The 459,330-nt window shown below is 70.1% G+C and carries 424 protein-coding genes, 8 pseudogenes and 1 riboswitch (2 of these 433 cut by a window edge); of the genes and pseudogenes, 225 read left to right on the top strand and 207 right to left on the bottom strand.

Annotated features, from left to right (window positions below; genetic code table 11):
- From EL493_RS19725 to fdxA, 4 genes are all read left to right on the top strand, one after another.
- A protein-coding gene (locus tag EL493_RS19725; protein WP_022566899.1) for a non-ribosomal peptide synthetase crosses the window boundary here: on the top strand, positions 1-8,754 show its 3' portion. The gene continues 7,446 nt to the left of window position 1, outside the view; the window shows 8,754 of its 16,200 coding nt (coding positions 7,447-16,200); its start codon lies beyond the left edge, outside the window; the stop codon is at positions 8,752-8,754.
- 136 nt (positions 8,755-8,890) lie between these two features.
- Positions 8,891-9,079, top strand: coding sequence for a YegP family protein (locus tag EL493_RS19720; RefSeq protein WP_019047041.1), 189 nt, complete (start codon positions 8,891-8,893; stop codon positions 9,077-9,079).
- A 153-nt stretch (positions 9,080-9,232) separates the two neighbouring features.
- On the top strand, positions 9,233-9,661 hold the full coding sequence (locus EL493_RS19715; RefSeq protein WP_030202145.1) for a WapI family immunity protein: 429 nt from the start codon (positions 9,233-9,235) through the stop codon (positions 9,659-9,661).
- Between the two features lie 122 nt (positions 9,662-9,783).
- Entirely contained in the window at positions 9,784-10,128 is a 345-nt protein-coding gene (gene fdxA, locus EL493_RS19710; protein WP_030202142.1) for a ferredoxin, read from the top strand.
- Here fdxA and EL493_RS19705 read toward each other — a convergent pair.
- Entirely contained in the window at positions 10,125-11,021 is an 897-nt protein-coding gene (locus EL493_RS19705; RefSeq protein ID WP_019047038.1) for a ribonuclease Z, read from the bottom strand. The genes fdxA and EL493_RS19705 overlap by 4 nt on opposite strands.
- A 151-nt stretch (positions 11,022-11,172) precedes the next feature.
- On the opposite strand from EL493_RS19705, the gene EL493_RS19700 reads away from it, so the two are divergent.
- Positions 11,173-13,365: a molybdopterin oxidoreductase family protein gene (locus EL493_RS19700; protein WP_019047037.1), complete on the top strand. Its 2,193-nt coding sequence runs from the start codon at positions 11,173-11,175 to the stop codon at positions 13,363-13,365.
- Positions 13,366-13,407: 42 nt separating this feature from the next.
- Here the strand turns inward: EL493_RS19700 and EL493_RS19695 are convergent, their stop codons facing one another.
- Positions 13,408-14,445 (bottom strand): fused (3R)-hydroxyacyl-ACP dehydratase subunits HadA/HadB, encoded by a 1,038-nt coding sequence (locus EL493_RS19695; protein WP_022566902.1) that lies wholly within the window; start codon positions 14,443-14,445, stop codon positions 13,408-13,410.
- Between the two features lie 132 nt (positions 14,446-14,577).
- Positions 14,578-15,051, bottom strand: coding sequence for a winged helix-turn-helix transcriptional regulator (locus tag EL493_RS19690; protein WP_019047035.1), 474 nt, complete (start codon positions 15,049-15,051; stop codon positions 14,578-14,580).
- A gap of 53 nt (positions 15,052-15,104) precedes the next feature.
- Between EL493_RS19690 and EL493_RS19685 the strand changes: the two genes are divergently transcribed.
- From EL493_RS19685 to EL493_RS19675, 3 genes are read left to right on the top strand one after another with little or no spacing between them, the layout of a single operon-like run.
- Positions 15,105-15,905 (top strand): thioesterase family protein, encoded by an 801-nt coding sequence (locus tag EL493_RS19685; protein WP_019047034.1) that lies wholly within the window; start codon positions 15,105-15,107, stop codon positions 15,903-15,905.
- 13 nt (positions 15,906-15,918) lie between these two features.
- A complete protein-coding gene (locus EL493_RS19680; RefSeq protein WP_022566904.1) occupies positions 15,919-17,316 on the top strand; it encodes an MFS transporter in 1,398 nt (465 codons plus the stop codon).
- A 40-nt stretch (positions 17,317-17,356) separates the two neighbouring features.
- Positions 17,357-17,872, top strand: a complete 516-nt coding sequence (locus EL493_RS19675) for a pyridoxamine 5'-phosphate oxidase family protein (protein ID WP_019047032.1) — start codon at positions 17,357-17,359, stop codon at positions 17,870-17,872.
- Between the two features lie 6 nt (positions 17,873-17,878).
- Here EL493_RS19675 and EL493_RS19670 read toward each other — a convergent pair whose 3' ends face one another.
- From EL493_RS19670 to EL493_RS19650, 5 genes are read right to left on the bottom strand one after another with little or no spacing between them, the layout of a single operon-like run.
- Positions 17,879-18,370 (bottom strand): hypothetical protein, encoded by a 492-nt coding sequence (locus tag EL493_RS19670; protein WP_019047031.1) that lies wholly within the window; start codon positions 18,368-18,370, stop codon positions 17,879-17,881.
- Positions 18,367-18,780, bottom strand: a complete 414-nt coding sequence (locus EL493_RS19665; RefSeq protein ID WP_019047030.1) for an NUDIX hydrolase — start codon at positions 18,778-18,780, stop codon at positions 18,367-18,369. Before EL493_RS19665 ends, EL493_RS19670 begins: the two co-directional genes overlap by 4 nt.
- Positions 18,781-18,814: 34 nt before the next feature.
- A complete protein-coding gene (locus tag EL493_RS19660) occupies positions 18,815-19,294 on the bottom strand; it encodes a carboxymuconolactone decarboxylase family protein (protein ID WP_019047029.1) in 480 nt (159 codons plus the stop codon).
- The gene (locus EL493_RS19655; RefSeq protein WP_019047028.1) at positions 19,291-20,370 is read right to left on the bottom strand and encodes an NAD(P)H-dependent amine dehydrogenase family protein; all 1,080 of its coding nucleotides are present in this window, start codon (positions 20,368-20,370) and stop codon (positions 19,291-19,293) included. Before EL493_RS19655 ends, EL493_RS19660 begins: the two co-directional genes overlap by 4 nt.
- 59 nt (positions 20,371-20,429) lie before the next feature.
- Positions 20,430-21,542 carry a winged helix DNA-binding domain-containing protein gene (locus EL493_RS19650; protein WP_019047027.1) on the bottom strand — a complete coding sequence of 371 codons (1,113 nt, stop codon included), beginning with the start codon at positions 21,540-21,542 and terminating at the stop codon, positions 20,430-20,432.
- Positions 21,543-21,661: 119 nt separating this feature from the next.
- Here EL493_RS19650 and dinB point away from each other — a divergent pair, with 119 nt between their 5' ends.
- Positions 21,662-22,897: a DNA polymerase IV gene (gene dinB, locus EL493_RS19645; protein ID WP_019047026.1), complete on the top strand. Its 1,236-nt coding sequence runs from the start codon at positions 21,662-21,664 to the stop codon at positions 22,895-22,897.
- 3 nt (positions 22,898-22,900) lie between these two features.
- Here the strand turns inward: dinB and EL493_RS19640 are convergent, their stop codons facing one another.
- Positions 22,901-23,497 carry a TetR/AcrR family transcriptional regulator gene (locus tag EL493_RS19640; RefSeq protein ID WP_019047025.1) on the bottom strand — a complete coding sequence of 199 codons (597 nt, stop codon included), beginning with the start codon at positions 23,495-23,497 and terminating at the stop codon, positions 22,901-22,903.
- Between the two features lie 114 nt (positions 23,498-23,611).
- Between EL493_RS19640 and EL493_RS19635 the strand changes: the two genes are divergently transcribed.
- Positions 23,612-24,643: a hypothetical protein gene (locus EL493_RS19635; RefSeq protein WP_019047024.1), complete on the top strand. Its 1,032-nt coding sequence runs from the start codon at positions 23,612-23,614 to the stop codon at positions 24,641-24,643.
- A gap of 10 nt (positions 24,644-24,653) precedes the next feature.
- Here EL493_RS19635 and EL493_RS19630 read toward each other — a convergent pair whose 3' ends face one another.
- The 5 genes from EL493_RS19630 to EL493_RS19610 are packed head-to-tail and all read right to left on the bottom strand — an operon-like array spanning position 24,654 to position 29,497.
- On the bottom strand, positions 24,654-25,532 hold the full coding sequence (locus EL493_RS19630) for a phosphoribulokinase (protein ID WP_019047023.1): 879 nt from the start codon (positions 25,530-25,532) through the stop codon (positions 24,654-24,656).
- Positions 25,533-25,541: 9 nt separating this feature from the next.
- Positions 25,542-26,630 (bottom strand): class 1 fructose-bisphosphatase, encoded by a 1,089-nt coding sequence (locus tag EL493_RS19625; RefSeq protein WP_019047022.1) that lies wholly within the window; start codon positions 26,628-26,630, stop codon positions 25,542-25,544.
- A complete protein-coding gene (locus EL493_RS19620) occupies positions 26,615-27,634 on the bottom strand; it encodes an AAA family ATPase (protein WP_019047021.1) in 1,020 nt (339 codons plus the stop codon). Before EL493_RS19620 ends, EL493_RS19625 begins: the two co-directional genes overlap by 16 nt.
- On the bottom strand, positions 27,624-28,046 hold the full coding sequence (locus EL493_RS19615; RefSeq protein ID WP_019047020.1) for a ribulose bisphosphate carboxylase small subunit: 423 nt from the start codon (positions 28,044-28,046) through the stop codon (positions 27,624-27,626). The genes EL493_RS19620 and EL493_RS19615 overlap by 11 nt, the downstream gene beginning before the upstream one ends.
- A gap of 8 nt (positions 28,047-28,054) precedes the next feature.
- Positions 28,055-29,497 (bottom strand): form I ribulose bisphosphate carboxylase large subunit, encoded by a 1,443-nt coding sequence (locus EL493_RS19610; RefSeq protein WP_019047019.1) that lies wholly within the window; start codon positions 29,495-29,497, stop codon positions 28,055-28,057.
- A gap of 187 nt (positions 29,498-29,684) precedes the next feature.
- On the opposite strand from EL493_RS19610, the gene EL493_RS19605 reads away from it, so the two are divergent.
- The gene (locus EL493_RS19605) at positions 29,685-30,566 is read left to right on the top strand and encodes a LysR family transcriptional regulator (protein WP_198040968.1); all 882 of its coding nucleotides are present in this window, start codon (positions 29,685-29,687) and stop codon (positions 30,564-30,566) included.
- On the opposite strand, the gene EL493_RS19600 is transcribed toward EL493_RS19605, so the two are convergent.
- Positions 30,563-31,444, bottom strand: coding sequence for a TIGR02452 family protein (locus EL493_RS19600; protein WP_022566905.1), 882 nt, complete (start codon positions 31,442-31,444; stop codon positions 30,563-30,565). The two genes, EL493_RS19605 and EL493_RS19600, sit on opposite strands and share 4 nt — an antisense overlap.
- A gap of 152 nt (positions 31,445-31,596) precedes the next feature.
- Here EL493_RS19600 and EL493_RS19595 point away from each other — a divergent pair, with 152 nt between their 5' ends.
- From EL493_RS19595 to EL493_RS19515, 17 genes are all read left to right on the top strand, one after another.
- A complete protein-coding gene (locus EL493_RS19595) occupies positions 31,597-32,682 on the top strand; it encodes a hypothetical protein (protein ID WP_019047016.1) in 1,086 nt (361 codons plus the stop codon).
- A 22-nt stretch (positions 32,683-32,704) separates the two neighbouring features.
- Positions 32,705-33,145: an Rv3143 family two-component system response regulator gene (locus tag EL493_RS19590; RefSeq protein WP_019047015.1), complete on the top strand. Its 441-nt coding sequence runs from the start codon at positions 32,705-32,707 to the stop codon at positions 33,143-33,145.
- Positions 33,146-33,512: 367 nt separating this feature from the next.
- The gene (locus tag EL493_RS19585; protein ID WP_019047014.1) at positions 33,513-33,893 is read left to right on the top strand and encodes an NADH-quinone oxidoreductase subunit A; all 381 of its coding nucleotides are present in this window, start codon (positions 33,513-33,515) and stop codon (positions 33,891-33,893) included.
- A 10-nt stretch (positions 33,894-33,903) separates the two neighbouring features.
- Entirely contained in the window at positions 33,904-34,458 is a 555-nt protein-coding gene (locus EL493_RS19580) for a NuoB/complex I 20 kDa subunit family protein (RefSeq protein WP_019047013.1), read from the top strand.
- Positions 34,455-35,213, top strand: coding sequence for an NADH-quinone oxidoreductase subunit C (locus EL493_RS19575; RefSeq protein WP_019047012.1), 759 nt, complete (start codon positions 34,455-34,457; stop codon positions 35,211-35,213). The genes EL493_RS19580 and EL493_RS19575 overlap by 4 nt, the downstream gene beginning before the upstream one ends.
- On the top strand, positions 35,213-36,526 hold the full coding sequence (nuoD, locus tag EL493_RS19570) for an NADH dehydrogenase (quinone) subunit D (RefSeq protein ID WP_019047011.1): 1,314 nt from the start codon (positions 35,213-35,215) through the stop codon (positions 36,524-36,526). Before EL493_RS19575 ends, nuoD begins: the two co-directional genes overlap by 1 nt.
- Positions 36,523-37,248, top strand: coding sequence for an NADH-quinone oxidoreductase subunit NuoE (nuoE, locus tag EL493_RS19565; protein ID WP_019047010.1), 726 nt, complete (start codon positions 36,523-36,525; stop codon positions 37,246-37,248). The genes nuoD and nuoE overlap by 4 nt, the downstream gene beginning before the upstream one ends.
- Position 37,249: 1 nt before the next feature.
- A complete protein-coding gene (gene nuoF / locus EL493_RS19560; protein WP_019047009.1) occupies positions 37,250-38,575 on the top strand; it encodes an NADH-quinone oxidoreductase subunit NuoF in 1,326 nt (441 codons plus the stop codon).
- Entirely contained in the window at positions 38,572-41,031 is a 2,460-nt protein-coding gene (locus EL493_RS19555) for an NADH-quinone oxidoreductase subunit G (RefSeq protein ID WP_019047008.1), read from the top strand. Before nuoF ends, EL493_RS19555 begins: the two co-directional genes overlap by 4 nt.
- The gene (gene nuoH, locus EL493_RS19550; RefSeq protein ID WP_019047007.1) at positions 41,024-42,808 is read left to right on the top strand and encodes an NADH-quinone oxidoreductase subunit NuoH; all 1,785 of its coding nucleotides are present in this window, start codon (positions 41,024-41,026) and stop codon (positions 42,806-42,808) included. Before EL493_RS19555 ends, nuoH begins: the two co-directional genes overlap by 8 nt.
- Positions 42,805-43,623 (top strand): NADH-quinone oxidoreductase subunit J, encoded by an 819-nt coding sequence (locus EL493_RS19545; RefSeq protein WP_019047006.1) that lies wholly within the window; start codon positions 42,805-42,807, stop codon positions 43,621-43,623. Before nuoH ends, EL493_RS19545 begins: the two co-directional genes overlap by 4 nt.
- Complete coding sequence (gene nuoK / locus EL493_RS19540) at positions 43,620-43,919, top strand: NADH-quinone oxidoreductase subunit NuoK (RefSeq protein ID WP_019047005.1); 300 nt, start codon at positions 43,620-43,622, stop codon at positions 43,917-43,919. Before EL493_RS19545 ends, nuoK begins: the two co-directional genes overlap by 4 nt.
- A 1-nt stretch (position 43,920) precedes the next feature.
- Positions 43,921-45,807 carry an NADH-quinone oxidoreductase subunit L gene (nuoL, locus tag EL493_RS19535; protein ID WP_019047004.1) on the top strand — a complete coding sequence of 629 codons (1,887 nt, stop codon included), beginning with the start codon at positions 43,921-43,923 and terminating at the stop codon, positions 45,805-45,807.
- The gene (locus EL493_RS19530; RefSeq protein WP_019047003.1) at positions 45,804-47,426 is read left to right on the top strand and encodes an NADH-quinone oxidoreductase subunit M; all 1,623 of its coding nucleotides are present in this window, start codon (positions 45,804-45,806) and stop codon (positions 47,424-47,426) included. Before nuoL ends, EL493_RS19530 begins: the two co-directional genes overlap by 4 nt.
- 77 nt (positions 47,427-47,503) lie before the next feature.
- Positions 47,504-49,045 carry an NADH-quinone oxidoreductase subunit NuoN gene (nuoN, locus tag EL493_RS19525; RefSeq protein WP_232017333.1) on the top strand — a complete coding sequence of 514 codons (1,542 nt, stop codon included), beginning with the start codon at positions 47,504-47,506 and terminating at the stop codon, positions 49,043-49,045.
- A 1-nt stretch (position 49,046) separates the two neighbouring features.
- Complete coding sequence (locus EL493_RS19520; protein ID WP_019047001.1) at positions 49,047-49,688, top strand: class I SAM-dependent methyltransferase; 642 nt, start codon at positions 49,047-49,049, stop codon at positions 49,686-49,688.
- Between the two features lie 87 nt (positions 49,689-49,775).
- On the top strand, positions 49,776-50,486 hold the full coding sequence (locus EL493_RS19515; RefSeq protein ID WP_019047000.1) for a VWA domain-containing protein: 711 nt from the start codon (positions 49,776-49,778) through the stop codon (positions 50,484-50,486).
- A gap of 4 nt (positions 50,487-50,490) precedes the next feature.
- Here the strand turns inward: EL493_RS19515 and EL493_RS19510 are convergent.
- The 3 genes and pseudogenes from EL493_RS19510 to EL493_RS19500 all read right to left on the bottom strand — a co-directional run bounded on the left by EL493_RS19510 (position 50,491) and on the right by EL493_RS19500 (position 53,788).
- A pseudogene (locus tag EL493_RS19510) lies at positions 50,491-51,983 on the bottom strand (serine hydrolase domain-containing protein).
- Positions 51,984-52,051: 68 nt separating this feature from the next.
- Entirely contained in the window at positions 52,052-53,230 is a 1,179-nt protein-coding gene (locus tag EL493_RS19505) for an alpha/beta hydrolase (protein ID WP_019046999.1), read from the bottom strand.
- Between the two features lie 96 nt (positions 53,231-53,326).
- Positions 53,327-53,788, bottom strand: coding sequence for a MarR family winged helix-turn-helix transcriptional regulator (locus EL493_RS19500; protein ID WP_019046998.1), 462 nt, complete (start codon positions 53,786-53,788; stop codon positions 53,327-53,329).
- Positions 53,789-53,902: 114 nt separating this feature from the next.
- Here EL493_RS19500 and EL493_RS19495 point away from each other — a divergent pair, with 114 nt between their 5' ends.
- Positions 53,903-54,991, top strand: a complete 1,089-nt coding sequence (locus tag EL493_RS19495; RefSeq protein WP_019046997.1) for an epoxide hydrolase family protein — start codon at positions 53,903-53,905, stop codon at positions 54,989-54,991.
- On the opposite strand, the gene EL493_RS19490 is transcribed toward EL493_RS19495, so the two are convergent.
- Positions 54,992-55,324, bottom strand: coding sequence for a hypothetical protein (locus EL493_RS19490; protein WP_019046996.1), 333 nt, complete (start codon positions 55,322-55,324; stop codon positions 54,992-54,994).
- Positions 55,325-55,351: 27 nt separating this feature from the next.
- Positions 55,352-55,951, bottom strand: a complete 600-nt coding sequence (locus EL493_RS19485) for a TetR/AcrR family transcriptional regulator (RefSeq protein ID WP_030202122.1) — start codon at positions 55,949-55,951, stop codon at positions 55,352-55,354.
- A 64-nt stretch (positions 55,952-56,015) separates the two neighbouring features.
- Here EL493_RS19485 and EL493_RS19480 point away from each other — a divergent pair, with 64 nt between their 5' ends.
- Positions 56,016-57,017: a hypothetical protein gene (locus tag EL493_RS19480; protein ID WP_019046994.1), complete on the top strand. Its 1,002-nt coding sequence runs from the start codon at positions 56,016-56,018 to the stop codon at positions 57,015-57,017.
- A gap of 37 nt (positions 57,018-57,054) precedes the next feature.
- Here EL493_RS19480 and EL493_RS19475 read toward each other — a convergent pair whose 3' ends face one another.
- Positions 57,055-58,191, bottom strand: coding sequence for an epoxide hydrolase family protein (locus EL493_RS19475; RefSeq protein ID WP_019046993.1), 1,137 nt, complete (start codon positions 58,189-58,191; stop codon positions 57,055-57,057).
- Positions 58,192-58,253: 62 nt separating this feature from the next.
- Here EL493_RS19475 and EL493_RS19470 point away from each other — a divergent pair, with 62 nt between their 5' ends.
- On the top strand, positions 58,254-59,243 hold the full coding sequence (locus EL493_RS19470; RefSeq protein WP_019046992.1) for a helix-turn-helix transcriptional regulator: 990 nt from the start codon (positions 58,254-58,256) through the stop codon (positions 59,241-59,243).
- A gap of 7 nt (positions 59,244-59,250) precedes the next feature.
- Here EL493_RS19470 and EL493_RS19465 read toward each other — a convergent pair whose 3' ends face one another.
- From EL493_RS19465 to EL493_RS19425, 9 genes are all read right to left on the bottom strand, one after another.
- Positions 59,251-60,078, bottom strand: coding sequence for an alpha/beta fold hydrolase (locus EL493_RS19465; protein WP_019046991.1), 828 nt, complete (start codon positions 60,076-60,078; stop codon positions 59,251-59,253).
- Positions 60,079-60,185: 107 nt separating this feature from the next.
- Positions 60,186-61,547: an MFS transporter gene (locus EL493_RS19460; RefSeq protein ID WP_019046990.1), complete on the bottom strand. Its 1,362-nt coding sequence runs from the start codon at positions 61,545-61,547 to the stop codon at positions 60,186-60,188.
- Positions 61,548-61,640: 93 nt separating this feature from the next.
- Entirely contained in the window at positions 61,641-63,269 is a 1,629-nt protein-coding gene (locus EL493_RS19455; protein WP_074965491.1) for a TlrC/CarA/OleB/SrmB family ABC-F type ribosomal protection protein, read from the bottom strand.
- Positions 63,270-63,314: 45 nt separating this feature from the next.
- On the bottom strand, positions 63,315-64,007 hold the full coding sequence (locus EL493_RS19450; protein WP_019046988.1) for an NAD(P)-dependent oxidoreductase: 693 nt from the start codon (positions 64,005-64,007) through the stop codon (positions 63,315-63,317).
- A 150-nt stretch (positions 64,008-64,157) separates the two neighbouring features.
- The gene (locus EL493_RS19445) at positions 64,158-65,576 is read right to left on the bottom strand and encodes a three-helix bundle dimerization domain-containing protein (RefSeq protein ID WP_022566911.1); all 1,419 of its coding nucleotides are present in this window, start codon (positions 65,574-65,576) and stop codon (positions 64,158-64,160) included.
- 220 nt (positions 65,577-65,796) lie between these two features.
- Complete coding sequence (locus EL493_RS19440) at positions 65,797-66,405, bottom strand: DUF308 domain-containing protein (RefSeq protein WP_019046986.1); 609 nt, start codon at positions 66,403-66,405, stop codon at positions 65,797-65,799.
- Positions 66,405-68,765, bottom strand: coding sequence for an ATP-binding cassette domain-containing protein (locus EL493_RS19435; RefSeq protein ID WP_081723220.1), 2,361 nt, complete (start codon positions 68,763-68,765; stop codon positions 66,405-66,407). Before EL493_RS19435 ends, EL493_RS19440 begins: the two co-directional genes overlap by 1 nt.
- 132 nt (positions 68,766-68,897) lie before the next feature.
- Positions 68,898-70,103, bottom strand: coding sequence for a GNAT family N-acetyltransferase (locus EL493_RS19430; protein ID WP_019046984.1), 1,206 nt, complete (start codon positions 70,101-70,103; stop codon positions 68,898-68,900).
- Positions 70,104-70,156: 53 nt separating this feature from the next.
- Complete coding sequence (locus EL493_RS19425; protein ID WP_022566913.1) at positions 70,157-71,608, bottom strand: S8 family peptidase; 1,452 nt, start codon at positions 71,606-71,608, stop codon at positions 70,157-70,159.
- 244 nt (positions 71,609-71,852) lie between these two features.
- On the opposite strand from EL493_RS19425, the pseudogene EL493_RS33760 reads away from it, so the two are divergent.
- Positions 71,853-72,542, top strand: a pseudogene (locus EL493_RS33760) (DUF1906 domain-containing protein); the annotation flags it as partial.
- Positions 72,534-73,598 carry an N-acetylmuramoyl-L-alanine amidase gene (locus tag EL493_RS33755; RefSeq protein WP_030202108.1) on the top strand — a complete coding sequence of 355 codons (1,065 nt, stop codon included), beginning with the start codon at positions 72,534-72,536 and terminating at the stop codon, positions 73,596-73,598. The pseudogene EL493_RS33760 and the gene EL493_RS33755, both read left to right, overlap by 9 nt.
- 10 nt (positions 73,599-73,608) lie before the next feature.
- Here the strand turns inward: EL493_RS33755 and EL493_RS19415 are convergent, their stop codons facing one another.
- Both EL493_RS19415 and EL493_RS19410 read right to left on the bottom strand, forming a co-directional pair.
- Positions 73,609-73,794 carry a hypothetical protein gene (locus EL493_RS19415; RefSeq protein WP_019046980.1) on the bottom strand — a complete coding sequence of 62 codons (186 nt, stop codon included), beginning with the start codon at positions 73,792-73,794 and terminating at the stop codon, positions 73,609-73,611.
- 40 nt (positions 73,795-73,834) lie between these two features.
- The gene (locus EL493_RS19410) at positions 73,835-74,776 is read right to left on the bottom strand and encodes a coiled-coil domain-containing protein (protein WP_019046979.1); all 942 of its coding nucleotides are present in this window, start codon (positions 74,774-74,776) and stop codon (positions 73,835-73,837) included.
- Between the two features lie 592 nt (positions 74,777-75,368).
- On the opposite strand from EL493_RS19410, the gene EL493_RS19405 reads away from it, so the two are divergent.
- The 3 genes from EL493_RS19405 to EL493_RS19395 all read left to right on the top strand — a co-directional run bounded on the left by EL493_RS19405 (position 75,369) and on the right by EL493_RS19395 (position 76,968).
- A complete protein-coding gene (locus EL493_RS19405; RefSeq protein WP_022566915.1) occupies positions 75,369-75,635 on the top strand; it encodes a hypothetical protein in 267 nt (88 codons plus the stop codon).
- Positions 75,636-75,737: 102 nt separating this feature from the next.
- Complete coding sequence (locus EL493_RS19400) at positions 75,738-76,301, top strand: dihydrofolate reductase family protein (RefSeq protein ID WP_019046977.1); 564 nt, start codon at positions 75,738-75,740, stop codon at positions 76,299-76,301.
- Positions 76,302-76,425: 124 nt separating this feature from the next.
- A complete protein-coding gene (locus EL493_RS19395) occupies positions 76,426-76,968 on the top strand; it encodes a TerD family protein (protein ID WP_019046976.1) in 543 nt (180 codons plus the stop codon).
- On the opposite strand, the gene EL493_RS19390 is transcribed toward EL493_RS19395, so the two are convergent.
- Positions 76,956-77,510: a dihydrofolate reductase family protein gene (locus tag EL493_RS19390; RefSeq protein ID WP_019046975.1), complete on the bottom strand. Its 555-nt coding sequence runs from the start codon at positions 77,508-77,510 to the stop codon at positions 76,956-76,958. The two genes, EL493_RS19395 and EL493_RS19390, sit on opposite strands and share 13 nt — an antisense overlap.
- Positions 77,511-77,620: 110 nt before the next feature.
- On the opposite strand from EL493_RS19390, the gene EL493_RS19385 reads away from it, so the two are divergent.
- Positions 77,621-78,277, top strand: a complete 657-nt coding sequence (locus EL493_RS19385) for a TetR/AcrR family transcriptional regulator (RefSeq protein WP_022566917.1) — start codon at positions 77,621-77,623, stop codon at positions 78,275-78,277.
- A 123-nt stretch (positions 78,278-78,400) separates the two neighbouring features.
- A complete protein-coding gene (locus EL493_RS19380; protein WP_019046973.1) occupies positions 78,401-79,243 on the top strand; it encodes a universal stress protein in 843 nt (280 codons plus the stop codon).
- A 3-nt stretch (positions 79,244-79,246) separates the two neighbouring features.
- Here EL493_RS19380 and EL493_RS19375 read toward each other — a convergent pair whose 3' ends face one another.
- The 4 genes from EL493_RS19375 to EL493_RS19360 form a co-directional block, all read right to left on the bottom strand.
- Positions 79,247-80,206 carry an acyl-ACP desaturase gene (locus EL493_RS19375; RefSeq protein ID WP_019046972.1) on the bottom strand — a complete coding sequence of 320 codons (960 nt, stop codon included), beginning with the start codon at positions 80,204-80,206 and terminating at the stop codon, positions 79,247-79,249.
- A complete protein-coding gene (locus EL493_RS19370; protein ID WP_378882894.1) occupies positions 80,203-80,643 on the bottom strand; it encodes a pyridoxamine 5'-phosphate oxidase family protein in 441 nt (146 codons plus the stop codon). Before EL493_RS19370 ends, EL493_RS19375 begins: the two co-directional genes overlap by 4 nt.
- Positions 80,643-81,386, bottom strand: coding sequence for a sigma 54 modulation/S30EA ribosomal C-terminal domain-containing protein (locus EL493_RS19365; RefSeq protein ID WP_030202101.1), 744 nt, complete (start codon positions 81,384-81,386; stop codon positions 80,643-80,645). The genes EL493_RS19370 and EL493_RS19365 overlap by 1 nt, the downstream gene beginning before the upstream one ends.
- A 183-nt stretch (positions 81,387-81,569) precedes the next feature.
- Positions 81,570-82,154 carry a QsdR family transcriptional regulator gene (locus EL493_RS19360; protein WP_198040964.1) on the bottom strand — a complete coding sequence of 195 codons (585 nt, stop codon included), beginning with the start codon at positions 82,152-82,154 and terminating at the stop codon, positions 81,570-81,572.
- A 64-nt stretch (positions 82,155-82,218) separates the two neighbouring features.
- Here EL493_RS19360 and EL493_RS19355 point away from each other — a divergent pair, with 64 nt between their 5' ends.
- Positions 82,219-83,382 (top strand): acyl-CoA dehydrogenase family protein, encoded by a 1,164-nt coding sequence (locus EL493_RS19355; protein WP_019046968.1) that lies wholly within the window; start codon positions 82,219-82,221, stop codon positions 83,380-83,382.
- Positions 83,383-83,391: 9 nt separating this feature from the next.
- Positions 83,392-84,519 (top strand): acyl-CoA dehydrogenase family protein, encoded by a 1,128-nt coding sequence (locus EL493_RS19350; protein WP_019046967.1) that lies wholly within the window; start codon positions 83,392-83,394, stop codon positions 84,517-84,519.
- A gap of 52 nt (positions 84,520-84,571) precedes the next feature.
- Here EL493_RS19350 and EL493_RS19345 read toward each other — a convergent pair whose 3' ends face one another.
- The gene (locus tag EL493_RS19345; RefSeq protein ID WP_019046966.1) at positions 84,572-85,711 is read right to left on the bottom strand and encodes an acyl-CoA dehydrogenase family protein; all 1,140 of its coding nucleotides are present in this window, start codon (positions 85,709-85,711) and stop codon (positions 84,572-84,574) included.
- Between the two features lie 90 nt (positions 85,712-85,801).
- Here EL493_RS19345 and EL493_RS19340 point away from each other — a divergent pair, with 90 nt between their 5' ends.
- The 4 genes from EL493_RS19340 (at position 85,802) to EL493_RS19325 (ending at position 89,830) form a co-directional block, all read left to right on the top strand.
- Complete coding sequence (locus EL493_RS19340; RefSeq protein ID WP_030202098.1) at positions 85,802-86,506, top strand: winged helix-turn-helix transcriptional regulator; 705 nt, start codon at positions 85,802-85,804, stop codon at positions 86,504-86,506.
- A 144-nt stretch (positions 86,507-86,650) separates the two neighbouring features.
- On the top strand, positions 86,651-86,842 hold the full coding sequence (locus EL493_RS19335) for a hypothetical protein (RefSeq protein WP_019046964.1): 192 nt from the start codon (positions 86,651-86,653) through the stop codon (positions 86,840-86,842).
- A gap of 72 nt (positions 86,843-86,914) precedes the next feature.
- The gene (locus EL493_RS19330; protein WP_019046963.1) at positions 86,915-88,123 is read left to right on the top strand and encodes a site-specific integrase; all 1,209 of its coding nucleotides are present in this window, start codon (positions 86,915-86,917) and stop codon (positions 88,121-88,123) included.
- 234 nt (positions 88,124-88,357) lie between these two features.
- Positions 88,358-89,830: an amidase gene (locus EL493_RS19325; RefSeq protein WP_019046962.1), complete on the top strand. Its 1,473-nt coding sequence runs from the start codon at positions 88,358-88,360 to the stop codon at positions 89,828-89,830.
- On the opposite strand, the gene EL493_RS19320 is transcribed toward EL493_RS19325, so the two are convergent.
- Both EL493_RS19320 and EL493_RS19315 read right to left on the bottom strand, forming a co-directional pair.
- Positions 89,815-90,366 carry a dihydrofolate reductase family protein gene (locus tag EL493_RS19320; RefSeq protein WP_019046961.1) on the bottom strand — a complete coding sequence of 184 codons (552 nt, stop codon included), beginning with the start codon at positions 90,364-90,366 and terminating at the stop codon, positions 89,815-89,817. The genes EL493_RS19325 and EL493_RS19320 overlap by 16 nt on opposite strands.
- Before the next feature lie 48 nt (positions 90,367-90,414).
- On the bottom strand, positions 90,415-90,897 hold the full coding sequence (locus tag EL493_RS19315) for a nitroreductase family deazaflavin-dependent oxidoreductase (protein WP_022566921.1): 483 nt from the start codon (positions 90,895-90,897) through the stop codon (positions 90,415-90,417).
- Between the two features lie 334 nt (positions 90,898-91,231).
- Between EL493_RS19315 and EL493_RS19310 the strand changes: the two genes are divergently transcribed.
- Both EL493_RS19310 and EL493_RS19305 read left to right on the top strand, forming a co-directional pair.
- Positions 91,232-92,554, top strand: a complete 1,323-nt coding sequence (locus EL493_RS19310) for a family 1 glycosylhydrolase (protein WP_022566922.1) — start codon at positions 91,232-91,234, stop codon at positions 92,552-92,554.
- 38 nt (positions 92,555-92,592) lie between these two features.
- Positions 92,593-93,321, top strand: coding sequence for a TetR/AcrR family transcriptional regulator (locus EL493_RS19305; protein WP_030202093.1), 729 nt, complete (start codon positions 92,593-92,595; stop codon positions 93,319-93,321).
- Between the two features lie 19 nt (positions 93,322-93,340).
- On the opposite strand, the gene EL493_RS19300 is transcribed toward EL493_RS19305, so the two are convergent.
- Entirely contained in the window at positions 93,341-94,339 is a 999-nt protein-coding gene (locus tag EL493_RS19300) for an AurF N-oxygenase family protein (RefSeq protein WP_019046957.1), read from the bottom strand.
- Between the two features lie 165 nt (positions 94,340-94,504).
- Here EL493_RS19300 and EL493_RS32430 point away from each other — a divergent pair, with 165 nt between their 5' ends.
- A complete protein-coding gene (locus EL493_RS32430; protein WP_019046956.1) occupies positions 94,505-94,672 on the top strand; it encodes a hypothetical protein in 168 nt (55 codons plus the stop codon).
- 19 nt (positions 94,673-94,691) lie between these two features.
- On the opposite strand, the gene EL493_RS19295 is transcribed toward EL493_RS32430, so the two are convergent.
- The 3 genes from EL493_RS19295 to EL493_RS19285 form a co-directional block, all read right to left on the bottom strand.
- On the bottom strand, positions 94,692-95,285 hold the full coding sequence (locus EL493_RS19295; RefSeq protein WP_019046955.1) for a hypothetical protein: 594 nt from the start codon (positions 95,283-95,285) through the stop codon (positions 94,692-94,694).
- Between the two features lie 137 nt (positions 95,286-95,422).
- Entirely contained in the window at positions 95,423-96,142 is a 720-nt protein-coding gene (locus tag EL493_RS19290) for a TetR/AcrR family transcriptional regulator (protein WP_022566925.1), read from the bottom strand.
- 7 nt (positions 96,143-96,149) lie between these two features.
- The gene (locus EL493_RS19285; protein WP_019046953.1) at positions 96,150-96,878 is read right to left on the bottom strand and encodes a MerR family transcriptional regulator; all 729 of its coding nucleotides are present in this window, start codon (positions 96,876-96,878) and stop codon (positions 96,150-96,152) included.
- A gap of 100 nt (positions 96,879-96,978) precedes the next feature.
- Between EL493_RS19285 and EL493_RS19280 the strand changes: the two genes are divergently transcribed.
- A complete protein-coding gene (locus EL493_RS19280; protein WP_019046952.1) occupies positions 96,979-98,706 on the top strand; it encodes a GMC oxidoreductase in 1,728 nt (575 codons plus the stop codon).
- An 81-nt stretch (positions 98,707-98,787) separates the two neighbouring features.
- Here the strand turns inward: EL493_RS19280 and EL493_RS19275 are convergent, their stop codons facing one another.
- Positions 98,788-100,884: an MMPL family transporter gene (locus tag EL493_RS19275; RefSeq protein ID WP_019046951.1), complete on the bottom strand. Its 2,097-nt coding sequence runs from the start codon at positions 100,882-100,884 to the stop codon at positions 98,788-98,790.
- Positions 100,885-100,974: 90 nt separating this feature from the next.
- On the opposite strand from EL493_RS19275, the gene EL493_RS19270 reads away from it, so the two are divergent.
- Positions 100,975-101,481: a MarR family winged helix-turn-helix transcriptional regulator gene (locus EL493_RS19270; protein WP_019046950.1), complete on the top strand. Its 507-nt coding sequence runs from the start codon at positions 100,975-100,977 to the stop codon at positions 101,479-101,481.
- 6 nt (positions 101,482-101,487) lie between these two features.
- Here EL493_RS19270 and EL493_RS19265 read toward each other — a convergent pair whose 3' ends face one another.
- On the bottom strand, positions 101,488-102,378 hold the full coding sequence (locus EL493_RS19265) for a DUF5995 family protein (protein ID WP_019046949.1): 891 nt from the start codon (positions 102,376-102,378) through the stop codon (positions 101,488-101,490).
- A 91-nt stretch (positions 102,379-102,469) separates the two neighbouring features.
- Here EL493_RS19265 and EL493_RS19260 point away from each other — a divergent pair, with 91 nt between their 5' ends.
- Complete coding sequence (locus tag EL493_RS19260) at positions 102,470-103,318, top strand: SDR family oxidoreductase (RefSeq protein ID WP_019046948.1); 849 nt, start codon at positions 102,470-102,472, stop codon at positions 103,316-103,318.
- Between the two features lie 6 nt (positions 103,319-103,324).
- Here EL493_RS19260 and EL493_RS19255 read toward each other — a convergent pair whose 3' ends face one another.
- Positions 103,325-104,269 (bottom strand): hypothetical protein, encoded by a 945-nt coding sequence (locus tag EL493_RS19255; protein WP_022566926.1) that lies wholly within the window; start codon positions 104,267-104,269, stop codon positions 103,325-103,327.
- Positions 104,270-104,364: 95 nt separating this feature from the next.
- Positions 104,365-105,270: an IclR family transcriptional regulator gene (locus EL493_RS19250; RefSeq protein WP_074965480.1), complete on the bottom strand. Its 906-nt coding sequence runs from the start codon at positions 105,268-105,270 to the stop codon at positions 104,365-104,367.
- Positions 105,271-105,347: 77 nt separating this feature from the next.
- Between EL493_RS19250 and cysD the strand changes: the two genes are divergently transcribed.
- From cysD to EL493_RS19225, 5 genes are read left to right on the top strand one after another with little or no spacing between them, the layout of a single operon-like run.
- On the top strand, positions 105,348-106,253 hold the full coding sequence (gene cysD, locus EL493_RS19245; protein WP_019046945.1) for a sulfate adenylyltransferase subunit CysD: 906 nt from the start codon (positions 105,348-105,350) through the stop codon (positions 106,251-106,253).
- On the top strand, positions 106,253-108,109 hold the full coding sequence (gene cysC / locus EL493_RS19240; RefSeq protein ID WP_019046944.1) for an adenylyl-sulfate kinase: 1,857 nt from the start codon (positions 106,253-106,255) through the stop codon (positions 108,107-108,109). The genes cysD and cysC overlap by 1 nt, the downstream gene beginning before the upstream one ends.
- Positions 108,106-109,323 carry a hypothetical protein gene (locus EL493_RS19235; RefSeq protein ID WP_019046943.1) on the top strand — a complete coding sequence of 406 codons (1,218 nt, stop codon included), beginning with the start codon at positions 108,106-108,108 and terminating at the stop codon, positions 109,321-109,323. Before cysC ends, EL493_RS19235 begins: the two co-directional genes overlap by 4 nt.
- On the top strand, positions 109,320-110,105 hold the full coding sequence (locus EL493_RS19230) for an SDR family oxidoreductase (RefSeq protein WP_019046942.1): 786 nt from the start codon (positions 109,320-109,322) through the stop codon (positions 110,103-110,105). Before EL493_RS19235 ends, EL493_RS19230 begins: the two co-directional genes overlap by 4 nt.
- Positions 110,106-110,122: 17 nt before the next feature.
- Positions 110,123-111,256: a sulfotransferase family protein gene (locus EL493_RS19225; RefSeq protein ID WP_019046941.1), complete on the top strand. Its 1,134-nt coding sequence runs from the start codon at positions 110,123-110,125 to the stop codon at positions 111,254-111,256.
- A 48-nt stretch (positions 111,257-111,304) separates the two neighbouring features.
- Here the strand turns inward: EL493_RS19225 and EL493_RS32425 are convergent, their stop codons facing one another.
- Positions 111,305-112,384 (bottom strand): hypothetical protein, encoded by a 1,080-nt coding sequence (locus tag EL493_RS32425; protein WP_155982487.1) that lies wholly within the window; start codon positions 112,382-112,384, stop codon positions 111,305-111,307.
- A 308-nt stretch (positions 112,385-112,692) separates the two neighbouring features.
- Between EL493_RS32425 and EL493_RS19210 the strand changes: the two genes are divergently transcribed.
- Complete coding sequence (locus EL493_RS19210) at positions 112,693-114,195, top strand: alpha/beta hydrolase (RefSeq protein ID WP_019046939.1); 1,503 nt, start codon at positions 112,693-112,695, stop codon at positions 114,193-114,195.
- 14 nt (positions 114,196-114,209) lie between these two features.
- On the opposite strand, the gene EL493_RS19205 is transcribed toward EL493_RS19210, so the two are convergent.
- The 4 genes from EL493_RS19205 to EL493_RS19190 all read right to left on the bottom strand — a co-directional run bounded on the left by EL493_RS19205 (position 114,210) and on the right by EL493_RS19190 (position 120,170).
- Positions 114,210-116,003, bottom strand: a complete 1,794-nt coding sequence (locus tag EL493_RS19205; RefSeq protein WP_019046938.1) for a DEDDh family exonuclease — start codon at positions 116,001-116,003, stop codon at positions 114,210-114,212.
- An 80-nt stretch (positions 116,004-116,083) separates the two neighbouring features.
- Positions 116,084-118,036 carry an acetoacetate--CoA ligase gene (locus tag EL493_RS19200; protein WP_022566929.1) on the bottom strand — a complete coding sequence of 651 codons (1,953 nt, stop codon included), beginning with the start codon at positions 118,034-118,036 and terminating at the stop codon, positions 116,084-116,086.
- Positions 118,033-118,779 carry a 3-hydroxybutyrate dehydrogenase gene (locus EL493_RS19195; protein WP_019046936.1) on the bottom strand — a complete coding sequence of 249 codons (747 nt, stop codon included), beginning with the start codon at positions 118,777-118,779 and terminating at the stop codon, positions 118,033-118,035. The genes EL493_RS19200 and EL493_RS19195 overlap by 4 nt, the downstream gene beginning before the upstream one ends.
- Positions 118,776-120,170, bottom strand: a complete 1,395-nt coding sequence (locus EL493_RS19190) for an MFS transporter (RefSeq protein WP_019046935.1) — start codon at positions 120,168-120,170, stop codon at positions 118,776-118,778. The genes EL493_RS19195 and EL493_RS19190 overlap by 4 nt, the downstream gene beginning before the upstream one ends.
- A 135-nt stretch (positions 120,171-120,305) precedes the next feature.
- Between EL493_RS19190 and EL493_RS19185 the strand changes: the two genes are divergently transcribed.
- Positions 120,306-121,250 (top strand): LysR family transcriptional regulator, encoded by a 945-nt coding sequence (locus EL493_RS19185; RefSeq protein ID WP_198040963.1) that lies wholly within the window; start codon positions 120,306-120,308, stop codon positions 121,248-121,250.
- Here the strand turns inward: EL493_RS19185 and EL493_RS19180 are convergent.
- A complete protein-coding gene (locus tag EL493_RS19180; protein ID WP_030202080.1) occupies positions 121,220-122,527 on the bottom strand; it encodes a TerD family protein in 1,308 nt (435 codons plus the stop codon). The genes EL493_RS19185 and EL493_RS19180 overlap by 31 nt on opposite strands.
- 186 nt (positions 122,528-122,713) lie before the next feature.
- On the opposite strand from EL493_RS19180, the gene EL493_RS19175 reads away from it, so the two are divergent.
- A complete protein-coding gene (locus tag EL493_RS19175; RefSeq protein WP_019046932.1) occupies positions 122,714-123,595 on the top strand; it encodes a glucosyl-3-phosphoglycerate synthase in 882 nt (293 codons plus the stop codon).
- Between the two features lie 56 nt (positions 123,596-123,651).
- Here EL493_RS19175 and EL493_RS19170 read toward each other — a convergent pair whose 3' ends face one another.
- From EL493_RS19170 to EL493_RS19140, 7 genes are all read right to left on the bottom strand, one after another.
- Positions 123,652-125,493: an ATP-binding cassette domain-containing protein gene (locus tag EL493_RS19170; protein WP_019046931.1), complete on the bottom strand. Its 1,842-nt coding sequence runs from the start codon at positions 125,491-125,493 to the stop codon at positions 123,652-123,654.
- Positions 125,494-125,504: 11 nt separating this feature from the next.
- Positions 125,505-126,674: a type III polyketide synthase gene (locus tag EL493_RS19165; protein WP_019046930.1), complete on the bottom strand. Its 1,170-nt coding sequence runs from the start codon at positions 126,672-126,674 to the stop codon at positions 125,505-125,507.
- A gap of 48 nt (positions 126,675-126,722) precedes the next feature.
- On the bottom strand, positions 126,723-128,189 hold the full coding sequence (locus EL493_RS19160; protein WP_019046929.1) for a fatty acid desaturase: 1,467 nt from the start codon (positions 128,187-128,189) through the stop codon (positions 126,723-126,725).
- Between the two features lie 243 nt (positions 128,190-128,432).
- Positions 128,433-129,236 carry an LppX_LprAFG lipoprotein gene (locus tag EL493_RS19155; protein ID WP_019046928.1) on the bottom strand — a complete coding sequence of 268 codons (804 nt, stop codon included), beginning with the start codon at positions 129,234-129,236 and terminating at the stop codon, positions 128,433-128,435.
- Positions 129,237-129,445: 209 nt separating this feature from the next.
- Positions 129,446-130,345, bottom strand: coding sequence for a helix-turn-helix transcriptional regulator (locus tag EL493_RS19150; protein WP_022566932.1), 900 nt, complete (start codon positions 130,343-130,345; stop codon positions 129,446-129,448).
- A 112-nt stretch (positions 130,346-130,457) separates the two neighbouring features.
- Entirely contained in the window at positions 130,458-131,285 is an 828-nt protein-coding gene (locus tag EL493_RS19145) for an SAM-dependent methyltransferase (RefSeq protein ID WP_019046926.1), read from the bottom strand.
- A gap of 89 nt (positions 131,286-131,374) precedes the next feature.
- Entirely contained in the window at positions 131,375-132,115 is a 741-nt protein-coding gene (locus EL493_RS19140; RefSeq protein WP_022566933.1) for an SDR family oxidoreductase, read from the bottom strand.
- A 137-nt stretch (positions 132,116-132,252) separates the two neighbouring features.
- On the opposite strand from EL493_RS19140, the gene EL493_RS19135 reads away from it, so the two are divergent.
- The gene (locus EL493_RS19135; RefSeq protein ID WP_019046924.1) at positions 132,253-133,671 is read left to right on the top strand and encodes an MFS transporter; all 1,419 of its coding nucleotides are present in this window, start codon (positions 132,253-132,255) and stop codon (positions 133,669-133,671) included.
- 48 nt (positions 133,672-133,719) lie between these two features.
- Here EL493_RS19135 and EL493_RS19130 read toward each other — a convergent pair whose 3' ends face one another.
- The gene (locus EL493_RS19130; RefSeq protein WP_019046923.1) at positions 133,720-134,214 is read right to left on the bottom strand and encodes a glutathione peroxidase; all 495 of its coding nucleotides are present in this window, start codon (positions 134,212-134,214) and stop codon (positions 133,720-133,722) included.
- Positions 134,215-134,375: 161 nt separating this feature from the next.
- Between EL493_RS19130 and EL493_RS19125 the strand changes: the two genes are divergently transcribed.
- Both EL493_RS19125 and EL493_RS19120 read left to right on the top strand, forming a co-directional pair.
- Positions 134,376-135,866, top strand: coding sequence for an FAD-dependent oxidoreductase (locus tag EL493_RS19125; RefSeq protein WP_019046922.1), 1,491 nt, complete (start codon positions 134,376-134,378; stop codon positions 135,864-135,866).
- Between the two features lie 168 nt (positions 135,867-136,034).
- Positions 136,035-137,609, top strand: coding sequence for a GMC family oxidoreductase (locus EL493_RS19120; RefSeq protein WP_019046921.1), 1,575 nt, complete (start codon positions 136,035-136,037; stop codon positions 137,607-137,609).
- Positions 137,610-137,651: 42 nt separating this feature from the next.
- On the opposite strand, the gene EL493_RS19115 is transcribed toward EL493_RS19120, so the two are convergent.
- Positions 137,652-137,996: a DoxX family protein gene (locus EL493_RS19115; RefSeq protein WP_019046920.1), complete on the bottom strand. Its 345-nt coding sequence runs from the start codon at positions 137,994-137,996 to the stop codon at positions 137,652-137,654.
- A gap of 80 nt (positions 137,997-138,076) precedes the next feature.
- Between EL493_RS19115 and EL493_RS19110 the strand changes: the two genes are divergently transcribed.
- Positions 138,077-138,955 carry a sigma-70 family RNA polymerase sigma factor gene (locus EL493_RS19110; protein ID WP_019046919.1) on the top strand — a complete coding sequence of 293 codons (879 nt, stop codon included), beginning with the start codon at positions 138,077-138,079 and terminating at the stop codon, positions 138,953-138,955.
- A gap of 96 nt (positions 138,956-139,051) precedes the next feature.
- On the opposite strand, the gene EL493_RS19105 is transcribed toward EL493_RS19110, so the two are convergent.
- Positions 139,052-139,528, bottom strand: a complete 477-nt coding sequence (locus EL493_RS19105; RefSeq protein ID WP_019046918.1) for an HAD-IIIC family phosphatase — start codon at positions 139,526-139,528, stop codon at positions 139,052-139,054.
- Between the two features lie 209 nt (positions 139,529-139,737).
- On the opposite strand from EL493_RS19105, the gene EL493_RS19100 reads away from it, so the two are divergent.
- Positions 139,738-140,961, top strand: coding sequence for a PucR family transcriptional regulator (locus EL493_RS19100; protein ID WP_019046917.1), 1,224 nt, complete (start codon positions 139,738-139,740; stop codon positions 140,959-140,961).
- Positions 140,962-141,014: 53 nt separating this feature from the next.
- Here the strand turns inward: EL493_RS19100 and EL493_RS19095 are convergent, their stop codons facing one another.
- Complete coding sequence (locus EL493_RS19095) at positions 141,015-142,202, bottom strand: esterase/lipase family protein (protein ID WP_022566936.1); 1,188 nt, start codon at positions 142,200-142,202, stop codon at positions 141,015-141,017.
- Between the two features lie 344 nt (positions 142,203-142,546).
- On the opposite strand from EL493_RS19095, the gene EL493_RS19090 reads away from it, so the two are divergent.
- Complete coding sequence (locus tag EL493_RS19090) at positions 142,547-144,097, top strand: acyl-CoA carboxylase subunit beta (protein ID WP_019046915.1); 1,551 nt, start codon at positions 142,547-142,549, stop codon at positions 144,095-144,097.
- Between the two features lie 12 nt (positions 144,098-144,109).
- Here the strand turns inward: EL493_RS19090 and EL493_RS19085 are convergent, their stop codons facing one another.
- Together EL493_RS19085 and EL493_RS19080 are read right to left on the bottom strand one after the other, a co-directional pair.
- Positions 144,110-145,483: a lipase family protein gene (locus tag EL493_RS19085; RefSeq protein ID WP_022566937.1), complete on the bottom strand. Its 1,374-nt coding sequence runs from the start codon at positions 145,481-145,483 to the stop codon at positions 144,110-144,112.
- A 236-nt stretch (positions 145,484-145,719) separates the two neighbouring features.
- Positions 145,720-146,949, bottom strand: coding sequence for a lipase family protein (locus EL493_RS19080; protein WP_019046913.1), 1,230 nt, complete (start codon positions 146,947-146,949; stop codon positions 145,720-145,722).
- A gap of 220 nt (positions 146,950-147,169) precedes the next feature.
- Here EL493_RS19080 and EL493_RS19075 point away from each other — a divergent pair, with 220 nt between their 5' ends.
- The 4 genes from EL493_RS19075 to EL493_RS19060 all read left to right on the top strand — a co-directional run bounded on the left by EL493_RS19075 (position 147,170) and on the right by EL493_RS19060 (position 149,287).
- Complete coding sequence (locus tag EL493_RS19075; RefSeq protein ID WP_019046912.1) at positions 147,170-147,424, top strand: hypothetical protein; 255 nt, start codon at positions 147,170-147,172, stop codon at positions 147,422-147,424.
- Between the two features lie 87 nt (positions 147,425-147,511).
- Positions 147,512-147,997: a DUF2599 domain-containing protein gene (locus tag EL493_RS19070; protein ID WP_019046911.1), complete on the top strand. Its 486-nt coding sequence runs from the start codon at positions 147,512-147,514 to the stop codon at positions 147,995-147,997.
- Positions 147,998-148,028: 31 nt separating this feature from the next.
- Positions 148,029-148,685, top strand: a complete 657-nt coding sequence (locus EL493_RS19065; protein WP_019046910.1) for an SDR family oxidoreductase — start codon at positions 148,029-148,031, stop codon at positions 148,683-148,685.
- A 347-nt stretch (positions 148,686-149,032) separates the two neighbouring features.
- Positions 149,033-149,287 (top strand): hypothetical protein, encoded by a 255-nt coding sequence (locus tag EL493_RS19060; RefSeq protein ID WP_019046909.1) that lies wholly within the window; start codon positions 149,033-149,035, stop codon positions 149,285-149,287.
- Between the two features lie 54 nt (positions 149,288-149,341).
- Here the strand turns inward: EL493_RS19060 and EL493_RS19055 are convergent, their stop codons facing one another.
- Positions 149,342-150,184, bottom strand: coding sequence for a helix-turn-helix domain-containing protein (locus tag EL493_RS19055; RefSeq protein ID WP_019046908.1), 843 nt, complete (start codon positions 150,182-150,184; stop codon positions 149,342-149,344).
- A gap of 18 nt (positions 150,185-150,202) precedes the next feature.
- Positions 150,203-150,427 carry a DUF397 domain-containing protein gene (locus EL493_RS19050; protein ID WP_019046907.1) on the bottom strand — a complete coding sequence of 75 codons (225 nt, stop codon included), beginning with the start codon at positions 150,425-150,427 and terminating at the stop codon, positions 150,203-150,205.
- Positions 150,428-150,790: 363 nt separating this feature from the next.
- Between EL493_RS19050 and EL493_RS19045 the strand changes: the two genes are divergently transcribed.
- From EL493_RS19045 to EL493_RS19020, 6 genes are all read left to right on the top strand, one after another.
- Entirely contained in the window at positions 150,791-151,024 is a 234-nt protein-coding gene (locus EL493_RS19045) for a hypothetical protein (RefSeq protein WP_022566940.1), read from the top strand.
- Between the two features lie 89 nt (positions 151,025-151,113).
- Positions 151,114-151,548, top strand: coding sequence for a CBS domain-containing protein (locus tag EL493_RS19040; RefSeq protein WP_019046905.1), 435 nt, complete (start codon positions 151,114-151,116; stop codon positions 151,546-151,548).
- A 73-nt stretch (positions 151,549-151,621) separates the two neighbouring features.
- Positions 151,622-152,899, top strand: a complete 1,278-nt coding sequence (locus EL493_RS19035) for an aminotransferase class V-fold PLP-dependent enzyme (RefSeq protein WP_019046904.1) — start codon at positions 151,622-151,624, stop codon at positions 152,897-152,899.
- 31 nt (positions 152,900-152,930) lie between these two features.
- The gene (locus EL493_RS19030; RefSeq protein ID WP_022566942.1) at positions 152,931-154,184 is read left to right on the top strand and encodes a heavy-metal-associated domain-containing protein; all 1,254 of its coding nucleotides are present in this window, start codon (positions 152,931-152,933) and stop codon (positions 154,182-154,184) included.
- Positions 154,181-155,590: a type III PLP-dependent enzyme domain-containing protein gene (locus EL493_RS19025; RefSeq protein ID WP_019046902.1), complete on the top strand. Its 1,410-nt coding sequence runs from the start codon at positions 154,181-154,183 to the stop codon at positions 155,588-155,590. Before EL493_RS19030 ends, EL493_RS19025 begins: the two co-directional genes overlap by 4 nt.
- A complete protein-coding gene (locus EL493_RS19020; RefSeq protein WP_019046901.1) occupies positions 155,590-156,906 on the top strand; it encodes a pyridoxal-phosphate dependent enzyme in 1,317 nt (438 codons plus the stop codon). Before EL493_RS19025 ends, EL493_RS19020 begins: the two co-directional genes overlap by 1 nt.
- Here the strand turns inward: EL493_RS19020 and EL493_RS19015 are convergent, their stop codons facing one another.
- On the bottom strand, positions 156,907-158,448 hold the full coding sequence (locus tag EL493_RS19015; protein WP_019046900.1) for a condensation domain-containing protein: 1,542 nt from the start codon (positions 158,446-158,448) through the stop codon (positions 156,907-156,909).
- Positions 158,449-158,667: 219 nt separating this feature from the next.
- Between EL493_RS19015 and EL493_RS19010 the strand changes: the two genes are divergently transcribed.
- The 4 genes from EL493_RS19010 (at position 158,668) to ligD (ending at position 163,290) form a co-directional block, all read left to right on the top strand.
- Positions 158,668-159,045: a cold-shock protein gene (locus tag EL493_RS19010; RefSeq protein ID WP_019046899.1), complete on the top strand. Its 378-nt coding sequence runs from the start codon at positions 158,668-158,670 to the stop codon at positions 159,043-159,045.
- Positions 159,046-159,137: 92 nt separating this feature from the next.
- Positions 159,138-161,087, top strand: coding sequence for an APC family permease (locus EL493_RS19005; protein ID WP_019046898.1), 1,950 nt, complete (start codon positions 159,138-159,140; stop codon positions 161,085-161,087).
- A 125-nt stretch (positions 161,088-161,212) separates the two neighbouring features.
- A complete protein-coding gene (locus EL493_RS19000) occupies positions 161,213-162,292 on the top strand; it encodes an ATP-dependent DNA ligase (RefSeq protein ID WP_022566944.1) in 1,080 nt (359 codons plus the stop codon).
- The gene (ligD, locus tag EL493_RS18995; protein ID WP_019046896.1) at positions 162,289-163,290 is read left to right on the top strand and encodes a non-homologous end-joining DNA ligase; all 1,002 of its coding nucleotides are present in this window, start codon (positions 162,289-162,291) and stop codon (positions 163,288-163,290) included. Before EL493_RS19000 ends, ligD begins: the two co-directional genes overlap by 4 nt.
- Before the next feature lies 1 nt (position 163,291).
- On the opposite strand, the gene EL493_RS18990 is transcribed toward ligD, so the two are convergent.
- Positions 163,292-163,879 (bottom strand): TetR/AcrR family transcriptional regulator, encoded by a 588-nt coding sequence (locus EL493_RS18990; RefSeq protein ID WP_022566945.1) that lies wholly within the window; start codon positions 163,877-163,879, stop codon positions 163,292-163,294.
- A gap of 132 nt (positions 163,880-164,011) precedes the next feature.
- On the opposite strand from EL493_RS18990, the gene EL493_RS18985 reads away from it, so the two are divergent.
- Both EL493_RS18985 and EL493_RS18980 read left to right on the top strand, forming a co-directional pair.
- A complete protein-coding gene (locus EL493_RS18985; RefSeq protein ID WP_019046894.1) occupies positions 164,012-165,655 on the top strand; it encodes an AMP-binding protein in 1,644 nt (547 codons plus the stop codon).
- A 40-nt stretch (positions 165,656-165,695) separates the two neighbouring features.
- Positions 165,696-166,247 carry a hypothetical protein gene (locus tag EL493_RS18980; RefSeq protein WP_019046893.1) on the top strand — a complete coding sequence of 184 codons (552 nt, stop codon included), beginning with the start codon at positions 165,696-165,698 and terminating at the stop codon, positions 166,245-166,247.
- A 48-nt stretch (positions 166,248-166,295) separates the two neighbouring features.
- Here the strand turns inward: EL493_RS18980 and EL493_RS18975 are convergent, their stop codons facing one another.
- The gene (locus EL493_RS18975) at positions 166,296-166,991 is read right to left on the bottom strand and encodes a hypothetical protein (RefSeq protein WP_022566946.1); all 696 of its coding nucleotides are present in this window, start codon (positions 166,989-166,991) and stop codon (positions 166,296-166,298) included.
- Positions 166,992-167,249: 258 nt separating this feature from the next.
- On the opposite strand from EL493_RS18975, the gene EL493_RS18970 reads away from it, so the two are divergent.
- On the top strand, positions 167,250-167,609 hold the full coding sequence (locus EL493_RS18970; protein ID WP_019046891.1) for a hypothetical protein: 360 nt from the start codon (positions 167,250-167,252) through the stop codon (positions 167,607-167,609).
- Here the strand turns inward: EL493_RS18970 and EL493_RS18965 are convergent.
- On the bottom strand, positions 167,606-168,304 hold the full coding sequence (locus EL493_RS18965; RefSeq protein WP_019046890.1) for a TetR/AcrR family transcriptional regulator: 699 nt from the start codon (positions 168,302-168,304) through the stop codon (positions 167,606-167,608). The two genes, EL493_RS18970 and EL493_RS18965, sit on opposite strands and share 4 nt — an antisense overlap.
- An 83-nt stretch (positions 168,305-168,387) precedes the next feature.
- Between EL493_RS18965 and EL493_RS18960 the strand changes: the two genes are divergently transcribed.
- Positions 168,388-169,818: an SDR family NAD(P)-dependent oxidoreductase gene (locus tag EL493_RS18960; RefSeq protein ID WP_022566947.1), complete on the top strand. Its 1,431-nt coding sequence runs from the start codon at positions 168,388-168,390 to the stop codon at positions 169,816-169,818.
- A 73-nt stretch (positions 169,819-169,891) separates the two neighbouring features.
- Complete coding sequence (locus tag EL493_RS18955) at positions 169,892-170,275, top strand: DUF2784 domain-containing protein (protein WP_019046888.1); 384 nt, start codon at positions 169,892-169,894, stop codon at positions 170,273-170,275.
- On the opposite strand, the gene EL493_RS18950 is transcribed toward EL493_RS18955, so the two are convergent.
- Positions 170,256-171,011, bottom strand: coding sequence for a thioesterase II family protein (locus EL493_RS18950; RefSeq protein WP_019046887.1), 756 nt, complete (start codon positions 171,009-171,011; stop codon positions 170,256-170,258). The genes EL493_RS18955 and EL493_RS18950 overlap by 20 nt on opposite strands.
- 41 nt (positions 171,012-171,052) lie before the next feature.
- Here EL493_RS18950 and EL493_RS18945 point away from each other — a divergent pair, with 41 nt between their 5' ends.
- Positions 171,053-172,519: a CoA transferase gene (locus tag EL493_RS18945; RefSeq protein WP_019046886.1), complete on the top strand. Its 1,467-nt coding sequence runs from the start codon at positions 171,053-171,055 to the stop codon at positions 172,517-172,519.
- A 416-nt stretch (positions 172,520-172,935) separates the two neighbouring features.
- Here EL493_RS18945 and EL493_RS18940 read toward each other — a convergent pair whose 3' ends face one another.
- Positions 172,936-173,502, bottom strand: a complete 567-nt coding sequence (locus EL493_RS18940; protein ID WP_019046885.1) for a TetR/AcrR family transcriptional regulator — start codon at positions 173,500-173,502, stop codon at positions 172,936-172,938.
- 106 nt (positions 173,503-173,608) lie between these two features.
- On the opposite strand from EL493_RS18940, the gene EL493_RS18935 reads away from it, so the two are divergent.
- Positions 173,609-174,826, top strand: a complete 1,218-nt coding sequence (locus EL493_RS18935; RefSeq protein WP_019046884.1) for an FAD-dependent monooxygenase — start codon at positions 173,609-173,611, stop codon at positions 174,824-174,826.
- 35 nt (positions 174,827-174,861) lie between these two features.
- Here EL493_RS18935 and EL493_RS18930 read toward each other — a convergent pair whose 3' ends face one another.
- Positions 174,862-176,409 carry an acyl-CoA carboxylase subunit beta gene (locus tag EL493_RS18930; RefSeq protein WP_030202062.1) on the bottom strand — a complete coding sequence of 516 codons (1,548 nt, stop codon included), beginning with the start codon at positions 176,407-176,409 and terminating at the stop codon, positions 174,862-174,864.
- A gap of 219 nt (positions 176,410-176,628) precedes the next feature.
- Here EL493_RS18930 and EL493_RS18925 point away from each other — a divergent pair, with 219 nt between their 5' ends.
- The gene (locus tag EL493_RS18925) at positions 176,629-177,672 is read left to right on the top strand and encodes a nucleoside hydrolase (protein WP_019046882.1); all 1,044 of its coding nucleotides are present in this window, start codon (positions 176,629-176,631) and stop codon (positions 177,670-177,672) included.
- Positions 177,669-178,550 (top strand): amidohydrolase family protein, encoded by an 882-nt coding sequence (locus tag EL493_RS18920; protein ID WP_019046881.1) that lies wholly within the window; start codon positions 177,669-177,671, stop codon positions 178,548-178,550. The genes EL493_RS18925 and EL493_RS18920 overlap by 4 nt, the downstream gene beginning before the upstream one ends.
- Here the strand turns inward: EL493_RS18920 and EL493_RS18915 are convergent, their stop codons facing one another.
- From EL493_RS18915 to EL493_RS18900, 4 genes are all read right to left on the bottom strand, one after another.
- Positions 178,551-179,588, bottom strand: a complete 1,038-nt coding sequence (locus EL493_RS18915; protein ID WP_022566950.1) for an alpha/beta hydrolase — start codon at positions 179,586-179,588, stop codon at positions 178,551-178,553.
- A gap of 123 nt (positions 179,589-179,711) precedes the next feature.
- Complete coding sequence (locus EL493_RS18910; protein ID WP_019046879.1) at positions 179,712-180,341, bottom strand: NAD(P)-dependent oxidoreductase; 630 nt, start codon at positions 180,339-180,341, stop codon at positions 179,712-179,714.
- A gap of 65 nt (positions 180,342-180,406) precedes the next feature.
- Complete coding sequence (locus EL493_RS18905; RefSeq protein ID WP_019046878.1) at positions 180,407-181,078, bottom strand: response regulator transcription factor; 672 nt, start codon at positions 181,076-181,078, stop codon at positions 180,407-180,409.
- Positions 181,075-182,223, bottom strand: coding sequence for a sensor histidine kinase (locus tag EL493_RS18900; RefSeq protein WP_019046877.1), 1,149 nt, complete (start codon positions 182,221-182,223; stop codon positions 181,075-181,077). Before EL493_RS18900 ends, EL493_RS18905 begins: the two co-directional genes overlap by 4 nt.
- A 158-nt stretch (positions 182,224-182,381) precedes the next feature.
- Between EL493_RS18900 and EL493_RS18895 the strand changes: the two genes are divergently transcribed.
- Positions 182,382-183,863, top strand: coding sequence for a multicopper oxidase family protein (locus EL493_RS18895; protein WP_019046876.1), 1,482 nt, complete (start codon positions 182,382-182,384; stop codon positions 183,861-183,863).
- Here the strand turns inward: EL493_RS18895 and EL493_RS18890 are convergent, their stop codons facing one another.
- From EL493_RS18890 to EL493_RS18870, 5 genes are read right to left on the bottom strand one after another with little or no spacing between them, the layout of a single operon-like run.
- Complete coding sequence (locus EL493_RS18890; protein WP_019046875.1) at positions 183,864-184,337, bottom strand: SRPBCC domain-containing protein; 474 nt, start codon at positions 184,335-184,337, stop codon at positions 183,864-183,866.
- The gene (locus tag EL493_RS18885; protein WP_019046874.1) at positions 184,334-184,699 is read right to left on the bottom strand and encodes an ArsR/SmtB family transcription factor; all 366 of its coding nucleotides are present in this window, start codon (positions 184,697-184,699) and stop codon (positions 184,334-184,336) included. Before EL493_RS18885 ends, EL493_RS18890 begins: the two co-directional genes overlap by 4 nt.
- Before the next feature lie 58 nt (positions 184,700-184,757).
- Entirely contained in the window at positions 184,758-185,852 is a 1,095-nt protein-coding gene (meaB, locus tag EL493_RS18880; protein ID WP_019046873.1) for a methylmalonyl Co-A mutase-associated GTPase MeaB, read from the bottom strand.
- A complete protein-coding gene (gene scpA / locus EL493_RS18875) occupies positions 185,849-188,113 on the bottom strand; it encodes a methylmalonyl-CoA mutase (RefSeq protein ID WP_019046872.1) in 2,265 nt (754 codons plus the stop codon). Before scpA ends, meaB begins: the two co-directional genes overlap by 4 nt.
- Positions 188,113-189,984 (bottom strand): methylmalonyl-CoA mutase family protein, encoded by a 1,872-nt coding sequence (locus EL493_RS18870; protein ID WP_022566951.1) that lies wholly within the window; start codon positions 189,982-189,984, stop codon positions 188,113-188,115. The genes scpA and EL493_RS18870 overlap by 1 nt, the downstream gene beginning before the upstream one ends.
- A 177-nt stretch (positions 189,985-190,161) precedes the next feature.
- Here EL493_RS18870 and EL493_RS18865 point away from each other — a divergent pair, with 177 nt between their 5' ends.
- From EL493_RS18865 to EL493_RS18795, 16 genes are all read left to right on the top strand, one after another.
- A complete protein-coding gene (locus EL493_RS18865; RefSeq protein ID WP_019046870.1) occupies positions 190,162-190,848 on the top strand; it encodes a TVP38/TMEM64 family protein in 687 nt (228 codons plus the stop codon).
- Between the two features lie 53 nt (positions 190,849-190,901).
- Positions 190,902-191,840 carry a glycoside hydrolase family 43 protein gene (locus EL493_RS18860; protein WP_019046869.1) on the top strand — a complete coding sequence of 313 codons (939 nt, stop codon included), beginning with the start codon at positions 190,902-190,904 and terminating at the stop codon, positions 191,838-191,840.
- Positions 191,841-192,143: 303 nt separating this feature from the next.
- Positions 192,144-193,568 carry a condensation domain-containing protein gene (locus EL493_RS18855; RefSeq protein WP_019046868.1) on the top strand — a complete coding sequence of 475 codons (1,425 nt, stop codon included), beginning with the start codon at positions 192,144-192,146 and terminating at the stop codon, positions 193,566-193,568.
- A gap of 2 nt (positions 193,569-193,570) precedes the next feature.
- Positions 193,571-194,827 carry a glycosyltransferase gene (locus tag EL493_RS18850; protein ID WP_019046867.1) on the top strand — a complete coding sequence of 419 codons (1,257 nt, stop codon included), beginning with the start codon at positions 193,571-193,573 and terminating at the stop codon, positions 194,825-194,827.
- Positions 194,824-195,786, top strand: a complete 963-nt coding sequence (locus EL493_RS18845; protein WP_019046866.1) for a daunorubicin resistance protein DrrA family ABC transporter ATP-binding protein — start codon at positions 194,824-194,826, stop codon at positions 195,784-195,786. Before EL493_RS18850 ends, EL493_RS18845 begins: the two co-directional genes overlap by 4 nt.
- Before the next feature lie 29 nt (positions 195,787-195,815).
- Complete coding sequence (locus EL493_RS18840; RefSeq protein WP_019046865.1) at positions 195,816-196,640, top strand: ABC transporter permease; 825 nt, start codon at positions 195,816-195,818, stop codon at positions 196,638-196,640.
- A 10-nt stretch (positions 196,641-196,650) separates the two neighbouring features.
- Positions 196,651-198,039 (top strand): hypothetical protein, encoded by a 1,389-nt coding sequence (locus EL493_RS18835; protein WP_019046864.1) that lies wholly within the window; start codon positions 196,651-196,653, stop codon positions 198,037-198,039.
- Between the two features lie 49 nt (positions 198,040-198,088).
- The gene (locus EL493_RS32420) at positions 198,089-198,244 is read left to right on the top strand and encodes a hypothetical protein (protein WP_167686201.1); all 156 of its coding nucleotides are present in this window, start codon (positions 198,089-198,091) and stop codon (positions 198,242-198,244) included.
- 93 nt (positions 198,245-198,337) lie between these two features.
- Positions 198,338-199,078: an IclR family transcriptional regulator gene (locus EL493_RS18830; protein WP_019046862.1), complete on the top strand. Its 741-nt coding sequence runs from the start codon at positions 198,338-198,340 to the stop codon at positions 199,076-199,078.
- Positions 199,079-199,391: 313 nt separating this feature from the next.
- Positions 199,392-200,474 carry an ABC transporter substrate-binding protein gene (locus EL493_RS18825; RefSeq protein ID WP_019046861.1) on the top strand — a complete coding sequence of 361 codons (1,083 nt, stop codon included), beginning with the start codon at positions 199,392-199,394 and terminating at the stop codon, positions 200,472-200,474.
- Complete coding sequence (locus EL493_RS18820; RefSeq protein WP_019046860.1) at positions 200,471-201,319, top strand: ABC transporter ATP-binding protein; 849 nt, start codon at positions 200,471-200,473, stop codon at positions 201,317-201,319. Before EL493_RS18825 ends, EL493_RS18820 begins: the two co-directional genes overlap by 4 nt.
- The gene (locus tag EL493_RS18815) at positions 201,312-202,208 is read left to right on the top strand and encodes an ABC transporter permease (RefSeq protein ID WP_019046859.1); all 897 of its coding nucleotides are present in this window, start codon (positions 201,312-201,314) and stop codon (positions 202,206-202,208) included. Before EL493_RS18820 ends, EL493_RS18815 begins: the two co-directional genes overlap by 8 nt.
- 15 nt (positions 202,209-202,223) lie before the next feature.
- On the top strand, positions 202,224-203,564 hold the full coding sequence (locus EL493_RS18810) for an LLM class flavin-dependent oxidoreductase (protein WP_019046858.1): 1,341 nt from the start codon (positions 202,224-202,226) through the stop codon (positions 203,562-203,564).
- 106 nt (positions 203,565-203,670) lie between these two features.
- Positions 203,671-204,606 (top strand): TauD/TfdA dioxygenase family protein, encoded by a 936-nt coding sequence (locus EL493_RS18805; RefSeq protein WP_019046857.1) that lies wholly within the window; start codon positions 203,671-203,673, stop codon positions 204,604-204,606.
- Between the two features lie 95 nt (positions 204,607-204,701).
- Positions 204,702-206,291 carry an FAD-dependent oxidoreductase gene (locus tag EL493_RS18800; protein WP_019046856.1) on the top strand — a complete coding sequence of 530 codons (1,590 nt, stop codon included), beginning with the start codon at positions 204,702-204,704 and terminating at the stop codon, positions 206,289-206,291.
- Complete coding sequence (locus EL493_RS18795) at positions 206,288-206,626, top strand: 4Fe-4S dicluster domain-containing protein (RefSeq protein WP_022566952.1); 339 nt, start codon at positions 206,288-206,290, stop codon at positions 206,624-206,626. Before EL493_RS18800 ends, EL493_RS18795 begins: the two co-directional genes overlap by 4 nt.
- On the opposite strand, the gene EL493_RS18790 is transcribed toward EL493_RS18795, so the two are convergent.
- Complete coding sequence (locus tag EL493_RS18790) at positions 206,616-207,323, bottom strand: 2'-5' RNA ligase family protein (RefSeq protein ID WP_126405773.1); 708 nt, start codon at positions 207,321-207,323, stop codon at positions 206,616-206,618. The genes EL493_RS18795 and EL493_RS18790 overlap by 11 nt on opposite strands.
- 274 nt (positions 207,324-207,597) lie before the next feature.
- Here EL493_RS18790 and EL493_RS18785 point away from each other — a divergent pair, with 274 nt between their 5' ends.
- A complete protein-coding gene (locus tag EL493_RS18785; protein ID WP_019046853.1) occupies positions 207,598-207,939 on the top strand; it encodes an LSm family protein in 342 nt (113 codons plus the stop codon).
- A 39-nt stretch (positions 207,940-207,978) separates the two neighbouring features.
- On the opposite strand, the gene EL493_RS18780 is transcribed toward EL493_RS18785, so the two are convergent.
- Entirely contained in the window at positions 207,979-208,350 is a 372-nt protein-coding gene (locus EL493_RS18780; RefSeq protein ID WP_019046852.1) for a YybH family protein, read from the bottom strand.
- A 420-nt stretch (positions 208,351-208,770) separates the two neighbouring features.
- On the opposite strand from EL493_RS18780, the gene EL493_RS18775 reads away from it, so the two are divergent.
- The 10 genes and pseudogenes from EL493_RS18775 to EL493_RS18730 all read left to right on the top strand — a co-directional run bounded on the left by EL493_RS18775 (position 208,771) and on the right by EL493_RS18730 (position 221,116).
- Entirely contained in the window at positions 208,771-209,307 is a 537-nt protein-coding gene (locus tag EL493_RS18775; RefSeq protein ID WP_019046850.1) for a hypothetical protein, read from the top strand.
- Positions 209,308-209,322: 15 nt separating this feature from the next.
- The gene (locus EL493_RS18770) at positions 209,323-210,927 is read left to right on the top strand and encodes an MFS transporter (RefSeq protein WP_019046849.1); all 1,605 of its coding nucleotides are present in this window, start codon (positions 209,323-209,325) and stop codon (positions 210,925-210,927) included.
- A 73-nt stretch (positions 210,928-211,000) separates the two neighbouring features.
- Positions 211,001-212,842, top strand: coding sequence for a glycoside hydrolase family 15 protein (locus EL493_RS18765; RefSeq protein WP_019046848.1), 1,842 nt, complete (start codon positions 211,001-211,003; stop codon positions 212,840-212,842).
- A 138-nt stretch (positions 212,843-212,980) separates the two neighbouring features.
- The gene (locus EL493_RS18760; RefSeq protein ID WP_022566955.1) at positions 212,981-213,406 is read left to right on the top strand and encodes a DUF7144 family membrane protein; all 426 of its coding nucleotides are present in this window, start codon (positions 212,981-212,983) and stop codon (positions 213,404-213,406) included.
- Between the two features lie 49 nt (positions 213,407-213,455).
- Positions 213,456-214,762, top strand: a pseudogene (locus EL493_RS18755) (diacylglycerol/lipid kinase family protein).
- A gap of 378 nt (positions 214,763-215,140) precedes the next feature.
- Entirely contained in the window at positions 215,141-216,565 is a 1,425-nt protein-coding gene (locus EL493_RS18750; protein ID WP_019046845.1) for a condensation domain-containing protein, read from the top strand.
- 4 nt (positions 216,566-216,569) lie between these two features.
- Complete coding sequence (locus tag EL493_RS18745; protein ID WP_019046844.1) at positions 216,570-217,940, top strand: glycosyltransferase; 1,371 nt, start codon at positions 216,570-216,572, stop codon at positions 217,938-217,940.
- Positions 217,937-218,881 (top strand): daunorubicin resistance protein DrrA family ABC transporter ATP-binding protein, encoded by a 945-nt coding sequence (locus EL493_RS18740; protein ID WP_019046843.1) that lies wholly within the window; start codon positions 217,937-217,939, stop codon positions 218,879-218,881. The genes EL493_RS18745 and EL493_RS18740 overlap by 4 nt, the downstream gene beginning before the upstream one ends.
- Positions 218,882-218,901: 20 nt before the next feature.
- Positions 218,902-219,726 (top strand): ABC transporter permease, encoded by an 825-nt coding sequence (locus EL493_RS18735; protein WP_019046842.1) that lies wholly within the window; start codon positions 218,902-218,904, stop codon positions 219,724-219,726.
- 10 nt (positions 219,727-219,736) lie between these two features.
- Positions 219,737-221,116 carry a hypothetical protein gene (locus tag EL493_RS18730; protein ID WP_019046841.1) on the top strand — a complete coding sequence of 460 codons (1,380 nt, stop codon included), beginning with the start codon at positions 219,737-219,739 and terminating at the stop codon, positions 221,114-221,116.
- A gap of 184 nt (positions 221,117-221,300) precedes the next feature.
- On the opposite strand, the gene EL493_RS18725 is transcribed toward EL493_RS18730, so the two are convergent.
- Both EL493_RS18725 and EL493_RS32415 read right to left on the bottom strand, forming a co-directional pair.
- Positions 221,301-222,674, bottom strand: coding sequence for a rhodanese-like domain-containing protein (locus tag EL493_RS18725; RefSeq protein WP_019046840.1), 1,374 nt, complete (start codon positions 222,672-222,674; stop codon positions 221,301-221,303).
- A gap of 132 nt (positions 222,675-222,806) precedes the next feature.
- Entirely contained in the window at positions 222,807-222,959 is a 153-nt protein-coding gene (locus EL493_RS32415) for a hypothetical protein (RefSeq protein WP_019046839.1), read from the bottom strand.
- Positions 222,960-223,045: 86 nt separating this feature from the next.
- On the opposite strand from EL493_RS32415, the pseudogene EL493_RS18720 reads away from it, so the two are divergent.
- A pseudogene (locus EL493_RS18720) lies at positions 223,046-223,823 on the top strand (sulfite exporter TauE/SafE family protein).
- Positions 223,824-223,880: 57 nt separating this feature from the next.
- On the opposite strand, the gene EL493_RS18715 reads toward EL493_RS18720, so the two are convergent.
- The 3 genes from EL493_RS18715 to EL493_RS18705 form a co-directional block, all read right to left on the bottom strand.
- Positions 223,881-225,212, bottom strand: coding sequence for a wax ester/triacylglycerol synthase family O-acyltransferase (locus EL493_RS18715; RefSeq protein WP_019046837.1), 1,332 nt, complete (start codon positions 225,210-225,212; stop codon positions 223,881-223,883).
- A 114-nt stretch (positions 225,213-225,326) separates the two neighbouring features.
- A complete protein-coding gene (locus EL493_RS18710; protein ID WP_019046836.1) occupies positions 225,327-226,934 on the bottom strand; it encodes an ABC transporter permease in 1,608 nt (535 codons plus the stop codon).
- Positions 226,931-227,851, bottom strand: a complete 921-nt coding sequence (locus tag EL493_RS18705) for an ABC transporter ATP-binding protein (RefSeq protein ID WP_036835810.1) — start codon at positions 227,849-227,851, stop codon at positions 226,931-226,933. Before EL493_RS18705 ends, EL493_RS18710 begins: the two co-directional genes overlap by 4 nt.
- 168 nt (positions 227,852-228,019) lie before the next feature.
- Here EL493_RS18705 and EL493_RS18700 point away from each other — a divergent pair, with 168 nt between their 5' ends.
- Both EL493_RS18700 and EL493_RS18695 read left to right on the top strand, forming a co-directional pair.
- On the top strand, positions 228,020-228,580 hold the full coding sequence (locus EL493_RS18700) for a flavodoxin domain-containing protein (protein ID WP_019046834.1): 561 nt from the start codon (positions 228,020-228,022) through the stop codon (positions 228,578-228,580).
- 10 nt (positions 228,581-228,590) lie between these two features.
- Positions 228,591-229,616, top strand: a complete 1,026-nt coding sequence (locus EL493_RS18695; protein ID WP_019046833.1) for a 1-phosphofructokinase family hexose kinase — start codon at positions 228,591-228,593, stop codon at positions 229,614-229,616.
- Positions 229,617-229,701: 85 nt separating this feature from the next.
- On the opposite strand, the gene EL493_RS18690 is transcribed toward EL493_RS18695, so the two are convergent.
- Together EL493_RS18690 and EL493_RS18685 are read right to left on the bottom strand one after the other, a co-directional pair.
- Entirely contained in the window at positions 229,702-230,679 is a 978-nt protein-coding gene (locus EL493_RS18690; RefSeq protein ID WP_022566957.1) for an Acg family FMN-binding oxidoreductase, read from the bottom strand.
- 26 nt (positions 230,680-230,705) lie between these two features.
- On the bottom strand, positions 230,706-231,371 hold the full coding sequence (locus EL493_RS18685; protein ID WP_019046831.1) for a DUF2267 domain-containing protein: 666 nt from the start codon (positions 231,369-231,371) through the stop codon (positions 230,706-230,708).
- Between the two features lie 216 nt (positions 231,372-231,587).
- Here EL493_RS18685 and EL493_RS18680 point away from each other — a divergent pair, with 216 nt between their 5' ends.
- From EL493_RS18680 to EL493_RS18640, 9 genes are all read left to right on the top strand, one after another.
- Positions 231,588-234,149 carry a cation-translocating P-type ATPase gene (locus EL493_RS18680; protein WP_019046830.1) on the top strand — a complete coding sequence of 854 codons (2,562 nt, stop codon included), beginning with the start codon at positions 231,588-231,590 and terminating at the stop codon, positions 234,147-234,149.
- Between the two features lie 348 nt (positions 234,150-234,497).
- Positions 234,498-236,786 carry a phosphoenolpyruvate synthase gene (gene ppsA, locus EL493_RS18675; protein WP_019046829.1) on the top strand — a complete coding sequence of 763 codons (2,289 nt, stop codon included), beginning with the start codon at positions 234,498-234,500 and terminating at the stop codon, positions 236,784-236,786.
- Positions 236,787-236,823: 37 nt separating this feature from the next.
- On the top strand, positions 236,824-237,567 hold the full coding sequence (locus tag EL493_RS18670) for an SDR family oxidoreductase (RefSeq protein ID WP_019046828.1): 744 nt from the start codon (positions 236,824-236,826) through the stop codon (positions 237,565-237,567).
- Positions 237,564-239,042, top strand: a complete 1,479-nt coding sequence (locus EL493_RS18665) for a bifunctional aminoglycoside phosphotransferase/ATP-binding protein (protein WP_019046827.1) — start codon at positions 237,564-237,566, stop codon at positions 239,040-239,042. Before EL493_RS18670 ends, EL493_RS18665 begins: the two co-directional genes overlap by 4 nt.
- A 45-nt stretch (positions 239,043-239,087) precedes the next feature.
- Complete coding sequence (locus tag EL493_RS18660; RefSeq protein WP_019046826.1) at positions 239,088-239,996, top strand: universal stress protein; 909 nt, start codon at positions 239,088-239,090, stop codon at positions 239,994-239,996.
- A gap of 205 nt (positions 239,997-240,201) precedes the next feature.
- On the top strand, positions 240,202-240,630 hold the full coding sequence (locus EL493_RS18655; protein ID WP_019046825.1) for a hypothetical protein: 429 nt from the start codon (positions 240,202-240,204) through the stop codon (positions 240,628-240,630).
- Complete coding sequence (locus tag EL493_RS18650) at positions 240,630-241,151, top strand: flavodoxin family protein (protein ID WP_022566958.1); 522 nt, start codon at positions 240,630-240,632, stop codon at positions 241,149-241,151. The genes EL493_RS18655 and EL493_RS18650 overlap by 1 nt, the downstream gene beginning before the upstream one ends.
- On the top strand, positions 241,148-242,122 hold the full coding sequence (locus EL493_RS18645; protein ID WP_019046823.1) for a universal stress protein: 975 nt from the start codon (positions 241,148-241,150) through the stop codon (positions 242,120-242,122). Before EL493_RS18650 ends, EL493_RS18645 begins: the two co-directional genes overlap by 4 nt.
- Positions 242,119-242,568, top strand: coding sequence for a CBS domain-containing protein (locus tag EL493_RS18640; RefSeq protein ID WP_019046822.1), 450 nt, complete (start codon positions 242,119-242,121; stop codon positions 242,566-242,568). Before EL493_RS18645 ends, EL493_RS18640 begins: the two co-directional genes overlap by 4 nt.
- A 146-nt stretch (positions 242,569-242,714) precedes the next feature.
- Here EL493_RS18640 and EL493_RS18635 read toward each other — a convergent pair whose 3' ends face one another.
- Positions 242,715-243,698, bottom strand: coding sequence for an Acg family FMN-binding oxidoreductase (locus EL493_RS18635; protein ID WP_019046821.1), 984 nt, complete (start codon positions 243,696-243,698; stop codon positions 242,715-242,717).
- A gap of 226 nt (positions 243,699-243,924) precedes the next feature.
- On the opposite strand from EL493_RS18635, the gene EL493_RS18630 reads away from it, so the two are divergent.
- A complete protein-coding gene (locus tag EL493_RS18630; protein ID WP_022566959.1) occupies positions 243,925-247,137 on the top strand; it encodes a beta-phosphoglucomutase family hydrolase in 3,213 nt (1,070 codons plus the stop codon).
- A 389-nt stretch (positions 247,138-247,526) separates the two neighbouring features.
- Entirely contained in the window at positions 247,527-249,566 is a 2,040-nt protein-coding gene (locus EL493_RS18625; protein WP_019046818.1) for an erythromycin esterase family protein, read from the top strand.
- Positions 249,567-249,605: 39 nt separating this feature from the next.
- On the opposite strand, the gene EL493_RS18620 is transcribed toward EL493_RS18625, so the two are convergent.
- Positions 249,606-250,607 carry a zinc-binding alcohol dehydrogenase family protein gene (locus tag EL493_RS18620; protein WP_022566960.1) on the bottom strand — a complete coding sequence of 334 codons (1,002 nt, stop codon included), beginning with the start codon at positions 250,605-250,607 and terminating at the stop codon, positions 249,606-249,608.
- A gap of 154 nt (positions 250,608-250,761) precedes the next feature.
- Positions 250,762-252,396: a SulP family inorganic anion transporter gene (locus tag EL493_RS18615; RefSeq protein WP_019046816.1), complete on the bottom strand. Its 1,635-nt coding sequence runs from the start codon at positions 252,394-252,396 to the stop codon at positions 250,762-250,764.
- Between the two features lie 388 nt (positions 252,397-252,784).
- Here EL493_RS18615 and EL493_RS18610 point away from each other — a divergent pair, with 388 nt between their 5' ends.
- Positions 252,785-253,129 (top strand): zinc ribbon domain-containing protein YjdM, encoded by a 345-nt coding sequence (locus tag EL493_RS18610; RefSeq protein WP_019046814.1) that lies wholly within the window; start codon positions 252,785-252,787, stop codon positions 253,127-253,129.
- Between the two features lie 33 nt (positions 253,130-253,162).
- Here EL493_RS18610 and EL493_RS18605 read toward each other — a convergent pair whose 3' ends face one another.
- From EL493_RS18605 to EL493_RS18585, 5 genes are all read right to left on the bottom strand, one after another.
- A complete protein-coding gene (locus EL493_RS18605) occupies positions 253,163-253,420 on the bottom strand; it encodes an SHOCT domain-containing protein (RefSeq protein WP_022566961.1) in 258 nt (85 codons plus the stop codon).
- A 126-nt stretch (positions 253,421-253,546) separates the two neighbouring features.
- Complete coding sequence (locus EL493_RS18600; protein WP_019046812.1) at positions 253,547-254,137, bottom strand: hypothetical protein; 591 nt, start codon at positions 254,135-254,137, stop codon at positions 253,547-253,549.
- Positions 254,138-254,150: 13 nt separating this feature from the next.
- On the bottom strand, positions 254,151-254,729 hold the full coding sequence (locus EL493_RS18595; RefSeq protein ID WP_019046811.1) for an Rv1733c family protein: 579 nt from the start codon (positions 254,727-254,729) through the stop codon (positions 254,151-254,153).
- A 4-nt stretch (positions 254,730-254,733) separates the two neighbouring features.
- Positions 254,734-255,636: a universal stress protein gene (locus EL493_RS18590; RefSeq protein ID WP_019046810.1), complete on the bottom strand. Its 903-nt coding sequence runs from the start codon at positions 255,634-255,636 to the stop codon at positions 254,734-254,736.
- Between the two features lie 24 nt (positions 255,637-255,660).
- Positions 255,661-256,608 carry a CHAD domain-containing protein gene (locus tag EL493_RS18585; protein WP_019046809.1) on the bottom strand — a complete coding sequence of 316 codons (948 nt, stop codon included), beginning with the start codon at positions 256,606-256,608 and terminating at the stop codon, positions 255,661-255,663.
- A gap of 208 nt (positions 256,609-256,816) precedes the next feature.
- Here EL493_RS18585 and EL493_RS18580 point away from each other — a divergent pair, with 208 nt between their 5' ends.
- Both EL493_RS18580 and EL493_RS18575 read left to right on the top strand, forming a co-directional pair.
- The gene (locus EL493_RS18580; RefSeq protein ID WP_019046808.1) at positions 256,817-257,689 is read left to right on the top strand and encodes a universal stress protein; all 873 of its coding nucleotides are present in this window, start codon (positions 256,817-256,819) and stop codon (positions 257,687-257,689) included.
- A gap of 225 nt (positions 257,690-257,914) precedes the next feature.
- Complete coding sequence (locus tag EL493_RS18575; RefSeq protein ID WP_030202031.1) at positions 257,915-258,901, top strand: Acg family FMN-binding oxidoreductase; 987 nt, start codon at positions 257,915-257,917, stop codon at positions 258,899-258,901.
- On the opposite strand, the pseudogene EL493_RS33205 reads toward EL493_RS18575, so the two are convergent.
- Positions 258,888-259,040, bottom strand: a pseudogene (locus tag EL493_RS33205) (universal stress protein); the annotation flags it as partial. The gene EL493_RS18575 and the pseudogene EL493_RS33205 overlap by 14 nt on opposite strands.
- Before the next feature lie 269 nt (positions 259,041-259,309).
- A pseudogene (locus tag EL493_RS33200) lies at positions 259,310-259,483 on the bottom strand (hypothetical protein); the annotation flags it as partial.
- Positions 259,484-259,601: 118 nt separating this feature from the next.
- On the opposite strand from EL493_RS33200, the gene EL493_RS18560 reads away from it, so the two are divergent.
- From EL493_RS18560 to EL493_RS18530, 8 genes and pseudogenes are all read left to right on the top strand, one after another.
- A complete protein-coding gene (locus tag EL493_RS18560) occupies positions 259,602-260,051 on the top strand; it encodes a hypothetical protein (RefSeq protein WP_019046805.1) in 450 nt (149 codons plus the stop codon).
- A 151-nt stretch (positions 260,052-260,202) separates the two neighbouring features.
- Positions 260,203-260,664: an SRPBCC family protein gene (locus EL493_RS18555; RefSeq protein WP_052023881.1), complete on the top strand. Its 462-nt coding sequence runs from the start codon at positions 260,203-260,205 to the stop codon at positions 260,662-260,664.
- A pseudogene (locus EL493_RS33900) lies at positions 260,661-260,969 on the top strand (universal stress protein); the annotation flags it as partial. The gene EL493_RS18555 and the pseudogene EL493_RS33900, both read left to right, overlap by 4 nt.
- A 25-nt stretch (positions 260,970-260,994) precedes the next feature.
- Entirely contained in the window at positions 260,995-261,336 is a 342-nt protein-coding gene (locus EL493_RS33895; protein WP_022566963.1) for a universal stress protein, read from the top strand.
- A 53-nt stretch (positions 261,337-261,389) separates the two neighbouring features.
- Positions 261,390-262,022, top strand: coding sequence for a response regulator (locus EL493_RS18540; protein WP_019046803.1), 633 nt, complete (start codon positions 261,390-261,392; stop codon positions 262,020-262,022).
- Between the two features lie 47 nt (positions 262,023-262,069).
- Positions 262,070-263,815, top strand: coding sequence for a sensor histidine kinase (locus EL493_RS18535; RefSeq protein ID WP_019046802.1), 1,746 nt, complete (start codon positions 262,070-262,072; stop codon positions 263,813-263,815).
- Between the two features lie 147 nt (positions 263,816-263,962).
- Positions 263,963-264,340 carry a three-helix bundle dimerization domain-containing protein gene (locus tag EL493_RS33890; protein ID WP_407938919.1) on the top strand — a complete coding sequence of 126 codons (378 nt, stop codon included), beginning with the start codon at positions 263,963-263,965 and terminating at the stop codon, positions 264,338-264,340.
- Between the two features lie 507 nt (positions 264,341-264,847).
- The gene (locus EL493_RS18530; protein WP_019046800.1) at positions 264,848-266,776 is read left to right on the top strand and encodes an NACHT domain-containing protein; all 1,929 of its coding nucleotides are present in this window, start codon (positions 264,848-264,850) and stop codon (positions 266,774-266,776) included.
- 155 nt (positions 266,777-266,931) lie between these two features.
- Here EL493_RS18530 and EL493_RS18525 read toward each other — a convergent pair whose 3' ends face one another.
- Positions 266,932-267,897 (bottom strand): alpha/beta hydrolase, encoded by a 966-nt coding sequence (locus EL493_RS18525; protein WP_019046799.1) that lies wholly within the window; start codon positions 267,895-267,897, stop codon positions 266,932-266,934.
- Positions 267,898-268,246: 349 nt separating this feature from the next.
- On the opposite strand from EL493_RS18525, the gene EL493_RS18520 reads away from it, so the two are divergent.
- Both EL493_RS18520 and EL493_RS18515 read left to right on the top strand, forming a co-directional pair.
- Positions 268,247-268,513 (top strand): hypothetical protein, encoded by a 267-nt coding sequence (locus tag EL493_RS18520; RefSeq protein WP_022566967.1) that lies wholly within the window; start codon positions 268,247-268,249, stop codon positions 268,511-268,513.
- Between the two features lie 161 nt (positions 268,514-268,674).
- Entirely contained in the window at positions 268,675-269,082 is a 408-nt protein-coding gene (locus EL493_RS18515) for a hypothetical protein (RefSeq protein WP_022566968.1), read from the top strand.
- Here the strand turns inward: EL493_RS18515 and EL493_RS18510 are convergent, their stop codons facing one another.
- The 4 genes from EL493_RS18510 to EL493_RS18495 all read right to left on the bottom strand — a co-directional run bounded on the left by EL493_RS18510 (position 269,083) and on the right by EL493_RS18495 (position 273,970).
- Positions 269,083-269,817 carry a ferritin-like domain-containing protein gene (locus EL493_RS18510; RefSeq protein ID WP_019046797.1) on the bottom strand — a complete coding sequence of 245 codons (735 nt, stop codon included), beginning with the start codon at positions 269,815-269,817 and terminating at the stop codon, positions 269,083-269,085. It abuts the gene before it with no gap.
- A gap of 144 nt (positions 269,818-269,961) precedes the next feature.
- Positions 269,962-270,207, bottom strand: a complete 246-nt coding sequence (locus EL493_RS18505) for a hypothetical protein (RefSeq protein ID WP_019046796.1) — start codon at positions 270,205-270,207, stop codon at positions 269,962-269,964.
- Positions 270,208-270,324: 117 nt separating this feature from the next.
- Positions 270,325-271,323, bottom strand: coding sequence for an NAD(P)H-dependent flavin oxidoreductase (locus tag EL493_RS18500; RefSeq protein WP_019046795.1), 999 nt, complete (start codon positions 271,321-271,323; stop codon positions 270,325-270,327).
- 469 nt (positions 271,324-271,792) lie between these two features.
- Positions 271,793-273,970 carry a malate synthase G gene (locus tag EL493_RS18495; RefSeq protein ID WP_022566969.1) on the bottom strand — a complete coding sequence of 726 codons (2,178 nt, stop codon included), beginning with the start codon at positions 273,968-273,970 and terminating at the stop codon, positions 271,793-271,795.
- A 245-nt stretch (positions 273,971-274,215) separates the two neighbouring features.
- On the opposite strand from EL493_RS18495, the gene EL493_RS18490 reads away from it, so the two are divergent.
- Together EL493_RS18490 and EL493_RS18485 are read left to right on the top strand one after the other, a co-directional pair.
- The gene (locus EL493_RS18490) at positions 274,216-274,875 is read left to right on the top strand and encodes a TetR/AcrR family transcriptional regulator (protein ID WP_019046793.1); all 660 of its coding nucleotides are present in this window, start codon (positions 274,216-274,218) and stop codon (positions 274,873-274,875) included.
- Between the two features lie 2 nt (positions 274,876-274,877).
- Positions 274,878-276,167, top strand: coding sequence for an acyl-CoA dehydrogenase family protein (locus tag EL493_RS18485; RefSeq protein ID WP_019046792.1), 1,290 nt, complete (start codon positions 274,878-274,880; stop codon positions 276,165-276,167).
- 10 nt (positions 276,168-276,177) lie between these two features.
- Here the strand turns inward: EL493_RS18485 and EL493_RS18480 are convergent, their stop codons facing one another.
- Together EL493_RS18480 and EL493_RS18475 are read right to left on the bottom strand one after the other, a co-directional pair.
- On the bottom strand, positions 276,178-277,020 hold the full coding sequence (locus EL493_RS18480) for a Vgb family protein (RefSeq protein ID WP_019046791.1): 843 nt from the start codon (positions 277,018-277,020) through the stop codon (positions 276,178-276,180).
- Positions 277,013-278,491, bottom strand: coding sequence for an ABC-F family ATP-binding cassette domain-containing protein (locus EL493_RS18475; RefSeq protein WP_036835683.1), 1,479 nt, complete (start codon positions 278,489-278,491; stop codon positions 277,013-277,015). Before EL493_RS18475 ends, EL493_RS18480 begins: the two co-directional genes overlap by 8 nt.
- Before the next feature lie 72 nt (positions 278,492-278,563).
- Here EL493_RS18475 and EL493_RS18470 point away from each other — a divergent pair, with 72 nt between their 5' ends.
- Positions 278,564-279,163: a TetR/AcrR family transcriptional regulator gene (locus EL493_RS18470; RefSeq protein WP_022566970.1), complete on the top strand. Its 600-nt coding sequence runs from the start codon at positions 278,564-278,566 to the stop codon at positions 279,161-279,163.
- 117 nt (positions 279,164-279,280) lie between these two features.
- Here EL493_RS18470 and EL493_RS18465 read toward each other — a convergent pair whose 3' ends face one another.
- Positions 279,281-279,976, bottom strand: coding sequence for a DUF4232 domain-containing protein (locus tag EL493_RS18465; protein ID WP_019046788.1), 696 nt, complete (start codon positions 279,974-279,976; stop codon positions 279,281-279,283).
- Between the two features lie 384 nt (positions 279,977-280,360).
- Between EL493_RS18465 and EL493_RS18460 the strand changes: the two genes are divergently transcribed.
- From EL493_RS18460 to EL493_RS18445, 4 genes are all read left to right on the top strand, one after another.
- A complete protein-coding gene (locus tag EL493_RS18460; RefSeq protein ID WP_022566972.1) occupies positions 280,361-280,903 on the top strand; it encodes an HNH endonuclease in 543 nt (180 codons plus the stop codon).
- Entirely contained in the window at positions 280,900-281,151 is a 252-nt protein-coding gene (locus tag EL493_RS18455; RefSeq protein ID WP_019046786.1) for a WhiB family transcriptional regulator, read from the top strand. Before EL493_RS18460 ends, EL493_RS18455 begins: the two co-directional genes overlap by 4 nt.
- A 187-nt stretch (positions 281,152-281,338) precedes the next feature.
- Positions 281,339-282,931 carry a VWA domain-containing protein gene (locus tag EL493_RS18450; RefSeq protein WP_019046785.1) on the top strand — a complete coding sequence of 531 codons (1,593 nt, stop codon included), beginning with the start codon at positions 281,339-281,341 and terminating at the stop codon, positions 282,929-282,931.
- Between the two features lie 125 nt (positions 282,932-283,056).
- Positions 283,057-284,124, top strand: a complete 1,068-nt coding sequence (locus tag EL493_RS18445; RefSeq protein ID WP_126405769.1) for a hypothetical protein — start codon at positions 283,057-283,059, stop codon at positions 284,122-284,124.
- A gap of 7 nt (positions 284,125-284,131) precedes the next feature.
- On the opposite strand, the gene gcvP is transcribed toward EL493_RS18445, so the two are convergent.
- From gcvP to EL493_RS18410, 7 genes are all read right to left on the bottom strand, one after another.
- Complete coding sequence (gcvP, locus tag EL493_RS18440; RefSeq protein WP_019046783.1) at positions 284,132-286,942, bottom strand: aminomethyl-transferring glycine dehydrogenase; 2,811 nt, start codon at positions 286,940-286,942, stop codon at positions 284,132-284,134.
- A gap of 158 nt (positions 286,943-287,100) precedes the next feature.
- Positions 287,101-287,200, bottom strand: a riboswitch (glycine riboswitch).
- A 76-nt stretch (positions 287,201-287,276) separates the two neighbouring features.
- Complete coding sequence (locus EL493_RS18435; RefSeq protein WP_022566974.1) at positions 287,277-287,834, bottom strand: MerR family transcriptional regulator; 558 nt, start codon at positions 287,832-287,834, stop codon at positions 287,277-287,279.
- A gap of 170 nt (positions 287,835-288,004) precedes the next feature.
- Positions 288,005-288,478, bottom strand: coding sequence for a bifunctional nuclease family protein (locus EL493_RS18430; protein WP_019046780.1), 474 nt, complete (start codon positions 288,476-288,478; stop codon positions 288,005-288,007).
- A 156-nt stretch (positions 288,479-288,634) separates the two neighbouring features.
- Positions 288,635-289,426 (bottom strand): transcriptional regulator FtsR, encoded by a 792-nt coding sequence (ftsR, locus tag EL493_RS18425; RefSeq protein WP_019046779.1) that lies wholly within the window; start codon positions 289,424-289,426, stop codon positions 288,635-288,637.
- A 70-nt stretch (positions 289,427-289,496) separates the two neighbouring features.
- Complete coding sequence (gene odhI / locus EL493_RS18420; protein ID WP_019046778.1) at positions 289,497-289,982, bottom strand: oxoglutarate dehydrogenase inhibitor Odhl; 486 nt, start codon at positions 289,980-289,982, stop codon at positions 289,497-289,499.
- Between the two features lie 179 nt (positions 289,983-290,161).
- Positions 290,162-290,560 carry a glycine cleavage system protein GcvH gene (gene gcvH / locus EL493_RS18415; protein ID WP_019046777.1) on the bottom strand — a complete coding sequence of 133 codons (399 nt, stop codon included), beginning with the start codon at positions 290,558-290,560 and terminating at the stop codon, positions 290,162-290,164.
- Between the two features lie 42 nt (positions 290,561-290,602).
- Positions 290,603-291,238, bottom strand: a complete 636-nt coding sequence (locus EL493_RS18410) for a CDP-alcohol phosphatidyltransferase family protein (RefSeq protein WP_019046776.1) — start codon at positions 291,236-291,238, stop codon at positions 290,603-290,605.
- Between the two features lie 122 nt (positions 291,239-291,360).
- On the opposite strand from EL493_RS18410, the gene EL493_RS18405 reads away from it, so the two are divergent.
- The 3 genes from EL493_RS18405 to EL493_RS18395 all read left to right on the top strand — a co-directional run bounded on the left by EL493_RS18405 (position 291,361) and on the right by EL493_RS18395 (position 294,383).
- Positions 291,361-292,749, top strand: coding sequence for a DUF2252 domain-containing protein (locus EL493_RS18405; protein ID WP_022566976.1), 1,389 nt, complete (start codon positions 291,361-291,363; stop codon positions 292,747-292,749).
- Between the two features lie 112 nt (positions 292,750-292,861).
- Positions 292,862-293,740, top strand: a complete 879-nt coding sequence (locus EL493_RS18400) for a nuclease-related domain-containing protein (protein ID WP_198040959.1) — start codon at positions 292,862-292,864, stop codon at positions 293,738-293,740.
- Positions 293,741-293,771: 31 nt separating this feature from the next.
- Positions 293,772-294,383 (top strand): phosphatase PAP2 family protein, encoded by a 612-nt coding sequence (locus EL493_RS18395; protein WP_022566977.1) that lies wholly within the window; start codon positions 293,772-293,774, stop codon positions 294,381-294,383.
- Here EL493_RS18395 and EL493_RS18390 read toward each other — a convergent pair.
- The gene (locus EL493_RS18390) at positions 294,380-296,311 is read right to left on the bottom strand and encodes an acyl-CoA dehydrogenase family protein (protein WP_019046772.1); all 1,932 of its coding nucleotides are present in this window, start codon (positions 296,309-296,311) and stop codon (positions 294,380-294,382) included. The two genes, EL493_RS18395 and EL493_RS18390, sit on opposite strands and share 4 nt — an antisense overlap.
- A gap of 100 nt (positions 296,312-296,411) precedes the next feature.
- On the opposite strand from EL493_RS18390, the gene EL493_RS18385 reads away from it, so the two are divergent.
- From EL493_RS18385 to EL493_RS18375, 3 genes are read left to right on the top strand one after another with little or no spacing between them, the layout of a single operon-like run.
- Complete coding sequence (locus EL493_RS18385; protein WP_019046771.1) at positions 296,412-297,056, top strand: TetR/AcrR family transcriptional regulator; 645 nt, start codon at positions 296,412-296,414, stop codon at positions 297,054-297,056.
- Positions 297,057-297,059: 3 nt separating this feature from the next.
- Entirely contained in the window at positions 297,060-297,995 is a 936-nt protein-coding gene (locus EL493_RS18380) for an ABC transporter ATP-binding protein (RefSeq protein ID WP_019046770.1), read from the top strand.
- Entirely contained in the window at positions 297,992-299,623 is a 1,632-nt protein-coding gene (locus EL493_RS18375; RefSeq protein ID WP_019046769.1) for an ABC transporter permease, read from the top strand. Before EL493_RS18380 ends, EL493_RS18375 begins: the two co-directional genes overlap by 4 nt.
- A gap of 42 nt (positions 299,624-299,665) precedes the next feature.
- Here EL493_RS18375 and EL493_RS18370 read toward each other — a convergent pair whose 3' ends face one another.
- Complete coding sequence (locus tag EL493_RS18370) at positions 299,666-301,153, bottom strand: sugar transferase (protein ID WP_019046768.1); 1,488 nt, start codon at positions 301,151-301,153, stop codon at positions 299,666-299,668.
- 473 nt (positions 301,154-301,626) lie between these two features.
- Here EL493_RS18370 and EL493_RS18365 point away from each other — a divergent pair, with 473 nt between their 5' ends.
- The 4 genes from EL493_RS18365 to EL493_RS18350 are packed head-to-tail and all read left to right on the top strand — an operon-like array spanning position 301,627 to position 305,325.
- Complete coding sequence (locus EL493_RS18365) at positions 301,627-302,868, top strand: class I SAM-dependent methyltransferase (protein WP_019046767.1); 1,242 nt, start codon at positions 301,627-301,629, stop codon at positions 302,866-302,868.
- Positions 302,865-303,641, top strand: a complete 777-nt coding sequence (locus EL493_RS18360; RefSeq protein ID WP_019046766.1) for a glycosyltransferase family protein — start codon at positions 302,865-302,867, stop codon at positions 303,639-303,641. Before EL493_RS18365 ends, EL493_RS18360 begins: the two co-directional genes overlap by 4 nt.
- On the top strand, positions 303,638-304,288 hold the full coding sequence (locus tag EL493_RS18355; protein WP_022566978.1) for a PIG-L deacetylase family protein: 651 nt from the start codon (positions 303,638-303,640) through the stop codon (positions 304,286-304,288). The genes EL493_RS18360 and EL493_RS18355 overlap by 4 nt, the downstream gene beginning before the upstream one ends.
- Positions 304,289-304,290: 2 nt before the next feature.
- Positions 304,291-305,325: an NAD-dependent epimerase/dehydratase family protein gene (locus EL493_RS18350; protein ID WP_022566979.1), complete on the top strand. Its 1,035-nt coding sequence runs from the start codon at positions 304,291-304,293 to the stop codon at positions 305,323-305,325.
- Here the strand turns inward: EL493_RS18350 and EL493_RS18345 are convergent.
- Entirely contained in the window at positions 305,303-305,866 is a 564-nt protein-coding gene (locus tag EL493_RS18345; RefSeq protein WP_022566980.1) for a dTDP-4-dehydrorhamnose 3,5-epimerase family protein, read from the bottom strand. The two genes, EL493_RS18350 and EL493_RS18345, sit on opposite strands and share 23 nt — an antisense overlap.
- Before the next feature lie 15 nt (positions 305,867-305,881).
- Between EL493_RS18345 and EL493_RS18340 the strand changes: the two genes are divergently transcribed.
- Entirely contained in the window at positions 305,882-306,994 is a 1,113-nt protein-coding gene (locus tag EL493_RS18340) for a class I SAM-dependent methyltransferase (protein ID WP_019046762.1), read from the top strand.
- Positions 306,995-307,102: 108 nt separating this feature from the next.
- Positions 307,103-307,774 (top strand): MspA family porin, encoded by a 672-nt coding sequence (locus EL493_RS18335; protein ID WP_019046761.1) that lies wholly within the window; start codon positions 307,103-307,105, stop codon positions 307,772-307,774.
- Here the strand turns inward: EL493_RS18335 and EL493_RS18330 are convergent.
- The 6 genes from EL493_RS18330 to EL493_RS18305 form a co-directional block, all read right to left on the bottom strand.
- Positions 307,750-308,865, bottom strand: a complete 1,116-nt coding sequence (locus EL493_RS18330) for a glycosyltransferase family 4 protein (protein WP_019046760.1) — start codon at positions 308,863-308,865, stop codon at positions 307,750-307,752. The two genes, EL493_RS18335 and EL493_RS18330, sit on opposite strands and share 25 nt — an antisense overlap.
- Positions 308,852-309,820 carry a glycoside hydrolase 5 family protein gene (locus EL493_RS18325; protein WP_019046759.1) on the bottom strand — a complete coding sequence of 323 codons (969 nt, stop codon included), beginning with the start codon at positions 309,818-309,820 and terminating at the stop codon, positions 308,852-308,854. Before EL493_RS18325 ends, EL493_RS18330 begins: the two co-directional genes overlap by 14 nt.
- Positions 309,821-309,827: 7 nt before the next feature.
- On the bottom strand, positions 309,828-311,405 hold the full coding sequence (locus EL493_RS18320; protein WP_019046758.1) for an oligosaccharide flippase family protein: 1,578 nt from the start codon (positions 311,403-311,405) through the stop codon (positions 309,828-309,830).
- The gene (locus tag EL493_RS18315) at positions 311,402-312,334 is read right to left on the bottom strand and encodes a glycosyltransferase family 4 protein (protein WP_030201996.1); all 933 of its coding nucleotides are present in this window, start codon (positions 312,332-312,334) and stop codon (positions 311,402-311,404) included. Before EL493_RS18315 ends, EL493_RS18320 begins: the two co-directional genes overlap by 4 nt.
- 134 nt (positions 312,335-312,468) lie before the next feature.
- Complete coding sequence (locus EL493_RS18310) at positions 312,469-313,833, bottom strand: O-antigen ligase family protein (protein ID WP_019046756.1); 1,365 nt, start codon at positions 313,831-313,833, stop codon at positions 312,469-312,471.
- 4 nt (positions 313,834-313,837) lie between these two features.
- Complete coding sequence (locus EL493_RS18305; protein ID WP_051719488.1) at positions 313,838-314,668, bottom strand: glycosyltransferase family 2 protein; 831 nt, start codon at positions 314,666-314,668, stop codon at positions 313,838-313,840.
- A 248-nt stretch (positions 314,669-314,916) separates the two neighbouring features.
- Between EL493_RS18305 and EL493_RS33600 the strand changes: the two genes are divergently transcribed.
- The 5 genes from EL493_RS33600 (at position 314,917) to EL493_RS18280 (ending at position 322,113) form a co-directional block, all read left to right on the top strand.
- Positions 314,917-316,065 (top strand): YveK family protein, encoded by a 1,149-nt coding sequence (locus tag EL493_RS33600; protein ID WP_022566985.1) that lies wholly within the window; start codon positions 314,917-314,919, stop codon positions 316,063-316,065.
- 44 nt (positions 316,066-316,109) lie between these two features.
- Positions 316,110-317,384 (top strand): GNAT family N-acetyltransferase, encoded by a 1,275-nt coding sequence (locus tag EL493_RS32410; protein WP_019046754.1) that lies wholly within the window; start codon positions 316,110-316,112, stop codon positions 317,382-317,384.
- Positions 317,384-318,712 (top strand): glutamate-1-semialdehyde 2,1-aminomutase, encoded by a 1,329-nt coding sequence (locus tag EL493_RS18290; protein WP_019046753.1) that lies wholly within the window; start codon positions 317,384-317,386, stop codon positions 318,710-318,712. The genes EL493_RS32410 and EL493_RS18290 overlap by 1 nt, the downstream gene beginning before the upstream one ends.
- Positions 318,709-319,812 carry a glycosyltransferase gene (locus EL493_RS18285; RefSeq protein ID WP_019046752.1) on the top strand — a complete coding sequence of 368 codons (1,104 nt, stop codon included), beginning with the start codon at positions 318,709-318,711 and terminating at the stop codon, positions 319,810-319,812. The genes EL493_RS18290 and EL493_RS18285 overlap by 4 nt, the downstream gene beginning before the upstream one ends.
- A gap of 276 nt (positions 319,813-320,088) precedes the next feature.
- Positions 320,089-322,113, top strand: a complete 2,025-nt coding sequence (locus EL493_RS18280; RefSeq protein WP_019046751.1) for an SDR family oxidoreductase — start codon at positions 320,089-320,091, stop codon at positions 322,111-322,113.
- Between the two features lie 156 nt (positions 322,114-322,269).
- On the opposite strand, the gene EL493_RS33190 is transcribed toward EL493_RS18280, so the two are convergent.
- The 6 genes and pseudogenes from EL493_RS33190 to EL493_RS18255 form a co-directional block, all read right to left on the bottom strand.
- Positions 322,270-322,620 carry a Rossmann-fold NAD(P)-binding domain-containing protein gene (locus EL493_RS33190; protein ID WP_019046750.1) on the bottom strand — a complete coding sequence of 117 codons (351 nt, stop codon included), beginning with the start codon at positions 322,618-322,620 and terminating at the stop codon, positions 322,270-322,272.
- Between the two features lie 113 nt (positions 322,621-322,733).
- A pseudogene (locus tag EL493_RS33885) lies at positions 322,734-323,153 on the bottom strand (NAD(P)H-binding protein); the annotation flags it as partial.
- Between the two features lie 57 nt (positions 323,154-323,210).
- Positions 323,211-324,389, bottom strand: coding sequence for an NAD(P)/FAD-dependent oxidoreductase (locus EL493_RS18270; RefSeq protein WP_019046748.1), 1,179 nt, complete (start codon positions 324,387-324,389; stop codon positions 323,211-323,213).
- Positions 324,386-324,568 (bottom strand): rubredoxin, encoded by a 183-nt coding sequence (locus tag EL493_RS18265; protein ID WP_019046747.1) that lies wholly within the window; start codon positions 324,566-324,568, stop codon positions 324,386-324,388. Before EL493_RS18265 ends, EL493_RS18270 begins: the two co-directional genes overlap by 4 nt.
- Positions 324,565-324,741 carry a rubredoxin gene (locus EL493_RS18260; RefSeq protein WP_019046746.1) on the bottom strand — a complete coding sequence of 59 codons (177 nt, stop codon included), beginning with the start codon at positions 324,739-324,741 and terminating at the stop codon, positions 324,565-324,567. The genes EL493_RS18265 and EL493_RS18260 overlap by 4 nt, the downstream gene beginning before the upstream one ends.
- Positions 324,741-325,967, bottom strand: coding sequence for an alkane 1-monooxygenase (locus EL493_RS18255; RefSeq protein ID WP_019046745.1), 1,227 nt, complete (start codon positions 325,965-325,967; stop codon positions 324,741-324,743). The genes EL493_RS18260 and EL493_RS18255 overlap by 1 nt, the downstream gene beginning before the upstream one ends.
- A gap of 143 nt (positions 325,968-326,110) precedes the next feature.
- Between EL493_RS18255 and EL493_RS18250 the strand changes: the two genes are divergently transcribed.
- Positions 326,111-326,713: a TetR/AcrR family transcriptional regulator gene (locus EL493_RS18250; protein ID WP_019046744.1), complete on the top strand. Its 603-nt coding sequence runs from the start codon at positions 326,111-326,113 to the stop codon at positions 326,711-326,713.
- A 22-nt stretch (positions 326,714-326,735) separates the two neighbouring features.
- Here the strand turns inward: EL493_RS18250 and EL493_RS18245 are convergent, their stop codons facing one another.
- Both EL493_RS18245 and EL493_RS18240 read right to left on the bottom strand, forming a co-directional pair.
- The gene (locus EL493_RS18245; RefSeq protein ID WP_019046743.1) at positions 326,736-327,308 is read right to left on the bottom strand and encodes a cutinase family protein; all 573 of its coding nucleotides are present in this window, start codon (positions 327,306-327,308) and stop codon (positions 326,736-326,738) included.
- A gap of 270 nt (positions 327,309-327,578) precedes the next feature.
- A complete protein-coding gene (locus EL493_RS18240) occupies positions 327,579-327,794 on the bottom strand; it encodes a hypothetical protein (RefSeq protein ID WP_019046742.1) in 216 nt (71 codons plus the stop codon).
- Between the two features lie 93 nt (positions 327,795-327,887).
- Here EL493_RS18240 and EL493_RS18235 point away from each other — a divergent pair, with 93 nt between their 5' ends.
- Positions 327,888-329,585, top strand: coding sequence for an FAD-binding dehydrogenase (locus EL493_RS18235; RefSeq protein ID WP_019046741.1), 1,698 nt, complete (start codon positions 327,888-327,890; stop codon positions 329,583-329,585).
- A 7-nt stretch (positions 329,586-329,592) separates the two neighbouring features.
- On the opposite strand, the gene EL493_RS18230 is transcribed toward EL493_RS18235, so the two are convergent.
- From EL493_RS18230 to EL493_RS18220, 3 genes are all read right to left on the bottom strand, one after another.
- A complete protein-coding gene (locus tag EL493_RS18230) occupies positions 329,593-330,426 on the bottom strand; it encodes an IclR family transcriptional regulator (protein WP_019046740.1) in 834 nt (277 codons plus the stop codon).
- 137 nt (positions 330,427-330,563) lie between these two features.
- The gene (locus EL493_RS18225) at positions 330,564-331,523 is read right to left on the bottom strand and encodes a LysR family transcriptional regulator (RefSeq protein ID WP_019046739.1); all 960 of its coding nucleotides are present in this window, start codon (positions 331,521-331,523) and stop codon (positions 330,564-330,566) included.
- Between the two features lie 66 nt (positions 331,524-331,589).
- Positions 331,590-332,195, bottom strand: coding sequence for a YdcF family protein (locus tag EL493_RS18220; RefSeq protein ID WP_019046738.1), 606 nt, complete (start codon positions 332,193-332,195; stop codon positions 331,590-331,592).
- Between the two features lie 109 nt (positions 332,196-332,304).
- Here EL493_RS18220 and EL493_RS18215 point away from each other — a divergent pair, with 109 nt between their 5' ends.
- Complete coding sequence (locus EL493_RS18215) at positions 332,305-333,312, top strand: YeiH family protein (RefSeq protein WP_036836760.1); 1,008 nt, start codon at positions 332,305-332,307, stop codon at positions 333,310-333,312.
- 36 nt (positions 333,313-333,348) lie between these two features.
- Here EL493_RS18215 and EL493_RS18210 read toward each other — a convergent pair whose 3' ends face one another.
- Entirely contained in the window at positions 333,349-335,010 is a 1,662-nt protein-coding gene (locus EL493_RS18210; RefSeq protein WP_019046736.1) for a 2-isopropylmalate synthase, read from the bottom strand.
- 237 nt (positions 335,011-335,247) lie between these two features.
- Between EL493_RS18210 and EL493_RS18205 the strand changes: the two genes are divergently transcribed.
- From EL493_RS18205 to EL493_RS18195, 3 genes are all read left to right on the top strand, one after another.
- Positions 335,248-335,919, top strand: coding sequence for a FadR/GntR family transcriptional regulator (locus tag EL493_RS18205; protein ID WP_019046735.1), 672 nt, complete (start codon positions 335,248-335,250; stop codon positions 335,917-335,919).
- Positions 335,916-336,701, top strand: a complete 786-nt coding sequence (locus tag EL493_RS18200; protein ID WP_019046734.1) for an ABC transporter ATP-binding protein — start codon at positions 335,916-335,918, stop codon at positions 336,699-336,701. The genes EL493_RS18205 and EL493_RS18200 overlap by 4 nt, the downstream gene beginning before the upstream one ends.
- A 61-nt stretch (positions 336,702-336,762) precedes the next feature.
- Positions 336,763-337,026: a hypothetical protein gene (locus EL493_RS18195; protein ID WP_019046733.1), complete on the top strand. Its 264-nt coding sequence runs from the start codon at positions 336,763-336,765 to the stop codon at positions 337,024-337,026.
- Positions 337,027-337,028: 2 nt separating this feature from the next.
- Here EL493_RS18195 and EL493_RS18190 read toward each other — a convergent pair whose 3' ends face one another.
- Entirely contained in the window at positions 337,029-337,508 is a 480-nt protein-coding gene (locus EL493_RS18190) for a hypothetical protein (protein WP_019046732.1), read from the bottom strand.
- Between the two features lie 100 nt (positions 337,509-337,608).
- Here EL493_RS18190 and EL493_RS18185 point away from each other — a divergent pair, with 100 nt between their 5' ends.
- Positions 337,609-338,133, top strand: coding sequence for a DinB family protein (locus EL493_RS18185; protein ID WP_030204107.1), 525 nt, complete (start codon positions 337,609-337,611; stop codon positions 338,131-338,133).
- A gap of 6 nt (positions 338,134-338,139) precedes the next feature.
- Here the strand turns inward: EL493_RS18185 and EL493_RS18180 are convergent, their stop codons facing one another.
- A complete protein-coding gene (locus tag EL493_RS18180; RefSeq protein ID WP_019046730.1) occupies positions 338,140-338,796 on the bottom strand; it encodes an HAD family hydrolase in 657 nt (218 codons plus the stop codon).
- A 191-nt stretch (positions 338,797-338,987) separates the two neighbouring features.
- On the opposite strand from EL493_RS18180, the gene EL493_RS18175 reads away from it, so the two are divergent.
- The 8 genes from EL493_RS18175 (at position 338,988) to EL493_RS18140 (ending at position 348,174) form a co-directional block, all read left to right on the top strand.
- The gene (locus tag EL493_RS18175) at positions 338,988-339,662 is read left to right on the top strand and encodes a hotdog domain-containing protein (RefSeq protein WP_019046729.1); all 675 of its coding nucleotides are present in this window, start codon (positions 338,988-338,990) and stop codon (positions 339,660-339,662) included.
- Positions 339,663-339,859: 197 nt separating this feature from the next.
- Positions 339,860-340,624: a GntR family transcriptional regulator gene (locus EL493_RS18170; protein ID WP_030204106.1), complete on the top strand. Its 765-nt coding sequence runs from the start codon at positions 339,860-339,862 to the stop codon at positions 340,622-340,624.
- Positions 340,625-340,852 (top strand): 4Fe-4S dicluster domain-containing protein, encoded by a 228-nt coding sequence (locus EL493_RS18165; RefSeq protein WP_019046727.1) that lies wholly within the window; start codon positions 340,625-340,627, stop codon positions 340,850-340,852.
- A 17-nt stretch (positions 340,853-340,869) separates the two neighbouring features.
- The gene (locus tag EL493_RS18160; RefSeq protein WP_019046726.1) at positions 340,870-342,300 is read left to right on the top strand and encodes an ABC transporter substrate-binding protein; all 1,431 of its coding nucleotides are present in this window, start codon (positions 340,870-340,872) and stop codon (positions 342,298-342,300) included.
- The gene (locus EL493_RS18155; RefSeq protein ID WP_019046725.1) at positions 342,297-343,178 is read left to right on the top strand and encodes an ABC transporter permease; all 882 of its coding nucleotides are present in this window, start codon (positions 342,297-342,299) and stop codon (positions 343,176-343,178) included. Before EL493_RS18160 ends, EL493_RS18155 begins: the two co-directional genes overlap by 4 nt.
- On the top strand, positions 343,175-343,918 hold the full coding sequence (locus tag EL493_RS18150; RefSeq protein WP_019046724.1) for an ABC transporter ATP-binding protein: 744 nt from the start codon (positions 343,175-343,177) through the stop codon (positions 343,916-343,918). The genes EL493_RS18155 and EL493_RS18150 overlap by 4 nt, the downstream gene beginning before the upstream one ends.
- A complete protein-coding gene (locus EL493_RS18145; protein WP_019046723.1) occupies positions 343,915-346,647 on the top strand; it encodes a fumarate reductase/succinate dehydrogenase flavoprotein subunit in 2,733 nt (910 codons plus the stop codon). The genes EL493_RS18150 and EL493_RS18145 overlap by 4 nt, the downstream gene beginning before the upstream one ends.
- Before the next feature lie 279 nt (positions 346,648-346,926).
- Complete coding sequence (locus tag EL493_RS18140; RefSeq protein WP_019046722.1) at positions 346,927-348,174, top strand: serine hydrolase; 1,248 nt, start codon at positions 346,927-346,929, stop codon at positions 348,172-348,174.
- Here the strand turns inward: EL493_RS18140 and EL493_RS18135 are convergent.
- Positions 348,167-348,802 carry a TetR/AcrR family transcriptional regulator gene (locus tag EL493_RS18135; protein WP_019046721.1) on the bottom strand — a complete coding sequence of 212 codons (636 nt, stop codon included), beginning with the start codon at positions 348,800-348,802 and terminating at the stop codon, positions 348,167-348,169. The two genes, EL493_RS18140 and EL493_RS18135, sit on opposite strands and share 8 nt — an antisense overlap.
- Before the next feature lie 71 nt (positions 348,803-348,873).
- Between EL493_RS18135 and EL493_RS18130 the strand changes: the two genes are divergently transcribed.
- Complete coding sequence (locus EL493_RS18130) at positions 348,874-349,419, top strand: ester cyclase (protein ID WP_022566990.1); 546 nt, start codon at positions 348,874-348,876, stop codon at positions 349,417-349,419.
- Here EL493_RS18130 and EL493_RS18125 read toward each other — a convergent pair whose 3' ends face one another.
- From EL493_RS18125 to EL493_RS18100, 6 genes are all read right to left on the bottom strand, one after another.
- Entirely contained in the window at positions 349,420-349,920 is a 501-nt protein-coding gene (locus tag EL493_RS18125) for a nucleoside deaminase (RefSeq protein ID WP_022566991.1), read from the bottom strand.
- A 7-nt stretch (positions 349,921-349,927) separates the two neighbouring features.
- Positions 349,928-350,398, bottom strand: a complete 471-nt coding sequence (gene cynS / locus EL493_RS18120; protein WP_030204105.1) for a cyanase — start codon at positions 350,396-350,398, stop codon at positions 349,928-349,930.
- Between the two features lie 24 nt (positions 350,399-350,422).
- On the bottom strand, positions 350,423-351,022 hold the full coding sequence (locus tag EL493_RS18115) for a carbonic anhydrase (protein WP_019046717.1): 600 nt from the start codon (positions 351,020-351,022) through the stop codon (positions 350,423-350,425).
- A gap of 111 nt (positions 351,023-351,133) precedes the next feature.
- Positions 351,134-352,018 (bottom strand): transcriptional regulator CynR, encoded by an 885-nt coding sequence (gene cynR / locus EL493_RS18110; protein ID WP_019046716.1) that lies wholly within the window; start codon positions 352,016-352,018, stop codon positions 351,134-351,136.
- A 59-nt stretch (positions 352,019-352,077) separates the two neighbouring features.
- Positions 352,078-352,662 carry an NAD-dependent epimerase/dehydratase family protein gene (locus EL493_RS18105; RefSeq protein ID WP_019046715.1) on the bottom strand — a complete coding sequence of 195 codons (585 nt, stop codon included), beginning with the start codon at positions 352,660-352,662 and terminating at the stop codon, positions 352,078-352,080.
- 40 nt (positions 352,663-352,702) lie between these two features.
- A complete protein-coding gene (locus EL493_RS18100) occupies positions 352,703-352,984 on the bottom strand; it encodes a hypothetical protein (protein ID WP_019046714.1) in 282 nt (93 codons plus the stop codon).
- Positions 352,985-353,280: 296 nt separating this feature from the next.
- On the opposite strand from EL493_RS18100, the gene EL493_RS32405 reads away from it, so the two are divergent.
- On the top strand, positions 353,281-353,427 hold the full coding sequence (locus EL493_RS32405; protein WP_155982488.1) for a hypothetical protein: 147 nt from the start codon (positions 353,281-353,283) through the stop codon (positions 353,425-353,427).
- A 63-nt stretch (positions 353,428-353,490) separates the two neighbouring features.
- On the opposite strand, the gene EL493_RS18095 is transcribed toward EL493_RS32405, so the two are convergent.
- From EL493_RS18095 to EL493_RS18060, 8 genes are read right to left on the bottom strand one after another with little or no spacing between them, the layout of a single operon-like run.
- Entirely contained in the window at positions 353,491-354,435 is a 945-nt protein-coding gene (locus EL493_RS18095) for an ABC transporter substrate-binding protein (RefSeq protein WP_019046713.1), read from the bottom strand.
- The gene (locus tag EL493_RS18090) at positions 354,432-355,151 is read right to left on the bottom strand and encodes a class II aldolase/adducin family protein (RefSeq protein WP_019046712.1); all 720 of its coding nucleotides are present in this window, start codon (positions 355,149-355,151) and stop codon (positions 354,432-354,434) included. Before EL493_RS18090 ends, EL493_RS18095 begins: the two co-directional genes overlap by 4 nt.
- Positions 355,152-355,167: 16 nt before the next feature.
- A complete protein-coding gene (locus EL493_RS18085; RefSeq protein WP_019046711.1) occupies positions 355,168-356,337 on the bottom strand; it encodes an LLM class flavin-dependent oxidoreductase in 1,170 nt (389 codons plus the stop codon).
- Complete coding sequence (locus EL493_RS18080) at positions 356,334-357,434, bottom strand: LLM class flavin-dependent oxidoreductase (RefSeq protein WP_019046710.1); 1,101 nt, start codon at positions 357,432-357,434, stop codon at positions 356,334-356,336. The genes EL493_RS18085 and EL493_RS18080 overlap by 4 nt, the downstream gene beginning before the upstream one ends.
- Positions 357,431-358,456 carry an ABC transporter substrate-binding protein gene (locus EL493_RS18075; RefSeq protein WP_019046709.1) on the bottom strand — a complete coding sequence of 342 codons (1,026 nt, stop codon included), beginning with the start codon at positions 358,454-358,456 and terminating at the stop codon, positions 357,431-357,433. The genes EL493_RS18080 and EL493_RS18075 overlap by 4 nt, the downstream gene beginning before the upstream one ends.
- The gene (locus EL493_RS18070; protein WP_022566992.1) at positions 358,453-359,214 is read right to left on the bottom strand and encodes an ABC transporter ATP-binding protein; all 762 of its coding nucleotides are present in this window, start codon (positions 359,212-359,214) and stop codon (positions 358,453-358,455) included. The genes EL493_RS18075 and EL493_RS18070 overlap by 4 nt, the downstream gene beginning before the upstream one ends.
- Positions 359,211-360,026, bottom strand: a complete 816-nt coding sequence (locus EL493_RS18065; RefSeq protein ID WP_019046707.1) for an ABC transporter permease — start codon at positions 360,024-360,026, stop codon at positions 359,211-359,213. The genes EL493_RS18070 and EL493_RS18065 overlap by 4 nt, the downstream gene beginning before the upstream one ends.
- A 1-nt stretch (position 360,027) precedes the next feature.
- Positions 360,028-361,065, bottom strand: a complete 1,038-nt coding sequence (locus EL493_RS18060) for an NrtA/SsuA/CpmA family ABC transporter substrate-binding protein (protein WP_019046706.1) — start codon at positions 361,063-361,065, stop codon at positions 360,028-360,030.
- Between the two features lie 213 nt (positions 361,066-361,278).
- On the opposite strand from EL493_RS18060, the gene EL493_RS18055 reads away from it, so the two are divergent.
- The 3 genes from EL493_RS18055 to EL493_RS18045 are packed head-to-tail and all read left to right on the top strand — an operon-like array spanning position 361,279 to position 364,287.
- A complete protein-coding gene (locus tag EL493_RS18055; RefSeq protein WP_019046705.1) occupies positions 361,279-362,028 on the top strand; it encodes an IclR family transcriptional regulator in 750 nt (249 codons plus the stop codon).
- Positions 362,029-362,036: 8 nt separating this feature from the next.
- Positions 362,037-363,470, top strand: coding sequence for an MDR family MFS transporter (locus tag EL493_RS18050; RefSeq protein WP_019046704.1), 1,434 nt, complete (start codon positions 362,037-362,039; stop codon positions 363,468-363,470).
- A gap of 40 nt (positions 363,471-363,510) precedes the next feature.
- Positions 363,511-364,287, top strand: coding sequence for a class I SAM-dependent methyltransferase (locus EL493_RS18045; RefSeq protein WP_019046703.1), 777 nt, complete (start codon positions 363,511-363,513; stop codon positions 364,285-364,287).
- 101 nt (positions 364,288-364,388) lie between these two features.
- On the opposite strand, the gene EL493_RS18040 is transcribed toward EL493_RS18045, so the two are convergent.
- Entirely contained in the window at positions 364,389-364,757 is a 369-nt protein-coding gene (locus tag EL493_RS18040; RefSeq protein WP_022566993.1) for a hypothetical protein, read from the bottom strand.
- 366 nt (positions 364,758-365,123) lie between these two features.
- Between EL493_RS18040 and EL493_RS18035 the strand changes: the two genes are divergently transcribed.
- Entirely contained in the window at positions 365,124-366,290 is a 1,167-nt protein-coding gene (locus EL493_RS18035) for a tetratricopeptide repeat protein (protein WP_022566995.1), read from the top strand.
- Positions 366,291-366,292: 2 nt separating this feature from the next.
- Here the strand turns inward: EL493_RS18035 and EL493_RS18030 are convergent, their stop codons facing one another.
- The gene (locus EL493_RS18030; RefSeq protein WP_022566996.1) at positions 366,293-367,333 is read right to left on the bottom strand and encodes a hypothetical protein; all 1,041 of its coding nucleotides are present in this window, start codon (positions 367,331-367,333) and stop codon (positions 366,293-366,295) included.
- A gap of 139 nt (positions 367,334-367,472) precedes the next feature.
- Here EL493_RS18030 and EL493_RS18025 point away from each other — a divergent pair, with 139 nt between their 5' ends.
- Positions 367,473-368,726, top strand: coding sequence for a PucR family transcriptional regulator (locus EL493_RS18025; RefSeq protein ID WP_019046699.1), 1,254 nt, complete (start codon positions 367,473-367,475; stop codon positions 368,724-368,726).
- Between the two features lie 11 nt (positions 368,727-368,737).
- Here EL493_RS18025 and EL493_RS18020 read toward each other — a convergent pair whose 3' ends face one another.
- Complete coding sequence (locus EL493_RS18020; RefSeq protein WP_019046698.1) at positions 368,738-369,529, bottom strand: adenylate/guanylate cyclase domain-containing protein; 792 nt, start codon at positions 369,527-369,529, stop codon at positions 368,738-368,740.
- A gap of 538 nt (positions 369,530-370,067) precedes the next feature.
- Between EL493_RS18020 and EL493_RS18015 the strand changes: the two genes are divergently transcribed.
- Positions 370,068-371,237, top strand: a complete 1,170-nt coding sequence (locus EL493_RS18015; RefSeq protein WP_074965475.1) for a PucR family transcriptional regulator — start codon at positions 370,068-370,070, stop codon at positions 371,235-371,237.
- A 45-nt stretch (positions 371,238-371,282) separates the two neighbouring features.
- Here EL493_RS18015 and EL493_RS18010 read toward each other — a convergent pair whose 3' ends face one another.
- From EL493_RS18010 to EL493_RS32400, 3 genes are all read right to left on the bottom strand, one after another.
- Positions 371,283-373,343, bottom strand: coding sequence for an AMP-binding protein (locus EL493_RS18010; protein WP_019046696.1), 2,061 nt, complete (start codon positions 373,341-373,343; stop codon positions 371,283-371,285).
- Between the two features lie 618 nt (positions 373,344-373,961).
- On the bottom strand, positions 373,962-374,153 hold the full coding sequence (locus EL493_RS18005; protein WP_019046695.1) for a hypothetical protein: 192 nt from the start codon (positions 374,151-374,153) through the stop codon (positions 373,962-373,964).
- A complete protein-coding gene (locus EL493_RS32400; protein WP_022566998.1) occupies positions 374,150-374,311 on the bottom strand; it encodes a hypothetical protein in 162 nt (53 codons plus the stop codon). Before EL493_RS32400 ends, EL493_RS18005 begins: the two co-directional genes overlap by 4 nt.
- Before the next feature lie 368 nt (positions 374,312-374,679).
- Between EL493_RS32400 and EL493_RS18000 the strand changes: the two genes are divergently transcribed.
- A complete protein-coding gene (locus EL493_RS18000) occupies positions 374,680-375,792 on the top strand; it encodes a helix-turn-helix domain-containing protein (protein ID WP_019046693.1) in 1,113 nt (370 codons plus the stop codon).
- 91 nt (positions 375,793-375,883) lie between these two features.
- Here the strand turns inward: EL493_RS18000 and EL493_RS17995 are convergent, their stop codons facing one another.
- From EL493_RS17995 to EL493_RS17950, 10 genes are read right to left on the bottom strand one after another with little or no spacing between them, the layout of a single operon-like run.
- On the bottom strand, positions 375,884-376,477 hold the full coding sequence (locus tag EL493_RS17995; protein ID WP_019046692.1) for an SRPBCC family protein: 594 nt from the start codon (positions 376,475-376,477) through the stop codon (positions 375,884-375,886).
- A 43-nt stretch (positions 376,478-376,520) separates the two neighbouring features.
- Entirely contained in the window at positions 376,521-377,108 is a 588-nt protein-coding gene (locus EL493_RS17990; RefSeq protein WP_019046691.1) for a hypothetical protein, read from the bottom strand.
- Between the two features lie 26 nt (positions 377,109-377,134).
- Complete coding sequence (locus EL493_RS17985) at positions 377,135-378,409, bottom strand: MCE family protein (protein ID WP_019046690.1); 1,275 nt, start codon at positions 378,407-378,409, stop codon at positions 377,135-377,137.
- Positions 378,406-379,488 (bottom strand): MCE family protein, encoded by a 1,083-nt coding sequence (locus EL493_RS17980; protein WP_022567000.1) that lies wholly within the window; start codon positions 379,486-379,488, stop codon positions 378,406-378,408. Before EL493_RS17980 ends, EL493_RS17985 begins: the two co-directional genes overlap by 4 nt.
- The gene (locus EL493_RS17975; protein WP_022567001.1) at positions 379,485-380,579 is read right to left on the bottom strand and encodes an MCE family protein; all 1,095 of its coding nucleotides are present in this window, start codon (positions 380,577-380,579) and stop codon (positions 379,485-379,487) included. Before EL493_RS17975 ends, EL493_RS17980 begins: the two co-directional genes overlap by 4 nt.
- Positions 380,579-381,670 carry an MCE family protein gene (locus EL493_RS17970; protein ID WP_019046687.1) on the bottom strand — a complete coding sequence of 364 codons (1,092 nt, stop codon included), beginning with the start codon at positions 381,668-381,670 and terminating at the stop codon, positions 380,579-380,581. Before EL493_RS17970 ends, EL493_RS17975 begins: the two co-directional genes overlap by 1 nt.
- A complete protein-coding gene (locus EL493_RS17965) occupies positions 381,670-382,695 on the bottom strand; it encodes an MCE family protein (RefSeq protein WP_019046686.1) in 1,026 nt (341 codons plus the stop codon). The genes EL493_RS17970 and EL493_RS17965 overlap by 1 nt, the downstream gene beginning before the upstream one ends.
- A gap of 1 nt (position 382,696) precedes the next feature.
- A complete protein-coding gene (locus EL493_RS17960) occupies positions 382,697-384,109 on the bottom strand; it encodes an MlaD family protein (RefSeq protein WP_019046685.1) in 1,413 nt (470 codons plus the stop codon).
- A 9-nt stretch (positions 384,110-384,118) separates the two neighbouring features.
- Entirely contained in the window at positions 384,119-384,982 is an 864-nt protein-coding gene (locus tag EL493_RS17955) for an ABC transporter permease (protein ID WP_019046684.1), read from the bottom strand.
- 1 nt (position 384,983) lies between these two features.
- A complete protein-coding gene (locus EL493_RS17950) occupies positions 384,984-385,877 on the bottom strand; it encodes an MlaE family ABC transporter permease (protein WP_019046683.1) in 894 nt (297 codons plus the stop codon).
- A 202-nt stretch (positions 385,878-386,079) separates the two neighbouring features.
- On the opposite strand from EL493_RS17950, the gene EL493_RS17945 reads away from it, so the two are divergent.
- Positions 386,080-386,847, top strand: coding sequence for a TetR/AcrR family transcriptional regulator (locus EL493_RS17945; protein ID WP_019046682.1), 768 nt, complete (start codon positions 386,080-386,082; stop codon positions 386,845-386,847).
- On the opposite strand, the gene EL493_RS17940 is transcribed toward EL493_RS17945, so the two are convergent.
- Positions 386,839-387,054: a hypothetical protein gene (locus EL493_RS17940; RefSeq protein ID WP_019046681.1), complete on the bottom strand. Its 216-nt coding sequence runs from the start codon at positions 387,052-387,054 to the stop codon at positions 386,839-386,841. The genes EL493_RS17945 and EL493_RS17940 overlap by 9 nt on opposite strands.
- 11 nt (positions 387,055-387,065) lie before the next feature.
- Positions 387,066-388,148 carry an oxygenase MpaB family protein gene (locus EL493_RS17935; RefSeq protein ID WP_019046680.1) on the bottom strand — a complete coding sequence of 361 codons (1,083 nt, stop codon included), beginning with the start codon at positions 388,146-388,148 and terminating at the stop codon, positions 387,066-387,068.
- 414 nt (positions 388,149-388,562) lie between these two features.
- Between EL493_RS17935 and EL493_RS17930 the strand changes: the two genes are divergently transcribed.
- On the top strand, positions 388,563-389,369 hold the full coding sequence (locus tag EL493_RS17930; protein ID WP_019046679.1) for an SDR family oxidoreductase: 807 nt from the start codon (positions 388,563-388,565) through the stop codon (positions 389,367-389,369).
- Positions 389,370-389,793: 424 nt separating this feature from the next.
- Entirely contained in the window at positions 389,794-391,092 is a 1,299-nt protein-coding gene (locus EL493_RS17925; protein ID WP_019046678.1) for an alpha/beta fold hydrolase, read from the top strand.
- Here the strand turns inward: EL493_RS17925 and EL493_RS17920 are convergent.
- The 4 genes from EL493_RS17920 to EL493_RS17905 all read right to left on the bottom strand — a co-directional run bounded on the left by EL493_RS17920 (position 391,089) and on the right by EL493_RS17905 (position 394,640).
- The gene (locus tag EL493_RS17920) at positions 391,089-391,739 is read right to left on the bottom strand and encodes a response regulator (RefSeq protein WP_019046677.1); all 651 of its coding nucleotides are present in this window, start codon (positions 391,737-391,739) and stop codon (positions 391,089-391,091) included. The genes EL493_RS17925 and EL493_RS17920 overlap by 4 nt on opposite strands.
- The gene (locus tag EL493_RS17915; RefSeq protein ID WP_022567005.1) at positions 391,736-392,908 is read right to left on the bottom strand and encodes a sensor histidine kinase; all 1,173 of its coding nucleotides are present in this window, start codon (positions 392,906-392,908) and stop codon (positions 391,736-391,738) included. The genes EL493_RS17920 and EL493_RS17915 overlap by 4 nt, the downstream gene beginning before the upstream one ends.
- A 378-nt stretch (positions 392,909-393,286) precedes the next feature.
- Positions 393,287-393,487 (bottom strand): hypothetical protein, encoded by a 201-nt coding sequence (locus tag EL493_RS17910; protein ID WP_019046675.1) that lies wholly within the window; start codon positions 393,485-393,487, stop codon positions 393,287-393,289.
- 205 nt (positions 393,488-393,692) lie between these two features.
- Positions 393,693-394,640 carry a LysR family transcriptional regulator gene (locus EL493_RS17905; RefSeq protein ID WP_022567006.1) on the bottom strand — a complete coding sequence of 316 codons (948 nt, stop codon included), beginning with the start codon at positions 394,638-394,640 and terminating at the stop codon, positions 393,693-393,695.
- A gap of 135 nt (positions 394,641-394,775) precedes the next feature.
- Here EL493_RS17905 and EL493_RS17900 point away from each other — a divergent pair, with 135 nt between their 5' ends.
- Positions 394,776-395,591 carry an inositol monophosphatase family protein gene (locus tag EL493_RS17900; RefSeq protein WP_019046673.1) on the top strand — a complete coding sequence of 272 codons (816 nt, stop codon included), beginning with the start codon at positions 394,776-394,778 and terminating at the stop codon, positions 395,589-395,591.
- A 31-nt stretch (positions 395,592-395,622) separates the two neighbouring features.
- Entirely contained in the window at positions 395,623-396,219 is a 597-nt protein-coding gene (locus EL493_RS17895) for an NADPH-dependent F420 reductase (protein ID WP_019046672.1), read from the top strand.
- 71 nt (positions 396,220-396,290) lie between these two features.
- Here the strand turns inward: EL493_RS17895 and EL493_RS17890 are convergent, their stop codons facing one another.
- Positions 396,291-396,929 (bottom strand): response regulator, encoded by a 639-nt coding sequence (locus tag EL493_RS17890; protein WP_019046671.1) that lies wholly within the window; start codon positions 396,927-396,929, stop codon positions 396,291-396,293.
- The gene (locus EL493_RS17885; protein ID WP_022567007.1) at positions 396,926-398,074 is read right to left on the bottom strand and encodes a sensor histidine kinase; all 1,149 of its coding nucleotides are present in this window, start codon (positions 398,072-398,074) and stop codon (positions 396,926-396,928) included. Before EL493_RS17885 ends, EL493_RS17890 begins: the two co-directional genes overlap by 4 nt.
- A gap of 108 nt (positions 398,075-398,182) precedes the next feature.
- Between EL493_RS17885 and EL493_RS17880 the strand changes: the two genes are divergently transcribed.
- Positions 398,183-398,731 carry a hypothetical protein gene (locus EL493_RS17880; RefSeq protein WP_019046669.1) on the top strand — a complete coding sequence of 183 codons (549 nt, stop codon included), beginning with the start codon at positions 398,183-398,185 and terminating at the stop codon, positions 398,729-398,731.
- A 51-nt stretch (positions 398,732-398,782) separates the two neighbouring features.
- Here EL493_RS17880 and EL493_RS17875 read toward each other — a convergent pair whose 3' ends face one another.
- Both EL493_RS17875 and EL493_RS17870 read right to left on the bottom strand, forming a co-directional pair.
- Positions 398,783-399,790 (bottom strand): hypothetical protein, encoded by a 1,008-nt coding sequence (locus tag EL493_RS17875; protein WP_126405767.1) that lies wholly within the window; start codon positions 399,788-399,790, stop codon positions 398,783-398,785.
- A gap of 135 nt (positions 399,791-399,925) precedes the next feature.
- Positions 399,926-401,341: an amino acid permease gene (locus EL493_RS17870; RefSeq protein ID WP_019046667.1), complete on the bottom strand. Its 1,416-nt coding sequence runs from the start codon at positions 401,339-401,341 to the stop codon at positions 399,926-399,928.
- A 143-nt stretch (positions 401,342-401,484) separates the two neighbouring features.
- Between EL493_RS17870 and EL493_RS17865 the strand changes: the two genes are divergently transcribed.
- Entirely contained in the window at positions 401,485-402,477 is a 993-nt protein-coding gene (locus EL493_RS17865) for an LLM class flavin-dependent oxidoreductase (RefSeq protein WP_019046666.1), read from the top strand.
- A gap of 9 nt (positions 402,478-402,486) precedes the next feature.
- On the opposite strand, the gene EL493_RS17860 is transcribed toward EL493_RS17865, so the two are convergent.
- Positions 402,487-403,314 carry an NADPH-dependent oxidoreductase gene (locus EL493_RS17860; protein ID WP_019046665.1) on the bottom strand — a complete coding sequence of 276 codons (828 nt, stop codon included), beginning with the start codon at positions 403,312-403,314 and terminating at the stop codon, positions 402,487-402,489.
- 132 nt (positions 403,315-403,446) lie between these two features.
- On the opposite strand from EL493_RS17860, the gene EL493_RS17855 reads away from it, so the two are divergent.
- Positions 403,447-404,052, top strand: coding sequence for a pyridoxamine 5'-phosphate oxidase family protein (locus EL493_RS17855; RefSeq protein WP_019046664.1), 606 nt, complete (start codon positions 403,447-403,449; stop codon positions 404,050-404,052).
- Between the two features lie 9 nt (positions 404,053-404,061).
- The gene (locus EL493_RS17850) at positions 404,062-404,808 is read left to right on the top strand and encodes a M50 family metallopeptidase (RefSeq protein WP_019046663.1); all 747 of its coding nucleotides are present in this window, start codon (positions 404,062-404,064) and stop codon (positions 404,806-404,808) included.
- Here EL493_RS17850 and EL493_RS17845 read toward each other — a convergent pair.
- Positions 404,799-405,281, bottom strand: coding sequence for a gluconokinase (locus tag EL493_RS17845; protein WP_019046662.1), 483 nt, complete (start codon positions 405,279-405,281; stop codon positions 404,799-404,801). The genes EL493_RS17850 and EL493_RS17845 overlap by 10 nt on opposite strands.
- Before the next feature lie 109 nt (positions 405,282-405,390).
- A complete protein-coding gene (locus EL493_RS17840) occupies positions 405,391-407,394 on the bottom strand; it encodes a CocE/NonD family hydrolase (RefSeq protein WP_019046661.1) in 2,004 nt (667 codons plus the stop codon).
- A gap of 287 nt (positions 407,395-407,681) precedes the next feature.
- On the opposite strand from EL493_RS17840, the gene EL493_RS17835 reads away from it, so the two are divergent.
- Positions 407,682-408,482: a VOC family protein gene (locus tag EL493_RS17835; protein WP_019046660.1), complete on the top strand. Its 801-nt coding sequence runs from the start codon at positions 407,682-407,684 to the stop codon at positions 408,480-408,482.
- 184 nt (positions 408,483-408,666) lie between these two features.
- Complete coding sequence (locus EL493_RS17830) at positions 408,667-409,029, top strand: cupin domain-containing protein (RefSeq protein WP_019046659.1); 363 nt, start codon at positions 408,667-408,669, stop codon at positions 409,027-409,029.
- Between the two features lie 2 nt (positions 409,030-409,031).
- On the opposite strand, the gene EL493_RS17825 is transcribed toward EL493_RS17830, so the two are convergent.
- Positions 409,032-411,074: an alkyl/aryl-sulfatase gene (locus tag EL493_RS17825; RefSeq protein WP_019046658.1), complete on the bottom strand. Its 2,043-nt coding sequence runs from the start codon at positions 411,072-411,074 to the stop codon at positions 409,032-409,034.
- 79 nt (positions 411,075-411,153) lie between these two features.
- Positions 411,154-412,773 (bottom strand): PucR family transcriptional regulator, encoded by a 1,620-nt coding sequence (locus EL493_RS17820; protein WP_019046657.1) that lies wholly within the window; start codon positions 412,771-412,773, stop codon positions 411,154-411,156.
- 131 nt (positions 412,774-412,904) lie between these two features.
- Here EL493_RS17820 and pruA point away from each other — a divergent pair, with 131 nt between their 5' ends.
- The 4 genes from pruA to EL493_RS17800 all read left to right on the top strand — a co-directional run bounded on the left by pruA (position 412,905) and on the right by EL493_RS17800 (position 417,710).
- The gene (gene pruA / locus EL493_RS17815; protein ID WP_019046656.1) at positions 412,905-414,557 is read left to right on the top strand and encodes an L-glutamate gamma-semialdehyde dehydrogenase; all 1,653 of its coding nucleotides are present in this window, start codon (positions 412,905-412,907) and stop codon (positions 414,555-414,557) included.
- The gene (locus EL493_RS17810; protein ID WP_019046655.1) at positions 414,557-415,519 is read left to right on the top strand and encodes a proline dehydrogenase family protein; all 963 of its coding nucleotides are present in this window, start codon (positions 414,557-414,559) and stop codon (positions 415,517-415,519) included. The genes pruA and EL493_RS17810 overlap by 1 nt, the downstream gene beginning before the upstream one ends.
- 150 nt (positions 415,520-415,669) lie before the next feature.
- A complete protein-coding gene (locus tag EL493_RS17805) occupies positions 415,670-417,097 on the top strand; it encodes an amino acid permease (protein ID WP_019046654.1) in 1,428 nt (475 codons plus the stop codon).
- A 34-nt stretch (positions 417,098-417,131) separates the two neighbouring features.
- Positions 417,132-417,710, top strand: a complete 579-nt coding sequence (locus tag EL493_RS17800) for a TetR/AcrR family transcriptional regulator (protein ID WP_019046653.1) — start codon at positions 417,132-417,134, stop codon at positions 417,708-417,710.
- Here the strand turns inward: EL493_RS17800 and EL493_RS17795 are convergent.
- Positions 417,693-419,759, bottom strand: a complete 2,067-nt coding sequence (locus EL493_RS17795) for an AMP-binding protein (RefSeq protein ID WP_019046652.1) — start codon at positions 419,757-419,759, stop codon at positions 417,693-417,695. The genes EL493_RS17800 and EL493_RS17795 overlap by 18 nt on opposite strands.
- 311 nt (positions 419,760-420,070) lie before the next feature.
- On the opposite strand from EL493_RS17795, the gene EL493_RS17790 reads away from it, so the two are divergent.
- Complete coding sequence (locus tag EL493_RS17790) at positions 420,071-422,644, top strand: ATP-dependent Clp protease ATP-binding subunit (protein WP_030204082.1); 2,574 nt, start codon at positions 420,071-420,073, stop codon at positions 422,642-422,644.
- Between the two features lie 56 nt (positions 422,645-422,700).
- Here the strand turns inward: EL493_RS17790 and EL493_RS17785 are convergent, their stop codons facing one another.
- From EL493_RS17785 to EL493_RS17770, 4 genes are all read right to left on the bottom strand, one after another.
- Entirely contained in the window at positions 422,701-423,093 is a 393-nt protein-coding gene (locus EL493_RS17785) for a hypothetical protein (RefSeq protein WP_019046650.1), read from the bottom strand.
- Positions 423,094-423,207: 114 nt separating this feature from the next.
- Entirely contained in the window at positions 423,208-424,110 is a 903-nt protein-coding gene (locus EL493_RS17780) for a carbohydrate-binding protein (RefSeq protein ID WP_232017242.1), read from the bottom strand.
- A 279-nt stretch (positions 424,111-424,389) separates the two neighbouring features.
- Positions 424,390-425,193 carry an N-acetylmuramoyl-L-alanine amidase gene (locus tag EL493_RS17775; protein ID WP_019046648.1) on the bottom strand — a complete coding sequence of 268 codons (804 nt, stop codon included), beginning with the start codon at positions 425,191-425,193 and terminating at the stop codon, positions 424,390-424,392.
- Positions 425,194-425,220: 27 nt separating this feature from the next.
- Complete coding sequence (locus EL493_RS17770; RefSeq protein WP_019046647.1) at positions 425,221-426,459, bottom strand: cytochrome P450; 1,239 nt, start codon at positions 426,457-426,459, stop codon at positions 425,221-425,223.
- A gap of 198 nt (positions 426,460-426,657) precedes the next feature.
- Here EL493_RS17770 and EL493_RS17765 point away from each other — a divergent pair, with 198 nt between their 5' ends.
- Entirely contained in the window at positions 426,658-427,206 is a 549-nt protein-coding gene (locus EL493_RS17765; protein ID WP_019046646.1) for a TetR/AcrR family transcriptional regulator, read from the top strand.
- Positions 427,207-427,212: 6 nt separating this feature from the next.
- On the opposite strand, the gene EL493_RS17760 is transcribed toward EL493_RS17765, so the two are convergent.
- The 5 genes from EL493_RS17760 to EL493_RS17740 are packed head-to-tail and all read right to left on the bottom strand — an operon-like array spanning position 427,213 to position 431,112.
- A complete protein-coding gene (locus EL493_RS17760; RefSeq protein ID WP_019046645.1) occupies positions 427,213-428,418 on the bottom strand; it encodes a cytochrome P450 family protein in 1,206 nt (401 codons plus the stop codon).
- Entirely contained in the window at positions 428,415-429,017 is a 603-nt protein-coding gene (locus EL493_RS17755) for a GTP-binding protein (protein ID WP_022567011.1), read from the bottom strand. Before EL493_RS17755 ends, EL493_RS17760 begins: the two co-directional genes overlap by 4 nt.
- On the bottom strand, positions 428,992-429,342 hold the full coding sequence (locus EL493_RS17750; protein ID WP_019046643.1) for a DUF742 domain-containing protein: 351 nt from the start codon (positions 429,340-429,342) through the stop codon (positions 428,992-428,994). Before EL493_RS17750 ends, EL493_RS17755 begins: the two co-directional genes overlap by 26 nt.
- Positions 429,342-429,752, bottom strand: a complete 411-nt coding sequence (locus EL493_RS17745) for a roadblock/LC7 domain-containing protein (RefSeq protein ID WP_019046642.1) — start codon at positions 429,750-429,752, stop codon at positions 429,342-429,344. The genes EL493_RS17750 and EL493_RS17745 overlap by 1 nt, the downstream gene beginning before the upstream one ends.
- The gene (locus EL493_RS17740; RefSeq protein ID WP_030204080.1) at positions 429,730-431,112 is read right to left on the bottom strand and encodes an ATP-binding protein; all 1,383 of its coding nucleotides are present in this window, start codon (positions 431,110-431,112) and stop codon (positions 429,730-429,732) included. Before EL493_RS17740 ends, EL493_RS17745 begins: the two co-directional genes overlap by 23 nt.
- A 283-nt stretch (positions 431,113-431,395) precedes the next feature.
- Here EL493_RS17740 and EL493_RS17735 point away from each other — a divergent pair, with 283 nt between their 5' ends.
- The 3 genes from EL493_RS17735 to EL493_RS17725 all read left to right on the top strand — a co-directional run bounded on the left by EL493_RS17735 (position 431,396) and on the right by EL493_RS17725 (position 434,548).
- Positions 431,396-431,827, top strand: coding sequence for a type II toxin-antitoxin system Rv0910 family toxin (locus EL493_RS17735; RefSeq protein ID WP_019046640.1), 432 nt, complete (start codon positions 431,396-431,398; stop codon positions 431,825-431,827).
- A gap of 122 nt (positions 431,828-431,949) precedes the next feature.
- Positions 431,950-432,882: a family 2A encapsulin nanocompartment shell protein gene (locus tag EL493_RS17730; RefSeq protein ID WP_019046639.1), complete on the top strand. Its 933-nt coding sequence runs from the start codon at positions 431,950-431,952 to the stop codon at positions 432,880-432,882.
- Complete coding sequence (locus tag EL493_RS17725) at positions 432,854-434,548, top strand: family 2A encapsulin nanocompartment cargo protein cysteine desulfurase (RefSeq protein ID WP_019046638.1); 1,695 nt, start codon at positions 432,854-432,856, stop codon at positions 434,546-434,548. The genes EL493_RS17730 and EL493_RS17725 overlap by 29 nt, the downstream gene beginning before the upstream one ends.
- A gap of 58 nt (positions 434,549-434,606) precedes the next feature.
- Here the strand turns inward: EL493_RS17725 and EL493_RS17720 are convergent, their stop codons facing one another.
- Together EL493_RS17720 and dapA are read right to left on the bottom strand one after the other, a co-directional pair.
- Positions 434,607-436,133, bottom strand: coding sequence for a DHA2 family efflux MFS transporter permease subunit (locus tag EL493_RS17720; RefSeq protein ID WP_019046637.1), 1,527 nt, complete (start codon positions 436,131-436,133; stop codon positions 434,607-434,609).
- A 64-nt stretch (positions 436,134-436,197) separates the two neighbouring features.
- Complete coding sequence (gene dapA, locus EL493_RS17715) at positions 436,198-437,091, bottom strand: 4-hydroxy-tetrahydrodipicolinate synthase (protein ID WP_019046636.1); 894 nt, start codon at positions 437,089-437,091, stop codon at positions 436,198-436,200.
- A 71-nt stretch (positions 437,092-437,162) separates the two neighbouring features.
- Between dapA and EL493_RS17710 the strand changes: the two genes are divergently transcribed.
- Positions 437,163-438,092 carry a LysR substrate-binding domain-containing protein gene (locus EL493_RS17710; RefSeq protein WP_019046635.1) on the top strand — a complete coding sequence of 310 codons (930 nt, stop codon included), beginning with the start codon at positions 437,163-437,165 and terminating at the stop codon, positions 438,090-438,092.
- A 4-nt stretch (positions 438,093-438,096) separates the two neighbouring features.
- Here the strand turns inward: EL493_RS17710 and EL493_RS17705 are convergent, their stop codons facing one another.
- Positions 438,097-438,843: a GntR family transcriptional regulator gene (locus tag EL493_RS17705; RefSeq protein WP_019046634.1), complete on the bottom strand. Its 747-nt coding sequence runs from the start codon at positions 438,841-438,843 to the stop codon at positions 438,097-438,099.
- Positions 438,844-438,979: 136 nt separating this feature from the next.
- On the opposite strand from EL493_RS17705, the gene EL493_RS17700 reads away from it, so the two are divergent.
- The 6 genes from EL493_RS17700 to EL493_RS17675 are packed head-to-tail and all read left to right on the top strand — an operon-like array spanning position 438,980 to position 445,084.
- Positions 438,980-439,972, top strand: a complete 993-nt coding sequence (locus tag EL493_RS17700) for a BMP family ABC transporter substrate-binding protein (protein ID WP_019046633.1) — start codon at positions 438,980-438,982, stop codon at positions 439,970-439,972.
- A 6-nt stretch (positions 439,973-439,978) separates the two neighbouring features.
- Positions 439,979-441,538 carry an ABC transporter ATP-binding protein gene (locus tag EL493_RS17695; protein ID WP_022567013.1) on the top strand — a complete coding sequence of 520 codons (1,560 nt, stop codon included), beginning with the start codon at positions 439,979-439,981 and terminating at the stop codon, positions 441,536-441,538.
- Positions 441,535-442,680 (top strand): ABC transporter permease, encoded by a 1,146-nt coding sequence (locus EL493_RS17690; RefSeq protein ID WP_022567014.1) that lies wholly within the window; start codon positions 441,535-441,537, stop codon positions 442,678-442,680. Before EL493_RS17695 ends, EL493_RS17690 begins: the two co-directional genes overlap by 4 nt.
- Positions 442,677-443,603 (top strand): ABC transporter permease, encoded by a 927-nt coding sequence (locus EL493_RS17685; protein WP_019046630.1) that lies wholly within the window; start codon positions 442,677-442,679, stop codon positions 443,601-443,603. The genes EL493_RS17690 and EL493_RS17685 overlap by 4 nt, the downstream gene beginning before the upstream one ends.
- 27 nt (positions 443,604-443,630) lie before the next feature.
- A complete protein-coding gene (locus EL493_RS17680) occupies positions 443,631-444,611 on the top strand; it encodes an ornithine cyclodeaminase family protein (RefSeq protein WP_019046629.1) in 981 nt (326 codons plus the stop codon).
- Entirely contained in the window at positions 444,608-445,084 is a 477-nt protein-coding gene (locus EL493_RS17675) for a nucleoside deaminase (protein ID WP_019046628.1), read from the top strand. Before EL493_RS17680 ends, EL493_RS17675 begins: the two co-directional genes overlap by 4 nt.
- Before the next feature lie 37 nt (positions 445,085-445,121).
- Here EL493_RS17675 and EL493_RS17670 read toward each other — a convergent pair whose 3' ends face one another.
- Positions 445,122-446,567, bottom strand: a complete 1,446-nt coding sequence (locus EL493_RS17670) for an MFS transporter (protein WP_019046627.1) — start codon at positions 446,565-446,567, stop codon at positions 445,122-445,124.
- A gap of 104 nt (positions 446,568-446,671) precedes the next feature.
- Here EL493_RS17670 and EL493_RS17665 point away from each other — a divergent pair, with 104 nt between their 5' ends.
- The gene (locus EL493_RS17665; protein ID WP_019046626.1) at positions 446,672-447,472 is read left to right on the top strand and encodes an LLM class flavin-dependent oxidoreductase; all 801 of its coding nucleotides are present in this window, start codon (positions 446,672-446,674) and stop codon (positions 447,470-447,472) included.
- Here the strand turns inward: EL493_RS17665 and EL493_RS17660 are convergent.
- Positions 447,469-448,731: an RNA polymerase sigma factor gene (locus EL493_RS17660; RefSeq protein WP_019046625.1), complete on the bottom strand. Its 1,263-nt coding sequence runs from the start codon at positions 448,729-448,731 to the stop codon at positions 447,469-447,471. The genes EL493_RS17665 and EL493_RS17660 overlap by 4 nt on opposite strands.
- Before the next feature lie 7 nt (positions 448,732-448,738).
- The gene (locus EL493_RS17655; protein ID WP_019046624.1) at positions 448,739-449,158 is read right to left on the bottom strand and encodes a YciI family protein; all 420 of its coding nucleotides are present in this window, start codon (positions 449,156-449,158) and stop codon (positions 448,739-448,741) included.
- 231 nt (positions 449,159-449,389) lie between these two features.
- On the opposite strand from EL493_RS17655, the gene EL493_RS17650 reads away from it, so the two are divergent.
- On the top strand, positions 449,390-450,169 hold the full coding sequence (locus EL493_RS17650) for a crotonase/enoyl-CoA hydratase family protein (protein ID WP_022567015.1): 780 nt from the start codon (positions 449,390-449,392) through the stop codon (positions 450,167-450,169).
- A 7-nt stretch (positions 450,170-450,176) separates the two neighbouring features.
- Positions 450,177-450,995, top strand: a complete 819-nt coding sequence (locus EL493_RS17645) for an SDR family oxidoreductase (protein ID WP_019046622.1) — start codon at positions 450,177-450,179, stop codon at positions 450,993-450,995.
- Here EL493_RS17645 and EL493_RS17640 read toward each other — a convergent pair.
- Entirely contained in the window at positions 450,979-451,599 is a 621-nt protein-coding gene (locus EL493_RS17640; RefSeq protein ID WP_019046621.1) for a TetR/AcrR family transcriptional regulator, read from the bottom strand. The two genes, EL493_RS17645 and EL493_RS17640, sit on opposite strands and share 17 nt — an antisense overlap.
- A gap of 134 nt (positions 451,600-451,733) precedes the next feature.
- Here EL493_RS17640 and EL493_RS17635 point away from each other — a divergent pair, with 134 nt between their 5' ends.
- The 3 genes from EL493_RS17635 to EL493_RS17625 all read left to right on the top strand — a co-directional run bounded on the left by EL493_RS17635 (position 451,734) and on the right by EL493_RS17625 (position 455,175).
- A complete protein-coding gene (locus EL493_RS17635) occupies positions 451,734-452,660 on the top strand; it encodes a metal-dependent hydrolase (protein ID WP_022567016.1) in 927 nt (308 codons plus the stop codon).
- Between the two features lie 11 nt (positions 452,661-452,671).
- Entirely contained in the window at positions 452,672-453,823 is a 1,152-nt protein-coding gene (locus tag EL493_RS17630; protein ID WP_019046619.1) for a hypothetical protein, read from the top strand.
- Positions 453,824-453,915: 92 nt separating this feature from the next.
- The gene (locus EL493_RS17625) at positions 453,916-455,175 is read left to right on the top strand and encodes a TetR/AcrR family transcriptional regulator (RefSeq protein WP_019046618.1); all 1,260 of its coding nucleotides are present in this window, start codon (positions 453,916-453,918) and stop codon (positions 455,173-455,175) included.
- A 43-nt stretch (positions 455,176-455,218) separates the two neighbouring features.
- Here EL493_RS17625 and EL493_RS17620 read toward each other — a convergent pair whose 3' ends face one another.
- Together EL493_RS17620 and EL493_RS17615 are read right to left on the bottom strand one after the other, a co-directional pair.
- Positions 455,219-456,364, bottom strand: coding sequence for an acyl-CoA dehydrogenase family protein (locus tag EL493_RS17620; protein WP_019046617.1), 1,146 nt, complete (start codon positions 456,362-456,364; stop codon positions 455,219-455,221).
- Between the two features lie 36 nt (positions 456,365-456,400).
- A complete protein-coding gene (locus tag EL493_RS17615; RefSeq protein WP_030204076.1) occupies positions 456,401-457,909 on the bottom strand; it encodes an aldehyde dehydrogenase family protein in 1,509 nt (502 codons plus the stop codon).
- Positions 457,910-458,130: 221 nt separating this feature from the next.
- Here EL493_RS17615 and EL493_RS17610 point away from each other — a divergent pair, with 221 nt between their 5' ends.
- On the top strand, positions 458,131-459,117 hold the full coding sequence (locus EL493_RS17610; protein WP_019046615.1) for an NAD(P)H-dependent flavin oxidoreductase: 987 nt from the start codon (positions 458,131-458,133) through the stop codon (positions 459,115-459,117).
- Positions 459,114-459,330 carry the 5' portion of an enoyl-CoA hydratase-related protein gene (locus EL493_RS17605; protein ID WP_019046614.1) on the top strand. 590 nt of this gene lie beyond the right edge of the window, so 217 of the gene's 807 nt are visible here — the first part of the coding sequence; the start codon lies at positions 459,114-459,116; its stop codon lies off the right edge, out of view. The genes EL493_RS17610 and EL493_RS17605 overlap by 4 nt, the downstream gene beginning before the upstream one ends.

Raw genomic sequence — 459,330 nt, 5'->3', positions numbered from 1 at the left:
TGGATCCGGCGCGACGACGCCCCGGATGTGCTCGCCGTCGCCGCGCACCACTATGTGATCGACGGTGTGTCGTGGCGAATCCTGTTGCCCGACTTCGTCGTCGCGTGGGCGCAGTACGCGGCGGCACAGCCGATCGCGCTGCCGCCGGTGGGCACCTCGTTCCGCCGCTGGGCCCACGCCCTGGCCGAGACGGACCGCACCGCCGAACTCGGCTACTGGCAGCGGCTGCTGGCCACCCCGGACCCGCTGCTGGGCCGTCGCGCCCTGGATCTTGCGCTCGACACCCAGTCCACGCTGCGCTCGCTCACGGTCGAGGTCGACCCGGCCGTCACCGAACCTCTCCTCTCCACGCTGCCCGCCCGCTACCGGGCGGGTGCCGATCACGCGCTGCTCGCCGCCCTCGCCCTCGCGGTGCGGAACTGGCGGGCCCGCCGGGGTGTGGCCGCGGCCGCGGTGCGGATTCGCCGCGAAGGGCACGGCCGCACCGAACAGGTCGTGCCCGGCGCCGATCTGACCCGCACCGTCGGCTGGTTCACCAGCGTCCACCCCGTGGTCCTCGACCTCACCGAGATGGCGGCCGGGAACCTCGACGACGACACCCTCGCCGCGGCGATCCGCGTCGTCAAGGAACACCTGGCGACCGTGCCCGACCACGGCATCGGCTACGGGCTGCTCCGCACCCACCCCGACACCAGGGAACTGCTGTCCGGTGACAGCGGCCAGATCGGCTTCAACTACCTCGGCCGCGCGACCACCGCCGGTGAGGCCACCGGCGCTGCCTGGCTGCCGACCTCGGCACTGGGCGATATCGAGGTCGATCACGATCCTGCGTTGCCCGCGCACACCGTCCTCGACGTCAACGCGATCGCCGTTACCACCGGGTCCGGGCTGGGATTGCGCGCCGATTTCCGGTACGCGACCGGCATTCTCGACCACGACGACGTGCGGGAGCTGGCCGACGAGTGGGTCCGCTGCCTGTCCGCGCTGGCCGTCCACGCCGAGCACCCGGACGCCGGTGGCCTCACCCCGTCGGATGTGGAGCTGGTCCGGGTGACCCAGGCCGACCTGGACACCTGGCGGCGCACCCACCCCGGTGCGGTCGATGTGCTGCCGCTGTCGCCGCTGCAGCATTCACTGCTGGCGCTGGGCGAACTGCTCGACGAATCCGTGCACGCCTACGTGATCCAGCTCGTGGCCGATCTGACCGGCGAGCTCGATATCGCGCGGCTGCGCCGGGCCGCGCAGACGGTGCTGGACCGGCACGCGAATCTGCGCTCGGCGTTCGTCACCGCCGCGGACGGGACGCCCGTGCAGGTGGTGGCCGAGACGGTCGAAGCACCGGTGCGTGTCGTCGAGGAGGTCGGCGAGGACCAGCTGCCGGAACTGCTGGCCGCCGATCAGCGGGCGGGGTTCGATCCCGCGCTCGCCCCGCTGCTGCGGTTCACGGTGTACGTGACCGGTTCCGGGCGCAGCCATCTGGTGCTGACCGGGCATCACATCCTGCTCGACGGCTGGTCGATGCCGTTGCTGATGAAGGAACTGCTCGTCCTCTACGCCACCGGCGGTGACGCTACGGCCCTACCTGCGGTGCGCCCGTACCGCGATTACCTCGCGTGGCTGACCCGACAGGACCTTGCTGCCGCCGAGGACGCCTGGTCGCGAGTGCTGACCGGGGTCACGCCGTCGATGCTCGCGCCGGAACTGACCTGGCCCGCCGCGACCGGCGACGGGTTCGGGCTGTGCGAGTTCGAGTTCGACACCGCGCGCACCGCGGAGCTGACCGCGTTCGCCGCCGCCACCGAGGTCACCGCGAACACGGTGTTCCAGACCGCCTGGGGCCTGGTCGTCGCGGGCAGTACCGGTCGCGACGACATCGTGTTCGGCGCGACCGTGTCGGGCCGTCCGCCGCAGCTCGACGGTGTCGGCGACATGATCGGGCTGTTCGTCGACGCCGTGCCGGTGCGCGTACGTCTCGCGCCCGGCGGCACCGTCGGTGACCTCGTCCGTGCGGTACAGGCCGAGCAGGCCGGTCTGCTCGACCACCATCACCTGGGTCTGGGAGCGATCCAGCGCGCGGCCGGGCTCGGTGAGCTTTTCGACACCATGCTGGCGTTCGAGTCCTTCCCCGTCGACGCCGAGGGCCTGCAGCAGGCCGGTGGCGCGCTGGGTGACTTGCGGATCGACGATCTACAAGGCGCCGACTTCACGCACTATCCGATCACCGTCCTGGTGTTTCTCGGTGCCCGCACCCGGGTGCAGATCAAATACCGTCGCGACCTGGTCTCCGACGCGACAGCGCAGGCGGTTACCGACCGGCTGCGCACCACACTGGGCGACCTGATCGCCGCCCCCGGCACCCCTGCTGCCGGGATCACCGACCGGTTCGCCAGAACCGTGACCGATCCGATGACCCGCTCGCGGTTCTGGCGCGAGACCCTGGCCGATCTTCCGGGGCGCCTCGCGCTGCCCGCCGACGACCTCGAACCCGGCCGCCGCGGCACCGCGCGCGTACCGCTGGGCTCGGCCGCCGACCTGCGCGCACTCGCCGCAACATCCGGGGTGTCGCCGACGACGCTGCTACGGACCGCGCTGGCCGTGCTGCTCGCGCGACTCACCGGCACCGGCGACATCGTCGTCGCGACCACCCTCCCCGATGATCGGGACATGGTGGTGCGCACCGGCATCGACCTCACCACCGGTTTCGCCGACCTGCTTGGGCCGGACCACCTGGCCGAGACCGCGGCGATCGAGCATGCCGGGATCACCCCGGCCGAGCTGGCGGTACTGCTCGGCGGCGACCAGGGCTGCCTCGGTCAGGTGTCACTGGATTTCCAGCGCCCACCGAACCGGCACAGCGACCTCGCCCTCGCGGTCACCGACGACGACCTCGAGGTGTCGACGGTCCTCGGCGACGATCACGCCGCCCAGGTCTTCGGCGAACGCCTGGCCGGGATCCTCACCGCGTTCGGCCGGCACCCCGGGATCGCGGCCGGTGACCTGCCGATCTGCGACACCGACGAAGCGGCCTTCCTGGCCCGGATCGGCGACGGCGGCGTCCCGGCGGCGGCGGGCACGCTGCCCGCGCTGCTGGTGCGCGGCACCGGCTTCGGCCAGCACCGCATCGCCGTGCGCGACGCGGGCCGCGGCTACACCTACGGCACCTTGGACGCGGAATCCTCCCGTCTGGCCCGCGTGCTGATCGCGCAGGGCGTGGGGCCGGAAACCGTTGTCGCCTCGGCTATTCCGCGCAGCTACCACTCGATCCTCGCGCTGTGGGCGATCGCCAAGGCGGGCGGGGTGTACCTGCCGGTGGATCCGAACTATCCCGCCGACCGGGTTCGGCATATGCTCGCCGACTCCGGCGCCACGGTGGGCCTCACCGTCGCGGATCGGGCGGCCGGGCTACCCGGTTCGGTGCGCTGGCTGGTGCTCGACGACCCGGCCGTGCGCGCCGATGTCGCCGCCCGCGCCTCGACCACCGTGCGCGACCGGGACCGGCGCGTGCCGCTGCGCCGCGAACACGCCGCCTACGTCATCTACACCTCCGGTTCCACCGGGGTGCCCAAGGGCGTCACCGTCACCCACGCCGGACTCGGTGCGCTGCTCACGCATTCGGCGGCGCTGATGTGGCTGCGGCACGACCATCGGATGCTGCACGTGTGCTCGCCCAGTTTCGACCAGTCGGTCGAGGAGATCGGGACCGCGTTCCACTGCGGCGCCACGCTCGTCGTCGCCCCGCCCGACACCGTCGGCGGCGCCGAGCTGGCCGAACTGCTGCGGACCGAACGGGTCACGCACACGATCATCACCCCCGCCCTGCTCGGCACGCTGGATCCGGCGGCTCTGCCGGAGCTGGAATGCGTGTCGGCGGGCGGTGAGGCCAGCTCCGCCGAACTGCTGGCCGCTTGGCAGCCGGGACGGCGTTTCCTCAACGGCTACGGGCCGACCGAGGCGACCATCGGCGCCAGCTACGCCACCCTGTGCGCCGGTGACCGCGTCACCATCGGCCCGCCCGTGCCCGGTGTGCGGGCGACGGTTCTCGACCCGCGTCTGCGGGCGGTGCCGGTGGGTGTCGTGGGTGAGCTGTATCTGGCCGGTGACGCGCTGGCCCGCGGCTACCGCGGGCGCGGCGCCGCCACCGCCGACCGGTTCGTCGCCTGCCCGGACAGCCCGGGTGCGCGCATGTACCGCACCGGCGATCTGGTCCGCTGGGTCCGTGGCAGTGCGGGCGCGTACGCGCTCGAGTACGTGGGGCGCAGCGATTTCCAGGTCAAGATCCGGGGCTTCCGGATCGAGCCCGGCGAGATCGACGCGGTGCTCACCCGGCACCCGCAGATCGGTTTCGCGGTCACCGTCGGCGCCGAGAACCCGGCCGGGGAGACGACGCTGGTGTCGTATGTGACCGGTCGCGACATCGACCCGGACGGGGTGGTTCGCTGGTCGGCCGCGGTGCTGCCCGCGCACCTGGTGCCCGCGGCGGTCGTGGTCCTGGACCGGATCCCGTTGACCGCCTCGGGCAAGCTCGACCGCAAGGCCCTGCCTGCACCGGTGTTCGCGGCCCGCGCCTACCGGGCGCCGTCCACCGAGACCGAACGCACCGTCGCCGCGGTCTTCGCCGAGGTGCTCGGGACCGAACGGGTCGGTGCCGACGACAACTTCTTCGACCTGGGCGGCAACTCGCTGCTGGCGACCCGGTTGACCGCGCGCCTGGGTGCCGCCGTCGACCTGCGGGTGCCGGTGCGGGTGCTGTTCGCGGCGCCCACCGTCGCCACGTGCGCGGCCGAGATCGCCCGGTTGTCGCGGGCGAGCCGCCGTCCGGCGCTGTCGGCGGGGCCGCGCCCGGACCGTATCCCGCTCTCGCCGGCCCAGCAGCGCATGTGGTTCCTCAACCGCTTCGACACCGCCACCGCGGCCTACACCATTCCCGTGGTGCTGCGGCTGCATGGCGCACTCGACATCGACGCGCTGCGTGCGGCGTTCGCCGACGTGATCGCCCGGCACGAGATCCTGCGCACGGTGTATCCGGTCCCCGACGGGACGCCGGTGCAGGTCGTGCTGCCCGTCGACCACCCCGATGTGCCACGTCTGGGGTTCCGCACCGCCGACGACGCGGAACCCGCTGTGCGGGAACTGGTTTCCGCGGCCTTCGACGTCACCGCCGAGGTGCCGCTGCGGGCCACCCTGCTCGAGACCGCGCCACGCGAGTTCGTGCTGGCGATGGCGATCCACCACATCGCCGGTGACGGCTTCTCCGGCGGCCCGCTCACCCGCGACCTGGTCACCGCCTACCGTGCCCGCACCACCGGCCGTGCGCCCGCGTGGACCCCGCTACCGGTGCAGTACGCCGACTACGCGCTGTGGCAGCAGACGCTGCTGGGCACCGACGCCGATCCCGGCTCGGTCGGTGCCGAGCAGATCGCCTACTGGCGGCAGGCGCTGGCAGGTCTGCCCGACCAGCTCGACCTGCCTCGCGATCGTCCACGCCCCGCCGTGCAGTCCTACGCGGGCGGTCGGGTGCCGTTCACCGTCGACGCCGCCACCCACGCCGCGCTCACCGAACTGGCCCGCGCGCACAGCGCGACACTGTTCATGGCCGTGCACACCGCGCTGGCGGTCCTGCTGTCGGGCCTGTCGGGCACCACCGACATCGCCGTCGGCACCCCGGTGGCCGGGCGCGGTGACGCCGTCCTCGACGACCTGATCGGCATGTTCGTCAACACCCTGGTCTTCCGCACCGAGGTCGACTCCGCCGCCGGCTTCGCCGAACTGCTCACCCGCCAGCGCGAGATCGACCTGCGGGCCTTCGCCAACGCCGACGTCCCGTTCGAACGACTCGTCGAGGAGCTCAACCCGGCCCGTTCCACCGCCCGGCATCCGCTGTTCCAGGTCGGCCTGTCCTTCCAAAACCTGGCCGAGGTGCGGATGGACCTGCCGGGCATCAGCGTCACCTCGGTGGAACTGGACCGCGACCTGTCGCAGTTCGACCTGCACCTGATCCTGGCCGACCGCTACACCGCCGACGGTGCCGCGGCCGGCATCACCGGATACTGCACCTACGCCACCGACCTGTTCGACGAGTCGACCGTGCGCGGATTCCTGGACCGTTTCACCCGCGTCCTCACCGCCGTGGTGCGCGCGCCCGGCGCCGCCCTGCACACCATCGACCTGCTCGCACCGGCCGAACGCACCCGCATCGTGCAACGCTGGAACCGCACGACCCGCCACCCCGGCCCCGCCGCCACCCTCGCCACGCTGCTGGACGCGACGGTCGCCGCGCACCCGGACGCGACCGCGCTCGTCGCCGGGGACCTGCGCTGGAGCTTCACCGAGCTGCGGGCCCGGGTGAACCGGCTCGCCCGCTGCCTGATCGCCGTCGGGGTCGGCCCCGAAACACGGGTGGCGCTGGCCATGCGCCGCTCACCGGACCTGGTGGTCGCCATGTACGCGGTGAGCGTCGCGGGCGGTGCGTATGTGCCGATCGACCCCGATCAGCCCGCGACCCGCACCGGCCACATCCTCGACACCGCGACACCGCTGCTGGTCCTCACCGACGCCGCCACCGGCTTCGACACGGCCACCACCCCGGTCGTCACCGTCGACGAGCTGGACCTCACCGGCTACGGCGCCGCGCCGCTCACCGATGCCGAGCGGGTCGCGCCGCTGTCGCCGGCGAACACGGCGTATGTGATCTTCACGTCGGGATCGACCGGCCGCCCCAAGGGGGTGGCGGTGTCGCATGCCGCCGTGGTCAACCAGTTGCGGTGGAAGACCGAACGTTTCGGGCTCACCGCCACCGATGTCGTGCTGCTCAAGACCGCCGCCACCTTCGACCTGTCGGTGTGGGAGTTCTGGTCGACGGCGGTGTGCGGCGCCCGCCTGGTGGTCGCCGCACCCGACGGCCACCGCGATCCGGCCTACCTGGCCGAACTCCTGCGTCGCGAAGAGGTCACCACCCTGCACGTGGTGCCGTCGATGCTGGACGCGCTGCTCACCGAGACCCTGCCGGGTTCGCTGCGCCGGGTGCTGGCCATCGGCGAGACACTGCCGGTCGCGCTGGCCCGCCGGTTCGCGGCCGCGGCACCGAACATGACCCTGTTCAACGTGTACGGGCCCACCGAGGCGGCCGTGTCCATCACCAGCCACCGGGTCGGCGCCACCGACACGGTGACGGTCCCGATCGGCAAGCCGGTCTGGAACAGTCAGGTGTACGTGCTCGATGCGTGGCTGCGGCCGGTACCGGTCGGTGTTCCCGGCGAGCTGTATCTGGCCGGGGCACAGCTGGCCTCCGGGTATCTCGGCAGGCCCGACCTCACCGCCGAACGATTTGTCGCCAATCCGTTCCAGCCCGGCACCCGTCTCTACCGCACCGGTGATGTCGCGGTGTGGAACGGCGACGGGGAACTGGAGTACCGCGGCCGTACCGACTTCCAGACCAAGATCCGCGGCTTCCGCATCGAACTCGAGGAGATCGACGCGGTCCTCGGCGCGCACGACGACGTCGGATTCGCGGTCACCGTGGGACGGGAGAACCAGGCCGGGGAAACAGTGCTGGTGTCGTATGTGGTCGCCGCCGGGGACCGCACGGTCACCGTGGACGCACTGCTGGACTGGGCGGCGCGCACGCTGCCCGCGCACATGGTGCCCGCCACCGTCGTGGTGCTCGACCGGATCCCGCTCACCCACGTCGGCAAGGTCGACCGGGCCGCGTTGCCCGCGCCGGAGCTGGCCGCACGCACCTACCGTGCACCCGCCACCGCGATCGAGCAGACCGTGTGCGACGTCTTCGCCGATGTCCTGCGCCTGGACCGGGCCGGCCTCGACGACCACTTCTTCGAGCTCGGCGGCACCTCGCTGTCCGCGACGCGCCTGGCCGCCCAGCTCGCCGAGGCGGTCGCCGCGCCGATCCCGGTGACGTGGATCTTCACCACCCCGACCCCGGCCGGGCTGCTCGCGACCCTGCGCGCGGGCGGCGCCGACAGCACCGGCACCGAGGCGGCCTTCGGCATGCTGCTGCCGTTGCGTCCGTCCGGAACCCGGGCACCGCTGTTCTGTGTGCATCCGATCAGCGGCGTCGCCTGGTCCTTCAGCGGTCTGGCCGCGCACCTGGACCCCGAACGGCCCCTCTACGGCCTGCAGTCACCCGCGCTGAGTTCCGGCGAACCGCTACCGGATTCGATCGAGGAATGGGCGCGGCTCTACATCAAGCAGATCCGTGAGGTCCAAGCGGAAGGCCCCTACCACCTGCTCGGCTGGTCCCTCGGGGGCGTCATCGCCCACGCCATGGCGGTCCAGCTCCAGGCGGACGGCGAGGAGGTCGCCGTGCTGGCGATGCTCGACAGCACCCTCACCGCCGCGGCACCGGCGGCCGTACCCGCCCGGGTCACCGCCGCCGACCTGCTCGGCGGATTCTCCGGCACCCAGCTGGGCGACGACACCCTCGACGCCCAGACCCTGGCAAAGGCGCTCACCGAACTGACCGGCGCCACGACCGCCCTGGACGCCACCCGGATCGATCGCATCCTCGACGCGGCCACCGCCTCCGCCACCCTCGACGCCGCCTACCGTCCCCGCCGTTTCACCGGCGATATCTCCTATTTCACGGCTGCCCAGGACGACCCGACCGGCACCACCAACGCCGACTCCTGGACCGACGCCCTCACCGGCACCGTGCGCAATCATGCAGTCGATGCAACCCACTGGCGCATGACCGACCCGACGGCCCTGGCTACCATCGCCGCCGCCCTGCAACTGTGACCCGAGCCGCCTGACCCGATTCGCCCTGGCCGCATTGCCCCTGGCCAGGGCGAATCGATAATCCGCGGTGCACGCCCACCCCGGGTTATCCTGCGCTACAGACGAGTTTTCCCCTTCGAAAGAAGCGAGGCCGGTCATGGCAGGAAAGTTCGAGATCTTCACCGACGCGTCCGGCAAATTCCGCTGGCGCCTCAAGGCGGGCAACGGCGAAATCATCGCCTCCTCCCAGGCCTACGAATCCAAGGACGCCGCCAAAAAGGGCATCTCCTCAGTCCAGACCAACGCCGCAGGCGCCCCCCTCGTAGACCTCACCACCGCCAAATAACCCCAGGTAACCGCCGACCTCGGCATTCCCGCCCGCCTCTTCGTCGACAGGAACGACACGGAGCTCGAACCCTGCCGCTGACCGGCCAGTTCGCCATGCCTGGATTCGGTTCGCGGCGACAGCCTCTGAATGGTCGTCTGCGATTCTTGGTTGGTGATTCTCGCTGATCGTCACCACCGGATCGAGTTGCGCCCGCTGCGCTACCAATTCGCCAGAACCTCGGGCAATCGTTATGACGACAACTGGCTGGTCGTCCATGGGGAAGTGCGCACCCCATCGGGGAGCTGGGCGTTCGCCGACGCGTGCATGCTGGTCGGCGAAGCGCAGGAAGTTTCGCCGTGGCTGCGGGGTGGGGTCGGTGTCACACCACAGGAGTTGCGATTCCTGGAGCCGGTGCTGTCGTTCGTCCGCGACGACGCCTGCAGGGTCGGAGTCGCGTTCTCGCAAGAGGCCGCACCGCCGTGGCGCGAGGGTACACAACGCCTCGACGAGTTCCTGGTGGAGCTCGACATCGAGTCCGTGGCACTTGAACTCGCCGCCCAGGAATGGGAGCGACAGATCACGGAGTTTCCCGTGCGGTGACCGGTGAGGCATAAGGGGCGTTGATGAGGTTCTAGGCGATGGACCACTACCAGGCGCACGTGAGCGACGCGAGGATTGGTGTGGATCCCGGGTGGGATCGTGGGAGCGGCGAGGAGATGACCGTGACATTCGTGATCGGGGCCGACTGTGTCGACGTGCTGGATCGGGCCTGCGTCGACGAATGCCCGATCGACTGCATCTTCGTCGGCAATCGGATGGCCTACATCCAACCCGACGAGTGCATCGACTGCGGGGCCTGCGAACCGGTGTGCCCGGTCGAGGCGATCCACTACGAGGACGACATCCCGGCCGGTCAGGAACAGTTCCTGGAGGAGAACGCCCGGTTCTTCGCCGAACCGCTGCCCGGGCGCGACGCGCCGTTGGGTCAGCCCGGGGGCGCCACCGCGGTCGGTGTCCTCGGCGTCGACACCGATTACGTGCGCGACTATCCGGCCGCGGCCCGCTAGTTCACCCCGGGCATACGGCGCGGCGGCAGCGGGATGCGGTCCAGGTCGTGGGCCAGCACAGCGTCGGGGAAGCCGGCCTGTTCCAGGAACAGTGGATCGTCGGATTCGCCGTAGCGTTCGGAGAAATGGGTCAGTACCAGGGTGCGCACCCCGCAGGCCCGCGCCACTTCACCGGCCTGCCGGGCCGTGAGGTGCCCGCGATCGGCGGCCTGTTCGGTCTCGGAGTCCAGGAATGTCGATTCGATGACGAGCATGTCCACCCCGTCGGCGAGGGCGAACACGTTGTCGCACAGCCCGGTATCCATCACGAAGGCCACCTTTTGGCCCGGTCGCGTCGTCGTGCACTCCGCGAGCAGCGGCCCGGCCAGTTCCCGGATGGCGGCCCCCGAGATGCCGTGCTCGCGGAGCTTCTCGGGCAGGAAGGTGCGCCCGTCCGGCTCGGCGATGCGGTACCCGAAGGTCGGGATGCTGTGCGCGAGCGGCAGCGCGGTCACCGTGAATCCCTCGGCGGGCAAGGTCTCTCCGGCCCCGCTCACCGGATGCTCCACCAGGTGCGGCTCGTCGTGATAGCTGCTCGCGTACTTCAGCCGCTCCCAATACCGGGCCCCCTCCGCGGGGAACACGGCGTGCACCGCGTGCGGTACCCCGTCGCGGCCCAGACGCTGGATCACTCCGGGCACCCCGAGGCAATGGTCTCCGTGCAAGTGCGTGACACACACCCAGTGCAGTTCGGTCGCCGACGCACCGGCCCGCGACATCTGCCGTTGAATCCCCTCCCCGGGATCGAACAGCACCCCGCGACCGTCCCAGCGCAGCAGATACCCGTTGTGATTGCGGCGCCGGGTCGGCACAGCTCCGGCCGTTCCGAGCACCACCAGTTCACGCGTCGACATCGCCCCATCCTTACCGGACGCCCCGGAGATGTCGACACTGCGCGTATTCCGCCCAGTGGGACCGTCCGGAATCTCCGACCGTAGACGGATCTGTCCGGCGGTTCGCCGGGTTAGCGTGGAACGAGCGATTCGGCGAAAGGTGGGGAAACCGGTGAGCAACAGAACGATTGCCCGGCAGTGCACGCTGTGCGAGGCGCACTGCGGAATTCTGGTGACGGTCGAGGACGAACAGGTCACCAGGATCGAAGGCAACCCCGACGACGTCCTGTCGCGGGGCTACATCTGCCCGAAGGCGACCGCCATGGGCGGCCTGCACCACGACCCCGACCGCCTGCGCACCCCGGTCCGCCGCGTCGGCGACACCTTCGAACCGATCGGCTGGGACGAGGCGTTCCGCGAGATCGGGCAGCGCTTGCGGGCGGTGCGGGCCGAACACGGGCCCAGCGCCGTCGGAATGTACATGGGCAACCCCGCCGCGCACAGTTCCTCGGTGCTCTACGGCGTGCTGCTGCGCATCGCGCTGCTCACCCGCAACTTCTTCTCCGCGTCCTCCATCGATCAGTTCCCGCAGGAGTTCGTGGCCTGGCGGATGTTCGGCGCCAATGTGCTCATGCCGGTCGCCGATATCGACAACACCGACCGGCTGGTGGTGCTCGGCGCCAACCCGGCGGTGTCCAACGGCTCGATCACCACCATGCCCGGAGCGAAACTGCGGATCCGCGACGTGCGCAAACGCGGCGGCACCGTCGTCGTGATCGATCCACGCCGCACCGAGACCGCGCGCCTGGCCGACGAACACGTCGCGGTGCGCCCCGGCGGTGATGTGTACCTGCTGCTGGGGATGCTGCACGTGCTGGTCACCGAAGGACTCTGCGACGAGCGGGCCGTGCGCTTCCAGTGCGCGGGCTGGACCGAACTGTCGGGCCTGGTCGCCACCACCGCACCGGAGCTGATGGCCCCGCTCGCCGGGGTCGACGCCGACACCATCCGCCGCCTGGCCCGCGACCACGCCGCCGCCTCGTCGGCCGTGTTGTACGCGCGCATCGGGGTGTGCCTGCAGACCACCGGGGTGCTCACGCACTGGCTGGTCAACGTCGTCAACGCCGTCACCGGCAACCTGGACCGGGTGGGCGGGCAGATGTTCGCGACCCCGCCCGTGGACGCCGCCCGCTTCGGGAAATACCTGCCCATGGGCTACGGCGCATGGACCGACCGATCCGGCACCCACAAATCCTTCCGCGGTGAACTGCCCGTCGCGGCCCTCGCCCAGGACATCCTCGCCGAGGGCCCCGACCGGATCCGGGCGATGATCACCTACGCCGGCAATCCGGTGCTGTCCACGCCGCAGGGCGGCAAGCTCGACGAAGCGCTGGCATCGCTGGACTTCTACGTCGCCGTCGACATGTATGTCACCGAGACCACCCGCCACGCCGACATCATCCTGCCGCCGGTCTCCCCGCTGGAACGCGAGGAACTCAACATCCTGTTCCCGGTGTTCAGCGTCCGCAACAACGCCCGTTTCGACGCCGCGGTGTTCGAGCCGGCCCCCGACGCGTTCGAGGACTGGCAGATCCTGGCCCGGCTGGTGGCCGAACTGGTCCCGCTGCCCGCGCGCCGCCTCACCGGCCGCGTGCTCACCGGCCTGCTCGACCAGCTCAGCCCCCTGCGGCTGACCGCGGCCGCGGTCGCCACCGGCCCGCACGGCGTGCTGCGCCGCGGCCGGAAAGGCTTGACCATCAGCAAGATCCGCGCGGCCGCCGGTGGTATCGACCTGGGCCCGCTGGTGCCGCGACTGGCAAAGCTGATCGGCACCAAGGACCGCAAGGTCCAGCTGACACCACCGGACTTCGTGACCGCGCTGCGCGAACTCCTCGCCACCGACGCGACCCCGGCCACCGGCTACGACCTGCAGCTGATCGGACGCCGCCACCTGCGCAGCAACAACTCGTGGCTGCACAACATCCCGTCGATGATGAAGGGCCGCGACCGCTGCACCGTCCTCATGCACCCCACCGACGCCGCCCATCGCGGCCTCACCGACGGCCACCAGGCCCGGGTGGAATCCGCGGTCGGCGCGATCCTGCTGCCGGTGGAGATCAGCGACGACATCCGCAGCGGCGTGGTGGCGATCCCGCACGGCTGGGGTCACGGCGAACCCGGTGTCGGCTGGACCGTGGCGGCCGCGCAACCGGGCGTCAATGTCAACCTGCTGCACGACCCCACCCGGACCGATCCCCTCAGCGGCACGGCGGCGGTCAACAACACCTGGGTGCGGGTGAGCCCTGTCGCCACCTCCACCTCGGCCGACACGGACGCGAAGATCGCCGACCCGGTCGGCATCTGATCGCCGTGGTGAGCCCGGCGATCCGGGCTCACCACGGTCTTCTCAGCGGAAACGCAGTGTGGCGGTGGCCAATCCGAAGATCTTGCGGCCACCGGACTTCGCGACGATGGCGATCACGGCCGACCGGGTCTCGGGGTCGACCGACTTCACCCGGCCGGCGAACTCGATCTCGCCGCCGGCCGCGCGATCGACGATCGTGGTGCTCGACAGCCGCACACCGTAGCGGGTGACCGCGCCCGGGTCGCCCGACCAGGTGGACACGAAACCGGCGCCCAGGCCCATGGTGAGCATGCCGTGGGCGATCACATCGGGCAGGCCCGCCATCTTGGCGATGCTCTCGTCCCAGTGGATCGGGTTGTTGTCGCCGGAGACGCCGGCGTAGTTCACCAGATCACCGCGCGAGAGCCGCGCCTCGCGGATCGGCAGTTCCGCGCCCACGGTCAGTTCGTCGAACGACAGCGTCGTGCTCGGCACCCGGGCGGCGCCCGCGGCCGAGAGCCGGATCTCGCCTTCCGGACGCAGCGGCGTCTCCCCGCCTTCCTGCGCGGCGTCGCCGTTGCCGAACACCTTGACCCCGTGCAGCATCACGTTCTCCACGGCACGGGTGATCTCGGGGTCGACGCCCTCACCGGTGATGCCGACGACGGTGGTGTGCATGATGTGCACCACCTCTCCGGATTCGTCGGCGAAGGTGTTGGTGACGGTGATCAGGTCTTTGCCCGCGATCCGGCGGATCGAGGACAGCTCCACGTCGACGACCAGCTTGTCACCGGCGACGATCGGCTTGTGCTGTTCGAAGACCTGCTCGGTCTGCACGAACATGTCGTAGCCGACGACAACCGATTCGAACAGCTCCCGGTTGGCGGCCATGGCGGGGATGGAGACGAACGTCAGCGGGGCGACCAGGCCGGTGTAGCCGAGCGCGGCAGCGGCCTCCTCGTCCCAGTGCGCCGGGTGGAAATCCTGCACGGCGCGGGCGTATTCGCGGATCTTCTCGCGACCGACCTCGTAGACGTCGTCCACCCGGTAGTAATGCCCTACCTTGGACGAAATATCAGGGGCATCGACCACGGAAGTCACTTTGGATCACCTTCGTTCGGGGAACGGACACCCGGCAGGCTAGCGGACTCCAGCCCGCACCGCGCACACCTTGGCACACTTCACAGCGGGGGCGTCGTGTGTCCACGCGCGATGTGCGGCCGGGCCGAACTCTCAGCGCGCGGGAAGCACCGACCGGGTGCCCGCGCCGGGACCGTCGATCGGGGTCAGGTCGCGGCCCAGGACCCGCTCGCCGCAGTGCGAACACACTGGCTCCACCGTGGCGACCTGACCGCAGCCGCGATGCACCGCCACCACCGGCGGTCCGTCGGGGGCGGCCCATTCGTCGCCCCACTGCCGCATCGCGGTCACCACCTGCCACAGGGAACGCCCCTTGGCGGTGAGCCGGTAGTCGTAGCGCACGGGGTTGTCCTGGTAGGGCTCCCTGGTCATGATGCCGTGCTCGACCAGGCCGTCCAGGCGCTGGGTGAGCACGTTGCGCGCGATGCCGAGGCGGTCGCGGAAGTCCTCGAAGCGGGTCACCCCGAACAGCGCGTCGCGCACGATCAGCAGCGTCCACCACTCGCCGACCACTTCCAGGCATTGGGCCAGGGAGCAGTTCATGTCCTCGAAGCTGGTGCGTCGCATGCACCCACCCTAGTCGGTTGCATGAAAGAACTCACCCATCTAGCGTGAGTTGCATGATGAAACTCACTGGCGGTCTCGATGCGCGATTCGCGCTCGCGGCCACCGACTCCGGCTGGCACGCCGTTGTCGACGACACCTGGCGCGGCTGGTCCGGCCCGCACGGCGGCACCCTCGGCGGGCTCATGATCGAGGTCGCCCGCCGCAGCTGCGCCCACGACCACCCGGTGCGGGCCGCCGACATCCGGTTCCTCGGTCGCCCCGCGACCGGGGCGTTCACGCTGCGCGCCACCGAGAAGCCGGTCGGGCGCACGACGACCGTCCTCGACGTCGTCGCCGAACAGGACGGCGCACCGGTCGCCGCGGCGACCGTCGTCCTCGGCGCGGCGGGCACCAGCGCGATCGCGGCCCACACCGCCCGTCCCGCACCCCCGGTCCCGGCGCCCGAGGACTGCCCGCTGTTCCAGCTACCCCCGGAAATCGTCCCCGTCGGCGCCCATTTCGCAATCCGGCCGGCCGCCGGTCCCCTGCCGCTCAGCGGCGCCGACGAAGCGATGATGTGCGCCTGGATCACCCTGGAACCCGCCCTGCCCGTCGACGCCCCGAGCTTGGCGATCCTCGCCGACGCATTGCCGCCCGGCCTGTTCCCGCTGCTCACCGCACCGGTCGCGGTGCCGACGGTCACGCTGTCACTGCACCTGCACGCCGCTGTGGCTGATCTCGGTGCCGGGCCCGTCCTCGTCCGGGCCGTCAATGTCAGCACCGATGCGGGCTGGTCGGTCGACGACATCGACCTCTGGGACCGCGACGGTGTCCTGCTCGCCAGTGCCCGCCAAACCCGCCGTGTCCTCGGCTGATCAGGAGCGTCTCGTGAAATCCGCTGTCGCCGCCCGCGCCGCCGACCCGCGAGCCGTGCTCGCCGTGGTGTCCACGGGCGTGCTGCTGTCGAGCCTGGACCTGTTCATCGTCAATGTCGCCCTGCCCGCGATGGCCACCGACCTCGGTGGCGGGCTCGCGGGGCTGTCGTGGGTGCTCAACCTGTACGCGATCGTCTTCGCGGCCCTGTTGGTACCCGCCGGGCGCCTCGGCGACCGGTACGGCAATCGGCCGGTCTTCCTGCTCGGGCTGGCGGTGTTCGTGCTGGGTTCGGCGCTGTGCGCGGTGGCCTGGAACGTGCCCGCGCTCATCGGTTTCCGTGCGATCCAGGCGGTCGGATGCGCGCTGTTGACACCCTCGTCGCTGGCGCTGGTGCTGGCCGCGACACCGGCCGAGCGGCGTGCGGGCGCGGTGCGGTTGTGGGTCGCGTTCGGCGGGCTCGGAGCCGCGCTGGGCCCGGTAGTCGGCGGGCTGCTCGTCGAGCTCGACTGGCGCTGGGTGTTCCTGGTGAACGTGCCGATCGGTGTGGCGGCCTTGCTGATCGGCCTGCGGGTCCTGCCGTCGCCGCCCGCCGATCGGGGCCCGCTGCCTGATCTGCTGGGTGCCACGGCACTGATCGGTGCGGTCGGTGCGTTCATTCTGGCCTTGGTGCAGGGTCCGGACTGGGGGTGGACCTCGGCCGGGGTGCTCGGCGCGTTCGCCGCGGCTGTCGCACTGGGCGCCGTGTTCGCGGTGTCCTCGGCGCGTCATCCCAGTCCCGTGGTGGACCCGGCGCTGCTGCGCGCCCCGAATTTCAGCCTGGCGAGCGCCAATTCACTGGTCTTCCAGATCGCGTTCGCGGGCATGCTGCTCTCCATCACCCTGTGGGCGCAGACCGTGTGGGACTGGTCGGCGCTGCGGACCGGCCTGGCCATCGCCCCCGGCCCGCTGATCGTGCCGTTCGTGGCGATCGCGGCGGGCCGCCTCATCGCCCGCGTCGGCCCGGGTCCGGTGATCGCCGCCGGCGGACTCGCCTTCGGCGCGGGCCTGCTCTGGTGGGCCCGCGCCGCCACCCTCACCCCCGACTACCCGAGCGGCATCCTCGGCGGCATGCTGCTCACCGGCCTCGGCGTCGGCCTCACCCTCCCCACCGCCTTCGCCGCGGGCGCGGGCACCCTCCCGCCACCCCGCTTCGCCACCGGCTCGGCCGTCCTGAGCATGTCCCGCCAACTGGGCCTGGCCATCGGTGTGGCCCTCCTGGTCGCCCTCCTCGGCACCCCCACCACCCCCGAATCCATCCTCGACGCCTTCCACCGAGCCTGGTACGCCACCGCCGCCGTCGCCGTCCTGGCCGGCCTCCTCGGCCTGGGCATCCGCCAGACCCCCGCACCGGCCACCGAACAACTGATCTGAGCCACGGCCGCCGGACCGCGGCGCACGTAGTCTGGCGGCCGTGAGCACCCCATCACCCGACGACTGGACCGAAATCCGCACGATCGTCGCCAGGGCACAACGCTCGACCGGGCATTTCGCCGTCGCCTCCGTCGACGCCACAGGCGCCCCGACCATCACCCCCATCGGCACGCTGTTCCTGCGCACAGACCGCACCGGCTACTTCTTCGACCACTACACGACCGCCCTGACCCGCAACGTCGACGCGGATGCGCGAATATGCCTGATGGCAGTCGATTCCGGCCGTACCTACTGGTTCCGGTCGCTGCTGACCGCCCGCTTCGCCGCACCGCCCGGCGTACGCCTCTACGGCACCGCAGGTCCACGCCGGCCTGCCACTGCCGCAGAGCGGGACACCGTACGTCGGCGGGTGCGGCCACTCCGCGCACTACGGGGCGGCAAGCTGCTCTGGTCCGACCTCACCCACGTCCGCGACATCACCTTCACCGGTTTCCGGCTGGTGCGGTACCCGGTGATGATGCCCGCGAACACGCCACCGGACCGGCACTTCGATTGAGGGCGCTCAGATCTGGTGGAGCCAGGCGATGAAGAACAGGGTGCCCGCGGCGGTGAGGGCCAAGGCGGTGGGGATGGTCCACCAGGAGGGGGTGCGGCCGAGGACGGTGCGGGTCAGGCGGAGCTGGAAGTGGCCGAGGAGGGTGACGACGGCCAGGAAGGCCGGGGCGATGAGCACGCCCAGGGCGGCGTGGACGGCCCAGGCGCCTGCGAGGGTCGGTCCACCCCAGGCGTTTTCGTAGGCGTTCGCGGCGACGAGTGGATAGGCGAGGCCGCGGACCAGGACGAGGCCCGCGAGGATCGTCAGGAACCAGGCCAGCGCGCCGGTGCCGACGGACAGGACCGAGTGGATCAGGCAGCGCGGGGTCGAGACCTTGCCCGCGGTGACGGATTCGCGCAGCAGCCGCCGGGGAACGCGCAGGCGCGTGCGGACCGGGCTCACCGCCGACGGCAACGCCAGCAGGGCGTAGGCGAGCCAGCGCCCGGCGCCGCCGGTCACCGTAGCGAACCCGCCGCGGCCAAATCGTCGAAGAGCAGCTGGTCCACGGGTGGGACCAGGTCGCGGTCGCCGTAGCCGAACCAGGCCAGCGCCTCGATCTCGCTGCTGGCGGTGAGGACACCCCGGTAGTCGGCGGTGTAGCAGGCCATCCGGACCAGCGTCGGGTGACCGTCGGAGATCGCCGCCTCATAGGTGCCGACGTGCTTCGCGCTCTCCGGGGTGAGGTGCACGCTCAGCTCCTCGCTGACCTCGCGGACGAGGGTCTGCACGTCGGTTTCGGCACCCTCGCGTTTTCCGCCGGGGATGAAGAACACGTCCTTGCCGCGCGGGCGGGCGCACAGGATGCGCCCGTCCTCGATCAGGACCCAGGCCACCGTGTCGATCAGCTGCCGTACCGGAGAATCAACCACGGCCCGCAGCCTACTTGCGTCACGCCCCCGCGGATCAGTGACCGGGCAGCACGCAGACGGTGTCCAGGCCGAGCACCCGGTTGAGCCGGCCGAACGCGAGCCAGGAACCGATGCTCATGCTCAGCTCCACCACCTCGGTCTGGCTGTAGTGCTCGAACATTCTGGCCCAGAACTCGTCGTCGAGGCTGTGGTGGTCGGTGGCGTAGCGCTCGGCGTATTCGGCGGCCAGGCGCGCCCGGTCGTCGAACAGTTCGGTGGTGCGCCAGTTGGTGACCGCGTCGGCGAACTCCGGTTCGACCTTCTTGCCGTCGCGTTCGGTGCGCCAGTCCTGACAGAACAGGCACCCGTTGATCTGGGCGATCCGCAGCCGGGCCGCCTCGAATTCGCGCAAGCCCAGCGTCGAGTGCTCGTACACCGACAGCGAGAACGCGGCGGCGGCGACACCGATACCCGGCACCATCTCGCCCCACACGTAGCCGATCGGGTCCTTGCCCTCGGGAATGTCGATGATCATGCTGTTTTCCTTCCGAGTTTGCCGACCGCGGCCCGCAGCGGCACATCGAGTGCGTCGTAGAGGCCGGGCTCGGCGTCGGCCAGCCAGTCGATCGCGTTCACCAGACGGCCCACCGCCGTGGCGTTGCCGCCCGCCGACCGATTGCCACCCTCGTCGGTGGCCTCGACACTGACCTCGATGCGGGGCGAGCCCTCGATGATCACCCGGTGCGCGCCGTCGCCGTCGGGGGGTGTCGGCCAGTCCGGGGCACAATCGGGGTGGATGCGGGTGACATGCTCGACGACGATGCGCGGCTCACCGTCGACGATGCCCTGCACCTCGAACCGCACCGCGCCCTGCGTGCCCGCCTCGAACCCGCCCATCTGCACCGTCTGCACGGTCGCATCGAGCGCACGCCGGTCCATGGTCTCGCGGATCTCGTCGAGCTCGACCCCGAGCGCCCTGGCCATCAGCCGGATCTGCCCGCCCCACACCATGGTCGGCACCGACGGCAGCAGCATCGGCGCAGGGTAGTCCATCGGCTGGCCCATGCCGACCAGATAGCGCACCGAGTCGGGCTGGTCGTAGGTGGTGTAGTCGAAGATCTCCTGGCAGCGCACCACATCGACGGTGGCGGCCAGGCCGCTGATCAACAGTGGCAGCACATCGTTGCCCCAGCCGGGATCGACTCCGGAGACGAACAGCGAGCCGCCGCCCTCGGCGATCGCGGCCAGCACCGGGTCGCGGAGCTCGGCGGGCGCGTTGCGCGGGTCGTAGAGGGCATAGAGGGCGGGCGTGACGACGACGGCGCCGGCGCGGATCGCGCGCACGACATCGGCGAGCGCGTCGTCGGGGCGGATCTCCCCGGAGGCCGCGTAGACGACCGCGCGGGGCCCGGTGGCGAGCAGCGCGTCGATGTCGTCGGTGGCCGCCACCCCCAGCCCGTAGTCGAGGCCGGCGAGCGCACCGGCGTCACGGCCGACCTTGTCGGGGTTGTGCACCAGCACCCCCGTGAGTTCCAGCGCCGGGTGGGCAGCGACGGCACGGATGGCCGCACGGCCTACGTTGCCGGTGCCCCAGACGATCGTGGGGATCATCGCGCGAGCGTAGCAAGCGCTTGGTTCGGTGTCCGGAATATCCGTGATCCGGTCGGCGATCAGGCCTCTCGCGCGGTGAGGCCGGGCGCGCCGAGGGCCGCGGCGAGACGATCCAGCGCTGTCGACAGCGCCCGCTTCGGCAGCCGCTCGCCACCGAACATCGACAGCTCCACGGTGTTCTCGACCCGCTCCCAGGTCCCCGCGATCCGCCCGTTCAGCACGATCAGCGGCGAGATCCACCCGGCGGTCCGGCTGACCTTCGCGCGGTGCTCGGCGGGCAGCAGCACGGTGTCGGCGGTGCCGGGACCGAGGACGTACTGATCGAACGGGCCGAGCAGGTGGACACTGCCGTCGAGGGTGGCCGCGGCGAGGTCGTCGGCGTATTCGGTGGGGATCCAGCCGGTGCGTCCCGCCACGTCGACCTGGGTCAGCGCGTCCCCCATCTCGGCGAACCAGCCGCGCACGACGGTCTTGCGCAGGCTGTTGCGGCTGAGCCAGGCGTCGAAGACCTCCGGCGAGGCCGGGCCGTACGCGCCGAGATAGGCGCTGATCAGGGTCGGCGCGGCCGCCTCGGGCGACGGCAGCCCGGTCCAGCCGGACACCAGCCGCGCCGGACTCGTGAAGGTGACCTTGGTGCCGCGCGCCGGGCCGTGGCAGAGCGCGCCCTGCCAGGCCAGCGGCTTGAGCACCGCTCCCCACCCGGATCGCAACTGTTCGCCGAGATGGGCGAAGCCGGGTTCGGCCAGGACCGCGTCGACGAGTTCCTCCCGGGTCAGCGCCTGTTCGGCCAGAATGGCCGACACCACCTCCACCAGGGCGGCCACCTGATCCGGGGTGGCGCCGAAGGTCTTCTGCCAGGACGGCTTCTCCCAGGTGCGCGCCGAACCGATCAGCGACAGCGCCGCCGCGGCCTGCTCGGGCACCATCGCGTGCAACGTGCCACGCATCGCCCACGTCTTCACCAGCGCGCCCGAGCCGAGCGCTGCGCCGACCGCGTCCGCCACCGGCTGATCACCGCGCACGGCGACGGCGGTTTCGGCGGCCGAGGCGACCTGTGCCTGCACGCCGGCCAGTCGGCCCGCGATGGCGGGCACACCGGCTGCCGTGGGTTTCGCGATGAACTGGCGGTCCAACCGCCAGGCGAAAACCTGATCCCAGCCGACTTCGAGCACCTTGTTCTCCTCGCTGCGCGGCGAATCGGTTCTCGCCGAGACTGTTTCACACTACCGGCCACCCGCGCGCCCGCCGCTATCGCGTAGCAACCCGACTTGTCGGACCCCAATGCGAACATATGTTCGTGTCCGATCCCGTTGTTCCGCGTCGCCAGCGCATCCAGTCCCGCGCCGAGGCCTCGATCCTGCATGCCGACCTGGATTCCTTCTACGCCTCGGTCGAGCAGCGTGATCAGCCCTGGCTGCGGGGCAAGCCGGTGATCGTGGGCGGTGGCGTGGTGCTCGCGGCCAGCTATGAAGCCAAGGCCTTCGGGATCCGCACCCCGATGAACGCCGGTCAGGCGCTGCGATTATGTCCGCACGCGATCACGGTCCCACCGCGGATGTCGGCCTACGCCGAGGCCAGCAAGGCGGTGTTCGCGGTGTTCCACGACACCACGCCGATCGTGGAGGGCATCTCGATCGACGAGGCGTTCCTCGACGTCGGCGGCCTGCGCCGGATCCGGGGTGAACCGGTCGAGATCGCCCAGGCCCTGCGCGCGCAGGTGCGTGACCAGGTGGGGCTGCCGATCTCGGTCGGCATCGCGCGCACCAAGTTTCTCGCCAAGGTGGCCTCGGCGGTCGCCAAACCCGACGGGCTGCGGCTGGTGGAGCCCGGCGGGGAACTGGACTTCCTGCATCCGCTGCCGGTGGAACGGCTGTGGGGCGTCGGCACGGTCACCGCGGCCACCCTGCACGAGAACGGCATCACCCGGGTCGGGCAGATCGCCGAGCTCGGCGAACCGCACCTGCGCGCGATCCTCGGCCCTGGCGCCGCCCGGCACCTGTTCGCCCTGTCCTGGGCCCGCGACCCCCGGCGGGTGGAGACCGGGAAGCGTCGCCGTTCCATCGGCGCCCAGCGCGCCCTCGGCCGCCGCCACCGCACCCCCGAAGAGCTGGGTGCCTTTCTCGACGGGCTCACCGACCGCCTCGGCCGGCGCCTACGAGCCGCCGACCGCGTCTGCCGCACCGTGGTGCTGCGGTTGCGGTTCGACGACTTCTCCCGCGCCACCCGCTCCCACACCCTGGTCGAGGCCACCGACGCCACCGCCGCCCTGCACCACGCCGCACGGCTGCTGCTCGACACCGCGCAGCCGTTGATCACCGAACGCGGCATCACTCTCATCGGCCTGTCGCTGACCAACCTCGACGACGCCGACAGCATGCAACTCACCTTGCCGCTGGAACCGCGCGCCGAGAACACCCTCGACGCCACGCTCGACGATCTGCGCCGCCGCTTCGGCTCGGCCGCCGTCACCCGCGCGGCCCTGCTGAAAACCGGTGAGGGCCTGTCGGTCCCGCTGCTGCCCGACTGATCCTCAACCCGGTCCGCGCCGGCGGATCAGCGGCAGGTACACCTCGTCGACGATCTCGACGAGCACGTCATCTGGTGCGGTCGGCACCCCGCGCAGCACGAACTCGTTGCGCAGCAACACGATCGCGACGGTGGCCACCCGCGGATGCAGGCATTCCGGGGCGGCCTCGCCCCGGGAGACCGCGCGCCCCAGCAGGGTGAGCCAGGTGGCCGCGGTCGCGTCGACCGACTGGTCGGGCAGCTGGGCGAGCAGTTCGGCGGCGCCACCGGCGGCCGCGAGCAGCTCGCGCATGACCGAACCCAGCGGTGAACTCCAGTGCCGATTGGCGCGGCGCAACAGTTCGAGCGCGTCGTCGCGCAGATCGCCGGTGTCGGGTACGTCGACGGCGGTCGCCAGCAGCCGATAGGCCGCGACGCCGAGGGCGAGGCGGTTCGGCCAGCGCCGGTAGATGGCGTTCTTGTTCGTCCCGGCACGCACGGCGACCTTGTCCATGGTCAGCCCGGCGAAACCGCTCTCGACGAGCTCCGCTCCGGCCGCGCGCAGAATCGCGTCCTCCAGTTCGGCGCCCCGCCTGCGCGTGGGCCTGTCCGCGTCCGCCACCGGTGCGCTCCTTCCGTTCCGGCGCGATCGTACCTTCCCCGTTCGCTCTTGCGTCCTGTTCAATGCCATATTACGGTACGGCACGTACCCTATTTTGGAGAAAGGCCCACGCCCATGCGCGCCACCGGCATCAGCTACGACACCGGTTTCGTCCGCGACGGACTGTCCTCGCGGCCCACCTTCGATTCCGACGTCGTCCGCGAGGAACTGCGGATCATCCGCGACGACCTGCACTGCACCGCCGTCCGCATCGTCGGCGGCGATCCGGACCGTCTCGAGATCGCCGCCACCCACGCCGCGGACCTCGGTCTGGAGGTGTGGTTCTCGCCGTACCCGCTCGACCGGACCACCGAGGAGATGCTCGCGCTGTTCCTCGACTGCGCCGAGCGCGCCGAACGGCTGCGCCGCCGCGGCGCCGAGGTCGTCTTCGTGGCGGGAGCCGAACTGGCACTGATGAACCTCGGCTTCCTCACCGGTTCCGATCTCGCCGCCCGCGTCGCCACGCTCACCGCGCCCGGCGCCCTGCCCGGGATCGCCGTGGCGGTCGGCGAGCGGCTCGACGAGTTCTTCCGCACGGCGGTGCCGCTGATCCGGGCCCGCTTCGGCGGTCCCCTGACCTATGCCGCGGTCCCGCTGGAACGCATCGACTGGACGCTGTTCGACATCGTCTCCGTCGACCTCTACCGTTCGGCCGCGGTCGCCGACCGCTTCGCCGACGGCGTCCGTGATCTCGTCGCTCAGGGGAAACCGCTGGCCGTCACCGAATTCGGCGCCGCCACCTTCCGCGGCGCCGGCGACGTCGGCGCCAACGGCCTCGACATCGTCGAGTACAGCCCCGGCCCGGTCCGTCTCACCGCCGACCGCACCCGCGACGAAGCGGGCCAGGCCGCCTACCTGACCGAACTGCTCACCCTGTTCGACGAGGCAGGCGTCGACACGGCGTTCGTCTTCCTCTTCGCCCTCTACGACATGCCATACCGCCCGGACGGCGACCCCCGCGACGATCTCGACCTCGCCAGCTACGGCATCGTCCGCGTCCTCGAGGACCGCACCGGCGACACCTACCCGGCCATGCGATGGGAGCCCAAAGCGGCCTTCACCGCCGTGGCCGACTACTACCGGGGCAGCATCGTGCCGTCCCGGTAGCAGGCCGACGTCACACCAGCCGTTTGGGCCGTTTGTCCATCAACCGCAGGATGAGCGGGGTGAAGATCAGCTGCATCGCCAGGTCCATCTTCCCGCCCGGCACCACGATGCAATTCGGGCGTGACATGAACGAGTCGTGCAGCATCGACAGCAGATACGGGAAATCGATCACCTTCGGATCGGCGAACCGGATCACCACGAAACTCTCGTCGGCGGTCGGAATACTGCGCGCTATGAACGGATTCGACGTGTCCACGGTGGGCACACGCTGGAAGTTCACATACGTCCGCGAGAACTGCGGACAGATGTATTTCACGTAGTCCGGCATCCGGCGCAGGATTGTGTCGATCACCGCCTCGCTCGAGTACCCGCGATGGGTCTTGTCCCGATACACCTTCTGAATCCATTCCAGATTGATGATCGGCACCACCCCCACCAGCAGATCGGTGTATCGGGCTACATTCACCGACTCGGTCACCGCCGCGCCGTGCAGGCCCTCGTAGAACAGCAGATCACTGCCCGGCGCCAGATCCTCCCACGGGGTGAACGTGCCCGCGGGCTGGCCGTAGGGTTTGGCCTCCTCGTCGTCGTGCAGATATCGCCGGACCTGCCCGACACCGGCTTCCCCGTATTCCCGGAACAGCGATTCGAGTTCGGGCAGCAGATTCGCGTCCTCGCCGAAATGCGAGAACGTCGTATTGCGCTGCTGCTCGGCCTCGGCCATCGCGACTTTCATCTCGGTGCGGTCGAAACGATGGAACGAATCACCCTCCACCACCACGGCACTGATCCCCTCCCGGCGGAAGATCTCCTCGAAGGTCCGGGTGACACTGGTGGTGCCCGCTCCGGACGACCCGGTGATCGCGACAACGGGATGCTTGACCGACATGAGCGACTCCTAACCGCGCTGATCGTGCTTGGCCGGCCGGAACAGCGAGCGCGACCCGAACAGCGAACTGTCGAAGCTCGGGCCCTCGTCCGGCTCGGAGTGGTAGCGCTCGATGCGCAGTACTTCGTTGCGGGAACCGAAGATGAACGGCACCCGCTGATGGACCTCGGCCGGTGGCACCAGCATCACCCGGTCGTGGCCGGTGGTCGCGGCGCCACCGGCCTGCTCGACGATGAACGCGATCGGATTCGCGCCGTACAGCAACGACACCCGCCCCGGCCGAGCCGGGTTACGGGTGTCGCGTGGGTACAGATACACCCCGCCGCGGGTCAGGATGTGGAAGGTGTCGGCCACCAGTGACGCGACCCAGCGCATGTTGAAATCGCGCCCCCGCGGACCGTCGAGGCCTTGCAGACATTCCTGCACATAGCGGCGCACCGGCCGCTCCCAGAACCGCTCGTTGGCGGCGTTGATCGCGAAACCACCGGTGTCGTCGGGGATCCGCATCCGCGGATGGGTCAGCACGAACGCGCCGATCTCGCGGTCGAGGGTGAACCCGTCGACGCCGCTGCCGGTGGTGAGGACCAGCATGGTCGCCGGGCCGTACAGGGTGAACCCGGCGCACACCTGCTGCACGCCGGGCTGCAGGAAATCGGTGTCGACCGGCTCGGCCGAGCCGTCGAACACCTCCTGCGGTGCGCGCAGGATGCTGAAGATCGAGCCCACCGGCAGGTTCACGTCGATATTGCTCGATCCGTCCAGCGCGTCGTAGGCCAGCAGATACTTGCCACGCCGCTGGGACGCAGGCACCGGCAGCACGCCGGGGCGCTGCTCGGACAGCAACCCCGACAGCTGCCCGGTCCACTGGGTCTGGGCCAGCATGATCTCGTCGGTCAGCCCGTCGAGCCGCGCACTCACCGACAGCGGCTCGTCCTCACGCCCCGAACCCACGATCGCCCCGCGCGTCACCTGATTGGCGATGATCTTGGTCGCCGTGGCCACCACGTTCACCAGCGCCGAGAACTCCCCGGACGAGCCGGGGTGCCGATGCTCCTCCTCGATGGTGTAGCGGGTGAGGGTCTTCAGTCGATCCGGCATGACGTCGCGACCACCTCCTGGCCGGCCTCGTCGAACACACTGCTGCCGTAGACATCCCGGTCGCACAGGGTGATCAGGTCGGACTTCGACAGCGGCCGCGCCGCCTCGACGAGCCGTTTGGCCTGCCGCAGCCGGCACCGGTCGATCGCGTTGCGCACACTCCGTGCGTTGGAGAAGCGCGGCCGGGTCATCCGCACGGTCAGATACTGCGCGAACGCGGTGTGCGCGGCGGCGTCGAAACGGAAGTTTTCCCCCGCCACCATCAGTTCGGCGATGCCCATGAGCTCGTCGTGGGTGTAGTCGGCGAACTCCAGATGGTGCGCGACCCGCGAGGACAAGCCCGGATTCGCGGAGAAGAACCGGTCCATCCGGTCCGGATAGCCGGCGAAGATGACCACCAGGTTCGCACGTTCGCTCTCCATCTCCTGCAGCAGGATCTCGATCACCTCCTGCCCGTAGTCGCGCTCGTTCTCCGGGCGGAACAGGTAGTAGGCCTCGTCGATGAACAGCACCCCGCCCGCCGCCTTGGCGATGGCCTCCTTGGTCTTCGGCGCGGTGTGGCCGATGAACTGGCCGACCAGGTCGTCGCGGGTCACCGTGTGCACCTTCGGTTTCCGGATGTAGCCCAGCGCGTGCAGCATCTGCGCCATCCGCAACGCCACCGTGGTCTTGCCGGTGCCGGGACCGCCGGTGAAACTCATGTGCATGGTCGGGCGCGAGGACGCCAGCCCGAACCGGCGCCGCGCCCGGTCGATCATCAGCAGCGCCGCGATCTCTCTGACGCGCTCCTTCACATTCGCCAGGCCGATCAGTTCGGCGTCGAGCGCGGCCAGCGTGGCGGCCACGTCGTGGCCGGCCAGATCCAGCGACAGATCCAGCAGCGCGTCCTCGCTCAGCAGTTCCTCGGTCGCGGTGTCGCCCTCGGCGGGCGGACGAGCCGGCCGGGCGTCGCTGACGCCCGGCCGGGGCAACCGGAATCCGTTCGCGGACCCCTCAGCCGCCATACCGCTGTCCCTGCGGACGACCGGTCGCGTAGGACCGGATGCTGTAGCTCTGCCGCCGGTCCGCCCCCTCGGTGCGCGTGAGCTCGAAACCGGGTTCCTCCTCGGGCCGCTGGACCAGGAAACTCAGTGCCGTGGTCTGTTTGGTGTAGGTGGCGTCGTAGGCGGTGACCCGCACGTAGTGCCGGGGGAAGGTGGCGCGGCAGGCGTTGATCTCGGCCATCACCCCGTCGGGTTCGTCGAGGTCGAACAGCGGCAGCCCCCACATCTCCCAGTAGGTGTTGCGCGGATGCGGGTCGTCGGTGTACTCGATCGACACCGGCCAGTTGTTGAGCAGTGCGTAGCGCACCTGCGCCGCGATCTCGGCGTCGCTGAGTTCGGGCAGATACGAGAACGTCCCGTGTCGCAGATACATGGCGCCTCCTACAGGCTCGGCGTCGGCACCGCGTCCGGTGCGTCGGTGGACGTGTAATCGAAGGTCACATCACCCCAGGTCGCCAGCGCGACCTCGAGTGAACGGCAGGTCGAGGCGGCCGTGCGCAGCACGTCGGGGCCCTCCTTGAGCAGGTCGCGACCCTCGTTGCGGGCCTTGACGACCGCTTCCAGCGCCACCCGGTTCGCCTCGGCGCCCGCCGCGATTCCCAGCGGATGCCCGATGGTGCCGCCACCGAACTGCAGGATCACGTCGTCGCCGAACAGATCGAGCAGTTGATGCATCTGGCCTGCGTGGATGCCGCCCGAGGCGACCGGCATGACCCCGGGCAGGCTCGCCCAGTCCTGATCGAAGAAGATGCCGTTGCCCAGGTCGGTGGGCACGTGGTTCTCCCGCAGCGTGTCGTAGAAGCCGCGCGTGGTGGCCGGATCGCCTTCCAATTTGCCCACCACGGTGCCCGCGTGTACATGGTCGACGCCGATCAGCCTGCACCACTTGGCCAGTACCCGGAAGCTCACGCCGTGGGTCTTCTGCCGGGTGAAGGTCGAGTGCCCGGCGCGGTGCAGGTGCAGCAGTACCCCGTTGCGGCGCGCCCACTTCGACATCGACTGCATCGCGGTGTAGCCGACGGTGAGGTCCATCATGATGACCACCGACCCGAGTTCCTTGGCGAACTCGGCCCGCTCGTACATGTCCTCCATGCTGGCGGCGGTGACGTTGAGGTAGTGGCCTTTGATCTCGCCGGTCTCGGCCATCGCCCGGTTCACGCCCTCCATCGCGAACAGGTACCGGTCGCGCCAGCGCATGAACGGCTGGGAGTTGATGTTCTCGTCGTCCTTGGTGAAGTCGAGACCCCCCTTGCAGGCCTCGTAGATCACCCGGCCGTAATTGCGGGCCGACAAACCGAGTTTCGGTTTCACCGTCGCACCGAGCAGCGGCCTGCCGTATTTGTTCAGATATTCGCGTTCCATCACCGTGCCGTGCGGCGGACCCTGGAAGGTCTTGACATAGGCCACCGGAATACGCATGTCCTCGAGCCGCAGTGCGAGCAGCGGCTTGAATCCGAACACGTTGCCGATGATCGACGAGGTGAGGTTGGTGATCGACCCCTCTTCGAAAAGGTCCAGATCGTAGGCGATGTAGGCGAAGTACTCACCCGGCCTGCCCGGCACCTCGTCGATCCGGTAACACTTGGCCTGATACTTCGAATGCGCGGTGAGCCGGTCGGTCCACACGACAGTCCAAGTGGCAGTGGAGGATTCACCCGCGACCGCGGCGGCCGCCTCGATCGGGTCGACGCCGCGTTGCGGGGTCACCCGGAACACCGCGAGCACGTCGGTATCGGAGGGCACGTAGTCGGGTGCGTAATATCCCATCGACGCGTAGGACTGTACGCCCGGATCCCAGCGATCCCGTTCGGTTTCTTCCGCCATCGTTCCTCCTGTACCTGATTCGCCGGTGCAGGGCCCGGTGAGCTACCGCCTCCGGGCCCCGACTTCACCAGCGGTGGAATCCGGTGTACGCCTTGCGAATTCCAGGATGGGGCCCGCGGCGGCCGCAAACAATGTGAATGTTTCTGGGAACGCTCAACCGAAACGTTGAGTTTGCTACCGTCGGGTAATGGGCAGGGTGAGTGCGGGGCGGATGGAGACCTTCCTCGCGGTCGCCCGGCTGGGCAGCATCCGGCGCGCGGCCGCGCAGCTGCACGTCACCGAGGCGGCGGTGTCGGCCGCGGTCGCCCATGTCGAGAAGCAGCTGGGCGCCAAACTGATCGCCCGCTCCGGGCGCGGGATCGCGCTCACCGAGGCCGGGCGGGTGTACGCGGAGTACTGCCGCGGCATCCTGGGATTGATGAAGGAGGCGCACGCCGCGGTCCGGCAGGCCGAGGCGGGCCGGCTGCGGATCGGGGTGGTCGCCACGGCCGGTGAGTCGGTGGTGCTGCGTCCGCTGGCCTCGTTCCGGCACCGGTATCCCGATGTGGAGCTGAGCCTGTCGATCCAGCCGCGCGACGTGCTGTTTCTCGAACTGCAGCACCACGAGACCGATCTCGTCATCGCGGGCCGTCCGCCGCACGCGGCGAATCTGGTCATCCAGGCCCGGCGTCCGAGCACCCTGGTCGTCGTCGGCGCCGGCGACGCGCACGATCCGCGCCACGCCACCTGGCTACTGCGCGGCAACGGGTCGGGAACCAGAGAGGCCACCCTGGCGCTGCTGGACCGGCTCCAGATCGACCCGCCCACCCTGACACTGGGCTCGCACGGCGCGGTCATCGCCGCCGCCCGCGAAGGGCTCGGGGTGACGCTCATCCATTCCGACGCGGTCGGCGAGCATCTGGAATCCGGCGCGCTGCGCACGATCGAGGTGCCGGGCACGCCACTGGACCGGGCCTGGCACGCGGTCACGACCCCCACCCCGACCCCGCCGACACGGCTGTTCCTGGCGCACCTGATCGACCCGCTCGAGACCGGAACCGACGCCTTCCACGCCGCGATCGGGCCCTAGCGCGCATACCGGCCCGGGCGGGCGCCGAAACGGTGCTCGAATGCCGTCCGGTTCGCCGAGATCGCGGCCCGGTCCCACACGGCGAACACCACGCGATCGAACGCCGCACCCCAGCGGTCCAGAGCCGCGCCGAATGCCGCTGCCACCTCGGCGGGGTCGTTGCGGAACACCCCGCAGCCCCAGGCCCCCAGCACGAGGGAGCGCACCTCGTGGCGTGCGGCCGCGGCGACGACCCGATCCGCCCGTTCGACGAGCAGATCGCGCACGTCCACCGGGCCCGAACGGCGGGACAGTTCACCGGCATTCGGGGCGGGTGAGGTCAGGAAGGTCACCGGGAACGGCTCGGCGAGCTCGCCGCTGTCGCCACGGACCACCGGCACCTCCGGTGACACGATCACCCGATGGCTGTAGGCCAGGTCGGGCGAAGCGCGGTGCGCCGCATAGTAGTCCGGGGCTTCGATCAGGCAGGTGTACAGCAGGGCGCTGCGGCACAGGTCTTCCTCCTGAGCCCGGGCGCCGCGCAGATAGCCGCCGCCGGGATTGCGGGCGGAGGCGAAATTGAGGACACCGATCCGGCCTGCCACCTCCATCCCGTGCAGCCGCCGAGCCGCCTCGATACTCCCCTCGGCCGTCACTTCGATCACCGCCGGACCAGGGCCCGGTGGAGTTCGGTCTGTCAGGGCGTCGAGCTGGGCGGGTGTGTACGACACCGTCTCCGATCGCGCCGCCGCTATCTGCGCACCGATCTCGAACGTTGCACCGCCGCCGGTCCGGTAGCTTCCCCGCTCGGCGATCGCTTCGTTCTCCACGGCCACGTGGTGCCATGTCTTCGTCGTCTTCTCGGTCATCTTCGTGACGGTAAACCGCAACTCCCCCAAGGCGCCACTAGTTTTTGTCGCATGAACAATAACTGGTCTGCCGCCACGGCACTGACGGCCACATCCGTGGACGGTGCCGACAACCGCGGGTACCGTCGTCGCCAGGGGGCGGGGTTCGGCGTCGTCCGGACAATCGAACGAAGGGGTGGGACATGGCGACCGAGGTGACGCTGTCGGGGGATGCGCTCGAACTGCCGGGCGGAGTCCGCATCACCTTCATCCGCACGCTGCGCCTGCCCGAAACCGGCACCTACCCACTGCCGCCCGGCCTCGGCGTGTTCCCGCTGCGCCGCGTCGCCGACTACGCCGACACCGTGCCCGACGAATGGCGCCGGCGCGGCGGGGTGATGCTGCCGGTCTATCAGCGCGAAGCGATGTGGCTGCGATTCTCCGCGGCCGCCCCCGCCGCCCTGAAGGTCGGTGTGGGCAAGGTCTGCGCGGTCTCGGGCAAACCCTGGAGCGACGAACTCGCCCAGGATCCGCAGAACTACCTCACCCTGCCCGAACAGCCGTGGATGGACGGCATCAACTCCGGCGACGGCACCGTGCGCCAATTCGTCGCCGTACCACTGGGCCTCGGCGCGACGGTCGAAGGTCAGGTGACCGGCACCGAGCAATGGGGCGGTGTGCAACTGGCCGTCCACGGACTCACCGACCTCGCCCGGCACGTCTGGGACGTGGCCGAAGAAGCCCGCAAGCGGCGCGCCCGCGCGGTCGCACCCACCGCGCCGTGGCCCGGCGAGGACACCGCCTACGGCGCCCCGCTTCCCGTGAGCGCGCCCGGTTTCGGCGTGGCGGTCGCCGGCGGCCCGCCGCCCTCCGGCGCCGCACCCGCCCAGCCCGGCGCCTTCCGTCCGGCCGCCAGGAAGATGGGGCTCGGCGCGGGCGGGACCATGCGCCAGGAGATCTACGCCGACCGGCGCCCGCTCACCGACTACCGGCCCGACACCGAGGGCCGCGTCTTCGTCCACCTCGCCTCCGCCGCCGAATGGCAGCAGATCACCGGCGAAACCGCCCCGCCCACACCGATCGACGCCCAGGCCTACGCCCAGCACAACCTGCCCTGGTTCGACTACTACGACGCCGACGCCGCGGACCTGCCCGCCGCCGCCGAGCTGGCCGCCGTGCAACCCACCGGCAACTGGCTGGCCGACGAGCAGCCGAATCCGCCACTGGAACAACCGCTCCCGGTGATCGCACTGGGCGATGCGAAGCAGGTCGCCGACGGCGACTGGTAGCCGACCGGCCGATCCGGCGAACATGCCACGCCGCGCGCCCGCGCGGACGTACGATCCGAGCGTGGCCGAATCGAATGGTTCCACCCCGCTGCGCGTGCTGGTCTACAGCAACGATGCCGACACCAGGCAACAGGTGATCCTGGCGCTGGGCCGTAAGCCGCGCGCCGACCTGCCCGAGCTCGATTTCTTCGAGGTCGCCACCGCGCCGGTGGTCATCGAGCAGATGGACGCGGGCGGGATCGATCTGGCGATCCTCGACGGCGAATCGGCGCCGGCGGGCGGTCTCGGCATCGCCAAGCAGCTCAAGGACGAGATCGACCAGTGCCCGCCCGTGGTGGTGCTGACCGGTCGGCCCGACGACGCCTGGCTGGCCAACTGGTCGCGGGCCGAGGCCGCGGTCTCACATCCGATCGACCCGATGCAGCTGACCAACGCGGTGACCGCGCTCCTGCTCGCCCGCTGACCGGCCGCCGGCGCATCGTCCCGGCCCATCGGATAGTTCCTCCGGCACAGTTCTGCCTATCACCACTGGTAACACCAGTGGTTGCTCGTCGTGCGCCGATGTGGGATTACCCCCGGATCGCTCATGAATCGCGATACCGATATCGATCAAACCCCAACCCGGAAACGGGCGGGGCACCCGCGCGGCAGCGGTAGTCTGTGCTCTAGCTCACACGAGCGCGGGCTCCTGTATAACGCTCCGCCATCGCTGCACAGCCTTGCGCGAGCCCCGGTTCGGCGGACAACGTTGTCGGCCCCGTCTCGCAAAGCTGCCGTCCGCGGCCGGGCCACACGGCTCGACCTGCTCCAGCGAGGAGGGGAAAGCAGTCGTGAATATCGAGGTGCCCGCGCTCGTCCTAGGCGCCATCGCCGCGGCCTTCGCGGTGTTCTCCGTCATCATGGCGGCGCTGATCGGCCCGAAGCGACGCAACCGGGCCAAGCTGGAACCCTACGAATGCGGCATCGAGCCGACCCCGCACGCCATCGCGGGCGGGCCCGGAAACGTCACGGGACAGCGGTTTCCGGTGAAGTACTACCTCACCGCGATGTTGTTCATCATCTTCGACATCGAGATCGTGTTCCTCTACCCGTGGGCCGTGCACTTCGATGCGCTCGGGCTCTTCGGGCTCGCCGCGATGGCGCTGTTCATCGTCAATGTGTCGGTCGCCTACGCCTACGAGTGGCGGCGCGGCGGCCTCAGCTGGGAATGAGTGGGAAATAATGGGTCTGGAAGAGAAACTGCCCAGCGGATTCCTGCTGAGCACCGTCGAGGATTTCGCCGGCTACCTGCGCAAGGGCTCGGTCTGGCCGGCCACGTTCGGCCTGGCCTGCTGCGCGATCGAGATGATGGCCACCGGGGCCGGACGATTCGACATCGCCCGCTTCGGCATGGAAGCGTTCCGCGCCTCGCCCCGGCAGGCCGATCTGATGATCGTCGCGGGCCGCGTCAGCCAGAAGATGGCCCCGGTCCTGCGTCAGGTCTACGACCAGATGACCGAACCCAAATGGGTACTGGCCATGGGCGTCTGCGCGTCCTCGGGCGGCATGTTCAACAACTACGCCATCGTGCAGGGCGTCGACCACATCGTCCCCGTCGACATCTACCTGCCCGGCTGCCCACCGCGCCCGGAGATGCTGCTCAACGCGATCCTGGCCCTGCACGCCAAGATCGCCGAGATGCCGATGGGCGTCAACCGCGAGGAAGCGATCCGCGCCGCCGAACAAGCCGCGCTGGCGAGCACGCCGACCATCCGGATGGAGGGCCTGCTGCGATGACCTTCGACGCTCCCGACAACGCCGACAGCCCCGCGGGACAAGACATTCCGGAAGACACCCCCACCCCGGGCAGGTCCGAGCCCGCCGCGCCGGAAGCGGAGGTGATCGGTACCCGCCGCGGCATGTTCGGTGTCAGCGGCACCGGCGACACCTCCGGCTACGGCGGCCTGGTCACCCCCGTCGCACTCCCGGCGGGCACCCCGCCGCCCTACGGCGGCTGGTTCGACGCCTTCGTCGGCACCCTGCGCGCCGCGCTCACCAACCGGGTCGTCGCCTTCGACACCGTCATCGAGAAGATCGTCGTCTTCCGCGACGAGATCACCCTGCATGTGCGTCGAGAACATCTCGTCACCGTCGCGAGCGCACTGCGCGACGACTCCTCGCTGCGCTTCGAGCTGTGCCTCGGTGTCAACGGCGTGCACTATCCCGACGACGAGGGCCGCGAACTGCACGCGGCGTACCACCTGATGTCGATCACCCACAACCGGCGCATCCGGCTGGAAGTGTCGGCGCCCGATGCCAATCCGCACATCCCCTCGCTGTTCTCGGTGTATCCGACCATCGACTGGCACGAGCGCGAGACCTACGACTTCTTCGGCATCCTCTTCGACGGGCATCCGTCCCTCACCCGCATCACCATGCCCGACGACTGGCGCGGCCATCCGCAGCGCAAGGACTACCCGCTCGGCGGGATCCCGGTGGAGTACAAGGGCGCGCGGATACCGCCGCCCGACGAGCGGAGGACCTACAGCTGATGACCGACACCGATTTCCGCCGCGACGAACCGCAGGTCGTCACCGTCGCAGGCCAGGACTGGGACCAGGTCAGCGAAGTGATCGAGGGCGGCGGCGAAGAACGCATCGTCGTCAACATGGGACCGCAGCACCCCTCGACTCACGGGGTGCTGCGCCTCATTCTCGAGATCGAAGGCGAGACCGTCACCGAAGCCCGCTGCGGCATCGGCTACCTGCACACCGGCATCGAGAAGAACCTCGAGTTCCGCACCTGGACCCAGGGCGTCACCTTCGTGACCCGGATGGACTATCTGTCCCCGTTCTTCAACGAGACCGCCTACTGCCTCGGCGTGGAGAAACTGCTCGACATCACCGACCAGATCCCCGAACGCGCCACCGTGGTCCGGGTCATGTTGATGGAGCTCAACCGCATCTCCTCGCACCTGGTGGCGCTGGCCACCGGCGGCATGGAGCTGGGCGCGCTCACGCCCATGCTGTTCGGTTTCCGGGAACGCGAACTGATCCTCGACGTCTTCGAGACCATCACCGGTCTGCGGATGAACCACGCCTACATCCGGCCCGGCGGTCTGGCCCAGGATCTGCCCGACGACGGCGTCACCAAGGTCAGGGAACTGCTCGAGATCATGCCGGGCCGGTTGCGCGACATGGAGCATCTGCTCACCGCCAACCCGATCTGGAAGAAGCGCACCCAGGACATCGGCTATCTCGACCTCACCGGCTGCATGGCGCTGGGCATCACCGGTCCCGTACTGCGCGCCACCGGCCTGCCGCACGATCTGCGCAAATCCGCGCCGTACTGCGGATACGAGGACTACGAGTTCGACATCCCCACCACCACCGGCTGCGACTGCTACGGCCGCTATCTGATCCGGATCGCCGAGATGCGCGAGTCGCTCAAGATCGTCGAACAGTGCCTGGACAAGCTGCGTCCCGGCCCGGTCATGGTCGACGACAAGAAGATCGCGTGGCCGGCCGACCTGCAGCTGGGCCCGGACGGGCTCGGCAATTCACCGCGGCACATCGGCAAGATCATGGGCACCTCCATGGAATCGCTGATCCACCATTTCAAGCTCGTCACCGAGGGCATGCGGGTGCCCGCGGGCCAGGTGTACGCGGCGGTGGAGTCGCCGCGCGGCGAACTCGGCGTGCACATGGTCAGCGACGGCAGCACCCGCCCGTACCGGGTGCACTACCGCGACCCCTCGTTCACCAACCTGCAAGCGGTGGCCGCGATGTGCGAGGGCGGCATGGTCGCCGACGTCATCGCCTCGGTCGCCAGCATCGACCCCGTGATGGGCGGAGTGGACCGATGACCAGCGAAAAGCCTTCCGGCACCGCGATCCTGCTGAAACTGACCAGCCGGCCAGAGCCGTACCCGCCGCATGTGCGGCAGCGGCTCGAAGTCGACGCCAAGGAGATCATCGCCCGGTACCCGCACCCGCGCTCGGCGCTGCTGCCGCTGCTGCATCTGGTGCAGGCCGAGGAGGGTTGCGTCACCGGGACCGGGATCGATTTCTGTGCCGACCATCTCGGTCTCACCGGTGCCGAGGTGACCGCGGTCGCCACCTTCTACTCGATGTACCGGCGCACCCCCACCGGCGACTACCACGTCGGCGTGTGCACCAACACCCTGTGCGCGGTCCTCGGGGGTGACGCCATCTATGAAGCGCTGCAACAGCATCTGGGCATCGGCCACGGTGAGACCACCGCCGACGGCACCGTCACCCTCGAACACATCGAGTGCAACGCCGCCTGCGACTACGCCCCGGTGATGATGGTGAACTGGGAATTCTTCGACAACCAGACCCCGGACTCGGCACGCGCGATCACCGACGCCCTGCGCGCGGGCCACCAGGTCCGCCCCACCCGGGGCGCGCCCCTGTGCACCTTCCGCGAGACGGCCCGCATCCTCGCCGGCTTCCCCGACGAACGCCCCGGCGCGCTCGACGGCGCACCCGGCCCGGCCACCCTCGCGGGCCTGCGCGCCGCTGAAACCACTGCGGCAGAGGATGATTCCACCGGACAGGGGGCCTGAATTGACCACGCTGACCCCGGTTCTCAGCGCCCACTGGGACCGCCCCCGCTCCTGGACCCTCGACAGCTACCACAGCACCGGCGGCTACGACGGGCTGCGGGCCGCGCTGCGGATGTCACCCGACGACGTCATCCAGACGGTGAAAGACGCCGGACTGCGCGGCCGCGGCGGCGCCGGATTCCCGACCGGGATGAAATGGTCGTTCATCCCGCAGGGCCCCGGCCCCGACGGCACCACCAAGCCGCACTATCTCGTCGTCAACGCCGACGAATCCGAACCGGGGACCTGCAAAGACATCCCGTTGATGCTGGCCACCCCGCACACCCTGATCGAGGGCGTGATCATCGCCGCCTACGCCATCCGCGCGGCCACCGCGTTCATCTACGTGCGCGGTGAGGTGGTGCCCGTGCTGCGCCGCTTGCAGGCGGCCGTCGCCGAGGCGTACGCGGCCGGCTACCTGGGCCGCGACATCCTGGGCACCGGGTTCGACCTGGAACTCATCGTGCACGCCGGCGCGGGCGCCTACATCTGCGGCGAGGAGACCGCGCTGCTCGATTCCCTCGAAGGCAGGCGCGGACAGCCGCGGCTGCGGCCGCCGTTTCCCGCCGTCGCCGGGCTCTACGCCTGCCCGACGGTGGTCAACAATGTGGAGTCCATCGCCAGCGTGCCCGCGATCCTGCGTAACGGCACCGAGTGGTTCCGCTCCATGGGCAGCGAGAAGTCACCCGGGTTCACGCTGTACTCGCTGTCGGGGCACGTCGCCCGGCCCGGCCAGTACGAGGCGCCGCTGGGCATCACCCTGCGCGAACTGCTCGGCTACGCCGGTGGGGTGCGGGCGGGCCGCACACTCAAGTTCTGGACGCCGGGCGGATCCTCGACACCGTTGTTCACCGCCGAGCACCTCGATGTCGCCCTGGACTACGAGGGTGTCGCCGCCGCCGGCTCGATGCTGGGCACCAAGGCCCTGCAGATCTTCGACGACACCACCTGTGTCGTCCGGGCCGTGCTGCGCTGGACCGAGTTCTACGCCCACGAGTCCTGCGGCAAATGCACTCCGTGCCGGGAAGGCACCTACTGGCTCGTGCAGCTGCTGCGGCGGCTGGAAGCGGGGCAGGGCACCGAGGCCGATCTCGGCAAACTCGCCGACATCGCCGACAACATCAACGGCAAATCGTTCTGCGCGCTCGGTGACGGCGCGGCCAGCCCGATCTTCTCCTCGCTGAAGTACTTCCGCGACGAGTACCTCGAGCATCAGCGCCGCGGCGGCTGCCCGTTCGATCCGGCCCGCGCCACCGCGTGGGCCTCGGCAGGGAAAGAGGACCGATGACCGCGATCGCACCCGGCAACAGCAGCGGCGTGGTACCCGCCGACCTGGTGAGCGTCACCATCGACGACACCACCGTCCAGGTGCCCGCCGGCACCCTGCTGATCCGCGCCGCCGAGCTCGTCGGCGTGCAGATCCCCCGCTTCTGCGACCACCCGCTGCTCGACCCGGTCGGGGCGTGCCGGCAATGCCTCGTCGAAGTGGAGGGACAGCGCAAACCCGTTGCCTCCTGCACCATTCCGGTCACCGACGGCATGATCGTGCGCACCCAGCTCAGCTCGCCGGTGGCCGAGAAGGCCCAGCGCGGCGTGATGGAACTGCTGCTGATCAACCATCCGCTGGACTGCCCGGTCTGCGACAAGGGCGGCGAATGCCCGCTGCAGAACCAGGCGATGTCCACCGGCAGCGCCGAATCCCGGTTCGACGGCGAGAAACGCACCTACCCCAAGCCGATCCCGCTGTCCTCGGCGGTGCTGCTGGACCGGGAACGCTGTGTGCTGTGCGCGCGCTGTACCCGGTTCTCCCAGCAGGTGGCCGGTGACCCGTTCATCGAACTGATGGATCGTGGTGCGCTGCAACAGGTCGGCATCGCCCAGGCCGAACCGCTCGACTCGTACTTCTCCGGCAACACCGTGCAGATCTGCCCGGTCGGCGCGCTCACCGGCACCTCCTACCGGTTCCGGGCGCGCCCGTTCGACCTGGTGTCCACCCCGAGCGTGTGCGAGCACTGCGCCTCCGGCTGCGCCCAGCGCACCGATCATCGGCGGGGCAAGGTGCTGCGTCGCCTGGCCGGTGACGACCCGCAGGTCAACGAGGAATGGAACTGCGACAAGGGCCGGTGGGCGTTCACCTACGCCACCGAACGCGACCGCCTGACCACCCCGTTGGTGCGCGGGTGGGACGGTGTCCTGGCACCGTCCTCCTGGCCCGAGGCGCTGGCCGCCGCCGCGACCGGACTGCGCGCCGCCGTCGGCAACGCCGGTGTGCTCGTCGGTGGCCGGGTCACCGAGGAAGACGCCTACGCCTACAGCAAGTTCGCGCGGATGGTGCTGGCCACCAACGACATCGACTTCCGCAGCCGGGTGCACTCGGAGGAGGAAGAACGGTTCCTCGCTGCCCGCATCGCCGGTCGAGGTGTGCGCGTCGACTACGCCGCGCTGTCCGCGGCGCCGGTCGTGCTGTTGGTGGGATTCGAACCGGAAGAGGAATCTCCCATCGTCTACCTGCGGCTGCGCAAGGCCGCCAGGACACGAGGGCTGCGAGTGGTGTCGCTGGCGCCGTTCGCCTCCCGCGGGCTCGAACGCATGTCGGGCGCCCTCATCCAGACTCCGCCCTGCGGGGAAGCCGACGTCATCGACGCGATCCTCGGCGAATCCTCCGCCGACGCCGCCGAACTCATGGACCTGCTGCGCAGCCCGGGCGCGGTCGTGCTCGCGGGCGAGCGCCTGGCGGGTAGTCCTGGCGCGTTGTCGGCGGTGGTCCGCCTGACCGACAGCACCGGCGCCGCGCTGGCCTGGGTGCCGCGACGCGCGGGCGAACGCGGCGCGCTGGAAGCCGGTGCGCTGCCCGGACTGCTGCCCGGCGGCAGGCCCGTGGTCGATCCCGCTGCGCGCCAGCAGGTCCGGCACCGCTGGCAGGCCGACGAGCTGCCCGTCACACTCGGCCGCGACACCGCCGGCATCCTGGCGAGCGCGGCCCAGCTGGGGGCGCTGGTGATCGGTGGCGTCGACCCCGACGACATGCCGGACCCGGCCGCGGCGCTGGCCGCCATCGACGCCGCCCGCTTCGTCGTCAGTCTCGAACTGCGGCACAGCGCCGTCACCGAGCGCGCCGACGTGGTCTTCCCCGTCGCGCCCGTGATGGAGAAATCGGGCACCTTCCGTACCTGGGAGGGCAGGCCGCGCCCGTTCGCCGCGGCCCCGCTCGACACCACCCGCCGCGTCGCCGCGCCCCTGTCCGACCTGCGGGTGCTGCATTCGCTGGCCGCCGAGATGGGGGTGCCGATCAACCTGCCCGACACCGCTACCGCCCGCACCGAACTCGACCTGCTCGGCGGCTGGAACGGCGCCCCGATCGCCGCCCCGGAACTGAGCAGCCAGACCCGGCACGCGCCCGGACCGGGCACCGCGGTGCTGGCCGGCTGGCGGATGCTGCTCGACGCGGGCCGCATGCAGGACGGTGAACCCAACCTCGCCGGGGTCGCCCGGCCGCCGGTGGCCCGGCTCTCGGCCGCGACCGCGGCCGAGATCGAGGCGGACGACGCCGACCACGTCATCGTCTATACCGACCGCGGCGAGATCACGCTGCCGCTGATGATCACCGACCTGCCCGACCGCGTCGTGTGGGTGCCGCTGCACTCGCCCGGTTCGACCGTCGCCGCCGCACTCGGTGTGACGCCCGGCGCCGTGGTGCGCCTGCGCCGCGCCGACGACAGGATGAAGGAACACCGTCATGAGTGATCCCGTGCTGCTCCTCGCGGCCGACGCCGCACCGGTTTTCGGCACCGACCCGCTGTGGCTGGTGGTGCTCAAAGCGCTCGGCGTGTTCGTGTACCTGATGCTGGTGCCGCTGATCGCGGTGCTCGCCGAACGCAAGGTCGTCGCCCGCATGCAGATGCGGCTCGGCCCCAACCGGGTCGGTCCCGGCGGCATCTTCCAGTCCATCGCCGACGGCGTGAAGATGGCGCTCAAGGAAGACATCGTCCCGGCCATCGTGGACAAACCGATCTTCGTGCTCGCCCCGATCATCTCGGTCATCCCGGCGTTCATGGCCTTCGCGGTGATCCCCTTCGGGCCCGAAGTCTCGATCTTCGGGCAGACCACCGCGCTGCAACTCACCGACATGCCCGTCGGGGTGCTCTACATCCTGGCCATCACCTCCATCGGCGTGTACGGCATCGTGCTGGCCGGCTGGTCGTCGGGCTCGACGTATCCGCTGCTGGGCGGCCTGCGTTCGACCGCGCAGGTGATCTCCTACGAGATCGCCATGGCGCTGACCTTCGCGACGGTGTTCCTGTTGTCGGGGACCATGGCCACCTCCGGGATCGTGTCCGCGCAGGAAGGCACCTGGTACGTCTTCCTGCTGCTGCCCTCGTTCCTGATCTACTGCGTGGCGATGGTCGGTGAGACCAACCGGGCACCGTTCGATCTACCCGAAGCCGAAGGCGAACTCGTCGGCGGCTTCCACACCGAGTACTCCTCGCTCAAGTTCGCGATGTTCATGCTCGCCGAGTACGTCAACATGGCCACGGTGTCCGCGCTGGCGACGACGCTGTTCCTGGGCGGGTGGCGGGCGCCGTTCCCGATCAACCTGTGGGAGGGCGCCAACTCGGGCTGGTGGCCGCTGCTGTGGTTCACCCTCAAGGTGTGGACGTTCCTGTTCGTGTTCGTCTGGTTGCGCGGCACGCTGCCCCGCCTGCGCTACGACCAGTTCATGAACCTGGGCTGGAAACTGCTCATCCCGACCTCCCTGGTGTGGGTGATGATCGTCGCGGGCGCACGGGTCCTCGACATCGAGGGGATTCCCGGCCAGACCGCGATCCTGGTGACCGTCGGCATCCTGATCACCGCGTGGATGATCTGGACGTTCCTGCGGGCGGGCCGCGCCGAAGGCCTGCCGCCACTGCCCGAGGCACCCGCGAAATCGCCGGTGTTCCTCGGCTTCCCGACCCCGCCGATGCCGCCGCGCCCCGCCGGTGAGAAGGCCGAGCTCGGCCTGTTCGAACCGCTCGCCGGATTCGCCGTCACCGCCGCGACGATGTTCAAGAAACCCAACACCGAGTCCTATCCCGAGCAGAAGGTGCCGACCGCGCCGCGCTACCACGGCCGCCACCAGCTCAACCGGTACGACGACGGTCTGGAGAAGTGCATCGGCTGCGAACTGTGCGCCTGGGCCTGCCCGGCCGACGCCATCTTCGTCGAGGGCGCGGACAACACCGAGGACGAACGCTTCTCCCCCGGTGAACGGTACGGCCGGGTCTACCAGATCAACTACCTGCGCTGCATCGGCTGTGGGCTGTGCATCGAGGCGTGCCCGACCCGCGCGCTCACGATGACCAACGAGTACGAGCTCACCGACGACAACCGCGCCGACCTCATCTACGAGAAGGACCGCCTCCTCGCCCCGCTGCAGGACGGCATGACCGCCCCGCCGCACGCGATGGCACCCGGCACCGACGAGGCCGACTACTACCTGGGCCGGGTCCGTCCCACCACGTCGGAAGAGGTGCTGCGATGACCACTGCCGTCCTGGCCGCCGAGATCGCGGCCACCTCCACCGGCGAGGCGGTGCTGTTCTGGGTCCTCGCCCCGATCGCGGTGCTCGGCGCACTGGGCATGGTGACCGCCGCGAAGGCCGTGCACTCGGCGCTGTGCCTGGCCGCCACCATGATCGCGCTCGCCGTGTTCTACATCGCCCAGGGCGCGCTGTTCCTCGGCGTCGTGCAGATCGTGGTCTACACCGGCGCGGTGATGATGCTGTTCCTGTTCGTGCTGATGCTCGTCGGCGTCGACTCGGCCGAATCGCTGCGCGAGACCCTGCGCGGGCAGCGGATCGCCGCCGCGGTGGTCGGCGTCGGATTCGGGTTCCTGCTGATCGGCGGCATCAGCGCCGCGCTGCGTGACAGCGGAACCAGCTTTCCCGCACGCGGTTTCGGTGGTCGCGACGTCATCGCCGAGCTGGCCGAGCTGATCTTCCTGCGCTACGTGTGGGCCTTCGAACTCACCGGGGCGCTGCTGATCACCGCCACCATCGGCGCGATGGTGCTCGCCCACCGCGAGCAGTTCACGCCGCGGCGCGGTCAGCGGGAGATGTCGCGTGACCGTTTCCGCACCGCGGGCGAACGCGCCACCCCGCAACCGACTCCGGGCGTCTACGCCAGGCACAACGCGGTCGACAGCCCCGCCCAGCTCCCCGACGGCAGCTTCGCCGAACTGTCGGTGAGCACGATCCTGCGTCACCGCCGCACCCGCGCCCACACCGAAGCCGCCGCGCTCTCGGTCGGCGCGGGCAGCGACGTCACCCCGACGGCCGACGAGGAAGGCAACCGGTGAACCCCCAGAACTACCTGTTCCTGTCTGCGCTGCTGTTCACCATCGGCGCGGCGGGAGTGCTGTTGCGCCGCAACGCCATCGTGGTGTTCATGTGCATCGAGCTGATGCTCAACGCGGTGAACCTGGCCTTCGTCACCTTCGCCCGGCTGCACAGTAACCTCGACGGCCAGGTGATCGCGTTCTTCACCATGGTCGTCGCCGCCGCCGAGGTCGTCGTCGGCCTGGCGATCATCATGACGATCTTCCGTGCCCGCCGGTCGACCTCGGTCGACGACGCCAGCCTGCTGAAGTTCTGACATGGGCACCGCAACGTTGTGGCTGCTGCCCACGCTCCCGCTCGCCGGCGCGATCGTGTTGCTCCTGCTGGGCCGGTTCGCCGACCGGTGGGGCGCCTACCTGGGGACCTTCGCCGCGCTGGCCTCGTTCGTCGTCGCCGCTGTCGCCTTCGTCGGCATGCTCGGCCGCGCCGACGCCGACCGCGCGATCCACCGGGAACTGTTCGAATGGGTGGTCGCCGGTGATCTGCAGGTGGGTTTCTCGCTGCAGCTCGATCAGCTCTCGATCTGCTTCGCCCTGCTCATCACCGGTGTCGGCTCGCTGATCCACCTGTACTCGATCGGCTATATGAGCCACGACCCGGACAGGCGCCGTTTCTTCGGCTACCTCAACCTGTTCCTGGCCGCCATGCTGATCCTGGTGCTGGCCGACAACTTCCTGGTCCTCTATCTCGGCTGGGAAGGCGTCGGTCTGGCCTCCTACCTGCTGATCGGGTTCTGGTACCAGAAGCCCTCCGCGGCGACGGCGGCCAAGAAGGCGTTCATCGTCAACCGGGTCGGTGACATGGGCCTGGCGATCGCCATGATGACGATGTTCGCCACGTTCGGCTCGTTCGACTTCCGCACGGTCTTCGCCGCGGCACCGGGCGCGAGCGAGGGCACGCTCACCGCGATCGGCCTGCTGCTGTTGCTCGCCGCCTGCGGCAAATCGGCGCAGGTGCCGCTGCAGTCCTGGCTCGGTGACGCCATGGAAGGCCCCACCCCGGTCTCGGCGCTCATCCACGCCGCCACCATGGTCACCGCCGGTGTCTACCTGATCGCGCGCTCGAACCCGATCTACGACCTCGCGCCCGACGCGCGCACCGCGGTCCTGGCCGTCGGCGCGGTGACATTGCTGTTCGGCGCGATCGTCGGCTGCGCCAAGGACGACATCAAGAAGGCACTGGCCGCGTCGACGATGAGCCAGATCGGGTACATGATCCTGGCCGTGGGCCTGGGCCCGGCCGGATACGCGGTCGCCATCATGCACCTGCTCACGCACGGCTTCTTCAAGGCCGGGCTGTTCCTGGGCGCGGGCTCGGTCATGCACGCCATGGACGACGAGACCGATATGCGCCGCTACGGCGGATTGCGCACGCTCCTGCCGATCACGTTCGTCACCTTCGGCCTCGGCTATCTGGCCATCATCGGGGTGCCGCCGTTCTCCGGGTTCTTCTCCAAGGACAAGATCATCGAAGCCGCCTTCGACCACGGCGGCACGACCGGGATCGTGCTCGGCGTGGTCACCCTCCTCGGCGCCGCGCTCACCGCCTTCTACATGACCCGCGTCATGCTGATGACGTTCTTCGGCGAACGCCGTTGGAAGCCCGACACCCACCCGCACGAAGCGCCCCGGATCATGACCGGACCGATGATCGTGCTCGCGTTCGGCTCGGTCTTCGCCGGTGGCCTGTTCGTGTGGGGTTCGGCGCTGCAGAACTGGCTCGCCCCCGTCGTCGGCTCCCATCACGGTGAACCGGTGGTGCCCGCCGGTGTGGTGACGGGGCTGGCGCTGACCAGCGTCGCGATCGGTGTCGCCGTCGCCTACCGCAAGTACGCCGAAAGCCCGGTGCCCGAGACCGCGCCCGACCAGGTCACGGTGTTCACGACCGCGGCCCGCAAGGACCTCTACGGCGACGCGATCAACGAGGCCGCCTTCGAGCGTCCCGGCCGGCATCTCACCCGCGCCCTGGTGTTCCTCGACGCGCGCGGTGTCGACGGCGTCGTCAACGGGACGGCCGCCGCGATCGGTGGGCTCTCGGCGCGGATCCGGCGGGTGCAGACCGGTTTCGTCCGCTCCTACGCCCTGTCCATGTTCACCGGCGCGGCCCTGGTGGCCGCTGCCCTGCTGGCGGTGAGGTTCTGGTGAACTCGTTTCCCTGGTTGACGACACTGTGGCTGGCTCCCGCGGTCGGTGCGGCCGTGGTGCTGGCGGTGCCCGCCGCGCAGCGCGCGGTCGCCCGCGTTCTCGCGCTGGCCGTGTCGATCGGTGTGCTCGCGCTCGCGGTGACCCTGGCCGTCCGGTTCCAGCCGGGCGGTGAGCAGTACCAGTTCGTCGAAGCGCACGAGTGGATTCCGGCGTTCGGCGTCGGCTACACCCTGGGCCTGGACGGCATCGCCACCGCGCTGGTGCTGCTGACAGCGGTGCTCATGCCGCTGCTCATCCTGGCCGGCTGGCGCGACGACACCGCGGCGGGTGACGGTCGCAAGACCGCCCACATCTACCTCGCCCTGATGCTGCTGGTCGAGTCGATGGTGCTGATCTCCTTCCTCGCCCTCGACATCCTGCTGTTCTATGTGTTCTTCGAAGCGATGTTGATCCCGATGTACTTCCTCATCGGCGGCTTCGGGCCACGCACCGGCGACGCCGCGGTACGCGCCCAGCGGTCCCGCGCGGCGGTGAAGTTCCTGCTGTACAACCTGTTCGGCGGGCTGATCATGCTGGCCGCGGTGATCGGGCTGTACGTGCTCACCGCGCAGGCGGGTCTGGGCGAGGGGTCGGCGGGCACCTTCGACCTGCGCACGGTCGTCGCGGCCGCCAACAGCGGACAGCTCGGCGGCAGCACCGCGGTGATCAACGCGCTGTTCCTCGGGTTCCTGTTCGCGTTCGCGGTGAAGGCACCGCTGTGGCCGCTGCACACCTGGCTGCCCGACGCCGCGGTCTCGGCCACCCCGTCGAGCGCGGTGCTGATGATGGCGGTGGTCGACAAGGTCGGCACGTTCGGCATGCTCCGCTACTGCCTGCTGCTGTTCCCCCTGGCCGCGGACACGTTCGCGCCGTTGGTGATCACCCTCGCCGTGATCGGCGTCCTCTACGGCGCGCTACTGGCGATCGGCCAGACCGATGTGATGCGGCTGATCGCCTACACCTCGATCTCGCACTTCGGGTTCATCATCCTCGGCATCTTCGCGATGACCACCCAGGCCCAGTCCGGGGCGACGCTGTACATGGTCAACCACGGGCTCTCCACGGCCGCGCTGTTCCTCATCGCCGGATTCCTGGTCTCGCGCCGCGGCACCAGGATGATCGCCGAGTTCGGTGGCGTGCAGAAGGTGGCGCCGATCCTGGCGGGCACGTTCTTCATCGCCGGTCTCGCCACGCTGTCGCTGCCGGGCCTGGCGCCGTTCGTCAGCGAGTTCCTGGTCCTGGTCGGCACCTTCGGCAAGTACAAGGTGGCCGCTGTCATCGCGACCGGCGCGCTGGTCCTGGCCGCGATCTACGTGCTGTGGCTGTACCAGCGGATGATGACCGGCCCCGTCAAACACGGCAACGAGCATCTGCGTGACCTGGTGCCGCGGGAACTGGCCGTGGTGGTACCGCTGCTGGCGGCGTTGCTGGTGCTCGGCTTCTATCCGAAACCGATCCTCGATCTGGTGGATCCCGCCGTGGGCCACACCCTCTCGACGATCGGCAAGCACGATCCCGCTCCGACGGTCCCCGCTCCCGCAGCAGGCGCGGCCACCCCGCCCGCGGGCGGACACAAATGAGGACGGACTCCGTGAACATCAACGAGCTCGCGGCCACCCTGCCCGCACCGAGCATCGAATACCACCTGCTGGCACCGATGTTGATCGTGTTCGGTGTCGGTGTCCTCGGCGTGCTGGTCGAGGCGTTCGTGCCGCGGCCGTACCGGTATCCCACCCAGCTGGTCCTCGGACTCGCGGGCGTGCTCGGCGCGCTGGTCGCCGTGGTCCTGCTGGCGGGTACGGAAGCGACCGCGGTGGTCGGGGCGGTGGCCGTCGACGGGGTGACGCTGTTCCTGCAGGGCACGATCCTGGCGGTCGCCCTGCTGGGGCTGTTGCTGATCGCCGAGCGCGGCGCGGTGCCGCGGGCCCGCAGCGGACCCGGCACCTGGAGCCGGGCGGCGGCGGTGCTGGACCGGGGCGTCGACGCCTTCACGCCGCAGGCGTCCGCGGTGCCGGGCAGCGCGCACGAACTCGCCGCCGTCCGGGCCGGGGTGTCGACCACCGAGGTGTTCCCGCTGACGATGCTGGCGGTCGGCGGGCTGCTGCTGTTCCCCGCGTCGAACGATCTGCTGACCATGTTCGTCGCGCTGGAGGTGCTGTCGCTGCCGCTGTATCTGCTGTGCGGGCTGGCCCGGCGCAGGCGGCTGCTCTCGCAGGAGGCCGCGCTGAAGTACTTCCTGCTCGGCGCGTTCTCCTCCGCGTTCTTCCTCTACGGTGTCGCCCTGCTGTACGGGCAGACCGGGACCGTGTCGCTGCCGGGAATCGGTGCGGCACTGGACAAGAACTCCGAGAACGCGACGCTGGCGCTGCTCGGGATCGGGATGCTCGCGGTCGGTCTGCTGTTCAAGGTCGGCGCGGTCCCGTTCCAGGCATGGGTGCCCGATGTCTATCAGGGCGCCCCGACCCCGATCACCGCGTTCATGGCGGCCGCCACCAAGATCGCCGCGGTGGGCGCGACCATGCGGGTGCTGATGGTCGCCGTCGGTGCGCTGCGCGACGATTGGCGTCCGGTGCTCGCCGCGGTGGCGGTGGCCACGATGGTCGTCGGCGCGGTCATGGCGATCACCCAGACCGATGTGAAGCGGATGCTGGCGTACTCGTCGATCGCGCACGCGGGTTTCCTGATCGTCGGACTCGTCGCCGCCGACGAGGCCGGTGTCGCGGCGGTCCTGTTCTACCTGCTGGCCTACGGCCTCGGGACGGTCGGCGCGTTCGCGGTGGTCAGCCTGGTGCGAGATGCCTCCGGTGACGAGGCGACCGCGCTGTCGCAGTGGGCGGGGCTGGGCCGTCGATCCCCGTGGCTGGCTTCGGTGTTCGCGCTGCTGCTGCTGTCGTTCGCGGGTTTGCCGCTGACGAGTGGCTTCGTCGGGAAGTTCGCGGTGTTCGCGGCGGCGTCGGGCGCGGGGTACACGTTCCTGGTCATCGTCGGTGTCCTCTGCAGCGCGATCGCGGCGTTCTTCTATGTCCGGGTGATCGTGCTGATGTTCTTCACCGACCCACCCGCCGACGCGCCGACCGTCACCGCCCCGTTCGCGACGACCCTGGTCGTGGCGTTCAGTGCGGGCGCCACCCTCATCCTGGGTGTGTTCCCGCAGCCGCTGCTCGATCTGGCCGAACGCGCGGCCACGTTCGTCCGCTGACATGGGTTCGTTCGCCGAGGACCCGCTGCGTGACCGGCCACCGACCAGTCACGAGCGGGAGTCGGGTCAGCCGTGGGACGCGTCGTATCGGGAGGGTCCCGCGCCGTGGGACATCGGCGGGCCGCAGCCCGCGGTGGTGCGGCTGGCCGAGGCGGGCGGCATCACCGGCGAGGTGCTCGACGCGGGGTGCGGCACCGGCGACAACGCGCTCTACCTCGCCGCCCTGGGGCATCGCGTGCTCGGTGTCGATGTGGCGGCGACCGCCGTGGCCGCCGCGCGCCGCCAGGCCGAGAGTCGGGGCTTGCCCGCCACGTTCGAGGTGGCCGACGCACTGCGCCTCGAACGTCTGGACCGCCGGTTCCGCACAGTCCTGGACAGCGGGTTGTTCCACACGTTCGACCGCACCGAACAAGCCGCCTACGCCGTGAGTCTCAGTGCGGTGGTGGCACCGGGTGGCACCCTGTACGTGTTGTGCTTCGGCGACTTCGGCTCCGATCCCGGTCCGCACCCGGTCAGCCGGGCGGCGCTCACCGCGGCCTTCGATCCGGCGCGGTGGGAGGTGACCGCGATCGAGAAGGAAGGCTTGCGCACCCGGTTCAGCGCGGGCACGCCTGCCTGGCTGGCGACGGTCCGCCGCCGGTAGCCTTCCGGAAACCGTTCGGCGGCTTCGGTCTTACACTGCCGCTGATAGCGTTACGGTGTGTCGCGCCGTCCCAAAAACCGTAATGCCATGACCGCGTTGCTGACCGGCGTCGGCGTACTCGTGGCCGCGTGTGGGCAGACCGTCTCCGGGGCAGCGCATCCTGCCGCCGCCGGCGGAGTGTGTCCCGCGACGGTGCTGTTCGTGCTGGATGTCTCGCTGTCGATGGAGGCCACCGATGTGGCACCGAGCCGATGGACCGTCGCGCGCCGGGCAGCGACCGATTTCGCGCATCAACTGCCGGCGGGGACGGCTCTGGGATTGGTCACCTTCGCAGGTACCGCATCGGTGCAGGTGTTGCCGACCACCGACCGGAGCATGTTCACCGCCGCGTTCAACAATGTGCGGCTGGCCGAGCGGACGGCGACCGGTGAGGGCATCTTCACCGCGCTCAGCGCGATCGCCACGCTGAACAAGGTGGGTTCGATTCCGGGCGCGGCGCAGGTCATCCTGTTGTCGGACGGAAAGCAGACCATGCCCGCCGAGCTGGACGCGCCCCGCGGCGCTTTCACCGCCGCTCGCGCCGCGAAGGACGCGAACATTCCCGTCGGCACGATCTCGCTGGGTACTCCAGGTGGTGTCATCGAGATGCCCGAATCGACGGGCACGGTCAAGGTCCCCGTGCCGACCGATCCCGACTCACTGCGCGAGATCGCCCGGCTCTCCGGCGGCGAATTCCACACGGCGACAAGCCTGGTCGAACTCGACGCCGCACTGACCGGCCTGACCTGCCACGCGTAGCGGCTCATTGTCGCCGATACAGGCGGCCGTGACTGCGGAACCACGCGATGCGGCCGTCGGCGCCGCGCACGAAATCCGATCGCGTCCCCACCGGTTCGAGCTCGGCGTTCAGGTCGAGGCCGTAGTCGGGCCGGTAGAACGCGAGGCCGAGCTGCGGTGCACCTGACTCGCCGGGGTTGGTGCTCGCGTCGGGGGTGTCACTCATGGTGCCGATCAGGTGGCCGTCCCCGCCACGGAAGTCGATCACCGCGTGTTCCCAGCTGCCGGTTTCGGTGATCTGGTCGGTGACGTAGCGGCCTTCGTACGGGGCGAGTTCACCGGCGCTGAGCCGCTGGGGTGTGGCGGGCAGGTTGGTGATGCCCGCGAAGGTGCGCAGCGACCAGTCGTCGGCGAACAGGTCGGCCAGCAGGCGCGCGCCGCCTTCGGAATTGGTGAGCACGGTCATCGCGAAATCGCGGGTCGGCACGAGGAAGAATCCGGATCGCTGCCCCGACCAGGTTCCGCCGTGCTGCACGATCGTCTCGCCCTGGGCGGACGGCCGCAACATCCAGGTGACGCCCATGCCGGTGAGTTCGACCTGCAGGGTGCCGCCCGCGCCGGGGTTCGATCGCATGGCGCGCAGGGCGTTCGCGCGCATCAGCCGGGTGCCGTCGGTGGTGCCGTCGCCCAGATGGAATCGGGCGTAGCGCAGCTGGTCCCGGGCGGTGGAGATCAGCGAACCGGTCGGGTTGCAGCTGCGGGGAAAGTGCCAGAAGCCGGTGTCGACGACGGCCTTGTCGTCGACGACATTGTGCGCGGCCGCGACATTCAGGCCGATGATCTGGTCGGAGAAGAATCGGGTGTGGGTGAGCGCGAGCGGATCGAGTAGCAGATCTTGGACCGCGGTCTCGTAGGTCGTCCCGGTGATCACCTCGAGGATCCGGCCGGCCACGACCAATCCCGCGTTGTTGTAACCGAAGACGGTGCCGGGCGGGTTCAGTTGCGGCAGCCGGGTCATCGCCGCGACGTACCGTGCGATGGCGTCGTCGCCGCGACGTACCGTGCGATGGCGTCGTCGCCGCGACCGAAGTCCTGCAGGAAGTCGCCGAGCCATCCGGAAGTGTGGTCGAGCAGTTGGCGCACCGTCACCGTGGCACCGGCGACCGGGTCGGCGACGGCGAAGTCCGGCAGGTACTCGCGTACCGGCGCGTCGAGGTGGATCCTGCCGTCGTCGACCAGTCGCATGATCGCCGTGCCGGTGAAGGTCTTCGTGGTGGAGCCGATCCGGAACAGCGTGTCGCCGTCGACGGGGACGGGCCGGTCGACAGTGGTCACCCCGTAGCCCCGGAGGTACTCCGTGCCGCCGGCCAGGACGCCGACCGCGACGCCGGGGATCCGGTACGCCGTCATGGCCGCCTCGATCTTGGCGTCGAGCTCGGCGAACGCGGCATCGGCGGGAGCGCTGGTGGTGGCCGGTTGCGATGTCGGGGAACACGCCGGTAAGCCGAGCGCGGTCAATCCGGCGACCGTGCCGACCAGCAGCGTCCGCCGGGACAGCACCGCACTCCCCTGTTCCGCGGCCACGGTCAGGGTCCGGGTGGGGAGATCGTGTAGTCGGGTGGGCGGGTGGTCTCCGCGCATGCCGTATCGGGTCTATCCGGATTGTCGAAGAACGCGGCGATGATCTCGCCGCCGCACGGTTCCGCGTACACACCGTGCGCCGCGCCCGGCACCACCACGACGGTGGACCGCGACAGGTCCTTCGCGATGTAGTCGCCCCACACGGGTCCGGTCTGCCCGTCGTAACTGCCCGACAGCACCAGCGCGGGGACGTCGCTGCTGGTGATGTCGCGTATCGAGTCGGGAGCTTTCGGTACGTTCCACGCCTGGCAGCCTTCGCGCAGGAACGGCAGTTGCGGGGCCTGGGCCAGGACGGACTCGGGGAACTCGGGGAACGCCGCCCGGGCCTGGTCGAGCTGGTCGTCGACGGTCTCGAACGGCACCCATTCCCGGCACCAGATGCTCAGGGTCAGACCCCAGGCGAGGAAGCCGACCTTGTCCGGATTCGTCCACGCCGCGGCCCACTGACTCGCGACGAGGTCGGGATTGCCGTGGGCGAGTGCGTCGATCGCCGCGGGGAAATCGGCGGGCAGGTGGGTGGCCACGGGGACGAACCAGTTCAGCAGCATGCCGCCGTCGACGACGACCGTCGTGGGTCCGACGCCGGGCACGTCGACGGTGGTGGTGAGCGGGTTCGCTTCGAGCTCCCCGACCAGCCGCAGGAAGGTGGCTTCGAGGTCGGGGTAGCGTGCGGCGCAGGCCGGTTGCGCCGCGCAGGCCGCGATCATGGCGTCGAACGCGTCCTCGGCGCTGGCCCAGGTCCAGCCCAGCGCGGCGACCGAGGGCGGTGTCACGCCGTCGAACACGATGGACTCGACGGCGTCGGCGTCGTGGCGCAGATAGATCAGGCCCAGGTCGGTGCCGTACGAATGGGAGAACACATTCCATTGGGTCTGGGAGGGGATGACGGCCACGGACAGCCGCATGGTCGCGCCGCCGGTTTCGCCGCGGTGCACGGGAACGACCAGTTCCCCGCAGCGTGCGCCGGTCAGGGCAGGCACCGGATGCGGTGTCGCGGCGCAGGGGCCGTCGACGAACTCGGCCGCGGCGGTGGTCGGCGGTGCCGGGGTGTCCGAGGTCGCGCAGGCCGCGCCGACGAGCAGCAGGACGAACGTGTAGATCGCGAACTTGATCCCGGACCGCATATCGATCACCCGATTGCGTGTGTGCTCCCGATCGGGGCGGAGGTCGCCACCGGCTCCATCGTCGCACAGGCGGGACTGCGCCGGAAGGGCGTGGTCTCAGGGCTCCCGCTGCTGGTCGTGATGGTCGAGGAGGCGGGTGAGCAAGGTGGTCAGCTGTCGGCGTTGGGCCGGTGAGAGCGGTGCGAGCAGTTCGTCCTGCGCGTCGGCGAGCTGCTTCTCGAGACGGCGGAGCTGGCGGGTGCCCGCACTGGTCAGGGAGATGATGTTGCGGCGGCGGTCGGCCGGGTCGGGAGCGCGTTCGACCAGGTCGTCCTCGGCCAGTTCGTTGATCGTGGCGACCATGTCACTGACGTGGATGCCGCTGCGCCTGCCCAGTTCGGCCTGACTGGCCGGTCCGGTCTCCGCCAGGGTGGCCAGCAGGCGGTAGTGGTAGCCGCGGGCGCCCGCCGCCGCGAATCCGTCGGACACCAGGTGGTGCGCGTGCTGGGCGGTCTGGGTGAGCAGCCAGCTGGGCAGCTGCTCCCAGCTGGTTTTCGTCCGCTGCGCGGGGTTGTCCATGGAAGCAGTCTACCGAACTGTTGGTAGCACCAATGATTTCGTGTATCGTTTGCTCTACAAACGTTTGTAGTAACAACATTTACTAGCCGAACGAATATCGCCGGAGTGAGACCCATGATCGAGCCCTTTAACATCGACATCCCCCAGGCCGACCTCGACGACCTGCACGATCGTCTCGCCCGCACCCGCTGGCCCAACGAAGTCGCCGACGCCGGAACCGACTACGGCTTCCCCTTGGCCCGGTTGAAGGAACTGGCCGAGTACTGGCGCACGGGCTACGACTGGCGCGCGCACGAGGCGAAGCTCAACGAGCTCGCTCACTTCACCACCGAGATCGACGGGCAGAACATCCACTTCGTCCATGTGCGGTCGGCGAAGCCGGACGCGCTCGCCCTGATCCTGACCCACGGCTGGCCCGGCTCGTTCCTGGAGTTCCTCGACGTCGTCGAGCCGCTGTCGCAGAATTTCCACCTGGTGATCCCCTCCATCCCGGGCTACGGATTCTCCGGCCCGACCCGCGAACGCGGCTGGGACCTCGTCCGGATCGCCCGCGCCTGGGCCGAACTCATGCGCCGACTCGGCTACACCCGCTACGGCGCTCAAGGCGGCGACTTCGGGTCGGGCATCTCCCAGGCGCTGGGCGCGGTGGCGCCCGAGCAGGTGGTCGGCGTGCACGTGAACTACCTGCCGACCCGGCCGGATCCGGACGCCGATATCGTCCTGTCGGCCACCGACGAGGCCCGGCTGGACAAGATCAGGCACCTGATGGCGAATCGTCCGCCGTATCAGGCGCTGCAGGCGACCACGCCGCAGACCATCGGGTACGCGCTGACCGATTCACCGGTCGGCCAGCTGGCCTGGATCGCGGAACGGTTCGCGCAGTGGACCGATCCGCAGACCCCGGTCGACGACGACCGGATGCTCACCGACATCTCGCTGTACTGGTTCACCGCGACCGCGGCGTCGTCGGCCCGGCTGCATCACGACACCACACGCGGCGCCACCCCTTGCCCGGTTCCGCTCGGTGTCGCGGTGTTCCCGCGCGACATCACCCAATCGGTGCGGCCGCTGGCCGAGCGGCTCTACGACATCCGGCACTGGTCGGAGTTCGATCGGGGTGGCCACTTCGCAGCGATGGAGGTGCCGGACCTGCTCGCCGAGGACATCAGGAAGTTCTTCCTGACCGCGATCGAGCCGCGGTAGTCAGGGGCGCTCGGTGGGCAGTTCACCGTAGAGCTGGCGGGCGCGCACGATCAGCAGCGGCAGCAGGATGGTGCGCCAGGTCGGCAGGTCCACCGCCACCGGTGTGCCGTCGATGATTTCCGGCTCGGCGATCGCGGCGGGATCGTCGAGATCCACCCCGGTCAGCCGCGTGAACTCGGCCCGCAGCAGGGTGGCGAACTCGGACGCGGTCTCCGCCGGTGTGTGCGCACACACGCTGTCGCGCAGCGCGTTCCAGAGCACCGGGCCCGCGGGCGAACCCATCTGTTTCGGTCGCCGGTCGAACAGTCGCGCGATGTCGGAGATCTCGGGCACCCGCCGAATCCTACCGAGTTTCCCCGGTCATCCGCGCGACCGCGTGCCGATGCTGCCGACGATGAGATCGGCGAGGGCGTCGACCGCCTCGGCCGCGCCGATGGTGCCCCGATTCAGTTCGGCGCCCAGGGTTTCCGCGGCGCCGAGGACGGCGACGCAGCGCACGCGCAGGCTCTCCTCGGTGAGTGCCGAGTACGGCCGCAGGGCGATGGCCATCCAGTCGCGGTAGCTGTCGAGCATGGCGTGCTGGACGGCCTGGGCGTCCGGGTTGCCCTTGAGGGCCGCCGAGATCGCCTCGAGTTCGGGCATGTCCGTGGCGCAGGCGAAGTAGGCGCCGCTGAGCACCCGCGCGATCTCGGTGGCGTTCGGCGCGGCCGCCGCGACGGCTTCTTCGGTGGCCAAGCGGTGCCTTTCGTCGAGGCGGCGGTACAGGGCCAGCAGCAGGTCGGGGCGGGTGCCGAAGTGGTCGTAGACGATCGGCCTGCTCACACCGGCCGCCTCGGCGAGGGTGACGAGGGTGAGCCCGTCGGAACCGCGGTCACCGACCACGGCCAGCGCGGTGTCGAGCAGTTGTTCGCGCCGCGCCGCTTTGCTCATGCGGGCCGGCGCCGTCCTCCCTTGCGTCATGTCGTCAGTTTAGCTACAAAAGGTAGGTTACAAAATGTAGCTTGTTGTCGAAGGGGAATGACGCATGACGAACGCACCCTCCGTACTGATCCTGGGTGGCTCCGGCCAAGCCGGGTCCGATACCGCGGCCCTGCTGCGACGCTGGTATCCGGAATTGCCGCTGACGATCGCGGGCCGCGACCTCGACCGGGCCCGGCGCGTGGCCGACGCGCTCGGCGCCGCCGACGCGGTCACCATCGACCTGAGCCGCCGCGACCTCGGACTCCCCGCCGGGGCGAGCTTCGCCGCGGTGATCGCCACACTCTGGGACCACCGTCACCAGGGGCTCACCTACGCGCAGGATCACGCGGTGCCGTATCTGAGCATCTCCAGCGGCCTGTTCGACATCGGGCCCGAGCTCGTCGCGGGCGCCCAGCGCGCCGGTGCCGCACCGATTCTGGTGGCCAGCCATTTCCTCGCCGGCCTCGCCACCCTCGCCGCGCTGGCTACCGCGCGCGAGTTCGATCGGGTCGACAGCGTGACACTCGGCGCGATCCTGGACGAGACCGACGCCGGTGGGCCGGCCGGAATCGCCGATCTCGAACGGTGGACGACGGTGACCTCGGCGGGTCTGGTGCGCCGCGACGGAGTGTTCACCTGGCTGGCGGCCGAAGACGCGCTCGCCGAGGTCCGCGCTGTCGACGGGACCGCACTGGCCGGGCAGGCCGTACCGATTCTCGACGTGCCGAGTCTCGCGTTGGCCACCGGCGCGCCGCAGGTCCGCGTCGATCTGGCGGTCGGCGAATCGCCCGGCCGGCGACGCGGGGAGGCGGCGTCGATGGAGATCCGCATCGACCTGACCGGCTCCGGCGCGGACGGGTCACCGCTGCGCCGGAGCCGCTACCTGGTCCATCCCGCGGGTCAGCGACCCCTCACCGCCCTCGGTATCGCGCTGGGCGCCGAGCGGCTGCTGGGTCTGCGTGGCGAGCCGGTCGCCGCGGGAACCTACACGCCGGAGTCGCTGATCGATCCGGAGTATGCCGCACAGCGGATGTCCGAGGTCGGCGCCGTCTTCGTCGACGCGTAGAACCGGCCACGCTAGACCCCGTGACCGGGCCCGGGCGTCAGCGCAGTGGCCGGAAGAACTCCCGGATGTCGCCGACGAGCAGGTCGGGGGTCTCCATCGCCGCGAAATGACCGCCGCGGTCGAATTCGGTCCAGCGCACGAGGTGGTTCTGTTTCTCGGCGATCCCGCGGATGGTGCGGTCGCCGGGGAACACGGCGATGCCGGTCGGGACACCGGAACCGGTCAGCTCCGCACCCCACTGCTGGGATTCCTTGTACAGCCGCATCGAGGATCCCGCGGTGCGGGTGAACCACAGGATCGCGATCTCGGCGAGCATGGCGTCGCGGTCGAGCGAGTCCTCGGGTAGTGCGGCGGCGGGGTCCTTGTAGGTGTTGACGACGTCGACGATCCAGGCGAGCAGACCGGCGGGTGAATCGGTGACGGCGTGGGCCAGGGTCTGCGGTCGGGTGCTGTGCACGCTCGCGTAGGCGGCGGTGTCGGCGCTGCTCCAGTCCTGCAGTGCGGCCAGCTTTTCCTGGTCCTGGGCGGAGTAGCCTGCGCCGTCGTCGTCCCAGGCGGGAATGGTGATGGCGGCGTTGAGGTGGACCCCGGCGACCCGGGCGGTGTCGATGCGACCCAGTTGCGGGGCGATGAACGAACCCGCGTCGCCGCCCTGCGCGCCGTACCGGGAATAGCCGAGGGAGTGCATGAGCTGGGCGATCAGCGCGGCGGCGTGCTCGGTCGTGGCCTGGCCGGGTGCCCGGGTGGGGCCGGAGAAGCCGAAGCCGGGCAGCGACGGGACGACCACGTCGAAGGCGTCGCGGGGATCGCCGCCGTGGGCGCGCGGATCGGTGAGCGGCCCGATCGTCGCGCCGAAGTCGGTGAACGGCCAGCCGTGCACGAGGACCAGCGGCAGCGCGTCGGGTTCGGGTGAGCGGACATGGGTGAAGTGCAAACGCTGACCGTCGATCTCGGTGTGGAACTGGGGCCGGGCGTTGCGGGCCGATTCGGCCGTCCGCCAGTCGAATCCGGTGCGCCAATACTCGGCGAGGTCGCGCAGATAGGCGGTGGGCAGGCCGTAGGTCCAGCCGGTGCCGGGCAGGTCGTCGGCCCAGCGGGTGCGGGCCAGGCGGTCGTGCAGATCGTCGAGGTCGGCCTGGGGGATGTCGATCCGGAAGGGGTGGATGTCGTTCATGGCGACAACGCTAGGAACCGGTTAGGTCGGAGAATGTCCTAAGTGCAGGGCAGAGTGGAGAGATGTCGGAAACGTCGGCTCGTCTGCTGCGTCTGCTGTCCCTGCTGCAGACGCGGCGCGCGTGGTCGGGAACCGAGCTCGCCGGCGAGCTCGCGGTCACCGTGCGCACGGTGCGCCGCGATGTCGAACGATTGCGTGGGCTGGGCTATCCGGTGCAGGCAGTGCAGGGGACGGCGGGCTACCGGCTCGGCGCGGGTGCGTCGATGCCGCCGCTGCTGCTCGACGACGAGGAGGCCGTGGCGGTCGCGGTCGGTCTGCGGACCACCTCCGGCGGCACGGTCGCCGGGATCGAGGACGCGTCGCTACGGGCGCTGCTGAAACTGGAACAGGTACTGCCGTCGCGGTTGCGGCACCGGCTGACCACTCTGCAGCAGTCGATGGTGCGGGTGGCCGCCGAGGCGCCACGGGTGCGGGCGGAGACGCTGCTGGCGATCGCGGAGGCCTGCCGCCGCCACGAGCGCCTGCGGTTCGACTACACCGATCACGCCGGACGGGTCAGCCGTCGTGACACCGAGCCCGATTCGCTGGTCAATTCGAGCAGGCACTGGTATCTGGTGGCGTGGGATGTCGACCGGGGGCAGTGGCGTTCGTTTCGGGTGGACCGGCTCGAACCCCGAACCCCGACAGGTCCCCGATTCACGCCGCGCCCGGTTCCCGACGGTGACGCGGCCACCTATCTGTCGCGCCGGTTGTCGGTGAGCTCGTGGCCGTGGCGTACCGCGGTGACGCTGCACGGCTCGGCCGCCGAGCTGGCCGAACGGATCTGGCCGGGCACCGGCGTGCTCGAGTCCGTCGACGCCTCCACCTCTGTGCTGCATCTGGGCGCCGACTCCCCCGCGTCGCTGGCGTGGATGATCACCGGGCTCGATGTCGACTTCACCGTCGGCGGGCCGCCGGAACTGCTCGACGCCCTGCGCCGGCTGAGCCGCCGCTGTCACGACGCGGTGGCACCCGATGCCGACGCGCATCGGCCGCACCGGGATTCGCGCTGAGCCGCGGTCACGGCGCGTCGAGGACTTCCTGCAGACGGGCGGCGAACGCGGCCGGGGCGCCGACGAATCCGGTGTGGTCGCCGGGGAACAGCACCGGCTCGACGCCGAGGACGGCGCCCAGGGCGCGCGAAGTGCGGTCACACAGTTGACCGGTCGAGTCGGCGCCGATCCCGATGATGACGCGGGTGGGTACGGCACGCAGCAGCACCGGGTCGGGAATCCAGGCGGTGGTGGCGCGCAGTTCGTGGTCGAACCAGCGGCGTTCGCTGTCGACCTGCTGTGGATCGCGGTCGCCGCCGAACATCTGCGCGAGCACGGGTTCGGGGATGTCGATGGCGGCCTGGGCGAAGAATTTGCGCCAGGCGCCGAGTGCGTCGCCGCCGTCGTAGGTGGCGATGAGGTCCTCGGTGAGCGTGCGCTGCGCGTCGGCGTCGGGCAGCAGGTCGCGCAGCGGCGGCTCATGCGCGACGACGGTGGTGACCAGGTCGGGGCTGGTCTGGGCGAGGGCGAGGGCGCTGACCGCGCCGCCGCTGGAACCGAACACCACGGCGGGGCCCGCGTCGAGGTGATCGATCAGCCGGGCCAGGTCGTCGGCGCGGGCGGGCACCGTCGAGTCCTGGTGCGGGTCGTTGAGGGGGCTGGCGAAATGCCCGCGCGGATCGGTGGTGAGGACGGTGTTGGTGGTGGCGAGCTGCTCGGCCAGCGGCGCGAACGCCGCGGCGTTCATGGGCGCGCCGACCAGCACCACCAGTGGTCCCGCCCCGCGGACCTCGTAGTACAGGCGGGCATCGGGCACCACGAGGGTGCCGGTGGTGACGGCGGAACTGGCGGTCATTCGACTCTCCCGGATCTCGGCTACAGGTAGCACTGATTGAGACGGTGCCCGCCGCACGAACTCATCGCCGCGCCCGGAATCTTTTTCGCGCCACCTACTTCCGCAGGTCAAGGCGTTTCAGCCGGTGCGAACCGGGCGAGTCCGAGCACCAGCACCCCACACAGCGCGACGAGTGCCCACCCGATCCGGCCCGTGGCGACCGGGTCGCCTGCGGCGATGAGGGCGCCCGCGGCCGCGATGCCGACCGCCGCGCCCACCTGCCGGGCGGTCGAGGCGATTCCGCCGGCGACACCCGCGCGTTCGGCGGGCAGTCCGCTGACAGCGGTCGTGGTGATCGGGGCGTTGGCGAATCCGAAACCGATGCCGATGAGCGCGAACGCGATCAGCAGGGCGGCACTGCTCCCACCGCTGACGGTGAGGACCAGTCCCCCGGCGGTGAGGAACCCACCGGCCAGCAGCAACGGTGGTCGCGCGCCGAGGCGACCGACCAGGATGCCCGACAGCGGCGCGCACACCGTCGCCGCGATGGCCAGCGGCAACGTGAACGCGCCCGCCGCGACCGCGCTCAGTCCTCGCTCGTGCTGCAGGTGCCAGGTGCTCAGTAGCAGCGTGGTGGTGAGGGCGACGAACACGACGACCGCGCCGAGCACCGCCGCGGTGAACGGCGGCCGCCGGAACAGCCGCGGATCCATCAGCGGTTCGGCCGTGCGACGCTCGACCCACACGAACGCCGCGGCGGCGCCGACGATGCCGAGGCAGCCCGCGATCGCGGCGGGCGCGGTCCACCCGATCCGCTGGCCCTCGATCAGCACCGCGATCACCCCACCGACCACCACGACCAACAGTGCCTGCCCGGCCAGGTCGATCCGGCGCTGCCTGCCCCGCGATTCCGGCACCACCACCCAGGTCAGCCCTAGCGCGACGATCACCACCGGCACCGCCACCCAGAACACCGACCGCCAGCCCAGCCCGTCCACGAGTGCGCCGCCGAGCGTGGGCCCGACCGCCATGCTCAACCCGAACACCGCCGCCCACACACCGATCGCCCGTGCCCGCTGCCGCGCGTCGGTGATCGCGGCGACCACGATCGCCAGTGCGACAGGGCTGAGCATCGAGCCGCCGACGCCCTGCACCACCCGGGCGGCGATCAGCACCTCGACGGTCGGCGCGACCGCGCACGCCGCCGACGCGGCACCGAAAACGACCAGCCCGAGCCGGAACACGCGACGGCGCCCGAACCGGTCGGCCAGGGCGCCGGAGGTGATCAGGAAGCTCGCCAGCGCCAGAGTGTAGGCGTCGACGATCCACTCCAGGCCCTGGGTACCGACCGCCAGCCCGGCCCCGATCGACGGCAGGGCGACGGTGACGATGGTCGCGTCGAGACCGACGACGAACAGGCTCAGTGAGCACACCGCCAGCACTGTCCAGGGTCGCACGGTGCCGCGGGCGCGGGTGGGGTTGTCCAGCATGGATCGGCCTCCTCGAAGCAAGGGCCCGAGTATCGCCACCACACCGTGCCCGACGCCAGATTCCTTGCCGGAACGGCAAATCCGGCCTCGGATCTATGCGGCGACCGCCGCCATCGCGCCGTCGTCGAGCACCATCCGGTCGCCGGTGAAGCGACGCCGCAACTGCCGGTCATGGCTGACGATCACCAGCGCGCCCGAATAACCGTCGAGCGCCTGTTCGAGTTCCTCGACCAGGGCCGGGGCGAGGTGGTTGGTCGGTTCGTCGAGCAGCAGCAGGTCGGCGGGTTCGGTGACCAGGCGCGCGATCTCGATCCGCCTGCGCTGCCCGTAGGACAGCTCACCCACGCGCAGAGCGAGTTCGGCGGGCCGGAACAGGCCGAGGTCGAGCAGGGTGTCCGCATGGTCGTCGGGATGGCCGGGCCTGCCGGTGGCGAACGCGGCGAGCACGGTCGCCGCGGCCGGGTAACGCGGCGGGTCCTGCCGCAGCCAGCCCACCCGGCCGGTGACCCGCGCGGTGCCGGTGTCGGGCCGCAGGTCACCGGCGAGTACCCGCAGCAGGGTGGTTTTGCCCGCACCGTTGGGCCCGGTCACCAGCAGCCGGGAACCGGCCTCGATGCGCAGGGCGGCCAGGGCGAGCCGGTCGCCGACACCGATATCGGTGAGTTCGGCGACCGGTCCGGTTCCGGTGTCGTGCACCGTGTCGACCGCGGCCGTGAACCGCAGCGGATCGATCGGCGCGGCCACCGGATCGCCGGTCAGCCGCGCGACGCGTTCCTTGGCATTGCGGATGCGCGACATGGTGCCGTGACCGCGGCCGCGTGCCCGGAACGGACCGGCGGCGAACACCGCCAGCGGCAGTTTGCGTGGAATCGCTTCGAGCCGAACCACATTCGATGCGGCACGTCGCCGATTGCGGGCGAGCTCGGTGCGCCAGTCCGCGTAGTCCTGGGCGGCACGGCGGCGTTCGGCGTCTTTGGCGGTCAGGTAGCCGGCGTAGCCGTCGCCGTAGCGGCGCACCTGTCCGGCGTCGACCTCGAGGATGGTGCCGGTGATCCGTTCCAGGAACACCCGGTCGTGGGTCACCGCGATCACCGCGCCGCGATGGGAGCGCAGCTGCTGTTCCAGCCACGCCACGGCGGCATCGTCCAGGTCGTTGGTGGGTTCGTCGAGCAGCAGCAGTTCCGGCGCCGCCGCCAGGGTCGCCGCCAGCGCCAGCCGTGCCCGCTCACCGCCGGACAGGGTGGCGAGGGTGCGGTGACGGTCCAGTCCGGGCAGCCCGAGCTCGGCCAGGGCGATGTCGACGCGGGTGTCGGCGTGGTAGCCGTCGCGGGCGTCGAACCGGGCCTGCAGGTCCGCGTAGTCGGCGAGCACGGCCGGATCCGCTTGTGCCAGTTGCTGTTCGGTGTGGCGCAGTTGCTGTTCGAGCAGGCGCAGGTCGGCCAGGGCGTGATCGACGGCGGCGGCGACCGTGGCGGTGCCGGGCAGTTCGAGCACCTGGGGCAGGTACCCGATACCGCCGGGCGCGGTGACGGTCACCGCGCCGTTGTCGGCGGGTTCGACCCCGGCCAGCAGGCGCAGCAGCGTCGATTTCCCCGACCCGTTCTCCCCGATCACCCCGACGGTTTCGCCGGGACGCACCGACAGCGTGACGCGGTCGAGGACGGGGGTGGTGTCGTAGCGTTTGGTGACGTCGTGGAGGGCGATTTGGGCGGTGCTGGTCATCATGAGGTGGACGACCATAACGACCCGCGCCGGCGTTCGCCACCCCTATTTTCCGAGGGCTTCGCGCCGGATCCAGGTGAGCAGTGCGGGAGTGCCGACGGTGGTGCCCACCTCGACCGTGGCGCGTACGTGACGGTCGTCGGTGAGCTGGGCCAGCAGGCAGGCGGCCAGGTCGGCGCGGGCGGTGAAGCGGGCGTCGACCTGGCCGGGGGCCACGGTGTAGCCGGTGACCGACGGCAGGTGGAACAGCCCGCCGGGACGCACGATGGTCCAGTCCAGGTCGGTGGCGCGGACGAGTGCTTCCATGCGGCGCATGTCGTCGTAGAGCGTTTTGCCCAGCACCCGTGTCACGTACGGCACCAGGATCCGGGTGAAGAACAATCCGCCGTCGGAATACGGGTGCGGGTCGACTCCGGCGGAACTGACCACGGCGAGCCGGCGCAGGCCGTGCCGTCCCATGGCGGCGACGATGTGGGCGGTCCCGCGGGAGTAGGTGTGGATCGGTTCCTTGCCCGCCGCGACGCCGAGGGTCGACAGCACCGCGTCGGCACCGGACACCACCGCGTCGACAGCGGCCGCGTCGAGAACGTCGGCGCCGACGACATCGAGCCGCTCATGGTTCGGCTCGAAGGATTCCGGCCGCCGGGTGACAGCGACGACCTGATGTCCGGCGTCGAGCGCCTGCCCGGTGAGCAGCCGTCCGGTGGGTCCGTTCGCTCCGAAAACCACGACGCGCATGATGTCTCTCCTGTCCGTATCCCCTTCGCACACCAGGCGCTCGTACGCGCGCACCTGTGACAGGACACCGCTGTGAAGCAGGACACAGCGGCCGGAAACGGCGTGTGCCGCGCAGCGATCGGGCTGCGCGGCACACAGGAGTCGGGACGATCAGTTGAACGAGTTCGCGACCCCGTCGAGCAGGTGCTCGAGCGTGTCGTAGGCGGGAGCGTCGACGACGTCGATCAGCTCGGCGGGCACCGCGACGTTGCGATCGGCGGCGATCGCGGTGAACTGGGCGTTGTCGCCGGTGCGGAACCCGTGCGCGGCGGCCAGGCGACGCAGTTCCGGGTTCTCGCCGAGCAGCTTGCCGACGGTGTCACCGGTACCGGTCAGCGGTACCAGGGTGTGGTTCGACAGCACGGTCGGCGTCGGATACGTCAGCACCATGTCCGGCTTGATCCGGCCCTGTCCCGCGGCCTCGACGAACTGCGCCTCGTAGATGCACACCAGTGGGGTCGGCCCCATGCCGTTGGTGAGGTACTGGTCGAACGGACCCGCACTGCTGGTGTCGGTGTAGCCCTGGGCCAGGAACAGTTTCGACAGGGCGGGCAGCACGTGCTGTTCGGCGGTGGTCCCGCGCACGATGGTGTGGTCGTTGGCGACATAGCTGGCAATCGCCAAATACATGGCGGCGGAGTTGGAGCTGCGCGGGTTGGTGGTGGACACCAGGATGTTCTTGGCGACCGGGTAGGTGGTGTTGTCGGGCAGGTCGTCCCACTGCACGCCGGTACCGGCCAGCTCCAGGTACCGGTTCATGTCGAAGGTCGCGACCGGCCCGGGCTTGATCACCCCGGCCGCGGTCAGCAGATCCGCGATCGGCCGGTAGGTGGCGATCGCGATCGGCGACGAGAACGGCGTGTACTTCACCGTCACATTGCGCTGCCGCTGAATCCGTTCGGCGGCGGGACTGCTCGACGGGAACGCGAAATCGTACTTGCCGAGGTCGACATCGGTGGCGATCTGCCGCGACCCGGCCGGTTCGACCTCCACCCGCACACCGTGCTCGGCCAGCACCCGCACGACCTCCGGATCCTGGAAGAACGCCATCTTCTCCGATCCGACGACACCACGCACCACCGTGAGCGGCGCGCCGACGGGTGCGGCCGCGGGACCGTCCCCGCCGCCGGGTAGCAGGATCACCCCGGCCGCGACCGCCGCGACGACCGTCACCGCGCCGATCGACAGCGGCAGCATCGCGCGCCTGCTCACCAGGCCCCCGGCACGCTCGGGCTCCTGCGGCGGCGCCACCGGGTCGGGAACGCTCGCCCGCACCGTGGGGGCGGGGACGCGCACGGTCGGGTCGGGATCGGCGAGTTCGCTGCGAACGATCCGCTCGACGAGAATCGGCACGAACTCCCGGATCGGTTTGCCCGCGAAGCGATCGTGCGCGGCACCGACGGCCGAGGTCACCTGGTCGGCGGGGACGTTCTCGGACAGGTCTTCGACCAGACTCTCGGTCATCCGCCGCATGGCCAGCGTTTCACGCTGGACGGTATCGGCGGCTTCGCCGGGGGTTACGCGCGACACCACATTTCTCCTGGGCTCACATCGGGCTGCGGACGCGGCGCGGCGACCGGGCCCTCCCGTGCGCACGCCGCGGGCCACGCTACCGGCGCGCAGCACAGTTGCCCCAGCGGTGAACGGCCGGGCACGCAGAGTTCGCCACCCGCTCCGTTACCCGCAACGTGGCGTTGTCCGGCAGTTCGCGTAAACATCGAAACCCGCACCGCCGGTGTGGGATTCACTACTATTGTTCGGTGGCGGCGGGGCCGGGGACGACTGTCCGATCAACCTTTTCCGCGCCACCGGTGCGCAGTGCCGTACGCAGCATCCCACCGGCGAGCGATTCCAGCACGCCGATCACCACCAGCGCACTGCCGGCAACCGTGGCCAGCCCGGTGACGGTCTCGAACTGCATCGCGATCATCGCGATCCCGAGCGCGGCGGTCCCCACACCGCAGATCTCGTGCAGCCAGCCGTTGACCACCCCGTCGTCCCAAGCAGCGACCAGGGCCTGCACGATGCCGCGGATCGACCAGCCGATCCCGATCCACAGGGCGAGCAGTTCGATATTGCCGCCGCCGAACGCGAGCATCGCCAGGATCACCGTCAGCCCCGCACTGATCAGCACCAGCACCCGCAACAGGATCGCGATCCGCGCCCTGACCGCCAGATAGCCCTGGATGACGGCACTGAGCAGCAACGCCGTCCCGAACAGCAGCGCCAGCGTCGACTCGCGGCGGCCGGGCCACAGCAGGATCACCACACCGAGAGCGAAGGAGCACCCGCCGGCGATCAGCATCGCCTGCCGGGCTCGGTCACGCGCCGGTTTCCCCTCCCCGTCGTTCACGGGCATCACCCCACGATAGGCCCGCCACCGGCGATAGCCGATGATTTGCCCGGGCGCGCCGTCATCCGCTCCGCCAGATACGGCGCGGTCCGGCTGCCGGAATCGGCCGCGACCTGGGCCGGGCTGCCCTGCGCGACGATCCGCCCACCCTGCGCGCCGCCACCGGGCCCCAGGTCGACGACGTGGTCGGCCTGCGCGACGACGGTCATGTCGTGCTCGACCACCACGACGGTGGCGCCACCGTCGACCAGCGAATTCAGCTGAGTCAGCAGGATGTCGGTGTCGGCGGGGTGCAGACCGGTGGTGGGCTCGTCGAGCAGGTAGAGGGTGCCCGCGCGCCGGGCCCGCTGCAGTTCGGTGGCCAGCTTCACCCGCTGCGCTTCCCCGCCCGACAGTTCGGTGGCCGGTTGCCCCAACCGCAGATAGCCCAGGCCGACCTCGGCGAGGGTCCGTAGCGCGCGGGCGACGGCGGGGACGTCGGCGAGAAACTCCGCGGCCCGGTCGACGGTCATGTCGAGCACGCCGGCGATCGTGGTGTCGCGGTAGGTGATCTCGAGGGTTTCGGGGTTGTAGCGGGCGCCGTGGCAGTCCGGGCACGGACTGTAGGTGCTGGGCAGGAACAGCAGTTCCACCGTGATGTAGCCCTCGCCCTGACAGGTCGGGCAGCGTCCCTCCGCGACATTGAACGAGAACCGGCCCACCCCGTAACCGCGCGCCGCGGCGGCGTCGGTCGCGGCGAAGAGTTTGCGCACGGTGTCGAACAGGCCGGTGTAGGTGGCCAGATTCGAGCGCGGGGTGCGCCCGATCGGGGCCTGGTCGACCTCCACGACACGCACGATCGCCGGGTCGGCCGCCGCGGTCACCGAGATCGCGTGCAGCAGACTCGATTTCCCCGATCCGGACACCCCGGTGATCGCGGTGAACACACCGAGCGGGACGTCCAGGTCGAGGTCGCGCAGATTGTGCGCGCTCACCTCGCGCAGCGCCAGGACACCGCCGGGTGCCCGATCGACGCGCACCGGTCGAGCGATCTCGTCGAACAGGTAGGGCCGCGTCACCGAGGCTGGCACCGCGCGCAGGCCCTCGACCGCCCCGCTGTAGAGGACCTGTCCGCCGTGGACGCCCGCGCCGGGTCCGATGTCGATGAGCCAGTCGGCGTGGCGGACCACGTCCAGATCGTGTTCGACGAGGAACACACTGTTGCCCGAGTCCTTGAGCCGGCCCAGCACCGTGGTCAGCGCCGCGGTGTCGGCGGGATGCAGTCCGGCCGAGGGCTCGTCGAGGATGTAGACCACCCCGAACAGGCCCGACCGCAGCTGACCGGCCAACCGCAGGCGCTGCAACTCCCCACCCGACAGGGTCGGGCTCTCCCGGTCGACGCTGAGATAGCCGAGCCCCAGCTCGACCAGCACCTCGATCCGGGAGAGGAGGTCCTGGGTGAGCACCGCGGCCGCGCTCGTGCCCGCGGTATAGGGCCGCAACACAGCACCGAGCTCGGCCAACGGCAACTCGGCGAGCTCGGTGATGTTGTAGCCGGCGAAGGTCACCGCCAGCGCTTCGGGTTTGAGCCTGCGCCCCGCGCACAGCGGACAGGTCGTGGTGTGCAGATACTCGGCCGCCCGCGCCCGGGTGGCCTCGCTCTTGGATTCCGCGTGCGCCCGCAGCAGCAGCCGCTCGGCGCTGGTGTAGGTGCCCTGGTAGGGCCGGTGGATGCGGTGTGGTTCCCGCTCGGGTTCCACGGTGACGACCGGCCTGTCGTCGGTGAACAGGATCCACTCGCGCGCGGCCGGGGCCAGTTCCCGCCACGGCCGGTCGATGTCGTAGCCCAGCGCGGCCAGCACATCGCGCAGGTTCTTGCCCTGCCAAGCGCCCGGCCACGACGCGATCGCCCCGTCGCGAATGGTCAGCGACGGGTCCGGCACCATCGACGCCTCGGTCGCCTCATGGACCACGCCCTGCCCGTGGCAGCGCGGGCACGCGCCCTCCACGGTGTTGGGTGAGAACGCGTCGGAGTACAGCCGATTCGTGCCCTCGGGATAATGTCCCGGTCCCGATCTGGCCGGGCCGTCCGGGTAGTCGCCTTCCCGGGACATCAGCAGCCGCAGCGAGTTCGAGATCGCGGTGACCGTCCCGACCGTCGACCGCGACGACGGCGCGGACCTTCGCTGCGCGAGCACCACCGTCGGCGGCAGCCCGGTCACCTCGTCCACATCGGGCGCTTCGATCTGATGCAGCAACCGTCGGGCATACGGTGCGACCGACTCCAGGTAGCGGCGCTGCGATTCCGCGTACAACGTGCCGAAGGCCAGCGACGACTTGCCCGAACCCGAGACCCCGGTGAAGGCGACCAGCGCGTTGCGGGGCATATCGACGTCGACATCACGCAGATTGTGCACCCGGGCGCCCCGCACCCGAACCGAAGGATCGATCTCGTGCGAATCCACAGCTACCCAGATTACGCGCCCGGCGCCCGCCGCGGACCGCTCATCGGGCGCCGGTCAGAAGAACCAGCCCAGCTCCGGTGCCCGCTCGGTGGTGAACGCCGCGTCGACATCCCGCAGCGCGGCCGCGTCGTCGACCCGGATGCGATGCGCCGCGGCGAGGTTGCCCGCCCGGTGCGCGCCGAAGTACAGCGCACCGAGGACATTGATGTCGAAGGTGAGCTCGGCGCGCCGGGTACTCGGCGCGCACTCGGCCACACCGTCACGCACGCGCAGCACGAACGTGCCGCCCGCCGAACGGAACGGATCGTGCACCGACATCACGGTGTCCAGGTCGTGGCGGTAGGTGCGCGCGGTCAGCGCGGCGGGCACATCCATCACCCGCGCCCACAGCGTGTCGCCCCGATCGGTGACCCGGGTCGCCCTCGAATCGGTCAGCAGGTAGGGCAGTGGATCGTCGTCGGCGATCTCCACCGACACCGACTCCACGAGATCGAGGCCGAGCAGCACCCGCCACAGCGCGGCGTGCGCGTCGGGCGTGAGAGCACGGTATTCCCGCACCGCCGCGGTGGCGCGACCCTGGTCCCAGCGACGCCGGTACAGGGCGTACCCGTCGGGGTGGACGAGCACGAACAGCGTGGTGGAGCCGTTGCGATGCCGTTCGACGTCGGCGAAGAACAGATCCCACTTCGCGTCGGGGCGTTCCTGCGCGCCCGGCACCGTCCGCTGCCAGCGCTCGTAGACGCGCCGGATGTGCGGTGCGGCCTCGGCCAGCGTCGACATCTCGACGCCGCCGGGATCGGGGGTGCTCGGGCGGAATTCGGCCCGGCGCCGATCGATGGTCACCGTCGTGGCGAGGATCGCCGGGTCGTACCCGAACCGCCCGTAGATGGTGGCCTCACTCGCGGTGAAGATGGTCAGGGGCAGTCCGTCGGCTTCGGTCCGTGCGTGCTGTGCGGTGTAGAGCTCGCGCAGGATCCCGCGCCGCCGGTGCGTGGGCGCGACCGCGACCCCCGAGACACCGCAGGCTCGCACCGTGCGCTCCCCCGGCACGGTCACCGTCATCGTGCGGTCGACGGTGTGCCCGACGATGCGGTCACCGTCGACGGCGACCAGCGACCGTTCGACCGGGAACAACGCACCCTTGAACACGAGTTCGTCCGCGCCGTACCGCATGCCGAACCCGGTTTCCTGTAGCGCCGCGATCGCGGGAGCCTCGTCGCTGGTTGCCGACCGTACGGTGACGCTCTTCGCCGATGCCATCTCCGTACCATCCCATGACCAGCCACCCGCGCACATCTCATTTTCGCGGGTGGTCAGCCCTGGCCGAGCATGGCCCGCAGGTCGGGCAGAGCGCCGATACGCTCGGTGACGGGCCGCCCCGGCGCCGCGGTCTGCGGCGACCCGGTCGCGCGGAGCAGGGCCCTGATCTCGGCGGGTGTCGCCCGGCCGGCGCCACCGGCCCGGATCCCCTGATAGGCGGCCACCGCGCCGACCACGATCGGTGACGCACTGGAGGTGCCGCTGAATTCGTCGGTGTACCAGAGGTCTTCGTCGCTGCCGCCCTGCAGGTCACCGTAACCGGTGGTGGTGACCTCCCGGCCCCAGCCCTGGACATCCAGGCGCGCACCGTGATTGGAGAACGGCAGCCGTGACCGCGCCGGACCGTGGTCGCGGCCGTGGGTCCCCGGCGGCGGGGCACCCGCGCCGACCAGCACCGCCCCCGAATCGGTCGCCCCGCCCCGGAACGGGTTGTGCCAGTCGGCGGGGAAATCGCCGGGTCGCGCATCGTAGAGGGGGTCGTCGAGGTTCTCGTTGCCGTTGCCCGCGGCCTCCACCACGACGATCCCCTTACCGACGGCGTAGCGGACGGCGGCGAAATCGTCGGGCCACCATTCCACCGCGATGTAGCCACGCTGATCGGGCCTGCCGCGGTAGTCGAAACGGGGTCCCGGACGGTGCAGTTCGATCAGCAGGATGTCGCCGGGGTCGAGCGCGTCGGCCGCGGACCGGATCGCGGTGGCCGACCCGATCCCGAACACCGAGATGGCCCTGATGTGTGCCTCGGGCGCGATCCCGGTGACCCCGAACGCGTTCAGGTCACCGCTGATCTCCCCGGCCACCGCCGTGCCGTGGTTGCGCCACCCGAGGTCGGCCGAGGCCGTGCCGCCGATCATGCCGCCCTGGTTCTGCCGCAGGTCCTCGTGGGTGAACCGCCACGCGCCCTCGACATCGATCACCCGCACACCGGTGCCGAGCCCGCCGGGCCGGGTGTGCGCCCAGGCCGCGTCGATCCCGGCCGGCGCGGCATCGAGGTAGCCCTGCCGGTCACGGTAGTTCGGTGTCACCGCGGGCGCGTCCGGGGCGACGGCGTTCTCGGCCAGCGGCGCCAACGGCGGTTCGGCGGCGGGCTTCACATAGGCGGCCGCGACGGTGTCGTCGCGGCGCAGGCGGTCGGCGAGCTCACCGGGATCACCGACCACCCCACGGACGGTGTAGTAGCCGAGGTAGTCGCCCGCGACCGGCGCCTGCGGCGTCTCGGCCAGCCGGGCGGCCAGCCGGTTGCCGGGCCCGAAGATCGGCACCAACCGAGTGCCCGCGGGCAGCAGCTCGTCCACGTGCGACCGCACCGACCGGTTCTCGCGCAGGGCGATCGGCGTGATCTCCGGGCCGGTCGGGGTGGTGACGACGACCAGTTCGGCCGGGGCGACAGCGGGACCGAGCACCCCGGGGCGACGCTGTCTACTGGGGCGGGCGGTGGGAGCCATACCGTTCAGTACACCGTGCCCCGGCCCGGTCCGCCACCGATCGGCCGCACACGGCATCCGACACGCCGGGCGCCTGCCGCGGTGTCGGTGGGTCGGGGTACTGTGCCGGGCGGTCGACGAATCCCGATGCGGTGCTGAGGGATTCGCCTAGAATGGGTGCAGGGTGAGATCCTCGGTCACCCGGTACCGCTTCTCGGGTACCAGCGTTACCCCGCAGCCGTCGCGCGGGGCGCGAGCGTGAACCATGCCATCGGATATGCCGTCATGCAGGGGGTCAACCATGTCCACAGCTGTCGATTTCGCCGCCCGTCTCATCGATCCCGCCGCCATCGTCGCGGCCGGGCACTCGGCGGTCCTCGCCTATGTCGCGCCGAGCAGGCCCGGCGCGAACTTCGGGGCCAAACCGATCACCGCCGACTATGCCCGCGCGCTCACCGCGGCCGGCCTCGACATCGTCTCCATCTGGCAGTACGGCAAACCCGGTGATCCCACCCCGTCGGATTGGACCACCGGTTTCGACGGTGGCAGGCGGATGGCCGAGCAGGCGCTGTCGACGCATCTCGCCGTCGGCGGGCCCCGCCGGGCGCCGATCTTCTTCGCCGTCGACGAGGACATCTCGCTGACGCAGTGGAACGACACCGCGGTCGAGTTCTTCCGCGGCGTCAACGCCGTCCTCGGCACCGAATGGACCGGCATCTACGGGCATTCGCGGGTGTGCGCGTGGGCCATCGAGGACGGTGTGGTCGGCACGCGCGGCGGATTCAGCTGGGTGTGGCAGACGCGCGCCTGGTCCGGGACCGAACGCGAACCGCGCGCGGTGCTCTACCAGCGCATCATCGACACACCGAGCAATCCCGGCCCGATCATCGACGGCACCCACGTCGACGTGAATGACATCCTGGCCCCCGACTTCGGTCAGTGGAGCCTGGACCGCACGGTCGCGGTCCCCGAGTTCACCGAACTCGACCGGCTCGGCCCGTCGCACTCCTCGCGCGAGGGTGCCAGGATCACCAACTTCATCCTGCACACCCAGGAGGGCAACGGCACCGCCGAATCACTGGCCGCGTACCTGAACAACCCCGCCAACGGGGTGTCCTATCACTACACGCTGCGTGACGCCATCGTGGCGCGGGTGGTGCCGGAGGAGCTGGCCTCGTGGTCGGTGCTGTCGGCCAATCCGTTCACCGTGAACCTGTGCTTCGCCGGCAGCCGCGCCGCCTGGTCGCGGCAGCAGTGGCTGTCCCTCGACGGCGACCTGCGCATCGCCGCCTACCTCGCGGTCCGCAGCGCCCACCGGCACGGCTACTCGACCGAGGTCATCGCCCCCGACTACCGGGTGGCCGAAGGCATCACCGACCACAACTACGTCACCGAGGCGCTCGGGATCGGCACCCACACCGATGTGGGGCCGAACTTCCCGTGGGACGTGTTCGCCGCCCATGTCGCCGATTTCGCCGGTGCGCGCCCCAACGCCATCGACGACCGGGCCGCGCAGTCACCGTGGCTGGGCGTGCGACGCACCGACGGCGAGATCGCGACTCCCGACGGCGTGGGCCGCTTCGCCGAGTTCGAGCACGGCTACATCTACTGGCATCCCGACACCGGCGCCCACGCCATCCCGACCGCCATCATGGACAAGTACGCCGAACTCGGGTGGGAGGCGGGCCCCCTGGGCTACCCCACCGCCGAACACGCCGAGCTGCCCGACCCGCGTGGCACCGGACCCGGTCTGGCGCAGGCGTTCCAGGGTGGGGCGGTCTACCGGCGGGCGGGACAGCCCGGATATCGGGTCCACGGCGCGATCGGCGCGCGCTGGCAGGCGGCCGGTTTCGAGAACAGCGAACTGGGTTGGCCCGCGTCCGACGAGATCGCCCACGACGACGGCACCTACCAGGAGTTCGAGTTCGGCCGCATCTACTGGGTGCCCCAGCAGATCATCGCGCTGCGCAATGCCGGTGACCCCGACACTCCCCTGGGTCGTCCGGCCTGAGTTGCCGCGGTCAGGCCAGCAGGATCGCCAGGATGGTGGCGGCCGCACCGAGCAGCAGGGCCGCCACCACCACGAGCGCGATCAGCCGGATCCGTGGCGACGGCCCCGGGTAGGCGTCCTGGTCGTCGAGCAACTCGGCGAACTCGACGGCGGCGAATTCGCGGGTGTGTTCCAGCGGCTCGGGCTGATCGGTCATAGCGCACACCGTAACGCCGCGTGGGCGTCTTCGCGGCGGATCAGCCCGCGGCCTCCGCCGTCACGGCCGTGCGGGTGGTGGCCAGTAGTTCGTCGAGTTGCCGTTCGGCGCGTTCGGCACGAGCCAGGGTTTGGCCGCGGGCATCGTCGAGGGCGGCCAGCCGCTCGGCCGCCTCGGCCCTGACCCGGTCCAGTGCCGCCGCGGATTCGGTGCGCCAGGCTTCGGCGTCAACAATGGTGGAGCGGCGCAGGTCGGCGAGTTCGGCACGGGTGCGGTCGAGTTCGGTGCGGGTCGCTTCCAGTTCGGTGCGTGCCCGCCGCCATTCCTCGCGCGCTTCGGCGGCCGCTTCGACCCGTTCGGCGGCGGCCGCTTCGGCGCGCTCGGTCGCGCGGTCGGCGTCGGCGGCGCGTTGCACGGCCAGGTCACGTTCGGCCTGTGCGGCGGTGAGGCGGGCTTCGGCGTCACGGCGCGTGTGGGTGATCTCGGTGTCGGCCCGTTGTTCGGCGCGTGACACCTGCTCGGCGGCTTCCTGCCTGGCCCGTTCGATCTCCTCGGCCGCTTCTCGTCGCGCGGTGCGGATGTCGGCCTCGGCGGCACTGCGTGCGGCGAATACTTCGTCGGCGGCCTGCTTCGTGAGCCGTTCGACTTCGGCGAGGGCTTCGTCCCTGGCCGCGTGTGCGGCGGCGATGAGCTGCTCGGCGTCTTCGGCCGCGCCGGCGGCGTCTTCGGCGGCCGATTCGGCGTGCGCGCGTGCGTCTTCGGCGTCGCGACGCGCCTGTTCGGCGGCGACGGTCTTCATGTCGGCTTCGGCGATCCGGCGTGCCGCGTCGGCCTGCACCGCCTGGACCTGGGCTTCGGCGACCGACGGGTCCCCCAGGGTGGACAGTTCCGCGACGGCGGCGTTGAGAGTCGTCCCCATTTGCTCGGCCAGTCCACGGAACTGACCGAGCAACTCGTCGGCGCGCAGCCGGGCTACGGTCACCGGCCCCTGTGCCGTCACAGTGACGGTTTCGGTGGCACCCTCCGACTCCTGTTGGAGCCGTTGCCTTTCGCGCCAGGCCCGCCATCTCGTGTGGTCGGGGTGATCGCAGTATTCGGAGGGACGACCGGGACCACCGCCGCGGGTGATCGGGCGGGCACAGCCCGGGTAGTTGCAGACGCTCGACACGGGAGAAATCGTAACGTTGGTTTCGTCAATTCCGTACGTATTGCACGAAACGAAATCCGTGTCGCCCCAAGGAAGTCCGATTCCCGAGTCCACCCTCCTGACCCCCGATAAGTGAACATTATCGGGGGTCAGACTCTGCGCTTCCGCTGAATCACCACGGATCATTTCCGTTTACGTTTGGTCGCGCGAAACGAAACAGTACTGCTACGAAACCTCGGAAAAACTGGGATCGCCGGTACGGCCGTACCATTCTGTCGCGAGCCTTATCGATGTCGCCCTTCTCGACGCCGACAGCCCGGATCGCGCCCCGTAATCGACACGATGTGAAGCGGTTTCACTTCAATTGCGGTCTCGCTGAACTACAGTGCTCGCACACCGACACGTTCTCTCGAAGGGGGCAGTAAAGATGAGCACTGCCAAACGTTTCGGAGCAGCAGTCATCGCCTCGGTCGCGCTGGTGGCAGCAGCCCCCGCCGCCACCGGAGCTCCAGGACACCTCGCCGTCGCGACCCCGGTGGCCACCACAGGATCGGCCCTCACCGACATCCTGGTCGCCCCGGTCCTGTTTCCCCTCGGGTTCCTGGTCCTCGCCCTCTGTGGACCCGCCCCGGAACCCACCTGCCCCATGGCGCAGATCTACGCCGGCGCCGCCACCGGATCCGGCGTCCGCTGACGCGTTTCGCCGCACCCCGGGCCGCACGGCGGGTCTGGCCGATGATTCTCCCGCGTCGTGCTCGTCTGTACCGTGAATGCCGACTCACGAGAGGCCCACGCCATGCGGAAACTGACCTTCGCCATGAACCTGAGCTTGGACGGCTATATCGCCGCACCCGGCGACGATCTCGGTTGGAGCGTGCCGAGCGACGAACTGTTCGGATGGTGGTCCGACCGGGTGGGCGCGACGAGCCTGGCGCTGTACGGACGCAAACTGTGGGAGACGATGAGCTCCCACTGGCCCACCGCCGACCAGCAGCCCGACGCCACCCCGGCGGACATCGAGTACGCACGGCGCTGGCGGGACATGCCGAAGGTGGTGTTCTCCTCGACGGACCGCCCGGTGGACTGGAACACCCGCCTGGTCACCGGCGACGCGGTCACCGAGATCGCCCGGCTCAAGGCCGAAGACGGTGACTCCATGGACATCGGCGGCGCCACACTCGCCGCGGCGGCCATGCGGGCCGGGCTGATCGACGAGTACGTGCTGGTCACCGCGCCGGTCCTGGTCGGCGGCGGCACCCCGTTCTTCACCGCACTCGACAACTGGGTGAACCTGACCCTGCTGGAGACCCGGACATTTCCCGAGGGCCTGGTCTTGACCAGGTACGAGACCAGGCGCTGAAGCCGGAGCGGCACAGACTGATTCGGGTTGCGGTGGCCGCGGCGGTGCGGCATGTTGGCGAGGACAGGGGCCGGACCGTCCGGCCGGTCGCCTCGGCCCCGAATCGCTCGACGAGGAGCACCGCATGACCGGAACACTCCCCCGCCCCACCGGCCTCACCCATGTCAGCGTGGGCCTGGGCTGGGATCCCGTCCGGTCGGGCAAGTTCCGGCGCCCCACCAAAGACATCGATCTCAATGCCGCCGCGCTGTCCTTCAGCGGAACCCGGTTCGTAGACATCGCCTTCCACGAACAGCTCACCTCACGCGACGGTGCGGTACGCCACCTCGGCGACAATGTGACGGGCGTGGGCGAGGGCGACGACGAACTCGTCCTGGTCGACCTCACCCGCCTCGATGCCCAGGTCACCAGCGTCGTCCTGCTCATGACCTGCTACACCGGCCAGCGCTTCGACCGCATCGAGAACGGTTTCTGCCGGCTGGTCGACAATGTGGCAGGCACCGAGCTGGCCCGGATCGAGCTGGCGGGCACCGGGTCGCACACCGGGCTCATCCTCGGCAAGCTGCACCGCCCGCACGGCTCCTGGCGGTTCACCCTCATCGCGCAGCCGATCGAGGCCGAACACGTCGCCGACGCGATCCCGCACCTGACGCCCTACCTCACCTGATCCGCCCGCACCGGGGTGTAGATCTGGTTGATCACGCCGGTGCTGAACACCTCGGCCGAGGCCAGTGTCAGTTCGACGTTGTCGTCGAGTTTGTCGAACCAGCGGGCGCCCTTGCCCAGGACGACGGGGTGGACGAAGAGTTGCAGCTGGTCGAGCAGTCCGTTGCGCAGCAGGGATTGGACGAGGGTGAGGCTGCCGGTGATGGCGATGTCGCCGCCGTCGGAGTCTTTGAGTTTGGTGAGTTCGGTGTCGATGTCGCCGGTGATGATGTCGGTGTTGTTCCAGGTGGCTTCGGTGAGTGTGGTGGTGACGACGTATTTTTTCTGGTTGTTCATGAAGCCGGCGAATTCGTCGTCGCTGGTGGGCCAGTGGGCGGCGAATTCTTCGTACTGAACACGGCCCAGCAGCATGGCGTCGGAGGTGCCCATGCCGGCGCCGATGGCGGCGCCCATTTCGTCGTTGAAGTAGGGGAAGTGCCAGGTTTCGGGGGCTTCGGCGACGCCGTCGGCGGAGACGAACAGGCTGGAAATGATCTTGCGCATCGGATTCTCCCTCAAGGTGTACTGTACCGTACGGTTCTGGGTGAACTGAACAGTACGGTACACTCTGAAGGGTGTCAACCGATCCGCGAAACCGACATCCAGGAGGCCCGATGCCCCGCACCGACCCTGCACCTGATCTCGTGGAGGGCAGTGCCGCCGAGCAGGCGCGCCGCCGGATCATGGAGGCCGCCATGGAGGTCTTTCTGCGCGACGGTTACCTGGGGGCCAAGACTGATGAGATCGCGAAGGTCGCGGGCTCGTCGAAGCAGACGATCTATAAACGTTTCGGTAGCAAGGACAAGCTGTTCGAGGAGATCGTGTTCGACCGCCTCGGCGGCATCGACCAGGTCTTCCGGGAAGCCATCGGCGAGCTGGCCTCGACCGACGATGTGGAGAAGACACTCCGGGTGGTCGCCAACCGGTTCGTCCACCTGCTGACCCGGCCCGCCCAGCTGCGGGTGCGGCGCCTGGTCATCGCCGAAGCGGGCCGGTTCCCCCAGCTGGGTCGCGCCTACTTCGAAGCCGGACCCGAACGCGTTCACGCCATGCTCGCGGCCTGCTTCGCGCAACTCACCGAACGTGGCTTGCTGCGCACCGCCGAACCGGAGCTGGCGGCGAACCATTTCACCTGGCTGGTGGTGTCGGTCCCGGTCAACAAGGTGATGTTCTGCGGTGACGAGACCCGTTTCAGCGACGCCGAACTCGATCACTACGCCGACGCCGGAGTGGAGGTCTTCCTCGCCGCCTACCGCCCAGAGCCGGGCTGAGCATTACCGGTCAATCCACCGAAGTCCTCGCGAGCAGGGCACTTCGGCCCTCTTTCGGCGGAGCCGCACCGACGAGAATCGGCTGCGCGTAACCACTCAGGCCGAGCAGTGAGGCACCACCCGATGTCAGCAGCGAACACCCGCCCCGTCGTCGTCGGTGTCGACGGCTCCGACCGCGCGCTGGCCGCGGTGCACTGGGCGGCCGAGGCGGCGACGCTACGGAACGCGCCGCTTCATGCGGTGTACGCGATGAGCACCGGATGGGAACTGGGGTCCGCCGCCACCGTGTCGCTGGCCACCGACCGTTTCCGGGCCGAAGGCGAGGACGCGCTGGGCCAGGCGCGGGCGATCGCCGCCGCGCAGGGACTCGACATCGTGACATCCGTGGTCGATCCGGCGCCGATCCCCGCCCTGCGCCGCCGCGCCGCCACCGCGCAGCTCCTGGTCGTCGGGACGCGCGGTCACGGCGCGTTCGAACGTGCCCTGCTCGGATCGGTGAGCAGCGCGCTCGCCCGGCGGCTGGCCTGCCCGCTCGCGGTGATACCCGGACCGATGACGCAGGCGGCCGCGCGGCTACCGGTGCTCGTCGGGCTCGACGGCTCCCCCGGCAGCGACCGGGCCCTGGACTTCGCGATCGAGGAAGCGTCGCTGCGCGGGGTCGGGTTGGTCGCGGTGCGGGCCTGGACCACGACCGAACCGGGGCTGCGCCATTCCGAGATGACCGAGCGCACCCACCGCCTCCTGGCCGACCGCCTCGTCGGGTACGGCCAGAAGTACCCCGGGGTGCCGATCACCCGGATCGTCACCGACGAGGAACCGGCGCGCCGGTTGCTGCGCGAATCGGCGCGAGCCCAACTGCTCGTGCTCGGCAGCCACCGGCGCGGCACCCGCGACGGCTTCGGCTCGGTCAGCCGCACCGTGCTGCACGCGACCGAGATCCCCCTCGTCCTCGCGGGCCGCGACTGACACTCACGCGCGGGCGCGTTCCCGGGCCAGCGCACGGTCGCGCTGCTCCTCGAACCGGGGAACCTGCACGGTCGCCATGGTGTCCAGGAACGCCGCCAGCCGATCCCTGACCTGCTCACCGCGCGGCCCGAAATCGGTGCGGCCGAAGATGTTCCACTGCCGCAGCACCGGCTGCAAGACCTCGTCGAGATGCTGGCGCAGATCGTAGACGCCGTGCTTGGCCATCAGCACCCCGTGGCGGCGGAAGTTCGGCATGCCCGCGCCGGGCATCCGGAAGTTCTCCACGATGCCGGCGATCGCCGCGACCGCCTGGTCGGGCACCAGGTCCAGTGCGGCGCCGCACACGGTGCGGTAGAAGATCATGTGCAGGTTCTCGTCGGCGGCGATGCGCTGCAACATCTTGTCGGCGACCTCGTCGGCGCACACCCGGCCGGTGTTGCGATGGGTGACGCGGGTGGCCAGTTCCTGGAAACTCACATACGCCACCGAATGCAGGAACCCGGCTCCGCTGTCGATGTCGGATCGGGCGGCACCCGAGGCGAATCCGCTGGTCATGTGGACCATCCTGGCCTGTTCCAGCGCGACCGGGTCGACACCGCGGGTCACCACCAGATAGTCGCGGATCACCGTGCTGTGCCGCATCTCCTCGGCGGTCCACCGGCCCACCCAGGTACCCCACGCGCCGTCGCGGGAGAAGTTCTCGGCGATCTCACGGTGGTAGGAGGGCAGGTTGTCCTCGGTGAGCAGGTTGGTGATCATCGCCGCCTTGGCGACCTCGCTGAGACCGGACTGTTCCGGCGCCCAGTCGGATCCGCCCAGCGCGGCGAAGTTGCGGCCCTCCTCCCACGGCACGTAGTCGTGGGGATGCCAGTCCTTGGTCATCGCCAGGTGGCGGTGCACGCAGTCCTCGGCCACCGGTTCCAGCTCGGTGAGGAGTTCGCGTTGGGTGAGGTCACGGGTCAACGGTCGTGCCTGCCTTTCTGTTCGAGCAGTCGAATTCCTGCGACGATCTCGGGTTCGATCGCGAGCACGGTGTCCATCACCCGGCCGACCCACGGGCGCAGCAACCGTTCGTAGCGGGCCACCCGGTCGGGATCGGTGACGGTGCGCGCGAATCCGGTGACCATGACCGACCAGCCGGTGCGCCGGACCGGGTCGATGTCGTCGACCGCGTAGGCCACCACCACCGGCGCGTTGCCGTGCACCGCCGAGGTCAGCCGGGACGTGACCCGGGTCCGGACGATGATCGCCTCGCCGTCGACGAGATGGTTGACCGGGCGAATCGCCGGCAGCGCGTCGCGGGTGAACACCACCCGCCCGAACGGCGCACCGGCCACCAGCCGCAGCGCTTCGGCACGCTCGAGCTCGACGACATCGCGGCCGTCCTCGCCAGGGTCGATCATCGTCCGGCCACCGGTTGCACCAGGGCCAGGTCACCGTCGTAGCGCCGGTACAGCAAGGCACCGCGGGTGGTGGCCGGATCAGTGAAGAACAGGTGCGGCAGCCCGAAACGGCACAGGCGGTCAGCGGCTTCCGCCGCGGTCAGCCGCGGCGCGGGGTGGGGATTCATCGTGCAGGCCAAGCCGGTGGCGGGCCGGATGTCGGACTGGCGGGTCAGCCGGACGCCCAGTGGCCCCGCCCAGTACACGACCGCGTCCTCGCCGGTCTCGGTGTCGACGAACAGGTGCGCGTCGTAGTCGCGCGCGTCCATCATGCGGGCGGCCGTCGCCGGGTCGGCACGGCGCACGGCACAGAGCTTGCGGCGCGCGATCGGCCGCTGCTCGGTCACCTCGGCCAGTGGCGGCCGCGCCGGATCAGGCCACACCCGTGCCGCGGCCGCCGCCGACATCATCCGCGCGAGCTGGCGTTCCAGTCGTTCCGACACCATCGCCGCGACGAAACCCACCGGCCCCGGCACCTGGACCCGGACCGAACCGCGCTGCCCGCGGACATTCACCTGCGCGAGCAGCACACCCGAATCCGCGAGGTTCGACAACCGGATCCGCACCGGCTCCCCGGCGCGGCCGCGCCCCAGCACCGACCCGACCGCCCGCGCGGTCCGCGCGACCTCACCGGCGTCCACCACGCCGCTGGTCACCACCGCGATTTCCGTTCCGGCCCATCGTAGTTCGGCAGTACTCACCTGCTCCGCACCTGCCCTCCGCTCTCGGTCCGCACAACGCTCCGGCCAATAGCACCACTCAGGCGCGGCCGCGCTAAGGGTCGAAAGGCCTGCCGCGCCATGACCATCGACCCGACTTCGGCCCCCGGGCGGGTCGGTCCGGAGTGCGGCATCCGGCGCTACGGCAGGTCCAGGTGCGGGCTTTCAGGCGCGGAGCAGCGCGGTCTGGACTTCGCGGAGGCGGTCGACGTCACCACGGAAACCGGCGACGGCGTCGTTGTAGAGGAACGCTTCCCAGAGGCGGACCAGGGCGTAGGCCAGGGTGTCGCGGGCGATCGGAGGATCGTAGCCCTCGGCTTCGGCACGTTCGATCAGGGCGGCGACGACCGCGACCGCCGCCTGATGGACGGGGCCGTCACTGCGGGTGATCAGGCGCAGGGCACCGGTGGATTCGTTGTCGAAATAGGTACGCAGCGAGTCGTCCTCGACCAGCCAGTGGATGCAGCGATCGAGAACCTCGTTCAGGCGGCGGCCGCCGGTCGCGGTGCTCGCCCGTTCGGCGTGGACGACCATGCGCTCGAGCTGGCGGGCGATCGCCGCGCCGAGCAGGCCGTCCCGGGAACCGAACCAGCGGTAGATGCTCGTGCGGCCCAGGCCGAGCTGGGCGGCGATGGCGTTGACGTCGACGCGCTTGCCTGCCAGGAACACCTCGACCGCGGCGCGCAGCACATCGTCACGGCTGGCCGCCGCCGGTCGTCCCGGCGCTCTGGTCCCCTCGGCTCGCGTCACATCGGACAGCATAGGGCTCCCGCACCATTTGAAACATATCGATCTCTGTGTAACATTCTCGACCATGCAATTGGCACTCACCGAGGACGAGCTCGCCTTCCGCGACGAGCTCCGCGCCTTCTTCCGGCACGAGATCCCCGCCGACATCCGCAACCGCGCCCGGCACATGGCCGAACTCGGCAAGGACGACATCGTCACCACCCAGCGCATCCTCAACGCGCACGGGCTGGCGGTACCGCACTGGCCGGTCGAATGGGGCGGACGCGACTGGACCCCCGTCCAGCGCCACCTCTGGCACGACGAGATGCAACTCGCCTCGGTCCCGGAACCGCTCACCTTCAACACCAACATGATCGGCCCCGTCATCGCCCACTTCGGCACGCCGGAGATGAAACAGCGCTTCCTGCCCGCGACCGCGAACCTCGACATCTGGTGGTGCCAGGGCTTCTCCGAACCCGACGCCGGCTCCGACCTCGCCTCCCTGCGCACCGTCGCCGTCCGCGACGGCGACCACTACGTGATCAACGGCCAGAAGACCTGGACCACCGCCGCCCAGAGCGCCGACTGGATGTTCTGCCTCGCCCGCACCGACCCGGACGCACCCAAGAAGCAGGCGGGCATCTCCCTGCTGCTGTTCCCCCTCGACACCCCCGGCGTCACCGTGCGCCCGATCGAGCTGATCGACGGCGGTCACGAGGTCAACGAAGTGTTCCTCGAAGACGTCCGGGTCCCCGCCGACCAGCTCGTCGGCCAGGAGAACCAGGGCTGGACCTACGCCAAATTCCTGCTCGGCAACGAACGCACCGGCATCGCCGCGGTCGGCCAGACCAAAGTGCGGCTGTGGCTGGCCAAGGAACACGCCAAGCAGACCCGGCTCGACTCGGGCACCCTGCTCGACGACCCGATGTTCGCCGCCCGCATCGCCGAACTCGAGAACGAACTCATCGCCCTCGACCTCGTACAACGACGCGTCGTGGCGGGATCGGCCGACGGCGCACCGAACCCGGTGTCCTCGATTCTCAAACTGCGCGGCACCGAGCTGCAGCAAGCCGTCACCGAACTGCTCGTCGACATCGCGGGACCCGACTCGCTCGCCCGCGAGAGCGACACCCCCGACTGGGCCCGCCGCAGCACCGCCACCTACCTGAACTACCGCAAGACATCGATCTACGGAGGATCCAACGAGGTGCAGCGCGGCATCATCGCCTCGACGATCCTCGGACTGTGAGGCAACGCCATGGATTTCGAACTCAGCACCGAACAGGACATGCTCCGCGACACCGTCCGTAGCGTCCTCACCCGCCACTACACCCACGAACGCCGCGCCGCGGTCCTGGCCACCGACCTCGGCTGGGATCCCCAGGTGTGGTCCACCTTCGCCGAGATCGGGCTGCTCGGGCTCACCATCCCCGCCGACGACGGCGGACTGGACGCGGGCCCGATCGAAACGATGCTGGTCCTCGAAGAACTCGGACGCGCGCTCGCACCCGAACCGGTCCTCGACTGCGCGCTGATCCCGGGCGCCCTCATCGCCGCGGCAGGATCACCGGTCCAGCGCAAGCAGCTGCTGCCCGAGATCGCCGCCGGCGCGCACAGGCCGGTGTTCGCCCATGTCGAGCCGGGCATGCGGCCGCCGTCGGCACAGGTCACGACCCGAGCGAGCCGACACGGGGACAACTGGCGGGTGACCGGCCGCAAACACCCTGTCTCCGCGGGTGATCGCGCCGACCAGTTCATCGTCAGCGCGGCACTGCCCGACGGCGGCACCGGCCTGTTCCTCGTCGACCCCGCCGACCCCGGCGTCACCGTCGCCGCCTTCCGTACCCACGACGGCAGGCGCGGCGCCGACCTCACCTTCGAGGACGCTCCCGCGCAACCCCTGGGCGCCCCGGTCGACGCGTCCGACCTGATCGACGACATCATCGTCACCACCCAGGCCGCCCTCGGGGCCGAAGCCGTCGGCGCCATGGCCGAAGCACTGCGCCTGACCACCGAATACCTCACCACCCGTAAACAATTCGGGGTGCCGCTGCGCAGCTTCCAGACCCTCACCCACCGCGCCGCCGACATGTACGTCGCACTAGAACTGGCCCGCAGCATGAGCCTGTACGCCTCGATGTCGCTGGCCGACGGCATCGCCGACCCGATGGTCGCGGCCCGCGCCAAACTGCGCATCGGCCGCTCCGGCAGGCACATCGGCCAGGAGGCGATCCAGCTGCACGGCGGCATCGGCATGACCGCCGAATATCCCGTCGGCCATTACACCGCTCGCCTCACCGCCATCGAACACACCCTCGGCGACTCCGGCGATCACCTGCGCTACCTGGCCCGCCACGTCACCGACCATCAACTGGCCGAGATCTGACGACCACGTCCGGCGCCACCGAGCGTGGCGCCGGACGGCCACCACACCGCGCTCAGCCGATCGGGGTGTGGCCCAGCAGGACCCGGCCGCTGAAGCGGGTCTGCTTGGCCCGCGGCAGGGGATGGAACTGGCAGCCGTGGATGTCGCGGCAGAGACGTTCCAGATCGCAGGCGCGCGAGTAGCCGGCGCCGCCGGTGGTTTCGATCGCCAGGCGGACCGTGGTGATGAGCGCGTCGGCGGCGACGGTCTTGCGGCTCAGGATCCGCGAGGCGTAGGCGTCGGTGTTGGGGAAGGTGAGGTCGGCGGAATCGGTGAACATCGCGGTGATCAGATCCGAGGCGGTGGTGTACGCGTTGAGCATCTCGCCCGCCGACTGCAGGGTGTGCGCCTCGGAGCGGCCCGCCAGCAGTGTCGCGGTCAACTCGACGGCGGCATCGGCGACACCCAGATAGGCGGCCAGCACCAGCGGCAGCGCCGCCCCCATCACCACATTCAGCAGCGGCGGCCACACCCCGGCGGGCCGGATCAGCGAGATCGCCGCGTCCGGGACGAACACGTCCTCGAGCACCACGGTGTGCGAACCACTCGCCCGCAACCCCAGCGAATCCCAGGTCTTGTCGATACTCACCCCCGCCGCGCTCATCGGCACGGCACAGTGCAGCACCTGCGGGCCCTCGCCGTCGGCACCGGCGTAGCGCACGCTGGTGACCAGCACGTCGCCCACCTCGCACCCGCTGGCGGGCGCCTTCCTGGCGCTCACCCGGTACCCGCCGTCCACCCGGACAGCCGTGCCGTTGGAATCCACCCAGTCCGACGCACCGGTGCTCACCAGAATCGCCCCCGCCGCGACCTTCGCGAACACTCCGGAGGCATCGATGCCGTGCTTGTGCCGCCACACCTGCGCGGCCACCAGATGGGAATGCATGGCGAAGGCCACCGCGGTCGACGGATCGTGCCTGCCGAGCTCCCGCAGGATCTCCCCCATCTCCTGATGGGTGGCACCACCGCCACCGAACTCGACCGGCACCAGCGCGGCCGACAGACCGTCGGCACGCAACCGGTCGAACGCGGCGACGGAGATCTCGCCGGTGCGGTCCCGCTCAGGGACCTCCGAACGCAGGGATTCACCGAGCAGGCGGGCCAGAGCGACGCGGTCGGTGCGGGACGTGGTGTCGGAAACTGTGGAAGTCATGTTTCGAAGGTAGGAACCGCCGCGATAACCAGATAGTCCAGAAAGTGGACTCCCCCGGTTCAGAAAATGGACCCCGTCGGCGAGGTGACCATGACCAACACAGCAGCAGCAGGCTACGGGCAGTACTGCCCCATTTCGCGCGCTCTCGACGTGCTCGGCGAACGGTGGTCGCTGCTCATCCTGCGCGACCTGTTCGTCGGCACCACCCGCTTCAACGACCTCGCCCGCGGATTGCCGGGTCTGTCGCGCAGCCTGCTCGCCAAGCGCCTGCGCCAGTTCGAGCGCGCGGGACTCATCGAGAAACTCGGCACCGACCACCTGCTCACCGAAGCGGGCGCCCAGCTCGAACCGATCCTGTTCGGCCTGGGCGAGTGGGGAGCGCGCTGGACCTTCGGCGAACCCCGTGAGGACGAACTCGACGCGGCCCTGCTCGTCTGGTGGATGCACACCCGCGTCGACACCTCCGGCTTCCCGGGCAGGCGCCACGTCCTGCACGTCCGGTTCACCGACGATGTGCGGCGCTACTGGATCGTGGTCGAGGGCGGCACGCCGTCGGTGTGCGAAACCGATCCCGGCTACCCCGTGGACGTCACCATCGGCGCCGACGTCGCCGCGCTCTACGAGGTGTGGCTGGGCCGGATGCCGCTGAGCCACGCCCAGCGCACCGGCCGGCTCCGGTTCACCGGGGCGCCCGCCTTGACCCGGCGGATGCCGCTGGTCCTGCGGCTGAGTCCGGTAGCGGGCTATGTCCGCGATGCCGAGCTCGCCGAGGACACCACCGCCTGCGCGTCCTGAATGCCGACGCCGCCGGTCATCAGGTGCGAAAATCAGAAAACGTGGCGGTTATCACTCCGAGGGCCGCCGTGTTGGCACCGTCCGTAATCAAAACGTTAGGGTTCAGACATGGTACGCCACGGAGCAGCACAGACCGACCCGGACGTGCCGAATGTTCCTCTCCCCCAGCAACATCCGGCACGTCTCGAACTCGTCGGCGAACCCGCCGCCCCGTCGGATCAGGTCGACGACCATTTCCCGCGACTAGGTGACACCAGCTTCCTCACCACCGCGGCCAAACACCGCCTCGCCGCCTTCATCCACACCAAACTCGCCGAACTCGCGGAACTGCCGTAACCACCCGCCGATGACTAGGCTCGGACGCCGACAGTCATCGGCGGCACACCGATTCGAACGAGGAGCGGCGACGTGAGCGGCACCGACGCAGCGGTCGTGCTGCCCGAACAGGTCCGCACCGAACTCCGCCGCGGCGTCCGCAGCGTCCTCGTCGACACCGCCGCACTGCGACTGGTCCGCGAACGCTTCGACGACGACCAAGCCGACGCCCTGCGTCGCTACCTCGAAGCCTCCCAATCCGCGAACACCCTGCGCGCCTACCGCACCGACTGGATCGCCTGGGCCGGCTGGTGCGCGGCCGAACACCGCCAGGCCCTGCCCGCCGACCCCCTCGACGTCGCCGTCTACCTCGCCGCGGCCGCCGACGCCCGGCGCGACAACGGCACCTGGGCGTTCAGCCCGGCCACCCTCGACCGCAAATCCGCCGCCATCGCCGCCGTCCACGCCGCGAACGGACTGCCCTCACCCACCCGCTCCGACGTCGTCCGGCTGACCCTGCGCGGCATCCGGCGCACCCGCCGCACCCCACCGACCCGCAAACGGCCCGTCCTGCTGCACACCCTCGACCAGCTCCTCGCCGAACTCCCCGAGCCCGGCTGGCCCACCGAACCCGCGCGCCGCCGCGACGCCCTCGCCCTGCTGGTCGGCTTCGCCGGCGCCCTGCGCCGCAGCGAACTCGCCGGACTGCGGGTCAGCGACGTGCACGTCCGCACCGACCACACCACCGGCGAACCGCTGCTCGTCGTGCACCTGCCGACCACCAAGACCGACCCCACCGGCGCCGCCGAACAGCGCGTCGCCCTGCCGCGCGGCACACACCCACGCACCTGCCCGATCTGCGCGTTCGCCGACTGGATCCGGCTCATGGAAGTCCACGCCGCGACCGGCGATCAAGGCACCCGATCGTGGACGACCGAACACCCCGCGCCGGACCCCACGATCCACCGTTGCCACGGCTTCACCGGCACCCCCCTGTCGACGGACACCGAACGACCACTGTTCCCGACCGTCAACCGGCACGGCGGCATCGGCTCGGCGGCACTGTCCGGCCGGGCCGTGGCCGAACTCGTCAAACGCTATGCCGCTCGCGCGGGACTGGACCCCGACCTGTTCTCCGGGCACTCCCTGCGCGCCGGTTTCGCCACCCAGGCCGCGCTGGGCGGCGCGAGCGACCGCGAGATCATGCGCCAGGGCCGCTGGGCCAACCCGCGCACCGTGCACGGCTACATCCGGACCGCGAACCCACTCGAGGACAACGCCGTCACCAAACTCGGTCTCTAAGAGCGCACCCGGGCATTCCGGGCCTCGCCACGCGGCTGCCGCTGTGACATCTCTCCTGTTGTCCGGAAGGCCGTTTCGTGGCCTGTTCCGATCGAGCCGCCGCTGCCGACGCCACGACCTGGGCCGGGACACCACACGATCGCCGACCTGCCGCCGGGGAGCATCGATTGCGCCTCTTCGATTGCGCGAGCCGATGTTTTATGGCTGCTCGGGCAGGTCTCTACCGTCCGATTCATGGAATGGAACTTGCGATCGGCCGAAGAACTCAACGCCGCACTGCGCGCCGGTGAGGTCACCTCGGTAGAGCTCACCGACGAAGCCATCGCCCGAATCGAACGCGACGACACGGCGATCAACGCGATCTGCGTACCGACCTTCGACCGTGCGCGGGCGGCTGCCGTTCGTGCCGACCGAGCGCGCGCTCGCGGGGAGGACCGGCCGCTGCTCGGCATACCGGCGACGGTCAAAGAGTCGTACGACATCGCCGGGCTGCCCACGACCTGGGGCATGCCGTCGCACCGGAATTTTGTCCCCGACGAGGACGCGGTCCAGGTGACACGGCTCGAGGCCGCGGGTGCCGTCGTCCTCGGCAAGACGAATGTGCCACTCGGGCTGCAAGATATCCAGACCTTCAACGCGATCTACGGCACCACCAACAATCCGTGGGACCACACCCGCACATCGGGCGGGTCCTCCGGCGGATCCGCGGCGGCCCTGGCCTCCGGCTTCGGCGCGCTGTCCATCGGCTCCGACATGGCGGGCTCGTTGCGCACGCCCGCGCACTTCTGCGGGATCTACGCGCACAAGCCAACAGTCGGGCTGGCCGCTACCCGGGGCATGGTCCCGCCGACCACACCCGCCTTGCCGGTCGACCTCGACCTCGCTGTCGTCGGCCCGATGGCCCGCACCGCCCGCGACCTCACGCTCCTGCTCGACGTCATGGCCGGACCGGACCCCCTCACCCACGGCGTGGCCTACGACTTGGCCCTGCCGCCCGCCCGCCACGAAAGGCTCGGCGACTTCCGGGTCCTGGTCCTCGACGAGCACCCCCTCATTCCCACCGGGACCGCGGTCCGCGCGGGAGTGAACCGCGTGGCCGACGCGCTCACCGCCGCCGGCGCCCGCGTGGAGCGGCACAGTCCGCTGCTCCCCGATCTGACCGAAGCCGCGACCCTCTACCTGCAGTTGCTGTTCTCCGGCTCCGTCGCCTACTTCCCCGTCGCCGAATACGAGAAGCTGCGCAGCCGCGCCGCCGAACTCACCGCCGACGACCAGAGCCTGGATGCCGCCCGCCTGCGCGCCATGGTGTTCACCCACCGCGACTGGCTGCCGCTGCACACCCGGCGCGAACTGCATCGGCACCGCTGGCGCCAGCTGTTCACCGAGTTCGACGCCGTGCTGTGCCCGATCACGCCGACACCCGCGTTCCCGCACGACCACAACCCCGATCCGCTGGCCCGGCGCATCGACATCGACGGCACCGAGTACCCGTACTTCGACCAGCTCGCCTGGGCCGGGCTGGCCACCATGCCCGGCCTGCCCGCCACCGCCATACCCGCCGGCCGCTGCGCCGATGGCCTGCCGGTGGGCGTGCAGCTCATCGGCCCGATGTTCGAGGACCGCACCCCGCTGCGCCTGGCCGAACTCCTCGAGCAGGCGATCGGCGGGTTCCAGCCCCCTGCTACCGCAGCTCAGTCGGTGACGTAGCGCATCAGCACGACGGAGTCGAAATGGCGGGTCTCGGCCAAGCGCAGCGGAATGCGCTTGTCCAGTGCCGGGAAGAAGGGGGTGCCGCCGCCGAGGATCAGCGGCGAGACGAACAGCTGATACTCGTCGATCAGCCCGTGCGGCATCAGCGCGGCCGCCAGGTTCGCACCCCCGACTTCCATCACGCCGTCGCCCTCGGCCTTGAGCCTGCGGACTTCCTCGACCGCGTTGTCCGCGACGAGCGTGCTGTTCCAGCCGACCTCGGTGAGCGTCCGCGAGAACACGACCTTGGGCTTGTCCGTCCAGAGCCTGCCGAACTCGCGCGCGATGGGCGGGGCATCCGCGGGCACGTGCGGCCAATAGTCGGCCATCAGCTCGTACATCCGGCGCCCGTGCAACGAGACCTCCAGCCCACGGAACCTGTCGTTGTGGAACTGGTGCAGTTCGTCGTCCGGATCGGTCCAGTCGATATTGCCGTCGCGGTCGTTGATGTAACCGTCCAAAGACACGCCGAATCCGTAGATCAGTCTCCTCATGACGGTATAGACGTCACGAGCGCCCGGAACTCACCGGTCCCGCAGCCCTCAGCTGATGCGGTCCAGCCGGAAGATCCGGAACTCGCGACCACCGGAGCGCTCGAATTCCATCTCGTAGCCCGGCCAGAACTCGACGACCTGGTCCCACACGCGTTTGCGCTCGACGCCGGTGATCTCCGCGACGGTCACCGGGAAGGCGGAGCTGCTGTTGTAGCGCACGGACGCGGTGCGTGCGGCCCGCAGATTCGCCGACCACGCCGGGTGTTCGGGTTTGCCCCAGTTCGAGCCGACGAGGTAGAAGCCGTCGCCGTCCGGCACACACAGCAGCGACGTCGTGCGCGGCTGACCCGACTTGCAACCGACCACGGTGACCTCGATCGACGGCAGTCCGGCCAGGTCGAGCACACCCCACCGCCCGCCGCTGAGGCGACGCAGCAGCCGTTCGGCAGGCAGGACGACGCCGGCGCCGTGCATGACCCAGGGCTGTGCCGCGAATTCGCGCGCGAGGGCTGGTAAGGGGTTCCATGCCATCCTCGAATCCTGGCTCGAGTGAAGCGAATGCACCGAGTCGAGACGCCTGGCTGAGAGGCAACTCACTCGCTCCCCCGGAGTGCCGTGGCGACACACGGGGCCCGGCCGAGGGGCTCCCTCGTCTGTGCTGATGGGTGGATTCGGACGTAAGAGGGTTCGTGAGGGTGAGTCGGGTGGTTGGTCGGAAAGGTGCGATTCATAGTTAGATTCGCATATCTACGTATCCTCATTAATCCTATTCTGCTTCTCGGACGCGCCGACTGGATTCCCGACTCCCCGCGCCCCGATACCGCACACTGGACTACTCCCCCGCCTCACCACGCCAGGAGCGCGCATGTCCTCCCCCAGCGGTCGCCGGATCCTCGCTTCGGTCGCCCTCGCCGCCGTCGCCCTCCTCACCACCAGCCCCTCCCCTACCCTGGCCCGACCTCCCGTGCCACCGCAGCTCGCGCCGCTCGGGCCCGAATTCCTCTGGGGCGTGGCAGCTTCCGGGTTCCAGGCGGAAGGCGACGCGCCGGACAGCAACTGGCGCCGCTATGCCGACTCGGGCGCCACGCACGACCCGTACCTGAACTCGGTGGACTTCCACACGCGGTTCCGGTCCGACATCGCCCTGGCCGCCGACCTCGGCGTCCGGGTCTATCGCATCGGCATCGAATGGGCTCGCGTGCAGCCACAACCGGGCGTCTGGGACCCGGACGGACTGGCCTTCTACGACGACGTGGTCCGCGCGATCACCGACGCGGGGATGCGGCCCATGCTCACCCTGGACCACTGGGTGTATCCCGGCTGGGCCGCCGACCGCGGCGGCTGGGCCAACCCCGGCATCGTGGCCGACTGGCTCGCCAACGCGCGGGTGGTGGTCGACCGTTTCGCCGGCGCCGACCCGCTCTGGGTGACCTTCAACGAGCCGACCTTCTACCTCGTCAACGAACTGCGCCGTGGCGGGATCGACGCGACCGAGGTGCTCACGATGGGCGAACGGATCACGCAGGCGCACAACAGCATCTACGACTACATCCACACCGCGCAGCCCGGCGCGATGGTCACCAGCAATGTCGCCTACATTCCGGCCGCCGACGACGCGGTGAGCGGACCGCTGCTCGACCGGATCGCCGGGCGGCTCGACTACATCGGCATCGACTACTACTACGGCCTGTCCCCCACCCAGCTCACCGTGCCCGACCTCGAACGCCTCTGGACCCTGCCGCTGCAGCCCGAGGGCATCTACTACGCCCTCGACCACTACGCGCGCCGCTTTCCGGGGAAACCGCTCTACATCGTCGAGAACGGCATGCCCACGGAGAACGGGCAGCCGCGCGCCGACGGCTACGCTCGATCGGATTCGCTGCGCGACACCGTGTACTGGCTACAGCGCGCCGTCGCCGACGGGATCCCGCTGATCGGCTACAACTACTGGAGCCTCACCGACAACTACGAGTGGGGTTCCTACACACCACGTTTCGGCCTGTACACGGTCGACGTGCTGACCGACCCCAGCCTCACCCGCACGCCCACCGACGCGGTAGCCGCCTACCGGGCGATCACCGCTGCCGGCGGCGTCGCGGCGGACTATCGGCCCACCCGCGCGCCGGTGCCGTGCTCGCTCGTCGACGCGGCGGTCAGTTGCACCGATCCCGTGTCGGTCCCTCGGTAGCGGGTTCGGCACCGGAGGGGTGCTCTACACTCGGGCGGGTGTCGAGCGCAACGTCACGCCCCGCCACCCCTGTGAGCGGCAGACAAGCCCGATGGCAACCGCACAACGACAGCCGCCGGGAACGGATCGTGCTGTCGGCGGTCGAGCTGCTCGAGCAGACCCCGGCCGGGGTGGAGGTGCCGATCATCCAGATCGCCGAGCACGCCGGACTCGCGAAATCGGTGGTGTACCGGCAGTTCGCGGGCCGCGACGAGCTCGACCGCCGGATCAGGAGCGAGATCGCCGACCGGTTCGTCGCCGACATCGAAGAGTCCCTCGACATCGGGGACGGGTCCATCCACGAAATCCTGGTCCGCACCGTGGGCGGCGTGGTCACCTGGATCGAGGACCATCCGCGTCTGCACGAGTTCCTGCGTACCGGACCGTCGGAGGCCGACTCCGAGGTGGATGCCATGAGCGCCCTCATCGCCACTATCGCCGGATCGACCCGGGCCCTGGTCACCGGGCTCGCCGGGGTGGTCGGCGTGGCCGACGACGGCTCCGCCGACACCATGACCTTCGCCATCGTGTCGATGACCGAGGCCACCGTCACCCGCTGGGCCACCGACCCGCACCCCGTCCTCACCAGGGAACAGCTGATCGAGGAGGTCGCCTCCTACGCCTGGCACGTGGTCGACGGGGTCGCCCGGCGGCACGGCCTCACCCTGGATCCGGATCAGCAGCTCGTCGACGTCATCGCCCAGCTGGCCGCGGGCGACAGCGCCTGAACACCGTCGCCCGCCCCGCTCAGGCGATGCGCCGCAGGCCGCGTTCGGGTTCGCTGCGATAGCGCGAGGCCGGACCGTCCACGCCGAGGGCGTGCCAGAGCCTGCGGGCGACCGGGTTCATCAGGCCGAGGTCGTCGGCCAGTTTGCGCATGTCGCCGAAGTAGCCCGTCAGGATCCGCCGGGAGTGCTCCGACTTCCAGAACGCCTGCTCGATCACTTCGCGCGGAATGTCGAACTCGCGGGCGAACGACCGCGGTGGCGCCATGATCTCGCCCGCCAGCCAGCGCATCGCGATCGGGAAGGCCACCGAGCACGCGCCCCGGTTGAACTTGCCCATCCGGCCGATGTGCGCGGCCAGGAACTCGCCGGCGAAGGAGATGTGGCGGGCCTCCTCGGCGATGTGGATCTCCATGGTGCGCAACACCATCGGCGGCATCGAGGCGCCCTCGCGGATGACGGCCTTCTGGTAGTGGTCGATCGGTTCCTCACCACCGAGGATGCCGATGAACAGGATCGCGTGCGCGTATCCGCCCGCCACGCCGATCAGCGGGGAGAGCGCGCGGAACATCGGCCGCATGCCCGGCACGTCGACGCCGATCCGGTTCACCAGTTCCTGGAACATCTGGATGTGGTTGCACTCTTCGGTCATCTCGTGCAAGCAGTACCGGAACTCGGGCGAGCCGTTGGGCAGCTTCATGATGTACTGCATCATCCCGCGGATCAGGATGCTCTCGAAGGCCGCGCCCACCTTGATCGTGTTCGCGATCCGCCATTTGCCGATCGCGATCTGCCGGTCCAGCGGCTGGTCGCGGTACCACTGGGTGGCGCCCAGCGGGTCGACGTCGGGTGAGAGGACCCACCGCACGTCGTCAGGGTCAAGGGCGAGCTCGGGCGAATCCCAGTCGATGTCGAGGTAAGGATCGAAGTTGCGGTCGACGGATCCCTGGGACAGGGTCGCCAACGCCTCTCGATACTCCTCGCTGATGAGTTCGCCGCGGCTCGATTCGGTCAGCGTCATCGGTGCCTCCTCGGTTCGCGTCCGGCGGCGGCAGTGTTAGCGCCGTCACACCGGTTACCCCGAGAATAACTGAGACTTCCAGTCCCACACAACCCACCACGCCGACTTGTGATCGCGGCGGCGCCGCACGGGAACCGATACGTCCGCCCGTTCGTCGGACAAGTCATGGGGATGTTCAGCAAGCGGCGCCGAAAGTCGAAGCGTCACAACAGGACGGATACGGACCGGGCCGAAGACGGCGGCACCACGATCGAGGTTCTGTTCGAGGTGGTGGCGACGGGAGGACGCGCGGCAGGCCGGTTCGTGGCGGCGTTCGTGCACGCCCTGACGTGACAGCCTGCTCGTCGAGCACCTACTCGACGAGCAGGACGACCAACTGGCGGGCCAGCCCGGCGTCGCCGGGACCGCCGAGCCACATCAGCGGACGGCGAGGGTCGAGGCGGTCGAGCGCGTCGGGGAGCGAGCCGAAGACGCGATCGGCGCGCACGACGCAGACCTGCGGGAGGGCTTCGGAGACCTCGGGGCCACCGTCGGCGTCGAGGGCGAGCGAGCCGGTCGAGGCGTCCCCGGCGACGGCGTCGTGCACCACGGCCTCGCCGGTGTCGGCGGCGTCCGCGCCGCGGTGCACCACCGCGTGTCCCGGGGCGCTCGCCCAGTGGTCGAGCCAGGCCGGGCCGGGCTCGACGGCGGCGTGGACGGTGCGCACGCTCATACCGAAGAGCACGTCGGCGACGGCGGCGGGGAGCTCGGCGAGGTCGACCGTGCGGACGAGGGAGCCGTGGTCACGCAACCGTTCGGCGAACCGGGCCAGAACCTCGCCGCGCTCGGCCGGATCGACGGCGGCGTGACGCCCGGACGTCCGGCGCATGGGTACCCGACGCTCGTCGTCGGGCAGGTCCCGCAGCCCGTCCCGGACGCGGCGCAAGATCTCCTCGCGAGAATTCACTCGGGCACTCCCGTTCGTTGGCGACGACGGTGGACATCGCCGTTCACATCTCTTCACCCACATACCGCGGGAACTACCTCGATCGCTACCGTACCGACCGGTCCACTGCAAGGAGGCCACCACACCCGCCCTCATAGCTACCCCGCAGCAATCGCCTCGAAACCGAGAGCCCGCAGCAGCTGGTCGACCTGCAGATCGAATACCTCGCCGCGATCGGCGAAGGTGTCGCGCCCGTACATGTCGAAGACGTCGAAGCTCACCGAGCCGAACAGGGTGGTCCAGGCGGTGAGAGCGCCGGCGATCAGCCAGTCGGGAGCGGTCAGCCCGAATTGCGCGCGGATAGCGGAGAAGTCACCGCGGGTGGCGGGTGTGATCGACGGCTCGACGGTGGGCGCGGTGAGCTGCCCGCGGCGGTAGGCGTCCTCGATCACGCCGAGCAACGTGGCGATGACGCGCACGCCGGGCGCCTCGGTGTCCGCGGCGGGGGCGGCGTAGCCCGGCACCGGTGTGCCGTAGAGCAGCCCGTACCAGGCCGGCTCGGCCAGCGCCCAGGCCCGGACCGTGCGGGCGACCGTCCGGAACCGGGTCGCCGGATCGCCGGGGGCGGTGGCCAGGGCGGCGTCGACGGCGTCGCCGAGGGCGTTGTAGCCGTCGATCACCAGCAGGGTCAGCAACTCGTCGCGACTGCGGACGTAGCGGTACACCGCCGAGGACACCACGCCGAGATCGCGGGCGACCGCGCGCAGCGACAGCGCCGCGGCGCCCTGCGAGGCGAGGTGTTCGCGGCCGATCCGCTTGATGTCGGCGATCATCTGGGCGCGGGCCTGTGCCCGCGGTCCCGGCCGGTCGGTGCTCATCGCCCGATCATCGCGCACCGGCGGCGCCGGGCAGGCGACGGCGTTCGGTGGTGTCGTCGTCAGGGTCGACGGGTCCGGCCGCGCGTTCGATCTCCGCGGCGAAGGTGGCGCCGCCGACTTCCCACGCCATGGCCAGGAACCGGTCCCGGAAGCGGCTCAGGTCGACGCTGATGTCCTCGCCGCCATAGGTGGTGCCCGCCGCGTCGCGCACGGTGCGCACCACCTCGTCGGCCAGGTCGGCGATCCGGCCGCGGATCAGGGTGCGCAGGACGCCGCTGAGGGTGATGTCGGTGCCGACGTCGTAGAGCACCAGCGCGCCCTTGAACATCGGGCGGTCCGGCACGAACCAGCCGTCGCCGCGCCGCTCGAGGTAGCCGGCGGCGATCAGCTCGGTGAGGACATCGGTGCCGCGGTCACCGAGCAGGGCGGTCAGTTCGGCGTCGTCGAGCAGGCCGGCGCGCTCCCCCTGCGCGGTGCGCGGGTCGAACAGCGTGCGCCAGTCACCGGGGGCGGGCGCGGGTTCGGCGTCGAACACCTGGCGGATCGCGTCGAGCCGCAGTCCCCTGGCCTGCATGGCGACGATGTCGCGCAGCCGGTCCAGGTGCGCGTCGGAGTACACGACCTCCTTGCCCGCGCGGCCGGGCTTCGGCAGCACGCCGAGCGAGTGGTAGTAGCGGATGGTGCGCGCCGCGACGCCGCTGACGTCGGCGAGTTCCGCTCGGGTGTATCGAGGCACCCGACCAGCATAGGGGCCACCCGCGACGGACTTTGACAGCTCTGGCTGTCGACGTTAGCGTTACCCGCGTCACTGTCGACACCCTTCGAGGAGCCCTCGTATGTCCGATCGCACCACCGACTTCGACGTCTTGATCGTCGGCTCCGGCTTCGGCGGCAGCGTCACCGCGCTGCGCCTGGTGGAGAAGGGATACCGGGTCGGCATTCTCGAGGCCGGGCGCCGGTTCGCCGATGACGAACTGCCCAAGACCAGCTGGGATCTGCGCAAGTTCCTGTGGGCGCCCAAGCTGGGCTGCTTCGGCATCCAGCGCATCCATCCGCTGCGCGACGTGCTGATCCTCGGTGGCGCCGGGGTCGGCGGTGGCTCGCTGAACTACGCCAACACCCTGTACGTGCCGCCGGAGCCGTTCTTCCAGGACGCCCAGTGGCGCGACATCACCGACTGGCGCGCCGAGCTCACCCCGTACTACGAGCGGGCCCAGAAGATGCTCGGCGTGGTGCGCAATCCGCACATGACGCCCGCCGACGAGATCTTCAAGTCCGTCGCCGAGGACATGGGCGTCGGTGACACCTTCGTGCAGACCCCGGTCGGCGTGTTCTTCGGCGAGCCGGGCAAGACGGTGGCCGATCCGTACTTCGGTGGCGTCGGCCCCGAGCGCACCGGCTGTGTCGAATGCGGCGACTGCATGGTCGGCTGCAAGTTCGGCGCCAAGAACACCCTGGTCAAGAACTACCTGTACCTCGCGGAACAGGCCGGGGCGCAGATCATTCCGATGACCACGGTCACCGCGCTGCGCCCGCTGCCGGACGGCAGCTGGGACGTGGCCACCGAGCGGACCGGCGCGTGGGTGCGCAAGGACCCCAAGACCTACACCGCCGGGCAGGTCGTCCTGGCCGCGGGCACGCTCGGCACGCAGAAGCTGCTGCACTCGATGCGCGATCAGGGTGTGCTGCCGAACCTGTCGGACAAGCTGGGCCTGTTGACCCGCACCAACTCCGAGTCGATCGTCGGCGCGGCGACCAAGACCCTGGCCCCCGGCCAGGACTTCACCAAGGGCGTCGCGATCACCTCCTCGATCCACCCGACGCCCGATACCCACGTGGAGCCGGTGCGCTACGGCAAGGGCTCCAACTCCATGGGTCTGCTGCAGACCCTCATGGTCGACGGCGGCGGCAAGGTCCCGCGCTGGCTGCGGTTCCTCGGTGTCGCACTGCTGCATCCGCTGTTGCTGCTGCGGTTCCTGAGCGTGAAGAACTGGAGCGAGCGCACCATCATCTCGCTGGTGATGCAGCACCTGGACAACTCGATCACCACCTACACCAAGCGCGGCCTGTTCGGTGGCCGCAAGCTGACCTCCAAGCAGGGCCACGGCGAACCCAACCCGACCTGGATCCCGGCGGGCAACGACGTGACCCGCCGGGTCGCGGAGAAGATCGGCGGCGTCGCGGGCGGCACCTGGGGCGAGGTGTTCAACGTCCCGCTGACCGCGCACTTCCTCGGCGGTGCCGCCATCGGCGCCGACCGCGACCACGGCGTCATCGACGCCTACCACCGCGTGTTCGGGTATCCGACCCTCAGTGTCGTCGACGGTGCCGCGGTCTCGGCGAACCTCGGCGTGAACCCGTCGCTGACGATCACCGCCCAGGCCGAGCGCGCGGCGGCCTACTGGCCGAACAAGGGCGAGGCCGACACCCGCCCGGAGCAGAGCGCGGGCTACGCCCGGATCGCGGCGGTGGCCCCGCAGCAGCCGGTGGTGCCCGCCGGTGCGCCCGCCGCGCTGGTGCTGCCGATCATCGAGATCCGCACAACCGAGCAGACCGCGGGCTGAGATCCGGACGAAGCCCCTGGTACCCCGGTGGAGAACCGTGGACCAGGGGCTTCGTCGTTTCCGGACAGCGCGCGGCGTGCGTCAGACCGCGGCCATCTCCTCGGATCGTGCGCTGTCGGCGGGTGCTGGTTCGGCCGGCCACCACACAGTGTCGCCGAGGAGCGCGAACAGCGCGGGCACGACCAGGGTCCGCACCACGAATGTGTCGAGCAGGATGCCGATTCCGACGACGATGCCCAGCTGGGTGAGCGTGATCAGCGGCAGCACCCCCAGCACGCAGAACACCGCGGCCAGCACCGCGCCCGCGCTGGTGATCACGGCGCCGGTCGAGGCGACGGCGCGGACCATGCCGCGGGTGGTGCCGTGCGTGGCCGCCTCCTCGCGCGCCCTGGTCACCAGGAAGATCGTGTAGTCCACGCCGAGGGCGACCAGGAACAGGAACCCGAACAGCGGCACATTGGTGTCCAGCGCGGGGAACCCGAACACGGTGTCGCTGAGCCAGCTGCCCGCGCCGAGGGCCGCGAGCGCGCTGAGCACCGTCACCCCGACCAGCAGGATCGCCGCGGGCACCGCCCGCAGCAGGACCAGCAGCACCAGCAGGACGACCGCCAGGATCAACGGGATGACCAGAACCTGATCGCGCCGGGCCGCGTCGCGGATGTCGAGCGCCTCGGCATCGGATCCGCCCACCAGCGCCTCGGCGCCGGGGACCGCGCCCACCGCGGACCGGATCGCCGCGATGGTGGTGAACGCCTCCTCGGTGCCCGGCTCGGCGTTCAGCACCACCGACCAGCGCGTGGTCCCCGCCGGTGCGGTGGCGGTGCGGGTGGCTCCGGAGATGCCGGGGACGGCGTCGAGGGCGGCCTGGACCGGGTCGGCGGCGGTCGTCCGCGCGATCACCACGGCCGGATCGGACGAGCCGGACGGGAAGTGCGCGGCCATCGTGCGCAGGCCGTCGACGGATTCGGCGTCCACCCGGAACTGTTCGGTGCGTGAGAGCCCGATATCGGTGGTGGCCAGGCCCGTCGCGAAGACGACCAGCACCGCCGACGCGGCACCGGCGACCACCGCGGGCCGCCGCACCACCCGGGTCGCCACCGCGGCCCAGACGCCGTGCTCGGCCGGATCACGGCCGTCGGCGTGGGGCACGAACGGCCAGAAGACCTTTCGCCCGCACAGCGCCAGGGCGGGCGGCAGTGCCAGCAGCACGAAGAGCAGGGCGACGACGAGCCCGGCCGCGGCGAAGGCGCCGAGGCTGCGGGTGTTGGGCAGCGCGGCGAGCAGCAGCGTCAGCAGCGCGAGGACGACGGTCACATTGCTGGCGAGCACGGCGGGCGCCGCATGGCGTACCGCCGCGCGCAGGGCGAGGCGATGGTCGGTGTGGCGGTGCAGTTCGTCGCGATAGCGCGAGACCAGCAGCAGCGCGTAGTTGGTGCCCGCACCGAAGACCAGCACGCTGGTGATGCCGGAGGTGGAGCCGTCGAACGTGAGGCCGGTCAGCTCGGCCAGCCCGGTGCCGACGCTGGTGGCGACGCGGTCGGCCAGACCGACCACCGTCAGCGGGATCAGCCACAGCACCGGCGATCGGTAGGTGAGGATCAGCAGTGCCATCACCACCAGCGCCGTCACGATCAACAGCAGGGTGTTGGCTCCGGCGAAGGAGTCGGCGATATCGGCGCCGAAGGCCGGGCCGCCGGTCACCTGCAGGCGCAGCGAGTCCGGCAGCCCGGTGGTGACGGCGGTGCGCAGTTCACCGATCCGGTCGGTGAGCGCGAATCCGTTGAGCTCGGCGGACACCGGGATCGGTGCCAGCGCCGCACGTCCGTCGGGTGCGGGCACAGCGCGGGATCCGGCCCCCGCGGGCACGCCCGCCCGCTCGAGCGCCGCGTCCACCGCCGCGAGGTCGGTCGCGGTCAGTGGACCGTCGTCGACCCGGGTCGCCACCAGGATCGCGGTGGCTTGTCCAGCGTCGGGGAACAGCGCGGCCGCCTCGGCGGCCCGCGCGGATTCGGCCGACGACGGTAGCGACACCGGCGCCTGCCCCGCGCTGTCGTTGCTGCCCGCCAGGCCCATGACCGCCACGGCGGCCACCAGCACCCCCAGCAGCAGCGCCCATGATCTCCGGCCGGTGACGAGCCGGGCGAACCGGTCCCATCCGTGTTCCTCACGCTCTCGCATCACGGGGCAACTATTTCAGAAACTTAACTATCTGGCAATGTGGTCCCTGGACACCGGATAAGCTCGCAGCGGACCGAGAGGAGACAGGGCGTGGACGAGGACAGCGCGGATCCGGCCGAGCGGGCTAGGCTGGAAACCGAGATCGCCCGCGACCTGCGGGCACTGACCGCGATCTCCGAGCAGATCGGACACGTCTTCGCCCGCTCGAACGATCTGCGTCCCAACGACTTCCGCGCGCTGATGCACGTCGCCACCGCGGATGCCGAGAGCTCCCCGGTCACCGCGGGTCAGCTGAGCAGGCTCATGGGCGTCTCGGCGCCCGCGGTGACCTACCTGGTCGAGCGGATGATCGAATCCGGTCACCTCGAGCGGGTACCCGACGCCACCGACCGGCGGCGCGTGCATCTGGGCTACACCGACCACGGCATGTCCGTGGCCGCCGGGTTCTTCGGACCGCTCAGCGCGCGGACCAGGGCCGCACTGGCCGAACTACCGGACACCGACCTGGCGGCGGCCCATCGCGTGCTGGTCGGGGTCACCGCCGCGTTGCGCGAGTTCTACGGTGAACTTCCCGATCAGCGAAAGGCCGCGGAGTAGGCGCGCTCAGAGCGCGTTGATCCGTGCCAGCGCCTCGAAGGCCAGGTCGGCCGCCTGCCACAGGGCGGTGACTTCCGCGCGCACGGTGGGCGCCAGCGCGGGATCCTGCAGGGCGAGACCATTGGTGAAGATGACGGTGTTCGCGCCGAGATCGGCCGCGATGAGCAGCTGCTCGGTCGCGACACCGGCGCCGAAGAGCTGGTCCAGGCCTTCCCCGACGAAGTAGAACCGCCACAGCGGGCCGAGGTCGGCGCCGTACACGGCTTTGGTGCGCTCGATGATGACATCACCCGCGGCGGCGATCGAGGCCACGATCTTGAAGTAGTCCGGCGCGTTCTCCGGCGTGCTGCCGACCGCGGCCACCGAATAGGTCAGGTCGACGGTGAGGTGGGCGTTGTACCCGGCCATCGCGGTCCGCGCCCGCGAGGCACCGCAATCCTGCGCGAGCGCGAAGTAGTGCGCCCACTGCGGTTCGACGACGCCGCCGGTGAATTCGGCGTGCAGGTTGTCCAGGAACCGCCGCAGCAGTTCGGCACTGATGGCGTGCGCGTACTCGCGGTCGGCGAACGCGGCCGGATCGCGCTGCAACGGCATGACGGCGGCGTATTCGACGCCGTCGAGCCCGATCGCGAACAGGCCGCGCAGATCGCGGTGCTCGACGAGGATCTCGGTGATCCGGTGATGGCGTGCGACGGCGTCCTCGAGCCGGGCCAGGCTGCCGTCGCCGGCGATCGTCGCGGTGTCGGACAACCGCGCGATCTCCGCGATATCGCCTGCCGACAGGGTCGATCCGCACGCCGTGTCACGGACGGCGCCGGTGGCCGGGGCCGCGGTGAGGACGGGCAGGGTCATGACGACGGCCGCGGCCAGGGTGGCGATTCCGCTCGATACACGCACCCGCAGATTCCATCACTGCCGCGGCCGAACCGCAGCGCGACACGACGGCGGGCACGTCCCCCGCCCGCGTCGGGTGCCATAGCCTGGGTGGATGCCGGAAACCATTGCGATTTCAGGGGCAAGCGGGCAGATCGGCGGGCGCGTCGCGCGCATTCTCGCCGGATCGGACGCACGGCTGCGGCTGCTCGGCCGACATCCCGACCGGCTGCCGTCGATCGCGGGGACGAGCGCCGCCGCCATCGATTTCGCCGATCCCGCCAGCGTGACCGCCGCGCTGACCGGCGTGCGGACATTCTTCTTCGTCTCGGCCACCGAGAGCGCCGATCGCGCCGCGCAGCAGCAGGCGGTGGTGGGCGCGGCCAGGGACGCCGGGGTCGAACGGATCGTCTACCTGTCGTTCGTCGGCGCCGCGCCGGACTGCACGTTCACCTTCGGCCGCGACCACTGGTACACCGAGCAGGCGATCCGCCGGTCCGGCCTGGACTTCACCTTCCTGCGCGACAACCAATATCAAGACATCATCCCGCATTTCGCCGATGCCGACGGCGTGATCGCCGGTCCGGCCGGTGACGGCAAGGTCGCCGCGGTGACCCGATCCGACGTCGCCGACTGCGCCGCCGCCGTGCTGCGCTCGACGGTCCACACCGGCGCCACCTTCGATCTCACCGGCCCGCGCGCGTTCACCTTGACCACCGCGGCCGCCGAGATGACCCGGATACTCGGCCGCCCTTACCGTTTCGTCGACCAGACGGTGGACGAGGCGTACGCCACCCGCGCGAGCTATCAGGCGCCGCAGTGGGAGGTCGACGGCTGGGTCAGCACCTACACCGCGATCGCCCAGGGCGAGCTGGCCCAGGTCTCCGACGCGGTGCCCGCCCTGACCGGGCGGCAGGCCACCGATTTCACCGAGTACCTGGCCACGCTGCCGCTACCGTCCTGACCGCCGTCAGACCAGGCGCAGGCTGGTGACCAGCTGCTTGGCCTGCTCGGCGGTGAATTCCCCGCTCGTGCCGCGATCGGCGAGGATCGTCAGCACCAGCAGGGTGTTCGCCGCGTTGCGGAAGGCGAAGGCGTACACGGCGTAGGCGTTCGCGGTGCAGCCCGGCAGCGCGGGCTTCCACGGGCCGGTGCTCTCCACGAGCTGGCCGCTGACGCCGCTGCGCGTGGTCAGTGCCGTCGGGGTGCCGACGGTGCCGCCGGTCGGGTCCGAATAACCGCCCGCCGCACCGATTTTCGCGACGGCCTTGGCCGCGGCCGCCGGATCGCTCTCGGTCGTGGCGGTGACGGCGGCCATCACCCGGTAGGCCGAGCCGGGGCAGTAGTCCTCGCCTTCGGTCGCCTGGCCGCGGCCGTCGATGGAGCCCAGGCTGGTGGTGAGGGACATGGTGTCGTATTCGGGTTCGATCGTCCACGTCGACGGCACGTCGTAGGCGACCCGCTGGGAGGCGATCAGCACGCCCTTCGATCCCGGGGTGGCCGGTGCGGTGGTGGTCCCGGACAGCGGTCCGGCCTTGGCCGAGGTGGTGACCGAGGCCGAGGTGGCGGTGGTGCTCTCGTCGTCGGAGCTCATGCCGATGATCACGGCGGCGATCCCGGCCACGGCGACCAGCGCGACGGCCACCACCACCGCGATGATCACCCCCGCGCCCCCGCCACCGCGACGCGGTGGTCCCGGATACGGTTGCGGCGCATACCCGTACGGTTGCTGCTGCGCGTACTGCGGACCGTAACCCGGCTGCGGGGCGCCGTACTGCGGCGGGTATCCGCCGGGCTGCTGCCCGGGGTAACCGTAGGGCTGTTGCGGCTGCTGCTGGTAGGGCTCCGGGCCGGTCTGCGGCGGCTGTTGTCCCTGCAGGCCCGGCGCCTCCCACCAACGATCACTGTCCGACACGCGCAGTCCTCTCCTGCCACCGGCGACCGGCCGTCGAGTCCGGCCGGGCTCCCCTGCCAGCGTAACGGCGCGCCGGGCACCGTGTGGGCGTCGGCTCAGTCGACGGTGGCGTTGAGCGTGCCGATCCGGTCGGCCGCGGCGACCGTCGCCGATCCCAGCTCGCTCAGCGCTCGTGCCGCGAGCCGGGTGTCGGGGCAGCTGACCACCGCGGCGACGACCGCGCCGCGCGCGTCGCGCACCGGTGCGGCGAGGGTGACCACCGCGTTCTCCTGACCGAGTTCGTCGGGCAGGTAGTCGATGGTGATCAGCTCGGTGATCACCGAACCCAGCTGCGCCCGCAGCGCGGCGGTGACCGGTGAATCACGCAGTCCCGCCAGCACTTCCAGCATCGGCGTGGAGTCGTCGACGAGCCGTTCGACCGAGTAGCCCCTGGCCCGGATCTCGTCGAGGACCAGCGCCAGCCGGTCCCGGTGGGCCGGTTCGGCGGACGCGAGCCACGCCCGGCGTTGCGCCTCCGGCGCCCAGGCGACGAACTCCCGGCAGACCGGCGGGGCCAGGGGCAGCCGGCGACCGGGCCGGATCCAGCCCGCGGACGGATCGCCGACGACTTCGGTGACCACGATGCTCTCGCCGTCGCGTTCGGCCAGGAACACGGGATAGCCGGTGCGCTCGGACAGCGCGCGCAACTGTGGCGCGGCCGTGCGCCGCAGCGGGAACGCCGCCTCGGCCCGCCGGGCGACGGTGAGCAGGCGCAACCCGATGCCGTAGCACCCGTCGGCGTCGCGCGCGGTCCAGCCGTCGGCGGTGAGCTGGGTGAGCACCGCGTGCGCGGTGGCCCGGGACAGACCGGCTTCGCGCACGATCCGGGCCAGCGACAACCGATCCGTGGGATACCGCGACAGCAGTTCGAGCACCTTGACCACGCGTTGCGTCGGCGGCGACGCCGAATCCACGGTCGCCTCTTGACCGGCGCCCTCGGCCCGGCTTATCGTCGGTGTCACAATATCGAACAATAGCGTCGAATAGTCGACAACGCAACTCGGCGGCGGAGACGCCGGCGGAACGAAGTGGGTGAACAGTGCAGACGGGGTACGAGCTGTCGCATCTGGCGGCCTTGGAGGCCGAGTCGGTGCACATATTCCGGGAGGTGGCCGCCACGTTCGAACGGCCGGGGCTGCTGTTCTCGGGCGGCAAGGACTCGGCGGTGCTGCTGCACCTCGCGCGGCGCGCCTTCTGGCCTGCGCCGCTGCCGTTCCCGCTGCTGCACGTGGACACCGGGCACAATTTCGACGAGGTCATCGAGTTCCGCGACCGCACCGCCGACCGCACCGGCGCGCGCCTGCTGGTCGCCCACGTCCAGGACGACATCGACGCGGGCCGCGTGGTGGAGCGCGCGGGCGGCACCCGCAATCCGTTGCAGACCACCACCCTGCTCCGGGCCATCGGCGAACACCGGTTCGACGCGGTGTTCGGCGGTGCCCGCCGCGACGAGGAGAAGGCCCGAGCCAAGGAGCGGGTGTTCAGTTTCCGCAACCGGTTCGGCGAATGGGACCCGCGGGCGCAGCGCCCCGAGGTGTGGAACCTCTACAACGGGCGGCATCAGCAGGGCGAGCACATCCGGGTGTTCCCGCTGTCGAACTGGACCGAGCTCGACATCTGGGAGTACATCGACCGCGAGGCCGTGGAACTGCCGACGCTGTACTACGCGCACCGGCGCCGCGTCGTCGAACGCGACGGCATGTTGTTGTCGACGGGCCGGTTCATCACCCCGCAGCCCGGTGAACGCACCTTCGACGCCACCGTCCGGTTCCGCACCGTGGGTGACGCCACCTGCACCGGCTGCGTCGAGAGCGAGGCCGACACCGCCGCGCAGGTGATCGCCGAGACCGCGGCGACCCGGCTCACCGAGCGCGGCGCCACCCGCGCCGACGACCGGATCTCCGAGACCGGCATGGAAGACCGCAAGCGAGAGGGCTACTTCTGATGAGCCGCAACCTGTTGCGCCTGGCGACCGCGGGCAGCGTCGACGACGGCAAGTCGACCCTCATCGGCAGGCTGCTCTACGACTCCAAGTCGCTGTTCGACGACCAGCTGGCCGCGATCGAACGGGTCAGCACCGAACGCGGCGAGGCCGCGGCCGATCTGGCCCTGGTCACCGACGGCCTGCGCGCCGAGCGCGAGCAGGGCATCACCATCGACGTCGCCTACCGCTACGTCACCACCCCGCGGCGCAAGTTCGTCATCGCCGACACCCCCGGGCACGTGCAGTACACCCGCAACATGGTGACCGGCGCGTCCACCGCCGATCTGGCGCTGATCCTGGTCGACGCGCGTACCGGCGTGTCCGAGCAGACCCGCAGGCACGCCTTCCTCGCGACGCTGCTCGGCGTGCCGCACCTGGTGGTGTGCGTGAACAAGATGGATCTGGTCGACTGGTCCCAGGAACGCTTCGAGGAGATCCGCACCGAGTTCGCCGCCTTCGCCGCGAAGCTGACCGTCGGCGACCTGAGCTTCGTGCCGGTCTCGGCACTGCTCGGCGACAATGTCGTCGAGGGCTCCGAGCACATGGACTGGTATCCGGGGCCGCCGCTGCTGCGTCAGCTCGAGGACGTGCACATCGCCTCGGACCGCAATCTCATCGACGCGCGGTTGCCGATCCAGTACGTCATCCGCGCCCAGCAGGGCCTGGATCACCGCAGCTACGCGGGCACCGTCGCCGGTGGCATCTTCAAGCCCGGCGACGAGGTGGTGGTGCTGCCGGCCGGGCACACCTCCCGGGTCCGCGAGATCTGGGGTCCGGGCGGTTCGAAGGTCGACGAGGCGTTCACCGGGATGGCGATCTCGCTCACCCTCGACGACGAGATCGATGTCGGCCGTGGTGATCTGCTGGCCCGGCCGGGCAATCGCCCGCACCTCGACGGCGAACTGGACGCGATGGTGTGCTGGTTCTCCGAGACCACGCAGTTGCGCGAGGGCGCGGGCTATCTGGTGCGCACGGCCGCGCAGATCTCCCCCGCCGAGGTCACCGCCATCGACTATCAGCTCGACGTCAACACGCTGCACCGCCGCGAGAACGTGGACGCACTGGCGCTCAACGACATCGCCCGGGTCCGGCTGCGCAGCAGGCAGCCGCTGATGGTCGACCCGTATCGGGAGAACCGCCGCACCGGCAGTTTCATCCTGATCGACCCGGTCACCGACCAGACCGTGGCGGCGGGCATGATCACCGGCCGCGACACCGGCGCCACCCAGCACTCGCCCGCCACCGTGGTGTGGCATCGCTCGGCGGTGGGTCGCGAGGATCGCGCCCACTCCGGCGCCACGATCTGGCTCACCGGACTCTCCGGCTCCGGCAAGTCGACCATCGCGGTCGAGGTGGAGCGCCAGCTGGTGACGGCGGGACGCGCCGCCTACCTGCTCGACGGCGACAACCTGCGGCACGGCCTCAACGCCGGGCTCGGGTTCTCCGCCGCCGACCGCGACGAGAACGTGCGCCGGGTGGCCGAAGTGGCCGCGCTGTTCGCCGATTCCGGCGCGATCGCGATCGTGTCGGTGATCAGCCCGTTCGCCGCGCAGCGCAGCAGAGCCCGCACCACGCATGCCGAGCGCGAGCTGCCGTTCCACGAGGTCTTCGTCGACACACCGTTGCCGGAGTGCGAGCGCCGCGACCCGAAGGGCCTCTACGCCAAGGCCCGCGCGGGCGAGCTGCCCGGCTTCACCGGGATCAGTTCCCCCTACGAACGGCCAGCGCAGGCCGATCTCGTCATCACCCCCGACCTCGGCTCCCCCGCCGAGATCGCCGCCCATATCCTCCGAGAGCTAGGAATCGCAGACCGTTGACCCACTCCAGTACCGCCGCCACCCCGGGCAGCACCGCGCCACCGGAGCCGCTGACCGCGCCGTTCACCGCCGCGCTCGCCCAGGCCGAGAAGCTCATCGCCGGAGCCGACTTCGTGCGCAGCGAGGCCGACCTCGCCGAGGGCTACGACTACCTCGCCGCCGGCGCGGCCGCCTGCCTGCGGCTGTCCGGGGCGCACGGCACCAGCCACCCGTATTTCGTGTCCTCGACCGGGCCCTACGCCAAGATGGGCCTGGACAATCCGGACACCCTCTACTACCACGCGAATATCGAACCCGACGCCGAGTACCTGGTGAGTGGCGTGCGCGGCAGCACCGTCGACCTCAGTTTCCAGGTACTCAAGGGCGACTACACCGCGACCGAGGTGCCCGGCGGCGAGGACGCCTTCGACGACCGGCGCATCCCGATCGCCGCGGACGGCAGCTTCGCGATCCGCTTCGGTCCCGCCAAACCCGATGCCGGGCCGGACTATTTCGCGCTCGGCGAGGGCGCCTCGATGCTGGCCGTGCGTGAGGTCTACGGCGACTGGACCGAGCGGAAGGGCTCGATCCGCATCGAACGGGTCGACACCGTCGGCACCGCGCCGGTCGAACCCGACCTGGCGCGGATGCGCAAACGCTACAGCGCCGCGGCCAAGATGCTGCTCACCCGCGTACACACCTGGTTCAACTTCCCGAAGTGGTTCTATCTGGACCTGCCGGTGAACACCCTTACCGCGCCGCGGCTCACCCCCGGCGGCCTGAGCACCCAGTACTCCTCGGTGGGCCATTTCGACCTGGCCGACGATCAGGCGCTGGTGATCACGGTGCCGAAATCGGACGCGCCGTACCAGGGTTTCCAGCTCGGCAGCCTCTGGTACATCTCGCTGGACTACGTGAACCACCAGACCAGCCTCAATCACACCCAGGCACAGGTGGATCCGGACGGCATGATCCGGATGGTGGTGAGCAGGCAGGATCCCGGCATCGCCAACTGGATCGAGACCACCGGCCGGACCCGCGGCATCCTGCAGTTCCGGTGGCAGCGCACCGACCGCCCGATGACCGAGGCCGACGGACCGACGGTGTCGCTCGTGCCGATCGCGGAGGTCGCCCAGCACCTCCCCCACTTCGCAGACAACCGGATCGACGCCGACGGCAGGCGCGACCGGATCGCCGCCCGCCAGCGGGCTTTCGCCGAAAGGATGCTCGGATGAGCGGGGCACTGTTGGATGGCAAAGTCGTGGTCGTGTCCGGGGTCGGTCCCGGTCTCGGTCGCTCGATCTGCCTGGAGGCCGCGGCCGCGGGCGCCACGGTGGTATTGGCGGCGCGCACCGAATCGCGGCTGCTCGAGGTGGCCGCCGAGATCGAGGCGGCCGGGGGCGCCACGCTGTGCGTGCCCACCGACATCACCGACGACGCCGCGGTCGAGAACCTCGTCGGCCGGACCGTCGACACGTTCGGGCGGGTCGACGCGCTGGTGAACAACGCGTTCTCGATGCCGTCGATGAAGCCGTTGGACCGCACCGACTTCGACCACATCCGGGCGGGTCTGGACATGACCGTGCTCGGCGGCCTGCGGATGACACAGGCTTTCACTCCCGCGCTGGCCGAGGCCAAGGGCGCGGTCGTGATGATCAACTCGATGGTCGTGCGGCATTCCGAACCGCGCTACGGCAGTTACAAACTCACCAAGGCGGCGCTGCTGGCCATGTCGCAGACCCTGGCCACCGAGCTGGGCACCAAGGGCGTGCGGGTCAACAGCGTGCTGCCCGGCTACATCTGGACCGATCAGCTGAAGTGGTACTTCGGTCAGGTCGCGGAGAAGTACGGCATCACCGTCGAGCAGGTGTACGAGCAGACCGCGTCGAAGTCGGATCTGAAGCGGCTGCCCGAGCCCGACGAGATCGCCCGCGCCGTGGTCTTCCTCGCCTCGGGCTGGTCCTCGGCGATCACCGGCCAGACCCTCGACGTCAACTGCGGCGAATACCACAACTGAGCAAGGAGTTCCCCTCGATGACCGTGCGCACCGATGTCGGCACCGTGGCCGATCTGCACGCCTCAGCCACCAAACTCACCGGTCTCACCGATTTCGGGACCGACGACTACACCGAGGCGTTGCAGGTGCTGCTCGACTCGTACCGCGAGGAGGCCGGGCTCACCGAGCTGGGCAGCAAGATGTCGCGGTTCTTCCTGCGCGGCACCCTGGTGGCCCGCGCGCTGAGCGAGGCCGCCTGGGCGGCCAACCCCGGCTACGCCGACACCGCGATCACCCGGCCGATCTTCGTCACCGGGCTCCCCCGCACCGGCACCACCGCCCTGCATCGCCTGCTGGCGGCGGACCCCGGCAATCAGGGCCTGGAGATGTGGCTGACCGATTTCCCGCAGCCGCGGCCGCCGCGCGAGAGCTGGGCCGACAATCCGGCCTATCAGCAGATCGACGCGGGTCTGCGGCAGCATCAGGTGCAGAACCCCGAGTTCATGGGTCTGCACTACATGAGTGCCGCCGACGTGGAGGAATGCTGGCAGCTGCTGCGCCAGTCCGGGACGTCGCACTCCTACGAGTGCCTCGCCTATGTGCCCAGCTACGCGCAGTGGCTGTCGAATCAGGACTGGACGCCCGCCTACGCCCGGCATCGCCGCAACCTGCAGTTGATCGGGATGAACGACACCCGCCGCTGGGTCCTCAAGAATCCCAGTCACCTGTTCTGCCTGGACGCGCTGCTCGCGGTCTATCCGGACGCGATCGTCATCCAGACCCATCGTGATCCCGCCACCATCATCCCGTCGGTGTGCAGCCTCAACGAGCACGCCACCCGCGGTTGGTCGACGGTGTTCACCGGGGAGACGATCGGCCGCACCCAGCTCGACCTGTGGGCCCGGGGACTGTCGGAGTTCACGGCCGCGCGGGCCCGCCACACCGACGCCACCTTCATCGACGTCGACTTCGACGATCTGCGGGCCGACCCGTTCGGTGTCGTCGAACGCATCTACACCCGCATCGGCGCCGATTTCACCGAGGAGGCGCGCGCCGCCATCACGGCTCTGGACACCGAGAGCCGTACCGGGGACCGCAAACCCACCCATCACTATTCGCTCGCCGACTACGGGCTGACCGAGGAGATGGTCGCGGAACGCTTCGGCTCCTGATCCTGGGCTGACGTCCGTGCCCGCTCGGTGCGCCGGGCACGGACGTCCTTACGTCCGCGGGCCGAAGAACTCGGCGCGGGCTGCATCGATGCGCGCCTGGGCCTGGGCCGCGCCTTGGAAGCTGACCGCCGCCGATCCGCCCCCGGCCAAGCCCAGCGCGAGGAGACCACCGATCACCGACAGCAGATTCGGCTCGGGCAGGATGCCGGTGTCGCTGGTGGGTTTGACCTGGTGCGCGGGAGCAGGCGTCGTTCCGGCGGGCGCTTGGGCGGGTGGATCGCCGGCTCCGGCGGGGGCCGGTGCGCCCGCTGCGCCGCCGGGTCCACCGCCGCCGGGAGCCGATCCGGCCTGCGGTGCGGCGCCACCGCCGGGTGCGGCGCCTGCTGGGCCCCCGGGGCCGGGGTCGGCGGTCTGCGGTTCCGCGGCCTCCGGTTGGTTCTGCGAAGGCGCGAGCGGCGGGTCGGGCGTCAGGCCCTGAGGAGCGGGCTCTTCGGCAGGCGGCTGCGGCTCGGGTTCATTGCCGGGGTTCGGAGTGTTGCCCTGGTTGCCGCCACCGTTGCCCTGATTGCCGTTGCCGTTGCCCTGATTGCCGTTACCGTTGCCCGGGTTCGGATTCCCGTTGTTGCCCTGGTTGCCGTTGCCGTTGCCCTGATTCCCGTTGCCACTACCGGGGTTCTGGTTGCCGTTGTTGCCTTGGTTGCCGCCACCATTGCCCTGGTTGCCGTTACCGCTGCCGGGGTTCTGGTTCCCGTTGCTGTTCTGGTTGCCGCTATAGCCCTGGTTGCCGCCACCGTTGCCCTGGTTGCCGCCACCGTTGCCCTGGTTGCCGTTACCGTTGCCTGGGTTCTGGTTGCCGTTGTTGCCCTGGTTCCCGCCGTTACCGCTGTTCCCGACGCCGTTTCCGTTGTTGCCGCCACCATGGCCGTTGCCACCGCCATTGCCGTGGTCTCCTGGACCCGCGACGAATCGGATTTCGGCACGGTCCGTCGGGTCGCCGCCGGGGGCTTCGCCGACGCCATTTCCGTCCACGATGCCGATCTCGTCGACGCCCGAGGTCGGCTGAGCGACGCCGTACCCGAGCAGCCCGAGCACGCCCGCGGCCCCTGCCACCACGACTGTTCGTCGCACCCGCCCGACTGTCACGCGCCCGCCGTCCCGTCCTCGGTAGTCCCGCTCACACCCTTGCGGTCGGATCCGACTCCGGTCGCGTTACGCGCCGCCACGCCCGGCTACCGCGGCGCACACCCTCGAACCCGGCCGCGAACAGCCTAACCAAGACCGATACGCCGCTTCTGACCGATTCGGCAATACCGCCCGCTCCGACCTGCGGCCGGCCCATCGAGAGGTGTCGCCGGCTCGCTCACCCTCGGGCGGCCCCGCGCAACGGCGATCGGGCGGGGATTCGGTGCCATATCCTGGATCGGAGGTGGGTTGTGATGCGCTACAGCGAATTTCGATGGATCGGCGTGCTCGTCGCTGTGGCGACGATCGTGTGCGGGGTGACCATCACCGGATCCGGCCGGGCGGGCGCGGTGACCGGGCTGGAGCGCTTCGAGCAGCAGGTCGTGCAGTGGCGGGCCTGCGACGACACGGCGCTGGCCCAGGTGGGCGCGCAGTGCGCCGCGGTGACGGTGCCGCTGGACTACGCGGTACCCCGGGGACGCACGATCACGGTCGCCGTCTCGCGGATCCCCGCGTCCGATCCGGCGCACCGCCGCGGCGTGCTGCTGACGAACCCGGGCGGTCCCGGTGCGCCCGGCCTGGACCCTCGACCCGTCCTGGGCGGTCTGTCCGCCGAGGTCACGGCCAGGTACGACCTGATCGGTTTCGATCCGCGCGGGGTCGGACGGTCGACACCGGTGGAGTGCGGGTGGGGCGATGTCCGGGTGCCGGGTGGGGACCGACGCCCCGGTCTCACGCGGGCCGAGTTCGATCTCGACGTCGCCGCGGCCGCCCGGCTGGCGGCCCAGTGCGTGGGGGCCGAGGGCGGCGCGGTCCGCCAGTTCAGCACCCGCAATACCGCGCGGGACATGCGGATCATCGGCGCCGTGCTCGGGGAATCGCGGATCAGCTATCTGGGCGCGTCCTACGGAACCTATCTGGGCGCGGTGTTCACGCAGATGTTTCCCGAGCACAGCGACCGGATCGTGCTCGACAGCGTCGTCGACCCGCAGCGGTATTGGCTGGCCATGCACCAGGATTCGGCGGCCGCCAACGAGGAGGCGCTGCACGTCTGGGCCGAGTGGGTCGCGGCGCGACACGAGCGATACCGTCTCGGGGCCGACCGCGACCAGGTGCTCGCCACCGTGGATCACCTGCTCGCACGCGCCGACCGCGCGCCGATCGAGATCGCCGGTCTGCGCGTCGACGACGATATCCTGCATGTCGCGTTGAATCTGCTGCTCTCGTCCGGCCAGTTCACGCCACCGTTGGCCGAACTGGTCCATCAGCTCCGGGTGGTCGCCGACGGTGGCACCGTCGATCCGGCGCCGATCTGGGAACCGGTGGGGCAGTTCGCCGCGATGGGCTCGATGTTCCAAGCCCACATGGCCGTGAAATGCGCTGACGTCGCCGCCCCGCGCGACCCCGACTGGTACTGGCGCGAAGTCGAGCGGGTCCGGGTCGAGCAGCCGGTGTTCGGCCCGCTCCTGAGCTCGATCGGGGTCTGCGCGTTCTGGCCCGCACCGGCCGAGCCGCCCACGGTGATCGGCAACGCGGTTCCGGTCCTGCTCCTGCACGCCGACGGCGACATCCGCACCACCTATCCCGGCGCCCAGGCGATGCACCGCGCGCTGACCGGTTCCGCGCTGGTGACACTGCGCGGGGCCCGCGCCCACGGCGTGCTCGCGCTCCCCAGCGCCTGCGTCATCGCGGCGGCAAACACCTACCTGCGCGACGGCGTCCTCCCACCCACCGAACTCGACTGCCGGCTCGGCTGACCCCGGCGCCGCGCCTATTCGACCTCGACGCCGTACCGACGGGCCAGCTCGGCGAGGCCGAATTCGTAGCCCTGCCCGACCGCGCGCACCCGCCAGGTCTTGCCGCGCAGATACAGCTCGGCGAGCAGCAGGGTGCGCTCGACGGTGGCGGCATCGAGGGTCGCGCGCACGGCGGCACCGGATTCGAGACCGGCAGCCAGTTCCAGTTCGACGGCACCGACCTCGCCGAAGGTGCCCGCACCGTCGAGGGCGGCCGCGACGACCACCCGCACACAATCCCCGGGCAGGTCGTCGAGGGCGAGGGTGACCGATTGCTCGGTCGGACCCTCCTGCGACAGACGTGCCCCGTCGGCCGCCGGCTGGTTGTAGAAGACGAAATCGTCCGAGTCACGGACCTTCTCGTTGCCGTCGACCAGGAAGGCGACCAGGTCCACCGCCGTCGTGCCGAACTGGTTCCAGGTGGCCCGCACTGTCCAGGACTCGGCCTCGCCCGGCAGGTCGATCACCTGTCCTCGCGCCAGGACCGCGGGTTCGGGCGACGCGGGCTCCGACGCGGCGGGCGCGGTGGCGGTTCGTTCCAGCAACGCGAGTCCGTGGACGGGCAGCCCCAGGTCGGTCGCCTTGCGCAGTCTGCGATCGGTGTCCGCGCCCGCCAGCAGGAGCAGGTCGGTGACCGTGGCGGACAGGTTGACCGCCGCCGAGCCGCCGAGTTCCACGATCCGTGTTCTGGTCGCCGCGGCTTCCTCGTGGGTGCCGCCGAGCACCAGCACCCGGTGGCCGGACAGCGGGCCCGCCGGCTTCGGACCCGGACGGCGCGATGCCGGTGCGCTGGGTTCCGGTGCGCGGGACACGGGCGTCGACGTGCCCGCCTGTTTCGGGGTCCCGGGTTCGATTGTCGCGAGGAGTTCCAGGAACCGGGCTTCGTCGATCACCGGGGTGCCGAATCCGATCGCCGTGCGCGCCTTCCCTGTCCCGCTGTCCGGCGCGTTGGTGACCAGCAGGCTCGTGCGTCCGCTCACCGCCCCGGTGACATCGAGTCCGGCCGCCTCGGCTCGCGACACCAGGTCTTCGCGATCCACCACGGTCTCCCCGGTGAACGCGACCTTCATGCCGCACCGCAGAGGGGTGCCGGGCTCCCAGCGACCCGGATACGCGTAGGAGCAGGGCTGTTTCGCACCGCGCCGCTCGACCGGCCAGGCTGTCCGTGCCGGGTCGTGCGCGGTCGGCGCGCACGGGAGCAGGGGTGGCGCGATTCCGAGCCGGGCGGCGTCGGCGACGAGTGCCCGGAGCACGTGCGCGAGGACGCGGGTGTCGTCGAGCGCGTCGTGCGCCTTCTGCTGCGGTACACCGTAGTAGGCGGCCAGCGTCCCCAGCGTGTAATCCGGAGTCGGCAGCCCGACCCGGCGCGCCAGGGCCAGGGTGCACAGCCGTGTCCGGACCGGCAGCTCCGCACCGGCGCGCCGGAACTCGCCGGCCAGGAAACCGAAGTCGAACACCGCGTTGTGCGCCACCAAGACCCGGCCCGTCAGCATCGCCGACAGCTGCTCGCGCACCTGCGCGAATCGCGGCGCGCCACGCAGGATCTCGGCGGTGAGGCCGTGGATGTGCACCGGCCCCGGGTCGCAGCCGGGATCCACCAGGGTGTGGAACTCGCGGCTCACCTGGCCGGTGCTGTCCAAGGTCAGCGCGGCCACCGAGAGGACCCGGTGGCGTTGTGGCTGGAACCCGGAGGTCTCCACGTCCACCACCGTGAACTCCCCGAATCCGGCGGCCTGCTGTTGCTCGTCGAGTCGCGTCAACCCCTGCATGAGCAACGCATCGTAGTCAATCGCCGAAATGTTGCAGGCGACTTCGCGATTCGTGCAGCGGCGGCCTTGCGCGTCCTCGGCTACAAGCCGTCCCGGCGGATCTGGGCGTACCAGTCCAGCAGGAGCGGCTGGTCCACGGTCGAAGGGTCGACCACCTCCGCGGGGCCGGCGCCCTGGAGGATCCGTTTCACCGGGACTTCCAGTTTCTTGCCGGTCCTGGTGCGCGGGACACCCGGCGCCTGCACGATGACGTCCGGAACGTGCCGGGGAGAGACCTGCGTCCGGATGGCTTCCACGATGCCGGTTCTCAGCTCGTCGGTGAGGGTCGCACCGGCGGGCATTACGACGAACAGCGGCATCCAGTAGCCGCCGTCGGCTTGTTCCGCGCCGATGATCAGCGAGTCGACCACCTCCGGGAGCTGTTCCACCACCTGGTAGATGTCGGCACTACCCATCCGGATGCCGTGCCGGTTGAGCGTGGAATCGGAGCGGCCGTGCACGACGACACTGCCGTGGCCGGTCCGGGTGATCCAGTCCCCGTGCCGCCAGACGCCGGGGAAATCCTCGAAATAGGCTCGGCGATAACGGGATCCGTCGAAATCGCGCCAGAAGCCGACCGGCATGGACGGCATCGGCCGGGTGACGACGAGTTCTCCGACGGCATCGTGCACCGGGTTGCCCGCGCTGTCCCACGCCTCCAGCGCGACACCGAGGTAGGGGGCCGACAGCTCACCGGGCCACACCGGAACCGTGCGCACCCCGCCCGCGAAGGCCGACACCACATCGGTGCCGCCGCTGATCGAGGCCACCGGAATGTGTGCCCCGACCTTGTCGGACAGCCACAGCGACGAGGTGGCGGGCAATGCCGACCCGGTGACCCCGATCAGCCGCAGCGCCGACAGATCGTGCTCACGTCCCGGCTCCACACCGGCTTTCGCGCAGGCCAGCACGTAGCCGGGGCTGGTGCCGAGCACGGTGGCGCGCACCCGGGCGGCGATGTCCCACAGCGCATCCGGCCGTCCCGCGGTCGGGCTGCCCGGATAGCAGACCACGGTCGCCCCGACGAGCAGCCCGGCGACCTGGAAGTTCCACATCATCCAGCTCGGGCTGGTGTACCAGAGGAAGGTGTCGTCGCGGCCGATATCGCACTGCAACGCCACCGCTTTCAGGTGTTCCAGCAGCACCCCGCCGTGACCGTGCACGATGCCCTTGGGCAGCCCGGTGGTCCCCGAGGAGTACAGCACCCACAGCGGATGGTCGAAGGGCACCGGTTCGGTCCCCGGTGCGCTCGCGGCCGCTGCGGTGGCGGTGTCCCAGTCGAGTGCACCGTCGAGGGCGCCGCCGCGGCGCGAGACGAGTACCGTCGCCCGCAGTTCGGGTAGTGCCACTCGCAGGGCCGCGACCTCGTCGAGCTTGTCGTGGTCCTTGCCGCCGTAGCGGTAGCCGTCGGCGGCGACCAGCACGACCGGCGCGAGCTGCCCGAGGCGGTCGTGGGCGGCCTTGGCGGTGTAGTCCTGACCGCACGCGCTCCACACGGCGCCCAGGCTCACCGTTCCCAGGAACGCGATCACCGTTTCGGCGATGTCGGGCAGGTAGCCGACTACCCGATCTCCGGGCCGGACCCCGAGGTCGCGCAGCGTCCGCGCGAAACCCGCTGCCCGGCCGAGCATCTCGGCCCACGACAGCTCGGTGCGCGTGCCGTCCTCGTCGACCGACACGATCGCGGGCCGGTCGGTGCGCGCCTGCCGGATCACCTGGTCCACATAGTTGAGGTGGACACCCGGAAACCACCGCGCGCCCGGCATGGAGTCGTCGGCCAGTACTGCCGACGGCCGCTCCCCCAGCTCGAAGTAGTCCCACACCGCGCCCCAGAACGCCGCCGGATCGTCGACCGACCAGCGCCACTGCGCCGGGTAGTCCGGCAGCGCGACAGACAGCCGGGTCTCGGCGAAGCGGGCGAAGTCGGTGATCCTGGCCTCGGCGATGTCGTGTTCGCTCGGCACCCACTGCGGTGTCGCGGTCGTGGTCGTCATCGCGCGCTCCACCCCCCGTCCATCACATACGAGGACCCGGTCACCATTCCGGCGTGCCCGGACACCAGCCAGGCGACCAGCGCCGCGACCTCCTCCGGTTCGATCAGGCGTTTGATCGCGCTCTCGGTGAGCAGCACCTTGTCCAGCACTTCCTGCTCGGGGATTCCGTGCGCCGCGGCCTGTTCGGCGATCTGCCTGTCCACCAGCGGGGTGCGCACATAGCCGGGGTTCACGCAGTTGCTGGTGACGCCGTGCGGGCCGCCTTCGACCGCGGTCACCTTCGACAGCCCTTCCAGCGCGTGCTTGGCCGTCACATAGGCCACCTTGAACGGCGAGGCGCGCAGGCCGTGCACCGAGGAGATGTTGACGACGCGGCCGAAGCCTTGCGCGTACATGTGCGGCAGCGCGGCCCGGATCAGCAGGAACGGCGCCTCCACCATCAGTGTCTGGATCTGGCGGAACCGTTCCGGCGGGAAGTCCTCGAGCGGGCTGACCGTCTGCACGCCGGCGTTGTTGACCAGAATGTCGACCGACAGCGTCAGCTGGGCCAGCGCGTCGACGTCGAGCAGGTCCACCGCCCAGGCCTGTCCGCCGATCTCGGCGGCCACCGTCTTGGCGCCGAGCTCGTCGACATCGGCGACGGTCACCGCCGCACCGCGGGCGGCCAGTTCGTGCGCGCAGGCCGCGCCGATTCCGCCCGCCGCGCCGGTGACCAGCGCGGTTCGTCCGATCAGGTCGCTCATGCCGGTACCACCTTGGTGGACACGGGAGTCGCGACCGCGGCGGTCTCCGTGGCATCGGCGGCGTCGAGGGATTCCAGGTCGATGCCCTTGGTCTCACGGGCGCACAGGACCGCGATCACCGTGATCGTCGCGGCCACCGCCAGATACACCGCGATCGGCACCGAGGAACCGTAGGTGTCGAGCAGCTTCACCGCGATGATCGGCGCGAGCGAGCCCGCCACGATCGAGGTGACCTGATAGCCCAGCGACACACCGGAATAGCGCATCCGGGTCGGGAACATCTCCGCCATGATGGCCGGCTGCCCGGCGTACATCAGGCCGTGGAACACCAGGCCGACGATGATCGCGGCCAGGATCAGCGCGCTGTGCCCGGAGTCCATCAGCGGGAAGGCGAAGAAGCCCCAGGTGGCGGCGGCCACGGCGCCGACGAGGTAGACGGGGCGGCGCCCCAGCCGGTCACCGAGGTGACCCGCCAGCGGGATCACCGCCATGTGCACGGCATGCGCGGCCAGCAACCACCACAGGATGGTGGTGGTGTCGGCGTGCACGTGGACCTTCAGGTAGGTGATCGAGAAGGTGACCACCAGGTAGTACATGATGTTCTCGCCGAAACGCAGCCCCATGGCGGTGAAGACACCACGCGGGTAGCGGCGCAGCACCTCGAACACGCTGAACGAGGACGCCTTGGCCTGCTCCATCTGCTGCTGCGCGGCGAGGAAGATCGGGGCGTCGGTCACCTTGGTGCGCACGTAGTAGCCGACCAGCACCACCACCGCCGACAGCCAGAACGCCACGCGCCAGCCCCAGCTCAGGAACGCCGCGTCCGACAGCGTGGAGGTGAGCACCAGCAGCACGACGGTGGCGAGCAGATTGCCCGCGGGCACACCGGCCTGCGGCCAGCTCGCCCAGAACGCGCGACTGCGGCTCGGGCTGTGTTCGGCCACCAGCAGGACCGCGCCACCCCATTCGCCGCCGATGGCGAATCCCTGGATGAACCGCAGGGTCACCAGCAGTGCCGGAGCCCAGTAGCCGATCTGGGTGAAGGTGGGCAGACAGCCCATCAGGAAGGTCGCGCCGCCGACCAGGACCAGGCTCAGTTGCAGCAGCTTCTTGCGCCCGTAGCGGTCACCGAAGTAGCCGAAGACGATGCCGCCCAGCGGTCGTGCCACGAACCCGACGGCGTAGGTGACGAACGCGGCCAGGATCGCGTCCAGATCGCTGGTCCCCTTGGCGAAGAACACCTTGCTGAACACGAGGGTGGCGGCGGTGCCGTAGAGGAAGAACTCGTACCACTCGACGACAGTTCCCGCCATCGAGGCGGCCACCACCCGGCGCAGGCCGCTCGGTGCGGTGCCGTCCCCGGCCGGTGGTGTCGCGTTGCTGACGCTCATCACTGCTCCTTGGTGATCGCGGCCACGTCACGACTCGACTGTGATGCAGCCCACTAGCAATGCGAAGAGTATTCGTGCAGATCGAATTCGGTCGCAATGGCCAAGTTCGCACGCGGCATCTGCAAAGATGCAGAAATGAGCGCGACCTCGCCGGATCCCGCCCGGCGGCCGAGCGCCGACGACCTGCTGGTGCTGCTCGCCGTCGGCCGTTCGGGCCGTTTCGTCACCGCCGCCGAGGAATTGGGCATCAACCACACCACGATCTCGCGCCGGATCGCGGCACTGGAACGCGCGGTGGGCGGGCGGGTGCTGACCCGGGTCACCGGCGGCTGGGAACTCACCGATCTCGGTCGCGCGGCCCTCGCGGCCGCCGAGACCATCGACGCCGCGGTGCGCTCACTGGGCGCGGCCGACGGCGCGCCCGAACTCGAAGGCGTGGTGCGGCTGTCGGCCACCGACGGCTTCAGCGCCTACCTGGCCGCGCCCGCCGCCGCGCGGGTGCAGCGCAGGCATCCGCGGGTGGCGGTGGAGATCATCGCGACCACGCGGCGCGCCTCCACCCAGCGCAGCGGCCTCGACATCGAAGTGGTGGTCGGGAAGCCGCAGGTCCAGCGTGCCGAGGCAATCCGGCTGGGCGACTACAGCCTCGGCCTCTACGCCGCCAGGGACTATCTGGCCGAGCACGGCGTCCCGGCGTCGGTGGAGGAGCTGCGCCGCTATCCGCTCGTCTACTTCGTCGAGTCGATCCTGCAGGTCGACGACCTCGACCTGGCCACCAGCTTCACCCCGGCCATGCGCCAATCCGTTTCCTCCACCAATGTTTTCGTGCACGTCGAGGCCACCCGCGCGGCCGCCGGGATCGGTCTGCTGCCGTGTTTCATGGCCGACCGGCACGACGATCTCGTGCGGGTGCTCGGCGCGCAGGTCCGGGTGCGGCTCACCTACTGGCTCGTCGCGCGCGCGGAGACCCTGCGCCGCCCGGAGGTGGCGGCGGTGGTGGAGGCGCTGCGGGTCACCGTCGACGAACAGCGGGCCGAACTGCTCGGCGATCAGCGCGGATCGGGGCAGCGTCCCGCGTAGCTGCTCAGGCCTAGGCCGTTGCCGCGCTTGCTGCGGCCCACCGGCCCGTTCTTGGCCGAGCGCACCCACGTGCCGCTGCTGTCGAGTACCGGCATCCGTTCGCTGAAGGCCCGGCTGTAGCGGGTGGTGCCGTCGACGGTGAGGATCCCGTCGCGCACGTCGATGTGGGCGACCGTGGCCCAGAAGGAGTTCTTGCCGTTGCCGATGACGACGGTGATCTGGTCGGCATCCGGGCCGGGCAGGCCGTCGTGCCCGGCGCGGCCGTAGCGTACCCGGACCCGGGGCCTGCCGAAGGTGTCGATGGCGCCGGCGCCGTTGTCGACGGACTGGTAGACGTTGAGCAGCAGGTCGCCGTTCTCGGTGGGGCGCACCACCACCTGTTCGGTGGCGGGCAGATTCTTCGCGCCGGGCCCGCGGCTGTCGCCCTGGTGGTGGATGTGCGGCCAGGCCGCCAAGTCGCCCTGGTGTCCCTTCTCGCCGCTGATCACCACATAGTCGCCGGTGATCTCGTTGCGGCAGAAGAAGTACACGTCCAGGTCGCCGGTACCGTAGCTGCGGACCCGGCCGTCGGGCTCGTACTGCGCGCCGCGCCCGTCCCATTCGAGGCCGACGGTGAGGACATAGCCCGGTTCGCCCTTGCGCAGGTCGATACACGCGCGCTTGTCCGGCGAGTCCTTGGTGAGCACCACGTCGACCTTGCGCAGATCGATGGCGGGCGGGATCGGCACCGGCGCCGCGGCGGCGGGCGCCGGGACAGGAGCGGGCGGTTCGTCGTCCACGACGATCCCGTAGTCGGTGGCGAAGGCCGCCAGCCCGGCGCTGTAACCCTGTCCGATCGCGTCCAGCCGCCAGCCGCCGCCGCGCCGGTACAGGGCCACGGCCTGCAGCACGGTCTCCGAATCCAGCCCGGGCGGAACGAAACTCACCGTCCGGTCGGGCCCGGCCACGGCGACCCGCAAGCCGGTCACCTCGCCGAACCGCAACCCCTGCGCTTCGGTGCTGCCCGCGATCACCACCCGCGCGATGTCGGCGGGCACGGCCGCCAGGTCCACCGACACCACCGCGTCGGATTCCAGCCGCACTCCCGGCGCGGACGGATTGTTGAAGAACACGAAGTCGGCGTCGGAGCGGACCCGCCCGTCGGCGGTCACCAGCACCGCCGACACGTCCACGGCGCCGGCCGGACCGTCCGAATCGAGCCGCACCGTGTACCGCCCGTCGGCCAGATCGGTCTTGGACCCCTTGGGCACCTCCACGACCGCTGCGCTTCCTGTCATGACACCGCCCTCCACCGGTCACCGCGCCCACCTGCGCGATCACGCCCACGGTACCCGCGCCACCCGCCCGGGGCCCGGCTTCCGGTTGTCGGTCCCGATAGCGGGTGGAGCGGCCCGTTGGCGTCGGTCACAGGAATTTCGGCGAGTGCTGGCGGGCGCGGCGCCCGGTGTCGTTCACTGGTCGGCATGGACGTCCGTGAACTGATCGACCGGAAGAACGGTCGCCGGGTCTCGGTGGTGGTGCCCGCGCTCGACGACGAGGACACCGTCGCCGGGGTGATCGCCGCCGTGCGGCCGTGGCTCGGCGGCCTGGTCGACGAACTGCTCGTCGTCGACGCCGGATCGGCCGATCGCACGGTCGCGCGGGCGCGCGCGGCCGGCGCGGCGGTCTACACCTCGGAGGAGGCGCTGCCGACGGTGACGCCGCGACCCGGGAAGGGCGAGGTGGTGTGGCGGTCGCTGGCGGTGAGCACGGGCGATCTGCTCGTCTTCCTCGACGCCGACCTGGTCGCCCCCGACCCGGAGTTCGTCCCGGCGCTGCTCGCCCCGTTGCTGGCCGATCCCGGGCTCGCGCTGGTCAAGGGGTTCTATCGCAGGCCGATGACGCACGGCGACGGGGTGGACGCCGACGGCGGCGGCCGGGTCACCCAGCTGGTCGCGCGTCCGCTGCTGACCGCGCTGGCCCCCGCGCTGGCCGAGATCGTGCAGCCGCTGGGCGGTGAATACGCTGCCACCCGAACGTTTCTCGGCGAGATCTCGGTCGCGGGCGGCTACGGCGCCGAGATCGGCATGCTCATCGACTGCTGGCAGCGCCACGGGCTGTCGGCGATCGGCCAGGTCGATCTGGGGGTGCGCAGGCACCGGCACCGCCCCACCCACGAGCTGGCGGTGATGAGCAGGCAGGTGGTGGCGACCCTGCTCGACCGGCTCGGCATCCGCGACTCCGGCATCGGGCTCGTGCAGTTCAGTCCGGGCGAAACCGGGTGGCGACGCACACCGTCAGAGGTCACCCTCGCCGACCGGCCACCGATGAACCAGCTGATCGCGGCCCACCGCGACATCGCCTGAACACGCGAAACGCCGGCCCGGTCCTCGGGACCGGGCCGGCGTTTCGATCGTCGGCGCTACACCGCCACCAGGCCGAAGTCGAGCTTCACCAGCTGGTCGGCGCAGTCGAAATACCGGTCGTCGTGGGTGATCACGATGACCGTCTTCCCGCGCCGCTTCAGGTCGGTGAGGATCTCCCGGTAGAAGACCTCACGGAAGCGCGGCTCCTGATCGGCGGCCCACTCGTCGAAGACGTAGATCTGCCGGTCCTCGAGCAGTGCGGTGAGCAGGGCCAACCGCTTACGCTGCCCCTGGGACAGATCGACGGTCGACAGCTTCCCGTCGCGCACCGTCACCTTGTGCGCGATCTGCAACTCCTCGAGGTAACGCTGGACTTCGGCGTCGATACCGGGACGGTCGAAACCCAGGTAGTCCTCGAACAGATGGAAATCGGTGAACACCGCCGACGAATTCTGCCGGAACCACTCGATGTTGTCGTGGTCGATCCTCTCCCCGTTGAGCGACAACGACCCCGAGCGGGGCACGTACAGACCGGTGATGAGTTTGGCCAGCGTCGACTTCCCGCTGCCGTTGCCACCGACGATGAACGTGATCTGGCCCGGTTCGAAGACCAAATCGATCGGACCGAGCCGGAAACCGGCGTCCTCGGACCCGTCGAGTCCGGGCGGCGGCGCCAGCGGACGGACATCGCTGCCGCCGTGGTCGATCCAGTTCTTGCCGTTCACATCCGGCTGCGGACCGCCCACCGGATGCGCCGGGTGCGGGCCACCGGGACGGCCGTCACCCGCGTGCGGCGGCCTGCCGGGACGCGGCGGATGCCCACCCCGGGCGGGCGGACCCGGCGGGTGCGCGCCGGGTGGCGGCGGGACCGGCGACGGAGCCTCCGCGCGGTACACGTAGCTGACATCGGTCAGTTCCAGCTTGGCCTCCCCCACCGCCGGACGTTCCGTGTACGGCAGGAGTTCCTCGTTGTGCAGGGTCTCCATCGACAGGTTCATCGCCCGGATCTTGGCCAGCGCCACATCGCCGCGCAGCAGATCCGGGATGCGGTGCATGAAGTTCTGCATCGGCATCGCCAGGAACGTGGTGACCAGCACGTAGCCGACCATCGTGTCGCGCGGCAGGTTCAGCGCCGCCGCCACGACGAACAGGATCAGCGCCATCGTCGCCAGCTGCAGCGCCTGCCCGAACCCCTGGGCGTAGGAGAACTTCGACCCCGCGTCGGTGTTCTGCTCGCGCAGGCTGCTCGCCGAGCCGAGCAGATGCCGGTCCATGAAGTCCCGGCGCCGACCGCGGTGCAGCTTGAGCTCCTTGATCCCCAGGGTGACCGACTGGAACGAGCGCAGCAGCGCGTCCTCGTTCTCGCGCGCCTCCCGGTAGATCCCGCGAACCCGCTTGAGCACCAGTTCGACACAGGCGATGCCGACCAGCGTGCCCGCCACCGTCACCGCGAAGATCGGACCCGACACGATGGCCAGGAACACGAAGCACCCGACGATCGTCGCCACGTCGACACAGATCGACGGGATCGCGGTGACCGCCTGCGACAGCGAGCGCACGTCCTCGGTGAGCGTCGCCATCAGGCGATGCATCCCGAGCCGTTCCAGATGTTCCAGCGGCGCCGAGACGATACCGGAGCTCAGGTCACTGCGCAGCCGGTAGATCGCGTCCTGCGAGAGCCGGATGAGCAGCACCTGCGAGGCCACCCCGCTGACCAGGATGACCAGCCCGGTCAGGGCGAACCGCAGCAGCAGCTGATCGGGCTGCGGCTTCGGCGAGACGACCGCGTTGATCAGCGTCACCAGGTAGGTGTTGGCCGCACCGCAGATCAGGCCCGCGACCACCACAGCCGCGATCCTGGCCGGCGAGAGCGCGGCGAGAAAACGGAGAAGTTGCATGACAGGTGCTCTCAGCTGCGGATGACATCGAAGACGATGCCCTCGAGGGTGACACCGGGCGCGAACGAGAACGCCACGCCGGTGGAGATCGGTGCCGCCGGCTGCGCGTCGCGGATCATCCGCTCCAGCACGAAGATCAGCGACACACTCAGCATGTTGCCGTGCTCGGCCAGGACGTCCCAGCTCGGCGCCGCCGACTCGGCCGGGATACCCAGCGAGCGAGCCGACTCCTCGATGATGCGCGGACCACCGGGGTGGATCGCCCACAGCGCGATGTCGCTCTTGGCCAGGCCGTTGCGCGCGAGCACCCCGGTCACCACGGGGTCGACACCGCGGTAGATGTAGTCGGGCAGCGTGGTGGCCAGCTCGCAGGTGATCCCCGCGTCCTTGATGCCGAGCACGATGCCGTCCTCGGCGTCGTCGAACAGGTGGCTGAAGCTGTCCCGGATGACGATGCTGCCCGGCGCGAGCGGCTGGTGAACCTGGTTGGCGCCGATCACCACCGCGCCGCAGCCGTCACCGAAGAGGCTGTGCGTGATGACGTCGTTGACGTCGTCGTCGAACACCGCGTTGACCGAGCTCAGCTCGATGCACAGCACCATCGCCTTCTTGTCCGGGTGCGCCCGCACGTAGTCGGTGGCGGCGCGGACACCGTTCATCGCGGCGGCGCAGCCCATGAAGTTGATGATCATGCGGCCCACTGTCGGCGACAGCCCCAGCTGCTTGACCACCGCGACATCGACACCGGGGGCGATGAATCCGGTGCTGGTCACGAAGATCAGCTGACCGATATCCTCGGCGGGGTTCGACAGCCCGGCGACCGCGCGACGGGCGACGTCGACCGCCAGTGGCGCGGCGTGCTCGAAGAACAGGTTCATCCGGTCCCGGATGGTGCCGGGGCGGCGGCTGAACTCGAGGAACTCCGGGTCGAGCGGATCGATCGCCAGGTGGCGGGTATCGATCCGGGTCTTCTGGTAGATCCGCGGAATCCGCTGCCGCTGGGCCGGATCGGAGAACAGCTCGGCCACCCGGCCCGCGTTCACGGTCTGGTCGACCACGCGGTCGGGCGAACCGGTGGCGATCGCCTCGATCACGCCGACCGTGGTGGGCGGGGCGGGCGGTAGCAGGTCGTGCCCGCGCTCGACGTCAGCCGTTCGGAGCAGCTCGATGGAAACAGACACGGGCACAAATCCTTTCGATACAGAGAGAAGAACGGCAGCGGACGTGGATCAGACGGTCCCGATGCCGGTGAAGCCCTGCACCGTGTAGGTCACGCAGGTCTTCAGCGCTGTGGGTGCGCAGTGTTCGCGCACGAATCCCCACCGGTTCTCCTCGGCCTCGCGCGAGGGCGCGAGCAGGTAGGTCCGGCACAGCTTGGGGAAACGATCTCCGAAGAAACTCTTCGCGGGCAGCCATTCGACACCGAACTTCGCCGATTCCTCGCGCACCACGTCCTCGGAGGCGATATTGGCGAAACCACTGCGCTGGAACGGCAGCACGTGATGCACCCGGTGCGAGCTGAGGCCCGCGGAGAGGAAGCAGTCGACGTACTTGTTGCCGACGACGGTCAGGTCGTAGGCCTGCTCGAGCTGGTTGACCGCCCAGTCCTCGGTCTCGGTGTGCAGTTCCTCGGTGGGCACCTCGAAATCGTGGCTGGCCACCACCATGAAGGTGCTGATCCACAGCGTGATCACGAATTGCAGTGCCCAGGCCCAGAAGTCGCCGGCCACGGTGAACACCACGAACTCGGCCACCAGCAGGAACCGGACGCCGAACGACCCGATGAAGTGCGGCAGCGCGCCACCCCAGGTGCCGTACATGTCCTTGATGCCGACCTTGCGGGTGAGCCGGCAGACGTCGAGCAGGCGGATGATCATGCCGGTCAGCAGATGCCCGAACTTGTGCACCGTGTGCACCGGCACCCGGTACAGGCGCGGCACCTGCATCATCATCGTGAAGACGTTCTTCTTGATGTCGACTTCACTCTGGGTGTGCGGGTGGTGCAGCAGCGCGTGGCCGTCGGCGGTGACGAAAGACAGTGCGACATAGTTCATGTCGAACGCGTTCACCGCGTACTTGTTGAGCCCCTTCTGCGCCCGGTGGATCGCGTAGTGACCGAACCCGGCCAGCGAACTGCGCAGCAGCACCATCGCGATCACGAAGACCGGCAACGGCATCCAGCTGGTGTCCCACAGCCGCAGGCCCTGCACCGCGAAGTAGGCGAAGATCAGGAACGCCACGACGATGTCGAACACCCGGTCCATCCGCTTCAGGCGGGCGGCCAGTTCGGGCTCCTTGATCCGGGCCTTGATCTTGTGCAGCAGGTCGTTCTTGTCGTCGAAGGCGTACTTGGGGGTGTCGTCCCAGCTGTTGAAGCCTTCCTTGAACAGGAAGTCGGGCGCGTTGTTCTTCGGGTGGATGTCCTCCGGGGTGGCAGCGCGATCGAGACTGTAACGCTCGATCATGCGCGCGATTTTTTCCGGATCACGGTGGTAGGAACCGATGATCGAGGTGATGTCACGGTTCTTCGTACGCCCGATGAAGAATTCACCGCCCGGATGCTTGGAGATCCAGTCACTCAGGTCGTAGGCTCTGCCGTTATAGACCCAGACATTGTTGACGGGAGGCCGACCCCCGGGGCCCGGCGGTGGCGGGAGCTCGCGCTCCGCTTCATCAGGTCGATCATCGATCGTCATGTGTACTTCCTCCGTGTCGATCGGCGTTCGATGCGTGTAGCCTGCCGACCTGCGTCCCGACACGTATAGTCCTTGTGGCGCCTTGCATCTCGCTGAACATTCTCTTATTGGTTGCGCGTTTGCGCGTTCGGAGCTCTGGTTACCGCAGGCGACACCCAGACGACACACCGGCCCGGGGCCGCGGACGGCACTGCGTGCCAGACTCCGCGATCCCCGGACCGGTGTGGGTCGATCCGGCTCGAATCAGCCGGCGGGCTTGACGATGTTCACCGGCTTGGCCCAGTTGGACAGCCCGACGGTGACCTCGCCCTGGTCCTTCTTCACCACGGCGCGAACGAGATTCGGGCCCTCGCCGGTGGAGGCGGCGTCGGAGGGCTTGGTCGAATCCGAGGCGGGCGGCGCGGTGTCCTGGATCCACAGGGTGATCGGCATGGTGCCCGCGTTCTCGCCGACGCGCGGCACGATCGGGTCGATGACGGCGGCGTCGATGGTGCCGGTGACCTTGACGGTGTTGATGCCGTCGATGACCTCGCGGCCCTCGGTCTTCGGGTTCTGGACGTTGGCGATCACATTCGCGATGCCCTTGTCCTTGTCCAGAATGACGCCCGGATCATAGACCTTCTCCGCCGGGCCCGCGGGCACGTAGCGGCCACCGGCCTGGGTGTAGAGCACCTTGTCCACCACGAGGAACTTCGACTCGGTGAACTCGGCCTCCGGCTTGAGCTTCACCTTGGCTTCGCCCATCGCGGCGCCCGAGCCCTGGGTCTCGTTGGTGACGTCGGCCGACACGGTCTCCACCGGCAGGTTCGGCAGGTTGTCCACGTCGATCTTCAGGTGCACGGTGCGCAGGGTCTGCGTGGTCTTCGCCGACTCCTTGACGATCTGCGCGCCGTCGGGCAGCGCACCGGTAGGCGGTGCGGCCGTGGTGGTGCTGTCGTCCTTGGTGCAGCCGGTCACGAGGGCCGCGCAGAGGGCGGCGGCCGCGACGACCGCGGTGATGCCGGAGCGCCGCGCGAAGCGGCTCCGGGGGGCGGGGTGCGGTGTCATGTCGATCAAGTTTCATCCCCTGGAGATGTCGGGTATGGCGTTGGTGAGGCAGCCGAAGCTGCCGGTGCCTGCGACATACTAAGCAGACCATCGGACATCTCGCGCTCCCCCGACGGCGATAGTACCCGAGGATCGCAGTTTGCGACTTGCGAGGGCGCACTGACTTTTTCGACCGTCCGCGACCGCGTGGCGATCACCGTCGTCGCAGGTCAGACCGCCGCGTGGTACCGCGCGAGGTGATCGGCGAAGGGCCGGCGACGTTCCTCGTCGGTCATCGCGAGCAGCGCCGACATCGTCGCGGTCGCCGCCTCGTCGACGGGGGTGAAGATCTGCATCCAGGCGCCTTCGATCACCGGCAGCGACATGCTCGTCATGTGCATCGCGATCGAGCCGACCGCCAGGTGCTGGATGATCTTGACGACGTTGACCGGCACGGCCACGTCGTTGCTGGCCCACAATCGCGCGAACAGCGGGCTCGCCCCGCACAGTTCCGCGACCAGGCCCTGCCACTGCGGATCGTCGAGGTGACGGACGTAGGCACCGCGCAGGTAGGCGACCATCCGGCGCAGGTCGTCGTCACTGTGCTCGTACGGGTTGCAGCACTCCGGCGTGAGGAACACCCGGCGCAGCACGTTGCGCTCGCCCTCGACGAAGCGCGGGCACAGGGCAGCGTAGGCGTCGTTGTGCGCCAGCACATCGTATTTCGCGCTGAGCAGGGCAGCGGGCAGCGGCGAGAGCTGCTCCAGAATCGCGGGCAGGCCCGGTGGCATGGCCGTCTGATGCGCCGATTGCGGGACCGTCGGGACGTCGGCGAGCCGGTACAGGTGCGCCTTCTCCACCGGATCCAGGCACAGCGTCCGCGCGACCGCGTCCAGCACCTGCACACTGGCATTGATCGGCCGCCCCTGCTCGAGCCAGGTGTACCAGGTGACCCCGATCCCCGACAGCTGCGCGACCTCCTCCCGACGCAATCCCGGTGTACGCCTGCGTGCTCCCGGCAGCAGGCCCACATCGCCGGGCGCGATCCTGGCCCGCCGCGACTTCAGGAACGCGCCGAGCTGGGCCCTGCGCTCGGCGCGCACCGAACGCACGTCGACCACTCCACTCATCCGTCCATCGTCGCCGAACCCGATCCCGGTATCCAGGTGCCGCTGATACCCGTTTCCGACGACCAGGACTCAGAGAATCAGCCGCAGCACGGCCACCGCGAGAACGGAACGATCAGGGCTTGCGGCCGACGCCGCCGACGATGCAGTGGCGGACGTCGGTGAGGGGGGTGAGGTGGGGGCCGTCGGGCCACCAGTCGTCGCAGCGGACCAGGCCGGGGGTGATCATGTCGAGATCGCCGAACATGGCCTGGATTTCGGATCTGGTGCGGAAGCGGCCGCTGCCCATCGGGCTGTGGATGAACTTCTCCTCCATTTTGCGGGCCAGTTCGCTGTATTCGGGAGTCTGTGGGTCATGGAAGTGGGCGATCGCGACGAACGAGCCCGAGGGTAAGGCGTCGATGTAGGTCTGCATCAGGGCGGGGGCGTCCTCGCCCAGGTAGTGGTGCAGGGTGCCGATGTGGAGCAGGGCCAGCGGACGGGTGAAGTCGAGTTCGGCGCGGACGGCGGTGTTGCCGAGGACCTCGAGCGGGCGGAAGATGTCGGCCTCGGCGATGCGGGTGCGGCTGTTGTTGGCCAGCAGCGCCTGCGCGTGCACCAGCACCGACGGATCGTTGTCGACGTAGACCACCCGCGACCCCGGGTTGACCCGCTGCACCACCTGGTGGGTGTTCTCGGCGGTGGGCAGGCCGGACCCGAGGTCGAGGTACTGGTCGACACCGGCCCGGGCCAGGAACCGGCACACCCGGATCAGGAAATCCCGGTTGGCCCAGGCCAGGTCGTTGACCTGCGGCGCGACGGTGCGGACCTGGTCCAGCACCGCGCGGTCGACCTCGTAGTTGTCCTTGCCGTTGAGCGCGGCGTCGTAGACGCGCGCGATGCTGGCGCGCGTGGTGTCCACCCCGACCGGAACGGAGCTGGGGTAGGCGGAAGAGTGCGACATCGGGGCGCCTCCAAGGCATCGAACCGACTGTACGAATTCCAGCCTAGGTCATCGGTTCCGTTGGCACAGAGGCTATCCCGGCACCGGACTCAGCGGCCGTCGAGCCATTCGGTGAAGGCGGGTCCCGCGATGATCGCCTTCGGACCCGGCAGCAACGCGCCGTCGGCCTGGAGCCGGTGGTCGGGATCGGCGGTATCGAGCACCTCCACGACCTGTGCGGGCCCGCCGCGCCGCGCCGCGATCAGCGCGACCGCTTCGGCGAGACGCCACTGCTGCGGTCCGGCGATCTCCACCAGGTCCGGGCCGTCGGTGCGGGCCAGGTCGGCGAGGTGTTCGGCGACGGTCCTGGCCGCGACCAGTTGCGCGCGGTAGGCGGGTATTTCGGCGCGGTCGCCGACGGTGGTCCAGTCCAGCATCATCTCGGTGAACTCGTGGAACTGCGCGGCCCGCAGGATGCGCACCGGCACCGGTCCTTCTCGGTAGGCGCGTTCGTGGGCCAGCTTGCCCGCGTAGTGCCCGGCGGTGAAGTCGTCGATGCCGATGATCGAGACGACCGCGATGCGCCGCACGCCCGCCGCGGCGGCGGCCTCGTGCACGGTGCGGGCCACGGTGCGGAAGAACTCCGTCACCGCGGCGGTCTCGGTGGTGGTGGCGTTGACCGCGTCGATCACCGCGTCGACGCCGGCCAGGGCGGTGGCCAGGCCGTGCCCGGTCCGGACGTCGATGCCCGCCGAGCGGGTGATCTCGACGACCTCGTCGCCGCGGTCCTTCAGCACGTCGACCACCTCGCGGCCGATCCGCCCACCGGCACCGATCACTGCGATACGCATTCGTTTCTCCTCGGTTGAACTGTCCCGTCCACGAGACGACGACACCGGGTCGCGGAGTGTGACATCAGCCGGGTGGTGCGGGTACCCGTGTCGGTGGGCTCCTGGTGCGGGTACCGGCGGCGCCCGACGATCGGAGGATGAGTCAGATCATCACTTCGGCGCCGCCACCGGCGGCGGTGACGGGCAGACGGTCGGTGGCCGTGCTCGTCGTCATTCTCACCGGGCAGTTCATGGCCGTCCTGGACGCCTCGATCGTCAATGTCGCCATTCCCTCGATGCGCGCGCACCTGCACACCGGCGGAGCGGCGCTGCAGCTGATCGTCGCGGGGTACGTGATCGCCTATGCCGTGCTGCTGATCGCCGGTGCGCGACTGGGTGACCGGTTCACCCAGCGGCGGACGTTCGTCGCGGGGCTGGCGGTGTTCACCGTGGCCTCGCTGGCCTGCGGACTGGCCTGGAACGAGTTGTCGCTCATCGTGTTCCGGTTCGCGCAGGGTGCGGGAGCGGCGGCGATGGTGCCGCAGGTGATGACCCTGATCCAGCGCACGTTCACCGGTCAGGCCAGGGCCAGGGCCTTGAGCATCTATGCCGCGATCATCTCCGGCGGCATGGTGGCGGGCCAGATCCTGGGTGGGTTGATCGTGGACGCCGATCTCGCGGGCAGCAGCTGGCGCGGGGTGTTCCTGGTGAACGTGCCGATCGGGCTGGCGTTGCTGGCGATCGCGCCGACGGTGCTGCCGGGTGCCACCGTCCGGACCGATCGCCGGCTCGATGGGGCGGGCCTGGCGACGCTGACACTCACCGTGCTGCTGCTCGTCGTCCCGCTGGTCCTCGGCCGCGAGCTCGGCTACCCGGCGTGGACGTGGGTGTGCCTGGCCGCGGGAGTACTCGGGGTCGCGGTGTTCGCCGGGCTCGAGCGGGCCGTGGCGGCACGCGGTGGCGAACCGCTGTTCGCACCGCAGGTGCTGGCCGCACCCGGTCTGCTGCTCGCGGCGGCGACCCTGCTGCTGGTGATGGCCGGTTTCGGTGGCTGGCTGTTCGCGATGGCGATCCACCTGCAGAACGATCTCGGCTACAGCGCCCTCCGTGCGGGTGTGCAGTTCCTGCCCATGGGGGTCACCTTCGCGGCGGCCGGGTTGTACTGGCAGCGGATTCCGGCGCGATGGCATGCCCGGATGATCCCGCTGGCGCTGGTCCTCGCCACGGTGGCGCTGGGCTGGCTCGCCGCGCTGCTCGGTGACGGCTCCGGTATAGGGCCCGCCGCGTCGGTGGCGCTCGCGCTGTTCGGGATCGGCAACGGGCTGGCGTTCAGCCCGCTGATGACCAGGGCACTGGCCGCGGTCCCGCAGGCCTCCGCCGCCGACGCCAGCGGCATCCTGGTGACGAGCGTGCAGCTGGGGATCGTGGCCGGGATCGCCACGATCGGGTCGATCTTCTTCGCCCTCGCCGAGACCGACCCGGGCCGGGCGCTGACCGTGGTGCATCTGCTGGTCGGGGCGATCTCGCTGGTCGCGGCCGCGCTCGCCGCACTCGCCGTGCAGCGCACCGGGCCCTGAACGCGACGCCGCCGCCCGCGCGAGGAGCGCGGACGGCGGCGCGGAAGCTCAGAGCTGGGCTTCGATGGCGGAGACGATCTCGCCCGCGTCCGGGGTGACGGTCGGGCGGAACCGGCCCGCGACCGTGCCGTCGCGCGCGATCAGGAACTTCTCGAAGTTCCACTGGATATCGCCCGCGGTGCCGTCGGCGGCCGGGGTCTCGACCAGGGCGGTGTAGAGCGGGTGGCGGTCGTCGCCGTTCACGTCGGCCTTGGCCAGCAGCGGGAAGTCGACACCGTAGGTGACCGAGCAGAACTCCTGGATCTCCTCGGCGGTACCCGGCTCCTGGCCCATGAACTGGTTGCACGGCAGGCCGACGACGGTGAAGCCGCGCTCACCGTAGGTCTTCTGCAGCTCGACCAGGCCGGTGTACTGCGGGGTCAGACCGCAGCGCGAGGCCACGTTGACCAGCAGCACCGCCTTCTCCCCCGCCAGCTCGCCGAGCGTGGTGTCCGCTCCGGCCAGGGTCTGCACCGCAATGTCTCGAATGTTCGCGCTCACCACAACACCACCAGATCTCGTCTACGTCGGTTCGATGGCCACCGTACCGGAGCCCCGGCGGCACGCAACCGTCCCGCTGGGCGGGAGCTTCTGTAACACGTTCTTGTTTTGTCGGGCTACACGCGGCACCATTTCGGTACACGCCCGAGCACCGGAGGAACCCCGTGACCGAACAGCCCCACCGGATCGACACCGTCCGTCCACTGCGCGCGAACACCGTGACGCAGTGGGATTTCGCGGCCGACGTGGTGGTGGCCGGTTACGGCATCGCCGGCGTGTGCGCGGCGATCGAAGCCGCCAGGGCGGGCGCGAAGGTGCTCATCCTGGAACGCACCGGCGGCTGGGGCGGCGCCGCCGCGCTGGCGGGCGGCTTCGTCTACCTGGGCGGCGGCACCCCGCTGCAGCAGGCGCTCGGCTTCGACGACACCCCCGAGAACATGGCCGCGTTCCTCACCGCGGCGCTGGGGCCCGGGGTCGACGAGGCCAAGATCCAGGACTACTGCGCGGGCAGCGTCGAGCACTACAACTGGCTCGTCGAGTGCGGTGTGCCGTTCAAGGAGTCGTTCTGGGGCGAACCCGGCTGGGAGCCGCCGCACGACGAGGGCCTGATGTACTCCGGCGGCGAGAACTCCGCGCCCTTCCTCGACATCGCCAAGCCCGCGCCGCGCGGGCACGTGCCGCAGCTGGCCGACAAGAAGATCGGTGAACGCAGCGGCGGCTACATGCTGATGAAGCCGCTGGCCGACACGGTCGCGAGCCTCGACATCGACGTCGAGTACGACACCCGCATCCGCAGGCTCGTCGTCGACGACGACGATCGCGTGGTCGGCCTCCTCGCCACCACCTACGGCAAGCCGGTCACCGTCCGCGCCGCTCGCGGTGTCGTCCTGGCCACCGGCAGCTTCGCCTACGACACGGAGATGATCGACCGCTACACCCCGCGCCTGAGCGGCAGGCCCGGCGCGGCCATCGAGGAGCACGACGGCATCGGCATCCGGCTGGCCCAGGCGCTCGGCGCCGAACTCGCGCACATGGACGCCAGCGAGGTGGCCATCTTCGGCGACCCGCAGATGATGGCGCGTGGCGTGCTGGTCAACGGGCGCGGCCAGCGGTACGTCCCCGAGGACACCTACCCGGGCCGGATCGGTCAGGCGACGCTGCTGCAGAACGACAACAAGGCCTTCCTCGTGATCGACGAGCCTTCGCTCGAGGAGGCGCTGGCGACCGAATCGGCCACCCCGTTCTTCCGGTTCCCGCCCACCTGGGTCGCCGAGTCGGTGGCCGAACTCGAGACCGAGATGGGCCTGCCGGAGCAGACGTTGCAGACCACCATCGCCACCTACAACAAGCACGCCGAGAACGGCAGCGACCCGCTGCTGGGCAAGAAGGCCGAGTGGGTGCGCCCGATCTCGGCCCCGCTGGCCGGATTCGACCTGCGCGGCTTCACCGCGGGCTTCACCCTGGGCGGGCTGCGCACCGACCTGGACTCCCGGGTGCTGCACGTGAGCGGGGAACCGATCGCCGGACTCTACGCGGCCGGTCGGTGCACGTCGGGACTGTGCGCGTACGGCTACGTCAGCGGCGCCTCGCTGGGCGACGGCAGCTTCTACGGCCGTCGCGCCGGAAAGGCCGCGGCGGCCGCCGGCACCGAGTGAGGCGCGCGGCCCCCGCCCGGGCCCCACGATCAGTACGCTGCATGCAGCGCCGCACCCGGACGACGAGTCCGGCTGTGCTCACCGGCATTTCGCCACCGTGAGACGGCGTGTCCAGTTGGCAACGACAATGCAGTGCAGGATCGGAGTTGGACAGTGCAAGCAGGTGGGATGTCCGCGGATTACGTGATCGTCGGCTCCGGGTCAGCGGGGGCGGTGCTCGCGAATCGGCTCAGCGCCGACCCGGGCACCTCGGTCGTCGTGCTGGAGGCGGGTCCGGCCGACGACGACAAGTTCGCTCATATTCCGGCCGCGTTCTCGAAGCTGTTCCGCACCGAGCGTGACTGGGACTACCTGACCGAACCGCAGCCCGGCCTGGGCGATCGGCAGATCTACTGGCCGCGCGGCAAGACCTTCGGCGGGTCGTCGTCGATGAACGCGATGATGTGGGTGCGCGGTTTCCGGGCCGACTACGACGAGTGGGGGTTGCTCGCCGGCGATCGCTGGAACTTCGCGGCCGCGGTGGAGCAGTACCGCAAGATCGAGAAGGTGCAGGACGCGCAGTACCCCGACGAGGGGTCGAAGGGGCCGCTGCACGTGCAGCGCCAGCGCAGCCCGCGCGCCTCGACCCACGCCTACCTCGAGGCCGCGCGGCAGGCGGGCTACGAGCTCGAAGCGCCGAACCGCCCCGCGCCCAACGGGTTCTCGCAGACCATGGTGACCCAGCGCGACGGCAGGCGCTGGAGCACCGCCGACGCCTACCTGCACCCGGCGATGAAGCGCGCGAACCTGACCGTGCGCGCCGGCGCCCTGGCCACCCGCGTGGTCTTCGACGGCACCAAGGCCACCGGTGTCGAGTACCTGCAGGACGGGCAGACCCACACCGTCACCGCGAATCGCGAGGTCATCCTGTGCGGTGGCGCGGTGAACAGCCCGCAGCTGCTGCAACTCTCGGGCATCGGAGATCAGGAGGAACTGGGCGAGCACGGCATCGCGGTGGTCGCGCACTCCCCCGAGGTCGGCGCGAACCTGCAGGATCATCTGATCGCGGCGCTCGGCTACAGCGTCGAGGGCGACTCGCTGTTCGCCGCGGAGAAGCCGCTCGAGCTGATCAACTACCTGGTCCGGCATCGCGGCATGCTGACCTCGAATGTCGGTGAGGCGTACGGGTTCGTGCGCAGCGAACCCGACCTCGAGCACCCCGACATCGAGCTGATCTACGCGCCGGCGCCGTTCTACCACGAGGGCCTGGTCGACGCGACCGAGCACGGCGTGGTCCTGGGCGCCATCCTGCTGCGGCCGCGCAGCCGTGGGCGCATCGGCCTCGCCTCGGCCGATCCGACGGCCAAGCCCGTCATCGATCCGCGATACCTGTCCGATCCCGACGGCGCCGACCGGGCCGCGCTCGAAGCCGGACTGAAGGTCTGCGCCGAACTGGCGACCCAGCCGGCGCTCAAGGGCGCGCTGGGTCAGCTGATCTATCCGCCGGCGGCGCCGGAGGATCTCGCGGGCACCATGGCGCTGACGATCGAGCAGTTCTCGCACACGCTGTACCACCCGGTCGGCACCTGCCGGATGGGCACCGACGCCGCCAGCGTCGTCGGGCCCGACCTGAAGGTGCGCGGCGTGGAAGGCCTGCGGGTCGCCGACGCGTCGGTGATGCCGCTGATCATCCGCGGGCACACCAACGCCCCGGCGATCTTCATCGGCGAGCAGGCCGCGGACTTCATCCTGGCCGACGCCTGACCTGGCGGTGGTGGCGCGCGGATCACCGCGCGCCACCACCGCTCACGCCAGGGCCAGCGTCAGCGAACCCGCCGCGAGCAGCAGATACGGCAGCGGGTACCCGAGGTGGGTGTACCAGCGGGCCCGCAACACGGTGAGCTCGGCGCAGACGAAATACAACGTCAAACCGGCGGCGGCGGCGATCGCCAGCGGGCGAGAGAACAGGCCGGCCAGCAATCCGAGCCCGCCCGCCGCCTTGATCACGGCCAGCGGGGTGAGCGTCCACGGCGCCAGTCCGTAGTTGCTCATGTTGTCGCGCACCCAGTCGGCGCGGACGACGTCGATCGCGGCGGCGGCCAGCGCGCTGAGCGCGGCGAGCACGGTGACGACGACGAAGACGGTGTGCATCGGACGGTTCCTCCGGTCTACGGTGAGCGGCGGCGACTGCCGCCGATCTGTTGACGTACCGCCCGGCCGAAAGGTGACCGATGCACCCCGAATCGCTCGCCCGCGCCGTCGAACAACGCCGCGACCGGCTGCGCGGCATCGCCTACCGAATGCTGGGATCGGCCGCCGAAACCGACGACGTGCTGCAGGAGGCGTGGTTGCGCCTGCAGCGAGTGCGCGTCGAGGAGATCGCCGATCTCGACGCCTGGCTCACCACCGTCGTGTCCCGGCTCTGCCTGGACCACCTGCGTGCCCGCGCGCACCGGGCCGAAACCGCCGAACTGCCCGAGGAACGCGCGATCGGCCCGGGCAGCGATCCCGCCGACGAGGCCCTGCTCGCCGACGCGGTGGGGCGGGCGTTGCTGGTGGTGCTCGACGCGCTCGGGCCCGCCGAGCGCGTGGCGTTCGTGCTGCACGACCTGTTCGCGGTGCCGTTCGCCGACATCGCCCCGGTGCTCGGGCGCACCCCGGACACGACCAAGAAGCTCGCCAGCCGCGCCCGGCAGCGGGTCAGCGCGCCCGCCCGGATCGACGCGGCGGCCGATCTGCGCGAACAGCAGGTCGCGGTGGCGGCATTCCTGAAGGCGGCGCGGGAGGGTGACCTGGGTGAACTCCTCGCGGTCCTGGCGCCGGACGTGGTGCGCACCGCCGATCCGGCCGCGCTGCCGCCGGGGATGGCGGCGATGGTGCGCGGCGCGGCCGCGGTGGCCGAGGGCACGGTCGTGCTGCGGCAGCGGTCCCGCGAGGCCGTCCTCCTGCTGGTCGACGGTCGACCGGGACTGGTCGTGGTGCGAACGGGCAGGCCGCTGTTCGCGGTGACGTTCACCGTGCGGGCCGGGCGGATCGCGGCCTACGACGTGGTCGCGACACCGGATCGGCTCGCCGGCCTCAGCTTCGCGTTGCTGCCGGACCCGGCCTGATCATCCCGCCCGGTTTTGGCACACGATGCACGTTTGCAGGCAGTGCGTGTGCGCACACCCTGCGAGATCGCAGGGCGCGCAAGGGGATCGGGCCGGTCAGAGGGCGGGCACGCGGGCGAAGCCGAGCGGCGGCGTCGGCACGGGGCCCGAGCGCAGCTCGTGCCGGAAGTCGGGCAGCAACGGCAGCATCTCGACATTGCGGGCCGCGTAGCAGCGCACCATCGGCAGCGCACGTGACACCTCGGCGCGCTCGACCGGCTCGGCGTCGAGGAACGCCATGCCCTCCAGTCCCAGGCCCAGGGTGTCGGCGATCCGCACGATCGCGGCCGACTTGCGGCCCCACCCGACCTCGACCGCCGAGAACATCTCGTACAGCCCGTGCCGGTACAGCGTGCGCAACGTGCGTGTGCGGTCGCCACGGGCCGCGACGGCGTGCAGCACGCCGCGCTCGCTCAGCTTGGTGAGCGTGCGCAGCGCCGGTGGGCGCAGCGTCGTGCTGGTGGCGTCGTGGACCACACCGTCCCACAGGGTTTCGTCCAGTTCCCAGACCAGACAACGGACGGCAGGTCGCATGCAGTGCCCCCTATCGGTTCGTTCCGGCGCGGAGAACTCTACAACCACTCATAGCGCTGGACCAGACTTGTGACCGCTCACCAAGCGGGCACCCGAGCATGGGTGCCCTACCCATTACGTGACGTTCCATTCCGGTATCAGCGCCCGTTCGTTAGGGTGAAGTCGCTGGCCAGCGGGGGCAGAGCCGAACTTGGGCGAAGGGAACACAGATGTCGGTCGAGAATCCACCCCGGCAGTCGCTGACCATCTCGGGTCAGCCGATGTCGTCACCGCTGAAGGATGTCCGCACCCTCTCCCGGCAGATGGTCGGCCATTTCGTCGCCAATGTCGCCCCCTGCGGCACCCTGCCCGGCGACGCGATCTCCGGCGACGTCACCACCATCACCCGCATCTGCCTCGAATTCGCGGTCAGCATGCTCGACGGCCGCGACATCCCCAGCAAGCTGCAGCGACTGCAGGACGCGGCCAGCGGCTGGGCCCGCGAGGGTGTCCCGATCGACACCATCCACCACTCCATCGCCGAGGGGTTCAAGATCGGCCTCGACCTCGTCGTCGCCAACGCCTCGGTGAAGGACTACGACAACCTCGTCGACGGGGTGAAGATGGTGATGGAGATGCTCGACACCATCACCTCGCAGGTGTCGCTGGCCTACGTGCGCGAGCTGCGCGGCGTCGTGAGCGAACACCACACCGCGGTCCACACGCTGACCTCGGCACTGCTGGGCGGGCACAGCACCTCCACGATGGCGCGCGAATGCGGCATCGCGATCGCCGAGACCTACGCCGTTCTCGCGCTGGCGATCCCGCCGCACCGCGAGGAGGCCAATCCGGCGCTGGACTCGCAGGTCGTCGCCCGGCGCAAGCTGCGCCGGGTGCAGGCCGAACTGGCCAAGCGCTGCGGCGACTCGGCGCTGTCGCTGCTCAGCGTCGACGGCGGGACGGTGCTCATCCCGGCCGACACGTTCGACCGCGAGGGACTCGCCGCCCTGGTCGCCCAGCTCTCGCAGGCCGCACAGGTGGGTATCACCGCCGCCCTGGTCGAGACCAGCACCACCGGTGTTCCCGATGCCGCCGATCAGGCCCACGAACTGCTCGACATGGTGCAGCGTCTCGAGGTGACCTCGGGTCTGTACCGCTTCGACGAGCTCGCCCTGGAATACCAGCTCACCCGGCCAGGGCCCGGGCGCGAGTTCCTCGGTTCGCTGCTCGATCCGCTGGATCAGTACCCGGAACTGCTGGAGACCCTGCAGCGACATATCGCCAACAATCTCAACCGGCAGCGCACCGCCCGGGTCCTGCACGTGCACACCAATACCGTCGACTACCGGCTCAAGCGGATCGGCCAGCTCACCGGTTTCGATCCCACCCAGCCCTCGGGCCTGTGGTACCTGCGGTCGGCGCTGGTCGCCCGCAGTTACCGTTCGGCCGCCTGAGCCGCACACGCCGAAGGCGCTGTCCGTGTCACGGACAGCGCCTTCGGTCGTTCTCAGAGGGAGCCGCCACCTCCGACCAGCCAGGGGTTGAACTCGCACACCAGGTTCGGGCTGCTCGCGGGGTCGAGCGCGCGCAGCGCGATCGACAGCGCCCGCGGCGAGTACATCATCGTCAGATGGTCGGACACGTCCTGTTCGCACCCTTCCTGCAGGGTGATGTTGGTGACGGTGGCCCCCGGGCCCGGCTTCAGGAAGGTCAGGTCGTAGGGGTTGGTGACCTCGTCGTAGCGGGTGCCGACCACGGTGTAGTCGACGCCGGGCACGGTGTCGCCGTTGGCGTTGAGCGTGTTGACGAAGTCCGAGCCGATGGTCTGCTGGATACCGGCGTGCCCGACGAAGATCTCGATCAGGCCGAGGATGTCGATGCCGGCGTTGTTGATCATGCGGCCCAGTGCGCCGATGCCGTCGAGGCTGGTCCCGTGGTGGGTGGCGCCGAAGGTGATCAGGTTCTTCACCTTGGCCGCGCCACCGTCGAACTTGGTGTACCAGTTGCCCAGGGCGCCGCCCTGCGAGTGCGCGATGATGTCGACCTCGGACGAGCCGGTGGCCGCGAGCACCCGGTCGACGAAGGTGGCGACCTGCTTGGACGAGTCCTGGATGTAGCCGGTGCCCATGACGCCGGGCAGCAGCGAGCCGAGGCCACCGCCTTCGACCAGGCCGGAGCGGCCGTAGTTGAAGGTGAACGTGCAGTAGCCCGCGTCCTTGATCGGCTGGCCCATGTAGGCGTAGCCGTTGTAGGCGTTCATCCAGGTGCCGTGCAGCAGCACGACGGGCCGGGGATGCTCGGCGGTGGGCTTGCAGCTCCAGTCGTTGGCACCGGGCGGGGACACGTCGCCGTTGCCGAGGCCGTAGGCGAACGCGGCCAGCCAGGAGGTCTGCGAGGGTCCGTAACCGGCGGTGTCGGTGGACTTCCCGCCCGAGGAGCCGGAGCTCGAGCCCGAACCGCCGTAGCAGTTGCCCGAACCGTTGCCCGAACCGGCGCCACTGCCCGAGGTGCAGGCGGAGCCACTGCCGGGGCCGGCCACCTCGCGGCCGGCGGAGATCAGATCGGCGAGTTGCTGCTCGGTCGGCGCCGGGCTCGGAGACGCGGCGGCCCCCGATCCGGTGAGCGCGACGGCGAGCGCACCGACGCCGGTGAGCACCGCCGTCTGTAGCGTCCGTCTGCGACTGGGAGATTTCATCGTTGGCGTATCTTCCTGTGCGATCCGAGAAATACGAATGGCTTTGTCGAAACCGGAACGAACATAAGTCGCCGAAAACGCTTGATTTCCACCGTTTCCGGGTTTCTGGGCAGGTCACCACCGCTCGTCGAATACCGCCATGACGCGGCACAGGAATTTTTCGCCGGGCACGGCCGTGCGGTCCGCACCATCCACAGACGCTATCGTTCACCGGACGACACGGCACATCACCTCGCATTTTGCCGGTCAAACCGGTGAAATGCTGACACTTCACAGTGTTCTGCCGCTACGCTCGTGACCGTCGCCAACGACGGCGAAGAATTGTTCGAAGGGCAAGACCACCGATGAGCGTGACGCGCGAAAAACTGGACCAGCTACGGGATATTCTCGAGCTCGCCGAGGAACCGGCCGGTGAAATCGGCATCGCGAAACGCAAATCGAAGGAAATCCCGAGCGCGCGCGAGCGGGTGCGCGCCCTGCTCGACGCGGGCAGTTTCGTCGAGATGGGCAAATTGGTGCGCCAGCCCGGCCGCGCCGACGCGATGTACGGCGACGGCGTGGTGACCGGACGCGGCGAGATCGACGGCAGGCCGGTGGTGGTGATCGCCCACGACCAGACCGTCTTCGGCGGTTCGGTCGGCGAGATGTTCGGCCGCAAGGTCGCCGCCGCACTGGATTTCGCGCTGGCCACCCTGTGCCCGGTGGTCGCGATCAACGATTCCGGCGGCGCCCGCATCCAGGACGCGGTGACCTCGCTGGCCTGGTACGCGATGATGAGCCGCCGCCAGGAACAGCTGTCGGGCCTGGTGCCGCAGGTCTCGATCATGCTCGGCAAATGCGCGGCCGGATCGGTGTACGCGCCGGTGAACACCGACGTGCTGATCGCCACCGAGCAGTCCTACATGTTCGTCACCGGGCCGGAGGTGATCAAGGAGGTCACCGGCGAGAGCGTGACGATGGAGGAACTGGGCGGCGCGCGGGTACAGGCCGACAACGGCACCATCCACCATGTCGCCGCCGACGAGGCCGCCGCCTTCGCCTGGGCGCGTGCCTACCTGAGCTACATGCCCACCAGCTGCAACGAGCTCCCGCCGATCGTCAATCCGGGGCTGGAACCGGAGCTCACCGCCACCGACCGCGAGCTGGACACGATCATTCCCGATGCCGATCGCACCGGTTACGACATGTACGACATCCTGCTGCGCCTGTTCGACGACGGCGAGTTCCACGAGATGAGTGCCGCCACCGCGGCCAACCTGATCACCGGATTCGCCCGGGTGGACGGGCGGCCGGTCGGCGTGGTGGCCAACCAGCCGCTGGTGCTCGGCGGCGCGCTCGACGCCAAGTGCTCGGACAAGGCGACCCATTTCATCCGGCTCTGCGATGCCTTCCGGATCCCGCTGGTATTCGTCGTCGACACCCCGGGCGTGCTGCCCGGCGTGGACGAGGAACGCAACGGCGTGATCAAGCGCGGCGGCCGCTTCTTCCGCGCGGTCATCGAGGCGACCGTGCCGATCGTGACCGTGGTGGTGCGCAAGGCCTACGGCGGCGGCTACGCGGTGATGGGCTGCAAGCAGCTCGGCGCCGACCTGAGCCTGGCCTGGCCTACCGCCCGGATCGCGGTCATGGGCGCCGAGAGCGCGGTCGGGATCGTAGGCAGACGGCAGCTCGAGCAGGTGCCGGCCGATGACCGGCCCGCCGCGCGGCAGTACCTGATCGACCAGTACAACGCGGCGGTCGCGACGCCGTGGATCGCGGCCGAACGCGGCTACATCGACGCGGTGATCGAGCCCGCGCAGACCCGGCTCGAGATCCGCCACGCGCTGCGGCTGCTGCGCGAGAAGGAGGCGACGGTACGGCCCAATCCGCGCAAGCACCCGCTGTTCCCGGTGTGAGCCGGTCGCGGTTCAGCATTCGCTGCGGGCCGCGACCCCCTGCAACCGTTCGTCGAGCCACAGCATCGCCTCCGGATAGCCGGTCGCCGCGCCGATCACATGTTCGCCGAACACGCTGCGGTACACCGCGTTCGCGCCGAGCGCGCACTGTTCGTTGTACAGATTGCGTGCGCCGGCGGCCGGGATCCAGAACTCCTGTTCGCCGTTGTAGATGTAGAGCGGGGTGGCCGAGCGCATCCCGGCCATCCGGGTGATCTCGTAGATGCTGGTGGCCAGGTCCGAACGCAGCGGGTCGGTGATGTTCGCGCCGACGTCGATGGGCAGGTGCAGAATGCCGGGCACCGCGAACACGCTGACGCACTGGTCCTTCATCGGCGAGGTGGCCACCCAGCGGGCGAGGTTGTTCATCGCGGCCAGGATCTCGGGCCGTTCCCGCCCGATCGCGAAGGTGGCCGCCATGAAGATGCCGGAGGCGAGGTTGGCGTTCATGCTGCGCGAGAGGATCTCGAAGTCGGCGGGGACACCGCCCAGCGCGGCCCCGACGATCGCGTCGGCGAGTTCGGGCGCGTAGGAGTCGATGAGCTTGGTCGCGCCGTGGGTGGCGATGGCGCCGCCGGAGTAGCCGGTCATCGCGAAGCGGCTCGTGCCGAACGCCGCCGGGTCGACGCCGCGCACCGCCCGGATCCCGTCGAGCACCGCGTGCCCGGCGACATACGGCTCGGCGTAGGCCATCCACGGCCCCTCGTGATCGGGGACGAGTACGGCATAGCCGCGCAGGGCGGCGAGCTGGGTGGTCGGCGGGATGAACTCGGTGCTGCTGGAATGCAGGTTCAGGCCGTGGGACAGGGTGTATCCCGGGGTGCACTCGCGGCCGAGCGCGTCGATGGGCAGGTTGTTGACCAGCACGGGGCGGTCGCCTTCGCCGGTCCAGTCGGCGGCGGGCACCAGCAGGGTCGCGGTGGCGTAGGACGGGCGGCCGTGCGCGTCCTCGGTGCGGTACTTCAGCAGCGAGGCCGACCGCAGCGGAACCAGGGTGAGCGGACCCGCGGTCGCCAGGACGTCGCGGGATTCGATCACCTCGCCCGGTGCGAAGTCGGCCAGGTTCGCCGGCCAGTGATCGAAGATCGGATCGCCGACCGGGGACGGGAGGACGGCCGCCCGCAGGGCCGCCAGCTCGGCGTCGGGGTCGGCGGCGGTGCCGCCGGAGGGCTGGATCGGGGACGGCAGCACCTGATCGATCCAGCGTTGCAGATCGGGCAGGAATCCCGGCGTTCCCGGATGCGGCACCGGCGATTCCGGTGTCGGGGGCGGATCGGCCGCGGCGGAGCCTGCGGCGAACGAGCAGAGCAGCAACAGCGAACAGACCAACACACGCACAGATCGCATGGCACACACGCCTTCGGGTGGCAACGTCGGATTCGTCGTGACGTGTGGCGATGCGGTGCTTCGTCTCCCGCCGAACCTCCCCCAGTGCGCCCCTCGTCCGATCATCTGACGGTACGCCGTGACCACCCCGCCGAATCGGCGTCGTGCCCGAGTCGTGACGCAAAGCGGCACGATCGCAACAACAATCGGCCCGGATCCGCGTCGGGGCTACGGATCCGGGCCGATCGACACCGGGCTCAGCAGGTACTGGGCGCCGGTTCCCCCTGCAGCCGCGCGTCGAGCCAGCGCAGCGCCGACGGCAGACCCAGCACGGCTGCGGTCAGATGGTCCGGGGTGGGGGTCGACTCGGTGACCACTGGTGTCCCCGCGGCGCACCAGCGCCGGGTCGTGGCGGTGATCGCGTCGACCGGGATGAGCGCGTCGGTGGGCGAATGCCATTCGAACACCGGCATGCTCGGCGCGCCGGGGTAGAGCGCGAGGCTGTTCTCCTCCACCACCGCCCGCGCCTGCGGATCGTCGACCATCGAGGTGGTGGCCGCGAAATCGAGGATGCCGCGTCCGGCGCCCGCGCCGAGGATGTCGTTGGTGCAGGCATCGGCGATCGACGCGCGGGCGGCCAGACCACGCGCGTTCATCTGGTCGCTGATCGGAAAGCGTTGCGGATACTCGCGTTCCAGGCCGATACCGGCGGCCAGGGCCAGGCCGAACACCGGATGCGCGCCGAACCCCAGCCCTTCCAGCATCGACACCAGGTTCATCGGCACTCCGCCCATGGCCGCACCCGCGATCGGCAGTTCGGGCGCGTAGGTGGGCTGCAGCGCCGCGGCCCACGCGGTCGCCATGCCGCCACCGGAGTAACCCGCCATCGCCACCCGGCTGCCGGCGATCTGCAGTTCCTCGACCTGACGCACCGCCCTGATCCCGTCGAGGGTGACCTGACCGCCCAATTTCGCCGCGCCGTAGGCGAACTGGGGACCGAGGTGATCGGGCAGTGCCAGGGTCCAGCCCCGGCGCAGCGCGACGTTCCAGAAGATCGCCTCGCGCACCATCAGATTCGGGTCGTCGGTGTAGAGCACCTTCGACACCGAGCACTGCATACCGAGCCCGTTGATGATGTGCTGATACGACAGCACCGGCTCGTCGCGGCGATGCCCGGCCGGTTGCAGCACGGTCGTCGTCGCGGCGATCGGGTCGCCCGCGGAGTTGGTCGAGCGGAACTTCACCAGGGTGATCCTGGTGTCCGGGAACATCGCCAGCGGCGGCATCGCCCGCACCTCCAGCACGTCGCCGGGGCTGCTGGCGGACAGGTCGGCGGGCTGGGCGTAGAAGGGATCGGGGTCGGCGGTCGGATACAGTGGCGCCGCGTCGGCGGGCAGGGCAGGCAGTGCGGCCAGCACCAGCGCCACGGCGGTCGTCAGCAGTGTGCGGCGCGGTCTCGTGTGTCGTGTCCCGGCAATCCGGATCATCCCCGGCGTCCCTCCCGTGTCGCTGTGGTCGGGTCCGATACTGACCTCCGTCGCGGCCCGGCGGAACCCCCGCGCGAGGACATCGGCGGAGCTCACAAGCACCGTCCCGGTCACTTGTGACCGGAGTAAAGCCCTGATCGGAACGTGTTCTCGCCCGCGGTTCGGGCCCTACCGTCGAGTAGGAAGGCGCTCTCAGCAGTGCCGGGCAAAGGAGCACGCCATGATTCCCCTCGAAGACGAGAGCATCGCCGCCCCCTCCTCGCGGATCGACCGCGGTGAGATACCGACCCGGCGGATCACGGTGTACTTCGACGGCCCGACCCCGCAGGACGCGCTCGCCCTCGAATACGCGGCGACCTCGGCCGAGGCCTGGGAATTCACCACCGCCGCCGTGCACGCCGGCCTGCTGGTGACCGTCGACGGCGGGGTGCATCCCGCGCTGCGGCGGCTCCCCTGCCGGTCGCTGTGGCATTGAGCCCGGCGGCGCCACCCGGCTCGCCGCACTAGGCTGGCCGGGGTGGCCTCGTCCCCGGGGCCACCCCGGCGGACGAAAGGGCGTGGCGTGACACGGTGGCACCTCGGCCTGGCCGCGCTCGCGCTGGCCGCCCTGACGGGGTGTGCCGCCACCGCCGCCGAGGAGGCGACGCCGGTCGTCACGACGACCACCACGACGACGCGGCCGGCGAGCAAACCGCCCGCGACCATCGCACCGCCGACCACCACCGTCGACGTGTACGCCGACCTGCCGCTGATCGACCACGTGACCTGGACCGAGACGACCGACGGGCCCCGCCTGCTGGTGGTCCCGACGGTGGCGGGCCGCCGCACCACCACCCCGGGCAACGACGAACGCGCGTGGCAGGAGGTCCTCGTCCTCGACGCCGGGGCCGACGCGCCGGGAATGCGGGACCAGTTCGTCTGCCACTGGGTGTGGGCGAGGATGGTGGCGCCCGACAAGCCGAGCTGGAATCTCGAACCGTGGCGACCGGCCGTCGGTTATCAGGCCACGGTGTCGGCCAATTGCAATCCCGGCGGTCCGGAGCGCTGAGGGCCGCCGCCCCGTCCGAAAGGAGCATCGCATGCGCATCGTCGTCGCCGGTGGCCACGGCAAGATCGCTCTGCTGCTGGCCCAGCTGCTGACCCGCCGCGGTGACCAGGTCCACGCGCTCATCCGCGATCCCGGCCAGGCCGCCGACATCACCGCGACCGGTGGTGTCCCGGTCATCTACGACATGGAACGCGACAGCACCGCCGATCTGACCGACGCGATCACCGGGTCCGACGCCGTGGTGTTCGCCGCGGGCGCGGGGGCGGGCAGCGGCGTGGACCGCAAATACAGCGTCGACCTCGGCGGATCGGTCCAGCTGGCCGACGCCGCCGAAGCCGCGGGCGTCCGGCGCTTCGTGCAGATCTCGACGATGGGCGCCGGCGCGCCGCCCGCGCCGGGCCGCGGCGAGGTGTGGGCCGCCTATATCGACGCCAAGACCAAGGCAGAAGACGATCTGCGGGCCCGGCCGCTGGACTGGACGATCCTGCGTCCCGGCATGCTCACCGACGCTGCAGGCAACGGTCTGGTCACGCTCGGACCGCCGCCGATCGCGCGTGGCCCGGTGCCCCGCGCCGACGTCGCCGCGACGCTCGCATCGATCTTGGTCGCGGACAACACTTTTCGGCGCACCCTCGAACTGGTCGCCGGAACCGAGCCGATCGCGGCGGCCGTGTCGGAAATTCGATAGCCGAAAATTAACTATCGCAACATAATTCGCGGGCCCGCCGGTTTCGCCGAACCGGCGGCGCACGGGTTCGAGTTCCGGATCGGCAATGAACCGCCGGTCACGACGTTATGCCCGCCACGACATGGGCGCAGCCGGTCCCCGACCCCCGGATTCGCCGCTCAGAAGCCGGGAAACGCGGCGCATCGAGACGGAATCGATCGTGCAGATGTGCTTGCATCTGAAAGTCCCTCCGTCCTAAACTCAGGGCCGCAACACAATTCAGGGGATAGTCAGGGGAGGCCGCGAGCGGCACACCTGAGGATATATTTGCCTTGGGTTTGCCACTGCCTAAACACAGGGGCGTTCACATGAACAACACCAACGGCCGATACGGCCTCGCTGATCGCGCAGCGAAAACCCACCCCGTCACCGCCAGGTGCTCCAGGGAAACCGCGGTCGCCTATGTCATCGACGCGGTGGAATCCACCGGCGCGGCGACTCGCAACGATTTCGACATCGACCGGATCGTGACCACCGCGCACGAACTGGCCGACGACTGGGACCTGCAGCTGCTGGCCCCCGACACCTTCTGGCGCATCGCCGCCGGCTGCATCCGATACTGAGACCGCGAGGGGTACCGGATACCGAGCGTGCCCGGTATCCGGTACCCCGTGGCGTCAGGCGCGGTCGGCGTACTCCAGCAGGATCTCGCGCGAGCGGTCCGGGCGTTCGGCCTGCACGCTCAGCTGGTCCATGACCGACAGGTACAGCGCCAGATCCTGCCTGCGCTCGAGATACAGCGCGCTGGTGAGCTGCTCCAGATACACGATGTCGGGCAGTTCGGGCTCGGCGAACCGCAGAATGCTGAAGGAACTGCCCGCCGCGGCGGGACCACCCGCGGAGTACGGCAGCACCTGCACGGTCACATTCGGCATCGCCGACATCTCGGCCAGGTACCGCAACTGCGCGCGGTGTACCTCGCGCCCGCCGACGGGGCGGTGCAGCACGGCCTCGTCGATCACCGCCCACACCACCGGCGGCTCAGGCCGGTGCAGAACGTCCTGGCGCCGCTGCCGGACCTGGACGCGGCGTTCGGTGTCGGCGTCGTCGAAGCCGAGTGTCACCATCGCCCTGGTGTACTCCGGGGTCTGCAGCAGACCCGGGACCAGCTGGGCCTCGTAGGTGCGGATCTGGCTGGCGGCCTGCTCCAGCCCGAGGTAGGTGCTGAACCAGGACGGCAGCAGATCGCTGTAGCGGTGCCACCAGCCCGGTTCACTTGCCTGCCTGGCCAGTTCGAAGAAGGACTCCCTGATGTCGCGTTCCTTGAATCCGGTGCGTCCCAGTTCGAGCCGGCTGATCTTGGCGTGTGAGCCACGGATCGCGTCACCGGCCGCTTCGCGGGTGATGCCTTTGCTCTCGCGCAATTTGCGCAACTGGCCACCGAGGGCGATACGCAGCACGGTAGGGCCGCGGTCGACAACCGGTTGCACGCGACCGATCTCGTCGGGTTCAGCCGTCATGAACGCCGATATTACCGATCACCGGGTCAAGTAGTCGAACTCTCCGGCCTTCGCGCCGCGGATGAAAGCGTCGATCTCGGGCCGGGTGTAGAAGATCACCGAGCCGTGCGGGTCGCGCGAGTTGCGCACGGCGACCGAACCGTCGGTCGCCTCGGCAACCTCGACGCAATTGCCGCTGGGGTTGCTGAAGGTGCTCTTGCGCCAGGCGCCGACGCCGGGCCGTTCCCGCTGATCATGGTGCATTCCGGACACGTCACACTCCTCGTTCTCTCATGATGCCCATCAGGACGAACGTTGCATATGCACGCACAAACGTTCTTGCATTTGCACTGTGCGCACGGGACATTAACACGCTCCCGACCTTGTCGCACCGGTCGGTACTTACCCGACGACACGACCTGGGCGGGCCCCGAGAGGTGACGTCCAGTCCCCTGAATTCGCAAGCGCCGCAACCCGATCAGCAACCCGACACGCCCGAATCGACAGTGCAGATGTTCTTGCATCTGCAAACGACAGACCCGTAGACTCAGGCCGCAAGATCACCGGAAGGGACCCTCGGCAGCACCAGCCGGACCGGCCTTCCGCCGCGTATGCGAGGGGCCTCGAATGAGCACGCCGTTTCGAACACCCCGCCGGGTCTCGGCCGGAACAGCCGGCCTCGAGGTCCCGCGATACCTGGGCGCCGCGGGCGCGCCGTCGGGATCGTGTAGCGACGAGCCGCACGGGCTCACCTATCGACAGGCCCGCGAGATGCTGCGCCAGCACGATGTGCACGGACCCCAGTGCAGGCAGTGGCTGGCCGCCGCGGCCTATCTGTCCGCGGGGCTGGACGACGAATAGCCGGTTGTGACGTCTCCGTGCTGGTCAGGCCCGTGCCGCCGGAGGCATCCTGAAAGGGAACGGTCGGGGCGAACACGGGTGAGCGGCACATGCGGATAGCGGAGATCCTGCGCAACAAGGGCACGGCAGTGACGACGGTCCCGCCGCAGACCACGGTGCGCACCCTGCTCACGGCGCTGGCCGAGCACAATATCGGCGCGGTGGTGGTCTCCCCCGACGGCGTGGTCATCGAGGGCATCGTCTCCGAGCGCGACGTGGTGCGCCACCTCGAACGGCGCGGCGCCCCGCTGCTCGACCGCCCGGTCGCCGAGATCATGACCAGCCGGGTGCGGACCTGCGGCCCCGACGAGGACGTCTCCTCGCTGCGCGCGGTGATGACCGAACACCGGATCCGGCACATGCCGGTGGTCGAGAACGAGCGGTTGATCGGCATCGTCAGCATCGGCGACGTGGTGAAGAGCGAGATCACCGAACTCGCCACCGAGCGCGGCCACCTGGTCGACTACCTGCAGGGGAAGTACTGACCGCCGGGCCGAAAAGCGTTGCCCGCGAGAATTCTTCGTCGTCCGTACCAGAAAAGTGCGTATCGTTGACCGGGTGCACCCCCTCCGGCCCGAGCTCGCCGCTGTCCCGGTGATCCGGCACGCGCCGACCCCGGTGCCCGCCTCGGTGCGCGCGCGTTTTCCCGCCCTGGCCGATCCCGCGGTGGTCTATCTCGACAGCGCAGCGACCACCCAGAAACCCGAGACCGTCATCGCGGCCGTCACCGGCTATCACACCGCGCACACCGCCAACGCCGGTCGCGGCACCTACGCCTGGGCCACCTCGCTCACCGCGCGGATCGCCGCGATCCGCAGCCGGGCCGCCGCCTTCGTCGGCGCCGGGCACGCCGACGAGATCGTCTTCACCAGCGGCGCCACCGCGGCGCTGGGCGCGGTGGCGCACAGCTGGGGCCTGGCCGCGCTGGCCGACGGTGACGAGATCCTCTACAACCCGGCCGATCACGCGGCCAATGTGCTGCCCTGGCATCACCTGCGCGACACCCTGGCCCGCTTCGGGCGCCGGATCGTGCTGCGTCCCTACCGCAGCAATGCCGCGGGCGAGGCCGATGTCGAGGACATCCTGGCCCAGGTGGGTCCACGGACCCGGCTGATCACCACCAGCCACCTGCACCACGTCTACGGCGGGCTCACCACGCTCGAGGAACTGCGCGGCCGCATCGATCCGGAGATCCTGCTGTGCTTCGACTGCGCGCAGAGCGGCGGGCACCTGCCGGTGGACGTGCGGGATCTGGGCGCGGACTTCGCGGTGTTCGCCGGGCACAAGATGTTCGGCGCGCCCGGAGTCGGCCTGCTGTATTGCCGCCGCCGGGTGCACGCGCAGCTGCGCCCCTTCCTGCCGGGCGGGCACTCCGGGGTGACGATCGGGCCGGACGGGCTCGTCGGCTCGGGCATGCCGGAACTGCTCGAGGGCGGAACCCAGAACATCCCCGGAATACTGTCCCTCGCACCGGCTTTCGATCTGCTCGACGAGCTGGACCCGACGGCGGTGGCCGCCCACAACCGCGAGCTGACGCTGCGGTTGATCGCCGGGTTGCGGCCGGTGCCGGGGGTGGAGTTCCTGCCCGGGCCCGCACACGCGGGGTGCGCGGTGGGATACGGGATCGTCTCGTTCACCCTCGACGGGATCAGCGCCACCGACCTGGGCTTCGTCCTGGCCGAGTCCGGGTTCCTGGTGCGCACCGGGGCGCACTGCGTGCCGGGGGCCGACGCCGGGGACGGTTCGGTCCGGGTGAGCACCCATCTCTACAACACCCTCGACGAGATCGACCGATTCGTCGCCTGTGTGGCCGGCATCGCCGGGCACGGGCGCTGAGCACTCCCTGTCCCGAGCCGAGGAGGAACGAATGGGTACGACCCCAGCGCCACGGTACGACCGCCGCGCCGCGTCCCGCATTCTCGCCCGCATGGCCGCGCCCGGCCTGTTCGCCGCGGCCGAACCACCCACGTCCACCCGGATCACGATCCGCGCCACGGCCTTGCGGTTCGAGGACGGCGCCGCGCTGACGCAGTCGCAGCGGATGTACCTCGAGCGGTTCATGCGCCCGTGCCGCCCCGATCAGGTCACCAGCGCGACCCACCGCATCACCTGGACCGACAGCGCCGGCGTCCCCAACACCGGCTATGTGCGCACCGGCGGCGCCGGGCCCGAACTCGCGGTCGTCGCACGCGAGACCGTCCTGGCGTTATGGGGATCGCTGGCGGCGGCAGGGCTGCCCGGGCGCGCGGCCGCGCTCACCGCACCGGATCTGGCCGTGCTCACGGGCACCACCACCGACCACGATCCGCACGAGATCTTCCGGGTGGGGGTGGAGGCCACGGCCCGCGCGCTCACCCAGCACGGGCTGGTCGCGGCGGACACCCCGTATCGCGGCATCGTCGAGTTCGCGCGGGGGCTGCGCGATTCCGGGATCTTCGCCGCGGTGGCGACCCGCTGGTTCTGGGAGCTGCAGGCCTCGACGTACCGGCGCGGCATGATCCCGGTGCGGCTGGCCGGCCAGCCCGACGGCAGTGTCCGCTACACGGCGGACTCGATCGCCGTGCTGCGCGCCATGAAGGACGCCACCATCGCCGACGCGCACGCGGTGATGCATCGCGCCGTCACCGAGGAGGGGCTCGACCCCGAGGCCGCCGTCGCCAAGTACCACGACGACCTGGATCTCATCTCGCGCCAATACGCCCTGCTGCCCGCGGGCAGCCGACCCGCGTGCCTGGCCGCCGCGCCGCAGGCGGTCGACGGGACCTCGGTGCATGTGCTGGCCACCGTCGTCGACCGATTCGTGGAGACCTTCGCCGCGCTGGCGGACACGGTGGAACTGGTCCACGACACCGCCGAACGGGAACCGGCCGGCGGGCCTCTCGGGGACGACGGCGTGTTCTTCGTGCCCGACATGAGCTGCAAGCACTGCGTTCGCACCATCACCGCGCTGCTCGAGTCGATGGACATCCCGGTCGTGGAGATCGACCTGGAGACCAAGCGAGTGCTCGCCCGGATCCGCAGTCCACGACACCGGTTCCGGGTGTTCGAGGCACTGCGGGACGGGGGCTACAACCCGGTCGACGAGGTACCTGCCCCGGCTCCGGGCGCGGCGGTGGGATGACCCCGCCCGCGGTGCCGCCCGCGCTCCACCCCGTGGTCGCGGAGTTCCTCGCCGACCGGTCCGCCGTGCGCGCCGTCCTGGACGAGTACGGTTCGCCGGTCCATCTGGTGTTCCCGCAGGTGTTCGACGCCAACCTGGCCGCGTTGCGCGCGGTCCTCGAGACCGGCGCGAGCCGCTACCGGATCTGCTACGCGCACAAGGTGAATCGCTCGTCCACCTTCGCCCGCGCGGCCGCCGCGGCCGGGATCGCCGTCGACGTGGCCTCGGCCCGGGAACTGCGCGCGGCACAGCACGCGGGCTTTCCCGCCGACCGGATCGAGGTGACCGGCCCGAAAGGGACCGCGCTGCTGCGCGCGGCGCTGGCGGCGGGCGTCACCGTCAATGTCGACAATCTGTGGGAGCTGGCCACCCTCGCCGAAACCGCCACCGGACACGTGCCGGTGCTGCTGCGGATCTCCGGCTTCCCCGGCAGCGCACCGAGCCGGTTCGGGATCGACCTCGCCGACATCGGCGCCGCCTTCGACCTGCTGACCCGGCACCCGGACCGGCTGCGGCTGCTCGGCTTCGCCTTCCATCTCGACACCGCCGACACCGCCGAGCGGGTGCGGGCGGTCGCGGCCTGTCTGGATCTCGTCGAACAGGCCTACGGCCACGGACTGAGCCCGACGGTGCTCGACATCGGCGGCGGACTGCGTCAGGTCTTCACCGCCGACGCGGCGGCCTACGACGCCTACGATCACGCCCTGCGCGCCGGGCTGCTCGGCCACGGCCCGGCACTGCACTGGGGCAGCGCGACCTTCGGCTATCACGTCGGAGACGGCGCGGTGCACGGCGGACCGGTGTTCCACAAGTACGCCAATACCGATCCCGCCGACCGGATTCTCGCCGAACTGCTCGCGGCGCCGCTGCCCGGACACGGCGGGCGGGCGCTGGGCCGGGTACTGGCCGACAATCTGCTGGAGCTGTGGCTCGAGCCCGGCAAGGCGCTGGTCGACCGGGCCGGGATCACGCTCGCCCAGGTGGAGTTCGTCAAACGCGCGGGTACCGGGGCGACGCTGGTCCATCTGGATCTGAGCCGCGACACCGTGACCGCCGCCGATCAGGAGGTGCTCATCGATCCCCTCGTCCTGGCCGAACCGGCGATTGCCGATCCGCTCGGGGTGTACTTCGCCGGCCGGCTGTGTCTCGAGCGCGACCTGATCACCCAGCGGCAGGTGCGGGTGGCGGGCCTCCCGGCCCCGGGCGACCCGGTGGTGTTCGCCAATACCGGTGCCTATCACATGGATCTGTCCGCAGCCCGCGCCGGCATGCACCCCGAGGTGCCGAAAGTCGCCGTGCGGCAGTCCGACAGCGGATTCGTCCTGTGCCCCGACGCGGATCTGCTGCCCGGCGGGGAGGGGGCGTGATGGTGTACACCCACATCACCGAGCTGATCGGCAACACTCCCCTGCTGCGTCTCGACCCGGCCGTGCACGCCCTCGACGGGGTCGAGCTCTACGCGAAGCTGGAGTCGCACAATCCGTTCGGCTCGGTCAAGGACCGGGTGGCCTGGGCGATGATCCGCGACGACCTGGACCGGATCGCCGCGGGCGGGCAGTCGTTCATCGAGGCCTCCAGCGGCAACACCGCCAAGGCGCTGCGGGTGCTGGGCGCGCTGCACGGCATTCCGCTGCGCGCGGTGACCAACCGGATCAGGGTGGCCGAGGTGCGCCAGCTGCTGCAGCTGCTCGGCACCGAGATCGTGGAGCTGCCTGGCCTGTCCGAATGCCCCGATCCGCAAGCGGCCGACGACGTGTCGGCGGTCATCGCGCAGACCATCGGGCAGGCGCCGCGGCGCTGGTTCCATCCGTCGCAGTACACGAACGAACGCAATATCGCCGCGCATCACGACGGCACCGGCACCGAGATCGCGGCCGACCTCGCCGACGCGGGCGTCGGTCACGTGGATGTCCTGATCGGCGGGCTCGGCACCACCGGCTCCACCCGCGGCACCGCCACCGCGCTGCGCGCCCACCACCCCGAGCTACGGACCGTGGGCGTGGTGTCGGACCGGTTCGACTTCATTCCCGGCATCCGGTCCGAACGGGAGATGTGGGATGTGGGGCTGTTCCGGCCGGATTTCTACGACGAGATCGTCACCGTCGACTCGGCCGCCGCCATCGAGGCGACCCTCGCGCTGATCCGCGGCTACGGCGTCCTGGCCGGACCGACCAGCGGCGCGGGGTACGCGGCCGCGCTGCGCACCCTGGCCGCCGCGCCCCGCCCGACCGACCGGCCGCTGGTGGCGGTACTCATCGTCTGCGACCGGCTCGAGCCGTACCTGTCCTATATCGCCAAACGCAGGCCCGATCTGTTCGGCACCACCGCACCCGCACCCCCGAGCCCCGACGACACCGCCGCCGCGCCAACCCTCACCCCCGCCGCGCTGGCCGAGCTCGACCGGACCGGCAGGCCCACCGTCGTCGACACCCGCGGGGCGATGGCCTATCGCGTGGGCCATGTGCCCGGCGCGATCAACCTCCGCGACGATCAGCTCGACGAGCTGCTCGCCCAGGGCGTCCCGTTCCCACGGTCCCGGCCGGTCGTGTTCGTGTGCCCGGTCGGCGAGACCTCGCTGCGCTTCGCCGCCGTCGCCCATCGCGCCGGGTACGAGGCGTTCAGCCTCGCCGGTGGCATCGTCGCCTGGCGCGACGCCGGCTATCCGCTCGAACGCGGCGCGTGATCAGACCAGCACCCGGGCCGCGCGCCGGGCCCGCCCGAGCGAACCACGCCTGCCCGCGGTCGCCAGCAGCACCGGCAGCGGTCCGCGGTAGCCGTCGGCGAGCAGGCCGACCACCGCCCGGAAGCGGGTGACGAACCGGTGCGCGGTCTCCTCGTCGAAGCGGGCGACCGGGTACCGGAACGAGCCGTCGATGCCGGCCGGCGCGCCCAGCGGGTCGTAGTGGTCGGTGAGCCCGAACTCGAGATCGTGTTTGGCCCGCACCACCCCGGTCGGCACCTCCGTGATCGACAACCCGGGTGCCGCGGATTCGGTGGCGCCCCTGGCCGACTCGGCGCGCTGCAGGATCAGCGTCGCCTGGAACAGCGGCAGCGATCCGTCCTGGAGCAGGCACCGCTTGAGCCGCGGGTTGGGTGTGTCGGGGTGCGCGTAGGCGGCCAGCGCCACCCGGCGGACCTGCTCGATCAGTTCGTCGACATCGCGCGCCCGGTCCAGGCGCACCCGCATCAGCACGTCGTCGGAGAAGTTGCCGACCAGCTCGCCGAGCAGGCGGTGATCGCGCCCCGACACCGCGGTGGCCACCGTGACATCGGCACTGCGGGCGAACGCGCCCACCGTCACCGCGAACGCCGCCTGCAACACCATGAACAGGCTCACCCGGCCGTCCTGGGCCAGCCGCAGCAATCCGGCGTGGGTACGCGCGTCGAACGCGACCGGGACGAGCGCGCCCGCCGCCGGGTCGTCCGCGGGCAGCCGCTGTTCCCGGGCGGGCAGATCCAGCAGCGCGGGCCGTCCGGCGAGCGCGTTGGCCCAGTACCGCAGCTGGTGGCTGGCCCGGCTCCACTCGTCGGTGAACTCGCCCAGCTGGTCGTGCTTCCACAGCGTGTAGTCGGTGTAGGTGACCGGCAGCGGCGACCAGTCCGGCGCGGCCCCGGCGCGCGCGGCCAGGTAGGCGGTCACCAGGTCCCGGGTCAGCGGGCCCATCGAGCGTCCGTCGACCGAGATGTGGTGCACGACCAGCACCAGCACCACGTCGTCGGGACCCAGGACGTACAGCCGCGCCCGCACCGGGATCTCGCGGGTGAGATCGAAGGGACGGGCGGCCAGGTCGGCGACGGCGGGAGCGAGGCCGGCCTCCGCGATCGGCTGGTCGGCGACGTCGAGGTCGACCTCGCCGAGCTCGACGACGCGCTGGGCGGGCCCCCGGTCGGTGGCCGGATAGATCGTGCGCAGCGGTTCGTGCCGGGCGACAAGGCATTCCAGCGCCGTCCGCAGGGCCGGCACCTGCACGCCCGCGCCGCGCAGACGCAGCGCCCGGGCGACGTTCCAGTCCGCCGAGCGCCCGAGCCGGGCCGCGTGCCACATGCGTTCCTGGGCGGGAGCCAGGGGCACGAAGGCCGGGCGCGCCCGGGGCGCGAGCACGGCGACCGGCGGTGCGGGCGGCCGGAAACACACCGGATCGGCGCCGGTGCGCAGTGGTGCTGTCAGGACGCCGCGACCGGCGTCGTATCCCCCCGACCTGATCCCCGTACCGGGGTCGAACACTCGCACCAACCTCCACACCGTTCCGAACAGTTTCGGAACGCTAACGAGGGGATGTGAACGAAGAGTTACCGGATTGTGACCATGCCCGGTCGGGCAGGCCGCCCGCGGACCACCTGGTTGTCGCCGTCTGTCCACTTTCCCGGAAAAACGCCCAAATGCCGCGTTAGAGTGGCCACGGGAAGCGGAGCGAGGAGCTGGTCGGTGTCCATCGGGAAATTGGTGTCGTTCGACGGGTCACGGGGTTTCGGATTCATCCGGCCCGACGACGGCGGGCCCGATGTCTTCGTTCATGTCAACGACATCGGCCTCGACGAGGACGAGCTGCGTCAGGGCCGGTTGTTCGAATTCGACGTCACCGAGGGTGATCGCGGCCCCAAGGCCGTCAACCTCACGGCCGTGGGCGGCCATTCGGCGCCCGCGCCGAAATCACGCAAGGATCGCAACGGCGGCGGCGAGCGGCTGAGCTCCGAGGAACTGCGCCGTCAGGTCACCGAATTGCTGCTCGAGGCGTCGCCGGCGCTCACCGCGGCCGAGATCGTCACCATCCGCGACCGGTTCGCCCATTTCGCCGACGAACACGGCTGGCTCGACAGCTGACCTCGCGCCTGCGCGGCGAAACCGGCCGCGCCACCTAGACTCCCGAGTGATTCGTCTCCGGCAGCGCCGGACCGACCGCTGGAGGAGCACCGGTGACCGGCACCGAGTACTCGCGCTTCACCGCCTGGCTGCTGGAAGGCGCCGCGGATCCCCAGCACGCCCGGCATCCCGGCCCGCTGCGCAAGGTCGACGAGGCCGACCCGCAGCAGCGGTCCTGGTGGCGGGTCATGTGCCTGACCGGTGTCGACTACTTCTCCACCCTCGGCTACCAGCCCGGCATCGCGGCCGTCGCGGCGGGCGCGCTCTCCCCGCTGGCGACCCTGGTCCTGGTGTCGCTCACCCTGTTCGGCGCGCTGCCGGTGTACCGCCGGGTCGCGCGCGAGAGCCCGAACGGCGGTGGGTCGCTGGCGATGTTCGCCGACGCCCTGCCCCGCTGGACGGGCAAGTTCTGCATCCTGATCCTGCTCGGCTTCGCCTGCACCGACTTCGTCATCACGATGACCCTGTCGGCCACCGACGGCGCCGCCCACATCATCGAGAACCCGTTCGCGCCCGCGGCCTGGCAGGATTCCCGGCTGATCATCACGCTCCTACTGCTCGGATTGCTCGCCGCCGTGTTCCTCAAGGGGTTTCGCGAGGCGATCGGGATCGCGGTGGTTCTGGTGGGGGTGTACCTGTCGCTCAACGCGATCGTCGGCGCGGTCGGGCTGTGGCACGTGTTCACCAGCGAGCACCGGGTGATCGACTGGACCGAGGCCATGACCACCGAGCACGGCAGCATCTGGATGATGATCGCCGTCTCGCTGCTGGTGTTCCCGAAACTCGCGCTCGGGTTGTCCGGTTTCGAGACCGGCGTCGCGGTGATGCCGCTGATCAAGGGCGAGCCGGGCGACACCCCGGAGTATCCGCGCGGGCGGATCATCGGCGCGCGCAAGCTGCTCACCACCGCCGCGCTGATCATGAGCGGATTCCTGCTCGTGTCCAGCTTCATCACCGTGGTCCTCATCCCGGAGCAGGCGTTCGAGCCCGGCGGCGCGGCCAACGGGCGGGCGCTGGCCTATCTGGCCCACGAGTACCTCGGCAACGGGTTCGGCACCGTCTACGACGTGGCCACCATCGCCATCCTCTGGTTCGCCGGCGCCTCCGCGCTGGCCGGGCTGCTCAACCTGGTGCCGCGGTATCTGCCGCGCTACGGCATGGCGCCGGAATGGGCGCGCGCCACCCGGCCGCTGGTGCTCGTCTTCGCGGTCGTGGCCTTCGGCATCACGTGGTACTTCGATGCCGACGTCGACGCCCAGGGCGCGGCCTACGCCACCGGCGTGCTGGTGCTGATCACCTCCGCCGCCGCGGCCGTGACCCTGTCGGCGCACCGGAAGGGCGAGCGCCGCAAGGCAATCGGGTTCGCGGTGGTCACCGCGGTGTTCGTGTACACGACGATCACCAATGTCTTCGAACGGCCCGAAGGCGTGCACCTGGCGACGCTGTTCATCCTCGCCGTCGTCGGCGTCTCGCTCGCCTCGCGGGTACGGCGGGCGTTCGAACTGCGGGCGATCGAGGTGAGTTTCGATGCGGCGGCCGCCCGGTTGATCGACGCGGCGGCCGCGACCGGGGTCATCCGGATCGTCGCCCACGACGTCCACGAGCGGACACCCGACCGGTACGCCGAGAAGGAAGCGGCGCAGCGCCGGGAGAGCCACATTCCGCGCACCGACCCGGTCCTGTTCCTCGAGGTGGACGTGGCCGACGCCTCGGAGTTCAGCACCGATCTGCGGGTCACCGCGGTCGAGGTCGGGCAGCATCGCGTGCTCGGTGTGCAGGCGGCCGCGGTGCCCAATTCGATCGCGGCCATCCTGTTCGCCGTCCGCGACCGGACCGGGCTGGAACCGCACATCTACTTCGAATGGACCGAGGGCGATCCGATCGCCCGGTTCCTGGAGTTCCTGTTCCTCGGCTCGGGTGAGATCGCGCCGGTGACCAGGGAGATCATCCGGCGCGCCGAACCCGACCCGGCCCGCAGGCCGCACGTGCACGTCGACAGCTGAGCGCGACACCGCCGGGCCCGACGTCCGCGCGGGTGTCGGTGGGCCGCCCTACGATCGAAGCCGCACCGATGAATCGGGCGCGCTCGCGACGTCGACACGGGTGAGACCACCCGCGAGGAGGATCGATGGATCTACCGGTGCTGCCGCCAGTGCGCCCCATGCTGGCCAAGTCGACGCCGTCGCTGCCCCGGGAACCCGGGCTCAGCTACGAACCCAAATGGGACGGGTTCCGCTGCATCGTGTTCCGCGACGGCGACGAGATCGAACTCGGCTCCCGCAACGACCGTCCGCTCACGCGATACTTTCCCGAGCTGGCCGACCTGCTGAAGGAGGCGCTGCCGCCGCGCTGCGTGGTCGACGGGGAGATCGTGGTCGTCACCGATCAGGGTCTGGATTTCGACACGCTGCAGCAGCGGCTGCATCCGGCGGCCTCGCGGGTCACCAAGCTCGCCGCCGAGACACCGGCCAGCTTCGTCGCCTTCGATCTGCTCGCCCTGGGTGATCGCGATCTGACCACCGCGCCGTTCACCGAGCGCAGGCGCGAACTCGAGTCGCTGCTCGACGCGGCGCCCGGCCGGATCCACCTCACCCCCATCACCCAGGATCCCGATGTCGCCCAGGACTGGTTCACCCGGTTCGAGGGCGCAGGTTTCGACGGGGTGATGGCCAAGGCCGACGACCTGCCCTACCTGCAGGACAAGCGGGTGATGCTCAAGATCAAGCACGAACGCACCGCCGACTGCGTGGTGGCCGGATATCGCCTGCACAAGGATGGCGAAGGGGTCGGCTCGCTGCTGCTCGGGCTGTTCGACGACGAGGGCCACCTGCACCACGTGGGGGTCGCGTCGAGCTTCACCGCGGTCCGGCGCCGGGAACTGCTCGACGAGCTGGCGCCGCTGCGCGAGAACGCCCTGGCCGACCATCCGTGGCGGAACTGGGCCGACGCCGTGGCCCAGGCCAACGCCGAGGGCAAGATGCCCGGCGGGGTGAGCCGCTGGACCGGCGGCAAGGACCTGTCCTGGGAGCCGCTGCGGCCCGAGCTGGTGGCCGAGGTGCGCTACGAACACGTGCAGTCGGGCCGGTTCCGGCACGGCGGCCGGCTGGTCCGGTTCCGCGCCGACCGCACCCCGGAGTCGTGCACCTACGCCCAGCTCGACGAGGTCGCTCCGGCCGAGCTCGACGCGATCTTCGGCGGCGCGCGATGAGCGCCGCGGTCGACATCGAGGTCGACGGCCGGACACTGGCGATCAGCAACCCGGACAAGGTCTATTTCAGCAAGCGCGGCGAGACGAAACTGGATCTGGTCCGCTACTACCAGTCCGTCGCCGAACCGCTGCTCGAGGTGATCGGGGGGCGGCCACTGCTGCTGGAACGCTATCCCGACGGCGCCTCGGGCAAGTCGTGGTTCCAGAAGCGGGTGCCCAAGACGGCCCCGGACTGGCTGCACACCGTGGAGGTCTCCACTCCCAACGGCACCACCAGCGACGCCCTCGTCGCCCACGACCTCGCGCACATCCTGTGGGCGGTCAACCAGGGCTGCCTGGGCTTCCATGTGTGGCCCAACCACGTGCCGGACCTGCGGATCGCCGACGAGCTGCGGATCGACCTCGACCCCTCGCCCGGTATCGGTTTCGACGATCTGCGCCATGCCGCCGTGCTCACCCGCGACGTGCTCTCCGAGCTCGGGATCGAGTGCCGGATCAAGACATCGGGCTCCCGTGGACTGCACGTCTACGCGATGCTCGAGCCGCGCTGGGACGGCTACGAGGTGCGGGCCGCCGCGGTCGCGCTCGCCAGGGAACTCGAACGCAGGCATCCCGACCGGATCACCGCGCAGTGGTGGAAGGAGGAACGCGGTTCGCGGGTGTTCGTCGACTTCAACCAGAACGCGCCGCACAAGACCGTGTTCGGCGCCTGGTCGGTGCGCCCGAAGGTGGGCGGACAGGTCTCCACCCCGATCGCCTGGGCCGACCTCGAGACCGTGGTGCCCGACGAGCTCACCCTCGCCACCGTCCCGGCCCGGCTGGCCGCGCAGGGCGACCCGTGGGCAGGTCGCACCCCGCAGTCGATCGAGCCGCTGCTGGCGATGTCGGAGCGGGACATGGCCACGGGCCTGATGGACGCACCGTGGCCGCCGCAGTACCCGAAGATGCCCAACGAACCGCCGCGAGTGCAGCCGAGCCGGGCGAAGAAGGACGACTGAGTCAGCGCGCGGCGAGACCGTCGACGATACTGCGCACCACCTCGTCCACCCACGCGTCGTCGACCGCGGCCCGGCCGCGCAACACGATCGCGACCAGGGTGGTGCCGAAGACCATCTCGATGAACAGCCCGAGGTCGACGTCGGGCCGGGCCTCGCCGCGGGCGGCAGCCTCGGCCAGCCGCGCGGCGAGGGTGTCCCAGCCCGCGCTGAGCAGCCGGGAGCTGAGTTCCTCCTCGAGCGCGTGATCGGCCATGAGCTCGCTCATCAGGGCGGGTGTGGCGCGCCGTCCCGCCGGTGAGCCGACGATCGCGAGACAGCGTTCCACCACCGCGCGCACCTCGGCGCGCAGATCGGCGGCGCCGGTCGGCGCCGCGACGGCGTCGGCGGGATAGACGGCCTCGTGCACCAAATGGGCCTTCGAGGCCCAGCGCCGCCGGATCGCGGGCACCGAGGTGCCCGCGCGTTCGGCGATGGCGCGGAAGGTCAGGTCGGCGTAGCCCACCTCGGCCACGAGCTCACGAGCCGCGGCCAGCACGGCCTCGTCGATGCGGACATCCCGCGGCCGCCCGGCGGGCGGTGCCTCACTCACGGTCGGGTGCCTCCTGCGTCTGCGTCGCGAAATCCTGTGCGTGCCATTATCGCGAAAACCGGTGCGCCGCTCCGCGCGAGTATTTATGTTCCGTGTCACAACATAATGTAATTCGCCTCACCTGGAGCGCCCGTGACACCCACCTTCGCGTCCAGCTCGGTCGCCGAGCTCCTGCTGGCCCGCGCCGACGACGACCATCCCGCCCTGCTGTTCGGCGACGATGTCTATTCCTGGCGCACCTTCGTCGCCGAAGCGGCCCAGCGAGCCGGGGCACTCACGGCCCTGCGCAGGCCGGGACCGTGGCACGTCGGCGTGCTGATGGACAACGACCCGGAGTACCTGCTGCTCATCGCGGCGGCGGCACTGTGTGGCGCCACCGTGGTCGGGGTCAACCCCACGCGGCGCGGCACGGAGCTGGCCGCCGACATCCGCGGCACCGACTGCCAGACCCTGATCGTCGGCGCGAACCGTCGCGGCCTGCTCGACGGTCTGGAGCTGCCGGATGTCGACGTGATCGATGTCGAGGGTGAGCGGTACCGGACCGTGATCGCCGGGAGCGACCCGTACACCGCGGCGCCGCCGCCGGGCCTCGAACACACGCTGCTGCTGCTGTTCACCTCCGGCTCGACGGGAGCGCCGAAAGCGGTGGTGTGCTCGTCGCTGCGGCTCGCCGCCATCGGGCAGCTCAATGTGCACCGCCTCACCCGCGACGACGTCGCGTACAACGCCATGCCGCTGTTCCACGGCAATGCCCTGATGGCGGCGTGGGCGCCGATCCTGGCCGTCGGCGGCACCTATGCCATGCGGCCGCGGTTCTCCGCCTCGGGATTCCGGCCCGACGTGCAGCGCTTCGGCGCCACCTTCTTCAACTACGTCGGTCGCGCGCTGTCCTATGTCCTGGCCCAGCCCGAGCAGCCGGGCGAAGCCGACAATCAGCTGCGGTTCGGTTTCGGCACCGAGGCCTCCACGCGTGATCGCGAGGAGTTCCAGCGACGGTTCGGGTGCCGGATCGTCGAGTCGTACGGGTCGTCCGAAGGCGTGTGCACGATCCTGCGGACCGAGACCACGCCACCGGGGGCGCTCGGCGTGCCGGACCCCGCGATGGGCCTGGAGATCGTCGATCCCGACGGAAGCCCTTGCCCTATCGCCGAATTCGGCCCCGACGGCCGATTGCGGAATGCCGCCGCGGCGATCGGGGAGATCGTCGTGCGTGGCGCGGGCGACCGGTTCGAGGGCTACTACAACAATCCCGGCGCGATGGCGGACAAGGTCCGCGACGGCGACTACTGGACCGGCGATCTCGCCTACCGCGACGCCGAGGGCAACTTCTGGTTCGCCGGGCGCAGTTCGGACTGGATCCGCGTCGACAGCGAGAACTTCACCACCGCGCCGATCGAACGCATCCTGGCCCGCCATCCCGCGGTGGCGACCGCGGTGGTCTACGGCGTCCCCGATCCGCGTACCGGCGACGAGGTGATGGCCGCGTTGCTGCTGCTGCCCGGCCGGTCGCTCGATCCCGCCGAGCTGGACCGCTTCCTCGACAGCCAGCCCGACCTCGGCACCAAATGGCGGCCGCGACTGATCCGCATCGTCGACGACCTGCCGCTGACCGGCACCGGAAAGCTCGACAAACAGGCGCTGCGCCGCCAGGCCTGGCTCACCGACGACCCGCTGCTCGTCGCGACCGGCACGGGTTACCGGCCCTTCACCGTCGCCGACCGGACCGCCCGCGCCGACGCCTTCACCGCGCACGGCCGCCGGTCGCTGCTCCCCTGACTCCCCTCGACCGAATCACCCTCCAGGAAAGGCACATCCCGTGATCGAGCTCAACCGCAGTCACCTCGTCGACGTCATCACCGAGCGGCTCGCCGCCACCGAGTCCCCGCGCCAGCGCACCATGCTCGAACGCATGCGGGTGCACGCGGCCGCCGAACGCGACGGCGATCTGGACACCCTGGTCGGCACGCTCGGCGAGGCGACGAACTATCACTTCTGGGAGCTCGCGGGCGATGTCGGCCCGAAGACCAGGGCGGGCGTCACCGAGTACTACCGCAATCTCGTCGAGCACAACGGCCATGTGCTGGAGTTCTTCTGCGAGCGATTGGTCGTCGACGACCACTGCGTCGTCATCGAGGGCAGGCTGACCATGATCCAGCCCGGCGCGCTGATGGTGCAGCATCCGATGGCGGGCGAGTTCGCCCAGGCCGACAAGAACTACCTGATCCGGATGCGCAATGTGATCTTCTGGTCCTTCGACGAGGATCTGATGATCATCGGCGAGGACTCCTACAGCGGCGGCCCGATGGAGCTGCGCGAGCTCGCCGACGAGGAACTGCCCGCCGACTTCGCCGCACTGCTGCGAGCCTGACCGACGCGCCGGTGACACCGTGCCGGGCACGGTGTCACCGGCACCGCCCTATTCGGTCCAGGGCACCCAGGTGGCCGCGCCCGCCTTGCCCTCGCACACCAGTGCGCGGTTGTCGGAGGTGCGACCCGACTTGTCGACGGCCGGATCGCAGCGCGCGCCGGCGCTGTAGTACGACCCGGACACCTTGAACGGGCCCGACCAGGTGTAGTTCCCGTCGGCCCGCAGGCACAGCAACGTGGCACCGTCGGCAGCCACGCCGAGCAGCCCGGCCCGGTCCGCCGAGCAGGGCGTGCCTTTCTCGACCACGGTGCCCGCCGGGGCCACCACCGGCACCGTTCCCGTCGCGGTCGGCGCGCCGTGCGACGACACGACCGTCGTGACCGAGGCCGTGGTGGTCGTCTGGGCCAGCGTCGGGACCTCGAGCTCGAGCCCACCGAACACCACCATCGCCACCGTGGCCACCACCGCGACCTCGGCGATGCCGAGCAGCAGCGCGAACGTCGCGATCCCGCGGCCGCGCGGATGCCCGAACGACAGCAGCCCGAACACGATCGCGATCGGGAACAGCAAGACCAGCGCGGCGGCCAGCGCCACCATCGCGTACGGGTTCACCCGCGGGTGGTCACCGCGGCCCGTGTTCTGCCCACCGTCGGCCGGTGCGGCGTGCGGCCAGCGCTGACCGTTCCAGCGCCGATCGTCGCGATCCTCCTCGGGGTCGTCGTCCCATTCGTCGTACCGTGCCATCAACCCCGGGTCCCTCTCCAATCCCCCCCGGCGCGAAACGAACACCTTGCGACGCCGGGTTACGCGAAGAGGATAGGGACTCGAGACCGGTCGGTCAGTGCAAACGACAAATGCGCCCACCTGCGCCGGGACCCCTCATCCAGGGGCATGGACACGGGTAACGAACCGGCAAACACCTTTGCCTGGGCGACCGCTACGGGTCCATGCTGGTCATCAGGTGGACCACAGCGCGCACCCCGAGTTCGCGAGGAGGACGTCATGTCCGGCAGCACCACTCCGGCAGACCAGCCACCCTGGCATGCCCAGGCGGGCGATCTGCTCGCCGACGACTACAACGTTCCCGGCATCATCGCGTGCGCGGCCGGCGTGGTGGGCCTGGCCTGCACGCTGGTCGCCGCCGGTACCGGGCACACCGGCTGGGCGCTGGTCGCCGGGGTGGCCACCGCGCTGTTGCTGGTCGGCGGCGCGGCGGCGCTGGTGTTCGAGCATCACCGCGAGCAGCGGATCGAGCGGGATTACGGGCGCGGCGGGCACGCGCCGGGCCATATGGGTCCGCAGCGCTACAGCGCCCGCGAGATCTCGCTCCCCGAACGACGACGGCGCGGAAGCGACTCCTAGCCCCCGGTCGCGGGCTCCACGCTCGGCATGGTGTCGGTGATCACCGTGAGCAGGGTGTCGGCCAGCAGCCGATGCACCTGTGCCCGGGTGAGGGTTCCCCGGGTGATCCATTCGCGGCCCGCCACCTTGACCAGCCCGGCGTAGGCCAGCACCATCGCGCGCGGAGTCGCACTGTCTGCCAGATCGGCGCGGCCGATCATCACCAGCATGCGTTCGGCGGCGGCGTCGTCGGCCTGGTCCAGGATCTGCTGCACCTCGGGGTCGTCGCCGACGCCCTCGTGGCTGGTCACCTTCACCCAGGTGGTCCCGTGCTCGGCGATGGTGTCGAGCAGCCAGGTGACGATCGCGTCGACCCGTTCGCTCGGGGTGCCGTCGGGGATGGCCACCTTCTCCGGGCGCGGCAGCGTCACCATGCGCCGCACCACGGCCAGGTACAGGTCGCGCTTGTTGCCGAAGTAGTGGTTGATCAGCCCGCGGGCGACGCCGGCCCGCTGGGCCAGTTCCGCGGTGGACACCGCCGCGTAGGGCCGCTCACCGAACATGTCGATGGCACAGGCCAGGATCTGCGCGCGTCGCTCGTCGGGTTCGAGCCTGCGCCTGCGCGGCGCGTCTGCGGTGTCGGTGTCGAGCGGGGAAATCGGGCTGCTCCGTCGGGTCCGGTGGGTCGCCGCGCGGTTGCGACAGCGGTGCACCACGATACCCAGCGGGTCCGCCGAGCGGCCAATGCGACAATAGGTGTCGTCCCCTGCACCCGCACGAAGGAATGCCGCACTCCCCGATGACCGCGAACATGATCGACCCGGACGAGCTGGCGACCTGTCTGCGGGTACTGGAGCAGGCCGGGCAGCTGGAGAAGGAACATCCGGATTCGATCGCGGTGCAGCGTGCGGTCGGCCACATGTTCAAGAAGCTCAAGCAGCGCCGCCGGCTCGAGGCCAGGGCGCAGGTGGCCGACGCCGACCGTGCCGTGATCGCGGCCACCGCGACCGGCTCGCCGCAGCGCATCGACGACGAGACCGCGGGCATCCAGATCAGTTCCACGACCACCGGCGCGAGCGCGGGGACGTTGCTGCGCGCGCGGCCCTGCTACATCTGCAAACAGCGCTACACCCAGGTCGACGCGTTCTACCACCAGCTGTGCCCGGATTGCGCCGCGTCCAGCCACGCCAAGCGGGACGCCCGTACCGATCTCACCGGCAAGCGTGCCCTGCTGACCGGTGGCCGCGCCAAGATCGGCATGTACATCGCGCTGCGCCTGCTGCGCGACGGCGCGCACACCACCATCACCACCCGCTTCCCCAACGACGCGATCCGCCGCTTCGCCGCCATGGAGGACAGCGCCGACTGGCTGCACCGGCTGCGCATCGTCGGCATCGATCTGCGCGACCCCGCCCAGGTGGTGGCGCTGGCCGACGACGTCGCCGCGCAGGGCCCGCTCGACATCCTGATCAACAACGCCGCCCAGACCGTGCGCCGCTCGGTGGGCGCCTACAGCGCCCTGGTCGACGCCGAGACCGCGCCGCTGCCCGCGGGCGCGCTGCCGGAGATGGTCACCTTCGGCAAGACCATGCAGGCCCACCCGACGGCGCTGACGGCCTCGCTGACGCCGTCGCTGTCGGCCGCCGATGTCGCCGAACTGGCACTGGTCGCCGGGTCGGCCACGCCGGAGCGGATCGCGGCGGGCGTGGCGATCGACGCCGGCGGGCTGGTTCCGGACCTCGCGCACACCAACAGCTGGGTACAGACCGTCGGCGAGGTCGACGCCACCGAGCTGCTCGAGGTGCAGCTGTGCAACTCGGTCGCGCCGTTCATCCTGGTCTCGCGGCTGCGGCCGGTGATGGCCGCCGCGGCGGGCCGGCGCAAATACGTGGTGAACGTCTCCGCGATGGAGGGCCAGTTCAGCCGCGGCTACAAGGGTCCGGGTCATCCGCACACGAACATGGCCAAGGCCGCGCTGAACATGCTGACCCGCACCAGCGCGCTGGAGATGTTCGAGGCCGACTCGATCCTGATGACCGCGGTCGACACCGGCTGGATCACCGACGAGCGCCCGCACTACACGAAGGTGCGCCTCGCCGACGAGGGCTTCCACGCACCGCTCGACCTGGTCGACGGGGCGGCGCGCGTCTACGACCCGATCGTGCAGGGCGAGAACGGCGTCGATCTGTACGGCTGCTTCCTCAAGGACTACCAGCCCTCCCCCTGGTAGCGCGATCCAAGCGATGCCGAACCGGAATGTTGATCATGATTCCGATCGGTGACGGGCTCCCTATTCTGAAAGGGTGCCGTACCGGGTGTTGGCCGATGTCATCGCCGTCACCCACGTCGCGTTCATCGCGTACGTGGTCGCCGGCGGGTTCCTCGCGTGGCGGTGGCCGCGCACGATCGGCCTGCATCTGCTGGCCGCGTCCTGGGGTTTCGGCACCATCCTGATCGGTTTCGACTGCCCCCTGACCTACGCCGAGAACTGGGCGCGCAGGCAGGCCGGGGTCGCCGAACTGCCCGAGAGCGGCTTCATCGAGCACTACCTGACCGGGGTGATCTATCCCGACAGCGCCGTGGGCCTGGTGCGCCTGGCCGCCGCGATCACGGTGCTCGTGTCGTGGATCGGTTACGCGCGCCTGACCCAGCGGCGCCACCGTGGGCTCAGTTCAGGTGCCGTGTGATCTCCCGCGCGACCGCGGCGGGCTGGTCGTCGAGGTAGAAGTGGCCGCCGGCGAAGGTGGCCAGGGTGAACGGCCCGTCGGTCACCGTGGCCCACCGCTCGGCCTGGGCGGGAGTGGTGGTGGGGTCCTCGGTGCTGACGAGGGCGGCGACCGGGCAGGTCAGCGCCGGGCCGGGCCGGTGCCGGTAGGTCTCGACCGCCTGATAGTCGGCGCGTACCGCGGGCAGGACCAGGTCGGCGAGTCCGGGCTCGGTGCGCAGCAGGCGCACCGGCACCGGGTCGGCGGCGAGAAGTTCCAGGTGGTCGATGAGCGCGGCGTCGGAGTCGCGGTGCAGACGTCCGGTTTCCTCGTAGGCCGGGTCGGGGCGGCCGGACACGATCAGCGCGGCCGGGGCCTGGCCCGCGGCGGCGAGGGCCCGCGCGGTCTCGTAGGCCACCGTGGCTCCCATGCTGTGCCCGAACAGGACTCGCGGGACACCCGGGCTGCGCAGCAGATCGGCGGCGACCGCCTGGGCCAGGGTGGGCAGGTCGGTGATCACCGCGTCGCCGAGGCGGTCCTGCCTGCCCGGATACTGCACGGCGGTGACCTCGACACCGGTCCCCACGTACTGGGCGAGGGCGCGGTAGGCGGTGGCCGAGCCGCCGCCGGGCGGGAAACACACCAGTCGCGTGCGCGCCGCCGGGTCGGCCCTGAGCACCCGAATCCATTCCGTCGCCGCGGTATTCACGCCGAACATCACACTCCTCACCGATCGTCGTCCTGGCTAGGCTGAGCGAGGTGACCACCGCGCAGCAGCTCGTGCACGCCTACGAGACCGGCCTCGGGCTCACCCCGTCGGTCCTCGACGACGGTCCCGATCCCGGTGCCGGGCTGGCAGCCACGCTACCGGTGTGGGCGCTGGCGGCGGGATCGGTGGCCGCGGTGACGGGCGCCGCGAACCGGTATCGCGCGGCGCTCGGTCTGCCCGCCCTGCCCGAACGGCTCGATCCCGCCCGGATCGTGGCGGCGTTCGGCAGTGAGCGGCTGTTCCGCCGCGACGGCGCGGCACCGGCGATCTTCGCCGAACTCTCGGGCTTCTTCCGCAGCAGCGACGGCTGGGTGCGCACCCACGCCAACTACCCGCATCACCGGGCACGGCTCCTGATCGCCGCGGGTCTGCCCACCGACGCCGACGCCGCGCGACTGACCGCACGGTTCGCCGCCATGACCGCGACCGAGATCGAAGAGGCCGCAGCGGCGACGGATGCCATCGCGGTCCGGGTCCGCACCGAATCCGAGTGGGCAGGCAGTGCGATGGGCCGCGCTGCCGCCGGCGGCCCCCTGGTAACTGTCGAGATCGACAACGAGACGCCACGCGAGTCCCGCGCCGCGGCGGCGACCGACGCGGTCCGTGCACACACGGAAGTCGAAGGGACGGGCAGTGCGATGCGTCGCGCCGCCGCCGGCCCGCCGGTGACCGTGGAGGCCGCGCCACCAAACTCCGTTGTCACGCCGCACGATGCGACGAGCGAGCGGCCGCTGGCCGGTATCCGGGTGCTGGATCTCACCCGGGTCCTGGCAGGCCCGGTCGCCACCCGCACCCTCGCGCTGCTCGGCGCCGACGTCCTGCGCGTCGACCCACCGCAGCTGCCCGAGATCGACTGGCAGTTCCTCGACACCTGCCAGGGCAAGCGTTCCACCCTGCTCGATCTGCGCACGGACTCCGAGGTTTTCGCCGATCTCCTCGCCACCGCCGACGTCCTCGTGACCGGCTACCGTCCCGGCGCGCTCGCCGCCATCGGACTCGACACCGCGGCGCACCCCGGCCTGATCCACGCTCGGGTGTCGGCGTGGGGCGAGAGCGGACCCTGGGGCGGACGACGCGGCTTCGACAGCATCGTCCAGGCGGCCTCGGGCATCTCCCTGCTCGAAGGCACCCCGGACCGCCCCGGGGCCCTCCCCGCACAGGCACTCGACCACGGCTCCGGCTACCTGCTGGCCGCCGGCGTACTCGACGCGCTCCGGGCCCGCACCACCGACGGCCGCGCTCGCACAGTGCGGGTCGCGCTGGCCCGCACCGCATCCTGGCTCCTGGCCACGGGCGACCGCACCCCCGACCATCCCCCGGCCACCCAGCCCGACCCGGCCACGGCCCTCGACCACGCCGGCGTGGTGACCGCGGCACCCGCGTTCGCCGACTACGCCGACTACCGCTGGCCCGCACCGGAATACGGCGCCGCGCGGCCGGCGTGGGCGCGCCCTTAGCCGCCGGCCAGCCGGCATCCGTCACGCGGCCGACCCCACAGGACCGACCGCCAGTGACGCCACACGGCACGTGCCCGGCCAGCCGGAACAGCGAGCACGACCCGAACAGCAGGCGCACAGCCGCCAAGGAACGGGCGCGCAGCCATTCGCATACGAGCGTGGCGGCCGTCAGCCGAGCGGACGCGCGGCCAGCCGTCGCCGAGCGCGACCGTCAGCGACCGGGCGTGCAGCCCGTCGGCGAACCGTCGCACCGCTGTTAGCGAGCGAATACGCGTCGCGATCATCGCGATCCTGAGCGCAGCGGTCCCCACCTTCAGCGAGCGAACGCGCTCCGTAAGCGACCGGGCACGCCGCGATCAGCGAGCGCAACGATCAGCCCAGCGAACGGGCGGCCATCAGCGACCGACGCGCGGCCGTCAGCTCGTCAGCGCGCGTAGCGCGACGGCGAGCCGGTCACCGTCGGGGACTCCCCCGTTCGGGTTCAGCACCCACAGCAGGCCGAGGCCCTGGACGAGGGCGAAGTACAGCTGTGCCACGGCTTCGGCCTGGTCGGCGTCGAGTTCGGGGTGGGCGGTTTGGACGTTCCGCGACAGGTCGGCGTAGATCTGCGGGAGCTGGTCGGCCAGCTGGGCGCGGCTCTCGTCGGACCGGACGATGCGCACGATGTTCTCCAGGCTGGCCAGCATGGCTTCCTGGTTGTTCGCGAAGACGGCGGGCATCCCGTTCCACAGGCGGGTGAACCCGGCCAGCGGGGTGGCGCCTGCGCTGTCGGCGATCAGGTTCTCCATGGAGTCGCCGATCGCGGTGCCGAGCGCCTCCGTCAGCGCCTCGGTGACCAGACGTTCCTTCGACCCGAAGTGGTAGCCGATCGCCGCCAGGCTCACCCCGGCCGCGGCGGCGATGTCGCGTGCGGTCGCCTTCGCGACACCCTGCTCCATGATGACCTTCCGCGCACCGGCCAGCAGGTCTTCCCTGTTTCCCATGGCCACCACCCTACCCGAACGTCTCAGACATTTGTTCTAGACATACGTGCAAGCCCTGTGTTAGACATATGTCTAAGACATTCGTTCTCCAGACAGGACTTCACCGATGAGCACCACCAGCCCCCTGCACGTTCTGGTCTCCGGCGGCGGGATCGCGGGCAACGCGGTCGCACTCCAGTTGCTGCGCAACGGCATTCGCACCACGGTGGTCGAGCGGGCCACCGCCCCCCGGCCGGGCGGGCAGGCAGTCGACCTGCGCGGGCCGAGCAAGGAGGCCGCCGAGCGGATGGGCCTGATGGCGGGCATCGCGAAGTACCAGCTCGAGGAACGCGGCATGGCCTACGTCGACGGCGACGGCAAGGTCTACGCCCGGATGGCGATGGAGGACTTCGACGGCCTCGGCGCCATCGCCGACATCGAGATCACCCGTGGCGACCTGAACCAGGTGCTGCTCGACGAGCTGGCGGCCGCCACCGACAGTGGCCTGCTCGACTACCGCTACGGCGAGTGGATCGAGCGGATCGACCAGGACGCGACGGCTGCCGCGGTCACCTTCGCCTCCGGCGCCACCGAGCGCTTCGACCTGGTCGTCGGCGCCGACGGCGTGCACTCGGCCACCCGCCGGCTCGCCTTCGGCCCGGAGGAGCAGTTCAGCACCAATCTCGGCGGCTACGGCGCCTTCTTCACCATGCCCAGCCCGCCGGACGTCGAGCCCGGCTGGTTCGAGATGCGCCTGATCCCCGGCGCGATGATCGGCATCCGCCCCGACGCCGACCCCGCCACCTGCAAGGCGATCATCACGCTGCGCACCGACCCCGACCCGGCGCTGCGGCGCGACGTCGAAGCTCAGCGGGCCCTGCTGCGCCGCACCCTCGCCGACGCGGGGTGGCGGGCGCCGGCGATCCTGGCGGCCATGGACTCGGCGACCGACTTCTACTTCGACGAGGTGGCCCGGGTCGACGTGCCCGAGCTGTCCGCGGGCCGGGTCACCCTGATCGGCGACGCGGGCTACTGCGGCTCCCCCATGACCGGCATGGGCACCGCCATGGCGATCGTCGGCGCCTACGTGCTGGCCGCCGAGATCGCCGCCACCCCGGCGGATCTGGCGGGCGCGCAGCAGCGCTACCAGGACAAGATCACGCCGTTCCTGGCCAAGGCCAAGGAGATCCCCGGCGGCGGTATGAAGATGATGCTGCCCAACACCGCCCTCATGACCGCGCTGGCGAAGGTGAACGTGCGGATCATGATGTCGCGGCCGATGCGTCCGCTCACCAAGAAGATCTTCTTCGGGCACACCGAGGACTTCGCCCTGCCGACCTACTGAGCCCCGCCGGTCACCGGGCCCGGCGGGGCCCGGTGCTACAGCGGCAGCAGGCGGTGTTTGCGCGGTCCCTGCTCGACCCGCTTGTCCCGCAACAGATGCAGGGCCTTGCGGATCTCGAGCCGGGTGTGCGACGGCTCGATCACGGCGTCGATGTAGCCGCGTTCGGCGGCGGTCCACGGCGTGGCCACGGCCGCGTTGTAGAAGTCGACCATCTGCTGGCGCACCGCGGGCCGCTCGGCTTCCGGCACGGCCGCCAGCTGCTTGCGCTGGGTCAGCCCGATCGCGGCTTCGGCGCCCATCACCGCGATGCGCGCGGTGGGCCAGGCCAGGTTCACGTCGCCGCCGAGCTGCTTGCAGCCCATCACCGCGTACCCGCCGCCGAAGGCCTTGCGCACCACCACCGTCACGATCGGCACGGTCGCCTCGACCACGGCGTAGAAGAACCGGCCGCCGCGCTTGATGACGCCGATCTTCTCCTCCTCGACGCCGGGCAGCACGCCCGGGGTGTCGACCACGAAGATCAACGGCAGCCCGAAGGCGTCGCAGAGCCGGATGAAGTGGGCCGCCTTGTCCGAGCAGCGGGCGTCGATGGCCCCGCTGTAGACCAGCGGCTGGTTGGCGACCACGCCCACGCTGCGGCCGTCGACCCGGGCGAAGCCGGTGATCAGGTTGCGCGCCGCGCAATCGCCGACCTCGTGGAACTCGCCGTCGTCGAAGATTCGCAGCAGCACGTCGTACATGTCGTAGCCGGCCCGGTCGGAATCCGGGATGAGCGTGTCGAGTTCGCGGTCGGAATCGGTGAGCTCGGGTTCGAGGCCCGGGTTGATGACGGGCGGGAGTTCGAAGCAGGTCGTCGGCATGTAGCTCAGATACGTGCGCGCCCAGTCCAGCGCGGCCCGCTCGTCCACCGCGACGTGGTGGATGGTGCCGTTGCGGGCCTGGTTGTAGGCGCCGCCGAGTTCCTCCAGCGTCACCTCCTCGCCGGTGGTCTCGCGGATGACCTCCGGCCCGGTGACGAACATGTACGCGTTTTCGGTGGCGATCAGCACGTCGGTGTTGATGGGGGCGTACACCGCGCCCGCCGCGCACTTGCCGAGCATGATCGAGACCTGCGGCACCACGCCCGACAGGGCGAGCTGGTGTCTGCTCATCGCCGCATACCACGACAGCGAGGTCACCGCGTCCTGCACGCGGGCGCCGCCGGAGTCGTTGATCGCGATGAACGGGCAGCCGATCTCGGCCGCGAGTTCCATCGCCTTGGCCACCTTCCGGCCGAACATCTCCCCCACCGAACCGCCGAACACGGTCTGGTCGTGAGCGATCACCACCACCGGCCGTCCGTCGACGCGGCCGTGTCCGGTGACCACGCCGTCGCCGTAGAGGCTGTCGGCCACACCGGGCTGTCGCACCAGCGCCCCGATCTCGACGAAACTCCCCGCGTCGAGCAGCATGGCGATCCGTTCCCGTGGGCTCGCGATTCCCTTGGCGGCCCGTTTGGCGACGCCCACGTCCCCGGCGGGCTCCTGCGCGGCTGCCAGGTTCTTGCGCAGTTCTTCCAATTTCGCAGCGGTTGTCGCCGTCAAGATGCACCTACCCTCGCCTGTTGAAGCTATCGGTTTCCGCAATCTCCCAGCGACAGTATCGGAAACGGCCGCCGTGACCGCCCTTTCGCCCCCGTCACGACCGGATTTCCGGCCTCGGCATCCGCGCCGCGGACCGCCGCGGTGCCGCGACCAGCACGGACGGCGACTCCGTGCGAGGGCGGCGCCGGGGAGCGAAACGCCCGGCGCTACGCTCGGTCGGTGGTGCGGAAGATCATTCTCGACGTCGACACCGGGATCGACGATTCGCTGGCGCTGCTGTACCTGCTGGCCTCCCCTGAGGCCGAGATCCTCGGCATCGCCGCCACCGCGGGCAATGTGCCGACCGACCAGGTCGCCGCGAACACCCTCGCCCTGCTGGATCTGGCCGGGGCGGGCCCGATCGAGGTGGCGGCGGGCGCGCAGGTCCCGCTGGCGGTGCCGTTGCGTACCACCGAGGACACCCACGGCCCGCAGGGGCTCGGCTACGCGGAACTGCCGGTCTCGGCGCGCCCGCTGTCGGACCGGTCGGCGGCGCGGATGTGGGTCGAGCTGGCCAGGGCGAATCCCGGCGCCGCGATCGGCTTGTGCACCGGCCCGCTGACCAATCTGGCGCTGGCCCTGCGCCTCGAGCCGGAGCTGCCGCGGCTGCTGGGCCGGCTGGTGATCATGGGCGGCGCGTTCAACCATCCGGGCAACACCACCCCGACCAACGAGTGGAACATCCACGTCGACCCGGAGGCCGCGAAGGAGGTCTTCGACGCCTTCTCGGCCGCCCCGCCGGACCGGCGGCCACTGGTGTGCGCGCTCGACATCACCGAGACCATCGAGATGCGCCCCGAGCATCTGGCCCAGCTCGCCGCGGCCGCGCACAGCACGCCGGTGGAGTCGGTCGGCCCGGGCGACGGTACCGAATGGCGTTCGGCGGCAAGCAATCCGATCATCCGCTATCTGGTGGACGCGGTCCGGTTCTACTTCGACTTCCACCACGGCTACGCCCTGGGCTACCTCGCGCACATGCACGATCCCTTCGCGGCCGCGGTGGCGCTGGACCCCACGCTGGCCACGACCCGGCCCGCGACCGTGGACGTCGAGCTGGCGGGCACCCTCACCCGGGCCACCACCGTCGCCGACTGGGCGGGCATGTGGGGCCGGGAGCCCAACGCCGACATCGTGATCGGCACCGACCCCGCCGCCTTCTTCGCCCGTCTCGTCACCCGCGTGGGCGCTCTCGCCCGCCGCCTGTACCCGGAGCCGCCGTCATGACCGTCGATACCGCCGCCTATCTCGCCGATTTCCGCCGCCGCCTTGACCTGCCCGCGATCGTCGACGTGCACACCCATTTCATGCCCGACCAGGTGATGCGCAAGGTGTGGGCCTACTTCGACCAGGCGGGTCCACTGACCGGACGGCCGTGGCCGATCACCTACCGCGACGACGAGCAGGTCCGGCTGAAGACCTTGCGCGACTTCGGCGTCCGCGCGTTCACCTCGCTGGTCTACCCACACAAGCAACAGATGGCGGCCTGGCTCAACCAGTGGACCGCCGAGTTCGCCGCGCGCACTCCGGACTGCCTGCACACCGCGACCTTCTACCCCGAACCCGGTGCGCCGGAGTACGTGCGCGCCGCGATCGCCGGCGGTGCCCGGGTCTTCAAGGTGCACATCCAGGTCGGCGCGTTCTCCCCGCTGGATCCGCTGCTGGACCCGGTATGGGCGATCCTGGCCGAGACCGGCGTCCCGGTGGTCATCCACTGCGGATCCGGCCCGGCACCGGGCGAATTCACCGGCCCCGAGCCCATCGCCGAACTGCTGCGCCGCCATCCGGGACTGCGGCTGATCATCGCCCATATGGGCACGCCCGAGTACAGCGAGTTCCTCGACCTGGCCGAGCGCCATCCGCGCCTGTACCTCGACACCACCATGGTGTGGACCGACTTCAACGAAAGCGGAGCGCCGTTCCCCGTCGCGGAGCGCGACCGGCTGCGCCGCTTCGCTGATCGCATCCTGTTCGGCAGCGACTTCCCGAACATCCCGTACCCGTACGAGGAGGCGATCGTCGCCCTCGAGCGGCTCGACCTCGGTCCCGGCTGGCTGCGCCGCGTGTGCCACGACAACGCGGCCGAGCTGTTCGAGCTCGGTTGATCAGGCGGGGATCTCCATCCCCTCGGCCAGCAGCGGCCAGGAGTTCTTGAACGCCTTCTGCCAGTAGCCCCACGAGTGGGTGCCCTGGGTGTCCACGTCGAAGGTGGCGGGAATGTCGAGCTCCGCGAGCCGTTCGCGCAGGTTCTCGGTGCACCAGCTGGTCGCGGCCTCGATCACACCGCCGACGACGATCTGGTTCGCCAGTCCGACCGGGCCCCAGGTGATCAGGTGCGGGTCGCCGAGCTTGTCGTGTTCGCCGGGCAGGCCGTTGCCGTTGGAGATGTAGAGCTTGGTGCCGCGCAGGCCCTCGGCGTTGACGACCGGATCGTTGGCGACCCATTCCGGATCACCGGGCGGCCCGTACATGTTCGACGCGTCGCCACCGCCGGTGCCGACGACGACGTTCACGAACTGCCTGCCCACGGGGTCGCTGATCTGCGCGCAGCCACTGTAGGCCGCCACCGAACGGAACAGGCCGGGCTTGGCGATGGCCAGTTGCAGCACCGAGGTGACCGTCATCGAGTTCGCGGCGATGGCGTTGCGACCGGTGGTGCCGAACATCGCGTCCACCAGGGCGGGCAGTTCGTCGAGGAAGAAGGTGCGCCATTTGTTCACGCCCAGGCGCGGATCCGTACTGCGCCAGTCGGTGTAGTAGCTCCACGCGCCACCCACCGGCATGACGACATTGACGTCCTTGTCCGCCAGGAAGTCCACCACGTCGGTGTTCTGCTCCCAGGTGGCGGTGTCCTCGCCGCCACCGGCTCCGTTCACCAGGTACAGCGCGGGCCGCGGCACCGAGGTGTCGGCGGGGCGCTGGACCTTCACCGACACCTCACGGCCCATGGCGGCGGAGTGGATCCGGACGGTCACCTGCCTGCCCTCGATCGCGGTCACCTCGGCGCGGGACCCGTCGATCGCGACCGCCCGTTTGTCCGCCGCGACAAGGTTTTCCGGACCGTCCGCACCGGCGCCGCCCGCGCAGGCCAGGGTCGAGACCACCGCGACGAGTACCGCCGCCACCGCGCTGCGGCACCGCATCGATCGAACCTCCTACTGAAAACCGACCGCTCAGTGCGGTCGGTCTCAGTATCGGCGGAGATCACAGTGCCGTTACCCGTTTCTTACCGATTCGTCACCGGAGACAACCGGACCCGGCGCGAATCATGCAGCGGCAACCGTGAAGCGGACCCGCCGATGCATCGGCCGCTCGGCTTCGTCGAGGACGGCGACCGCGAAATCCTCCATCGAGATTGCGGAGGCACCGTGGTCGTCGACCAGCAGTTCGTCGGCGCCGACGCGGTAGGTGCCGGTGCGCGCACCAGGGGCCAGCTCCGCCGGCGGACTGAGGTAGGTCCAGTCGGCCACGACGTCCGCTCGACAGGCGGCGAGCTGCTCGGCGCAGGCGCGCGCGATCGCCGCGAGTTCGGACGGGAAGTCCGGCGTTTCGTGCAGCGGCAGCCCCGCCCCTGGCACGACCAGCGTCGCCGCGCCGCCCACGACGAGCAGCCGCGTTCCGCTGCGCGCCACTCCCGCCAGCATCGCCGCCGCCACCACCGGCAGCTCCGACTCCGATCCGGGTGCGGGCCGTGTCGCCGCGATCACGAGATCCTGTCCGGCACTGAGCTTTTCGACCTGCTCGGGATCGGACGCGTCCCCGATCAGAAGCCGCACACCCGTCGGCACGGCGATCGCGCGGCGGGCGACCGCGGTCACCTCGTGCCCGCGGGCGAGCGCCTCGGCCACCACCCTGCTACCGACGGCGCCACCGGCCCCGAACACCGCGATCCGCATGATCAATCCTCCTGTGCGACAACCCGACTGCGTGACAGGATGAATGTATCTCAATATTGACTTACTCAATCATGACTTATCTCACCGTTGAGATATCCGGGTTGATCGGCGGCGAGCTTCGACGCGTAGACGGCCAGGCGGACGCGATTGTCGGTGCCGGTCTTCTCGAACAGGTTCGCGAGGTGGGTCTTGACGGTGCTCACGCCCAGGTGCAGCCGCTCGGCGATCTCCTGATTGCCGTATCCGTCGCCGACCAGGCGCAATACCGCGAGTTCGCGCGGACTCAGCGCCGGCACGGCGACCACGGGCGCGGGTTGGGCGGTGACCGCGCGATCGACCAGCCGCCGCAGGAGAGCCGGTGAGAACACCAGGTCGCCGTCGACCGTGCGCCGGATGGCGTCGAGCAGGATCTCCGGGTCGGTGTCCTTGACGAAGTAGCCGGACGCGCCCGCGGCGAGCGCGGGAAACAGGTGCTCGTCGTCGTCGAAGGTGGTGAGCACCAGCACCTTCGCCCGGGGCGCGGCGGCCAGGATCTGCCGGGTGGCCGCGACTCCGTCGAGTCCGGGCATGCGCAGATCCATCACCACCAGATCGGGCGCGAGTTCGGCGAACAGCCGCACCGCCGCTACCCCGTCGGCCGCCTCACCCACGACGGTGAGGTCGGTGGTGTCCTCGATGAGCATGCGCAGCCCCGCGCGTACCAGACGCTGGTCGTCTGCCAGCAGTACCGAGATCATGCCGGATCGGTTCCCTTCGCGATGTCGGGCAGCCATGCCCGCACGACCCAGTGCCCGGCCTCGGCTCCCGCGGTGAGGGTGCCGCCCGCCAGCGCGGCGCGTTCCCGCATCCCGACGATGCCGTGACCGGGCGCCGCGGCGGGATCGGCGCGGCCGCTGCGCACGTCGAGGTGGATGCCGTCCGCGCGACGGTCGATCCGGAACCGCACGGGCACAGCGTGATCCGCGTGCTTCATCACATTGGTCAGCGATTCCTGCACCAGCCGCAACAGGGTGAGCCTGCTCATCGCGTCCAGTGACGCGAGGTCGGTCTCGATCTCGGCGTCGATGGTGAAGCCGGCCGCTTGCGCGCGGGCGACGGCGGCGCTGACCTCGGTGCCGACGGCGTCGGCCTCGACCAGGGCGACGCTGCCGAGCGCGGGATCGCGGAGGGCGGCGAGGAATCGGCGGATGTCGGCCAGCGCGTCGGCGGCGGTGGCGCGGACATCGTCGAGGACGGCGACCACGCGCGGGTCTGCCGCGCGCACCACCCGGCCGGCGACCGAGACCCGCAGGATGATCGAGGCCATGTGGTGGGCGACGACATCGTGCAGTTCCCTGGCCATGGCCGCCCGCTCGTCGAGGCGGGTGCGCGCTTCGGCGTCGGCCGCGCGCAGGCGCAGGTTGTCGGCGAGGTCGCGCTGGCCGCGCAGGTAGAGCCCGAGGAGCAGCGGCAGGCCCACGTAGGCCAGCGCCTCGACGACGGTCGACGCGCGGCCGATGGAGGTGTCGTGCAGGCCGACGCGCCCGAGGACCACCGCCGCGGCCCAGCCCATGGTCGCCACCCACACGGTGGCGCTCCGGTGCGTGCGCGCGATCACGTCGACCAGCGCGACCGCACCGAGGTAGGGCACCAGGCCCGACACACCCCAGGCCGGTGTCCGCAGCAGCGGCACGGCCAGCGCCGACAGGATCAGCGACACCGCGAGCGGCCACCGCGTCCCGGCGAGGAACACCACCCCGGCCGTCAGTGCGAGCAGCCAGTAGTGCGCCGGCACCCGGTACTGGCCGGGATAGGTGCTGGCCAGCAGCAGAACCGGGATCAGCGCCAGCGGCAGCCACCGCAGCAGCCACCGCGGACCACGGCGCCCGCTGATGTCGATCACGCACCCACGGTAGGCGACGCCGCGGCGCTAGCACGCGATCGGCGCGTCCGCAACGGCCTCGCGGCCGCAATCGGCGGCCCGCGTTCCGGCCGCGGGTCGGAGTCGCCCGTCCCGGCACCGATCGAAGCTGGAAGTTCCCGCACAGAAGGAGTACGTACGTGGTCTCGCGACGAGGTTTCCTCACCGGACTCGCCCTCACCCCGATCGCCTATGCCGCCGGGTGCTCGTTCCGCCCGACCGCACCCACGGCGGCACCGGCGGCGACGCGGCCGCTGCCGATCCCGCCACTGGCACCCGCGACGGTCGGCGCCGACGGTGTCCGCCGGTTCACCCTCGCGGCCCAGGCCGGGAGCACCGAGATAGTGCGCGGCGTCCGCACCCCGACGTGGGGCTACAGCGGATCGGTACTCGGCCCGACGCTGCGCGCCCGGCGCGGTGAGCGGGTCGCGGTGACGGTGACCAACGAGCTGCCCGAGCCGACCTCGGTGCACTGGCACGGCATGCACGTCCCCGCCGCGTGCGATGGTGGACCACATCAGATGGTCGCGCCCGGTGCGGTGTGGTCGCCCAGCTGGACGGTGTCGCAGCAGGCGGCCACGCTCTGGTACCACCCACACCCGCACGGCGCGACCGAGAAGCACGTCCAGCGCGGGATGGCGGGGTTCTTCCTGCTCGACGACGACCCCGCCGACGCGCTGGATCTGCCGAAAGACTATGGCGTGGACGATATTCCGCTGGTGATCCAGGATCGCCGGTTCACCGCCGACGGCGCGATCGACGAATCCGACCCCACCGATGTCGGCCTGCTCGGCGACACCATCGTCACCAACGGCATCGCCGGCGCCCATCTCGGCGTCACCACCGAACGGGTGCGGCTGCGCATTCTCAACGGGTCGTCGGGCCGCCTGTACCACCTCGCGTTCGGTGACGGCAGGCACTTCCAGCTGATCGCCACCGACGGCGGCCTGCTCCCGGAACCCGTGGAACTGTCGCGGATCCAGCTCAGTCCCGGGGAGCGAGCGGAGATCGTGGTCACGGTGCGGGCGGGCGAGAACGTCACGTTACGGTCGCTGCCGATCGACGAGCGCGGCGGTATCGATCGTGCCGCCGAGTTCGGTTTCGACGACACCTTCGACATCCTGGACCTGCGCGCCGGCGCCACCCTGCGCCCCGCGGCGGCGGTGCCCGCGGCGCTCGTGCCGATCACGCCACTCGCCGCGGCGAACACCGCACCGGCCCGGGCCTTCGAGTTGCAGTGGTTCATGATCAACAACCGCCGGATGGACATGAACCGCATCGACATGACGATCCCGGTGGACACCACCGAGGTCTGGTCGGTCCGCAACAAGGACAACTGGCCGCACAACTTCCACGTCCACGACGTCCAGTTCCAGATCCTCGCGATCGACGGAAGTCCGCCTCCCCCAGCGCTGTCCGGCTGGAAGGACACGGTGTACACGACGCCGGGCGCGACCTACATCCTGGCGATGCACTTCGCCGATCACACCGACCCGACGTTCCCGTACATGTATCACTGCCACCTGCTGCACCATGAGGACCAGGGCATGATGGGCCAGTTCCTGGTCCTCGCGCCGGGGCAGCGGCCCGCCCCGATGCGGATGAGCATGGGCCACGGGTGACTAGGCGACGGACTCGAGGTACTTGCCCAGCGCGGCGACCAGTTCGCGAGTGCCCTCTTCGCGCTGGGCGCCGGTGTCGTGGCCGTCGAGGTGGGCGCCGAACTCGACGAGGGTGAGTTTGGTGCCGGTGCTGGTCGGCTCGAATTCCCAGGTGGCGACCGAGGTGGAGATGTGGGCGCCGTTCAGCCACATGTCGTAGGTGTAGACGAGGCGCTCGTTGTCGACGATGTCGGTGTAGGTGGCCACGAATCGCGAGGTCACCGTCTCCTGGAAGATGCCTTCGTTGATCTCGATACCGCCGACGCGGAAGTCGGCGGAGGCCTCGGTCAGCTCCCAGCCCTCTTCGCCGCCGAACCACTTGCTCTTGATCGCGGGATCGGCGAAGGCCTGGAACGCCACCGCGGGCGCCACGGGTACCTCGCGCTCGATGGTGAACTGGGCGTGGTTGATGGAGCGGGTAGCGGTGTCGGTCATGGTCGTTCTCCCTCTTGGTTGTTCGCTGATTCCACGAGTAGTGCGGTGAGCCGGTCGATCTGACGCTCGGCCGATGGGCGCTGCTGCCGCAGCCAGTCGATCGCGGACCCGAAGGCCCCCGGCGCCAGCTGATAGGTGCGCACGCGCCCGATCTTGGCCGAGCTCACGATCTGCCCGGCCTCGAGCGCCTTCAGGTGCCCGACGATCGTCGGCAGCGCGACCTCGAACGGCGCGGCGAGGTCCGAGACCGAGGCCGGTCCGCGGGCCAGCCGCTCGACGATGGCGCGCCGCGTCGGATCGGCGACGGCACGGAAGACGCTGTCGAGTCCACCGGCCGGCTCATCACCCGAATACTTAGGCACATGCCTAAGTATTCACACCGACGACCGTTCGCGCAACCCCTGGTCGCGAAAAAGGTGGTCAGGCGTCGAAAGCGCGCAGAATCCGCTCGGCGGCCAGCGCCGGGGTGAGGGTGCCGTCGCGCACGGCCGATTCGACCTCGGCGCGCACGGATCTCACCGACGGGTTGTCGGCGAGACGGCGCAGGATCTGGTCGTGCACCATGGTCCAGGTCCAGTCGACCTGCTGGCGGCGGCGCTTCTCGGCGAACTCGCCCGCGTCGGTGAGGACGCGGCGGTGCTCGAGCACGGTGTCCCAGAACTTGTCGAGGCCCTGGCCTTCCAGGCCGCTCATGGTGAGCACCGGCGGACGCCAGAGCGCGTCGTGCGGGTGGATCAGGCGCAGCGCACCCGACAGTTCCCGCGCGGCCGACTTGGCCTCCATCTCGTGCTTGCCGTCGGCCTTGTTCACCGCGACCAGTTCGGCCAGCTCCAGCACACCCTTCTTGATGCCCTGCAACTGGTCACCGGTGCGGGCGAGGGTGAGGAAACAGAACACGTCGACCATGTTGGCGACGGTCACCTCGGACTGGCCGACGCCGACGGTCTCCACCAGGATCACGTCGTAGCCCGCGGCTTCCAGCAGCACGATGGTCTCGCGAGTGGCCTTGGCGACGCCGCCGAGGGTGCCCGCCGTCGGCGAGGGCCGGATGAACGCGTCGGCTTCCAGCGACAGGCGCGCCATGCGGGTCTTGTCGCCCAGGATCGAGCCGCCGGTGCGGGTCGAGGACGGATCCACGGCCAGCACCGCCACCCGATGCCCCTTGCCGAGCAGGTACATGCCCAGCGCGTCGATGAAGGTCGACTTGCCGACACCGGGGACGCCGGTGATCCCGACCCGGTTGGACACCACGGTGCCCGGCTCGGATCCCAGTGCCAGCAGCAGCTGCTGCGCCAGTTCCCGGTGGTCGGCGCGGGTCGACTCCACCAGGGTGATGGCCCGGGCCAGCGCGGCCCGCTGCCCGGCCCTGATGCCCTCGGCCAGCTCGCCGACGTCGATCGGGCGCGGCGCCCGGGCGACGGTACGCCCGTCGTTGCGCGGTGCGCCGACGCCGGCGGTGGTGCCGAGCCGGGGGTGCGCCGCGGCTCCCCCGGCTCCGTGTGCGGCGTCGCTCATTCGGCTGTGCCGCCGCCGATCTCGTGGCCGAGCGAGGCGCCCAGCTTCTTCAGCAGATCGATGGCCGCGTCGGCGATGACGGTACCGGGCGGGAAGATCGCCGCGGCGCCCGCCTCGTACAGCTCGTCGAAGTCACCGGGCGGGATGACGCCGCCGACGATGACCATGATGTCGGGACGACCGACATCGGCCAGTGCCTGCCGCAGGGCGGGCACCAGCGTGAGGTGACCCGCGGCCAGCGAGGAGACACCGACGATGTGCACGTCGTTGTCGGCCGCCTGGCGCGCCACCTCTTCGGGGGTCTGGAACAGCGGGCCCACGTCGACGTCCATGCCCAGGTCGGCGAACGCGGTGGCGATCACCTTCTGGCCGCGGTCGTGGCCGTCCTGGCCCATCTTGGCGACCAGGATGCGCGGGCGGCGGCCCTCGGCCTCGGCGAACTCCTCGACGAGCGCGATGGCCGCGCCGATGTTGGAAGCCTTGCCTGCTTCGTCACGGTACACACCGGAGAGCGTACGGATCTCGGCCTGATGGCGGCCGTAGACCTTCTCCAGTGCGTCGGAGATCTCACCGACGGTGGCCTTGGCGCGGGCGGCGTCGATGGCCAGGGCGAGCAGGTTGTTGTCCATGCCGCCCTCGGTCGAGGCGGCGGCGCGGGTCAGGTTGGCCAGCGCGGCCTCGACGGCGGCCGAATCGCGTTCGGCGCGCAGGCGTTCCAGCTTCTCGATCTGCTCGGCGCGCACCCGCGAGTTCTCGACCTTGAGAACCTCGACCTCGTGGTCCTCTTCGACCTGGTACTTGTTGACGCCGATCACCGGCTGCTGGCCGGTGTCGATGCGCGCCTGGGTGCGGGCGGCGGCCTCTTCGATACGCAGCTTCGGAATGCCTTCCGAGATCGCTTGCGCCATACCGCCGTGCGCCTCCACCTCGGCGATGTGCGCGCGGGCACGTTCGGCGAGCTGGTGGGTGAGCCACTCCACGTAGTACGAGCCGCCCCACGGGTCGATCGGACGAGTGGTGTTGGACTCCTGCTGGATCAGCAGCTGGGTGTTGCGGGCGATGCGGGCGGAGAAGTCCGTCGGCAGCGCGAGCGCCTCGTCGAGGGCATTGGTGTGCAGCGACTGGGTGTGGCCCTGGGTGGCGGCCATCGCCTCGATGCAGGTGCGCGCCACATTGTTGTAGGCGTCCTGCGCGGTGAGCGACCAGCCCGAGGTCTGCGAATGGGTGCGCAGCGACAGCGATTTCGCGCTCTTGGGCTCGAACTTCGAGACCAGCTCGCTCCACAGCAGCCGGCCCGCGCGCAGCTTCGCGACCTCCATGAAGAAGTTCATGCCGATGGCCCAGAAGAACGACAGGCGCGGGGCGAACTTGTCGACGTCCATGCCCGCGGCGATACCGGCCTTGATGTACTCCACGCCGTCGGCCAGGGTGTAGGCCAGCTCCAGGTCGGCGGTGGCTCCGGCTTCCTGGATGTGGTAGCCGGAGATGGAGATCGAGTTGAACTTCGGCATCTCGGCGCTGGTGTAGGCGAAGATGTCGGAGATGATCCGCATCGAGGGCTTGGGCGGGTAGATGTAGGTGTTGCGGACCATGAACTCCTTCAGAATGTCGTTCTGAATGGTTCCGGCCAGCTGCGCGGGCGTGACGCCCTGCTCTTCGGCGGCGACGACGTAGAGCGCCAGGATCGGCAGCACCGCGCCGTTCATGGTCATCGACACCGACACCTGATCCAGCGGGATCTGGTCGAAGAGCTGGCGCATGTCCAGGATCGAGTCGATCGCCACGCCCGCCATGCCGACGTCACCCTGCACTCGCGGGTGGTCGGAGTCGTAGCCACGGTGGGTCGCCAGGTCGAAGGCGACCGACAGACCCTTCTGACCCGCCTGCAGGTTGCGGCGGTAGAAGGCGTTGGAGTCAGCGGCGGTGGAGAAGCCCGCGTACTGGCGGATGGTCCACGGCTGGTTGACGTACATGGTCGGGTAGGGACCGCGCAGGAACGGCGCGACACCGGGCACGGTGTCGAGCGGATAGCCCTGGGCGACAACGGCGTCGCGGTCGGCCTTGGTGAACACCGGCGGCACGTCGATGCCCTCGGGCGTCGCCCAGGTGAGCTGGTCGGCGGTGGTGTGGTTGGCCGCGGCCGCCTCGGCCACGAACTCCCGCACCTGCGCGTCGTCGACCGCGGCGGCCTCGGGGGCGTGCTCGGTGAGCGGGACCTCGGCGAAACTGCCGATCCGGTGCTCGATATCGGATGTGGTCATCAGGCTCCCACCTTCTCCAGCAGCTGCGACAGGACCGCGACCGCGTCGATGCGCAGGGTCAGGTACCCGTCGGGACGCTGTGTACCGCTGTACTGCGCGACCGACTTCTCGGGACCGGCCAGCAGGACCGTGCCGACCCCGGCGGCGCGCAGCGCGTCGACCGCGGCGCCGGCCTCCTCGCCGTAGCGCTTGTCCGCACCGCACAGCACCGCGATCGGCGCGCCGGACTCGGCGGCGGCCGCGGCGATGGCCTCGACGGTGAGCGGGCCGGGGTTGACCGACTCGATCCCGCCGGAGGCCAGGACGTTGGCGGTGAAGATGGTGCGCGCGTTGTGTTCGGCGACCGGGCCCAGCGGCACGATCAGGGCCTTGGGCCGGGCGCCGGTGGCCGCGAGGTGCGCGTCGGAGCGGTTGCGCAGCGCTTCGAACGCGGCGCCGTAGCGGGTGACGGCGACCTCGGCGCGGGCCTGCTCGGAGAGCGGGGTCTCGGCCAGGTTGGGGAATTCGTTGACGCCGGTGACCGCGGTCTTGCGGTGCGCGACGTCGGCGGCGCGGGTGGCGGCCGTCGCGGCGATCCGCTCGGCGACCAGGCCCGCGGCCAGCGCGGCGGGGTATCCGCCCGCGGCCTCGATCTCCTGCATGAACTCCCAGGCCTTGGCCGCGAGTTCGTCGGTGAGCGCGTCGACGTACCAGGAGCCGGCGGCCGGGTCCTGCACGTGTCCCAGGCGCGACTCCTCCAGCAGCAGCAGCTGGATGTTGCGGGCCATGCGGTCCGAGAACGACTGCGACACACCGAGTTCCCCGGCGGGCAGCGCGGAGTCGAACGGCAGCACGGTGACCGAGTCGGCGCCTCCGACACCGGCGCCGAAGGCGGCCAGGGTGGTGCGCAGCAGGTTCACCCACGGGTCGCGCTGGGTCATCATCGCCGCGGAGGTGACCGCGTGCTGCGGGGCGGCACCGAAGGCGGGCGCGCCGCACACCTGCGCCACCCGGGCCCACAGGCGCCGGGCCGCACGGAATTTCACGATGGTGGCGAACTGGTCGTCGGTGGCCGCGAAGCGGAACTCGAGCTGGCCGAAGGCGTCGGCGATATCGACACCGGCGGCGGTCAGCGCGCGCAGGTAAGCCAGGCCGGCCGCGACGGACGCGCCGAGCTCCTGGGCGTCGGCGGCGCCGGCGTTGTGGAAGGCGGTGCCGTCCACGGTGATCGCGCGCACGGTCTCCGGGCGGGCGATCGCGCGGGCGGCCAGGGCGACGGCCCGCTCGATGTCGAGGTCGGTGGTGCCGGCGAACGCGCTGGTCAGCGGGGCGGCACCGAGGCCGACCTGGATCTGCGCCGGCTCGGCGAGCTCGTAGCCGTCCAGCTGCGCGAAGACCTGGTCGGTGGCGGCTTCGACCTCGGCGCCGGCGGCCAGGCGCAGCGGGGCCAGCTCGAACAGCAGCCCGCGCAGCGCGAGAGGGATGTCGGCGACGGCGACGCCGTCGGCGCCCACCGTGAGCGAGACGGCACTGACGCCGTTCTCCAGCCAGGTCAGGATGGTCCGGTTGGTGGCCTCGGCGTCGGCCGAGCCCACGGCGGCGGCGACGAACCAGCCGCGCTGCGGATCACGGGTGGCGCTGCCACCGCGCACGAACGGGAACGCGCCCGGCAGCGGCTGCTCGGGCAGCTCGTCGCGGCGGGTGTAGAGCGGTGCGACGGTCAGGCCGTCGTAGGTGGTCTCGTCGAGCAGATGCTCCGGCTCCGCCGGCAGCTCGGAAGCCTCGACCCGTCGCGCTTTGGCCAGCACGCCCGCCACACCCTTGCGCCACGCGGCGTACTCGGGCACCGGATCCGGTGCGAGCCCCGCCCCGGACTCTGAACCAATCGGCATAGCTGCTGTTCTCTCTTCCATTCGACGACCGCATCCCGGTGACCTGCCGATCCGGCAGATCAGCCCAGCAGCGGACCCTCCGGCGAACCAGGATGTGTCCGGTTCCTTCTTGATGCTAACTGTGACACCCTGTCCACTCGCCCGGGCCATCCCCTACCGGCCGGTACGCTTACCCGGGTGTCCCGACTGATCCGTTCCCCGCGCCTGCTCCTGGCTCTGGCGGGGATCGCCGCGCTGTTCGTGGTGGCGACGATGGTGCCGCTGCCCGGCCCGCAGCAGATCCGGGATTGGGCCGGTGGCGCCGGGCCGCTGCTGCCGGTGCTGTTCTTCCTGTTCTACGCGCTCGTCGCCGTGGCGCCGGTGCCGCGCACCGTGCTGACGGTGACCAGCGGGGTGCTGTTCGGTCCGGTGCTCGGTTCGGTCATCGCGCTCGGGGCGACGGGGGTCAGCGCGACGCTGGCCCTGCTCGCGGTGCGGGCGGTGGGGCGCGAGCGCGTGGCCGAGCACCTGAACCATCCGGCGGTCCGCGCGATCGATGCCCGGCTGGCCCAGCGGGGCTGGCTGGCGGTGGCCGCGCTGCGGATGATCCCGATGGCGCCGTTCTCGATCGTCAACTACTGCTGTGGCCTGTCGTCGGTGCGGGTGCTGCCCTACCTGGCCGCAACCGTGCTCGGCTCGGCGCCGGGCACCATCTCGACGGTGATCCTGGCCGGGTCGCTCGCGGGCCACACCAACCCGGTGGCGGTGACGGTCTCGGCGGTGTGCCTGTCGCTGGGTCTGCTCGGGCTCGCCGTGGACGCCAAACTGCCGGTGCGCGACACCGCGCCCGCCGCCGAACCGGAACCGGCGCCCGCCCGCGGCTGACGCACGGCGCGCCTGCCCGATCCGGCCCGCCGCGCGCCGGATAATTCCCGGTCATGGCGATGACGGTGGGTCGCAGATCCGCGCTGGCCCTGCTGGCCGGGCTCCCGCTGCTGGCAGCGGGCCCCGCGCGCGCCCGCCCGGCCCTCGGCGTAGGCGTGGACCCGGGCCGGGTTCCCGTGCGCTACACGATGACGGCGTTCCGCGCCGACAGCGACACCACCCTGGCGGTCTACGAATCTTTCGACGGCACCACCTTCTCCGTCGTGAACGAGGACGCGTACACGCCGCCGACCGGCCTGGTGCGCGATCCCAGCGTCCTGCGGCACACCGACGGCCGCTACTACCTCACCTACACGATCGCCGGGGACGCCAGGGCGATCGGCCTGGCTCGCAGCACCGACCGGATCACCTGGACCCCGATGGCGCCGGTGCCGATGCTGGTGCCGGGCAGGCTGGACGGCGCGTGGGCGCCCGAGTGGTACACCGATGCCGCGGGCCGGGTGGGTATCGTCGTCTCGCTCACCGGCGGATACGGCTTCGCCCCGCATCTATTGATCCCACTCGACGAGAGCCTGTCGCTGTGGTCGCCTCCGGTTCCGCTGCTCGGGCTCGGCCCGGCGGCGCCGGGGTCGCTCGGCCAGATCGACACCACCCTGGTCCGGCGGGACGGCCGGGTGTACGCCTTCGTCAAGAACGAGGACACCAAACTGATCGAGCTCGCCGTCGCCGACCACCCGCTGGGTCCGTACCGATTCCTGGCCACCGGCGACTGGGCGGGCTGGGGTGGACCGCGCGAGGGTCAGTCGGTGGTTCCGCTGCCCGGCGGCGGGCACCGGATCTATCTCGACGCTTATACCGAAGGTCGCTATCTCTACAGCGACAGCACCGACGGATTCCGCACCTGGACGCCGCCTGCGGAGCTGCCAGGACTGTCCGGCCGGGTCAGGCACGGCACCGTCCTGCCCGAGTACGAGCCGCTCGCGGCGCGATAACCGCAGGTCAACGCGCGTCCGAGGAATCCGGCGAAGATTTCTGAACGGAAAGCCCCTTACTTCAGGGGCACCGGGTTACGCTGTGGTTCCGAGACATTTGAAAGTGAGCTTCTTCACATAAGCCAGATGTGAAGAAGGTGTCTTTCAGAAAACTCTCAGAGTTATAGACTCGGGATAGCCCAGGGTTCGCCAGCTACATCCGGTGCGGGATCCAGAGCAACACCCGGTGACGCGCCCGCGTTCACCGAACTTCCCCGTTCGCTGCCGATTTCGGCGTGCCTTCTGCCTTTAGGTGATCTCCGCATGGAATACACGCATCTCTCCGAATTCCAGATCCGTTCCGGCGCACTGTCCCTGTGGACCCCCGAACTCGCCGCCGACGCGTGGTACGACGACGAACGCCCCCTCGCCAGCGTCCACTCCCAGTACCTCGGATTTCTCGATCCGGAGGATCCCCGCCCCGGCCGCGGCCGCTGGATCGGCACCGTCTTCGAGATGGACGCGCCCCTGCACCCGCAGGACTGGGCCAGGACCCTCGAGCTGTGGCACGACCGGCACGAGGGCTTCCGCACCACCGTCGCTCCGACCGGCGACGGCGACTACCACCGCAAGAGCACCGCCCCCGGCACCGTCCGGGTCACCGCGAGCGAGGTCCCCGGTCTCACCGACGGTGACCGGATCAACGAATTCCTCTGCGACACACTCGAAGAGCGGCTCTCGGCGCTCGTGTGGCCGCACCTGCTCGTCGCCACCGTCGCCCACGACACCGACGACTTCACCGTGCTGGTGGCCGCCGACCACTCCGTGCTCGACGCCTACTCCCAGGCTGTGCTGATCCTCGAACTGCGCACCCTCTACACCGCGGTCCGCACCGGCGGGGAGATCCGCGACTCGGCCACTTTCGGCAGCGCCGCCGACTACGCCGCCATCGAGCGGGCCGCCGCCGAGGAACTCACCCCCGACTCCCCCGCCGTCGCGGTGTGGCGCGAGTTCGTCGGCGAACCCGGTTCGCCCATGCCGCGATTCGCCGAGGGCCTGGTGGCCGACCTCGACGGCGAGCACGCCCAGCCCAGCGTCTCGCGCACCCTGCTCACCCTCGACCAGCTCGAGGAGGTCGAGGCCGCGCTGGACCGGATCAAGCACCGCCTCTCGGTCACCGTCTTCGCCGCCCTGGCCGCGGCCTCGCGAGAGGTGTTCGGCGAGGACCGGTTCCGCACGATCATGCCGATCGCGACCCGGCCCGACCTGACCTGGCTCGAGTCGATGGGCTGGTTCGTCAACGTCGTCCCGGTCGACATCACCCTGCCCGCGGGCGCCGACATGGCCGCCGCGCTCGACATCACCCGGCTCGCGCTCAAGCGCGCCCACGTCTGCAACGACGCCTCCTGGGGCCGGTCGCTGGCCATGGCGGGCGCGCTCGAAGGTCCCACCTTCGGCGCCTCGTTCCTCGACATCCGGATGCTGCCGGACTACGAACTGGTCGCCGACCTGCGCGGACGCACCCTGCGCGCGGTGTCGTACTCCACCGACGAGGTGTACTTCTGGTGCGTGCGCGGGCCCGAGGGACTGTATGTGTCCACCCGGTACCCGGCCGGGCTGCCCGCCGAGGTGATGGATCGCTTCCTCACCGAATTCGCCAGGGCCATCTACGCGGTCACCACCATCGCGGCTCCGGTCGCGGACGCCCCGGTCGCCGACACCGCCTCGGCAGCGCTGAGCGCGGGCTGAGCATGCGCGCACTGCTGGCCTTCACCGGGAGCCGCGGGGATGCCCAACCGGGCATCCTGCTGGCCCGCGAGCTGCTGGCTCGCGGGCACTCGGTGACGCTCGCCCTGTCCCCCAATCTGGTCGGATTCGCCACCGCGCACGGCGTCCCCGCCGTCGCCTTCGGCCGCGACAGCGCCGAGTTGCTGCGCACCCAGCACGCCGACCGGCGCTTCCGCAGCCTGAGCCCCCGGCAGCGCTGGCACGCCGTGCTGGATCTGCAGCGACGCGGGGTGGCCGAGGCGGTGCGCGATCTGCTCGCGCTGGCACCCGGTCACGACGTGCTGGTGACCGGGATGGCGGGCGAGGAGGCGGCCGAGAAGGCCGCCCGGCGGGTCGGTCTGCCGCTGGCCGCGGTGCATTTCTTCCCCATCCATCCGAACCGGTCCGTCCCCGTGCTGCCCACCGCGTGGGGCGCGCGGATCCCCGGTGCGCTCAACCGGCGGATCTGGTCGGGTCTGCGCTGGGCGCGCGACGCCGCCCTGGCCGAACCGCTGGCCGAGTTCGGGATCGTGGAACACCCGCTGCCGAACCGGGTGTCGATCCAGGCCTACGACATCGAGCTGTTCCCCGGCCTCGCGGCGGAACTGCCCGCCCGGCACCCGGTCACCGGCTTCGCCGTCGACACCGCCGGATTCCTGGGCGGCCCAGCCGATCCCGCGCTGACGGCGTGGCTGGACGCGGGCGCAGCGCCGATCTATGTGGGGTTCGGGTCGATGGCCGTCGACGATCCGGCCGAGCTGGTGCGCATGCTGCGCACCGCCTGCGGTCGGCGCGGCAGGCGGCTGCTGCTGGCCGCGGGCTGGGCAGGCATCGAACCGGAGCTGTCGGACCAGGTCGCGATCGTCGACCAGGTCGACCACGCCACGGTGTTCCCACGCTGCGTCGCCGCGGTCCACCACGGCGGCGCCGGGACCACCGCGGCCGCGCTGCGCGCCGGTGTGCCGCAGGTGATCTGCGCGGTCCAGGCCGACCAGCCCTACTGGGGCCGCGCCCTGGACCGGCTCGGCCTGGCGGGCACCCTGCGCGCGGCCGACCTCGACGCCGACCGGCTCAGCGTCCTGCTGGACCGGGTCGCCGACCCGAATGTGGTGGCGCGCGCGGCCGCCTACGCGGCCCGCTTCCCCGGCGCCGGTGTCGCACTGGCCGCCGACGAGGTGGAAGCCCTTGTCCCCCTGTCGTTCCCGACCGCCGAACTCGACCATGCCGGGAGGCCGCAGTGAGTACCGACATCGCCGTCCGCACCAGCGGGCTCGGCAAGTCCTACGGCGATTTCACCGCCGTCGGCAGTATCGATCTGAGCATCCCGGCCGGCTCGGTCTTCGCGATGCTGGGCCCCAACGGCGCGGGCAAGACCACCACGGTGCGCATGCTGGCCACCCTGCTGCGGCCCGATCGCGGCAGCGCCGAGGTGTTCGGCTACGACGTGGTGCGCGACGCCACGGCGGTGCGCTCGATGATCGGGCTCACCGGGCAGTACGCCTCCGTCGACGAAACCCTCACCGCCGCGGAGAATCTGCGCCTGTTCGGCCGCCTGCTCGGCCTGTCGCGGCGTGCGGCGGCCGCCCGCAGCGACGAGCTGCTCGCCGAATTCGAGCTCACCGCCGTCGCGCGGCGCAGCGTGTCCGCGTTCTCCGGCGGCATGCGCAGGCGCCTGGATCTGGCGGCCACGCTGATCACGGTGCCGCCGCTGATCTTCCTCGACGAGCCGACCACCGGGCTGGACCCGCACACCCGCGACCGCATGTGGGGCATCGTGCGCGGCCTGGTCGAGCGCGGCGCGACCGTGCTGCTCACCACCCAGTACCTCGAGGAGGCCGACGCGCTCGCCGACCGGATCGCGGTGATCGACCGCGGCACCCTGGTCGCCGAGGGCACCGCCGCCGAGCTGAAGGCCTCCATCGGCGAACAGGTGCTGCGCCTGGACATCCCCGACACCGCCGACCTGCGCCGCGCCGAGACGCTGATCCAGGAGCTCACCGGTGACGTCCCCGAGGGCTCGTCGTCCGGCACGCTCACCGTCGCGCTGCCCGACGTCGCGCGCGGCGCCGACATCGTCGCCGCCTGCCGGGCCGCCGGGATCGGCCTGCGCGGCTTCGCCGTCGACCGGCCCGACCTCAACGAGGTGTTCCTGTCGCTGACCGGCCACGCGCGCAGCACCGACACCGCCGACGCCGCATGACCGCACTTCGCGAAAGGTCGACAACCGCCATGACGCTCACCACCGAGACCACCGCGGCGCCGGCGCAGGTCGTGCGCGCGCCGCGGGTCACCCGGGTCGGCGCGCTCGCCGCCGTGCGGCACGCGCTGATGATGGCCTGGCGCGGGCTGCTCACCTTCCGGCACAGCCCCCAGCTGCTCTACGACGCCCTGCTGCTGCCCATCGTGGGACCGGTGCTGTTCGGCAGCATCTTCGGCACCGCCATCGCGGGCAGCATGGAGGCGTATCTGCCGATCATGATTCCCGGCGTGCTGGTGCAGATCGTGCTCACCTCCTCGGTCGCCACCGGCGTGCAGCTGTCCGAGGACATCCATTCGGGCGTCTTCGATCGCTTCGTCGCCATGCCGATCGCCCGCTCCGCGCCGGTTGCCGGAGCATTGCTGGCGGGCACCGTGCGCTATCTCATCGCCGCGACCACGGTGGTGATCGTCGGATTCTGCATGGGGTACCGCCCCGAGCACACCGCGGGCTTCCTGGTCGGCGCCGTCCTCGTCGTCTTCGCCACGACCGCGATCAGCTGGCTGTTCGCCTTCATCGGCGCGACCGTCGCCCGGCCCGCCGCCGTGCAGGGCATGTGCATGCTGGTGCTCACCTTCCTCGGCTTCGCCTCCAACGCGCTGGTGCCCGAGGAGTCCATGCCCACCTGGATGCAGCACGTCTCCGACCTCAACCCGGTGTCGTACCTGGTCTCGGCCGTGCGCGAGCTGGCCGCCGCGGGCACCGTCGGGTCCGACGCGTGCTGGTCGCTGGTGGCCTCGGTGGCCGTCGTCGCCGTCTTCGCGCCGCTGACCGTGCGCACTCTCCGTTCCCGATGAGGAGTTCCCGATGACCGTCACCTCTCCCGACCTCGCGGCCGTCGCCGCCGGACCGGCCGGCCTCAACCGGATCACCGCCGACGACGACCTGTTCTTCAAACTGCACAGCCTGTACCCGAACGCACTCGTCAACCAGCTCGCCTACCGCTTCGACGAGCAGCTCGATCCCGATCTGCTGCGCCGCTGGCACGCGCATCTGGCGACGGGATTCATCGCCCGCCGGGTCCGCACCACCCGGTTCCCGATCGCGCGGGCGCACTGGGAGCCTGCCACCGAGTCGCTGCCGCTGATCTGGTCGCCCACGCCGCTGGCCGACGACGAGGTGCTGGACTGGTTCCTGGAGCAGGCCGCGGTGGAGTTCGATCCCGAACGCGGGCTGGTGTGGCAGCTCGCCGGCGCGCACACCCGTTCCGGCGGCACGGTGGTCACCCTGGTCGCCTCGCACGTGGCCTGTGACGGCGGCGGCATGATGCACGCCATCGTCGACTCGCTGGACCGGCTCAACCGGGGTGAGGCGCCCGACCGGGCCGCCAGCGCGGGCAAACTCGTCGGTCCGGTGGCCACCACCGGCCGCCTCGCCGCCGACTTCGCCGACGCCCGTGGCCAGCTGCGGGCGGTGGCGCGCGGCGTCCGCGCCGCCCGCCGCGCCCGTGGCCTCAGCGAACCGACTCGCAATCCCCGTCCGGCGCAACCACGGCTGCCGCACGCGCAGACCTGGCAGGCCGCCGAGACGATCGTCCAGCTCGACCTGGCCGAATGGGACGCCGTCGCCGGCGCCCACGGCGGCACCACCAACGGCCTGCTCATCGGTGTCGCGGTGGGACTGCTGGGCCGCAGCGGCCGGGTGGCCGACGGCGCCGACGTGCGCGTGGACATCCCGCATTCGATGCGGGTGGCCGACGATCCGCGCGCCAACGCCACCACCGGCCTGCCGATCAGCGTCACCTACCGGGCCGGGTCCAGGGCGGATCTGCCCGCGGTCCGCGCCGCCCTCAAGGCCGCGGGTATCGCCTACGCCAACCCTGAGACCATTCCGCCGATCCAGCATCTGCAGCCGGTACAGATGCTGCTGCCCAAGGTGGTCCTGCACAAATTCGCCCGCACCGCCAAGGCACCGGAGTGCCTGTGCACCAATATGGGTCGCACCGCCCAGAACATCGCGGTGCTCGGCACCCACCGAGCCCGCGACGTGGTGATGCGCCCGGTGGTCAATCCCGGGCCGGTGGAGTTGTTCCGGCAGGTGGAGGTGGGTGTGAACCTGGCGTTCTCCTGCGACGACGACACCGTCACCCTGGTGGTCACCGGCGGTGATCCCGACCGGTTCCCCACCCGGACCGCCCTGCAGGAACTGCTCGCCGCCGAGTTCGCCGACTGGGGCCTGAGCCCGCGGTTCTGGTGACCGGCCGCCCACGGCCCGTCCCGATGACTATCGTGGAGCCGTGGGCATCATGGGCGAGCTGTTTCCGAGCCAGAAGCTGCGGCACGACGGCAGCGAGACCGGCGACGGCCAGGACCACCGCCCGCGCCTGGACGTGGACCTCGACGCGGGCGTGATCCGCCTCTCCGGGCCGTCCGATCCCGCGTCCGCGGCCGAGCGCGCCTGAGCGGCCCGAATTCCGCTACCGCTGCGCGGAAGCATTGCGCCTGGTCACGGCGTTGGCGATAGTTCTCGGCACGTCGTCGAGAGGGAGGCCGCCATGACCGCCACCGAAGCCCCGCGATCCGGTGCCCAAGCTGTCGATCGCGCGGTGCACGTGCTCAACTGCTTCCACGGCGGTGATCCCGAGTTGTCGCTGAGCGAGCTGGCTCAGCGTTCCGGTCTGCCGGTGAGCACCACGTTCCGGCTCGCGCAGGCCCTGGTCCGGGGCAGGCTGCTGGAGCAGGACGCGAGCACCGATCGCTACCGGATCGGGCACGGACTGGCCTGCCTGGCGCGCCCCGCGCTCTCGCGCCTCGGCCTCGACGCCGCCGCCCCGCACCTGTACGCGCTGGCCGCCGGTATCAAGATCACGGTCAGTCTCAGCGTGGCCGATGCGGACGACGCGCTCACCGTCTTCCAGGCGCGGCCACCGGTATCGTTCTGCCACAACCAGATTCCCTCCGAGCGCAGGCCCTTGCGGTCCAGCGCCGTCGGCCACGCGCTGCTCGCGCACGCTCCGGCCAGGGCCGAACTCGGCAACGGGGAACTGTTCGACACGATCCGCAGGCGCGGATTCGCGGTCGAGGAGATCGACAGCGAGGAACCGATCCGGGCGGTCGCCGTCCCGGTGCTCGGCCCGGACCGGCAGGTCTGGGGCGCGCTCGGCGTCCAGGCCCGCGCGATCCGGCTGGATCGCGAACTGGTCCGGGCCGTGGTGTCCGCGATGCATCAGATCGCGGTGCGGATCGGCCCCTATTTCCACACCGCCGCCGCTGGTACCGAATTCGGCGCACCATGATTTCCACGATGCGGAATCACCGTTGCCGAGCCGATATCCCCCGGCGCACTATGGAATTCGATGCGGCCCCCACTCCGCCGCACAGGTAACGAAAGTCTGCTCATGAAAGAATCCCCCGCGCTCGTCCGCCGCCGTACGGTGGACCTGATGCGCCTGTCGCCCGGATTCTGTCGCCGCTGACCGCGCGGCAGCCTCGCGCGCTGCCGATTCCCCTTCTCGTATTTCCCGGTCATCCGTTCGCGCGGATCGTCGCGGCGTGCGCCATTCCCGGCCCGCCGCGTGCTGCCGCGTGCCGTCGAAAGAATTCCGAATCATGTTGTCCACCCTCTTCCGACGACGTCCGCTGCGGGCGTTCGCCGCCGCGCTCGTCGTTCCCGCCGCCCTCGCGGTGGTCACCGCCTGCGGCGCCGGCGAGGCGCCCACCACCGCCGACGGCAAGACCGTGCTGCGCTATCAGGGCCAGACCGGCCTGGTCACCACCGTCGAACTCGCCGAGAACCTGGGCTATTTCGAGAAGGTCAGCCTGCGCTGGGAAGGCGATACCACCAGCGGGCCCGCCAATATCCAGGCCGCGGCCACCAAGCAGATCGAATTCGGCAGCGCGTTCAACGGCGCGGTCGTCAAACTGGCGGCGGGCGGCGCGCCGGTGCAGGCGGTGCTGAGCTCCTACGGCTCCGACGCCAAGTCCTACACCGGCTATTTCATCCGTGAGGATGCCGGGATCACCACCGCCCGCGACCTGATCGGCAAGAAAGTGGGCGTCAACACCCTGGGCGCGCACCACGAATTCGTCACCAGGGAATGGCTGCACCAGCAGGGCCTGACCGAGGCGGAGATCAAGCAGGTCCAGCTGATCGTGGTGCCGCCGGTGAATACCGAGGAGGCGTTGCGCAGCGGCCAGATCGATGTGGGCGCACTGGGCGGTGTGTATCGCGAGACGGCGGTGCCGCGCGGTGGGCTGCGTCCGCTGTTCACCGACAAGGACATCTTCGGTGAATTCGATTACGGCACCTATGTCTTCCGGAAGGACTTCATCGCCTCGAATCCCGCGGCGGTCAAGGATTTCGTGCAGGGCACCGCGCGTGCCACCCGGTGGCTGCAGATCACCCCGCGCGAGGAGGTGGTCGCGAAATTCGCCCAGATCATCAACCAGCGCGGCCGGAACGAGAACCTGAAGCTGCTCGACTACTGGCGCAGCTCCGGCATTCCGGTGCCGGGCGCGGTGATCGCCGACCGGGAGATCCAGATCTGGATCGACTGGCTCGAACGCAACGGCGAGCTGCCCAAGGGCAAGATCGCGGCCGGTGACCTGTTCACCAACAAGGACAACCCCTACGCCAACGGCACCTACCCGCCCGCGAGCGGCCCGACCGGAGAGGTCGTGGCGGCGAAATGAGCGACACCGCAACCAAACTCGCCCTGCGTGGGGTCGGTAAACAGTTCACGGTGCGGGGCGCCGCCGAGAAGTTCACCGCCATCGACGACATCAGCATCGAGGTCGGCGCCGGGGAATTCCTGGTCCTGGTCGGCCCCAGCGGTTCGGGCAAGTCCACGCTGCTCGACCTGCTCGGCGGCCTGAGTACGCCCAGCTCGGGGCAGATCCTGCTCGACGGCGCGCCCGTCACCGGGCCGGGCCTGGACCGCGGCGTGGTGTTCCAGCAGTACGCGCTGCTGCCGTGGCGCACCGCCCGCGCCAACATCCAGTTCGGGCTCGAAGCCAAGGGTGTGCCGCGCAGGGAACGCAAGGCCATCGCCGATCACTATCTCGAACTGGTGGGGCTGGCCGGCTTCGGCGACCGGTACCCGCACGAACTGTCCGGCGGCATGAAGCAGCGCGTCGCCATCGCCCGCAGCCTGGCCTTCGATCCGGAGGTGCTGCTGATGGACGAGCCGTTCGCCGCGCTCGACGCCCAGACCAGGGAGTCGCTACAGGACGAACTGCTGCGCATCTGGCGCACCACGGGCAAGACCATCCTGTTCATCACCCACGGCATCGACGAGGCGGTGTACCTGGGCCAGCGGGTCGCGGTGCTCACCTCGCGCCCGGGCCGGGTCAAGGCCGTCATCGATATCGAGATCGACCGCGACGGCGACACCGATGTGCGTTCCAGCGAGCAGTTCCGCGACTACCGCCACCGTATCTGGACCGAACTGCAGAGCGAGGTGAGCCGGGCTCAGCAGCTCGAGCTCGCCACCGACGACAGCACCGCCGCCACCGACAGGAGTCCCGCCCATGTCTAGCGCAGTCCCCCTGCTGGTCCGCCCCACCGAGCTCGCCGCGACACCGGCGGCACCGCCCGACACCGCCGCGCCGCCACGGCCCGCGATCCCCGCCGGCCTCACCCGGGCCGCGCGGGCGACGGGGGCCGCCACGATCCGGATCATCAAACCGCTGCTCGCCTTCGCGCTGCTGCTGGGCGCCTGGGAGGTGGCACCACGGCTCGGTCTCGTCGACGAGGTGTTCCTGCCACCGTTCTCGGTGGTGGTGCAGGCCTTCGCCGAGCTCACCGCCAACGGTCAACTGGGCGAACACATCTCGGCCAGTCTCACCCGCTCGGTCACCGGTTTCTCCTTCGCGCTGGTGCTGGCGGTGCCGCTGGGCATCGCCATCGCCTGGTACAAGCCGGTATCGGACTTCCTCAATCCGGTGCTCGAGCTGTTCCGCAACACCGCCGCCCTGGCGTTGCTTCCGGTGTTCGTGCTGATCCTCGGCATCGGCGAGACCTCGAAGATCGCGCTGATCGGCTACGCGACCTTCTTCCCGATCCTGCTCAACACCATCACCGGCGTCCGCACCGTCGACCCGCTGCTGGTGAAATCCGCGATCTCGCTGGGGTTCTCCCCGATCCGGCTGTTCCAGAAGGTCATCTTGCCCGCGGCGGTGCCCTCGATCTTCACCGGGATCCGGATGGCCGCGGCCGGCTCGATCCTGGTGCTGATCGCCGCGGAGATGGTCGGTGCCAGGGCCGGTCTCGGCTACCTGATCACCGCGGCCCAGCAGAACTTCCAGATCCCGCAGATGTACGCGGGCATCGTGGCGATCTCGCTGATCGGCCTCGGTTTCAACTTCGCCCTCGTCGCGCTGGAGCGCCGCCTGTCCCGGTGGCGTACCTCGGCCACCGACGCCTGACCAGGAGATCCATCCATGTCCCGCAGGACTTTTCATCTCAACGCCTTCCTGATGGGCGTCGGTCACCACGAGGCGGCCTGGCGTCACCCGCGCACCGACGCGCACCGGGTGCTCGATGTGCGCCACTTCCAGGAGGTGGCCCGCATCGCCGAACGGGGCAAGCTGGACTCGGTGTTCTTCGCCGACACCCTCGCCGTGGGCCCGCGCATCGAACGCAACACCCTGGCGGTGTTCGAACCGGTGACCCTGCTGTCGGCGATCGCGGCCGTCACCGAGCGGATCGGCCTGATCGCCACCGCCTCGACCAGCTACAACGAGCCGTTCAACCTCGCCCGCAAGTTCGCCTCGCTCGACCACATCAGCGGGGGCAGGGCGGGCTGGAACATCGTCACCTCCGGCACCGTCGACGAGGCCTGCAACTTCGGCCTCGACGCGATCCCCGAGCATGCCCGGCGCTACGAGCGCGCCGCGGAATTCGTGGACGTGGCGCTCGCCCTGTGGGACAGCTGGGAGTCCGAGGCGATCGTGCTCGACACCGAGGCCGGGGTCTTCGCCGATCCGTCCCGGGTGCACACCCTCGACTACGCCGGTGAGCGGTTCCGGGTACGGGGTCCGCTGAACTCCCCGCGCGGGCCGCAGGGCAGGCCGCTGCTGGTGCAGGCCGGTTCGTCGGAGTCGGGCAAGGAATTCGCCGCGCAGCGCGCCGAGGCCGTGTTCACCGCGCAGCGCACCGTCGAGGAAGGGGTGCGCTTCGCCCGTGACCTCAAGTCCCGGCTGGCGAAATACGGTCGTGGCGAACACGAACTGAAGGTGCTGCCCGGGCTGGTGCCGTTCATCGCCGACACCGCCGAGCAGGCCAGGGCGCTGGAGCAGGAGTTCACCGACCTGATCTCCCCGGATTACGCGCTGCGTCAGCTCTCGTCCATGCTCGGTGTCGACCTCACCGCGCACGCGCTCGACGCCCCGCTGCCGCCGCTGCCCGCCGAGAGCGAGATCGAGGGCGGCAAGAGCCGGTTCACGCTGGTCAAGGAACTGGCCGAGACCGAGGACCTCACGGTGCGCCAGCTCATCGGCAAGCTCGGCGGCGGCCGTGGTCACCGCACCTTCGCCGGTACTCCCGAGCAGGTGGCCGACGAGCTGCAGACCTGGTTCGAGGCGGGCGCGGCCGACGGGTTCAACATCATGCCGCCGTACCTGCCGGGCGGGCTCGAGGTCTTCGTCGACCGGGTGGTGCCGATCCTGCAGGAGCGTGGCCTGTTCCGCACCGACTACGAATCCACCACACTGCGTGGCCATTACGGCCTCGACCCGGTGGAAAGCCAGTTCGCACCGCAGGATTCGCGAGCCAGCGCCTGATGTTCGCCCGCAGGCTCGACATCGCCCTGATGCGGGTGGTGAGCAGTTCCTGTCCGGACCGGCACGACACCTCCCCCACGCCCGGCCGTCACGAAGGACCACCATCATGACCACCATCGAAAACCCCCGTACCGCGACCGCACTGGACATCGTCCCGGTCGCGGGGCACATCGGCGCCGAGGTCACCGGCGTCGACCTGCGCACCGAACTCACCGACGCCCAGGTCGCCGAGATCACCGACGCCCTGCACCGGCACAAGGTGCTGTTCTTCCGCGATCAGGAGATCGGCCACGCCGAGCAGATCGCCTTCTCCCGCCGCTTCGGCGCGGTCACCCCGTCGCATCCCTACGACGACGACGCGCCCACCGAGCACCCGGAGATCCTGGCCGTGGACAGCAGGCTCTACGAGAAGCGCTTCGGCCGCAAGAAGTTCAGCTACACCAATCAGTGGCACACCGACGTGTCGCCACTGATCAACCCGCCCGCCGCCTCCATCCTGCGAGCCGAGATCGCGCCCGAGCGCGGCGGCGACACCCAGTGGACCAATCTGGCCGCCGCCTATGCCGGGCTGCCGGAGTCGCTGCGCACCTTCCTCGACGGCCTGCGCGCCGAGCACCGCTTCGGCGGCCGGATCCCGCCGTGGGAGGCCGACAGCGACTACGCCCGCAAGGTCGCGGCGGCGCCGCTGGTCACCGAGCACCCGGTGGTGCGGGTGCACCCGGTGACCGGTGAGCGGGTGCTGTTCGTCAACCCGGGCTTCACCACCCGCATCCTGGGCTTGACCCCGCCGCAGAGCGAGGCACTGCTGAAGCTGCTCTACGACGAGATCTCGCACCCCTCCTACACCGTCCGGTTCCGGTGGGCGAAGGGCAGCATCGCGTTCTGGGACAACCGCGCCACCGCGCACCTGGCCCCCAGCGATCTGGACCACCTCGACGTCACCCGGGTGCTGTACCGCACCACGCTCGAGGGTGACATCCCCGTCGGTGTCGACGGGGCGCCGTCGACACCGGTGGCGGGCGAGAAGTTCACCGGCGCGTGAGCGAGCCTCCGGTGCCCGGCTCGCGGGCCGGGCACCGGAGCCGCGCGTCCATTCCCGCCCGCGTGTCGGGCCGCACGAACACAGGAGCAACCGCCATGAGTACCCCCTGGCACACCGAGACCGACGTCCTCGTCATCGGCGGCGGGCCCGCCGCGTCCTGGGCCGCGATCCACGCGCGGGAAGCGGGCGCGGAGGTGATCCTCGTCGACAAGGGCTACTGCGGAACCAGCGGCGCCACCGCGCCCTCGGGCACCGGCGTCTGGTACGTCGCGCCCGAGGCGACCGCCCGCGCCAACGCCAAGGCCACCAGGGAAGCACTCGGCGGCTTCCTGGCCGACCACTACTGGATGGACCGCGTCCTCGACCAGACCTACACCAACATGAACCGGCTCGCCGTGGAAGGCCGCTACCCCTTCCCGGTCGACGCCGCGACCGGCGAACCGATGCGGACCGGAGTGCAGGGGCCGGAGTACATGCGCCGGATGCGCGCCTGGCTCACCCGGATCGGCGTGCGGATCCACGACCACTCCCCGGCGCTCGAACTGCTCGTCGACGACGCGGGTGCCGTGCGCGGCGCCGCGGGCTATCAGCGTCAGCTGGACCGCGACTACCGGATCACCGCCGGTGCCGTCGTGCTGGCGACCGGCGGCTGCGCGTTCCTGTCCAAGGCACTCGGCACGAATGTCGACACCGGCGACGGCGCCCTGATGGCCGCCGAGGCGGGCGCGCGGTTCTCCGGCATGGAGTTCTCCAACGCCTACGCCATCGTGCCCAAGGGCTCGACCATCACCAAGACCGCCTACTACGGCTACGCCACCTTCTTCGGCGAGGACGGTCGCGTGCTCGAGGACGCCGGCTCGACCAAGGGCCGCTCGGTGATCGCGCGAACACTGCGACAGGAGAAGGTGTTCGCGCAGCTCGACCGGGCCGACGCGACGGTGCAGGCGCAGATGCGGCTGGGCCAGCCCAACTTCTTCCTCCAGTTCGACCGCCGCGGCATCGACCCGTTCACCCAGCGCTTCGAGATCGACCTGCTCGCGGAGGGGACCGTGCGCGGCACCGGCGGGCTCGACATCGTCGACGACGAGTGCGCCACCACGGTGCCCGGCCTGTTCGCCGCGGGCGACGCGGCGACGCGGGAACGCATCTGCGGCGGCTTCACCGGCGGCGGCAGTCACAATGCCGCCTGGGCGATGTCGTCGGGCAGCTGGGCGGGCGCAGGCGCCGCGCGCTACGCACGCGCCGCCGGGCGGGCCACCGCGGCGGCCGGCGCGGGCCGGGTGGGGTTGCGGCCCACCGGTTCCGGTGCGCTCACCGCCGACGAGGTGGTGGCCGCCGCGCAGGCCGAGCTGATCCCGTTCGACAAGAACTACCTGCGCCACGGCGACCGGCTGCGTCCCGCGCTGGCCCGCCTCGACGAGCTGTGGGCCGCGGCAGCCGACGGGCTGGGCGGGTGCACCGGGCCCGAGCGGGTCAAGGCCAGGCAGGCCGCGGCGATCACCGCCGTCGGCAGGCTCATGTACCGGTCGACTTTGTCGCGCACCGAAACCCGGGGCATGAGCAAACGCGCCGACCACCCCGACGCCGATCCGGCCCAGCATCATCATGTGCTCTCGGGCGGCCTCGACCAGGTGTGGACGGGCACGGCCGTGGCCAGGAACTCCGGGCTGGCGGTGGCGTCGTGATCGAACTGCTGCGCGCCCAGGACTGCATCGGCTGCGACAAGTGCGTGCTGGCCTGCCCGACCAATGTGTTCGACCGCACCGACAGCGGAATCCCGGTCATCGCCAGGCAATCCGACTGCCAGACGTGCTTCATGTGCGAGGCCTACTGCCCCACCGACGCCCTCTACGTGGCGCCGGATTCCACGCCGCTGCCCGCCACCGCGGCGGTGCCGGTCGAGCACATCGGCCGGTACCGGGAGAAACTCGGCTGGGGCCACGGCCGTACGGCGGGCGCGCGGGTCGCGGTGGGACCGCGCCTCCCGCACGGCACCCCGCCGCCGCGGCTCACCCCCTGAGCCGGCTCGTCTCCCGCGGCCGGGGCAGTGCGCCGAACAGCGGATCGTCGTAGACCGTGGGTTCGACGACGGGGTCGGGCACCCGCAGCAGCTCGTGAGTGCTGACCTCGTCCCAGTCGTATCGCCCCGCCTCGCACTGCAATTCGACCAGCGATACAGCCGAGACGGTGTCGTCGAGGGTGAAGTCGGTGAAACCATCGGCGGCGAAAGCGGTTTCGGCCTCCGCCACCGGGGTCGGCCGGGTGGCGTGTGCCAGCGTCAGGAAGGGCCGCAGCGGTTCACCGAAGTCGGGAATCCGCTCCCGGATCCAGATGTCGGTGAGCGAATCGGTGAGATCGGCACGGACGGAGAGCAATTCGTCGGGGATCGTGACCGGCAGGCGCACGGCGTCGGCCACGATCCGTGGCGCACCGAAGCTCAGCTGGAACGGCGCGTGCCCGGCCAACCGGTCTCGCGCGCCGACCACGAGCGCCGCCAGGTGCACGCCTTTCACCCCGTCGGCGAACCCGATCCCCTGCACGCCGATCCGCAAGCGCCCGGCGTCGACCGCCTCGAACCCGGCCAGCCGGCCCAGGGTCGGCGCGAAGATCTCGACCAGTTTGTCGGCGATCGGCTGGGTCGGCGCCAGCTGCCATTCGTAGAACGATCGTCCCGGTGTCCACCCCGGCCGCCACCACCAGCGGCTGGTAACAGTCATCTCGCCCGCGATCATGGTCCCACCTCCCGATCTCCGCCGCCGCCCCCAGCGACCGTCCGGTTGACCGGCAGACCTGTCCGTCAGCGACAGATCCGGCGAGGTCACCCCGACGTACCGGACACGATCGGCACCCGATGCTGCGATGCCGGTTACCTCTCAGCGACGGTATTACCCGATGTGGCCGACCCGCAACACGGCGAGACCGTTCCGTTGCACCTTCGATCCCGAGTCCACTCCTGGGTCCCGACCGGCTCGCGCGCACTAGACTGACGACATGCCTGTTCGTCGGCTGATCGCGCTGTCCGCTTTCGCCCTCCTGTTGCCCCTCGCCGCCACCGCTTGCACCATGACCGGGCCCGGCACCACCTCCGAGTGCACGGTCGGCGGCTGCACCGTCACCTTCGATCGCGGGGTGGACGCGAAGGCCTCGGTCCTCGGGATCGAGGCGCAGCTCGTGGCCGTCAACGGCGACGTGGTGACCCTGAGCGTCGGTGGCCAGCAGATCACCGTGCCGGTCGGGCAGTCGCAGGCGTCCAACGGGACGGACGTGCGGGTCAGCGAGGTCACCCCGGACAAGGTCGTCGTCGTGTTCTCGACGGGCCTCACCCAGAACTGAGCGGGTGCCGCGAAAACCGCGGCACCGCAACGACTCTCCTCAGCCGAGGACGTTCGGCTGATCCAGGATCCACCGCCAGCTGCCGTCGGGCTGCCGACGCGCCACCTCGACGGTCGCGCCGGTCCCGCCGGGTAGCCGCGACGAGGTCAGCGCCAGGTCACCGGCCCGCAAGGCCGGGGCCTGCGCGCCGGGCTGGAACACCGGGCGATCGGCGATCAGCCGGGTGTAGGCCGCCCGGATCTCCTCGATCCCGGTGGCCACCACGCCGTCGGGCAGCGCCAGCACCGCCTCGGATTCGTACAACTCGACCAGGCCGTCCACGTCACCGGCGTTGAGCCGCTCGACCACCAACCGGCTCAGATCCTCCGGACGCCGCGCTCGTTCCCGCACACGTTCGACACTGTCGGTCATCGTCACCCTCCTCGACATGGGCTGTGCGCCAACGGTAACGCCGGGGTACGACACGCTCGACCGCGTGCGGACCCCCGACAGCGCGAAACCCCCGGACCCGACGGGGTTCCAGGGGTTTCGCGGGTTCAGCTCAGACGATCACAGCGGCGGGAAACCCGCCGAGCCGGTCGCCATCCAGTTCCAGAAACCGGCGGCACGGTTGACCAGCAGGGCAATGACATCGAGGGCAGTGCTTCCCATCAAGCTTTCCTAACATTCGACAGCAAACCCAGGAGCGGCGAAACAGCCGCTCCTGGCGTGCAAACTACACGACCCGGCCCCTCGCGCGGCACCGCAGCCCGGCGCACGGCGCGCATATAGTGAGGTAGCACCCCTGACCGGGGTGCGCACAGTGTCAGCTGACGAACACTGCGAGGCCCGATGGAAGGCTCGACGCACGAAATGCTGCACCGGCCCCTGTTCTCCCGGGGTGCCCCGCTCGACCGCCGCAACGCCGCGGGCCGGATCAGCGCCTACATCTACGGCAACATCCTGATCCTGGCCGCGTTGATCCCGGTCTCACCGTCGAACGACGATGTCGGCATCCTCGTGGTCCTCGGCACCGCGCTGTCGACGTTCATCGCCCACGTGTTCGCCGAAGGTGTCGGCCGGTCGGTGCGTGAGGCTTCGGCCGTGACCCGTGCGCAGCGGTTCGCGGACCTGCGCGATTCGCTGCCCATCCTCAGTTCGGCGGTCATGCCGTGCGCGATCCTCGCGGCCGCCGGGTTCGGCTGGCTCGAACCCCGCACCGCCCAGATCCTGGCCGAGGTGGCGATGCTGCTGCGGATCGCCGGGATCGTGTTCGTCATCCGCCGGCTCGAGGGCAGGCGACCCGATCGTTCGACCCTGCTCGGCGCGATCGCGCTGGGCTGTGCCGCCACCACCGTGGTGGCGGTCAAAGTCGCCTTGACCCACTGACCTCGAGGAGACCGGATGTCGGCACCGCCGGTGAAGTCGAAAGCGCTCGTCCTGACGGTGCTGGCCTCAGGACAGTTCCTCATGACGCTCGACAGTTCCGTGATGAACGTGTCCATGGCCACCGTCGCCCAGGATCTGGGCACCACGATCACCGGTATCCAGACCGCGATCACGCTCTACACGCTGGTCATGGCCTCGCTGATGATCACCGGCGGCAAGATCGGCGCCATCGTCGGCAGGCGCCGGGTGTTCGGGATCGGGCTGGTCGTGTACGGCGTCGGGTCGTTCGTGACCGGGCTCGCGCCGAATCTGCCGGTGCTGCTGCTGGGCTGGTCGCTGCTCGAGGGCATCGGCGCGGCCCTGATCATGCCCGCGATCGTGTCGCTGGTGGCGGGCAACTTCCCGCCCGAACGCCGCGCGGCCGCCTATGGCATCGTCGCGGCCGCGGGCGCCATCGCCGTGGCCGTCGGCCCCCTGCTCGGCGGCGCTGTGACCACCTTCGCGTCGTGGCGCTACGTCTTCTTCGGCGAGGTCGTGATCGTGGTGGCCATCCTGCTGGTGCTGCGCCGGGTCGAGGACGCGCCCGCCGAGCGGGTGCGGCTGGATCTGGTCGGGTCGCTGCTGTCGGTCGTCGGGCTCGGCGCGATCGTGTTCGCGGTGTTGCGGTCGAGCGAGTGGGGCTGGGTGCGGCCCGCGGCGGGCGAGCCCGCCCTGTTCGGCCTGTCCGCGGTGTTCTGGCTGCTGATCGGCGGCCTGCTCACGCTGTACCTGTTCCTGCGCAGGCAGGCCTATCTGGTGGAACGGGGACAGGATCCGCTGGTGGATCCGGCGTTGTTGCGCAACCGGCAACTGGTCGGCGGCGCGAGCATGTTCTTCGCGCAGTTCGCCGTGCAGGCCGGGGTGTTCTTCTCGGTACCGCTGTTCCTGTCGGTGGTGCTCGATCTCAGCGCGGTCGAGACCGGCGTGCGGATCCTGCCGCTGTCGGTGGCGCTGGTGCTGGCCGCGGCGGGCATCCCGAAGTTCCTGCCGCGGGCCAACCCGCGCCGTGTCGTGCGGGTGGGGTTGCTCGCCATGATCGTGGGCGTGCTGATCCTGGCAGCGGGCATGGATCCGGGCGCCAACGCCGGTGTCGTCTCGATTCCGATGCTGCTGATGGGACTGGGCCTGGGCGCCTTGGCTTCCCAGCTCGGTGCCGTCACCGTGTCCGCGGTCCCGGACTCCCGCAGCTCCGAGGTCGGCGGACTGCAGAACACCGCGACCACGCTGGGCGCGTCGCTGGGGACCGCGCTGATCGGGTCGATCCTGATCTCCACGCTCACCACCTCGGTGCTGGCCGGCATCGAGAACAATCCGTCGGTGCCCGCCTCGGTGCAGCAGCAGGCCACCACCGATCTGGCAGGCGGGGTGCCGTTCCTGTCGGACGCCCAGCTCGACGACGCGCTCGATCAGGCAGGCATCGACGGCAGTACCGCGGACGCCATCGTCGCCGTCAACTCCGATTCGCGGCTGGAGGCGCTGCAGGTCGCCTTCGCCGTCACCGCGGTGCTCGCGATCCTCGCGCTGTTCGGCACGGGCCTGATCCCGCGCAAACCCGTCGCGGGAATCACCCCTTCCGGGTGAGGCCGGGCCGCCCGGTCGCTGCTTTGCTGAAGGCAGCCGACCGCAGGGGCGGCCTGCGACGGGAGGAACCCGCGTGAACGCCTACCCACCGATCGACGAGCACGGCATCGTCGGTGATCTGCAGACCGCGGCGCTGGTTTCCGCCGCGGGCACGATCGACTGGTGGTGCGCGCCACGTTTCGACTCCCCGAGTGTCTTCGCGTCGCTGCTCGACAGCGAGAAGGGCGGGCACTGCTCGATCGCGGTCGACACCTCCCACCAGGTGACCGTGCGCCAGCTGTACATGCCCGACACCGCCATCCTGGTCACCCGGTTCTGCGGACCCGACGGGGTGGGCGAGGTCGCCGACTTCATGGTGCCGATCACCGGCGGCGACCCGGTCGACCGGCATCGCCTCGTCCGCGTGGCGCGGGTGGTGCGCGGCAGTCTGCGATTCGCCCTGGAGTGCCGCCCCCGGTTCGACTACGCGCGCGCCACCCACACCCTGGACCGGGTCGACGAACGCACCGCCGTCTTCCGTTCTCCCGACGCCGATCTCCACCTCCAGACCACCGACCCGATCGCACTGCACACCGACGGCGTGGACAGCGTCGCGCACTTCACCCTCGCCGCGGGTGAACGCGCCGCGGTGGTGCTCACCACCGCCGCCCCGGGCGCCTCGGTCGCGAGCGCGCCGACCTGGCATGCCATCGCGGACGAATTCGAGCGGTGCCGCACGTTCTGGCAGACGTGGTTGCGGGCCTCGACCTACCGCGGCCGCTGGCGCGACATGGTCAACCGTTCCGCGATCACCCTCAAGCTGCTCACCTATGCCCCGACCGGCGCGCCCATCGCCGCGGCCACCATGGGACTGCCCGAACAGATCGGGGGCGAACGCAACTGGGACTACCGCTACACCTGGATCCGGGACGCCTCGCTGTCGGTGCGCGCGCTGATGGACCTCGGCTTCACCGAGGAGGCCTACGCGTTCCGCCAGTGGCTGCGCGCCCGCGTCGAGGCGGGCGGGACGGCGTCCGGTGAGCCGCTGCAGATCATGTACCGAATCGACGGCGACCCGAACCTCGAGGAAGTGGTGCTGGACCATCTGTCGGGATACCGGAATTCGGCGCCGGTGCGCCTCGGCAACGGCGCCGCCGATCAGATCCAGCTCGACATCTACGGCGAGGCGGCCGATGCCCTGGCCCAGTCCACCGACATGGCCGCCATCGGCGGCTGGCAAACTCTCGCCGGGATCGTCGACTGGCTCGCCGACCATTGGGACCGCCCGGACGAAGGGATCTGGGAAACCCGCGGCGGCCGTCAGGAATTCACCTACAGCAGGCTGATGACCTGGGTGGCCTTCGACCGCGCCATCCGGCTGGCCACCGAGTACGCCCGCCCGGCCGACCTGGCCCGCTGGACCGCCGAACGCGACGCGGTCTTCCGCCAGATCGTCACCCGCGGCTGGAGCGAGAAGCGCCAGGCCTTCGTCCAGCACTACGCCACCGATGTGCTCGACGCCTCGCTGCTGCTCATGCCCCGCATGGGTTTCCTGTCACCGACCGACCCGATGTGGCTGAGCACGCTCGACGCGATGGATCACGAACTCGTCAGCGACAGCCTGGTCTACCGCTACGACCCGGCGGCCTCGCCCGACGGGCTGCGCGGCACCGAGGGCACGTTCAACCTGTGCAGCTTCCTCTACGTCGAGGCGCTGGCCCGCACCGGGCGCGTGCAGCAGGCCCGCTACGCCTTCGACAAGATGCTCACCTACGCCAACCACGTGGGGCTGTTCGCCGAGGAGATCGGCCCCTCCGGTGAGCAATTGGGCAATTTCCCGCAGGCGTTCACGCATCTGGCCGTCATCGCCGCCGCCCTGGCGCTGGACGAAGAACTCGATCGCGCCGAATCCCGGCCACCGACTGCCAGAGGCTGATCCAGCGGCCCTCGATTTCTTGTTTGGAGGATACAATTTCGGTAAACTCTGATCGGCTTTCGACAATTTCGACCACCGGCCGAATTCTCCGCGCAACGATTCGCGACCGGCGGCCCTCAGCACTGCGAGGAGTCGAGCATGACCACATCCACGGGGCGCCATGTCTCCCCCGAAGAAGAACCATTTCAGCGGCAAGCCGTCGCGGAGGGAATATCCGTCACGGCCGCGTGCATGCTTCTCATCCTGGCCACGGTCTCCGTGCTGCAGGGCATCGCCGCCCTGCGCGACGACGAAATATATGTCGCCGGGGTCGAATACATCTATCAGTTCGACACGACGACCTGGGGCTGGATCCATGTCGTGCTCGGCGGCATCGCCTTGATCTGCGGTGTGGGTCTGGTGCTGGGATCGACGTGGGGCCGGTATGCCGCGGTGGGCATCGCCGCGCTGGTGATCGTCGCGAATTTCCTGTCCCTGCCCTACTATCCGGCCTGGTCGATCATCATCATCGGGCTCAGCGTGGTGATCATCTGGGCCGTCACCGCCTGGCATCCGCAACGCTGAGGCCACGATGGTGGCCGGCGCGCGCCGCGCGAGCTGAGCGGCGAGCCGGATGACCAGCGGCGAATCCGGCCCGCGGCTGCGGTGCTGGGCCGCCAGGGCGGCCTTCCTGTTCGCGGCCATGACCGCGCTGATCCCGGTGCTGTTCGCGGGGTGGTGGGGACCCTCGGCGTACTGATCATCGGCACCGGCGGCGTGGTGGTGACCGTGGCGGCGCTGTACTGGTTTCTGACCAGATACGGCGTCCTGCGCTGGGTGTCGCTCGGTATCGCGGTGCTCGCGCCGATCTTCGTGGTGGTCGTCTTCGTGCGCGCCCGCCTGCTGTGGGTGGTGCTGCTGACCGCGGCGCTGGCCGTGCTGGCGGTCGGCGCCGCACGCGTCGCCCTGCGCACCCGGCACCGGCGCACCGCGATCGAACTGCCCGCCACTCCGGTGCGCCGACCGTTCCTGATCATGAATCCGCGCTCGGGCGGCGGGAAGGTCGGCAAGTTCGATCTGCACCGCAAGGCCGTGGAACTCGGTGCCGAGGTGGTGCTGCTGGAAGGCTCGGTCGATGTCGAGGAGCTGGCCAGGCAGGCCGTCGTGCGGGGTGCCGACCTGCTCGGCGTGGCGGGCGGTGACGGCACCCAGGCGCTGGTGGCTGCCGTCGCGGCCGAACACCGGCTGCCGTTCCTGGTGATCAGCGCGGGCACGCGCAATCACTTCGCGATGGACCTCGGCCTGGATCGCGACGACCCCGCCACCTGCCTGGACGCGCTGCGTGACGGCGTGGAGCTACGCGTCGATCTCGGCCGGATCAACGGGCGACCGTTCGTCAACAACGCCTCCTTCGGCGTCTACGCCGAGATCGTGCGCAGTCCCGCCTATCGCGACGACAAGACCGCGACGGTGCTGCGCCTGCTGCCCGATCTGCTGGCCGGGCACACCGGCAACCGGCTCGTCGCGCGCATCGACGGCACCACGGTCACCTCGCCACAGGCGATCCTGGTGAGCAACAACCCCTACGGCACCAGTGATCTCGCCGGGCTCAGCCGCCGGGAACGCCTCGATCGCGGCACGCTCGGCGCGGTCACCGTCTCCGTCTCGAACACTCGCGAAGCCGTCGGGCTGATCTACCGGACCCGCAGCCGGGGCCTGACGCAGCAGAACGCCCCCGAGGTCACGGTCGACGCGGACGCGGACCGGATCCCGGTCGGCGTCGACGGCGAATCGCTGCAATTGGACACCCCGGTGCGCTGCGTGATCGAACCCGGCGCGCTGCGCGTACGCGTGCCCCGGGCCAGACCGGGCACCCCGCCCGCCGCTCCCGCGATCGATTGGCTGCGCCTGCGCGACCTCGCGGTGCGCGGCGCCGGGTGAACAGCCGGGAAACACCACCGGACCAGCCTTCTCCCGGTTTGTGACGACGCCGACAGTGCGCCCGCCCACCGGGTGAACAAAACACCGGCGGACATCACGGCGCGCCGATGGTTCCATCCGAAACGTTCTGTGCGCCAGCGCCAATCCACCGCACGGCACCGCGCCGACCGGGCGCCCAATTTTGTTCAGCAATTTTCGTGACGGCGATCACAGGAATGATTTCCGGCGCGCGGGATATAGCATCTAATCCGCCGAGGCTTCCCGGAATATCCGCCGTCGAAGTTCCAGAGCATCAGTGGTGACACATCGACGTGCCCCTTTCTTTCGAATCCGTCTTCCGCCGCTTCGGCATGTATTCGTCACGAGGTGAACCGGGCCATGGAATACACCCACCTGTCCGAATTCGAGATCCGTCCCGGATTGTTGTCGATCTGGACTCCCACCCTGTCGGCGGATGCCTGGCATTCCGACGACCGGCCGCTGACCAGTGTCCACGCCGGCTACTGCGCCGGTGTCGACCCGGCCGATCCGCAGCCGGGCCGGGGCCGCTGGATCGGCACCGTCTTCGAGATGGACGCCGCGCTGGATCACCACGCCTGGCGGGAAACGCTGCGACGCTGGCACGCCAGGCACGAGGGGCTGCGCACCACGGTGCGCACCGGACCGGCCGGCGAGCCGGGCAGACTGGTCGCGGCGGCCGACGCGGTCGGGATCACCGAACAGCGGGTCGAGGGTCTCACCGACGGTGCCGACATCAACGAATTCCTGCGGGGCGTACTGGAATTGCGCCTGTCGCCACTGGTCTGGCCGCATCTGCTGGCCGCGACCGTCGAGCATCCGGCGACCGGCGATTTCACCGTGCTGATCGGCGCCGACCATTCGGTGATGGACGCCTATTCCCAGGCCATTCTCATTCTCGAACTGCGTGCCCTCTACCGCGAGGTGCTGGCCGGTGAGCCGGCCCGGGAGTCGGCGACCTTCGGCAGTCCCGCCGATTTCGCGGTGCTGGAGCGCGCCGCGGCGGCCGAACTCTGCCCCGACGCGCCCGCGGTGGCGACCTGGCGGGACTTCCTCGCCGGTGGCGACGGCACCATGCCGTGCTTCGCACCGCACGCGCTGCGCGCGGTCTCCGACGATCGGCCGCAGCCGAGTGTGTCGCGGCGGGTACTCACCCTCGCCGAGCTCGAGCGCGTGGAGGCGGTGCTGGACCAGGTGCGCCACCGGATGTCGGTGGCCGTGTTCGCCGCGCTGGCGCTGGCGCAGCGGCAGCGGTTCGGGACGGAGCGGATGCGGACCGTGATGCCGATCGCGACCAGGCCGGATCTGCGCTGGCTGGAGTCGATGGGCTGGTTCGTCAATGTCGTTCCGGTCGACATCGCCGTGGGCCCAGCGGCCGGAATGCCGGAGGCCCTGGAGAGCGCGCGGACCGCGTTGCGCCGCGCGCGCACGGCCAACGACGCGTCCTGGTCGCGCGTGCTGGACATCCTGGGCATCGCGGAGACGCCGCGCTTCGGCATCTCCTTCCTCGACATCCGGGTGCTGCCCGGCTACGAACTGGTCGCCGACCTGCGGGGCCGGACGCTGCGCGCCGAGTCGTACTCCCCCGACGAGGTGTTCCTGTGGGTGGTGCGGGCCGCCGACGGCCTGTACGTGTCCACCCGGTATCCTGCGGGCCTGCCCGCCGAGGTGATGGACGAGTTCCTCACCGCGTTCGGAACGGCGCTGTCCTCGATCACCGCGACCATCCGGGACGAGGTGGCCGCGCCCGCCTCCGCGTCCGCACCGGTCGCGCAGGCGGTGTGAGCCGATGCGGGCACTGTTGGCTTTCACCGGCAGCCGGGGCGACGCCCAGCCCGGCATCCTGCTCGCGCGCGCCCTGCGCGCACGGGGCCACGAGGTGACCCTGGCGCTGGCCCCGAATCTGGTCGGATTCGCCACCGGGCACGGGATCGCCGCTGTCCCGTTCGGCCGCGACAGCGCCGAACTGCTGGCCGCGCAACGCACCGATCCGCGCTTCGGCTCCCGTGATCCGCGCGCCCGGCTGCGCGCCGTCGTCGACCTGCAACGCCGTGGTGTGTCCGAGATGCTGGCCGACCTGCGGTCGCTCGTGCCGGGTCACGATGTCGTGGTGGCCGGGATGGCCGGTGAGGAGGCCGCCGCGGCGGTGGCCGGGGAGGCGGGGTTGCCGTTCGCGGCGCTGCACTTCTTCCCGATCCAGCCGACGACGGTCGTGCCGGTCGTGCCCGCACCGTGGGCGGACGCGATTCCCGGCGTGGTGAACCGCGTGGCATGGTCGGCTTTGGCCCGGGCCAGGGCAGGCGCGCTGGCTCCGGTGCTACCCGCCGGTCGCCCCACGCCGTACACCCGCATCCAAGCCTACGAGCCCGAGCTGTTTCCCGGTCTCGACGCCGAGATCGACGGGCCGTTCACCGGATTCCCGATCGATGTCGACGGATTGTTCACCGCCACAGCGGATTCCGCACTCCCGCCCGTGCGCCCGGAACGACACCGCGGTCACCCCGGCCCTGAAACACCGGCCGGCGGGGATTCGCTGCCGGCCGGACGTCGCCAGGCCGACGCGTCGGCGGTCGGCACGGAGGCGCACGGCCCCAGTTCGTCGGCACTGCACCGCTGGCTGGCCGACGGTTCGGCGCCGATCTACGTCGGCTTCGGGTCGATGGATGTCGGCGATCCGGCGGAGTTCACCGCCATGCTCCGCGCCGTCTGCGCCCGCCGGAACCGGCGACTGCTGCTGGCGTCGGGCTGGGCCGCGATCGCTCCGGAAATCGACGCCGAGGTGGCCATCGTCGACCAGGTCGACCACACCACCGTATTGCCGCGCTGTGTGGCGGCAGTGCACCACGGCGGCGCAGGCACCACGGCCGCCGCACTGAGAGCCGGAGTGCCACAGGTGATCTGCTCGGTGCAGGCCGATCAGCCGTACTGGGGTCAGGCGCTGCGGCGTCTCGGCCTGGCGGCGACGCTTCCGGCACGCGGACTCACCGGTCCACGCCTGGACGCCGCACTCGACCGGATCTCGACGCCCGCGGTCCGCCGCCGCAGCGCGGAGTACGCCGCCATGTTCCGCACCGACGGTGTCGCCCGCGCGGCCGACGCCGTGGCAGCACTGATTGCACACCGTTCCGAACTCGTCCATATCGCAGGGAGATCGGCATGAGCACCGATATCGCCATCCGCACCCAGGGACTGGGCAAGTCCTATGGTGACTTCACCGCCGTCGGCGCCGTCGACCTGACCGTGGCCGCGGGCACCGTCTTCGCCCTGCTCGGCCCCAACGGGGCGGGCAAGACCACCACGGTCCGCATGCTGGCCACCCTGGTCCGCCCGGATCGGGGCAGTGCGCGGATCTTCGGCTACGACATCGCCCGCGACGCGACCGCCGTCCGGTCGATGATCGGCCTCACCGGCCAGTACGCCTCCGTCGACGAAACCCTCACCGCGGGAGAGAATCTGCGCCTGTTCGGGCGGCTGCTGGGGCTGTCCCGGCGGGAGGCGGCCGCGCGCAGCGCCGAGTTGCTCGAGGAGTTCGAGCTGACCGCGGTCACCGATCGTCCGGTCGGCCAGTTCTCCGGTGGCATGCGCCGGCGGCTGGACCTGGCGGCGACGCTCATCACCGACCCACCACTGATCTTCCTCGACGAACCGACCACCGGGCTGGACCCGCACACCCGGGATCGGATGTGGGGCATCATCCGCAAGCTCGTCGCGCGCGGCGCCACCGTCCTGCTGACCACCCAGTACCTCGAGGAAGCCGACGCGCTCGCCGACCGGATCGCGGTGATCGACCGGGGCCGGATCGTCGCCGAAGGCACCGCGGGCGAACTCAAGTCGTCGGTCGGCGAGCAGGTGCTGCGGCTGGAACTCGCCGATATCGCCCAGTCGGCGCACGCGGAGTCCCTCGTCGCCGACCTCACCGGCGAAGTCCCCAAGGGGTCATCGGCGGGCACGCTGACCGTCGCGCTGGCCGACGCCAGCGTCGCCGCCGACATCGTCGCGGCCTGCCGGGCCGCCGGAATCCCGCTGCGCGGCTTCGCCGTCGACCGCCCCGACCTGAACGAGGTCTTCCTCGCCCTCACCGGCACCGCCCGCGCCGCCTGATCACGGAAACCGAGACCACCATGACCGTCACCACCGTCGCGCGCCCCGCGCCGCCCATGATCGACCGCCGTCCCCGCGTCACCCAGGTGCGTCTGCGGGCGTCCCTGACCCAGTCGCTTCTGATGGCGTGGCGTGGACTGCTCACCTTCCGGCACAGCCCCCAGCTGCTCTACGACGCCCTGCTGCTGCCCATCGTGGGACCGCTGCTGTTCGGCAGCATCTTCGGCACCGCCATCGCCGGCAGCACCGAGGCGTACCTGCCGATCCTGATTCCGGGCGTGCTGGTGCAGATCGTGCTGACCTCGTCGGTGGCGACCGGCGTGCAGCTGTCCGAGGACATCCGGTCGGGAGTGTTCGACCGTTTCGTCGCCATGCCGATCGCCCGCTCGGCGCCGGTGGCGGGCGCGCTGCTGGCCGGGGCGACCCGCTATGTGATCGCCGCGACGACCGTGGTGATCGTGGGCTTCGCGATGGGCTACCGGCCCGCGCATCCGGTGGGCTTCCTGGCCGGTGCGGTGCTGGTGGTGCTGGCCACCACCGCGATCAGCTGGCTGTTCGCGTTCATCGGCGTCACCGTGTCCCGCCCGGCGGCGGTGCAGGGGATGTCGATGCTGGTGCTGACCTTCCTCAGCTTCGCCTCCAACGCGCTGGTGCCCGAGGAGTCCATGCCGACCTGGCTCGGGTACGTGTCCGACTACAACCCGGTCTCGTACCTGGTGTCGGCGGTCCGCGCCCTCGCCGAGAACGGGGTGCTCGGCGCCGACGCGGTCTGGTCGGTGGTGGCTTCGCTGGTCGTCGTCGCCGTGTTCGCTCCCCTGACCGTCCGCACCCTGCGCGCCCGCTGAGGAGGCACCCATGACGCTCACCGTCCCCACTCCGACCACCGTCCGGGCCGCCGCGGTCAACCGGCTCACCGCCGACGACGACCTGTTCCTGAAACTGCACAGCCTCTACGGCAATGCCCTCGTCAACCAGCTCGCCTGGCGATTCGACGAACCCCTCGACCGCGCACTGCTCGACCGCTTCCACGCCCACCTCGCCCACGGCTTCCTCGCCCGGCGCGTGCACGGCACCCGCATCCCGTTCGCCCGCCCGTACTGGCTGCCCGCGACAGCGGCGCACCCCTTGGGCTGGGACTCGGCGCCCGTCGCCGAGGACGAAATTCTGGACTGGTTCTTCGCTCAGAGCCGGGTGGATTTCGACCCCGCGACCGGGCTGGTGTGGCGGCTGTCCGCGGCACCGACCGCCGCGGGCGGCACGCTGGTGTCGCTGGTGACCTCGCATGTGGCCTCCGACGGCGGCGCCGTGCTGTTCGCCGTCGGTGACGCCCTGGATCGACTGACGCGCGGCGAGGAACCCGACCGGACCGCGAGCAGCGGCAGCCTGGTCGGCCGCCCACCGCGAAACACGCTGCGCGCGAACCTCTCCGACGCCGTGGCCCAGATGCGCGCGGTGGCGCACGGCATCCGGGCCGCCATCGCGGCCCGCGCGGTCAGCGAACCGGGGCGCACACCCCGCCCGGTGACTCCCCCGCTGCCGCTCCCCGACCGCTGGTCGCCACCGGACGCCGTGGTGCGGCTGGACCTGCACGAATGGAATGCCGTGGCCGCACGCCATTCCGGCACCACCAACGGCCTGCTGGTCGCGCTCGGCGCGGGCCTGCTCGGCCGCAGCGGACGAGTCGGCGAGATCGCCGACATCCGCGTCGACATCCCCCAATCGCTGCGCACCACAGGCGATCCTCGCGCCAACGCCACCACCGGCCTGCCGATCTCGGTCCACTTCGACAGCACCGCCCGCGTCGATCTCGCCGCCGTCCGCACCGCCGTCAAACGCGCCGCCCTCGCCTACCGCGACCCGGCCACCACCCCGGCACTACAACACCTCCAGCCACTCCAGATGGTGCTCCCCCGCCCCGTCCTGCGCTTCTTCGCCCGCACCGCCAAGGCCCCGGAATGCCTGTGCACCAACCTCGGCGAGACCGCCCAGAACGTCGCCGAGATCGGCGGCCACCGCGCCACTGCGGTCCTCATGCGCCCGGTCGTCTGCACCAACGACACCGAGATGTTCCGCCGCGTGGAGGTAGGCGTCAACCTGTCCTTCTGCACCGACGGCCACACCGTCACCCTGGCCGTCACCGCCGCCGACCCGGACCGCTTTCCCACCCGCGCAGCCCTGCGCTCGGTTCTCACCGCCGAGTTCGGCTTCTGGGGCCTGACTCCCCACTTCTGGTGAAGACCCGACTCGACGACCGCACCTTCACCGACCAGGCCGACAACCCGACGCGCGTCAGGAGCGGTGCCATGCTGTTACAGCACCACCCACAACGGATTCGCTCTCCGGGTGCCTTCACGCGTGAATCGGCCCGATCATCGTGCCGGGCAGAAACCTCGTCTGCGGTGACACGGCACACCGCAGGTTAGACCGTCGCTTCGGCCCATGCGTCGTAACCGCCGAGAAGATCGCTGACCTGTGCCACACCCAGCGACCGCAGTAGCGAAGCGGCGACGCTGGAACGCCATCCACCGGCGCAGTGCACGACGATCGGCGAATCCGCAGGTAGCTCGCCGGCCCGGGAGCGCAACTGCGCCAGCGGGATCGACATCGCCGCCGGAATGGCGCCGAACTCCCGTTCGCCGGGGTTGCGCACGTCGACCAGGGTGACCTGGCCGTCGGCGAGCAATCCGCGCAGTTCCTCGACCGTCGTCCGGTGTGCCATCTGCACCAGGTCCCGCAGTTCCGCGGGGAAGACTCCGTCGCGATCGACACCGAGATACCCGACGGCTTCATCGGAGCCGATGCGCGACATCCTCAGCGCGGCGGTCTGCTCCTCCCCGGGATAGCTGACCAGCACGATACGCTCGCCGATCCCGGCGACCATGCCACTGGTTTCGGCGAACCGCCCGTCGAAACCGACATTGACCGAGCCGCGGAGGTGCGCGGCGGCGAAATCGTCCGGCGTTCGGGTATCCAGCACACGGGTGCCGGCCGCCAGTTCGGCCCGAAGGTGCGCGGCCGACATCGCCGGGATGACGCGTCCCGGTTCCAGCAGAGGCCGGTTGCTCTTGTTCAAGGCCGCGTCGACGTGGAAATACTCCGGCACGGCCGGTTGACCGTCGGTGATCAGGGCGACGAAGGCGTCGACGGTCATCGGTTGCACCGACGGGTTGGACCGCCGCTGTTCGCCGATCGTCGAGCTCAGCTCCGCGGACAGGTTCTTCCCACACGACGAGCCCGCGCCGTGCGCGGGCAGGACGACCACCGAGTCCGGCAGGGCCAGCAGGGTCTGGTGGATCGTCCGGTACATCGCGCGGGCCAGGTCGGCGCTGGAGCCGCTACCGAGGTTGACCAGGTCGGGTCGGCCCACGTCACCGATGAACAGCGAATCCCCCGTCAACACCGCGGTCGGGGACGCCGCCGGGGTTTCACGCACGACCAGGCTGATCGACTCCCAGGTGTGCCCCGGCGTGGACAGCACCTCCAGATCGACCTCACCCAGCGAGACATGCTCACCGTGCGCGAACCGGCGAATCGGGTAGTCGGTGTCCGCCGCGGCGCCGAAGCCGATCCAGGCGCCGGTGGCCGAGAGAAGTTCGAGGTGACCGGAAACGAAATCCGCGTGGAAGTGGGTGTTGATCACACCTTCGATTGCCAGGCCGTACCGGCGTGCGTCGTCGAGGTAGTCGGTGATGTCCCGCCGAGGATCGACGACGACAGCCCGGCCGCTGCTCTCATCACCGATCAGGTACGAGGCGTGGGACAGGCATTCGATGTAGTACTGCTCGAGAATCATCACGTTCCTCCGGTCCGGACAAGCCATTCACTGCCGCTACAGCCAGGTTGCCAGATACCCCCTAGGGTATGCAACAATACCTAGGGGGGTATTGTTCGCGACAGTTGGAAAGCCCTGAGGAGGCCGTATGTGTTACGCCGTCACCTGTCCGGCGTGTGGAAAGACGACCTGGGACGGCTGCGGATCGCACGTCGACAGCGTCCTGCGATCCGTGCCCGTGGCACAGCGCTGCTCGTGCCCGAAGAAGATCACCACCGCCGACGGCACCGGGTTCTTCGGCCGCATCCTTCGACGTTGACCCCGCAGCACTGCGTCGGTTCGGGCCGGCCCGGCTCGTCGAAGCGTCCGACAGCGAGACCGGAGATCGCCGGATGACGACCATGTTGTTCGCGCTGGTACTGGGCACCGCCATCGGGATCTCGCTCGGACTGCTCGGTGGCGGCGGCTCGATCCTCGCCGTACCCGGGCTCGTCTATGGCCTCGGAATCCCACTGGGGCAGGCGGTCCCGATGTCACTGCTCGTCGTCGGTTCGTCCGCGGCGGTCGGCGCCGTGCCCAAGCTTCGGTCCGGTCAGGTCCAGTGGCGAGTCGCCGGCGTGTTCGCAGCGACCGGATTACCGGCTGCGTTCGCCGGCAGCGCCGTGAACCGATCGCTGCCCCCCCACGGTCGCCCTGGCCGGATTCGCCATGGTGATGGTGGCGGCCGCGGCCCGCATGCGCAGGGGGGAAACGGGAATCGGAACCGCCTGCCGAGCGGAGGAGGCCACCGTCGACTGGCGCCGCTGCACTTCCCGGGCCGTCCCGGCCGGACTCGTCATCGGCTTTCTGACCGGGCTCTTCGGAGTCGGCGGCGGATTCCTCCTGGTCCCAGCGCTCGTCTTGCTACTCGGCGTCGAGATGCCGGTGGCGGTCGGTACGTCCCTGGTGATCATCGCCGCGAACTCGGGCTCCGGACTCCTCGCCTATCTCGACGGCATCGACGTCGACTGGAGGATCGTCCTGGCCTTCACCGCCACCGCCATCGGCGGATCCGTCGCGGCAGGCCGCTGGGGACGCCGGGTCGAGGCCGCCCGTCTCCAGAGATGGTTCGCCTACCTTGTCTTCGCAGTGGCGGGATTCGTGATCGTCGACGTCGTCTTCCTCGGGTGATCCACGATCCGGCCCATCGATGGCCGCTCGTTCCGGCGCCGACCCACACCGGCTTCGTCACTGGGTGTGTGCCCGCAGTTCCGCGATACCGTGTCGGATGCCGTCGGCGATGAGATCGATATCGGGCGTGGCGCCGTAGTCGCCGGTGATACCGAAGACGAGGCGATCGCGATAGCTCAGGATCGCGATCGTGGTGCGCAGGCGCATGGCGATGGGGATACAGGGCCAGATCTCCAGCACGTCGCGACCGTTTACGCCGAGTCGTCGTCGAGGTCCCGGAACGTTGGTGGCCAGCGCCGCGACGCTGCGCTGCGGAAAATGGCCGGCTATCCGAACGGCCCAGGCTCCGATCCGGAAAGGCAGGAACTGGGCCATCGACACAATCGAGGTCTCTGCTTCCGCTTCGCCTCGCGCCCGGTGCCGTGCCACTCGTTCATGCACGGCGATCAGCTGCTCGACCGGGTCGGAGCGTTCCACCGGGAGATAGGGAAGGATCACCGAGATGCGGTTGTCCAGCGCGGATTCGGCGTCGTCGCCGCGCATGGACACGGGGACGAGGACGCGGATCTTGTCCGCGGTCGGTTCTTCGCCACGGTGCCGCAGGAGGCGTCGATAGGCGGCGGTGATCGCGGCCAGTGCCACGTCGTTGACGGAAGTGCCGAACGTCGCCTCGATGGCGCGGATGTCGGACATCGACACCTTCGCGACGGCATAGCGGCGCTTCCGGCCGATCGGACCGTTCAACGAGGACGGGGTACTCGGAGCCAGCGCGGAGTACACCACCGGAACGACAGCGCGGACCATCGACAGCGCGAACCTGGGCGCTGTCAACGGAAGCCGAATGCCGGTGGTCACCCACTCGCCGAGTCCGGGGCGGGGCCGAACAGATCGTGGAGAGCTGTCCGGCGCGCGGCTGGGCGATCCGGGATCACACAGACGCTCGAGCAACGCGATTCCCGACATTCCATCGACCATGCTGTGGTGTGCCTTGACGATCATGGCCCAGCGGTTTCCCGCCAATTGCTCGACAACCACGCATTCCCAGAGCGGGTGATCTCGATCGAGTCGTTGCTCCAGCTCGACGGCGATCAACTCCCGTAACATCGACTCGTCTCGGGGTGCGGGCAGCGCGGTCCACCGAATGTGCTGTGCCAGATCGAATTCGGGGTCTTGTTCCCACGCCGGGGCGGTCAGTTCCAATGGCGCTCGGTGGACTCGCTGGCTCAGCCGTCCGACATGGCTGATTCGCTCGCCCAGCCAGGCGGAGAATTCCGCGCGGCTCGGCGCCTGCCCGGTGATGATCGCGGCGGCACCGATGCCGAGACTGATGTGGCGATCGGTGTTCTCCAGTTCCAGAAATCCCCAATCCAGGGGACGCAGCTCGTTCATGGTTCGACCTCGAGAGCAGCGATACGGTGGCCGGCATCTCCCCCTTGTCGATCAGGCGCGTCCGCCAGGTCGGTACCTGGAGGTGACGCCGGCACCGACGAACCGCGAACACGATCAACGGCAGACATCGCGATGCCGTATCCCTGCCCACGCGACGGCTGTCGCGCCCACTGTCACCGCGAGGAGGACAGCGCTTGCCGCCGGATCCATTCGTTCGAGTGGTACGAGCGGGGTGTGACGCAGGGGTGAGGCCCCAGCGACCCAGCCGGGCAGTTCGAAGGCATCGACGAACAGCAGCGCCACGACGACGTAGGCGAAGTAGGTCCAGCCGAGCACAGCCGCGAAATCCGGTGCCCAGGCCACGACCACCACGGTCACGGCGACGACGACCCATACGGCCGGCAGATACCCGAGCGCCGACACGGCCAGGCGCAGCGCCTGGACCGGCTCGCCGATGCGCGCGCCGTGCGCCAGACCCTCCCCGAGTCCGCCCGCGAACAGGACCACGGCGCTGCCCGTCACGGCGACGACCAGGTAGCCGGTGAGCCACCGCACCGTCCCGACCGGACCGGCCAGAACCAGTTCCGCGCGGCCTGTTGATTCCTCCGATCGTGCTCGCAGCACGCAGGCAACGCCACACGCGGCGGCCAGCAGCGCACCGATGGCCAAGGTCAGCGCGAGGTAGGAGTCCACGGCATCGCGCACCGCGTCTCCCCCGAGATAGGCCGCGAGCTCGGGGTTGTCGGCCAGGAACTGCTCGATGCTGTCGGCGAAGGAGCCGTAGGCGCCGCCGAGGACCAGCGCGCCCATCGCCCAGGCGAGAACGGCGCCTCGCTGCAGCCGCCACACCAGCCCCAACGGCGAACCCAGCAGTACCGAAGCCGTGTCACGCCCGGACCGATAGCCGAGCAGCCCGGCGCCGAAGTCGCGCCGTCGTGACAACCCGAAGGCGACGCCGATCAACACCACCGAAGTCGCGGCGAACAACGTCACCGGCCACCAGAGGTCGTCGACGAAAGGATACGTCCGCTGCCCCCAGCCGATCGGCGATGCCCAAGCGACCGCGCTCTGACCGGCATCACCGACCGCGCGCACCACATACATGGCCACGATCAGTCCGGTGACCGCGCCGTAGACGCTGCGCGGATTCTCGAACACCTGGGCGGCCACGGCCGTCGCCGCCGCCACGGTGAATCCGATTCCCGCGATCGCCACTCCGACCAGCGCCGACCCGCCCGCGGGCAGTCCGGTCACGGCCGCCGTCAAGGAAACGATCACCGCCACCGCGCAGTCGACGATCAGCGCGCTGACCAGGGCGGCGACCATGCTCGCGTGCCTGCCCACCGGCGCCGACCTGATCAGTTCGGCTCGTCCGGTCTCCTCGTCCGATCGGGTGTTGCGGCCCACCAGGAACATGTTCAGCAGCGCGACGACGACAGCCAGGTAGGCGAAGATCTCGAAGACGACCTCGCCACCGATCGTCTCCAGCAACCGGGTCGGGCCGCCCATCGCGACGACGGCGGCGTTCGCTTCCATGGTGGCGCGCAGCTGGGCGAGCTTGGCGGGTGTGTCGTAGAAGTTCTGACTGCTCACCGATTGCAGCGCCATCAGCGCGGCGACGCCCAGTAGCCACCAGGGCAGGATGCGTCGTTCACGCCGCAGCGTGAAGCGGACCAGCGTTGTCATGCCCGCGGTTCCGCGCTCGCGCGTCGCCGTGGTCATGACGTCGCCGCGGTGGGGGTGCGGTCCCCGGCGCCGGCGTAGTGGCGCAGGAAGATGTCTTCCAAGGTCGGTTTGCTGGTGGTCATGTCCACGATGCCGAACTCGACCACGGCGCGCAGCACATGCTCGAGGTCTGCCGTGTCGACCTCGAAGCGGGCGCGGGTGCCGGCCGTGACCAGGTCGCGTACACCCCGGACGTCGGCCAATTCCGCTGCGGGTCGCACTGTTTCGACGTCGACCGAGGTACTACGGAGGTGCTTCAGCTCGGCCAGGGTACCGGTCTCCACGGTCCTTCCCCGCCGGACGATGGTGACCGCGTCGCAGAGGGCCTCCACCTCGGCGAGTTGATGACTCGACAACAGCACGGTGCGGCCCTCGGCGACGAGTTCGCGGACGCAGTGCTGAAACTCCATCTCCTTCAAGGGGTCCAGGCCCGCGGTGGGCTCGTCGAACAGGAACAGTTCGGCGTCGGAGGCCAATGCCGCGATCAGCGCGACCTTCTGGCGGTTGCCCTTGGAGTAGGCGCGGGCCTTGACCGCCGGATCGAGCTCGAACCGCGTGAGCAGTTCCGCACGTCGGCGTGGATCGATCCCGCCACGTAGCTTCGCGAGCAGGTCGATGGTCTCCCCACCGGTGATACCCGGCCAGAGGGTGACCTCGCCGGGCACGTACGCCAGCCGCCGGTGGACGGCCACCGCATCGGCCCAGGGATCCCGGCCCAGCACTCGGGCCGTCCCCGCGTCGGCGCGCATCAGCCCGAGCAGGATCCGGATCGTGGTCGTCTTGCCCGCCCCGTTCGGTCCGAGGAATCCGTGCACCGTCCCCGGCTGCACGGTCAGATCGAGTGCGTCCAGTGCGACGGTCGACCCGAAGGACTTGCTCATTTGGGCGACAGCGATGGCCGGTTCGTGCGTCATGGTCTGATCGTCGCTGCGGACCCGCGCCGTCGAGGAGAGCCGAAGGTCCCGCATGGACCCGCGTTGGTCACCATACGTCGCCGGTCCGGGCCGCCGGTGCCATTGGTCCCTGCCTTACGGGCATCACGGCTCTGACCGGCGACGGCGCCGACAGGCGAGGCTGACATCATGACCACAACACCTGCACCCCGCGTCGCGGTCCTGTTCGCCACCGCCCAGGGCTCGACCCGCGACATCGCCGAATACATCTGCGAGGACCTGCTGTCCCGCGGAGCGCGCGCCGAGCTGCACGACATCGAGCACGCACCCGATCTGACCGGTTTCGACACCGTCGTGATCGGCAGCGCCATCCACGACATGGATCTGTTGCCCGAGGCGTCGGCCTACATTCGGCGCAACCTGCCCGCGCTCGGCGACATGGACGTCTGGCTGTTCAGCGTCGGGCTCGGGCCCGCGCTGCGTGGACCGATCGGACGGTGGGCGGGACGGCAGATCCCGAGCAAGATCGGCGCAGTGATCGGCGCGCTGCATCCTCGCGACTACGCCGCCTTCGCCGGCAAATACGAGCGGGCGGGCGTGTCCTGGCGGGCCCGCGCGATGTTCCGGCTGCTCGGCGGGACCCGCTACGGCGACCTCCGGGACTGGGAGGCCGTGCGGCAGTGGACGAGCCTGATCGCCCACGCCCTCGCGCTGCCGCACGCGCCGGCCATCAACACCTATCACCCCTGATCTGGCCGGCATGACCACCGGCGAACACCCGTCGAGCATCGTCGCCACGTTCACCGTCAACCCGACCGTCGATCTGTCGCTCGATGTCGACCGGCTGCTACCGGAAGGAAAGTCGCGGGCCCAGCTGCGCTCGATCCGGGCCGGCGGCGGGGGTGTCAATGTCGCCCGGTGTGTGCGCCGTCTGGGCGGTGCGACCCTGGCGGTGCACACCGCGGGCCGTGAAGTCGGTGAACGCCTGAACCGGCTCCTCGACGAGGAAGGTCTGCCACATCTTCCCGTCGACATCGGCGGCGACACTCGCGAGGCGTTCGTCGTCGCCGACGACGAGACCGCCTGTAGCTATCACGTCGTACCGGGTGGGCCCCGGCTCTCGGCCGAGGAGGAGCTGCGATGTCTCGACGTCATCGCCGACACCGCACGGCGCTGCGGGCTTCTCGTCCTGTCCGGCGGCGCCACCCCCGGACTCGGCGCCGGATTCGCCGCCGCCGTGGCACGGATCACCGCCGCCACCGGCGCCAAGGTGATCGCCGACATCGCCGGTGTCCAACTGGCGACGATGCTGACCGAACGGACGTTCCTCATCCGCCTCGATCGGACCGAAGCCGCGGCGCTGATCGGCCGTCCCGTCACCACCTACGCCGACGCACGGGACGCCAACACCCTGCTGCTCGACCGCGGCGCCTGCGAGCACGCGGTGACCACGGTCGGGCCGCTGGGCGCGGTCTGTTCCGACAGCGAGTCGCACTATGTGATCTCCGCACCGCCGCTGCCGACCCCGCCGCGCAGCGACGCCTGCGCCGGAGACAGCCTGGTCGCCGCCATCGCGTACCGGTTGTCGACCGGAACGGACGTCGTCGGAGCAGCCGAACTCGGGGTGGCGGCCGCGGCGGCCACCGTCATGCTGCCCGGAACCGATGTCTTCGACCTCCCGGCTCTCGCGGCCCTGGCCGCCCATACCCATGCTGTCCGCTGGAGCGGTCCGCGGGTCGCGCCGGACGATCCACAACCGGGCACGAGCACTCGCTCCCTGGCCTGACACAGTTCCGGTCCCCAGTGTTCGCGGCCACGCGGGTGGGCCTGGCCGCCGCGAGAACGCAGCGTCGCCCCCGTGTCCCCGATGGTCAGCCTGGGCTCAGCTCGAGAATGCTGTCGATCGACCGGCGCGGGGTGCGCGGCGGTGGTGGCGCGCACGCGGTGCCGATCCGGACCAGCACCTGGGGGTAGCGACGGCCGACGAGTTCGGCGAGCACCGCCCGCGAGGACGGAAGTTCGACAATGTGGGAGACGGTGCATGTCGACAGTCCCTGCACGGTGCACTCGAGCAGCATCGCGGACAGCGCGTGGCCGCAGTCGAGCAGGGTGGGCGGCGCATCGTCGTCGGTCGACAGCACCGTGATCCGGGCGGCATCGTCGCCGCCGGTCTCCGGTGATTCGGCCGTGCCTGCCGGAAACGCCCGTCCGAATGGAACATGACCGCGGTCTTCGGCCGACGGCCGAACCTCCGGGGGTACGCCCGCTCGTCCCGTGTCAGGGCCGGCGGTCCACCAGTTCAGCTCCGCACCGTACTTGGGGTCGTACCGCCGTAGTCGCGTCGTCAGCGCCGAGAGCCGGCGCAGCTTCCCGACGCCGCCGGCGTCCAGAAACGTCACACTCGTGTGAGATCTGTGCCCGAGAAATTCCAGGACCTGTGCCGTCGTATCCCAGTCCGCCGGTGGGTCCATCGGCATCCGGTCGCTGTATCGCCGATCGATCGCCGTGCCGAGCAGCAGTTCGGACTCCCCTGGCGCGGTGCGCGACACAGGTTCGACCGAAGCGAGATGGGCGCGCACGGTGGGATCGGGGAAGCGCGCGGATCGGGTTTCCCAACCGGCGGCGGCCCACGCGACTTCAGCGTGCTGCAACATCACCCCACAGCCCAGGATCCCCTCTCTGTTGAACGCGTCGGTGGCCGGCAGCAGTCGTGCGGCATCCACGGTCAACGCGGCCGCGGAGCCGTCCCAACGCCACTGCCAGGGCTGGCTGTTGTGCAGCGAGGGCGCCCGCGCCGCCCGCTCGAAGACCGCGCGAACGGTCGCCAGGTCGGGAGTGTGCTCGATCACCCTCGGCTCCTTCCCATCCGGCGCGGTCATGCCGGTCGCGTGCGCGGCCCCGCGCCGCCCGCCAGCAGCAAGTCGTGGGCGCGGCGGGCCGCCTCGGCGGCACGGGTCGAGCCCGAGACATCGGTCGGCAACTGCTCGAGTCCGTGGGACAGGGCGAGAACGGCCTCGGTCAGCGTCGTCGTGTGCTGCTCGAGCCGACCCAGCCGGTCCGGTGCCTCTTGTTCGTCACCGATGTCCTCGGGGAGGTGTAGTTCGCCTGCGATGTCGGACTCGGCGCCATACATCAGGCGGTAGAGGGTGATCGGCAGCCCGGCGAAGACACGGGACAGCAGACCCGGTGAGAACTTCTCCTCCAGCGCGTAGGTGACGGCGGCCACGACAACGGGGACCTCGGCGGGATCGATCTCGGCCTCTCGGGCGAACTGCGAAATGAACTCCCGCAGCCCGTGTCGCACCGGAAGATGGCTCGGTACCCAGTTCTCGTAGTACACCCCGCGCAGCAGTTCGGGTAGCTGTGCCGTCAGGTGTGCCGAACTGTCGATGGCGATCCGATCACGCACGGTGTGCAACCATGCGCGTACGGCACGCAGGGCGAATCGGCGATCGTCGGTGTCGAGGCTCTCGGCGACCGCACGCAGCCACACGTGGGCGGTGTGCACCGTCGGAGCCAGTGGATCATGGTGGTTCGACATGGGCTTCTCCTGGTGGTCGCAGTGGTTCCTCGATTCGACCAGCCGGGGCGACGAGCGAACAGAGCACACCGTCCTCCCGCCGGGTGGCTTTGGTCGTCACCTGCCGTTCGCAGTGGTCTTTGTGTCTTCGGTGTCGGGCACTTCGGCCGTAGTCCGGACCGATCCACGATGGACACACTGGTCTCGGCAGCCATCGACCAGCGGAAAGAGGCCGCTATGGAGACGACGGTCGACCGCATGGGATTGACCGAGGCCGAAGCCGCGCTCAGGCATCGACGTGACGGCGCGAATACCCTGCCGGCCCCGCCGCGTCCGAGCCGCGTCCGGCAATTCGTGGCCCAGCTGACCCACTTCTTCGCGGCCATGCTGTGGGTCGCCGCCATCTTGGCCCTGGTCGCCGGGATGCCCGCGCTCGCACTGGCGATCGTCTGCGTCGTCGTCCTCAACGGCACGTTCGCCTACGTTCAGGAATTTCGTGCCGACCGGGCGGCCGAACGTCTGCGTGACCTGCTTCCGGTTCAAGCCCGGGTCCGGAGGGACGGCCGGGTCGTCGCCGTGGAGGCCGGCGCGCTGGTGGTCGGCGACCTGCTCGTCCTCGAAGCCGGCGACCGGGTGTGTGCCGATGCCGTCGTGCGGATGGCGCACGGCCTGTCCGTCGACGAGTCCATGCTCACCGGCGAGGCTCAGCCGGTCGCCCGTGACGTGCAGGCTCCGGTTCTGGCCGGGACCTATGTCGTCGCCGGTCAGGGCGAAGCGACCGTGACCGCGATCGGCGCACACACCCGCCTGGCAGGCTTGGCCGCGGTCACCGAGCAGGCGACGCGCCCGCCGAGCCCCCTTGCCCGGCAGCTGCATCGGGTGGTGCGGATGGTCGCTGTCATCGCGGTGCTCGTCGGGCTCGTGGCCTTCGGCGTCTTCGCCGCACTCGGGCGCGACCTCACCGCGAGCGTGCTGTTCTCCCTGGGCGTCACGGTCGCACTCGTCCCCGAGGGCCTGCTGCCGACGGTCACTCTCTCGCTGGCCCGCGCCGCGCAGCGCATGGCGAGCGAGAAGGCTCTGGTGCGCAGGCTGGACGCGGTCGAGACGCTCGGTGCCACGACCTTCGTCTGTACCGACAAGACCGGTACCTTGACCCGCAATCAGATGGAGGTTGTCGCAGTGTGGACGCCGCGCGGCACCGTGACCGTGGACGCGGCGGGCTACAACCCACAGGCGCGAGTCCATGGCACCGCCGACGCGGTCGCCGCCGCCCGCAGCGCGGCGAGCTCGGCCGCGCGCTGCTCTCCCGACGCGCACGCCCGGCGGGAACGCGGTCGCTGGGTGCCGATAGGCGATCCGATGGAAGTGGCGGTACACGTCTTCGCCGAGCGTGTCGATGCCCCCGCCGCGCCCAGCGCACGCAGTCGCACACCGTTCGACAGCCACACCCGGCGCGCGACGGCGACCGACGTCGACGGCGTACACACCGTCGGCGCCCCGGAGGTCGTCCTCGACCTGTGTGACGCCCGTACCGTCGTCGACGCGGCCACCCAGGTCATGGCGATGACCGAGCAGGGTCTGCGCGTGATCGCGGTGGCCAGGTCGAGCCCCGACGGCACCACCGGAATCGTGGGCGTGATCGGGCTCGAGGATCCGCCGCGTCCCGACGTCGCGGGGGCGATCGAAGCGTGCCGGGACGCGGGGATCGAGGTCGCCATGGTCACCGGCGACCATCCCGGCACGGCGGCCGCCATCGCCGAGCAGGTGCGATTGTTCGGCCCGGGCCGGGTCGTGGTCACCGGAGCGGATCTGCCCGACGACGACGATGCGCTCGGCGTGCTTCTCGAACAAGGCGGGGTGGTGGTTGCCCGGGTCACGCCGGAACAGAAGCTGCGCATCGCCGCCGTCCTCCAGCGCCGAGGACACGTCGTCGCGATGACCGGCGACGGTGTGAACGACGGGCCGGCGCTGCGCACAGCGGATATCGGCATCGCCATGGGCGCCTCGGGGACCGACGTCGCGCGCGAAGCCGCCGACCTGGTGCTGCTCGACGATCACTTCGCGACGATCGTGGCGGCCGTGCGCCTCGGGCGCGCGACCTTCGCCGATATCCGCCGATTCCTCACCTTTCACCTCACCGACAATGTCGCCGAACTCGCGCCGTTCGCGCTGTGGGCGGCCAGCGGCGGCGCCATTCCCCTGGGCTTCACCGTCTTGCAGGTCCTCGCCCTCGATATCGGCACCGATATGCTCCCCGCGTTGGCACTGGGTGCCGAACCACCCCATCGGCGAACGATGTCCGGCCCGCCGCGAGTCGGGAATCTGATCGATCGAGCGCTGCTGCGCAGAGCCTTCGGCGTACTCGGGCCGACAGAGGCGACTGTCGGCATGCTCGCCTTCATCACGGTGCTGGTCGCCGGTGGCTGGCGTCTCGGTGAGCCGGTGAGCGCCGAACTGCTCGCTTCGGCCTCGGGGGCCCTGTTCACCGCGATCGTGTTCGGTCAGCTGGCCAATGCTTTCGCGTGCCGCAGTGAGGTGCGCTGGGTCGGGGAAGTCGGATGGCGGGGCAATCCGCTCCTGCTGATCACCGTCGCCGTCGAACTCGTCCTGCTCGCCATTTTCCTGTGGGTGCCGCCGCTGCCGGATCTACTGGGCGGTGCGCCACCGAGCGCGCTGGGCTGGGTGCTGGCAGCCGGTGCGATCCCGGCGATCCTGGCCGCCGACACGGCGCACAAAGTGTTGTCGCGACGGAACCGCCGCCCCGGTCGCGCCGGCTTCCCAGCCGCTTCCGGTCGCTGAACCGACGGAGCACGAGCCACACCATCACCGCGCTGTGCTGATGTGAGCTGAGTGAACGACCTCGTTGTCGTCTACCCGGGAGCCGTGCTGTCGATGTATCCATCATCGGCTGTGGAGTACCACCGCGCCTAGGTCCGAAGGGCATCGTCGCCCGCGTCCCGATGACCTCTGTGCCCGGGACTTTCCCTCCGCGCGCACGGACATTTTCCACGCTGCCGACGTGCGGCACGACGGGGCCGATCGGGACCAATGACAGCCCACAGCCAGGACCTTCGACCGTATCGCGAGGTCCGGCTCCCGTCGGACGCTGGATATCGACAGCGAATGCGACCGGATCGAGGTACCGAGATGGGTGAATTCGTCACCGAATTCAGTAGCTTGCGGATCGGCGACGCCGACCGGGCCGGCGGCAAGGGCGCCAATCTGGGCGAACTCGTCGTCGCCGGCCTACCCGTGCCGCCGGGCTTCGTCGTGCTGGCCGCCGCCTACGAGCACACCGTCACCGACGGCTCCGCCGGACCCGGACTGGCGCGGCTCCACGAGCGCGCGCTCGGGGCCACGACCGACCCTGCCACGCTCGCCGAACTCTGCGAGCAGATGCAGGCGATGGTCCACGCCGCCGGTCTGGACGACGTCGTCCGTGGCCCCGTTCAGGCCGCCTACCGCGCGCTCGGCGACGACGTCCCGGTGGCGGTGCGCTCCTCAGCGATCGGTGAGGACAGCGCGGGCGCGTCCTTCGCCGGGATGAACGTGACCCGAACCGATATCCGCGGTATCGAAGCCTTGTTCGCCGCCGTGATCGACTGCTGGGCGTCCCTGTTCACTCCCCGGGTACTGACTTACCGGGCCCGCCGCGGAATGCACGGGCAACCGGTGATGGCGGTCGTGGTACAGCGTATGGTCGCCGCTCGATCCGCCGGCGTGGCCTTCACCGCGGACCCGACGACACGACGACGCGATCGCGTCGTCGTCGAAGCCGCCCGCGGTCTGGGCGAGGTCGTCGTCTCCGGCGCCGTCGAACCCGACCGCTATCTGCTCGACACGACCGGACCGAACCTGCTGAATATCCGTACCGGACAGCAGCGTTACGCCGTCGTCTCCGGACCCGACGGCGATCGCCGCGTCGAACTGGCGGCCGCCGACACCGCAGAACCGGTCCTGACCGAGGAGCAGGCACGCGCGGTCGCCCGGTTGGCGCTGTCGGTGCAGGCACACCACCATGGCGTGCCACAGGACGTGGAATGGGCCTTCGACGACCACGACGATCTGTGGATCGTGCAGGCCCGTCCGATCACCACACCGACCGCCGCGGCGCCGGATCCGAACCCTGATTCCGCGCGGCACGAGGTCCTGGTCCAGGGCATCGGTGCCGCGCCGGGCATCGCCGCCGGACGCGTCCGCGTACTGGCCTCACCCGAGGCGGGCGGCCGCCTTCGCGACGGCGAAATCCTGGTCGCGCCGATGACGAACCCGGACTGGCTGCCGACTCTGTCCCGGGCCGCGGCCGTGATCACCGACAGCGGCGGCATGACCTGCCACGCCGCCATCGTGGCGCGCGAACTCGGCATTCCCTGCATCGTCGGGGCCCGCACGGCCACCACGACCCTCCGCGACGGCACCCCGGTGACCGTCGACGGCTCCACCGGCCAGGTCACCGCGGGCGCCACCGACATCCCGGTTCGTCGCCCGGCGGTCCCTGCCGAGAGCCGCCCGTCCGGAGCCGAGCCGACCGCGACCAAGATCTACGTCAATCTCTCCACTCCTGGCACCGCGGCACAGGTGGCGGCCGGCGACGTCGACGGCGTCGGACTGCTCCGCGCGGAAACTCTGCTGACGCGTGCCCTGGACGGCCGGCATCCCCGGGACCTGATCGCGCACGGCGAGCAGCAACAGTTCGTCGACCGGCTGAGCGAGTCGCTGGCCGACATCGCCGAACCATTCGGAACGCGCCCGGTGATCTATCGCACCACCGACTTCCGGAGCAACGAGTTCCGTGCGCTGCGCGGCGGCGAACGGTACGAACCCGTCGAACACAATCCGATGATCGGCTACCGGGGCTGCTACCGCTACATCCGCGAACCCGACCTGTTCGCCGCCGAACTCGATGCCCTGGCCCGCGCCCGGACCCGGTGCCCGAACCTGCACGTGATGATCCCGTTCGTGCGCACCAAATGGGAACTGGAAGCTTGCCTCGAGCTCATCGACGCCGGTGAGCTGGGACGCCAGCGTGGACTGCACCGGTGGGTGATGGCCGAGGTGCCCTCGGTACTGCACTGGCTGCCCGAGTATGTCGGCCTCGGCATCGACGGGGTCTCGATCGGCAGCAACGACCTCACCCAGCTCATCCTGGGGGTCGACCGCGACTCCGAACAGTGCGCCGAATTGTTCGACGAATCCGACCCCGCCGTGCTCGACGCGATCTCGCGCATCGTCGGCACCGCCCGGCGCCTCGGCATCACGTCCTCGCTGTGCGGCCAGGCGCCGTCGAACCGGCCCGCATTCGCCGAACACCTGGTGCGCATGGGTATCACCTCGGTGTCGGTGACCCCGGATGCCGTCGCCGCCACGCGACAGGCCGTCGCGGCCGCCGAACGCCGGGTCCTGCTCGACCACGCGCTGGCGCATTCCCCGGCCTGAACCCCGTTCTCGACTCCACCCCGAAAGGACTGTCATCATGACTGATCTCCACGGACGCAGCGTCGTCGTCACCGGCGGCGCACGTGGCATCGGCGCGGCCGTCGCGCGCACCCTCGTCAAGGCCGGTGCCGGTGTCGTCGTCGCCGATCTGCTCGAGCACGAAGGACGCGCCACCGCCGACGCGCTCGGACCCCAGGCCATGTTCCGCCACCTCGACGTCACCGACGAGGACGAATGGCGACTCGTACTCGACGACGCGGAAGCGAACTTCGGTCCGCTCGCGGTGTTGATCAACAACGCGGGCATCGTCGACTTCGGCGGCGTGGAAACCGAATCGCCGTCGCGGTTCCGCCACGTCCTCGACGTGAACCTCGTCGGTTCCTGGCTCGGCATGCACTTGGCCGCACCGTTGCTGCGAACCGCGGGCGGCGGGGTCATCGTCAACGTGTCGTCCACGGCGGGCCTCATCGGGTACTCCGGCATCGCCGGCTACGTCGCCAGCAAATGGGCCCTGCGTGGCCTGACCAAAGCCGCCGCGCTGGAACTCGGTGGCGCGGGCATCCGGGTCTGCTCGGTGCATCCGGGCCCCATCCACACCCCCATGACCGCGCAGATGGACCCGGGTATCGCCGCGAGCCAACCCCTTCCGCGCTTCGGTGAGCCCGAGGAAGTCGCCGCGATGGTCGGGTTCATCGTCACCGAGGCGACGTTCTCGACCGGCTCGGAGTTCGTCCTCGACGGTGGCGCGACCGCGGGCGCCTCGCTGGTTCTGCCCTCATGAACCCAGCCGCTCTCCCGGCGCAGGTCCACGAGACCCATACCGCCGTGGTGGTGCTGTGTGGCGGGCGCGCCTACAAATCGAAGAAGCCGGTGCGAACCGACTTCCTCGACTTCAGCTCCGCCGCGCTCCGGGAAGAAGCCTGTGCGCGCGAACTGGCGCTCAACGTCCGGCTGGCTCCGGATGTCTATCTCGGGGTGGCGCACCTCGACGACCCGCAGGGTGGACCGGCCGAGCCGATTCTGGTCATGCGCCGCATGCCGGAACAGCGACGGCTGTCGGTCCTTATAACCGCGAACGCGGTCCCGGCGCCGGACCTCACCGCACTCGTCGAACTGCTGGCCCGCTTCCACGACACGGCGCAGCGTAGCGCTGAGATCGATCGAGCGGGCGGCCGCGATGCCGTGCGCGCGCGGTGGCGCTCTCTGCTGGGTCCGTTGCGAGACGCCACCGAACTGGTCGATCCGATGGTCCTCGCGCGGATCGAGCACCGTGCGACGCGGTACCTCGACGGCCGGGCCGCGCTGTTCGCCGACCGGATCGCCCAGGGTCGCGTCGTCGACGGGCACGGCGATCTGCTCGCCGAGGACATCTTCGAGCTACCCGACGGCTTCCGGGTACTCGACTGCCTGGATTTCGACGACGATCTGCGCCATGTCGACCGGGTCGACGACATCGCCTTCCTCGCCATGGACTTCGAATTTCTCGGCCATCCCGACTTGGCACGGCGATTGCTCGCCGACTACTTTCGCGTGACCGATGATCCGGTACCCGCTTCGCTTGTGGACCACTACATCGCCTATCGAGCGATGGTGCGCGCGAAAGTCGATCTGATCCGCGCCGGCCAGGGCGACACCGGCGCCGGCGCGCGACTACGCGGTCACCTGGACATCGCCGCGCACCACCTCGCGGCCGGGACGGTACGCCTGACGCTGATCGGAGGGCTGCCCGGCACCGGGAAATCGACCCTCGCCGCGCACCTGGCCGACCGGACCGGATCGGTGGTCCTCGGTACCGACCATCTCCGCAAGGAACTCGCACGCTGCGGAGAAATCGACGGCGATACCGGAAGATTCGGCGCCGGACGGTATTCCGCCACCGCCAAGGCCGCGGTATATGACGCGCTGTTCGATCGCGCGAGGGAATTGCTCGCCCGCGGAGTCCCGGTGATCCTCGACGCCAGCTGGATTCGTGACGAGGAGCGACGCGGCGCCCGCGCACTGGCCGAGCAGGTCTGCGCCGAACTGGTCACCCTGCGGTGCGTCTGTCCGCGCGACCTCGCCCACAGACGGATTCGCGCGCGCCAGGGTGGCGATTCCGACGCGACTGCCGACATCGCCGACGCGATGGCGGCCTCCGACACCGACTGGGTCGACGCTGTCGTCGTCGACACCAGCCTCACGCTCGGCGACTCCCTCGATGTCGCGTTCGCCGCCTGGGCCGATCCCGTCGACGTATCCGCGGTCTCGTCCGCGTGACGATTACCCCGAGCCCAACAACCCACCCAGACCCAGGAGTCGACCATGACCGAATACACCGACAACCCTCATCTGACGGCCTCGGCCGCGATCGTCGTCGGCATCGACGGATCCGAGGGATCGCTCACCGCCCTGCGCTGGGCGGCCCGCGCCGCCGCGGATCGTGGGCGCGCCCTGCACCTGGTGCACTGCGCCAACCCGATCGCCGATCGGACGCCACGCAGCGCCTACGACGCGTTCATCTACGCCACCATGCAGGACATCCGGCTGGCCGCCGAGAAGATGCTGGCCGCCGCCCGCGAAGACGCGCTCGCGGTGGCACCGTCGATCACGGTCACCACCGAACTCACGACCGGCAATCCCGCGCGCACACTGATCGACGCCTCCATCCACGCGCATCTGACGGTCCTCGGCGTCCGGGCCTCGGCCGGATCGCTCGCGCACCTGGGCTCGACCCTGCTGGCGGTGACCGCGCACGCGCGTGGGGCGGTGGTGATCGTGCGCGGGACCGATCCGGAGCGGCGCACCGGCCCCGTCGTCGTCGGTGTGGACGGCAGCAGCGTCGGTGAACCCGCTGTCGGCGCCGCGTTCGCCGAAGCGTCGCTGCGCCGTAGCGAACTCGTCGCGGTGCATGCCTGGAGCGACCTGTCGGAAGGACAGTTCGGCGGCACCAGCTACCTGGCGATGCCGATCGAGGACTTCGCCGTCGGCGAGGAGGCCCTGCTCGCCGAACGGCTGGCCGGGTGGTCCGAACAGTTCCCCGATGTCGTCGTGCGCCGCGAGATCGAGCTGTTCGGCCCGCGCGAGAACCTGGCGCGCTGGTCCCAGACCGCGCAACTGCTGGTCGTCGGCAGCCGCGGACGCGGCGGTTTCCGGAGTCTGCTGCTCGGCTCGACCAGCAACTGGCTCGTGCAGCACGCCGAATGCCCGGTCATGGTCGTCCACCACGATTGACCAGTCCGCGGGTTCGCCCGTGATTCGGGAGGGCGTTGCGGGCGCGCCGGGCCGACCAACTCGTCTCGGCGTCAAAGGCCGCGACTGCGGTCGCCACGTCGGAAACAACCGATTGCCGCACGTCACCGGATCGGGCCGAGGGTCCTCGGCGTACGGGACCTTCGCCCCTGACCTGGACCCGGCCCTTACCGCCAGGCTGGTAACCATGATCTCGACCTACCTGCGCCGGCTCGACCCACGTCGAGCCGTGCTGTGCCTGATCGCGGGCTTGCTGGCGACGTGGGCATTCGCCGGCGCGCTCGGCCTGATCACCGGTGTGCTCGCACTGAGCCCGGTGACCGAGAGCCGGCTGCCGTGGCAGAGCCCCGTGGTCGCCGGCGTCGCGCTGGCCCTGGTGGTCGGTCTGCCCATGACCGTCGTCGCGCTCACCGCCCAGGACGACCCGCGCACGACGCAGACGACCATGGTCGCCGCGTGTGCGCTGATCGGCTGGATCCTGTTGCAGCTGTTGCTGTTACGAGAACTGACCTGGCTGCAACCGGTGTGCGTGATGCTGGCGGTCGTCGTCGCCGCACTGGGCGCCCCGCCGCTGCCGACCGGCAGCACCACTCGGCGCTGGAAGGAATGGAACTGATGCGCGCACAGATCGTGTATGAATCGATGTTCGGCAATACCGCCGAGATCGCCGAAGCTGTCGCGGTCGGCCTGCAGCCGCGGTTCGAGGTGTCGATGTGCCCGGTGACCGAGGCCGTGAACCGCCCCGCACCCGATGTCGACCTGCTGATCGTGGGCGGCCCGACGCATGCCTTCGGTCTCAGCCGCGCCGCGACCCGGGAGGACGCGGCCGGGCAGACCGACGCACCGGTCGACGTCGAGATCGGGGTCCGCGAATGGCTCGACGCGGCGCTGCCGGTGCCGGCACCACGCGCGGCCGCCGCCTTCGGGACCAAGATCGCGCATCCACCCTGGCTGCCCGGTTCGGCGGCGAAAGGTATCGGCAAGCGGCTGCGTCGCCTCGGATACCAGCTCGCCGACGCACCGGCGGACTTCCTCGTCGAAGACATGACCGGCCCGTTGCGTGCCGGTGAGATCGAACGGGCAACCGCTTGGGCGACGCAGCTGGGCGTATCCGCTGTTCCGGACGGCAGACGATGAACGCACCGGCGCATGACGAGATCCGGCGGCACATCGACAAGGCCCCGGTAGTGGCCGCCGTCGACGGATCTCCGACGGCGATCCGCGCCGCCCAGTGGGCCGCGGTCGCGGCAGAGGCCCGGCACGCGCCGTTGCGGCTGGTCCATGTCGTGCGCCGTCGCGCCTCCGTGCCACGCGGATCCGACGTCCTGGCCGAGGCCCACCGGTCGGTCATCGATCGGTGGGCCCGGACGTCGGCCGCGCCGCCCCCCGACATCACCGAGCTGACCCTGTGCGGAAATCCGGCGGCAGCCCTGATCGAGCTGTCCGCGGCGGCGTCCGAAGTCGTGGTAGGCAGCGTCGGCAGCGGTTCGGCCGCGTGGGGGCTGCTCGGTTCGGTGGCAACCTCGGTGGCCTCGGCGGCCCACAGCCCCGTCACGGTGGTTCGGCCACTGCCCTGCGCGGCAGCGGCGGTCGGCCCGGTGCTGGCCGTCGTCGATCCGGCGAGCTCCGGTCCCGGCGACGCACTGGCAGCGGCCGTGCGCGCCGCGTACGAGCGTGCCACCGATGTAGTCGTGATCGAACTCGCCCGGCCCGTCGTGCGCGCCTCGCCAGAAAACGGCGCGGACGTCGAGGCAACGATCACCGAACTACGCCGACGCTTTCCCACCGTCCGGATCAGCGTGCTCAGTTACTTCGGGCACGCGCGCACCGCACTCGAGAAATTCGGCGGCACCGCCCAACTGATCGTCGTGCCACGAGATCCGCAGGCACTACGGCCATTCCTGCACGGCATGGCGCGCACCGCCCTGTGGCACACCCGCTGCGCGGTGACCGTCGTTCCGCCCTCGACCACCGCGCCGACCGGCATCGACCGCCTGCTCGGACGTGCCCACGGATTCGGGCACATCCGGAGAGACCCCGCCGGCCAGGTGCTCAGCCGAACCGGCCGCGGACATTTTCACACCATCGAATCAGGAGGAACGCCATGACAACCACCGAAGCGGTCATGCACCCCGATGTCGCCTTCATCAGCGTGCGCGACACCATGGCCGACGCTGCTCGCCGGATGCATCAGCTCGACATCGGCGCGCTGCCGATCTGTGACGGCGAAGGGCATCCCGTCGGGATCGTCACCGACCGCGACATCGTCGTGAAAGTCGTCGCGCTCGGCGAGAACCCCGCGACCACCACCGCCGGCGAACTGGCACAAGGAGACGCGCTCGTCACCCTCGATGTCGGTGTCGACATCGAGGACGCCCTCGCCGTCATGGAGCAACATCAGATTCGCCGGCTTCCGGTCACCGAGCAAGGAAGACTCGTCGGCATCATCACCGAAGCCGACCTCGCCCGCCGCCTGCCCGATCAGACGGTCGGCGAATTCGTCGACGCGATCTGCGCGCAGCACCTGCCGACGGCGCCCGCCGATGAACTGTGAGAAGGTCGGCACACCAGGGTGATTCGGCCCCACCGCGCCGGTCACCCGACCCGCGGCGGGGCTGCGCGCAGGCCCGATTCGACACTTGCGGACCATCGGCGGTGATCACGTGTGGTTGCCGCCGATGGTCCGCTGGTTGGCCCGCGTCAGAGGTCTGTCTCGGTGTCGAGCAGTACCTCCCCGACCGGACGGCGTGGTGTCGCGGGAAGCGGTTCACTGCTCGTGGGCGCCCAACCGACCCGGATGAAGGCCTGCGGGTAGCTGGTGCCGCCGAGCATGCGGGACCTGAGCTGGTTCCGCTGGACGGGAATCTCGAGTGGCTCGGTCAGTGCGCAGGTGGCCAATCCGATGTTGGTGGCGGTCAGCAGGACGGCGCTCATCGCCTCGCCCGCGCGCAGCCGGGAGATCCGGTCGTCGGAGGAGGTGCCGAGCAGCAGCACCTCGGCGTGGTCGTCATCTCGGGCAGGGTCGTTCAGTTCGGCGCCGGCGAACGTGCGGGCCGGCAGCTCGTCGCCCGGCCGGGGTGCCGGGATGTTGCGGGCGGGGACCCCGTCGAAGCTCGCGTGCCTCCCCGACCACACCGCCGTCTCGAACCGATAGTCGGGATCTGCGGCATGCGTGCGTGCCGCGGCGCGCGCGGCGACCACGAGCCGCGCTCGTTCCGCGTCGTCGACCGGACGCACGATCGCGCCGAGCGCCATCGCCCGCTCGGTCAGCAGGCCGAGACAGCCCGGCGGGATAGGCCAGGAGGTGAAATGCCTGCGGTCACTGTGGCGATGCCGGATGGCCGCGCTCATCGCGATCTCCTGGTCTGTCGGCCGATGGCCGACCAGGGTCACCGATGCGAGATGGTCCGGCTGCTGCGGATCGGGTAGGCGATGCACCACCGCTGCCCAGCCCGTCGCGGCGAACGCCACCGTGAGGTGGTGCAGCGCGGCCCCGCAACTGAGGAGCAGATCGCGCTGATCGGGGTCGGTCGCCGGAAGAGCCCGCTCCTGGTCGAGATACAGGTGAACGGCGCGGCCGGTGATGCGCCAGCGCCACGGCTGCACGTTGTGCACCGACGGTGCCCGCCCAGCGAGCGCGAGCACCGCCTTGACAGTGTTGTCGTCGGGCAATCCGCGGTCCATGATGTCCGTCCTTCGTCGAATGTCCCACCACCCTCGCACTGTGTAAGGCCGCCGATTAGGGCACGAGGGCCCCTCCTGAGGTGACTTCGGCTATCGGTGTGGACCGCATCTGACCTTCGGCCGTACACCACCGGACCTTGGGCACTTCCGCGCCGCCGTTCGCGAGCGCACGATCACAGACGTGCACCCGACAAGACCGCTCCGGCCGGCGCGATCCGACGAAGCGATGTCCCCAGCCGATCTGCCGTCGCCACGGACGGCCAACGGCTACGCTGCTGTCGTCTTCGACATGGACGGCGTGGTCACCGACACCGCCTCGGTCCATGCGACAGCGTGGAAAACCCTGTTCGACGAGGCGCTCCCGGCGCTGGGCCGCTCTGACGTGGCACCGTTCGATCCCACCACCGACTATCGTGACCTGGTCGACGGACGCAGCAGGGAAGCGGGCATCCAGGCGTTCCTGGCGGCGCGTGGCATCGAGCTGCCGCCCGGCACACCCGATCGACTCACCGTGCCCGGCCTCGCCGCGCGCAAGCAAGCACTGTTCACCCAGGCGCTGGCTCGCGACGGAGTCCGGGTGTTCGCCGATGCCGCACGGCTGCTCACCGGTCTCCATGCCGCGGGCGTGCCGACGGCGCTGGTGACCGCCAGCCGCAACAGCGCCGCCGTGCTCTCCGCCGCCGGGATCGCGGACATGTTCACCACCGTCGTCGACGGCACCGACGCCCTGCGCCTCACCCTGCCGAGCAAGCCCGATCCGGCCATGTTCCTCGAAGCCGCCCGGCGGCTCGGCGTCCCTCCCGACGAGGTCATCGTCCTCGAGGACGCCACCGCCGGGGTGCAGGCAGCGGATTCTGGCGGATTCGGCCTGGTCATCGGCGTCGATCACACCGGCTCCGGCGCGGCGCTGTGCTCGGCCGGGGCCGATGTCGTCGTCACGGATCTGGCCGATCTGCCCCTGATCCCTCATCCCGACTTCCCACCGCGCTCCCAGCCACGCTGGTGCGGTGGCGCCACGAATGCCGGACCGGGGGGCTGGAACCTCCTCTACGACGACTACGACCCGACGCAGGAAGGCACTCGCGAAGCGCTGTGCACCACCGGCAACGGCTACTGGGCTTCCCGCGGAGCGATCCCGGGCTCCACCGCGGACGGCGTCCACTACCCGGGCACCTATTTCGCCGGCGTCTACAACCGCGCCGTGTCACACGTCGCTGACAGGACCGTCGACACCGAGCATCTGGTCAACGCACCGGACTGGACCTACCTCACTGTCGCTCCGTCCGATGGACCGGTATTGGCGCCCGGATCCCCCTACCTGCTCAGCCATCACCAGAATCTCGATCTCCGGGCCGGTGTCCTGACCTGCATCGACCGCTACCGCGACGACGCGGGCCGGACCACCCGCCTCACAACGAGAAGATTCCATTCCCTGACCCACCCACACCTGGCCGCGCTCGAGGTCACGGTGGAAGCCGAGAACTGGTCCGGCACTGTGCTTCTCACCTCGGCGATCAACGGCCGCGTCGGTAACCGCAACGTGGCGGCGGACCGGGCACTCGAGGCCGAGCACCTCACCTCCGGCGGCCACCACGAACTGGACGCCCAGACCGTCCTGCACGAGGCGGTGACCAAGCAGTCGGCGGTCACCATCGCCACCGCGATCCGTACCCTGGTCCCCGATGCGGTGGTCATCGCACGCACGCCGATGGCCGACGACGACTGCCCCGGACAGCAGATCGAGTGTGCGGTCACCCCGGGCGTCGCGATCACCGCCGAGAAGATCGCTGCGGTGGCCACCTCCCGGGATCGCGCGCTCTCGACCGCGGCGATCGAGGTCGCGGAGCGCATCAGCGGGGCACCCGACTTCGCGACCTTGCTGGCGTCGCACGTCACCGCGTGGGCCCAGCTGTGGGATCGGTTCGGGATTCGGCTGGGTGACGGCCACGACCACCGGCTCGCGTTGAACCTGCACGTGTTCCATGTCCTGCAGGCCACGATCGCGGCACACCCCGACACCGACGCCGGGCTTCCCGCTCGGGGGTTGCACGGCGAGGCCTACCGGGGGCACATCTTCTGGGACGAGTTGTTCGTCTATCCGATGTTGACATTGCGGCGGCCCGAGCTGACGCGCGCCTTCCTGCAGTACCGGCACCGTAGGCTCGACCGAGCCCGCGCAGCCGCACGCGAAGCCGGCCTCACGGGCGCGCTGTATCCGTGGCAGAGCGGCAGCGACGGCCGCGAGGAGACACCGACCATGCTGCTCAATCCCCGCAACGGCCAATGGATTCCGGACCATTCGAGCCGCCAGCGTCATATCGGACTGGCGATCGCCTACAGCGTCTGGCAGTACTACCAGACCACGGCCGATCGCCGCTTCCTGATCGACCACGGGGCGGAGATGGTGATCGAAGTGGCCCGCCTGTTCGCCGCCCTCGCGGTACACGACGTCGGCGACGACCGCTTCGACATCGATGCCGTCATGGGCCCGGACGAGTTCCACGACGGCGAGCCGGGCGCCCAGGGCGGCGGAATTCGCAACAACGCCTACACCAACGTCCTGGCCTCCTGGGTCTTGCGACGGGCCCGCGAGATCCTGGTACTGCTGGACGGACAGGATTGCGGACCGCTGTGGGATCGTTTGCAGCTCAGCGCCGAGGAGCCCGCGCAGTGGGACCGGATCAGCAGGCGCCTGCGGGTGCCGTTTCACCGGGACGGCATCATCAGCCAGTTCCAAGGATACGAGGACCTGCACGAACTCGACTGGGACGCCTACACCGCCAAGTACGGCCACATCGAACGGCTCGACCTGATCCTGCAGGCCGAAAGCGACACGACCAACCGCTACAAGGTGTCCAAACAAGCCGATGTGCTCATGCTGTTCTACCTGTTCTCGGCCGAAGAGCTGCGGGAGATGTTCGAGCACCTCGGCTACGCCCTGCCGCCCGAGCTGATCCCCCGGACCGTCGACTACTACATCGCCCGGACCAGTCACGGATCGACGCTCAGCCGCCTCGCGCACGCCTGGGTGCTCGCCCGCTCCGACCGGGCACGCTCGTGGGGCCTGTTCGCCCAGGCGTTGCGTGCCGATGTGGCCGATACGCAGCGAGGCACCACCCGGGAAGGCGTCCACATCGGGGCCATGGCGGGCACCGCCGACATGGTGCTGCGCTGCTACAGCGGCATCGAGACCCGCGACGACACACTACGGTTGCATCCGGTCCTGCCCGCCGAACTCGACAGCGCCGAATTCACCATCTCCTATCGGGGACAACCCATCACCGTCACCGTGACCCACCGCCGCGTCGTCCTGCGCCTGCACCCGAGCGCCGCCTCGCCCATCCGCGTCTGCGTCGAGGATGTCGAACGGATCCTGGGCCCGGGTCAGACATGGGATTACGCGATGCCCCCGGCTTCGCCGCAACCGCCCGCACGCTGAACCGAACCTGCTCCGGCGTTCCTTCGCAGGTGAACCGCCGGCCTGCGGCACCGAGATTCTGGGACGGTCCAACGCCCTCTCCACGGAGGACGAAATGCCGTATCGGCAGACCGCGATGAGATCGACAATCAGAAGCAGGCCACTTGGCGATATCCGCCCGGACCGCACCGGCCGAACCGGCGAATCCGCGGCGACCACAGGTAGCCCGGTCGCCCGACACGGCGGCCGCCGATCCCGACCCGAAGGAGCCGTCATGAGTTGGACAGTCGCCGCGGTGATCATCGCCGCGATCTTCGCAGCCATGGTCATCGTCACCACCTATCTGCCCGCCAGGAAGCCCTGACGCCGCGTCGGCGGCACCGGGGCTGACCGACCGAATCGAGGCAGCGATGAACCCGATCAAGCTCCGCGAGGATTCCGCCCGCCGGATCTTCCGCGATCGCAGCGAGGCCGGCCAGGCCATGGCCGAACTGCTCGGCCACTATCGAGGTAGCGAGGACGTGATCGTGCTCGGGCTACCGCGCGGCGGGATCCCGGTGGCCTGGCAAGTCGCCGCCGCCCTGAACGCGCCGTTGGACGCCCTGGTCGTCCGCAAACTGGGCGTACCCGGCAATCCGGAGTTCGCCTTCGGCGCGCTGGCGGCCGGCGGCCGCGTGGTCCTCGCCGACGACGTCGTCCGCGCGCTGCGCCTGACCTCCGACAAGGTTCGCGCGGTGGTCGCCGCAGAGGCGGCCGAACTCGAGCGCCGGGAAGCCGCCTATCGCGGTGGGCGCGGCCCGCTCGATGTCGCGGGACGAACGGTGATCCTCGTCGACGACGGACTGGCCACCGGCGCCAGCATGTTCGCGGCGGTCGAGGCGATCCGCGCCCAGGAGCCGCGTCGCATCGTGGTCGCTGTTCCCGCCGCACCGGAATCGACCTGCCGTGAGCTCGGGGCGATGGTCGACGAGGTGGTGTGCGCGACGATTCCGTCGCCGTTCCATGCCGTCGGCGCATCCTATTGGGACTTCACACAGGTCACCGACGACCAGGTACAGACACTGATGTCCACCCCGACCGTCGGAGTGCCGCGCCCGGCGCCCGACCCGGCGCAGCTGATCCGCGCGTGCGCGATCAGCGCGCCCGGCGGGGTTCCGCCCATGGACCGATTCGCTGATCTGATCGGCACAGCGAACATCGTGCTGATCGGTGAGAGCACGCACGGAACACACGAGTTCTATACCGCCCGAGCCGAAATGACGAAATGGCTGATCGAGAACAAGGGGTTCGAGGCGGTCGCGATCGAGGGCGACTGGCCTGATGCCGCACGCGTCAACCGGTATGTGCACGCGCGCGGAAGCGACACCACTGCCGAGGAAGCGCTGCGCGGGTTTCAGCGGTTCCCGGCCTGGATGTGGCGCAATACCGTGGTCCGCGATTTCGTCGGCTGGCTTCGTGAGCACAACGACGCACAGCGTCGCGACGACGAACCCACCGCCGGGTTCTATGGTCTCGACTTGTACAGCCTGCACCGCTCGATGAACGAGATCGTGCACTACCTCGAACGTACCGACCCCGCCGCCGCGCGGCGCGCCATGGCTCGGTACAGCTGTTTCGACCAGTCCGCGCCCGACGACGGCCAAGCCTACGGATACGGCGCCGCCTTCGGTGCGGGCCGGATGTGCGAGGACCAGGTCGTCGCCCAACTGGTCGAACTGCAACGCCGGGCGCGCGCCGAGTTCTCCACCGGCACCGAGGCCTCCGCAGACCTCTTCGACGCCCTGCGCAACGCGTGGTCCGTCCGCGACGCCGAGCGGTACTACCGCACGATGTTCGGTGACCACACCGCTTCGTGGAACCTGCGTGACGAGCACATGGCCGACACGCTCGACGCGCTACGCGAGCATCTGGGCAGCGGTCCCGACCGCACACGCAGCGGACATACACCGAAAATTGTCGTCTGGGCGCACAACTCGCACGTCGGCGACGCTCGCGCCACCGAGTTCGGTGCCGAGGGCCAGCTGACGGTGGGGCAGCTGATGCGGCAACGTCACGGCGCACACTGCCGGACGATCGGCTGGAGCACCTACTACGGGTCGGTCACCGCCGCACAGGAATGGGGCGTTACCGCCATCCACGAAACGGTCCGTCCCGCACTGCCGTCCAGCATCGAGACGCTGCTGCACGACTCCGGAACGGGTGAATTCATGGTGCGGATGGATACCGGGGACGCCGCCTCGAACGAGCTCGGCCTACCTCGACTGCAACGAGCCATCGGCGTCGTCTACCGCCCGGGAACCGAACGTCGGAGCCACTACTTTCATGCTCGTGCCGCCGACCAGTTCGATGCCCTCATCCACATCGACCACACCACCGCGCTCGAGCCTCTCGAACCCACAAGCCGGTGGAGCGCGGCGCGAACGCCGGAAACCTATCCGACCGGGCTGTGAGGGTCTCGCGGACTCCTGGTGGGCGATGCTCGGCGCCGCCTAGGGAACCAGCACGGCCGCGCCGTCGAATCGGCCGAGCGACAGATCACGCAGCGCGCGATCGGCGTGTTCGAGCGGATAGCGGTGGGTCGTTACGCGGAGCCGGTATTGCCCGGCCAGCGTGAGGAACTCCGATGCCTGGGCGCGGGTGTTGGACGTGACGCTGCGAATCTGGCGCTCCCGGAACAGGTGGCGCTGATAGTTCAGCGCCGGGATATCGGTGAGGTGGATCCCGGCGACGGCCAGGGTGCCGCCCGCGTCCAGCGCCGCCATCGCCGGCGGAACCAGCTCGCCGACCGGGGCGAACAGGATCGCGGAATCCAGCGGCTCGGGTGCGGGGTCGGCGGCGCCCTGCGCGGAGTCGACGCCGAGTTCCAGCGCCAGGTCGCGGGCGGCCGCGTCACGGGTCATCACGTGCACCCTGGCGCCGCGCGCGAGGGCGATCTGCGCGGTGAGATGAGCGCTGCCGCCGAAACCGTAGATCCCCAGGACGCCGTTGTCCGGCACCTCCGCCCGCAGCAGCGCGTGGTAACCGATGATTCCGGCGCACAGCAGCGGAGCCAGTTCCTCGTTGCTGTACCCGGCCGGCAGCGGCAGAGCGAAATCGACAGGGACCATGGCGTATTCGGCGTACCCCCCGTCGGCGTCCCACCCGGTGTAGCGCGACCGCGGGCACACGTTCTCCGCGCCGCGCAGGCAGTACCGGCACACTCCGCAGGTGTACCGCAACCAGGGGATGCCGACTCGGTCGCCGACCGAGATCGTGTCGCATCCCTCCGGCACGGAGACGACTTCGGCAACCACCTCGTGCCCGGGTGTCACGGCCTCGCGATGGACCGGCAAGTCGCCTTCCACCACGTGCAGATCGGTGCGGCACACACCGCAGGACAGCACGCGCACCAGCAATTCGTCGCCGGTGACGACGGGCACAGGTTCATCCCCGAACCGCAGCGGAGTGGAGGAACCCACCGGTCCTGGACGATCCACTCGCCACACTCGCATCGTCTCGCTCCGTTCCGCCGGTGCGTAGTCATCTACCGATGTCCACCCTCGCACTCCTGCGGTGGAAAGCCAGGAGCACAACGGCCCCACTTCACCGGGCGGAAAGTCATCCCGCGTCGGCCATCGAAGGTCCGCCCCGCACCAGCTGATGCGCCTACTGCTGTCGACGGGCCGATACCACCCGGCGAGCATGGGAAATGGCGGAACCAGTGTCGGGAAAGACGGCGTCGTCCCCACCCGACGGAAGCGCGCCCATGGTAGTCAGGCGGGCGCGATGGTCCTCGCGCAGACCCGACATCAGGACGCTGATGTGGCGATGTTCGAGCTTGTTGATGGCGTCCTTGAGGACCAGGGCTCCGGTGGTGTCGAGGGCGGTGACGCGGGACATGCGCAGGATCACCACCTTCACGTCGGCGACTTCGGCCAGCTCCAGCAAAAAGCGGTGAGCGGCGGCGAAGAACAGCGGCCCGTCGATGCGGTAGGCGACGATGTGGTCGCGCAGCAGGGCATGTTCCTCGCCGAGGTGGTCGGTGTCGTCGAGGGGAACCTGCTGCAGGGTGGCCTCGCGAGCGATGGCACGCACGGCCAGTACCAAGGCGAAGCCAATGCCGATGACCACCGCGGTGACAAGGTCGAAGGCGACGGTGACGCCGAAGGTGATCATCATGACGATCGCGTCCCCCCGAGAGGCTCGGGCGATCGCGGCGACCGAGGCCGCCTCCACCATCCGCACGGTGGTGGCCAGCAGGACGCCGGCCAGGGCGGCGATCGGGATGTCGGCGACGAGTCCGGCGGCGAGATAGACGATTCCGGCCAGGATCGCCGCGTGGATGAGGGCCGCCAACCGGGTGCGGGCACCGGAGCGCACGTTCACCGCGGTGCGGGCGATGGCGCCCGTGGCGGGGACGCCGCCGAACAGCGGCGCGGCGATGTTGGCCAGGCCCTGGCCGAGGAGTTCGCGGTCGGGATCGTGACGGGTGCCCACGGCCATCGCATCGGCGGCGGTGGCCGAGAGCAGGGATTCGAGGGCGGCCAGGGCCGCGACCGCGAGCGCGGGCAGCAGCAGGGTGGCGATGTCGTCGAGCTGCAGGAACTCGAGTGAGGGCGCGGGTAGCCCGGCGGGGATGGCGCCGATGCGCCCGAGATCCAGATCGAATATCCGCGCGACGACAGTCGACACGGTTACCGCGACCAGCGCGAACGGCAGCTTCGGCCGCCACCGTCCGCCGATCAGGACGACCGCTGCCACCGCGAGCGCCGTCACCGGCGCCGTCCAGTGTGGCTCCTCGACGAACCGGCGCACGGCATCGACCGCCGATTGCCAGACCTTCTCGCCTTCGGCGCCGGCGATCCCGAGCGCACCCGGAAACTGTTGCAGCGCGATGACCACCGCGATGCCCGCGGTGAACCCCTCGATCACGGGAGCCGGCATGAACCGCACCGCCCGCCCGACCCTGGCGAACGCGAGCCCGACCAGCATCAGCCCGGCCAGCAGACCCACGGTCAGCACTCCGGACGCACCGTGCTCGGCCACGATCGGCACCAGCACCACCGTCATGGCGCCGGTCGGGCCGGACACCTGGAAGCGGGAGCCGCCGAACACCGCGGCCACCGCACCGGCCACGATCGCCGTCGCCAGACCGGCGGCGGCGCCGAGACCGGAACTGATGCCGAATCCCAGCGCCAGCGGCAACGCCACCAGCGCCACGATCAGCCCCGACAGCAGATCCGCGCCCGGCGCCCGGAAAGCGGGCTTCCACTCCGACCAGGTCGGCAGAAGGGCCCGCATGGTCAGCGGTGACCGAGCAGACGCGACTTCGGTGCGGCCGGCCGCGCGCGCACCCTGTCCCGCCTGTTCGCGACAGTCAGGTCGGCGACCTTCTCGACCTGACGCGAGATGGCCGGATGCTCGATAGGAACCATCGTGGGCCCACGGCTCGCGATCACAACTATCATCCTTTCAAGTTTTGTAATTTAGAAACTATGCAATCAATGGACACTACGGCTCGCGAACAGGTGTGGTCAGCGCCCTGCCCAGCTGAGCCGCGGCTCTGACGCCGCCGGCATCCCGGCGGGAACCCGCCCGGACCTCGCCGTATGGCTTTTTGCTAACTTTAGCAAACAGGCTATCAGGACTGGGTAAGCCGCCTGATCCCTACCACCGAAGGACTACACCGATGAGCGATACGCTGCCGCCCTGCCCCGCGTGTTCCTGCGAGTACACCTACGAGCTCGGAGCCCTGCTGGTCTGCCCCGAGTGCGCCAACGAATGGGCGCTCGCCGGTTCGGCCGAGGCGGTCGACGCGGTCATCCGCGACGCCGTCGGCAATGTGCTCGCCGATGGCGATACGGTCACCGTCGTCAAGACGCTCAAGGTCAAGGGCAGCCCCACCGGCATCAAAGCGGGCACCAAGGTGCGCAATATCCGCCTGGTGAACGGCGTAGGCGACCACGACATCGACTGCAAGGTGGACGGCATCGGGCCGATGCAGCTCAAGTCCAGCGTGGTCAAGAAGGTTTAAGCCACGGCCACACCCTTCTCAGTCGCCCGCGGGTCACCGTTGTGCGGTGGAACGCAGGACGGCCAGTCGGTCCGCGTACTCCTGCGCGTCGATCTCGCCGCGCGCGAATCGCTCCGCCAGGACATGTTCCGGGCCGGGTGCCGCCGGATGCACTCGGCGCTCCCCCTCCATCCGGAACAGATATCGCAGCGCGAGCACGAATCCGACGATCAGCATGCCCCAGAACAGGATCATGCCCAAGCCCATCCACGCGTATCCCCATCCACTGACATCGTGGTCATACCAATACATCGTCCGCCTCCTGCCAGGTCACGGCCCTTCGACCGTCTCGTCCACGATGCGCCGAGCGGAGCTGTTCGCAGAAGGGCCGAGGGCCACCGTCCGTCGGTACCAAAGCCCTTTCGAGCTCGCATCGGGTCATGGACGCAGCAGCCAGGACAGAAAGCCTCCCGACACCGCCGCCATGACCGCAGCCATCAAGACACCGCCGGCGATGCCGATCGCGGCGATCTCCCCGGCTGGTTGGCCCTGGTGCCACAGCGGGCTGGTGAACAGCGCGAACACCGTGAGCCCAGCCGCCCACGACAGAGCGGTGGCGGCGATCCACCAGCCTGCCCTGGTGAGATATCGGCGCAGGACTACCCACTGGGTCACCCCGAGGGCTGCGATCACCACCGCGCCGCCCGTACACAGCACCGGGATCGCCCAGCTCGTAGGCCATTCGCGCACGACATCGGCACGTGTCAGTGCCATCGCCACCGACCAGGCGACCAGGGCACCGAGTGCCGTCGCAGCAACCCAGGCGCGATTGCTCAGATCACGAATGGCCGGACGTAGCGCCCGCGCTTGGAATATGCCCAGCACCGCGCCCTCGCCCGCGCCCGCGGCCAGCAGTGCCACCGTCGGCCATACTCCGGGCCGGTCCCACATGGACGTCGCGACCAGCGCCGGTATCGAGAATCCGAGCAACTCACCGGCGGTGACGAGAACAACCCACCGCAACCACATCGGCGTCTCCCGACTATCGGCTGAGAGCGGACGCTTCGCGGTCCCAGACCCTGCCGCGCTGCCAGCCGATGAGCCTCTCGGTGGCCGAGATCAGGCCCCAACCGGCCAGCCCGGCACACACCAGCACGACGATCCCGCTTCCTATGCCGGTGAAAACCGCAACGACCTGCTCCCTCGGCGGTCGCACGGGCTCGCCGGACCTGTTCAGCCATACCGTGATCCGGTCACCCTCGTCCGCCACCGAGGAGACCGGCACCGTCGCGACGACGGTGCCCGCCTGGGTGGTCCAGCTCACCTGGGCGCGCCGCACGTGCGCGGGACCGTAGTCCGGCGGCGCGACCACCACCGCCGTCACGGCGGCGCTGTCGCGGCGCTCGGCGCCGATGAGCGCGGCTTCGTCCGTGTAGGAGATGGTGCCCACCGCGCCGGCCAGTGGCACGGCGGCCAGCAGCATCACCGCCGCGATCACCCGCGCCGTGAACCGCGCTCGCTCGGGCCAGCTCATCAACGGACTGCCGCTCCAGGGGCGACATCGCCACAACCGCACGATGCCGGCCGGCAGCGCGTCGGTACGGAAGGTCGACGACGTCATCGGATCAGTCCCTGTTCCGGACCACGATGGTCGGGGTTTCCACCGCGTGCAGCAGAGCGTTGCTGGTCGATCCGAGCAGCATGCTGGAGAATCCACCGCGCCCGTGGCTGCCGACCACCACCAGCTGCGCCGATGCCGCCTCGTCGACCAGCGACCGCACCGGCCGGTCGGCGACGACGATCCGGCGGACCGGCACGTCGGGGTAGCGCTCGGCGTACCCGGCCAAGGACTCGGCCAGGTCGGCTTCCGCCTGCTGGCGCCCCATCTCCCACCCGAACGCCGGCAGGTCCAGGGCGCTGGCGTCACTGAACGCATGCAGTGCGACGAGTTCGACCTTGCGGCGCGAGGCTTCCTCGAAGGCGAGTGCCAGGGCGGGAACGCTGTTCGCGGTGCCGTCGACACCGACGAGGACAGGCATCGCCGCCGAGACCGGGTCGATGGCCGCGATGCCGTGCACGACCGCGACCGGGCAGTGGGCGTGCTGGGCGCACGCGCGACTGACCGAGCCGAGCAGTCCGCGCTGGAAGGCGCCGAGGCCGCGGCTGCCGACCACGAGGAGTTCCGCGTCGGTGGAGCGCGTGATCAGCAGGGGTGCCGCCTGCTCGAACGCGACTTCGGTGGTGATGGTGAGGTTCTGGTCGGGAACGGCGGCGCAGGCTACCCGCCGGGCTTCGCCGACGACGCGCTCGGCGTCGGCACGCAGCCATTCCAGGTCGGCTTCGCCCAAGGACATGCCGGGTCCGAACCCGGTTTGCAGCGCCCCGGAGGTCAGGATATGCAGCGGAAGGTGGTGCAGAACGGCTTCGTTGGCGGCCCACGCCGCGGCCTGATAGGAGGTCGCGGATCCGTCCACGGCGACCAGGACGGGCCGCGTGTGGTGCTCGGTGGGGTGGGACTTGGTGGTCATCGTCGTACCTTTCCTGTGTCGAATTCAGCTCGTCATGCTGTGGACGTCGGCCATCACCCGCGCGTCGCGCAGCGATCGCCAATAGGTGGCGGGCAGGGCCGCGCCGTATTCGGCCGTGCGGTCGATTTCGCGCTGCATGAGCAGCCCGTAGGTGAAGGTGGACTCGCCCGCGTTCTCGGCCTCCCGGGTCAGCTGGATCAGGTGATGTTTGGCCACCGCCGCGTCCTGGTACTCACCGAGCAGCCTCTGCAGAGCCGTGAGACCCGCGGCTGCCTGGGCGTGGCGGGCCGGATCCAGCTCCTGTACCGACTCCAGGTAATAGCGCGTGCGCCGCACCGCTTTGCGCAGATCATGCAGCGCCGCGTCGGTGGCGTCTTCGTCTCTGGCCTTGCCGACCGCGCGCATCCGCCGCCGGATGCGCGCCAGCTGCCCGGCGAGCACCACGGCGTTGTCCGGGTCGTCGATGCCGGGCACGACCCCGGTCCGCAGCAGCCGTTCCTCGGCCATCAGATCCTCGATCATGGCCGGGAACCTGTTCGAGGACAGCAGGTCCCGGGCGGCGATCCAGGCCGGTCGGCTCCGGCTGTCGAAGTATTCGGTGATTCGGTCCGGTACCGGACCACGGACATACCGTGGGCGCAGGACATCGACCGCGGCATGCAAGCGCGCGGACTGTGTGCGCAATTCGTGTGCCGCGCCGACAGTGATGCCGAGCCAGCGCAGTTCCTCGATGAGCCGACGGACTTCGGACTGCCTGCGGACTGCCTGCGGGTGCGCGCTGAGCGCGCAACGGGCTCGCCGCGCGGCCTTGACCAGTGCCACGACCGAATCGGGATCGTCGTGACCGGCCGCGACCTGCCCGTCCATGATCGTTTCCCGCTGCGCGTGCAGGTACCGGGCCAGCATCCCGCTGACCTTCGGTTCCGTGGTCGTCGTCGGCGGGCCGGCAGCCGGCCGGGTCTCGATGGACATCGGGTCCTCCTCGAACTGTCGGGTGAGTGGAGCGGTGTGACTTTCACGATTCCGTCTCGCGCGCCTGCGACACAGTGCCGTTCGCCCGCGAAAGTCCCTTCCGGGATCACGGTTGGTCACGACGAAAGACCCACCCTCGGGGGTCTCCTGACCCTGCTGCGCGTCGCGTCGGCCGGCGCACGCTGACACCGAGCAGAAAGGGAGCCAGATGAACATTTCCGGGAATCCGAAGCCGGTCGTCGTCGGCGTCGACGGATCGGAGCAGTCACGCCACGCGCTGCGGTGGGCCGCCGCGTTCGCCGCGCATCACCGGATCGAGCTGCGGCTCGTCTTCGCGGTAGAAGTCCCCGTCGACTACGGACCGGGCCTGACCGGCCCGCTCTACGACCTCGACATGCTGCGCCGCCACGGTGAAACCGTCGTGTCCGAGGCAGCGCAGGAGGCCACGGAGGTCGCCGCGCCGATCGCCGGAATCACGATCTCCACCGATGTGATGGCCGGATCCGCGGTCGCGGTGCTGCGGCACAACAGTGAGTCCGCGCGGCTGCTCGTCGTCGGAAGCCGAGGGCACGGCGCGTTTCGGCGCACGTTGCTGGGATCGGTGAGCACCTCGATCGCCCGCCACGCCGGCTGCCCGGTGGCCGTGATCCCGGAGTCGGAGGCGTCCGCCCAGGGGGCGGTCGTCGTCGGGGTCGACGGGTCCGCCTGCAGTATGGACGCGGTCGCGATCGCCTTCGACGAAGCAGCCCGCCGCCAGGTCCGGTTGATCGCGGTGCACGCCTGGTCGGAGTTCTACCGGTACGAAGCTCGCTCCACGATGCAGGCCGAAGGCGAAGCCGTACTCGCCGAAAGCATCGCCGGTTTCGCCGAGAAGTATCCCGAGGTCCAGGTTCAACGTGTAGTCGTCGAAGAACGCCCCGCCAAAGCACTGCTCGACACCGCGGCACACGCCCAGCTGCTCGTCGTGGGCAGCCACGGCCGGGGCGGCTTCGCGGGCATGATGCTCGGCTCGGTCGCCCAGACCGTCCTCCACGGCGCCGACGTGCCTCTCATCATCGCGCGACCGGCCATCGAGTCCTGACCACCGTCCCGACAACCGATCGCGCACCCACGCACCGAACGGCTCGCGGCGGCGGCCGTCACAGTCGTTCACCCGGATCTCCCCGCGATGCGGTGTCGTGTCCCGGGGTCTGCGATGAAAGGCCCTTCTCAGCGCCGGCGTGAGGCCCACCGAGGGCATTTGGTCCCCGTCGTACAGGCGCAACGGCCGTCTCCAGGGACCGCGGAACGGACCACACTGGGTGATATGAATCACGAACCAGCTTCCGCTCTCCCCCGCCCCGCCACCGTCCGTACCGCGATCCAGCTCGGATGCCGCGCACCGTCGGTGCACAACACCCAGCCCTGGCGCTGGGTCTTCGACGGCACCCGGTTGCACCTGTACCGCGACACCGATCGGCAACTGGCTTCGGCCGACCCGCAGGGTCGCCAAGCGATGATCAGCTGCGGCGCCGCCCTGCACCACGTGCGTACGGCATTCGCGTCCTTGTGCTGGCGCACCGACGTCGCCCGGCTACCCGACCTGAGCGATCCCGGACTATTGGCCACCCTCGAATTCCGGCCTTGGCTCGATCCTCCCACCGCGGTGTTCCGGCGCGCCGAGGCGATCGAGTACCGCTACACCGACCGGCTGCCCATGGCGGAACCGAGCGGCTGGGCTTCGGTCAGGCTGGCGGTGGAAGCCCTTGTCAGCACGCATGAGCTCACCCTCGACGTGCTCGACGAGGACGCACGGGCCCGGCTGTCGATCGCTTCGGAGCAGACCGGGGCGTTGCGCCGCTACGACATGGACTACCAGACCGAAATACGATGGTGGTCCGGACATTCCGATATCACCGAGGGCGTGCCCGCGTCCGCCCTGGTCTCGGAATCCGAGGCCGCGCGCGTCGGTGTCGCCCGCGACTTCCCGCGCTCGGAATCCCGTGCGCGCCGGGGTGAGCTCCGCGATCACGCGCGGCTGGCGGTCCTCACCGCCACCGGTGAGGCGCCGGGTGCCTGGCTTCGGACCGGTGAGGCACTGTCGGCGACACTGCTCGAATGCACGGCATCGGGCCTGTCGACGTGCGCGCTGACCCATATCACCGAACTGGCCGCTGGACGTCGCCTGCTGAGCAGCTTGATCGGACATCCTGGCGTCCCACAGGTCGTGGTGCGCATCGGCGTGGCTCCCGACGACCGTCGACCCCCGACGACTCCACGCCGGCCCCTGTCCGATGTGCTCACCATGAGATAGTCCGCCGAGGCGCCACAGTCTGTTCGTCGCGAACCACGATCACCGCGATCTCCACCGCGCGCAGCAACGCCTCGCTCGTCGAACCGAGCAGCATCCCGGTGAATCCACCGCGACCGCGGCTGCCCACCACCAGCAGTTGCGTCGCAAAGTTCGGCCTCGGCCGTAACGATGGTCATCTCGCGACCGAGCGTCAGCGGGCCGTCGACATCGTCGAAGGCATGCATCGCCACCAGATCCACCCCTCGCCGGGAAGCCTCGTCGAAGGCGAGCTCCACCACCGCGGGCACACTGTCGGGGGGTTCCATCGACACCGACCAGCACCGGCCGGACCAGCGATACCGGATCCGCGGCGGTGATCCCGTGGACAACCGCGACAGGGCACTTCGCGTGACCTGTCACCGCGCTGGTGGTCGGACCGAGCGTGCCTCGGTGCAGGCCGCTCAATCCGTGACTGCCGACGACCGTGAACGCGCCGGCGCGCGAGGTCAGCGCCGGGACCGCCTGAATCGGTCCCGAGCATGGCTGGACGACCGTCGCCTGCGACAGGGAACAGCCCTTCGCGGCGTACTTTGGTCCTCCCATGAGGGGCACTGTGCCTCTCCCTCCGACCGGCCGCTCTGGCAAGACTCGAACCATGCCACCGCACCCCGTCGTTCAGCCGACCCGGCAATCGCGTCGCTGGGTCTATCGGAGGAACCCCGTGTCAACCTTCAAACAGCGTAAGACGCAGCGAGCTCTGCGCGCCGGCCTGGTCGGCACCACCGGATTCGTCGCATTCTGGGCGTTTGCCGGGGCGTTCGGCCTGATCAGCGGTGGCGCCGAGCTCGGCGCCGAGATCACCTCCCGCCTCCCCCACCGCAGCCCGGTGCTGGCCGGCCTCCTGCTGGCGGCGATCGTGGGCGCGCCGATGGCGGCGACGGCGATTCTGGGACTGCGGGCCCGTCCGAGTGCCGCGCTCGTCGGCGTGGGCGGCGGCGCGTTGCTGCTGGGCTGGGTCACCGTCCAACCCTTCGTGATCGGCCAGTTCTCCTGGCTGCAGCCGGTCTTCGGCGTGCTCGGTATCGCGGTGTGCCTGCTGGGCTACCGGCTCCATCGGCTGACGACTTCCTACGCACCCCCGCGTATCCCGTTCGGCGCATCACCGGCATGACCGCCACGTGAAACTCGGAGACACGATGAGACAACCAACGATGCGGACACAACACCGATTTGCGACCTGGGGTTGCACCTCGGACGAGGCCGCCGCACCGATGTCGGGAGATGACCTCGTTCCTGGAGCCCGCCTGCAGACGACGCGGGCGGTGACCATCGCCGCCGAACCCGCCGCCGTCTGGCCTTGGCTGGTCCAGATGGGGCCGGGCCGGGCCGGTGCCTACACCTTCGACTGGGTCGAGAACTTGTTCGGCCTGAACATGCACAGTTCCCGCGAGATCATGCCCGCCTTCCAGCACCTGGCCGTCGGAGACGAGCTCACCCTCGGCGCCTCGGGCCCGACGATGCGAGCGCATGTCGTCGAGCCCTGCCATACCCTTGGGTGGGCGTCGGACGCGGGCGACTGGACCTGGACGTTCCAGTTGACCCCGGTCTCCGGCGGAACCCGGTTGATCAGCCGCAACCGACTCCTGGGCCCCGACTCACCGCTGCTCCGGCGGCTCTATGCCGCCGTGATGGTGCCGGGCAGCCTTCTGATGGAACGCAAGATGCTGCGCGGAATCGCGCAGCGTGCCGAACGGTCTCGGCGAGTCACGGAGGACCCGCGATGACAACGCTGCGGGACAGGCCCATCATCGCCGGCATCGATGGTTCCGACCGCGCCTTGTCCGCACTGGCCTGGCCCACTCCGGTGTCCGTCCTCGTCAAGCGCTCGCACTCCGCACGGCTGCTCGTGCTCGGAACCCGGCGGATGGACGCGTTCGACCGCGCGGTTCTCGGCTCGGTCAGCGCCGTGCTGGTCCGGCGCGCGGGTTGTCCGGTCGTCGTCGTTACCGCCGCACCGACCCCCGCGCGCTCGCAGCCGATCCTGGTCGGTGTCGACGGTTCGCCCGCGAGCGTGCGCGCCGTGGATATCGCTGTCGAGGAGGCGGCGGCACGGGATGCGACGTGGTCGCCTGCTGGCGTGGACACGGACCGACGGACGAGAGTCCGGGCACACGGCAGCACAGAGAGCCCAGGCCGCCCTCTCGGCGAGCCTGGCCGGCTATGCCGGGACATATCCCCAGGTCAGGGTTCACCAGATCGTCGCCGCCGGCGACCCGGCCGAGAGAATTCTCGACGAATCCGCCGGAGCGTGGTTGATCGTCGTCGGCAGCCGGGGGCGCGGCGGATTCGCGCTGGGTTCGGCGTGTCGTGCGGTGCTCGACGAGGCGACCGTGCCAGTGCTCGTCGCGCGTCCCCGCCCCGGCGGGCGACGACATTCACGCAGCTCAGAGCGATAAGTATCCCAGGATCGTAGGCTGGAAATGTCCCATGAAACGAAAGGTCCGCACCCATGGTCAAGGTATTTCTGGTCGACGATCACGAAATCGTCCGGCACGGCGTAGCCGACCTCATCGACCTGGAACCCGACCTCGAGGTCATCGGTGAGGCCGGCACCTGCGCCCAAGCCCTCGCCCGCATCCCCGCACTACGCCCCGACGTCGCGGTTCTCGACGTTCTCCTACCCGACGGCAACGGCATCGAACTGTGCCGCGAACTCCTCTCGTCGCATCCCGACCTGCACTGCCTGATTCTGACCTCGTTCACCGACGAACAAGCCATGCTCAATGCCATCCTGGCCGGAGCCAGTGGCTACGTCATCAAAGACATCAAAAGCCTCGAACTGATAGCCGCGATCCGCGACGTCAGCGACGGCAAATCACGGCTCGACAATCGAGCCGCAGCGGCATTGATGGCGAAACTACGCGCGGAGGCCGCCGAAAAAACCGGGCCGCTGGCAACCCTCACCGAACAGGAGCGAACTCTGCTGGCCCTCCTGGGCGAAGGACTGACCAACCGGCAGATCGCCGCCCGCATGTTCCTGGCGGAAAAAACCGTCAAGAACTACGTGTCCCGGCTGCTGACAAAACTCGGCGTCGAGCGCCGCACACAAGCTGCCGTCATGGCATCGAAACTCGAGGAATAGCGCGCTGGACGACGTCGCGCGGGCGTTCGTCGTGGAAGAATATCGGCGTGGACGAACACATCCAGCATTCTGCGACAAGCCCACAGATTCCGGTCACCCAGACGCTGGCACAACTGCGGCTCCGCGAATTGCTCAGCCAGGTTCAAGACCGTATCGCGCAGATCGTCGACGTCCGCGACCGCATGGATCGCCTCATCGAAGCGATGCTCGTCATCACCGCGGGGCTGGATCTCGACGACACCCTCCGGTCGATCGTGCATACCGCCATCGAACTGGTCGACGCACAATACGGCGCTCTCGGAGTGCGGGAGACCGACAAAACCAGCAACCAGCTCGCCGAGTTCGTCTACGAAGGCATCGACGACCGGACCAGGGTCCTCATCGGCGACCTGCCGCGTGGTCACGGGGTCCTCGGATTACTGATTCAGGAACCCGAGCCGATCCGTTTGACAACATTGTCCGACCATCCGTCCTCGGTCGGCTTTCCGCCGCATCATCCCCCGATGCGGACATTTCTCGGCGTGCCCGTGAAAGTTCGCGACGAGGTTTTCGGCAATCTATACCTCACCGAAAAGGCCGACGGTCAAGAATTCACCGAGGATGACGAAGTCGTGGTCCAGGCGCTCGCGGCAGCCGCCGGTATCGCCATCGCCAATGCTCGGCTCTACGAGGAATCCCGCGTCCGTCAGCAATGGCTCGAAGCGACCAGGGACGTGGCCACCGAGCTGCTCGCCGGAGGCGAACCGAAAGAGGTTCTGGCCCTGGTCACCCAGCAGGCGCTCAGCCTCACGCAATCGGCGTGCACCTTCGTCGCGCTACCGGAAGACCCCGACGTTCCGAGTGCCGAAGTCACCGACCTGGTGGTGATCGCCGCGGCGGGTGTCGACGCCGAGGCGATCACCGGTCAACGTCTCTCCGTCGACGATTCCCAGTCCGGTGCCGCCTATCGTTCCGAAGAGACCGTCGTCTGCGACAAGCTGCCCTACAACCTGTTCTCCAACACCAGGACCAGGTTCGGACCCGCCGTCGTCGTACCGTTGCGTGTCGGTGCCACCGTCATCGGCGTGCTCACCACCATCCGTCCTGCCGACGCGCAGCCGATGGACGACACCACCACGGCCATGCTCACCGCCTTCGCGGATCAGGCTGCGCTGGTCCTCCAGCTGTCCGACACCCAACGCCGCATGCGCGAACTCGACGTGCTCTCCGATCGCGACCGCATCGCCCGCGGCCTGCACGACCACGTCATCCAACGACTCTTCGCCGTGGGCCTGTCGCTGCAGGGCACCGTACAGCGCGCCCGCACACCCGAGGTCAAGTCCCGGCTCATGGACACCATCGACGACGTGCAATCCATCGTCCAGGACATCCGGCACTCGATCTTCGACCTGCAGAGCAACAACACCGCCGACTCCTCCAAGTACCGGAAACACCTGCACGGCATCATCGTCGAGACGACCGCCGACTCCGGTCTGCGCACGACCGTCCGGCTCGCCGGCCCGGTCACCGTGCTTGCCCCGCCGCTGTCCGACGACGTCGAAGCCGTGCTGCGGGAGGCGGTCAGCAACGTGGTCCGGCATGCGCACGCGAGCTTGGTCTCGGTCGAGCTCAAGGTCGGTGACGAGGTGTCCATCGAAGTCGCCGATGACGGCGTCGGCGTCCCCGACGACATTGCGCGCCGCAGCGGATTGGCCAATCTCGCCGTCCGCGCGGAGAAGGCCGGGGGAGCATTCTGGATCGAGAACCGTTCAGAGGGTGGGACGATCGTGCGCTGGACAGCGCCGCTGCCGTGACCACCTTGCAGAGCGTCCGCACCCGACCCTTGTCACCGGCTCCGGCCGACCGATACGTCGCTGGGGTCGATCTCGTCGGCACCCGTAGGTAACTGTCTTCCACAAGCGGCACGCCCCGAGGGCCGATGGCCCCTCCTCGAGGGCCGGATGTCCCTTCCCGAACCGCGCTCCGACAGAGCATTGTTCATACGAGGGCGAGAAACACCGCCAGCGAAGGAGACACCGATGAGTCAGTCGACGATCCATTGTCGGCGGGTAGTTCTTACCTCGCCGATAGCACAATCGACAGCTTCGGAGGCTGCGGCCGCGGGTATACCGGACAGGGAACTCGCAGCCGTGACACAAGCACTCGCCGTCAAGTTCCCTGAGACTTCCCGCGACGACATCCGCGAGATCGTCGACTCGACCTATCGAAAACTCGCTCGCGCAGCCCGGGTACACGCCCACCTCATACCGCTCACCCTCAACCTGTCCAGATCACGGTTGGCAAAAGATACCAGTCGAGAATCTCGGACAGACACATGAATTTCGGGGGTTACGCCATGGCACGCGCCTATAGCCGCGAGCAAGGAGCACGATATTCTGTCCGGCTCGTGAATCCCGGCGACCGGTGAGCGCAACCGTTTCGCACATCCTGATTGCGACCGTCATCATCTTCGCAGTGAACCTCATATCTGTGGACGCCTGGTGAGTTTCTCCGTGTACACCAGCGCGGCTACCGTCGCCGAACAAGGTCTCGGAGAAACCCTGACCTCGTCCCTCACCTCGCCGTACGGTGTCGCGATGCAATGCGCCTTGATTGCCGCCATCGTGTTGTTCGCCCGGATCGACTGGACCAGACATCTCCCCAGCCACAACAGACTCGAGAAGCACAGCAACCCATAGTTGACCGTACGCCGAGCTGTTCGGCACGAGTCCACGGACCATCGACGTCGGCAGAGGTCCAGCCCATCGGCGAAGTCGCCGCCCGTTGCCACCCCTTGCCACCGACATCCGCTGTGGCGGAGCGCTTTCGATGGCAAGCTGGTGTCTGTGACAGGGTTTGAGGCTGCCGCCGCACGCGCGGCGGCAGGGGCGAGCGTCCCGGTAGCGAAGCGGCTGTATCGGTGGTGGCGGCCGAAATCGGACTGGGCCTCCCTGACCTCGATCGCCGACAGCCTCGCCGCGGCGGTCGATCACGCCGAGCAGAAGGTTCAGCGCGAACTGCGCGCAGAGCCCGGTGCGTTCATGCCCGTCAGATTCACCGTTGCCGCCCATCCTCAGCCGGAAGCGGGGATCGGTTCAGCCGAAGTCGACGAGATTGCCGTCTATTTCGACCTCCTCGAACAGCCACGGCGGCTCGTCGTGCTCGGCGGCCCCGGCGCCGGTAAGACCGTGGCCGCCACCTACCTCGCGCGCGGCCTGATCGAGCGCCGAAACGAACTGATCTCGGTGCCCCGACGTACTACTGAACCTGTTCCGGTCCGGCTCAACACAGCGGGATGGGATGGCGGCCGAGAATTGACCTCCTGGTTGGTCAGCAGGCTGGGAGTCGACTACGAATTGCCGGCCAAGGTGGCCGAGAAGATGCTCGAGGCCGGAATGATCCTGCCCATCCTCGACGGCCTCGACGAAATGGACGACGACACCACCGATGGAGCACGCGCGAGAGCGCTACTCGATCGGCTCAACGAACGCGACTGGGCACATCGCCCTGTCGTCGTGCTGTGCCGCAGCGTCGAATTCGACAACCTCGCCCAGGCCGGCGCCGACAACGGTCTCCACGGTGCAGGCACAGTGACCATCGACCCACTCACCGCCAACCAGCCTGCCGAGTATCTCGCCCACTACCGACACCGGATCGGTTCCGCACACCCCGTCTGGGACCGGATCACCACCCACTTGCGCGTGCACGCCGACAGCCCCCTGGCCGTGACGCTGCGCACCCCGTGGATGCTCGGTCTCACCGCGACCACACTGCACCGAACTCCGCAAACCGCCGAGGACCTGCTCGACTGCCCCACCGCCGAGGGCCTACGCGATGGACTGCTCGGCGCGCAGATCCCCGCCGCGATCGCAGGCACCAAGGACACCGAGCAATTCCGCGACTATACGATCGACAACGTCGAACGGTGGCTGCGCACCTTGGCTCTACACCTTCAACACCGCCGCGACACCGGCCGCAACGGCACTGCCATCCGCCTCGACGAGATCTGGGAAATCGCCGGTGCCGCTCGAGCCCGTCTGCTACACGGCATGGCCGCGATGCTGCTTACCGGGCTGGTGCTGGTACTCGGATGCACGCTCGACCTCACGCTCACGCTCGCATTCGGGCTCTCAGGTGGCCTGGTATGTGGGCTCACCGTCGCGCTGACGCGGCATCCCATTGCCAATCGCATTGCTTGGAAAGTGCCTACCCGGAGGCGATGGCCGTCGGGACTCGCGGCAGGGGCAGCGGGTGCGCTCGTACTCGGGCTCTCCGCAGGGATCTCGTTCCGGCTCTCGGCTGGACTCGTCGGCGGGGTGACGGTCGGACTCGCATTCGGGGCACTGGGCGGACTGGCTGCCGGGGTCGTCGCGGGTCTCAGGACCACGGTCGAGGATCAGCTGGCCATCGGGGCCGATGGTCGACGGCTCATACGGGATGACCTGCATTCAGCGCTCTTTCACGGCGCCATATTCGGCCTGACGTTCGGACTCGTCGTCGGGGTCTCAGCAGCGCTCGCGGCCGGGCCCGCATCGGGACTCGCCATCGGACTCACGTTCGGTCTGATGATCGCACTCGCCTATGGACTCGGGTCCGGACGCGCCAGCGGCCGCCATTTCGTGGCGGTTCTTCTGTTCAAAGCCACCGCGGATTTCCCGGCTCGTCCGGCCGTGTTCCTGGATTGGGCTCGCGACCGCGGCCTGCTTCGCATCAACGCGACGGCCTACCAATTCCGACACCAGACCTACCAGCAGTGGCTCATCGACGTGAAGTAGTGCGTTCAAGCTGTCACGAGTGGCGCGAGAGTTCCCAGCGCCCCGTCGGTTCCCCCTAACGTGAACACCGCGAACCCCGGCCCGCGACGAAGACCACTCATCGCGTCCGGGCTTCGCTACCGCTGAGACGGGACCCAGATGAACGGTGCGGTCCGTCAGCGAGAAGCACCGATCGACTCGGCGAGGAACGGCCACGAACGACGCAGATCGTCTTCCCAATAGCCCCACGAGTGCGTGCCGACCGGTCGATCGTCGAGCGTCACCGGAATGTTCAACTCGCCCAGCCGATTCGCGAGATTAACGGTGCAGAAGCGGACCGCGGCTTCGATCGGACCACCGACCAGCACCTGCGCCGCCAGCGGGATGCGACCATCCTGGACCCGCGGGTCCGCGGGAGTGTCGTGCGGCGCGGCGGGCACACCGCTCCCGGTGCTCAAGTAGACGGCGGTCCCGCGCAGGCGTTCGGCGTTGACGAAGGGGTCGTTGGCACGCCACAGCGGCCCGTTGCGTGGTCCCCACATGTTCTCCACACTGCGTCCACCGCCCCAGTTCTCGACAGTGATACGGACGAACTCCTGCCCGATCGGATCCGAAGTCTGCGCACAGCCACTGTAGGAAGCGACGCTGCGCCAGAATCCGGGCTTCGCGATGGCCAGATTCAACACCGAGGTACCACTCATCGACACCCCGGCCAGCGCCCGCTCGTCGTTCGCACCCAAGAAGTTCTCGATCACCGGCGGCAGTTCCTCATTGATGAAGGTCTGCCACTTGTTCCGCCCGAGAACCGGGTCATCGGCCACCCAATCGGTGTAGTACGAGCTGCTACCGCCGACCGGCGTCACGACATTGACGTCTCGGCCACGCAGAAAGTCGACCACGTCTGTCTGGGCGTCCCACCCACTTCCGTTCGGACCACCCTGGGAACCATTGAGCAGATACAACGTCGGCCGCTGCGCCTCCGCCGCACGAACCACCTGGACCGGGATGGACCGGTCCATTGCCGCGGAGTAGACGGACACCACCTCGTGACGTTCGCCCACATCCCGCACGGCGACCACGCCGTTCGACGGTTCGGCGACCGCGGGCCCAGCCGTGGTGGCCAGCCCGGCGACGGCTGCCACGGCCACCGATGCCGCGGCCAGCCGGAACCGGGTATTTGTGCACGCCGATCGCGATGTTCCCATGTGCGGTCATCTCCTGTTGCTCGCGTCAGATCCTGACCAATCCACGTGCCGAGGCGACGGCACGACAGGAAGTTCGCGACGCGACCGGCCGCGGTTTGGTCTGGCGACGAAAACATGGGCGGTCCACGACGCCGCACCCCGGTAAGGGCAGCCGACGGCCACCAATGCAGCGGCCCCGCCTCGGACTTCTCCGACGTCACCGCCGAGGCCGGCGCAGCGCCGCTCGGGCCTGAGAGGTAGAGACCTCGAGCGGACAGCGACGTTGTCCCCGGCCATACTGACCTGTGTGCTCAGTGATGACGATCTCGACGTGATCGAAGCCCGTTGCGCCGCAGCTTCACCCGGACCGTGGACAGCCTTCGTCGAAGGGCGTGATCATGACAGCGGTGACGGTTTCATACAGGTCGGCGACGTCGGCAACGAGCCCGACATGTATGTGTCCCGCGAACGTCGACCAGCCGCAGCAGCAGACCTGGACTTCATCGCTTCGGTTCGGCAGGACATCCCGGCGCTCGTCGCCGAAATCCGGAGATTGCGAGCCGCGAACGGCTGACGATGCACCGTACACGGCAAGTTGGCTCGGAGAACGAGGGGAAAATGAACGAGCACTTCGAATATGCAGTGGTACCAAAGGAATTTCAGCTCGAGGCCCCACCCGTGTGACGGCGGATCGACGAGGTATGGAAGTGCTACTCGGTCATCGATCAGGAATGGGTGGAACCCGAGCGGCTCGGACAAGCGCCACCTCCAGCGGCAGCCGCGTTCCTGTTGCCGGTGACCGATCGGCTCGCCGCCGAACTGATGACGGGTCGCCCGCGAAAAATCAGATACTGGGCAGTCTACGACCATCACGACTGGGAAATCGAAAACCACAGGTACGTGCGGCGTCCGGGGAAGTCCCCGTTCAACGTTGTTCGATCCTGGTATGGAGAGCAGGACCGTCGGGAACATACCGAGGTGTTCTACCGGGACGCACGCTGGCGCGAAGGCACCGAGAAGGTCTTCTTGTTCTTCAATCCCCGTGACAAGTGGCCAGACTTTCTGCTGGAGATCTGCGAGGAAGAAGCTGACGAGATCCTGCTCGGGCTCTTCGGCGTCGCCGACGCCACGCAGCGGGCTTGATCAGGTCCAGACGTAGCATTGCGGGTCCATGCGTCGCCAAGCGCGGTTCATTTTCGCGTAGGCGGCCCGACGGTAATGCGTCCATGTGTAACCGCCCGTGCGCAGAGCGCGGTGGTGACCGACCCATACCAGCACCATGACCGCGAGAAACAGGACACGGTGGGCGAGCATGGTGCAGCGGAAGCGGGTGCGGGAACGCTTGTGCAGCAGCACCGCAAGGCGCTCACATTGCAACTGCACATGGGGCACCTCGTCGGCGAGGATCTGGGCGCAGACCGCGCGCAGAACCGGTGAGCCGGTTGCCCGACGGATCGCGTTGTAGTAGATCATCGCCAGCACTTCGACCATGACGACAGGTGTGGTCCAGACTTCGATGTCGGTCACGCTGTAGCGCAGCCTGCGAAAGAGTGTGTCGCCCCAATCAGCTTGCCGCCGTCCGATTCCCGCATCGTCCAGCACTCGACCCAACAGCGCGCCATGGCGCTGCTCCTCACGGATGAACAGGTCGATGACATCGCGATACGCGGGATCGCCGGTGGCAGTGGCGAAGCGGTCAGCCGATGCCGCCAGATGCCGTCCGTCCGATGTTTCGCCGAGCTGCCAGGCCTGCAGTGACCGGCGCAGGGGTGCCAACTCCGTCGAAGAAGCCCCGATTCCGGCTGATTCCCACGGAATCTCGCGCTGCCGGAGCGCGTTCTGCCGGAAGTAGGCGAGCCATTCCTCGGTGGAACGCACTCGTCGCGCACCCGCCCGTTCACCGATCGCTGATGCCGCGCTCTTCGCTTCCCTCACAGCTTCCCCCTCTGCTCGCCTCCAGTCGTACCCGAAGCGGAGGCTCGCCGCCAGCGGACCTGTCGCCTGGCAAGATCCGTCAGCCGGTCAGTGTTCCTGCACGGTGTCGAGGAAGTCCGCCACGTCGTCCCGGTCCGGTGCGAAGACCCAGATCTCGGCACCCCCTTGGAGTGCACAGAATTCGGCGTGGGCGGTACCGTTCTCGGCCCAGAGTCGACAGACCCCACCGTCGGTGAAGACGATCTCGACCGCATCGGAGGCGTCGTCGTTTCGAGCGATGTGGTCGGAGAACAGGTGCGCCAACTGCCGGCGCAGGCTGTCGATGGTCTCCATTGCCCGAGCTCCTCCTATGGATCACACGCTGCGCCACGAATCACACGCTGCGCCGCAATCTGATCACACACATTGCGAGTCGTCGAACCCCGCGACAGCGGCCGTGCAGGATCGGCGCTAGCGCGCCGAAACCACTGCCCCGGTGAGGTTTCCGACCGTCGCCGCGAGATCGCCGCACGCCTGCTCGTACTGGCGACGCAGAGTCGCCACCAGTTCGGCGGTCGACCCGGCTTCGGTGACCGCACCGATGCCCTGGCCCGCACCCCAGACATCCCGCCAGGCCTTGGCATCGACACCGGAGGAACCGAAATTCATCTGCGAAGGATCCGACTCGGGCAGATTGTCTGGATCCAGGCCGGCGGCGACGATGCTGCCGCGCAGATAGTTGCCGTGCACACCGGTGAACAGATTGCTGTAGACGATATCGGCCGCGGAGGAGTCGACGATCATCTGCCGGTAGCCGGGCACGACATTGGCCTCGGCCGTCGACAGAAACGCCGAGCCGATGTAGGCCAGGTCGGCACCGGCGGCCTGGGCCGCCAAGATCGACCGGCCGTGCGCGATGGAACCCGACAGCAACAGCGGACCGTCGAACCAGGTCCGGATCTCCTGGATCAACGCGAACGGCGACTGCGTGCCCGCATGCCCGCCCGCACCCGCTGCCACCGCGATGAGCCCGTCGGCGCCCTTCTCGATCGCCTTGCGCGCGTACTCGTTGTTGATCACGTCGTGCAGCACGATCCCGCCGTAGGAGTGCACCGCGTCGTTGATCTCGGTCCGCGCGCCCAGCGAACTGATCACGATCGGCACCTCGTGCTCGACGATGACCGCCATGTCCTGCTCGAGCCGATCGTTGGAGCGGTGCACGATCTGATTGACCGCGAACGGTGCCACCACCGCTTCCGGGTTCGCCACGGCGTACGCCGCGTTCTCCTCGACGATGCGATCGAGCCAGTCGCCGAGGAGCGAGGCGGGGCGCGCGTTCAGCGCCGGAAACGATCCGACGATCCCGGCCTGGCACTGAGCGATGACGAGCTCGGGACCCGACGCGATGAACATCGGCGAGGCCACGACGGGCAGGGACAGGCGGCCGGAAAGCTGCGGGGGCAGTGCCATTGAATCCTCCGAGGACGGGACGGACCGGCGGTCGAGCCGAGTGAACGTCAGTTCTTGCACGATAGGTCGCGCACTGGCGTATATGCAACCAGTTGCATAGCACATGTGGCGTCGATCACGACGACCGTTGCTCCCGGGTCGAGAACGCCACTGGGTAGCCGCGGCGCTTCCCGACCGCGCCCCATGGTCAGCGCGAGTTCTCCATCCGGTTCGCTTCGAGGACGAAGCGACGGCCGATCGGTCAGCATCCGCGGCAGCCGAGAATCTGTTCGGACGGAAGCGCTTCGACGAAATTCTTTCGTTCACGAATAGCGTCCGTCAGCTCCCACAGTTGGTGACCGTTTCCGGCTGACGCCCCGTTATCCACGATGATCTCCAGCAACGACAGCGGCCCCGCCTCGAATTTCTCCGAGGCGGGGCCGCAAGCGAAAAGAGCTGCTACGAGCTACTTTTCACACAGTCGACAGCACTACTTCTGCGCGGCCTTGTACTCACGACGACGGCGGTGCAGGATCGGCTCGGTGTAGCCGTTGGGCTGCTTGGTGCCTTCGAGGACCAGTTCCTTGGCGGCCTGGAAGGCGATGCTGGCGTCGAAGTTCGGGGCCATCGGGGTGTAGGCCTTGTCGCCGGCGTTCTGGCGGTCGACGACGGGGGCCATGCGCTCGAGGCTGGCGATCACGTCGGCCTCGGTGACGATGCCGTGGCGCAGCCAGTTGGCGACCAGCTGGCTCGAGATGCGCAGGGTGGCACGGTCTTCCATGAGGCCGATGTCGTTGATGTCGGGCACCTTGGAGCAGCCGACACCGTGGTCGATCCAGCGGACGACGTAGCCCAGGATGCCCTGGGAGTTGTTGTCGAGCTCCTGGCGCTTCTCGTCGTCGGACCAGTCGGTGGACTGCGCGAGGGGGATCTCCAGGATCTGGTCGACGGTGGCCCGGGGGCCGCCCTTGGCGATCTCGGACTGCCGCTTGAACACGTCCACCTGGTGGTAGTGGGTGGCGTGCAGGGTGGCGGCGGTCGGCGAGGGCACCCACGCGGTGTTGGCGCCGGCCTTGGGGTGGACGATCTTCTGCTCGAGCATGCCTGCCATCAGGTCGGGCATGGCCCACATGCCCTTGCCGATCTGGGCCTTGCCGGGCAGACCCTTGGCCAGGCCGGTGTCGACGTTCCAGTCCTCGTAGGAGGTGATCCAGGTCTGGGTCTTCATCTCGGCCTTGCGGACCATCGGCCCGGCCTCCATGGAGGTGTGGATCTCGTCGCCGGTGCGGTCCAGGAAGCCGGTGTTGATGAACACCACGCGATCCTTGGCGGCCTCGATCGACGCGGCGAGGTTGACCGTGGTGCGGCGCTCCTCGTCCATGATGCCGACCTTGAGGGTGTTGCGGGTCAGGCCGAGGACGTCCTCGATCCGGCCGAACAGCTCGTTGGTGAACGCGGCCTCGTCGGGGCCGTGCATCTTCGGCTTCACGATGTAGACCGAGCCGGTGCGCGAGTTCAGGCGGGTGTTGTCGCCGTTGAGCGAGTGCACCGCGATCAGCGAGGTGATCAGGCCGTCCATGATGCCCTCGGGCACCTCGTTGCCCTCGGCGTCGATGATCGCGTCGGAGGTCATCAGGTGGCCCACGTTGCGCACGAACAGCAGCGAGCGGCCGTGCAGCACCAGCTCCGAACCGTCGAGCGCGGTGAACACGCGGTCGGGGTTCATGGTGCGGGTGAAGGTCTTGCCGCCCTTGGTGACCTCTTCGGCCAGGTCGCCCTTCATCAGGCCGAGCCAGTTGCGGTAACAGACGACCTTGTCCTCGGCGTCGACCGCGGCGACCGAGTCCTCGAAGTCCATGATGGTGGTGAGCGCGGACTCAAGCACGATGTCCTTGACACCGGCGGTGTCGGTCGAACCGATCGGCGAGTTCGCGTCGATCTGGATCTCGATGTGCAGGCCGTTGTGCTTGAGCAGCACCGAGGTCGGGGCCTCGGGGTCACCGAGGTAGCCCACCAGCTGCGAGGGGTCGGCCAGGCCGATGTCGGTGCCGTCTTCCAGGCCGACCTCGAGCTCGCCGTCGACGATCTTGTAGTACGACGAACCGATGTGCGAGCCGGTGATCAGGGTCACGGCGTCGTCGAGGAAGTTGCGGCCCCACTCGATGACCTTGTCGCCGCGCACGCGGTTGTAGCCGGTGCCCTTCTCGGCGCCGTTGGCCTCGGAGATGGCGTCGGTGCCGTAGAGCGCGTCGTACAGCGAACCCCACCGCGCGTTGGCGGCGTTGATCGCGAAGCGCGCGTTCATCACCGGCACCACGAGCTGCGGGCCCGCGGTGCTGGCGATCTCGGCGTCGACATTGCCGGTGCCGATCTGGAACGGGGCGGGCTCGGGGCGCAGGTAACCGATCTCGGTCAGGAACTGCTTGTAGGCGCCCTTGTCGTAGCCGGCGCCGGGGCTTTCCTGGTGCCAGGCGTCGAGCTTGCCCTGGATCTCGTCGCGTTCGGCCAGCAGGGCGCGGTTGCGCGGGGCGAGGTCGTTGACGACCTGCTCGGCTCCGGCCCAGAACGCGGCGGAATCTACGCCGGTACCGGGGAGCGCCTCGTTCTCGATGAAATCGTGGAGAACGCTGGCCACCTGGAGCCCGCCGACCTGAATCCGCTCTGTCATCTACTGCCTCACTTTTGAGAAAGCCGGGTGGGAAAAGTCGATGTCATGTTACCCGTGGGTAGAGCTGACATCTCGTGTGGGTGGAACGTCGCGCGAGCGCCGTCCATTCCGCCACGCCGAAGCACCACGGTCGATGCGATGGGCGTGGCGGCACACCTCTTGATTGTAGGCGCGCCGGGTTTTAATGTACTGATCGGAACATTTTCCGGCGGGCAGCCCTGGTCGAGCGGTGGAGCGGAGGCACGATGAGCGTCGCGCACCCCGAGGAGCCCGTCGCCCCGGTCCGGCGCCGCGGCCGCCCGCCCGCCACCGATCGTGGCGCGGCCGACACCGCCGCGCGCATCCGCGCCGCGGCCCTCGAGCTGTTCGCCGAGCGCGGCTTCCACGCGACCGGCGTCGCCGAGATCGGCGCGCGGGCCGACGTGCAGCGCGGCGCGCTGTACTACCACATCGGCTCCAAGGAAGAACTGCTCTGGGAGATCCTGGGCGAGTACACCCGGCTGCTGCTCGCCGACGCCGAACGCATTGTCGGCGCGGGCGCGGATCCGGTCGCCACGCTGCGTCTGCTCGTGCGCAGTCACGTCGAGCTGATCGTGACGCACCGGCGCGCGGTCGCGGTGCACCTGCGCGACGCCGACGCTCTCACCGGCGCCCGCGCGGCCGAACTCCAGCAGCTGCGCGATCGGCTGCAGCAGCTCTGGCAGGAGGTGATCGACGCCGGGTACGCGGCGGGCCGGTTGCGCACGGCCGACCACATCGTCACCAACGGGCTGCTCGGCATGCTCAACTCGCTCGGGTTCTGGTACCGCGAACGCGGAGCGCACTCCCCCGCCGAGATCGCCGACATCCTCACCGACACCGTCCTGTCCGGACTCGCCGTCACCGACGACAACACGAAAGGCTGATCATGGCTTGGGATTTCGAGACCGATCCGGAGTACCAGCGCAAGCTCGACTGGGTCGCGGAGTTCGTCCGCACCGAGGTCGAGCCCCTGGATCTGCTCTACCCCAATCCCTACGACCGCACCGATCCCGAGATCCGTGCCCTGATGCGGCCGTTGCAGCGGCAGGTGCGCGAGCAGGGCCTGTGGGCCTGCCATCTGGGCCCCGAGCTCGGCGGGCCCGGCTACGGCCAGCTCAAGCTCGCGTTGCTCAACGAGGTGCTGGGCACGTCGATGTGGGCGCCGCTCGTCTTCGGTTGTCAGGCACCGGATTCCGGCAACGCCGAGATCCTGGCGCACTTCGGCACGGCCGAGCAGAAGGAGAAGTACCTACGGCCGCTGCTCGACGGCGAGATCGGCTCCTGCTACGTGATGACCGAGCCCACCGGCGGCTCCGACCCGACCGCGTTCAAGACCACCGCGGTGCGGGACGGGGACGAGTGGGTCATCAACGGCGAGAAGTGGTTCAATTCCGCCGCCGAGTTCGCCACCTTCCACATCGTGATGGTGGTGACCGATCCGGCCGCCGATCCGCATCTGCGGCTGTCGATGTTCATCGTCCCCGCCGACGCTCCCGGGCTGGAGATCGTGCGCAATTTCACCGTGCCGGGATTCAGCGAGCACGAAGGACATCTGCGGTTCAGCGATGTCCGGGTCCCCGCCGATCACCTGCTCGGCGCCGAGGGCGCCGGATTCCTGGTCGCCCAGACCCGGCTCGGCGGCGGCCGGGTGCACCACGCGATGCGCACGGTCGCGCTGGTGCGCAAGGCGTTCGACATGATGTGCGAACGCGCGGTGTCGCGCCCGGCCCGCAAGGGCGTGCTCGGTGGTTTCCAGATGACCCAGGAGCGGATCGCCGACAGCTGGATCCAGATGGAGCAGTTCCGGCTGCTGGTACTGCGCACCGCTTGGCGCATCGATCGGGCCCAGGACTACCGGGCGGTGCGCAAGGACATCGCCGCGATCAAGATCGCCATGCCCACGGTGATGAACGACATCGCCCGGCGGGCCCTGCATCTGCACGGCGCGCTCGGGGTCAGCACCGATCTGCCGTTCCTGGACATGACCACCTACGCCGAGGTGATGGCGATCGCCGACGGGCCCACCGAGGTGCACAAGATCACCCTCGCCAAGGAGGTGCTCAAGCAATACGCCCCTGCGGATCCCGTGTACCCCAGCGGTTACCGACCCGCGCTGCGCGAAGAGGCCCGCGATCTGGTCGCCCGCCGGCTCGAGCGCGAGGTCGGCAACCTCTGACCTCGGAGCGTCAGGGCGAGACCTCCACCAGCGCACCGGATTCCATCGCCACCCAGAGGTGCCCGGCCGGGTCGACGGTCAATCCGTGCGGTTCTTCGCCGGGCAGCGCGAGGTGGCTGACGGTGCCGTCGGTGGTGATCCGGCCGAGGCGGTTGCCCGCCCACTCGGTGAACCACAGCGCGCCGTCGGGCCCGGTGACGATGGCGTGCGGCCGGGCGGCCGGGTCCGGGAGCGCGAATTCGGTGACGGTGCCGTCGATGGTGATGCGGCCGACGGCACCGGCGCCGATCTCGACGAACCAGAGCGCGCCGTCGGGCCCGGCGGTGATGCCGACCGGTGCGGCGGCCGGGGTCGGGAGCGGGTACACCGTCACCGCGAGGTCGTCGTCGACCCGGCCGACGGCATTGCCCTGGTTCAGGGTGAACCACACGGCGCCGTCGGAACCCGGCGTGATCATCGACGGCATCCCGTCGACAGCCGCGTGCTCGATCCGGCCGTCGGGGGTTCGCCGCCCGACCCGGCCCGCCTGGATCTCGGTGAACCACAGCGTGTCACCGGGCCCCGCGCACAGCCCGTACGGTCCGTCGGCGGCGATACCGTCGATCACCCCGTCGGTCGTGATCCGGCCGAGCCTGCCGCCGCGGAACTCGGTGAACCACAGGGCGCCGTCGGGCCCGGTGACCAGGACGGTCGGCTGCCCGGCGGGGTCCGCCGGGAAGGTCCGCACGACGCCGTCGCCGTAGCGGCCGATGGCGCCCTGGGCGACCAGGGTGAACCACAGCGCGCCGTCGGGCCCGGTGGTCACGCCGTAGGGGGCGCCCGGTACGTCGATCACCTGCACGATGTCAGCCAAAGTCCTGGATTCCCTTCTGTATTCCGCGGAACCGGCGCCGCAGCGCGCGGTCGTGCGAGACGACGACCACCGCGCCCCGATAGTCGTGGACGGCGCGCTCGAGCTCGTCGACGAGGGTCAGCGAGAGGTGATTGGTGGGCTCGTCGAGCAGCAGCAGGTCGTAGTCGCCGGCGAGGACCCGGGCCAGGCCCAATCTGCGCCGCTGACCCTCCGAGAGGGTACCCACCGGGCGGTCCAGTTGCTCGGCGGCGAACAGCCCGGTCGCCAGCAGCGCATCGCGGCCGCAGCCGTAGGTCTCGATGACGGTCCGATCGGGGTCGAAGCGGTAGTCCTGGCGCAGGTAGCCGATGCGGCCCGGGGCTGTGGCGTGGACGGTGTCGAGCAGTGTCGACTTCCCTGATCCGTTGGGTCCGTGGATCAGCAGCCGGTCCCGGGCGCGCAGGGTCATCGAGCCGATGGTGAACTCACCGGCGCCGCCCGTGCTCGTGAACCGGCCGCGGAACCGCAGCGGTTCCGGCGGTCGCGGCACCGGGTCCTCGCGCAGCCTGCGCAGGCGTTCGGAGGTGTTGCGGACGCGGGTGGCGACCGAACTCTGCACCCGGCCCGCGTTGCGGTCGTAGGCCATCTTGTTGTTGTCGGTCATCGCGCGGCCGTGCGCGACCTGCTGGGCGGTGGAGGTCGCGAATTCTTCGAGCCGGGCGATCTCGGCGCGCCACTGCGCGTAGGCCTGCTCCCAGCGCACCCGGGCGGCCGCCTGCGCCGCCAGGAAGCCGGTGTAGCCGCCGCCGTAGCGGGTCAGGCCACCGTCGGCGACCTCGACGATCGCCGTGACCACCCGGTCCAGGAAGACCCGGTCGTGGGAGACGACGACGACCGTTCCTCGATGGGTGCGCAGCCGGTTCTCCAGCCAGGTCAGCGCGGCCTCGTCGAGGTGATTGGTGGGCTCGTCGAGCAGCAATACTTCGGGCGAGGCCGCGAGCAGGCAGGCCAGGCCGAGCCGGGCGCGCTCCCCGCCGGAGAGACTGTCGAGTGCGCGGGCACGGTCGAGACCGGCCAGGCCGAGTCCGTGCAGGGAGGCTTCGACCCTGGCATCGGCGGCGTAGCCGTCGCGGGCTTCGAACCGGGCGAGCAGGGCGCCGTACCGGTCCATGTCCTGATCCTCGGCGGCGGCGTGCATGCCGCGTTCCAGTGCGCGCAGCTCCCCCAGCGCGTGTTCCACGGCCTCGTCGACGGTCCCACCGGCCAGGGTCTGCGCGAGATGCCCCAGCCCGTCCTCGGCCGTGACGGTCACCGTGCCGGCGTCGGCGCTCTCCAGCCCGGCCATGATCCGCAGCAGGGTGGATTTCCCCGATCCGTTCTCGCCGACGATGCCGACCCGCTCGCCGGGTCGGATCGCCAGTGATACCGCATCGAGCACCAGCCGGTCGGCATACGACTTCGACAGCGCGTGCACGGACAGTTGAGTGGTCAAACAGCACTCCAATCGCTACGTGTGTAGCTTTAATGTACAAAGGGTTCGCTACTAACGCGACAGGAGTTGTTTTTGGATACGCAACGTCGGCCGGGCGGGCGCAGCGCCCGAGTGCGCGAAGCCGTCCTCGACGCGACGACGGCCGAGCTCGCGGACGGCGGCTATCAGAGCCTCACCGTGGAGGGCGTCGCCCAGCGCGCGGGCGTGCACAAGACCACGGTGTACCGGCGCTGGCGCGACCCCGCAGGCCTGGTCGCCGACGCGCTCGATCGCAGCGCCGGACAGGCCTGGCCGATTCCGGACACCGGCAGTCTCACCGGCGACCTGCACGCCCTCACCGAATTGCTGCGCATGGGGTTCACCGACCCCGGATCAGGCCCGGTGGCAACGGCTTTCGTCGCGGCGGGGATGCAGCATCCCGACACCGCCGCAGCACTGCGCGCCTTCTACACCGCACGCCACGGCGAGGCGGCGGTGATCGTCGATCGCGCCGTCGCGCGCGGCGAACTCACCGAAGGAATCGATGCCGCCGAGGTGATCCGGTTCGCACTGGCACCCCTGTTCCACCGGCTGTTCGTCACCCATGAGGAGGTCACCGCGGCTGATGCCCTGCGTGCCGCCGATGCCGCTGTCGCGGTCGCGCACGCATGGAGCACGAATCCCACTGCGTGACAGTCGATTACCACGCCGATCACCGCGCCTCGGCGCGAGCCATGTTCCGGCCGAATCGTAGTGGCGGATCACGTACGGGCGGGTGGCGGGCTGGAACGGATTCGCCACGAACCGGCCTCAGGGCATCGGTGTGATCGGGTGTACGGCCAGGTCGCAGACGGACAGCGATTCGGCGACCGGGACGGTGTCGGTGGTATCGGGCGCGGTCACCCGCAGCTCGCGATAGGTCGGGCAGGGCAGGCCCGTGGCATCCGTGGCGACCCCTTCCACCACGGCCTCGCCGCCTCGGTCCTGGGTGAGGATTACGGTGGCGGGAGCGCTCCGACCGGGCGGGAGGCCACCCAGATAGCCGCGCGGCGTGCGGGTGGCGCTCACGGTGTCGGCACCGACGGCGTCGACGCCCGGATAGCCGGTCAGCGCGCACGGGGCACTGGCGCCGACCAGCCGGAACCGCAACGTCAGGCCCTGGTGCCCGGCCGCCGCCGTGACCGGGCCGCCACCGACGAGTACCTGCCCGTCGGCGCAGGTGGGTGCGCTGTCGGGCACCGGCGCGCTGGGCGGGCTGGTGGGACCGCCGGCGGCCGCGGGCGCCGAGGTCGCCGGGCCTGGACCGGGGGCGGGAACCGCGGCGGGCGGGACGAGCGTGGCCGGGCCCGCGGGCGTCGTCCGGCTCGACGAGGCCGGGCCGGGAGCGGGCAGGGTCGGGGTGGGGCGGTCGGCGGGGGCGCTGGTGCCCGTGGAATCGGTGCCACAGGCCCCGAGCAGCAGCACCGCCGCGCACGCCGCGGCGACCGGAATCCGCGCTGTCCGCATGGCACCACTCCTCGCGTTCGGCACGCCCGACGGGCACCTCACCCCGAAAATGTAGCGCGACCTGCCCCTTCTCCGAATCCGTCGGTACCGGAGCGTTACCCGAAATAAATCAGCCGACATCCGGCGCGGCGTGTGCCACCATGAATTCCACGCCGGTCATTCGCAACAGGGCGAGACCGACGAGACACTTCGAGAGGAGGAGACGGCCATGAAAACCTTTGCGCCACTGCGACAGTCACACAAGACCTATCGCCGCGCCGGTTCGGCCCACAGCGAGATCGTCGCGGGTCCCGATGCCATGGCCCGTCTCCGGCACGCGCACTGACGCGTCGCCCACCCCAGCTCCGACTGTCGCTTCCGTTCTCTCGAAACATGGTGATTCCCATGACGATCCGTCATGCCGTCGACCCGATGGCGCCCACTTCCGACACCTGGATACGCACCAGGGTGCTCGTGCTCAACGCCAGCTACGAGGCCCTCGACGAGATCACCGCCGACCGGGCCGTGACACTGCTGATCAGCGGCGCCGCGGAGACCGTCATCGAGCGGGCGCCGCGGTTCCCGATCCGCTCCCAGCACCTGGTCATCGGGTTGCCGGAGACGATCCGGCTGCTGCGCTACGTCTACCTCGGCCACGTCGCCCCGGTCGACGAGGCCAGCCGCGCCACCCTGGCCGGCGTGCTGCGCCGCGACAAGCACCGCTGCGGCTACTGCGCCGACTGGGCGCAGACCGTCGACCACATCCGCCCGCGCAGCAGGGGCGGACCGAACACGTGGGGCAACCTGATCGCCTGCTGTGGGCCCTGCAATACGAGCAAGGCCGACCGCACCCCCGAAGAAGCGGGGATGCGGCTGCTGTGGGAGCCCAAGGCTCCCGACCCGCTGGCCCGCACCCAGCGCCGGATCTGGAAGGAGTACGCGCCGTGACCACCGACCTCGCACTGACCGAACTGCTGACTCTCTCCGACTCGGGGCAATGGCACCGGGCCGCCTGCCGCGGTGACCCGAACCACGAGGCGTGGTTCCCGTACCCGTCGCAGGACTTCGACTACGCCCGCCGCATCTGCGCCGGTTGCCCGTTGCTCGCGGGGTGCACCGAGTACGCGGCGCAGACCGGGCAGTCGGGGGTCTGGGGCGGCCGCGAATACGACCGCGGCCGGGTGATCCGCGAGTGACCGGCCGGGGCCGGGTGTCCGCTGTGACACCCGGCCCCGTGCCGTGACCAGCGACGATGCCCACCGGCGGACACCGTGCGGACGCACCGCGCGGTGTCCTTAAACTTGCCTCGTGGGTACACATCGCAGCGGGACCAGATCTCGAAGTATCAGCAAAGGTCCGGTTATCGCGGCATCGGTACTCGTAGTGGTGATCGTGGCCGTGTTCGCCTGGTTCCAGCTCAGCGATCGGGCGGAGAGCTCCGACGTGGCGGCCGCCGCCGAATGCGTCGAGGGACCGGCCACCCTCGATGTCACCGTGGACCCGGCGATCGCGGGCCCGGTCCGCGCCGCCGCCGAACGCTACAACGCGAGCAAGCCGCGGGTGCGCGACCATTGCGCCCGCGTGGAGGTCGCCGCCCGGCCCAGCGCCGCCCTGGTCGCCGGGCTCGCCGACACCGGCAAGTGGGATCCGGCGCTGGGCCCCAAGCCCGGACTGTGGATCGCCGATTCGAGCCGGTCGATCGATCTGGTGCGAGTGCCGGGCCTCATCGAGGGCACTCCCGCCTCCATCGCCACCAGCCCGATCGTCCTCGCCGTGCCCGACGCGCTGCGGCAGGCCCTCGAAGAGCACAAGGTCGCGTGGTCGGATCTCCCCCGGCTCCAGCAGGGCTCGCTCGACGAACTCGGCCTTTCCGGGTGGGGTGGACTGCGGATGGCGCTGCCCAGCGGCGACGCCACCACCGCCGCGGCCGCGTCCATCGGCGCCGCCGTGTCGGGTACCGAACCGCTGACCGAACAGGCTGCGGGCTCGGGACAGGTCGTCGCCGCGATCTCCGGTCTGGCGGCCGGCGCGGAGGTCTCCGCCGATCTGGTGAGCGCGATGGCCGCGATCAGCGCCGAGCCCGCGGGCGACGCGGTGCACGCCGTCGCCGCGACCGAGCAGCAGCTCGGTAGCGGCGGGCTCACCGCCTTCCGGCCGATCGGCACCGCGCCGATGGCCGACTACCCGGCCGCGCTGCTGTCGGGTCCGTGGGTCGACAAGACCCAGAACCTCATCGCTTCCCGGTTCATCGACTTCCTGCGCGCCCCCGAGCAGGCGGGCGCGCTGGCGACCGAGGGCTTCGGCCCCGCCATCGGTTCCGCGCCGCCCAACCCGGACAAGGCGGCCTTGCAGAAGGTGCAGACCACCCTGGCCAACCCGGTGCTCGGCGTGAACGCGACGGTGCTGCTCGACGTGTCGTCCTCGATGGGCGCCTCCGAGGGCTCCATGACCCGCCTCGCCAACGCAGGCGCCGCGCTGGCCTCGACCCTGACCGTCATGCCGCCCGACTTCGGTCTGGGCCTGTGGACCTTCGGCAAGAACCTCGACGGCACCACCCCGTACAAGGTGCAGGTCCCGACCGGCCTGCTGACCGACGCCCAGCGCACCGCGGTCGGCTCGGCGGTCACCTCCACCAAGGCCACCCAGTCCACCACCGACCAGGCCTACCCCAGCCTGCTCGCCGCCTACCGCGCCGCGGTCGCCGACTGGTCCCCCGGCCGCACCAACTCCATCCTGCTGATCACCGACGGCCCCGACGACGACTCGTCGGTCACCGGCCCCGCCCTCGTCGCCGAGATCACCGCCGCCGCGGCGGCGGGCAAGCCGGTCCGCGTCGACGTCATCGTCATCGGCGGCCAGGGCACCCAAACCCTGCAGACGGTGGCCCAGCAGACCAACGGCACCTACACCAAACTCCCCACCAGCAACGACCTCGGCTTCGGCACCGCCGTCGTCAAGGCACTCACCACTCCCTGACGCCGGATCCGGCGCACCACAACGGTATTCACCGGGAAGGTGCGCCGATCCCGGTGTGGACCGGCCCCGCGTGGGGTATTTGTTAGCCACTGCGTTCGGTCCGATCCGCGGCGGGGAGACGAGTGATGCCGACCAACCCTGGCGCGCCTGCGCGTGCCACGCTGCGGCGATGGCGGGAGCGTGCGAGCCGGACGGTGATCCTGGCCGCGCGCAAACCCCACCACTACATCCTCACCGTCAGCACGGCTGCCGCCGGCGTGTTCAGTTCGCTCGAGGCATCCGATCCGGTGAAGCGCGGCATCGACGCGCTGCCGGTCGTGACGAACAGTGATTGGCTCGGTTTCGTCCTGTTCACGGTGGTCATCGCGGGCGGATTGCGCTTGTTGTCGCTCGCGGTCGGCAGACTCGCGGGGCGGGAACCGATCGATGTCCTGGCCGGGCTGATCGATGAGAGCGGTCTGCTGCCCGACCTCACTTCGCACTACGGGAGACGCATGACCGGCGACACCGACGCGACCCCACAGCTCGACTATCGGGTGCGTCATCTCGACGACCGTGATCTGGACACCCTGTGCCAGATCAACCGCGAGGCGTTCGCCCGGTCGGGGTTCGCGACGCCGCTCGATGTCATCCGGCAGCGCAATCTCAGTGTGCATCAAGTGAATCCGCTGTCCTACAGCCTGATCGAGGCCGCCGTCGACGGTAGCTTCGTTCCGGTCGGGTTCTCCTGCATCCTGCCGTTGAACCGTCTCGGCGAGGCTTCCTACTGCCGTACCGGCGGTCTGACCGACGCTCAGCTGCGCGGCATCCACCTGACCAGGCCGGGTGAGTGGTCGGACGCGGTGGTGCTGTTCTCGGTCGGGCTGCTGCGCGGGTTCCGGGGCAGGCTCGGCGCGAGTCCGCTCACCATCTCACAGATCTTCATCGACCATCTCGCCGAGGTACTGCTCGACGTACACGCCGCCGACCCGGCCCGGCCGACCACGCGGATCTACGCGCAGACCGAACACACCGGTACCGGTGTCGCCCGGCTGCTCAACGCGTTCGGGTTCGCCGACACCGGTGTGGTGACCGGCGACGGCTACCCGTTGCAGATGCTCGAGATCCCGCTGGGCACCATCGATCCGGCGTCGGTCCCGTCCGCGCCCGCCTTGCGCGCCCTGCTCGAACAGCTGCGCTCCGCCGCCGGATGAGCGACGGTCAGTCCTCGTAGGCGTCCAGGGGCGGGCAGGAGCAGACCAGGTTGCGGTCACCGAAGGCGCCGTCGATGCGGCGGACCGGGGGCCAGACCTTCGGGCGGGTGTGGCCGATACCGCGCGGGTAGACGGCGGTCTCGCGGCTGTACGGGTGGTTCCAGTCGCCGACCAGGCTGGCCGCGGTGTGCGGGGCGCCGCGCAGCGGGTTGTCGGTCACCGGCCAGACGCCGGCACCGACCTGGTCGATCTCGGCGCGGATGGCGATCATGGCCGCGATGAACTCGTCGAGCTCCTCGAGGTTCTCGCTCTCGGTGGGCTCGACCATCAGGGTTCCCGCTACCGGGAAGCTCATGGTGGGCGCGTGGAAGCCGTAGTCGGCCAGCCGCTTGGCCACGTCGTCGACGGTGACACCGGTCTGCTTGGTGATCTCGCGCAGATCCAGGATGCACTCGTGGGCGACCATGCCGTTCTCGCCGGTGTAGAGCACCGGGAAGTAGGCGTCGAGACGGCGGGCGATGTAGTTGGCCGAGGCGATCGCGGTGAGCGTGGCCTCGCGCAGGCCCTCGGCGCCCATCATCCGGATGTAGGCCCAGGTGATCGGCAGGATCGAGGCCGATCCGTAGGTGGCGGCCGACACCGCGTGCGAACCGGCTTCGCGCGGGTCGCCGGGCAGGTACTGCGCCAGGTGCGAGCGCACCGCCACCGGACCCACACCGGGGCCACCGCCGCCGTGCGGGATGCAGAAGGTCTTGTGCAGGTTCAGGTGGCTCACGTCGCCGCCGAACCGGCCCGGCCGGGCCAGGCCGACCAGGGCGTTGAGGTTGGCACCGTCGACGTAGACCTGACCGCCCGCGTCGTGCACGAGCGCGCACAGCTCGGCCACCTCGTGCTCGTACACGCCGTGCGTGGACGGATAGGTGATCATGATGCAGGCCAGCCGGTCGGCGTGGTCGGCGATCTTGGCGCGCAGGTCGTCGAGGTCGACGTCACCGTTCTCGCGGCACTTCACGACCTCCACCCGCATACCGACCATGGCCGCCGACGCGGCGTTGGTGCCGTGCGCGCTGGACGGGATCAGGCAGGTGTCGCGGTGGTCGTCGCCGCGGTCGAGGTGGTAGCGGCGGATCGCCAGCAGGCCCGCGTACTCGCCCTGGCTGCCTGCGTTGGGCTGCAGGCTCACCGCGTCGTAGCCGGTGATCTCGGCCAGCCACTGCTCGAGGTCGCCGATCAGCTTCAGGATGCCGGGCACGTCCTCGGTGGGCGCGAACGGGTGCAGCCGGGCGAAACCGGGCCAGGTGATGGCCTCCATCTCGGCGGTCGCGTTGAGCTTCATGGTGCACGAGCCCAGCGGAATCATGCTGCGGTCCAAGGCGATGTCCTTGTCCGACAGCGACCGCAGGTAGCGCAGCATCGCGGTTTCGGTGTGGTGGCGGGTGAACGCCGGGTGGGTCAGGTAGTCGGAGGTGCGGGTCTCGATCGTGGCGGGCTGGGCGCTCGCGCCGGAGTCGGGAGCCTGTGCGGTGCCGAAGGATTCGACAACCGCGGCGACGTGCGCGTCGGTGGTCGCCTCGTCGCAGGCGATGGCGACGTGGTCGGCGTCGACCAGGCGCAGGTTGATCCCCTGCGATTTCGCCTTGGCGACAACGGCTTCCGCGCCGCCGGGCACGTGCGCGAGGACGGTGTCGAAGAAGGTGTCGTGCACCAGCGCCGCGCCGAGGCCCGACGCGACGGCCGCCGCGTGCGCGTGCACCCGGCGGGCGATGGCACGCAGGCCGTTCGCACCGTGGTAGCTCGCGTACATGGCGGCGACGATGGCCAGCAGCACCTGCGCGGTACAGATGTTGGAGGTCGCCTTCTCGCGGCGGATGTGCTGCTCCCGGGTCTGCAGCGCGAGGCGGTAGGCGGGCGCGCCGTCGGCGTCGACCGACACGCCGACCAGGCGGCCGGGCAGCTGACGGGCGAAGGCGGTGCGCACCGCGAGGTAGCCGGCGTGCGGGCCGCCGAAGCCCATCGGCACGCCGAAACGCTGGGTGGTGCCGAAGCACACGTCGGCGCCCTGCTCGCCGGGCGGGGTGATCAGGGTCAGCGCCAGCAGGTCCGCGCCCGCGGCGACCAGCGCGCCGCGCTCGTGCGCCGCGGCGAACAGCGCGGTGTGGTCGACGATGCGGCCGGAGGCGCCGGGGGTCTGGGTGATCAGGCCGAAGAACTCGCCCTCGGGCAGCACACCCGTGGACAGGTCGGCCTCGACGAGTTCGATGCCCAGCGGCTCGGCCCTGGTGCCGATGACGGTCTTGGTCTGCGGGAACAGGTCGGTGTCGAGCACCAGCCGGTTCGACTTCGACTTGCCCGCGCGGCGCAGCAGCGTCATCGCCTCGGCGGCCGCGGTGGCCTCGTCGAGCATGGAGGCGTTGGCGACGTCCATGCCGGTCAGGTCCGACACCATGGTCTGGAAGTTCAGCAGCGCCTCGAGCCTGCCCTGGCTGATCTCGGGCTGGTACGGGGTGTAGGCGGTGTACCAGGCCGGGTTCTCGAGCAGGTTGCGCACCAGCACCGGCGGGGTGAGCGTGTCGTAGTAGCCCAGGCCGATCATCGAGGTGGCGACGGTGTTGGCGTGCGCCAGCGCGGCCAGTTCGGCGAGCACCTCGTGCTCGGTGCCGGGCGCGGGCAGCGCGTCGAGGCCGGACTCGTCGAGGATGGTCGCGGGCAGCGCCGTGGTCGCGAGCGCGTCGATCGAGTCGACGCCGACGGTCTCCAGGATCCGGGCGAGTTCGTCGGAATCGGGTCCGATGTGGCGGTCGGCGAACGAACGGGTCACGGCAGCTCCAAGGTCGGGCGGGTCGACCAGGTGGCCGACGGGTACCAGCCCTCCCCCTCTGTCGTGGCGCCTGAGAGATTCGGCGACGCGACCGTGGCCGGCCGTGCCCCTTTCCCCGTGGGCGGGCAGCCTGAAGCCACCGCTTTCCAGAGGCGTCGAATCACCGTGCGGTCCCTGTTGCCTGAGAGATTGACGGGGAGGTGCTGCTCCTTCGGCGCCCGGACTCTGACGACCCCGGGACTCTCCCGCACGGCGGCGACGCACCCCCGAGTCTAGATGCAGCAAACCCCCGGCCGCGCCACCAGGGACGCGTCGGGGGTGTAGTGCTGGTCACTTATCCGGTTTTGCGGTTCTCCCGCGCCTTGCGCCGGTAGGACAGTTCGTCCTCGGGCCGGTCGGTGAGTTCGGTGGCCCGCTCGGCCGGGAAGTCGGCGATCGCCCCGGTCAGTTCCCGCATGGCGCCGCTGACCGCGATTCCGAAGACGCCCTGCCCACCCTGCAGTAAATCGACGACCTCCTCGGGCGAGGTGCACTCGTACACCGTGGTGCCGTCGGAGAACAGCGTGATCCCGGCCAGGTCCTGCACGCCGCGGCTGCGCAGGTGATCGACGGCGATCCGGATGTTCTGTAAAGAGACGCCCGCGTCCAGCAGCCGCTTCACGATCTTGAGGACCAGGATGTCCTTGAACGAATACAGCCGCTGACTGCCCGACCCCGCGGCACCCCGGATCGACGGCACGACCAGGCCGGTGCGGGCCCAGTAGTCGAGCTGCCGGTAGGTGATGCCTGCCACCTGACACGCGCTCGGCACCCGGTAACCGACCAGATCGTCCGGAACCGAGTCGTCCGGGAACAAGCCAGGCTGCACCACATCCTGCGATTGCTCTTCCACTGACCACTCCTTGCTGTGCCGACGATTCTCGAGTACCGGAGTCACGACGGATGTTGCCCGACTTTCGAGGTTACTCCTGTCATTGTCGGACCTGCACCGTTGTCGCACCAAGCACCGCGCGCGGCGATTCCCTCGACCTCTACTTCAGGTCTAGCGGAGCGCGATGTGAATCAGCTGTCCGTGGCCTTGAAGTCGTCCGGCGAGACGGACTCGAGGAACTCCTTGAACTTCTCCACCTCGTCCTCGCGCTCGTCGGGCATCACCAGCCCCGCCTCGGCCAGCACCGGCTCCTCGGCGAAGATCGGGCAGCCGACCCGCAGCGCGATGGCCACCGAATCCGAGGGCCGGGCCGAGACCCGCAGATCGCCGTCGAAGACCAGATCGGCGTAGAAGGTGCCCTCCTGCAGATCCACGATCCGCACTTCCTTGAGCGTGTGCCCGAGTTCGGTGATCAGGATCTTGATCAGATCATGGGTGAGCGGGCGGATCGGGGTGACGCCCTCTTGCTCGAGCACGATCGCGGTGGCCTCGGCCTGCCCGATCCAGATCGGCAGGTACCGTTCGCCCGCCGCTTCCCGTAGCAGCAGCACGGGCTGGTTCTGTGGCTGCTCGACACGGATGCCGATGACGCGCATCTCGCTCATGAGTTGACTGCCTCCCATACTCGCCGCCGGCCGGCACGACCGCTGCGCAGCTCGCCGTATCAACGAGTCTAGGCGAATTCCGGCCCGGGCAACGAGGACGGCAGGGCCGAAATGGGCGTGTTGCCGGGGTGATACCCGATTCGGCACCCGGGAGTGTCAGTTGCCGAGCGCGGCGCGCACGGCCGCCTTCACCAGGGCCGCGTGCAGGTTCAGCGACAGTGCCGCCAATTCGCGGACGGTCTCCTCGGCGCGGGCGCGGGCGTCGGCGTCACGGCTCTTGGCGATGGGCGCGGCGATCTGGGCGACCAGGGCGGCCTCCCGGTCGGCGGCGAGCTTGAACGCGCGCAGGTGCCGGGCCTCCAGCCCGAACTCGGCCATCGATTTGGCCGCGTGGGCGAGGGTGACGGCATCGGATTCGAAGAAGCCGCCGGCGCCGGGGACGATCAGGCCGGCGCGCAGCAGGTCGTCGAGGAACCGGTCGTCGATGCCCGCCTTGTCGAGCAGATCGGCGCGGGTCAGCCGCACGGCGACGTCGGCGCGCAGTTCGTCCGGTGTGATCTCACCCGGGACGACGCCGAGCCGTCGCGGCGGGGCCGGGACGTCGTCGGCGTCGGAATCGGCGCGCGCGGCGCCGGACAGCGACTGTCCGGCGCCCGCGGCACCGTGGTGCGAGTGGGCCCTGGCGCGCGCTTCCCGCACGCCCAGGGTGGCCGCACCACTGTCGATCGCTTCGAGCTGTTCCTTGATCACCTTCAGCGGCAGGTACTGATCGCGTTGCGCGGTCAGCACGAAACGCAGCCGTTCGTAGTCGGCGACGGAGAACCGCCGGTACCCCGACGGCGTCCGCTCCGGCCGGATCAGGCCCTCGGATTCGAGGAACCGGATCTTGGAAATGGTGATGTCGGGAAAATCTGGTCGCAGCAGGTCGAGCACGGAGCCGATCGACATTCCTCCGCGCGCCCACTGCGCCGCCCCTGTCACAGCACTGCGCCCTTCGCGAGCACCAGCACCGTGCGGGTCATCGCGAGCCCGCGCCCGTCGACGACTCGTTCGCCTGCGCGCGCGGACCGGTCAGGAAGACCAGCCGGAACTTGCCGATCTGCACCTCGTCGCCGTTCTGCAGCTCCGAGGAGTCCACCGGCTCCCGGTTGACGTAGGTGCCGTTCAGGCTGCCGACGTCGACCACCTGGAACGAGTCCTCGTCCTGACGGAACTCCGCGTGCCGACGGCTGACGGTGACGTCGTCGAGAAAGATGTCACTGTCGGGATGGCGACCGGCCGAGGTGGTCGGCTGATCCAGCAGAAACCGCGAGCCCGCGTTCGGGCCGCGCTTGACCACCAGGAGGGCCGCGCCGACCGGCAGGCCCTCGACGCCCTGCACCGGCTGTTCGCCGGCCGGCTCTCCGGAGCGCGACGCGTCGACCTCGTTGAGGAAGTCCGCGCGGAAGACCGACGTCGTCTCGGCCGCGGTCTCCCCGTAACCCGGGTCCCTGTTCTCGCTCACCGTTTCTCTCCTCCTCGAACCTGATTATCCATGCAAGCAGGTGCTGTATTCGGCGACACGACCGGCGCGATCACATCGCCAGGAAAAAGATCCCGGCGTCGATTTCCCCGACGTATCCGCTTGGCTTTGACCGTACCCTGCCGGGGCGTACCCGTGCAGGGAGAACTGTGAAGGCTGCTTCAGCCCCCGATAACTCCTTGATAACCCGCCGCATCCAGCAGTTCACCCAGGGCGGAATCGAGTGCCGCCGCGTCGGCGAAGGCGAGCTCGAACAGCCAGCCCTCCTCGTACGGGTCGGTGTTGAGCGTCTCCGGCGACTGGACCAGATCCTCGTTCACCGCAACGACTTTGCCGCTCAGCGGAGCGTAGATGTCGGACACGCTCTTGGTCGACTCGACCTCGGCGATGCTCTCGCCCGCGGTCACGTCCTTGTCGACGTCGGGCAGCTGCACGAACACGACGTCACCCAGCTGTGACTGGGCGTAATCGGTGATGCCGACACGCACCGCCGTGGGGCCGGTCCGCTGCACCCATTCGTGCTCCTCGGTGTAGCGCAGATCCTCAGGGGTCCGGGTCACAGGACGTCCTTTCGTCGTCAACGTTGCACGCAAGAGTATCGACTAGCTCCCGCGGTGCGGCACAGGCGGTATCGAACGCGCGACCGCGACGGCCAGCCCCGCGTAGAGCGCCCCGGTCCACACGTACAGCGCGGTGCCCCAGATCAGCAGTGCCCAGCCGAAGGCCCAGCCGAAACCCGCCCCTGCCCAGTCCATCTCTCCGGTGAGCAGCCACGGCAGCGCCGACATCAGCGCGAAGGTGGCCGCCTTGCCGAGATAGATCACCTCGGGAGCGGGCAGATCACGGCGTTTGTATACCGACAAGGTCACGGTGAGTACCAGATCGCGCCCGATCAGGACCACCGCGATCCACCACGGGATGATCCCGCGTGCGACGAACGCCACGAGCGTCGTCACGAGGTATAACCGGTCGACGAGCGGATCGAGCAGGGCGCCCAGCCGGGAGGACTGGTCGAGCAGCCGGGCGAGTTTGCCGTCGAGGAAGTCGGTGAATCCCTGCGCGATCAGCAGCGCGAACGCCCAGCCGTCGGCCTCGCGGACCAGCATCAACCAGAGGAAAACGGGGATACCGATCAGCCGGAGCAGGCTCAGCGCGTTGGGCACGGTCAGGATGCGATCGCTGAACACGCCACCGGGTTCGGTGTCGTTGGTGTCCGGCGTTCCCGATTCGGTTGCCACGCCCCTGCATACCGCACGAACCCCTGCTCGCGCCATCCGGCCACGCCGGGAATTTCCGGCCGCGCGCGATTGCCACGCGGTCGCAGCACCCCCACGCGCCCGACCGGCTAACCTGGGCAGTTGTGTCCGACAGTGGAATAGATCTGCGCTCCTACGTTTCCGCCGAGGACGCTCGCGAGCGTGGCCGCGCGGCCCGGCGCCGGGTCCCGGTGACCGACCGCGACCGTGCCGTCGAGAGCCCCGACCGGCCCGGCGTGCTCGACTTCCTGGCCGCGAGCAACCGGGGCCGCATCGAACGGCTGATCCCGCTGCGCGTCGGCCGGATGGCCGCCTCCCCGTTCACCTTCTTCCGCGGCGCGGCCGGATTGATGGCCGCCGACCTGGCGGCGGGGCCCGCCAGCGGGCTGACCGCGCAGATCTGCGGTGACGCCCACGCCGCCAACTTCGGTCTCTATGGCAACCAGCGCGGTCAGATCGTCATGGACATCAACGATTTCGACGAGACCGTGCTCGGCCCCTGGGAATGGGATCTGGATCGGCTCGCCGCCAGCCTCGTGCTGGCGGGCCGCGAGGGCGGCGCCGACGAGGACGAGTGCCTGCGCGCCGCCCGCGACGCCGCCCGCTCCTACCGGCGCACCGTCGCCGACCTCGCGGAGCTGCCGTTCCTGGAGGCCTGGACGGCGATGCACGACGAGTCCATCCTGACCGACGCCAAGGCCGAGGATCTGACCGACAACTTCAAGAAGGCCGCCAAGAAGGCCCGCAAGAACACCAGCGCCAAGGTCGTCGCGAAGTGGACCGAGCATCTCGACGATCACGAGACCGATATCAGCAAGCACCGGTTCGTCAGCGACCCGCCGGTCCTGACCGCGGTCGACGAGCGGGTCGCCGAGGCGGTGATCGACGGTCTCGAGCGGTACGCGGGCACCCTGCGCGAGTCGCGCCGGGCCCTGCTGGCCCGGTTCGCGGTCTCGGATGTGGCGTTCCGGATCGTGGGGACCGGCAGCGTGGGCCTGCACAGCTATGTGGCGTTGCTGCACGGCAACGACGGCGAGGCCCTGGTGCTGCAGGTCAAGCAGGCGGCGCCGTCGTCGCTGACCCCGTTCCTGCCGCCGGTACCGCCCCGGCACGAGGGCGAGCGGATCGTGGTCGGCGCGCGCAGCGTGCAGTCCGACACCGACATCCTGCTGGGCTGGACCACGGTCGAGCTCGACGAGCCGCTGCCGTTCATCGTCCGTCAGTTCCGCAATCTCAAGGGCAGTATCGACCCGGCGGGACTGTCGGCCGACGATCTCGACGACTACGGCCGCCTCGCCGGCGCTCTGCTGGCCCGCGCGCACGCGCGCTCGCTCGACCCGCGCACCCTGGCCGGGTATCTGGAGGACGACGAGGACGCGTTCGAGGAGGCCGTCGCCCGCTACGCGGTGCGCTACGCCGACCGGACCGAGGCCGATCACGCCGAGCTGGTCGCCGCCGTGGCGGCGGGCACGGTCACCGCCGAGCCGAGCTGAACACCCGACGTCTCCTGAGGGGCAACAGCCGGTTGTCGAGCTACGATGTACGCCAACGGTTCTCGGCCCGCGGCGCCAACGACCCAGAAGGGTGGTCTCCATGCTCGTGCGCGTGCAGAATGCGGCAGGCACCGATGCCGAACTCGCACTGATCGACTGGCTGCGCACCTGGAAGGATCCCAGTAGCCCGCACGGGGTGGCCACCATCAACTGCGGGCTGTTCCACAACGACCGGCTGCACCAGCTCGACGCGGTCGTGTGGACGCCGACCAGTTGCGTGATCATCGAGGCCGAGACCTTCACCGTGCCCCAGGACGGCGTGCTGGAGATCCCGCTCAACGGCCCGTGGATGGTCTCCGGTGAGCTCGCGCAGTTCGCCGGCGGCGAGAAGTCCACGCCGCTGGAACGCTCCCGCGAGCACACCTTCGCGCTGCAGGACTATCTCGCCGCGCGCGGGCTCGGCCAGCGCGCCGTGCACGGGCTCGGCGTGATCGTGCCGCAGCCCGGCGCGCAGATCGATGTGCACCAGGGATGGAACGATCCCAGCTTCGACGTGATCGTCACCGACGATCCGTACCGGCTCGAGCAGTACTTCACGACGCTGGCCGCCAAGGAGCACAACCGCTGGACCGCCAACGACATCGCCATCGCGTTCCGCGGGCTCGGCATCCTGCCGTACCTGCCTGCGCCGCAGGATCTGCTCAACGAGGGGTTCCTGGGCCCGATCGATGTCACCCTGTGGCACGGCGGGCCGACACAGGCCCAGGCCGAGCAGTACGCCGAACAGCAGGCCGAGCTGGAGCGCGAGCTACAGTCCCGGGGGCTGGTGGCGCCCTGGTACAGCCCGTGGAAGCTGTACCCGCGAGTCGGCGGCGACCTCGACTTCGGCCGGGCGTTCCTGCGGATCACCCTGGCCGTCGGCATGATCGTGGCGATCGTGTGGGTGCTGTGGTTCCTGGTGACCGCGGTGCTCACCTACGGTCCGGCCTGATCGAGCGCTCCGGGCGGCTATCGTCGCGTCCGTGATCGACTCTGTGCCCCGCCGGCGCGCAACGGCCGTCCGGGTGACGGCGATCGGTGCGGGCGCCGCCCTCACCGCCGGGCTGCCGCTGACCTTCCCCGCCGACGACGGACCGACCGTCTTGGACACGGCGGTGGCGGGTCCGGTCACCGACACGGTCTCACCCGGCTTGGCCGAGTTCCTGGTCGCGCCGAGCAATGTGCCCGTCGTGCTGATGCTGACCGTGGCGGCGGCGGGCTGGTTTGCGCTACGACGGCAGTGGTGGCGGGTGACCAGCATGCTGCTGGTCCCGGCGCTGATCTCGGCGATCAACGCGCTCGCGCTGAAACCGTTGTGGGACAGGCAGTTACACGACTATCTGGCCTATCCGAGCGGCCACACCGTGCATCTGGTCGCGGTGGCGGTGACCTTCGCCTGTCTGCTCGACGATCTACGGGCCCGGGTCGCGGTCGCCGTCTTCACCGTGGTGGCGGTGCTGATGATCACGCCCGGGATGGTCGTGCTCGGCTACCACCACCCCACCGATGTGCTCGGTGGGGCGGCGGTGGCCGCGGCGATGGCGATCGGCCTGTGCTGGGCCGTCGAGCGGCTGCGCGCCGCGGCCGGCGGCTAGCGGCGGTCGAACACGCTGGCGTCGCTCAGCATCGCGGCGCGCAGCATGGTCTCGGGCACGCCCATCGCCTCGACCAGGGTCAACGCGTCCGGGCGGAGCCGGTCGACGAGCTCGTTCACGCCGCGCCGCACCGACTTGGCCCGTTCCACCGACATGAACCGGTGCATGATGAACCAGGACAGGTTCTCCTCCAGCGTGGCGTACACGTAGAGGTCGCACACGGTCTCGGCCAGCGCCTTCGCCTCGGGGTCCTGGATGGCGGCGATCCCGTCGACGAATTCCTCCAGGATCAGCCGGTCGATGTGCGCGGTGCCCGCGGCCAGGATGTGGTCCTGGGCGTTGTTGAACGCCTCGAACGGGCCGGTGTCGGCGGCGCGGGCGCGCAGGCGGTGCGCGGCGGTGCGCAGCAGGTAGTCCTCGCGGTCGGCGAACAGCTGCACCTGCACCGAGCGCTTGGACAGGTCGCCCTCGTCGACGGTGTCGTCGGAGCGGTCGCGCAGCGTCTGGATCAGCTGGCGCACCCCGGAGCGCTTGCGCACCACGTCACCGGCCATGGTCGCGGCGAACTTCACCCAGCCGAGCGCGTCGAGGTCGCGGACCTCGTCGGAGTAGGCGGTCAGCAGTTCCTTGGCGACCAGCTGGGTCAGCACCACGTTGTCGCCCTCGAAGGTGGTGAACACATCAGTGTCGGCCTTCAGGGTGACCAAGCGGTTCTCGGTGAGATACCCCGCGCCGCCGCAGGCTTCGCGGCATTCCTGGATGGCGCGGGTCGCGTGCCGGGTCTGGGCCACCTTCAGGCCGGCGGCACGCTTCTCGAGCGCGCGCTGAGCGCCGGGATCGGTGTTCTGACCGGACTGGATGGCGTCCATCCGGCGCACCAGGTCGTTCTGCGCGAAGGACAGCGCGAAGGACTTGGCCACCAGCGGCAGCAACCGGCGCTGATGGCTGCGGTAGTCCATCAGCAGGGTTTCCTCGCCGGTGTCGGGGTCGGAGAACTGGCGCCGAGCCAGCGCGTAACGCACGGCGATGCTCAGCGCGACCCGCGCACCGGCCGCCGCGGCGCCGCCGACGCTGACCCGGCCGCGCACCAGGGTGCCGAGCGTGGTGAAGAAGCGGCGGCTGGGGTTGTCGATGTCGGAGGTGTAGGTGCCGTCCGGCTCCACGTCGGCGTACCGGTTGAGCAGGTTCTCACGGGGCACCCGCACCTGGTCGAACACGATGCGGCCGTTGTCGACGCCGGGCAGGCCGCCCTTGATGCCGTCGTCGAAGGTGGTCACGCCGGGCAGGTCGGCGCCGCGCTCGTCGCGGATCGGCACCAGCAGACAGTGCACGCCCTTGTTCTCGCCACCGGTGATCAGCTGCGCGAACACGGCGGCCATCCGCGCGTGCACGGCCGCGCCGCCGATGTAGTCCTTGCGAGCCGACGGGGTCGGGGTGTGGACGACGAATTCCTGGGTGGCCGGATCGTAGGTGGCGGTGGTCTCGAGGTTGGCGACGTCGCTGCCGTGCCCCGATTCGGTCATCGCGAAGCAGCCGAGCAGATCCAGCGAGATGAGCCGCTTGATGAAATCGCGATGCCGCTCGGTGCCCAGGTTCTCCACGGCGCCGCCGAAAAGTCCCCACTGCACACCGGATTTCACCCACAGCGACAGGTCGGCGTAGGCCAGCATCTCGAGGCCGACGACCGCGCCGCCAGGATCGCCGCTGCCGCCGTTCTCCGGCCGGAAGCCGCGCTCGGGGTAGCCCATCGAGGCGATGATCTTCATCTGTTCCAGGACGCGGGCGCGGGCGGCGTGGATGTCGAGTTCGGGATCGCCGGTGAAGCGGTCGTCGGCGAGCTGGTCGCGCGCCTGATCCCGGATCGGGCGCCACGGTCCGTCCAGCGCTGCGCGGAGATGTTCTGCCGTCGTCGGTGTGCCGGTAGCCATGCTTCGACCCTAGCCCGGGATCCGGAAGTGGTGGCGGCCCGAAACTCGTCGGCGGAAAGTCTTGCTCGCACATTGAACGAGTGTTTAGTATATTGAACATGTGTTCAACCAACAGCCCGTACCGCAAGGATCCACCGACCTGACCACCACGGCCCGCATCCGCGATACCGCCATCGACCTGTTCGGAGAGCAGGGATTCGGGGTCGGCGTGCGGGCCATCGCCGCGGCGGCAGGCGTGTCCCCCGGACTGGTGAACCATCACTTCGGTTCCAAGGACGGCTTGCGCGCCGCCTGCGACGACCGTGTGCTCGAGATCATCCGCGACGAGAAGCTACGGGTCATCCGCTCGGCGGGACCCACCGGAATGCTCAACGCGATGGCCGAGATCGAGCTGTATGCCCCGCTCGTCGCCTACATGCTCCGCAGTTTCCAGGCCGGCGGCGCGCTGGCCGAATCACTGCTCGAGCACATGATCGCCGACGCCGAGCAGTACATGCAGACCGCCGTCGACGAGGGCCAGCTCAAGCCCAGCCGCGATCCGGCGGCCCGGGCCCGATACATCGTGCTCTGCCACGTCGGAGCCATGAACCTTTACCTGCAGATGCGAATCCAGCGCGAGGGAAAGCTCGACTACCGCAAGGCGATCCGGGATCTGTCCGAGGAGATCACCTTCCCGGCGCTCGAGCTCTACACCCAGGGCATGCTGACCGATTCGACTCTGCTCGACAGCCTCATCGAGGAGTAGACGATGCCCTCCCCCACCACCGACCGGGTCATCGATGTCCATGACCTGCGTAAGACGTTCGGCCGCTTCACCGCGCTCGACGGCCTCGACCTGCGGGTCGCGCCCGGCGAGATCCACGGTTTCCTGGGCCCGAACGGCGCCGGTAAGTCCACCACCATCCGCATCCTGCTCGGCGTCCTGCGCGCCTCCGGCGGCACCGCGACCCTCTTCGGCCGCGATCCCTGGGCCGACGCGGTCGTACTGCATCACCGGATCGCCTATGTGCCAGGCGATGTCACGCTGTGGCCGTCGCTGTCGGGCGGGGAGACGATCGATCTGCTGGCCCGGATGCGGGGCGGGCTCGACGCGGGCAGGCGGGCTGAGCTGATCGAGCGGTTCGAGCTCGACCCCACCAAGAAGGCACGCACCTATTCGAAGGGCAACCGGCAGAAGGTCGCCCTGGTGTCGGCCTTCTCCGCCACGGCCGATCTGCTCGTCCTCGACGAGCCGACCTCGGGCCTGGATCCGTTGATGGAGCAGATCTTCCAGGACTGCGTCCGCGAGGCGGCGGCGCGCGGGGTGACGGTGCTGCTGTCGAGTCACATCCTGTCCGAGGTGGAGCACCTGTGCGACCGGGTGACGATCATCCGGGCCGGGCGCACCGTCGAATCGGGTTCGCTCGATCAGCTGCGGCACCTGAGCCGCACGGCGATCACCGCCGAACTGATCGGCGACCCCGGCGATGTCGAAGCGCTGCCCGGCGTCGACGACGTCGAACGCGACGGCGCGACGCTGCGCTGCCAGGTCGACGCCGAGCACCTCGGCGCGCTGATCCGCGTCCTGGGCGACGCGGGCGTGCGCAGCCTGACCAGCGCCCCGCCGACGCTCGAGGACCTGTTCCTGCGCCACTATCACGTCGACGCCGACGGCGCGGCCGACACCGCGGCGGTGCGGGCATGACCACCATCGCCGCCTCCCCCGGCTTCCTCGGAACATCGCGCACGGCAGGCGAATTCGCCGGCACCGGGCAGCTGTTGCGGCTGTACCTGCGGCGGGACCGGATCATCGCGCCGCTGTGGTCGCTGCTGATCGGGCTCATGCCCGCCCTGCAGGTCGTCTCGGTGAAGGATCTCTACGCGACCCAGCAGCAGCTCGACAGTTTCGCGACGACCACCGCGGCCAGCCCGGCGCTGCTGGCCATGTACGGCCCGGTCTTCGATTCCTCGCTGGGTTCCATCGGCACCTGGAAAGCCGGCGCGATGTATTCGATGATCGCGATCGCGGCCGTGCTGACGGTGGTCCGGCACACCAGGGTCGAGGAGGAGACCGGGCGCGCGGAACTGGTGGGCGCCACCAGCATCGGGCGGTTCGCCGGACTGACGGGTGCGCTGCTGCTCACCTTCGGTGCCTCGGCGCTGGCCGGAATCGCCTGCACCGCTTCACTGCTGGCGGCCGACCTGCCCACCGCGGGCTCGGTGGCCTGGGGTGCGGCGCTGGCCGCGTCGGGCATCGTGTGGGGTGCGGTGGCGGCGGTGGCCGCCCAGCTCAGCAACGGCGCCAGGATCGCCCGCGGGGTGGCACTGGGCGCGCTGGGCGCGGCGTTCGCGGTGCGCGCGGTGGGCGACGCCGGGAGTGGTGTGCTCTCGTGGTTCTCACCGCTGGGCTGGTGCCTGCAGATCCGCCCGTACGCCGGTGAACGGTGGTGGGTGCTGGTGCCGCTGGCGGTGCTGGCGGTGGGCGCGACGTTGCTCGCCTACGGGCTGTTGCGCACTCGCGATCTCGGTGCCGGGCTGCTGGCCGAGCGCCCGGGTCCGGCCGTGGCCGGCGGTACGCTGGCCGGCCCGGTGGGGCTGGCGTGGCGGTTGCAACGCGGCTCGATGCTGGCGTGGACGGTCGGATTCGGGCTGTACGGCCTGCTGATCGGCGGCGCCGTGGACAGCATCGGCGGGATGCTCGACGACAGCGGCACCCTGCAGGACGTGGTCACCTCGATGGGTGGTTCGGCGGATCTGGAGAAGTCGTTCATCGCCTACGCGATCACGATGCTGGCCGCCGCCGCGTCCGCGTACTCGGTGTCGGCGGTGCTGCGGCTGCACGAGGAGGAGAACACCGGCCGGGCGGAGTCGGTGCTGGCCGCCGCGGTCGGGCGGGTGCGGTACGCGGGCAGCCATCTGCTGTTCGCGCTCCTGGGCCCGGCGGTGGCACTGCTGGTGTCCGGCTTCGGGATCGGGCTCGTCTGGGGCGGCACCGACGGTGACGTCCCCGGCAAGCTCGCGGACTCGCTCGGCGCCGTCGCGGTGCAGCTGCCCGCGGTCTGGGTCGTCACCGGGATCGCGCTGCTGCTGTTCGGCGCGCTGCCCAGATACGCGCCGCTGGCCTGGGCGGTGCTCAGCGCGATGATCGTGATCCTGCTGCTCGGTTCGCTGGGCGCGTTCCCGCAGTGGCTGATGGATCTGGTGCCGTTCGTGCATCCGCCGAAGCTGCCGGGCGCGGAGTTCAGCGTGACTCCGGTCCTGTGGCTCGGCCTGGTCGCCCTGGCCGGTATCGCGGCCGGCCTGACCGCCTTCCGGCGCCGCGACCTGCGCTGACCGTGCCGGGCCGGTGTCCGCACCGGCCCGGCCCCGGCGGGTCTAGTAGGCGCCCTCGCCCTGGGCGACGGTGCCGATGGTGCGGCCGATCAGTTCCAGGTCGAGCAGCATGGACCAGTTCTCGACGTAGGACAGGTCCAGGCGTACCGATTCCTCGACCGACAGGTCGGAACGCCCGCTCACCTGCCAGAGTCCGGTGACGCCGGGTTTCACCAGCAGCCGCCGCCGCATGACCGCGTCGTAGCTGTCGACTTCGCGCTGCACCTGCGGGCGGGGGCCGACGACGCTCATCTCCCCGCGGATCACGTTGAAGAACTGCGGCAGCTCGTCGAGGCTGTATTTGCGCAGGAAGCGGCCGACGGGCGTGACCCGGGGGTCGTCCTTGAGCTTGAAGAACAGCGGGTTGCCGCCGTGCTCGTCGATGAGGTGCTCGACGGCCCGGTCCGCGTCGGCGAACATGCTGCGGAACTTGATCATCCGGAACGGCACCCCGTCGCGGCCGATGCGTTCAGACAGGTAGAACACCGGCCCGGCGCTGGTCAGCTTGACCGCCAGCGCGATCACGAGCAGGGTGGGCGCGATCAGGATCAGCACCGTGCTCGCGAAGCACAGGTCGAACACGGCCTTGCGCCGGGATTTGGCCAGGCTGTAGCGGGGGCCGTCGATGTGCAGCATCGGCATGCCGGCCACCTGGCGGTTGGTGAGCCGGACGCCGGCGATGTCGACCACGCCCGGCGCCACGATCAGGTCGATGCCGAGCTGATCGAGTTCCCAGGCCATGCGGCCCAGTTCGGCGGGGCCGAGGTGTTCGGTGGCGGCGACCGCGACCGAGTCCGCGCCGCTGCGGCGCACCGCTTCCAGGACCGAGCGGTCGTCGCCCATCAGCGAGGTGCCCTCGGCGGCGGCGAACGTCGTTCCCTCCGGCACGCAGACCCCCACCACGCGATAGCCCGAGGCGGGGTCGTCGGTGAAGGCGCTCGCCATGGCGTGCGCGGCCTCCGGCGAGCCGACGACGAGGACCCCGGTGTGGCAGCGGCCCTGGGCGCGCCAGCGGCGCAACACCAGCCGCCAGGCGATCCGGCCCGCGACCAGTGCGGCCAATCCGGTGGGCAGGGCGATCGCGAGGTAGCCGCGGGCGAACTCGATCCGGAAGATCAGCGCCAGGATGGCCAGTACCCCGAACAGGCGCAGGGTCGCGGAGAACAGGCGGCGGAACTCCTCGACGCCGGTGCCGATCACGTGCGGGGCCCGGGTACCCCGACCGCTGAGCAGCGCCAGCCAGACCACGGCGAGCGCGCCGGAGACCACCGAGTAGCCGATGTCGTAGGGCAGCGGCCAGGCCAGCGGTGGATCCGCCGGGCCGCCGAACCGCAGGATCTGGGCGGCACCGACGGCCGCCGCGACGATCACGGTGTCGGTGAACGCCACGCGCTGGGCGTACCCGGTCTGCCACTGTCTGCGCTCCGCGGGCACCGCCGCGGTGCCACCGACCACCTCGACATCGCCGCCGCCGGCGAACTCGAAGCTCATGTACCCAACCTCTCCCCCAGGGGGCGACGAATCGCCACCCGTTTCGCCGGCGGATACCGAGCGTGTCGGGTCCCGCGTCCGTCGAGTCGGTGCAGGCCCACCGAGCGTTACACAGTCGCCCGATCGTGGCCCTGAGCAGCTGCGCCGCCGCGCATTTCGCATCGTAGCGGCGCGGCCCGCGATCCTCCCCGCGGCGGGACGGCCGGTGATCGCATCTGGATATGACTGCAGGACAACGGCATCGAACTGTGCCGGAATTCATAGCGGCGAGGGTGGCGGCGACCACTCGGAGCGCGATAGCTGTCGGCTCTCACCCGAAAGAGCCCCGAAACATACCATGAATTGGTACGGCCACCAGGGATTTCGCCGCGACCATTGTCGCCGGAGGCTGTAACGTCTGTGCCGGTCTCGCCGACTCTCCGGCGTACCCGGCAGCGGCCGGGATGATCATCGGTGCAAGAAGGTAGGCGTGCGTGCAGTGTCGGCTCTGTGATTCCGGCCGGCTGACCAGTGTGGTGGATCTGGGTGCGACGCCGCCCTGCGAGAGTTTCCTCACCGCGGACCAGCTCGATCGGCCCGAACCCACCTATCCCCTGCATCTGCGTCTGTGCGAGGACTGTCTGCTGCTGCAGCTGCCCGCGCTGATCACGCCGGAGGACACGTTCACCGAATACGCCTACTTCTCCTCGTATTCGAGCGGGTGGGTGCGCCACGCGGAGGAGTTCGTGGCCGCGGCGGTGCAGCGGCTGGGGCTCACCGCCGAATCCTTCGTCGTGGAGGTGGCCAGCAACGACGGCTACCTGCTCCAGCACGCGGTGGCCCGGGGCATCCCCTGCCTGGGGATCGAACCCTCGGTGAACGTCGGCGCCGCCGCCCGCGCGATCGGCGTCGCCACCGAGACCGCCTTCCTGGACGAGGACACCGCGGCCCGGGTGCGCGCCGCGCACGGGCCCGCCGATCTCGTGGTGGCCAACAACGTCTACGCGCACGTGCCGGATCTGCGGGGCTTCACCCGCGCGCTGCGGGCACTGCTGGCCGATGACGGCTGGCTCTCGATCGAGGTGCACCACGCGCTGAACCTGGTGGAGCTGGGGCAGTTCGACACGATCTACCACGAACATTTCCAGTACTACACCGTGTATTCGGCGCAGCGCGCGCTGGCGGTGGCCGGGCTGACCGTCGTCGACGTGGAACTGCTCGACACCCACGGCGGCTCGATCCGGCTGTGGGCCCGCCCCGATCCGGTCGCGACGCCGACCGCGCGGGTGGCGGCGGTGCTCGACCGCGAACGCGCCGCGGGACTGCACGACCCGGCCGGCTATTCGGCGCTGGGCGACCGGGCGGTGACCGTGCGGCAGGAACTGCTGCGCTTCCTGCTCGACTGCCGGGCCGAAGGCAAGCGAGTGGTCGGCTACGGTGCGCCGGGCAAGGGCAACACCCTGCTCAACTACTGCGGGATCCGGCCCGATCTGCTCGAGTACACCGTGGACCGCAATCCGTACAAGCACGGCCGCTACACCCCGGGCACCCGCATCCCGATCCACCCGCCGGAGCGGCTCGACGCCGACCGGCCCGACGTGGTGCTGGTCCTGCCCTGGAATCTCGAAACCGAGATCACCGCCCAGCTGCGTCATGTCGGCGACTGGGGCGGCGAACTGGTCTATCCGCTGCCGGTGCTGCATCGCGCGGTCACGGAAACGAAGGTGAACCGATGAAGGTCGTGCTGTTCTGCGGCGGGTACGGGATGCGCATGCGCGGCGGGTCCGACGACGTCGTACCCAAGCCGATGCAGCTGGTCGGGCCGCGCCCGCTGCTGTGGCATGTGATGCGCTACTACGCGCACTACGGCCACAAGGAGTTCGTGCTGTGCCTGGGCTACGGCGCCGAGCACATCAAGAACTTCTTCCTGACCTATCAGGAGACGGCCTCCAACGACTTCGTGATCCGCCACGGGCAGCTCGAGCTGCTCGGCAGCGACATCGCCGACTGGTCGATCACCTTCGTCGACACCGGGGTGGAGTCGGCGATCGGCGAGCGCCTGCGCCGGGTGCGCGAGCACCTCGGCGATGACGAGTACTTCCTGGCCAACTACGCCGACGTGCTCACCGACGCGCCGCTGGACACGATGATCGAGGCGTTCCACGAGTCCGGCGCGGCCGCGTCGATGATGGTGGTGCCGCCGCAGTCCTCGTTCCACTGTGTCGACATCACCCCGGCCGGTGAGGTGAAGGACATCATGCCGGTGGCGCGGATGCCGCTGTGGGAGAACGGCGGCTACTTCGTGCTGAGCCAGGAGATCTTCGACCTGCTGCCACCCGGCGGCGACCTCGTCGCCGATGCCTGCGGCACCCTGGCCGGGCAGGGCCGATTGTTCGGCTACCGGCATCTGGGGTTCTGGAAGCCGGCCGACACCTTCAAGGAACGCGCCGAACTCGACGACGCCTACCGCAACGGCACGCGGCCGTGGATGGTGTGGGACCGGGCGTGATCGGGCTTTTCCGCACGCCGCCGCGCCGGGTCGCGGTGCTGGGCGCGCACTGCGACGACATCGCGATCGGGATGGGCGCGACGCTGCTCGCGCTCACCCGGGCCGTGCCCGATGTCGAAGTGCGGGCGCTGGTGCTCACCGGTGGCGGCACCGCGCGCGCGGCCGAGGAACGCGCGGCGCTCACCGCGTTCTGTTCCGGTGCCGCACCCGAGCTCGACATCCTCGACATTCCCGACGGTCGCGCGCCCGCGCACTGGGACCGGATCAAGGACGCGCTGGTCGCGTTCCGCCGCGGCGGCGAACCCGAGGTGGTGTTCGCCCCGCATCGTGGGGACGCCCACCAGGACCATCGGCTGCTGGCCGAGTTGGTGCCGACGGAGTTCCGCGACCATCTGACCCTGGGCTACGAGATCCTCAAGTGGGAGACCGACACTCCCACCCCCACCCTGTACCACCCGATGAGCCGGGAACTGGCGCAGGAGAAGTCGCGGCTGCTGCGCGAGCACTATCCGTCGCAGACGGGCCGGGACTGGTTCGACGAGCAGGCCTTCCTCGGCCTGGCCCGGATGCGGGGCGTGCAGTGTCACGCGCCGTACGCGGAGGCCTTCGTCCTGGACAAAGCGATCATGAGATGGGAACGGACGTGAACATGCGGGTACTGGTCACCGGGCACCAGGGCTATCTCGGCACCGTGATGGTGCCGGTGCTGCGGGCGGCGGGCCACACCGTCACCGGCCTGGACATCGGCTACTTCGCCGACTGCCTGCTGGGTGAGTTCGCCGGTGACCCCGAGGGTCTCGCGGTGGATCTGCGCGAGGTCACCGTGGACCAGTTGCGCGGGTTCGACGCGGTGATCCATCTGGCGGCGCTGTCGAACGATCCGCTGGGCGCGCTGGCGCCGGAGATCACCTACGACATCAACCACCACGCCTCGGTTCGTCTGGCCCGCGTGGCCAAGGACGCGGGGGTGCGCCGGTTCCTGTACGCCTCCACGTGTTCGGTGTACGGGGCCGCCGGTGCCGAGCTGGTCGGTGAGGACGCGCCGCTGCGCCCGATCACCCCGTACGCGCAGAGCAAGGTGCGCGTCGAGGACGACGTGGCCGCGCTCGCCGACGCCGACTTCACCCCCGTGTTCCTGCGCAATGCCACGGCGTTCGGCTTCTCGCCGCGCCTGCGCGCCGACATCGTGCTCAACAATCTGGTCGGCTACGCGGTGCTGACCGGCGAGGTGAAGGTGCTCTCCGACGGCACACCGTGGCGTCCGCTGGTGCACGCGCTCGATATCGCGGCCGCGTTCGAACGGTGCCTGACCGTGCCCGCCGCCGACATCTCGGCCCGCGCGTTCAATATCGGCACCGAGGCCAACAATCTGACCGTGGCCGAGATCGCCGCGGCCGTGGTCGACACCGTGCCGGGTTCGCGACTGCTGATCACCGGCGAGCACGGCGCCGACCCTCGGTCCTATCGGGTCGACTTCTCCTCCGCGCGTGCGGTTCTCGGCTTCGAGGCGCAGTGGACGGTCCCGGCGGGCGCGGTGGAGCTGTACACCGAGTACACGGCGCGGGGGCTGACCGAGGAGTCCTTCTTCCGCCGGTTCACCCGGCTCCCCCACCTGCAGGGGTTGTGCGAGGCGGGGGTGCTCGACGCCCGGTTGCGCCGGGTCAGTGCGACGTCGTCAGCGTAGCGCGCAGCCGCGCCCAGCTACCCGCGCGCGCGTCGCGCGCGGAGACCGGGCCCGGGGGCAGCGGCCACGCGATGGCGAGCTCGGGATCGTCATAGGCGACCGCGAGATCCTCGGCGGGATCGTGCGGGCGGTCGATGCGGTAGCAGACGTCGGCGAGTTCGGTAAGGGCCTGGAAGCCGTGCAGGAATCCCGGCGGGACGTACAGGTGGTGGAAGGCCTCGTCGTCGAGCCGGAAGGCCTGGGCGACACCGAAAGTGGGCGAGCCTGGCCTGATGTCGACCAGGACGTCGTGGATCGCGCCGTGCGCGCATCGCACCAGTTTCGCCTCGCCGCGCCCGCCACGGCCGTGCATGCCCCGGATGACTCCGCGTCGCGAGCGCGACTGCGAGTCCTGCACGAAAGCGGCGGCGGCGCCCTCGACGCCGAGGTGGGCGTCGAACTCGTGGGCGTCGAAGGTGCGGGTGAACAGCCCGCGCTCGTCCCGGAAGGGTTCGGGGACCAAGATCACCACGTCGGCCAATGCGGTCCGCTCGATACGCACGAAGGACATCCTGCCATGACCCGCCGATGCCGCGGCTGCGCCGGCACCGACCTCACTCCCGTGCTCGATCTGGGTTCGGTGCCCGCCGCCGATCATTTCCCGCCGGCCGGATCGCCGGTGGACCCCGCCGAATCGGGTCATCCGCTGCGGATGGACCGGTGCGCCGCCTGCGGGCTGGCCCAGCTCGCCGACGACGACACCGTCACCGCCGAGCCGCGCGGTGTCGAACCGCGGGCACTGCGGGACCAGGCCGCCGACGCGGTCGCGCGGGTGGCCGCGGCCGGACTGCTGCGCGGCACCACGGTGACCGAGTTCGGCAGCCCCCACGGCGGCACCTGGCTGCCGCTGCTGACCGAGCGCGGTTTCACCGAGACCACCGGGCCCGCCGCGGTGGTGCTGGACTGTTTCGGCATCATGCACGAGCCCGATCAGCGCGCGGCCTTCGCGGCCCGCGCCGCCGCGACCGCACCCGGTGGAGTACTGCTGGTGCAGTACCACTCGCTGGCCGCGATCATCGCGCAGGGGCAGTGGAATGCGTTGCGGCACGGCCATTTCGCCTATTACACCCTCGAGACACTGCAAACGCTGCTGCGCGCGGCGGGGATGAGTGTGGTCGGCGCGTGGGAATTCGAGCTCTACGGCGGTACCGTGCTGATCGCCGCCCGGCACGGGGACCATCCCGCCGACCATGCCGTCGACCGGGTGCTCGCGACCGAGGCGGGGGCAGACCACCAAACCGAGGCGCTGCAACGCGTTGTCGATCAGCATGTTTCGACGCTGCGCACCTGGCTCGAGCAGGGCGCCGCGACCGGGCGGCGCGTCTACGCCTACGGCGCCGCCTCGCGGGCGGTGGCGCTGCTGGCGATGGCGGGCGCGCATCGCGGTGTGCTCGCCGGTGTCGCCGACGCCTCGACCGCCAAGCAGGGCAGGCGGATGCCGGGCACCGACGTACCCATCGTCTCCCCCGCCCAGCTGCTCGACGCCGACCCCGACGCCGTCCTGCTGACCCTGCCCGACCTGCTCGGCGAGGTCGCTGCGGCGCTGCCGGCACTCGACGGACGCTGGTATGTCGACGACCCGGCCGGACCGGTCCCACCCGACCGTGCGAAGGTTCGCCGTCCGGAGTGATGCGGTAGCGCAAAGACTGTGGCGCAGTGCATCTTTCGCCGTCGGGCGGATGATCGCGCACCGTGCCATACTCGATCCGCCCAGCCTCGCGCCACGTGCAGGGTCGCCGTGGCGGTATCCGGATCGGTGGGCGACATCCACGTCTTCAGGGGGCTCATCGTGTTCCGTCCGCGCGCACTGCGTCTGCTCGCGGTGGCTTCGGCCGCCGCTCTCGGTCTCACCCTCGGTTCCGGCGCGGCCGGCGCCGGGGTCGACAGCAGCGCCGCCGTTGTCGACGGCAGGGATCGCCTCGTCGAGGCGGTGCAGTCCGACACCCGGATCGACGTCGTGGCCCCGCTGGACGGCAATCCACTGACGCGCGAGTGGTTCCACAGCGGCACCGCGTCCTACCGGGTGACCGGCCCCGACGCCGCGAGCTGGGCAGGCAGACTCACCGTCGGCTATCAGATCGGCTACCCGGCGACGCTCGACGGGCGGCTCAAATTCGAATGGTCGACTCCGGGACTCGGCATCGAGGTCGGTACGGGCGGCCCGACAGTGAAGATCGACGGCCTGCTCCCCCGCGCCGGTGTGGAGCTGGGCGTCGGGTTCGGCCCCGGGATCCGGGAGGTCGAGGTCGCCGCCGGTGAGGTCACGGGCACCGACGGTGTACTGCGGCTGGCGGGTTTCCACGGCACGGTCACCGGCGTGCTCGGCCCGGCCAACCTCCGCCCGTTCGTGCGGATCGTGTCGGCCACGGGCGACACGGTCGTCACCTACGGGCCGACCGTCTCGTTCTGATCCCGCGCGAGCAGCGCGTCCAGCATCCGGGGCAGGGTCACGGACAGGTCGTGCTCGGCCGCGATGTGCGCGCGTCCCCGGGCGCGGAGGTCGGCGCGCAGATCGGGGTCGCGGGCCAGGGTTTCGAGCGCCGCGCGTAGTGCGTCCGGATCGTCGGGTGGCACGCAGACGGCCGTGTCGGGGGTGGCGTTGCCGCCGTGGTCGGTGGCGACGACGGGGACGCCGACGCTCATCGCCTCCAGCACGACCAGTGGGCCCGCTTCGGGCAGGACGCTGGCCGAGACCAGGATGTCCCAGCCGCGCAGGGTGTCGAGCGCGTCGACGGCGCCCAGGAAGCGGACCCGGCCGGCCAGGTCGGAACGCTCTGCGCGGGCGCGGAGTTCGGCCAGGTATGGTTCGTCGCCCGGGTGGGCCGATCCGGCGATCTCGATCCGGAGGTCGGGCACCCCGGCCGCGGCGGCCAGCAGCACGTGGTGACCCTTCCACGCGGTGACGACGCCGAGAATCCCGGCCACCAGCGGCGCGCGGTCGACGACCGGCGCCGGCTCGACCGGCCACGCCACGCCCTGCCGGGCGACCCGCACGTCGAAACCGCACTGCCGCACCGGTACCGCCGCACGCTCGGAGACGGCCACCGCCCGGCCGACGGCGAGACGGCCGAGACGAGCCACCACGAACTGGCGGCGACCGGCGAGCACGTCGTGCACCAGCCACACCGCGGTCCGCCTGCGCGGCAGCGTCAGCGCCACGGCGGGCAACGCCATCGTCGAGTTGACCACCGTCGTCACGCTCGCGGGACGGGCCAGGCGCCGCAGAATGAGGGCAGCGCGCAGCCAACGCCACACCATGATCACCGCGGCGCGCAGACGCTCCACGCCCTGCTGACCGGTCAGGCCGAGCTCCGGAAGAGGCTGGTGCGCAACAGTATCCGGCAGCCGAGCGCTCAGCGGCCCTGCGGGACAGGCCACGCGGACCCGGTACCCCCGCGCGACGGCCAGTTCGGCGAGGGCGAGCATGATCTTCTCCGCCCCCGACGCCTGGCTCGAGTGCGCGACGAACAGGACCTCCCGCACCGGGTCAGCGGCCGGCACGCAGCCGCTCCCCGTACGCGCGGACCACGGCCATGGCCGGCTTCTCGCTGTAGTCGCGGCGCAGCAGTCCGAAATTCTGCTCGAGATCGTTCGGGTCCGCCCCGGCGTCGACGAGCGAGTACACGAAGATCGGGCCGACGTCGTGGATGGTGCCGACCAGGCCGAGGCCTTCGTCGAGGATCGCGGCCTGAGCCTGCTCGCTCACCGACCGCGCGCCGGTCCCGGTCGGGGCGCCGAACTCGGTGGGCCACAGCCGCGCCGCGGTGTCGTTGTGCGCGTCCATGATCCGCCGGATCCGCAGCAGATTGCCGAAGGCGTTGTACCAGGCGGGCGACGCGGGCATCTCCGGGTAGGAGTACGGATGCACGGCGATGCCGTCGAAGTCGGTCTCGGCGCCGAGTTCGTAGAGCGCTTCGACGAAGGTGGTGGGCGCGATGTCGGGTCCCTCGTCGGTCGCCGGGGCCAGCCCGCCGACCAGGACCTGACCGTGCGGCTGCCGGGTGCGCACGGCGGTCGCCGCCTGCCGCAGCAGGTGCGCGTACATGCCGACATCCGGATTCGGGGTGAAGAACGCGGTGACGTTGGGTTCGTTCCAGATCTCCCAGTGTGCGATCTGATCGCGGTAGCGGTCGACCGCGTCACCGACGAAGCGGCCGAACAGCACCGGCTGCGGCACCGCCTTGCTGCCCGCGACCCCTTCGTGCAGGCCCGCCCAGGCGGGCGCGTAGGTGAGGATCGCCAGGACCGACAGCCCGTGCGCGCGAGCCGCCCCGACGGCGCGGTCGGTGGCCGACCAGTCCTGGCGCCCGCGGTCGGCTTCGATCACCGACCAGTCCAGGTCGATGCGCACCCAGGTGGCGCCGGTGCCCGCGACGACGGCCATCTGCCGGTCCAGTTCCGCGGCGTCGAGTTCGAGCCAGGAGTGCCCGCCCGAGATCCCGAGTCCGGTGGCCACGGTGGTGTCAGTCGTCTGCGCCGGCGCTGTCGCGCACCCCAGCGCCGTCAGGGTGACCAGTGCGGCGATCAGCGTCGTCCGAGCTATTCGCCACAGTGTCATCAGGTTTCGGCTCCCGCAAACTTCGTATCGTCAATCCGTCGGTCCTTCGCACAATGCTTCCGGCGAGCACAAGGTACAACAGGCACGCCACGGCCGAGGTGACAATCCACGGCGGATCCCAGCGCTGCTGGACGGCGGTCGCGGCGGCGATCACCGCCACCGCGACACCGGTCACCGCGATGGCGGTGGCGATCGGCACCAACCGGCGCTCCCGCACTGTGAGCGCCAGCGCCACCCAGACCGCCACCAGCAGGACCGCCTGCGCGAGCAGACCGGCGAGCACGGCGCCGTCGTAGGACATCCGGGTGATCAACGGCCAGGCCGCGCCGAGGTTGACCAGCAGCGCGGCCCCCGCGATCCACGGGATCACGATGTTGCGCCCCACCGCCATCAGCGCCACCAGCCCGAGGTGGGCCAGCGCCCCGAGCAGGCCGCCGACGATCTGCAGGCGCGCCGCACCCGCCGCGGCCACGAGGTCGGCGCCGAACAGCAGGCGCACCGCGTCGGCGGCGACCGGCCAGAACGCGACCAGCGCCGCCAGCCCGAGCACGGTCAACGCGACCGTCGCCTGCCGGAAGTGGCGGCGGAACCGCAGCGGGTCGCCGGGCCACAGCGCGATCAGCAGCGTTGTCAGCGGGGCCACCACCGCGATCGCGGCGGTGTCGAGCAGATCGGCGAATTTCATGCCGACGGCGTACAACCCGACGGATTCGAAGGTGTCGAAGTGGCCGAGCAGCAGCAGCCCGACCTTCTGCAGCACGATGATCAACGCCAGCCCGATGCTCAGCGGCAGCGCCTCGCGCAGCATGCCGCCCCACCAGCCCAGCTCGACGCGCCGCGCCGGAAGGGGCCCGCCCAGACCGCGCCCGATCCCGACGACCTTCACCGCGAGCGCGACGATCTCGTAGACGACGGCGGGCACTACGACCACCAGCAGCGTCGGCGACCACAGGACCGCCAGCACCGTCACACCCAGCTGGACACTGCGCGCCAATGCCTCGGCCCCGGCGACCAGGGTGAGCCGCATGGTCGATTGGAACAGCACCGTCAGCGCGTGACTCGGTGTCGCGATCACCACCACGAGACCGGCCAGGGCGGTGGCCGCGACCACCTCCGGCGGGCAGCGCAGCACCAGCACGTAGCCGACGGCGAGGCCGTAGCCGAGCAGACCCAGGACCGTGCGCAAGACGATGAACGAGGTCGCGATCTCGGCGACCTCGCCGGGCTCGCCGTGCACGAGTTTGCCGATGACCGCGCGCCCGACGCCGAGATCGGTGACGATCGCGAGCATGCCGAGCAAGCCGAAGACGAAGGAGAAATAGCCCCATTCGACGGCGGGCAGCATCCGCGCGATGAGCATGGTGCCGAACAGGCCGAGCACGGCGGAGAAGATCCGGCTGGCGAGCATGGCGGCGGTGTTGTTCGCCGCCGCCCGGCCGGACAGCGCGCGCCGGGGCGGGGCGACGGTCGCCTCGTCGGTCATGCGAGCAGTCCGGCGGACCGGTAGGCGGCGACGGTGGCCTCGGCCGTCGCCTGCCAGCTCAGTTTCGTCATCGCGAGCAGGCCGCGTTCGCGCAGTTCGCGGTTGGCGTCCACGTCGTGCAGCAGCGGCCGCAGCGCCCGCGTCCACGCGTCGACACCGGTCCGCTCGACCAGGATCGCGCCGTCGCCACACACCTGGGGCAGCGCGCCCACCGCGCTGGCGACCACCGCGCCGCCACAGGCCATCGCCTCCACGGGTGGCAGACCGAATCCTTCGTACTGCGAGCAGTAGGCGACCACCGTCGCGGCCGCGTACAGCGCGGGCAGATCGGCGAGGTCGACGTAGCCGAGCCCGAGCGCGCCCGCCGGCGCCTGCGGACCGTCGGATCCCGCGCCGGCCAGCACCAGCGGGATCTCGAGTTCCCGTGCCACCTCGGCCAGCACACCGACCTGCTTGCGCGGCTCGACCGTGCCGACCTGCAGGACGAACCGCGACGGCAACTCGTAGCGCGCACGCACCCGGTCGATCTCGGCCGCCTCGGGTACCCGCGCCCAGGCGGCGGGCGCCAGCGGCACCACCACGGCCTCGCGGCCGAAGCGGTCGGCGATGCGTTGCGCGGTGAACTCCGAGACCGCGACGAGCAGGTCGGCCCGGGTCAGCGACATCCGCACCAGCAGTTGCTCGCCCGCGGCCCGGTACCGGCTGAACGCCCACGGGACGTCGAACACCGACAAGTCGTGGACGGTGGCGACGGTGGCGCGCGGACCGGTCAGCGGAAGGTCGACATCGAGGCCGTGGAAGAGATCCGCGCCGCGCAGCGGGGCGATCCCGTGCCAGGCGCGCCGCGCGCCCGCCGCGACCGGACGCGACAGCGCCGCGATCCCCTCGGGCAACGCCGCGGCGGCATCGGCCTGCACCAGCGCCGTCACCGCGGTCCCGGCCAGCAGCTCGGGCATCCGCGCCAGCAGTTCACGCTGATACGTCGACACTCCGGCACCGTGCGGGCGGTAGGCCAGCGCACCGAAACACACTCCGGGACCGGCATTTTCACTTCTCGGGAATCTCACGCTACCTGCTCGGGGACGGAGCCGTGCTCGACGGGCTCGGACGTGGACCGCTGGGTGACGGCACAGCCGACGACCGCGGCCAGCAACCAGAAGTAGAAGTCGCTCGGGAAGATCTCGAAGTAGCTCGACGCGACCGCCGCCACCGCGCTGGCCAGGACCGACGCCGCGACCCCGAGCGCGAGCGCCGAGTCGTTGCCGCGCAGGGTGCGCGCGCCGCGCAGGGCCAGCAGATAGATCACCACCATGATCGCGCAGAACAGCCAGACCCCGATCGGTCCCAGTTCGATGAGCAGCTTCACGTAGTAGTTGTCCGGCTGATACGGGCGGCCGTAGATCTGCACCTCGCCGGTGGCGTAGGGCAGTTTCTCCGCCATCGGGCCGAGTTCCTCCACCAGCTGCTTGGCCTTCGCGGCGCCCGTGGAGCCCAGCCCGTCACCGAACGGATGGCTGCCGACCGAGCGCAGCACGGTGTTCCAGCCGGTGCCGCGGTCGGCCAGGCTCGACGAGGAGAACAGCGAACTGCGCGCCTGCGAGGAGACCACGACGCTGCCGAGCACGATCAGCGCGACTCCGCCGATGATCACCGTCTTCAGCTGACGCCGGTACCGCACCACCGCGAGCACCAGTGCGCCGACCAGCAATCCGGCCAGCGCCGCCCGCACCACACTGGCCGCGGCGCCGACGACCAGGATGGGCGTGGCCATCAGGAACAGCCGGTTGCGCGGCCGCGACGGCGCGGCCAGCGCCACCGACCCACCGACCAGCAGCACGGTGACGAGGTAGAACGCGAACGGGAACGGCTGGTTGAAGGTGCTGAACGAGCGCAGGATCCCGCCGGAGAACCGGATCGTCTCGTTGTACTCGTAGCCCATGGCGGCCAGCCCCGCGCCGCCGATGGCCTGCTGGGCCAGCCCGAACACCGCGATGCCGACGGCTTCGACCATCATGATCGTCACCAGCAGGTCCCGGTCGCGGGCGTCGAACGGGCGCAGGTACAGGATCAGCGGCACCACGACGAAGTAGAAGAACGTGATCTTGATCGCGAACAGGCCCAGCGATCCGGCCGTCACGAACGCCGACACCACCCCGAACACGCACAGCGCCGCGCCGAGCGGCCACCACGGGATGGCCGGGCGCGGACCGGCATCGGGCTGCGGGACGAAGATCGCCACCGCCAGCGTGAGCAGCAGCAACGCCTCCTTCCACCCGTTGACCTGCATCCATCCCGGCGCGATCAGCAGCAGCCCGTTGAACGGCACCAGCGCGGCGACCAGCAGCAGGCCGCGCTGGGGCCGATGCCGGATCCAGCGCAGGAACAACCAGCCCACCGGCACGGCGGCGAGGTACAGCAGCACGCCCATGCCGTCAGCCCTTCCCGGACAGGCGTTTCGCCCGCGCGCACAGCCGCACCAGCGCCTGTCGTGCCACCACGGCGTCGCCCGCCACGACATCGAGCGGGCCGACCAGGTCGGGATGCGCGCGCCGGTAGTGGTGGTTGAACCGCACCACCTCGGAGAACTTGCTGAGGGTCGAAGTGGTGGAGGAGTAGTTGAACGCCGAGGCGCGGCTGATCGCGAGGACGTCGGGGTCGCCGTAGAACTGGCCGTGCGCGCACAGCCGTGCCACCAGATCGATGTCCATGGCGTAGAGGAAGTCGCCCCGGAAGCCGCCGGTGGCGGCGAGCTCGCGGCGCCGGAACAGGAACGCGGCGGTCGGGCACACCGCGTCGGGCAGTTTGCGGACGAAGGCGCGCAGCGCGGTGCGCGGCGAGCAGCGGCCGGTGATCCCGGCCAGCCCGCGGCCCAGGGCGAGCACGGCGCCCGCGTCGTCGATGACGTCGAACCTGGCGCCCGACACCGCGATCCGGGGATCGCGCAGCGCCTCTACCTGGGCCGACAGGCAGCCGGGGGTGATCAGGTCGTCGGCGCAGACGAGTTTGACCAGCTCGCCCCCGGCCAGGCCGAGCGTGCGGTTCCAGTTCTCGACCATGGGCAGCACGGTGTCGTTGGTGTGCAGCCGGATCCGGTCGTCGGTGAACGCGCGCACCAGCTCGCCGGTGCCGTCGGTGCTGGCGTTGTCGACCACGACGACCTCGAAGTCGCCGAAATCCTGGGTCAGGATCGACTCGATCGTCTCGGTGATCGTGCGCGCCGCGTTGAATGCCGGGACACACACCGACACCCGAGCCCCCACCACCGCACCATCCTCCAGCACTAGCCACACACATCCGGCCGATGTCCGGCACGAACCGGCTCAGCGTACCGACCCGGTCGCGACCGCGCTCAGCAGGCGATTCACTCCCGGGCACCGCACTGATGCGACCAGAGCGTTTGCCGATGCCACGGCGAGGGTAATCCTTTCGGCCGTTCCCGACCCGCCGCGGTCGCGACACACCCGAACCCCGGCTAACATCCACCACAGAGTTGGTGAGTTTGGGGGTAGGTGTGAGCAAGACGGGCGCGGCCGACAGCGGCGACGCGCACCAGGAGAGTGTGCCGTCGGCCGGTGTCGACATCGCCGCGCACCTGCGCAAGCTGATCCGGGTGCTGCCGATCGCGCTGGTCGTGGCCGCGCTGGCCGGTGGCGCCGTGTGGTTCGTGCGCGACGGGAGCGAACGGACCTACGAGGCCAGTCTCACCGCGCAGATCTCGCAGCAGTCCATCGGCGCGGTGTTCAACGAGCTGACCCAGCCCTACATCGTGCTGGTCACCGAGAGCCGGGTGCTCTCGGATGTGGTGAAGAACGGGCTGGCCCCGTCGGAGCAGGATCTGCGCCCGCGGGTGTCGGCGATGACCGGGCCCGCGCCGTCGCTGCTGATCATCAAGGCGCAGGCGGGTTCTCCCGAGCAGGCCGAGCGCTTGGTGCTGGCGGTCCAGCAGTCGCTGGACCGGGTGGGCTCGCAGATGCGCACCGAGGCCATCGCGCGCTCGGCCGCCGATCTCGAGGATCATCGCCGTGCCGTGGAGGACACCTTCACCAAGCGGCTGGCCGACGATCCGCTGCGTCCCGAGCTGAGTTTCGACGCCCGCGACGTCGCCCGCGAGATCGAGTTCCGCCAGGTGCTCGGTATGGCCCGGCTGACCGTGATCAGCAACCCGCGGTCGGAACTGGTGGCGCCGCATCCGGTTCAGGAAGGCCTGTTCGCCGCCCTCGCCGTACTCATCGTCGTCGCCGAGGGCCTGGTGCTGGCCCGCGGCGTACTCGACCGCCGGTCCGGCGGCAAGGACGCCGGAGCGAAGGACGACACCGCCCAGGCACCGGTGGAACCGGCCGCCGCGACCCCGCCCCGGGCCGCGCCGGTGCCGGTGGGCGCCACCGCGTCCCGGGCGACACCGGCGGAACCGGCCGCCGCGGTACCGCCCCGCGCCGCTCCCGTCGCGCCGAACACGACCACTCCGCGGGCCACACCCGTGGCACCCGCCACCGCCACGCCACCCCGGGCCGCACCGGTGCCCGCGGGTTCGGGGAGCCGTTCCGAGGATGCCGTGCCGACCACCGCCGCGCCGTTCGATCCCGAGACGACGGTGCTGCCCCGGGCCTGGCCGAGGGCCGAGCCCGCGTCGTCGTCACGCCGCGGCACGCCGGGCACGTAGCGCACCTACCCCGGCCCGGTGGCCGACGAAAGCGAGTTATCCCGTTGTCGCGCACGACGACACCGACGACCGGCGGCATCCCGGTCGACGTCGACCTGGCCCGGCTGACCCTCGGGCCGATCGACACGGGCGCGTGCACCGTCCGGTTGCGACCGCCGCGGCTGTCCGACGCCGAGCGCTGGCATACGCTGCGACTCCGCGACCGTGCCTGCATCGAACCGTATTGGAGCTCCTCGCCGCTGACCTGGGAGCAGCGCCATTCTCCCCGTCGCTGGGCGCGCGAGTGTCTGGTGGCGTGGGCCGACATGCGGGCGGGCCGTGGCTACGCGGGCGTCGTCGAGATCGACGGGCAGCTGGCGGGGCAGCTGGGCTTCCAGGTCCTGGACGCGGCCGCGGGCGTCGTCGAGATCACCTGCTGGATCGAGTCGCGGTGGGCGGGTCACCGGGTGATGTCGCGCATCGGGCTCGCGCTGCGCGATCACCTCGTGACGGCGCTCGGCGTCACCCGGATCGTCGCGCCGATCTCGGTGGACAACGCGGGTGCGGCCGGTTTCGCCCGTGCTCTGGGTTTCCACCGGGAGGCCGTCATGGTGCAGTCCTTCGATGCCGGTGGGTCGCCGCGCGACCACGCGCTGTGGGCGTTCTCGAGCACGGACCACTGCGCTGTCACTCCCGCCGAACCCGCGGGCATCACTCCGCATCGGCGCAGCGTGGGCCTGCCGCCGGCCGTCCTCGTGATCGCGGCTGTGCGCCTGCTCGCCTGGCGCCTCCGTCGGCAGCTGCGCCGCCACTCTCCCGTCGGATCGGTCGCGTTGCCGGTGCCCGGCCACCCGAATACCTTGGTGCGCAGCGTTGTTCGATCCGATGAACCCGAGCGCGCGCGGATCCGCTGGGGCGGGGTTCCTCCGTCGGCCGCCGATACGCCCGGCTGGTGGCTGCGCAGGTCGGGCCCGGGAACCTCGGCCGGACTCGTGCTGGCCTGGACGGTGGACGGCCGCTACGCCGGGGAGTTCCGGCTGTCGGATCCGGGAATGTCGGGGCACGCCGCCCACCTCGTCTCCTGGGCCGACCCCGCCCACGCCCGAACGTCGGCGCACGTCGCCGCGCTCACCGCGGTCACCGGTCACGCCTTCGGCACGCTCGGGCTACGCCGCCTGGCGGCCGAAATCCCTACCGGCGACACCACTTCCGCCGCGACCTTCGCCGCGGCGGGCTTCGTGTGCGAGGGCGTGTTGCGTGACCACCCCGGCCCCACCGGCGTCCGGACCGACCACGAACTGTGGGCACTGACCACCACCGGACAGGAGCGACACCCCTGATGCGATCCTTCCAACGCAGCACGGCGATCCAGGCGCGCCTGCACGACCTCGTCCCCGGTGGCGCGCACACCTATGCCCGCGGCGCCGATCAATACCCCGAGGACATGGCGCCGGTCCTGGTGCGCGGCGAGGGCGCCCGGGTCTGGGACGCCGACGGCAACGAGTACGTCGAGTACGGCATGGGGCTGCGCTCGGTCACCTTGGGGCACGGCTACGAGCCCGTCGTCGCGGCCGCGCTGGCCGCCGCCGCCGACGGCATGAGCTTCTCCCGTCCGACCGAACTCGAACTGGCGGCCGCCGAAGACTTCCTCGACCTGGTCCCCGGCGCCGACATGGTGAAGTTCGCCAAGAACGGCTCCGACGCCACCACCGCCGCGGTCCGGCTGGCCAGGGCGGTCACCGGCCGCACCCGGATCGCGGTGTGCGAGCAGCCGTTCTTCTCCGTCGACGACTGGTTCATCGGCACCACCCCGATGGCCGCGGGCATCCCCGCCGTCGACACCGTGAGCTTCCCCTACAACGACCTCGACGCGCTCGCGACCGTGCTGGCCGGCGACACGGTCGCCGCGGTGTTCCTGGAGGCCGCCACCGCCCTGGCCGAACCGGACCCGGGCTATCTCGAAGCCGTTCGCGCCCTGTGCGACCGGCACGGCACCCTGCTGGTGTTCGACGAGATGATCACCGGGTTCCGCTGGTCGGCGGGCGGGGCGCAGGCCGTCTACGGCGTGACCCCCGACCTGTCGTGCTGGGGCAAGGCCATGGGCAACGGCTTCCCGATCTCGGCACTGGCGGGTAAGCGGGAGTACATGGAACTCGGCGGATTGCGTAGCGACCGGGATCGGGTGTTCCTGCTGTCCACCACGCACGGCCCGGAGACCGCGGCGCTGGCCGCCTTCCGCGCGGTCGTGCGCGCCTACCGCACTGAGGACCCGATCGCCCGGATGGAACAGGCGGGCCGCGACCTCGCCGACGGGGTGAACGCGGTGGCCGCCGAGCTCGGGCTGACCGATCATCTCCAGGTGCGCGGCAGGCCCTCGTGCCTGATCTTCCGCACCCTCGACGCCGACGGTGTCGCGTCCCAGGCGTTTCGCACCCTGTTCCTGCAGGAACTGCTCGACCGTGGGGTCCTCGGCCAGTCCTTCGTCGTCTCGGCCGCCCACGACGCCGTCGCGGTGCGCGACACCGTCGACGCCTGCGCCGCGGCCGCCCAGGTCTATCGTGCGGCGATCGACCGTGGCTCCGTCGACGGACTGCTCCGCGGCCGCCCCGTCGCCCCCGCCCTGCGCCGCACCGCCGCGCCCCGACAGATCGAAGCGAGCACCCGATGACCCGAATCGCCCTCGTGCACGAACGTTTCACCGAATTCGGCGGCTCGGAGGCGGTGGTCGGCGAGTTCGTCGAAACCTGGCCCGGCGCGGAGGTTTTCGCGCCGATCGTCGCGCCGGGCGGGGTCCGTCCGCCGGTCGGCGCGGTCACCGACAGCTGGCTGAGCCGCGCGCACGCGGCGCTGGGCGGCCGGCACGCGCCGCTGCTGCCGCTGGTACCGCCGGTGCTGCGGCGGCTGCCGCTGCGCGCGGCCGATGTCGTGGTGATCAGCCATCACGCCTTCGCCACCCAGGCGGCCCTGGCCACCGACGCCCCGGTCGTCGCCTATGTGCACAGCCCCGCCCGCTGGGCGTGGGATCGCGAGTTCCGCGCCCAGGAAGCCGGGGGCCGCGCCGGGCAGCTCGCCCTGGCCGCGCTCGGCGCACTGGCCCGGCGTGGGGAACTGCGCGCCGCGCCGCGGCTGACGCGGGTCGTCGCCAACTCGCACGCCGTGGCGCAGCGCGTCACCGACTGGTGGGGACTGCCCGCCACGGTGGTGAACCCGCCGGTGCAGGTGGACCGGTTCACCCCCGATCCGGCGGTGCCGCGGGAGGACTTCTTCCTCTGCGCGGGCAGATTGGTGCCCTACAAGCGGGCCGACCTCGCCATTCGCGCAGCCCAGCGCGCGGGCACGCGGCTGGTGGTGCTCGGCGAGGGCCGCTTCCGCGCGCAGCTCGAGGCGATCGCGGGCCCGGAGACGACCTTCCTCGGCGCCACCTCCGCCGAACAGCTCCAGGACATGTACCGGCGCTGCCGCGCACTGCTGATGCCCGGTATCGAGGACTTCGGGATCGTGCCGGTCGAGGCCATGGCGTGTGGGGCGCCGGTGCTCGCGGTGGGGGTGGGCGGCGCGCTCGACACGGTGCGGCCCGGGGTCACCGGCGCCCATGTGCCCGCCGGGTCCGATGCCGCGGTCGTCGCCGCGCTGGCGGCGTCGATGAACGACACCGACTGGGCGGCCTACGATCCGGCCAAGATCCGCGAGCACGCGCTGTCGTTCGCGCCCGCGGTGTTCCGCGCGCGGATGGCGGGCATCGTCGAGGACGTCCTCGACGGGCGGTAGCGGAAAGTTGTCCGAAACTCGCAGTTACTGAAATTGACTGTCACACACACCCTTTGACCTGCGCGGACAGGTGACAATTCCCACACGGTACCGGGACGCCATCAGCTTGCCCGGTCAAGTTACCGACGAGTATCGTCAGTGCCAGCCGGGACGACGATGTGCCCGGTTTCTCGCCAGCTGTTCAGTCGCTGGACTTCGACGTTGATACCGCATCCACCGCCGCATGCCGGATCACTGTTGCACCACACCGTGTTTCGAGAATTTTCAGGAGGGGCGATGGTTTCCTACATCGTGACAGGCGGTACCGGATTTCTGGGTCGGCGCGTCGTGCGGGGGTTGCTCGCGGCCGATCCCACGGCGATCGTGCACGTGCTCGTGCGCGCCGAGTCGCTGGCCAAGTTCACCGCGCTCACCGCGCAGTATCCCGACGGCGACCGGGTGTTCGCGCTGGTCGGCGACCTGACCGCCGAGGGTCTGGGCCTGGGCGACGAGCCGCCGCGCGCCGACCACGTGCTGCACCTGGGTGCGGTCTACGACATGACCGCCGACGAGGAGACCGCGCACGCGGCCAATGTGGCGGGCACCCGCTCGGTGATCGAGCTGGCGCGCAGGCTCGACGCCACGCTGCACCACGTCTCCTCGGTGGCGGTGGCCGGCGACCACCGCGGCAAGTTCTTCGAGGAGGACTTCGACCTCGGGCAGAACCTGACCTCGCCGTATCACCGCACCAAGTTCGCCGCGGAGAAGCTGGTCCGCGAGGCCACCGATGTGCGCTCGCGGGTGTACCGCCCGGCCATCGTGGTCGGTGATTCGCGCACCGGCGAGATGGACAAGATCGACGGCCCGTACTACTTCTTCGCCGCCATCGGCGCACTCGCGGCGCTGCCCACCGAGCTGCCGCTGCCACTGCCGGATCTGGGCGCGACCAATGTGGTGCCGGTGGACTACGTCGCCGAGGCGATGGTGCGGCTGGTGCGTCGCGAAGGCCTGGACGGGCGCACATTCCACCTGGTCAACCCGCGTCCGCAGCCGTTCGGGGAGATCTACCGCGCGCTGGCCACGGCCGCGGGCGGTCCCGCGGGTATCGGCACCGTGCCCGGCAGCGCCCGCGCGCTCACCGGCCTGGGCCTGGTGCCCGGCGCGCACGCGGTGCGCGACTTCCTGTTCGAGCAGGCCGGGATTCCGGCCGAGGTCGCGCCGCACGTCGGCTTCACCGCCGAGTTCGTCGCCGAGTCCACCCAGGCCCAGTTGCCCGGGCTGACGGTGCCCGCCTTCGACACCTATGCCGCGCGGCTGTGGGACTACTGGCGCGCCAACCTCGACCCGCACCGGCGCCGTCCGCCCGCCGACGCCGACCGGCTCGCGGGCCGGATCGTGCTGATCACCGGGGCCTCCTCGGGGATCGGGCTGGCCACCGCGCACGCGGTCGCCCGGCGCGGCGCGACCGTGCTGATGGTGGCTCGCGGCGTCGAAGACCTCACCGCCGCGGCGGAATCCGTGCGCACCGAGGGCGGCACCGCGTTCGCCTATCCGTGCGACATCACCGACGCTGCGGCCGTGGACGACCTGGTGCGGCAGCTGCTGTCCGAGCACGGCCATGTCGACTACCTGGTCAACAACGCTGGCCGGTCGATCCGCCGGTCGGTGGCGAACTCGGTGGACCGCATGCACGACTTCGAGCGCACCATGGCGGTGAACTACTTCGGCGCGGTCCGGCTGATCCTGGCGCTGCTGCCGTCGATGCGGGAGCGGCACTTCGGCCATATCGTCAACATCTCCTCGATCGCGGTGCAGACCAAGGTGCCCCGCTTCGCGGCGTACGCGGCGAGCAAGTCGGCGCTGGACAACTTCAGCGATATCGCCGCGGTCGAGAACCGTGGCGCCGGTGTGACGTTCACGTCGATCCGGATGCCGCTGGTGCGGACCCCGATGATCGCGCCGACCGATCTGTACCGCGCGCTGCCGCTGCCCGATCCCGAGCGGGCCGCCGACATCGTGGTGCGGGCGCTGCTCGAACGCCCGGACCGGATCGACACCCCGGTGGGGACGTTCGCGCAGGCGGTCGAGATGTTCCTGCCCTCGCTCAAGCGCACGATCATGCACACCGGGTTCCGGCTGTTCGGGGAATCGACCGCGGCCCAGGGCAAGCCCGCCCCGGTCCTGGCCGAGCCCGTGCCCGCCGAGCCCGCCGAGCCGAGCCGCAACGCGCTGACCGTGCTGGCCCCGGTGCTCACCCCGCTGATGGTGATGCCGAGCCCGGCGGCGCGGGTGAGCCGGATGCTGCCCGGCGTGCACTGGTAGGTCGTCGCACACGGGTGTTCGGTCCGGTCGCGACATCGTCGCGACCGGACCGTCCACGTATTACGTTCTGCCGCAACCTTTTCCGGCTCGGTCTGCCGACCGCCGGGGCCACGGCGTTCGCCGTGCCGGGCACAGCGGGACAAGCCCGCCGGGTGGTCACCGCAGGTGGGCACGCGCCCAGGCGGCCAGGGTCGACGGGGTCGTGGTGAGCGGGGACCGCGGGTTCTCGGGTACGAATCCTGCGCTCAGGCCCGCGGACATGCCGACGATGCCGTCGATGTGCACTTCGCCCAGGCTCGCTTCCCGCAGCTGGGCACGCAGGTCGTCCGCGCCGATCGGCACCGGGGTGACCGGGTGCCCGAGTTCGGCGCTGAGGATCTCGGCGACGCGCCGGAAGGTGAGGTCCTCGGGTCCGTGGACGGCCCGCACGGTCCGGCCCGTCCAGCCGTCCGCGAGCAGCCGGACCGCGGCGACCTCACCGATGTCGCGCGGATCGACCCAGGCCATGGCGTGGTCGAGCGGCCACGGCGTGCTAGCGTCCCGGCCCTGATCTCCGCGCGCTGGGTCAGCAGATTGGTGAAGAAATAGCCGCAGCGCAGGTGCGTCACCGCGGTTCCGGTCGCGTCGAGCAGTTCCTCGGTCCGGGCCAGTCCGTCGATTTCGCCTGCGCCACCGCGCTTCTCGGCGCCGACGCTGCTGAGGAAGACCACGGCCCCGATGCTGTTCTCGGTCACCGCGCGGGCGGCCGACTCCCCCATCCGGGCGTATCCGGCGACCGGATCACCGTCGAGCAGGTTCGGTGGGTCGACCCAGAACAGCCGGTCCACACCCCGGGTGGCCCGCGCCACCGCGTCCGCGTCGCCCTGGTCGACGGCGACCACCTCCACCAGCTCGCGCATCCCCGCGTCGAGCCGGGCGGGGTCGCGCATCAGCACTCTGGGCCGGACACCGGCCTGCACCAGCAGCTGCACCACCCGCCTGCCCACGTGCCCGAGCGGCGTGGTGACGGCGATCGTCGTGTCGTGCGTGTCGTATGCCATATCCGCACCGTAGGCCCGATCGCGGCCAGTTCCCGGCCGCGATCGGGACACGGCGGGTCAGCTCGCGGCCACCGTGGACTGCCAGGGTTCACCCGCGGCGATCAGTCCGCGAGCCGCACGCAGCTCACGCGGTCTGCCCATGGCGACCGCGCCGACCGGCCGTCCGTCGCGCAGGGCGAGCGCGAGGAAGTCGCGGGCCGCGAGGTCACCGTCGACGCTGAGCTCGTCGTGCGGATGGATCCAGCCGGCGAACTGCATCGACACCCCGTACTGGTCGGTCCAGCCCCACGGCACCTCGGCCGCGGCGGCGGGGTGACCGAGGATCGACATCGCGGCCGCGGCACCGGAGGTCGTCGCCGAATTCCAGTGCTGCCCGCGCTCGAATTCGCCACGCAGCGGGTGGAATCCGGTGGTGACGTCCCCCGCCGCGAACACACCGGCCACCGAGGTGCGGTAGTGCTGGTCGACGACGATGCCGTCGTTCACCGCGATCCCCGCGGCCTCGGCCAGCGCGGTGTCGGGCACCGAGCCCACCGCGACCAGCGCGGCCGCCGCGGAGAAGCTGCGCCCGTCGGCCGCCGTGGCGACGACCCCGTCGCCGCCGTCGGCGAGTTCGCTTGTCGCGACGCCGTTCTCGACCACCACGCCGTGCTCGCGGTGCAGATCGCGCACCAGGTCCGACACCGCGGCGGGCAGCACCCGCTCGAGCAGGGCGGTACCCGCGTCGAGCAAGGTCACCCGAGCGCCCAGGCCGCGCACGGTGGCGGCGACCTCGCAGCCGATCAGCCCGCCGCCGACGATCAGCAGCGACCCGCCGTCGGTGACGGCGGCGCGCAGGGCGCTGATGTCGGCGCGGGTACGCAGGGTGAACACCCGGTCCGACGTCGTCGGCACGGTCCGGGCCCGCGCGCCGGTGGCCAGCAGCAGGCTGTCGTAGCCGATCACCTCACCGGTGCCCGAACGCACGGTGCCTCGGTCGGTGTCGATTTCTTCCACGCCGAAGGCGGGACGCAGGTCGATCCGGTTGTCGGCCCAGAACTTCACCGGTTTCAGCAGCGCCCGGTCGAACGGCGCGGTGCCCGCCAGCAGCTCCTTGGACACCGCGGGCCGCCGGTAGGGCAGGTCCGGTTCGGCGCCGACGAGCACGATCTCGCCGGGGTAGCCCTCGCGCCGCAGGGTCTGGGCCGCGGTGGCACCGGCGACACCGGTGCCGACGACGACGATCCGGCCGCTCATCCGCGACTCACCTCGAGCATCTCGAAGTCGGCTTTGGCGGCGCCGCAGTCCGGGCACGACCAGTCGTCGGGGATGTCGTCCCAGCGGGTGCCGGGTTCGATCCCGTCCTCGGGCCAGCCCAGCGCCTCGTCGTACTCGAAACCGCACTGCACACAACGGAACAGCTTGTAGTCGCTCATCGCGACACCTCCTCGCTCGGCGCGAAGTCGAGCTTCTCGCGGACTCCGCAGTCCGGGCAGCACCAGTCGTCGGGAACCGCCGACCAGGCCGTGCCGGGCGGGAAGCCCTCGCGGGGCGCGCCCGCGGTCTCGTCGTAGCGGTAGTCGCAGACCGGACAGGTGTAGGCGGCCATCAGCGGACTCCGTACTTCGCCAGGACCTTGTCGCGCTTGGCCGGCTGGATGTTCACCCGCGTGATGTCGCCGTCGTAGTGGGCGAGCACCCGCGGATCCATCACCCGACGCCACAGCGGGGTCAGGTAGGCCAGGCCGATCAGGCTGGCGTAGCCGCTGGGCAGTTCGGGCGCGCCGTCCATGTGCCGCAGCGTCTGGTAGCGACGGGTGGGGTTGGCGTGGTGGTCGCTGTGGCGCTGCAGGTGGTACAGGAAGATATTGGTGACGATGTGGTCGGAGTTCCAGCTGTGCTCGGGGGTGCAGCGCTCGTAGCGGCCCGACGCGGTCTTCTGCCGGAGCAGACCGTAGTGCTCGAGGTAGTTCACCGTCTCCAGCAGCGAGAAGCCGTACACGGCCTGGATCAGCAGGAACGGCAGGATCACCGGGCCGAACACCGCCACCAGCGCCGCCCACAGCACCACCGTCATCAGCCACGCGTTGAGCACGTCGTTGTGAATGCTGAACGGGCCCTTGCCCAGTCGCTCGAGCCGGGTGCGCTCGAGCTCCCACGCCGAGAGCAGGCTGCCCCACACGCTGCGCGGCAGGAACGTCCAGAACGACTCGCCGAAGCGGGCGCTGGCCGGATCCTCCGGGGTGGACACGCGCACGTGGTGGCCGCGGTTGTGCTCGATGTAGAAGTGCCCGTACCCGGTCTGGGCCAGGGTGATCTTGGACAGCCACCGTTCCAGCTCGTCCTTCTTGTGGCCGAGTTCGTGCGCGGTGTTGATGCCGATGCCGCCCATCGCGCCGATGGTGAAGGCCAGGCCGATCTTGGAGACCAGGCCGAGGCCGCCGTCGATGCCGAGCCAGGACAGGTTGTCGGCCGACCACAGGTAGCAGGCGATCACCAGGCTGACCAGCTGCAACGGGATGTAGACGTAGGTGCAATACCGGTAGTACCGATCGTGCTCGAGCATCTCCATCACCTCCTCCGGCGGGTTCTTGCCGTCGGGGCCGAAGAAGCGATCCAGGATCGGCAGCAGCACGTACACCAGGATCGGGCCCAGCCACCACCACACCGGCGCCACGGCTTCCCAGCCCAGCGCGTTGAACGCCCAGACGAAGCCGGTGGCCAGCAGCGCCGCACTGGGCGCGACCAGGCCGAACAGCCACAGGTAGCGCTTGGGGTCGCGCCACTGCACGGTGGCGGCCGCCCCTTCGTGGTCGTCGATGCGAGATGTCGTCATTGTCATTCTCCTGATCAACCGATACATCGGCCCAGATAGTGCCGCGTTCGTTTACAACATAGCCCATTGTGTTCCGTATGGATACACTTGAAGCGCAGTTGTTAATGATGAAGCAGAATCGATAGCACATGTACGATGGTCGAGTGGCCGAATCGCCGAACTTTCACGCCGAGATGCGTCAGCTGTTGCGCGACCGCATGCTCGATGCCGCCCGCACGATGGTCGTCACCGAGGGGTGGGGCGCGGTCAACATGTCGCGCGTGGCCAAGGAGGTCGGGGTCAGCAGACCCGTCCTCTATAAGGAGATCGGCACCAAACAGGCGCTCGCGGACGCGCTCATCGAGCGGGAGCTCGGGATCTACCTCGCCGGGATCGCCGACACGCTGGACCGGCATCCGGACGACGCGATCGCCGGGATGACCGCCGCCGCGGACTACGCCCTGCGCAACGCCGGCGACAACACCCTGATCAAGGCCGTGCTCTCCGCGCGCGACGACGGCGACACCGCGCTGCTGCCCGCCCTGATGAGCGATCCGGAGCCGGTGCTCGGCCGCGCGGTCGCCGCGCTCACCGGTACGGTGCGGGCCCGATACCGGCTCGACGCGCTCACCGACGACGAGCTCACCTCGTTCGTCGAGGTGATGGTCCGGCTCACGCTGAGCCATCTGTTCCAGCCCAGCGGCTCGGTCGACCGCGCCGTCGCGCAGATCGGCGCGGTGCTGACCGGAGTCCTGCCCGTCGCCTGAGGACGACGGGCAGGCGGTGGGCTCACAACCGCGAGTCCACCTGGCCGACCGCGTTCGCGAACGCCCAGCTGTAGGCGCCGTGGGCGGTGGGGAACACCCCGCCCGCGCACACCGGATCGCCCGCGGTGCAATAGTTCGCGGTCCGATCGGCGTACAGCGGCGCGACCCCGGCGCCGACGAGCCGCAGCGGGTCGCCGAACAGCAGCACACTCACGACCCGCGAGGACAGTTCCGGCGGCAGCACCCACATGCCGGGGAGCAGCATCATGGCGGGCGAGCCGAGCACCCCGTGGGTGACCGCGGCGCCCTGCGAGTAGCCGACGAGGACGAACCGCTGATCCGGGCAGGCCGCGGCCTGCGCGAGCAGGTGGGTGGTCATGTCCCTGGTGCCGTCCGACACCGAGGACGGAACCAGCAGATCCGCCGGGTACTCGACCCGGTAGGCGGAGGTGTCGACCGGTAGCTGCGCGCTCAGGACCGCGTAGAGCGGGTCGCCGACCACCGAACCCAGGTACCCGGGTTCGTGGGTACCGCGGGCGACGACGACCTCGAGCGTGGCGCAACTCTGCGCCAGCGCCGTCAGTCCCGGTGACATCGCTGTCCCGATCCCCGCGGCCAGTAGCAACACCGACAGCGCTCGCGCCGTGTGTCCTGCGACGTTACGAATTACCTTCCGATAGGCCATGATACCCACCCCTCACGCCGTTGTGAGAATTGATCGATGAGCTGTCTCCGTCGGCCACAACGGCTTTCGGCATGCTCAGGGATGGGATACCCGGCGGAGGGCATAGACCCGGCGCGATCTCGGCATCACTTGCGCCACGGTCGCGTCTCGGATCGCCTGCGGCGCAAGGCCACAAGCGTCTCAGTGCTTCTTGGGCTTCTTTTTCTTCTTCGGCTTGTCGTGGTCGGGCTCCCACTCGTAGCCGGGGACGCCGCGTTCGCAGTAGGAGTTCTCCACCAGCACGTCGCCCTGATCGCGCTCGCACCACCGCTCCGACTTCGAGCAGCCCGCCGTGCCGAGACCGGCCAGGACCGCCAGCACGAGCACACCGGCGCCGGTGCGGGTTCGGATCGTCATGAATTCCCCAGCCTCTCGATCGAAACGTCGCTGGTCAGGACATTTTTCGGAAGATGCCCGTGCCGTCGACGCACCAATGCTACTTTCCGACCCATGACGAGCGCAGCGCCAGGACCGATCGACGACTTCACTCCCGACGCCATCGTCGTCGGCGCGGGCCTGGCCGGCCTGGTCGCCACCCACGAACTGGTGCTGGCCGGGCGCCGGGTGCTGGTCCTGGACCAGGAGAATCGGGCCAATCTGGGCGGCCAGGCGTTCTGGTCGCTGGGCGGGCTGTTCCTGGTGGACAGTCCCGAGCAGCGCAGGCTGGGGATCAAGGACTCCTACGAACTGGCACTGCAGGATTGGCTGGGCTCGGCCGGTTTCGATCGCGACGACGAGGACCGGATGGCCCGGCAGTGGGCCGAAGCCTACGTGCGGTTCGCCACCGACGAGAAGCGGGACTACGTCCACGCCCTGGGTCTGCGCTTCACTCCCCTGGTGCCCTGGGCCGAGCGGGGCGGCAGCCTCGCCGACGGGCACGGCAATTCGGTGCCGCGATTCCATCTCAGCTGGGGTACCGGGCCGGAGGTGCTGCGAATCTTCCTGGAGCCGGTGCTGGCCGGCGAGGCGAAGGGGTTGGTGCGCTTCGGTTTCCGGCACCGGGTCGACGAGCTGATCGTCGAGGACGGCACGGTCACCGGTGTCACCGGCAGTGTCCTCGCACCGAGCGAGACCGACCGGGGCGTCGCGTCGAACCGGGATGTCGTGGACGCGTTCAGCGTGCGCGCGCCTTCGGTGCTGGTGAGTTCGGGCGGCATCGGGCACGCGCACGACCTGATCCGGCGCAACTGGCCGACCGAGCGCCTCGGCCCGTGCCCGGAGACGATGATCTCCGGTGTCCCCGCCTATGTGGACGGCCGGATGCTCGGTATCGCCGAGCAGGCGGGCGCCGCGCTGGTGAACCGGGACCGCATGTGGAACTACACCGAGGGCATCACCAACTGGGATCCGGTCTGGCCCGATCACGGCATCCGGATCCTGCCCGGTCCGTCGTCACTGTGGTTCGACGCCAACGGAATCCGGATGCCCGCGCCGTGTTTCCCCGGCTACGACACCAACGCGACCATCCGCCGCATTCTGTCGACCGGGTACGACTACTCCTGGTTCGTGCTCGACCAGACGATCATCGAGAAGGAGTTCGCGCTGTCGGGCTCCGAGCAGAATCCCGACATCACCGGCAAGGACCTCAAGCTCACGCTGCGCAGCCGCGTCGCCAAGGGCGCGCCGGGTCCGGTGGAGGCGTTCAAGCGTCACGGCGTCGATTTCGTGGTCGCCGACACGCTGTCCGAACTCGTCGACGGGATGAACGCGATCGCGCGCGGACCGAAGCTCGATCCGGCCGAGCTGAAACGCCAGATCGTGGCCAGGGACCGGGAAGTCGGCAATCCCTACACCAAGGACGCGCAGATCGCGGGAATCACCAACGCTCGCAAGTACTTCGGCGACAAGGTGGGCCGTGTGGTGAAACCGCATCGCATCCTCGATCCGGCGCACGGCCCGCTCATCGCGGTCCGGCTCAACATCCTCACCCGCAAGACGCTGGGCGGCCTGCAGACCGATCTCGACTCGCGGGTGCTGCGCACCGACGGCGCGGTATTCCCGGGGCTGTACGCGGCGGGCGAGGTCGCCGGATTCGGCGGGGGCGGCGTCCACGGATACAACGCGCTCGAGGGCACCTTCCTGGGCGGCTGCATCTTCTCCGGCCGGGCCGCCGGACGCGCGATGGCCCGCACCACCGCGGCGGGCTGACGCCGGTCTAGTGGGGGCGGCCGTGCCGGGGGGTCAGGGCGCGCGCCGCTTCCTTGGCCACCTCGGCCAGCGCACGCGCCAGCCGGGCGGTGTCGAGTGCGCTGCGGTCGCCCTGCACGGTGCCCGAGAGCGAGATCGCCGCCACCGCGACACCTCGGCCGCGGATCGGCACCGCCACACAGCCGACCCCGGGCAGCGACTCCTCGGTGTCGACGGCCACGCCCTGACGATTGCGGATCCGCGCCAGTTCCCGGTGCAGTTCGGCACGGTCGACGATGGTGCGGGCGGTACGGGGTGCGGTGTTGCCGCGCAGCGAGGCCTCGGCGATCCCCGGCTCGAGCGTCGCCAGCAGCGCCTTGCCCACGGCGGTGCAGTGCGCGGGCAGCCTGCCGCCGACGCGCGTGGGGATGGCGACCTGGCTGCGGCCACCCGCCCGGTCCAGGAACAGCACCTCGCGCCCGTCGAGCACGGCGAGGTGGCCGATCAGACCGGTGCGCTGGCTCAGGTCGTAGAGCAGCGGCCCGACGACCTCACGCAGTTCATTGTGTTCGGCGGCGAGACCGCCCAGTTCGAGCACGCGCAGGCCGAGCCGGTAACCGCCGGGGGTGTGCGCGAGCCAACGCAGCCGGATCATCTGGTCGAGGATGCGATGCACCGTCGAGCGGGGCAGGCCGGTGCGTTCGGCCAGCCCGAGCAGGGTGAGGGTGGGAGTGGTCGCGTCGAACGCGTCCAGGATCAGCGTCATCCGCTCGATCATCGACGTCGGCGGAGCCCCGGCGGCCCGGCCCGATCCGGTCCACAGGTCCTCCGGCGCCGGTTCGGTCACGATATCGACCGTCATTGATCCCAACCTCCACAGTGTGTAGCGGATACAGACTAGAGCCGCCGACTCCGCTTACGCACCATTTCGCCGGACCGTGGGGTGTCACCAGGCAGTGTGCCCCGAACGTACCGGTCGGTAGGGCAATCTGCGGGTGGCTAGGCCGGTTTCGGCGACGCGGCCGCGCCGCCCGGTGTGGCCGCACGGGCCACCTCGAGCCGGGCGGCCCGGTCGACGAGCAGCTCGCCGGGACCCGACGGCGGACTGGCGCGGCGCCAGATGGCCCGGAACTTGCGGGTCAATCGGTCGGCGTCGGCGCACGGCACCGCCACCAGGGCGCCGGTGGCCAGATCGGGGGCGGCGATGAGCCTGCTCAGCACGGCGGGCGCCATGCCGGTGCGGGCGGCGGCCACGATCGCCGCGGCCGAACCGAGTTCGGCCGCGGGTCCGGCGGGCTGCGCGGCGGTGCTGAGCAGATCCCAGACCGTGTCGCGGGTGCCCGATCCGGGTTCGCGCCACAGCAGCGCGGTGCCGGCGAGTTCGGTCAGCGCGACCGGTGTGGTCCGGCGCGCCCACGGATGGTCGGGGGCGACCACCACGACCAGATCGTCGGTGCCCAGGACCCGGCTGCCGAGGCCGGCGGGCGGATGCGGGCCCTCCACGAAGCCGAGGTCGGCGCCGCCGTCGCGGACCAGCGCGGCGACCTGGGTGGAGTTCTCCACCTCCAGCGAGATCAGCACCTCGGGATGGTCGACGCGCAGCGCCGCCAGCCAGTGCGGAATACGGTGGTCGGCAATGGTTTTGGAGGCGGCGATGCGCAGGCGCGGGGCCTGGGCGGCGCGCAGCCGGTCGACGTCGTCGACGAGGTCGCGCACGGCGGCCAGGACCAGCCGCGCGTGCTCGACCACCGCGCGGCCCGCGTCGGTGAGCTCCGAACCGGTGGGGCCGCGGTCGAGCAGCTTCACCCGCATCCGGCGTTCCAGCGCGCTGATCCGCATGCTCGCCGCGGGCTGGCTGATGCCGTGCCTGCGGGCGGCGGCGCCGAGACTGCCCAGCTCGGCCACCGAGACCAGGAGATCGAGGACCTCGAGGTCGGGTGTTCCGGGTGGCAGCGTCATGCGCCGATTATGGGTGACGGTCCCGGGCGGCCGCCATCAGGCATCGTCGTCCCCGGGCGGCCGCCATCAGGCATCGTCGTCCCCGCGCGCCTCGGCCAGCCGATGCCGCAGGCGCTTGGCCACCCCGTACAGCGCGATGACCGGTTTCAGCGGCAGCCATTCGCCGAACCGGTAGTCGCGGCCGCGCTCGAGCCGGGCCGCCAGCTCGGGGGCCTGCTCGGCCAGATAGTCGCGGGCGGTCGCGGCGTGGGTGGGTAGCGAGACGATCTTGATCCGGTCGACATCCTTCAGGTACGGAATCGCGAAAGCGATGTTCTCCCAGGTGGATCGGCTCGACTCCTCGAGGACGAACTCCCCGCGGTAGCCGCGTTCCAGACGGGCGTAGTCGGCCATCAGCGCGGCCTCGCTCACCGGCCCCGCACAGGCTCCGCCGGACAGCACCAACCGGGTGCGCGGCGCGGCCGCGTCGATCGAGCGCAGCCCCGCGCGCACACGCCACCGGTTCATCGCGTTCGCGCGCGGTCCCGGATCGCGGTAGCCGAGTACCAGAACCGCTTCGGATCCGGGCCGCACCGGTCCGATGCCCCGGCGGGAGGCCCGCCAGTTCATCCATTCGCCCCACAGCATCAGGCCGATGCCGGCGGCCGTGAGGAGCCCGGTTCGTGTCCGCACCTCTCCAGGAAAGCACACCGCGCCGACAGCCTTCCCATAAGCGCACCTTATGGGCACCTGCGAATCCGGCCTCTACCTGGGGATCCCCGGTGCGGCGAAGGTAGGGAGTGTGAATCGCGCGCGCACCTTCGCCCCCGGGCTGATCCTGGCAGCCCTCCTCGCCACCGTGGCTCTGCCGATCGGCAGGGCGCTGCCGATGATCGGCGCGCCGGTGCTGGCGCTGGGCGCGGGCGCGGTCACCGGGATGGTGCTGCGGCGCGGTGACGCGGCGGACGCGTGCTTCGCGCCCGGCCTCGACGTGGCCCGGCAGCGGCTGCTCGGACTGGCGATCGTGTTGCTCGGACTCGGCCTGCCGCTGGGTTCGGTGCTGAGCGTGGGCCGCGAGACCGCGGTCGTGCTGGTCGGCACCCTGGTCGTGGGCGCGATCGCGGCGTTCGTCGTCGGCCGGATGCTGGCAGTCGACCGGGAGTCGGCGACCCTGGTCGCGGTCGGGACGACGATCTGTGGCGCGTCCGCGATCGCGGCGGCCACCGCGGTGCTGCGGCCGGACAAGCAGCGCGTGGCGTACGCGCTGGGCACCATCTTCGTGTTCAATGTCGCCGCGGTGCTGGTGTATCCACCGCTGGGGCGCGCGCTCGGGATGTCACAGCAGGCGTTCGGGCTGTGGGTGGGCACCGCGATCAACGACACCTCCTCGGTGCTGGCGGCCGGTGTCATCTTCGGTGCGGGCGCGGCGCATTTCGCGGTGATCGTGAAACTGGTCCGCAGCCTGGCCATCGTGCCGCTGTGTCTGGGGCTGCATGTCGGCCGGCGCAAGCTCGTCACGGAGACCGGTGTGCCCGCCGGGTCGTTGCGCCAGGCATTCCCCGTGTTCGTGGTGCTGTTCCTCATCGCCTCGATCGTCGCCGGGCTCGGGATCCTGCCCGCCGCGCTCACCGCGCCGCTGGCCACCACCAGCAGCTGGTTGATCGCCGTGGTCCTGGCCGCGATCGGCACCTCGCTCAGCGTCGAGCGGCTGCGCAGCGCGGGTGCGCGCCCGCTCGTGCTCGGTGGCGCGCTCGGCCTGATCCTGGGCGTCGCCAGTCTCGGCCTGATGTTCCTGACCGGCTGGTGCTGACCCGTAGGGCGGCGCACCGCCCTACGGATCCCGCGTCTAGGCAGTGGCATTCACCGCGTGCAACACGGCATCGAGTGCCGCTGCCGAGACCGAGTCGCTCCGGCCGAAGGCCCACCCGGTGCGACCCCCCGCCCGGTATTCGAGGTAGCTCACCGCCGTGCTGTCGGCGCCCTGGTCCACGGAATGCTGGGTCAGGCCCAGGATCTCGATCGGATACCCGGCCGCGGCGAGCGCGGTCACCACCGCGTCCACCGGCCCGATGCCCCGATGCACCGAGTGCACCGTGCGGCCGCCGACGGTGAGCACGACCTCGGTGGACCCGTCGTCGATCCGCCACTGTGACAGCACGACCCGCGGATCGGCGACCGTGTAGGCCTGCTCGAACAGGGTGAACAGTTCCTTCGCGGTGATCTCGGCGCCGGTGCCGTCGGTGTGGTCCTGCACTCTCCGCGCCAGATCGATCTGCAGCCGCCGGGGCAGGTCCAGCCCGTATCCCGTCTGCAGCAAGTACGCGATGCCGCCCTTGCCGGACTGGGAGTTCACCCGGATCACCGCGTCATACGACCGGCCGATATCAGCGGGATCGATCGGCAGGTACGGCACCTGCCACGCCCACTCCCCCTCGGCGACGCCCGCCCGCGCGGCCTGTGCGCGATGCTCGGCCAGGCCCTTGCGGATCGCGTCCTGATGGGTGCCGGAGAAGGCGGTGTGCACGAGATCGCCCACATACGGATGACGTTCGGGGACGGGCAGCCGGGTGCAGTACTCCACCGTGCGGCGGATCCCGTCGATGTCGGAGAAGTCGATCATCGGGTCGACGCCCTGCGCGTGCAGATTCAGGGCCAGGGTCGCCAGGTCGACATTGCCGGTGCGTTCGCCGTTGCCGAAGACGCACCCCTCCACCCGTTGCGCACCTGCCAGCACCGCCAGTTCGGCGCAGGCGACGCCGGTGCCCCGGTCGTTGTGCGGGTGCACCGACAGGATCACCCCGTCGCGGCGGGCCAGGTTGCGGTGCATGTACTCGATCTGGTCGGCGTACACGTTCGGCGTGGCGACCTCCACCGTCGCGGGCAGATTCAGAGTCACCGGCCGCTGCGGGCAGGCCTGCCAGAGCTCGGTCACCGCGTCGCAGATCTCCAGGGCGAAGTCCGGTTCGGTCAGGTTGAACACCTCGGGCGAGAACTGGAACCGCACATTCGGCAGGTCGGCCGCCGCGCGCAGGACGTCGCGGGCGCCGTCCAGGATCAGGGCACGCACCTGCGCGCGGTCCTTGCCGAGAACCACGTCGCGCCAGACCGGCGCGGTGGCGGTATAGAGGTGGATGACGACCTCGTTGGCGAGGCCGCGCACCGACTCCACCGTTCGCTCGATCAGGTCGCGCCGGGCGGGGGTGAAGACCACGATCGTCACGTCGGGTGGTGCGATCGCGGTGGCCGCCAGCAGCCGGACGAAGTCGAAATCGGTCTGCGAGGCGGAGGGATACCCCACCTCGATCTCCTTGTATCCCATGGCGACCAGCAGTTCGAAGAACCGGCGCTTGCGTTCGGGATCCATCGGTTCGGCCAGCGCCTGATTGCCGTCGCGCAGGTCCACCGGCACCCACAGCGGGGCGGCGGTGATCCGTGCGTCGGGCCAATTCCGCTGGGCGAGAGGTACTTCGACGCGCCGGAAGACATCGCGGTAGCGATGCGACGGCATCGACGAACGCCGTTGCCGATTCCAGGCGGGGGTCGAGACTGTGGGGAACGAGGTCATGACTGCACTGCTTCCCGGCCACGCGGGGCCATCGGAGAAAAGTCGACCGGCCACGACGCAGCCCCACGGCGGGGCGGCCGATCGGTCAGGCCCCGCCGTGGCGGCCGAGGAGAAGCGCGGTGCAGTACATGATGGGTACACTTCTACCACAACTCCTCAGACAAGTAGAGAGGTTTTCCGGTGGTTTCGCAGGTACGGCGCCAGCCGCTGGCCGCCCAGGCGGCCGAACTTCTGCTCGCCAGGATCCGCGCCGGCGAGTGGCCGCTGGGGCACCGATTACCCGGTGAGACGCTGCTGGCGGCCCAGCTCGGCGTCGGCCGGTCGACGGTGCGCGAGGCGATCCGCGAGCTCGCGGGCAAGGGCGTGCTCGACAGCAGACAGGGCGCGGGCGTGTTCGTCACCGCGCTCGACATCACCGAGGACTGGGACGTCGTGCTGCGCGGCGCCACCATCGCCGCCGTCATCGAGGCGCGCATCGCGATCGAGGCCGAGGCCGCCGCACTGGCCGCGCGCCGCCGCACCCCCGCCGACCTGCGCGCGATCCGCCGCGCGCTGGCGGGCAGGCGCGCCGACGGGCAGTCGATCGCCGAACACGTCGACGCCGACATGGCCTTCCACCGCGCGGTGATCGTCGCCGCGCACAACGCGGTGCTGACTCAGCTGTTCGACAGCTTCCTGCCCCGGCTACGGCTGGCGATGATCGACATGCTCGCGCTGCGCCCGGTCGCTTCCGAGGACGCCGACCACGCCGCGCACGAACGGCTCGCCGACGCCGTCGCCGACCGGAACCCCACGGCCGCCGCCGAACTCAGCCGCACCCACCTGACCGCCTTGAAGGAGGCTTTCGCATGAGCGCCGTCCCGGTGATCGAACTCGACGAGGTGACCTTCCGCCGCGAGGGCAAGAAGATCATCAACGGCATCTCGCTGACCGTGCGGGCCGGCGAGCACTGGGCGCTGCTCGGGCCCAACGGCGCGGGCAAGAGCACCCTGCTCGGCTTCTGCGGCGCGGTCACCTTCCCCACCACCGGCGCGGTGCGGGTGCTCGGCGAACAGTTCGGCCGGGTGGAACTGGCGCGGCTGCGGCGCTCGATCGGGCACGTGAACCCGCGGCATCCGCTGCGCTACCCGCTGACGGTGCGCGAGGTCGTGCTCACCGGCATCACCGGCACGATCGACACCCCGATGCGCTGGACCCCCACCGCGGACGAGCTGAACCGCGTGGACGCGATCATCGACACCCTCGGTCTGGCGGGCAGGACCGCCGACATCTGGCCGACCCTGTCGCAGGGCGAACGCGGCCGCACGCTCATCGCCCGCGCGCTCGTCAGCGGGCCGCGGGTGCTGCTGCTGGACGAACCGTCCACCGGCCTGGACCTGGCCGCTCGTGAACAGTTGCTCACCACCATCGACACGCTGGACCGCACCCATCCCGAGGTGGCCTCGATCCTGGTGACCCACCATCTCGAGGAACTGCCCAGCACCACCACGCACGCCCTGCTGATCGCCGGTGGCCGCACCGTCGCCGCAGGTCCGGCGGCCGAGGTGATCACCACCGAGCACGTGTCGACCGCCTTCGACCACCCGATCGACGTGCGTTTCGACGAGGGCCGCTGGAGTGCGCGGGCGCGGTGACCCCACCGCGCCGCGTTACGATCGCTGGACAGCACTGGTCGGCACGGACTAGGAGGTTGTCATGCGCATCGTTCACCGGATCGTCGCCACCGCGGGAACCGCCGCGGCCTTGACGCTCGCCGGAACCGGCTTCGCGGCCGCGGCGGAGGAACCGAAACCGCCGTCCTCGCCGCTCGTGCAGTACATCGAGTCGTGGCCGCCCGCGCCGCAGGTCTGCAACCAGATCTGGGATCCGATCGAGGACGCGATCGAGGATTCCGTTCCCCCGATGTGGGAGCCGGAGTTCGACGCCTTCGACGACTGGTGCGAGGGCGACGCCGACTAGCCCTACGGGTCCAGACCGTCGAGGTCCAGGCCGAGCAGTTCGTCGGCCCTGGCCAGCGCGCGATCGAGTTCGTCCGTGACCGCATCCATCACCGACAGACCGTCGAGCATGTCGGTGAGTTCGGCACGCAGCGCGTCGAGTTCGGCGATGTCCGGGTCGACGGTGGTCCACGCGACGGTGTCGCGCCACCAGCGGTCCCGCTGGATCCAGGACCAGACGATGTCGCGGACGAGCAGCGCGTCGGTGGTGAACACCTGGCGCCGGGCGCCGTCGGCGGCGTGCTCGATCTCGTAGGTGCCGTCGTCGAGAAGGCGAGCCTGAAGCCGTTCGTCCGCGGCGCGCGTCAGCAGCAGGAACGGGTGATCGGGCGCGGGATCGGTGGCCGCGGTTCCGGGGTCGGCCGGGTCGACCGCGCGCGGCAGATCGGAGCCGTCGCCGAGGTGGACGACGACCTCCGGCGAATCGTCCCGCTGCGTACCCATCGGGCCAGTGTGCCGGATCGAGCGCTCGCGGCACAGCTCTCGGGCGGAATCGATCGCGGTAGGCCTGCGGCCGTCCTGGTGGCGCGGTACCGTCACCCAGATGACGTGGACAGCACCCGAAGTCCAGCCGGAACGGACCCTCGTCGGAGCGGACGAGCGCCCGATGTTGCAGTCCTGGTTGGACTTTCACCGACAGAGCCTGCTGAACAAGTGTGGCGGGCTCGACGCCGGGCAGCTGGCGACCCGGTCGGTGTCGCCCTCCACGCTGTCGCTGCTCGGACTGGTCCGCCACCTCACCGAAGTCGAGCGCGGGTGGTTCCGGGTGGCCGCCGCCGGCTTGGACGTGGACCCGGTCTACGGGTCCGAGGCGGAGCCGGACGCCGATTTCGACGATCTCGACTCGGTGCCCGCCGAGGCGGCGTTCGCCGCGTTCCACGCCGAGGTCGCCGCCTGTGACGCGGCTGTCGCCGCCCTGCCGCTCGACCACGTCTTCCACGTGCCGTGGCGCTCCGACGGCTACACCCTGCGCTGGGTGTACGTGCACATGATCGAGGAGTACGCCCGGCACAACGGGCACGCCGACCTGCTGCGGGAGCGGATCGACGGGGTGACCGGCAGTTTCTGACCGGGGTCAGGCGGTACCGGTGACCACCTCGGGGGTGAGTTCGTCCAGCGACCCGATGACGACGGCGGCCCGGGCCAGCGCGTCCGGTGCGGGCGGGAACTCCGGGCGTGGGTCGGCGATCACCCGCATCCCGGCCGCGTGGGCGGAAAGCAGCCCATTGGTGGAGTCCTCCACGGCGGTACAGTGCGCCGGATCCACGCTCAGCCGCTGCGCGACGGTCAGGTAGACATCGGGCGCGGGCTTGCCACGGCCGACCTCCTCGGTGGACAGGATCGCCGAGAAGTACTCGAGCAACCCGGCCTTGGCCAGCACCAGGTCGATGAGACTGCGCGGCGAGGAGCTGGCCAGGCCCAGCTTCCACTGCCCGGCGCACCGCTGCACCGCCTCGACCGCGCCCGGCAGCAGCGGGACGTGGTGGGCGTAGCGGTCGGCCATCAGGTCGATGACCTTGGTGGCGAGTTCGTCGAGCGGCATGGCGACGCCGAGGTCGTCGCTCATGTACGCGGCCCACTCCTGGGTGGCCATGCCCATCATCTTGCGTTGCGAATCCGGTTGCCACCGGCCACCTTTGAGATCGACATACTCGTGCCTGACCTGTTCCCAGATGGGTTCGGAATCGATCAGCACGCCGTCCATGTCGAACACAACCGCCGCGATACCCATGCGCCCAGCCTTTCGCCGTTCGTCCGCCGGGCACCCGCGGGCGCGTCGGCGCTTCGGTACGTACAGACCTGTTCGGTGATCGGCACCAAGCCTAATAGAGCCGCGACGGCGGTGGTGAGTCGTGTCACGGGGGCTCGCGGAGTGGGACACCGAGCGCGAACATCCAGCTCGACAGCGATAACGTGTTGCATATGGACGATACACAGGTCGGCAACTCGCTGCCGGACGCAGAGCACCACGAAGGCGGTTTCCGGCCGGTCGCCGAGCTGATCCAGCAGCGCAAGGAGGCGGGGCTGGACAAGACGGTCGGCGGCCCGCACTACGGCGAGCTGATCGAGCAGACCCGCGAGCTGATGGACCGGATGCGCCTGATCAACCCGTCCGACGAGCTGGCCAAGGACGCGATCGCGACGCTCGAGCAGCTCAATGCCCGCCTCGACGCCGCCGTCGTCGACGAGTGGTCGGCGCCCAGCTGGACCCGCACCGATCTGCCCTCGCGCGGCAACATCACGCTGCCGCCGTACACCGTCGACAGCGCCGACGTGGACGGTGTCACCGCCCGGCTCACCTTCCGGACCTTCCACCTGGGCGGCAACAGCGCGGCGCACGGCGGCCAGATCGGGGTGGCCTTCGACGACATCCTGGGCATGACCGCCGCGGTGCACACCGCGGCCGTCACCCGCACGGCCTCGCTGACCATCGACTACCGCTCGATCACCCCGCTCAACCGGGAGCTGACCGTGCGCGCGTGGGTCGAGCGCGTCGACGGCCGCAAGGTGTACCTGCGGGCCACCATGCACGACGGCGAGCGCCTGTGCGCGGAGGCCAACGGACTGTTCATCCTCCTCAAGCCCGGCCAGCCCTGAGCGAACCGGTCGCCGGGCGACATTGCGATCGACGTGATCCGAATGTCGCCCGCACCGGCCGGGGTGGCGCAATACCGCCGCACCGGCCGATCGCCGCAGGTCCTGACGACGACCACCCGGCGTAGAAACATCCCCTGAATCCGGGCCCGATCCGCGTCGGGCCGACGGCCCCATTTCGGCCACTATCGTCGCTGTTCATGCAGGTCAGCGAGAAAACGGCAACGCCGATCCGAGGCCACCGCGCCGATCGGGCGCGACGGGTGGCAGACATCCTGCGCCACCAGATCCTGGCAGGCGCGGTCGAGGGCGCGTTGCCCGGCGAGCAGGAACTCGCCGCCGAACACGGCACCTCCCGCAACACCGTCCGCGAGGCGCTGGCGCTGTTGCGCGACGAAGGGCTCATCGATCGCGCGCCCAAGGTCGGTACCCGTGTCGCGGCCCGCAAATACGATCACGGCCTCGACGCGCTGCTGGGACTGCAGGAGACGCTCAAGCAGCACGGCACCGTCCGCAACGAGGTCCGCGCGGCCACCCACATCACCGCTCCCCCGGCGGTCGCGCGCAGGCTCGGGCTGGCGCCCGGTGACCAGGTCGTCTACATCGAGCGGCTGCGCTTCCTGGCCGATCTGCCGCTGAGCCTGGACCTGACCTATCTCGCGCCCGATGTCGGCGCCGCGGTCCTGGCCGCCGATCTGGCCTCCACCGACGTGTTCGTGCTGCTCGAGCAGGTGACCGGCCAGTCGCTGGGCGAGGCCGACCTCGCCCTGGAGGCGGTCGCGGCCGACCCGCACACCGCGACCACACTCGACACCCCGGCGGGCGCCCCGCTGCTCATGCTCGAACGTCTCACCCACCTCGACGACGGCCGTCCCGTCGATCTCGAGTACATCCGCATGCGCGGTGACCGCATCACCATGCGCGGCAGCCTCACCCGCAGCGCACCCGAATGGAAGGTCCTCTAGATGGCACTCGTCCCCCAGCGTGCCGACGTCCCCGTGACGATCGACGAATCGCTGTGCATCACCGGCTGCACCCTGTGCGTCGACATGTGTCCGCTCGATTCCCTTGCCATCCACGAGGATTCGGGCAAGGCCTACATGCACGTCGACGAGTGCTGGTACTGCGGGCCGTGCGCGGCCCGCTGCCCCACCGGCGCCGTCACCGTCAACATGCCCTATCTGCTCCGCTGAACCCGGGAATTCCACGCATGAAGATCACTCGTCTCGTCCCCGCCGTGCTGGCGCTGGCGCTCACCGCCGCGGGCTGCTCGCTCGACACCACCGACGCCGCACCGGCCGGGACCGTCAAGGTCGTCGTCGGCTATCAGTCCAAGACCATCAACACCGTCACCGCGGGCACCCTGCTCAAGGCGCAGGGCTACCTGGAGCAGCGGCTGCAGCAGATCACCGACGCCGGCGGCGCGAAGTACCAGGTGGAGTGGCAGGACTACGACACCGGCGCGCCGATCACCGCGCAGATGGTGGCGGAGAAGATCGACATCGGCTCGATGGGCGACTACCCGTTGCTGATCAACGGATCCCGCACGCAGGCCAACGAACGCGCGCGGACCGAGCTGGTGTCGATCACCGGCTACAACCCCAAGGGCGCGCTGAACATGGTGGTGGTGGCCAATGATTCACCCGCGCGCTCGCTGCGTGACCTGGCCGGGCAGAAGATCTCGGCCAGCGTGGGGTCGGCGGGACACGGCACGCTCGTGCAGGCGCTGACCCGCGCCGGCATCGACCCGGTCAAGGGTGTGGAGGTACTCAACCAGCAGCCCCAGGTCGGTGCGACGGCACTGGAATCGCATCAGGTGGGGGCGCTCTCGCAGTTCGTGGCGTGGCCGGGTCTGCTGGTGCAGCAGAACAAGGCCAAACTGCTCTACGACGGCGCCGAGCTGAACGTGCCGACCTTCCACGGCGTGGTCGCCCGGCGCGCCTACGCCGCCGATCACCCCGAGGTGCTGCAGGCCTTCCTGGCCGCCCAGCTGGACGCGACGGCGTTCCTCAACGAGAAGCCGTTCGAGGCGGCCGATCTCGTCGCCAAGGGCTCGGGGTTGCCGCAGGAGGTCGTCTACCTCTACAACGGGCCGGGCGGCACCAGCTTCGACACCACTCTCAAGCCGAACCTGATCGCGGCGTTCAAAGACGATGTGGCCTACCTGAAGTCGATCGGTGACTTCGCCGACCTCGACATCGACGCTTTCGTCCAGGACGGGCCGCTGCGCCAGGCTTACGCCGAGACCGGGCGCGGCGACTACGACACCGCGCTCGCCTCGCGGGTGAATCCGAGCAAGGTGACCGGCACCGATCCGATCTGCGCGGTACCGGTGACCGATCCGGCGCTGGCCGGTGAGGTCTGGATCGACGGCGCCGACAAGCCGCAGCCCGCCGCGAACCCCGGCTGCCTGCTGCGGGCCGTGCAAGCGGCGAAGGCGCAGGGCAAGACCATCCGGGCCGTCTACCTGCCCGATGCCGAGCTGGGCACCCGCTGGTTCGCCGACAAGGCGATCTGGCTGCGCGACGGCACACAGTACCTGCCCTTCACCACCCAGGCCGCGGCCGAGCGCTACCGGGCCGCCCATCCCGCCGCCGCGCCGGTCTCCTACGACCAGGCCGTGACGGAAGTCCGCGGATGAGCGCGCCGACCGCCGCGGACGGCCCGGCGATCGCCGGGGCGGACACGGTACCGGCGGCCGCCGCGCCGCAGGTCCGCAGCGAAACCCCCAGCGCTCCAAGCGCTTCGGTCTGGGTGTCCCGGACCATCCGGGTCGCCTCGGTGGCCGCCGCCGTGGGGCTGTGGCAGCTGCTCACCGCCAACGACGTACGCGCCGGGCTCCGGTTCGACACGTTGCCGACCGTCACCGAGATCGTCGCCGAGTTCGGTGAACACCTCGGCACCGGGCAGTACTACCTGGATGTGGCGCAGTCGCTGATCCGGATCGTCACCGGGTTCGGGCTGGCCGCGGTGGTCGGTGTCCTGGCAGGCATCGGGCTGGGCCGCTCGCGGCTGCTGGCGGATGTGTTCGGTCCGCTGGCCGAGCTGGTCCGGCCCATCCCGGCGATCGCGCTGGTGCCGGTGGCGATCCTGCTGTTCCCCAGCGACGAGTCGGGCATCGTGTTCATCACCTTCACCGCGTCGCTGTTCCCGGTGCTGGTCAGCACCCGGCACGCCACCCGCGCGCTGCCGACCATCTGGGAGGACGCCGTGCGCACGCTCGGCGCCTCCCGCCGGGAGGTGCTGACCCGGGTGGTGGTGCCCGGCATCCTGCCCGGGGTGTTCAGCGGCCTGTCGGTCGGCATGGGCGTGGCCTGGATCTGCCTCATCTCCGCGGAGATGATCTCGGGCCGGCTCGGCATCGGCTACCGCACCTGGCAGTCCTACACCATCGTCGACTACCCCGCCGTGTTCGTCGGCATGATCACCATCGGCGTACTCGGCTTCCTCACCTCCGGAATCGTCGAACTGGCGGGGCGCCGGGTCACCCGGTGGCTGCCCAGAGAGGTTGCGTCATGACCACGACCACCGTCGCGCCCGCCGTCTCGGCGGGCATGCGGCTGAGCCTGGAATCGGTGCGGATCAGCTACGGCGCCAAGGCCGTCGTGCACGGCATCGATCTGGAGATCGCGGCCGGGGAGATCCTGGTACTGGTCGGCAAGTCCGGCTGCGGCAAGTCGACGCTGCTGCGCGCGGTCGCCGGGCTGCGCAGTCCCAGCGGCGGCGTCATCCGCGCCGACGGCGACACCGTCACCGGGCCGTCGGCCGACCGCGCCCTGGTATTCCAGGACGACGCGCTGCTGCCCTGGCGCACCGCCCGCGCCAATGTCGAACTGGCGCTGCGGCTGCGGGGCGTTCCGCGCGCCGAACGCGCCGACCGGTCGCGCCGCTGGCTCGACGAGGTCGGGCTCACCGGCTACGCCGACTACCTGCCGCGTGATCTGTCCGGCGGGATGCGCCAGCGGGTGCAGCTGGCCCGCAGCCTGGCCGGCGCCCCGCGCGCGGTCCTGATGGACGAGCCGTTCGGCGCGCTCGACAGCCAGACCCGCGCGGAGATGCAGCGCCTGCTCGTCGACACCTGGCGCGCGCATCCCACCACGATCGTTTTCGTCACCCACGACCTCGACGAGGCGCTGCTGCTCGGCGACCGGATCGCCGTGCTCGGCGACGGTGCGCTGCGCGCGCTCGTCGAGGTGCCCGACCCGCGTGAGCCGGTGGACCGGCAGGCGCTTCGGGACCGAATCCTGGAGTCACTGTGAACATTCCCGACCTGGCCGACCGGCTACGCCTCGACTGCGACGTACTCGTGATCGGCGGTGGCACCGCGGGCACGATGGCCGCGCTCACCGCCGCCGAGGCCGGCGCGAACGTGCTGCTGCTGGAGAAGGCGCACGTGCGGCATTCCGGGGCGCTCGCCATGGGCATGGACGGGGTGAACAACGCCGTCATCCCGGGCAAGGCCGAGCCGGAGGACTACGTCGCCGAGATCACCCGCGCCAACGACGGCATCGTCGACCAGCGCACCGTGTACCAGACCGCCACTCGCGGTTTCGCCATGGTGCAGCGGCTCGAGCGCTACGGCGTGAAGTTCGAGAAGGACGAGTACGGCGAGTACGCGGTGCGCCGCGTGCACCGGTCGGGCTCCTATGTGCTGCCCATGCCCGAGGGCAAGGATGTGAAGAAGGCGCTGTACCGGGTGTTGCGTCAGCGCAGCATGCGCGAGCGGATCCGGATCGAGAACCGGCTGATGCCGGTGCGGGTGCTCACCGAGAACGGCCGGGCGGTCGGCGCGGCCGCATTGAACACGCGCACCGGCGAATTCGTCGCCGTGGGCGCCAAGGCGGTGATCCTGGCGACGGGTCCGTGCGGCAGGCTGGGCCTGCCCGCGTCGGGGTACCTGTACGGCACCTACGAGAACCCCACCAATGCCGGGGACGGCTACGCCATGGCGTATCACGCCGGGGCCGAGCTGTCCGGGATCGAGTGCTTCCAGATCAATCCGCTCATCAAGGACTACAACGGTCCCGCGTGCGCGTATGTCGCGAATCCGTTCGGCGGCTATCAGGTCAATGCCGAGGGTGAGCGGTTCGTCGACTCCGACTACTGGTCCGGGCAGATGATGGCCGAGGTGAAACAGGAGATCGAATCCGCGCGCGGCCCGATCTACCTGAAGGTCTCGCACCTGCCCGACGAGACGCTGTCCACCCTCGAGTCGATCCTGCACACCACCGAGCGCCCCACTCGCGGCACCTTCCACGCCAACCGCGGCCACGACTACCGCACCCACGACATCGAGATGCACATCTCCGAGATCGGTTTGTGCAGCGGGCATTCCGCGTCGGGGGTGTGGGTGGACGAGAACGCCCGCACCACCGTGCCCGGCCTGTACGCCGCGGGTGATCTGGCGTGCGTGCCGCACAACTACATGATCGGCGCGTTCGTCTACGGCGATCTGGCCGGTGCCCATGCCGCGTCCACGCTGGCCGGGGTCGCGGCGCCGGGCGAGCTGCCCGAGGATCAGCTGGCCGACGCCCACGAGCTGATCTACCGGCCGCTGCGCCAGCCCGAGGGCCCGCCGCAACCGCAGGTCGAGTACAAGCTGCGCCGGTTCGTCAACGACTATGTGGCGCCGCCGAAGACCGCGGCCAAGCTGTCGATCGCGGTGGAGACCTTCGAGCGGATGCGCGGTGAGGTCGCCGGGATCGGCGCGCACACACCGCACGAGCTGATGCGGGCCGCGGAGGTGTCGTTCATCCGAGACTGCGCGGAGATGGCGGCCCGCAGTTCGCTGACCCGTACCGAATCCCGCTGGGGCCTCTACCACGACCGTGCCGATCTGCCCCAGCGCGACGACGAGTCGTGGAACTTCCACCTGAACCTGCGCAAGACCGCCGATGGGGCGATGGAGTTCGTGAAGCGTTCGGTGGCGCCGTACCTGGTGCCGGTGCCCGGACTCGACGATGTGCCCTCGGCCGAGCCGATCGTCGAGGTGATCGCCCAGCCCGACCTGGTCGGCACGCGCGCGCCGCAGGAAGCGCCGGTGCGCGAACGGCCGGTCGCGGCCTCACCGTCCTCCCCCCGCCTGGTGACCCTGCTCGCCCTGGATTCGCCTGGCGTCGAGGAGGTTTCGACCTATCTGACCGACCCCGATCCGGTCGTGCGGGTGGCGGCGCTGTCGGTGCTCACCGAGAACACGCCCGACGGGTTCGCACCCGAACTGGTGCGCGCGCTCGGCGACGAGGCGGCCTCGGTGCGCCGGGCCGCCACCGAGAGCCTGCGCGAACTGGTGGAGGTGCTGCCGGACGCCGGCGCCCTGTCCGATCATCTCGGCTCCTCCGACCCGCTGGTGCGCGCCACCGTCATCGATCTGCTGCGTGCGCTGCGCGCGGGGTCGGCCACGGAATTCCATGCGGCGCTGCATGATCCGGACCACCGCGCCAGGATCGAGGCGGTGCGTGCGCTGGTCTCGCTCGACGACGCGGCGGCGGTCGCCACGATCGCCGGCGACGCCAACCGCGAGGTGCGGATCGCCGTGGCCCACGGCCTCGCCTCCATCGGCGCGGGTGGGGTGGAGGTGATCCGGACACTGATCACCGATCCCGATCCGCTGGTACGCGCGGCGGCACTGACCGCCTTTGCCGCCCTGGGAACGGCCGCCGAGGATGTCACCGAACTGGCTGCCGCGTTGAAGCATTCGGCGTGGCAGGTGCGCGTGGGCGCGGCCCGCGGACTCGCAGGCGCCGCACCGGACGCGGCGGTACCGCCCCTGGCGGCCGCGCTGGCCGACCGTCATCTGGACGTACGCAAGGCGGCCGTCCTCGCCCTGTCGACCTGGCCGAGCGACACCGCCGCCGTCGACGCGCTGGAGACGGCCGTCGGAGACCCGGACGCCGATGTCCGCGCCTATGCCCGGCGCGCTGTGGTCGCGGCGGGCCGGACACCGGTCGACGCCACGCGCACCGCCGCCCTGACCGACGCGCACGCATGAGCGGCACAGCGAGACTGTGCCGCAACGCGGGGGCGGCCCGGTCCTCTCGGCGGCACGCCGGTGGGCCGGTACTCCCAGCCGGTGACCAGCGGCACCGTCCGGGCCCCGGGACGGGCGGTGACCCCGCAGCCGTGAGTGCCGCAAATTCGGGGGCGGGTACGCGTCCGGTGACACCATGGGCGAGCGTCGGTCCTGCGGCTGCGGGGCTCTTTCGTCCGGCCCTTGTGGAGTGTTCGCAGGTCAGGGTGGGTAATCGGCGCCGTCGCTAAGGTGGGGTCCATGAGCGCGCTACCCGGCACATCGGTGATCATCGCCGAGGACCTGGATTCGGTGACCACCGTCGGACCCGAGGACTCCCCCGCCGCGGCTGGGACCACCCCGGAGGTGGTCGCTGCGGTGTGGGAGTCGGTTCGCGACTGGTATCGGCTGGGGAGTACGCCGGCGATTCAGGTGTGCCTGCGGCGCAACGGCAGGATCGTGCTGAATCGGGCCATCGGGCACGGCTGGGGCAATGCGCCGAGCGATCCGCCCGATGCCGAGCGGATTCCGGCTACCCCGGACACCCCGTTCTGTGGGTTCTCCACCGCCAAGGGAGTGGCGTCGACGGTGATGTCGATGCTCGTCGAACAGGGCGCGTTCGCACTGGACGATCCGGTGTGCCGGTACATTCCGGAGTTCGCGAGCCACGGTAAGGACCGGATCACCATCGGCGAGGTGCTGTCGCACTCGGCCGGTATTCCGTTCATGACCCCGCCCTATCGCGGCACCGAGGTGGTGCCCGACGAGGAACTGGCCGTCGCGGCGCTGGCCGATCTGGTGCCGAGCTGGCCGCCCAACCGGTTCCGGGTGTATCACGCGCTCACCGGCGGATTGATCCAGCGGCTGCTGGTGCAGCGGGCCACCGGCAAGCGGATGCGTGAGCACCTGGCCGAGCAGGTGCTGGTGCCGTTCGGGTTCCGCTGGAACAACTTCAGTGTCGATCCCGCCGATCTGGACGCGGTGGTGCCGAGCGTGAAGACCGGGCCGCCCCCGTCGCGCCTGGCGATCTTTTTGGCCCGCAAGGCACTCGGCGGCCGGATGGACAAGGCGTCCAAGGCCGACAACGCGGCCTTCCTCACCGCCGAACTCCCGTCCGGCAATCTCGTGACCACGGCCTACGAGCTGTCTCGGTTCTACGAGATCCTCACCCACGGCGGCGAACTCGACGGGATCCGGATCATCGAACCCGGCACACTCCGGCACGCCATCGAACCCGCCGACCGTATGCCGGGCGCGGCGGGCCGGGTCAGTCGCGCCGGATTCGAGCTGGGTGGACGGCGCTCGAAGTTCGGGCGCGACACCCGTTTCCATTTCGGGCGCAGCGGATTGACCACCCAGTACGGCTGGGCCGATCCCGAGCGCGGGCTGGCGGGCGCGATCCTGACCAGCGGCAAGGCCAGCACCGACACCAAACGGCCGGTGCAGCTGGTCGCGCAGATTTCCGCCGCCTTGCCGAGGCTGGATCACACTCCCGACTGGCTCAGGTGAAGGCGGCGATCAGCGCGCGAGACACCCAGTCCGCGTAGCGGTCCAGCGACCAGCCCCGAGCCAGGACCAGCCGCTCGTAGGTGTCGATGGCGAGGTAGTTCCACAGCACGTCGCGGACCTCGTCGAGCTCGAGCCCGGGACGCAGCTGCCCGGTACCGAGCAGATGGATGCCGAGCATGGTCATCCCCACCAGGCCTTCTTCGGCCAGCTTGTCCCACACCGGGGCGAGCGAGGCGTCGACGTGCCTGCCGTCGCGGATGAGGAACTGCACCGCCGCCGAGCGGGCCTGCCGCCGGGCCAGGCCGTGCACGAACATCGTGATCTTGCGGCGCACGTCGGGCTCGGCGAGCATCGCCAGCTGCTCGGGCCGCTGGGCCACCGGGACCTCCTCGTCATCGCCGGCGATCACGAGGTCGAACACGGCTTTGGCCAGCGCCGCCTTCGTCCCGAACGCCTTGTAGACGCTCTCGGCGGACACCCCGGCCCGCTCGGCGACCGCCGCGATGGTGGTCGCGCGGAACCCGTCGCGCTCGAACAGTTCCCGTGCCGCGATCACCATGGCGAGGCGCCGCGCCCGCGCCTTGGCCTGGCGTCCCGAGGTGTCGTATCGCCGCTTGACTTCGGCCATCACCGGTCCAATACTTTTAGATACAGTCCCACTTTACTCAAATGGAGTTCTATCACAGACGGAGCGTCATCATGAACACCATCAGCCCCAGCGCCGTGTCCGGCGACCTGCGGTCGGTGGCGATCCGCGGCATCCACCTCATGGTGGACGGCAGCGTCGCCGACCTCGCCGAAGTCACCCATCCGGCGGGTTTCACCCACGAACGCAAAGCCGCGCCGCCCTGGGCGCGCGGACAGGGCCCGGAGGCGCTGTACGCGCTGGCCGAGTGGCTGCGCGAGGCGTTCACCGACATGTCCTACGACATCCACACCGCGGCCGTCCAGGACGATCTGGTGACCGTGTACGCGACGATGCACGGCCGCCAGATCGGGCCGATGGTCTTCTACACCGAGGCCGGCACGGTCGACAACGCCTTCGCCCCCACCGGCAAGACCTTCGCGATGACCGAATCGCACTGGTTCCGGATGCGCGAGGGCAAGATCGCCGAACACTGGGCCAATCGCGACGACCTCGGGATGGCCAGGCAGCTCGGCTGGCTGCCGCCCTCCCCGGTGTTCCTGCTGCGATCGATGCAGGTCAAGCGCCGCGCGATCCGCGAGGTCCGCGCCGGGCGCTGATCAGCCCGCGGTCGGCGCGCCGGCGACCCGTCGCTCGCCACCGTTGCGTTCCTGCCACAGGCGGTAGACGTCGACCGCGTCGGCACGCGGCTCGTGCCGCATGGGCAGCCTGCGCCGGGCCCACGGGGTGGCGATCTCGTCGTAGAAGGTGTCGAGCTCGAAGTACTTGCGATCGTCGACGTAGTGCGGCGCGTAGGCCTCGCGCGTGGTGAGGAAGACGACCTCGTCGGGCGAGCAGTAGTAGAGCGCGCCCAGGCACATCGGGCACGGCAGCGCCAGGATGTAGACGATGGCGCCCACCAGGTGTTCGGTGCCCAGCGCGGTGCAGGCCGCCCGGATGGCGAGGATCTCCGCGTGCGCGGTCGGGTCGGCGGTCTGGGCGACCAGGTTCGGGCTCTCGGCCAGGATCTGCCCGTCGCGGACGATGACGGTCGCGAAAGGACGCCCGCCCTCGGCGACATTGCGAAGGGCCAGGTCGATGGTGTGCTGTGCGAAATCCATGATCACCTCAGAACGGCTTGGTGGGCAGGTACTTGCCGTCGAGGGTGATCACGGCGCGCTCGCCGCCCTCGGGATCGGCGACCTTGCGCACGTCGAGCTTGAAATTGATGGCGCTGATGATGCCGTCGCCGAACTGCTCGTGCACCAGCGCTTTGAGGGTGGTGCCGTACACCTGCAGCATCTCGTAGAAGCGGTAGATGGTGGGATCGGTCGGGATGCCGCCGGGGATCGAGCCGCGGGTGGGAATGGTCTGCAGCAGGGTCGCGGCGTCGGCGTCGAGTCCGAGCAGCTCGGTTACGGCCACCGCCGACGCGGCGGGCAGCGCGTGCTGGCCCAGGACCGCGGCGGTGACGAAGGCGACGGACAGGCCTGCCGCGTCGGCGATCTCCTGCCAGGTCAGGTCTTTCGCCGTCTTGGCGGCCACGGCGGTGGCGGCCAGGTTCTGGCGGGCGGTGGGATCGAACTGTGCGTGCATGATGTGCGTTCCTTTCGGGGAGGGGTTTCAGGCGGCGGGGCTGTGTTCAGCGCCGTCCCGGAGCACCGTGACGGCGCCGGAGGCGATGTCGAACACCCAGCCCTCGAGGTCGAGCGCGCCCGTGGCGAGGGCGCGGGCCACCGCGGGATGCGTGGCCAGGTGGGACAGCTGCGCCACGACATTGGCGCGCACCAGACCCGCGACCGGATCTACGGCGCCGAGCGCTCCCGCCCGGGCCGCGGCGGCATCGCTGTGCCGCAGCCACTGGGCGATCGTGGGCATCGCACTCAGGTCGTGCCGCTCGGCGACCGCGGTCATCGCGCCGCAGCCGGAGTGGCCGCAGACGATGATCCGCGCGACGCCGAGCACCGCGACCGCGTATTCGATGCTGGCGGCGATGCCGTCACCGCCGGGCGCGTAGGCCGGAACCAGGTTTCCGGCGGTCCGGATCACGAACAGCTCCCCCGGTTCACTGCTGGTGATCAGCTCCGGCACGACGCGCGCGTCGGAGCAGCCGATGAACAGCGTGTGCGGGGTGTGCGTGGTCGCCAGGTCGGCGAACAGCGCCGCCTTGCCGGGAAAGACGTCGTGCTGGAACCGTGTGACGCCGTGCGCGAGGTCGGTCATGGGTCGCTCCCTTCGGCGGATGCCGGCTCGGTGGTGCTGATCGAGTTCCAGCCTGCCCGCCAGGGGCTATAGCGTCCAATATGCAGTTCTAACGAGACCGATTGCTGATATCTATAGTTCAGCCGAGTGCGCGAGGGCGATCATGGTGAAGGCGCGGGCGGCCGCCGAGTGATAGGCCGTGCCACGGCGCAGCAGTTCGACCGTGCGGCTCGGCAGCGCCGGCGCGAGGGGCACCGGGCGCAGCTCAGGATGGGCGTGCGCGATCGCGTCGGGCAGGACGGTGCCGAGCACACCGCGGCGGGTGAATTCCACGAGCGCGCTGATCGAGTTCGCCTCGATCGTGATGCGCGGGGTGACACCGGATTCGGCCAGGTGCCGGTCGATGTACACGCGGGTCGCGAAGTCCCGGCTCAGCAGGGCCAGCGGCGCCACCGCGAGGTCCTGAATCGGCAGCGGGTCCGATCGACCGGCGAGCGGGTGACCCGCACCGACGACCAGGCTCAGATCCTCGGTGTAGAGGGCGGTGCCGTCGATGCCCGCCGCGTGGTCGCCCTCGAAGGCGATGCCGAGGTCGATCGCGTCGGCGAGCAGGTCTTCTTCCAGGCGATCCTGGGTCGTCTCGGTGACCGCGACGGTGACATCCGGGTGCGCCCGGTGGAACCGGTCCATCAGCGGGCCGATCAGGTAGGCGGTGATCGTCGGCGTCATCGCGACGCGCAGATGACCCCGGCTCAGGTCCTGCACGTCGTGCACGGCGCGTTCACCCGCCTCCAGATCCCGCAGCGCGTTGCGCGCGTGCTCGGCGTACACCTGACCGGCGTCGGTGAGCCGCACGGTGCGACCGGACCGATCGAGCAGTTGCACGCCGAGGAGCCGCTCGAGCTGTTTGATCTGCTGCGACAGCGTCGGTTGCGAAATGTGCAGCGCCTCGGCGGCGCGGGTGAAGTTCCCGTGATCGGCGACGGCGAGCAGGTACCGGACGTGACGCAGCTCCATGAGCCGATAATAGACATCGACTATCGAATCAGCCGGAACCGCCGCCCCGCCGCTATCGCCTAGTCGGGTTCGGCGACGACGACCGTGCCGGACGGCGCGTCGAGCAGCTCCATCGTGCGGACGGCGGCCGCATCGACGTGGATGCGGGGGTGAGCCGGTGGCGTCGTCTCGTAATACGTTCCGGGACCGTAGAACTGGCCGTAGCGCACCACCACGCCGCCGGCGTCGAGCACCGCCGACTCGTGCGACGCGATCACCGCACCCCGACCACCCGCGGGCTCCCAGGCGATGCTCTGCGCGAGAAACCGCCGCACACCGGCCGCGGCCGCCGCCGCGAGCAGATTCGCGGTGCCCTCGGTGCGGATACGCGCGTTCGCCGCCCCGCGCGCGGCCAGCTCGGCGGCGTCGTCGGGGAGGTCGGTGAGCTGGTGCATGACGAGTTCGGGCGCGAACTCGGTGACCGCCGCGGCGAGCGCGGGCGCGTCGTAGACGTCGAGGACGACGGGCACGGCGCCCGCCGCGCGGAGAGCTGCCGCGTTGCCGGGCGAGCGCGTGGTACCGGCCACCTCGTGGCCCGCGCCGATCAGCAGCGGCAGCAATCGCGTTCCGATGACGCCCGTGGCGCCGGCGAGAAAGATACGCACGTCCCGACCCTAGCCGGGACCGCGCGCCACGGGTTCGGAGCTAGGTTCCGATCACCGCGTTCATGATCGTGCCCGCACTGGTCGCCACCGCGCCGCCCGCCATGGCGCTGGCGATCATCTTCGGCGACTGCAGACCGCCGCCGCTCCACTTCTCCCAGGCGAAACGGCCACCACCGTAGGTGATGGCGGTGACGCCCGAGAGCAGAATCATCCAGGTGAAATACCGGCCCAACTGCAGGATCTTCTCCGCCATCGGCGGCGCTTCCGGCGTGGGATTGCCGACCTGCGCGAGAACGGCGCCGTCCAACACAGCCAGGATCATGCTCACGATCGTGCTCCTTCGTCGGATGTTCGTGGTGAAGCCGATGTCGAGAACTCGTGACGCGCTAGAACCCAGATCTATTGAACATTCAACCTCAGGCAACCCCGATGGCGCAGCAGACACTCCGCGGCGAACATGACCGCCGTCACACTCGCCGGGCCGTGCCTGTGTCGCGCCCTGCCCCTACGATCGAAGACGCGGGGCATGTCCAGAATCGGCGCGACGAAGCGCTGACCACCACCTTCATCGCTCGGCACGCACCGCGTGCCGCACCTACCGTACCGCGAGGAGGGCACATGGCTTTCCTGATTCCCTTGATCGTCGCGCTTCTTCTGGTGACCGCAGCAGTCGTGGCGGCGTCCTACGCCACCGTTTCCCTGACCTATTGGTTTGAATCACGCCGTATCAGCCGGGATCCGATCAACCCACACCCGGCAGGCTGATCTCCGCCCCGCCACGACGATGCCCCGGTACCCAGGTACCGGGGCATCGTTGATCCATGGACCTCAGACGGCGGCGGACTCCGCCTCGTTGACCGCCGCGCCCACCCAGGGCAGCACCGCCGAGCGCACGTCGATCGTGCGGGGCAGCAGGCCGTTGGCGGCGAGCAGGTCGGCGGCACGCTGCTGTTCGTCGAGGAATTCCTCGCTCACCGGACGCACGCCGAACGGGCGGCCGCGCAGGGCCGCATCCCAGGCGTCCAGGTCGGCGGGCAGGCCACGCGCGTGCGCGTCGTCGACGAAATACCGCGCCGCCGCACGCGGATTCGCGGTGATCCAGGCGTCGGATTCCTGCAGCGCCGCGAGCACGGCCCGCACGGCGGCCGGGTCGGTGTCGGCGAGGTCGCGGCGGGTGAACCACAGCGACGGGTGGCTGAACACCGAGGCGGTGTCGACCAGGGTGGTGAGTTCGGTCGCCGCTTCGACCTCCCGCAGACCCGGGTAGGTGCCGACCCAGGCGTCCAGGTCGCCGGACAGCAGCGCCGAGCCGCCGCCCCGCACGTCGACGTCGACCGGCTCGACGTCGGCCCAGGTCAGACCGACCCGATCGAGGGCGAACAGCAACAGCGTGGTCTGCCAGGAGCCGTGCGCGATGCCGACTCGCTTGCCCTTCAGGTCGGCGGCGGAGGTGATGCCGCTCGCCGCGGTGGCGACCAGCCGTCCGTTCTCCACGCGCGGCCCGGAGATGCCGAGATAGACGATGTCGCGCTGGTTGGCCAGCGCGGTCAGCGGCGGGGTGAAGCCGGTGCCGATGATGTCGTAGCCGCCGTCGGTGAACAGCCAGTCGGAGTGTTCGCCGGGCAGCGCGGTCTTCGGGTCGACGCGTTCTGCCTGCGGCAGCGCGCGCAGGTCGACCCACTCGACGTCGGGGATCGCGCGTTCGAGGATGCCGCGGTGCCGCAGCACGAACAGCGAGTTGTTGTGCGGGAAGTAGCCGACGCGCAGGCTCATCGGGCGTCTCCGATCAGGCCGAGGCGACGGGCCTCGTCGGCCAGGCCGCTGCGGCTCCACTGCACCGCCAGGTTGGACGGATCGAATTCGACCGAGCCGCCCAGGGTTTCGGCGATCGCCTGGTACTGGGCGCCTTCCTCCAGCAGGACGACGAACTTGGCCAGCTCCAGCAGTCCGGCGCGGCCGATCACATTGGCGCCGCCGTTGGCCTCGAAGATGGCGACCAGGTGCGGGTCGGTGGTGAGCTTGTCCAGGATGAAGTCGCCCGCGCCGATGCTGCGGTCGATGTGTGGCGGGATCTCCCGGGACAGGGTCAGGCGCTGGGAGGCGGCGTAGCGGATGGGCAGGGTGCGGTGGGTCTGGGCCCACCCGCCCAGCCACGGGGTGTGGATGTGCACGACGGAGGTGATCTCCGGGTGCGCGCGGAACACCTTGGCGTAGCCGGTGACGAATCCGGCGGATCCCGTGCCGGAGAGCACCTCTCCGTCGAAGGTGGCGATCACCGGCGCGATGGTGCGATCGCTCGCCCAGGGGCCCGGTTCGTTGAGAGCGACGGCGATCTCCTCGCCGGGGACGCGCTCGACGAAGTTGACGGTGCCGTTGCCGGTGACGGTGCCGGTCTCGCGGAAGACCCGGAAGGCGGTCTCGGCGTCGCGGGTGGCCGCTTCGGCGAAGGCCGCGACGGCCTCCGGCAGCCGGGTTTCGGTGGTGGTCATCGTGATTCTCCTGCGGTTATCGGGCCGTCGCGAGGACGGTGTCGGTGGCGGGGGTGGTGAGCCGGGAGCGGCCGAGCAGCGGCAGTACTTCCTCACCGACCCGGTAGGCCTCCTCCAGGTGCGGGTTGCCCGCGAGGATGAAGGCGTCGACGCCGAGTTCGATGAGCTCGTCGAGGCGCTGGGCGACCTGTTCGTAGCTGCCGACCAGGCCGAAAGCCGGTCCGCCGCGGATCAGGCTGAAGCCGCACCAGACGTTGGGCTGGACTTCCAGATCGCGGTAGCCGGTGATGGTTTCGGGCACCCAGCCCGTGATCCTGGCCGCGCCCACCGAGTCGCCCTGGGCGGCGCGGTTGGCGGCATCGCGGTCGACGAAGGCCCAGCCCTTCTCGATCTCGGCCCAGGCCGCCTCCTCGGTGTGCCGGGCGACGATGTCGATCCGCACCGCGAACTTCGGTGTGCGACCCAGTTTTTCGGCATTGCGGCGGACGCCGTCGAACTTGGCGCGCAGGTCGGCGAACGGCTCGAGCCAGGACAGGTAGTAGTCGGCGTGGCGGCCCGCCGCGGACACGGCGGCACCCGAGGAGCCGGAGAAGTACACCTCCGGGAACGGCTGCCCGGCCAGGCCGGGTGGGAGCGCGGCGCCCTCGGTGCGGAAGAAGCGGCCGTCGTGGTCGTAGGGTTCGCCGTCCCATACCCCGCGCAGGACGTCGAGGAATTCGCTGGTGCGGGCGTAGCGGTCGTCGTGGGCGACCTTGTCGCCCCACCACAGCTGCGCCGGTCCCCCGCCGCCGCTGATGATGTTGTAGACCAGCCTGCCGCCGGTCGCGCGCTGCAGGCTCGCCGACATCCGGGCCGCCTGCACCGGGTGCAGGAAGCCGGGCTGGAAGGCGACCATGAACCGGTAGGTGGTGGTCTCGGCGGCCAGGGCGGCGGCAACCGCCCACGGGTCGTCGGTCACAGGGAACGAGGGCAGCAGCCCGCCGAGGAACCCCGCCGATTCGGAGGCCTTGGCGACGGCGGCGACGTGGTCGAGATAGCTGTAGGCGTCCAGCGCGCCGCCGCGGATGGCGGGCGCGATATTGCCCGGCCCGTAACCGCCGGCGTTGCCGCGGTTGTAGCGGCGCGGGGTGCGCATCGAGGCGTGGTCGCCTTCCATGCCGATGCGCCAGTAGACGTCGATGGTCATGCGGTGAGCTCCTGCGCGGTGGTGAGGGTGCGGCCGGCCGGGTCGGCCAGGAACAGCAGGTGTTCCCCGGCCCGGTGGATCTCCTCGATGTGGGGATGACCGGACAGCACGAAGGTGTCGATGCCGGCGACCTCGTAGACCGCCAGCTGCCGGGCCACCTGCTCGTAACTGCCGACCAGGCCGATGCGCCGGTCGTAGCCGAGCGCGTCGAAGCCGGCCCAGCGCCCGTCGCCGAGGGCGTGGCGGTCCGCGGAGTCGGGGCGGCCCAGCTCGTCCCACTGCCGGTGCACCCGCGCCCAGGCTTCGTCCTCGGTCTCCCTGGCGATGATCGGCAGGTCCAGTGCGACACGGACCTGCCTGCCGGCCGCCGCGGCACGCTCGCCGAGTTCGGCGGCGGCGCGCGAGATTCCGTCGGGTTCCTCACCGAACACGTGCACGTCACCGTGCGCGGCCGCGAGCGCCAGCGCGGCGGGCGAGGTACCGCTCAGGTGCACCGTCGGGAAGGGCAGGCCGGACAGGATGCCGCGGAACCCGCCGTCGATGACGTCGAAGTACTGTCCGGCGTAGTCGAAGCCGGTGCCGGCGAATCCGGCGGCACCGACCTCGTTCTCGTTCCACACGCCGCGCGCGACGGTGAGGAACTCCGCGGCACGCGCGTAGCGGTCGTCGCCGTCGACGCGGTCGCCCCTGGCGTACGCGTCCTCGGCGTCGGTGTCCACGGCGAGCTGCCAGTTCAGCCGTCCGGCCGAGTGCCGTTGCAGGGTCGAGGACAGTTTGGCCGCGTACACCGGAGTGCCGAAGCCGGGCTGGAATTCGACGGTGACCCGCGCGTAGCGGGTGGCGCGCAGGGCCGCGCCCGCCACGATCCAGGATTCCTCACCGAGCGGGTCGTAGGGGGCGAGCACTCCGTCGAATCCGCTCAGTTCCGCCGCGTCGACGATCTGGGCCAGGTCGTCGAACGGACCGAACCGGCCGGGCCGCACATCGGTGGTCGCCGTCGCGGGCCGGTCCGGGCCGAACCCGCCGCGCCCGCGCAGGTCCGGCCGGGCGCGGCGGCCGTCGCCACGGCTGGGCAGCTTCCAGACGAACTCGCTCATGCGGGCACCTTCTCGGCGGCGACGATCTCCTGGGCACGCTCCAACGGCTCAAGGGCTACCCAGGATTCGAGGTCGAAGTCGGCGGCCAGGAAACCGTGGGTGTAGAGGAACTGCTTCTGCACGCCGAGCAGCTCGACACGTTCGTCGGTCAGCGACGGGTGCAGGCCGCGATGGAAGTCGGCGCCGTAAGCGGCGACGACACCCTCGGGGCCGGACAGGGTTTCGCGCTGCAGCACCGCGCGAACGCCGTCGAGGTCGCCCGCGGCCCAGTCGGCGGCGCGCAGACTCTGCGTCAGGAAGCCGATCACCACGTCCGGGCGGGCGTCGAGCAGGTCGGCGTGCACGGTGATCGGGCGCGGCGTGCCGTTGTTCACGCGCAGGTGCTTGGTGGCCGAGGCGTCCAGGTCGACCGCGACGCGCAGGCCGTGTTCCCTGGCCACCTCCTGGGCGCGGGCACCCTTGACGTAGATCGCGTCGACCTTGCCGTCGAGCAGTTCGGCGACGCCCCAGGTGGTGGACCGGCGAGCGGACTGGATCTCGGTGCGCACCTGCGGATCCCGCTCGACCTCGAGTTCGGTGACCCGGACGTCGGCCAGGGTCAGCCCCGCCGGGCGCAGCGCGTTGGCGAAGCCGTGCAGAGCCATCGCCCGGGGGAAGCTGCGGGCCTGGTCCTGGGCCCACGCGGGCACCCCGACCCGCAGGCCCGCCAGCTGCGCGGCCTCGGTGACCGGCGAGTCGGGCCCGACCAGCACGGCCTGGGATTCGTCGATCCAGGTCAGCCCGATCAGCCGCGTCGGCGAACCCTGCGCACGGGCGGCCAGCGCGGGAACGTTGCCGCCCTCACGGACGAGGCCGGGCAGGTCGTGCAGGAAGTGGTGGCCCGCGAGTTCGGGACCCGCGTCCTGCAGGACACCGAATTCGAGGCCGGCGCTCGCCGCGGTCGCACCGAGCCAGCCGAGGCTGTGCGCCAGACCGCTGGCGGTCGGCACGGGGCAGCGGGTGTACCACAGGGTTTCGGTCATGACGTACTCCTTGGGTGTGCTCCGACGCCGAGCTGGGCGAGGAATTGCGTGCGGTAGCGGAGGGTTTCGGTGGCCGCGTGGTCGCGCGGATGGGGCAGGTCGATCGCCTCGTCCACGGCGAACCGGCCGCGATCGAGGATGATCACCCGGTCGGCGAGCCGGATCGCCTCGTCGACGTCGTGGGTGACCATGAGGACGGCGGGCCGGTGCCGGGCGACGAGATCGCCCACCAGGTCCTGCATCTGGAGCCGGGTCAGCGCGTCGAGGGCGGCGAACGGCTCGTCGAGCAGCAGCAGTTCCGGTTCCCGGACCAGCGCCCTGGCCAGGGCGGCGCGCTGGGCCTCGCCGCCGGACAGGGTCGCGGGCCACTGCCCGGCCTTGCCGTCGAGGTGGACTTCACGCAGTGCCCGCAGCCCGGCCTCGCGCTGGGTCTTGCCGCGGCGCAGCCCGATGGTCACATTGGCCAGCACCCGCTTGGACGGGATCAGCCGCGGCTCCTGGTAGACGGTGGTGCGCCGGGCCGGCACCAGCACCTCGCCCGCGTCGGGGACCTCGAGGCCGGTGAGCAGGCGCAGCAGGGTGGTTTTGCCAGTGCCGCTGGGCCCGAGCAGCACCACGAACTCGCCGCGGCGGATGCTCAGGTCAACGCCGTCGAGCACCGTCTTGTCGCCGAAGGCCTTGCGCAACCCGGTGATCGAGACCGCCACCGGCGCCTGCTGTTCGGCGGGCCGGGCGGGCGCTGCCGTTGTCGTCGTCATCGGATCGCCACCTGCTTGCGCCAGGGCATCGCGTAGCGTTCCGCGAGCCGCACGAGTGCGTCGAACACCAGACCGAGCAACGCGTAGAGGACCACGCACAGCACCATGTAGTCGGTGCGGTTGTATTCCTGGGCCAGCGTCACCAGGTAGCCGACGCCCTGCTGGGTGCCCACCTGCTCGGCGGCGATCAGGCCGGTGATGCTGATCGACAGGCACACCCGCAGCGCCATCAGGATGCCGGGCAGCGCGGCGGGCACGATCACCTCGACGACCAGCCGGGTCCCGCCGAGCCCGAAACTGCGGGCCGCCTCGACCATCTTGCGGTCGACATTGCGCACCCCGAGATAGGTGTAGGCGTACATCGGCGCGGTGGTGGCCACCGCGATGAGCAGCACCTTGTACAGCTCGTCGATGCCGAACCAGGAGATGAACAGCGGCACCAGGGCGAGGAAGGGCACGGCGCGCACGATCTGCATGGTCGAGTCGACGAGTTCCTCACCGAGCGCGGACAGCCCCGACAGCAGTCCGAGGATCAGTCCCACCGAGACTCCCAGCGCCACACCGGCGGCGGCGCGGCCGAACGAGGCGAGGGCGAAGTCGACCAGCTGCCCGCTGTCGAGCAGTTCCAGGAACGCCGACCAGACCGCGCCCGGCCCGGCGATGACGCGCGGGGAGATGGCCCCGCTCGCCGATCCCGCCCACCACGCCAGCACGACGGCGACGGGCAGGGCGGCGCGCAGGCCCAGCGAGAGCCACCGCGGCCGCTGCCGGGTGACCCGCGCGCGGGGTGGCGCCAGTGCGAGGGTGGTCATGTCAGTTTTCCTTCAGCGCGGCGAGCTGTTCGGGGGTGAGCTTGGAGCGCAGGTCGTAGAAGATGTCGGCGGCGGTGATCCGGCGGGTGATCACGCCGTTGTCGGCGAAGGTGTTCACCACGTCGGCCAGGTCGGCGGCGTCGGACTCGGCGGGCAGGCGCGGCACGGTCACCTCGCTGCCCACCCGGACGGCGTCGGCGAGGCGGTCACCGGTGAGGGCGCGCGGGCCGGTCTTCTCGAAGACGTTCTCGAACTCGGCGGGTGCGGCCTTCTGCTTCGCGGTGAGTCCCTGCAGCACTTCCAGGTACTTGGCGGCGACGTCGGGCCGCTGCTCGAGCACCTCGGTGCGGAACACCACGACGGTGTTGTCGTTGGAGCCGATCGACTTCTCGGTGGCGATCTCGCGCCCACCCGCGGCCTTGGCCTCCTGGTAGGGCACCAGGAACGAGGCCCACGCGTCGACCTTGCCGGTGGCGAACGCCGAGGCCGCGTCCTTCTGCTGCAGCGGTACCCGGGTGACCTTGTCGGCCGGGATCCCGGCCTGCGCCAGGGCTTTCAGGGTGATGTACTCGCCCTTGCCCGCCGGGTTGACCGCGATCCGCTTGCCGACCAGCCCGGCCACCGAGGTCACCCCGGATTCGGGGCTGACGATGATCCCGCTCTGGTCCTGGCCTGCCGGATCGGCCACGGCGACGATCTTCACGCCGACGTCCTTGGACAGCGCGCCGACCACCGGGCTGAACGCGGCGCCGGAGACGTCGAGTTCCTTGGTGTTGAACAGTTTCAGGTTCGAGCTGAAACCGGGTGTGGTGTTGACCCACTGGATCTTCGCGCCCAGCGGGGCCAGGGCGGCGTCGAAGGTGCCGTCGCGCTTGCCGACCGCCAGCGGGCCGGTGTTGCCCGGGTCGGTCACCTTGAGCACGAACGAGGCCTCGGCACTGTTCTCGGGCGTGGAGCCGGAGCCACAGGCCGCGACGAGGGCGACGACGGGGGCGATCGCGAGAACGATCCGCGTGAAGGCCGGCAGCCTGCGGGACATCGGGGCTCCTGTTCGGGGAAGGGCGGGAGGTGCTTTCGCAGCGTAGGAGTGAGCAGGACCTCGAACGAGGTATGTCTTTCCAGGGATCGGAAAGCTTGACAGGCCTTCCGGCGGCGATCTATGGGTGCTTTCGCAGGAATCGGCGCTGCAAGTTTCCGAATATCGGAAAGAGCGGCCGATTTCCGGGTGCGGGGCTGTGTTACCGTCGGCGGTGTGGAGACCTCCAGCGTGCAGACCGTGACCCGGGCCCTGTCGGCACTCGATTGCTTCCGCGGCGGCGAGGAGCGCGGGGTCTCCGAGGTCGCGCGCGCCCAGGGCTTGGCGGTCAGCACCACCCACCGCCTGCTCGCCGCCCTCGTCCAGGCGGGCTTTTTGGAGAAGGACGCCACCTCGAGCCGCTACCGGATGGGCGGCGCCCTGGCCGAATACGGGCAGATCGCCTACCGCCAGCACAAGATCTATCTCGCCGAGCCCGCCCTCGAGCAGCTCGCCGCCACCACCGGCGCCAACTGCTCGGTCGCCACCCGCCACGGCATCCACGCCGTGCTGCTGGGCACCAGCCGCTGGCGCGAGTCCGACGGACACGAACTCCAAGGTGTGCGGCTGCCGCTGCACGCCAGCGCGCTGGGCAAGGCACTGCTCGCCTGGTCCGAGGTCGACGACGACGAATTGCGCTCCCTCCCTTACGAAGAGGGCACCGAGCGCTCGGTCTCCAACGCCGCCGAGCTGCGCGCCGAACTCACCGCCACCCGCGCCCGCGGCTACGCCTTCAACGACCGCGAACTCGACCCGGGCTTCCGCACCATCGGCCTGCCCGTGCTCGACCCCCAGGGGCGGTGCCGCTTCGCGCTCGGCGTGCGCGGCCCGGTCACCTTGATGATCGACGAGCGGGTGCCGTTCTTCGTCGAACTCGCCAAGGTGACCGCCGCCGAGATCGCCGCGACCTTCGCCGCCGCGGCCTAGCACCGTTCGTGGCGACCGAAACCGCGCGCCCGTCCGTCGGGCTGCGCTCCGACCGCGGGGCCGTGCTGGCCGCGCTGATGATGTCGACCAGCCTGGTGGCGCTGGACTCGACGATCATCGCGACCGGCGTCCTCACCATCACCGCCGACCTCGGCGGGTTCGCGCTGTTCCCCTGGCTGTTCTCGATCTACCTGCTGGCCCAGGCGGTGACGGTGCCGATCTACGGCAAGATCGCCGACACCGTCGGGCGCAAACCGGTGCTCCTGTTCGGGATCGCGGTGTTCGCGCTGGGCTCGCTGCTGTGCGGCCTGGCGTCGAACATGGTGGCGCTCATCGTGTTCCGCGCGATCCAGGGCATCGGCGCGGGCGCGGTCCAGCCGATGACCATGGTCATCGCGAGCGACCTGTACACGCTGCCCGAACGCGCCAAGGTGCAGGGCTATCTGGCGGGCGTGTGGGCCGGTTCGGCGGTGCTGGGCCCGCTGATCGGCGGCGCCTTCGCCGATTTCGCCAGCTGGCGCTGGATCTTCCTGGTCAACCTCCCCCTCGCGGCACTGGCCGCGGTCATGCTGATGCGCAACTTCACCGAGTCGGCGTCGCGCGGTGCGCGCGGACGGGTCGACTACAGCGGCGCGGCCCTGCTCACCGTGGGCGCGGGCGCGCTGATCCTGGCCTTGCTCGAGGGCGGCCGGTCATGGGCCTGGTACTCCCCCGTCAGCCTCGGGCTGTTCGGCGGCAGCGTGGCGGTGCTGGTGGTCTTCGGGTTCGCCGAGCGCCGGGCCGCGAATCCGATTCTGCCGCTGTGGATCTTCACCCGGCGGGTGGTGGTCGCGGCCAGCGCGGTGTCGATGCTGATCGGCGCGATCGTGCTAGGCCTCACCTCCTATGTGCCGACCTTCGCGCAGGGCGTCCTCGGCACCAGTGCCACGATCGCCGGCCTGGCCGTGGGCGCGCTGACCATCGGCTGGCCCATCACCGCCTCCCAGGCGGGCCGGTTCTACCTGCTCCTCGGCTTCCGCACCACAGCCCTGATCGGCAGCGCGATCGCGATTCTGGGCTGCGCCGCCCTGCTGCCGATCGGCCCGCACGCGAGCCCACTGCTGCTCGCGGGCACCTGTTTCGTGATCGGCGCGGGCATGGGTCTGGTCGCCAATCCCACCCTCATCGCCGCGCAGACCGAGGCGGCGTGGTCCGAACGCGGAGTGGTGACCTCGGCGACCATGTTCGCCCGCTCGATCGGCAGCGCGGTGGGCGTCGCGGTGTTCGGCGCGCTCGTCAACGCGCGGGTCGGCGCCGTCGACCGGCCGGATCCCGGCGAACTCGCCGGAGCGATCCATCTGGTGTTCGTCACCCTGCTGGTGTCGTCGGTCGCACTGTTCGCCGCCGCGGCGACGATGCCGGGAACATCGGCCACCCGCGCATCGACCGAACCTCCGGACTGACCGCTCGGAGGTCGCGCGACGCCCGGGTATCGTCGAGATCGTGTGGGGAACAGGGATTTCGAAGGATCTGACGGCGCGACGAGCGGGTTCGTTCGGTTCGCAAGCGGCGATCTACGCCGAGCATCGGCCCGACTACGCGGCCGCCGGTATCCGGTGGGCGCTCGCACCGCTCGGCGCGGTGGACGCGCCGGTCGTGCTGGATCTGGGTGCGGGCACCGGCAAGCTCACCGACGGGCTGCTGGCGGCGGGTGCCGAGGTGATCGCCGTCGAACCGGACGCGGCGATGCTGGCCGAACTGGTGCGCCGCTATCCGGCGGCACGCGCGTCCGCCGGTACGGCGGAGGCGATCCCGCTGCCGGACGGATCGGTGGACGCCGTGGTGGCCGGTCAGGCGTTCCACTGGTTCGACCAGGACCTGGCGTTTCCCGAGATCGCCCGGGTACTGCGGCCCGGTGGCGTGTTCGCCGCCTTCTGGAACGTCGACGACGACACGGTCGAGTGGGTCGCCGGGCTGGAGCGCGTCTCCCACTCGGAGGCGTCGTTCCCGCCACCGGCGAAGGACGAACCGCTGCCCGCGCACCCCCTGTTCGCGCCGTTCGAGCAGGCCGAGTTCCCGCACGTCCACCGGCGAACCGCGGACTCGCTGGTACGCACCATCGGGACCCACTCTCATACCGTGGTGATTCCGCCGGATCGGCGCGCCGCCCTGCTGGACCGCATCCGCGACTACCTCGCCGCCACCCCGGAAACCGCCTCGGGCGAGTTCGATCTTCCGTTGAGAACAGAGGTGTACCGAACCGTCCTGCGGCCGCGCTGACCGACCTGGGCCGTGTCGGCAGCGCAGGCCAGCGGCCCGAGCCCATCCCGCACCGGCCTCAACGGCTTGTCGTGGCATGCGGGCCTGCCGGGGTCCGGAGTTCACGCCGTTTCGACGATCACCTCGTCGTAGGCGACGACCACTCGACCCTGCTGCGGCGAGGCCTTGGTGATCGCGCGCGCACCGAGAATCTGGATACGTGCTACGACATGCGGGGAGACGTCGGACACGATAATGGTCAGGGTGTCCCGCGTGTCCGGGCAAGCCACACACCGCCGGATCCAGTCGCCGAACTCCGGCCCCAGCTCCTCCCCACGCACCAGGTAGCCTTCGCCGTCAGCGCTGCCGGGAAGAAAGCCCCCGATCGCCGTCGCCCATCCCACGATGTCCTGCAAGGCGATCGCGTACCAGGCGGCACCGATGCCCGCGAGAAACTCGGCGAGAACGTCGCCGGAATCGTGGCGCGGCACTGCGATTCCTCTCCTCGCCGTGGTGGGAATTTCGGATGACAGCAGTAGGACCTGTTCCATTATGGTGGGCACGGAGGTTCGATGGGGAGGCACGGTGGGGACAGCGGTCAGCTACGAGGTCTACCTCAGGCCCACCGAAGTCGAGCGAGCCCTGGAGATCCTGGCCGGTCGAGGCGCGGCACCGGCGCGAGCCACCACGACAACAGTGCTGTTGCCCGATCGACGGCGGGTAGACCTGTCAGGCCACCACGTCGTCGACGGAATGCCGGTCGGGCGAATACATCTGCCGGGCACGAGGTTCGCGAACATCGAGGAACTCGGCGCGGCCATGCGACTCGCACCGAGGGATGGATCCGAGGATCACTGATGCTGCGTACACGCTTGTACGGAACTGCGGCGAGAGAGGTCGCGGAGCAGTTTCGCGACAAACGATCGACTTCGACGACCAGGCCGAAGTGGGCCCGTTGGTGGACCGGGACCGACGATGGCCCGCATGACTATTCGATTCCGGATCAGTTCCGATCCGCCGTCAGTATCGAGCGCCCCGATTCACGCCACGCACACCGTGGCGACATCGCAGTGACAGTCACCCTCGACGACAGCCAACAGGACTACATAGCCGACCAGGCCCGCTCCATGTTCGCCCGGGCCCGAGAGCCGGGTGTGATCTACGAAATCGCCTACGGTGGGCGGAAACCGGTCCGCGTCGGGTCTTACGAACTCCAACATGCCGAAATCGCCTCTCTGGCCGTTCTATTGGCTACCGAGACCGACCTCGCAGCAGGTATCGCGCACTTCGCGAAGGTGAACAAGCACGATCCTGACACTCGCTACCGGTGCGGGGTAATGCACGATCAATCGGGTCACACCGGTGAGGCCTTGCGGTGGTTTCGCCGTTCCGCCCGGGACGGCAGCCTGGCGATGCGCCTGCTCGCCGCTCCGCTTCCAGCCACCGTGGCACCGACGCCTTCATGGTCACGACGTGCCACCGCGGCGATGGGATGCCTGTGGTTGACCGCCGGAGACCTCGGACCGGCGTCGAAAGCGTTCGACCGCGCGGCCGACGCCGGAGAACCATTGGGCCACTTCGGATCCGGAGCAATCGACCTCCTGCAAGGTAACCTCGGCCCCGCGGAACGCAAGCTGCGCCACGCCGCGGATGCCGGTCAGGTGGAAGCGATGCACTGCCTCGCGAAACTGTTGTCGTCGCGCTTCGAGCTCGAACAGGCCGAACATCTGCTCCGGGCGGCGATCGAGACCGGCTACTTCGACGCCGTCACCGCGCTGGCGGCGATCCTGTTGAAGCGCGACGATACCGATGAAGCGCTCGCCCTCCTGGAAATCGGCGCCCAGCGGGCGAGCGTGGGCGCGATGGCGATGCTGGGTGCGACATTGATCGAACTCGACCGACCACAGCGCGGACACTGGTGGCGACGACAGGCGGAATACTGGTGGGGAGTGCACGAAGTCTATTACCCGGCCAAAACACTGCGACTGTGGGCGTCGGTCGCGTTGGCGGACATACAGAAATGAGGTCAGCCTCGTCGGTCGTGGTTGGTGCGGATCTCGCGCGGCAGGATGGTGAGTTCCCGCTTGTATGCCGGCGTTCGGACTGCTTTTCGGACCCGGTCGAGCGTGCGCTGTTCGCCGATGGCCGACCACAGATCGAATAGTTCGCTGTCGCGACCACGCATGACGGCCTTGTCAGCGGTGGGGTCGATCGCGATGAGGCGGTCCACGACGGCGTCCAGCCGGGGATGGTTGCGTTCCGGATTGTGTGGAGTGGCTTTGCGGATGGTGGCAGCCAGCAGGGCCGACTCGCCGAGCTCCGGCAGGAGTCCTTTGGCAGGACCGGCCAGCACCCGCCACAGTCCGTCGACGTCGGCTGCCTCGACAAATCCGGTGAACGCGTGCCCGACAAAGGTCGGTCCGATCCGTTTGTCTGCTGCGACCGCCACCGCCGCGTTCCAGTCCTGGTGTCGAGCTACACCCGCGACCAGGTGTTCTTTGAGTACGGCCATGCCCGCACGGTCCTGACCGGCCGCGTATCGCTTCCACGCGGCGAAGAAGCCCTCGGCATCGCCTCGGTCGGCAAGGGCGAACCCGATGTCGCGGTATGCACGCCAGCCGTATCCGTCGTCTATTCGCGCGGCGAGCGCACGAGCACCGGCCAGATCTCCGGCGGAGATCCGGTTCAACACCAGCTGCCGACGAAACCCGCACGACTCGGGCAGGAACGGGGCAATGGTGTCGACTTCATCCGAAGTCAACGCGTCAACCGCGATCAACGCGCAAGTCGCGTCCGCGAAATCGAACAGGCCCTCGCTGCGACCGAGCAGCTCTACCTCGATTCGGTAGTCCCGCGGCCAGCTCAGCACGCGGGTCACCGTCGGCGGCCCGTCTCCCGCACTCGGGAGGCGGCTGACCAGTTCCTCGAGGACACGGTCACGGAGGGGGACGACAGCAGCCGGTATCGGATAGGGAGGAGTGCGTGCCGCATCACGCTCGACGTCGGTGATCGGAACAGTGAGACCGGCGACGAGCGCGTCTTTCAGGCTCGGGCGATTTCCTGACATGCAGCCATCGTGCCCTGTCGAACCGGAAACCGATATCGCCGGGAGCCGGCGAGCGAGGGGGTGACGGGGCTGGGTGAGCCAGTAGCGCCAAAGCCGCACGTAGCGGTGCCGGCAGGAGTGAAGACTGCATAATGAGGCGATGCACGTGGGTGAGGGCCTGTTCGATCGACGCCTGTCCGACCGCGCTCGCGAGGTGATCCGGCAGGGTGCCGAGGTCGCGCTGAACGCGCCGGACGAGTGGCTCGACGAGATGTACGCCGCCACGCTGTCCAAGACGAGCCTGCGCACGATCGCCGAGGACCCGCTGCTGGCCGAGGCGGTGCGGCGGGTCAATCGCGCCAATCTGCTGCACTGGGCCTCGGCCAATGTGGCGGATCCGGGCATGCCGGTGCCGATCAATCTCGGCGCGGAGCAGATCGGGACCGTGCGCGATCTGGTGCGGCGCGGGGTGAACGAGGCGGCGCTGCAGGCCTATCGGGTCGGTCAGGACGTGGCCTGGCAGCGGTGGATGACGATCATCTTCGTCCTCACGACCGACCCGTTCGAGCTGAAAGAGGTCTTCGAGGTCTCCGCCGCGTCGATCGCCGATTTCGTGGACGGAACCATCGAGGCGATCATCGAGGTCATCGGCCGCGAGCGCGACGAGATGTCGCATGGCTCGTATGCCGAACGGCGCGAGGTTATTTCGCTGATCCTCGAAGGCGAACCGATCAATGTCGACCGCGCGGCGAGCCGGCTCGGCTATCGGCTCGACACGACCCACACCGCCGCCATCGCCTGGAGCGACACACCCGGCGCCGAACTCGAGGAACCGCACCGGGTGACCCGCGCCCTGGCACAGTCCGCGGGTGCGGCGACGTCGCTGAGCCTGTTGGCCAGCGCTGCCACCCTGTGGGTCTGGGTGCCGGGGCCCACCCCACCCGATCTCGCCGATCTGGCCGACGCCGTGGACCATATTCCCGAGGTACGGATCGCGGTCGGTTCGACCGGGCGGGGTGTCGCCGGGTTCCGGACCAGCCACCTCGACGCCCAGGCCACGCATCGCATCCTGGCCCGTCCGCATTCCACTCGTCGCCTCGCCAGTTTCGCCGAAGTTCAGCTGACCTCGTTGATCTCCGAGAACGGCGCGCAGGCAGACCGATTCGTCAAATACACCCTGGGCGATCTGGAATACGCCGACAGCGACATCCACGAGGCCGTCCTCGCGTATGTCACCGAGCAGTGCAGCGCGACCAGGGCGGCGGCGCGACTGTTCACCCACCGCAACACGATCATGCGGCGGCTCGCGCGGGCCGAGGAATTGCTGCCGCGTCCGCTGGCGGGCAACAGTGTGCACGTCGCGGTCGCGCTCGACGCCCTGCGGTGGCGGCAGAGTTCACCGCGCGGGCGTTGACGGCCCGCCCGTCAGCCCATGACCGGGGTCAGGTGGTGGGTTCCGCGCAGGCCCTTGAGGGCGACGTCACGGCCCTCCCCCACCGCGAGGCCGGCACTGGTCGCGATGGCGGCGCGCACCGGTTCGCTGACGAGCAGTTCCCCGCCGTCGGCCTGCTGGGTGACCCGGGCGGCCATGGCCACATTGCGGCCGAACAGGTCGTCGCCCCGGCGCACCGAGGTGCCCATGTGAATGCCGATCCGCACCCGGAATCCGGCCTGCTGGGGCCCGGATTCGGCCATCTCGCGCAGCGCGGCCTGCATATCCAGCCCGCATCGCACCGCTTGCTCGGGCGCGGCGAAGGCGATCATGTAGCCGTCGCCCTGATTCTTGACGATGTGTCCGCTGTGCTCGCGCACGCAGCGTTCGACGAGACGGTGATGATGGTCGAGCAGTTTCACCCAGGCCCGGTCGCCGAGTTGTTCGTTGAGCGCTGTCGACTCTTCGATGTCGGAGAACATGATCACGACATTGCCGTCGGGCGCCAGTCGCGCCAGATCCGGACGTTCGACGCACGCCCAGCCCGCGAGGTCCTCCACGGAAGTGAGCACGGCGGCGCGAAAACCTTTGGCGCGCACCAGGTCAGCGGTCTGCCAGACGGTCCGCACGGCCTCGCGGCCGGTCCCGACCAGCCGCTGGGTGGTGGTGAGCCGCTGAGTCGCTTGTCGACGTCTGCTGCGGATCAGCAGGATCGACAGGATGAGCAACCCGACGGCTTCGCCCGCGGCGAGGATCGCGAGCACGATGATGACGACCGTGCTCATCGCGAGCGGTCCGGGCGAGGAAAACCCCTGGTCGAACCGAGCCTGACCCGGGTTTCTGCGCTTCTCACGAGCAGAATGGTACACAACCGTTCACCAGAAATCGGAGCGGCGACTTCCCGGCACGACCGCACCTGATAGGTGTCGGCCACGCGGCGTTCAGGGGTCGGCGGGTCCGGTTCCACCGGCGCGCAATCACCGGTTGACAGGGGTTGATGCCGAATCCCGCACTGTCATCGCCCGGCGCGAATGAATCTCCGGCTTTCGGTGTCGAGCACCCGCCCCGCGGCGCCGCTGAGCGGATGTCGGTGCACACCGACAGCTACCAGCCGCTACTCACTGGTGCATATTGCACCTACCGGTCGGTTTTCAGGTGCGATCGGCCCTTGGTGAGCCAGGTCGCCGGACAGGAGGATGAACGAACACCGGCCGCTACAGGGAGATGTGCATGATGAACAAGGCCACCGCGCGTGACGCCACGGCGACGTCTCGTCGGATAGCTGATGGCCTACCCGCCGTATCCACGATCGCCGGACAGATCATGGATCGCTTCGTCCGTACCAGCCGACTGGGCGCGACAGTGCCGTTGCCGACGTTGCGCCGCGATGTCATCGCCATGGTGAGCGCGTGCCGGGAGGTGGCCGCCGACCTGCTGAACGGCCTCGACCACCGGAAACCACTCACCGACGTGCGCGCCTGCGCGCTGGAGTGGGCCCACGCGGGCGTCGCGGTCGACGCGATGCAGCACGCGGTGCACGAAGGGCTGATCTGGGCGTTCGAGCACGTCGTCACGCGGGCGCGCCCCGACGAGGAGTACCCGCCCGTGGCGGCGGTCGCCCGGGTGTTCGTCGAGATCGCCGATCGGCTCGCCGTGACGATCTCACAGGCCTACCTCGACGAAACACGCAGTAGCCGAAGGGAATCGGTCGAAACCCTGGTCTCGGCGGTGATGGTCGGTTCCGCGACGCCTGCCATGGCCCGCGAGTGCGGAATCCAGCTGGCCGCGAACTACCTGGTCTTCGCCGTCGAGATCGCTCCCCACGTCGACGAGTCGGACCCGCGTCTCGATCCCCAGATCGTCGCCCACCGCAAGGTGCACCGCGTGAGGGCGGAGATCACCCGCTGGTGCGGCGACAACGCCCTGGCGCTGGTGACCGCGCGCGGTGGAACCCTGCTCGTCCCCGCACCCCGGCTGGGCACCACCGACGCCGAACGGTTCGTCGAGGCGATGACCGTCGCGGCGCAGGCCCCGATCCGCGCCACCTTCCTTCCCGCGGCCATCGACTACATCCCCGCGGCGATCGAGCATGTGGACGCGATGCTCCAACTCATGCGCCGGCTGCGCCGCATGGGCCTGCACTCGTTCGAGGGCCTTTCCCTGGAATACCAGCTGACCCGGCCAGGGGCCGCCCGCGACCGGCTCGCGGCCGTACTGGATCCCCTCGAGGAACAACCCGTGCTGCTGGAGACATTGCTGGCCCACCTCGACACCCGAGCCACCCGCCTGAGCACGGCCAAGGTCTTGCACGTGCACCCCAACACCGTCGACTACCGCCTCGAACGGATCGCCCGAGCGACGGGGCTGGATCCCCGCAAGGCCGGAGACCTGTGGCGATTGCGGTCGGCCGCGGTTGCCCGACTGGCCGGTGACATCGACGAGACACCGCACCATCACCGCGACCAGACCGCGGTGGCCGCGCAAGCCTGCTGACCGATGCCCGGTGCTCTCGGCGGCCTGCCGTGCTCGGTCCACCGTTCAGTTGACGAACCCCGCGGGGTCGACGAGCAGCCGCTTGAGCACCTTGCCGGTTTCCCCGCGGGGCAGCGAGTTGAGGAAGGTGACGTCGCGCGGGACCGAGAAGCGGCTGAGCCGGTTGCGGACGTAGGTGCGCACCATGTCCGAGTCGAGGCTGGAGCCTTCGTGTTTGACGAGGAAGGCGGCCAGCCGCTGACCGAACTCCCGATCCGATACCCCGACCACCGCAACATCGCTGACTTGCGGCAGATACGACAATGCCTCTTCGACCGGACGGGGGAAGACGTTCTCGCCACCGGAGATGATCATCTCGTCGTCGCGTCCCGCCACGAACAGCCTGCCCTCCGCGTCGAGGTAGCCCAGATCGCCGGTGTTCAGCATGCCGTCGGCTTCCTCGGGCGGGGTGTCGTTGACGTAGCCGTCGAACAGCATGTGATTGCCGACGAAGATCCGTCCGGTCACCCCTCTCGGCACCGGCTGATTGTCGGCGCCGAGGATCGCGATGCGGGTGCCCAGCGGGGGTCTGCCCGCGGTGGTCGGGGCGGCCCGGAGGTCCTCGGGGGCCGCGACACTGGCCCAGGAGACCTCGGTGGAGCCGTAGAGGTTGTAGAGCACGTCGCCGTAGTCCCGCAGGAAGCGATCCACCGTCGCCGCGACCAGCGGTGCGCCGCAGCTGATGACGTGCCGCAGACTGCTCAGGTCGTGGCGAGTGCGCACCGCGTCGGGCAGGTCGACCAGGCGCTGGATCATGGTGGGCACCGCGATGAGGGTGCGCACCCGATGTTCGGCGACCTGACGCAGGCATTCCTCGGCGTCGAAGCCCTGCGCGAGCACGACGGTGGCGCGCACCGCGGTGCTCAGCTGCAGTGCCGAGAGCCCCCAGGTGTGGAACAGCGGCGCCGGGATCATCATCGTGCTGCCCACTTCGATCGGGATCCGCGACAACAGCGCGACCAGGGTGTCGAATCCCTTCGGATGCGGGCGCCTCGCACCTTTCGGGGTACCGCTGGTTCCCGAGGTGAGCACGATCTGCCGCCCGGGCAGGGTGGGGACCGGAAACTCCTTATGGCCCATGGCGATCAGATCCTCGATGGTGATCCGGGCGGGGTCCGCGGGCAGGTCGTCGGTGACGAAGCGCGGCACGCCGTCGTGCAGATACTGCACGAGATGGTTCAGCCCGGTGTCGACGAACAATGCCGACAGCCGGTGGCGCTGCACGATCTCCTCGATCCGCCTGCCCGACAGACCGGCGTTCAGCAGCGCGACATCGACGCCGAGCTTGCCCGCCGCGACCATCGTCTCGACCATGCCGCAGTGGTTGGCGGCGAGCAGCCCGATCGCGTCGCCCGCACGCAACCCGACCTCGTACATCGCCCCGGCCAGCGCGGTGGTGCGCTTGTCGGTCTCGGCGAAAGTGGCCGTACTGACGGTGTCGATCAGGGCGAGCTGGTCGGGACTGTGCGCGGCGCCCGCCGCATAGCCACCGGCCAGGTTGAAACCCCACCGATACAGCGACCGCAGTTGCCGCGCCGTAGTCACCGGCGGCGCGACCAGCCCGGAGCTCGCCATCCAGCGCACCAGCTCGGACTTTCGGCGGATCGGCGCCCGATCACCGTTGCCCACCACCGATGTCCGCGCCCCACGCACCACGTCGACGGCTCGCCGCAACCCGGCCTTGATCCATCGGACGGTCTCGGCGGCGCGTACCCGCTCCAGCGCCGGATGCAGCCGGGGCGCGGCGAAGACGGTGACACTCACGGTGGTTCGCTGCTGATCACCCGCGAGCCGGATCAGCGCGAAGCTGCCCGACTCCGCGTTGTTCAGCTCGAAACTCTCGTACCAGCGGCCGATCCGCACAGACAGCGCGACCCTGCGCACTCCGGCCGCCGCGTCGCCGATGCGGACCTGCCATATGGTGTCGCCCTCGGGACCGCTCACCCGTTCGCATCCCCCGATGCCCGTCCACAGCCGCGGATAGCTCTGCGGATCCAGCAGAACCTCCCACAGCGCTTGCCTCGCGACTGCGAATTCCGCGGTCACATCCACGACATCACTCGACATCTCTACTGCGCCTCTCTCGGCCCGGCCACTCTGCCGGGAAGTGCCCACGCGTCCCGGCCCCGTGCCGCGACGGCGCCCTTCGTCAGGCACTGCACCAGAAGCCATGGTCACCCACCCGCCCGCGACCGAACGAGAATTCTCCGGAAATCTGACGGTGGACCGAACGACTCACACCCCAGCTGTGAGAGGTACCAATCGTCGGCCGGTCTTGGACGTTCAGGCGTCGCGATCGTGGGTGATGCGTTCGTAGCTGGTCGACAACACGTGGTCGAACGCGGTGCGCGTCTCCGGTCGGCGCGGGCGAACCGCTCGTCTTCGTGACCCGCGTGTGCCGGATCGGATTCGGTCACCGATCCCTCTCCTTGCCCCGGTGGCATTCGACGACAATGGCGCTGGGTCGCTCCGTGATCGAGGCAGTCTTTCGGTGTCCACGTGCCGAATACTGGCTGAGCTGGTATTTCGGCCGAGATCCGGCTCGCCAGGTCCTGGGTGCTGCATGTCGTCTGCCGATCTCTACCGTCATCGGCAGATCTCGGACCTGGGTATGTGCCCGGCTCACGCCGGTGCCTGCGAGAGTCGGTGGGGCGAGGCAATATCGCTAGGTCACTCCGTGCGAGCTCACAGCCTGTCCCGCCCCGCCGACCCTTCGCGCACCGATTCGACAGCCGGTGTGGCGCCTGCCTCGCACTCGAGGCGCTGCTGGATGCCATCGACCGTCCGGTCCGGCGGGATGCGCTCCGGCCAGACGATCGCCGCGACCAGGACAGCGGTCGGGATGCCGAATACAAGAATCCACATCAGGCTGGTCACGCGTCTGCCTTCCCACCGACCGAGCGCGGGGGCGGCCGGTCGCGGTCGCGCTGCTCGGCAGCGTCGAGCCATGCTTCGAGGTTGTCCAGCGAGCCGTGGCAGACCACCCGGAACGGCGAGGCCAGCGCCAATCCATCAGACGACGGCCGGACCGTCATGGAGCGTTTCGCGGCCGTGTGGTCAGGGATAGAAGCCGGCTGTTCACGACGCCCTCCACTGCGGTTCCCAAACTTCCAGCGCGACGAGCAGGCGACGGATGATCTCGGGCGGTGCGACCTCGAGCGGTTGCGGTTGAAGCGGCTTCGGGGTGCGTTCGGGTAGCGGGCGGGTTCTCTCGGACGACGTCACGGTCCCCTCCTGGTGCTGCTGGGCCTCTGGGTGGATGCGCCCACCGCCGAGGAACCGGCACCAGGCCGGTTCGATACCCGGCGGTGGGGCTGAATGCAACGCTAGGCGTGCGTTATCGGTGGTCACAGGCTTACGGTGTTGACAGAGTGTTCACAGCTGACCGAGCCGAAGGGCAACGATGGAACCGGGTGCACAGCTCAGAGCCGCACGGGAGGCGGCCGGGGTCGGGCTGCGCGAGATCGCCCGGCTGACGCACTACTCACCCGCCTATCTGTCGCTCATCGAGTCCGGCAAGCGGCCGGTACCTGCCGAGGTGTCCGCCGCATATCACGCCACTCTGGGCGAACCGGCCGATGGGGAACGGGCCGGGCAGGAATGGATACAGCGAATCGCGGCCTCCGACGTCGGCGGAGACACACTGGAGCGGCTGGAAATGGCCGTGGACGATCTGGCGTCGGCCTACTCGACCACCCCGCCCGCCGAACTGCTGGTCGGCATACGCCGGCACCTGGGCTACACCGCCCGTCTGCTGAACGGACAGATGACCCTCGTGCAGCACCGTCGTTTGCTGGTGACCGCCGGGTGGCTCTCACTGCTGGCCGGAACGTGCCACATAGACCTGGACGAACTACCCGCCGCCGCATCCCGGCTGCGCGCCGCGCGCGATATCGCCGAAGAGTCCGAGCACCCCGAGATCGCGGCCTGGACCCTGGAAACACGCGCCTGGCAGCACCTCATCCATCGCGAGTTCGGCGAAGCGGCCGAGTTGTCACAGGCGGCGCGCGACATCGCCCCGGCCGACAGTTCGGTCTACATCCAGGCGACCGCGCAGCAGGGCCGCGCGCTGGCACGTATCGGGGACAGCGCGGGCACCTACGGAGCGCTGCGCAGTGTCGCGCGCCTGGTGTCCGGCCTGCGCACCCCGGACCGGCCGGAGCATCACTTTCGCTATGACCCGTCGAAGGCCGATACCTACGTCGCCACCACACTGTCCTGGCTGGGTGACCCGGCGGCTGAGGTGTACGCGCGCAACGTCGTGGCCGACTTGAAGCGGACCACGTATGTCCGTCCACGCCGTCTCGCCATGGCGAACCTGGACCTGGGTCTGGCGCTGGTGGCCGCCGACAAACCCGATGAGGCAGCGAACGTGACGCTGGGCGTGGTCACGGGCGGCCGATTGGTCCCGTCGCACTACTGGCGAGTGTCGGAAATCCTCACCGGTATCGAGAAGCGAGACGCACACGGCGCGGCCACCGTGCGGGACGCGTTCCACGACACCTACCCGGTATGAGTACAGCGGCACCGGAACCGGTGGGGCGGGTTCCGAGACCGAGTGCGTCGCGTTCGGGTCAGGGTCGGGAGCGAGCCCGCCGTAGGGACCTTCAGGTGAAGTCGCCGGCCCATCTCCTGAGCACGACCTGGACGAACGGGCGAATGAAGACCGCGGTCCAGCTCAGCGGGACGAAGGCGAAGACGGCCGGTCGGCCGGCGATCGTCCACCGCAGCACGGTGGCGCCCGCGGAGGTTTCGGTGAGCCGGAAGTCCATGATGTAGGACTTGACCAGCAGCGGGATCGAGGTCTCGATGCCGACCACGCTCAGCCGGGTGCACGAATCGCGGCGGGTCACCTGTTCGGCGGCCGCGAAGACGATGGCGTCGAGCGTGCGCACCGTTCCCGGACCACGATCGTGATCACGGTAGGTGACCCCACCGATCATCGGAATCCAGGTGAACGCACCCTCTTCGAGGGCGGACCACACTTGCCAGGGCATCGCTGCGAAGTACTGCTCTCCCGACATCTGGAAGGTTTGCCGCCGAGACTCGAGCAGACGGATCGTCCGGTCGTCGGCCGGCGGGGTCGCGGCGCCGAGCAGACGTGCGGCGCGGCGCTGCAGCACGATGAGAACGACGAGACCACCGACCACGGCGACGAGGAGGGCGCCGAGCGCGGAACCGAGCAGAACGAGCCAAACCATGTGCAGCGCAGTCCTTGTCGCAGGAACAGATCAGTGGGAGATTTCACGGGTTGGTGCGCAGCAGGGGCGAGGACACCTTGCTCGTCAGCCATCGATCGCCGGACTTGGCCAGCGACAACGTGATCGACAGCTGACCACGGCGGGGCTGCTGCTGGGTTCCGACGCTGGCGATGGACTGGTCGACGACGACGATGGCCTCGGCGGTGTCGGTCCCGCTGGTGGCGATCGCGCACTCCACGGTGCCCGCCGTCGACTGCACCTGGCCCTGGATCAGCACCTCCCGCAGGTCGGCACTGGTGGACTCGAACTCCTGCTTCCACGCGCCGGTCGCACGCTCGAGCACGGCGGCGAAATAGGAATCCAGATCGGCGGCGTTGTAGGTCGACAACACCGAGCCGTAGGCACAGGCCGCCGCCCGCGCCTCGGTGCGCGATCGCTCGAGTTCGCCGGCTCGGTGGTTCCGCCAACCGAAGTAACCGCCGGCGGCCGTCCCGGCGACGCCCAGTGCCACGGCCAGGGCGACGACGATCGCGGCGGTCCGTGGGCGCGGTGATCGGCCGGTGGATGGGGTGGGCGTGGACTCGCCGGATGGCGCTGACACGATGTTCGCCGATTCCTCGGTCTCTGTCATGGGGGTTCCTTTCGAAAGCGGTGGTTTCAACGTCCGGGCAGCGGCACGGACCGCTCGTCGCCGGTGCTACCCGGCGGTGGTCCGGCGGTGTTGTCGGGCGCGTCGGGCCGTGGCGCGTTCGCCGACCCGCGGATCTGCTGCGCGGGATCGCTGGTGACGCAGTAGTTGTAGAGCCGGACAGTGCCGTCGGACAGGGTCGCGGGCGAGACCGGGATCGTGTCGTATTCGCAGAACGGTCGCGGCCAGATGTCGACCATCGTGTGGAAGGCGTTGTCGTGCGCGGGAACTCCGAGCAAGGCGGTACCCGTTCGCAATGCCGGGAACAGCGCGGTCAACGCCGGTGTGCGCAGGCGGGCGGCCCTGGTGATGGCGCGCAGGTTCGTCACCAGATTCGTGACCGGGTCGGTGGTTTCGGCGATCACGCCGCCCAGCGTCGCCAACTGGCCGGGGCCGAGATCCAGGATCCGCCGCAACTCCTGGTCCGCGGCGGCGAACTGCCCGAACAGCACTCCCGACCCCTCGACGAGGGCGCGCAGGTCCGGCTGGGCGTGCGACGTCGTCTCGGCGATGACGGCCAGCTTCTCGACGAGGTTGCGGGTCTGCGGAAGCAATTCGGTCATTCCCACCATGGCCTGACTGATCCCACTGATCACCGTGCGCAGCTGGTCCGGCCCGCCCGCCAGCGCCTTGTCGAGTTCGGCGACGATCACGTTCAACCGCTGCGGGTTCAAGCCGCCGATGAAATCAGCTGTATCGGTGAGGAATTCGTCGATGGTGACCGGGGTCGACGTCCGGTCGCGCTCGACGACCGCACCGTCGGTCAGATAGGGGCCGTCGTCGGAATCGGGGCGGATATCGAGGTACTGCTCCCCCGCGGCCGACAATCGAGCGACGACGACCACACCGCCCATGGGGACGCGATAGGCGGCATCGATGTCGGCCACCGCGGTGACTCCGGTCTCGGAGAGCTCCAAGGACCGCACCGTGCCGACGCGCACACCACGGAACGTGACATCGGAGTGCTCGAGCAGCCCGCCCGAGCCGGCCAGCTCCACCCGGACCGTGAAGGTGTCACCCAGCGGATCGACCCGGACGACATCGACGAGCAGATAGCCGCCGCTGACCATCAGTGTCGCCACCAGTCCCGCTGCCGCGATGCCGTTGACATGGCCTTTGGCCCAGCTCGCAGCTCGGAGCAGGTAGACGGCGGCGACCTCGAGCGCCAGGCCGAGAAACCAGACACCGAAGGTGAAGACGAGGGCTACCGTGTAGCGGACACTGCCACGGCGGTATCCGGTCATCGCCCGCCTCCCTGCAACCGGCCGATGACGCGCGCGAGTACTTCGGCGAGACTGCCGAGGAACGCGCCGGGGTCCGAGCCGTCGGGCAGCCTGCTCCCCTGCGGGTCGGTCAGGGCGCCGACACTCAGGTAGGACACCGTCGCCGCGACCGCGAGGCTCGTGCCCTGGGTGGTGGCCAGCAACGCCGGGTGCAACGCGTGCAGCTCGTCGAGCGCGCCGGCCAGGTGGTCGCCCATCTGGGTGAAGCCCGACATCAGGGCCTGCACACTCTCGAAGAGGCCGACGAAGTCCGCGCTGCTGGTGGAGGTGAACTCGCCGAGCGCACCGAGGGTGGTCGAGACCTCGGTCGTGAGTTCGGTGATGGCACGGTTGTTCTCGGTGAGCACCGAGATCAGCGGCGGGAAGGTGTCCGCGGCCTGGCCGAGCTCGGCTCTGCGCTGGTTGAGTGTGACGCTGAGCGAGTCGAGACCGTGCAGGACGGCGTCGATCTGGCCGGTTCGTTCGTTGAGCGCGGTGAGCGTCGCGGTCAGTTCGGTGAGCAGATGCGAGAGCTGGGGCCCGCGTCCCTCGAATATCGAGTTCGACTCGCTGGTGATCCGGGCCACCTGACTCAGCGCACCGCCGTTGAGCAACATCGACAGCGACATCATCAGCTCCTCCACCGAGGCGCCCGCCGAGGTGTGGTCCTGGTCGATGACGTCGCCGTCGGCCAGCATCGGTGTGCCGGGGCGGAGTTCGGGCAGCACGACCGCGACATAGATGTCGCCCAGCGGTGTCGGCTGGCGAAGTTCGGCCCGAGATCCGCGCGGCAGGCGAACGTCCGCGCGGATCTCCAGCTCGACCGTCGCCACGAAATCGGTGGTGTCGAGGCCGGTGACGATGCCGATGTCGGTGCCGCCTGCCTTCACGTGCGCGCGATCGGGCAGGTTCAACGCGTTGTCGAACATCGCCCGGACCGTGTAGGTGGGGCCGTCGAGGCCGGGTTTGGGCAGGGGCATGGAGTCGACGGTCATCGTGCAGCCGGCCACCGAGCAGATCGTCAGCGCCAGCACCGCCGCACGGGAGAGGCTGTGGCTCATCGGGTCAGCCCCAGCAGCGCGGCGAACAGCCCGAAGTCGGGGCCGAAGTCCTCGAGCCTGCCGGTTCGGCAGCCGTCTGCCCGGAGCTCGACCCGCTGGCAGAACAGCGAGAGCAGTTCGTTGTCGAGCAGGCTCTTGTCCGTGAGCAGATGCAGGCGAACGGCCTTGGCTTCGGGGCTCACCGCGTTGCCCAGGTTGCCGAGGAACAGCGGGGCGATGTCGACGACCTCGGTGAGTCCTCGTGCGTGGTCGCGCATCTGCGCGGTGATCGTGATCAATCGCAGCAGCGCGTCCGTCAGCGGCTGCTCGTTCTCCCCGACGACGGCGCTGGTGTTGGCGACGAAGTCGTTGAGCTGGGCGAGGACCGCCTGGAGTCCCGGAGCTTGCTCCCGCATCAGGGTGACCAGCTGGGTCAGCCGGGCGCTGAAGTCGCGGACCGTCGCGTCGTTCTCGGCGAGGATCTGGGTGACGTCGTTGAGCCGGACGATCGCGTTGGAGATCTGATCCTTGTTGGCCAAGGTCACCTCGAAGGCCCCGGAGAGCGCGGCCAAGGTCTCGCGGATGCGGTCACCGTTGCCGTCGAGCAGCGGAAACAGCACCCGGCTCGCCATCGGGCCGTCGGTGTTGCTGCCCGCCAGCGCCTTTCCGATGTCATCGAAATTGCGCAGGATACGGTCCAGCTCGACGGGCGTTCTGGTGCGGCCGAACGGAATGTGGCTGCCGCGGGGCAGGGTGGGGCCGCCGGTGTAGGCGGGGGTGAGTTCGATGTGGCGGTTAGTGATCATCTGGGGCGAGACCAGCGCCGCGACCACGTCGGCGGGCAGGTCGACCTCGGCATCGACGACCATGTGCACCTGCACGTACTTTCCTTGCGGCACGAGCTCGGTCACCCGGCCCACCGGCATGCCGAGGACGGAGACTTCGTTGCCGACGTAGAGGCCGGCGACGTTCTCGAAGTCCGCCGTGATGGTCTCTTCCTTGCCGAGCAGCCGGTCCGGCAACGAGGTCAGGCTGTGCGGCAGCGCGGAGCAGCCCGCAGCCAGGACGGCGACAGCGGCCAGCACGGCCAGGCGGACGAATGTCGTGCGCATCAGCGGCAACCTTCCACGGCCTGCACGGCACACAGCCAGTTGTCGGGGAACATCCACGGCAGGTAGATCTCCCCGTAGGGGCCGTTTCCGAGCGAGTTGTTGAACTGCCGGAGCGTGACCGGCATGATCTGGAACAGGTTGTCCAGATTGGCCTTGTTGTTCTGCAAGCCCGCCGACATGGTGTTGAGATCGGCGATCAACGGTGCGAGCTGTCCGGCGTTCTCGACGCCCATCGCCTGCAGATCCGCCGAGAGCGCGGCGATGCTGTCGAGCAGCTCGGTGACCAGCGATTGGCGTCGGGCGACCGCGTCGCCGATGGCCTGGCCACGGGTCAGCAGCAGGAGTACGGCGTTCTGGTTGTCGGACACCACGCTCGAGACCTTGTCGATATTGCGCAGCAACCGCTCGACCTCGTCACGACGATCACTGATGACCGCGGCCAGCGAACCCACCGAATCCAGTGCCGCCGCGGTCAATTGCGGCGAGTCCCCCAACTGCCGGGCGAGCGCGTCGAGCGAGGCCCGCAACGCCACCGGGTCCATCCGCTCGAGGTGTTCGAAGGAATGGGTGTATTTGTCGTCGTCGACGACCTTGGCCAGGTTGTAGGGAACTTCGGTCCGCTCCAGCGGAATGCGGCGACTGCGCGGCGCCGACGGCGCACCGGGGTCGAGTTCGACATGCATCCGGCCCAGGATCGTCGACATCTTGATCGCGGCCTTGGCATCGTCGCCGACCCGGATTTCGCTGTCGATCGCGAGCGCGGCCTCTATCCGGTCCCCTGCCAGCCGCGTCGACTTCACCGTTCCGACTTCGATGCCCGCGATATCGACGCTGTCTCCCGCGCGCAGGCCTGCCGTCTGGGCGAACTCGGCGTGCACGGTCCGGCTGCCGAGATCGAACCGGGTGAGCGCGCTCGACCCGAACAGCAGGACCACCACCACCGCACCGGCACCCACACCGAGCCACCAATGGCGATTGCCCGAATAGCTCGGAATAGCCTGCCACATTCGGCCCACGGTGGGTAGCCGCAGCGTGGTGAGGATGTCGTCGATGACCCGGGTCAGGCGCTCGGGTGGTCGGGTGGACGTCATTACCGGCATACCTCCGATTGGGAATTGCCACCGATCTGGTTGAACATCCCGGGCGGAAGCAGGACTCCCCACAGCGAGACATCCAGATTGCAGAAGTAGGAGTTGATGTAGGCGCCGTTGCCGCTGATCCGGGCGAGACCGGCCAGGACGAAAGGCAGTTCGGCGGCGGTGATGTCGAGTCGGGCGCCGTTGGAGATCAGCAGGTGCACGCCTTCGGCGGCGGACTGCTGCGCCTGCGCGAGCCCGGGCCTGATCCGCGCGATGAGATCGGCGAGCCGGCTGGTCGACCCGGATGCCTGTTCGACCGCGGTCGCGAGCGTCGTACCCTGCTCGTAGAGGTCGACGGTCAGCATCCGTGTCTGGGTGATCAGCGTTTCCAGCTCGCCACTGCGGTTCGCCAGGCCCTCCACCACCCCGCCGAGGTTGGTGATCACCTGTCCGAGGATCTCGTCACGGTCGCGGAAGGTGCCGGCCAGTTGCGCGGCCTGGGTGACCAGCGCGCTCAGCGATACGCCGTCGCCTTGGAGAGCTTGAACGAGCGTCTGCGACAACGAATTGATGTCGTCGGGCTCCAAGGTGGCGAACAGTGGTTCGAAACCCGCCAGCACCGTGGACACATCGAAGGACGACTCGGTGCGCTCGTAGGGGATGGCCCCGTCGGGCGGCAGCCGGTCTCCTCCCCGCTCCCCGGCGGCCAACGCGACATATCGTTGCCCGATCAGGTTCTGGTAACGGATCAGCGCTTTCGTGGTCGTGGTGAGCTGATGGCGCGACTGCACGCGCAGCACCACCGACGCGCGCCGATCCGCGTCGAGTTCGATGGAATCCACTCGGCCGACGCGGATTCCGGCCATGCGGACGTCGTCGCCGACCCGCAGACCCAGGACATTGCCGAAGGTCGCGCTGTAGCGGACGGTGTCACCGCTGACCCCGCGCTGCAAGGTCGAGAAGATGGTGTAACCGGCCACCAGGGCCACGCCGACGAACAGCGTCACGATCAGCACCGCGGTGCGGGTCTTCATCATGTCAGTTCCCCCGGGGCTGGTTGGAGTAGGTGACGTTGACCGCTCCGCCGGCCAGGACCGGCGTGAGCAGGACCAGGTGCGCGGCGTTCGGAGCTCGCCCGACGAGCGCCTCGATGGCGTCCACGCCGTGCAGGGCGGCCGGAGCGGAGGCGGGGGCCACGGCGGGTCCGGGAGCAGGCTCGTTCGGTGTCGGGCCGGGAACCGCGGGCAGGCCGGGGATCGCGGGCAGTCCCGGAATCGCGGGAAGAGCGGGGATCGCCGGGAGGCCGGGAACGACAGCGGGCGGGCCGGCCGCTTCCAGCCGCCTTGGCAGCAACTGGGTCGGAATACGTTGTTCCGGAGCGGTATACGGCACCGAGGAGCCCCCGCAGCGTGGCCCGGCGAGCTCGCCGTAGCGAGGACAGTCCGCGGCGGTGTACTGGGTGAAGGGGGTGAAACTCACGTCCACGACCCAGCGCATGTGTTTGTCGGGTCCCCAGTTGAACACCGTCGCCAGCTTGTTCAGCGCCGTCTCGAGGTTGGCGACCGCGGTGCCGATGGCGCCGGAGTCGGCGGCCAGCGCGCCGAAGGTCTCGTGCAGCCCGCCGACCAGCTCCGGGCCCGCATCCGGATTGCGCTCGAACAAGGTGTTGGTGACGCCCACCACGCCGCGGGCGGCGGTCAGCAGTGAGATCAGATTCGCGCGTTTCTCGGTGAGCGTGCGCGCCGCGGTCACCGAGGAGACGAGCGTGTCGACCAGTTGAGGCGCCGACTCGTTGACCGCCGAGGCCGCGGCCCCGAGATCGCCGAGCAGGTTGCCGATCCCCGGCGTCGCCCTGACCTGGGTGGTCCAGGTGTCGAGCCGCTCGATGGTGGAGCCCGGCATGCGGTAGGCGGGGTCGAGCGCGTCGGCCAACGTGCCGAGGACGGCGGCGAGCCGGATCGGATCGATGGCGTCGAGAACGGTCCGCAGGGTGGTCAGGGTCGTCTGCAACTGAGCGCCCACCTCGCTGGTGTCCTGCGTGATGGTCGCTCCGTCGCGTAGCCGATCCGGCGCGGGACCGTTGTCGACGAGTTCCACCGCGGTGACACCGAAGATGTTGTTGGGCACCACGCGGGCGGTGACCGTGGCCGGAATGCGGTGGGCCATAGACGGTTCGATGCGCAGCAGCATGTTCTGGCGTTCGCCGCCGGCAGCGATGTCGGTGCGGGCGACCTGGCCCACCAGCACGCCACGGAAGGTGACGTCGGCACGCTCGGGTACGCCGTCGCCGGTGCTGGTCATGCCCGCGGTCACCTCGACGGTGTCGAGGAACTCGCCGTTGTAGCGCAGTCCGAGCAGATAGACGGTGATCGCGATGAGCACGGCGATGAGCACGCCGAGCAGACCGAGCCGCAGAGCACTCGGGCCACGCCCGCTGGGGTCGATGATCATGGTCGCGACCTATCCCGTGATCCTGATGCCCGGGTCGATCCCCCAGATCGACAGGGAGAACAGGAGATTGACGAAGACGACAGTGACGATGGTCATCCGGATCGCCCGGCCGGACGCCACTCCGACACCTTCGGGCCCGCCCGCGGCGGTGTAGCCGTAGTAGCACTGGATGAAGGTCGCCACGGCGGCGAAGACGATGATCTTGAGGATCGAGTAGGCCACGTCCACCGGGTCGAGGAACTGGTGGAAGTAGTGGTCGTAGGTACCCAGTGTCGTCCCGCCGAGGAAGGCCACGGTGAGCCGCGTCGCGATATAGGCGACGGCCAGGCCCGCGGTGTAGAGCGGCACGATGGCGACGACGGCCGCCAGCATGCGCGTGGTGATCAGATAGGGCAGCGGCCGGATCGCGATCGATTCCAAGGCGTCGATTTCCTCGGAGATCCGCATCGAGCCCAACTGCGCGGTGAACCGGCAGCCCGCCTGGGCGCCGAAGGCCAGCGTCGCCAGCAGCGGTGCCAATTCCCGTGTCGTGGCGAATCCGGAGATGGCGCCGGTGAGCGGACTCATGGTGAGCAGATTCAGCGCGGTGTGCGACTCCATGCCGACGGTGATCCCGCCGAAACCGCAGAGAATGACCACGACGCCGATCACCCCGCCGCCGACGATCAACGAGCCGTTGCCGAAGCTCACGTCGGTGATCAATCGCAGCAGTTCTTTCCGATAGTGCCTGAGCACGAAGGGAATCGCCGCGACCGCCTGCAAGAACACGAGCCCTTGGTGTCCGAGCCGCACCGGGACGGTCGCCGGCACGGCGGCGGCGGCGCGCAGCTTGCGCACCGGACGCGCCAGGGGTGGAACGTAACCGGAGGCCATCTCAGAGCACCTTCGACGGGAAGACAGCGTTGTAGAGCTGCGTGAGGATGATGTTGGTCGCGAACAGGACGATCGCGGAGTTGACGACCGCGGAATTCACAGCGTCGGCCACCCCGGCCGGTCCGCCCCTGGTGTGCAGCCCGGTGTCACAGGCGATGATCGCCGCCAGCGCGCCGAAGACCGTCGCCTTGACCATGGCGACGACCAGATCCGCGGCCACCGCGAACGAGGCGAAGGTACTGATATAGGAGCCCGGCGTCCCGTCCTGGATGTAGACGTTGAACACGTAGCCGGTCGCGAACCCGACGAACACGACCAGCCCGCACAGCAGGGTGCTGACCACGACCGCCGCGGCGAGGCGAGGGGCGACCAGGCGGCGCACCGGATCGACGCCCATCACTGTCATGGCGTCGATCTCTTCCCGGATGGTGCGCGAACCGAGATCCGCGCAGATCGCCGACCCCACCGCGCCCGCGATCATCAGCGAGGTCACCAATGGGGCGCCCTGGCGGATGATCCCGAGCCCGTTGACCGCGCCGATGAAGGTGGTCGCCCCGACCTGGCTGACGAGCGAGCCGACCTGGATCGACACCACGACCGCGATGGGAATCGCGACCAGCAGCGTGGGAGTGGCCGACACACTGGCCATGAACGCGCACTGCTTGACGAACTCCGTGGTGGGAAAACGCCGGGTGAGCAGGGCGCGGACCAGTTCGGCGAGCGCCCGGCCCGTCATCAGGACCTGGCGCCCCGCGGTCTCGACGGCGCGTTGCGGGTGTTCGCGCCAGTAGGTCAGCCCGGCGGTGATGATCTGATCACGGGCGTCGACGCCCTGCGGCGGAGCTGTTGCCCCGTCACTGAATTCGCCGGACATCCTGGTCGACGACTGCTGCATGATGGTTCACTCTCGGCGGTTGCTGATGGGCTGGAACGATGTGCTGCTGTCGCGGCTCCGAGCTGTGAACTCGGCGCGACGCCTGAATTCACCGCGAACATTTTCTACGTGGCCGTAGCTATATTTTTCTACGCTAGAGTAGATATGTGGACACCAGCAGCGCCGCCGACGCGGCACCCTGCCCGTGGGGGATCATTTTCTGATGAGCATCGAAGAGGACACCGACGGCGTCTGGCGGATCGCCCCACCGCGACCTGCCCGGCCGCGGCGCCGCAACGGCCCCCGACTACCGCCGGAGGAGCGTCGCGAGCAACTGCTCGACGCGGCTCGCGCGGTCGCGGGCCGGGACGGCTTGGCCGAGCTCACGATGCAGGCGGTGGCCAAAGAGGCCGGCGTCGCCAAACCTGTGCTGTACGCGATCTACCCCACCGCGCCCCAGCTGCTCGACGCACTGTTGCGGCGCGAGCACACACGGGGCATCGCACAGGTCCTCGAGGCGCTTCCCGCGGATTTCGACGACTCCGATCCCGATGTGGAATTCGAGGAGGCGGTCATCGCCTTTCTCACCGCGGTACAGGACGATCCGGTGCGCTGGCGGCTGATCCTCGTGCCCGCGGACGGCGCGCCCGCCTCCTACCGCGGCCTGCTCGCCGACGCCAGGGAGAAGGTCGTCGCCCGCTGCGCCCACCTGCTCGAGACGGGCATCGCGCGCCGCGGCGGCCCCAAGGACGTCGACGTCGAACTGACCAGTCGCGTCATGCTCGGGTTCATCGAATCGCTCGGCCGACTGGTGCTGTCGAATCCGGAACTCGCTTCCCCCCAGGCACTTCGGCCCACGGCGCGGGCACTGACCAGGACGCTGCCCAGGGACGACACGGGGACCCGGATCATCCCGTCCGGCGGATCGGTGGTTTCGGCATGGCAAGCCGAGGACGCCCAGGCACCTCATGACCGGCCCACGTCACCGTAACCGGATATCCGAGATCACCAACGGCGGCCAGGCGATGATCTCGCCGATCGCCGAGAACAGTTTGTCGAAGCCCTGCAGATCGTCGAGGTGCTCATAGTGCGCCCCCAGCCAGAACAACCCGATCAGGAAGTAGGGCACCCCGAAGGCGATGCCGAGGAAGATGAGCTGGCGCAGGCTGATTCGATAGCCGAGCAGTTCTTTGATCATCACGTCACCTCTCAGGAGATCTCGCCGAGCACGGCCTGGGATTCGATCAGACCCTGATCGTCGGGCGCCTCCCCGCGGCCGAAGACCCGGGCGCGTTGTTTGTCCCGCAAGGCCTGGTGGGCCTGCGCGGGAATGTCGTAGCCGTAGAGTTCTTGCGCTTGCCGCGGGGTCATCGTCGTGGTGCTCGCGGGCGCGATCTTCAGCAGCACCGGAGCGGCGACCGGCACCGTCATCGGCGAGATCAGCCGCAGCAGCTGAATCTGCAAGCGCGCGTTCATGCTCACCAGCGTGAAAGCGACGCTCATCGGCGTCGTGACGAGTGCGTCGAGCAGCCTGCCCTTGGGCAATCCCGCCATCTCCCGCATCCACCGCGGCATGGTGGCCAGAGTGCCCCGGCGCAGGAAGGCGTACACCACCTTGAACATCGGCCGGAGCAGCAGCGGAATCTCCGGCATCATCACCTCCGCCTGCAGCAGGTGGCGCATCGCCTTGCGGGCGATGCCGGACCCGATCAGCTGCGGGCGCATCTGCTCGAAGTACTCGCTGACCCCGGCCCTGGTGCGCGGCACCTCCGCCGGGTCGCAGGTCTGCAACTCCGCCGCCCGCGCGCACTCCGCCCAGTACTGCAGTTCGTCGGCCTCGCTGAGCCGGCCCGGACCGTACTTCTCGTAGGCGACGAGAATGGAATGCCATGCGGTCAGGTGGATCCAGAGCTGCGAGTGCGGATCGTTCGCGTCGTAGGTCCGCTCGGTGACGGGGTCGACGCCGATCCCCTTGGAGTGGATCTTCACCAGGATGTCGGCCGCGTGCGCGGTCGACCGGCTGTCGGCGAACAGCACCATGGCGAAATATCTCAGCGTGCGGTCGTATCGGGTGCGCGGCCGGTCGTAGATCGCATGCGTGGCGTCGACCGAGGCCACCAGCGCCGGGTCCAGCTCTTCGATCACCACCGCGCGCTGGAAGCCGACCGTCAAGCTGGTCGGATAGCTCCAGACCTGCCACGCGACCGATTCCGGACCGAAGAAGCCGTAGTCCTCCGCGGGCGTCAGCGGGGGAAGCGACAGCCACTCCCGTAGCGAAGCAATTGTTGCCATAGCGGGTTTCCAATCCGTTTTCTACGACTGCGTAGAAGTATTACTACGCGTGAGTAGAAACACTAGACCCGCCCGCGACAGCAAGTCAACGGCCCAAGTGCAACTCGCCACCGATTGACCCAGACAGCTATGACACGTCCGTGCCATACAAACAAACAGCTAGAGGCAATTTCTGCACGCCAGACCGCCTCACCCAGCCGATGACGACCTCGCTCGGGACATATCGAATCAACTGGATGTCGACATTCTGAGACAGTAAACCGCCCTAGACATAGGGGTCGAGGGCCGACAGCCTCTGCCCAGGTCACCAGATGCTGTCTTCTCTCCCTCCCAGCGGGATGTTGCGCGGGTGTGGCGGCTGCATGCCGCTAGCCTGGCCTTCCTTCTTTCCCCCGCCCCCCCGAGAGGAATCCGTTGAGCACCTACGTCATCACCGGAGCAGCGTCCGGTATCGGCGCCGCCACCAAGCAACGCCTGGAGGCCGACGGTCACCGCGTGATCGGTATCGACCTCCATGAAGCCGACATCACGGTCGATCTCAGTACCGCGGCGGGCCGGGCCGAGGCACTGTCACAGGCCACCTCCCTGCTCGACGGCAGCCTCGACGGATTCGTCCCCTTCGCCGGTCTCGCCGCCACCACCGGCAGGTCCGCTTCGCGGATGATCGGGGTCAACTACTTCGGCGCCATCGACCTGCTGGAAGGTCTGCGGCCGTTGCTCGCCGCCGGCCAGAATCCCTCGGTCGTGTTGGTCAGTTCCAATTCGACAACCACACAACCGAATTGGCCCACCGCCCTCGCCGACGCCTGCCTCGATCACGACGAGGAGCGAGCGAACGAGATCGCCGCGTCCTTCGGCGAGATCGCAGCCATCCAGGCCTACCCCGCGACCAAGGCGGCGCTGGCCTACTACGCGCGGACACAGTCGGCGAGCTACATCAGAGACGGCATTCGTCTCAACGCGGTCGCACCGGGCATCATCGACACCCCGATGACACAGGAAGGCCGCAAGGACCCGCTCATCGGGGCGGCCATGGAAGGATTCCTGGCCACGGTCCCGGCCGGACGAGGCGGCACCGCACAGGAAGTCGCCGCACTCGTCGCGTTCCTGCTCGGTCCGGAATCCACCTATTTCGTCGGGTCGGTGGTGTTCGTCGACGGCGGCGTCGACGCGGCGTTCCGGGGACGCGACTGGCCGGCGGTCTGGGAGCCCGCCCACTGAACCGCCGGACCGCTTCGCCTACCCGGCACACCGGCGGTCCGGCGCGGGGAACAGCCCACCTCACGAACCCTGTTGTCTCTCTTTCGGGCGAGGTTGGTCCCCACAGATATCGTTCCCCGGGTAGACGACCCGATGGCGACCCGGAAAATACGGTCGACCTGTGACTTTCTCCAGATATGAAATCGGGTCGGCGGCAGTGGCGGTGGCGTTGTGCGGAGCAGCGTCGCTCGCGTGCGCGCCGGTGGAACAGGAACCGTCCGGACTTCCGACGGGTAGCCGCGAGCAACGCATCGCCTGGCACGCCTGTGCTGTCGGGGACAGCGACCCGATCGGCGCGCGGCTGACCGCAGTCGGCGCGGAATGCGGTGAATTCCCAGTGCCCGTGGACTATTCGAACCCTGATGGTGCGACGATCACGATAGCCGTGGCCCGACGGCCGGCGACCGATCCCACCCGCCGACTCGGGACGCTCGTGGTGGAGACCGGCGGTCCCGGACCGTCCCGGGACGGAGTCTCCCTGTTGCTCGACGGCCCCGAGGGCGGCCATGCCGCCGCCCCGGAACTGGCCGAGCGCTACGACCTGGTCGGTATGGACCCCCGCTTCTTCGGCGCGAGCTCGCCGCTCGAATGTGGCTGGCCGACCGGCGAATACCTCGGACTCGCGCAGGCGGCTCCGACCGACAGTGCCGGTGTCGAGCGGGCGCTCGACACCGCCCGTGGGCTCGCCGACCGCTGTACCCCGTGGCGGCATCTGCTGCCGCACGCCTCGACCCGCGCCGCGGCCCGCGATCTGGACATGTTGCGGACCCTGCTCGGTGAGCCCTCGCTGTCGTATCTGGGTTGGTCGTGGGGCACCTATCTCGGCGCTGTCTACGCGCAACTGTTCGGCGACCACGTCGATCGGATGGTCCTCGACAGCCCGCTCGACCCACATGCCGCCGGACCCGACCTCACCCGCCACACCGCGGCCGCCGATGCCGCGGCGCTCGCGGACTGGGCGCGCTGGGCCGCCGAGCGGAACGCGGAACTGGGGTTGGGCGCGACCACGGCGGACGTCCTCGGCACCGTCGACGCTCTGATCGCGCGGGTCGCGGTCGAGCCGATCACCCTCGCCGGAGTCACCGTCACCGCCGACCTGGTGCCCGGACTGCTGCTCACCGTGGACGATTCCACCGAGGCCTACACCGCTTTCACCGACCAGGTCCGGGCACTGTCGGACGCGGCCCACGGCCTGCCGATCGACCCACCGCCCGCCCTGGCGGCCAAACTCGCGCTCTGCGCCGACACCGGGGTGACACCCGAGTTCGGTTTCAGCGCCACCGTGGCCAATCAGTGCGCCGACCGCCCGGCTCGGCCCGCCGCCGACTACGCCGTCGACATCACGAACCATCGTGACGCGGAACCGCTGTTCGGCGCTCTCGCCAGGCACCCGGGCCCCTGCGCGTTCTGGCCGGTCCAACCCGCCGAACCCACCACCGTGATCGCGAACGACACCCCCGCGCTGCTTGTCGGAGCCGAGGGTGACCCGGTGGCGCCCGCGGCCGGTCTGCACGCGCTCGCCGCGGCCATGCCCGCGGCCCGCGCCGTCACGCTGCGGGAGGCGTTTCGGCACGGCGTGTTCCTCTTCGACCGTTCGGCATGTGTGGACTCGGCCGTGACCGCCTACCTCCTCGACGGGGCACTGCCCGCGACCGACAGCGCCTGCTCGCGCGACGAAGACTAGCCGAGCCCGGTGAGCCCGGCCTCGTGCGCGACGATGACCGCCCGCACCCGGTCGCGGGCGGACAGTTTGGTCAGGATATGGCGGACATGGGTTTTCACCGTGCCCTCCCCCACTCCGAGGGCCTCGGCGATCTCGGCGTTGGACGCTCCGGTGGCCAGGATGCGCAGCACCTGGGTCTCGCGCTCGGTCAGCGTCGACACCAGTTCGCGGGCCGCGGGGTCGACGGCGGGGGCGAGTACGTGCAGCAACCGCCGAGTGGTCGAGGGGGCCAGCACCGCGTCTCCGGCGTGCACCGAGCGAATGGCGGCCAAGAAGTGTTCGGCCGGTGCGTCTTTGAGCAGGAACCCGCTGGCCCCCGCGCGCACGGCGGCCGTCGCGTAATCGTCGAGGTCGTAGGTCGTGAGCACGAGCACCCGGGGCGGGTTCGGTACCGCCATGATCCGGCGGGTTGCCTCGATGCCGTCGACACCGGGCATCCGGATGTCCATCACAACCACATCCGGGGCGAGTCTCGCCGCTGTAGCCACCGCGGTTTCGCCGTCACCCACTTCACCGATCACCCGCATGTCGGGTTGTGAGTCCACGACCATCCGGAAGCCCGCGCGCACCAGGATCTGGTCCTCGACCAGGAGCACGGTGATCATCATCGGGTCCCGAGCGGGACGACGACGGCCAGCCGGTGCCCGCCGTGCGGCCGGTTCCGCAGCTCCACGCTTCCTCCGTAGGCACCCACTCTCTCCCGCATTCCGATCAGTCCGAAACCGGGGCGAGTGCCGGTCCCGCTCGCTCGGCCGTCGTCGGAGACATCGATGTGCAACTGCGGCCCGTCGATCCGGACCGAGACTTCTGCTCGCGCAGCGGTTTCCGCGTGTTTGACCACGTTGGTCAGTCCTTCCTGCACGATGCGGTAGACGAGCAAGCCGAGTCCGGCATCCAGCGGCGGCCCGGACAGGTCGATGGTCAGATCCACCGGCAGGCCCGCGGCGCGCAGGTCGTCGGCGAGGGCGGACAGGTCCGCGATACCGGGCGCGGGAGCCGGATCGGGGGAAGCGGATGGATCGTCGCGCAGGACACCGATGGCGCGGCGCGTTTCAGCAAGGGCGGTTCGTCCCTGGTCACCGATCGCGGCCAATGCCTCGATCGCCCGCCGGGGTTCGGCCCGGGCGGCGTAGCGGCCGCCGTCGGCCTGGGCGATGACCACGGCCAGCGAGTGGGCGAGGATGTCGTGCAGGTCGCGGGCGATGCGGGTGCGTTCTTCCAGGACCGCCAGGCGGGTTCGCTGCTCCTGCTGCTGTTCCAGCAGAGCCGCGTGCCGGGTCAGCGCCGCGATTTCCCCGCGCCGGGATCGCTGCCACGATCCCGCGAGCCAGGCCGCGACCACGATCCCGGCCAGTGACACGCCCACCAGGACATGCGCGAGCGCGGGCATCGGCAGTTGCGGCCAGCTCCAGCCGCCGAGAACCGCCCCGCCCAGACCCGCGAGCAGACCCGCGCGGCCGGCCCATCGTTCGCCGTGGGCCGCGAGAGTGTAGATCGCCAGCGGCACCGCCACATCGGCAAGCACCGCGCCGGTGGTGTCACGCACGCACGCCCATTGGGTGAAGGCCACCACGGCGATGATCGCCGCCGACGCCTCGGGCCATCGACGCCGCACCGCGAGCGGGGCCAACAGCGCCGCCGAGAACACGAAGTAGTCGACGCCCGCGTCTACCAGCAAACCCGCGCCCGCACAGATCACGACCAGGACCGACACCATCACCGCGTCGGCCCCAACCGGGGAGCAGGCCCACCACCGCACCAGGCGTTCGTCCAGCATGGACACACCGTAGGTCGCCGGGCACACCGCTGCGTCGACCCGAGGGGTGACTTCGGTGTCCCGTTCATACGACTTTCGGGATAGGGACCTGCCTCTACTACGTTCAGGCACCGTGGCCGGATCTGTAGGCGGTGGCGACCCGCGCGAATCGCGTCGTCCCACGCCGGTCGGCGGATCGGTCCCTCTTCCCAGGCTGTCGATGACATCGGGACCGACCCGAAACACATTCTGCGCGCCTCGGTTCCTCGTCGCCGAAGCCGTCGAAGAACCGACCCGATGCGGAGCAGGTCTAGAGGTCAGGCTGGCTAGCTCGCGAAACTGCCGGTGGTGCCCGGCCGGAGCAGTACAGGCCGAGAACCAGGTGCCGAACCCAGACACTCAGCTGTGCAGCGAACACCACCATCTCGCGAGGTCGAGCGCTTCCAAGTCGGTGAGGTCGCGGTGAACCTCACCGCTGGACAGCTTCACGGCGAACAGATCGAACTCGACTGGCCCCTCGCCCTCATCCACGGTCGCGAGCTCGACTCCGGCCGGATCCGGCTCGATGAGAGCGAACCGGTTGTCGATCGTCAGGTTCATCCGCTGAACCGCGCGGACTACCCGAACCACTCGAGCTCGATCTTGTTCTGCCACCGGCACGACGGTAGTCGCCTGCTGCTCCAGCCGGGGATGCTCGGCCGTTTCGTACTCACACGATCAACAATCAGGCACTGTGAGGCAACATCTTTCGAGAAGGGTCCGCCCAGCCGCCTGAGCGAGTCCGGTTGCTGGTCTTTTGCCGGGCTCACGCACCCTCGACGGCGCCGGCGTCTCGCTGCGCCGGCTCGAGCGTCGCGATGGAGGTCGCGAGCGCGGCGCGGGCGAGCTCGCGTAGCCAGGTGTGGGCGGGGTCGGTGTCGTAGCGCTGGTGCCAGGACAGGTACACCGTCGCCGACGGGAGGTCCAGCGGCAGTGCGAGCACGGCCAGGCCGAGGTCGGATGCCGCGGTGCGGGTGCTGGCTTCGGGCACGGTGACCAGCAGATCGCTGCCGCGAACGAACTCGAACGCCGCGTGTTCGGTGGGCACGCCGGCCACCACCCGCCGGGTGAGGTCGATCCGGGCGAGCTCGTCGTCGATGAGGTTGGTCAACGTGCCGCGCCGCGAGATCGCCAGGTGGTGCGCCCCGGCATACCGCGCGGCAGTCAGGGGTTGCCCGTCAGCGAGAGGGTGGCCGTGCCGTACGACGGCGACGTGGCTGGTGTCAGCCACCCGCACCGAATGGATCTCGGGAGTGGTCGGCCGGTCGGCGTTCGCGGCGAGATCGACTTCGCCGCGGCGTAATTCAGGTGTGTCGACGCTGGACTCCGCGATGAACCGCAGCCGCACACCCGGCGCCCGCTCCCGCACCGCCGACAGCAGCGCCGGGCCGGCCAGCGCCACGAGCGAGTCGTGCCAGCGCAGGGTGAAGGCCCGGTCGAGGGTGTCGAGGTCGAGCACGCGAGTGGGCGCGAGGACTCCGCGCACCTGGGCCAGCAGGTCGTGCACCTGCTCCCGGACCGCGAGGGCGTAGGGCGTGGGAACCATCGACCGTCCGGTGCGCACCAGAATCTGATCCCCGGTGGTGCGCCGAATCCGCCCGAGGCTGCGGCTCATCGCCGGTGCCGTCACGTGCAACCGCTGCGCGGCGCCGGCCACGCTGCCCTCCTCCAGCAGGGCATCGAGCGCCGCGAGCAGGTTCAGGTCCAATTGCATGACAGTCATCTTATCCGTGCTTTACATGCACTTGAAGTTAACTATCGGTGGGCATAGCGTCGAAGACGAGCACCGGGCCCCCGAGTTTCCACCCCGGCCCGAACCCAACACCCCTCACGGACAAGGAGATTCGTCATGCCCGAAACAACCCTCCCCGCCGGTGTCACCACCGACGCCGAACTGCTGACCCAGACCGAGATCGCGGTCCGCGCGGCGGGTTCGACCCTGCGGGAACGGTTCGACGACATCGTCACCTACGACAGCCGCGACGACCTCGTACACGCCCTGGCCGCCAACGACGACGCCGTGCTCGGTGTGCTGCGCCCGCGGCTCGAGGCACTGCGTCCGGACGCGCGCTGGGTGGAGGAGGAACTCGACGCCGGCGAACTCCCCGAGGGTGAGTGGTGGGTGGTCGACCCTGTCGAAGGCAACATCAACCACCTGCACGCCCTCCCGGACTGGGCGATCACCGCCACCCTGGTCCGCGACAACGAGCCCGTCCTCACCGTGGTCCATCTGCCACTGACCGGCCAGACCTACACCGCGCGGGCCGGTGCAGGCGCGCACCTCGACGGCCGCGCGCTGCGGGTCTCGGCGACAACCGATCTCGGGCTCGCCGTCATGGCCACCAGCCAGGCCCGCCCCGACGAGGACCACGCCGTCGTGCGGCGGCTCGGCGCGTCGATCAGCGCGATGTTCCTCGACGCCCTCGTCGTGCGAGTCGCGGTGCCCGCCACCCTGCACCTGGTGAACGTGGCCGCCGGGCGCGTGGACGGCTTCTGGCAGTTCGCCGGTGCTCGCGCCGACCTGCTGCCCGGCGCCCTGCTCGTCACCGAGGCAGGCGGCCAAATCTCCACCGCCGACGGCCGGCCATGGACCCCCGCCGCCGACAGCTTCCTGGCCACCGGCCCCGGGGTCCACGCCGCTGCCGTCGGCACCCTTGCACGCTGATCACCCGTCGATCCTCCGAGGAGACACTTCCATGACCACGATCACCGTTCTCGGCAGCGGCCGCGTCGGCGGCTCGCTCGCCACCGCGCTGCGCGCCGCCGGCCACGACGTCCGCGTGCCCGACCGCTCCCCCGAGGCCGTCACCGCCGCGATCCGCGCCGCCGCGATCGTCATCAACGCCACCCCCGGCGCGAGCTCACTCGAACGACTCGTCGCCCTCGCCGACGAGCTGGCTGGCACGATCCTCGTCGATGTCGCCAACGCCACCCTCGACGGACCGGACGGGCTACCAGCGGCCCTGCTCTACCCCGGGTCGAGCCTGGCCGAACAGCTCCAGCAGAGCCTGCCCGACACGCGCGTGGTGAAAACCCTCAACACCATGCTGTTCTCGGTCATGACCGAGCCCACGGCGCTCACCCACCCACCGACCGCGTTCCTGTCCGGCGACGACGCCGACGCCAAGCAGACGGTCGCCGCGCTGCTCACCGACCTGAGCTGGCCACCGGAATGGATCAGCGACCTCGGCGGCATCGAAACCGCCCGCGCCACCGAGGCAGCGATCCTGTTCGTCCCCCACGTCATCCGCTCCTCCGGCTTCACACCGTTCGCCGTCTCGATCGCCCGCTGAAACCCGGCACACCGACCAAAGCCCACCTGAAGCCCGACCACGGCGCGACACCGAGCGGCCGAGTATTTCTGTCAGGCCAGTCCCGCTTGGGTCGCGATGACCGCTGCCTGGACGCGTGATTGCACGCCGAGTTTGGTGAGGACCCGGGAGACATGGGTCTTCACGGTGGCCTCGCCGATGTGCAGGCGGGTGCCGATCTGGTGGTTCGACAGGCCGGCGCCCATGCCCGCGAGGACCTGACGTTCGCGTTCGGTGAGGGCGGACAGGTCGGGTGTGGGTGCGTGGAAGGTGGCGGCGGGGAGGGCGGCGATCACCGCGCGGGTCACCTTCGGGTCCAGAACGGCGTCTCCGTCGGCCACCGCCAGGACGGCGCGGACGAGGTCGTCGCCGCCGACGGATTTGAGCAGGAAGCCGCTCGCGCCCGCGGCGAGGGCGCCGAGGACGTAGTCGTCGATGGCGAAGGTGGTGAGCACCAGCACTTTTGCCGTGGTCTCGGTGACCACCGCCGCGGTGGCCTCGAGGCCGTCGACTCGGGGCATGCGCACATCCATCAGGACCACGTCGGGGCGCAGTGCGCGGGCCTGCCGGATGGCGGCGACGCCGTCGCCCGCTTCGCCGACGACGCGGACCTGACCCGACGACTCGAGCAGCATGGTGATGCCGGCGCGGATCGTGGCGTGGTCGTCGGCCACCACCACCGTGACCGTCATCGCTGGTCCGCCGGTATCCGGGCGTGTACTCGCCAGTGGCCGTCCTCGGCGCCGGCGGACAGGACACCGTCCATCGATTCGGCGCGGAACATCATGTTGCGCAAGCCGTTTCCCTCTCCGATCGGTCTGCCGGGCACGATCGGATTCGTGGCGGTCAACACCACCGCGGTGGCGTCGCGGCGCACGTCGATGTCCAGGGGTGTGCCCGGCGCGTGTTTGGTGGCGTTGGCGATGGTCTCGCCGAGGATTCGGGTGAGGACGGCCTCGACGGCGGTGGGCAGGCTCAGGTCCGCGGGCCGGTGCAGGGTGACCGATCCGCCCGCGGCGTGCGCGGCGTCGATCAGCCCGTCCAGTGAGGCGAGCCGGGCGGTGACGGCGGTGTCGTCCGGGGAGGTGAGCAGGTCGATGGTCGCGCGCATCTCGTCGAGCGCGGCGAGGCTACCCGATCGGATGGACTGGAGGACGGCGAGGTCGCCGGGTTTCTTCTGCGCTACTTCGGCGAGGATGGCCACGGCGGACAGGTGGCCCGCGACGGTGTCGTGCAGGTCGCGGGCGAGGCGGCGGCGTTCGTCGCCGAGGGCGGCGACGCGTTCGGCGTCGCGGGCGGCGAGATCGGCGCGGGCGGCGTGGCGTTCGACCTCGACGGTGCGCCGTGACGCGCGGACCGCCCGGGCGTAGCCCAGCGGCGACCAGGTGAGCGCGACACCGGCCAGCGCGATGAACAGTCCGGCCCGCACCCCGACGAAGGCCAGGCCCAATGCGGCGCCGCCGAGAGTGGTGATCAACGCGAATCCGGTGACCACCAGGCCCAGGCGGTCCGATCCGGTGCTCACGGCCAGGAAGATGACGTCGGTCAGCGCGATCCACAGCGGCAGCGACGGGCCGAACCCCATGTCGACGGCCAGCAGCACGACCATCAGGCCGAACGCGAGCGCGGGCCGGTACTGTGCGCTGATCTGGATGGCGAACGCCGCGCACAGCAGCGCCAGCTTCACCGGCGCCGGGTAGACGTCGCGATCGGTCACCATCGCCCACCCGTCGGCCGCCCACAACAGCAGCCCGACCAGGAACACCGCCACGGCGGCCGCGGTCGAACTGTCGACGGCGTCCACGAGCCTGCTCGGAGGTCGGGTCGGCAGCGGCATACCTCATTCCAGCACATGCCGGGACCACGCCGGGTCCCCCGAAGGACGGACCCGGCGACCACCGGCAGTGGGACGACCGGGACCGGTCTCGAGCGGCACAGTGAGGTCATGGACGAACTGCGAAACCCGGTGCTGCTGACGATCGCCGCCTGCGAGATCGGTTTCTGGGTGCTGGTGGTCGGCGGGCTGCTGCTGCGGTATCTGGCCGGGTTGCGGCGGGCCGGCATGGTGGCCTTGGCGCTGGTGCCGGTCCTGGACGTGGTGCTGGTGGTCGCGGTGGCGATCGACCTGCACCGGGGTGGCGAGGTGGGTTTCGCGCATCGGCTGGCCGGGATCTATCTGGGCTGCACCGTCATGTTCGGGCATCGGATGATCCAGTGGCTCGACGAGCGGTTCGCGTATCGCTTCGCCGGTGGACCCGCGCCGGTCCGGGTGCCGAAGGAAGGTCCGGAGCGGGTCCGCAAGGAGTGGGCCGATTTCGGCCGGTGGCTGGGCGCGGCGGCCATCGCCGGGGCATTGACGCTCGCGCTCGCCTACACGGTGGCCGACGCCGAGCAGCGGGAACAGCTGACCGGGGTGTTCGGCACGCTCGGTGTGATCACGGTGATCTGGCTGCTCACCGGGCCGGTCTGGGTCACCGGGTCACGGCGGAGCTGAGTGGCACGGCACGGTGATCCGCCCGGTTCGGAGCGGATCACCACGGTGCGGTCAGCTCGCGCGTTCCGCCGGTCCCCGGACCACGTCCACGACCTCGCCCGGCGCGAACTCCACGACGCGACGCACCCGGGAGTTCGCCACCGGCGCGAGGTCGACGACGATCGGAGCCCCCGCGCCCGCCTGCGCGATAGCCGTGATCCGGTCCTGCAGGAAGCCGCCGTCGGGCACGGCCACCCGGATCACGTCGCCCACCGCGAGCGCTTCGGCACGCATCGGACCGCCGGACGCGGCGGCCGGATCGAAGGTGCCGCAGCGGGTGTGTCCGGCGGTCGCGCCGAGACCCCGTTCGGCGATGGTCCACCACACCGTCGCCGCCGGTTCGCCCGGGCCGACGCGCGCGTGCCAGGCCAGGACCCGGTCGCGCTCGGATTCGGCGGCCGCACGGGTCTCGTGCAGCGAGACCTGCCGGCGCACGGGGGCGTTGCGGGAACGCGTGGTCCCCGCGGCGCCGTCGATCACCAGGATCCAGCGGGCGCCGACCGCCTCGTCGCGGCGGGCCGAGACCCGTTTGGCCAGCGCCAGCCCCGGGGTGGCGCCCAGCCGGTCGGCGGCCTCCTCGATGCTCTCGACCAGGCCGAGCGCGCGCAGCAGTTCGGCGACCGACAGCTCGGAAGTGCCCAGTTCCTGCGCGAGGGCCGTCATCGGGGTGCGTCTGCGCCAGCCGATCCGGGCGCAGTGTTCGTGCCGGGTGAACCACAGTCCGCTGCGGGATCGGCGGTGGTGGTCGACGACCACCGCCCACCAGTCCCATTCCGGTTCGGCGACCAGGCGGGTGCGGATCCAGCGTTCCCGCTCGGCGGTGGGCACCCGTTCCTCCGGCGGCACGAAATTGCGCAGTGCCGCGCGGACCGCGGATTCGGTGCGGCCCACCGTGTCCGCGGTGCGCGCGAGGTCGGCGCCCGCGCGCAGATCGTCGGCCAGCACCCGGTATTCCGATTCCCGCCAGGTGGTGCCGTGCCTGCTGGGTGGCAGCAGATCGCCTCGGTTCCTGTCACTCATCTCGTGCCCCCGTTCCTCGCACCGCCCGGCCACACTCGCGCCGGGCTCGTTGTGTGACCCTTCGACGATACCGGCGGGGTATGACAGAAAACGCTTGTCTGCCAGCGGCTTTCCAGCAAACAGGGGCTGCGGCGGCTACCCGGTGTGGCCGACGCCGCGGCGACCGAACGCGTAGTAGCCCAGGCACACCAGCGCCGCCCACACCGCGCCCACCAGCAGCGCCGTGCGGCCACCGTCGGTCCACAGCAGCAGCACCACGACCAGACCGAGGAAGCCCAGTGCGGCCCAGGTGGTCACGGGCGCGCCGGGCAGCCGGTAATCGCTGGCGGGCAGTTCACCGGCGCGCACCTTGGCGCGATATTTCAGGTGGCACACCAGGATGACGCCCCACACGACGATGATGCCGACGGTGCTGACCGAGGTGATGTAGGCGAAGGCCTTCTCCGGGGAGATCACGTTCACCACCACGCCGATCACCATGGCCGCGGCCGAAGCGCAGATGCCGGTGAACGGCACCGACTGCTTGCTCAGGGCCGCGAACCGCGCGGGCGCCTCGTCGCGCAGCGCCAGGCTGCGCAGCATCCGGCCGGTGGAATAGATGCCGGAGTTGCACGACGACAGCGCCGCGGTGAGCAGCACGAAATTGATGATGCCCGCGGCGGCCGGGATGCCGATCTGTTCGAACACCTCGACGAAGGGGCTGCGCCCGGCGTGGAAGCTGCGCCAGCTCGCCACCGACATGATCACCACCAGCGCGCCCACGTAGAACAGGCCGATCCGGAACGGCAGGGTGTTGATCGCCTTGCGCAGGGTCGCCTTCGGGTCGCGGGCCTCCCCCGCCGTCACGCCGACGAGTTCCACACCGACATAGGCGAAGACGACGATCTGCAGCACCAGCAGGGTCTGGCCGAAGCCGTTCGGGAAGACACCGCCGTCGGCCCACAGGTTGGTCACGGTCGGATCGGCGGCGTGGCCGAAGCCGAACACCAGTACGCCGATGCCGATCAGGATCATCGCCAGGATCGCGGTGACCTTGATGGCCGAGAACCAGAACTCGCCCTCACCGAAGAGCCGCACCGAGATCAGGTTCGCGCCGAACAACACCGCCAGCACGACCAGCGCGGTCACCCACTGCGGGATGTCGAACCAGTACTGCACGTACTTGCCCGCGACGGTGATCTCGGCCATGCACGTGGACACCCACACCGCCCAGTACGACCAGCCGGTCGCGAAACCGGCGAAGCGGCCCAGGAATTCGTGCGCGTACTCGGCGAAGCTGCCCGACACCGGACGGTAGGTCAGCAGTTCGCCCAGCGCGCGCATGATCACGAAGATCGCCAGTCCGGCGACGAGGTAGGCCAGGATCAGCGACGGGCCCGCCTGTTCGATCGCACCGCCGGCGCCGTAGAACAGGCCGGTGCCGATGGCGCCGCCGATGGCGATCATCTGGATGGTGCGCGGGCTCAGGCCGCGCGCGTAGCCCTCCGATTCGGTGGTCGAGTTGGGCGCCGGTACGGCGGCGGTGGATAGCCCGGTGCCGTCAGCTGACATGGATCGTGTCCTTCCCTCGCGTCGATCAGCCCTGCACGCTACCGGCCGGTCATGGTGGCCCGGATCACCACCACCGGCGGACGGAAATACCGGCTGCCCGGCGCGGGTTGCCCCTACGGGATCAGTCACTGTCGAGGAGGCTCATGAGCGCGGTCACGCTGTCGGTTCTGGATCTGGCGCCGGTGCAGGCCGACGCGACCGCGGGCGAGGCGTTGCACGCCACCACGCGGCTCGCCCGGCACGCCGAGGAGCTGGGCTTTCGGCGATTCTGGGTGGCCGAGCACCACAACATGCCCGGGATCGCCAGCGCGGCGCCCGCGGTGGTGCTCGCGCATCTGGCCGCGGCGACCTCGCGGATCCGGGTCGGCTCGGGCGGGGTGATGCTGCCCAACCATCCGCCGCTGGTGGTGGCCGAGCAGTTCGGCACGCTCGAGGCGCTGCATCCGGGCCGGATCGATCTGGGGATCGGGCGCGCGCCCGGCACCGATCCGGTCACCGCGCGGGCTCTGCGCCGCAGCGCCGACGGTCTCTCGGGGGATTCGTTCCCGCGCGAGCTGACCGCGCTGATCGGCTTCTTCCGCGGCGCCGACCCGGACGGGATCGTCGCCAGTCCCGGCCGCGACGCCGAACCGGCGGTCTGGCTGCTGGGTTCGAGCGGGTACAGCGCCCAGGTGGCCGCCGTACTCGGACTGCCGTTCGCTTTCGCCCACCACATCGCGCCCGAGAACACCGCCGCGGCGCTGGCCCTCTACCGCGACAACTTCCGCCCCTCGGAGACGTTGAGCGCCCCGTACACGATCGTGGCCGCCTCCGCGATCTGCGCCGACACCGACGCCGCGGCCGACCGGCTGGCCGCACCCCGCGACCTCGCCTTCGCCCAGCTGCGGGCGGGCCGTCCGCAGGCGCTGGCCACACCGGAGCAGGCCGCCGCGTTCCCGTCGGGTGAGGCCGAACGCCGCTTCGCCGCGCAGCGCAAGACCGGCCAGCTGCAGGGCTCGCCGGCGACGGTGCGCGCGCAGGCGGCCGACCTGCTGGCCGCGACCGCGCCCGACGAGCTCATGCTCAACACCCTGGTCTACGACATCGACGCGCGAATCCGTTCGCTCGAACTCACCGCCGCGGCGATCAACGGCTGACCTGCCGGCTCACAGCAGCCGGAAACCCCTGGTGTTCAACGACTCCCGCAGGCGGTGGCGGCCGTTGAGCGAGGTCACCGAGGCGAGCCGGGCCAGTACCCGGTCGGTCCAGGAGAACGGCAGGCCCTGTTCGGAGTACAGCTCGCCGATCCGCTGCTCGTACGCGGCCACCGGCCCGCGCTGCCCGGTCAGGTCGTAGGTCTCCTGATGCAGCACCGCGGGCTGGGGCAGGCGCGGCTTCACCCGGGTGCCCTCGGCGGGATCCGGGTGGCCCACGACCAGGCCGAACACCGCGAACACGTGGTCGGGTAGCCCGAGCTCGGCGGCGACGCGCTCGGGATCGTTGCGCAGGGCGCCGATGTAGACGGTGCCCAGGCCCAGGGATTCGGCGGCGACCACCGCGTTCTGGGCGGCGAGCGCGGCGTCGACGAAGCCGACATAGCTGGACTCGAGGTAGTCGGCGCCCTCGAGCGGCGCCTCGTGGTCGGCGGCGAGCTGGCGCAGGCGGGCGAAGTCGGCCGTCCACACCAGCAGCACCGGCGCCTGCACGATGTGCTCCTGCCCGCCCGCGATGTCGGCGAGGCGGGCCTTGCGGGCCGGGTCACGGACCTCGATCACACTCCACACCTGCAGGTTCGACGACGTGGCGGCGGACTGCGCGGCCGAGACCAGCAGCCGGATCGTCGCCGGGGAGACCGGGTCGGGCAGGTAACGCCGCACCGACTTGTGCGCGTGCAGCACCTCGAGCACCGGATTCCACTGCTCGGGAACCTCCGTCGCGGGATCGGCGTAGCGCTGCTGCACGAGGTGGACGGGGCTGGGTGCGGTCTGGGTCATTCCGCCATCGTCGGGCATCGCCGTCGACGCGTCTGCGGTAACCCTCAGCGTGAACCGAACGACGGCCCGGAATGCCCCGTCGATACAGTAGGGGCGGGGAGCCCGCCGCCGGGTGGGACGAGGGAGCGCGTCATGGCCAAGGTGTTCGACCGGATCGACGACAAGTTACGTGGCTTCATCGCCGAGCAGCCGATGTTCTTCGTCGGCACGGCACCGTCGGCGGGTGGCCACGTCAACGTCTCCCCCAAGGGATATCGCGACACCTTCGCGGTGATCGACGACCACACCGTCGCCTACCTGGATCTGTTCGGCAGCGGCGCGGAGACGATCGCCCACCTGCGTGACAACGGGCGGATCACCGTGATGTTCTGCTCGTTCACCCGCACCGCCCGCATCCTGCGACTGTTCGGCACCGGCCGCATCGTGCGACCCGACTCGGACGAATTCGCCATGCTCAGTGCGCATTTCGGTCTCGAGCACACGGGAATCCGTGCGGTGATCGCGATCTCGGTGGAGCGGATCGCCGATTCGTGCGGCTGGTCGGTGCCTTACCTCGAGCTGGTCGAGGAGCGCTCGATCCTGGACGAGGCGCACACCCGCCGCACCGATGCCGATTTCGCGCGCCGCATCGCCGGCGACAATTCCGCCAGCATCGACGGCCTGCCGGCGCTGGAAGCCGATCATCCGCTGCCGTCGCAGGTTCCGCGTGCGCGCACGCCGCAGGCCGTGGAGGGCTAAAGTGCGGCGGTGAACACCGGATCCGCCAGCTCGCTGCTCGACCGTCTCTTCGAAACCCAGCCCGCGCCCGCCTGGTGGCTGGTGCTGGCGACCGCCGCGGTGGCGCTCGTCCTGGTCGCCTACCGGCCGCTGTGGCGGCTGACCCGCGCCGCGGTGACGGTGGCGCACGAAGGCGGGCACGCGCTGGTCGCACTGCTCACCGGGCGCAGGTTGCACGCGATCACCCTGCACACCGACACCTCGGGCCTGACCGTGTCCAGCGGCAGGCCGACCGGGCCGGGCATGATCCTCACCGCCGCCGCGGGCTATCCGGCGCCCGCGCTGCTGGGGCTGGGCTACGCGGCGCTGCTCGGTTCGGGCCGGGTGACGCTGATGCTGTGGGCGACGCTGCTGATGCTGGCCGCGGTGCTGATCAAGGTGCGCAACATCTACGGCCTGCTCACCGTGGCGGTGCTCGGGGCCCTGGTGTTCGGGGTGTCCTGGTTCGGCAGCGACCAGTGGCAGGCCGCTTTCGCGTATCTGGCCGCGTGGTTCCTGCTGGCCGCCGCGGTGCGGCCGGTGCTGGAACTGCAGCGCAGCAGGCGCAGGCAGCCCGGGCGCACCGACTCCGACGCCGACCAGCTGGCCCGGCTCACCCACCTGCCCGCGCTGCTGTGGGTGCTGGTGTTCGGCACCGTGTGCCTGGCCGCGCTGGTGGTCGGCGGCGGGTTGCTGCTGGCGCCGGTGCAGGAACTGCACCCGCTGCTTCAGCGGTGAGCGTCGCGCCAAGCCGCCACGGCCTCGGTGACGAGGATGGTCGGCGGTTCGAGCGCGTTCAGCGTCACCCCGGCCTCGTCGGGTTCGAGTGGTTCCAGCGTGGCCAGCTGGGAGTCCAGCAGGGCCGTGGGCATGAAGTGCCCGAGCCTGCCGGTCATCCGGCGCAGCAGTTCCGCCCGGCCCGCGGCCAAGTGCACGAAATAGGCGTTCGGCGCGCCACGCCGCAGCCGGTCCCGGTAGGGACGTCGCAGCGCCGAGCAGGCGGCGACGCCGCCCGATTCCTGATGCTCGGCGAGCCAGCCCGCGACGATGTCGAGCCAGGGGGCGCGGTCCGCGTCGGTGAGCGGGATACCGGCGGCCATCTTCTCGATGTTCTCGATCGGGTGGAAGTCGTCGCCTTCGGCGTAGGGCACGCCGAGGCGTTCGGCGGTGAGCGCGCCCACCGTCGTCTTGCCGCACCCGGACACGCCCATCACCACAATGACGGGTTGCTCCACACCGACCTCCTCGTCCCGGCCCCTGACCTACAGGCTCACACACCGCGCGGCGAGCGGCCCGGGGAAACGCCGGATCGCGCGGTGATCAGGGGATCGGGCGGTCGGTGGGCAGGTTGACGAAACTCGGTGCCGCGGGATCCAGGCGCACGTGCTGGGGCTCGAGGCCGGACGCGTTGAGCATCGGCCGGAACGGCAGCGCCTTGGGCGCGTTGCCCGCGTAGACGTCGATGCGCAGCCGGTGTCCCGGCGCCAGCACCGCCTGGGTCGGGATGACCGCGATGTCGATGGCGGTGGGTGCGCCCGGCTCCACCGGCAGCAGCCGGTCGACGGTGAGCGGGTTGAACGGCGCGGTGAGGTCGCCGTTGACCGAGCGGGCGCTGCGCCGTTCGTCGATGGCCCGCATCGAGGCCGTGAGCTGGCCGGTGGTCAGCACGGTCGAGGTGCCGTCCGGGGCCACGTCGTTGACCGTGACGTTCCAGAAGCCGTCGGTGGCGTCGTGCACGGTGTTGAGCCGCACGTTGATCGGGCCCGAGATCACCGTCGGCTCGCTCAGCGGCGCGCTGGTGAAGGTGAGGCCGTTGCGTTCGGCGATCCGGGAGTCCTTCGCGCAGGTGTCGAGCGCGGCCGCCATGCCCGCCGAACCCTGTGCCGCGTCGCGCGAGCACAGCGTGCTCAGACCCGGTGCGACGGTGAGGTTCTCGGCGGCGGTGGGCCCGGTCGCGCTCAGCGAGCCGTCGTGCAGACTGTCCTCGGTGCTGCCGCTGGGCGCGGCCGACAGGTAGACGCGGCGGTGCTCCACTCCCGGCATCGGGAACTCCGGCAGCGTGATCCAGCTGCCGCCCTGCTGTTTGACGGTGACCGGACCGAACTCGCCGATGCCGCTGTCGATGTCCTTGAGCCAGGTGTCGAACCAGGCGCGCTGCAACACGTCCAGGCGCGGCGGCGCACCCGGAACACCGGTGCCCGCACCGGGATTGGCGTGGTAGGTGTCGCCGACGACGAGTTGTTTGCGGCCCGCGGGCAGCGGGATCTGCTCGTAGAGCTTGGTCGCGCTGTTGGCGAAGATGTCGTGCCAGCCGCCGTAGACGAAGGTCGGCACGGTGACCTGTTCCGGGCGGCCCATGATCGCCTCGCGGAAGGCCGAGGTGTCGTCCAGGGCGCCGTCGAGCGCCGGGGGCATGTCCGACAGCGACGGGGTGAGCAGCGACTGGGCGAGCAGGTCGAAATTGGTGGTGGGGTCGGCCAGCCGGTCGTGGAACCAGGTCCAGTCGAACGTGCCGTCGGCCATCGAGGCGACATCGGGCACGAGTTTGAGCTGGTTCACCGAGTTCAGCCACAGCGGCAGGAAGGTGGTGCCGACCCCGCCGCCGGGCGCCACCACATCGCGCATCAGATCGCTGCCCGGCTCCACCGGGAAGATCGCCTGCAACGCCGGCGGCGCGTTCTCGGCGGCGCGCAACTGGTTGATGCCGGAGTAGGAGCCGCCGCTCATGCCGATGCGGCCATTGGACCAGGGCTGGTGGGCGGCCCAGTCGATCACCTCGCGGGTGTCGAGCTGCTCGCGGGCGCCCAGGGTGTCCCATTTGCCTTGGGACAGACCGGTTCCGCGCACATCGGCGACGACGACGGTGTAGCCGCTGCCGATGAGTTTGCGGTCGACGCCGAGCATAGTCTGGATCATGCCGCCGTCGAGGGCCTGCATCAGGTCGCCGAACCCGCTGATCGGCGTCGCGGACAGGTTGAGCCTGCGCACGATGTCGACGGCGGTGGATTGCAGGCCGGGGATCGCGGCGGCGGATTCGATGAGACCGGTCATCAGCTTGGAGTACGGCGTGAGGCTGACGATGGTGGGCAGCGGCTTCTCCTCGATCACCCCCGCCGCGGACGCGGGCCGGTACACGTCGGCCTTGAGCACCACGCCGTCGCTCATGGTGATCTCGACGCCGCGCTCGACCCGGACCTCCGGGTAGGCGGCGGGGCCGTCGTGCAGCGCGGTCCAGCGCGCGGCCGGTGGTTCGGCGGGCTCGCCCGCCGCCGGGCCGCCACCGCAGCCGAGCACGACTATCAGTGCGAGGATCGCCGTCAGCATCCGGACGAACCCGCGTTCGGAACCTCTACCCGCCATTGTGTCGCTCCCCGACCGGTATCTCGTCGCCATTGTTGATCTGACCACCGCAGGATCGGCGCGGAAAATGTACCAGTGGTAACGAGTTGCGCGGGCGACCGTCGGCCCGCTCGGAAAGTCGCAGTGAATACGTGTTGTTCCAGTTCAGCGCCTCGCCCGGGGTGCGCGGGTGTCGGTGGCTGGTGGTTGACTGGCAGCGCCGGCGCGGATCCGGCCGGCTTCCATCCCATCGCCGAGGAGGACGTTCGACAATGCCGACACGTGACGAAGCTTGGCCGCAGGGCACGCCCTGCTGGATCGACTGTCAGGTCGACGACACCGCCGCCGCCCGCGAGTTCTACGGCGCGCTGTTCGGCTGGGACATCCAGGACAGCCCCGCCGACGCGGGCGGCTATCTGATGGCGATGCTCGACGGCAGGCCCGCCGCGGGCATCGGCCCGAAACCCGACGGCATGCCGATGCCCTCCGCCTGGACCACCTACTTCGCCGCACAGCGCGCCGACGAGATCGCCGAGAAGGTGTCCAAGGCGGGCGGCCAGGTGTTCATGCCGCCGTTCGACGTGCTCGACGTGGGCCGCATGTTCATCGGCGCCGACCCGACCGGCGGCGTGTTCGGGGTCTGGGAAGCCAAGGCGCACACCGGCGCCGGGATCTACAACCAGCACGGCGCCTACTGCTGGAACGAGCTGCACACCGCGGGCTACGACCAGGCGCACGACTTCTACCACGCCGTGTTCGGCTGGAACTACACCGAGATCGGCGACGGCGCGAACTTCACCTACTCCACCTTCGCGCTGCCCGGCGAGACCCACACCGTCGGCGGCATGATGGACGCCTCCGCGCTGGGCACGCCCACCTACTGGCTCACCTGGATCCAGGTCGACGACACCGACGCCACCCTGGCCAAGGCCACCGAACTGGGCGCCTCGGTGATCATGGGCCCCGACGACAGCCCGTTCGGCCGCATGGGCATCCTGCAGGCCCCGCAGGGCGAGGTCTTCGGTGTGATCGACCCGGCCAAGGCCGTCGGCGAGGTCCCCACCGGTTCCTGAGGTCTCCGGCTCGGGGCATGTGGTCGCGGCCCATGCCCCGGCCTCGCCGCGCGAACGGCAGATGACTCTTGCGCATGTCCGGCGACCGGCGAACCATTGACTCTGCGGTGGCTGCCGTCGCGGGCCGGGCGCGTCCCCGGTGGACCCGACATGCCCGCCACCACCGACGACCCAGGAGACGGCGATGTCTGCCCTGACGCGGAAGAACTTCGATTCACCCGAGGAAACCAGGCCCTTCGAGGAGAACAAGGGCAGGCTCGATCTCGTCGAGCTCGGCAGCGGACCGGTGGGCCGGGCCGTGTTCGAGCCCGGCTGGCGCTGGTCCCAGCACGTCAAGCCGATCGCGGGGACCGACAGCTGTCAGGCACCGCACATGGGCTACGTGCTGTCCGGCCGGATGGTGGTGCAGATGGACGGCGGTGACCAGCAGGAGTTCGGTCCCGGTGACGTGATGCTGGTGCCGCCGGGCCACGACGCATGGGTGGTCGGCGACGAGGCCTGCGTGATGCTCGACTGGCAAGGGGTCGCCGACTACGCCAAGCGGTAGCGCTACGGCGTCACGATCGCGAAGTTCGGGTCCGGCTTGTCGACCAGGCCGGGCAGCTGGGCCAGCACGGTGGCATCGCCGTCGATGACGATGTCACCACTGAGCACGTTCTTCCTCAGGTCACCGCCGCCGACCAGGCTGCGGATCAGCACCGGCCGGGTGAGGGTGACGGTCGCCGCGGGCGCGGGCAGTTCGTCGCCGGGGAAGCGGTCGTAGTGCACGAGCACACCGTTGCGCAGTTCCACCCGGTGGATCCGGCCGCCCTCGTCGCTGATCCGCCAGTCGGTGATCATGCGCACATCCCAGGCCTTGGGACCGTCGATCCGCAGCGCCATGGCGTCGAAGACCTGCTCGACGCTCAGCGCCGAGGCCAGGGCCGCCGAGTTCGCCGCGGTGGGGGTGCCGAAGGGGCCGTGGCGCAGTTCGTGCGCGCCGCTGAGGTAGAAGTTGCGCCAGGTCGCGTTCTCGGCGCCGTAGGCGAGCTGTTCGAAGGCACTGGCCTGCAGGGCTTTCGCGGTGTCGTTGCCGGGGTCGGCGAAGATCACGTAGTTCACCAGCTGCACGACCCAGCGGAAGTCGGCGGCGTCGTAGGCCTGTTGCGCCTGCCGCAGCACGGCGTCGGCCCCGCCCATCGCCTCGACGTGTCTGCGGGCGTTGTCCACCGGCGGGTGTTCCCACAGGTGCGCGGGATTGCCGTCGAACCAGCCCATGTAGCGCTGATAGACGGCCTTCACGTTGTGGCTGACCGAGCCGTAGTAGCCGCGGGTCGACCAGGAGGCCGCCAGGGCGGGTGGCACGGTGATCATCTCGGCGATCTCGGCGCCGACATAGCCCTGGTTCAGCAGTCGCAGGGTCTGGTCGTTGAGGTAGGCGTACATGTCGCGTTGCAGCGACAGGAACTCCACGATCCGGTCGGTGCCCCAGATCGGCCAGTGGTGGGAGGAGAACACGAGGTCGCAGCGACGGCCGTACCGATTGATGGAATCGGTGAGGTATTTCGCCCACACGTGCGGGTCGCGGACCAGCGCCCCGCGCAGGGTGACGATGTTGTGCAGGGTGTGGGTGGCGTTCTCGGCCATGCACAGGATCCGGCGGTCGGGGAAATGGATGTTCATCTCCGCGGGCGCCTCGGTTCCCGGCGTCAGCTGGAACACCATGCGGACACCGTCGACGGTCTCCTGCTGCTCCGTGCGGGTGACGTCGAGCGTGGGCGGAACCAGGCTGATGGTCCCGGTCGAGGTGGTCTGTCCGAGACCCGCGCCCACCTGACCTTTCGGTCCGCGGGGCAGGGCCGCGCCGTACATGTAGGCGGCGCGGCGGGCCATGGCCGTCCCCGCGTAGATGTTCTCCGCGACCGCGTGCTCGAGGAACCCGGCGGGCGCGATGACCGGGCAGCGCCCGGCCGCGACATCCTGCGGGGTGACCACGCCGTAGCTGCCGCCGAAGTGGTCGACGTGGGAGTGCGAGTAGATCAGGCCGGTCACCGGCCGGTCACCCCGATGCCGGCGATACAGTGCCAGCCCCGCGGCGGCGGTTTCGGCCGAGACCAGCGGGTCGATGACGAGGACGCCGGTCTCGCCTTCGATGAGCGTCATGTTCGACAGGTCAAGGCCGCGGATCTGGTAGAAGCCGGGCGCGATCTCGTAGAGGCCCTGTTTCACGGTGAGCTGGGACTGGCGCCACAGGCTCGGGTTCACCGACTGCGGACAGGAACCGGCGAGGAAGTCGTAGGACTCGGTGTCCCACACCACCTTTCCCGCGGCGTCGGTGACGGTGCCGGGTTCCAGGGCGGCGATCCAGCCGCGATCGGCGTCGGCGAAGTCGGCGGTGTCGCCGAAGGGCAGGGTGTCGGTGAGCCGGCGGTTCGCGTCCCGGATCGCCTCGGTGGGCTCGGTCTGGGTGGTCGACGGGCTGATCGGATCCGGGTCGCCACCGCAACCGGTGACGGCCAGGCCGGTCGCCAGTGCCGCGGCGGCCCCGGCTCCGACGCCGAGCAGGCCGCGCCGCGACATGTCGAATCGCTCGGTCTTCGTCCCGTCCACCACTGCAACCTCACTCAGATGATCCCGCCGTCCCCGGCGGTGCGACCGGCGCCGCTATTGCAGCATAACTGCAATAGATGAGCTACGGCTGAGCAATCGGGATCGCCGCCAGCTGGAGTTCCAGCAGCAAGCGGTCGGCGGGATCGCCCAGGTCGATGCCGAGGACGGTCTCCACCCGCCGCAACCGGTAGCGCAGCGTGTTCGGATGTACCCGCAAGGCGGCCGCGGCCACGCTCACCTCACCGTGGACGCGCAGGTATTCGCGCACCGACACCCGCAGCTGCGCGGAGTGTTCGCGGTCGTAGGCGTCGAGGGCGGCGAGCCGGGGATCGTGCAGGTCGGGGCGGGCGCGGACGAGGTCGACGATCTCGGCCAGCAGCACCGCGGTCCGCGCCTCGGCCAGGGTCGCGACCCGGCTGCCCGACGCGGCGGCCGGGCTGTCGAGCACCCGGTCGACCTCGGCGCGGGCGCCCGCCACCGCGGTCAGGCCCGCCACCGGGGCCGCGACCGCGGCGCGCACCAGCAGGCCGCGCGCCTGCTCCAGCTGGGCGACGAGCTCGCGCGCCCAGGAGCCCACACCGCGCTCGGAGTGATACGACGGGAGCAGGACATACACCCGATCGCCGATCGCCTCGGTGACCGAATCGTCCCGGAAAGCGCTGGCGTGCAACCGGATCAGACCACTGGAAGGCACGGGGCCGGGATCCGGGCCGACCCGCGCGAACCCGATCACCGCCGCGGGTCCGGTGGTGGGCAGGTTCAGCGCCGCGGCCACCGAGGGGACGTCGACGCCGTCGCCGTGCGCCCCGAACAACCGGCGCACCAGCAGCGCCTCGGTGGAAGGCGCGTCCAGGCCACGCGCGATGATCCTGGCCGCGACCGCCGAGGCGCCGCGCAGCACCTGGGCGGCGTCGGGCCGCAGCGGCCGGTCGCCCTGCTGCAGCCAGATGGTGCCCAGCATCCGGGCCGGGTCACCGCGGCGGATGCCGACGACGAGCCTGCGGCGGATGTCGAGTTCGGGATGTTCGGGCACGTCGACGACCTCGTCGCTGCGCCGCACCCGGTCGAACACTCCCCACTCGCGCAGGATCCGCAGATAGTCGGCCGGGCCCTCGCGGCCCAGGATCGACTGGATGCGCAGCCGGTCGGCGGCGGCATCGGAGGCGGAGTACGCGAGCACGTGCGAGTGCGGATCCTCGATGGACACCATCCCCCCGGTTTCCCTGGCGACGACCTGCGCCAGACCGAACAGGTCGGTGTCCGGGGCCAGCAGATCGTGCTCCCCCGCCGCCGCCCGCTGACCGGGTGAGCGCGCCAGCATCCGGCGCACCAGCCCGAACACCTGGTCCCAGCGGGCCTGCCGGTGCACATGCACCAGGGCGATGCCCGCGGCGTGCGCGGCGGCCCGGACCGCGGGAGAGTCGTTGGCGCTCTTGGTCATCAGGACCCGGGGCCGCTGCGCGGGGGTGCGGCCGGCCAGACCGTGCAGCCATCGCAGGGTCGCCTCGGTGTCGTCGCCGACCAGCAGATAGACCTCCGGCAGCGGCCCGTCGGCATCGAGCTGGTCGCGTAGGTCGGCGGGTTCGGCCAGGGCCACGGCGCGCAGCGGCACCGACTCCCCCGCGGGTGCGTCGACCAGCGTGGCGACGGTGTGATCGAGGGCGATGAGCAGTTCCCCGAGGGTGGTCGCCTCGTCCGGCATCGGTCGCTCCCTTCGTTGGCCGATCAGACAAAGAGAGGTCACGTTCTTCGTCCGATCCACCGATTATGACCGCTGCGGATCGGTGTTGACTACGTCACATCCCGCCCCTCCACGACGCAGGAGCCGCAGCCATGGATGCCATCGCCACCACCCCGCCGCCGGTCAACGAACCGGTCGGGACCTTCGCTCCCGGAACTCCCGAACGCCGCCGTCTGCGCAGCGCGCTGGCCGAGCTGGCCGCGACGCCGACCGAGATCAGTCACGTGATCGGCGGACAGCATCGTCGCGGCGACGGTGCGCGGTTCGACGTGGTGCAGCCGCACCGGCACGCCGCCGTCCTCGGCACCCTGCACGACGCGACCACCGCCGAAGCCGCCGCCGCGGTCGAGGCCGCCACGGCGGCGGCGCCCGGCTGGCGGGCCACGTCCTTCGACGACCGGGCCGCGATCTTCCTGCGCGCCGCCGACCTGCTCGCCGGACCGTGGCGCGAACGGGTGGCCGCCGCGACGATGCTCGGGCAGTCCAAGTCCGCGTACCAGGCCGAGATCGACGCACCGTGCGAACTGGTCGACTTCTGGCGGTTCAACGTCTCCTTCGCCCGACAGATCCTGGCCGAGCAGCCGATCTCCACGCGCGGCGTGTGGAACCGGATGCAGTACCGCTCGCTCGAGGGTTTCGTCTACGCGGTCACCCCCTTCAACTTCACCGCCATCGCCGGCAATCTGCCGACCTCGCCCGCGCTGATGGGCAATACGGTGGTGTGGAAGCCGGCGCGGAGCCAGGCGGTCGCCGCCTACCTGACCATGCGGCTGCTCGAGGCCGCGGGCCTGCCGCCCGGGGTGATCAACCTGGTCAACGGGGCAGGCCCGGCGATCTCCGAAGCGGTGCTGACCGACCCGCGACTGGCCGGCGTCCATTTCACCGGCTCCACCGCCACCTTCCAGCACCTGTGGCGGGAGGTGGCGCAGCGGATCGACCGGTACCGGACCTATCCCCGCCTGGTCGGTGAGACCGGCGGCAAGGATTTCGTACTGGCCCATTCGTCGGCCGATCCGGCCGTGCTCACCACCGCGCTGCTGCGCGGCGCCTTCGACTACCAGGGGCAGAAATGCTCGGCCGCCTCGCGGGCCTTCGTGCCGCGGTCGGTGTGGGCGGTGATGGCCGACGACCTGATCGAGAAGACCTCCGCGCTGCGCTACGGCGATGTCACGGATCTGGCCAATTTCGGTGGGGCACTGATCGATCGGGCCGCCTTCGACCGCAACACCGCGGCCCTCGAACGTGCCAAGGCCACCCCGGGGCTGACGGTGGTGGCCGGTGGCCACAGCGACGACAGCACCGGCTGGTTCGTCGAGCCCACCGTGGTGGTCGGCGACGACCCCACCGACGAGGTCTTCCACACCGAGTACTTCGGCCCGATCCTGGCCGTGCACGTCTACGACGACAGCACTCCCTCCGCCTTCGCCGACGCCATGGCCCTGGTCGACGGCGGCAGCCCCTACGGGCTGACCGGGTCGATCATCGCCGAGGACCGGGCCGCGATCACCGCGGCCACCGAGCGGCTCACCTTCGCCGCGGGCAACTTCTACATCAACGACAAGCCCTCCGGCGCGGTCGTGGGTCAGCAGCCGTTCGGCGGCGGCCGGGCCTCGGGCACCAACGACAAGGCGGGCTCGGCGCAGAACCTGCTGCGCTGGACCTCGGCCCGCACGATCAAGGAGACCTTCACCCCGCCCACCGAGCACGGCTACCCCCATCAGGCGCCCGAGGAGGAGGTCCGCTGATGTCGGCCCTGTTGCGCTCGCCCCTGCTCGCCGCGGCGCGGTCGCCGCGGCTGGAACGCACGATCACCCGGTTGCCGGTGAGTCGCGCGGTCGTCGCCCGGTTCGTCGCGGGCACCGGCACCGGCGACGCCGTGCGCGCCGCCGAGACCCTGCTGCGCTCGGGCCATTTCGTCAGCATCGACTACCTCGGCGAGGACACCACCGATCTGGCGAGCGCGCAGGCCACGGTCGCGCAGTACCGCACCCTGATCGCGGCGCTCGGCAGGCTGCCCGAGACCGAGGTCGCGGCGGGCGCCGTGCGCCCGCTGGAAGTTTCGGTGAAACTGTCGGCGCTCGGCCAGGCCCTGCCCCGCGACGGGCACGCGATCGCCCGCGAGCACGCGCACCAGATCTGTGCCGCCGCCGAGGACGCGGGTCTCTGGGTGACCGTCGACGCCGAGGACCACACCACCACCGACTCGACGCTGGCGATCGTGCGCGAGCTGCGCGCCGACTTCCCCTGGCTGGGGACCGTGCTGCAGGCGTATCTGCGCCGCACCGAGGACGACTGCCGCGCCCTGGCTGGTCCCGGCTCCCGCATCCGGCTGTGCAAGGGCGCCTACGACGAACCCGCGTCGGTGGCCTTCCGGGACCGCGCCGAGGTCGACGCGTCGTATCTGCGCTGCCTGGCCATCCTCACCGCGGGTTCGGGCTATCCGATGATCGCCTCGCACGACCCGGCGGTGCTCGCCGCGGCCGGGGTCGCGGTGCAGTCCGCGCAGCGCAAGACCGAGGAGTACGAGTACCAGATGCTCTACGGCATCCGCGCCGACGAACAGCAGCGACTCGCCGACGCGGGCAACCACGTTCGCGTGTACGTCCCCTACGGTGACCAGTGGTACGGCTATTTCATGCGCAGGCTGGCCGAACGGCCCGCCAATCTGGGGTTCTTCCTGCGCGCGCTCGTCGGCGGGCGCGGGTGACGACCGCATATCGCTTCGGGCACCACCGCTGAACAATATTCACTCTCGGCGCCCGCGGCCGCGGCGTGGCGGTGTACTCAGCTGAGCCTCCTGGCGGAGGTCGGCTCGCACATCGCGACGCGGCGGTGTGCGCCGACGGAAGGAACGCGAATGTCTTTCGCCGAGTTGCGCGCCCAGATGTTGCGGCGCAAACCCCTCGTCGAGGTCGAGGACGAGATCCCCAGCGACGAGCGGCTGGCCAAATCACTGGGCCTGTGGCAGCTGACCGCCATCGGTGTCGGCGGCATCATCGGCGCGGGCATCTTCACCCTGGCCGGGTCGGTCGCCCATTCGGTCACCGGGCCCGCGGTGCTGATCTCGTTCCTGATCGCCGGTGTCGCCAGTGCCGCCGCGGCGCTGTGCTACGCCGAGTTCGCCGGCATGGTGCCCAAAGCCGGTTCGGCCTACACCTACGGTTACGTCTCGCTGGGCGAGCTGGCCGGCTGGTTCATCGGCTGGGACCTGCTGCTCGAGTACATCGCGGTGGCGGCGGTGGTGGCCATCGGGGTGTCGGGGTATTTCGGGTTCCTGCTCGACCAGGTCGGGCTGACCCTGCCGGAGTGGATGCTCGGCGCGCCCGACACCGGCGACGGCCGGGTCGTGGACCTGTTCGCGGTGCTGTTCTGCCTGGGCACCGCGTGGGTGCTCTCGCGCGGGATCGACAGCGTGGGCCGGTTCGAGACGGTGGCCGTGGGGATCAAGGTGGCGCTGGTCGTGCTGATCGTGGCACTCGGGGTGTTCCACATCGACAGCGCCAACTACGACCCGTACTTCCCGTTCGGCGCGGGCGCGGTGTGGACCGGCGCGGCGACGGTGTTCTTCGCGGTGTTCGGCTACGACGCGATGAGTACCGCCGCCGAGGAATCGGTGGACGGACGCAAGCACCTGCCCAAGGCGATCATCTACTCGCTGGCCATCGCCATGGTGCTCTACGTGCTGGCCACGCTGGTCCTCACCGGCATGCAGAAGTACACCGAGATCAGCCCCACCAGTGGTTTCTCCACCGCGTTCGAGTCGGTCGGGATGCCGGGCGTGGCCAACATCATCGCGGTCGGCGCGATCGTCGGCATCGTCACCGTGGTGCTCACCTTCATGCTCGGCGTCACCCGGGTGTGGTTCGCGATGAGCCGCGACGGGCTGCTGCCCGCGTGGTTCGCCAAGACCCATCCCACCCGCAAGGTGCCGACCCGGGTCACCTGGATCGTCGGTATCGGCGCGGCGATCCTGGCCGGTGTGCTGCCGATCAACACCGTCGCCGAGCTCACCAATATCGGCATCCTGATGGCGTTCATCGTGGTGTGTGTGGCGGTGATCGTGTTGCGGCGCACCAGGCCCGACGCGCCGCGCTCGTTCCGGCTGCCGTTCATGCCGGTGATCCCGCTGATCGGCATCGGCTTCTCGGCGTACCTGATCTACTCGCTGCCGTGGGAGACCTGGGTGCGGTTCCTGGTCTGGCTGCTGGTGGGTCTGGTCGTGTACTTCGGCTATTCGCGCACCCATTCGGTGATGAACCGGACGGCTCCGCAGCCGTCCGAGTAACCCACCCGGGGCCGGTCTGTGCTGTGATGGGCCGATGAGCTCAGGGCAGCAGACGCGGCGGCGGCGTGATCCGGCGAAGACGCGCGCGGCCATCGTCGACGCGCTGCTGGCCGCGGTCATCGAGGGCGATTTCGCGCCGACCACCCGTGAGATCGCGACCAGGGCGGGCACGTCCGAACGCAGTATCTTCGTGCACTTCCCCGATCGGGCGGCGCTGCTGGTCGCCGCCGTCGAGCGCCAGTCCGAGACGGTGGAGTCGCGGCTGCCAGCGGCGGATCCCACGGTGCCGCTGCCGGAACGGATCACCCAGGCGGTGCGGCAGAGCGCGGCCATCTTCGAGTTGCAGCGCCTGCCGCGTCTGACCGGCCTGCAGGAATCACGGACGATCGCGGCGATCGACGAGCGCATGCGGCGCACCGACGCCCGCATCCGCGCGACCCTCGGGGCCCTGTTCGCGCCCGAACTGGCCGGTGACGAGCAGCTGCTGGACCTGGTCGACACCGCCCTCGCCTGGCCGGCCCGGCATCATCTCCAGGACCGCCGCGGCCTGTCGGCAGAGCAGGCCTCGGCGGCGCTGGAGCGGGCCGTGGGGCTGCTACTCGCTCAGCGCTGACTCCGGTCGCACCAGCACGCGCTTGAGGATCTTGCCGGTCTCCCCGCGCGGCAGCGCGGACAGGAACGTGACATCGCGCGGGACCGAGAACCGGCTCAGCCGGTTGCGGATGTAGGTACGCACCATGTCCGGATCCAGCCCCGCCCCTTCCTTTTTCACCACGAACGCGGCCAGCCGCTGCCCGAACTCGCGGTCGGGCACCCCGACCACGGCGACCTCGGTGATCTGCGGCAGATGCGCCAGCGCTTCTTCCACCGGCCGGGGGAAGACGTTCTCACCGCCGGAGATGATCATCTCGTCGTCCCGGCCCGCCACGAACAGCCTCCCCGCGGCGTCGAGGTACCCCAGGTCGCCGGTGTCGAGCATGCCGTCGGCCTCCTCCGGCGGCGCGGAGTTGACGTAACCGTCGAAGAGCATGTGGTTGGCGACGAAGATGTGCCCGGTCGAGCCGACCGGCACCGGCCGCAGATCCGGGCCGAGCACCGCCACCCGGGTGCCCAGCGGCGGGCGGCCCGCGGTGGTCGGCGAGACCCGCAGATCGGCCGGGGTGGCGACACTGGCCCAGGAGACCTCGGTGGAGCCGTAGACGTTGTAGAGCACGTCGCCGAAGGTGTCCAGGAAGCGCAGCACGGTGGCGCCGGCCAGCGGCGCGCCACAGCTGACGACGTGACGCAAACTGGTCAGGTCGAAGTTCGCACGCAGCTCGGCGGGCACGTCGAGCAGGCGTTCCACCATGGTCGGGACCACGAACAGGGTGGTGATGCGGTGCTGGGCCACCGCCCGCAGGCAGTCGAGGGCGTCGAAACCGTCGGTGAGCACCACGGTGGCCCGCAGCGCCGTACTCAGCTGCAGCCCGGCCAGCCCCCAGGTGTGGAACAGCGGCGCCGGGATGAGCGCCACCTCCTCCACCCGCATGGGGATCCGCGAGAGCAGCGCGGCGATGGTGCCGAAGCCCTTGGGGTGCGGCCGGCGCGCGCCCTTGGGCGAGCCGCTGGTGCCCGAGGTGAGCACGATCAACCGGCCCGGGTTCGTCGCCACCGGAAAGTCGTTCTGCGCCAGCGCGATCAGGCCGTCGACGGTGGAGCGGTCCGGGTCCGGCGGCTGGTCGTCGGTGGTGAACCGCGGGATGTCGCCGTGCAGATAGCGGATCAGCTTCTCCAGCTGCCCGTCGACGTAGACCGCGCTGAGCCGGTGCCGCTGCACGATCTCCTCGATCCGGCGCCCGGACAGCCCGGCGTTGAGCAGCGCCACGTCGACGCCGAGTTTGCCCGCCGCGACCATGGTTTCGACCATGCCCGCGTGATTGCGCGAGAGCAGGCCGATGGCGTCACCCGAGCGCAGCCCCAGCGCGTACATGGCTCCGGCCAGCGCGGTGGATCTGGCATCGAGCTCGGCGTAGGTCCTGGTACCCCGCGCGTCGATCACCGCGAGCCGGTCCGGGGTGTGCGCCGCGCCCGCCGCGTAGCCGCCCGCCAGGTTGAAACCCCACTTGGCCAGGGAACGCAGCTGCTTCACCATCGCGACCGGTTCCGGCCGCATCAGCCCGGTCGCGGCGATGCTGCGCGCGACACCGGCGTTACGGCGCAGCACCGAGCGTTCGGCGTTGATCACGATCGAGGACCTGGTGCCCGCGATCACGTCGGCGGTGCGGCGCAGGCCCGCCTTCACCCAGTCGGTGACCGTGGCGTTGCCGCGCTCGCCCAGCAGCGGATGCACCCGGGCCGCGGCGAACAGGGTGATGTCGAGCCGCGTGCGCTGCTCGTCCCCGCGCAACCGGACCGCGGCGAAGCTGCCCAGCGCGGGACTGCGCAGCTCGAAACTCTCGTACCAGCGCCCGATCTCGAGCACGAACTCATGGGTCTCGATCCCGGCCTCGGCCGACCCCACCCGCACCTGCCACACCACCGACCCGTCGGGCCGCTCCACCCGCTCACAACTGCCGATACCGGTGAACATCCGCGGATAACTCTGCGGATCCAGCAGTACATCCCACAACGACTGACGCGCGATCGTGAAATCCGCGGTGACATCGATGACGTCGGTGACCAAACTCCGTGCTCTTCCCGTCGGCCTGTTCGACCAGTCGGTCGGCGGGCAAATCTGGGCGCCGCGGTCGCTACCGCGGCGCGGGTCGTCACGCTACCCGTCCGTGCCGCTCCTCGATCAAGAATCAGACAAAACCGGTGGTTTCGGACCACTTCGGCCGGACTTTGGTTTGCGCGCCACACCCCCCGACGTTGCAGATGTGAAACTGTCCAATCGCTTGCACCCCACCCGTAGATGCCGAAGTATTGCTAGCAGTACCGACCCGATCTGCAGGAGTCGCCGCCACGCGGCACGACGAGCGAAGAGGTGTGGACATGACAGCGAGCTGGCCCGGTTCAGGAATGAACTCCTTCGACGACATCTTCCAGCGATTCTTCGGACCAGGAATGTCGGCGAAACCACCGGTGCAGCGCATCGACCTCGGCAGATTGATGACCGACAACGCCAAATTGCTGATCGGATCCGCACGCGAAGCCGCCCAGGAATGGGGCAATCCGGAGATCACCCCCGAACATCTGCTCTACGCGGCCACCGAATCCGAGCCGGGCCGCAGCATCGTCGCCGAACTCAGCCTCGATCCCGATCAGGTTGCCGAGCAGATGCAGGAGTACCTCGACACCGGTTCGCCCAGCGAGGACGACCTCGCCGACATCACCCTCAGCCCCGGCACCAAGACCGCCCTGCGGTCGGCGCAGCGCCAGGCCGCGCAGGCGGGCAGCAGCTACATCGGGCCCGAACACATCCTGCTCGGCATCGCCTCGGTCTCCGACAGCGCGGCCGCGCAGGCACTGATGGCGGGCATCGCCGCCACCCAGAGCGGCAACACCTCCGGTCCGGCGACCCCGAGCGCGCCCGCGGGCAAACGGCGGGCCGAGACCGACACCCCCACCCTCGACGAATACGGCCGCGATCTCACCGCCGAGGCCCGCGAGGGGCTGGTCGACCCGGTGGTCGGCCGGGCCGAGGAGATCGAGCAGACGATCGAGATCCTGTCGCGGCGGCGCAAGAACAATCCGGTGCTGATCGGTGATCCGGGCGTCGGTAAGACCGCCATCGTGGAGGGGCTCGCGCAGCGCATCGTCAACAACGACGTGCCGTCCACGCTGGCCGATCGCCGGGTGATCGCCCTGGATGTGGGCACCCTGGTGGCGGGCAGCAAGTACCGCGGCGAGTTCGAGGAACGGCTGACCAAGATCCTCGACGAGGTCCGCGCCCACAAGGACGAGCTGATCGTCTTCATCGACGAGCTGCACACCATCGTCGGCGCCGGGGGCGGCGGCGAGGGCTCGATGGACGCGGGCAATCTGCTCAAGCCGGCGCTGGCCCGCGGCGAACTGCACGTCGTCGGCGCGACCACCATCGACGAGTACCGCAAGTACATCGAGAAGGACGCCGCGCTCGAGCGCCGCTTCCAGCCGGTGATGGTCTCGGAACCCTCGGTGGCCGACACCGTCGAGATCCTGCGCGGGCTGGCCGACGTGTACGAGGAACATCACCAGGTCCGCTACACCGACGAGGCGCTGGTCGCGGCCGCGCAGCTCTCGGATCGCTACATCACCGACCGGTTCATGCCGGACAAGGCGATCGACCTGATCGACCAGGCGGGCGCACGGGTCCGGCTGCGCTCGGGCACCCCGGATCCGGAGGTGAAGGCCAGGGACGAGGCGATCGCCCGGCTGTACCGGGAGAAGGACGCGGCCGTCGACGACGAGGACTACGAGAAGGCGACCGCGATCAAGGCCGAGATCGCGGCCAAGGAGGAGGAGCTGGAGGAATCCGGCGTGCGATCGGGTGAGCCCGAGGTGCAGGTGGTCGATATCGCCGAGGTGATCTCGCGGCAGACCGGCATCCCGGTGGCCGACCTGACCGCCGAGGAGAAGCAGCGGCTGCTCGAGCTCGAGGACGTGCTGCACAAGCGGGTGATCGGGCAGGACGAGGCGATCGTCGCCGTCGCCGAGGCGGTGCGCCGGGCCAGGGCCGGGCTCAAGGACCCGAACCGGCCGATCGGTTCGTTCCTGTTCCTCGGCCCGACCGGTGTGGGCAAGACCGAGCTCGCCAAGGCGCTGGCCGAGGCCGTCTTCGGCGACGAGGACCGGCTCATCCGCTTCGACATGAGCGAGTTCCAGGAGAAGCACACCGTCTCCCGGCTGGTCGGCGCGCCGCCCGGATACGTCGGCTACGACGACGCTGCCCAGCTCACCGACAAGGTGCGCAGGCAGCCGTACTCGGTGATCCTGTTCGACGAGGTCGAGAAGGCGCACCCGGATGTGTTCAATGTGCTGTTGCAGCTGCTCGACGACGGCCGGGTCACCGATTCCAAGGGCCGCACCGTCGATTTCAAGAACACGATCGTGATCATGACCTCCAATATCGGCTCGGATCTGATCCTGAAGGCGCCGGAGGGCGATCTGGACTCGATCGTGCCCGACCTGGAGGAGCGGCTGCGACAGCACTTCCGGCCGGAATTCCTCAACCGTATCGACGAGCAGATCGTCTTCCACCGGCTCGACAAGACGCAGCTGGAACGGATCGTGAACCTGATCCTGGACAAGACCCGCAGGATGCTGGCGGCCCAGGACATCTCCCTCGACATCACCGACGCGGCGGTGGACTGGCTGGGTGACCGCGGGTTCCAGCCGGAGTTCGGCGCCCGGCCGCTGCGCCGCACAGTACAGCGGGAACTCGACAACCGGATCTCGCGGCTGCTGCTCGACGGCGGCCTGGCACCGGGCGCGACGGTCGCGGTCGACGCGGTGGACGACGATCTGGTCGTCACCGCGGTGGCGCCCAGCGGTGGCGCCGAGACCAACGGTGCCGCACCCGAGCAGCAGAAGAAGGCGGCCAAGAAACCGGCGAAGGGCAAGAAGCCCGCCGGGTCGAAGAAGTAGGGCGAACGCGAACGGTGGCCCGGTCCGTGCGGACCAGGCCACCGTCGTCACCGGGGTCAGCCGCCGGTGACCACGCAGGATTCACCGAACCGGTACCCCTTGCCGACACTCACGTCGGCGCCGCGCCCGACCCCGCCCTGCAGCGCCGCCAGGCTGTGCGGGCCGGTGCTGGACGGCACCCAGGCCAGGTTGGCGATGCCGTCGAGCGGGACGACCACGGCCAGCAGCACACCGTTGTCGTAGAACGAGACAGGTTCGAGGCCGACGCTGAGCCGGGCCACCAGATGGTGGGTGCAACCGGTGCCGTAGTTGGTTGCCATGCCGACGCTGAGGCCCGGTTCGACCGTCAGCTGCGAGACCGCAGCCGAGGCCGAGGGGGTGCCGATCGTCATGGCCAGCAATGCCGTCCCGGTGGCCGCGACGGCGAAGGCGAATTTCCTGTCACTCATATCTCACGTCCTTGTGCTGCGGGAGCCGGCCGAACGCGAGGCCGGCGAGTCGTGGTCAATCCTGGCCCCATTGCGGGACCGATGGTGGGAGAACACACGAAACGGTGCGGATGCTCAGATCCGCGACCACAGCGCGGGCGTATTCGGCGGTGTCCAATTCGGGTCGTGCACGGTGTGCGCCTGGCGGCAGCGGTAGGTGACGCCCTGGTAGGTGACCGTGTCGCCGACGGCGTAGGTGGCGCCCTGCCGCCAGGCCGCGCCGGCAGGCGCGGTGGTGGTCGTCGGGTGCTGATGGGTGGTGGTCGCCGGGGGTTTCGTGGTGGTGGCGGGTGGGGTGGTCGGTGTCGGTGTGGTCGTGGTGGGTGTGGAGCCGCCCCCGCCGCCGATCTCGAGGTCGACGCAGCTGTAGAAAGCGGCCGCGGTGTCACCGATATTCCAGACGGCACGCAATTTCTGCCGCCCGGAATAGTTCGACAGGTCGATGGTGTGGGTGACCTCCATCGGCGGCTGTTCGTTGCGGCCGTCGATCACCGCGATCCGGGTGCCACCGATAAAGTACTCCCAATTCAGGGTGCGATGGTTGGCGGTGTTCTTCCACGTGAAAGTCGTTCGCCCGGACACTTTCTGCGGCACCCAGCCGAGGCTGTCGTCGTCGAGTTCGGGATATTTGTTCGCACTGCAATTGTCCAGGCCTTTGGGGCCTTCCACGCTCTGCGGCTCGTATCTCACCGCACCACACGACACCAGGCCCCTGGCGCATTGTTCCTGTCTGCTGGCGGGCCCGGTGACCCAGCCGTGGGCATTCGCGGTCGCGGTCGGGACGAGCAGGCCGGCGAGAGGTGCCAGAATCACGGCTCCGGCGATGGACAGCATTCGGCTTCGCACTATCGATACTCCTTGGAAAACACAGACGGACGACGGCAGGGGCCGGCATGCCGTCCGGGAAACCATTTCGAGCGATGACACGAACAGTTCGAGATCGAACTGTGACCGGAACAGTAGGGCGACGAAGATCAACCGTCAAGCAATCGAATAGCGAAAAATACCGCTACCCACCGGTATTCGACCCCAGGGCGCCCCGACTGCGAATTCGGCGAACAATCACCCGTTCGAACCAACCGGTTCGCACCACGGGCAAATTGTTGGTTATCCACCCAGCTGGCGCGATTTCCCCGGTTTGCCGGAAGTTGCGGAGACGGCAGACTATTCGCAACAAGCACACTTGCCCGCGGCGGCGGACAAGTCGTGGCGCGAGACCGGCGAACGTTGCGTGGTCTCCGCGAAATTCCGGTCGGCTCAGCCCAGGAAGGCCAGGATCCCGGCCGTGACGAGCTCGGCGTAGCGGGCCCGGCCCTCGGGTGTTTCGATGAGCGCGGCGTCGGCGGCCGAGCGCATGTTGCCGCACTCCACCAGCGCCGCGGGCCGCTGCGCGAGATTGAGCCCGGCCAGATCGGCGCGGGGATTCAGGCCCGCCGACCCCACGTAGGTCGACGGGATCGCCCCGCCTCGCACCATGGCGTCGCGCAGGGCGGTGGCCAGCGCGACACCGGCGCCGGCCTGGACGGGATTGAGCGGTGGGTCGGCGTAGGCGATGTGGAAGCCGTGCGCGTCGGCGCCCGGGTGGCCGTCGGCGTGGATCGAGACCACCGCGTCGGCGGCCGCGTCGTTGCCGACGGCGGCTCGCCGGTCGACACACGGTCCGACGCCGGTGTCGTCGTCGCGGGTCAGGATCACCCGCACGCCGTGCGCGGTGAGCGCGTCGCGCACGCGCAGGCTGACATCCCAGGTGAAGGCGTGCTCGGGGTAGCCACTGTCGGCGGCGGTGCCGGTGGTGTTGCAGGCCTTGGTGCCACCGCGCCCGTCCGGTACCGGCGCGGTGATCTGCGCGGGGTGCGCGGCATTGCCGCCGTTGTGTCCGGGGTCGAGCACGACCGTCCGTGGCGGGGGCTCCGGCAGCGCCGACGACACCGGCGTCGCGGTCTCGATCGCGGCGGTCGTGGTGCCCGTCGGTGCCGGCGCGGGTCCGGACGCGCCGGAGGTGCAACCGGCCGACATCAGCACGACCGCCGGGAACGCCGACAGCAGCAGGGTGGAGCGCATCCCGCTACGGTGCCACACCCCGGGTGGTCAGCGCGGAACGACGTGCAGCGGCAGGCTCGCGTGGCGGCGGACCAACAGGCTCGGCACCCAGCGCGGCGGCGCGTCGTCGATCAGGGTGAACCGCTCGGTGCGGTCGAGCAGCAGGGTGAGGGCCGTGGTCGCCTCGAGCCGGGCCAGGGCGGAGCCGATGCAGAAGTGCGCGCCCGCGCCGAAGGCGGCGTGGCCGCGGCCCCGGCGGCGCGTGAGGTTCACGGTGTCCGGGTCGTCGAACATCGCGGGGTCGCGGTTGGCCGCGCCCCACAGCAGCAGCAGATGGCTGCCCGCGGGCAGGTCGACCGCACCGAGCCGGGTGTCGGTGAGGACGTGGCGATGGTGGCCGCGGAACGGCGATTCGAGGCGCAGCGCTTCGTCGAGGAACGCGGGCACCAGCTCGGGACGCTCCCGCAGCCGCGCCTGCAGCTCGAGGTCGGCGGCCAGCAGCCGGGCGGACGCGGCGATCAGGCCCGCCGTCGACTCGCCACCCGCCCCGATCAGCTGCACCACGATCAGGACGGCCTGCTGCTCGTCGATCCGGCCCGCCGCCAGGGCCGCGGCGAGGACGTCGATCAGCGCCTCGGGTGAATCCGGCCCGGCGCCACGTTCTTTCGCGGCCGCGAGGGCGATGTAGGCGTAGTGGGCCAGCTCGGCCGCGGAGGTGACCAGCTCGGTCATCCGGCCCTCGGCCACGACCCCGCCCAGCATCTCGGTGGAGTCGTAGGCCCATGTCAGCAGTCGGGGCACGTCGGTGCTCGGCAGCCCGACGAGTTCGGCGATCAAGGCGAGCGGCAGCCGGTCGGCCATTCCGCTCGCCCAGTCGATCCGGTCGCCGTCGAGTTCCTCGGACCAGAGCTGTTCGGTGAGTGCGGTGACCATCGGTCCCAGTGTCCTGACCCGTTTGGCCAGGGCGGGACCGACGATGCCGCGGTGCGCGGCGTGCACCGCGCCGTCGGCCGTGGCGAGGACGTGCACGCCCGCGCCGGTCGGGTCGAGGTCGAAGGTGACCGGTCGCGCGCCGGGCTGGGCGACGAGCACCCCGGTCAGATGCGAGGAGAACTCGGCGGTGCGCGCGGTCGCCTCGGCGACCCCGGCCCAGGAGGCGACGAGGAAGAAGTCGGTGCCCGGCACGCGGTACACCGGAGCGTCCTCGCGCAGGCGGCGGTACAGGGGGTAGGGGTCGTCGAGTACCCCCGGGTCGAAGAGATCGATCGCCGCGAGATCCGTGGTCATCGCCGCCGCCTTTCCTGCTCGGTTTGTCGGTGCCCACCGTGCCTCCGCGGCGAACGGAGGGTCAACAACCGTCGCACCATGAGACGTCGCCGTGGCTGTGCCCGGAGCTCGTAGCGCGCACAACACGTCCTGTCCAGTGCAGATACGGTAGACAGAACTCAGTGAATGTCTCAGCTCGAGATGGCGAAGGGAGGGCGGATGACCGCCGACTGGCTGACCGACGGCGACCGCCACGCCGTGGCGATCGACCGGATCGAACAGGCCGCCCTGGCCCTGTTCCTGGAACGCGGCATCGACGCGGTCACCGCCGAGGATGTCGCCGCCGCGGCGGGCTGCTCCCGGGCGACGCTGTACCGCCACGTCGGCGGCAAACCCCGCCTGGTCCGCGCGGTCATGGTGCGAGCGGCGGGCACGGTCGCGGCGCGCGTCGAAGCCGCCGTCGAGCGGGTTCCCGCCCGGCGCCGTCCGGTCGAGGCGATCCTGGCCGCCGTGGCCGCCATCCGCGCCGATCCGGTGCTGCGGCAGTGGCTGATCCGGCACCGCTCCCCCGACACCGACGAAGTCCTCGCCGGCGCACCCGAGCTCGGCCACATCGCCACCACGCTCACCCGGATCGCCCCCGACGACGCGGCCGCGGGCTGGATCGTGCGGGTCGTGCTGTCCCTGCTCACCTGGCCGCTCCCCGACGCCGCGGCCGAGCGAGCCCTGGTGGAACGCTTCGTCGGCCCCGCCCTGCGGCCGGGCTGACCGGACTCAGGGCATCGGCAGCGGCGGCGTCTTCGGGAATTCGACCGGCAGCGCGGCCAGCGACCGATGGAACGGCCCCGGCCGCCACACCAGTTCCTGCTCCGGCACGGCCAGCGACAGCTCCGGCAGCGCGTCGAGCAGCTGATCGATCGCGTCCTGCACGATCAGATACGCCACCGACTTGGCCGGGCACCCGTGCGGACCCGCGCTCCAGGCCAGGTGCGCGCGATTGTCCACCACATCGCGACCGGCGATCGCGGGATCGTTGTTGCAGGCCGACATGCTGATCACGACCGGCTCGTTCGCGGGCAGCCACATCTCGTCGACCAGGATCGGCTGGCGCGGATAGGTCATGCAGAAGTTGGCCAGCGGCGGATCGGTGAACAGCACCTCGTCGAGCGCGTCACGGGTGGACAGGCTGCCGCCCAGCACATTTCCCGCGAAACGGTCGTCGGTGAGCATCAGCCGCAGCGTGTTCACCACCAGGTTGAGCATCGGTTCGATGCCCGCGCCGTAGAGCACCAGCAGCTGGTGCACCATCTCCTCGTCGGTGAGTGCGGCCGGGTGGTGCAGCAGCCGGGTGGCGACGTCGTCGCCGGGCTCGCGCTGACGCAGCTCGACCAGATCCGACAGCGCCGACGCCAGCAGGTTGTTGCCCGCCTCGGCGTCGTCACCCTCGAAGATCTGCGCCATCCCGGTGGCCACCTGCTGCCCGATCTCCGGGGTGCAGCCCAGCATCGAGTTCAGCGCCTGGAACACCAGCGGAAACGCGTACTGGCTCAACAGGTCCGCCGAGCCGTTCGCGCAGAAGCTGTTGATCAGCGGGATGGCGAACTGCTCGACGGTGGCGTGCATCGCGTACAGGTCCACCCCGGCGATCCCGGCGACATTGGCCTGCCGGTACCGGACGTGCTCGGCGCCGGTGGTGCGCAGCGCGGCGGGCCGGAACTGCAGCATCGGCAGCACCGGGCAGTCCTGCGGGATATTGCGCTGCCACTGCCGCGGATCGGCCGGGAAGTGCTCGGGATCGTTGAGGATCCGGACCGCGGTGTGATAGCCGATGACCAGCGTCGCCCGGATCCCCGGCGACAACTCGACCGGCACCACCGACCCGAACCGGCGCCGCATCTCGCGGTAGGCCGCCTGCGGGTCGGCGGCGAACTCGGGCGCGTACATCGGCACCCGTTCACCGGCCGAGAGATCCACCGTCATGACGCTGTCGCTTCCTGCCTGCGGAACAGGTACTCCGCCAAGGTGATCAGCGCGCGCAGGCCGTGATCGCGGCGGCGCGCGTCCACCGCGACCACCGGGGTCTCCGGCGACAGGTCCAGCGCCTCGCGGACTTCCTCGAGCGGGTACCGGCGGAAGCCCTCGAACTCGTTGACCGCCACCGCGTACGGCACGCCGCGCTGTTCCAGCGCCGAGAGCACGTCGTCGGCCTTCTCGATGCGCCGGGTGTCGACGAGCACGAGCGCGCCCAGCGCGCCGCGGGCCAGTTCCTCCCACAGCGGGGCGAAGCGTTCCTGGCCCGGCGTGCCGAACAGGTACAGCGCCAGCTGCGGATTCAGGGTGATGCGGCCGAAGTCCAGGGCGACGGTGGTCTGCACCTTGCTGCCGAGTCCGGCCATGTCGTCGACGCCGATACTGGCCTCGGTGATGGTCTCCTCGGTGCGCAGCGGCCTGATCTCGGACACTCCGCACACGAACGTCGTCTTGCCGACGCCGAAATTGCCTGCGACCAGGATCTTCACCGACCGCGTCACGGTCTCGGGGACATAATCGATCTCAACCCGCGATGGCACGGAGACCATGCAGCACCTCCTTGATCAACGCGAGTTCCGGCTTCACCTGAGCCGGGGTGGGGCACTGCAGATGGCCGCTGTCGAGCAGATCGGACACGATGATCTTCACGACGGACGCGGGCAGATCCAGATACGCCGACAGCTCGGCGACCGAGAGCGCGCCGCGGCGGCTGGTGAGCGCGAGCAGTCTGCGCTCGTCGGGGCGGTGGTCGGGGCGCGCGTCGGCGACGGCGCGGACCAGGGTCACCAGGTCCAGTTCATGCGCGGCCCTGACCCGGCCGCCGGTGCGCACATACGACCTGACCAGGTCGGGGTCGCGCCTGCCCCGGCTCATCACCTGCCACCGTGGCGGGGTGCGCTGCCGATCTCGTGGCCGACCCGGGAGGCCAGCTCGTTCATCCGGTGCGCCACCAGCGCCACGTCGACGTCGACGGTGGTGGCGACGCCCAGCAGCGCGCCGACACCGGCGGCGGTGATCATGATCATGCCCTCGTCGTACTCGGTCATGTTCTGGCGCACTGCGTTCGACGAGCCACCGCAGAACTCGCCGAGCGCCTTGCCGAGCGAGCGCAGGCCCGACGCGGCGGCGGCGAACCGCTCGGCGTCGTCCTTGGCCACGCCACGGGAGTGCGCGATCCGCAGTCCGTCATCGGACAGCAGCACCGCGAAGCGGACGCCGGGGATCTCCAGATCCTCGAGCAGCCATGCCAGGCGGTTCGTGCTATCGGCTACCGGTGTGCTCATCGGCTGTTCCTTCCGTGGTTCGCTCGGCCGCAGCGGCGCGACCGCTGCGGGAACCGCTGTGCCAGGCAGCGGCGAGGTCGGGGCGGGCCTGCCCCGATTCGGCGGACACCTCCGCCGGGTCCGGCGCCACCGGCCTGCGGCGACGCTTGGGCAATCCCCCACTGGTGATCTCGTGCACGTCGGCCCCCCGCGATTCCGCCTCGACCAGGACCGGAACCGGAACATGGGCCTGGGCGGTGAGTTCGGGTTCGGGCAGTCGCGGCGCGGCACCGCTGACCAGCAGCGCCGAGGGCACGTAGACCATCGCCCGCATGCCGCCGAAGATGTTGGGACCGTCGACGTGCACGGAGAAGCCGTACCGGCGTGCCAGTGCCGCGATACCAGGGAAACCGACCTTGGGCGCCGGACCGAGATCGTGGATGTCGACGGAACGTTCGCCACTGAGCACCTGGCGCGCGTCCTCGAGCTGTTCGGGGCTCATCCGCATGCCCGCGTCGTCGATGATGACGGTGACGCCGTGATGGCCTTCCTGGAAGCCGACTTCCACGAACGACGACGGCGGCGAGTAGCGCAGCGCGTTGTCGAGCAGGGTGGCCATGGTGTGCACCAGCGGTTCCACCGCGCGGCTGATCACCACGCGGTCGGACTGGCCCGAGCGCACCCGCAGGTATTCCCGCACGCGGCCGGTGGCGCCGCCGGCCACGTCGGTCAGCGACTGCTGCGGCCAGCGGCGGCCGGGCAGGCCGCCGGAGACGATCACATAGGACTGCGCCTGCCGGATCATCTGCTGGACGGTGTGGTCGATCCTGGTCAGCGTCTCGTAGATCGCGTCGTCGCGGTGCTCGCGCAGCGCGGTGCTCACCACCTGGCCCAGGTCGGTGCCCAGGCTCACCACCGAGGTGCCGAAGGAGCGCACCGCGGCGCTGGTCGCGGCGCGTGAGGTGGCGGCCAGGTCGGCGCGCGCGGCCTCCTGCGCGCTCTGGACCTCGCTGATCCGGCGCTGCTCGCCGTAGCGTTCGACCATCGCCCTGGTCTCCTCGGAGACCACACGCAGGGCTTCGGCGTGGCCGGTGGCGATGGTCTGCAGCAGCTCGGCGAAGCGCGTCTCGCGCAGCTCCGGCGGGACCTCGACACCGACGGCGGGGATGTCGTGCCTGCGCACGGCCTCTGTGATCGCGGGCACGGTCGTGTGCGCCAGCTGGATCAGCGCGTTCTCGGCCGCGACCCGTTCCCGGATGGCGACGTCGGCCCGCAACCGCTGCTGGCGCTCGTTGCGCATGGCGAAGACCGTCACGGCCAGCGCGAGCAGTAACAGCGGCGCTCCGATGACGAGTAACAGCACCGCAATTCCTGAGTTCATCAGATCTTTCGTCGTCGTCGACCACTTCACGCCCTGGCCGGTGGGCCCTCACCGGCCCGCCCGGCGAGGCATTCGCCCGGAGCGCGCGGAGGCTCGAATATCCGATCCACACGCTCCACTTCCAGCGACCCGCACACAGTAGCAGCACCCTGATCGGCTCCGGCGCGGATCGTCCTGTCCGGCATCAGAATTCCCACCCGCGGTGCTGGGCGGCTGATCTATTCTGGTTTGCTATGCCGCGTCCGGTCGAGTCGGAACCCCGGGTACCGGATACCATCCGGCTGTGGCGAAACTGAAGCTCTCCGTCGATGTCCCCGTCCCGCCGGACCAGGCCTGGGCGCACGCGTCCGACCTGCCCGCGCTCGGCGACTGGCTGACCATCCACGAGGCCTGGCGCGGCGATCTGCCCGACGACCTCACCCCCGGCACCGTGCTCGTCGGCATCGCCCGCGTCAAGGGTTTCCGCAACAAGGTCACCTGGACGGTGCGCACCGCCGAACCGCCGCGCCGGCTGGCCCTCACCGGCACCGGGATCGGCGGCACCAAGTTCGGTCTCACCATGAACGTCGAGCCCAAGGGCAGCGGCTCGAAGGTCGGCGTCGACATCGACCTCGGCGGCGCACCGCTGTTCGGCCCGATCGGCTCGGCCGTGGCCAAGGCGCTGCGCGGCGACATCGAACGCTCGCTCGAGGCCTTCGTGAAGCTCTACGGTTGAGATTGCGTTTCCGCGTGTGAACAGCGGTCGGACACGGGCGTTCCGGCGCGACAGGAGAACCCGGCGGGGTTAGGCTGACCCCGCCGGTTAACCGTCGATTTGCCTATTCGCAAGGTGGTTCGATGACCAAAGCTGTCCCGGGCCCGGTTGCCCTCGGCGATGTCGCCGCTCGCACACTGGCCAACGCGACCAAGACCGTCCCGCAGATGGAGTCGATCACCCCGCGGTGGTTGGTCCATCTGCTCAACTGGGTACCGGTCGAGGCCGGTATCTATCGGCGCAACCGCGTCACCCACGAGCAGACCGTCGACATCCAGTGCGACAACTTCGACGAGTCCCCGCTGCCGGAGACCTTCATCGACTACGAGAAGGAACCGCGCGAGTATCGGCTCAAGGCCGTCAACACGATTCTGGATGTGCACACCCGGGTCTCGGATCTGTACTCGAGCCCGCACGACCAGATCGCCCAGCAGTTGCGGCTGACCATCGAGGCGATCAAGGAGCACCAGGAAGGCGAGCTGATCAACAGCCCGGACTACGGGCTGATCGCCAATACCGTGGCGCGCCAGCGCATCAGCACGCTGGCCGGGCCGCCCACGCCCGACGACCTGGACAATCTGATCACCAAGGTCTGGAAGGAGCCCGGCTTCTTCCTCACCCATCCGCAGGGTGTGGCCGCTTTCGGCCGCGAATGCACCCGCCGCGGGGTGCCGCCGCCGACGGTCAGCCTGTTCGGCTCCCAATTCATCACGTGGCGCGGCATTCCCATCATCCCGTCGGACAAGGTGCCCGTGATCGACGGCAAGACCTCGTTCCTGCTGATCCGCACCGGCGAATCCCGTCAGGGCGTGGTGGGGCTGTATCAGCCGGGGCTGGCCGGGGAGCAAGGCCCGGGCCTGTCGGTGAAGTTCATGGGCATCGATCGCAGTGCGATCGCCTCGTACCTGGTGTCGCTGTACTGCTCGCTGACGATCCTGACCGACGACGCGGTGGCCCTGCTGGAGGGCGCGGAGGTGGACAAGTTCCATGACTACGCCCCGACCTACCGGAGCTGAGGCGGGCGGCGACGGACTGCCGGACGAGGCGACGCTCGCCCGCCTCGCCGGCGAGTTCTTCGCCGCGCTGCCGACCGGGGCCACGGGCACACCGGGTGTGTCCCTGCTGCAACCGGATTCACCGTCGCCGCCGTTCACCCCGCCGGCGCCGGGCACGTCGGCGCCGCCGGCCTTCCGGCCCGCACCACCGATCACCGGAGCGGGCGCTGCGGTTCCCGGCGGGCCCACCGCGGCGCCCGCGGTGCCGGGATGGGGCGCCGAGCACGTGCCCGCGGCCGTCGCGCCGCAGCCCGAGGCCGTGCACGTCGACCCGTTCCTCGCGGTGCTGCCGTCGCTGCGGGAGATCCTGTCCCCGCCGCGCTCGCCCGGCCCGCCCGCGGCCGCCGGCTCGCCGTCGTTCTATTTCCTCGACGGCGCCGGGGCGCCGCCGGTGGCACCGGACCCGCACCCGCCGTTCGACGTGCACGCCGTGCGCGCCGATTTCCCGATCCTGGCCGAGCGGGTCAACGGGCATCAGCTGGTGTGGTTCGACAACGCGGCCACCACGCAGAAGCCGCGGGCGGTCATCGATCGGCTGGCGCACTTCTACGCGCACGAGAACTCCAATATCCACCGGGCCGCGCACGAATTGGCGGCCCGCTCGACCGACGCCTACGAGCAGGCGCGCGAGACCGTCGCCCGATTCCTCGGCGCGGGTTCGGCGCAGGAGATCGTGTTCGTGCGCGGGGCCACCGAGGGCATCAACCTGATCGCCCAGACCTGGGGCCGCAAGAATCTGCGCGCCGGTGACGAGATCCTGATCTCGCACCTCGAGCACCACGCCAATATCGTGCCGTGGCAGCTGCTGGCCGCCGAGACCGGCGCGCGGATCCAGGTCGCCCCGGTCGACGATCGCGGGCAGCTGCTGCTCGACGAGTACACCCGGTTGCTCACCGAGCGCACCAAACTGGTGTCGGTGACGCACGTGTCCAACGCGCTCGGCACGATCACCCCGGTGCGTGACCTCGTCGCCGCCGCACGGCGGGTCGGGGCGACGGTGCTGATCGACGGCGCGCAGTCGGCCCCGCACACCCCGATCGACGTGCGGGCGATCGACGCCGATTTCTTCGTGTTCTCCGGCCACAAGGTGTTCGGGCCCACCGGGATCGGCGCGGTCTACGGCAGGTCCACGGTGCTCGAGGACATGCCGCCGTGGCAGGGCGGCGGGAACATGATCGCCGACGTCACCCTGGAACGGTCGCTGTTCCAGCCGGCGCCGGGGCGGTTCGAGGCGGGCACCGGCAGCATCGCCGACGCGGTGGGCCTGGCGGCCGCGCTCGACTACGTGCAGCGAATCGGCATGGACGCGATCGGCCGCTACGAGCACGAACTGCTCGCCTACGCCACCCCGCTGGTGGCCGCGGTCCCCGGGGTCCGGCTCATCGGCACCGCGGCGGAGAAGGCGAGCGTGCTGTCGTTCGTGCTCGACGGGTGCGATCCGGTCGACATCGGCCGCGCCATGAACGAACGCGGCATCGCGGTGCGGGCCGGGCATCATTGCGCGCAGCCGATCCTGCGCAGGCTCGGGGTCGAGGCGACCGTGCGGCCCTCGTTCGCCTTCTACAACACCGTCGACGAGATCGATCGGATGGTGCGGGTGCTGCGCGAGATCGCCGAACGCCGTTGACACGACGAAAGCCCGGGCGGAACTGCGTGTTCCGCCCGGGCTTTCGTGTGCGCGACAGCTAGACCATGATCGAAGCTTCCGCGTCGACCGGGGCCGCCGGTTTGGTGCGTGGCAGGAAGAACGCCGGGATCAGCGTCAGCGCGGCCAGGATGACCGTCACCCAGTAGGTGTTGCTGAACGCCTCGGCCGCGAGGTCGAGGCCCTGTTGGATGACCGCGGGCGGGAACTGCGCCGCGATCTCGGGTTTGACGTTGGACGCGATGCCGATGCCCGCCGCGGGATTGTCGTTGAGCTGGGCGGCCAGCACCACCGACATGGTCGCGGTGCCGATCGAGGCGGCGGTCTGGTTGATGATGTTCATCAGCGTCGATCCGCGCGCGACCTGGGCGTGCGAGAGCGTCTGGATGGCCGCGGTCATCACCGGCATCATGGTGCAGCCCATGCCCAGACCCATCACGAACAGCGCGCCGCCGATCAGCAGGTACGAGGTGTCCGATTCCAGCTGGGTGAAGCCGGCCAGACCGGCGGTGATGAGGGTGATGCCGACCATGACGATCTTGCCGGGGCCGATCTTGTCGACCAGGAAGCCCGCGATGGGCATGGTCAGCATGGCGCCGATGCCCTGCGGGGCCATCAGCAGACCCGAGTCCAGCGCCGTCTCACCGCGGACCTGCTGCAGGTAGTTCGGCAGCAGGAAGCCGGCGCCGAAGAACGCCGTGGCGAACAGCGACATGGTGAGCACCGAGGAGCGCAGCGACGGGTTCTTGAACAGGCGCAGGTCGATCAGCGGATGGTCGGTGCGCAGCGCATGGAACACGAACGCCACCAGCAGGATCGCGCCGATGATCGCCGGGATCAGCACGCGCGCGGCGAGCACCGTGCCCTTCTCCGGGATGGAGGAGACACCGAACAGGAACAGCGCCAGACCGGGCGAGGCCAGCAGCATGCCGACGAAGTCGAACGATTCCGACACCTTGGGCTTGTCGGGCGCGAACACGATGTAGGCCAGCACCAGCGCGACCAGGCCCAGCGGCAGGTTGATGAGGAAGATCCAGTGCCAGCTGAAGGCGTCGATCAGCCAGCCACCCAGGATCGGACCGCAGATCGGGCCGAGCAGCATCGGCACACCGAGGACGGCCATCACGCGACCGATCCGCTGCGGACCCGCGGCGTGGGTCATGATCGTCATGCCCAGCGGCATGAGCATGCCGCCGCCGATGCCCTGGATGACGCGGAACGCCACCAGCGACTCGATGCTCCACGCCATCGAGCACAGCACGGAACCGAGGATGAAGAACGACAGCGCCGCCATATAGAGGCGTTTGGTGCCGAAGCGGTCGGCGGCCCATCCGGTCAACGGGATGACCGAGGCCAGCGCCAGGGTGTAGCCGGTCATGGTCCACGCGACCACCTCGACGGAGGCCTGGAAGTCCTCCATGAAGGTCGGGATCGCGACGGTGACCACGGTGATGTCGAGGATCGACATCACCGCACCGAGGACGACGACGCCCGCGACCTTGAGTACGGCGGCGTCCAGCTTGTCGGAGGTGGGATCGGCGGCGCCGATATCCGGAGGTTTCGTCACCGCTTGAGCCTGGCACCTTTTCGTTCGGAAGACCAGCGAAATTTATTGTTCGTGACCTGGTTCTTCACCCCGGCGCGGCGGCGAGTGTCTCCGCGGCGGCCAGGGCCGCCGCCGTCGATTCCGGCGAAGCGGACAACAACGGCAGGCGAACCGCCGCACTCGGGATCTCCCCGCGCGCGGCCAGGACCGCCTTGACGACCGTCGGATTGGGTTCGGCGAACAGGGCGGCGCCGAGCGCGTCGAGGCGGTGGCCCAGAGCCCGGCCGCGGGCCGCGTCGTCGGCCAGCCAGGCCGCGATCAGCGCGGCGTACGCGCCGGGAGCGATGTTCGCGGCGGCCAGGATGCCGCCGCGGGCGCCGAGCGCGAGCAGCGGTGAGGCGAAGCGGTCGTCGCCGCACAGCACCGTCGTCGTCGCGCCGGCTCTGGCGAGGAGTTCCACGCTGGCCGCGTCGACTCCGCCGACCGAATGCTTGAATCCGGCGATGTTCGGAATGCTCGCCAGCCGCACGAGGGTGTCGCCGCACAGCGGGCGCGCGGTGCGGTAGGGCACGTCGTAGACGAACACCGGCGCCGGGCTCGCGGCGGCCAGCGCGGTGAAGTGCGCGACGACGCCCTCCTCGCTCGGCCGCACGTAGTACGGCACCACGGCGAGCACCCCGGCGACCGGATGTCGCAGTGCGCCGACGGCCGCGACCGAGTCGGCGGTGGCGTTGCCGCCGGCGCACACGATGAGCGGGGCGTCGCGTTCGGCGCAGACGGCGGCGCACACGTCGAGCACCAGCGCGCGTTCCGCGGCGGTGAGGGTCGACGGTTCGGCGGTGGTGCCCAGGGCGACGAGCCCGGTCGCGCCCGCGTCGAGGACGCGGTGGGCGTGCTGTGCCAGTGCGTCGGCGGCGACCGCGCCGTCGGCGGCGAAGGGGGTGATCATGGGGACGAACAGTCCCTGCAGCGATGTCATGGGTCCATGGTCGAGCCGACCGATACATCAGGTCCAGTTCACATTGGTGACGGCGACCGTAAGATGAACTGATGCTCGACGTCCGCAAACTCCGCCTGCTGCGCGAACTCGCTCATCGCGGCACCATCGCCGCGGTCGCCGACGCGCTCAGCTACACCCCCTCGGCGGTCTCCCAACAGCTCACCGCGCTCGAACGCGAGGCGGGGGTGTCGCTGCTGGAGCGCACGGGCAGGCGGGTGACGCTCACCCCGGCCGCGCATCTGCTCGTCGGCCACACCGAGACCATCCTCGCCGCCCTCGAGCGGGCCGACGCCGAATTGTCCTGTGTCCGGGACGAACTCGTCGGCACGCTGCGGATCGGCGCGTTCCCCACCGCGGCCCGGACCCTGCTGTCGCCCGCGCTGGTGGCCCTGAGCACCGCCCATCCCCGGCTCGAACTCACCGTCACCGAGCTCGACCCCGCCGAGGTCCCCGACGCCCTGCGCGCGGGCACCCTCGACATCGCCCTGACCCACGACTACGACCTGGTCCCCGCCATCCCCGACCCGGCCATCCATACCGAGCCGCTGCACACCGAGACCGTCTTCCTGGCCACCCGCCACCCGGTCCCGGCCACCGACCCGCTGCGCGCCACCGCCGCGTCCCCGTGGATCGCGGGCACACCGGGCACCCTGTGCCACACCGTCACCCTGCGCGCCTGCCTGGCCACCGGCTTCACCCCGCGCATCCGTCACCACGCCGACGACTTCACCACCGTCCTGGCCCTGGTCGCCGCCGACGCGGGCGCCGCCATCGTCCCGGCCATGGCCCTGCCGTCCCCGCTCGGCGACGTCACCCTCACCCCGCTGACCACCCGCCGCCACACCCACCTCGCCTACCGCAACGGCACCGCCACCCACCCAGCCATCCACGCCGCCCGCACCACCCTGCGCGACGCCGCCCGCACAGCACAGAGCGGCACCGCGACACCTGCCCGACCGGGCGCTCGATCGTCACCCTGACGGGTCAGGCCGTCTTCTCCCGGTGGGTGGTGCGCTGGCGGGTGCGGGTGGCCGAGACCGGGTCGATCTCGGGCATGGACCATTGGGCCGACAGCGCGAGGCTGGGTTCGCGGCCCGAGGCCACGTGCCGGTAGGCGATCTCGGCGGCGGCCTCGGCATCGCCCGCGGCGATGGCGGCGTAGAGGGCTTCGTGCTCGTCGCACTGGGTGCCGGGGTCGCGCTCCTTGGTGAGGTGGAACAGCCAGCGGACGCGAGATTCCAAGGGCCGCAGCAATGATTGCAGCAGCGGGTTGCCCGAGACTTCGACGAGCAGGGTGTGGAAGCCGGCATTGGCCGCGGCGATCGCGGCCTGATCACCGGCGGCGGTGGCCCGGCGAGCGGCGGCGAGCTGCTCGCGCAGGGCGGCCAAGCCCGCCGGATCAGCCCGCTCGGCGGCCAGCCGGGCGGCCAGCACTTCCAGGCTCTCACGGACATCGAACAGGTCCCGCACGTCGGTCACCGTGAACGGGGCGACGATCGCGCCCTGACGCGGCACGATGACCACGAGCCCTTCGCGCTCGAGCAGCTGCAGTGCCTCGCGCAACGGGATCCGCGAGATCGCCAGCTCGGTCGCGAGCTCGCGTTCCACCAGCCGCTGCCCCGGGCTCAGGCGCAGGTCGATGATCCGGTCGCGCAGTTCCTCGTAGGCCCGATCGCGCAGCGACTTCTTCGCAGGTTCTTCCGCCACCGCACCATCCTCGCGCACCCGCATCCCGTCCACGGTAGTCCCGCCGTGCGCCAGCGCCCGATTCTTACGTTTCGGTAATCCGCACGTCATGTCGGCACTTCAGGCTGACACTTAACGGTATACCGCTATCTCGGCGGTTCGTTCGACCAAGGAGTACCCCGTGCACAAGTCCACTCGGCGCGCGATCGCCGCAGCCTCGGCCGCGCTGGCCGCCGCCGCCCTGCTGTCGGCCTGCGGGTCCTCCGACACTTCCGGCGCGGGCGGCACGCTGAAAGTCGGTGTCTTCTTTCCCGGTTCGCTCTCGGACACCGGCTTCATGCAGTCGGGCTATCTCGGCTACCAGCGCGTCGCCGAGTCGCTCGGCGACCGGGTGGAACTGAGCAAGGTCGAACAGGTCGCGGCGAGCGACTATCAGCAGGCCCTGGTCCGCTTCGCCTCCACCAACGACCTGGTGATCTCCCTCGGCGGCCAGACCGACGCCGACCTGCGCAAGGTGGCACCGCAGTTCCCGCAGGTGAAGTTCGTCGAGATCGGCGGACCCGCCGACGCGACCCCGCTGGCCAACCTCGCCTACTACGACCCGCAGCAGGCCGAGGCCGAATTCCTCAGCGGCGCGGTCTCGGCGGCAGGGGCGAAGAACGGCGCCGTGGCGTTCGTCGGCGGCGTGGAGCTGCCCGCGATCGTCAACGCCGCCAACGCCTTCGGCAACGGCGCCCGCTTCGCGAAGCCGGAGGTGAAGGTACTGACCCCGCAGTACGTCGGCGATTTCAACGATCCGGCCAAGGCCAAGCAGGCGGCGCTGGCCGACTACGGCGCGGGCGCGGGCGCGCTCGGCCAGATCGTGAACCTCGGCAAGGCGGGCATGGAGCAGGCCGCCGCCCAGGCCGGCGCGGCGATGGTCGGTGGACCGATTCCCGGCGACTGCACCAACCCTGTGTACCTCGGCTATGTGCACACCGATATCGGCGCCGAGGTCGAGTACGCCGTGCGGGCGGTGCTCGACGAGACGTGGAAGGCCGAGAACGTGCGCTTCGGGCTCACCTCGCCCAACCACGGCACCGACTTCGTACTGTGCAGCAAGGACGCCGCCGTCGCCGACGCGCTCGCCCGGGCGAAGACGGCGCTGTCCACCGGCGCGGTCCAGCCGTACTGAGGTGTCATGAGCACTCCCGCATTGACCCTGCACGGGCTGGGCAAGAGCTTCGGTGACGTGCGGGCGCTGTCCGGGGTCGACCTGACCGTCGAATCCGGCACCGTCCATTGCGTTCTCGGCGAGAACGGCGCGGGCAAGTCCACGCTGTGCAATCTGGTCTTCGGCGCCTACCGGCCCGACACGGGCCGGATGACGCTGGGTGGCACCGAGTTCCGGCCCGACTCCCCCGCCGCCGCGGCGGCCGCGGGCGTGGCCATGGTGCACCAGCATTTCAGTCTGGTCACCACGATGACCGTCGCGGAGAATCTGCTGCTCACCCTGCGCGGCGTCCGGATTCGCCGGGCCGAGCTCACCGCCCGGCTCGACGAGATCGCGCACCGCTACGGGCTGCGCGTCGAGCCCGGCCGATCGGTCGCCGGCATGCCGGTGGGCGCCCGGCAGAAGGTCGAGATCGTCAAGGCGCTGCTGCGGGATCCGTCGCTGATCCTGCTCGACGAACCCACCGGCGTGCTGGATCCGGCCGAGATCGACGCGCTGCTCGAGACCTGCCGCGCCGTCGCCGCCGACGGCAAGGCCGTGGTGCTGGTGACACACAAGCTCGGCGAGGTGGCCCGGGTCGCCGACGCCGCCACGGTGCTGCGCCACGGCACCGTCGCCGGCGGCGGCCGGATGTCGAATACCGGTATCCCGCAGCTGCTCACGGCCATGGTCGGGCGAAGCGCGGCCGACCTGGACCCGACCGTGGCGGCGACCCTGGGCATCGACACGGCCGACCCGGCACACCCCGCGCGGGCCGGGGACACGGTGTCGCAGGCGTCGCCGGTGCTGGCGATCGAGGACCTCACCGTCCATCGCGACGACGGCAGCACCGCGATCGACCGGGTCCGACTCGAGCTGCGCCCGGGCGAGATCGCCGGCATCGCGGGCGTGGAGGGCAACGGCCAGAGCGAACTGGTCGCCGTGCTCGCCGGCGCCACCCCGGCGACCGCGGGCACCGTCACCCTCGACGGCACCGACATCACCCGCGCGAACCCGGCCACCCGCGCCGCACTCGGCCTCGGTGTCGTCCCCGAGGACCGGCACCGCGACGCGATGATCGCCGACATGAGCGTCGCCGAGAACCTGTTCCTCGGACAGCTCGGCCGGTTCCGCCGCTTCGGCCTGCTCGACAGGCGCGCCATGGGCCGGGCCGCGGAAACCGAGCTCGCCCGGTTCGACGTGCGCGCGGCGGGACCGTGGGCACGGATGGGATCGCTGTCGGGCGGCAACCAGCAGAAGGTGGTGCTCGCGCGCGAACTGTCCAGCGCGAACCTGCGCTGCCTGGTGGCCGCCCAGCCGACCCGCGGATTGGACATCGGCGCGGTCGATTTCGTGCTCACCCAGCTGCGCCGCGCGGCCGCCGACGGCTGCGCGGTGCTGGTGGTGTCGAGCGAGGTGCCGGAACTTCTGGCGCTGTGCCATCGCGTGTTCGTCGCCTACCGCGGCACGCTCACCGGCCCGGTCGAGGCCACCGATCCCGCGGCGGCACAGCGGATCGGCGAATTGATGATGGGAGTCTCGGCATGAGAGTGTCACCTCCGGGCGGCGTGGCCGCCCTGCGCCGCTGGGCGCATCAGCCGCTCGTGGTCGCGGCCGCGGCGATGCTCGCGGCGGGCGGGATCGGGCTGGTCCTCGCGGCCGTCGCGGGTGCGGCTCCCGCCGCCACCGTGACCGCACTGTGGGACGGCATGTTCGGCACGCCCTACGCCGTGGGCGCCTCGCTCAACGTGGCCGCCACGCTGATGCTGGTCGCCGTCGGCTTCACCGTCGCCCACCGGGCCGGACTGGTGAACGTAGGCGGCGAGGGCCAGATCTGCGCCGGCGGTATCGCCGCCACCGCGATCGGCACCACCCTCACCGGCGCGCCCGCCGCGATCACCCTGCCCGCGGTCCTGCTCGCCGCCGCGGCGGCGGGCTGGGCGTGGGCGGCGATCGCGGCCTTCCTGCGGGTGCGGCGCGGTACCAGCGAGATCATCACCACGCTGCTGCTCAATTTCGTCGGCCTGGCGCTGGTCCTGCTGGTGGTGCACGAGCCCGCCCTGCTGCGCCAGCCGGTGACCTCCTCGGAGACCCTGCCGCAGTCCGCACCGCTCACCCCCGCGGCGCATCTGCCGTTGCTGGGCATCGACCGCTCCCCCGCCACCGTGGCGCTGTGGATCGCCCTGGTGGCGGCGCTGGGCACCGCGATCCGGGTGCGGCACACCGCACTCGGTGTCCGGCTGCGCGCGGTCGGCCGCAATCCGGACGCGGCGGCCCGCCTCGGCCTGCCGGTGCGGCGGCTGCGATTCCTCAGCCTGTCCGCCGCGGGCGCGTGCGCCGGGGTGGCGGGCGGTCTGCTGGTGGCCACCGCGCCGTTCGTGCTGGCCGAGGGATTCTCTTCCGGCTACGGATTCTCCGGCCTGGTGGTGGGGCTCCTGGCGCGCGGATCGCTGGCCGCGGTTGTCGCGGTGTCGCTGCTGCTGGGTTTCCTCGTCTCGGGCGGGATCAACCTGCAGCTGGCGGCGAACGTGCCCGCCTCGACCATCGCGGTCGTCGAATCGCTGATGATCGTGTTCATCGCGGGCGCCGCGCTCTGGACCCGGGCGCGCCCAGCCGGTTCCGGCGCGCCCCCACCGGTCCCGGCTGCGCAGGGCACCGAATCCACCGATCTGGCGGGAGCGCCGCGATGAGTCTCGACACGGTCACCGACATCGCCACCAGCGGTATCGGTTTCACCCTGCCCATTCTGGTCGCGGCGAGCGGCGAACTGATCAGCGAACGCGCCGGGGTCCTGAATCTGAGCGTGGAGGCGATGATGCTGACCGGCGCGTTCGCCGGCGTGCTCGGCGCCGTGACCACCGGCTCCCCCACGCTGGGCGCGCTCACCGCCGTGCTGGCCTCGTTGATCTTCGGGGTGCTGCAAGCGGTCTGGAGTATCGCCCTGCGCGCCGACCAGATCGTCGTCGGGATCGCGAGCAACGCGCTGGCCCTCGGCGCGACCACCTATGGAGCGCGGCTGCTGCTGGCCGATGGCAAGGGGCACACGGTGCCGGGGTTCGACCCGCTGCGTGTCCCACTGCTGCACCGGATTCCGGTCGTCGGGCCCGCCCTGTTCGGGCAGACCGCACTGGGCTATCTGTGTCTGGCCGTCGTCGTGGCGCTGGCCGTGGTGTTCTCCCGGCGGACCAAGCCCGGCTTGGTGATCGACGCGATCGGTGAGGACGCCGTCGCCGCCGACCGCACCGGGTTGCCGGTGCGCGCGGTCCGCTACGGCGGCGTGCTGCTGGCCGCCGTAGCGGCCGGGCTCGGCGGTGCTCAGCTCGCGTTGTCGGAGGTGCATTCGTTCAGCGACAACATGACCGGCGGCATCGGCTACCTCGCCGTCGTCGCGGTGATCGCGGGCCGCTGGCGCGCCCTCGGCGTCGTCTGGGCCTCGGTGTTCTTCGGCCTCGCGCAGGCGCTGCAGTTCGCGCTGCCCGCGCTGGGAGTGCACGTGCCGTTCGCGCTGCTGGTGATGCTGCCCTACCTGATCGCGATCGTCGCCGTCAGCGGTCTGGTCGGCAACAGCCGGTCACCGCGTGATCTGACCGTCGCCTTCGCCCGTTCGTCCTGACCCGCCCCCTTGTCGAGGAGCAGTCCGTTGACCCTGATCCTGTCGCATTCCGATGTGGCCGCCGTGCTCGATCGCGGCGAGGTGCTGGCCGCGGTCGAGCGCGCCCACGCCGAACTCGCGCGCGGCGAGGCGCTCGTCCCCGCACCACCGGCGATGTCGCTCGGCGGAGCGGCGTTCGTGCCGATGGTGGCCGCCGCCACGTCCGCCGAGGCCGCGGCGGTGAAACTGCTGGCCGACCTCCCGGCCAACCGCGCGCGCGGACTGCCGGTCCAGCGCTCGGTGATCGTGGTGACCTCCGCCGCGGACGGCGGCTGCGAGGCACTCGTCGACGGCAGGCTGATCACCGCCGTCCGCACCGCCGCAGCCAGCGCGGTCGCCACCAAATATCTTGCCCGCCGGAACAGTTCGATTCTCGGCCTGGTCGGCGCCGGCGGTCTCGCCGTGGAGCACACCCGCGCGATCGCCCGGGTCCGGCCGCTGCGGACCGTGCTGGTCTGGTCGCGCTCGGCCGCGACGGTCGACCGGTTCCGCGCCGCGATCGCGGACCTGGGACTCGACGTGCGCACGATGCCGTCGGCGGAGGCGGTGACGCGCGGCGCGGACGTGCTGTGCACCCTCACCCCCGCGCGCGAACCGGTCGTGCGCGGCGCGTGGTTCGGCGACGGACTGCACGTCAACGCGGTCGGGGCGCCGCCGCGCGCGGATCACCGGGAGGTCGACGGCGAGGCCATGCGCCGGGCGCGGGTCGTCGTAGACTCGGTCGGCACCACCCTCACCAAGTCCGGTGACACGCTGCTGGCCATCGCCGACGGCGCGATCACCGAGGCGGCGGTGCGGACCGAACTGGGCGAGGTGATCACCGATCGGGCCCCCGGCCGGACCGGCGCTCGCGACATCACCCTGTTCAACTCGGTGGGCATCGGCCTGCAGGACCTGGCCGCGGCCCGCCTGCTCATCGACAAGGCTCGCGCCAACGGCATCGGAACGGAAGTGGACCTCAGCCTATGACCGCACTCACCGACCTCGACCGCACCCACCTGCGACGCGCGATCGACCTCGCCGGCGTGGCGCTGGCACGCGGCGACCGGCCGTTCGGGTCGGTGGCCGTCGACCGCGACGGCCGCGTCCTCGCCGAGGGTGCGAACGCGGTGAGCAGCAGCGGCGACGTCACCGCGCACGCCGAACTGGTCGCCATCACCACCGCCACCGCCGCGGGTCACGCCGAGGCACTGCGCGGGGCGACCGTGTACGCCAGCGGTGAGCCGTGTCCGATGTGCGCCGCGGCCATGGTGTGGGCGCAGGTCGGGCGCATCGTGTTCGCCGCGGCGGCCGCCGAATTCGGGCAGATCCTGCCCGGCGGGCCCAGCTTCGCGCTGACCTGCGCCGACCTGGTCGCCACCGCGAACGTGCCGGTAGCGGTCAGCGGCCCACATCTGGGCGAGGAAGCGCTCGCCGTCTTCCGGGCCGCCGCCGCGAACTGATTCCGGCCGCCGGTCGCCGCGGTGGCGACCGGCGTGGTCAGCTCACCGGAATCGGGTCGTCACCGAGGTCGCGCTTCGTGTCCGGTTCGGGCTTGTCGACGGGAACCGGCACGACCTCCGGGGCGGGGAGCACCTCGGGTTCGCTCTCGGCCGCCAGGTCCCGCTGCTCCTCGATCGCCTCCGGTGTGCCCGGAACCTGCGTACCGCGCAGCGAGACACCCTTGGTCTCGATCAGGAAGTAGGCCGCCACCAGGCCGACCAGGCAGGCGCCGAACATGTAGTAGGCCGGGAAGAGGTGGTCGCCGGTGGCGTCGATGAACGCCTGGTTGATCACCGGCGCGGTACCACCGAACAACGAGGTGGCCACGTTGTAGCCGATCGCCACACCGGCGAAGCGCACGATCGTGGGGAACATGGCCGGGAAGGTCGCCGAGATCGTCGCCAGCTGCGGGGCGTAGAGCAGGCCCAGGATCGCGAAACCGGCGATGGCACCGGTCAGCGAGCTGCCGATCAGCTTGTACACCGGCACGACCATGATCATCAGGGCCGCGCAGGAGAACAACCACATCGGCCTGCGCCCCACCCGGTCCGACAGCGCGCCCAGGAACGGCAGTGTCACCAGCATGACGATCTGGCCGATCAGCGGCACCAGCAGCGCGTCGGATTCCTTCATCCCGAGCGTGGTGCCCAGATAGGTGGGCGTGTAGCTGAGCAGCGAATAATTCACCACGTTCAGCGCGATGACCAGACCGAACAGGGTCAGCACCGGGCGCAGGTATTTCGTCACCAGATCGCGGTACACACCGGCGACTTCCTCGGTGTCGTCGTTGGCCTCGACCTCGCGGAATACCGGGGTGTCCTCCACCCGGCTACGCAGGTACATACCGATCAAACCCAGCGGCGCGGCGATGAGGAACGGAATTCGCCAGCCCCACGATTCCATCGCCGGGTCGTCGAGAATATTCACCAGCAGCAGGGCGACCAGATTTCCGAGCGTGAATCCGGCCAGGGTGCCGACCTCGAGGAAACTGCCGTAGAAGCCGCGTTTACGGTCCGGGGCGTATTCCGCCATGAAGGTCGCGGCGCCGCCGTATTCGCCGCCCGCCGACAGGCCCTGGACCATCCGCAACAGGTACAGCAGGATCGGCGCGGCGATCCCGATGGCCTCGTAGCTGGGGATCAGGCCCACAGCCAGCGTGGAGCAGGCCATCAGCACGATCGTCGTCGCCAGCACGCGTTTGCGGCCGATCCGGTCGCCCAGCGGACCCCAGATCATGCCGCCGATCGGGCGGATCAGGAAGGAGACCGCGAATCCGAGCAGGGTGTAGACGATGCTCGAACCCTCCCCGTCGCCGGGAAACAACGACGCGGCGATATAGGTCGCCAGATAGGCGTAGACACCGTAGTCGAACCATTCGACCGCATTGCCGATCGCCGACGCACCGATAGCGCGGTGCAGCACCGATTTCGATTCCTGTGACATCTACACAAACCTCTCGTCGTCGCCCCTACGGGCTACCCGACGATTCCGGAAAACAAACGTTACGAGCGTGCGACACCTCCCGAAATACCCTCTACACTGCGACGATGACGCTGCGCTACGGGGTATATCTGCCGCCGTTCGGCGAATTGTCCGATCCGCGGGTGCTGGCCGAACTCGCCGTCGAAGCGGAGTCGTCCGGCTTCGACGGCGTGTTCGTCTGGGATCACGTGGCCCGGCCGCACGAGCCGGATCTGCCCGTCGGCGATGCGTGGATCGGGCTGGCGGCGATCGCGGCCGCGACCTCGCGGGTGGTGTTCGGGCCCCGGATCACACCGCTGTCGCGGCGACGGCCCCAGGATGTGGCTCGGGAGAGCGTCGCGCTGGATCTGCTCAGCGGTGGACGTCTGGTACTCGGGGTCGGTCTGGGTTCGGAGGCGACCGGCGAGTTCTCCCGGTTGGGCGAGGTCGCCGTACCCCGGGATCGCGCGCGGCTGCTCGACGAAGCGCTCGACGTGCTGACCGCGCTGTGGTCCGGTGAGGTGGTCCACCACGACGGGCCCGCCTACCGCGTCGACGGGCTCCGGTTCCTGCCGCGTCCCGTGCAGCGCCCCCGGATCCCCGTCTGGGTGGCCGCCCAATCGGTGCGGCAAGCGCCCTTGCGCCGGGCCGCGCGCTTCGACGGGCTCTGTCCCGAGGCCGACCCGGACCAGCTGGCCGAGATGCTCGCCGTGGTGGCCGGACATCGCGGCGACCTCGCCGGTTTCGAGGTGGCGGTCGCGGCGAGCACCGACCGTGATCACGATGCCTACGCCCGCGCGGGCGCCACCTGGTGGCTGACCGAACTTCCGATGAGCTGCTCGCGGGCCGAGGCACTGGCCACGATCCGCCGCGGACCACACAGCTAGGTCAGGGCGGCGAGTTTCCTGGCCAGCACGGTCTTCTCGTGGTCGTTGCCGCACAGCCGCAGCGCCTCGGTGAGGGCCTCGCTCGCCTCGTCGGTGCGGCCGAGGCGGGTGAGCAGTTCGCCGCGCACGCTCGGCAGCAGGTGTGACGACGCGAGCTCCCCCGCGGCGGCCAGCTCGTCGACGATCGGCAGGGCGGCTGCCGGGCCCTCGGCCATCGACACCGCGACCGCCCGGTTCAGCTCCACCACCGGCGACGGCGCGAGCCTGCCGAGGATCTCGTAGAGCAGCACCACCCGTTCCCAGTCCGTCGCCGCCACCGAGGGCGCCACCGCGTGACATTCGGCGATGGCGGCCTGCACGCCGTAGGCGCCGAGACCGCGGCCGACCCGGGTGGCCTGCACCAGCGCGGCCCGGCCCCGGCGGATGGCCGAGCGGTCCCACCGGCGCCGGTCCTGCTGTTCGAGCAGCACGGGCGCGCCGTCGGGGCCGGTGCGGGCGGGAAAGCGCGCCGCGGTCAGCTCCCGCAGCGCGAGCAGGCCGTACACCTCGGGTTCGGTGGGCATCAGGCCGGTGAGGACCCGGGCCAGCCGCTGTGCCTCACCGGCCAGGTCGAAGCGGATCATGTCGGGTCCGGTGCTGGCCGACGAGCCCTCGGTGAACATCAGGTACACCACGCCGAGCACCGATCCCAGCCGTGCGCCGCGCTCGGCCGCGGGCGGCACCTCGAACGCGACCCCGGCCGCGCCCAGGGTCTTCTTGGCCCTGGTGATCCTGGCCTGCACCGTCGCCGTCGGCACCAGGCACGCCTTGGCGATCTCGTCGCTGGTCAGACCGCCGACGACGCGCAGCGTCAACGCCAGCCGCGCTTCCCGGGACAGCACGGGGTGACAGGCGATGAACATCAGCGCCAGCACGTCGTCGTCGATCCGGTCCGGATCCCACAGCATATCCCCGTCGCCGTCCGCCGGGACGCCGCTTTCGTCGAGATCACGGGCGAGGGCGGCGTAACGCTCGTCGAGCGCGGCGCGGCGCCGGAACGCGTCGATCGCGCGCCTGCGCCCGACCGTGAGCAACCATCCGGCCGGCTGCCGTGGCACGCCGGTGCGCGGCCAGGTCACCAGCGCCTCGGCCAGTGCCTCCTGCGCGAGATCCTCGGCCATCGCGAAATCGCCGGTCCAGCGCGCCAGCGCGCCGACGATGCGGGCCGATTCGATCCGCCAGACCGCGGCCACGGTCTCCCGGCCGGAATGGTCGCTCATCGCGCGATCAGACCTGCCCGGTGGACTCGCGCCACGCCCGTTCCCGCTTGATCCACTCGTTGTCCTGCGGGAACTCGTCGATCGAGGGGATGCGGCGGATCTCGGTCTTGACCCCGGGCCCGGTCATCGGCATCCGCTTGGCCCACTCCACCGCCTCCTCCTTGGAGGCGACATTGAGGATGTAGAAACCGCCGAACAGTTCCTTGGTCTCGCCGTACGGGCCGTCGGTGACGACCGGGGTCTCCGAGGCGTAGTCGACGACCACGCTCTCGGAGGCCTGGTCGAGTCCCTCGGCGGCGACGAGCACGCCCGCCCGGATGAGTTCGTCGTTGTAGCGGCCCATGGTTTCCAGGATCTCGCTGAACTCGTACTGGTCCATCGCGGCCCAGGCCTCGTCGGTCGCGCGCATGATCAGCATGTACTTCATGGTGTGTCTCCTCGGTAGGTACGGATTCGTGTCATCCCTAGGTCGAACGGGCGGGGCCGCCGATCGACAACCGATCGAAACTTTTTTCCACGAGCGTCGTTCGCAGCCTACGACGGGCGGTGCGCGAGTTCACGAACGCCGATCCGGCTCCTCACGGCGGCGCGGCGTGATACATGTCGAAGGGACCTGTCACGCGAGACCGCGGGCGGGCAGCGAAGCAAGGAGTCAACAGTGAGCGCAGTCCTCGTCGAGCAACGCGAGCATGTGCTGGTCGTCGTCATCAACCGGCCGCAGGCCATGAACGCCGTCGACGCCGAGGTCAGCACCGGAGTGGGCGAGGCTCTCGTCCAGGCCGAGACCGATCCGCAGATCCGCGCCGTCGTGCTCACCGGCGCCGGCGAGCGGGCCTTCTGCGCCGGCGCCGACCTCAAGGCGATCGGCCGCGGGCAGAACATCCTGGCGCCCGGCCACGAGGATTGGGGCCTGGCCGGGTACGTGCGGCATCCGATCAGCAAGCCGACCATCGCCGCGGTCAACGGTTTCGCCCTCGGTGGCGGTACCGAACTGGTCCTGGCCAGCGACCTCGCCGTCGCCGCCGAGACGGCCACCTTCGGGCTTCCCGAAGTGGCGCGCGGATTGTTCGCGGCCGCCGGTGGCGCCTTCCGGCTGCCCGAGCAGCTCCCACGCAAGGTCGCCATGGAGATGATCCTGACCGGCGAGCCGATCACCGCCGCCCGCGCGCTGGAACTCGGGCTGGTCAACCGGGTGGTCCCCGCGGAGATGGTGCTCGACGCCGCGCTCGAGCTGGCGGGCCGCATCGCCGAGAACGCGCCGCTGGCGGTGCAGGCGAGCAAGCGGGTCGCGCTCGGCCTGGTCGACGGCAAGATCGACGACGACGCGGCCTGGGACCTCACCAACCGCGAGATCATGGGCGTCGCGCGCACCGAGGACGTCCGCGAGGGCACCCTCGCCTTCGCCGAGAAGCGCAAGCCGAACTGGCAGGCGCGCTGACCTCGCGATGCGGATCCTGATCCTGGGCGCCTCCGGTTTCGTCGGCAGCGCGCTGCACGCGCAGCTGGGCGCCACCCACGAGGTGGTCGGGACCGGTCGCGGCGGCGGCGCCGGGCTGGTCGCGCTGGATCTCGCCGACGCCGCCGCGGTCCGCGCACTCGTCGCGGACCGCGCCGACGTGGTGATCCACGCCGCCGGCCTCGTGGATCTGGCTGCCGCGCAACGCGATCCCGACGCGGCCTACGCGGCGAACGTGGCCCCGATGCCCGCGCTGCTGGACACGGTGGACGACGCAGGCGCGAAACTGGTGTACCTGTCGACCGACAACGTCTTCGACGGCACCCGCGACTCCTACGACGAGACCGCCCTGCGTACCCCGATCAACGTCTACGGCTGCACCAAGGCCTCGGCCGAGCATCTGGTCCTGGCCCGCGCCGGTCATCTCGTCGTCCGGCTGCCGCTGGTCTACGGGCGCAGCCCGCGCTCGGACAAGTTCCTCGCCCGCTTCACCGCGCCCACCGTCGAGGCGCGCACCGACATCGTCGGCACACCGCTGTATCTGCCCAGCCTGGCGCCGCTGCTCACCCAGCTGTTCGAGGAGTCCGGGGTTGTCCACGTCGCGGGCGCGCAGGTGGCCAGCCGTTACGAGCTGATGACCCGGGTGCGCGACCGGCTCGGTGCGCGGACCCAGGTCGTGCCCACCGATCAGGAGTCCGCGCCACCGGATTGCCCACGGCCGCAACGGCTCATCCTGCGCAGTGTGCGCCACCCGCTGACCGGTCCCGACATCGAGACCGCGCTCGACGACCTCATCGGTCACGCGTGAGCGCCGCCTGCGCGCTGATCGCGGTCCCCATCCAGCGGCGCAGGTAACGCCGCAGCTCGGCGCCGTCGCGGGGCGGGTCGCCCGGCGACAGGAAGAACGACTGCATGGTGCGCAGCGCGTATTCGACGAGATCGCGCAGCGCCGCCTCGTCGTACCCGTGGGCGGTCCAGTCCACGTCGAAGCGCCGGATCATGGTCATGCCGAAGGCCTGTGCCTCCTCGGAGGTGAGGCTGTCGGTGTGGGTGTTGGTGTAGGAGCTCGACAGCAGGATGCCCAGGTGCGGGGTGCGGCGGACCTCGGTGAGGGTGTAGATGACGGCTTCGATCATCGCCTCGGCCGGGTCGCCGAGGCCGGCGACATGGGCGGTCAGCCGGTCCAGGAAGCCGTCCACCGAGGCGATGGCGGCGGCCGTCATCAGCGCGTCGGCGCTGGGGAAATACCGGTACACGGTCTGGCGGATGACGCCGAGGGATTCGGCGACGTCGGCGATGGAGATCTCCGCGCCGGTCCGGCCGATGAGTTCGACTGCGGCGGCGATGATCCGGCGCGATGCTTCCGCATCGTCAGCCGGTGGACTGCCACCCCATCCACGTCTGCGCGCCACCGGGTGGACGCTAGCACAACCCCTGGTCAGAGCGAATTCTACGAAAGTGATCATACACACTTGCGCCGGTTCGTATGATTGCCTCAATCGCCCGAGCGGCACGCGCACGCCCGAAACCAACGAGGTACTTCACCGTGACCGAACTTCACGTCCGCAAAATGGACTTCGCCTTCGCCGACCACGATGTGCCGTTCCTGTGGAACCCGCAGAACCCGGCCTTCTCCTCGATGGCCAACGCGGTCTCGTTCCTGGCGATCGGCTTCGAGAAGATGATCGTGCAGCTGATCACGCAGGCGAAGCCGCAGATCACCGACCCGGAGGTGGCCGAGGAGGCCGACGCCTTCATGCGTCAGGAGGGTCAGCACTCGACCGCGCACCGCCAGCACGTGAAGGCGCTGATCCGCCGCTACCCCGGCCTGCAGCAGACCCTCGACGCGGTGATCGCCGAGTTCGACAAGCTCACCGCGAGCACCCCGATCAAGTACCGCCTGGCCTACACCGCCGACCTCGAGGCCACCTTCACACCGGTGTTCAAGCTCATGCTCGACAACGACGCGAACCTGTTCGCCCCCGGCGACGACCGCGTCGCCTCGCTGTTCATCTGGCACTTCGTCGAGGAGGTCGAGCACCGCAGTTCCGCGCTGATCATCTTCAACTCCGTCGTCGGCAGCGAGCTGTACCGGATGCGGGTGGCGCCCTCGATCTTCCGGCACGTCCTGCAGGTGATCCGGGTGGCCTGCGAAGGCTTCAACGAGCATGTGCCGCTGGCGGATCGGCAGGTCGACGCGCTGTCGATGTTCGCCAACTACCGTCGCGGGCAGACCCTGCGCCGGTGGCTGCCCGGCCTGCGCCCCGCCGACAACGGCACCATGCCGCGCGCGTTCGACGACCTGGGCCTGGGCGAGCAGCTGGTGGCACTGGGCGGCATCATCCGCAGCCAGATGCCCCGGCACAATCCCGAGCACGAGAACCTGCCCGCCCTGGCCGACGAGTGGTTCCGCCGCTACGACGAGGGCTACGACGTGACCCGGTGGTACACCGCCGATTCCGTGAGCTCGTAGGAGGCCGACCCGTGAGCGAACACTGTTCCCCCACCTTCGCCGACCTGGCAGGCCAGCTCGGGTTCTCCTGCGCCGAAGCGGGCGGGCTCGTCGAGTTCCGCAACCCCTTCGCCCTGGAGAACTGGACGCTGCCGGTGCTCGAGCTCACCATCGTGATCGGGGCCGTCCTGGCGCTCTGGTACGCGATCGTGCGGCTGCGCAGGCACGGCGATCCGACCGACCTGGTGCTGTGGTTCGGCGCCACGGCCTACCTGTTCGTCATCGAGCCGCCGCTGTACTTCCCGGCCGCGTTCGGCATCGAGGACCACGTCGACACGATGTTCGCGCACAACGTGTTCACCGTCGACTTCCTGTGGGGCCGATTGCCGATCTACATCGTGGCGATCTATCCGTTCATGGCCACCGTGGCCTTCGGGATCGTCCGGATGCTCGGGGTGTTCCGGCGCTACGGCACCCTGGTCGGCGCCACCTGTGTCGGCTTCGTCCATCACGCGTTCTACGAGATCTTCGACCACATCGGCCCGCAGCTGCGCTGGTGGGAATGGTCGGTGGACAATCCCATCAACCAGCCGATGTTCGACGCGGTCCCGGTGGGCAGCGTGGTGGTGTTCGCCGCGCTGTGGCCGATGTCGCTGGCCTTCTGCGTGCAGTACTTCGTGGGCAGGCACGTCGACGCGGGCCGGGACTTCGCCGGTGTCGAATTGGTCTGGCGCACTGTGGTGATCGGGCTGCTCGCATCGGTCGGCACATTCCTGCTGCCGCTGCCCGCGACGGTGCTCGGCGCGAGCAGCACCACCGTGCGCGGGGTGGTCTACGCGCTGGAACTGATCGCGCTGTCGGTGGTCGGCGCGGTCGTGCTGGTCCGGCGCTGGCGTGACCTGCGCCGGGGCGACGGGGACGGGCCGGGCTATGTCAATCCGTTCGTCCAGCGGTACGCCGTGGTCTATCTGGTGGTGATGGCCGGGCTGTGGCTCGCCGCGCTGCCGGACTTCTTCGCCGCCGTCGACGGTGAGACCGCGAACGGTGACCCGATCGGCAATCTCTGGTACACCGTGGCCTGTTTCGTCATCGCGACCCTGGCGGTCGTGGCCACGTTCACCGTTCCGCGCGGCGGTGACGCCACCGCGGAACCGGTCGCCGAGAGCACCGCGGTGACCAGCTAGACCGCACCGCTCGGTGCGCGCCGCGCGAGCGTCGCGGCGCGCACCGAGGAGTACCGGTCGGACCGGCCGAGACGCCTCCGTACCATCGAGATATGAGCGTCACCGACCACAGCCCGCGCACGGCCGACTCCAACCCGGCCGCGACCGGGACGCATCCGGCCACGCCGGAGCGGGTCGTGCGCCGCCGCCCCAAGAACCGCCGCGCGCAGATCGCCGCCGAGGCGGCCGCCGCGTTCGGCGCCCACGGGTACCACGGGGTGAGCATGGAGGACATCGCCCGCCGCCTCGACATCAGCTCGGCCGCGCTCTATCGCCACTACCGCAGCAAGTACGCGCTGTTCCGCGAAGAGCTGTTCCGCCTGGCCGATCTCACCATCGAGGCGGTGACACTGCCCGAGGACGCCGCGGACCGGACGCCGCAGCAGCGCTGGGACCACGTCGTCGACGCGATCATCACCAAGACCGTCGCCAACCGCTCCACCACCGCGCTCGTGCGCTGGGAACGCCGCTACCTCGAGGACGAGGATCGCCGGGCGCTGGACGCCAAGTTCGCCGAGGCCGTGCGCCTGCTCGGCGACCGGGTGCGCGAACTGCGCCCCGAGCTGTCCCGCGACGATGTCGCGGTCCGTTCGGTGGCGATGTTCAGCGTGGTCAGCAGCATCGGCGATCATCACGCGAGCCTGCCGACCCGGCTGCTGACCCCGCTGCTCGCCTCGGCCTGCCTGGCCCTGCGCGAGGTCGACCTGCCCGCGCCCGTCCGGACCGGCCCGCCGGCCGAACCGGACACCGGGTCCGCGCCGTTCATGCACGAGGTGCTGCTGACCAAGTCGGTGGATCTGTTCCACGAGCGCGGCTATCAGAACGTCAGCGTCGAGGACATCGCCACCGCGGCCGAGCTCGCCACCGCCTCGGCGGTGTACCGCTACTACCGCAGCAAGAGCGACCTGCTGGCCGCCGCGTTCCGGCGCGCGGCCGACATCGTCTCGGGGTCGATCGGCCCCATGGTGGCCGCCTCGGCTTCGCCCGCCGCGGCGCTGTCGGGCCTGATCGACCTGTATGTCGAGGGCTCGTTCGAGGCCAGGGCGCTCACCTACGTGTACTACGCCGAATTCCGCAATATCGCGGCCGAGGACCGGGTGACCCTGCAGCACATCCAGCAGCTCGTCATCGCCGAGTGGACCAAACTGCTGGTCCAGGTCCGGCCCGAGCTGTCCGAGGCCGAGGCGCGCATCCTGGTTCACGCCGGCTTCGCCCTGGTCGTGGACCTGGGCCGGGCCTTCGGCGACGACGGCGCCGCCCCGCAGAACCGGGTGATCACCCTCCAGCGCGCCACCCTGTTCGGGCACGCCTGACGCGCCGCCGGACCGACCGGGCCCGGCGACGCGTCCGTCCGGGCTAGAGGCCCAGGGTGCGACCGATGATGTCGCGCTGGATCTCGCTGGTGCCGCCGAAGATGGTCGACACCAGGGCGCCGCGCACGTGCTTCTCCATGTCGAACTCGCGCGCGTAGCCGTAGCCGCCCATCATCTGCATGCCCTCCAGCGCCACCCGCTTGCTGGTCTCGGTGGCCTTGAGCTTGGCCATCGACGCTTCGCGGGCCAGCATCTTGGTGGGGTTGGCGTCGGCCTCCCTGGCCACGTTGTAGACCAGCAGCTTGGTGCATTCGATCTCGGTGGCCAGATCGGCCAGCCGGTGCCGCAGCGACTGGAACGTGCCGATCGGCCTGCCGAACTGCTTGCGCTGGGTCACGAACGCCAGGGTGTCCTCGAACGCGCGCTCGGCGGCGCCCAGGCTCATGGCGGCCAGGATGAGGCGCTCGAAGTTGAGCCCGGTCATCAGCTGACGCCAGCCGTTGCCCTCCTCGCCGACCACCGCGTCCTCGGGCAGCACGCAGTCGGTGAAGTACAGATCGTTGGTCTCGGTCTGGTTGCCCATCAGCTCGATCGGGCTGATCTGCAGGCCCGGCGTGTTCGCGGGCACGTGGAACATGGTGAGGCCCTCGTGCTTTCCGCCCTCCTTCGAGGTGCGGGCGACGAGCAGGATGTTCTCGGAGATGTGCGCGTTGGAACACCAGGTCTTCTGGCCGTTGATCAGCCAGCCGTCGGCGGTCTTGACCGCCTTGGTCGACAGGTTGCCCACATCCGAGCCCGCCTCGGGCTCCGACATCGAGATCGACTGGGAGGCACCGCGCACGATGCCGCGCAGCACGTCTTCCTTCTGCGCTTCGGTGCCGAACTTGGCGTAGGCGCCGCCGGTGATCAGCGTCGGGCCGATCGCGCCGATCGGCAGCATGCCGCGCAGCGACTCCTCCAGCAGGATGCACATGTCGACCATGGAGGCGTCCGAGCCGCCGTACTCCTCGGGCACCGTCAGGCCCAGCCAGCCGAGTTCGGCCATCTTCGCGTACACGCCGGGGTTGTGCTGCTCGGAGTCGTGCGCGGTGAGCGCGTCACGCTGCTCCCTGGTGCCCGCCTCGCGCTTGGCGAACGCGGCCACCGCCGCGGCGAAATCCTTCTGTTCCGGGCTGAATTCGACGCCCATGCTGTGTTCCTCTTTCCTACGGATGGATGGTTGGGTCTACTTGGCCCGGCCGAAGCGGCGAGCGGTGAGCTTGCGCACGGTCGACAGCGTCGACTCGGTGCGGGCGAACGACAGGAGCGCCATGCCGGGAATCACGAAGCGCTGCCGCGCGATCGAGTGCGGCCGGGTGAAGCCGAGCAGGCCGGCGGCACCGTGGATGCGGCCGATGCCGGACTCGCCGACACCGCCGAAGGGCAGCGCCGGGATGGCCGCGTAGGCGGCCGGGCTGTTCACCGAGGTGGCGCCCGCGCGCAGCTTGCGCGCGATCTCCATGCCGCGCTTGCGGGAGAACACCGACGAGGCGAGCCCGAACTCGCTGGCGTTGGCCAGCGCGATCGCCTCCTCGACGTCGGCCACCGCGCGCACGGTCAGCGTGGGACCGAAGGTCTCCTCGGTCACCGCCGTGGAGTCCTCGGGCACGTCGACCAGCACGATCGGCGCGACGAAGGGAGCCTCGATCGACTCCGGTCCGCCGACGAGCGCACGGCCGCCCTTGGCCAGGGCGTCCGCGACGTGCTTGCTGATCACGTCGACCTGACTGGGCAGGGTCATCGGACCGTAGGAGGCGTCGGATCCGGTGCCGGGGCGCAGCTCGCTGACGCGCTGGGTGAGCTCGGACAGGAACTTGTCGTACACCGAGGCCACCACGTAGCAGCGCTCGGTGCCGACGCAGGTCTGCCCGGAGTTCGACATCGCCGACCAGGCGATCGCGTCGGCGGCCGCCGCGACATCGGCGTCCTCGGCCACGATCGCGGCGTCCTTGCCGCCGCACTCGAGCACGACCGGGGTGAGCCGGGCGGCCGCGGCGGCCATGATGCGCTTGCCGGTCGCGGTGGATCCGGTGAAGGCGATCATGTCGACGCCGGATTCCACCAGCGCCCGGCCGGTCTCCCCCGGCCCGCTGACGACGCTCAGAATGCCCTGGGGCAGTGAGGGATTCGCCTTCGCGAAGGCGTCGGCGTACCAGTGGCCGATGCCGGTGGTGAGCTCGCTCGGCTTGAACACCACGGTGTTGCCCGCCGCCAGCGCGTAGGCGATCGAGCCGTTGGGGGTGTAGACCGGGTAGTTCCACGGCCCGATCACGCCGACCACGCCGTACGGGCGCTGCTCGACGACGGCCTCGTGATTGGCCATCATCAGGCCCGGCCACACCTTCTTGGGCGCCAGGACCTTGCGCGCGTTCACCGCCGCCCAATTCAGGTGTTCGACGGCGGTGATCAGTTCGAGGTAGGCGTCGTCGACCGGCTTGCCGTTCTCGGCGCTGATCAGCGCGCAGAATTCGTCGCTGTGCACGACGAGATGAGCCGCCCACCGTTGTAAGGCCCGCTTCCGCTCGGTGAACCCGAGTTCACGCCAGGTCCGCGCGGCGCCGCGGGCCCGCTCGACGGCGGCGGCGACCGCGGCGGCGTCGTCGACGGCCCAGCGGCCGACCGGCTCACCGGTCGCCGGGTTCGCGGTGGCGAGCATTGTCGCAGAAACGGGCGTAGTAGTGGGGGTTTCGGTCATCCTCGACCATCCTTCATCCAGCTCGGTGGCCATCCCGCCGGCCGGTCGACCGGACAGGACACGCTCAGGATCCAGCGGCGTGCGCACCCTGTTGACAGGCCGCGCCTGACGCCGTTAAGTTAATCACAATTCTCGCTAAGTTAATCATGGTTCTCGTCGGTTGCAAAGCGTTCCTGGTGGACCGCGGCCGACGGGAACGTCGAATCCGGAGGGAGGGCGCGATGTTGCGCACCCGATTCACCGAGGCATTCGGTGTCGAGCACCCGATCGTGCAGGGTGGGATGATGTGGGTCGGCCGAGCCGAGCTCGCCGCGGCGGTGTCCAACGCCGGCGGCCTGGGCATCCTCACCGGGCTGACCCAGCCCACGCCCCAGGCGCTGCGCGAGGAGATCGCCCGCACCAGAGACCTCACCGACAAGCCGTTCGGGGTGAATCTGACGATCCTGCCGTCCATCACGCCGCCCCCGTACGAGGAGTACCGCCAGGCGATCATCGACGGCGGCGTGCCCATCGTGGAGATCGCCGGCGGCAACCCGGCCACCCACCTGCCCTTCCTCAAGGACGCCGGGATCAAGGTGCTGCACAAGTGCACCAGCGTCAAGCACGCGCTCAAGGCCCAGCAGGTCGGCGTCGACGGCGTGAGCATCGACGGCTTCGAATGCGCCGGGCACCCGGGTGAGAACGACACCCCCGGCCTGGTGCTGATCCCGGCGGCGGCGCGGGAGCTGGAGATCCCGATGATCGCCTCGGGCGGTATCGCCGACGCGCGCGGCCTGGTCGCCGCGATGGCGCTGGGCGCCGACGGGGTCAACATGGGCACCCGGTTCCTGTGCACCGTCGAGTCGCCGATCGCGCACACGGTCAAGGAGCAGATCGTCGCCAACACCGAGCTCGACACCAAGCTGATCTTCCGGACCATGAACAACACCGCCCGCGTCGCCGACAACGCCGTCAGCCGCCAGGTGGTCGAGATCGAGCGCGCCGGTGGCACTTTCGCCGATGTGCGCGACCTCGTCGCGGGCGCGCGTGGCCGGAAGGTCTACGAGGAGGGCGATGTGGACGCCGGGATCTGGAGCGTCGGTCAGTGCCAGGGCCTGATCCGCGACATCCCCACCTGCGCCGAACTGGTCGCGCGGATGGTGCGCGAGGCCGAGGAACTCATCGCGGGCCGCCTGGCCGGCTCGATCGTCGAGGCGGTGGCGCGATGAGCGAGAGCATCCACCTCGACATCGAACACGGTGTCCTGCGCATCACGATCGACCGCCAGGCCAGGATGAACGCGATCGACCTGGCGACCATGGCCGAGCTGGGCGAGGCGATCACCGCCGCCGCCAACGAGCCGACGACCCGGGTCATCGTGCTCACCGGCGCGGGCACCGCGTTCTGCACCGGCGCCGACCTGGCCGCCGCCGCGGCCGCGG

This window comes from Nocardia asteroides, assembly GCF_900637185.1.
GTDB classification, from domain to species: Bacteria; Actinomycetota; Actinomycetes; order Mycobacteriales; family Mycobacteriaceae; genus Nocardia; species Nocardia asteroides.
This window is presented reverse-complemented; position numbering and strand designations above follow the sequence as displayed.

Excerpts from the sequence above, each read along its gene's own strand:
- EL493_RS19050 (WP_019046907.1), bottom strand. The coding sequence starts at position 150,427 with ATGCACCATGATCAGCGGGAACGGCCCGGCGTCGGCGCCTGGCGCAAG.
- EL493_RS19315 (WP_022566921.1), bottom strand. The coding sequence starts at position 90,897 with ATGGCATGGAACCCCTTACCAGCCCTCGCGCGCGAATTCGCGGCACAG.
- EL493_RS19465 (WP_019046991.1), bottom strand. The coding sequence starts at position 60,078 with ATGACCGCCAGTTCCGCCGTCACCACCGGCACCCTCGTGGTGCCCGAT.
- EL493_RS19455 (WP_074965491.1), bottom strand. The coding sequence starts at position 63,269 with ATGACCAGCACCGCCCAAATCGCCCTCCACGACGTCACCAAACGCTAC.
- EL493_RS19300 (WP_019046957.1), bottom strand. The coding sequence starts at position 94,339 with ATGACGCTGACCGAATCGAGCCGCGGCGAACTCATCAGCGAGGAGTAT.
- EL493_RS18350 (WP_022566979.1), top strand. The coding sequence starts at position 304,291 with ATGCGGGTACTGGTCACCGGGCACCAGGGCTATCTCGGCACCGTGATG.
- EL493_RS17915 (WP_022567005.1), bottom strand. The coding sequence starts at position 392,908 with ATGCTGGACGAACGCCTGGTGCGGTGGTGGGCCTGCTCCCCGGTTGGG.
- EL493_RS18975 (WP_022566946.1), bottom strand. The coding sequence starts at position 166,991 with ATGGCACGGTACGACGAATGGGACGACGACCCCGAGGAGGATCGCGAC.
- EL493_RS19340 (WP_030202098.1), top strand. The coding sequence starts at position 85,802 with ATGACCAACACAGCAGCAGCAGGCTACGGGCAGTACTGCCCCATTTCG.
- EL493_RS19555 (WP_019047008.1), top strand. The coding sequence starts at position 38,572 with ATGACCGCGATCGCACCCGGCAACAGCAGCGGCGTGGTACCCGCCGAC.
- EL493_RS17995 (WP_019046692.1), bottom strand. The coding sequence starts at position 376,477 with ATGGTTTGGCTCGTTCTGCTCGGTTCCGCGCTCGGCGCCCTCCTCGTC.
- EL493_RS18780 (WP_019046852.1), bottom strand. The coding sequence starts at position 208,350 with ATGACCGACAGTGTCGAACGTGTGCGGGAACGAGCGCGGCGTCCGGAG.
- EL493_RS19200 (WP_022566929.1), bottom strand. The coding sequence starts at position 118,036 with ATGACGACCACGACCGCGACACCGCAGTGGGTGCCGAGCGAACACGAC.
- EL493_RS18370 (WP_019046768.1), bottom strand. The coding sequence starts at position 301,153 with ATGAGCTTCGAGTTCGCCGGCGGCGGCGATGTCGAGGTGGTCGGTGGC.
- EL493_RS17985 (WP_019046690.1), bottom strand. The coding sequence starts at position 378,409 with ATGACCGGATACCGCCGTGGCAGTGTCCGCTACACGGTAGCCCTCGTC.
- EL493_RS18700 (WP_019046834.1), top strand. The coding sequence starts at position 228,020 with ATGACCACAACACCTGCACCCCGCGTCGCGGTCCTGTTCGCCACCGCC.
- EL493_RS19145 (WP_019046926.1), bottom strand. The coding sequence starts at position 131,285 with ATGTCGCACTCTTCCGCCTACCCCAGCTCCGTTCCGGTCGGGGTGGAC.
- EL493_RS18730 (WP_019046841.1), top strand. The coding sequence starts at position 219,737 with ATGACGCTCACCGTCCCCACTCCGACCACCGTCCGGGCCGCCGCGGTC.
- EL493_RS19280 (WP_019046952.1), top strand. The coding sequence starts at position 96,979 with ATGTCCGATCGCACCACCGACTTCGACGTCTTGATCGTCGGCTCCGGC.
- EL493_RS19515 (WP_019047000.1), top strand. The coding sequence starts at position 49,776 with ATGACCGCGTTGCTGACCGGCGTCGGCGTACTCGTGGCCGCGTGTGGG.
- EL493_RS18825 (WP_019046861.1), top strand. The coding sequence starts at position 199,392 with ATGTTGTCCACCCTCTTCCGACGACGTCCGCTGCGGGCGTTCGCCGCC.
- EL493_RS19225 (WP_019046941.1), top strand. The coding sequence starts at position 110,123 with ATGACCGTGCGCACCGATGTCGGCACCGTGGCCGATCTGCACGCCTCA.
- EL493_RS18100 (WP_019046714.1), bottom strand. The coding sequence starts at position 352,984 with ATGATCCTGGCTGTGTTGGACGGCGCCGTTCTCGCGCAGGTCGGCAAT.
- EL493_RS17625 (WP_019046618.1), top strand. The coding sequence starts at position 453,916 with ATGAGCGTCACCGACCACAGCCCGCGCACGGCCGACTCCAACCCGGCC.
- EL493_RS18495 (WP_022566969.1), bottom strand. The coding sequence starts at position 273,970 with ATGACAGAGCGGATTCAGGTCGGCGGGCTCCAGGTGGCCAGCGTTCTC.
- EL493_RS18760 (WP_022566955.1), top strand. The coding sequence starts at position 212,981 with ATGACCACATCCACGGGGCGCCATGTCTCCCCCGAAGAAGAACCATTT.
- EL493_RS18080 (WP_019046710.1), bottom strand. The coding sequence starts at position 357,434 with ATGAGCGAGTTCGTCTGGAAGCTGCCCAGCCGTGGCGACGGCCGCCGC.
- EL493_RS19590 (WP_019047015.1), top strand. The coding sequence starts at position 32,705 with ATGCCACGCCGCGCGCCCGCGCGGACGTACGATCCGAGCGTGGCCGAA.
- EL493_RS18715 (WP_019046837.1), bottom strand. The coding sequence starts at position 225,212 with ATGAACGAGCTGCGTCCCCTGGATTGGGGATTTCTGGAACTGGAGAAC.
- EL493_RS19080 (WP_019046913.1), bottom strand. The coding sequence starts at position 146,949 with ATGATCCGGATTGCCGGGACACGACACACGAGACCGCGCCGCACACTG.
- EL493_RS18635 (WP_019046821.1), bottom strand. The coding sequence starts at position 243,698 with ATGGACCGCGGATTGCCCGACGACAACACTGTCAAGGCGGTGCTCGCG.
- EL493_RS18655 (WP_019046825.1), top strand. The coding sequence starts at position 240,202 with ATGATCTCGACCTACCTGCGCCGGCTCGACCCACGTCGAGCCGTGCTG.
- EL493_RS17905 (WP_022567006.1), bottom strand. The coding sequence starts at position 394,640 with ATGCAATTGGACCTGAACCTGCTCGCGGCGCTCGATGCCCTGCTGGAG.
- EL493_RS19150 (WP_022566932.1), bottom strand. The coding sequence starts at position 130,345 with ATGAGTGGAGTGGTCGACGTGCGTTCGGTGCGCGCCGAGCGCAGGGCC.
- EL493_RS17945 (WP_019046682.1), top strand. The coding sequence starts at position 386,080 with ATGAGCATCGAAGAGGACACCGACGGCGTCTGGCGGATCGCCCCACCG.
- EL493_RS19000 (WP_022566944.1), top strand. The coding sequence starts at position 161,213 with ATGGATCTACCGGTGCTGCCGCCAGTGCGCCCCATGCTGGCCAAGTCG.
- EL493_RS18490 (WP_019046793.1), top strand. The coding sequence starts at position 274,216 with ATGAGCGTCGCGCACCCCGAGGAGCCCGTCGCCCCGGTCCGGCGCCGC.
- EL493_RS18650 (WP_022566958.1), top strand. The coding sequence starts at position 240,630 with ATGCGCGCACAGATCGTGTATGAATCGATGTTCGGCAATACCGCCGAG.
- EL493_RS19580 (WP_019047013.1), top strand. The coding sequence starts at position 33,904 with ATGGGTCTGGAAGAGAAACTGCCCAGCGGATTCCTGCTGAGCACCGTC.
- EL493_RS18065 (WP_019046707.1), bottom strand. The coding sequence starts at position 360,026 with ATGACCACCCTCGCACTGGCGCCACCCCGCGCGCGGGTCACCCGGCAG.
- EL493_RS19595 (WP_019047016.1), top strand. The coding sequence starts at position 31,597 with ATGGCGACCGAGGTGACGCTGTCGGGGGATGCGCTCGAACTGCCGGGC.
- EL493_RS17760 (WP_019046645.1), bottom strand. The coding sequence starts at position 428,418 with ATGACGGTGGATCTCTCGGCCGGTGAACGGGTGCCGATGTACGCGCCC.
- EL493_RS19355 (WP_019046968.1), top strand. The coding sequence starts at position 82,219 with ATGCAATTGGCACTCACCGAGGACGAGCTCGCCTTCCGCGACGAGCTC.
- EL493_RS18725 (WP_019046840.1), bottom strand. The coding sequence starts at position 222,674 with ATGATTCTCGAGCAGTACTACATCGAATGCCTGTCCCACGCCTCGTAC.
- EL493_RS18360 (WP_019046766.1), top strand. The coding sequence starts at position 302,865 with ATGAAGGTCGTGCTGTTCTGCGGCGGGTACGGGATGCGCATGCGCGGC.
- EL493_RS18970 (WP_019046891.1), top strand. The coding sequence starts at position 167,250 with ATGTCCGGCAGCACCACTCCGGCAGACCAGCCACCCTGGCATGCCCAG.
- EL493_RS18185 (WP_030204107.1), top strand. The coding sequence starts at position 337,609 with ATGACGTGGACAGCACCCGAAGTCCAGCCGGAACGGACCCTCGTCGGA.
- EL493_RS19450 (WP_019046988.1), bottom strand. The coding sequence starts at position 64,007 with ATGCGCGTCGTGGTTTTCGGAGCGAACGGACCCACCGGACGGCTGCTC.
- EL493_RS18160 (WP_019046726.1), top strand. The coding sequence starts at position 340,870 with ATGAAGATCACTCGTCTCGTCCCCGCCGTGCTGGCGCTGGCGCTCACC.
- EL493_RS19520 (WP_019047001.1), top strand. The coding sequence starts at position 49,047 with ATGGGTTCGTTCGCCGAGGACCCGCTGCGTGACCGGCCACCGACCAGT.
- EL493_RS17665 (WP_019046626.1), top strand. The coding sequence starts at position 446,672 with ATGACGCTGCGCTACGGGGTATATCTGCCGCCGTTCGGCGAATTGTCC.
- nuoN (WP_232017333.1), top strand. The coding sequence starts at position 47,504 with ATGTTGATCGTGTTCGGTGTCGGTGTCCTCGGCGTGCTGGTCGAGGCG.
- EL493_RS17820 (WP_019046657.1), bottom strand. The coding sequence starts at position 412,773 with ATGCCGGACGAGGCGACCACCCTCGGGGAACTGCTCATCGCCCTCGAT.
- EL493_RS17620 (WP_019046617.1), bottom strand. The coding sequence starts at position 456,364 with ATGGGCGTCGAATTCAGCCCGGAACAGAAGGATTTCGCCGCGGCGGTG.
- EL493_RS19690 (WP_019047035.1), bottom strand. The coding sequence starts at position 15,051 with ATGCGACGCACCAGCTTCGAGGACATGAACTGCTCCCTGGCCCAATGC.
- EL493_RS17615 (WP_030204076.1), bottom strand. The coding sequence starts at position 457,909 with ATGACCGAAACCCCCACTACTACGCCCGTTTCTGCGACAATGCTCGCC.
- EL493_RS19350 (WP_019046967.1), top strand. The coding sequence starts at position 83,392 with ATGGATTTCGAACTCAGCACCGAACAGGACATGCTCCGCGACACCGTC.
- EL493_RS19065 (WP_019046910.1), top strand. The coding sequence starts at position 148,029 with ATGCGCATCGTCGTCGCCGGTGGCCACGGCAAGATCGCTCTGCTGCTG.
- EL493_RS18125 (WP_022566991.1), bottom strand. The coding sequence starts at position 349,920 with ATGGATTTCGCACAGCACACCATCGACCTGGCCCTTCGCAATGTCGCC.
- EL493_RS17885 (WP_022567007.1), bottom strand. The coding sequence starts at position 398,074 with ATGCCGCTGCCGACCCGACCTCCGAGCAGGCTCGTGGACGCCGTCGAC.
- dapA (WP_019046636.1), bottom strand. The coding sequence starts at position 437,091 with ATGACATCGCTGCAGGGACTGTTCGTCCCCATGATCACCCCCTTCGCC.
- EL493_RS18740 (WP_019046843.1), top strand. The coding sequence starts at position 217,937 with ATGAGCACCGATATCGCCATCCGCACCCAGGGACTGGGCAAGTCCTAT.
- EL493_RS19210 (WP_019046939.1), top strand. The coding sequence starts at position 112,693 with ATGCGCTACAGCGAATTTCGATGGATCGGCGTGCTCGTCGCTGTGGCG.
- EL493_RS18605 (WP_022566961.1), bottom strand. The coding sequence starts at position 253,420 with ATGTATTGGTATGACCACGATGTCAGTGGATGGGGATACGCGTGGATG.
- EL493_RS18590 (WP_019046810.1), bottom strand. The coding sequence starts at position 255,636 with ATGACCACCAAGTCCCACCCCACCGAGCACCACACGCGGCCCGTCCTG.
- EL493_RS18855 (WP_019046868.1), top strand. The coding sequence starts at position 192,144 with ATGGAATACACGCATCTCTCCGAATTCCAGATCCGTTCCGGCGCACTG.
- EL493_RS18225 (WP_019046739.1), bottom strand. The coding sequence starts at position 331,523 with ATGACGCTGCCACCCGGAACACCCGACCTCGAGGTCCTCGATCTCCTG.
- EL493_RS18665 (WP_019046827.1), top strand. The coding sequence starts at position 237,564 with ATGAACCCAGCCGCTCTCCCGGCGCAGGTCCACGAGACCCATACCGCC.
- EL493_RS19720 (WP_019047041.1), top strand. The coding sequence starts at position 8,891 with ATGGCAGGAAAGTTCGAGATCTTCACCGACGCGTCCGGCAAATTCCGC.
- EL493_RS18935 (WP_019046884.1), top strand. The coding sequence starts at position 173,609 with ATGAGCACCACCAGCCCCCTGCACGTTCTGGTCTCCGGCGGCGGGATC.
- EL493_RS19030 (WP_022566942.1), top strand. The coding sequence starts at position 152,931 with ATGGGTACGACCCCAGCGCCACGGTACGACCGCCGCGCCGCGTCCCGC.
- EL493_RS19470 (WP_019046992.1), top strand. The coding sequence starts at position 58,254 with ATGTCGGAAACGTCGGCTCGTCTGCTGCGTCTGCTGTCCCTGCTGCAG.
- EL493_RS18285 (WP_019046752.1), top strand. The coding sequence starts at position 318,709 with ATGACCCGAATCGCCCTCGTGCACGAACGTTTCACCGAATTCGGCGGC.
- EL493_RS19545 (WP_019047006.1), top strand. The coding sequence starts at position 42,805 with ATGACCACTGCCGTCCTGGCCGCCGAGATCGCGGCCACCTCCACCGGC.
- EL493_RS17745 (WP_019046642.1), bottom strand. The coding sequence starts at position 429,752 with ATGAGCACACCGGTAGCCGATAGCACGAACCGCCTGGCATGGCTGCTC.
- EL493_RS18255 (WP_019046745.1), bottom strand. The coding sequence starts at position 325,967 with ATGACGACATCTCGCATCGACGACCACGAAGGGGCGGCCGCCACCGTG.
- EL493_RS17770 (WP_019046647.1), bottom strand. The coding sequence starts at position 426,459 with ATGACCACGGATCTCGCGGCGATCGATCTCTTCGACCCGGGGGTACTC.
- EL493_RS17980 (WP_022567000.1), bottom strand. The coding sequence starts at position 379,488 with ATGAGCCACAGCCTCTCCCGTGCGGCGGTGCTGGCGCTGACGATCTGC.
- EL493_RS18620 (WP_022566960.1), bottom strand. The coding sequence starts at position 250,607 with ATGCGAGTGTGGCGAGTGGATCGTCCAGGACCGGTGGGTTCCTCCACT.
- EL493_RS18150 (WP_019046724.1), top strand. The coding sequence starts at position 343,175 with ATGACCACGACCACCGTCGCGCCCGCCGTCTCGGCGGGCATGCGGCTG.
- EL493_RS19190 (WP_019046935.1), bottom strand. The coding sequence starts at position 120,170 with ATGAGCGTCAGCAACGCGACACCACCGGCCGGGGACGGCACCGCACCG.
- EL493_RS19475 (WP_019046993.1), bottom strand. The coding sequence starts at position 58,191 with ATGAACGACATCCACCCCTTCCGGATCGACATCCCCCAGGCCGACCTC.
- EL493_RS18890 (WP_019046875.1), bottom strand. The coding sequence starts at position 184,337 with ATGACCGACACCGCTACCCGCTCCATCAACCACGCCCAGTTCACCATC.
- EL493_RS18310 (WP_019046756.1), bottom strand. The coding sequence starts at position 313,833 with ATGGGCGTGCTGCTGTACCTCGCCGCCGTGCCGGTGGGCTGGTTGTTC.
- EL493_RS19575 (WP_019047012.1), top strand. The coding sequence starts at position 34,455 with ATGACCTTCGACGCTCCCGACAACGCCGACAGCCCCGCGGGACAAGAC.
- EL493_RS18115 (WP_019046717.1), bottom strand. The coding sequence starts at position 351,022 with ATGACCGACCTCGCGCACGGCGTCACACGGTTCCAGCACGACGTCTTT.
- EL493_RS18805 (WP_019046857.1), top strand. The coding sequence starts at position 203,671 with ATGACCACCATCGAAAACCCCCGTACCGCGACCGCACTGGACATCGTC.
- EL493_RS19180 (WP_030202080.1), bottom strand. The coding sequence starts at position 122,527 with ATGACAGGAAGCGCAGCGGTCGTGGAGGTGCCCAAGGGGTCCAAGACC.
- ligD (WP_019046896.1), top strand. The coding sequence starts at position 162,289 with ATGAGCGCCGCGGTCGACATCGAGGTCGACGGCCGGACACTGGCGATC.
- EL493_RS19205 (WP_019046938.1), bottom strand. The coding sequence starts at position 116,003 with ATGCAGGGGTTGACGCGACTCGACGAGCAACAGCAGGCCGCCGGATTC.
- EL493_RS19385 (WP_022566917.1), top strand. The coding sequence starts at position 77,621 with ATGCCCCGCACCGACCCTGCACCTGATCTCGTGGAGGGCAGTGCCGCC.
- EL493_RS18320 (WP_019046758.1), bottom strand. The coding sequence starts at position 311,405 with ATGACCGACGAGGCGACCGTCGCCCCGCCCCGGCGCGCGCTGTCCGGC.
- EL493_RS17710 (WP_019046635.1), top strand. The coding sequence starts at position 437,163 with ATGCTCGACGTCCGCAAACTCCGCCTGCTGCGCGAACTCGCTCATCGC.
- EL493_RS17875 (WP_126405767.1), bottom strand. The coding sequence starts at position 399,790 with ATGAGTGACAGGAACCGAGGCGATCTGCTGCCACCCAGCAGGCACGGC.
- EL493_RS19435 (WP_081723220.1), bottom strand. The coding sequence starts at position 68,765 with ATGCCCCGCAACGCGCTGGTCGCCTTCACCGGGGTCTCGGGTTCGGGC.
- EL493_RS18840 (WP_019046865.1), top strand. The coding sequence starts at position 195,816 with ATGACGCTCACCACCGAGACCACCGCGGCGCCGGCGCAGGTCGTGCGC.
- EL493_RS18710 (WP_019046836.1), bottom strand. The coding sequence starts at position 226,934 with ATGACCACGGCGACGCGCGAGCGCGGAACCGCGGGCATGACAACGCTG.
- EL493_RS19635 (WP_019047024.1), top strand. The coding sequence starts at position 23,612 with ATGCGCGCCACCGGCATCAGCTACGACACCGGTTTCGTCCGCGACGGA.
- EL493_RS18685 (WP_019046831.1), bottom strand. The coding sequence starts at position 231,371 with ATGTCGAACCACCATGATCCACTGGCTCCGACGGTGCACACCGCCCAC.
- EL493_RS19230 (WP_019046942.1), top strand. The coding sequence starts at position 109,320 with ATGAGCGGGGCACTGTTGGATGGCAAAGTCGTGGTCGTGTCCGGGGTC.
- EL493_RS19115 (WP_019046920.1), bottom strand. The coding sequence starts at position 137,996 with ATGCACACCGTCTTCGTCGTCGTCACCGTGCTCGCCGCGCTCAGCGCG.
- EL493_RS19325 (WP_019046962.1), top strand. The coding sequence starts at position 88,358 with ATGGAATGGAACTTGCGATCGGCCGAAGAACTCAACGCCGCACTGCGC.
- EL493_RS19660 (WP_019047029.1), bottom strand. The coding sequence starts at position 19,294 with ATGATCATCGACATTCCCGAGGGCAAGGACCCGATCGGCTACGTGTGG.
- EL493_RS18140 (WP_019046722.1), top strand. The coding sequence starts at position 346,927 with ATGAGCGCGCTACCCGGCACATCGGTGATCATCGCCGAGGACCTGGAT.
- EL493_RS18905 (WP_019046878.1), bottom strand. The coding sequence starts at position 181,078 with ATGATCTCGGTACTGCTGGCAGACGACCAGCGTCTGGTACGCGCGGGG.
- EL493_RS17840 (WP_019046661.1), bottom strand. The coding sequence starts at position 407,394 with ATGCTGACGGCGATCCTCGCACTGATAGTCGTGCTCGGCTGCGGTGGC.
- EL493_RS17685 (WP_019046630.1), top strand. The coding sequence starts at position 442,677 with ATGAGTCTCGACACGGTCACCGACATCGCCACCAGCGGTATCGGTTTC.
- EL493_RS17695 (WP_022567013.1), top strand. The coding sequence starts at position 439,979 with ATGAGCACTCCCGCATTGACCCTGCACGGGCTGGGCAAGAGCTTCGGT.
- EL493_RS17910 (WP_019046675.1), bottom strand. The coding sequence starts at position 393,487 with ATGAACCTGACGATCGACAACCGGTTCGCTCTCATCGAGCCGGATCCG.
- EL493_RS17865 (WP_019046666.1), top strand. The coding sequence starts at position 401,485 with ATGAGCGCGGTCACGCTGTCGGTTCTGGATCTGGCGCCGGTGCAGGCC.
- EL493_RS19040 (WP_019046905.1), top strand. The coding sequence starts at position 151,114 with ATGCGGATAGCGGAGATCCTGCGCAACAAGGGCACGGCAGTGACGACG.
- EL493_RS18020 (WP_019046698.1), bottom strand. The coding sequence starts at position 369,529 with ATGAGCACGGTCGTCATCATCGTGCTCGCGATCCTCGCCGCGGGCGAA.
- EL493_RS33895 (WP_022566963.1), top strand. The coding sequence starts at position 260,995 with ATGCGACGTGGTCGCCTGCTGGCGTGGACACGGACCGACGGACGAGAG.
- EL493_RS19185 (WP_198040963.1), top strand. The coding sequence starts at position 120,306 with ATGAGCGCGACCTCGCCGGATCCCGCCCGGCGGCCGAGCGCCGACGAC.
- EL493_RS17845 (WP_019046662.1), bottom strand. The coding sequence starts at position 405,281 with ATGGGCGTGTCCGGGTGCGGCAAGACGACGGTGGGCGCGCTCACCGCC.
- nuoH (WP_019047007.1), top strand. The coding sequence starts at position 41,024 with ATGAGTGATCCCGTGCTGCTCCTCGCGGCCGACGCCGCACCGGTTTTC.
- EL493_RS32405 (WP_155982488.1), top strand. The coding sequence starts at position 353,281 with ATGGCTTTCCTGATTCCCTTGATCGTCGCGCTTCTTCTGGTGACCGCA.
- EL493_RS17670 (WP_019046627.1), bottom strand. The coding sequence starts at position 446,567 with ATGTCACAGGAATCGAAATCGGTGCTGCACCGCGCTATCGGTGCGTCG.
- EL493_RS32420 (WP_167686201.1), top strand. The coding sequence starts at position 198,089 with ATGGGCGAGCTGTTTCCGAGCCAGAAGCTGCGGCACGACGGCAGCGAG.
- nuoE (WP_019047010.1), top strand. The coding sequence starts at position 36,523 with ATGACCAGCGAAAAGCCTTCCGGCACCGCGATCCTGCTGAAACTGACC.
- EL493_RS17975 (WP_022567001.1), bottom strand. The coding sequence starts at position 380,579 with ATGCGCACGACATTCGTCCGCCTGGCCGTGCTGGCCGCTGTCGCCGTC.
- EL493_RS17805 (WP_019046654.1), top strand. The coding sequence starts at position 415,670 with ATGTCTTTCGCCGAGTTGCGCGCCCAGATGTTGCGGCGCAAACCCCTC.
- EL493_RS19100 (WP_019046917.1), top strand. The coding sequence starts at position 139,738 with ATGTCGGTCGAGAATCCACCCCGGCAGTCGCTGACCATCTCGGGTCAG.
- nuoL (WP_019047004.1), top strand. The coding sequence starts at position 43,921 with ATGGGCACCGCAACGTTGTGGCTGCTGCCCACGCTCCCGCTCGCCGGC.
- EL493_RS19625 (WP_019047022.1), bottom strand. The coding sequence starts at position 26,630 with ATGCCGGATCGACTGAAGACCCTCACCCGCTACACCATCGAGGAGGAG.
- EL493_RS19310 (WP_022566922.1), top strand. The coding sequence starts at position 91,232 with ATGTCCTCCCCCAGCGGTCGCCGGATCCTCGCTTCGGTCGCCCTCGCC.
- EL493_RS18235 (WP_019046741.1), top strand. The coding sequence starts at position 327,888 with ATGACGAGCGCAGCGCCAGGACCGATCGACGACTTCACTCCCGACGCC.
- meaB (WP_019046873.1), bottom strand. The coding sequence starts at position 185,852 with ATGAGCGACGCCGCACACGGAGCCGGGGGAGCCGCGGCGCACCCCCGG.
- EL493_RS17900 (WP_019046673.1), top strand. The coding sequence starts at position 394,776 with ATGCCCGAAACAACCCTCCCCGCCGGTGTCACCACCGACGCCGAACTG.
- EL493_RS18815 (WP_019046859.1), top strand. The coding sequence starts at position 201,312 with ATGTCTAGCGCAGTCCCCCTGCTGGTCCGCCCCACCGAGCTCGCCGCG.
- EL493_RS19095 (WP_022566936.1), bottom strand. The coding sequence starts at position 142,202 with ATGAAATCTCCCAGTCGCAGACGGACGCTACAGACGGCGGTGCTCACC.
- EL493_RS19290 (WP_022566925.1), bottom strand. The coding sequence starts at position 96,142 with ATGAGCACCGACCGGCCGGGACCGCGGGCACAGGCCCGCGCCCAGATG.
- EL493_RS17895 (WP_019046672.1), top strand. The coding sequence starts at position 395,623 with ATGACCACGATCACCGTTCTCGGCAGCGGCCGCGTCGGCGGCTCGCTC.
- EL493_RS18230 (WP_019046740.1), bottom strand. The coding sequence starts at position 330,426 with ATGACGGTCGATATCGTGACCGAACCGGCGCCGGAGGACCTGTGGACC.
- EL493_RS19105 (WP_019046918.1), bottom strand. The coding sequence starts at position 139,528 with ATGCGACCTGCCGTCCGTTGTCTGGTCTGGGAACTGGACGAAACCCTG.
- EL493_RS18380 (WP_019046770.1), top strand. The coding sequence starts at position 297,060 with ATGCCCTCCCCCACCACCGACCGGGTCATCGATGTCCATGACCTGCGT.
- EL493_RS18915 (WP_022566950.1), bottom strand. The coding sequence starts at position 179,588 with ATGCGGTGCCGCAGCGCGGTGGCGGCGGTACTCGTCGCGGTGGTCTCG.
- EL493_RS19195 (WP_019046936.1), bottom strand. The coding sequence starts at position 118,779 with ATGAGCGACCTGATCGGACGAACCGCGCTGGTCACCGGCGCGGCGGGC.
- EL493_RS19400 (WP_019046977.1), top strand. The coding sequence starts at position 75,738 with ATGCGGAAACTGACCTTCGCCATGAACCTGAGCTTGGACGGCTATATC.
- EL493_RS18175 (WP_019046729.1), top strand. The coding sequence starts at position 338,988 with ATGGACGATACACAGGTCGGCAACTCGCTGCCGGACGCAGAGCACCAC.
- EL493_RS18070 (WP_022566992.1), bottom strand. The coding sequence starts at position 359,214 with ATGACGACGACAACGGCAGCGCCCGCCCGGCCCGCCGAACAGCAGGCG.
- EL493_RS19120 (WP_019046921.1), top strand. The coding sequence starts at position 136,035 with ATGTCCGCGGATTACGTGATCGTCGGCTCCGGGTCAGCGGGGGCGGTG.
- EL493_RS18270 (WP_019046748.1), bottom strand. The coding sequence starts at position 324,389 with ATGAGCGGCCGGATCGTCGTCGTCGGCACCGGTGTCGCCGGTGCCACC.
- EL493_RS17990 (WP_019046691.1), bottom strand. The coding sequence starts at position 377,108 with ATGACAGAGACCGAGGAATCGGCGAACATCGTGTCAGCGCCATCCGGC.
- EL493_RS19075 (WP_019046912.1), top strand. The coding sequence starts at position 147,170 with ATGATTCCCCTCGAAGACGAGAGCATCGCCGCCCCCTCCTCGCGGATC.
- EL493_RS33890 (WP_407938919.1), top strand. The coding sequence starts at position 263,963 with ATGTCCCTTCCCGAACCGCGCTCCGACAGAGCATTGTTCATACGAGGG.
- EL493_RS19620 (WP_019047021.1), bottom strand. The coding sequence starts at position 27,634 with ATGGCGGCTGAGGGGTCCGCGAACGGATTCCGGTTGCCCCGGCCGGGC.
- EL493_RS17690 (WP_022567014.1), top strand. The coding sequence starts at position 441,535 with ATGAGAGTGTCACCTCCGGGCGGCGTGGCCGCCCTGCGCCGCTGGGCG.
- EL493_RS19615 (WP_019047020.1), bottom strand. The coding sequence starts at position 28,046 with ATGTATCTGCGACACGGGACGTTCTCGTATCTGCCCGAACTCAGCGAC.
- cynR (WP_019046716.1), bottom strand. The coding sequence starts at position 352,018 with ATGGAGCTGCGTCACGTCCGGTACCTGCTCGCCGTCGCCGATCACGGG.
- EL493_RS17920 (WP_019046677.1), bottom strand. The coding sequence starts at position 391,739 with ATGATGATCACCGTGCTCCTGGTCGAGGACCAGATCCTGGTGCGCGCG.
- EL493_RS18810 (WP_019046858.1), top strand. The coding sequence starts at position 202,224 with ATGTCCCGCAGGACTTTTCATCTCAACGCCTTCCTGATGGGCGTCGGT.
- EL493_RS18580 (WP_019046808.1), top strand. The coding sequence starts at position 256,817 with ATGAACATTTCCGGGAATCCGAAGCCGGTCGTCGTCGGCGTCGACGGA.
- EL493_RS18835 (WP_019046864.1), top strand. The coding sequence starts at position 196,651 with ATGACCGTCACCTCTCCCGACCTCGCGGCCGTCGCCGCCGGACCGGCC.
- EL493_RS18130 (WP_022566990.1), top strand. The coding sequence starts at position 348,874 with ATGAACACCATCAGCCCCAGCGCCGTGTCCGGCGACCTGCGGTCGGTG.
- EL493_RS18645 (WP_019046823.1), top strand. The coding sequence starts at position 241,148 with ATGAACGCACCGGCGCATGACGAGATCCGGCGGCACATCGACAAGGCC.
- EL493_RS17830 (WP_019046659.1), top strand. The coding sequence starts at position 408,667 with ATGTCTGCCCTGACGCGGAAGAACTTCGATTCACCCGAGGAAACCAGG.
- EL493_RS32415 (WP_019046839.1), bottom strand. The coding sequence starts at position 222,959 with ATGCGGCCGAAGAACCCGGTGCCGTCGGCGGTGGTGATCTTCTTCGGG.
- EL493_RS19380 (WP_019046973.1), top strand. The coding sequence starts at position 78,401 with ATGTCAGCAGCGAACACCCGCCCCGTCGTCGTCGGTGTCGACGGCTCC.
- EL493_RS17785 (WP_019046650.1), bottom strand. The coding sequence starts at position 423,093 with ATGAGTGACAGGAAATTCGCCTTCGCCGTCGCGGCCACCGGGACGGCA.
- EL493_RS18200 (WP_019046734.1), top strand. The coding sequence starts at position 335,916 with ATGAGCGCCGTCCCGGTGATCGAACTCGACGAGGTGACCTTCCGCCGC.
- ftsR (WP_019046779.1), bottom strand. The coding sequence starts at position 289,426 with ATGTCGATCGGCTCCGTGCTCGACCTGCTGCGACCAGATTTTCCCGAC.
- EL493_RS18090 (WP_019046712.1), bottom strand. The coding sequence starts at position 355,151 with ATGACCACCACCGAAACCCGGCTGCCGGAGGCCGTCGCGGCCTTCGCC.
- EL493_RS17935 (WP_019046680.1), bottom strand. The coding sequence starts at position 388,148 with ATGGCAACAATTGCTTCGCTACGGGAGTGGCTGTCGCTTCCCCCGCTG.
- EL493_RS18850 (WP_019046867.1), top strand. The coding sequence starts at position 193,571 with ATGCGCGCACTGCTGGCCTTCACCGGGAGCCGCGGGGATGCCCAACCG.
- EL493_RS19055 (WP_019046908.1), bottom strand. The coding sequence starts at position 150,184 with ATGACGGCTGAACCCGACGAGATCGGTCGCGTGCAACCGGTTGTCGAC.
- EL493_RS19390 (WP_019046975.1), bottom strand. The coding sequence starts at position 77,510 with ATGCGCAAGATCATTTCCAGCCTGTTCGTCTCCGCCGACGGCGTCGCC.
- EL493_RS18595 (WP_019046811.1), bottom strand. The coding sequence starts at position 254,729 with ATGACGTCGTCGACCTTCCGTACCGACGCGCTGCCGGCCGGCATCGTG.
- EL493_RS19495 (WP_019046997.1), top strand. The coding sequence starts at position 53,903 with ATGATCGAGCCCTTTAACATCGACATCCCCCAGGCCGACCTCGACGAC.
- EL493_RS18195 (WP_019046733.1), top strand. The coding sequence starts at position 336,763 with ATGCGCATCGTTCACCGGATCGTCGCCACCGCGGGAACCGCCGCGGCC.
- EL493_RS17955 (WP_019046684.1), bottom strand. The coding sequence starts at position 384,982 with ATGGCCTCCGGTTACGTTCCACCCCTGGCGCGTCCGGTGCGCAAGCTG.
- EL493_RS33190 (WP_019046750.1), bottom strand. The coding sequence starts at position 322,620 with ATGGCCTGGGTCGATCCGCGCGACATCGGTGAGGTCGCCGCGGTCCGG.
- EL493_RS18600 (WP_019046812.1), bottom strand. The coding sequence starts at position 254,137 with ATGTGGTTGCGGTGGGTTGTTCTCGTCACCGCCGGTGAGTTGCTCGGA.
- EL493_RS18575 (WP_030202031.1), top strand. The coding sequence starts at position 257,915 with ATGAATCACGAACCAGCTTCCGCTCTCCCCCGCCCCGCCACCGTCCGT.
- EL493_RS17870 (WP_019046667.1), bottom strand. The coding sequence starts at position 401,341 with ATGTCAGCTGACGGCACCGGGCTATCCACCGCCGCCGTACCGGCGCCC.
- EL493_RS18025 (WP_019046699.1), top strand. The coding sequence starts at position 367,473 with ATGCACGTGGGTGAGGGCCTGTTCGATCGACGCCTGTCCGACCGCGCT.
- EL493_RS18920 (WP_019046881.1), top strand. The coding sequence starts at position 177,669 with ATGACCGTCGATACCGCCGCCTATCTCGCCGATTTCCGCCGCCGCCTT.
- EL493_RS18770 (WP_019046849.1), top strand. The coding sequence starts at position 209,323 with ATGTCGGCACCGCCGGTGAAGTCGAAAGCGCTCGTCCTGACGGTGCTG.
- EL493_RS19500 (WP_019046998.1), bottom strand. The coding sequence starts at position 53,788 with ATGGACAACCCCGCGCAGCGGACGAAAACCAGCTGGGAGCAGCTGCCC.
- EL493_RS18390 (WP_019046772.1), bottom strand. The coding sequence starts at position 296,311 with ATGGCTACCGGCACACCGACGACGGCAGAACATCTCCGCGCAGCGCTG.
- EL493_RS18625 (WP_019046818.1), top strand. The coding sequence starts at position 247,527 with ATGAACCCGATCAAGCTCCGCGAGGATTCCGCCCGCCGGATCTTCCGC.
- dinB (WP_019047026.1), top strand. The coding sequence starts at position 21,662 with ATGTTCGTGTCCGATCCCGTTGTTCCGCGTCGCCAGCGCATCCAGTCC.
- EL493_RS18820 (WP_019046860.1), top strand. The coding sequence starts at position 200,471 with ATGAGCGACACCGCAACCAAACTCGCCCTGCGTGGGGTCGGTAAACAG.
- EL493_RS18610 (WP_019046814.1), top strand. The coding sequence starts at position 252,785 with ATGAGCGATACGCTGCCGCCCTGCCCCGCGTGTTCCTGCGAGTACACC.
- EL493_RS18830 (WP_019046862.1), top strand. The coding sequence starts at position 198,338 with ATGACCGCCACCGAAGCCCCGCGATCCGGTGCCCAAGCTGTCGATCGC.
- EL493_RS19505 (WP_019046999.1), bottom strand. The coding sequence starts at position 53,230 with ATGCGGTCCGGGATCAAGTTCGCGATCTACACGTTCGTCCTGCTGCTC.
- EL493_RS19060 (WP_019046909.1), top strand. The coding sequence starts at position 149,033 with ATGAACAACACCAACGGCCGATACGGCCTCGCTGATCGCGCAGCGAAA.
- EL493_RS19480 (WP_019046994.1), top strand. The coding sequence starts at position 56,016 with ATGACGAACGCACCCTCCGTACTGATCCTGGGTGGCTCCGGCCAAGCC.
- EL493_RS18135 (WP_019046721.1), bottom strand. The coding sequence starts at position 348,802 with ATGGCCGAAGTCAAGCGGCGATACGACACCTCGGGACGCCAGGCCAAG.
- EL493_RS18165 (WP_019046727.1), top strand. The coding sequence starts at position 340,625 with ATGGCACTCGTCCCCCAGCGTGCCGACGTCCCCGTGACGATCGACGAA.
- EL493_RS17775 (WP_019046648.1), bottom strand. The coding sequence starts at position 425,193 with ATGCGCTCCACCCTGCTGCTGTCGGCGTTCCCGGCGGTCGTGCTGATG.
- scpA (WP_019046872.1), bottom strand. The coding sequence starts at position 188,113 with ATGACCACATCCGATATCGAGCACCGGATCGGCAGTTTCGCCGAGGTC.
- EL493_RS19425 (WP_022566913.1), bottom strand. The coding sequence starts at position 71,608 with ATGGCTCCCACCGCCCGCCCCAGTAGACAGCGTCGCCCCGGGGTGCTC.
- EL493_RS19405 (WP_022566915.1), top strand. The coding sequence starts at position 75,369 with ATGAGCACTGCCAAACGTTTCGGAGCAGCAGTCATCGCCTCGGTCGCG.
- EL493_RS18680 (WP_019046830.1), top strand. The coding sequence starts at position 231,588 with ATGGAGACGACGGTCGACCGCATGGGATTGACCGAGGCCGAAGCCGCG.
- EL493_RS19415 (WP_019046980.1), bottom strand. The coding sequence starts at position 73,794 with ATGACCGATCAGCCCGAGCCGCTGGAACACACCCGCGAATTCGCCGCC.
- EL493_RS18750 (WP_019046845.1), top strand. The coding sequence starts at position 215,141 with ATGGAATACACCCACCTGTCCGAATTCGAGATCCGTCCCGGATTGTTG.
- EL493_RS18180 (WP_019046730.1), bottom strand. The coding sequence starts at position 338,796 with ATGGGTATCGCGGCGGTTGTGTTCGACATGGACGGCGTGCTGATCGAT.
- EL493_RS19045 (WP_022566940.1), top strand. The coding sequence starts at position 150,791 with ATGAGCACGCCGTTTCGAACACCCCGCCGGGTCTCGGCCGGAACAGCC.
- EL493_RS18210 (WP_019046736.1), bottom strand. The coding sequence starts at position 335,010 with ATGCCGTCGCATCGCTACCGCGATGTCTTCCGGCGCGTCGAAGTACCT.
- EL493_RS19685 (WP_019047034.1), top strand. The coding sequence starts at position 15,105 with ATGATGAAACTCACTGGCGGTCTCGATGCGCGATTCGCGCTCGCGGCC.
- EL493_RS18245 (WP_019046743.1), bottom strand. The coding sequence starts at position 327,308 with ATGTCACCGGGACTGACGGCGCTGGCGCAGAGTTGCGCCACGCTCGAG.
- EL493_RS18505 (WP_019046796.1), bottom strand. The coding sequence starts at position 270,207 with ATGGAGACCATCGACAGCCTGCGCCGGCAGTTGGCGCACCTGTTCTCC.
- EL493_RS17730 (WP_019046639.1), top strand. The coding sequence starts at position 431,950 with ATGACCAAAGCTGTCCCGGGCCCGGTTGCCCTCGGCGATGTCGCCGCT.
- EL493_RS19655 (WP_019047028.1), bottom strand. The coding sequence starts at position 20,370 with ATGATCCCCACGATCGTCTGGGGCACCGGCAACGTAGGCCGTGCGGCC.
- EL493_RS18075 (WP_019046709.1), bottom strand. The coding sequence starts at position 358,456 with ATGACCGAAACCCTGTGGTACACCCGCTGCCCCGTGCCGACCGCCAGC.
- EL493_RS17790 (WP_030204082.1), top strand. The coding sequence starts at position 420,071 with ATGACAGCGAGCTGGCCCGGTTCAGGAATGAACTCCTTCGACGACATC.
- EL493_RS18035 (WP_022566995.1), top strand. The coding sequence starts at position 365,124 with ATGCTGCGTACACGCTTGTACGGAACTGCGGCGAGAGAGGTCGCGGAG.
- EL493_RS18670 (WP_019046828.1), top strand. The coding sequence starts at position 236,824 with ATGACTGATCTCCACGGACGCAGCGTCGTCGTCACCGGCGGCGCACGT.
- EL493_RS17755 (WP_022567011.1), bottom strand. The coding sequence starts at position 429,017 with ATGGTCTCCGTGCCATCGCGGGTTGAGATCGATTATGTCCCCGAGACC.
- EL493_RS32430 (WP_019046956.1), top strand. The coding sequence starts at position 94,505 with ATGGGGATGTTCAGCAAGCGGCGCCGAAAGTCGAAGCGTCACAACAGG.
- EL493_RS18800 (WP_019046856.1), top strand. The coding sequence starts at position 204,702 with ATGAGTACCCCCTGGCACACCGAGACCGACGTCCTCGTCATCGGCGGC.
- EL493_RS18500 (WP_019046795.1), bottom strand. The coding sequence starts at position 271,323 with ATGGCACTGCCCCCGCAGCTTTCCGGCCGCCTGTCCCTGCCCGTCGTG.
- EL493_RS19140 (WP_022566933.1), bottom strand. The coding sequence starts at position 132,115 with ATGCGTATCGCAGTGATCGGTGCCGGTGGGCGGATCGGCCGCGAGGTG.
- EL493_RS18615 (WP_019046816.1), bottom strand. The coding sequence starts at position 252,396 with ATGCGGGCCCTTCTGCCGACCTGGTCGGAGTGGAAGCCCGCTTTCCGG.
- EL493_RS17890 (WP_019046671.1), bottom strand. The coding sequence starts at position 396,929 with ATGACGGTCACGGTGGTGGTGGCCGACGACCACGCCACGATCCGCGCC.
- EL493_RS18085 (WP_019046711.1), bottom strand. The coding sequence starts at position 356,337 with ATGACCATCGACGTCTACTGGCGCATCGGCATGGAAGGCGACCACGCC.
- EL493_RS19085 (WP_022566937.1), bottom strand. The coding sequence starts at position 145,483 with ATGCGATCTGTGCGTGTGTTGGTCTGTTCGCTGTTGCTGCTCTGCTCG.
- EL493_RS19275 (WP_019046951.1), bottom strand. The coding sequence starts at position 100,884 with ATGCGAGAGCGTGAGGAACACGGATGGGACCGGTTCGCCCGGCTCGTC.
- EL493_RS17675 (WP_019046628.1), top strand. The coding sequence starts at position 444,608 with ATGACCGCACTCACCGACCTCGACCGCACCCACCTGCGACGCGCGATC.
- EL493_RS18030 (WP_022566996.1), bottom strand. The coding sequence starts at position 367,333 with ATGTCAGGAAATCGCCCGAGCCTGAAAGACGCGCTCGTCGCCGGTCTC.
- EL493_RS19025 (WP_019046902.1), top strand. The coding sequence starts at position 154,181 with ATGACCCCGCCCGCGGTGCCGCCCGCGCTCCACCCCGTGGTCGCGGAG.
- EL493_RS17660 (WP_019046625.1), bottom strand. The coding sequence starts at position 448,731 with ATGAGCGACCATTCCGGCCGGGAGACCGTGGCCGCGGTCTGGCGGATC.
- EL493_RS18460 (WP_022566972.1), top strand. The coding sequence starts at position 280,361 with ATGACGATCCGTCATGCCGTCGACCCGATGGCGCCCACTTCCGACACC.
- EL493_RS18940 (WP_019046885.1), bottom strand. The coding sequence starts at position 173,502 with ATGGGAAACAGGGAAGACCTGCTGGCCGGTGCGCGGAAGGTCATCATG.
- EL493_RS17960 (WP_019046685.1), bottom strand. The coding sequence starts at position 384,109 with ATGATCATCGACCCCAGCGGGCGTGGCCCGAGTGCTCTGCGGCTCGGT.
- EL493_RS18265 (WP_019046747.1), bottom strand. The coding sequence starts at position 324,568 with ATGAGCGACTACAAGCTGTTCCGTTGTGTGCAGTGCGGTTTCGAGTAC.
- EL493_RS17860 (WP_019046665.1), bottom strand. The coding sequence starts at position 403,314 with ATGACCCAGACCGCACCCAGCCCCGTCCACCTCGTGCAGCAGCGCTAC.
- EL493_RS18170 (WP_030204106.1), top strand. The coding sequence starts at position 339,860 with ATGCAGGTCAGCGAGAAAACGGCAACGCCGATCCGAGGCCACCGCGCC.
- EL493_RS18785 (WP_019046853.1), top strand. The coding sequence starts at position 207,598 with ATGCCTGTTCGTCGGCTGATCGCGCTGTCCGCTTTCGCCCTCCTGTTG.
- EL493_RS18095 (WP_019046713.1), bottom strand. The coding sequence starts at position 354,435 with ATGAGCCTGCGCGTCGGCTACTTCCCGCACAACAACTCGCTGTTCGTG.
- EL493_RS18640 (WP_019046822.1), top strand. The coding sequence starts at position 242,119 with ATGACAACCACCGAAGCGGTCATGCACCCCGATGTCGCCTTCATCAGC.
- EL493_RS18240 (WP_019046742.1), bottom strand. The coding sequence starts at position 327,794 with ATGACGATCCGAACCCGCACCGGCGCCGGTGTGCTCGTGCTGGCGGTC.
- EL493_RS18430 (WP_019046780.1), bottom strand. The coding sequence starts at position 288,478 with ATGAGCGAGATGCGCGTCATCGGCATCCGTGTCGAGCAGCCACAGAAC.
- cysC (WP_019046944.1), top strand. The coding sequence starts at position 106,253 with ATGAGCCGCAACCTGTTGCGCCTGGCGACCGCGGGCAGCGTCGACGAC.
- pruA (WP_019046656.1), top strand. The coding sequence starts at position 412,905 with ATGGATGCCATCGCCACCACCCCGCCGCCGGTCAACGAACCGGTCGGG.
- EL493_RS18000 (WP_019046693.1), top strand. The coding sequence starts at position 374,680 with ATGGAACCGGGTGCACAGCTCAGAGCCGCACGGGAGGCGGCCGGGGTC.
- EL493_RS19605 (WP_198040968.1), top strand. The coding sequence starts at position 29,685 with ATGGGCAGGGTGAGTGCGGGGCGGATGGAGACCTTCCTCGCGGTCGCC.
- EL493_RS19610 (WP_019047019.1), bottom strand. The coding sequence starts at position 29,497 with ATGGCGGAAGAAACCGAACGGGATCGCTGGGATCCGGGCGTACAGTCC.
- EL493_RS18445 (WP_126405769.1), top strand. The coding sequence starts at position 283,057 with ATGCCGACCAACCCTGGCGCGCCTGCGCGTGCCACGCTGCGGCGATGG.
- EL493_RS18190 (WP_019046732.1), bottom strand. The coding sequence starts at position 337,508 with ATGGGTACGCAGCGGGACGATTCGCCGGAGGTCGTCGTCCACCTCGGC.
- EL493_RS18910 (WP_019046879.1), bottom strand. The coding sequence starts at position 180,341 with ATGCGGATCGCGGTGTTCGGGGCCGGTGGCGCCGTCGGTAGCAGGGTG.
- nuoD (WP_019047011.1), top strand. The coding sequence starts at position 35,213 with ATGACCGACACCGATTTCCGCCGCGACGAACCGCAGGTCGTCACCGTC.
- EL493_RS19630 (WP_019047023.1), bottom strand. The coding sequence starts at position 25,532 with ATGTCGGTCAAGCATCCCGTTGTCGCGATCACCGGGTCGTCCGGAGCG.
- EL493_RS17950 (WP_019046683.1), bottom strand. The coding sequence starts at position 385,877 with ATGCAGCAGTCGTCGACCAGGATGTCCGGCGAATTCAGTGACGGGGCA.
- EL493_RS17740 (WP_030204080.1), bottom strand. The coding sequence starts at position 431,112 with ATGAACTCAGGAATTGCGGTGCTGTTACTCGTCATCGGAGCGCCGCTG.
- EL493_RS19320 (WP_019046961.1), bottom strand. The coding sequence starts at position 90,366 with ATGAGGAGACTGATCTACGGATTCGGCGTGTCTTTGGACGGTTACATC.
- EL493_RS19345 (WP_019046966.1), bottom strand. The coding sequence starts at position 85,711 with ATGACTTCCACAGTTTCCGACACCACGTCCCGCACCGACCGCGTCGCT.
- EL493_RS18340 (WP_019046762.1), top strand. The coding sequence starts at position 305,882 with ATGACCCGCCGATGCCGCGGCTGCGCCGGCACCGACCTCACTCCCGTG.
- EL493_RS19395 (WP_019046976.1), top strand. The coding sequence starts at position 76,426 with ATGACCGGAACACTCCCCCGCCCCACCGGCCTCACCCATGTCAGCGTG.
- EL493_RS19175 (WP_019046932.1), top strand. The coding sequence starts at position 122,714 with ATGGACGTCCGTGAACTGATCGACCGGAAGAACGGTCGCCGGGTCTCG.
- EL493_RS19155 (WP_019046928.1), bottom strand. The coding sequence starts at position 129,236 with ATGACACCGCACCCCGCCCCCCGGAGCCGCTTCGCGCGGCGCTCCGGC.
- EL493_RS18290 (WP_019046753.1), top strand. The coding sequence starts at position 317,384 with ATGCGATCCTTCCAACGCAGCACGGCGATCCAGGCGCGCCTGCACGAC.
- EL493_RS18260 (WP_019046746.1), bottom strand. The coding sequence starts at position 324,741 with ATGGCCGCCTACACCTGTCCGGTCTGCGACTACCGCTACGACGAGACC.
- EL493_RS18010 (WP_019046696.1), bottom strand. The coding sequence starts at position 373,343 with ATGTCGAGTGATGTCGTGGATGTGACCGCGGAATTCGCAGTCGCGAGG.
- EL493_RS19170 (WP_019046931.1), bottom strand. The coding sequence starts at position 125,493 with ATGCAACTTCTCCGTTTTCTCGCCGCGCTCTCGCCGGCCAGGATCGCG.
- EL493_RS19110 (WP_019046919.1), top strand. The coding sequence starts at position 138,077 with ATGCACCCCGAATCGCTCGCCCGCGCCGTCGAACAACGCCGCGACCGG.
- EL493_RS17880 (WP_019046669.1), top strand. The coding sequence starts at position 398,183 with ATGGACGAACTGCGAAACCCGGTGCTGCTGACGATCGCCGCCTGCGAG.
- EL493_RS18695 (WP_019046833.1), top strand. The coding sequence starts at position 228,591 with ATGACCACCGGCGAACACCCGTCGAGCATCGTCGCCACGTTCACCGTC.
- EL493_RS19020 (WP_019046901.1), top strand. The coding sequence starts at position 155,590 with ATGGTGTACACCCACATCACCGAGCTGATCGGCAACACTCCCCTGCTG.
- EL493_RS17835 (WP_019046660.1), top strand. The coding sequence starts at position 407,682 with ATGCCGACACGTGACGAAGCTTGGCCGCAGGGCACGCCCTGCTGGATC.
- EL493_RS18870 (WP_022566951.1), bottom strand. The coding sequence starts at position 189,984 with ATGCCGATTGGTTCAGAGTCCGGGGCGGGGCTCGCACCGGATCCGGTG.
- EL493_RS19090 (WP_019046915.1), top strand. The coding sequence starts at position 142,547 with ATGAGCGTGACGCGCGAAAAACTGGACCAGCTACGGGATATTCTCGAG.
- EL493_RS18960 (WP_022566947.1), top strand. The coding sequence starts at position 168,388 with ATGACCGCGAACATGATCGACCCGGACGAGCTGGCGACCTGTCTGCGG.
- EL493_RS18585 (WP_019046809.1), bottom strand. The coding sequence starts at position 256,608 with ATGTCCATCGAGACCCGGCCGGCTGCCGGCCCGCCGACGACGACCACG.
- EL493_RS17655 (WP_019046624.1), bottom strand. The coding sequence starts at position 449,158 with ATGAAGTACATGCTGATCATGCGCGCGACCGACGAGGCCTGGGCCGCG.
- EL493_RS17940 (WP_019046681.1), bottom strand. The coding sequence starts at position 387,054 with ATGATCAAAGAACTGCTCGGCTATCGAATCAGCCTGCGCCAGCTCATC.
- EL493_RS17705 (WP_019046634.1), bottom strand. The coding sequence starts at position 438,843 with ATGCGGGTGCGCGAGGATGGTGCGGTGGCGGAAGAACCTGCGAAGAAG.
- EL493_RS17810 (WP_019046655.1), top strand. The coding sequence starts at position 414,557 with ATGTCGGCCCTGTTGCGCTCGCCCCTGCTCGCCGCGGCGCGGTCGCCG.
- EL493_RS18860 (WP_019046869.1), top strand. The coding sequence starts at position 190,902 with ATGGCGATGACGGTGGGTCGCAGATCCGCGCTGGCCCTGCTGGCCGGG.
- EL493_RS18735 (WP_019046842.1), top strand. The coding sequence starts at position 218,902 with ATGACCGTCACCACCGTCGCGCGCCCCGCGCCGCCCATGATCGACCGC.
- EL493_RS17855 (WP_019046664.1), top strand. The coding sequence starts at position 403,447 with ATGGCCAAGGTGTTCGACCGGATCGACGACAAGTTACGTGGCTTCATC.
- EL493_RS18280 (WP_019046751.1), top strand. The coding sequence starts at position 320,089 with ATGGTTTCCTACATCGTGACAGGCGGTACCGGATTTCTGGGTCGGCGC.
- EL493_RS19485 (WP_030202122.1), bottom strand. The coding sequence starts at position 55,951 with ATGACGCAAGGGAGGACGGCGCCGGCCCGCATGAGCAAAGCGGCGCGG.
- EL493_RS18375 (WP_019046769.1), top strand. The coding sequence starts at position 297,992 with ATGACCACCATCGCCGCCTCCCCCGGCTTCCTCGGAACATCGCGCACG.
- EL493_RS18790 (WP_126405773.1), bottom strand. The coding sequence starts at position 207,323 with ATGACTGTTACCAGCCGCTGGTGGTGGCGGCCGGGGTGGACACCGGGA.
- EL493_RS18630 (WP_022566959.1), top strand. The coding sequence starts at position 243,925 with ATGTCCCCAGCCGATCTGCCGTCGCCACGGACGGCCAACGGCTACGCT.
- EL493_RS18950 (WP_019046887.1), bottom strand. The coding sequence starts at position 171,011 with ATGTTCGGCGTGAATACCGCGGCGACGGAATGGATTCGGGTGCTCAGG.
- EL493_RS18775 (WP_019046850.1), top strand. The coding sequence starts at position 208,771 with ATGGAAGGCTCGACGCACGAAATGCTGCACCGGCCCCTGTTCTCCCGG.
- EL493_RS18485 (WP_019046792.1), top strand. The coding sequence starts at position 274,878 with ATGGCTTGGGATTTCGAGACCGATCCGGAGTACCAGCGCAAGCTCGAC.
- EL493_RS17765 (WP_019046646.1), top strand. The coding sequence starts at position 426,658 with ATGACCGCCGACTGGCTGACCGACGGCGACCGCCACGCCGTGGCGATC.
- EL493_RS18745 (WP_019046844.1), top strand. The coding sequence starts at position 216,570 with ATGCGGGCACTGTTGGCTTTCACCGGCAGCCGGGGCGACGCCCAGCCC.
- ppsA (WP_019046829.1), top strand. The coding sequence starts at position 234,498 with ATGGGTGAATTCGTCACCGAATTCAGTAGCTTGCGGATCGGCGACGCC.
- EL493_RS19260 (WP_019046948.1), top strand. The coding sequence starts at position 102,470 with ATGCCGGAAACCATTGCGATTTCAGGGGCAAGCGGGCAGATCGGCGGG.
- EL493_RS19440 (WP_019046986.1), bottom strand. The coding sequence starts at position 66,405 with ATGCCCGTGAACGACGGGGAGGGGAAACCGGCGCGTGACCGAGCCCGG.
- EL493_RS18015 (WP_074965475.1), top strand. The coding sequence starts at position 370,068 with ATGGATCGCTTCGTCCGTACCAGCCGACTGGGCGCGACAGTGCCGTTG.
- EL493_RS17610 (WP_019046615.1), top strand. The coding sequence starts at position 458,131 with ATGTTGCGCACCCGATTCACCGAGGCATTCGGTGTCGAGCACCCGATC.
- EL493_RS18465 (WP_019046788.1), bottom strand. The coding sequence starts at position 279,976 with ATGCGGACAGCGCGGATTCCGGTCGCCGCGGCGTGCGCGGCGGTGCTG.
- EL493_RS19160 (WP_019046929.1), bottom strand. The coding sequence starts at position 128,189 with ATGACGATCGATGATCGACCTGATGAAGCGGAGCGCGAGCTCCCGCCA.
- EL493_RS17750 (WP_019046643.1), bottom strand. The coding sequence starts at position 429,342 with ATGAGCCGGGGCAGGCGCGACCCCGACCTGGTCAGGTCGTATGTGCGC.
- EL493_RS17725 (WP_019046638.1), top strand. The coding sequence starts at position 432,854 with ATGACTACGCCCCGACCTACCGGAGCTGAGGCGGGCGGCGACGGACTG.
- EL493_RS17800 (WP_019046653.1), top strand. The coding sequence starts at position 417,132 with ATGAGCTCAGGGCAGCAGACGCGGCGGCGGCGTGATCCGGCGAAGACG.
- EL493_RS19705 (WP_019047038.1), bottom strand. The coding sequence starts at position 11,021 with ATGTCGACGCGTGAACTGGTGGTGCTCGGAACGGCCGGAGCTGTGCCG.
- EL493_RS32400 (WP_022566998.1), bottom strand. The coding sequence starts at position 374,311 with ATGACGGTCCGGCCGTCGTCTGATGGATTGGCGCTGGCCTCGCCGTTC.
- EL493_RS19430 (WP_019046984.1), bottom strand. The coding sequence starts at position 70,103 with ATGGCATCGGCGAAGAGCGTCACCGTACGGTCGGCAACCAGCGACGAG.
- EL493_RS17645 (WP_019046622.1), top strand. The coding sequence starts at position 450,177 with ATGCGGATCCTGATCCTGGGCGCCTCCGGTTTCGTCGGCAGCGCGCTG.
- EL493_RS18660 (WP_019046826.1), top strand. The coding sequence starts at position 239,088 with ATGACCGAATACACCGACAACCCTCATCTGACGGCCTCGGCCGCGATC.
- EL493_RS18155 (WP_019046725.1), top strand. The coding sequence starts at position 342,297 with ATGAGCGCGCCGACCGCCGCGGACGGCCCGGCGATCGCCGGGGCGGAC.
- EL493_RS19460 (WP_019046990.1), bottom strand. The coding sequence starts at position 61,547 with ATGCTGGACAACCCCACCCGCGCCCGCGGCACCGTGCGACCCTGGACA.
- EL493_RS18060 (WP_019046706.1), bottom strand. The coding sequence starts at position 361,065 with ATGTCCCGCAGGCTGCCGGCCTTCACGCGGATCGTTCTCGCGATCGCC.
- EL493_RS18705 (WP_036835810.1), bottom strand. The coding sequence starts at position 227,851 with ATGACGCACGAACCGGCCATCGCTGTCGCCCAAATGAGCAAGTCCTTC.
- EL493_RS17970 (WP_019046687.1), bottom strand. The coding sequence starts at position 381,670 with ATGACGTCCACCCGACCACCCGAGCGCCTGACCCGGGTCATCGACGAC.
- EL493_RS19135 (WP_019046924.1), top strand. The coding sequence starts at position 132,253 with ATGAGTCAGATCATCACTTCGGCGCCGCCACCGGCGGCGGTGACGGGC.
- EL493_RS17965 (WP_019046686.1), bottom strand. The coding sequence starts at position 382,695 with ATGATGAAGACCCGCACCGCGGTGCTGATCGTGACGCTGTTCGTCGGC.
- EL493_RS18540 (WP_019046803.1), top strand. The coding sequence starts at position 261,390 with ATGGTCAAGGTATTTCTGGTCGACGATCACGAAATCGTCCGGCACGGC.